Source organism: Bradyrhizobium sp. 604_D8_N2_3, assembly GCF_051810765.1.
In the GTDB taxonomy this organism is placed as follows: Bacteria; Pseudomonadota; Alphaproteobacteria; order Rhizobiales; family Xanthobacteraceae; genus Bradyrhizobium; species Bradyrhizobium barranii.
In genome coordinates this window covers 2,303,316-2,755,770 of sequence record NZ_JBPWPM010000001.1, presented here as the reverse complement: position 1 = coordinate 2,755,770, position 452,455 = coordinate 2,303,316, and the positions used below count along the sequence as shown (strand labels likewise).

Here is a 452,455-nt window from a genome sequence, read left to right as displayed (position 1 = left end):
ATCTACACGGCTTCGGGAATGGGGGCGATTGCTTCGCTACTCCTCGCACTCTCCAAGTCGATGAAAGGTGGCGAGGTCGTTGCGCTGCCAGGCTCTTACGGGGAAACATTAGAACTGATCGACGGCTATGCGCAGCAACTGCACCTGGTAATCGGGTCGATCCAGAGTTTCTCGACGGACAGTACCTCTCGCAGAGTCCTGTTGCTGGATTCATGCATCGCGTCTCGCGATTTCGGCGACGTCGTCAATTGCGGAAAGCTGCATTTCGACCTCATCATCTTCGACACAACATGTTTCACCGGAAGTTCGGGACGTATTGAGCAGGTAATCAGGTGGTCGAGGCGCCGGGGCGTTCCGCTGATCCTGGTCCGGAGTCACAATAAGTTGGATTCGTTGGGTGCGGAGTACGGGCGGCTAGGTTCCATTACGTTGATCCGCAGCGATTTCGCGACACAGCGGATTCCTTCCTCATGCCTCGAAGAGCTTATGGCGGAAACGCGCAACGCCATAAGGCTCCTAGGCAACGCAGCCTTACCCGCGCACTTTCCGCCATTCGTAGGCACATCCGCTTACCGTCGCCTGACGAGGAGGCGTATGGCCTCGATCCTTCGTAACGGTCGTTTCTCCTCCCGGCATTTCGCCTTGAGGCTGCGAGGCGTGCCGTCGCAGTTGCAGCCCGTTCACGGACTATACGTCACGTTGGGATCTCGCGAACCTCTCGACGAAGCGGCAGCCCGGCAGGCGGCCGCAGCCATGAGCGAGGAGCTAAGCGAAGTCGGCTTTCCAATCCGTCACGCTGGGAGTTTCGGCTTTGATTTTGCCGCGACCGAATGGTTTCACGACCTGACGACCGACCGTTACGGCGTCCGCATCGCCGTGCCTGATCTCCCCTCGAGCCTCTGGATCGATCTGACGCGAGCGATCGGCGACTGGTGGCTTGCTTCAGTTTCCCGATCCTGAGCGTCAGAGCTCAGTCAAGGTCAGGCTCGTTATACTGGCCTTTCAATCCTGGAATCGCCTCCACGGGAAGGCCACGGGGACATAATACAGCATGACCTTGAATGCCCATCACGACCCATGACTGACGAACAGCGCGGCGAGATCACGAAGCTCTGCCGTGAGGCCGATATCCTGGACAAGTCGGGCGAGCTTCTCACACGTCAGGGCGCACATGATCGCATCGACGATTTGCGTGAGAAGGCGCGCAACCTCAAGAATTCGTCGTCCGCCTGATCCTAGTTCTCTCCGAATTGCCCCGCCGTTTGCCGAGCATGGGCGAGAGGTGTGTAGCGCCTTCGACAACCGGCTCCGAATTGTCTTCGGCATCTTCTCGTCACATACCGGGGGGCCGCCAGCTTGACAGCATCTTTCACGTCCATCAATGCCAAGTCCCTCTTTCTGCCGTTACCGAAGCTGCAGAGACCCGCGAGACGCAGCTTTCCGAGCGAACTGCAGCCTTTCATCCAGTACTCCGCGTCAATGAATTCAACATCGGCGTCGTCATCGCGTGATCGCAGTGATACGGCCAGGTGGTGCAACGCGGCTTTCGGGAAAAGCCTTTGACATCGCTGGTCTCTTCCGGCGCAAGTGGCCAGAATTTTGAACCCAATGGTATCGTTGGCTTTTCATTCTTGCGACGTAGAGCGGCTCGCTGCAGCCAGACTCGGCCGGGCTGCTTTTGGCTAGGAACAATCGCCTCAACCTCATGTTGCCGTGCATCAATCCTTTTACTTATGGAGCGTTCCGATGGCCGACAAAGATCTAAATGCGCTTTTCCTCGATACCCTCAAGGATATCTACTACGCCGAAAAACAGATCTATAAGGCTTTGGCGAAGATGGCGAAGGCCGCCAATTCCGATCAACTTCGGGCGGCATTTGAAAAACATCACGATGAGACCGAAGGTCAAATCGGTCGCCTCGAACAGATCTTCGAGCTTCTCGAAAAGCCGGCGCGCGGAAAGAAGTGTGACGCGATCGAAGGCATTCTCGATGAGGGCACCGAGATCATGGACGAGTACAAGGGTGAGCCGGCACTTGATGCCGGGCTCTTGGCTGCCGCTCAGGCGGTCGAGCACTATGAGATATCCAGGTACGGGACGCTTAAGAGCTGGGCCACGAAGCTTGGTATGAAGGATGCGGTCAAGTTGTTGGATCAGACGTTGGCCGAAGAGAAGAAGACCGACGATGCGCTGACAAAGCTTGCTGAGACGGCAGTCAACGCGGAAGCAGCCTGAACCACCCTGTAAGGATCGGGAAGCGCCGCCCTCCGGACGGCCCTTCCCGGCTCTCAATGCAGCGTTGCGTTTCGATTTAGAAAGACAATCACATGAGTGAAAAGGTCAATCCGGCGCCGACTGACAAACACGCCGCCGATCCCAAGCAGGAAATGCGCAGTGATAAGAAGCAAGACGATGAACTTGAGAGAGGCTTGAAAGACAGCTTTCCGGCTTCTGACCCGGTGAGTAGCACGCAGCCTACAAAGGCCGCGCCTAACGCCGAGTTGGTCTAGTTGGCCGTATGAGGCGTGGCCACGCGGGTCCACGGAGGATCTCTCGCTCTTCATGCTCTGGGCGCTGACCCTCGGTCTCGGGTTTTGGATCGTCTACGGTGTTATTCGATTGGATGATCGTCGGCGCGAACGTGATTAGCGCCACGCTCGCGGCCATCGTTTTCTGCTGCAAGATACGGGATCTCAGGTCGCGAGGCCGCTGTAGAATCCATGGGCCTGACAAACGGAGGCCGAGATGACGGCGATACGAATCCGCCATACGACCACCTATCGTTTTAGAGAGGCAGTACATCTCTCTCCACACCGCCTAATGCTACGCCCTCGCGAAAGCCGCGAATTGCGGCTGATGTCACACATCTTGACGATCACGCCGGACGCTGTGACCAAGTGGGCCCAGGATGTGTTTGGCAACACTGTCGCCCTGATCAACTTTGCAGACACAGCCCCGACGCTCGTTATTGGCAGCGAAGCCGATATTCTTCTCGATGCAGTCGATTGGCCGGTATTCGATATCGCTGCCTCGGCCATTTCATACCCGTTCCGCTACTCCGACGAAGAATGGACCGACCTCGGCGCATTAACTATTGCCCAATACCCTGATCCGGGCGGGCAACTACAAAACTGGGCGAGAGGGTTTATACGTAGCAACCCAACCGATACGCTTTCACTGCTCAAAGACCTGAACGCCGGAGTCGCCCAGCACGTTCGGTACCAAAGCCGTGAAATCGAGGGCACGCAATCTCCCCAGGAGTCACTCGACCGCGGGTGGGGATCGTGCCGCGACTTTGCAGTCTTGTTCGCCGAATCCGCGCGAAAGCTCGGCTTCGGCGCGCGGCTCGTCTCCGGCTACCTCCACGACCCGAGCCATCAGCTCCTCGGTTCGGGCGATGCTGGCTCGACCCATGCTTGGGCCGAGGTGTTCCTACCAGGCGCGGGCTGGGTCACCTTCGACCCGACGAATCGCAGCGTCGGTGGTCGAAATCTGATCCCCGTCGCAGTTGCCCGCGATATCAGCCAGTGCATGCCCGTATCAGGAAGCTTCTTTGGCCCAAGCGATGGCTTCTTGAGCATGGGCGTGACTGTCTCGGTCACCGCGGAAGGCGGGAGCGCTAATGGCGTTCTCATCACCGATAAGAGCCAGGACAAGGCGAGATCGCCCTGATGAACTGCGCCAAGGGGAGGACCGCCGTAGTGCTCGCAATCCAAACATGTCCGGCGACAACGTCAACAAGCCGGATCGCGGGCTGCTCGCGAGCGCATTATGCCAACGATAGCGCCCGCTCATTCCGGAGTAACGGTGCGCAACCTCTTTACCGAGACAAACGTCCACCAATCCCGAGCCTTGATAGGAGGGTGCGATCGGCTCTTTGCCTAACCTGTTCGAACGTGCATTGAGAAGGCTTTTTGTCCGGTCGCCACCTGATGATCGAAGTCCCGTGACGAAAGCGACCGCCGGTGAAATGATCGTAGGACACTTCGACCACATATTTCGGCTTGACCGGCTGCCATTCTGGCGATCGCTTCGTCGACCAGCGACTGGGACCGCCAGGGGCATTTCCTGTAAAGCTCTGAGCTTGCTTGACGGCTTCGAGCTTGTCGGTCAAAGCCGGCCTGTCCTTTGCTTTGATCCCCGACGAGAATCCAACGTGGTGCAGCAACCCGTCATCATCGTAGAGCCCGAGAAGAATCGACCCGACGACCTGCCGGCCCGCTAGACGGTTTTCGCCGTAGCGAAAGCCGCCGATGACACAGTCCGCACTACGATAACGCTTGATCTTTTGCATACCCTCTCGATTGCCGGCCTGGTATGGAAGGTCGAGGCGCTTCGCGATGACGCCATCGCTTCCACCGCCCGCCGACGCGAGCCAACGTTGGGCATCCCTCAGCTTCGAGCTGGCCGGCGAAAGGCGAAACAGGTTTGTCTTCGAGAAGAAACGAGCGGCGAAATTCTCCAGAAGTGGCCGCCGCTTGGCGAGAGGCTCACCCGCCAGATCGCTTCCGCCTTTCAACAAGAGGTCGAACGCGAGGAACAAGGCCGGGCTCTCTGCCGCCAGTTTCTTCACGCGGCTTGCAGCAGGGTGAATGCGCTGCAACAAATCATCGAATGAGAGTTGACCGCCGGTCGGAACGACGATCTCGCCATCGAGGACAAAGCTTTTTTCGCGGACCGCAAGCGCGCCGGCCATGACTTCGGGAAAGTACCGGTTGAGGTTCTGCCCGGACTTCGAATGGAGGTCGACTTGCTCGCCCTCCCGCACCAGAAGGCAACGGAAGCCATCCCACTTCGGTTCGTACAGCCATAGCTCGCCGATCGGAATGGCGTCGACCGAACGGGCCTCCATGGCCTTGATTGCGATGCGGCGCTTTTTCACGCCGCTCAGTCTTCCACACGAGCAAGAGGCCCGATGGCAGGAGCGTTGATTGGCTGTCCGTCGACATCGAACATCGATCCATGACAGGGGCAGTCCCAACACGTCTCAAAGCTGTTCCAATGCAGGTGACAACCCACATGCGTGCAACTCGCCGACCTCAGGTGCAGCGCACCTGCCTCGTCTTTAAAGGCTGCAAGTTTTTTCAGTCCACGCCGCACGACCGCGCCTTTGCCAAGCTTGAGATCGTCCAGTGAGTTAATCTCGCCAGGCGCCGCATACTCAGCAAAGCTTTTAAGTGCGGTAATGTTCTCAGTCACAAAGTTCTTCGCGGCCTTAAGAGGAACCCGGCCCGGCTCGTAGATGTCTTTCCAGGGGTGATCCTCACCAAAAACGAGGCTCGTATTCAGCATCGCGCCGGCGACACCGTGCGTCAGGCCTTGCCCGGAATCGCCCATCGCGACGTAGATATTCTTGCCGCCGGAATCCCGTCCGATGAAGCCGGCATAATCGATTGTATCGAGCACCTGCCCGGACCAGCGATGCGTCTCTTTGCCGAGGCCGGAAACCAGGCTGCGGGCCCAGGCTTCCAGTCTGTCAAAACGCTCATCAGCGTCGTCTGCCTCTCCGCTTTTGTGATCTTCGCCTCCCACCAGCACATAGTCGGTATTGGCGGGACCGGGCTGCAGGCGGACATAATGGTAAGGATCTTCAGTGTCCCAGTAGAGCGCGTCAGGTATCGCACCGCGATTGATCTCGAAGGTGATAACATAGGTCCGATAGGGAGCCGTCTTCGTGTGGATGGCAAAGCGGTCGGAGATCGAAGAGTTGGTTGCGACAACGGCATGTTTGGCGCGAATGGCGCCGCGCGCGGCTTTAACCGTCACGACACCATTGTCTTCAGTCACTTCGTCGACCGGACTGTCTCGGAAAAAGGTCACGCCATTCTTACTGCAGGCCTTTGCCACCCCGGCCAGGTATTTGAGGGGATGAAAAGTCGCTTGCCGGGGATAGCGCAGAACGTGGCGGCCCTCGCACCCTTTGAGGGATACGCCCATCAGCCGGTGGACGGGAGCTCCGACCTCGCGGACCGCATCCATTTCCTGGTCGATGATATCGGACGGCATGTCCCGCCCCTGAATGAGATAGCCGTCAAGCCTGCGAAAGTCGCAGTCGATCTTCTCTATCTTCTGGATTTCCTCGATGCGGTCGATGGCAGCCGCCTGGCTGTCGCAAAAGAGCTTTGTCGCCTCGTGCCCCCTGATCTTCGTCATTTCGCTGACGAGATCATCGCACAAAGGAGCAAGGTGAGCCGACGTCCTCGACGTCATGCCACCGCAAATTCGGCCGCGGTCGATGACAATGACGGACTTACCGCGCTGGCAAAGCTCATACGCCGTTGATATCCCGGCGATCCCGGAGCCAATCACGGCGACGTCGCACTCCTGCGCGCCATCGAGCACGCGCGCATCAGGTGCGACGTCAATATCCATCCAGAGCGATTTGCTGGTCATGATGTTCTCCAAACACGTGAGAACGTTCCCATGTCAGGCAGAGTTCCAATTCTACGTCTCAGACCTTGAGTACAACGGCCAGCATGCGCCTGAAGGTCGTCGCGTTCTTGGGAGCGTGCGCGTCGTTGTCATTGTTGAAATAGACCCAGGCCCGCTTCGCACCGCTCGCCTTGATCCTTTTGGCCCAGATCTCCAGCTCGCTCTTGGAATAATCGTGACGATACCATCGCTTTGGGCCGTGCAGGCGGATGTAGAGTTCATCGCTCGTCCGAACGAGTTCGTCCGGCAAGCGTGGCGCGCTGCAGGAGCAGAAGATAATCCCCGCGATACGAAAAGCCTCATAGACCTCTTCATTCCACCAACTCGCGTGCCGAAACTCCACGACGTTGCGACGCTCGGGATCCAGCTGGCAGACTATGTCATTAAGACAGGTCTTGGTGTAACGATAGCTCGGCGGCATTTGAAACAGAAAGCAGCCCATCCGGTCACCCAGAATGTCGGCGATCATTCCAAAATCCCGGATGAGCGTCTTTGTCGCTTTGAATCGTTTCACGTGGGTGATGAGTTCGGAGACTTTGACGGTGTAGATGAACTTCTTCCTCCCGGGCTGCCGCCGCCAGGATTGGACACCGGCGACTGTCGGCCACGAGTAAAAGGATGCATTGATTTCGACAGTGTCGAAACGCGTTAAGTAATGATTAAACCACTCGGTTTGCGGCACGTCTGCATAGAATGAGTCCCGCCATTTCCAATAACGCCAGCCGGAGCATCCGACGTGGACAAACTGTCTGTGTCGCGGCGGATCCTTTGGACGGTCAGTTTTTGTCTTGAGGCGAGCAGCATGCATCTTTGCGGCACGCTTGATATTGTCCTCGCGCTGCTTTTCGCGTCGCAGACGTCTGCGTTCTCGGAGCTCCTCGGGGGTCAATTCGATCCGCGTCGGTGGTGCCATCTGCGAACGACCCTCGATTGCCTACCGCTACAGCCTCGCGAGCCCTGCTGGCGCCGTTACAATGCAAGTCCGCGGCGACATCTGGGCTCCCGCTCCCGCGTGCGGAATCTTTACCGTCGTTTAAAAAGGGTCGTGAATTCGTAGAGAAGAACGACTGCACCGAGAGAGCGCCGCCAAGGATTGACGCCACGGACGATTTCATCCACCGTCCAGAGAACGAGGCCACCGTTGGCCGCGATCGTCAGGGCCAAGTTTGCTTTGCGTGCTGATGGCCATACCCAGAGCAAAAGGCCGGCCACGATCACAATCCACAGAATGAGATTGGGTGACTGTACAATCGTGATAGCGCCGGTCTTGCGGTTGCGGAAAAATCATCGAAAGAGCTGGCCCCACTAGGGTTTCGCCCCGGTTGAATCTTCAGTCAGAGTCCAACCTCACCTTCTTCGCGACCTTTCCAATAGGTCGCGCGGTTGGCTTTGACCTTGATCAGGACAATGCCTGGAGTATCCACGCCATTTTCGAACCATTTGTCGAGCTCACTTGTCCAGTGCTGATGAAAGACGGCCTTGTCGCGGATCAGTTCGGCAGTCCCTTCGACGGCCACTTAGATCCGTTCGGCGAATAGACCGGTCTCGGATGAGAATCCGAGCGCGACATTAGGATTCCGTTGGATGTCAGAAACTGTCCGCGTCTTTTCGTAAGTGAAGTAATAAGACGTGCCGTCGTAAGCCACGTCGCCGTTGTTACTCATGGGTCGATCGGCGATCTCACCGTTTTCTGTGTGGGTCGAAAGAATGGCGATGTCGATGCCGGCCATTTCCTTCGCGATTTCAGCGAGCGATTTCTTGGACATCTTTCCTTCTCCATTGGCCGGGGAGCAACTGCGGGGTTCAACCCATGTTCCCTTGAGGTCCGCAACTGGTTAGCCGTGGGAGCGACGACAAGCGATTACGCCGCTCATTGCTCGCGGACGGTCAACGTTACGATCCGAAACAAGGATGGGGCGAACAAACCCTTGCCCACTCTGCAGCATCACCTTGGCATGGCGCAGGAACTCGACAGAAACCGAATGTAAAAAGTAAATCGGCTTACCTAGATGCCGGCATACGGGGCAGCCCACGTAGGCAGCCCCGCCTTGTTAAGGCGCGCCCGCCTGTTGCGTGAACAATGGTCTTTTACTGCCGTAAGAGCGATCAGAGGCCCCGTACATTGGATGGAACCTTGATCAAGCCTCGGATGTTTTCTGACGAGCGGTGCCTACTTCACGGCAAGATTAGCGACCCCGGTAGGATCGACGAGCGCCGGACCGCCAAGCGAGGTAGCAAGTGGGTCGCCCGAACACGGTTAGCAAACGGATAGCAAAGCCCGGCACATCGAAAGCTTCGGATCGCGACGCATCTCGCAACCCGGTGCAGCAAAAGCCGCTCCCACTTGGTTCGGGCGCGCGCATGAACGCCCGGGTGGTCTTTGCCGTAGCGGTGGTAGCGCTCTCCCTGTGGACAGCGGGGGGATTCCTGCCACCTTTGATCTGGGCGACCATTCTCGCCGTCACCTTGTGGCCTCTCTACATCAAGTTCGCTGCACGGCTCACCTCGGGCCCAACAAGGCTGGCAGCCGTCGCCTTTACAGCGATCGCCGCGCTCATCTTGTTTACGCCCATGGCGCTTGCCATCTACCAGGTGGCCGAGCAAAGCGGTGACATCGCGAACTGGCTGAAGAAGGCCAGGGAGAGCGGAATCGAAGTGCCCGACTGGATCGCTCGCCTGCCGGTCGTAGCAGAAATCGTGCAGCAATGGTGGCGCGATAATCTGTCGGATCCGAAAGCCGCGACTGCTTGGCTCAAGACCATCAATGCGGATGATGCGTCTGGTCTATTCAACACTTTCGGCGGTCAGCTGATGCGTCGCCTGTTCATGCTCTTCTTCTCTCTGTTTGCCTTGTTCGTGCTGCTCAGCAACGGCCGCTCGGTCGCTAACCGTACCATCGAGACGTGCGATCGCATCCTGGGGCACCCCGGCGAGGGCGTGGTGCAGAAGATCGTGGATTCGATCCGAGGGACGGTGAACGGTACCGTGATCGTCGCTATCGGCGAAGGCTTGTTGATCGGTGTCGGATACCTTGCTGCAGGCGTACCAAATGCCGTGATGTTTACCATCATAACCACAGCTTTTGCGATGCTCCCATTCGGTGCTTGGGCAGTGTTCACGGCCGCCGCCGCGACGCTTTTGTCCGGCGGTGGCAGCGGGATCGCGGCCGCAGGCGTCTTTTTCTGGGGCGCGACCGTCATGCTTGCAGGGGATCACTTTGTGTGGCCAACTCTGGTCGGGGGCGCGGCTCGGCTCCCTTTCCTCTTTGCGTTCGTCGGAATTTTCGGGGGGCTGGCTGCGTTCGGCCTACTCGGTTTGTTTTTAGGACCAGTCATCATGGCCGTACTATTGACGGTTTGGCGAGAGTGGATTTTTCGTCCTGAAGAGCGAAGCAGGTCTGACTGACTGCGCTGACGTGCGGGCCCCGAAGTGCTTTCGCTTAAGGCTTACAGCGAGCGCTATTTCCGGCGATATCTCTAATACGTCGCAGACTACCGCCTCCGCCTTAGCGCTTCGCACCGATTCCTATTTCTGAGTTTCCCGTTCAAGACGTCCCGCTCTCCAAAGTCTTTCCAGCGCGCTGTCTCGTGAGCTTCACCGCCGCAGACACGCTGAATCCGTCCGGCCGTCTGCCAAGCGGATCCGACGATCATCGCCAATTTGTCGTCGAGCGAGCGCCTCATTAAGTGATATCCTACGAGGCGTTCGCGCGAGCACGCTGCCGCGCCTCTCGGCGTGGTCCCAGGCGTTGACGTCGGCGCAAGGCCCTCTCGGCGAGCTGCGGCATAGGCTGCACCGGGGCGGGAGCGCCGTCGCGGATGCCACGGCTAGAACGAGGGGTCTTTGCACCAAGCTCGTACTTGGATTTTTACGGGTGCTACTGGCCGCAGCCTAGTGATGTCAGCCCAGTTCTTAGCTGCTCGTTAAGCAAACACGAGCAGTCTCGGTTTCGGGATGGCCGTTGGGACATACGCGGCCTTGTGCTTGGGGTTGAAGGCCCGCCTGCTCAGCCAGCCCCAGGCGGGCCTTCCCTCGTTCGAGGTTAAGCAAGCAGCCCATTTGTGAAATAGATCATATTGCAGGCTGAAAACGCTTCAGTAAGATCATCTCACCCGGGGCTGGGTCCATACTTCGCTTAGATCTTTTTAACCGGCATTTTGTGACACGGCGCGGGCCGCAGCGAGAAAAACGCTGCGGCCTTCGTTATTCTAGCGCCTTAAACGTCGACGATGCGTCATCTGCCGCCGCCGATCGCGCGCGCCTCCTGCCCAATCGGGCCCGGCGGTTCAATTGCCCCTTTCCGTTGCTGGCGAACCGCTAGCGTGACTGGTGGTCGCAATGCGTACTGCAGAACAATTGGTAAAACCAAAACGTGTATTCCGCCCTGGTACACGTGATCGAACCCGACGCGACCTAAGAAGCCGCTTATTTGTGCGCGCTGCTTAACAAATCTGCTAGCTACGAGGCGCCGAGCGGCGTTGACTTTCAGCGGGTCCTTGGCGTGACACCTAGACGCCCCGGCGCTAGCCTCAGGCCATCCATCCGCGGCAGCCCCTGTCGTAAACCGGCAGGGGTTGCTTATTGGTGGTAGGCCCGCCAGTGAACCAGCGGGCCTTTGCCCGGCGGAGTATTTACAGCTCCCACTAGAGTGAAGCACTGATGTCTGACGACGACCCACTCAGGCAGGAAACGCACGCCCTTCAGCAGATGATGGAAGATGAGCGTAAACTTTTGGTCGGCCTCGAAGAGTTCATCAAGGGCAAGGTCGCGCTAGGCGTCCCCAGAGAGCGCGCCTACGCATAGTTGCGGAGATAGTCCCGTACGTTCGAGAAGTCAGAGCACGCGAGTTACGCCGCACGTTTAGCCCGGGAGCGGTTAGGCCCGGCGACGTGCACCAGGGGGCCTGAAACCTTCCCAAGTTTCATGCGTAGGACCTGTATCCGAGGTTTTGTTAGTTCCCATCTCGGGGCTGGAAATGAATACCGCCGCCGGGACATGTATTTGAGCCCGGTGGCGTATCTTTAACTTTTCCTTCGCTTCCCGGCATGTGCCAGTCGCTCCCTGTCACGCTACGCCCTACTCTGCTCGATCAGATCCTGGATGCGGGCGCTAGTGAAGATGGCGAAAGTGTCGCGCAACCAGGCGCGGACGTAGCGGATCAATATCCGCGACTCCGCCGTCTCGATGAAGCTGCCGAACGCCAAGCCCTGCCGCTGCACCTCGGTGCAGGCGCGCGCTCGCCGGCACCGACGTCCAGTTTAGCGAGAGTCTTAAGATCGACGGGGGCGCGATGTTTGCCCATGTTTGCAAGGTCGGGCTCGAAGGCGTCGTCTCCAAAGAGCGTGACAGCGTGTACCAGGTCGGCCGCAGCAATAAATTGGGTCAAGAAAACCTGCGCCCAGCGCGAGACCCTCACCATCGCCGGCTTCGCCCTCGATGAGGGCAAAAACCATGAATCGAGGAGGTGAGAATGGTCCTGATAGGATTTGGCGCCCTGCTTGTTCTCGGCGGAATTTTGTACATGGCACGCGCTACAATTTGGCGGGGATCGCTTAGTCGGCCCGCCGGCGATACACTGGAGCCGACGCGGCGCGGCGTGGGATTCCTGGGGGTCAGAGCGAACTGGCCGGGTATTCTCCTTGCGGCAATCGGTGCCGTTTTGTTGGTGTTGGGTGCCAGTCTCTAGCTTCAGCCACCCGCCGAGCTGCCGCCCTGGTTGACAAGTTGGTATCGACGCTTCAGCCGATGGCTCGTGGTTGTAGCGGCGTTTTGGAGGCGATCGAGGTCCGCACCGTCTTTAGCAATCACGAGCAGTCGCCAATTCAGGCCATCGGGTTCCGCGTCGCCGTGTTCAATCTCGACGGAGATAACGAGCTCCCCGCCGGGAACGTGCCGGATCTCCTGAAGAGCGATCAGTTCGAGATCGGACTTGGACACCAACGTTCTTGGCACCGGTCTCCTCCCGGCCGGTCTAACGCAGCCTCAATCGCTCCGCGACTGCTTCATGAAAGCGGCCCGCTCGATCATGTCAGCGGGCCATTTCTTTTCGCTTCTATTTCCCTTTCATCTTCGGGTCATTCATAGTCACCCCGGGGTTAGCCGAACCCGGGCTGCTCGATGCCCCTTGACCGCTGGTCGCGGCTGGAGGATTGCCGCCGCCTCCAGATCCCGCACCCGCGCCTCCGGCGCCCCCTGATCCCGCACCTGCGCCGCCGGCTCCGCCCGAGCCAGCGCCCGCGCCGGCCCCTGCTCCGCCAGCACCACCGGCCCCGCCACCAGCGCCACCCTGCGCGGAGGCGGCAGCGATCGATCCGAACAAAAGTGCAGCTGCGAGCGCCATCTTGCCGATCTTCATGGTCATTTTCTCCTATAAGTTTGCTTGCAACCGACCGCTGTAACCTTCGTTCCTAAGCTGAAGCAGCACCAAACGCGTCGAGGTGCCTACCTCACTTACAGCAGACGACTTCCCCGTGGAGGTCGCAACTGCCGAGACAGAGGAGCTCGCCGACAACTCGCAGACTCAACGAGCATGCGCACCAAGAAGAGCACCATCGCTGGCCTTAGCGGACCTTCGAGGCGATCCCCACTCGCGTTGCCCCCTTGAGCGCTCTGTGCCGGCCCAGACAACACTGGCCAACTATTCTTGGGGAAGCATTTCGCGAACAATCGACATTTGAACACGGCTCTCCGGCGAAAGGCCCAGTCTCCATCGCGACCTTCCGGCGAGGACGTCGTTCCTTGAACTCGAAATCAAGTCCAGCGCCCGCGCCGCTCGCGGTACAGGGAATATGCCCGGTAACAACCACAAGGCCCCTGGCTATTGTTCGAACGCATTCCGCAAGCCGCGGCAGAATGTCTCGATTTGAGCAACCATAGCCAACGAGGCAGGCAGTGACGCGGATCGTATCGGATCGCTTGTGCCGCCCGCGCAAGCGCGAGTCCTGCGAAGATCCTATCGACGCGACATTCTCCGAGCTCTCCTTCTCGGCACACCACCGCTGCTCGAGGCTGTTTTCTTCACGTACCAAAGTCTTGCGCCCAGCGGGGAGTTTGGCCGGTGGCACGTCATCCTCGTTCAGCTAGGAACGATTCAACAAAGCGTGTGTTCGTCCTTAGATACAAGAAATAAAGCAAGAGGGTGAGAAGCGATGGCGCGATCAGTGGAGGAGTTGAGGCGTCAGTCTGAGCGCAACCGCGCAGAGCTGGCGGCTACCGTAGGGCGATTAAGGGAGCAGATATCGGACACCGCCGAGGACATCCGCCACAAGGTCTCGCCGCAGCACATTAAATCCGAAGTCTCCGAATACGTCAGCCACAAGACCCAGAGCTGGATTGAAGGGCTCAAACAGCAGATCATGGACAATCCCATGCGCGCAGTGGCCGCGGGCGCTGCAGTAGGAATTCCGCTGCTGCGATTGGCGCGAGGTGTCCCGTTGCCACTTCTGATGATCGGCGCCGGACTTGCCCTGACCTCGAAGACAGTACGTGATCGCGCTGCGGACGCGTCCGGTCCGGTAATGGATAGAGCGGGGGAAATGCTCGAGGAGTTGGCGGAGGGTGCCCGTGCCATGCAGGGCGACGCGACGGAAAAGCTATCCTCTGCTCGAAGCCGAGCCGCTGGCATGGCTGGAGACGCACAAGATCGGGCCGCCAGCCTTGCGGATGACCTGCGAACAGGCGCAACACAGGCTGCCAGTTTTGCAGGTGAAAAGCTCAAGAGTGGCATCGACGCAGCCAAGGATGCGGCGACGAACGCGCCTGACCAGGCCCGTCAGACCATCGGCGACAATGCTGCTCTGATCGGAGGCCTGGGCATCGCGATCGGTGCCATCATCGCTGCGGCTCTTCCCGAGACCAAGGTTGAAGGCAACGTGATGGGTCGGGCCAGCGATGGCGTGAAGCAGGCTGCGGCCGCTGCGGCCCAATCCGGATTTGAGGCAGCGAAAGAGACGACCACGTCGGCAGCCGACGCGGCGGCGCAGAAGGTCGCCGAGGCCGATCTCGGCACCCACGCTAGTCGTATGACGCAGGATGTGGCGGGCATTCTGAAAGAGGCTGCGGACGACGTCGTCAAAGCCGCCTTTAGCCCCTCCCAAAACACCAACACCTGAAGGAAACCATCATGAACGATGTGGACCCGAACAATATTACGCAGTTCGCGCCGAACCGAGACAAGGGACCCTCGAAGGATCTGAAGGAACAGATCGGTGAAGCCGGCGCAGAGATGAAGCAGCGCGCTGGCGATGCCTTTCAGGCAACGGCCGATCTCGCGCGGGACAAGTTCAGTGAAGCGGCGGATGCGGCCAAAGGGGTGACGGAAGGGACTGTGGACCAAATCCAGAGCCAGGCCCGCGAGCAGCAGCGGTCGGGCGCGGATTTCGTTGAGCGCCTCGCAGGCAACATGCGTGAAGCCAGCCGAGCATTCGAGAGCGACGTACCGTTCGCTGCACGCGGCATCGGTTCTGCTGCGGACTATGTCGAAGAAGCCGCCCAGAAGATCCGCGATGGCAGCTTCCGGGATCTCGTAGAAGGCGCAACTGATTTCGCCAAGCGTCAGCCCGCGGCCTTTCTCGGAATATCAGTGCTGGCAGGCTTCGCAGCGGTCCGCTTCCTAAAAGCATCCGGCGAGCAATCGTCATCATCAAAGCGGAGTGGCACAATGAACAAATCGTCGTCGGAAGACGCTCATAAGTCCCGTGACGCCCCGTTCTCGGCGAGAGACGAAACTTGGCCTCAAGGTTCCGCGCGGCCCGGTTCGAGTTCGCAACAGACGTCATCCTCACAGGGCAACACCGTACCATGAGCATCGAGCACGATATCAAAACCAGCCAGGGCGAGTTTCGGGCCATCTCGACGCTGCTGGGCGATACCATGTCGCAGTTTGCCAAGCTCATCCAGAACGAAATGGACCTGGCCAAGGCCGAAGTTGGCGACAAGCTTCAGAAACTTGGTGGCGCGCTAGGTTTGATTGCAGGTGGTGCCGTTCTGGTGATTCCGGCGATCGTCATGGCACTGTTTGCCCTATCCGCGGCGTTGATCTCGGCAGGATGGTCGCAACCGGTGTCGTATCTAACATCGGCGTTCATAGCGGCGGTAATTGCGGCCTTGCTCTTTGCAGTCGGCATCAACCGGCTTGATGTGCGCAATCTGGCACCTCGAGAAACGATCGGGCAGCTTGAAAAGGATAAGGACACCATGAAAGGAATGGTGCGATGAGCAACACGAAGAGCAGTTTTATTGACAATTTGGTGACGGCGGCCCGGGAAAACCCTCTTGCCGCTGCGCTAATCGGAGGTGGAGCGCTTTGGCTATTGGCTGGCGACCAGAAGCTGAAGACCGCGACCCGCTCTGTTGTGGATGCAGTTTCGCCCGTGGCCGATGCTGGGACGAGTCCTCTCAGGTCGGCAGCGTCGGCTGTTAAGCAGACTACGGCGCCACCCACGGCACCTGAGATGGGCGACGAGGGATCGCTGGGCATCGGTGAAACTTTGCGAGGCGCCACCGCTGCCCCTTCCGATGCAGTCTCAGAAGCTGTCGACAACGTTCAGGATCGGTTCGACGAGGGAGTCACCTTCTTCCAAGACAAACTTGGCACTGCGCTTCCAGGTAAAGAAGCGCTCACCAGTACGCAATCGTCACTAACTGAGTTGCTTGAAAGACGACCCTTGGTGCTTGGGATTGTGGGCTTGGCGATCGGTGCAGCAGTCGCAGGCACGTTTCGCGCTTCCGAAATCGAGAACGAATATATCGGCAAAGTTGCCGACGATGTGAAGGCCGACGTTAATCGTCGCGCCGGCGCGGTATCGCAGGCCTGGCGCGAAGCCTCAGATACAGTGATCGCAGAAGTCGGCGACAAAGGTGCCGAAGCCCTGGATAAGGTGAGGCAGGCCGGCATTGATGCCGCCGAGGCAGCCACCGCCAAAGTGAGGTCTCCCCAATCGGGCTAATGGAGCAGTCGGCGCGGACCACGTGGTCCCCCGGGGATGAAGCCAATAACGATGCTCCAAAGAGCTCATCCTCCATCCCTTTCAAGAGCGACCGGGGGCAGTTGAAACTATAGGCCGGGCAAGCGTCCCTCCGGCGTATACTTGTCGACTGCTGAGGGGAGCTCCCGGGATAGCCTTGCGAGAATCTCCTCTCGAGAAAGCCCGGTCTCCAGTTCGAGCTTTTCCAACACGTCTGGGCCGATTGCTTCGTTCAGTTGCGGAGGCGAAATGTCCTTATTGGGCCCTGTGCCGATCCAGGACTGAGCTACATCACCGCGACCATTTTGATTGAATTTCTCCAGCAGCTCGCTGATCCCTCCTTGAAGCAATCCGCCGACGCCGGCCCCGCTGAGCATGCCCGTAAGATTGCTGAGCAGCCCGCCAAGCGGCTGTTGAGAACTAGGGGGTTCTAGCGACCCCGCTCCCGGGCCCTTTAGCAACTCCGCCAGCTTGTCTCTATTCTGATATCCGGCAATGGCGAGCAGTCCCAAAAGCGCAGTCATAGACGGCATTCCGCGGGTCATCTTGCAGCTCCATGATAAGGATTCAACAGTCGAACTCTGACGCATCGGTTCTGTTCCTAGGCACGCGTACGCAGCCCGCCGCGCCGGATCTTGAAGTCACACCGGGCGTTGCCCGGCCGAATTCACTTTTGCTCCGCCAGCGTCCTCCGCGAAAGCGGCCGGGAAAAAGAATGGCCAGAGCAAGAGCACGAAAGATACTCATCGCGCGATTCCCAACGACCGCAGCCTCTGATTAATACGTTCCCTATCCCACGCTCCAAGAGGAGGTAGGATTTCGAGAGGAAGGCTTGCCGTGCAGAACTCTGGGAACCTCCGCTCCGGGCTTGGCTCTTGAGACAAACAGCGAGAGCGAAAATGGGAAACAGTGGCGTCGGAATGCTACTCGGCGATACCTCGGTGACGGCTCTCTGGATGATGTTTATCGGCGCCTTCATCCTGGGTGGCACATTTCTCTATGACGTCATGAAGGCCGGAAGGTTGCGCCGCAGCGAGCGTGTGCAGCTCGACCGAAGCACAGAGACGGCGCAGCGTCGGGACGCCCCGGAGAAAAGAGCTGTTCGTTAGCAATCGGCGCTTCGGCAAATCGGCAAGGACGGCGTCTCGCATTTCGAGTTGCTACAGAACGCGCTGCGTGACGGGGCCACGCTCCTTTACTGCGCGTTCGACCTGATGTTCGCGGACGCCGAGGACGACGGAAGCTGCCGCTACTTGAACGCAAGAAGCGGCTCAAGGCCGTCCTTTCGCGTTACAAGTTGATCGTATTCAGCAAGCATCGCAAAGGCAGCGGAAAGAAATTCTTCGCCGAGGCGGAGCGCACGGGCCTCGAAGGCATTATGGCCAAGCGCGCCGACGAACGGCGCGAGCTTGAAACCTTCGTTCTCGGCTTTCGCGATTAGGTCCTTGAGCCATGACGCCCCTCAAAAACGCAACCGCAGCGCCGTCAACACCGGTTGCGGTGAGCAGTTCCTAGCTCGGCTTGACCGGGTGTAGCGTGCGCGGATGGCGGTCGTGCAGGAGACGGGCAAGCTCTTTGTGGTCGTCCTCCCGGCCCTTCAACGCCGTCTCGAACAGTGCTTCCTGGATGTCGCGCGGTATGTCGCCCCACACGTCCAGGGCCGCCCGCCCGAGCAGCGCGGCGAAGGTCTCGGACTAATCGCTCATCGGTTTTCTCCCATGTTCACAAAGGAACCGCCAAGGACCGAGGAGCGTTGCATTGCCATCATTGCGAGAGGAGAGATCGAATTATGGGTATCTTCACCAAGGACATCAAAACCATGGTAGACCTGCTGATTCACGGTCTGCAGGACATCTACTACGCCGAGCAGCAGATCCTTAAAGCGCTGCCGAAAATGATCGACAAGGCCACCAATCGCGATCTCGTCACCGGCCTGAAGAACCATCTGGAAGAGACCAACAAGCAGGTCGAGCGGCTCGAGAAGGCGTTCGCGAAGCTCAGCAAAGAGCCGAGCGGAACCAAGTGCCCCGCCATCGACGGCATCATCAAGGAGGCCGACGAGACCGCCGGCGAGATCGAGGACAAGGCCGTGCTCGACGCCGCTATCGTTGCGAACGCGCAGGCCGTCGAGCACTACGAAATTTGCCGCTACGGGACGCTGATCGCCTGGGCCGAGGAGCTTGGCCACGATGATATCGTGCGCTTCCTCACTACCAATCTGAACGAAGAGAAGGCGGCCAATACCAAGCTCAACACGGTGGCGCTGCGCAAGGGCGTCAACGCCAAGGCTTCGAGCGCGGCCTAATCGAGTTTCAAGGCGGTTTCAGCGGCCCCGCGACATCGCGGGGCCGCTGTCTCGTTGAGCCAATCGGGTAAGGCGGACCTGCCGGCGCACGAACCAGGCGGCGACAGCCACAGTCAGCCAAGCCAGCGAAGCGCCGATGAACGCGCCTGCAACGCTCCGCTCGACGAGGAGCCAGAACACAGCGGCGAAGGCGAGCATACCGAGAGCGCCCAGCGCGGCACCGGCGGCATCGAGCGCGGCAGCCTCCCGCCCTCGCCGCCTCCCCTCGAGACCAGCCTTCCGTTTGCGACGGAGTTCGTGCTTCTCTATCAAGGTCGCGCTGGCGCAGAAGATAGCCGGGAGCGCGAGAAAGAGACCTCCGATCGAGGCTCCGTAGCGACTACTGATCAATCCCGTGAACACGGTGGCGGCGCCGCCCAGGCCGAAACGCACCAAGTATTCGTACCACCGCCCTTCCTGCAGCGACGAGAGCGAGACCTTGATCGGGAGCCTCACGCTTGCCCTCCCGCGATCGCCCATAGGCCGAAGGCTGCGCCCAACCAGACGACGATCGAGACGATCGTAGCCGGCAACGCCCGCATCCCGGCGCGCATGAGGAGCTGGCAGACCAGGATGCTGTAGACGACCAGCGCGTTCGCGCTGACCATCATGGAAAGGCTTTGGGCCCCGGCGTAGACGGCGCCGTGTTGATGGATCGCGATGCCCAGCGTCGCGAGCGCGACCGAAGGCGCCGCCCCGAAGAGGCCGGCGAAGCTCTTCGGCTTCAGCACGTCGCCCAGCATCGAGAACGCCGACACGACGGCACCGCCGACCAGGAAACGGATGACGTACTCGCTCATTTCGGCTTCTTCCAAAGCCTCTTGAGCGGCCCTGCGGCGCCGTAGGCTGGAGCCTTGCGCGGGAGCGGTACCTTCGGAATGGTCTTCAGCGCGCGAGGACGGTCCTCGACGGTCGTGCACTCGTCGTAGGTGCCTGTCGAGGATAGGCGCCGACGACCAGGAAGTCCTTGTCCGCCCATAGGCATTGATGGCCGGTCCCGGCGGGCAGGACGAGGATGTCACTGGCCTTTAACGTGAAGATCCGTCCCTTGTTGCCGCCGAAGCGGACGCGCCCCTTGCCGCGCGCGATCCCGAGGACCTCGTGGATCCTCGAATGGTAGTGAACATAGTCGTAGATGCCGTCGCGCCAGCTATCCCCCCTTCCGTTGGCTTCGAACAGATCTTCGACCACCGCCGCAGGATCGTGCTGCTCGTCGAGGCTGACGGCGCTTCGGTAGAGCATCAGGGGCCAGCGCGGGTGGTTGGGCACAAGGCCGTCATCCCTAAAGCGGACCACCTGTGGCTTCCGCGGACGAGGCAGTTCTGAAGCCCAACGCTTACCCGGACGACGAAGACCGGTGGCGCGTTCGGCGTATTCCTTCAAGTGCTCAAGTAGCGGCATCATCTGTCTCCTCGATGGGATAGCCGGTCCAGAGGCGAAGCATTCGTTCGAGCGCCGCACCAAGGGCGAAGCCGGCGACGACGTCGCTCGCCCAGTGCGCCAACACGACGATGCGCGTCAGACAAAGGCCCACCGCCAGCGCGCGTATCGCCCAGCGGGGCCCCGCCGGCAGCGGCCCCGCGGCCGATGCCAGCGCTCCCATGTGCAGGGCGTGTCCCGACGGAAAGGCGTCTTCGCGCTTGCCGGAGAAGGAGATCCCGTGAACATGCCCCAACACCGTCTTCCGGTCCGGACGCGTCTGGTCGAAGACCGTCTTCAACAAGTGCGGAAACATGGAGGCCGTGGCGGCCACAAGCAGGGCATGATTGCCGGCGCGGCGCAGCGGCTCTCCTTGCGTTCGGGACAGGGCCCAACCCGCTGCCGCCAAGGCCATAAGGATTTTCTCGTCGGCGCCCCAGGTCAACCCGCGGGCGACCGTTTCCGCACGACGGTTAGTCTTGCGCGCCACCGTCCGCGCGATCCTCTCGTCGAACTTGGTCGGTTTCACGGTGAGAAGGGACATCGATCCTCTGATGTTCAATAGGGAATCCTATAACGCGCGGCAGTTCTCCAGGTGCCAAGCGTTCGCGCCGAGGAACGGCCGCTACTCGCCCCTCGTTGACGGACCATGTCCGGATCTCTCTCCACCTACGTCGGCAGCATTGCCGCTTTCCTTGCCTCGCTCTCCTACATTCCGCAGGTCCGGAAAGCCTGGCCGCGCAATTCCACGGACGATCTTTCGCTCGGCATGCTGAGGGCGCTGACGCTCGGGCTCGGCCTCTGGACCGTATACGGCCTGATCCGGGAAGATTGGGTCATCGTGCTGGCCAACGTTGGGCCGCAAGATACGGGATCTGTGCGCTTAAGGCCGACGTCGCAACACGTGCACGTTCGAGCCGTCCCTGTCCGCATCATTCAGGGTCGCGGAGATCACCTGAAGCAGTTCGTGCAGCGTGAACGGCTTCTGCAGTTCCGGCAATTTCAGGTCCGAGGAACTCAGGTCCCCGTAGGCCGAGGCGATCAGGATCGGGCTGGTCCGGCCGCTGCGCGCACTCTCTCCGCAAACTGCAGGCCGTTCATGCCGGGCATGAGGTAGTCGGTAACCACGATGTCCACCGCGGGCCTGGCCTCGAGCATATCGAGCGCGGCCTGGCCTGACGAAGATTCGATCCGGTTCGCGACCAGCGTCTTCCAAAGCCACCGTCGTTTATGCAGAACCAGCGGGTCGTCATCTACGACACGCACGATCAACGCTTTCGCCGTCGGGCTGACCTCGGCTTGCCGATCCATTCCCCCGTGAGGTCGCGATACCTGTCCACTGGTGTCGCGAGGTAACCAGATTTCGGCGGTCGTACCCTTGCCCTTGACGCTCTTCAAGGTAAGGCGGCCGCCGGACTGCGCCGCGACGCTATGCACCATCGGCAGTCCAGGCCCGTTCCGCGTCCGCCCCCCTTGGTGGTGTAGAACGGCTCGACGGCCCGGGCGAGGGTCTTGCTGTCCATGCCACTACTGGTGTCCGTCACGAAAATCCGGACATAGTCGCCGGCCGACAAGTCTTGCGTATTCGGATCCGCGAGGGCCCCGACGCGCAGCGCCTGCTGGCCTTCGCCCGCAAGCAGGATCTCGAGATCGTAGCGGTCGATGTCGTCGAGACGGTGCGCGGAATGGCAAGCCTCCTGCATCGGCGTCGTATACCGGGTCGATCACGACGTGGGCCCAGAACGACGACCCGTCCTTGCGCCGGCGCGGCCCCTCGCGCTCGAATTTGCCTTCGCGCAACGCGGTGGCGAGCGCCTCCATGGGCGCACCTGCGGCGGCGTCCTCTTGCGCGTAGAAACGGGAGAAATGCTGACCGACAATCTCGTGAGCCTGATACCCCTTGATGCGCTCCGCGCCGGCGTTCCAACTGACGATGTTGCCTTGGGTATCCAGCAGATAGATCGCGTAGTCGGTGACGCCCTGGACAAGGAGCCGGAACAGCTTCTGAGTATGCCACAGTTTCTCCTCGGCCTCTTTACGCTCCGACAGGTCGCGGGTGATCTTGCCGAAACCGATCAACTTGCCGGTCGGATCCCGAATCGGGTCGACCACGACGTGCGCCCAGAACTGGCTGCCGTCCTTGCGGACTCGCCAGCCCTCGCTTTTGAACCAACCTTCTCGTTCCGCGGTTGCAAGGACTTTGGATGGCAGATCGGCTTGGCGGTCCTCCGGGGTGTAGAACCGGCTGAAGTGCTGACCAAGAACTTCCTCGGCGGCATAGCCTTTGAAGCGCTGCGCACGGGCGCTTGTTCAGCTCGAGATATGGCCCTTGGGATCGAGCATGTAGATCGCCTCATCGGCGATACCCTCGACGAGCAGGCGGAAGCGCTCCTCGCTCTCGGCCAAGGTTTCGGCGGAGCGCCGACGCTCGTTGAGGTCGCGGGTGATCTTCGCGTAACCGGGTGCCTTGAGCCACGAAGGGGGCAGCGTGACCGTCACCTGGGCGGCGGAAGCGGACCGGGTCCTGATCGAGTGGACCGAGAGCGGCGCTTGCGGGGTCGATGCTCCCGAGACCACGGGTTTCGGCACGAAGCTGGTCGAAATCACGATCGAGCGGATCGGCGGGGAGATCGAGCGCGACTGGCGACCCGAAGGTCTCAGCGTCCGGATTTCGCTGCCGCTGAAATCGCTGCGAAGCTGACGAGCCTTGCGAGCAGGAACTCAACCTCCGCGGTGAGATTGAAGTCGCGGAGGATGTGATGGCGGAACCCGCAAAGATTGTATCCCGACGCCCGGATGGCACCGGATGGAGCCTGGCGGCAGCCCTAGGTCTTATGGCGATAGCCTTTCTGTGGGATCGCATCGCACCGCCCGACCGGGTTGCCAAGCCGGAAAAGGGCGAAGCATTTCCCGAAACCGCGGAAGCCGACAGACACGCCTCGCCCGCCGAAATTGCGACCGAAGACGGAAACCGGGGACGCCAAGCGAGTTCGCCCGCAGAGATCCCGGCCCGAGGATGGAAGGATATCCTCTGGCGGGTCTATGGCAATATCGGCGATCACCGCGTCCTCGCGCTCGCCGCCGGCATGACCTACTACAGCCTTCTCGCTATTTTTCCTGCCATCGCGGCGCTCGTCGCCATCTACGGTCTGTTCTCCGATCCTGGCAGCATCGCCAAGCACCTCGACGACGTTTCGGGCTTTATTCCGGGGGGCGCCGTCGAAGTGGCGCGAGAGCAATTGACGCGTGTCGCAACGAAGGGCGACCGAACCCTGGGCTTCACTTTCGCGATCGGGCTTGCGATCTCGCTCTGGAGCGCGAACGCCGCCATGAAGTCGTTGTTCGATACGCTGAACATCGTCTACGGCGAGCAAGAGAAACGCGGTTTCTTCACGCTGAATGCGATGTCGCTGGGATTCACCATCGGCGCAATCGCCTTCGTCGTGGCGGCGCTTGGCGCCGTCGTCGTCATCCCCGTGGTCCTGCAGTACGTCGGAATGTCAAACGCGACGGACCTGCTTGTCCGGATGGGGCGCTGGCCTGCACTCTTCGTCGGTCTGGCCTTTGCCCTGGCTTGCATTTACCGGTTCGGCCCCAGCCGCCAGGCGCCGCGGTGGACATGGATCACCTGGGGCAGTGCGGTTGCGGCCCTGCTTTGGGTTGCGGCATCCGGCCTGTTTTCTTTCTACGCCGCGAACTTCGGCACCTTTAATGCCACCTATGGGTCCTTGGGCGCGGTCATCGGCTTCATGACGTGGCTCTGGATCTCGGCGATCGTGATCCTACTCGGAGCCGAGCTCAACGCGGAGATGGAGCACCAGACGGCGCGCGACACCACGACGGGACATCCTAAGCCGCTCGGCACCAGAGGCGCCAAGATGGCGGACACGGTGGGGGCCCCCCGATCGTGAGGGACACCATCGAGGGCGCGGTCGTGGCAGTGGCTGCCGACAGCGAACACCGCTTCAGCAAGCCGGTGCAGGACGGCATTACGCTGGTGAAAGGGCACGGCGTCGACGGCGACGCCCACGCCGGCGAATATGTGCGGCACAGGTACGCTGCTCGGCGACACCCTCGTCTGCCCAACCTACGTCAAGTCCACCTCATTCCAAGCGAGCTCTTCGCGACTGTCCGTGAGGCGGGCTACGACGTAGGGCCCGGACAACTCGGCGAGAACATCACCACGGCCGGCCTGGACCTTGAAAAGATGCCGCTCGGCACGCGCATCGAACTCGGGCCTACGGCGGTCGTCGAGCAGACCGGCCTGCGGACGCCCTGCGTGCTCATCGACCGCTTCAGGACCGGCCTAAAAAGGCAGGTCGTGTCGTCGGCAAAAACGGACCCTGCATTAAGATGCGGCGTCTTGGGCGTGGTGCGAGCTGGCGGACAGGTGGCAGCCGGCGATCTTGCGCGCGCCATCCTGCCCGACGGATGTCAGAAGCGTCTTCCTTCGCTGTAGCCCGTTGGCAGGCCCGGAGGAACCAAAGCCTCTACACCTCCGTTGGAGCTGACTTTTGAGGAAAGGGCCATGACGAAAGGTACGACCTCCGCTACGGCGCTCCCCGGAATGCGGTTCATCTTTGCGTCGACATGCAGCGGATGTTCGCGGGAGGCACGGATTGGACGATGCCGTGGTTGCCGCTCGTCCTGCCGAACGTCGTCGCAATCACCTCCGGCCATCCCGAGCGGACAATCTTCACGCGGTTCATTCCGGCGCAAAGCCCAGGCCAGGGCGCCGGCATGTGGCGGCGCTACTACGAACGCTGGAGTTCGATGACCATCGATAAGCTCGGGCCAGAAATGGTGGACCTGGTACCGGAACTCGCCCGCTTCGTGCCGCCCGCGCGCACCTTCGACAAGCACGTCTATTCGCCTTGGACCGGGAGCGCGCTTCACGCGCAGCTTCGCGAAGCCGACGTCGAAACGGTCGTCATCACAGGCGGCGAAACCGACGTCTGCGTGCTCGCGAAGGTATTGGGCGCGGTCGACTGGGGCTTCCGCGTGATCCTCATCGCCGATGCGCTCTGCAGCTCGGCAGACGAAACGCATGATTCCATGATGAACATCTACATGAACCGGTTCGGCCAGCAGGTGGAATGCGTCACGACCGAAACGCTTCCAGCCAGTTGGCCGGCCAACGGCCGGGCCAGGCGCCTCTTATGAATCATTCCTAAGTCATGCAGATCCTCGTTCCGACGCAGACCGGCAAGGGCGAGCCGGTTTCCACGGGCTGGTTCGACAACTTCCTGCAGGAGCTCACCGACAGGTTCGGCGGGGCGACGAGTTTCGTCCGCGCACCTGGACAAGGCCTGTGGCGAAGCGACGGTACGACCGAGCGGGACACGATCGCGGTTCTAGAAGTGATGGCCGCGAAGCTCGCCCCCAGAACCCGCCGCCACCACCGGCTGCGACGACCGGCGCACCGTCCAAGTCCTGAGCAAGACGTCTTGCCATTAGAAGCGAGGACGGTGTCGGTTAATATGGTTACGGTTGGCGCATCTCGACCAACAGGCAGCCGCCCCATCGGATTGGGGCGGCAAGGGCCGAGCTATGCAAGCTATCAAACCCGATCCGGCCGCGAAACCGAGATCGTCGCTAACAGCCCTATTGAGGCGAACTTCAAGGGTTGTCGGCAGCGAGCCCGTAGTCGTGCTGAGAGCCACCAATTGCGATAGCATCGAGAAGATCTGCTTCATCGTTTCGCCTGCATTCGACGGGACACAGAAAAAGTCAGCATTTAAGTACGTGCTGGCAAACAGCCAACTCCAGGTCCCCGCGAGATAGCCAAAATCTGAAGATTCCACGGCTCATTCGAATTCAAACCTCGATCCGGCCAGCAGAGCCGCGTCGGGGTTGCAGGATACGAGCGAAGCATGTGACCAAAGTAAGAGAACGCAGAGAACGTCGACCTAAGCTTCAGAGTGAACGTCAGCTCCGGCCGGTCGACGCCGGCGGCCTGGCTTTCGTAGACGAGTTTCGCGTTCTCAGCACCACGAAGCTTTCTGCACTCGCTCATCAGATCGTCACAGAGCGGCGCCAAGTGCGCCGAAGTCCGCGCTGTCATGCCGCTGACGATGCCCTTGCGATCAATGACGATGATCGACTGATCGCGCTTGCAAAGCTGGTAGGCGGTCGAGATTCCTGCGATCCCGGAGCCGACAACGGCCACATCGCAATGCACACCGCCTTTCAGCGCGCCCGCCGCCGGCAGTATCTCGGTCGCCATCCATAGCGAAGTGCTCACCATACTGAAGCAAAACACCCGCTCGGTGCCGCAGTTCCTCCTGCGGCTGGAAGCCGCCTCCGCGCCCTTCGCAGACGGACGGTCAGTGCGGCGCCCCACCCCATGCGGCCGGCTGCCGCAAAGTGCGAGGAACAAAGCCCAATGCGCGCCGTTCCATCGCTTTGAGATCAAGGAGTGACGTCATGGGACTATTCACAAAAGACATCAAGACGATGGATGATCTGCTGCTGCACGGCTTGCAGGACATCTATTATGCCGAGCAGCAGATCCTCAAGGCGTTGCCGAAAATGATCGACAAGGCCACCAACCGGGATCTGATCACGGGCTTCAAGGGCCATCTCGAAGAGACGAACAAGCAGGTCGAGCGTCTCGAGAAGGCCTTTGAGAAACTGGGCAAGTCGCCGAGCGGCACGCAATGTCCCGCCATTGACGGCCTCATCAAGGAAGCGGATGAGACGGCCGGCGAGATCGAAGACAAGGGGGGACTCGATGCGGCGATCGTCGCTAACGCGCAGGCGGTCGAACATTACGAGATATGCCGCTACGGCACGCTGATCGCGTGGGCGGAAGAGCTCGGCCATGACGATATCGTGCGCTTCCTGACCACGAACCTGAACGAGGAGAAGGCGGCCAACACCAAGCTCAACACAGTCGCGCTGCGCAAGGGCGTTAACAAGAAGGCCTCAACCGCCGCTTGATCGCCGCCCCCGGGTCTGGCGCCTGATTTCAACAGGGCCGTACCCATTTGTCGATGCCGAGATCGACTGTCGCCATGACCAATCTGACAAAACTGCCGAGCTGGGTCGACGACGACAACATCTTCGCCGTCGTCGAGACGCCGCGCGGAAGCTCGTGCAAGCTCGATTTCGATCCCAAGCACGGTGTTTTTACCCTGGCAAAGCCGCTGATGGCGGGTCTGACCTATCCTTACGATTGGGGCTTCATTCCCTCGACCAAGGCCGAGGACGGCGATCCGCTGGATGTGCTAATCCTGCATGACGCGCAGACCTATCCGGGCGTCGTGCTGCGCTGTCGTCCGGTCGGCATTCTCGAAGTCGAACAAAGGAGCAAGGGCAAGAAGGAACGAAACGACCGGGTTTTTGCGGTACCAGACCGGTCACCGCTCGAAACGGATCTCAAGGATATCCGTAATCTCCCCTCCCATGCGCGCGACGACCTTGAGCAGTTCTTTCGGGCGACGAATGCGCTGGAAAACAAGGAACTGAAATTTCTCGGGTGGCACGGTCCGAACCGTGCGGCGAAGACCATCAAGCGTCTGGCCCGCTAGTCGGCCCGGTCTTACTGCACACGGCATCCCTTCCAAGGCGAGAGAACGCTAGGGGAAGTCCTCGATCCCTGTTCGATCAAAACGCTGGAAACTACGCAGGAAAGCGAATTGACAGGCCGTTAATCGTCGATGCTGCAGCTCGCAAGGGTGCTGGCAACTGGCGCCACCGCGCGGCGAAGCGGCGCTAGCGATCAAGGCCGCGACTTCCTCGCGACGCCGCATTTCACTACGACACGATAAAAGAAAGAACCCCCGTAACAGAGCGGGGGGCCGAGTGGATAGGTCATAGGTATGATGCCAACCACTCTATTTGAGCTTGTTCCTACCGCACCTCGCGAAGCTGCCGATCGTGATCGGAGGGATCGACCTTGGCAACTCGCTGGCTCCAAACCGAGCAACGTATTTGCTGCACAAGCGTTCTTCGCTGGCACCAAGACTTTGAATTCTCTCGACAATGATGGCTCGCAGAAATGGCACGCATCCTGATCGGTACTTCAGGCTGGCATTACGACTCCTGGCGCGGTCCTTTCTTCCCGGAGGGATTGCCGTTGAAAGAGCAACTTCGCTACTATGCCAGCCAATTCGAGACGACGGAGCTCAACGGCGTCTTCTACCGAACGCCGACACCGCAAGCCGTGAATGCCTGGCGGGAGCAGACCGGCGAAAACTTCGTCTTCACCTGGAAAGCGTCCAAATTTATCACGCATTGGAAGCGCCTGTCTTACACCAGCGAAAACAGCCTCGAGCTGCTGGAAGATCGCATGTCCTTTTTACGCGGCAAGGCGGGGCCGATCCTGTTTCAGCTGCCACCGCAATTCGAGATGAATGCCGACAGGCTCGCATCTTTCTTCAAACTGCTGTCGAAGAAGCGGCGCTATAGCTTCGAATTTCGCCACCCGAGCTGGTATCAACCCCGCATCCTGCGAATGCTGGCTGACCAAAACATCTCGCTCTGCCTCTCGGATCATCACGACGCGCCCGCGCCGTGGAAGCGCACAGCGGATTTTGTGTATGTACGCGGCCACGGTCCAAGCGGTCGCTACTACGGCCACTATGGAAGGCCGACGCTGACGCAATGGACGCGGCGCATCGAATCCTGGAAACGACAAGGATGCGATGTCTATGTCTATTTCGACAACGACCAGAAGAGCGCGGCGCCTGCCGGCGCGCTGAAACTGAAGGCGATGCTCTTAGGCTAAGGCCCGCCAGCAACCGAGCCGGCGATCACCATGACAAGATCGGCAAGATCGATCTTTCCATTGAGGATGAGTTCTTCCGAGGAAACCTCGACCTTCAGGGATTGCGGCCGGTTGGCCGCCTGACGCTTGAGCTCGTCAACGATGGCTTCCTTGAGTTTCTCTTCCAGCATGGGCTTTTCCTTCAGGCAGCCATGGCGCGGCAGGTTTCGGCGCACGACCGGCAGATGGGAGACCAAACAGTAAAAGCCAAACTTCACCGCCGATATGAGCAAGCAATGATCAGGAAAAACCAGCGCATCGAGACCCTGCGCGACTCCTTCGCCAAGGCGGCGACGGCGAACGACCCCGAAGCTATGCAGCTCGTCGGCCGCGAGCTGCTCGACGAGTACGACCAGCAGCCGAAGCTGAGCAAGCTCCACCAAGACCATCGCACCATCGTCGCGGGCATGCTGATCACGCTGATGGCGATGGAGAAGCTGAAACAGGATGGCAGCTACGACCGGATGTCGCCGGAGGAGCGGCGAGCGGCTGCCGCTCGACCTGGGCCTCGTGGCCATTGATATGTTGCTGAAGAAAAAGCAGCACTGATGATCACCGAAGTCCTCACCCGCTGGTCGAGGGAGCGGCTGCGGAAGGGTGCAAGCAAGCGCAACCGATGTACGGGGTAGCGCAACCGGCTCCCATCCTGCTTTGCCATGACCGACCTGACCCGGCGCCGAAGCGAAAACGATCAACACGAAACCTGGCACATCTATTCCGCCGACGTCCGCATAGGGACGATCGGCATCCGCGCTGGCGTGCCGATAAGCGCTGATCAATGAGGCTGGAGTCTTGGGTTTTATCCAGGCATGGAGCCCAGCACGCAGCGCTCGGGCTCGGCTACAACATTCGACCAAGCCCGCGCCGCATTCGAGCGGGCATGGCAGCAGGTGGAGCCGACGCTTCGCGAGGACGATTTTGAAGTTTGGCGACGCGACCGCGATTTCCACGCATGGAAGCGCCGCATGCAAGCTGAGGGGTGCCAGATGCCGACGCAAAACTCCAACGGCTGTTCGAGGTGCTTCTGCGGCGAGCCGATCCCGATTGCGTACGAGGTGCACATCTACACCGTTCACCGGTCGGCGCATGAACAAACACGTCGAGAAACGCCCCTTCGCCGAGCCCGAAGCCGCCGCGCGCAAACTTAGTTCCGTCAGCTCAAGTAGAGCATCACAAGACTCTGGGAAAACTCGGCAGTCGGCTGAGAAAAATCCGGGCAGCAGGACCAGAGGCATTGCCAAGCCTCCGGGAAAACTAGGAACCCGGCCCGGCAGTGCAAGTTGGTGCGGCATGCCAGGGTTTTACTTCGACTACCGCAGTCCGGCCGTCGTTATTGATCATGAGGGTATCGATCTTGCGGACCTTAAGGCCGTCGAACGGTTAGCGCGCGAATTATTAGGAGAAACCATCATTTGTGGTGCCGGCACAGGACCTATCGAAGTCGAGGCAAGAGACGAGTTTGGTCCAATACTGCGCATGACCGCTACGATAGAGGTCAAAAGGCGCACCGAACACGGCGGCCGAACGTGATCGCGCGTCGGAAGCGACCATTCTTTTTCCTGACAGGTGCGGGAACATAGCGTAGGCGCCGCAGTGCGCAGGTTCGATTGATCTACATCAACCTCCTGCGCGGAGAGAGCCGCAATCTCGCGAGCGGGGCTTAAGGACTTCATAGAAGGGTTTCTGTCATGCTCCGCTATATTCTCGCTCCTCTTGCCGCTTTCGTTTTGCTCATCGCCTGCTTGATCCCCGATGATGCCGAGGCTCGGCGCGGGGGAGGTGCCTATCGGGGTGGCGGCGGTTACCGCGGCGGTGCGGTCGCAGTTCGAGGACCGCGGGGCGGCGGCGCTGTTGCAGTGCGCGGCACAGGCTACCGGGGCTACGGCTATCGGGGCGGCTATCGCGGCTACGGCTATCGGGGCTACGGTGTCGGAGCGGCAGCGGTAGGCGCGGCTGCCGTTGGCGCTGCTGCGTACCGCCGCAGTTGCTACGATGCGTACGGAAACTATATTTGCGCCTATTAATACGCGACGCGCTAGCGCGGCCCCAGAGCGAGCCCACGGCGCGTATCGGCGTCGGGTCGGCCTTGAGGTCGGGGGCGTCGGCCATCAGGCTGCCGAGCCGCAGGTAGATTGCTTCTGCCGTCAATGGGTCTGTCATATCCGTTCCGCGCTGAAATCAGCGGGAGTGTATTTATATGCCGATCGGTAGACAAAGGGCCGCATGAGCGCCATGGCGGTCAGCCCGCCTCACTCCGGCAAATCCTTGCAGAGCTTGATCACGATCATGACTGTCGAGCCGACTGCAATTATCACCGCGCAGACAAACGGCAACTCCTGGAGCATGCCGACAAGGGCCGCTCGAACACGGAACGATCTTTTCAATTGCGCGAAGCGCAAGCCTGCCACACCCATCGGACATCTCCGTTTGGCCCCCAGCAGCAGCGATCTGATACTCAGCGCGCGAAATGAGGCCCGGCTATTGCCGCTTTGGCTGTTCCCTACATCAAGGTGAACAAACCTTTGCGAAGCCGTGGGTCGGTTCACTTTTGAACTTAGGTGATGCACACCTCGCGGCATTTCGCGCATGCGACCCGAACGGTGTCGAACAGACAGATGCTATACGGTGACGGCAGCAATCTCTCTTTCGTCACGGATATTCCAAAGCAGCGCGGAGCGCACCGACGTGAGTGGGCAAAGTACAGTGCGCCTGCTGACGTCGAGCGAAGAGCGGCTCGCCGGACATAGGAACGACGGATGACACGGAGCGTTTGCGTCGGCTGGCCATTGCACGGGCCAGTAAAGGGCGCCCCGACCCACATTTCCCCCAGCCCTTGTGGGCGGGGCCGTTCCAATCCGTCGCGCATAACGCCCATCACCGCAGCCGATCTTACGCCCTTGCCGCGCCCCTGTTGGATTGATGCTCCAGCTCGGTGGAGTGGTGTTATGCGTTCTTCCCCGTCAATTGTTCCTGGCTTCGACCGGGACATCTATCTTGTGCTCAATGATTTCGGCGGCATCTGGGCCGGTCCTGGAGCGAGACGGACGAGGAGCACACCGACCGCGAGACGCTCCTGCGCCACCTGATGGAGGGGCAATAACCCCGCCCCATTGTGAGCTTCAACACTGGTGAGGGCTGGTCGCGGGATGCCTCCGAGGACATTGCCGAGGCGCTGCAACAGCGGTGCTCCGTGCGCGGCGAGGTTCCGCCATCACTTGAGGCGTTCCTCGAAACCCACGGGCGCGGGGCCACCGTCCAACTATCCCTGCTCTGAGCAGCCATGACCCCTTTCGGCCTGGTCATCGTCGCGGTCATCGTCACGCTGTTTGTCGTCGCGTTGGCGACGCCCGCCGGACGGGTCGCCTTAATCGGTCGCGCCCGCGGGATGGTCCTCATGCTGGTCCGGCTCGCACTGCTCGCGCTGCTCGGTACCATGTGGGCGCGGCTCGGCTGGTAATTGGCCTACTTCCTATTCCGGTGGCCTTGCGCACCCGTCTGATGGCCCGCACCGTAACTGGAACGACGAGACGGCGCGTGCATTGGCGTCCATGGATGATAGTAAGTGGATCGCCATCATGGTCTCGTCGATGCTGCTCCTGGTGGGCGCGGCCGCAGTGCTGGTGTCACGGCCCGAGCTGCTCGGCGCGGTGAGGTGAAGAGCCGGTTCGCGCGCGGCATGGTCGTCATGCTGGGCTGGCTCGCCCTGCTCGTGCTGCTTGGTGCCCTGTGGGCGCGGCTCGGCTGGTAATTGGCCTACTTCCTATTTGCTAGCTGGTCTGGCTCGCCGCCCGCAAGAACGCCATACCGTTCCGAAAGAGAAACAAGTTCCGCCACATCTTCGCTTTAGGGGGCGGTGCGTTTGTTCCAATGCTCGGCCGCCTACTTAACGGTGGCGCATTGGGGCCGAAAGCCGAACATTTCTTACATACTACGAATTTTGGATCGATGTTGCTGTTGACCTCCGAACCGCCGCAGAAAGGGCAGGGCCGCAGCGGTTGTACAGAAACAGGGAATCCGCGCAGTGGATCGATAGCTGCGCTGTCGCTTGGCTTCCTAGGCATCTTAACGCGAGCGTTTAGACAGACAGTATTTCTGAGCCGATGTCGACGACCTCGACGAAAAGATGACCGACGTCGCTATTGAAGCCGATGAAGTCCCACTTGGCGCCGTCGCCTTGGCAGGTAGCGCCGGCGAAGCGTGCCGCCTGCCACTCGGGATGTTTCGTGCTTGAGCGCACAAGGACCCAATAGAAGCGACCTGGAATCAACTGTGTGACGTCAGTCATGGAATCACTTGCAGACCCCTCGCTCACGCCGCCGCGCGACGCTCGGCCCAGCGCAGACGCATGGGCTTGCCGCCCGGCGGGTTGCGCGGACCGTTCCCGTCTAGCCCGCGTAGCGCTTCCAGAATTTCGTCGATATGAACAGGCGCCTTTAGTCCGTCCGGCGAGCGTAACGCTGGACAGGACGCGATCGCCGAGGCGTCAGAAGCCCATGACGCGAGGATGGCCCGCTTCTCGGCCAGACTCAAATTCGGGTCAGCGACGACCTCGCGCGAATGCGAGAACACCGTGCCGGGGTGAAGAAGAGCATTTAAATCGAAGACGTTATCGTGTGTGGGCGTCGTCCGCATGGCTAAAGCTCCTACCCATCATAAGACGCATTAGGGTGGCCGCGCGGGAGCACCCGCGCGGCGGCGATCGGAACCAGGCCGCGGGTTGGTCAGGCGGCCTTGCCTTCGATCTGCTTGACCTGCCCGGTGCTTGCGCCCGCGATGGCGATGCGCCGCGGCTTCATGGCCTCGGGAATCTCGCGTTGAAGCTCGATGACCAACAGACTATTCTCGAAGTGCGCGCCCTTGACCTCAACGTGGTCAGCCAGGGTGAACTGGCGCTTGAACGACCGTGTCGACATTCCGCGATGCAGGAAGCTCTTCTCGTCCTTCTCGGCCTTATGGCCTTCCAACGTCAGGACATTCTGCTCCACCGTAAGGCCCACCTCGTCCGGTGTGAATCCGGCGAGCGCCACCGAGATTTGGAAGCGGTTCTCGTCGAGCCGCTCGATGTTATAGGGGGGATAGGTCTCTTCAGCGGTCCGCTGGACCTCGTCGAGAACGTCAAACAGGTGGTCGAACCCAATGGTCGACCTCCACAGGGGAGTCCAATCATACCTCATAGCCAAATCCTCCAAAGAGCAAGCTGGGTACGAGCTGGCACCGGACACCGTCCGGCGCCCGCCTTGATTGCGGGGCCCCGAAGGCGCCCCGGCCGCCACGTCTGCGGCGTCCAAAAAATCTGTCACGAGCAAAAACGTTTCAAGAGGATGACGAAAAACATTTAGCGCTCTAAACGGGCGGTCTTGTCTAGCGTTGTTGTCGTGAAGGTTACATCCGCTTCTCTGCGGTCGATTGCCGCCTGGGTTCGAAATCAGCGGTGGACGCCAAGTTGGATCGGTGTCCGGTCTGCCTGACAGCCGACATGACACGCGCTCAATCGACCTGCGGCTAAGGGCCACAACCCGACTACCCACCTCGGCGACGATATGGGGCTTTGCTTGGTCCGCAGGTGTACCATCGGCCGACCCGGCCCGCGATAGCTGAGGCGCAGCCTATCCCGTGCCTGCTCAGCAGGTCCCACTTTACATTATCAAAGGGAATGTAAGCGTTGTTGTTGTACCCGCGTCGCTGCTGGTCTGGTTGACGGTACCGCCAATTTGTCTCGCCAGAGAGGTAATCAGCTTAAGGCCCGACCCGTTTTTGTTCGGATGTTGAATGCCGCGACCGTTGTCGGTCACTGTCAATCGGGCCTCGCCGTAGCCGACGCCTCCCACCAAACTTACGCTGATCCTGCCTCCCTCTGCACCGAACGCATGCTTGATGCTGTTCATCGCAGTCTCATTCAAAATGAGGCCAACCGGGAGGGCCCGGTCGATCGCCAATTCGAGCTCGTCGCATTCGACGTCGACTTCAACCTCATCCACCTGATTGCGGATCGCGCTGCAAAGAGCCCGGATGTAATGGGAAAGTCTAACGATCTGCCCCTCTTGGCGAGGGGCAAGCTGATCATGTGCGAGCGAGATGGCGTTGATGCGGCTGGCCACGTGGTCCAGAGCGCGGTGTGATTCTGGATCAAGATAGCGGCGCTTCTGGATGGAAATCGAGGACAGGACGAGTTGAAAATTGTTCTTGACCCGATGTTGCATCTCTCGAAGCAAGATCTGCCCCTTTTTAGCTTCCGCGACCGCAGCCATAAGGCTTGCATGTTCGTCCGGTTGCGCACCGCGACGCAGCACAGCACCTATCAGCGCGGCGGCGGCGGTCAGAAACTCGGTCGTATCCTGGGAGAAGTCTCTCGGCTTTGTACTGTCCACCTCCAGCACGCCCCATGCGGCGCCGCCGATGAGGATCGGGACGTTGCTGACAGCCACAATGCTGTGCTCCGCCAAGAACTCGGAACAAACAAATTCGTTCTGCTCGGCGAAATCTCTGATGCTGACAGGCTCGGCCGTTTGGAAAGCGCGGCCAGGCGGCGAGCGGAGGTCGGCCGACAGCGTGGCGGTGCGGACGGCACCATCCTTCCAGCCGACTCCCGCAATCAACAGAAGATCGGACGTGTCTGGACGATATTGAAGCACCTTAACATGGTCGATTTCCACGGCTCGGGCAATTTGCAGCACCGCTTGGTCCAAGAAGCGTTCTGTTCCGGCCTCTTCAACCGAAAGACGACCGATATCGACCAAAATGCGGATATGGCGCCGGAGTTTGTCCAGCACATCGCCCTCAGTTTGTTCGGCCGGGTGGTCCTCCATTCGTTTCTAACATCGGGCCTCATGAATTGTGCCTAAGCGCGAGACCGTACAATAGGAACGAAACAGGGAACCTCCGCTCCAATGCGGGTTTGGTTCTCCAGACAAAACAGCGAGAGCGAAAATGGGAAACAGTGGCGTCGGAATGCTACTCGGCGATACCTCGGTGACGGCGCTCTGGATGATGTTTATCGGCGCCTTCATCTTGGGTGGCACAATTCTCTATGGCGTCATAAAGACGGGAAGGATGCGCCGCAGCGAGCGTGCGCAGCTCGATCGAAACACAGAGATGGCGCAGCGCCGGGACGACCCGGAGAAAAGAGCCGCTCGTTAAGCGATCGGCGCGTCGACCGGTCAAATGTAAGATTTAGGAACTTAGGCCGGAATGGCGCTGGGGCGTCTACACATAATTCCGCGATGTCCGCTTATTCCCTAACAGCCGCACGGAAGAGGACAATGCGCGAGGTCCGAAGTACAGGCTTAAAAGATTGTTCTCCAAAACGCTCGAACGCTAACGCCCGCAATGGGTCACAACCGACCGTCGAAGCGAGCGCGGGTCCACGTCTGCTCTACCACGATAGACGTATGACAACAGGATCAGCGGGGTTCGGTTCAGGGCCACTTCCGGACACGGCGCGACTGGTTGGCCTCGATGAGCCGGTCACCCTTTCCATGCAGGATCCTAACGCACGCAAGGCGCGGCGGCATCGCCCCTTTCGAAATCCGCGTTTGCGTCCATCCTTTTCCGCAGCGGGTACGGCTTCAGTTATCGTCCCGGCAGAGCCGTGAGCTCTCGGGGGCGCTTGATGCGCCAGAACGGATATGCCGCCAATTCTTTCGAATGCTGCCCGAACATATCGACCCGTCTGCTTGTAAACTCCGTAATGACGCCGAAAAATTCAGTTGGTGACCTGATCGTCGCAAGTCTCAGGCCGAATTCAAAAGCAAATTGCGCGTTGGCCTCGGCTATCTCAAGAAGCTTCCCTTGATACGCCTGCATGTTTGCCGTCGCTAAAGCAAAGCCTTTCGTTGGATCGCTATCCGTCATTCTCTGACTGAGGTCATTTGGTAAGGCATCCACCCGAGTCTCAATGATAGGAACCTCGTGTTTAGGATCATGAAGCTCAGGAGGCGGTTCAATCGAGACTGCCGCAACAGAGCGAAGTAAATTCTCTTTCGGGCTTCTAACAATGCTCTGCTTGTGCCGTTGGGCCCGCGCGGTCATTTTCGGATTCCGGGCGCGCTTCGGCGCCGTCGCCGGTTTGCGTTTGCTCATCTGACGCTCCAAGAAAATGGGGGGTGCGACCACAACGGTCATTTCTGAAAGGACAACAGGCTTTGTGACGTGGCGTTCCAAACCCGTGCATTGTTGAAGTTCCGCATGAACTGAGATCAATCGCAAGTTCTGCGCTGTCGACGATGATTTTAGGTAGCAACTCCAACCAACAAACGTCTAACTGGCGATCTTCCTGACCACTGCTCAACGGCGTCAGTCTGAGAACGATCAGCCCTCCGCTCGTTGTGCTCTCTGCGGCGACTACACAGGCGTTCATGCCTTGATTTTCGCGAGACTTTCTTGAAGCGAACCTTCGGCCATTGATAAGCCGTATCGCTGGAGCAAGTTGAATGCTCTAGCACTAACAGTATTACTAGCAGTTCGTGGTGGACGCTTTGCGAGAGGAAGAGTACGAGGTCATCCATGTGGCTGACGGCGAAGAGGCATTGGCGTGGCACGGGCGGCGAATCACCGACGTTCTCATCACGGACGTCAAGCTGCCCGGAGGCATCGACGGATGGCAGATCGCCGAACATTGCCGGGCGACGCTTTCCGACAGCGCGATGAACTTAGCCAAATTATACGGCCGACCGCCTCGACCGCGATATCTATCTGGTGCTTGAAGACTTCGGCGCGCGTGCCGGTTGCGCCTGGCGCGAGACCGACGAGACTGACACCGACCTCGAGATCATCCTGCAAAATCTCCTGTCCGGCCAGTACGCTTATCCGGTTCGAATCGTATCCTTCAATCCCGTCGAGGGGTGGCCGCGGGATGTGACTTCCGACGTCGCCGACGCACTGGCCCGGCGCACAGCCAACACCGACGCCGAGCTCTCGTCTGCTCTGCAAGACTTCATCGCCGCTAACGCCACAAAGCCCTTCGACATGCAGCTCGCGCTGCCCTTGCGCGGGGTCGCCTGATGTCCAGCGAAGATTAGCCGGCGGTGGCCGGTGCCACGATCACGATGTGCGCCAACTGTGACGATCTCGGCTGGGTTTGCGAGAACCACCCGGACCGTTCCTGGGACGGCCCACGCGCCTGCAGCTGTGGCCGCGCTGGCGCCCCTCTGCCAGGCCTGCAACGTTCCTGGCGAAGATGAAGTGCCGCACATGTCGGAAGGCTTCAGGTGGAGGCCGACAAGGACGGCTGGCGACATTGAATGAACGTCTGCACTTGAGCCCGATCTACATCTGCCAGACGGTCGCTTCCTCGTGAGTCCACGCTGCATAGAGTGCGCGGATCTCCTTCAGGCGGTCGTGGTAGCCGGGCGGTTGACCAGCCTTGACGTATCGGGCCTGAACGCGGAGAGACCAGCGGGCCATGGAGGCGCCGAGCCGCTGCGCCACCACCCACGCAACCCCGGCCACGACAGCAATGACGATGCCGTAGGCAATTATCTCGGGCAACATTCCAAGCCTTTCAATCAAAAGGCTGCAACTAATGAGAGTAGTGTACCGCTGTCTATCGGTATTTGTACGGACCGCTGATCGGCGCCGATAGACTTTGGACGGGGCTGCCCACAAAAGCTCCGAGGGCTTCACACTCTACGGCCTATGCGTCCCGCGTTCGAATTCTGCCTGCCGACCGCCGCCAAGGTGGTGCCGGCCGGACCCGACTGGATCCACGAAATCACGTATGACGGCTATCGCCTGCGCGTCGAGCGCCAGGGCAAGACCGTGCTCTTCATCCGCAACGGCCACGACTGGACTAAGAGATATCCCTGGATCGTCGATGCCGCGCTGAAGAACCGCGAGCAGCAGTTCGTCATCGACGGCGAGGCCGTGGTGCTCGGTGTCGACGGCGCATCGGATTCAACGCCCTGCACCCGCGCAAGCACGATCACGAGGTGCAGCTCTATGCGTTCGACATCCTCGCGCTTGGCCAGGACCTGCGCCAGCTGCCAATGACCATGCGCAATACCAATCTGGCGCGGCTGCTGCGCGACCGTCCGGACGGCATATTCGTTGCGCCGTTCGAGGCCCGCGAGATTGGCCTACTCCTCCTCGTACACACTCAGCAACGGCTTGAGCGGCTCGACAACGACAAATGAACACACCGCCCAAGGCAAAGTGAGCAAAGGCATGATTCGGCGCAAGGCACAGCACCCTTCCCAGCGCGGCCTCGGCCATGACAAGATGCTCGTTTCGTTGATCGGTAAAGAAGCTAGTGCCGACTACGAGATCGAAACCGCCATGCCGACCTTCGCCTCGATATTTCCAGGATCCAGGGACAGCGGTTGTTCAAAGAAAGCGCGCGCTAGTGCCATATGTTCGGGCGTCCACCCCTTATTGCACGAAGCCTTACCCTGGAAGCACAAGTCCATTTAACAGCGATCCGGAGATCGTTCTGAGCGCTTTGCCTCGACCTCTGTCAGCTGAGCATTTAGCGCATTTGCGAGATGCGATACGATTTCGTCCTGCATATCGAAAAGATCGGCAATCGGCTTGTCAAAACGATCGGCCCAAAGATGCGCCCCGGTTTCTGTGTCCATGAGATGCACGTTCACACGAAGCCGACCAAGGGCCGGTCATAGCTCGTGAGGTGCTCCCGTCTGCTTCCACCGGACAGGCCCTTCAGAAGGGAATCGAACCCTCGTATTCAGCTTAGAAGGATGTTCTCGCCGAATCCGGGGGCAGTGCCTCGACGCGGACAGGGCTATCGCCCCGATATTGACAGCCTGACCTTCCTCAGCCGCTGATGGTGTCGGCCAACCGGTTTATCGGCGTTCCCTAGGGTTTGGGGGCATAATTCCCCTTGTGCAGATATCGTCCATTCCGCTCGAGGACCAAACCCGAACAAGGACGCTGTGGCAGCGCTCGATCAGGCTGAGGCAAATTGCCTGCGGTGCGCGCGACAAATCTCATGCTCGCAGGCAGCCAGCGCAGTTGGAAACTTTCGCACCATTTGCTGACGGTTTCGCAGTAATTGCTAGACTGTCCACTATAAGTTTGCCCTTGACAGGGGAAGCCCGCCGCGAATGTAATAGGATATAACTTAAAGCGGCGACAAATGCCGCCGATAAAATTGACATGAGGAACGCGCGGCCTTCGTCCCGCGCACACGACCGAGGAAGCCGCCATGACAGAGCGACTGAGGGTTCACGTCGATCCCGATAAATGCCAGGGCCACGCGCGCTGCAAGGCGCTCGCGCCGGAGCTGTTCGAGCTCGACGAATACGGCAACGCCCATGAGGCCGGGGACGGCACCGTGCCGCCCGGCCTCGAAGACAAGGCTTGGCTTGCCAAATCCAATTGCCCGGAAATCGCAATCGATGTGATCGAGGAGTAGCGCGGCCCCTGCCCGCTTGCGTGCTTTTAGCGAACACGAGCCCTGAGGGATTTCCTGCCATGTCCGACGTCAGCCAGCCTGTCGCCCACCCGCCCGTCACCGACTGGGTCAACGATTTCGACCACACCGATCCGCAATGGACGGAGGATCCGTTCTCGATCTGGGAGGAGCTTCGCTCCGCGAGCCCGGTGGTGCATACAAAGCGCTTCCTCGGCTGCTACATGCCGACGACTTATGAGGCGGTGCGCGAGATCGCCAACGACACCGAGCATTTCTCCTCGCGCCGCATCATCGTCCGTGACGTTCGGCCCGAAGTCGCCAGGAACGCCGCTCCGCCGATCACCTCCGACCCGCCCGTGCACAAGCCAGCCAAGCAATTGCTGTTGCCGCCTTTCACGCCGGACGCGATGAAGAAGCTGGAACCGCGGATGCGCGCGATCTGCAACGAGCTGATCGACGGGTTCATCGCCGATGGCAAGGTCGATGCCGCAGCGCGCTACAGCAAATATATCCCGGTTCAGGCCATCGCCCATATGCTCGGCATTCCCGAGAGCGACAGCGATCTGTTCATCGACTGGATCCACATGATCCTCGAGCTCGGCATCAAGGACGAGAACAAGCTGCTCCAGGCCGTGCAGGAGATGAGCGCCTATTTCAGGACGCATATCGAGGAGCGCAGATCGAAGCCGACCGACGACCTGATTTCCTATTTGATGAACGCCAAGGACAAGGAAGGCCAGCCGCTGGAAGAGTCCCATGTGCTGGGTTCGCTGCGGCTGCTCCTGATCGCCGGCATCGACACCACCTGGAGTGCGATCGGCTCCTCGCTCTGGCATCTCGCCCGGACGCCGGCCGACCGCGAACGGCTGATCGCCGAGCCCGGGCTGATCCCGATCGCCGTGGAGGAGCTGCTGCGGGCCTATTCGCCGGTGACCATGGCCCGCGAGGTGGTCAAGGAGACCACGATCTCGGGCTGCCCGGTCAAGGCGGGCAACATGGTGCTGCTGTCGTTCCCGGCCGCCAACCGCGACCCCAAGATGTTTCCGGACGCTGACAAAGTCGTGATCGACCGCCGGGAGAATCGCCATGCCGCCTTCGGCCTCGGCATCCACCGCTGCGTCGGTTCCAACCTTGCACGCATGGAGATGCAGGTTGCGCTGGAGGAATGGCTGAAGCGGATCCCGGACTCCTCCCTCGATCCGGCAGGCACGGTGACCTGGTCACAGGGCACGGTGAGAGGCCCCCGCCAGTTGCCATTTCTGTTCGGAAAGGCGATGTAGGCCTTTCCAAGACCAACGGAGAGAGGCCGGACGTGACAGAGCAAGCAACCCTACCGGCCTCTGATCACATCGATATCGACATCGACATCGCCGACGCCAAACGGCGGATCAAGGCGATCTTCATCGGCTCGATCGGCAATCTCGTCGAGTGGTACGATTTTTACGCCTATACGGCGTTCGCGCTCTATTTCGCTCCGGCCTTCTTCCCCGGCAACGACCCCGTCGTCCAGCAATTGAACGTCGCCGTGGTGTTCGCGGCGACCTTCCTGATGCGCCCCTTGGGCGGCTGGCTGTTCGGCTACATCGCGGATCATTTCGGCCGGCGTATCTCGCTGACGTTATCCGTCGTCTTCATGTGCTTCGGCTCGCTGATCATCGCGCTGACGCCGACCTATGCGACCATCGGTTTCGCCGCGCCGGTGATCCTGGCGCTCGCCCGCGTCATCGAAGGCCTGAGCCTCGGCGGCGAATATGGTGCCAGCGCAACCTATCTCAGCGAGGTTGCCGATCCCAAGCATCGCGGCTTCTATTCGAGCTTTCAATACGTCACGTTGATCGGCGGCCAGCTCACCGCGATCATCGTGCTGCTGCTCCTGCAAAAGGTCTTCCTCACGCCGGAGGAGCTGAGGGCCTGGGGCTGGCGCATCCCGTTTGCGATCGGCGCGGCGCTGGCGATCTTTGCCGCGGTGATGCGGCGCAATCTGCACGAGACTGAGGCCTTCGAGGAAGCCAAGAAGGTGGTGAAGCCGACCGGCTCGCTGGCCAATCTGCTACGCTACCCGCGCGAGTTGCTGCTGGTAGTGGGCCTCACGGCCGGCGGCACCGCGGCGTTCTACACCTTCACCACCTACATGCAGACGTTCGTCAAGCTCTCGGTCGGCCTGACCGAGGACCAGACCACTTTCGTGATTTTCGGCACGCTGATCTTCGCGACGATCCTGCAGCCGATCTACGGCGCGATCTCCGACAAGATCGGGCGCAAGCCATTGCTGATCTTCTTCGGCGTCGCGGGTACGCTCGCGACCGTGCCGCTGCTGATGACGCTGAAGGAGACCAAGTCGCCTTTCATGGCCTTCATCCTGATCTGCTGCGCCTGGTTGTTCGTCGCCGGTTACACCTCGATCAACGCCGTGGTGAAGGCCGAGCTGTTCCCGACCAATGTCCGCGCCCTCGGTGTCGGCCTGCCCTACGCCATCACGGTCTCGATCTTCGGCGGTACGGCGCCGGCGATCGCGCTCTATTTCAAGAGCATCGGGCATGAGGAGTGGTTCTACTACTATCTCGCCGGCGTCATCTGTTTGTCGCTGATCATCTATTCCACCATGCGTGACACCAAGCACGCCTCCGCGATGCACCGCCACGAGTAGCTCATGGCCGACGACAACGAGCCGCCCGACAGCAAGCTGACGCGCACCAAGGAGAAATGGGCGCGCGAAGGCCGCTTCCTCACCGGCCGCGTTACGCGACCGGAGGATCAGCGGCTGCCGCCGGGCCAGCATCTCACCAAGGACTGGCCGGTGCTCGATCTCGGAGTCGTGCCGCCGGTTTCGCGCGAGCGCTGGCGGCTCGACGTCTACGGTGCGATCGAGACCCCCGTATTCTGGACGTTTGCCGAATTCGCAGCGCAGAAGCAGGCGCAGTTCACCTCCGACATTCACTGCGTGACGACCTGGTCGCGCTACGACAATCAATGGGAAGGGCTCGCCACGCGCGAACTGCTGGCAGCCTGCCGGCCGCGCGAGGACGCGCGCTTCGTTGTCTTGCATTCCCATGACGGCTACACCACCAACCTGACGCTGGAAGACTTTGCCGCCGAAGACGCGCTGCTCGCCCACAGCTGGTCGGGTCAGCCGCTGACCGAAGAGCACGGCGGCCCGGTACGGCTCGTCGTGCCGCATCTGTATTTCTGGAAGAGCGCCAAATGGCTCCAGGCCATCGAGTTCCTGACCGAGGACGCGCCGGGCTTCTGGGAAGTCCGCGGCTATCATAACCGCGGCGATCCCTGGGCCGAGCAGCGTTATTCAAGCGATTAAGTTCAAGCAAGGACGGGGGAAACCCATGCCGACCGAACGCTTTCAATTCACCGGCGAAGGTGGCCATCAACTAGCCGCCGCGCTGGAACTGCCCGATGGCGAGCCCGCGGCCTACGCGCTGTTCGCGCACTGCTTCACCTGCGGCAAGGACACGCTGGCAGCAAAACGCATCTCGGTCGCGCTCGCCGCCACGGGCATTGCGGTGCTGCGCTTCGACTTCACCGGGCTCGGCTCCAGCGAAGGCGATTTTGCCAATTCGACGTTCACCTCCAACGTCGCCGACCTCGTGCGCGCCGCCGATCATCTGCGCCAGCTCCGCACGGCGCCATCGATCCTGATCGGCCACAGCCTCGGCGGTGCCGCGATCCTCGCCGCGGCCGGAAGGATTCCGGAAGCCAAGGCTGTCGTGACCATCGCGGCGCCGTCCGATCCCGCTCACGTCACCGGTCTGTTCAGCGAGCATCTCGACAGCATCCGCGCGCAGGGCGAAGTCGAGGTCTCGCTCGCGGGGCGCCCGTTCCGGATCAAGCGCGAATTCCTCGACGACATCGCCGAGCAAGAACTGATGAAGGACATCACCGGCCTGCACAAGGCGCTGCTGGTGATGCAGTCACCTGTCGACGACACCGTCGGCATCGACAATGCGACCAAGATTTTCGTTGCGGCAAGACACCCCAAGAGCTTCGTCTCGCTCGACCACGCCGATCATCTCCTGACCAAGCCGGCCGACGCCCTCTACGCGGCCGACGTGATCGCGGCCTGGGCCAGCCGCTACATCGACACCGCGAAGCCCGCGAAGGCGATGGATCTCGCGGAAGAGCCGCGCAAAGTGGTGGTGCAGGAAACCCGCAAGAGCAAGTTCAACCAGGCCATCACCGTCGGCCCGCATCACCTGGTGGCTGACGAGCCGGTCGCGGCCGGCGGCGAGGATGCCGGCCCCGGCCCTTACGACTTCCTGCTCGCCGGGCTGGGTGCCTGCACCTCCATGACCATGCGCCTCTATGCCGATCGCAAATCGCTGCCGCTCGATCGCGTCACGGTCACGCTGAAGCATTCGAAAATCTACGCCAAGGACTGCGCGGAGTGCGAGACGCGCGATGGCATGCTCGACCAGATCGAGCGCGACATCGCGATCGACGGCGCGCTCGACGCGGAGCAGCGCAAGAAGTTGATGGAGATCGCCGACAAATGTCCGGTGCACCGGACGCTGACCTCGGAGATCCGCATCGTGACGAAGGCCGTGGACTAGCGCGTTATTGTTTAAGCATGATCTTTTCAGAAAACCGCTTCACACTTTTCCGGATCATGCTCTAGAAGCACGACGCCATCGTCCGCACCGCCGCGCTGATCTCATTCTCGCGCCAGGCCGCGAAGCCGAGCAGCAGGCCATGGTCGCGTGGACGGCCGAGCGCCAGGCTGGACAGGGCCCGCGTTTCGACGCCTGCCTCGACCAGCCGTTGTACCGCCGCCTGATCGGCGCGACCGCGCTTGAGGCGGGCGACCAGCTGGATGCCGCCCGACGGCACTTCGGCGGACAGAACTTCGCCCAGATGGCACTCCAGTCCCTCGACGAGGTGATCGCGGCGCGCGTGATAGAGCCGCCGCATCCGGCGCAGATGCGCGAGAAAATGCCCGTCGGCGATGAACTCCGCCAGCGCTTCCTGGATGTGGCTGGAGGCGATCAGCCCGATGTGCCGCTGTGCGATCTCGAGGGTGCCGACCAGCCCTGGTGGCGCGACGACATAGCCGAGCCGGATATCCGACGTCATCGCCTTCGAAAACGTTCCGACATAGAACACGCGGCCATGGGCGTCTAACCCCTGCAAGGCCGGCACCGGCCGGCTGTCATAGTGGAATTCGCCGTCGTAATCGTCTTCGACGATCCAGGTCTCGCCTGGCCTGCTCATGCCCAGGAATTCGGTGCGGCGCGCGAGCGACATCAGCCGCCCGGTCGGATGCTGATGCGAGGGCGTCATGAAGATGAGCTTTGGCGCGGTCATGCCCGGCATCCGCTGCATGCCCTGCTCATCCAGCTTCATCCCCATCACGCGCGCGCCGGAGGCGCGGAAGGCCGCCGCAGCGCCGGGATAGCCGGGGTCCTCGACCCAGACATCGTCGCCGGGCGTGATGAGCGCAGCCGCAATCAGGGTCAGCGCGGCCTGCGCGCTCGGCAGGATCAGGATCTGGTCCGCGGCGGCGCGGACGCCCCTGCTGGCGGCCAGATAATGCGCCAGCGCCCGGCGCAGGCGCGTCCGGTTGACCGGTCCAAGCTCACGCTTGGCTGCGCGCACCGCGCTGCGGCGCAGGCAGCGGGCCCACACTTCGTGTGGAAACTCCCGCGCATCTCCATGCCCCGGACGCAGGGGTTTTAGCGGCGCCTGATAGGACATCGGCCAGTCGGTCTGCTTGAGCTTCGACGCCCAGGGCGAGAGCCGCGGCTTGCCCGAGCGGACGCTCGGTGCGACCGCGCCCGTCCCTTCGTTACGGCCGCCGTCGACCGTGACCATGGGACGACGACCGTGCGACGCCTCGAGATATCCCTCGGCGGCGAGCTGCTCGAAGGCATAAGTAACGGTGTTGCGCGAGACGCCGAGGTCGCTCGCGAGCCGGCGGCTCGACGGCAGCGCGCGGCCTTTGCCGAGCCGACCGGTCGCGATCAGGTTTCGCAGCTGGCTCGTCAGCTGCGCCGTCAGCCCCTCGTCGTCGGTCCGCTTCAGCTCGATCAGGGCGGAGATCACACCTTCCGAAACTGGCACCTTATTCCTTTCCGATCTGGCACTTTTTCAGGTGCCACTCCGGATGCTATCCGCCGGACTGGACTGCTTCAAGGATTTTGCGATGAACTCCCTCTCCTCCCGCGCGGCCGTCGGCCTGTTCCTGATCGTCGTGCTGGCCTGGGGCGTGAACTGGTCGGTGACGAAGCAACTCGTCCAGTTCCTTCCGCCACTATGGACTTCGGCGATCCGGAGCTGGATCGCGCTGGCCGGATTGTTCGTGATCCTCGGGCTGAGCAACAATCTGATGATCCCGGAGCGGCGCGACATTCCGGTGATCCTCAGCGTCGCGCTGCTGCACATGACGGTGTTCTCGGTTCTGGTTGCGGCCGGTGTGCGCTTCCTGCCCGCAAGCAAGGCGATCGTGCTCGGCTACACCACGCCGCTCTGGGTCGCGATCGCCGCGCCCTTGCTGGGGAAGGATACGCTGACGGCGCCCAAGCTCGCCGGCGCCTTGCTCGGGCTGATCGGCCTTGCCGTGATCCTGAACCCCACGTCGATCGATTGGACCAATACCAACGTCCTGCTCGGGGCCGGCATGGTCGTCCTGGCCGCGATGTCCTGGGCCGCGAACATCATCTATATGAGCGCGCATCGCTGGATTGCATCGCCGCTCCAGCTCCTGCTCTGGCAGGTGCTCGTGGCGACGATCGTACTGACGGGATCGGCTGTTATCATGGAGGGCCCGCCGCACGCGGAATGGTCGTGGAAGCTCGTGCTGCTTTTCCTGTATTCCGGCCTGATCGGAACGGCGCTGGCCTATTGGGCGATGTCGATGGTCAACAAGAGCATCTCGGCCCTGACGACGTCGCTCGGCACCACCGGGACGCCGCTCGTTGGCATCGCCAGCGCGGCGATCCTGCTGGGCGAGCCGATCGACATGAGCCTTGCCGTCGCGGCCGGACTGATCGTCACCGGCATCGGTCTTGCGACGCTGGGCGACCGGCTGCTGCGCGGTCAGGCCACCGCGAGCGGCTGAACCCGCAGTGCGCCGCGCAGGCCGGCCGTCGTGCCGAGCAGGATGCCGGCGACCGCGACGAACGAGCCCAGAGCGAGCGTCGATACGCCGGTGAGCCCCTGCCCGATCGAGCAGCCGAACGCCATCACGCCGCCGATCCCCATCAGCGCGGCGCCGCCGGCAGACCGCAGCATGTGGCGCGGCGAGGAATAACCTTCGAGGTGGAAACGGCCTGTGGCGAGCGCGGTGACAAGGCTGCCGGCGAGAACGCCGGCCACGGTAGCAATGCCGAAGTTGAGCGTCAGACCGGTCGAGAGCATGGCGTATTGCAGGCTATCGGCAATCGGCGCGACGAAGGTGAGCGAGGTCACCGGGACCGGATTGAAATCGTCGGCGCCGAGATAGCCGGTGACGAACCAGCCGCTGGCGACCAGGAGGCCAACGACGACACCGGCTGCAATCTGGCCGGGCGAACGCCGGAACGCCGGGTGCGCGAACGCAAACAGGATCAGCGCAACGACGATTACGGCAGCGCCCAGCGCGCGCGATGCCGCTTCGCCGGGGCCGAATGTCGCCAACAGTGACGGCAGCGAATTGGCGTTGACGGTCGTTTGCGAGGCCTGAAGCAGCGCGATGCGCGCCGGCGCGATCAGGCCCTTGAGCGTCATCTGCGCGGCGATGGCGAGCACGATCACGACGACGAAAGAGCGGAGATTGCCGCGGCCGAGCAGCACCAGCGCCCGCGAGCCGCAGCCGTTCGACAACACCATGCCGTAGCCGAACAACAGGCCGCCGAGGAACAGCACCGGCACTGAAAAGGATTGTTGCAGATAGATCGACTTGCCGAGATCGACCATGCCGCTACCGGCAAGGAATTGGCTCGCAGCAACCGCAACAGCAATCGCCATCGCAAAGGTTCGCACCAGCCGCCCGTCTCCTTCGACCAGCCAGCCGCGCATGCTGCTCATCAGGCAGAAGCCGCTGAGCAGGCCCACGGCGCCATAGATGAGCCCGATGACGAGGCCGGCAAGGATGACGAGTTGGATGGACGAGTCCATGATCAAGGCTTCAGGATCACGCGATCCCGCGACGAACCGGCGACCGCGACATAGGCCTCCTTGGCGCGCTCCAGCGGATAGACGGCATTCGCCTTGATCGGAAACGGTTTCAGGTGCCCGCTCGCAAAGCCGGGGCCGAGGTCGCGCAGCACCGCGCCGGTCGCGGCCGAGGACAGCCCGAGCGTGTCGATGCCGACATAGGTGTGTTGCCCGCGGTAGAATTCGAGGATGTTGAACTGCACGATGCGGTCGATCGCGGCGATCAGGATCTGGCGGCCGCGCAATCCGAGCGATTTGTGCGCGGCCTGGAAATAGGGATCGCCGACCGTGTTGAAGACGATGTCGGCCCCCTTGCCGCCGGTCAGTTCGCGCACGCGCGTGGCGGCATCGGTCGCCGAGGCGTCAATCACCTCGATGGCTGCGTTGGCATGGCCCTCATAGGCTTCCGCCTTGCGCACCACGCCGATGACGCGCGCGCCCTGCCACGTCGCGATCTGGACCGCGGCCTGACCGACCTTGCCGTTGACGCCGAACACCAGCACGGTTTCGCCGGGCTTTGGAACGCCGGCGCGGCGAAAGCCTTCCATCGCGGTGACGAAGGGCACGCCGACGCCGGCGGCCTCCTCCCAGGACACCGTCTTCGGCTTCTCCACCACGGCGTCGGCTTCGACGACGAGATGGCTGGCATGGGTGCCGTCGCGGCGGATGCCGAGATCGCCGGAGGAGCCGAACACCTCGCGGCCGATCGTATCGGCCGGCCCGTCAATCACCACGCCGGCATAATCGCGGCCGGGCGTGCGGGGGAAGACCGCATAGGGCATCAGCCCGGTCGCGGCCTTCACATCGGAGGGGTTGACGGCGGCGGCCTTGATCTCGATCAGGAGGTCCTTCGGACCGCGCGTGAGCATATGACGCTCGATCAGCGGCGCGATCGCCGCAGCATTATCGGCCTTGGCATCGAGGCGGACGCAGTGCGCTTCGACGGTTTTGCGATCGGCTGATGACATCGAAAGACCCACGATTTCTCGCGGGCCTTGTCGCCTTTGGGACCGGTCAAGTCAACCGCCTCCCCTCATCCTGAGGAGCCGCGCGAGCGGCGTCTCGAAGGATGTGGGCCCGCGCTGCAGCATCCAGGCCTTCATGGTTCGAGGCGCGCCTTTGGCGCTCCTCACCATGAGGAGCGACGGCTAATCCTTCGGCCGCTTGTCGTAGAGGCGTTTGGCTTTGCCGAGCGAGCGCTCCAACGTGGCCGGCGCGACCACCCGCACGTTGGAGCTGACCCCGATCGTGTTCTTGATGTGGGTCGAAATGCGATCGGCATGATCGACCAACCCCCGGCCGTCCCAGCTTTCCGGCCGCGCCTCGGCAATGATGGTCAGCTCGTCCATGCGGCCTTCGCGGGTGAGTTCAAGAATGAAATGCCCGCCGCACCAGTCGGTCGCAAGCAACACCTCCTCGATCTGGGTCGGGAACAGATTGACGCCGCGCAGGATGATCATGTCGTCGGAGCGGCCCGTCACCTTCTCCATCCGCCGCATGCCCGGCCGCGCCGTGCCCGGCAGCAGCCGCGTCAGGTCACGGGTGCGATAGCGGATCACCGGGAAGGCTTCCTTGGTCAGCGAGGTGAAGACCAGCTCACCCTTCTCGCCGTCCGGCAGCACTGCGCCAGTCTCCGGGTCGATCACCTCGGGATAAAAATGGTCCTCCCAGATGTGCAGGCCGTCCTTGGTCTCGATGCATTCCTGCGCAACGCCTGGACCGATCACCTCCGAGAGGCCATAGATGTCGGTCGCGTCCATGTCGAAGGCGTCCTCGATCTCGCCGCGCATCGCGTTGGTCCAGGGCTCGGCGCCGAAGATTCCGACCTTGAGCGAGCACTGGCGCGGGTCGAGCTTCTGGCGCTTGAACTCGTCGAGGATCGCCAGCATGTAGCTCGGCGTCACCGTGATGATGTCGGGTCGGAAGTCGTTGATGAGCTGCACCTGCCGCTCGGTCATGCCGCCGGAGATCGGCACCACGGTGCAACCAAGTTTTTCGGCGCCGTAGTGCACGCCCAATCCGCCGGTAAACAGGCCATAACCATAGGCGTTGTGGATGATCATGCCCGTGCGGCCGCCGGCGGCGCGAATCGAGCGTGCCATCACCTCCGACCAGGTGTCGATGTCGCGTTGCGTATAGCCCACCACGATCGGCTTGCCCGTGGTGCCGGACGACGCATGCACGCGCACCAGCTTTTCGCGCGGCACGGCGAACATGTTGAAGGGATAATTGTCGCGCAGATCCGTCTTCACGGTGAACGGGAATTTCGCGAGATCGGAGAGTTCGCGAAAGTCGGACGGATGCACGCCGGCCTTGTCGAAGGCCTGGCGGTAATGCGCGACGTTGTCGTAGGCGTGCTTCAGCGACCAGGCCAGCCGCTGCTTTTGCAGCACCATGATCTCGTCACGTGAGGCGCGCTCATGCGCGTCCATCTCGGCACGATAGGCGTTGCCACCTTCCTTGAGCCTCGTCAGAGCCATCCTCGTTTCCCCACATTGGTTGGTTCTTTTTATTGGTTGGTTCTTTTTATTGATCTTGCGTCGGCAGCCACGTGCCGGGAATGACACGCGAATGCCCCCGGAATTCCGCGATGACGGTGTCGCCGGCTGTCACGCGCACGTCGTAGATGCCTGAGCGTCCGCCACGGCTGACCTCGCGCGCCCTTGCAACGAGGCGGTCACCAAGCTTGCCCGGCTTGATGAAGGTGATCTGGCCCTGTGCCGCCACGACACGTTCATTGTGCGAATTGCAGGCAAACGCGAAGGCGGAATCGGCGAGCGTGAAGATGAAGCCGCCATGGGCGATGCGCTGGCCGTTGACCATCTCCGGCCGCACATTCATCGCCAGCGTCGCAAAGCCCGGACCAATCTCGACGATCTCCATGCCGAGACCCTTGGAGGCATCATCCTCGGCCCACATCGCGTCGGCGCAGGCGCGGGCAATATCCTCGGGCGACAGGTTGGCTTTGACGTTCACGCGCTTCTCCCGGCCAAATGTTTGGCCACAATGCTCTGCTGCCCGGCCATAACTGTCAAACGTGATCGTAATCGACCACGACCCGCTCCGACGACGGCTTGGCCTGGCAGGTCAGGACGAAGCCGGCCTTCAATTCCCAGGGCTCCAGTGAATAGTTGATGTCCATCGGCGCCTCGCCCTCGACCAGCTTGGCGCGGCAGGTCGAGCACATGCCACCCTTGCAGGCGAAGGGCAGATCGACGCCGGCGCGCAGCGCGGCATCGAGGATCGCCTCGTCCTCGGCAACCGGCACGTCGCGGCGCTTGCCGTCGATGATCAGCGAGGCGATCGCCTTCGGCGGCGCGTCGGGTGCAACGATCTTCTTCGGTCGCGGTTTGCCGCCGAATTCGGAGACGAAGCGCTCGACGTGGATGCGCTCTTCCGCGATGCCGAGATCCCTGCAAGTCACCTCGATCTCCTCGCTCATGCCAAGGGGACCACAGATGAAGACATGATCGACACTCGCGGCCGGCACCAGGGAACGCAGCAGCACTCTCACCTTATTGCCGTCCAGCCGGCCATGCAGGATCGGGATGTCCTGCTCCTCGCCGGAGATGACGTGGAAGATCGAGAGGCGATCGATGAAGCGGTCCTTCAGCTCCTCGAGTGCCTCCAGGAACATGATGTTGTCGGTGGCGCGGTTGCCGTAGAACAGGAAGAAGCGGCTGTGCGGCTCGCGCGCAAGCACGCCCTTGACGATCGACAGGATCGGTGTGATGCCGGAGCCCGCGGCAAAGCCGACATGGATGCGTCCGCTATCTGCCGGCGGGATCACGCCGAAGCGCCCGGTCGGCGTCATGACGTCGAGCTCGTCGCCGCATTTGAGTTCATCCGCCGCCCAGTTCGAAAATGCTCCGCCGTCAATCTTCTTCACGGCAATGCGGATCTCGCCATCGTCAGGACCCGAGCAGATCGAATAGGAGCGCCGGACTTCCTCGCCATCGAGCATGGTGCGGAGCGTGAGGTACTGGCCGGGCGCGAAAGCGTAGTCGCCCGCGAGTTCGCCGGGGACCGCAAAGGTCATCGATACGGCATCGGCCGCCTCGCGGCGGAGGTCGTTGACGGTCAGGCGATGAAAGCGCGGTGCGGCTGCGGACATGATCAATGACACTTGAAATAATCGAAGGGTTCGCGGCAGGCCTTGCAGCGCCACAGCGCCTTGCAGGAGGTCGAGCCGAATTCGGACAGCAGCTCGGTCTTGTCAGAGCCGCATTTCGGGCACGCGATGGCCTGCTCGCCGAACAGCGCGCGGCGGGAGCTTGACGCCTGCGGTGGCGCGATGCCGTAGGCGTGCAGCTTGCGGCGGCCCTCCTCGCTCATCCAGTCGGTGGTCCAGGCCGGCGACAGCACGGTGCGGACTTTTGGCTGGCGAAAACCGGCGCGCTCCAACGCAAGCTCGATTTCGAACGCAATCATGTTCATGGCCGGGCAGCCCGAATAGGTCGGGGTGATCGCGACCTCGACATGATCGCCGTCGAGCACGACATCGCGCAGCACGCCGAGATCGGCGATGGTCAGCACCGGGATTTCGGGGTCAACGACGCCCGCCGCGGCGTCCCAGGCGCGCCGGCGCAGCTCACTGTCGCGGTCCAGCACTGTCACCATGTCAGCCCCGGAAAAGTACGCTGCATCGACTGAAGCTCGGACAGGAGATGACCGAGATGCTCGCTGTGGCGGCCCACGCGGCCGCCCTGCTGCATCCAGTCATTCTGCGGCAGTGTGAGTGTTGCTTCGCTGACGACATCGGAGAGCGTCTTCAGCCAGCGACCGCGCAAGGTCCCGGGATCAATCGCGATACCGGCATGGATCAGGGCGCGCTCTCCGTCATCGACGGCGAACATCTCACCGGTGAAGGCCCAGAGGTGATCGATCGCGGCCTGCGCCCTGGCGTGACTCTCACCGGTGCCATCGCCGAGCCGAATGATCCATTCGGAGGCGTGGCGCAGATGATAAGCGGTCTCCTTCTCGGACTTGGCGGCAATGGCCGCGAGCGTCGTATCGCGCGAATTCATCATCGCGCGCCAATAGAGGTCGGCGAAGGCAGAATAGAAGAACTGCCGCACCAGGGTCTGGGCAAAGTCGCCATTCGGCTGTTCGACCAGCAGCAGGTTGCGGTACTGCCTGACGTCGCGCAAATAGGCGAGCTTGTCCTCGTTGTTGTCCTTGCCTTCGGTTTTGGCTGCGTAGGTGTAGAGTTCACGCGCCTGGCCGATGAGATCGAGCGCGATGTTGGAGAGCGCCATGTCCTCTTCCAGCATCGGCGCATGTCCGCACCATTCCGACAACCGATGACCGATAATCAGCGCATCGTCGGCGCGGCGCAGCGCGTAGAGCACCAGCGGTGTTTCCGCGACCTGGATGTTGGCCACAAGCATCACATGTGCCCCACTTCTTCCGGCACCTCGTAGAACGTCGGATGCCGGTAGATCTTCGATTCCGCCGGCTCGAACATCATGCCCTTCTCGGCCGGATCGCTCGCGGTGATCGCGGTCGACGGCACGACCCAGATCGACAGCCCCTCGCCGCGCCGGGTGTAAATGTCGCGCGCGGCCTGCAGGGCCATGGTGGCATCGTTCGCATGCAGCGAGCCGACATGCTTGTGCGCGAGCCCGTTGCGGCTGCGAATGAAGACTTCCCACAGCGGCGTGTTTGGCGTGGCCATCGTGATCTCCTTATTCCGCGGCTTGTGCGGTCTGACGCCGCGCCCGCTTTGCGGCATAGCTAGCTGCCGCCTCACGCACCCAGGCGCCCTCATCGTGCGCCTTGCGACGCGCGGCGAGCCGATCGCGGTTGCAGGGGCCGTTACCGGCCAGCACCTGCTTGAATTCGGTCCAGTCGATCTCGCTGTAGCGCCAGTGGCCTTCGGCGTCCTGCGTCATGCCGGGATCGGGAATGGTGAGGCCGAGATATTGCGCCTGCGGCACGGTGGCATCGACGAACTTCTGGCGCAGCTCGTCATTGGAGAAGCGCTTGATCTTCCACTTCGTCGATGTGTCGCTGTGCTGGCTCGTCGCATCGGGCGGACCGAACATCATCAGCACCGGCCACCACCAGCGGTTCAGCGCATCCTGCGCCATCGCCTTCTGCTCATCCGAGCCGCGGCACAGCGTCAGCATGATCTCGTAGCCCTGGCGCTGGTGGAACGATTCCTCCTTGCAGACGCGGATCATCGCGCGTGCGTACGGGCCGTAGGAGCAACGACACAGCGGGATCTGGTTCATGATCGCGGCGCCGTCGACCAGCCAGCCGATGGTGCCGATATCGGCCCAGGTCAGCGTCGGATAGTTGAAGATCGAGGAATATTTGGCCTTGCCGGCAAGCATGGCGTCGACCAGCTCTTCGCGCGAGGTGCCGAGCGTTTCGGCGGCGGCGTAGAGATAGAGTCCGTGGCCGCACTCGTCCTGCACCTTGGCCAGCAGCGCCGCCTTGCGGCGCAAGGTCGGCGCGCGCGTGATCCAGTTGCCCTCAGGCAGCATGCCAACGATTTCGGAATGGGCGTGCTGGCAGATCTGGCGGGTGAGCGTCTTGCGATAGGCCGCCGGCATCCAGTCGTTCGGCTCGATGCGCTCCTCGGCATCGATGCGGGCCTGGAACTGCGCAGCCTTCGCCGCATCCTCGAGACCGCGGTCGTCGGTCTCGGCCGTATTCAGCGCCTGGGTATACATGCGCATCCTCCCGTTTATTGGGAGGCAATATATAACAAAAATTACTTCATGCAATATATTTCTGTAACATATAAATCAGACCTCGAACCTCCGCTCCAGGAGCTTTCGAGCCGGCGGCAGTGGCCCCTTCTCATTGGTTCCATGGCTATCAAGCCATTGTTCCGACGGCGCAAGCAGCGCGCGATAGACCTCGCGGCAGACTTCACGTGCTGCCCTGCCAGGCCAGTCGCCGGGCAGCAGGCTCTCGGGCAGCAGCGGATCGCGCAACACGACGCGGCGGTAGTAGTGGATCAGCAGGATCCGCGCGGTGAAGGCGTCGGCCTCGGACAGATCCGCACCGCGCGCGATAGCGGCACGGAGCGGCTCGAACGTCTTCATGAACTTCAGATAGGCGTCGGCGGTGCGGTCCAGCGGCCAGCTCGCGCTGAGCAGACGGCGCCCGCTGTCATCTTCAGCCGAGACTTCGAGACGGATCGCCCCGGCAGCCTCGTCCGGCACCGGCACGCCTGATGGCGCGACCCACACGCCGGGCAGCGGACTGCCGAAGCCGGCGTTGCGCAGCGCTTCGCGCGAGACGTCGCGATCCTCGCCGTTGCCGATCAGGAGCAGCTCGAAGCGCCCGGTCCAGTCCGACGATGGCGGATCGTAGATGTGGCGCGTGGCGGCCTCGAAGGTCTGACTTCCCTTGTCGGCCAGGCGATAAAAACTGTTACGGCCAACCTTTTCGCGCATCAGCCAGCCATCGGCAGCAAGGCGCGACATCGCGGTGCGCACCACGCCGGCATCGATGTCCAGACTCTCGAAGAACTCCAACAGCGTGCCGAGCCACACCGAGCCGCCGCGCGGCACGATGGCGTCGCCAAACACGGTGATGACGATGGAGCCCGTGCGTGACGGCTCACGCTTGAGCTGGTCGATGATGCGGGACAATGGATGCGCCATGCGCGAGGCATAGCGCGTTTGGTGCGGGCGCGACAATGGACGGGGGCGACAATCAAAGCGAGAGCCGGGCTCGATCCTTCGAGACGGCGCTTCGCGCCTCCTCAGGATGAGGTCTGATCGCTTTCGCGCGGCGTCACTAGCTCTCAGTCCTCATGGTGAGGAGCGCGGCAAAGCCGCGCGTCTCGAACCATGCAGGCCGCGCTTACCGATGCGGATCGGGATAGATCATGCTGCGCCAGCCGCTGCGGTCGAACGGCCGCCACTGGCCTTCCTTCTGCGCGAGGCGGTCGGCGACCGCATAGACGGCTGCGGGATGATGGCCCATGCCGCAATGGCTGCTCTCGACCTCGATGCTCTCGGTCTGCGCGCCCGTCTTCTCCATACAGCCCTGCCAGGCGCAGACGCCGTCGGTGCGGCTGAAGACGGCGGTGGTCGGCACCGGCGGCGGGACGGCGAGCTCGCCGCCGAACTGCGGATCGACCTCGTCGGACTTCCGGCCGCTCGCCCATTCATAGACGCGCCAGGCATTGGTCGAACGGGGATCGCCCGCGAAGGGGCTGCCGAGCGTGATCACCTGGCGCACGCGCGCCGGCATCATCTTGGCGAGCTGGCGCGCATAGAGGCCGCCGAGGCTCCAGCCGACCAGACTGATCTTGCGGCCATGCTTGTCGCTGAGCTCCTGCACGAGATCGACCATCGCATGCTGCACGCCCTCGCGCAGGCCGTAGTTGCGGCCCTGGCGCCAGCCGCTTGCCGCGTAGCCCTTGCTGGTCAGAAACGAGCGCAGCGCGCGCGTCGACGCGTCGGAGGCCACGAGGCCCGGGAACACCAGCACCGGATGCCCATCGCCGCGGGGCGCAAGGCTCAGCAGCGGCAGTGCGCCGAGGAATGCGCCGAACTCGTGGATCGCGCGCCCTTCCAGGAACATCAAGGTGCGGGACGGCGGACGCAGCGTCTGGGCAGTAGCAGTCATCAATGGTCCCCTGGGCAGAATTGCTGAAAAGGCTACCGGTTGCGATGCCGGCAAATGGGTATGAATTCCAACACTCCGGCTTCTCGAACGTTCCGCAACGCAGCATGAATCAGCTAGGCGGCCGATGCCCGACATTCAAGCGGGTGAAACCCAAGGCGACAATAGGCCCGCGCGTGAATGCCAGCGTCCGTGACGCAAAAGTCACAACCACCGAAGCAGGAATTCTACGGAGTAGAGAGCAAGACCTGCGAGCCCGCCGATCAGCGAGCCATTGAAGCGGATGTATTGCAGGTCGCGGCCGATGTTGATTTCAATCAGCGAAATCAGCTGCGCCATATCCCACGCCTTGACCTGGTCGGAAATGAAGGTCGAGACGCCGCTCTTCTGATCCGCAACGAAGCTGCGCAGCACCGCCACCAGACCCTTGTTGATCTCGCCGCGGAGCTCGGCATCGCCGGCGAGCGCCTCGCCCGCGGCGACGAACATCCCGGCGAGATGATGCTGCAGCACCTGCGTCTCGCCGCTCGCGCTGCGCTCGATGAAGGAGCGCGTGTTGGCCCAGACGGTGCGGGCGAGATCGGCAAGCTCGGGCCGGGCGAGCAGATCGCGCTTCAATCCGTCGATGCGGTCGATATAGGCCTGATCGGTGCCGAGCCGGTCGACGAAGCCCAGCACCATGCGATCGAATTCGCCGCGAAACGGATGTTTGGGATCGCTGCGCACCTCGTTGAAAAAAGCCGTGGCGGACGCCACGATCTTGTTCACCAGAAACTTGTCGGCGCGATAGAGCCTGAGCAGGGTCGGCAACTCCGCGCGCACCTTCTCGCGGATCATCGCCATCGTCTCGGTCTGATTCAGCGTCTCGTGCATCACGCGCAGGAGATCATCGAACAGGATCTGATGCCGCCCTTCCGCGACGAAGCCGCGCAGCGTGCCGGCCGCGAGCGGCGCAAGGTCGATCGCCTGGAGCTGCGAGGACATGCGGCGAATGATGAAGGTCATCAGACCCGAGCTTTCCGTCGCGGAGACGGCCTCCGGCAGCAGGCGCAGCGCGAAACGCGCGAGATCATCGCTGCGCTTGCGGTCGCGCAGCCAGTCGGCGACGAAGGAGCCGAAATCGATCTCCCTCAGCTTGGCCTCGACGGGGCGGGCCTCGAGGAAATGCACCTGGATGAACTCGCCGAGCTTGTCGGCGATGCGGGCCTGATTGCTCTGGATGATCGCGGTGTGCGGGATCGGCAGGCCGAGCGGCCGCTTGAACAGCGCGACCACCGCGTACCAGTCGGCGAGCCCGCCGATGGTCGCAGCTTCTGCGAAGGCCGCGATGAAGCCGAACACGGGATGCACTGGCAGAAGCCATTTCGCAACGACGAACAGGGCAAGCGTCGAGGCCAGCACCAGCGTCGCCAGTGCTTTGACGCGGCGAAGCTCCGCCGCGCGTTCGGCGTCACCGGGGGTGTCGAAGGAGAAGGTAGCGGGCGGGGTCATCACTGCATCACCCTACTCGTCATTGCGAGCGAAGCGAAGCAATCCAGAGTCTTTCCACGGAGACGGACTGGATTGCTTCGCTTCGCTCGCAATGACGGCAGCGCAAAAAACAAAGGCCCGCCGAAGCGGGCCTCAAATTTCAGTTTGTACTCAGGGTGCCGTATCAAGCGGTCTTGGTGTAGACCTTGGCAAAGTTGTCCTGAGCGGACTTCGCACCGTTGGCAGCGAGCTTGCCGACATAGTCGGCGGTCGCCTTGGCGCGCGAGACGAAGACTTCGCCGCGGGCGCGGAGCAGGCTCGACTGGATCTCGACGGCTTCGCTGACCGACTTGGCGGACGCGAGCTTGTCGATGCCCGAGAAGAACGCCTCGGCGTCTTCATAGATCGCCTGCTGGATGTTGCGGCTGATCTTGCCGGCCTCGGTGACGGACTCGGTCACCGCGTTCTCGACGGCGGCGGTCACGCGCTCGGAGCCAGCGAACACCTCGGCAGCACGGTCCTTGGCGGTGTTGGCGGACTTCTTGACGAAATCGCGAGCGGCCTCGGGAACTTCCAGGTTCTGGATGTTCTTGAAAGCGTCCTTGAAGCCCTCGAAGGCAGTGTTGGTTTCGGTGGTCATGGGGTTCTCTCCATCCTCATTGGGTTGAGCTATGGGCTCACCCCGTCCTCATTGGCCCGGGGCACGGCTTGTATGACATAATTAATGGTGCGATGCAATATTCGTATTGCACTGCGATATCACGAAATCGTGAAAAGCCTTAATGGAAGGCAATTTGCCGCCTCCCTGGCCAGACGGGTTCCGGATAACGAGCCGGCCGCCCCTAATGCTGGACGGCACCCGGCAGCCCATAGGCCTCCATTTGGGCCTGCACCTGCGCAATATTGTGCCCGAGCACGACAATGTCGTGGGTCTTGCCGTCGACGTCCCGGACATGGTCCCGCAGCAGCGCCTCGGCCTTGAAGCCGAGGCTCTCGAACAAGGCGATCGCCGCCTGCTGGTCGACCGTCATCTGGACCGAAAGCTTTTCCAGGCCGGCGCCGAGCGCGAGCGCAAAGGTCTCCTGCGAGAGCGCCCGCCCGACCCCCTTCCCGCGCACGTCGAGGGAAACAACCATCCGGATCTCGCCGACATGGGGCGACCAGGAATGCGGATCGCGCACCAGCGTGCCGCAGCCGACGACCTTGGCGTCCCTGACCGCGAGCAGGCTGGTAATCGCGCCGCGCTCGATCTCCTTGACCCAGGCCGAGAGCACCTTCGGCTCGCTGATGTTGCGCGGCAGGAACAACAGATCATGGGTCGGCAGGCCCTTGCCGAAGGCCAGCATCGCGGCCTCGTCCGCAGGCGACATCAGGCGGATCTCGATATCGCCAGCGTCGGTCTTGACCTGACGCGGATAGGAACGCTGCTCACTCATGTCGATCTCTTCCCCAGCCAGGAATCCAGTTTCGGCCACAGCCGTTTCACAGCGTTGGCGCCGGCGACAAGCGAGACGTGACCGCCCTTCAGCATCACCTCTTCCTTGTCATCGGATCCGATCTTCGCGATCAGGTGTTTTGCGGCGTCATACGGCACGATGTGATCGTGCTCGGCGACCGCATGCAGGAACGGCACCTTGATGTCTTCGAGCTTCGCCGCGCGGCCGCCGACCGACATAGTGTCGTTGAACAGTTTGTTGTCCCACATCAGATCCTTGGTGATCGTGCGGAAATACTCGCCCGCAAGCGGCAGCGTGTCGGTCGCCCAGCGGTCGAACATGCGATACGATTTCACGAACTCATCGTTCCAGATGTTTTCCCAAAGCTGGATCTGGCTCGCCGTGCGCGAGGCCGGGCGCAGCATCTCGAACGAGGACAGGATCATCTCCGGCGGCACGTTGCCGACGCTGTCGACGAGGCGGTCGACGTCGAAATAGCGGCGGTCGGAGAAATTGGAGAACAGCTTCATCTCGCGAAAGTCGATCGGGGTGGTGAAGCAGATCAAATTCTTCATCGGCCCGTCCTTGTGGATCGAGCCGTAGAGCAGCGACAGCACGCCGCCGAAGCAATAGCCGATCACCGAGACGTCCTGCTCGCCGGAATCCGCCTGCACGCGGCGGACACAATCCGGGATGAAGTCGAGGACGTAGTCCTCCATGCGCAGGCTCTTCTCCTCCGGCCGCGGCGCGCTCCAGTCCAGCATGTAGACGTCGTAGCCGCGCTTGAGCAGGAACTCGATGAAGCTCTGACCAGGCACGAGATCGAGGATGTAGCCACGATTGGTGGTCGCCATCACGATCAAGACCGGTACGCGGTAGATCTCGTCGGACATCGGCCTGTAGTGATAGAGGCTCATGGTGCCGCGCGAATGCAGCACGTCCTTCGGCGTCGAGCCGAGCGAAGGGCCCGAAGTCGAGAAATATTCGACGCCCTTGATGCTGCGCTGGATGGCGCGCTGCACCTCGGACTGGATGCGATCCGGGATCGATGCGAGATCTAGTCCGGTGGCTGCATTCATGTCTGCTCTCCGCCCTCGGACGGCGGGCGCCTGGTGCGCGGCGGTCGCAATGCCGTATCGGAGCCCTGAGATACGCCGGAACGTGCCGCCATCTGGCTCAGCATCCACTTGATCTCACCGATCTGGCCTTCGATGGCTTGCAACCTTTCGGCAAGGCCAGTGACCTGATCGCGGCTGGGCAGGTTCATGGAGACCAGATATTTTTCCATGAGCTCGCCGAGTTGCTTCTGAGCACCTGCAGCAACCCCTCCCGCGCGGTTCATCGCCTGTGAAAACTCGGGCGACGACATGGCCTGGTTGGCGAAGGAGTTGAACCCCTTCTCCATCTCACCAACCATCTTCTGCCACATGGCGACGGGGTCATTGGTCTTGTCGGTCATCGGCGTCCTCCTGATATCGAGAGCTGCGATGCCCTTCTTTTTTCGCCATACCACACCGTTGCGAGGGAGCGGTCAACCGGCAGGTCGCGCGGTGCGGCGCACACGGCTTCTTTGCGGCGGCAAACCGTGCGATACAGCATCGATCAGCAGGAGGGAACGCGCCCGTGACCACCCATCAGCCGCCCCAGAGCATCCGCGCCAACGGCATCGACATCTGCTACGAGATCTTCGGCAACGACAATGCCGAGCCGCTACTGCTGATCATGGGGCTCGGGGCGCAGATGATCCACTGGGACGATGCGTTCTGCGAGCAGCTCGCCGTGCATGGCTTTCGCGTGATCCGCTTCGACAATCGCGACATCGGCAAGTCGAGCCATCTGACGGGCGGCAAACGCCTGACGCCGCTCGAGCTGCTGAAGCTGCGCTTTCTCAAGATTCCCGTCGCCGCGACCTACAAGCTGATCGACATGGCGAAGGACACGGTCGGCCTGATGGATGCGCTCGGCATCAAGTCGGCGCATCTGGTTGGCGCCTCGATGGGTGGCATGATCGCGCAGGAGGTGACGCTGTCGTTTCCAGAGCGCGTGCGCTCGCTCACCTCGATCATGTCGACGACAGGCAATCCGCGCGTGCCACCGCCGACACGCGAGGCCTCCGCGATGCTGATGGCTCCGCCGCCGCAAAGCAAGGAGGAGTTCATCGTCCGCTTCGGCGAGACCTGGAAGGTGCTGCGCGCCGGGTCCTTTCCGGAAGAGGAAGCGCTCGACCCCGATCGTGCCGAGCGCGTGTTCGCACGCGGCCTCAATCCGGCCGGCGTCGGCCGGCAGCTCCGCGCCGTACTCGCCTCCGGCAGCCGCAAGGAGCGGCTGCATGGCGTGAAAACACCGACGCTGGTCATTCACGGCACCGTCGATCCGCTGGTGCGGCCCGAAGGCGGCAAGGACACCGCAGAGTCGATTCCCGGCGCAAAGCTGTTGATGATCGACGGCATGGGCCATGCGCTGCCGATGCGCTTCTGGCCCGACATCATCCGCGCCATCGACAAGCACGCTCATGGGGCGGCGGCGCAGGCGGCGTAAACGCGACCGGTCTCCTCGCGGTGACCATGTGAGCTTCCGGTTACTCTCTTAACGTGAGCCGGCGCGAAAGCTATACAGGCCTCCCTCAATCGCAAGACAGAGGCTGCGGCCTCTCGGAGTTCACATGCATCTCATCGTCCGGCCCGTCGCAATGATTGCGGCTTCCATTCTCATGCTGTCCCTCAGCAACGGCGCTGCGCTGGCCGCCAGCGCGCAGGAAGAAGCCAACCGCGCCGCCGTGCTGGCCTTCTACGAGAAGGGCCTTAACCAAAAGGACGCCGACGCCGCCCTCGCCTATGTCGGCAACCGTTATGTCCAGCACAATCCGAACGCGCCCGATGGTCCGGACGGTTTTCGCAAGTTCATCGGCTTCCTGCGCGAAAAGTTCCCGAGCTCGCACAGCGAGATCAAGCGCTCATTCGTCGACGGCGACTTCGTCATCCTGCATGTCCACTCCGTTCGCGAGCCCGGCAGCAGGGGCCGCGCGATCGTGGATATCTTCAAGCTGGAAAACGGCAAGATCGTCGAACACTGGGACGTTGTTCAGGACATCCCGGAAAATCCGGCGAACAACAATACGATGTTCTAGAGCCGTAGCCCGGATGAAGCGCAGCGTAATCCGGGACCACTCTTTGCGGATCGACCGCCCCGGATTTCGCTTCGCTCCATCCGGGCTACAAATCGCCGCCTAGCTCTTCCGCGCAATCCAGATTACATGGCGCGCGCCGCCGCCTCGTCCGGTGGCCCGGACATTGACTTCGTTCACATCGAAGCCGGCGCTGCCGAGGCGCTTGGTGAAGGCCGGGTTGGGTCCCGACGACCAGACGGCGAGCACGCCGCCCGGCCGCAGCGCCACCTTCGCCGCTTTCAACCCGCTCGCATTGTAGAGTGCGTTATTGCCCTTCCGGGTCAGCCCCTCCGGCCCGTTGTCGACGTCGAGCAGAATGGCGTCGAAGGCCGACCGCTGCGCGCGGATGATCTCGCCGACATCGGTTTCCCGGATCTTCACCCTGACATCATCGAGACTGTCGCCAAAGACCTCGGCCATCGGGCCGCGCGCCCAGGCGACCACCGCCGGCACGAGCTCGGAGACCACGATCTTCGCCTTGCTCCCGAGCACAGTCAGCGCCGCGCGCAGCGTAAAGCCCATCCCGAGGCCTCCGATGAGGACAACGGGCTTTGCGACCTTCTCGATCTGCTTCGCCGCCAGTGTCGCGAGCGCCGCCTCAGAGCCCGACAGGCGGTTGTTCATCAGCTCGTTGGTGCCGAGCTTGATGGAGAACTCCTTGCCGCGCCGCATCAGGCGGAGCTCCTCGTCGGAGCCGGGGATTTTTGCGGTGTCGATCTTTTCCCAGGGAATCATGGGAAAGCTTTAGCACGATCGGACGAACAATCACCCTCCCGCCCAGACGTCCAGCACATAGCGGTTCTTCGCGCCCATCTCCTCGATCCAGCGCACAGCTGTGGCGGCATCGCTGCCGCTCTTCTCGCGATGGATCGCAACGAGCGCGGCCTTCACGTCGGGCTCCATCTTGCCGCCATCGCCGCAGACATAAATGATCGCGCCCTGCTCGATCAGCGGCCAGACCCTGTCCTTCTGCGCGGCAAGCATGTGCTGCACATAGGTCTTCGGTCCATCTGCACGCGAGAATGCCGTGAAGAGCTCGGTGATGCCGCTTGCCGCCAGCCCCTTCAGCTCCTCCGCGTAGAGAAAATCCTGGTCGGGATGGCGGCAGCCGAAGAACAGCATGGCCGGACCGAGGGCGGCGCCTTTCGCCTTGCGCGCAGCGCGCTCCTGGAGGAAGCCGCGGAACGGCGCAAGCCCGGTGCCCGGGCCGATCATGATGATCGGCACCGATGACTCATCCGGGAGCCGGAAGCCGGCCTTGGTCTCGCGCACGGTGGCATAGATCGCATCGCCCGCACGCCGGTTGGAGAGATAATTCGAGCAGATGCCTTTGTAGACACCGCGCCCGGAGGCGGCCGGCCCTTCGACCACGCCGACCGTGACGCTGCATCGCGCCGGGTCGACCGACGGCGACGACGAGATCGAATAGTAGCGCGGCGCCAGCAGCGAGAGCATTTCCAGGTAAACGTGGAACGGCAACTCGCAGGCCGGATATTCGAGCAGCATGTCGAACACCGATTTGCGCCCGGCCAGAATCTCGGTGCGATAGCGCTCGAGCGGCTCGGCCTCCTCGCCAACGAAGGCCAGCAGCTTAGGCTTGGTGACCGGGCAGCGGGTGTGCTCTGCCATGATCTGGATCTGCTTCCGTGTCGCCACCTGCTGCAGCTCGACGAACTCGCTGAGCAGGCGTCCGACCGAGACGGCATTGCCGACCGGCAGCTGCGCGCGGCGGCCTTCGGCGACCTGAAGCCTGATCTGGTCCGCCGGCAGGAAGCCGAAGCGACGGGCAACCGAATCCACCAGCGTCGGATCATTGCGCGGGACCACACTCAGATGATCGCCGACGCGGTAGGTGATGTTGGACGGCAGCTGCACCTCGATATGGCGCGTCGAACGCTCGGACGGATTGGCGCTGGACTTGTTCTGAAGCTCGTCATTGACCAGCACCTTCATCGCGACAGCACCGCCCTGCGCGACGATGGTGTTGACGGCGGTTACTGCGACAGGCTCGATCGCATAGAGCGGATCGTCCTCCGCGGTGCGGGTGAAATTCCAGTCGATGCCGAATTCCTTGGTGGCGACCTGCGCGGCCGCAGGGAACCATTTCTGGAACTGGCCGTCGAGATCGCTGCGCGCATCGCCTTCGCCGCGCGGATAGACCGCGCGCGCACCATGCTTCGACAATTGCTCGTCGATGAAGCGCGGCACCGATTGATAGGTCGCCGCCCAATCGCTGTTGCCGCAGCCGAACACAGCGTAGCGCACATTGGCAAAGGCATCCTTCGGCAGATCGTCGCCGAGCCATTTGACGAATTGCGTCGCATTGTCAGGGGGCGCGCCGTTATAGGAGGCGCAGATGATCAGCACGCCACCCTCCTGCGGCAGCTTGCCGACGTAATCGTCGAGCGGCCCGAGATGCACGGCAAAGCCGTTGATCTCGGCAAGGTCGGCCATGCGCGTCGCGAGCTCCTCGGCCGTGCCGAGATTGGAGCCGTACAGCACCAGCATCGGCGTATTGTGGCCGGGCCGCGTCGTCGGCTGACGAGGCGCCCGCGGCCCCGAGGACGCAGCTGCGACAGGACCGCCATAGGCGCCGCGCTCGCGATCGGCGCGCGGACGTACCTTGATCTTGAAGCCTTCCGGCTTCATCGTCAGCGTTTCCTTCAGATGCATCTGATAGCGCTGATGGTCGATCAGCTTGAAGCGCTGGAGGATCATGCCGAGCGCGAGTGCCGCCTCGTGCATCGCAAAACCGCGGCCGATGCAGGCGCGCTGGCCATTGCCGAACGGCTTCCAGGCGTTGATCGGCCGCTTGGCCTCCGCCTCGCGGCTGAAATTCTCGGGATCGAAGGCGTCCGGATTCGGACCCCAGACCGAGGGATCGCGATGCAGCGCCGTCACCAGGATGGTGATGAAGGTGCCCTTCCTAAGCCTGTACTGGCCGCCGCCGATAGTCTCGTCGTTCAGCGGCGAGATGCCATAGGCCGGCGCCGGCGGCCACAGCCGCAGAGCTTCCTTGAGGATCTGCGTGATGTAGGTGAGCTGCGTCACCTGCTGGTAGGTCGGCTTCGCGTTGACGTCGGGGCCGAAGACGCGGTCGACCTCGTCATAGGCCTTCTTGAGAATGTCCGGGTGCTTGAGCAGAGCGTAGAGCGTGTAGGACAGCAGGCCACTGGTGGTCTCGTGCCCCGCGATCAGGAACGTGTTGATCTGGTAGCGGATGTTGATGTCGTCAAGCTGCTCGCCGGTCGAACGGTCGACGCCGGTCATCATCGCGGCGAGCATGTCCTTCTTGTCGTCGATCCCTTCGGCGCTCTTGCGGCGCTCGGCGATGATCTCGTCGACCATCTTGTTCATGAAGGCGACGTCTTCGGCGAGCGTCTTCCGGCGCTTCTGCATCCAGAGCTGCTCGAACGGCAGGCCGCGCGTCATCATGATGGTTTCGAGCGAGCGCACCAGCGACTCGACGAAGGGATGGTAGTCGCGTCGATAGAAGGAATTGAAGCGGTACTCGAAGCCGCACAGGCCGATTGTGTCCAGCGTCAGCGCGGTCATGTCATGGACGACGTCGATCTCGTCGTCGGCGTTGAGCCGTTCCCATTTGTTGACGAGCTGCTCGGCGATATCGACCATGCTCGGGTGATAGGACTGCATGGCGCGGTTGCCGAACGGCTGAAGCAGGATGTTGTGCGCCTTGCTCCAGTTCGGCTCCCTGGTGTCGGCCGTGAAAAGGCCGTCGCCGCCGACCGCGCGCACGCGGCGCAGCGCACCGCGCACCGTCTTGTCGAAGCGCTTCTCGTCGGACAGCTCGTCGACGAGATCATGGCCGGAGACGACGACGATCGGCGAACCCATCATGTCGAGCCAGAAGATCGGCCCGAGCTCCTTGGCAAGCCGGGTCAGGTGCTGCACCGGCGCGGCCGAATCCAGCGACAGCATGTTGCCGACCACCGGCTTGGTCGGCGGCTGCGGAATCGGGTCCAGACGGTTCTTGGATGACATCGAAATGTAGTCCCCCTGCCTCAATGTCGTCATTGCGAGCGAAGCGAAGCAATCCAGAATATATCCGCGGAGGCAGTCTGGATTGCTTCGTCGCTTCGCTCCTCGCAATGACGCGTTCGCAACGACGAGCGCTAACCAAACCGCCTTCTACGCCATTCGATCAGCTTGGCGCTGACCTCTTCCGGCTTCTCCTGCTGCGTCCAATGGCCGCTGTCGCGGACCAGGTATTTTTCGAGATCGGGAATCAGCTTGTCCATGCCATCGGCGGAAGACGGCGGCAACACCGCGTCGTTCTCGGCCATGATCATCAGCGACGGCACCCGCACCGTATGATCGAGCCCTTCGGCGCGCGTCCAGTTGCGCGACATGTTGCGGTACCAGTTGATGCCGCCGGTGAAGCCCGTTCTGGTGAAATTGTCGACGAACACCTTTTTCTCTTCCGGCGACAGGATCGGCGTGCGCGGATCGTGCTTCGCGTCGTAAGCCGCAATCATCTGCGGAAACGCCAGATTGACCCGCGGCGAAGCGCCCACGCCGGCAATCACTTCCTCAGCCGGCGCATCGGGCGGGCGCGGCGCCGGCTTGCGCATGAACGCATCGAATGTCTGCTCGACGCGACTGCCGAAGATCCTGTCGGGTTCACGCGCCGGATCCTGAAACTGCACGATGTACATCTTGTCGCCGAAGCGAGCGCGCAGCAGCTCGATCGGATCGGCCCAGGCACGGTTGGTGTGAGGCGTGTTGATGCCGACCACCCCCGCAACCCGGTCGATGTGCCGCAGCGGCATCTGCCAGACGATGAAGCCGCCCCAGTCGTGACCGACGAAGATGGCCTTGTCGATCTGGAGATGATCGAGGAGCCCAACGAGGTCGCCGGTCAGATGTTCGATGTCGTAGGCCTCGACCGGCTCGGGCCGGTCGGTCGCGCCATAGCCGCGCTGGTCCGGCGCGATCACCCGGATGCCGGCCTCGCTTAGCGCCTTGATCTGGTGACGCCAGGAGAAGGCGAGTTCCGGCCAACCGTGGCACAGCACCATCGGCGGCTTGTCGCTGACCGGGCCCGCCTCGTAGTAGCCCATGCGGATTCCGTTCGTCTGCACGAACTTGAGCGGTGGCATCTCAATCATCGCAATATTCCTACTCTGCGGCGCCCTTGACGTCGGCCGCCGGCGGCGCGTAGGCCGCCTCCAGCGCGGCGAACTCCTCCGGCAGCATGTCGCACATCACCTGCACGTGCGGAATGATGTTGGCGCCGACGATGAAGCCGAAGTCGAGCTGGTCGCGATAGCTCTGCACGGTGATGTTGAGCGCCTGTCCATGCGTCGAGATCGACACCGGGAAGATGTGCAACAGCTCCGCGCCGGCGGCATAGAGCGTCTGCCGCGGCCCCGGCACGTTGGACACCGTGATGTTGGCCGCCGGCGGCAGCACATCCGACAGGTTCGAGCGGCTGTAGAGCAGCGCCAGAACCTGCACCATCATCGGCGCACCCAGCATCGAGATGTTGGAAATCTGCGGCATCAGGGCCCGCAACGGATGCGACATCTCCTTGGACTTGGTCGACTGCGCGATGATCGCCTCCAGCCGCGCCTTGGGATCGTCGATATTGGTCGCGATCGAGCAGATCATGCCGAACACCTGGTTGTTGGCCTCGGTGTTGCCTTCCTCGCGCAGCGAGATCGGCACGGCGGCGGTCAGCGATTTCGCCGGCAGCGTGCCATATTGCTGGAGGTAGCGCCGGACCACGCCGGAGGCGAGCGCCAGCACCACGTCGTTGAGCTTGCCGCCGGCCTGCTTGGCGAGCGCCTTTGAACGCGACAGCGAGATCGAGACGCCGGCAAAGCTGCGTTCCGAGGAAATCGTCTTGTTCAGCATGGTCGGCGGCGACACCATGCTGGCGAGGCTTTCCCGGGATTTCGGATCGGAGATTTTGCCGAGCACGTCGGAGACGCTCTTGACCATGGTCGGGATGTTGCCGGCGAAGCGCACCGCGCTCTCGATCTGATACATCGCATTGTCGAACAGGATCGAGCCGATGTCGCTCTTGCCCGTGCGCGGCAATTGCAGGTTCTTCGCGGCGGCCGAGGCATCGAGCGGCTGGGTGAAGAGCTGCTGATAGGAATCGAGCAGGTTGGCGGCGATGTCGCGCGGCTCCTGTCCGGGCTTGCTGCCCGCCGTCGGCGGATCGACCTTCCGGGGGGTGGGCGAGATATCGTAGATCATGTTGGTCAGCGCCGCCCCGGCGCCGCCGTCGATGGCGGCATGGTGCATCTTGGAATAGAGCCCGACCTCGTTGTCCTTCATGCCCTCGAACACGTAGAACTCCCAGAGCGGCCGGGCGCGGTTCAAGAGCTTGGCGTGCATCCAGCCGACGATGCGTTCGAGCGTGGCGCGGTCGCGCGGCTGCGGCAGGCTGGCGCGGAAGATGTGGCGGTCGATGTCGAACTGGTCGTCCTCGACCCAGGAGGGATGATCGATATCGAGCGGCGCCTTCTCCAGCCGTGCCTTCAGGATCGGTGCGATGTGCAGGCGCGAGACGATCATCGCCTTGAAGTCTTCGAAGAAGTCGCCCTTGTAGTCGTCAGGCAGGCGAAAGATCGCCATGCTGCCGACATGCATCGGCATCTCCGGCGTTTCCAGATAGAGAAATGATGCGTCCAGCGACGACAGCTTCTTACCGTCAGCCATAGTTCCCTCCGCTCGTTTCGACGGGCGCCTTTGCCGGCGCTTCTCGTCAGGCCGATACTGCCCGTTCCGGCGGGGCATATGCAATGGCAAACGGCCCTGCCCGGTCGAACGGCCAGAATTCCCCCTCCGGTTGCGCCAGGCGGTCCGCCACGGCCCACAGCGCCGCGGGGTTCACGCCGAGCCCGATATGGCTCGCCAGGTGCACCTCGATGTTCTCGGCGCGGTCGGAGGGACGCAACAAACAGGTTCGCCAGTTCACGACACCGTCGGCGCGCGAATAGATCGACGTCGCCGGCACCGGCAGATCGCCGGCGATCGCCTCGCGCAGTTCGGCGAAATCCTCGACACGCTCGCCGGTCAGCGCTTCGTACAGCCGCGTGGCGTTGGTCGCCCGCACGTCGTTGGCAAACGGGCTGCCGAGCGTGACGACGTAACGGACCATCTCGGGCGCCTGGAGCGCGAGATCGCGGGCATAGACGCCGCCGAGACTCCAACCGACCAGGCTGACCTTGCGTCCGCTCGTGGCGTGGATTTCGGCAAGGCGCTTGCGCAGGGCTTCCCTCATCCGTTCCAGCCCACCGAGATTGCGCCCCATCCGCCAGGCATGCGCCTCATAGCCGAGCTCGCTGAGATAGCGCCGCATCGGCGCCATCGAAAGATCGCTGGCAAGAAAGCCCGGCAGCGCCAGCACCGGATGGCCGTCGCCCCTGGGCGCGCGCATCAGGAGCGGCGACAGCATTACGCTGGCGTTGAATTCGAAAAGTCCACGGGCTTCGGCCAGCAGCAGGCCGAGGCTCGGCGGATGAAGCCGGCCCGACCCCTGCGGCTCGTCCGGCCCGGGCGACATTTATTTCTTCTTGTCGCCGCTGCGCGGGCTGCCGAGACCGGCCATGGTGACGAACATGTCCTGAAACCGCTCGGCGATCTTGGGATCGAAGGTGAACCAGCTCTGGATCAGCGATTCCGGCGAGACCTTGTCGATATTGGACATCATCTGCTGTTGCAACTTGTCCATCACGGCGGTCTGCATCGGCATCACGTCGGGTAGTCCGAAGAACTGGCGGGCTTCAAGGGGGGTGCAGTCAATTTCGATGTTAACTTTCATGTCCCCTCCAGATGAGATTCGAGCGGCCTGTCGCAGTATCGCCGCGAGACGGTGTGCAACGCAAGCGACCTGAGGCTGGCGGCCGGCCTTGCTTCCGCGATCGGCGGATATGGTCAATGAAATCGCGCCCGCCATGAGCCCGCTTCCTCGGCGCCCGGCGGGGCACGAGGGCCCCGCGGCCGGGGACTTCACCGATCGAAAGTCGAATATCGCCCGCGAACCCCTCGCCGCCAGATTGTCGGCCAGCATTGCTGCACAGCGGCGCAACTTGGCGCGTTCCTTGCTGGAATGGCGCTTGCACGGGTCGTGGACTCTGGGCAACATGGATTGGGACGCCCGCCGAACAATCAAAAATCACGGCGCGGCAGAGTGGAGAGGGTCAAGAATGTCAGTCGGTCGAACTCTGTTTGCGGCGACGCTCGCCGGTACGTTTGCGTTGACGGTCTCGTCGGCGTCGAGCCAGACGCTACGTTATGCCAACCAGGGTGACCTGAAGTCGCTAGATCCCTATACCCTCAACGAGAGCACCACTCACGCCCATCTCGGTCACGTCTATCAAGGCCTCACCGCGCGCGACAAGGACCTCAAGATCATTCCGGCGCTGGCGGAAAGCTGGGAAACCCCGGAGCCGACCCGCTGGCGCTTCCATTTGCGCAAAGGCGTGAAATTCCACAACGGCGATCCCTTCACCGCCGACGACGTGCTGTTCTCGGCCGATCGCGTCCGCAAGAAGGGGTCCAACATGCAGACCCGCCTTGCTCCGGACGTCAAGGTGATCAAGGTCGACGACTACACCGTCGATTTCGTCCTGCCCTCGCCCAATCCCATCCTGCATAACGCGTGGGATGTCTGGTACATCATGGACAAGAAATGGGCCGAGGAGAACAACGTCGTCGACCCGACGCCGGTGGCGGCGACCACGCCGAGCTACGCCTCGCTCCACGAAAACGGCACCGGTCCCTTCATCATCGAGAGCCACCAGCCCGGCGTGAAGACGGTGTTCAAGGCCAATCCCAATTACTGGGGCAAGGTCGAAGGTAACCTGAAGGAGATCATCTTCACCCCGATCGCCTCCGACGCCACCCGCGTCGCCGCGCTGCTGTCGGGCGAAGTCGACGTCATCGAGCCGGTGCCGATCCAGGACATCTCCCGCGTCGATTCGAGCCCGAACGCCCAGGTGCTGAAGGGGGCGGAGCTGCGCACCATCTTCATCGGCTTCGATCAAGTCCGCGACGAGTTGCTCTACTCCAGCATCAAGGGCAAGAACCCATTCAAGGACATCCGCGTCCGCGAGGCCTTCTACAAGGCGATCGACATCGAGCTGATCAAGACGCGCGTGATGCGCGGGCTGTCGACGCCGTCGGCGTTGATGATCGCTCCGGAATTGTTCCTGCTGTCCAAGGAGTTCACCCGGCCGAAATTCGACCCTGAAGGCGCCAAGAAGCTCCTGACCGAGGCCGGCTACCCCGACGGCTTCGAGGTCACCATGGATTGCCCGAACGATCGCTACGTCAACGACGCCGCGATCTGCCAGGCCGTCGTCGGCATGCTCGCCCGCATCGGCGTCAAGATCAATCTGCTGGCGCAGCCCAAGGCGCAATACTTCGCCAAGGTGTTGAAGCAAGGCGGCTACCAGACCTCGTTCTACATGCTGGGCTGGACGCCGAGCACGATGGATTCCCACAACGTGCTCTTTGACATCATGGGCTGCCGCGACGATGCCAAATCCTCGCGCGGCGAAGCCAATCTCGGCGGTTACTGCAACAAGGAGTTCGACGCCATCACCGACAAGGTGCTGGTCGAAACCGACACCGCCAAGCGCAACCAGCTGATCAAGCAGGCCTACGAAATCGGCAACAAGGACTGGTCCTACATCCCGCTGCACCAGCAGGCGCTGGCCTGGGGCGTATCAAAGAAGGTCAACCTGCCGCAGCGCGCCGACAATCTGGTCATGTTCCACTGGGCGACCAAGAAGGAATAGCGACAGTTGAACACGAGGTCCCGGCAGCGTCAGGCTTCCGGGACCTTTCCTTTTCCGGCTGACAAAGACGTCAGCCAAACGCACACCCAAGGATAGTGGAAGGCATGCTCGCTTTCACTCTTCGCCGCGCCCTTCAGGCCATCGGCGTCATGTTCGCCGTCGGCATCATCGCGTTCTCGATGTTCCGCTTCGCCGGCGACCCGGTCAACCAGATCGTCTCGATCGATACGTCGGCGGCCGAACGCGAAGCCGTGCGCAAATCGCTCGGCCTCGATGATCCCGTGCCGGTGCAGTTCGTCCGCTATTTCGGCAACGCCGCGCAGTTCAAATTCGGCGTCTCCTATCAGTTCCGTCAGCCGGTCTCTACGCTGTTGATGGAGCGCATGCCCGCGACGCTGGAACTGGCGATCTGCGCGACCGTATTCGCAATGGTGTTCGGCATCCTGATGGGCGTCTATTCGGCGCTCAAACGCGACACCGTGCTCGCCAAATTATTCCAGGCGGTTTCGCTGATCGGCATCTCGTTGCCGACTTTCCTGATCGGCATTCTCCTGATCTATCTGTTCGCGGTGACATTGGGCTGGTTGCCCTCGTTCGGTCGCGGCGAGGTGGTCAAGCTCGGCTGGTGGACGACGGGGCTGCTCACGCTGTCGGGCCTGAAGGCGCTGATCATGCCCTCGATCACGCTCGGCCTGTTCCAGATGACCCTGATCATGCGGCTGGTGCGCGCGGAAATGCTGGAAGTGCTTCGGACCGACTATATTCGCTTCGCTCGGGCCCGCGGGCTGACCACCCGTGCCATCCATTTCGGCCACGCACTGAAGAACACGCTCATTCCCGTCATCACGGTGGCCGGACTACAGTTTGGCTCGGTTATTGCATTTTCGATCATCACCGAAACCGTATTCCAATGGCCCGGCATGGGACTTCTGTTCGTGCAGGCCGTGCAAAACGTCGATATCCCGATTATGGCCGCCTACCTGCTGATGGTCTCTCTGATTTTCGTCACCATCAATCTGGTGGTCGACATCCTCTACACCGTGGTCGATCCGCGCCTGCGCTCGACCATCGGCCGCGCCGCATGAGGCAGCCTCCATGTCCGACGTAGTCGCCTCAAATTCCGACAAGCAGAGCACGCTGCCGACGCATGCCGCCCGCAGCTGGCTCAGCCGCGCGCTCGACAGCGACATTTTCTATTCGTTCCGCCGCTCCAAGCTGACCATGGTGGCGGCGGCCATTACCGTGCTGTTCTTCCTGCTCGCGATCTTTGCATCGGCACTCGCGGTGCAGAACCCGTTCGATCCGGCGCAGCTGCAATTGATGAACTCGCGGATCTCACCGCTCTGGACCGCCGACGGCCAGAGCCCGTTCCTGCTCGGCACCGACGAGCAGGGCCGCGACGTGTTCTCCGCCATCCTCTATGGCTTGCGCATCTCGCTCGCCGTCGGCGTCGCCGGCGTGGTCTTCGCCGGCGCGCTCGGAATCGCACTCGGCCTGACCGCCGGCTATTTCGGGGGCGCGGTCGACGGCGTGATCATGCGGATCGCCGACGTGCAGCTGACCTTCCCCGCCATTCTGATCGCGCTGCTGATCAACGGCATCGCGAAATCGATCCTCGGCAACCGGCTGGATGCCAACAGCATGCTGGTGGTGCTGGTGATCTCGATCGGGCTTAGTTTCTGGGTCGGATATGCCCGGACGGTGCGCGGTTCCGTGATGGTCGAGAAGAACAAGGATTACGTGGCCGCAGCGCAGCTGATCGGCCTGCCCGCGCCAAAGATCATGCTGCGACACGTACTGCCCAACACGATGGGACCGATCCTGGTCATCGCCACCATCAACCTCGCGCTTGCCATCATCACCGAGGCGACCCTGTCCTTCCTCGGTGTCGGCCTGCCCGACACCATGCCGTCGCTCGGGACGCTGATCCGCATCGGCAACAACTATCTGTTCGCGGGCGAATGGTGGATCGTCGCCTTCCCCGGGCTTGCGCTCGCCGCGCTGATCCTGTCGATCAACCTGCTCGGCGACTGGCTGCGCGACGCGCTCAACCCGAAACTTCGATGAGCAAAGCTTCGATGAAAACGCCTCGCCCATGACCGAACCCGTTCTCTCCGTGCGCAATCTTCAGGTCGAGTTCGCCTCTCGCCGCGGCACGCTGCGCGCGATCGACGGCGTCTCGTTCGACATCGCCAAGGGCGAGGTGCTCGGCGTGGTCGGCGAATCCGGCGCCGGCAAGTCCGTCACCGGCCTGGCGGTGATCGGCCTGATCGATCCGCCCGGTCGCATCGCCGGCGGCGAGATTCGTCTCGCCGGCCAGCGCATCGACAATTTGCCCGCCGAGCAGATACGCCGCATCCGGGGAAAACGGATCGGCATGATCTTCCAGGATCCCCTCACCTCGCTCAATCCGCTGTACCGCGTCGGCGACCAGATCATCGAGACGATCAAAACCCACCTGAACCTGTCCGAGACGGCCGCCCGCCGCCGCGCCATCGACCTGCTCGCCGAGGTCGGTATTCCCGCGCCGGAAAAGCGCATCGACGGCTATCCCCACGAATTCTCCGGCGGCATGCGCCAGCGCGTTGTGATTGCGCTGGCGATCTGCGCCGAGCCCGAGTTGATCATCGCGGACGAGCCAACCACCGCGCTCGACGTCTCCGTGCAGGCGCAGATCATCTCGCTGATCAAGCGGCTCGGCCGCGACCACGGCACCGCCGTGATGCTGGTGACGCACGACATGGGCGTGATCGCGGAGACCTCCGACCGCGTCGCGGTGATGTATGCCGGCCGCGTCGCCGAGATCGGCCCGGTACAGGACGTCGTCAGGAATCCGCTGCACCCTTACGCCAAGGGCCTGATGGGCGCGATCCCGACGCTTGCCGGGGACGACAAGCGCCTGGTGCAGATCCCCGGCTCCATGCCGCGCCTGTCGGCGATCCCGCGCGGCTGCTCGTTCAATCCGCGCTGCGCCTTCGCCTTCGATCGTTGCCGGGTTGAACGGCCGGAGCCACTATCGCGCGGCACACAGTCCGTTGCCTGCCATCTCTACGACACCGTGCCTGCGGAGAGCGCGGCATGAGCACGCCCTTCGTCCAGGCCACAAATCTGCGCCGCGTCTTCGACGTCTCAAAACCCTGGCTCAACCGCGTGCTCGAAGGCGGGCATCTCGAATATCTCAAGGCTGTCGATCACGTTAGCTTCGACATCAGGAAGGGCGAGACCTTTGCTCTGGTCGGCGAGTCCGGCTCGGGCAAGACCACGGTGGCGCGGATGGTCGTCGGCCTGTTGCCGCCGAGTTCCGGCAACGTGCTGATCGACGGCATCTCGATGACCGATCCACGGCAGGCGCAGGCGCGGCGAAAACTGCGCCGCCGCATCCAGATGATCTTTCAAGACCCCTATGCGAGCCTGAACCCGCGCTTCCGGGTCGATGCCATCATCTCCGAGCCGATCCGCGCCTTCGACCTGATCCAGGGCGAGCGCGACATCCAGGCGCGCGTCGGCGAACTGCTCAGCCTTGTCGGGCTGCATCCCGACGACCGGTTGAAATTTCCACACGAATTCTCCGGCGGCCAGCGCCAGCGCATCGCGATCGCGCGAGCGCTCGCCTCCGATGCGGAGTTCATCGTTTGCGACGAGCCGACCTCGGCGCTCGACGTCTCCGTGCAGGCGCAGATCCTGAACCTGATGCGCGACCTCCAGGACAAGTTCGGCCTGACCTACATGTTCATCAGCCACAACCTCGCCGTGGTCCGCCACATGGCGAGCCGCGTCGGCGTGATGTATCTCGGCCGCATCGTCGAGATCGCGGAGGGACGCGAGCTGTTCGCCCGACCGCGCATGCCCTACACCAAGATGCTGCTGGGCGCCGTGCCCGATCTCGCAATGTCGGGCCGCCAGCGTATTCCAGTGAAGGGCGAGATCCCGAATCCGATCAATCCGCCGCCCGGCTGCGCCTTCAATCCGCGCTGCCCGCTGGCGTTCGATCTCTGCCGCAAGGAAGCCCCGGAACTGATCGCCGGCGTCGCCTGCCATGCGGTGAACACCGCGCCGGTCCCGGCGTGACGCGCGCGTGCCATGCGGCCTGCGCATTGGCGGCACGGCATTGCCTGTGATCAATTGCGCGCGCGACAAATAAGGTAGCGAAATCCCATGGCCAGCAACGTCAATCCCGATCCCTTCACGACGCGCCCCGAGATCGAGGGCACATTCGGGGTCGTCGCCACCACACACTGGATCGCGACCGCGGTCGGCATGGCCATCCTGGAAAAGGGCGGCAATGCCTTCGACGCCGGCGTCGCCACAGCGTTCACGCTCCAGATCGTCGAACCGCATTTGAACGGCCCCGGCGGAGACGTGCCCATCATCGTGCATGACGTCAAACGCGCACGCACCGAGGTGATCTGCGGCCAGGGCCCGGCGCCGGCGCGCGCCACCATCGCGCATTACAAGAGCGAAGGCCTCGACATGGTGCCGGGCACCGGCCTGCTCGCGGCCTGCGTCCCCGGCACGTTCGAATCCTGGATGATGCTGCTGCGCGACTACGGCACGATGCGCGTGCGCGACGTGCTGGAGCCGGCCATCTCCTACGCGCGCGACGGCTATCCGCTGGTCGAGCGCGCCTGCGCCACGATCCAGACCGTCGAGCAACTGTTCCGCAAGCATTGGCCGACCTCGGCGGCGGTCTATCTGCCCAATGGCGAAGTGCCGAGGCCCGGCACGCTCTTCACCAACAAGACGCTGGCTGCGACCTACGCCCGCATTCTCAGCGAAGCCGAGAGCGGCGGCGGTGACCGCGACGCCGAGATCGAGCGCGCGCGAAAGGCCTGGTCGCAAGGTTTCGTTGCGGAAGCCATCGACAAGTTCTGCCGCACCCAGGAAGTGATGGATGTCAGCGGCTCGCCGCATCGCGGCGTGCTCTCGGCCGACGACATGGCGCGCTGGCAGCCGACGATCGAGGCACCGCTGACCTACGACTATGGCCGCTACACCGTCTGCAAGGCAGGCGTCTGGAGCCAGGGTCCGGTGACGCTCCAGCAGCTCGCGCTGCTCAAGGGCTTTGCGCTCGACGGGCTAGATCCGACCGGGCCGGAATTCATCCACCTCCAGATCGAATGCGCCAAGCTCGCGTTTGCCGACCGCGAAAAATTCTACGGCGATCCCAAATTCAGCGAGATCCCGATCGCGACGCTGCTGTCGGATGCCTATAACGACGAACGTCGCAAACTGATCTCAGAGAAGGCATCGCTCGACTTCCTCCCCGGTTCGGTCGAAGGTTTTGGCGGCGTGGTCAAGCTGCGCCGCGCCGAGGGGCAGCGTGAGGCGGTCGGCGCGCTTGGCGCGGGCGAGCCGACAGTCGGGCGCTTCGGCGAGGTGCGCGGCGACACCGTGCATTTCGACATCATCGACAAGGCCGGCAACATGGTGTCCTCGACGCCATCGGGCGGCTGGCTGCAATCCTCGCCGATCATTCCGGAGCTCGGCTTCTGCCTCGGCAGCCGCGCGCAGATGTTCTGGCTGGAGGAAGACCATCCCGCCGCGCTTGCGCCGGGCAAGCGGCCGCGCACGACGCTGTCGCCGACCATGGCGCTACGCGACGGCGAGCCGTATCTGGCCTGGGGCTCGCCCGGCGGCGACCAGCAGGATCAGTGGATCACGCAGTTTTTCCTGCGGCACGTCCATTGCAACCTCAATCTGCAGGAAGCGATCGACGCGCCGGCCTGGCACTCCGAGCACTTCCCGATCTCGTTCTGGCCGCGCACCGCGCGCCCCGGCGTGCTCGTGGTCGAGAACCGCGTGCCGAAGGCGACGATCGAGAACCTTCGCGAGCGCGGACACATTGTCGAGGTCGGCCCCGACTGGTCGGAAGGTCGCCTCACCGCGGCCTCGCGCGTCGGGGTGCGCCGCCGCGCCGCCGCCAACCCGCGTGGCATGCAGGGCTACGCCGCAGGGCGCTGAAGGCAGCACATGACCTGGTCGATCATCGCGCGAGACCCTGCCACCGGCCAGTTCGGCATCGCTGTAGCTACCCGCTTCTTCGCCGTCGGAGCGCGCGTGCCCTACATCGCGGCCGGTCTCGGCGCCATCGCGACCCAGGCCTTCGTCAATCCCTATTACGGCATCGACGGCGTCAAGCTGCTGCGCGAGGGCCTGAATGCGCATAACGTTCTCGCCACCCAGCTCGCGACCGACGACGGCCGCGAGAGCCGCCAGATCCACATCATGGACGCCAGCGGCGCGATCGCCGCGCATACCGGGCGCGACTGCGTCGACTGGTGCGGGCACATCGCCGGCAGCGGCTTCTCGATCGCCGGCAACATGCTTGCCGGCGCCGACGTGCTCGACGAGACCGCGAAGACCTATATCGCCAATGACAGCCTGCCCTTCCCGCGCCGCCTGCTCGCCGCCATGCGCGCGGGCGAGGCCGCCGGCGGCGACAAGCGCGGCAAGCAATCCGCTGCGCTCCTGATCCACGGCGAGGAGGAATGGCCGGCGCTGGACATTCGCGCCGACGATCATCTCGATCCGCTGGGCGAACTCGAACGGCTGGAGCGCGTCAGTCAGGAACTCTGGGTGCATTTCCGCTCTTCCATGCCGACGCGGCAGAACCCGGCAGGCAACACCGATCGCAGCGTCATCGACGCCAGCATTGCTGCGAGCCGAGCAAGGCAATCATGAGCGCAAGTCCTCTCATCGAGATCAAGGATCTGCGCATCCGCTTCCACGGCGACGACGGCCGCGTGACCCACGCCGTCGACAGCGTCGATCTCAGCGTCGCCAATGGCGCGACGCTCGGCCTCGTCGGCGAATCCGGTTGCGGCAAGAGCGTGACGTCGCTGGCGATCATGGGGCTTTTGCCGAAGCAAAGCGCGGAGATCTCCGGCGTAATCCGCTTCGACGGCTTCGACCTGCTGAAGACTCCTGACCAGACGCTGCGCGACCTCCGCGGCAACCGGCTGGCGATGATTTTTCAGGAGCCGATGACGTCGCTCAACCCGAGCTTCACCATCGGCGACCAGATCATCGAGACCATTCTGCGCCATCGCGGCGGCTCCCGGCGCAGCGCGCGCGAGCGGGCCATCGAGCTGCTGCGGCGCGTTCACATCCCCTCGCCCGAGCGGCGGATCGACGAATATCCGCACAAGCTCTCCGGCGGCATGCGCCAGCGCGTGATGATCGCGATGGCGCTGGCCTGCGACCCGCGGCTGCTGATCGCAGACGAGCCGACCACCGCGCTCGACGTCACCCTGCAGGCGCAGATTTTGGAGCTGATGCGCGAACTGAAGGCGGCGAGCGGCGCCGCTATCATCCTGATCACCCACGATCTCGGTGTCGTCGCCGAAGTCTGCGACGAGGTCGCGGTGATGTATGCCGGCGAGATCGTCGAGCGCGCGCCGGTCGACGAGCTGTTCGCCATGCCGCAGCATCCCTACACCGTCGGCCTGCTGGGCTCGATCCCGCGGCTCGATCATCGCGCCGAGCAACTGGCCACGATCGAGGGCATGGTGCCGAACATGGCGCAGCCACCCGCTGGCTGCCGTTTCGCCGCGCGCTGCCCCTTCGTGCTGGACGCCTGCACCAAGGCGCCGCCACCGCTGGTCGAAGTCAGCCCCGGCCACCTCTCGCGCTGCATCCGCGCGCCGCTCGAACTTCTGGTGTCGTGATGGCGCTTCTCGAGGTCGAAGGCCTGGTCAAGCATTTTGTCGCCGGGCGCTCGCTGTTCGGCCGGGCACTGGGGCATGTCAAAGCGGTCGATGGCGTCAGCTTCTCTCTCGACGCCGGCAAGACGCTGGCCCTGGTCGGCGAATCCGGTTGCGGCAAATCCACCGTCAGTCGCCTGGTGCTGCGGCTGATCGAGCCGGATGCAGGCACGGTGCGTTTCGCCGGCCGTGACCTGCTCTCGCTGGACGCCGGGGCGCTCCGCGCCTTCCGCCGCGAAGCACAGATCATCTTCCAGGACCCCTACGCCTCGCTCAATCCGCGCATGACGGTCGGCCAGATTCTCGCCGAGCCGCTGGCGCTGCACGATCTGGTACCGCCGGCGCAACGGCGCGAGCGCGTCGCGGAAATCCTGCGACTGGTCGGCCTCGAGCCGCGGCTCGAGCGGCGTTATCCGCACGAATTCTCCGGCGGCCAGCGCCAGCGCATCGCCATCGCCCGCGCGCTCGCGGTCGAACCAAAACTGATCATCTGCGATGAGCCGGTCTCGGCGCTGGACGTCTCGATCCGCTCGCAGATCCTCAACCTCCTGCGCGAGCTGCAGGACCGGCTTGGGCTGGCCTACATCTTCGTCTCGCACGATCTGGCTGTGGTCAAGCACATCGCCGACCATGTCGCCGTGATGAATCTCGGCCAGATCGTCGAGACTGCCGAGGCGGACGCCCTGTTCGCGGCACCCCGCCATCCCTACAGCCGTGCGCTGCTGTCCGCGATCCCCATGCCTAAACCGCGGGCAAAGCGCAGCCGGATTGTGCTGCAGGGAGAGATCCCGAGCGCGCTCAACCCGCCGCCGGGATGCCGCTTCCACACCCGCTGCCCCTACGTCGTCGACCGCTGCCGCAGTGAAATGCCGCAGCTGGTGCCGGATGGCATCGGACATGCAACGGCCTGTCACCGAACGTCGGAACTGCCGTCCTCCGCGGCGATCGTCCCGTCCGACGGCGGCTTTTCGCCGGTCCTTGAAAAATTGGTCGCCGCCTTCAGCGGCGGCCCGGAAGCAGTCCGCGGCAGCGGGGTTAGTTCATTGGGAACGGACCCGGCATAGCCGCAAAACAGAGGTTGAGAGCGATGAGTTTCATGCGTTTGACAATCCTGGCGTCGGCTGTGCTGACGTCGCTCGCGGGCGCAGCCCAGGCTCAGACCACGCTTCGCATCGGCATCGCCGAAGACCCCGACATCCTCGATCCCAGCATCGGCCGCACCTATGTCGGCCGCATCGTCTTCTCCGCCTTCTGCGACAAGCTGTTCGACATCGACGAGAAGCTCAACATCGTGCCGCAGCTCGCGCTGTCCTACGAGACCTCGGCCGACGGCAAGGAGATGACGATCAAGCTCCGGCCCAACGTCAAATTCCACGACGGCGAGCCGCTGGACGCCGAAGCCGCAAAATTCTCGATCGAGCGTCACATGACGCTGCCGACCTCGTTCCGGAAGTCCGAGCTTGCCAGCGTCGACCATGTCGAGGTGGTCGATCCGCTGACCATCAAGCTGGTGCTGAAGACGCCCTACTCGCCGCTGATCGCCCAGCTCACCGACCGCTCCGGCATGATGGTCTCGCCGAAGGCGGCGAAGGAAGCCGGCGACAAGTTCGGCCTGCATCCGGTCTGCGCCGGTCCCTACAAATTCGTCGAGCGCGTCCAGCAGGACCGCATGGTGTTCGAGAAGTTTGCCGACTACTGGAACAAGGACAACATCCATATCGACCGCGTCGTGTTCCTGCCGATTGTCGACGCGACGGTGCGCCTTGCCAACCTCAAGTCCGGCGGGCTCGATCTGATCGAGCGCGTGCTCGCCACCGACATCAAGGACGTGCGCGCCGATTCCCGCCTCGTGCTGTCGACCGCGCCGGAGCTCGGCTATCTCGGCCTGACCGTCAATATCGGAAACGACAAAACCAAGGGGCCGCTGAGCCAGTCGGCGAAGGTCCGCCAGGCACTCGATCTCTCGATCGACCGCGAAGCGCTCAACCAGGTCGTCTTCAACGGCGAGTTCACGCCTGGAAATCAGTGGGTCAGCCCGAAGCATCCCTATTACCAGAAAGCGTTCCCGGTTCGCGGTCGCGACATCGCGAAGGCCAAGGCGCTGCTGAAGGAAGCCGGCGTCACCACGCCGGTGACGGTGGATTACATGATCCCCAAGGGCGCGGAGAACGAAGCCGTCGCCCAGGTCGTCCAGTCCATGGCCGCGGAAGCGGGTTTTGACATCAAGATCCGCGCGGTCGAATTCGCGACGACCTTCAAGCAGGCTCAAGCCGGCGAGTTCCAGATCTTCCAGATCAACTGGAGCGGCCGCATCGATCCCGACGGCAATTCCTACATCTTCATGCGCAGCAAGGCGCCGCAAAACGACGGCGTGTATTCGAACCCCGAGGCCGACAAGCTGATGGAAGATGGACGCATGACGTCCGACGTCGAGGAGCGCAAGGCGATCTACGAAAAGCTGACCAAGATCCTGCTTGACGATTTTCCGATCATCTACATCTACCACCGCACACTGCTGATCGCGCACACGAAGAAGCTCGACGGCTACAGGCAGATGCCCGATGGGCTGGTGCGTGTGGTCGGATTGAAGTTCAAGTGATCACGGCAGCGGTTGGGACGCGCGTGGAGCCATGCTGAACTTCCTCGCCCACCGAATCGCGCAGATCGTGCCGACACTGTTCTTCGTGTCGGTGCTGATCTTCTCGCTCCAGCAATTGCTGCCGGGCGATCCCGCGCTGGTGATGGCCGGCGAGGAGCGCGATCCCGCCGTGATCGAACAGATCCGCCAGCAGTACAAGCTGGATCAGCCGATCCCCGTGCAGTACGTCTATTGGCTCAAGGGCGTTCTCTCAGGCAATTTCGGCGAGTCGTTGCGCAACAAGATGCCGGTGCGCGAGCTGATCGCACAGAAGCTGCCGGTGACGCTCCAGCTCGGCTCGATGGCGATCCTGATCGCGTTCCTCATCGGCATTCCCGCCGGCATCATCTCCGCGGTGAAGAAGGGCACGGTTTGGGACTATGGTGCCAACCTGTTCGCGCTGTGGGGTATCTCGACGCCGAATTTCTGGCTCGGAATCCTCATGATCTTCCTGTTCTCGATTCACCTGGGCTGGCTGCCGGCCTCAGGCTACGTGCCGCTGACCGAGGACTGGCGCGCGAGCCTGGCAGCCACCATCATGCCGGCCTTCGTGCTCGGCAACGCAATTTCGGCGGTCCTGATGCGGCACACGCGCAGCGCCATGCTCCAGGTTCTGGAGAGCGACTATGTCCGCACCGCGCGCGCGAAAGGTCTCTCCGAGCGCTCGGTGATCCTCAAGCATGCGATGCGCAACGCGCTCACGCCGATCATCACCCTCGGTGCGCTCGAGCTCGGCACGCTGTTGTCGGGCGCGGTGCTGACCGAGCAGATCTTCTCCATTCCCGGCTTCGGCAAGCTGATCGTGGATGCCGTCTTCAACCGTGACTATGCGGTGGTGCAGGGCGTGGTGCTGGTGACGGCCACAGTCTACATCACACTGAATCTCGTTGCCGACGTCGCCTATGTCCTCGTCAATCCGCGGCTGCGAGGTTAGACGATGACCGACGCCGCACTGCCAGCCAGTCCCGCCTCCCAGGCCTACGAGCTGGACAGCCCGGCGCGCCGTGCGCGGCGGCGCCTGTTCAAGCGCAAGGCTGCGGTCTTCGGGCTTGTCGTGATCACGGCCTTCATCCTGCTTGCGGCCCTTGCGCCGCTGGTCGTGCCCTATGATCCCATTGCGACGAGCTGGAGCCTGGTGCGCAAGCCGCCCACCGCCGCTCACTGGTTCGGCACCGACGATCTCGGCCGCGACATCCTGAGCCGCGTCATCTACGGCGCGCGGGCCTCGCTGATGGCGGGTCTGATCTCGGTCGCGATCGCGCTCGGGATCGGTGTCCCTCTTGGCCTCCTCGCCGGCTATCGCGGCGGATTTGTTGACGCGCTGATCAGCCGGATCACCGATGCAATGTTGGCCTGCCCGTTCCTGATCCTGGCGATTGCGCTGGCCGCCTTCCTCGGTCCCAGCCTCGGCAATGCCATGATCGCAATCGGCATCTCGGCCACGCCGATCTTCATCCGTCTGACGCGCGGGCAGGTCTTGAGCGTCAAGGCCGAAGACTATGTCGAGGCGGCGCGCGCGCTCGGCAATCCGCCGTGGCGCATTGCCTTCTCGCACATCCTGCCGAACATCCTTCCCGCGCTATTGGTGCAGGCGACGCTGTCGATCGCCGCCGCCATCATCGCCGAAGCCGCGCTGTCGTTCCTCGGCCTCGGCCAGCAGCCGCCCGCACCGTCCTGGGGCAGCATGCTCAACGCGGCGCAGCGCTTCCTGACCCAGGCGCCGTGGATGGCGATCTGGCCGGGCCTTGCGATCTTCCTCGTGGTGCTGTCGCTGAACCTGCTCGGCGACGGCCTGCGCGACGCGCTCGACCCGCGTCAGCGCTAGATCACGGTCTCGCGCATCACGCGGCGACAATCCATCTCGTATTCGAGATCGACCACTGGCGGACGGGCAAAATGCCAGGTCAGGCCGGAGCGCAACGCGCCGCGGCGGACCAGTTCGTCGACCAGCGCGTGGTGGAAATCGTGCACGGAATAGGCCTGCACGCCGGTGGTGTCCTTCCAGCCGAAGCCGAAGGCCGTCATCCGGTTTTCCATCTGCGACGTGGTGGTGAAGCGCACCTTTTCGCGCAGCCCCTCCGGACTGAGGTCGCGGTAGCGCACGGTGCGCTCGACATAGGTCCCGCCGCCCTCGCGCGTCTCGGCGCCACCGGCGATCACGAAACTTGGCGCCTTCGATGTCGTCGGACGCGTGAAGGAGAAGGCATAGAACGACGGCTCGGACGGCGGATCGATCTCCGGACAGACATTGCTGCGCGCCACCGGATTGGTGGTGCCGTCGAAGATGCCCCATTCGGACAGCGTCTTCACATAGTGCAGGTTGAATGCGCGAAAGCCGTCCTCGCTGAAGGCCGCCGGTGAGCGCAACTCGCAGGCACAGAACGCCGTCAGCGGCCGGCCTGCTTCCTGGATATACTTCGCCGCGAGCGCAAATCCCTCGGCCAGCGGCACCAGGCGGTCGAACCGAACCCGCTCGATCTCGTAGCCGTCGTCAGCGGCGGCACCCGCCGAATACTGGAACACGGACGGAATGAAACGATAGTTGCCGGCGGAGAAATCACCAATCATGTCGAACTCCTATTCCAGTTTCATGCGGACACCCTTGGCGCCGTTGAGCAGGCGCTTCAGGTGAAAGCCGGCCAGGGAATCGTCGGCGTGGATCCCGACCAGCGCGGCAAAGGCCGGCATCGCCGCGACGTCGCCGGCTTCCATCTTGGCAAAAGCCTCGGAATATTGCGCCGTCCTTGGCGCTTCGAATTTTTCCTGCAGCAACGGTTCGAACGCGCGCAGCGGTTCGCTGCGTCCGCGCAGCATCAGATCACCCACGGGACGGCCTTGAAAATGCTCGGCCGCCTTGGCGACGCTGGCACTGGCGCAGATGCGTGTTCCCAGATGCTTGTTGGCGGCCTCCAGTCGCGCCGCGATGTTGATGGTGTCTCCATACGCGGTGTAGTCGAAGAAGCGGTTGCCTCCGAAATTGCCGACCAGAGCCGGCCCGGCGTGAATGCCGATGCGGGTGGTGCCGAAGTTCACGCCCACGGCCCTCTGGCGCGCGCAGAAATCCTGCGCCCAGGCATCGAGGTCATGGGCGCAGGCGACCGCACGCGTCGCATAGTCCGGCTGATCGCCGGGCGCATTGAAGAGCACCTGGATCGCATCGCCGATGATTTTTGCGACCGTCCCCTCATGCGCGAAGATGGTTTCGGTCATCCCGCCAACATATTCGTTGAGGAGCGCGCCCAGCGTCTCGGGCGGCGCGCTCTCGACCAGGGAGGTGAACCCGGTGATATCGGTGAAGATGGTGGCGACATCGCGCCACTGCACCTCGATCCCCTCACCCTCGCCGCCAGCCACCAGACGCTTGGCGAGCTCGGGCGAGAAATGGCGCGATAGCGCGGCATGGGCCCGCTCCGCCTCCATCTGACGGCGCCGTACCTCGCGCAGCATCTCGATATGGCGAATGGTCTTCTCGATCGTGGCTTCCAGGTCGGCGAAGTCGATCGGTTTGGTGAGGAAGTCGAACGCGCCGCGGTTCATGGCGGTGCGGATGTTGCTCATGTCGCCATAGGCCGAGACGATGATGGTCGACTTCTTGTCCTCGGCCTCCTGGAGCTTCGCCAGCAGCGACAGCCCATCCATCCGCGGCATGTTGATGTCGGAGACCACCATGTCGACATGCGGGTTCTGCTCGAGGGATTCCAGCGCCTCGACGCCGTCGCGTGCAAACATGATGTCGACGAGCCCGTCGCGGATCTGCCTGCGAAACTTTTGCAGGATCAGCGCCTCGAGGTCTGGCTCGTCATCGACGAAGAGGATGGTCGAAGTCATGCGGCTTGCTCGAGCCTCGTGTCGATCTCCTGCCGCAGCAGCGCAAAATCGATCGGCTTGGTGAGGAGCCCGATGGCGCCACGCTCGATCGCCTTCCGGCGCGTCTCGGCGTCACCATAGGCCGTGATCATGATGACGGGAACGTCCGGATGCTCGGCGCGCACCTTGGGCAGCATGTCGAGCCCGCTCATGCCGGGCATGTTGATGTCGGACAGGATCAGGATCAACGAGGGGTCGCGCACCTCGGAGGCGAGCCTGAGCGCATCGGACGCGGACGGCGCGAATTCCATCTGGAAGCGTCCGGCGCGCAGGTCACGCCGGAACTGCTGCCGGAACAGCGCCTCGACGTCGGGCTCGTCATCGACGACCAGGATGTAAACGTTCAATTCTTGCCTCCGGGAGTATCGTCCGCCGCCATCTGGCGCGGCAACGTGATGATGAATTCGGTGAATACACCGGGTGTGGTGTTCACGTCGATCGTGCCGCCGTGCTGTTTCACGACGATGTCATGACTCATGGACAGGCCAAGCCCGGTGCCCTCGCCGGCCGGCTTGGTGGTGAAGAACGGATTGAACAGTTTCGCCTTCACCTCGGGCGGAATCCCTGTGCCGTTGTCGCGGATCCGGATCTCGACCTTGTCGCCGAGGTTTTTGGTGGCCGCGTTCAAGGTGGGCTCGAAGCCGTCCGTCGCGCTCTCCTTGCGCTTGGCCGCAGCATAGAAGCCGTTCGAGATCAAATTGAGCAAGACGCGCGCGATCTCCTGCGGATAGACATCGACCATCCCGGCCCCGGGATCGAACTCGCGCTCGAGCGTGACGTTGAAGGCGGGCCGTTCCGCGCGCGCGCCGTGATAGGCGAGATTGAGGCTTTCCTCGACGATGGCATTGATATCGCTGGGACGATGCTCGCCGGAACCCGCGCGCGAATGCAGCAGCATGTTCCTGACGATGGAATCGGCGCGCTTGCCGTGCTGCACCACCTTCTCGAGATTGCTCTTGAGCATGCCGGTCAGCTCGTCGACCTCCTCCTTCGTCTTGCCGTCGAGCGAAGCCGATTGCAGGGCCTGGTTGAGTTCATCGATCAGCTCGGTCGAGACCGAGGAGAAATTGTTGACGAAATTGAGCGGGTTCTTGATCTCGTGGGCGATCCCCGCCGTGAGCTGGCCGAGGGAGGCGAGCTTCTCGGTCTGGATCAGGCGATCCTGCGCGGTACGCAGATTGTCGAGCGACTGCGACAGCTCCGTGGTACGCTCACGAAGCTGCTTGAGCAGTCGAGCGTTCTCGATCGCAATCACAGCCTGTTTGGTGAAATTCTCAACCAGTGCGATCTGCTTGTCGGCGAACGGACGGACCTCCTTGCGATAGACCGCGATCGTGCCAATCAGCTCGTTCTCCTTCAGCATCGGCACGATGACGATCGTACGGGCGCCGGCGACGTCTGAGATCGCGCGAACGGCAGGCCCACCAGCAAGATAGGCAGGTGTGTTTCGCACATCGTGAACGTGGACGACCTCACGTGTCCTGACGACCTCGGCGAGCGCGCTGTTCGGACGAGGTCGGATTTCCACATCTTTTCGCGAAGCAGCGAACGCAGCCGGCACATTGTAATCCGCCGCAATCGTGAAGCTTTCACCGTCCCAGAGATTCATGACGCCGAAACTTGCGCCACAGACCCGCGTCGCATTTTCGAGCATTTTGTAGAACACGGGAGCGAGTTCGCCCGGAGAGGAACTGATGACCTCCAGCACCTCAGAAGTCGCCGTCTGTTGCTCGAGCGTTTCGGACAATTCAGCCGTCCGCCGCTCGACCTTGTTTTCCAAATCCGCATAGGATTCCTGCAATCGCGCGCCCATGTCGTTGAACTGGTCGGCGAGTCCTTCGAGCTCGTCGCCGGTCTTGATCGAGATGCGCTGCGAGAAATCGCCGCCGCCGATCCGCTCGGCGCCGCTGCGCAGGGCCTGGATCGGTCCGACCATGCGGCGTGCGAGAAAAATCCCGGCGAGCACCGCGAAGATCGACGCTGCGAGCAACACGATCGCCAGCCGCTGCAGCGAAGCATAGAGCGCCGCATAGGCCTCCTCGACCGGCAGCTCGACGAGCATGGTCCAATGCAGCGGCTCGATCGGGGCCGATGTGGTCAGCACCTTCTGCCCCTGGATATTGCGCGCTTCGGGGAGCGCGTCGGACAGGGTGCCGCCTCCAGCCTGCGCGGCGCGCACCTGCGCGAGGCCCGACATGTCGGTGTTGCGCAGCACCAGGCTGATGTCGGGATGCGCGATCAGGCGTCCCTCCGGGCCGACCACATAGGCGTGCCCGTGTTCGCCGACCTTGATCTGGGACACGACGTCCCAGATCAGCTTGAGATTGACCTCCGCGATGCTGACGCCGGCATCCTTGCGCGCGCCGGCCAGCGCGAGCGTCATGTAGGGCTCGGACTCCCTGCGGAAATAGACCGGGCCGTAATAGACCTTGTGCGCGACCGCCTCGGTGAACTTCGGGTCGGCCGACAGGTCGATCCCGCTGTCGATCGCGTCCATGGCCAGCCGCGAGACCCGCAAGCGCTCCTTGCCGGTCGCATCCACCTGGGCGAGCTCTGTGACCGCGGGCACCTGGCGCAGCAGCCGTTGTGCGTCGAACCGGCGCTGCTCGATCGAGCCCGCCGACCAGGGCAGCTGCGTGGTCCAGCCTAGCTGGCTCTCGATCTCCTTGACGAACTGGCCGATCTTGGCCGCCGCCGCCTCCGCCTGCTCATGCTGGACCCGGATCAGCGCGGCCTTGTGCTCGCGATAATAGAAGAAGACCTCGAACAGCCCGTTGGCCAGCAGCGCAATGGCGACGACGGCCACGAAGAGCGCGACATATTTGGTGAAAAGCCGGGTCCTGATCCCGCGCCCCGCCGCCTCGCCGGGCACGACGCCAGCCGCGGCCGCGCTCGGCGCCGTCCTGGCTTGCGGGGTGTCGGGGTGGAGGGAGATGCTCATCCCGGCGAATCTAGCAAGAAGGCCGGAACTTGTCTCTCGCCAACGCGGAAAGGGCTCCCCCTAAGCCTGACGGCGTCCGCAGGCTGCGGGGCAAATGAAAAGGGCGGCAACGGATGCCGCTGCCGCCCTCTGGTTCGCTGACCTGCGGCTCAGGTCGGTCGCAGCGCCTTGGAATTGAGGTCGAGATCGTTGACCTCCTTGTTCCGCTCGGAATCGGCCGCCGCGCGGTGGTCGGTTGCCAGCATGACGTAGACTGCGGGCAGCACGAACAGCGTGAACAGCGTACCGATCGACATGCCGGCGACCACCACGAGGCCGATCGAGAAGCGGCTGGCCGCGCCCGCGCCGGACGCAGTCAGGAGCGGGATCAGGCCGGTCACCATCGCGGCCGTGGTCATCAGGATCGGCCGCAGACGAATGCGGGCCGACATCTCGATGGCCGAGCGGCGGTCGAGCCGCTCGTTGACCTGGAGCTCGTTGGCGAACTCCACCATCAGGATGCCGTGCTTGGTGATCAGGCCGACCAGGGTCAGCAGACCGACCTGGGTGTAGATGTTCATGGTCGCCATGCCAAAGAACAGCGGGATCAGCGCACCCACGATCGCCATCGGCACCGAGATCATGATCACGAACGGGTCACGCAGGCTCTCGAACTGCGCCGCCAGCACCAGGAAGATGATGATCAGCGCAAAACCGAAGGTGATCGCAAGCTGGTTGCCCTCCTGCACGTATTGCCTGGAGTCCGCGAGATAATCGTGGCTGAAGCCGGCCGGCAGCTTCTTGGCCTCGCCTTCGAGGAAGTCGACCGCCGATCCGACCGTCACGCCGGGCATCGGCACAGCCGAGAACGTCGCCGAATTGAGCTGATTGTAATGCGTCAGCGAATTCGGATCAGTCTTGGTCCTGACCGAGACCACGGTCGACAGCGGGAGCTGCTGGCCCGTGTTGGTCGTCACATAATAGCCGCCGAGCGATTCCGGCGAGAGCCGGCTGCTGCGCGGCACCTGTGGGATCACCTGGTAGGACCGGCCCTCCAGATTGAAGCGGTTGATGTAGTTGCCACCGAGCAGCACCGCGAGCGTAGAGCCGAGGTTCTGCATGTTAACGCCGAGATCCTGCGCCTTGGTGCGGTCGATCGTGACCTCCACGTTCGGCTGGTTGTAGGCGAGGTCGCTGTCGGAGACGATGAACATGCCGCTCTTGCGCGCGGCGTCCTTCAGCTTCTCCATCTGCTCATAGACCGTCTGGAAGCCCGCGGTGGAATTGATCACCATCTGAACCGGCAGACCGCCGGGGCCACCCGGCAACGGCGGCAGGTTGAACGCGAAAGCCTGCACGCCCTCGATCTTGGAAAGCTCGGCCTGCACCAGCGGCTTCAACTGGATCGACGAGCGCTTGCGCTCGTCCCACGACTTCAGCAGCATGCCGGCGATGCCGCCCTGCGGGCCGTTGATGCCGTTCAGCACGAAGCGCAGATCGGTTTCGGGGAACTTCTGGAATTTCTCGTCGAGCTTCTCGCCGTAGAAATCGACATAGTCGATGTTGGCGTATTTCGGCGCCTTGGTCACCGCGAACACGATGCCCTGGTCCTCCTCAGGCGCCAGCTCTTTCGAGGTGTGCATGTAGAGGAAGCCGACCAGCCCGAGGATCGTCACCGCGAACAGACCGGTGATCGCCTTGTAATCGAGCGAGCGGTCGAGCCTGCGCCCATACCAGCGCGTCAAAGCGCCGAACACCTTGTTGACCAGCTTGGCGAAGCGGCCCTCTTCGGTATTCTTGAGCAGAATAGAGCACATCATCGGCGACAGCGTCAGCGCGATCACACCTGACACGATCACCGAGCCCGCGAGCGTAAAGGCGAATTCGCGGAACAGCGAACCGGTCAGGCCGCCGAGGAAGCCGATCGGCGCGTACACCGCCGCGAGCGTGATGGTCATGGAGATGACCGGCCCAACGATTTCGCGCGCGCCTTCCAGCGCCGACTGAACCGGCGTCTTCCCCTCCTCCAGATGGCGATGGATGTTCTCCACCACGACAATGGCGTCGTCGACCACGAGGCCGATCGCGAGCACCATCGCGAGCAGGGTCAGAAGGTTGAAGCTGAAACCCAACGCCAGCATCAAGGTGCAGACGCCGATCATCGACAGCGGAATGGTGACGACGGGAATGATGACCGAACGGAGCGAGGCCAGGAACAGGAAGATGACCACGATCACGATGATCACGGCTTCACCCAGCGTCTTCTCCACCTCGTCGATCGAAGACTGGATGAACTTGGTCGAGTCGTAGGCGACCTTCATCTTCATCGACGGCGGAAGATTGCGCTCGAGTTCGGGGAACAGTGCGCGCACGCCCTTGACCAGCGTCAGCGGGTTGCCCTGCGGCGTCGCGTTCACGCCAATGAAGATCGCATGCTCGCCATTGAAGGCGACGCTGGCATCCGTGCTTTGGGCGGCGAGTTCGACTGTGGCGATGTCCTCCATCCGCACAAAGCCGCCGTCCTTGGCCTTGACGATCATCTTCCTGAACTGGTTGACGTCAGTCAGGCTGGTGTTCGTCGAGATGTTGGAAACGATCAGATAGCCCTTGGTCTGCCCCGCTGCGGACTGGAAGTTGTTGGCGGCGATCGCGGCGGCGACATCGGCCGGCGACACGTTGCGGCCGGCCATCTTCATGGGATCGAGCCACAGCCGCATCGCAAAGGTCTGGCCGCCCAGAATGTCGGCCGAGGCCACGCCGTCGACCGTCGACAGCACCGGCTGCACCACACGCGTCAGATAGTCTGATATCGCCGAGCCCGACAGCTCTTCGGAGGAGAAGCCGAGATACATCACGGCCGTGGTCTGGCCGGTGGTCTTGGTGACGATCGGGTCGTTGGATTCCTTTGGAATCAGGTACTTGACCGAGTTGGTCTTGGCGAGCACCTCGGTGAGCGCCTGGTTCGGATCGAAGTTCAGCTTGATGTAGACCTGGATCGTCGAGGTGCCGAGCACCGAGGACGAGGTCATGTAGTCGACGCCTTCGGCCGAGGCGACCGCCTGCTCGATCGGCGTCGTGATGAAGCCCTGGATCAGGTCTGCGGACGCGCCGGGATAGACGGTCGTGATGTTGATGACCGTGTTCGACAGCTTCGGATATTGCCGGATCGGCAGCACCATCGCCGCGCGCAGGCCGATCAGCAGGATCAGCAGACTGACGACGACCGACAGGACCGGTCGCTTGATGAAAATATCGGTAAAGCGCATCGCGGCGATCTCGATTTCTTTGTCTCAAGAAAAGTGACCCGGCGAGGCCGGATCACCTGGATGTATTGGATCAGTAGCGCGGCGGCTGCGCCGGGATCTGCGGCGCCGGATCGGTCGAGATCGCAACTGGGGCGCCCGATTGCAGCTTGAGCTGGCCGACAGCGACGACCTTGTCGCCCACCTTCACGCCCTTGATGATTTCGACGCGACCGTCGACCCGGCTGCCGGTCTGCACGAACGTGCGCACTGCGGAGAGGCTGGTCTTGCCGTCCTCTTCCTTCTTCTCGGTGATCACGAACACGGAGTCGCCGTACAGCGTGTAATCGACCGCCGTTTCCGGCACGGTGATCACGGCCGGCTTCGCCGGCAGCACCACCGTCGTGGTCACGAACATGCCCGGCTTCAGGATCTTCTCCGGATTGGCGACCGTCGCCTGCACGCGGATGTTGCGGGTGTCGGCCGCGACCTGCGGCTCGATCGTGGTGATCTTGGCATCGAAGGTGCGGCCGGGGTAGGCGTCGACCTTGAGCCGGACCGGCTGGCCGACCTTGAGGTTGCCCGAGTCCTTTTCGGTCACCGTGAAGTTGGCCCACAGCTCCGACAGATCGGTCAGCGAGACGATCGCCGTGCCGGCCGTCAGGTACTGGCCGACTTCGACCTTGCGGACGCCGAGATCGCCGGAGAACGGCGCACGCACCAGCTTCTGCGAGATCACCGCCTCGGTCTTGGCGATGCCGGCCAGCGCCTGATCGTAGGCGGCCTGCGCGTTATCGACGGTCGCCTGCGGGCCGAACTGGCGCGATGCCAGCTGCTTGGCGCGGTCGAGCGAGAGCTGTGCGACGGTTGCCTGCGCCTTGTAGTTGGCGAGGTCGCCCTGCTCCGGCATGTCGAAGAACTGCACCAGTGGCGTGCCGGAATCGACATGCGTACCCGGCTCGAACTTGATCTCGGTGACGCGGCCGTTGACGTCGGCGCTGACGTCGACCTGGTGCACGGCGGCAAGGCCACCGACTGCGGTGAGCAGGTTCGGCACCACCTCGGACTTCGCCTCGGCCGCGCTGACCGCGGTCGGCGGCGGCTTGTTGTTGGCGAAGAACTGCTTGATCATCTGGCCGCGGAAGTAATTGAACCAGACGAGGCCGCCAACGAGCACGCCCAGGAGCGTGCCGACGATGATGAACCACAGCACCGGCCTGACCGGACGCTTGGGAGCCTTGGTGTCGATCGGTTCGCCCGAAATCTTGTGTTCGGTTACGATGTTCATGTCATGCGCTTTCTGCAATCGCCGTCTTGCCCGCATCCGCGGCCTGATCGCGGCCCAAATGCGAAGCAATTGCGGCGTCGTTAAGTCCGATACCCCTCAGGAGAAACTCACAGAGCTGCCGCTCCAGATCGTTCGCCTTGCCGTAGACGAGGCAGGGCGTGGCCGGCAGCCTGGTCAGCGCAGCCATCATCACCGAATGATGCGCGAACCAGAACAGGTTGAGCGGATCGCCGCTGAACGGCCGCGCGTCACCGCTGGCAACCGCGCGCTCGAGCGAGGCGAGGAAGACCGCCCCGATCAGCTTCTCGATCTTGGCATATAGCAGACGGGCGAATTCGCCGTCATCCAGATGGCTGGTGGCCATCAGTCGCAGGCGCTGCGCCTCCTCCTGATCGGGCCCGTCGGCGATGTGGAGGAAATGCTGGACCATGCCGCGGATCAACTCGACCAGCGTGGCCGTCGAGGGCTCCCGCTCGAGCAGGTCCGTCAGTGCCGGATCGGCTTCGCACTCGTCGCTGAGGATCTCGGCGTAGAGCGCCGCCTTGGACGGAAAATGCTTGAACAGCAGCGCCTCGGAAATGGCAGCGGCGGCCGCCACGCTCTTGGTCGTGGTGCCGGTATAGCCGTGTCGGGCAAAGCAGCGTTTTGCGGCACCGAGGATCAATTGACGCCTCAGGTCGCTCGTCATTCGCAGTGAGCTCATGTTAGTGAGTAAGCACTCACCCACGCAAAAGTCAAGCAGAATGCTGCGACGCAACCTACGTGGGTGCAAACTTGTTGGAAAATGGTCACACTTCCCCGCCCGGAGGGCCCGGAACGTTGCTCAGGACGGAGCCAAGCAGGGCTAGATCGGCTGGAAGCCGAGATCGCCACGGATCCGGTTGACGATGTAAGTCCCGTCCCGGACTGGGAGAATCCGGTCCAGGCTGGCGCTATCGATCTTCACATTGGCAAATCGCGGCCCCGCCGAGACGTTGTGGACGGCTTTGGCGAAGGCCTCGACCTCGGCCATGGTCGAGATCGCGCGGGCGTCCCCGATGCCGCAGGCCCTGGCGACGCCGACGAGGTCGGCAGCTGCGGAGGTGTGGCTGGTCTGGCCACCGGTCTCGCCATAGGCCTCGTTGTCGAGCACCACGATCGAGAGGTTGGACGGCTTCTGCAGGCCGATGGTGGCAAGGCTCCCCATCCCCATCAGCATCTCGCCGTCGCCGGTGATGACCAGCACCGGCAGTTTTGGTTGCGCCAGCGCCAGACCAAGCCCGATCATCGCCGCGCCGCCCATGCCGCCCCAGAGGTAGAAGTTGCGCGCGTGGTCGCCAGCGGCACACATGTCGTTGGTGGAGGCCCCGAGGCCGCCGATTGCGACGACGTTCTTGCGGTTCGCAAGCAGGGTAGACACCACCTGGCGGCGGTCGAGGAGATTGGCCTTGCTCATTTGGTGAAAACCTTGGCGCCGATCAGGCGCTGCGACAGCAGGACGGCGGTGGGCGTGAGCGCGTTGTAGGCCTGCGCTGCGGCCGCCTCCAGCACGGCCGGCACCTCGGCCGCATTGGACGCGCGCAGCACCTGGACGCCAGAGAGCTCGAACACGCAATGCGTGGTCGATCCCATCGGCACCTGCCATGGATTGAACTCGCCCCACTCGCCGCGCATGGTCACGAGCGTCAGGAACGGAAAGCGCAGGATCGGGATCAGCGACAGCATGTTGATGCAATTGCCGACCCCGCTCGACTGCATCAGAAGCACGCCGCGCTGTCCGCCGGTCCAGGCCCCGGCCAGGAGCGCGACGCCCTCCTCCTCCGTCGTCAGCGGAATGCCGCGCATCGTGGTTGAGGCCAGCACGCGCTGAATCAACTTCGAATGGCCGGCGTCGGGCACGTAAGGCGCCTGCCGGACGTCGAAGCGTTGCAATGTCGCGAAAATATCGTCGGGCCAATTCGGGGCCGTGTCGGCAGCGTCAGCGCGGGCGTGCATTTTCCTGTCCGGTCGGCTTGCAAATCACGACACGACTGTAGACGGTGAGCCGAGCCGCTCGAAAGAGCGAAAACAGCATATCGGTCTCAACCGGCGAGTATGGCGGCGATGAACGCAAGTGCGAAAGAACTGGCGGCCAATTTCGATCTGGAGAAGCTGACACCCGAATTCTACGACGATCCCTACCCGACTTATCGTGCACTGCGGGAAAACGAGCCGGTCAAGCGCCTCCCCAACGGCACTGTGTTCCTGACCCGCTATGACGATCTCGTCACCACCTACAAGAACACAAAGTCGTTCAGTTCGGACAAGAAGCGCGAGTTCGCGCCGAAATACGGCGACACCCCGCTTTACGAGCACCACACCACGAGCCTCGTCTTCAACGACCCGCCCGCCCACACCCGCGTGCGCCGCCTGATCATGGGCGCGCTGTCGCCGCGCGCGATCGCGGGGATGGAGCCCGATATCGTCAAGCTGGTCGACGGCCTGCTCGATGCCATCGCCGCCAAGGGGGCTTGCGAGCTGATCGACGACTTCGCCGCGTCGATCCCCATCGAAGTGATCGGCAATCTGCTCGACGTTCCCCACGACGAACGCGAGCCGCTGCGCGACTGGTCGCTGGCGATCCTCGGTGCACTCGAGCCGGTGGTGTCGCCCGAAGTGGCTGCGCGCGGCAACAAGGCGGTAAAGGACTTCCTCGCCTATCTCGAAACCCTGGTCGCGCGCAGGCGCCAAAAGCCCGGCAATCCCGAGCGTGACGTGCTGACGCGCCTGATCCAGGGAGAAGGCAACGGCGAGGAAAACGGCGAGCGGCTGACGGAGAAGGAGCTGCTGCACAACTGCATCTTCCTGCTCAACGCCGGGCACGAGACCACCACCAATCTGATCGGCAACGGCCTCGTCGCGCTGCACCGGAATCCGGACCAGAAGCAGCGGCTGATCGAAAACTCCGACATGATCAAGACTGCCGTCGAGGAGATGCTGCGCTACGAGAGCTCGAACCAGCTCGGCAACCGCATGACGACAGAGAAGATCGAGCTCGGCGGCGTCATGCTCGACGCCGGCACGTCGGTGACGCTGTGCATCGGGGCGGCCAACCGCGATCCCGCCCAGTTTCCGGAGCCCGAACGCTTTGACATCGCGCGCACGCCGAACCGGCATCTCGCCTTCGCCACCGGCGCGCATCAATGCGCCGGCATGGCGCTGGCGCGACTCGAAGGCGCGATTGCGATCTCGCGCTTCCTGGCGCGCTTCCCGAACTATGCCGTGAGCGGCCATCCGGTGCGGGGCGGACGGGTGCGGTTCCGCGGCTTCCTGAGCGTGCCCTGCTCTATAGGTTGAGGCCCGCGGGCATCGTTTCGAACGAGCGACGCATTATCTGTTAGAATGCGTAAGACACGTGAGCTGGAGTGACGAATGAGTAGTCCGCCAGTCGCTGATTTCATCTCGAGGGAGGCGCGCTTCGGCGCCCGCAATTACGAGCCGCTTGGCGTTGTCCTGTCGCGCGGCGAAGGCGTTTTCGTTTGGGACACCCAGGGCAACCGATATCTGGATTGCCTCTCCGCCTATTCGGCGGTCAACCAGGGCCATTGCCACCCGAAAATCCTGGCCGCCATGGTCGAGCAGGCCGGCCGATTGACCCTGACCTCGCGTGCATTCCACAACGACCAGCTCGCTCCCTTCTACGAGGAGATCGCGGAACTCACCGGCTCTCACAAGGTGCTGCCGATGAACAGCGGAGCCGAAGCCGTTGAGAGCGCGATCAAGTCCGTGCGCAAATGGGGCTATGAGGTGAAGGGGGTGCCCGACGGGCAAGCCGAGATCATCGTCTGCGCCAACAATTTCCATGGACGCACCCTCGGCATCGTCGGCTTCTCGACCGACGCGGCCACGCGCGAACATTTCGGCCCCTTTGCGCCGGGCTTCAAAATCATTCCCTTCGGCGATCTCGCCGCGCTGGAAGACGCAATCACGCCGAACACCGTCGCCTTCCTGGTCGAACCCATCCAGGGCGAAGCCGGAGTCATCATTCCACCGGCAGGCTATTTCACGGGGGTGCGCGAGCTCTGCACGGCGCACGACGTGATGCTGATCCTCGACGAGATCCAGACTGGACTCGGCCGCACCGGCAAGCTGCTTGCGGAACAGCACGAGGGCATCGAGGCGGATGTGACGCTGCTCGGCAAAGCTTTGTCCGGCGGTTTCTATCCCGTCTCGGCCGTGCTTTCCAACAACGAGGTCCTCGGCACGCTGAAACCAGGTCAGCATGGCTCAACATTCGGTGGCAATCCGCTCGCCTGCGCGGTGGCGCGGGCGGCGCTCCGCGTTCTCGTCGAGGAAGGGATGATCGAGAACGCTGCGGTGCAAGGTGAGCGCTTCCTGAAAGGCCTCAGAAGCATCCGCGCCAACACGGTGCGCGACGTGCGCGGACGCGGGCTGATGCTGGCGGTCGAGCTCAACCCTGAAGCCGGCCGTGCGCGCCGCTACTGTGAGGCTCTGCAGACCGAAGGCATCCTCGCCAAGGATACCCACGAGCACACGATCCGCTTCGCCCCGCCGCTGGTGATTACCAGTGACCAGGTTGATTGGGCCTTGGAGAGAATCGCTGCCACCCTGACGCAGGATTTCGCCTGAGCTCTGCCTGCGTCGGAAGACCGCAAGGCCGCGGGCAGTCAACAACGAACGATTTCGCCACCTGCGCGTTGAACGGTTCCGGGCGACTGGGACGAGCGTGGAGTTGCGATCATGCTTCCGCGTGCCGTGTGCCTTTCGGCGTTTTTGGTCGGTGTGTCGATGCTCACGGCGAGCGTCGGTGCGTCCGCCCAGGACCATCATGGTCGGGGTGGGCCGCCGGGAGCGGCTGCCCGACCGGCAGCGCCGCCTGCGATGGCCCGACCGGCGGCGCCACCTGCGATGGCGCGTCCCGCTGCGCCGGCATTTCATCCTCCGGCCATGCCGCAGCGACCGGCCATGGCGCCGAGTCCGGCGCCTCGCATGGCCTCACCGCCACCGCGCCCGGCCCCGCACTTCGCGGCACCACCGCAGCGAGCTGCCCCGCACGTGGCGGCACCGCGACCTGAATTCCATCGCGCGCCGGCAGCTCCGCAACGTCCGGCGATGGCACCGCCGCCGACGCCGCATATTGCCGCCCCCTCACACCCCAGCGCGCCGCCGGCCGTGAGCGAGCGGCCGGAACGGCCGCGCGAGACGCTGTCGCGCCAAGCCTCGGAACGCCAGGGCCGCATCGACCGCTTGCAACAGCGTGTGCAGACATTGCAGTCGCAAAAGCCGGAAGGCGCGGGAGCGCAACGCGAGCAGCAGCGATTGCTGCAGTCGCAGAATAGGCTGCTGGAGCGCGAGCAGCGCGTACAACAGCGTGAGCAGCACGTCGAGCAGGGACAGCGCGAGATGCTGTCGCGCCAGACCGCGGAGCGCCAGACCCGCATCGATCGCCTCCAGCAGCGTGTGCAGACGTTGCAGTCGCAAAAGCCGGACGGCGCACGCGCGCAACGCGCACAAGAACGCGCGCTGCAGGCGCAGAACCGTCTGCTGCAGCACGAGCAACGGGCGCAGCAAATCGATCTGGCGCGCCAGCAGAGGCTGGGGCTGCAGGCCCCCGCTGCATCAGTTGCAGCGGCGGCCGCCGCGCGCGGGCGGTTTGCCGCGCACTTCCGCGAGCGGGCGGCCGGACAAACCCAGGCGGCCCTCGTCGCCCGCCACAGCGGCTGGGCTCCCCGGCAGGCCTGGCGACACCGCCATCCCGCGGTGTTCGTGGCATGGCTTGGGCCCGTGTTCTGGCCTTACGCCTATTCCGACATTTTTGACTACACGTTCTGGTCCTATGCCTACGAGCCCGGCTATTGGGCGTACGCGTATGACGACTTCGTCGACACCATGTTCTGGGGCGATGACAGCCCCTATTCCGCCTATGCCAGCACCAACCCGAATGACTATCCGCAAGCCGGCGGCGGCACCCGCGCGCGCCAGCGCGCCAGCGTGAGCCCGCAAACGCTGCAGCAATTGTGCGGCACACCGGACAAGGGCGTCACCGCTTGGCCGCTTGACGATATCACGCGGGCAGTGCGGCCGACGGCGGAGCAACGCGCGCTGCTCGACGCGTTGAAGACCGCGGCGGCCAACGCCGCCGGTGTTTTCAAGGACTCCTGCGCAGAGACATATGCACTGACGCCGCCTGGCCGCTTGCGGGCGATGATGAACCGCGTCAGCGCGACACTGGATGCTGTCAAGATCGTGCGACCGGCACTGGAGACTTTTTACAACTCGCTCAGTGACGAGCAGCAGGCCCGCTTCAACGCGCTCGGCCCCAAAATCGGCGACCGCTCGCCTCGGCAGCAGGAAGCCAATGCCCAGGAAGCCAGTGCCGAAGGCTGCGGCGATCCGAAGTCCGGCCTGACCCAGTTGCCGATCCAGAGGATCGAGGCTGTCCTCCACCCCGCGGGCAAGCAGAAGGAAGCGCTCGACCGCCTCGGCGAGGCGACGGCGAAGGGCGTTGAGGGCCTACAGGCGGCCTGTCCGAACGATGTACCGCTGACGCCGGTCGGACGACTAGAGGCGATGCAGCACCGGCTCGAGGCCATGCTTCAGGCCGCCAAGCTGGTCGAGCCCGCCCTGGACGAGTTCTATGCCACGCTGAGCAGCGAGCAGAAGGCGCGCTTCAACACGCTGCAACAGCTCGCAGGCCCGTGACGGCAGCAGCGTCGCATTCCCTCGTTGCAATGTGCGCAGCGGCCGAGCGACGCGGGGTGCCATCATCGCCCTGCTCCACAGTTCGGCCAGAACATACGTGTCCGGGCCGCTTCTCTCTGTGAGAAATGCGGTGGCACGGAATGCAAACAACCGCCTCGCCTTGACCTCACGCGACGGAAATCGTCTTCGGTCCAGCGTCAGTCGCGGTTGGGATCGCTTGAGGCCGCTCTTTCTCATCCGAGCTGATGGCGCTGCATTGCTGGGAGTGAGCAGACAACTCAAGATCGGCCAGGTGGTCCCAGTATTCTGCTTCTGCGAGCAGCTTCCATTTGTTCATGCTGTTGTACGCGGCCTGTTGGCGGCACAGCGAACTCATCGCACGCAAGCGCTGCACTCTCTCCACTGCCTCCACTGCGAACCTCCCTTCGCGCCAGCTTGTTTACAAGCGCACTTATGTTGTCACAATTTCGCAGATTGAATTGACGAGTGATAGTCCGGTGTTTGACGGTCAATCGATGATAGCGCAATCGTCTGACTTTTCACCGACGTGAGCAGCTCCAGCCTGAGAGCTAGTCGAAGTTCTCAGCGCCGTAGCCCCTTCGGCCAGCGCTGTACGCAGGCACGCAACAAGACTCGCGTCGGACGACGGGTTCCCAAGTCGCTGGTGCATTCCATTTCAGGACTGAAATCTTAATTGTCAGCGGCCTTCCCGGGATAGTGGTTAGCTGGCGATTAGACCGGGCCGGACAAGGTTTGATCCCGAAACTATTTTGGCCCGGCACATTGGACTGCAAGACCGCCTTCGGGCGGTCTTTCCTTATTGCCGCAATAGAACGGGCCTGGGGCTGGAACACGCCGGGGCTTCCGGCAAAAGTCGCTAGCCTTGCCCCGCCGATCACAACAATGGCCCCGACGATTGCGCGCCGGGGCCATTCAAGATCATCAGGCGTGGGTACATCCGCCGTGCCTGCCGATCGTTGATGCCACTGATTACCGCATCCGATCTGGCGCAGACCGTGGCGAGGCTGCGGCATCGGGATGATATCATTCTGCCTGAAAGCTGACGGCTGTCCACCTCTCGTTGGTGGTACTCCAACCGGCTCGCTGAGCGAGCCCGCCGCTTCGGTGCCGTGAAGGGGAAGGCGCGCTTCAACACGCGGCAACAAGTCGCAAGCCCGTGAGGACAGCGCGCGTGGGAGCTAGACCACCGTCCTGTGCCGCGTAATGCACGTGCGCAGCACCTCGTCCATCGGCTTGCTCCACCAGTCGTTGGAGAAGATCTCGATCTCCGAATAACCGGCATAGCCTTGCGCTTCGACAGCGGCGCGCGCCGATTTGATGTCGATCACGCCGTCGCCCATCATGCCGCGGTCGTTGAGGATGTCCCTGGTCGGCACCAGCCAGTCGCAGACATGGAAGGCCAGCAGGCGATCCTTGCCGGCACGCGCGATCTGGGCCATCAGCTCCGGATCCCACCAGATGTGATAGACGTCGAGCGCGACGCCAAGCATGCCGCTGCGGCCCGGGTCGAGCCGATCGCAGATGTCGAGCGCCTGTTTCGTCGTGTTCACGCAGGCGCGGTCGGCAGCGTAGGCCGGATGCAAGGGCTCGATCGCCAGCGGCAGCTTTGCCTGTCTGGCATAGTCGAGCATCTCGGCGAGAGCCTCCTCGACCTGACCGCGCGCTGCGACGATGTCCTTGGACGCCTCGCTGCCCGGCCGCGAATATTGCGGCAGACCGCCGACGACGAGAACGATGCAGGGCGCGCCCAGCGCCTTGGCTTCGTCGACGCAGCGGCGGTTGTCGTCGCGCACTTCGCCGCGACGCGATGCGTCCGAGGTGAACATGCCGCCGCGGCAATAGCCCGACAGCTCGAGGCCGGCGTCGCGCACCGCGCGTGCGGCGCGGTCGAGACCGACGGCAGCGACCTGATCGCGCCAGGGGTCGATGGCGCGGATGCCATGCTTCGCACAGGCGTCGATGATCTCGACGAGGTCACCCTGCTTGCGGACCGTCGCCGTGTTGAGCGACAGCCAGCGATGGTCGGACGAAAAATCGCGCATCAGGAGTCCAGCCCGTGAGAGGCCAGCACTGTTTTCATGCGACGGGTCGCCAGTTCGGGGTTGGCCAGCAGCCCGGCCTGATCGGCGAGGCGGAACAGCTCGGCCAGATGCAGCATCGAGCGCGCGCTCTCCTGTCCCCCGACCATGGTGAAATGATCCTGGTGGCCGTTGAGATAGGCCATGAACACCACGCCGGTCTTGTAGAAGCGCGTCGGCGCCTTGAAGATATGACGCGACAGCGGCACGGTCGGCCCCAGCACGTCGTGGAAGCCGGCCTCGTCGCCTGCCGCGAGGCGTGACAACGCATAAGAGGCAGCCGGCGCGATGGCATCGAAGATGCCGAGCAGTGCGTGCGAAAAGCCCTGGTCGTCGCCGGCGATTAGCTCCGCGTAGTTGAAATCGTCGCCGGTGTACATCTTGATGCGCTTGTCCAGGCGCCTGCGCATGTCGATCTCGCGCTGCTTGTCGAGTAGCGAAACCTTGACGCCGTCAACCTTGGCCGCGTTGTTGTTGATGATGGCCACCGCAACGTCCATCGCCTTGTCCAGGTCCTTGGTGCCCCAATATCCGGTCAGAGCGGGATCGAACATATCGCCGAGCCAGTGGATGATCACGGGCTCGCGGACCTGCGACAGCACGCGGTTGTAGACCTTGGCGTAATCGTCGGCGCTGCGGCCGAGTTTTGCGAGAGCACGCGACGCCATCAGGATGATGCGGCCGCCGACCTTCTCGACGGCCGAGAGCTGCTCCTCATAGGCGCGAATGACGTCGTCGAGGCTCTTGGCATCCTCGACCGCAAGATGATCCGTACCTGCGCCGGAGAACACCAGCGCATTGCGCCGCTTGGCGGCACCGACCGAACGTGTGATCAGCTCCAGCGAGGTCGGCCAGTCCAGCCCCATCCCACGCTGCGCGGTGTCCATGGCTTCGGCGACGCCGAGGCCGAGGTCCCAGACATGCTCGCGGAAGGCGATGGTCTTGTCCCAGTCGATGGCAGCCGAGAGCCAGGGATCGTTGTCCGCAAAGGGATCGACAACCGTGTGCACGGCCGAGAACGCGATGCGGTTCAAAGGTCCTTCGAGCTTCGCGGGGAACGTTCGCGACGCCGCGAGCCGGTAGGTCTCGATCGAACGATCCGCTTTCGGGAGCTTGAGCGACAATGACGACATTGGTTGGACGGGTTTGTTCATGATTTCAGACCTCTCCCCGTCATTGCGAGGAGCGAAGCGACGAAGCAATCCAGACCGTCGCCGCGGAGGGACTCTGGATTGCTTCGCTTCGCTCGCAATGACGGCTTGGTAAACATCGCGGCTTATCCAACTGACCTCAGGCCTCGATCGGGGCGACGTCGATCCAGCGCCGCTCCTTCCAGCTCTTCAGCGCGCATTCGGCGAGTTGCACGCCCTTGACGCCTTCGAGCAGCGTGAACTTGTAGGGCGCGTCCTCGTAGACGTGGCGGATGAACATCTCCCACTGCTCCTTGAAGCCGTTGTCGTAGGTGACGTTGTCAGGCAGCTTCTGCCAGTCGCCGTAGAAGTCGTGCAGCCGCTTCTCGTCGGGATTCCACACCGGCCGGGGCGTTGCCTGCCGCGCCTGGATCATGCAATCCGACAGGCCCGCGACCGCCGAGCCGTGTGTGCCGTCGACCTGGAAGGTGACGAGGTCGTCGCGATAGACGCGCGTCACCCAGGACATGTTGATGTGCGCGATGACGCCGCCCTCGAGCTGGAAGGTCGCGTAGGCGGAATCATCCGCGGTCGCCTTGTACTTCTTGCCCTGCTCGTCAAAACGCTCGGGGATGTCGGTGTTGCCGATGCAGACCACGCTCTGGACGTTGCCGAACAGGTTGTCGAGCACGTAGCGCCAGTGGCAGACCATGTCGAGGATGATGCCGCCGCCGTCCTCGTCGCGGTAGTTCCAGGACGGCCGCTGCGCCTCCTGCCAGCCGCCTTCGAACACCCAATAGCCGAATTCGCCGCGCACCGAGAGGATGCGGCCGAAGAAGCCGGAGTCGCGCAGGAAGGCGATCTTCTTCAGGCCCGGCAGGAACAGCTTGTCCTGCACCGTGCCATGCTTGACGCCCTTTGCGTTGGCGAGCTTGACGACCTCGAGCGCCTCCTCGAAATTCGTCGCGATCGGCTTCTCGCAATAGACGTGCTTGCCGGCGTTGATGGCCTGGGTCAGCAGACCGGGCCGCGCCTGCGTGGTCGCGGCGTCGAAGAACATGGTGTCGTTCTTGTCCGCGAGCGCAGCATCGAGATCGGTGGTCCAGCGCGTGATGTTGTAGCGCTTGGCGAGGGCTTCGACCTTGTCGGCGCTGCGGCCGACCAGGATCGGATCGGGCATCACGCGGTCGCCGTTCTTCAGCCGGACGCCGCCCTGCTCGCGAATCGCGACGATCGAGCGGATCAGATGCTGGTTGAGACCCATGCGGCCGGTAACGCCGTTCATGATGAGGCCGAGGCGTTGGGTGGTCATGCCAATTACTCCCAAGGTGATTTTGGCTGTTCGAGCGGGCGGAGCGCCGACCAGTCCGGATGGACCGACGTCGCAAAGCCCGTTGCATGGAGCGATCCCGTCAGGAGATCGCCGTTTTGAATGGAGAGGCGGATGCCCTGCCCGGCATCGGCGTAGAGATCGGGATGCGCGAGCGCGAAAGCCTGCGCTTCAGCGGTCGGCGTCTCGCCAAATCCGTCGACATAGTGATGGCCGTTGCGCTCCGCATGGGTGACGCCGATGAAGGCGCCGAGCGCGAGATCCTGCTGCACGGCAAGGCCGGCCTGGCAGGTCAGGTCCTCGCCCGTCACGAAGAACCGCGCGCCGCCCGCGCTCCATTTCGACGCGCGCGTCGCGTTGACGATGGATTTGTAGAGGCCCTTGCAGGACTTCGAGGAAATGCCGCAATAGCCGCGCGCACGCGCCGCCGGGAAGGCATCGTAGGAATCGTCGGCCTCGTCGATGATGAAGCCGTGCGCGGCGAGCGAGCCGAGCGGGCATTGCCGGGTGATGTCTCGCGGCATCGGCTGTTCGACATAGAGCAAGCGCGAGGCGATCGGGCGCAGCGCGGAATCACGATCAAGCCGATCCATCAGTGCCTGTAGTGCGGCAAGATCGGCGTACTGCTCGTTCGCGTCGAGCGTCACCTTGTAGTCGCGCCCGAGCGTGTCGAGTTCCTTGCCGATCCGCGCCAGCCGTCCTGCATCGGCAGCGGGATCGCCCGACAGTTTCAGCTTGAAGTAATACGCACCGGCGTTCTCGCGTGCATCGGCAACACCGCCCTCACCTTCGACGGTATCGTCGAGGCCCACGGTGTGCCTGATGGCAACGCGCGGCAGCGGCTTCCGGCCGGCGAGAAACGCCGTGAGGTCCGCTTCCTTGAGGTCCGGCGAAAGCCGTGCATCGATGCCGGCAATGTTGCCGGCCATCCCGTCGAAAAAGTTGGTCTCGCCTGCGCGGAGCAGTGCGTCGAGGATCGCCTTGTCGATCTCCGCCGGGCCATAAGCCGCCGCAAGCGCTGGAATATTCTTCTTTGCACAAGTCGCGACCTGGGCACCGATGCACGAGGCATGCAGATCGAACGCCGTCAAGAATCCAGTCCGCGCAAGATAAAGGCCCCGCGCAATTTCCAGCGAACGCCGCAGGCCGTCGACCGTCTGCGCCGGCGACAGCTCCGGCCGCTTGTCGAACCATTTTGGCACCAGCAGCTCGGCACTGGCGCCGACCGCATTCCCGCTGCCCTCGACCTCGATCTCGACCCGCACGAACAGCTGCGGCGTTGCATTGATGGTGATCGCGCCAAAGCGGAACGGCCGCGCAAAATGCACGGGACGTTCAAAGAACGCGATGTCTCGCAGCTTCAGGCGCGGCGCCATGACTTTAATCCAGCGAACCTTGCGAGAAAAAATGCCTGCGGATGCGTTGCACGAGCTCGGTGAAGACAGGATCGGCCATTACATCGAGCGAGCGCGGGCGCGGCAGCGGCACGTCGTAGATCGCCGCGATCGCGCCGGGCCGCTCGGTCATGACCAGCACGCGGTCGGCGAGGAACACGGCCTCGGGAATCGAATGCGTGATCAGGAGCACCGTCTTCCTAGTCTCGCGCTGGATCCGCATCAGCTCGACATTCATGCGCTCGCGCGTCAACGCGTCGAGTGCGCCGAACGGCTCGTCCATCAGCATGATCTTGGGATCGTGCACCAACGCGCGACAGATCGAGGCGCGCTGCTGCATGCCGCCCGAGAGCTGCCAGGGCAGCTTCTTCTCGAAACCTTCGAGGCCGACCAGCTTCAACAGCGCCTTGGCGCGATCGAGATAGTGTTGTCGCGGCAGCCGCTTCATGTCGATCGGCAGCATCACGTTCGCGAGGATGTTGCGCCAGGGCAGCAGCAGCGCGTTCTGGAAGACGATGCCGACATTGCCGTGCGGCTTCGTCACCTTCTCACCCTCGACCAGGACCTCGCCTGATGTCGGCGGCAGCAACCCCGAGATCAGCTTGAGTAGCGTGGACTTGCCGCAGCCGCTTGGGCCGACCACGACGAAGAACTCGCCGTCATTGATGTGGAAGTCGAGCGGACGCAGCGACGGCACGTCGCCGTCGCGCGTCCGGTAGGTTTTCGACACGCCGGACAGTTTGATGCCCGACGCATCGCCGGCAGCCCGGTCGCTCACCAGTCTCAGATGCGCGGCGTGCTGCACGATTTCGCTCACGACTGCGGCTTGCTTCACGATCCGCTCTTCGGCAGATAATCGTTGGTGTAGAAGGCCTTCGGGTTCTCCTTGGCCTTGGCATCCAGTCCGCCATATTCGACCATCAGATTGACGGAGTCCGTCATGTTCTGGTCGGTGACCTGGAACGGCCGCTTGCTCTTGGTCTCCGCGGTCCGGTAGAGCGGAATGGTCAGCTCAAAGCCCTGCGTCAGGGTGTCGATCTTGCCGCCCTTGGGGTTGGCATCGAGGATCGATTGCGCAGCCGCTTTCGGCTCCTTCTCGGCGGCTTCGACCGCCTTGGTCGTCGCCGACATGAAACGGCGGACGAGATCGGCATTGGCCTTCACATAGTCGGCGTTGGCGATGATGCCCGAGGAGACCATGTTGATGCCGTAGTCAGCGAACTTGATCGGATAGACGTCCTTGCCGGTGGCGTCCTTGATCTTCATCGACTGGTCCATGACGTAGCCGAGCAACAGATCGGCCTGGCCGTTGATGACGGCGTTGAGCTTGGTCTGGCCGTCGCCGGCAACGGTCTGGAAGTCGCTTTCCTTCAGGCCGGTCTTCTTCAGGAACAGCGGCCAGATCTGGGTCATGGAATCGGCCGGCGTGATCGCCACCGTCTTGCCCTTGATGTCCTCCGGCTTCTTGATGTTCTTGTCGGCAAAGCCCATGGCGGACATCGGGCTGGTCTGGAGCAGCACGCCGGTCGCGACGACAGGTGCGCCCTTGATCGCGGCGCGCATCATGGTGGGGACGTCGACATAGCCGAAATCGGCGGTCTTGGCGGCCACGGCCTGCGTGGTCGCAGCCGAGCCGCGGCCTTCCTGGATTTCGAGGTCGATGCCTTCGGCCGCGTAAATGCCCTTGGCTTTGCCGTAATAGAACGGCGCGTGCTCGCCATAGACGTACCAGTTCAGCATCAGCACGACCTTGTCGGCGGCCTGCGCGGGCATCGCCGCAAACACCATCAGCGCAGCCGAGACAGCTCCTATCCACCGCTTCATCGTTTCTCTCCCTTGCCCTTGTTGCGTCGGCCGTTGATGGCCGTTCGTTGCCTTAGTTTTTGTTACGAGGCGAAAATCACGTCTTCACGCTGGCTGACATGCCAGGGAATGACCAGCTTCTCGATCCGGTCCACGATCCAGAACAGGATCACGCCGAGCAGCGCCAGGATCACCAGCGCCGCGAACATCGTCGGCAGATCGAACGTGCCGATCGAGCGCTGCATCACGTAGCCGATGCCGGAATTGGAGCCGACGAACTCGCCGACGACGGCGCCGACCACGGCAAGCGTCACCGACACTTTGAGGCCTGAGAAGATCGCCGGCAGCGCATGCGGCAGGTTCACCGCGAGGAAAACCCGGAACCGGCTGCCCTGCATGGCGCGGGCGAGATCGACCATATCAGGATCGACCGATTTGAAGCCCTGCACGGCGGAGACCACCACCGGGAAGAAACCGAGCAGGAAGGCTGAAATCACTTTGGGAATGATGCCGAAGCCAAACCAGACCACGAACAGCGGCGCGATCGCGATCTTCGGCACGGATTGCGAGAACACCAGCAGCGGATAGACATAGCTCTCCACCGTCTTCGAGCCCGCGATCAGCATCGCGACGGGAATGCCGAACAGCGCCGACAGCAGGAAGCCGCAGACGGTGGCATAGGTGGTCGGCCAGGACTGGCGCAGCAGTTCCGGCCATTCGGTGCGCAGCACCGCGACGACGTCGGCCGGCGCCGGGATCTGATAGGCGGGAATTTTGAACAGCCGGATTGCGAGGTCCCAGGCGACGACGATGAAAACCAGGAACAAAAACGGCCGGACCCAGGCCGCATTCAGCATCTTGGATACCGCACCTTGCGGCTTCAACTCAGCCACGTCTCACTCCCGGCATTCTTCTTCGTTCGGGGGAGAAATTAACTCGTTGGATAAATACTGTCCAGAGCTTTCCCTGTGACGTTTTGTGCCGGTTCCTGGCCTCCTCTCGTGTCCCGGACGTGCTGCTGCGCTACGTCCGGGGCACGAGACCGCCTCACCCTCGGTGTCATTCCCCGCGAAGGCGGGGAATCCAGTACGCCGCGGCTTCTCGGTTCAATCTCAACCGTCTCTGGAATACTGGATTGCCCGCCTTCGCGGGCAATGACGGCGGAGATTGAGGAAACGACGGACGATTGGTCCGCCAACGCGCGGACTAGGCCGCTAAACCGTCTGCGCGACCGCGCTGCGCGACTTCGGCGCCTTGGCGATCTCGAACAGCGCGGTCGATCGGCCCGTCAGCGCGGCCAGCACGAGGCCGACCATGTGCGAAAGCCGTTCGTCCTTGGCTTTCTTGTCCAGCAGGTCGCGGCCGAAGATCACGCTCAACGTGGCCGAATTGGAGAGATAGAAGAAGCAGAGCCCCGCGATCGAGATGTAGAGCTGCACCGGATCGACCGCGACCTGGAAGTCGCCGCTGTCGACGCCGCGCAGCACCACGGTGCGGATCATCTCGACGAAGGGCGAGTGCATCGACTTGACCTTGGTCGAGCGCTTGAGGTGCTTTGCGCGCGCGAGGTTCTCGGTCTGGAGCAGCGACAGGAATTCCGGGTTGCGCAGGAAGTAGTTCCAGGTGAACTCGATCAGGCGCCGGATCGCTTCGGGCGGATCGAGATGCTCGAGATCCAGCCCCCGCTCCTCGCTGCGGATCTTGTCATAGGCGCCTTCGAGCACCGCGAGATAGAGCTCGTCCTTGTTGCCGACGTGATAGTAGAGCATGCGCTTGTTGGCGCCGGCCTTCGCCGCGATGCGGTCGACACGCGCGCCCGCGAGCCCGTGGGTGGAGAATTCCTGCTTGGCAGCCTCGAGAATGCGCAGCCGCATCCCCTCGGGGTCGCGCTGCCATTTCAGAGTTCGCTTTGCCGTTGCTTTCGCCAAACCGGGTGCCCGCTGGGTGATCGTCCAGATCGCATTTATCATGCGCGAGGCCCGCCGCATAGTTTCGTCATTGCGAGCGCAGCGAAGCAATCCAGACTGCCACCGCGAAGACAGCCTGGATTGCTTCGTCGCAAGAGCTCCTCGCAATGACGAACGGGAGGCCGCCCCCTCAATCCGCCGGCTTCGGCGAGCGCTCCAGCAGCACCGTCTGGATCCCGCAGGTCCCATTCCGCACCGTCATGATCCGCGTGCCCGGCTTGCGGCCGTTGCGCACCTCGGTGACGTCGAGGCCGGCGGCGAGCAGGCGGGCGCGCGTGGCGTCGATGTCGGCGACCCGCCAGCTCAGGCCCCAGAGACGGTCATGCACGGAATCCCCGCCCGCCACGGGGCGGCGCACCACTTCGACGATGAGGTCGCCGCAGCGGAAGAACATCAGCTGGCCCCAATCCTGGTGCGAGCGGTCCAGTGCGAGATCAAGGCCGAGCCGCGCGCCATAGAGCGCAGCGGCGCGGTCGGAATCCTCGGTGGTGACCACGACGTGGTCGAGCCCATCGATCGGCGCGATGTCGGTCGCAGTCGACAGCGGCCGCTCCTCGGCGAGCTCGAGGAAGAACATGCGCACGCCGCGCGTCAATTCGGTCGCGGCACGCGTGCGTTTCCAGTGCAGGACTGCGCCGCTCGCGACGTCGCTGCTTTCGACCTCGGCGACCGGATCAGGCCTCAAGGCCACCCGCTCCAGCCGCCGGTGCATCTTGCCCATGTCTGCGACACGAAAGCACAGGCTGGCGAGCACGCCCTCGCGGTCGTCGAGCAGCGCGCGGATCCGGTCCGCCGCAACGTTAAAGCCGCTCGGCGCCATCAGCTCGATCGTCACGTTCGCAAGCGTGAACAGCACGCGATCGGCGCCCTCGCCGGAATTCTGCCAGGCCGGCGCGCGCCCGAGCAGCGTCTGATACGCCGCCTTGGCCGCACCGATATCGCTCACCAGGGCAACGATGTGATCGAGGCCGGTGATCATCATTCCCCCCTTTGATCGACCTGGAACCATATTCCGAAGGACGGCGTTTGTCCGGGCTTGGCATGGACCGGTGATGGTCGTATTCCGGCCCCATGCCGACCTCAAGCGCTCGGGCGGCAGATTTGCGAATAATTTCAGCGTCCCCAGAGCGGAACCGGTGTTAGAGTAAGCCCGCCGGCCGGGACCACCCAGCGCATCACGGACAACCAATGCAGGCTCTCTTTATCGGTCAGACCTATATCGACGTCGTCTTCATCACCGACCACATGCCGACCGGCGACGAAAAGCACGTGGCAACCGACTACGCGGTCTCCTTCGGCGGCAACGCGGTCACGGCGGCGTTCTGCTGCGCCAAGCTCGGCATCGTGCCCGATCTCATCGCCACGGCGGCCAATGACTGGCTGGGGCGGATGTTCCAGGACATGTGCGCGAAATACGCGATCTCGCTGCACGGGCGGAAGGTGAACCAGTCCTCGCTGTCCTTCATCATGCCCAAGGACGGCAAGCGCGCCATCGTCCGCTGCCGCGACGACGAGCACATCCATCCGTTCCCCATGCTCAATCTCGGCGGCTGCCGCGCCCTGCACATCGACGGCCATCAGCCCGATGCCGCGATCCACTATGCAAAAGTCTGCCGCGAGGCCGGCATCCTGACCTCGCTCGACGGCGGCGGCCTGCGCACCAACACGCATGAGCTGCTCGCATTCATCGACGTCGCCATCGTCGCCGAACGCCTATGCGAGCAGATGGACCTGACGCCCGAGAAGATGCTCGACTACCTCAAGAGCCGCGGCTGCAAGATCGGCGGCGTCACCATGGGTGAGAAGGGTCTGCTCTGGTACAATGAAACGGGTGCGGTCGAGGTCATGCCGGCGATGCCGATCCCGCGCGAGCGCGTGATCGACACCAACGGCGCCGGCGACGTCTTCCACGGCGCCTATGTCTATTCCTACCTCGCCCATCCCGGCAAAAGCTGGCGCGAGCATTTTGATTTTGCCCGCGCCGCCTCGACCTTCAAGATCCAGCGCCTCGGCAACGAGGCCGGGCTGCCGACCCTTGTGGACATCGCCAAAGTCAGGCACGAGTTCGAAGTCAGGGTCTAGGGTTTTGTAAGGGCATATCATGGGGCGCGTCTTTATCGCCGGCAGCATCAACATGGATGTGGTGGCGACCGCCGATCGCCACCCCAAAGTCGGCGAGACCGTCGCCGGCCGGCAGGTGCTGTATTTTCCTGGCGGCAAAGGTGCAAACCAGGCCGTCGCGGCGTCGCGACTCGGCGTGAAGACCACGCTGATCGGCCGGCTTGGCAAGGATTCATTTGGCGCTGAGTTGCGGATGTTCCTCGGTGCGCAGGGCATCGAGCTCGGCTCTGTTCGGGACGCCGACACGCATAGCGGCACCGCGATCATCACGGTGGCGGCCTCCGACAACACCATCGTCGTCATCCCCGGCAGTAATGCGCTGGTCAGCGCCGACGATGTCGCGAACGTTCCGCTGGCGAAGGGCGATGTGGCCGTCAGCCAGTTCGAGATTCCGCTGCCGACGATTGCCGCCTTCTTCCAGCGCGCCCGTAGCGCCGGCGCCACGACGCTGCTCAACCCGGCACCGGCGCAAAAGATGTCCGCCGAGCTGCTGGCGCTCGTCGACATCCTCGTGCTGAACGAGACCGAGCTCGGCTTCCTCGCAGGCGTGGAGCTCTCCGACGGCGACGAGGCCGCAACAATCATCGACGTCGCGCGACAACTTCAGGCACGCGAGGACCAGATCATCTGCGTGACGCTCGGCAAGCGGGGCGTGCTCGCGCTCGCCGGCCGCGAGGAATTCGCGGTGCCCGGCCGCGTGGTGAAAGCGGTCGACACCACCGGCGCCGGCGATTGCTTCGTCGGCGCGCTCGCGGCGCAGCTGGCGAAGGGCGTGTCCTTGCGTGCCGCGCTCGCCTTCGCCAACGCGGCCGCCTCGATCAGCGTGCAGCGGATGGGCGCCGGGCCGTCGATGCCGACGGCCGCGGAAGTCGCCGCGGTCGTCAAGGCCAGCTGATCAGGCCAGCGCGCTCTTCAGGTCGAAGCCTTCGTCCGCGGCCTGCTCCGGCGTGATCGAGCGCTCCAGTCCGAACAGGCGTCGGCCGAACATGTGGTCGCCGGCACGGTTGACCGACTCGATGCCGAGCAGTCTGTCGCCCTTGTAGCAGAACGCCGAGAACGCTTTCTTCTCGGGATCGCCACGCAGCACGACGCGGTCGTAGCCGGTGGTCAGCCCCGCCATCTGGAGCTTGTCGTCGCCCTGGTCGCTCCAGAACCAGGGATGACTGTCGTAGGCCTTGCGGTCGCCGGTCAGCCGCGCCGCGAGGCAGCGGGCGTGATCGGTGGCGTTCTGCACCGATTCCAGCCGCTGCGATCCGCCGAAGCGCGGACTGGCGAACAGCGCGCAGTCGCCGATCGCGGAGATGCCAGGATCGGACGTCGAGAGATATTCGTCGACGATGATGCCGGCGGCGACGGCAAGCCCCGCCTCCGCCGCAAGCTCGATGTTCGGCAGCACGCCGACACCGACCACGACGAGGTCGGCCGGCAGATGCCTTCCATCGCTCAAGGAAACGCCGGTGACCTTGCCGCCCTCAGCCTCGATCGAGGTTGCCTGCACACCGAGGTGAATGCGGATGCCGGCCTCGCGATGCCGCGCCTGAAAATACTCCGAGACCTCCGCCGTCACCGCGCGCGCCATCACGCGCGGGGCGAGTTCGAGCACGTCGACCTCGAGCCCCTTGATCCGCGCGGTGGCCGCGAATTCCAGGCCGATGAAGCCGGCGCCGATGATCACCGCGCGCTTCTTCGACGGCATGATCTTCCGCAGCGCCTCGCTGTCGTCGAGGATGCGTAAGTATTTCACGTCGGGCAAATTCGCATTCGGCAAATCAAGCAGCCGGTTGCGCGCGCCCGTGGCCAGCACGAGGTGGCCGTAAGGCAGCGTCTCGCCGGATGCGAGATGCACCTTGTGGCCGGCGCGATCGATCGACACTGCGCGGCCTGCGATCAGCTCGATCTTCTGATCCTGGTAGAATTTCTCCGGCCGGAACATCAGGCTCTCCGGCCCGGCCGAGCCCTTGATATAGGCCTTGGACAGCGGCGGCCGCTGATAGGGCAGATGCGCCTCGTCGTTGATCAGGCAGACGCGGTCGGAAAAGCCCGCCTGGCGCAGGGATGCCGCGACCTGGTAGCCGCCATGGCCGGCTCCGACAATGATCACCGGACCACCCGTCATTGGAACAGCCCATTTCCGGAGACACGAGCGTCACCCATGTCGTCTCCTCTCTCGCTGATATTGGCTTGGCTTGCCCAGGAGGAGCCGGCGCTCGTGTCCGTTCCTAAACGAAGGCGGCCCATTTGAGCCCATCATTCCGTCCTGCGCAAGAGCGGCATGCGGGGATTGTCACCCCCGACCTTCTGCGATTTAGTTGCAGCAACGACCTCATGCCGGGGATATTCCAGATGCCAGCTCCCGTCTCCAAACCCGACGATCCCGCCCTGCTGCGGATCGACGGCCCGATCGCAACCATCACGCTCAACCGCCCCGCCGCGTTCAACTCGGTCAACCTTGCAATCGCGCAGAAGCTCGAACAGCTCGCGGCCTATCTCGAAGGCGCCGACGACATCAGGGTCGTCGTGCTCGAAGGAGAAGGCCGCGCCTTCTCGGCCGGCGGCGATCTGCAGACGATCGGCGCTGCGGCCGAAACCGGCACGGTCACGCCGGTCGTTGGCGAGCTGCTGAAGCATTATCACGCCTTCATCGAGATCATCCGGCGCATGCCAAAGATCTCGCTGTCCAGCGTGCACGGCTCGGCGGCCGGCGCCGGCATGGGCCTCGCCTTCGTCACCGATCTCTGCATCGCCGCGGAGGATGCCAAGTTCACGCCGGCCTATGCCAAGATCGGGGTATCGCCGGACGGCGGCTCGACGGTCGGGATCGTCGGTACGGTCGGATCGAGACGTGCGCTCCAGATCTTCCTGTCGGAGGACAATTTTACCGCGCAGCAGGCCTATGAATGGGGCCTGGTTGCGAAGGTCGTCCCCGCCGCGGAGTTGAAGGCGGCCACGCGAAAACTCGCCGAGCGCCTGGCGCAGAATCCGCCGGCGGCGATCGCCGGCACCAAGTCGCTGGTCTACCAGGCCGCGACCACGCCGGTGAAGCAGCAGCTCGATGCCGAGGAGCACAAGATCATCATGGCGATGAATACGGAGGATTTCCGCGCCGCCGTGAAGAAATTCACGAGCAAGGGCAAGTGAGCGTGCCGGCACCGGCGCGCTCGTTCTGCGGCCTGCGCCACGGCGCGACCGACTGGAATAGGCAGGGGCTGTTTCAGGGACGAACCGACAACCCGCTGAACGCGGACGGCCTTGCGCAGGCGCACGAGGCCGCGGACATGTTGCGCGGGATCGGCATCAGCCGAATCGTCGCGAGCCCGCTGGTGCGCGCGGCACGAACGGCCGAGATCATCGCAGACGCCATCTCGGTGCCGCTCTCGATCGATGACGGCATCATCGAGTTCGATTTCGGAAGCTTTGAGGGCCTCCCCGTCCGCGACCTCATGATCAAGCACGGCGTCAACTCGGCGACGGGCCTCGTCTCGATCCTCCCCGCCGACGGCGAAAACTGGGACGCCATGACGGAACGGTCGCTGGCTTGCGTCTCCGCATGGCTCGACCGTCATCCTGACGACGATTTCCTGTTCGTCTGCCACGACGCGGTGATGCAGGGAATTGCGAAGTCACTGTGCGGCAGCTATTTCAAGAACAGCCACGGCACGCCGTTTCGCTACCTCCGTGAAGGCGGGCAATGGCGCGTCGAGTAGCTCGTCACTTAGGACAGATGTAGCCTGTCCCCGCCAGCGACTTGAAGCAGCCGACCGATTCCGGCAGCACTTTCTGCGGCAGCCACAGCACCACGCTCGGGAAATAGATCGCGAACGCGATCGTGGCCAGGAACACCACATAGATCGGCAAGGCGGCGCGTAAGGCCTTGGCAAAACTGATGCCGACGAATTTCGAGGCCATCAGCAGCACCAGGCCGTATGGCGGCGTGATCAGGCCAAAGGCGAGCGTGGCGATCAGCACCACGCCCATGTGCACGGCGTTGATGTCGCCGGCCTCGGTCAGCGCGTTGACCAGCGGCATGAAGATGATGATGGTCGGCACCGGCTCGATGAAGTCACCGACCACAGTGAAGAGCAGCACCATCAGCAGCATGATCAGATGCGGATCGTTGCCGGCAATCGAGGTGATCATGTCGGCGATGTAACTCGCACCGCGTAAGTAAGCGAGCATCCAGCCGAAGGCATTGGCAGCGCCGATCGTGATCAGCGGCAGCGAGAAGATCAAGCCTGCAAGGCAGAAATCATATGGGATCTTTTTGATATGCCCGCGGTTCAGCGCGGGGATCACGACGACGACAATCCAGACCACCGCAACGACGCCGGCTTCCGTCGGCGTGAACCAGCCGGTGAGGATGCCGCCGAGCAAAATGACAGGGATCATCAGCGGCAGGGCGGCGTCACCCGCGGCGAACACCACCTGCCGCAGCGGCGCGCGCGGCTTGCGCAGGCCGGAAGGGCCGAAGAAGTAGCAATAGATCATCAACCCGAAGCCGATCATCAGCCCGGGCACCACCCCCGCCATGAACAGGCCGGCGATCGAGACGTTGCCGACCGCGCCATAGACCACCGCCGTAATGCTCGGCGGCACCAGTGCAGCGATGGTCGAAGCGGACGCGATGATCGCCGCAATGAAGGCGGGCTCGTAGCCCTCGCGTTTCATCGGGCCGCCCAGCGCACGGCTCATCACGGCGACGTCGGCAGTGGTCGAGCCCGACATTTCCGAGAAGAACATGCTGAAGACAACGACGACCTGCGACAGCCCGCCCCTGATGTGTCCGACCAGCGATACTGACAGGTTGGCTATTCGTACCACCACGTTGGCCGAGCTCATGAGCTCGCCGACCAGCAGGAAGAACGGGATTGCCAGCAACGCCTCGGAGTCCACGCCGTCAAATATCTTCTGGATGATCGCGGCCAGCGAGACATCGGAGAGGAGCGCACCAATGAACACGCCGGCCATCAGCGAGAACGGCACGGGCACGCCGAGATAGCCGAACGACAGGAAGCAGATCGACATCAACGCCAGGACAACGGGTGCGCTCACGGCTGCGCCCTCATCTGCACGTCCGTGATGACGGGCGCTCCGTCCTCTTCGGGCGGCTCGTGATGGTCAAAGCCGTTGCGCAAGCCGTTGACGAGCTGCTCGATGGTGAACAGGCCGATCAGCACGCCGGACAGCGGGATGATCGCATAGAGCGAGGCGATCGGAGTGCCCGACGGCAAGCGAAAGCTGCCGAAGCCGCGAAGATAGTTCTGATAGCCGTACCAGATCAGGCAGAAGGCGACGCCGAGCACGACGAGACGAATGATCACTTCGACGATCAGCCGCGCCGTGCCGTGCATCGCTTCGGAGATCGCGGTGAGATAGAGGTGATCGTTGCGCCGGGTCGCGACCGCGGTCCCGACGAAGATCGCATAGATGAACAGCGTCGAGGTGACTTCCTGGAGCCACAGCCAGGGGTGGCCGATGGTGCGTGTGACGATGTCGGCGGTGACCGACAGCGAGAAGCCGAAGCAGAGCACGCCGCAGAGGACCATCAGCGCAAGCTCGAGCCAGTCGAGCCAGCGCCATTTCAGGTGGCGTTGCCGTTGCACCAGCAGTTTGTCGGCGATGGACATTGTTGCTCCCGGCTGCAGCTTTCCGTCATGGCCGGGCTTGTCCCGGTCATCCACGCACTTGGTGCGGGCTCGAAGGAAGAACGTGGATGCCCGGGACATTTGGCGCGAAGGCGCGCTTCGCGCTTCTGCCCGGGCATGACGACTTTGCTGTAACTAGTTCACCGACCGGATCAAATTCTTGATCTTCTCGGCATGCGGGCCGAGCTCCTTGGCGAGCTTGTCGAGATAGGGGTCGGCGATCACCGTGAAGCTCTTCTTGTCGACGTTGTCGACGATCTTCACGCCCATCTTCTTCAGCTTGTCGGCCGCGGTGCGCTCGAGGTCGAACGCCTTCTGCGGCTCTTTCGTGCTGACCTCGTTGGCCGCCGCCTGCACCCACCCCTTCTGCTCCGCCGATAGGCTCTGCCAGAGCTTGTCGGAGACGAACACCAGCGCGTTGTTGGCCTCGTGCTCGGTGATGTTGAGGACCGGGGCGACCTCGTAGTGCTTGTTGACGAGGTAGACATTGATGCTGTTCTCGGCGACGTCGACGACGCCGGTTTGCAAGCTGGTGTAGACGCTGCCGAACGGCATGTGCACGGTCTGGGCGCCGTAGGCCGGGAACATCATGTCCTCGGTCGCGGTCGCCTGGACGCGGATCTTCAGCCCCTTGATGTCGCCGACATTGTGGATCTCCTTCTTGGAGTACATGTGGCGCACACCTTGCGAACCGGTCGCAATCACGTGCAGGCCCTGCGTGGTCTCGTCGATCATGGTCTTGAGCGCTTCGAACACGCGGGGATCGGCCAGCCCCTTGACCACGTGGTTCTCGTCGCGGAACAGGAAGTGCAGCGACATCACGCCGGCCTGCGGCGAAATCGTCGCGGTGTTGGCCGAGGAGATGATGGCGAATTCGATGTCGCCGGCCTTCACGAGCTGGAGCACCTGCGGCTCCTGCCCGAGCTGCGCGCCCGGATACTGGTCGATGATCATGGTGCCCTTGCTCAATTCCTTGAGCTTGTCGGCAAAGAGGTCGCCCGCGATGGAATAGCCGGTGTTGCGCGGCTGATCGTAGGCAAAGCGATAATGCTTCACCTCCTGTGCCCCGGCCCCGGTGACGAAAAGTACGGCGGCCATGGCCACCAACCCACGCATGGATCGTGCAATCATCGTTTCCCCCTGTTTTATCGCCCGCCGCTTGTGCGGTCTGAGCGCTCGTTCGGGTGGTTCGTCACCCCTTCTCAGTCTGCTTCCCAGTCCTCTGCATGAAATCGAAGTCGCAGCCCTCGTCGGCCTGCATGATGGTCTCGTTGAACAGCCAGGCGTAGCCGCGCCGCGCCTCATCGGGTGCTGCCGCCGGCTTCAATGCGGTGCGCCGACGCTCCAGCTCGGCGGCATCGACCAGCAGCTCGATGCTGCGCTTGGCAACATCCAGCCGGATCATGTCGCCGTTCTTCACCAGCGCGAGCGGTCCGCCGACGGCGGATTCCGGCGTGATGTGAAGCACGATGGTGCCGAACGCGGTGCCGCTCATGCGCGCATCCGAAATGCGCACCATATCCTTGGTGCCGCCGCGCGCGAGCTTCTTCGGGATCGGCAGATAACCCGCCTCCGGCATGCCCGGCGCGCCCTTGGGGCCGGCATTGCGCAGCACCAGCACGTCGTCGGAGTTCACGTCGAGATCGGGATGGTCGACCCGCAAGGTCATGTCCTCGACGGATTCGAACACCACCGCGCGCCCGGTGTGCTGCAACAGCTTGGGGCTCGCGGCCGACTGCTTGATGACGGCACCGCGCGGGGCGAGATTGCCGTGCAGGACGGCAAGGCCCCCTTCCTTCTTGATTGGATTGTCGCGCGGACGGATCGCATCCTGGCCAGGCACGTCCTCCGCATTCGCGACGACATCGCGCAGCGTCTGGCCGCTGATGGTCTTCGCGTCGAGATCGACGAGATCGCCGAGCTGCGCCAGCAATTTCGGCACGCCACCGGCGTGGTGGAAATGCTCCATGTAGTGTTCGCCCGACGGCTTGAGGTCGACCAGCACCGGCACTTCGCGGCCAATCCGGTCGAACACCTCGAGATCGAGGCGGTGGGGCGAGCGGTGCGCCATCGCCGTCAAATGGATCAGGCCGTTGGTCGAGCCGCCGATCGCCTGGAGCACGACCTGCGCATTCTTGAAAGACGCCGGCGTCAGCAATTCGCTCGGCTTCGGCCCCTTGGTCTTGGCCATCTCGGCGGCAACCCTGCCGCTCGCTTCGGCAAGGCGAAAGCGTTCGGCATGCGGCGCGGGAATCGTCGCGCTCATCGGCAGCGACAGACCCATGGCTTCGATCATGCAGGCCATGGTCGAGGCCGTGCCCATCACCATGCAGGTGCCGACCGACGGCGCGAGGCGGCCATTGACCTCCTCGATCTCGGCATCATCCATTTCGCCGGCGCGATACTTGCCCCAGAGACGGCGGCAATCGGTGCAGGCACCGAGCACCTCGCCCTTGTGATGGCCGACCACCATGGGACCGACGGGAATGACGACGGTCGGCAAATCAGCACTGATCGCGGCCATAACCTGCGCAGGAAGGGTCTTGTCGCAGCCGCCGATCACGATCACCGAATCCATCGGCTGGGCCCGGATCATCTCCTCGGTGTCCATCGCCATCAGATTGCGCAGATACATCGAGGTCGGATGCGCAAAGCTCTCGGCGATCGAAATGGTCGGAAACACGAACGGCATCGCGCCCGACAGCATCACGCCGCGCTTGGCGGCCTCGATGATCTGGGGGACGTTGCCGTGGCAGGGATTGTAGTCGCTATAGGTGTTGGTGATGCCGACGATCGGGCGCTCCAGCGCGTCGTCGGAATAGCCCATGGCCTTGATGAACGCCTTGCGCAGGAACAGCGAGAAGCCGGCATCGCCATAGCTCGTCAGACCCTTGCGCAAACCACTCGTCATCATACCGCTCCTTCTCGCTTGCCATTGTGCTACAGCCTGCCCCCTGATTGTCAATAAGATTGGGCCAGATCGTCGCGCTTTCTGCCCCAGACACCGCCTTCCGACACAAATTATTGACAATCCGGGTTCTCCCTGCTCCACAAGGCGGACCGGCATGAGCCGGAGGCTGAGGGCATGTCCGACATCCGCACCGCAGACGCCATGCCGGTCCGGCGCGACGATCCGGACGATGTCGTCGCGCGGCTGGAAGAGGACATCATCTTCGGCCGCCTGCCGCCGGGCGCGCGCCTCACCGAAGACGCGCTGATGTCGCGCTACGGCACCTCCCGGCACTTCGTGCGGCAGGCCTTGGTCGATGCCGAGCGCCGCGGCATCGTCCGCCGCGAGAAGAACGTCGGCGCCACCGTGCGGTTCTACTCGGCCGAGGAAGTCCGGCAGATCTACGAGGTCCGCGAGATGCTGACCCGGCAGGCCGCGCTGATGATCCCCCTGCCCGCACCGCAAGGCCTGATCGACGAGCTGACCGCACTGCAACGGCAATATTGCGCGAAGGCCGATGTGCAGGATCTGCGCGGCATCCACGAGGCCAACGACGCCTTTCACCTCGCGCTGTTCTCGGCCTGCGGCAATCCCTATCTGGTGCGGTCGCTCCAGGACTACATGAGCCTGACGCTGCCGATGCGCGCCAAGAACCTCGCCGACCGCGAGGGACTTGCGCAATCGCGGCGCCAACACGAGCTGATGATCGAGCTGTTGAAGGGCCGCGACAGCTGGGCGTTGGCGCAGCTGTGTGTGGATCACATGCAGTTCAGCAAGTCGGATTATCTGGCGAGGATTGCGGGTGAGGAGAGCTGACGCTAGACCAAGGCAACGCTACAGGTCTTACAATGCCGCATGATGTGAGCACGCCACCCCTGCTTGTTGACGTCGCCATCGAAGCGAAGTCCAGGGCCGATCATGAGAAGCTCGTTGCTGCGCTCTTGAAGCTCACCGCCAAGGACGGAGCGCTCGCCGTGTCGGTCGATCAAGACTCTGCTCAGATCATCCTGAAGGGAACGAGCGAAACCCGCATCGAGAGCGCGATCGACGCCCTCAACCGGACCTCTGGAATAGCCGTCAATATTGGTGCCCTGCAGGTGGCATTTCTCGAGCATCCGACCAAACGTGCGGAGGCGGAATACACTCACAAAAAGATCTACGGGCCCAAGGGGGAGTTTGCCGCCGTCAAGCTTGCCATCGAGCCGAATGAGCCTGGCACGGGATACCAGCTTGAACGCAAGACTGGTGTGGATGCGCTACCGAACAAATATATGCCCGGGATCGAGAAAGGGCTCGAAAGCGTACTGGCCTGCGGCGTGATTGCGGGCTTTCCGGTGGTGAACGTCAGGGTCCAGCTGATCGACGGCAAGTATCACGACGTCGATTCTTCACCGCTCGCCTTCGAGATCGCGGCTAATGCCGCGTTCCGCAGGGCGCTGCAAACGGCAGAATCGGTCTTGCTTGAGCCGATCATGAAGGTCGAAGTGGTGACACCGACGCCGTTCGCACAATCGATCGTTGACGACCTGACATCACGGCGTGGGACCGCCCACTCCAGGGTCGTCGACGATGACACGGTCGCGATCGATGCGACGGTACCGCTCATAGCGATGTTCGGCTATGCGAACAGCCTGCGCGTGTTGAGCCAGGGGCTCGCCAGCCACACAATGCGCTTCGACCGCTATGCCGCCGCACCGCAGCCCTGGGACGGCCCGCCATTTCGTCCGGCGATCGGGATGCGTGCCTGACACTCATCGCGATAGAAGAGGCCGCCAACGCAGGCGGCCTCCCAAAATTCTGAACTGACCCGCGCTCTTATTTGAGGTCGAGAGCCCGGCAGTAGTAGCCGCTCTCAACGCCCGTCCAGCCTCGCTCCATGCGGTTACTGCGGCACTCGTAGTAGGACTTGAAGTTGAGGACGTTCTTGCAATTCGCAACCGCGCCGCCGGAGAGCGAGCATCCCGGACCTTGGTTTGGGTTCAGGTGAGCCGCGGGACCGATCGGTGCGGCGCTCACCGGCGCGATCGACAAGGTAGCAAGGATCAACGCTGACATCGCTAACGTCTTCATAGCCATCCTCCCTGTTCTTGTTGCCTGGGACGGCAATGCACGTCCCGGAACAGACGATAGCATGACGCGAGTGACAGGTCCTTCTCAATCAGAGCTTGTTCGCGTTCAGTACCGCCTCAGCAAACCGCGGTCCACGCTGGCATCGCCGTAGTCAGCGCAGCCCCTTGTCGGGTTCTTGATCAAGTCCGTCCGGACGCGCCTGAACGTTTTGCCGGCCGCCTCACGCACCTCGGGGCGGAATTTACCGGGATCGTAGGTCTCGCCGTCGCGGGCCTTGATGGCTGCAGCATAGGCGTCGATCATGGCCATCGCCGCCTCAGGGCTGCCGAGAAGCCGGGCGCCGAGTTGAACGCCGCCGGCGCCGTCGACCTCGTAACCGTCGCATCGCTGCTCCAGCACCACCGATGCGGTGACGAGCTGGTCAAGGAACGTCGCCTCGGCATCGCTGAGGGCTGCGGCTCGCGCCGATCCTGACATGACTCCCGGTACGATCGTCGCGAGCATCGCGACGACTGACAATTTGATTTTCATGCGCAGCAAGATCATTCGGGTCGATCAGGCGCGGCCCTGACGACCCATAACAAGCCCGTACAGGAAGAGGAGAATGATGGCGCCGACCACGCTGCCGATGAAGCCGGCGCCCTCCCCGAACTTATACCATCCCACGGCCTGACCGAGCCACGTCGCGACGAACGCACCGACGATCCCCAAAACCGTCGTCAGGATGAACCCCGTGGGCTCGGATTTGTCGCCGGGCATGATGAATTTCGCGACCACGCCGACGATAAATCCAATGATGATCGTCCAAAGGATACCCATGTCCATCGCTCCATTCGGTCGGTTTGCACATCAACGTCTGAAGGAATGCGTGATCGCTTGATGGGCCAGACGATCCCGGGAACGACGTTGATCTAGATCAATGGGCAGCAGCGGCCGAGCCGAAAGCTGGTCCCTGCTCTTTCTTGTGCGGAAGGTGCTCAACGAGCCCCGCAATGCGAAGCGGATCGATGCATGGCGATCATAGGCGAGATCACGCACACCACGACCTACCGCTATGCAAAGCCGGTGAGGTTCGGCACGCACCGGGCGATGTTCCTGCCGCGGCGCGGCGCCTCGACCCGGCTGCTTCGCTGGTCCGCTGCTACCAGCCTGCCATCAAAGGTGCATTGGGTAACCGACTCCCGCTCCAATGCCGTCACGGTGATGGACTTCAGCGAACCCGGCAGCGAGCTGACATTCACGTTCAGGGTTCGTGGCGTCTATTTTGGCATCAAGGGTCTGGAGACATTTCCGCTGGACCTCCGGGCCGAGGAGGTCCCCGTGCAGTACACCCCGGACGAATGGACCGACCTTGCCGGTTACCTGCGCCCGCATGCCGACGATGCAGACGGCAGCCATGCGGCGTGGACCAAGAGCTTCGTTGCCGGCGATCAGGATCGGACCGCCGACGTGCTGCGCCGAATGCTCGGCAAGTTTCGCAGCGACTTCAGCTATTGCGGCAGAGATGCCGAAGGCACACAGTCACCCGGCGAAACGCTGCGCACGAAATCGGGCACCTGCCGGGACTTCGCCTGGCTGATGATCGAGACGTTGCGCCGGCTCGGCTTTGCCGCGCGCTTCGTCAGCGGTTATCTCTATGATGCGGCGCTCGATGGCGGCGCCGTGGGCATGACCGGCTCCGGCGCGACCCACGCATGGGTGCAGGTATTCCTGCCCGGCGCCGGCTGGCTGGATTACGATCCAACCAACAGTTTGAGCGCTGGCTTCGACCTCATTCCGGTGGCCATTGCGCGGCATCCGGGCCAGGCCGTGCCGCTGACTGGCTCGTGGTTCGGCGAACCCGGCGATTACCTGGGCATGTCGATCAATGTCGCCGTCAACAAGATCGGCGAAATGCTCGATCCTTCGGAAGCATAGGCTACCGAGATGCGCGGCGGTCGCTGACCATGGCATTTTATCGCAACAGTACGAAGGGACATGGGCCGCTCGACGCCGTCGCCGTCCCATTCGAGGCCCTGAAGGGCAGGATCCGGCAACTTTACGAAGGCGACACGTTCGGCTGCATAAAATTCCGATACGCCCTGCTCGCGCTGGACATCGTCACGGTTCTGTTCATCATCGCGACCTCGTTCCTGCCTCGCAACAGGGCCATCGAGTCGCTCGATGTCGTGTTCGGCGTGCTGATCCTTGCGGATTTCGCCGCACGGATGATCATCAGCCGTCAACCGCTGCATGACCTGGCGCGACTTTCGACCTGGACTGACATCGTCGTCATCATCTCGTTCCTTGCGCCGCTCGCCGGAGAGGCCGGCGGCTTCCTGCGCGCATTTCGAACATTGCGGCTGCTGCGCGACTACCAGATGGTGGCGCGGCTCCGGGTCGACAGCCCCTTCTTCCGGCGAAACGAGGAAGTCGTCTTTGCCGTCGTGAACCTCGGCGTGTTCATTTTCGTGATGACCGGGATCGTCTACGAGACGCAGAAGTCTCACAATCATCAGATCGCCAACTATGCCGACGCGCTCTACTTCACGGTCACCGCACTGACCACGACCGGCTTCGGCGACATCACCTTGCCAGGGACCGTCGGCCGCCTGATCACCGTCGTCATCATGATCTTTGGCGTGACCCTTTTCCTGAATCTCGCCAAGGCACTGCTCGCGCCCTCCAAGGTACGCTTCCCCTGTCCGGTTTGCGCCCTGCAGCGCCACGATGTCGACGCGGTGCATTGCAAAGCGTGTGGCACCGTCTTGAACATTCCCGATGAAGGCATGGACTAGGCTGCATGCCGGCACGAGTGCCGCGGAGAGGCCCCCTCACCTCATAACTGTGGAGAGGGGGTATGGCATTTCAGCGCTTATTCCAATCAATGATCCGGCTCGTGTCGCCGTCGAACTCGTTGCTGCAGAACGCGCCGCCCTGGTAGTGGTCGCCGACCGGATCCGGCTTCAGCTTGGTCTGCTCGGCCATCGCGTGCTCGCGGAAATCCTCGGCGCGCCCCGTCGGGCGATAGCCGAATTCGTAGGCGCGGTGGTTGTCCCACCAGGCGCGCTCGTTGAGGGAGGCGCCGTAGAAGACCTCGAAATGGATGTCGGGATGTTCGAGCCCGATGCGGCAGAGCTGCACGAGGTCGTCGGGTTTCAGCCAGATCGAGAGCCGGCGCTGGTCGAGCGGCATGTCGCCGAAATTGCCGATGCGCAGGCAGGTCACCTTCAGGCCGTGCTTGTCGGCGTAGAGCGCACCGACGGCCTCGCCGAACACCTTGCTGACGCCATAACGCCCGTCGGGGCGCGGGGTGACGTCGGTCCCGATCTTGTGATGGCGGGGGTAGAAGCCGACCGCGTGGTTGGACGAGGCGAACACCACGCGCTTGACGCCCTTGCGGTACGCGGCCTCGAACAAATTGTAGCCGCCGATGATGTTGGCCTGGAGGATTTGGTCCCAGGTGCCTTCGACCGAATAGCCGCCGAAATGGATGATGCCGTCGACGCCATCGCAGATCGCCTCGCACTGCGCGAGATCGGCGAGATCCGCCGCTTTGAATTGTTCGTTCGCGCCGAGATCGGCGGGCGGCTTGATGTCGGAGAGCAGGAGATCCGGATAGATCGGCGGCAGCAGCTTTCGCAGGCTCGTGCCGATTCCGCCCGAAGCTCCCGTCATCAAAATACGCGGCATGTCTTCCCTCGCCTGTGGTGACCGATTTGCGGCCGTAGATAACTGATGCTAGCAGACTTGGACAGAGGGAACGCAACAAAGAGACCTGCACATGAACGATGCATCGCCCCACACTCAAGGCTGGCGGCCGGCGACCTATTACCCCGATCCGGCGATAAAAGCACTGGACCCCCGCTTCGAAAAATACTGGCTAAAGCTGTCGGCAGTGGAGCGGCTGGCGACCGGCCTGCGCTGGGCCGAGGGTCCGGTGTGGTTCGGCGACGGACGCTATCTCCTGTGCAGCGACATCCCGAACCAGCGCATCATCAAATGGGAGGAGGAGACCGGAACCGTTTCGGTCTTCCGAAAGCCCTCGAATTTCGCCAACGGCAACACCAGGGATCGTCAGGGCCGGCTCGTCACCTGCGAGCATGGCGGCCGCCGCGTGGTGCGCACCGAATATGACGGCAGCATCACCGTGCTGATGGATTCGTTCGGCGGCAAGCGGCTGAACTCGCCGAACGACGTGGTGGTGAAGTCCGACGGCTCGATCTGGTTCACCGATCCGACCTTCGGCCTGCTTGGCAATTACGAGGGCTACAAGGCGGAGCCCGAGATCGAGCCGAACGTCTATCGGCTCGATCCTGCAACGGGCAAGGCGACCATCGTCGCCGAAGGCGTGCTCGGTCCGAACGGGCTGTGCTTCTCGCCCGACGAGAAGATTCTGTATGTCGTGGAATCGCGCGGCGTGCCGAACCGAAAAATCCTCGCCTATGACGTCTCGCCCGACGGCACCACGATCTCCAACAAGCGCGTCCACATCGATGCCGGCCCGGGCACGCCCGACGGCATGCGCTGCGACATCGACGGCAATCTCTGGTGCGGCTGGGGTATGGGCGATCCCGAGCTCGACGGCGTCGTCGTATTCGCGCCCGACGGCGTCATGATCGGCCGCATCGCGCTGCCCGAGCGCTGCGCCAATCTCTGCTTCGGCGGCGTCAAGCGCAACCGCCTGTTCATGGCGGCAAGCCAGTCGATCTACGCGCTGTATGTGAACACGCAAGGCGCGGTCGGGGGATAGGCGTTCCGCAGAGACGGTCTCGTAGGGTGGGCAAAGCGAAAGCGTGCCCACCGCTTCTTGTTCGTCGCGGAATGGTGGGCACGTCGCTACGCTCCTTTGCCCACCCAACGAGGTCCCTCCTCCGTCATTGCGAGCGAAGCGAAGCAATCCAGACTGTTTTCGCGGAGACAGCCTGGATTGCTTCGTCGCTGCGCTCCTCGCAATGACGACGGAGCAAAACGAAAAACGCCGGAGCGGTTTCCCGCTCCGGCGTCATGCTTGTTCAGGCGAAAAAACTTACGCCGCGTTGAAGCCCGCAACGGCCTTCACTTCGAGGAAGTCCTCGAGGCCGTACTTGCCCCACTCGCGGCCGTTGCCCGACTGCTTGTAGCCGCCGAACGGCGCGGTGCGGTCGTTGGGCACGCCCTGGAGATTGACGTTGCCGGCGCGGATCTGGCGACCCACGCGCTTGGCGTCCTCAACCGAAGCGCCCGAGACGTAACCCGCGAGACCATAGGGCGTGTCGTTGGCGATGTGCACGGCCTCGGCTTCGTCCTTGGCGCCGATGATGGTGAGCACCGGTCCGAAGATCTCTTCACGGGCGATCGTCATGTCGGGGGTGACGTCGGCGAAGATGGTTGGACGGACGTAGAAGCCCTTGTTGACGCCTTCGGGCAGGCCCGGGCCGCCGGCAACGAGCGTTGCGCCCTCGTCGATGCCCTTCTTGATCAGGCCCTGGATCTTGTCCCACTGGCCGCGGTTGACGACCGGACCAATGGTAGTGCCTTCAGCGCGGGGATCACCGGCCTTGGTCTTATCGGCGACAGCCTTCGCGATCGCGGCGACTTCCTTCATCTTCGACAGCGGCACGATCATGCGCGAGGGTGCGTTGCAGGACTGGCCGGAGTTGTTGAACATGTGCATCACGCCGCCGGTCACCGCCTTGGTCAGGTCGGCGCCTTCGAGGATGACGTTCGGCGACTTGCCGCCGAGCTCCTGGCTGACGCGCTTCACGGTCGGCGCGGCGCGCTTGGCCACATCGATGCCGGCGCGGGTCGAGCCGGTGAACGAGATCATGTCGATGTCAGGATGCTCGCTCATAGCGGCGCCGACCTCGGGGCCGAGGCCGTTGACGAGGTTGAACACGCCCTTCGGCACGCCGGCTTCATGGAGGATTTCCGCGAAGATCAACGCCGAGGTTGGGGTGAACTCCGACGGCTTCAGGATCATAGTGCAGCCGGCGGCGAGCGCAGGCGCAACCTTGCAGGCGATCTGGTTCAGCGGCCAGTTCCAGGGCGTGATCATGCCGACCACGCCGACCGGCTCGCGCAGCACCATGGCGGTGCCGACCGGTTCCTCGAAATGATAGTTCTTGAGCACGTCGAGCGTGGTCATGAGGTGGCCGAGGCCGGCGCCGGCCTGGAGCTTCTCCGCCATCGGCAGCGGCGCGCCCATCTCGTCGGAGACGGCGGCGCCGATCTCCTTGAGGCGGCCCTTGTAGATCTCGATGACTTTCGTGAGCAGCGCGACGCGCTCCTCGCGGCTGGTCTGGGAGAAGGTTGCAAAGGCGCGCTTGGCAGCAGTGACGGCCTTGTCGACGTCAGCCTTGGAGCCCAGCGCAACCTCGTACATCGCCTCTTCCGTCGCGGGATTGACCACGGCGGTGGACTTCTTGACGGCGGGATCGACCCAGGCGCCGTCGATGTAGAATTGCATGCGATTGACCATCGTTAACCTCTTCTTGGGGGCTTGGAGGGGGCGTTTCGGCAGGCATCCTTGCACGAAAGCGCCGGCAATTGAACCCGCCATATGCGGGGCCAGCGTTGCTGCGGACGGAGGATATATGAGCCGATGGCGGGAACGAGGCAAGGCTCCCTCAGGTGTCATTCCGGGACGCGCTACTTGGCGCGGGCCCGGAATCCATAACCACGATCGGGAGTATGGATTCCGGGCTCGACGCTACGCGTCGCCCCGGAATGACAGGGCAGTTACCTCAACTACACCGCCATCTTCCGGTGCAGCACCGGTGCGCCGGTGGTGAGGCTTTCGGCCGCATCGATGATGGCGTTCGCATCGATGCCGTAATGGCGGTAGAGGTCCGCGATGGTGCCGGTCTGGCCGAACTGCTCGACGCCGAGTGCCTCGACGCGATGACCGCGGACGCTGCCGAGCCAGCCGAGCGCGGAGGGATGGCCGTCGATCACGGTCACGATGCCGCAGTCGCGCGGCAGCGGCGCGAGCAGCTTTTCGATGTGGCTGAGATGCTGCACACCCCGCCGATCGCGCCGCAATTTCCGCGCAGCGGTCCAACCCGCATGCAGGCGATCCGCCGAGGTGATCGCGAGCAGACCGATGTCACGGCGGCTCTCGCCGATGAAGCCGGTCGCCTCGATCGCTTCGGGCGCGACCGCGCCGGTATAGGCGATCACGAGTTCGGCATTGGGCCCCGGCTTGCGCAGCCAATAGGCGCCGTCGGTGATGCCCTGCGCAAGCTCCGGCGTCATGATCCGCTGCGCCTGCTCGATGCTGCGCGTCGAGAGCCGCAAATAGACCGAGCCGCCCTCGCCCGGATCGCGCTGCATGTGATTGAAGCCCCACGCCATGATCACGGCGAGCTCGTCGACGAAAGCCGGCTCGAACGAGGCGAGCCCGTCCTGCGCCATGCCGATCAACGGCGTCGCGATCGACTGGTGCGCACCGCCTTCAGGCGCCAGCGTGATGCCCGAGGGCGTCGCGGCCACCATGAAGCGCGCATCCTGGTAGCAGGCGTAGTTCAATGCATCGAGGCCGCGCTCGATGAAGGGATCGTAGAGCGTGCCGACCGGCAAAAGCCGCTCGCCGTTGATCTGGTGCGACAGACCGAGCGCCGAGAGCATGATGAACAGGTTCATCTCGGCGATGCCGAGCTCGAGATGCTGCCCCTTGGGCGAGAAGTCCCAATTGAACGTGGAGGGAATTTTCTCGCTGCGGAATAAATCCGCCTTCTCGCCGCGCGCGAACAGGCCGCGCCGGTTCACCCACGGACCGAGATTGGTCGAGACCGTGACGTCGGGCGAGGTCGTGACGATGCGCCTCGCCAGCTCGCTGTCGTCGCGCGCGATCTCGTTCAGCACGAGGCCAAAGCCCTGCTGGGTCGACATCTGCGGCGACGGCTTGAACGCGAGTTGCTGGGGCACCCCGACCACGGGCGCGGTCAGCCGGCGGCCGTCCTGGTTGAACGGCACGCGCGCGAGGAAGGCGTCGAGCTCGGCGGCGTCCTGCGCGAGGCCCTCGTACTTGTCCCATTCATGGCCCGCACGAATGTTCTGGCTCTCGCGATATTTCTCCATCTGCGTGACCGTCATCAGGCCGGCGTGGTTGTCCTTGTGGCCCTGGAACGGCAGGCCGACGCCCTTGATGGTGTAGGCGATGAAGCAGACCGGGCGATCGTGATCGATCGACTCGAACGCCTCCAGCATGCTCGCCATGTCGTGGCCGCCGAGGTTCGACATCAGCGCCAGCAGCTCCTCGTCGCTGCGCCTGTCGATCAGCTTGGTGATCGGGCCCTGGTCGCCGATCTCGTCGTGCAGATGCTTGCGGAAGGCGGCGCCGCCCTGGAAGCACAGAGCCGCGTAGAGCGCGTTCGGGCAATTGTCGATCCAAGCTTTAAGCGCCTCGCCGCCGGGCTCGGCGAAGGCCTCGCGCATCAGGCGGCCATATTTCACGATCACCACGTCCCAGCCGAAATTGCGGAACATGGTCTCAAACTTTTCCCAGAGCCCCTCGCGCACAACGGCGTCGAGCGACTGCCTGTTATAGTCGACCACCCACCAGGTGTTGCGCAGGCCGTGCTTCCAGCCTTCGGCGAGCGCTTCGAAAATGTTGCCCTCGTCCATCTCGGCATCGCCGACGAGGGCAATCATCCGCCCTTCGCGGCGATCCTTCATCCAGCCATGCGCCTTGACGTAGTCCTGCACCAGCGATGCGAACAGCGTCTGCGCGACGCCGAGGCCGACCGACCCAGTCGAGAAATCGACGTCGTCGACATCCTTGGTGCGCGAGGGATAGGACTGCGCGCCCTTGAAGCCGCGAAAGTTCTCCAGCTTCTCGCGAGTCTGCCGGCCGAACAGATACTGGATGGCGTGGAACACCGGGCTCGCATGCGGCTTCACCGCAACGCGATCCTCAGGGCGCAACACGCTGAAATACAGCGCCGACATGATGGTCGCGAGCGAGGCAGACGAGGCTTGGTGTCCCCCGACCTTGAGCCCGTCCGCGTTGGCGCGGATGTGGTTGGCGTGATGGATGGTCCATGACGACAGCCACAGCGCCTTGCGGGCCAGCGCGGTCAATGTGTCCAGACGGGCGGTATCAACGGGCATCGCAATGGCTCCCGGAAACAGGTTGGACGATGATACGCCCGCGGGCGGCGCCAAACTTCTCAATTTTTCGCGCCATACCTCCAAATATTGGGATACTTTACCAATGGATCAGCACTTCAGACAGGTTTCATCCCAATGCCAGACCTCGACGCCATCGACCGGAAAATCCTCGCTTTGCTCCAGAACGACAGCCGGCTGACAATGCAGGAACTCGCCGACAAGGTCGGGCTCTCGGTGTCGCCCTGCCATCGCCGGGTCAAGCTGCTGGAGGAGCGCGGCGTCATCAGCCGCTACATCGCGACCGTCGACCAGAAGGCGCTGGGGCTGCATGTCAGCGTCTTCATCTCGATCAAGTTGGCGCGGCAGAAGGAGGAGGATCTGAATCGTTTCGCCCGCGCGATCTCGAAATGGGACGAGGTGCTGGAGTGCTATCTGATGACCGGCAACCGCGACTATCTCCTGCGCGTGGTGGCGGCCGACCTCGCCTCCTACGAGACCTTCCTGAAGACCAAGCTGACCCGGCTGGACGGCATTGCCTCGATCGAGTCGAGCTTCGCGCTCAGCCAGGTCAAATATTCGATCGCCCTGCCGGTCTGACGGCCCCGCCGGGCTATTTCGGAACCGGTGTCACATGGGCGCAATAAACCCCGCCGATGGTCACGGGCGACAGGCACCCTGCCGAAAGAAGGACCCATGACCGCATCCGACCGCACCCCTGAAATGGCCAAACGCGAGCGCATCATCCGGGAAATGACCGACGATCTCGACGAAGAGCTGGAGATGGAGCTCGATGACAGCAGGCTCGACGAGCTGCTGGACGAGACCGACGCGCTCCGCCCGACGGTTGATCGCAGGCTCTATTTCCGGGAACTGCTGCGGCTCCAGGGCGAGCTGGTCAAGCTCCAGGACTGGGTGCAGAGCGAGAAGAAGAAGGTCGTGGTGCTGTTCGAGGGCCGCGACTCCGCCGGCAAGGGCGGCGTCATCAAGCGCATCACCCAGCGGCTCAATCCCCGCATCTGCCGTGTCGCGGCGCTTCCGGCACCAAGCGAGCGCGAACGCACGCAATGGTACTTCCAGCGCTACGTGTCGCATTTGCCGGCCGGCGGCGAGATCGTGCTGTTCGACCGCAGCTGGTACAACCGCGCCGGCGTCGAGCGCGTGATGGGCTTCTGCACCGAGGAGCAATACCAGGAGTTCTTCAAGACGGTGCCGGAGTTCGAGCGGATGCTGATCCGCTCCGGTATCACTCTCGTCAAATACTGGTTCTCGATCACCGACGACGAGCAGCAGTTCCGCTTCAGCATGCGCATCAGGGATCCGCTGAAGCAATGGAAGCTGAGCCCGATGGACGTCGAGGCGCGCAGCCGCTGGGAGGCGTACACCAAGGCCAAGGAGACGATGCTGGAGCACACGCATCTGCCGGATTCGCCGTGGTGGATCGTCGACGCCGTCGACAAGAAGCGCGCCCGCCTCAACTGCATCGCGCATCTGCTCAGCCAGATGCCGTACCAGGAGGTCGCCCGCGTGCCCGTGGTGCTGCCGCCGCGCGTCCGTAATCCCGACTATCACCGCGGCCCGATTCCGCCGGAGATGTACGTGCCTTCGAAATACTGACGGCACCCGCCGCGCCTGCCGTCGGGCGAGCTTGCCGATGAGGAAAGCGAGATGCCCGTGCCGAGCGATCTGAGCGTGAGGAGAGACGCGTCGTCTCGCCGCCGGAATCGCTTTGGCCCGTGGCTCGCGCTCGAAAGCGTGCTCTCGGTGCTCACCGTCGTTCTTGCCCTCGCCTATTGGCTCTGGCAGCCGGCGACGCTACGCATCGCGGTCGGGCCGGCCGGCAGTGACGACCAGGCGCTGATTGCGGCGGTGGCGAAGGCGTTCGACGCCAGGGGTGGCGCGGTGCGGCTCGTGCCGATCGAGACCGACGGCACACTGCAAAGCCTCAATCTGCTCGGCGCCGGCAAGGCCGACCTCGCGGTGGCTCGCGGCGACTTCGCCATGCCGGCCGACACCAATTCGGTGGCGATCCTGCGGCGGAATTTCGTGGTGTTGTGGGCGCCAGCGGCGCGCAAGGGCGCCGCCAGGCCGAAGATCATGGAGATCGCCCCCCTCACGGGGCGCCGCATCGGTGTCGTCGGCCTTGGCGATGCCAATCTCAATCTGCTTCGTGTCATCCTCGCCGAGTCAGGCGTCAACCCGCAGAAGGTCACGATCGCACAGTTCAGTATCGACCGCATCTCCGAGATGGCCCAGGACTCAACGCTCGACGCCTTCATGATGGTGGGCGCACTCGGCGACAAGGCGATCGCAAGCACGATCGCCACCACCGCACGCCTGCGCGGCGAGCCCAAGTTCCTGTCCGTCGACGTCTCCGACGCCATCGCCGAGCGGCACCCGCTCTACGAATCCGAGGAAATTCCCGCGAGCGCATTTTCCACGACGCCGCAGCGGCCGGACGACAAGATCGACACCATCGCCGTCAATCATCTGATCGTCGCGCCCGCTTCACTGTCCGAGGACACGGTCGCTGCCTTCACCCGCGAGCTGTTTACGGTCCGTCAGTCGCTCGTGAAGGACTTACCCGGCGCCAGTCACATCCAGAAGCCTGACACCGACAAGGACGCCGCGCTGCCGGCCCATCCAGGAGCTGCCGCCTTTATCGACGGCAACGAGCGCAGCTTCATGGACAAGTACAGCGACTACATCTGGGGCGCAGTGCTGCTGCTCTCGGGCTTCGGCTCGGTGGCCGCGTGGCTGCGGCACTATCTACGGCGCGAGGAGCGCAGCGAGAACGCGCTGCATCGCGACAGGTTGCTGACGGCGATCTCCAGCGTGCGGGAGGCGACGTCGCTCGACGATCTCGCCGCCATGCAGAGCGCAGCCGACGACATACTGCGCGAGACGCTGGCCTGTCACGAGGACGGCGCCATCGAAGACGGCGACCTCACCGCCTTCGGTCTCGTGCTGGCGCAATTCCATCAGGCGATCGTCGACCGCCGGGCCGTGATCGCCCAGATGAGCGATGCCGACGTCGCCGCGAAACCCGATGGCGGCGTGCTTCAGCCGTTCCCTATTTCCACGGCTGCACGATGATCTTGGTGTGCGCCTCAGGATTGGCGAGATCAGCGAACGCCTTTGCGACGCCGTCGAGGCCGACCTCGGCGGTGACCATCGCGGCCGCATCCACCTGCCCTTCTGCGATCAGGCGCAGTGACGCTGCGAACTCATCCGGCGTGTAGCCGAGCACATATTGGACATTGAGCTCCTTCATGATGCCGAGCATGGGTTCGCTCCTGTCGGTCTCCATGCAGACGCCGACCACCACGATGCGCGCATCACGCGGGGCGCCCTCGAACACCTGTTGCAACAGGCCGGGCACGCCGACACATTCGAAGATGATTGCGGGCTTCAGTGCCGGCAGCATGGCCTGCAACGGCGGGCGCGCCGCCTTCTCGGCCTCCGACATCTGCGCGTGCTCGGCCCAGGTCGCGTAGGGCTGCGTCACCCTGGGATCGACGACGATATCGGCCCCCAGCTTTGCGGCCAGTGCACGCCGCGCCGGCGAATAGTCGGCGGCGACGATCGGATGCAGGCCCTTGATCCTCAGCGCTGCGATCACCGCGAGCCCGACCGGGCCGCAGCCGATCACGAGCGGTACCTCGCCGCCCCGGATGTTGGCTTTCGCCACGGCGTGGACACCGACGGCGAGCGGCTCGGTCAGCGCCGCATGTTCGGACGCGAGACCGTTGGGCACCTCAAGCAGCAGGGGCTCGCTGAGCAGCATCGCCTCGGCATAGCCGCCGATATTGTCGTTGGAATAGCCGATGCCCTCGATGCCTTGCGGCGTCACGAGCGCTGGGAGCGAACAGACGCGGGTGCCGGGCTTGAGCTTGCGCGCGGTTCCGGGACCGTAATCGACGATCTCACAGCAGAACTCATGGCCGAACACGACGTCGCGGGCGAGGTCCATCGGCTTGCGGCCGGTCTTCTTCGCCATCTCCACCATGCGGGGGGCATGCTGGCGGGCATGAAGGTCGGAGCCGCAGATGCCGCAGGCAAGCGTCCTGACCAGCACCTGACCGTTACCTGGCTTTGGCTCGGCCATCCGGTCGACGACAATCTCACCGTTCCTGAAAATCGCAGCGCGCATCCGGCTCCTCCCGTGTTGTTGGAGCCGTTGATAGCACGAAGCGGGACGCGCGAACTTGCGTCAGGGGTTCGGGGAACGCTCTTCCAGCACCAGCAGCTGGGCGCGGCGGATGCGCTCGCGATGGGCGATGTAGAGACCGCTGGCGACGATGAAGGCAGCACCAGTGACGGTCCAGACGTCAGGCACTTCGCCGAACAGGAAGAAGCCCAGAATGCTGACCCACAGCAACTGCGTGTACGAGAACGGCGCCAGCACCGAGGCATCGCCGTAGCGATAGGCCAGCACGATGATCCACTGGCCCACGGTGGACGCGACGCCGATCACGATGCCGAGCCCGATCGCGGTCCAGCTCGGCGTCACCCAGACGAACGGCACCATCAGGCTGAGGATCGCAACGCCCGTGAGCGCCGAATAGGCCATGGTGGTGAGGACGGCTTCGCGCCCGCTCATCATACGCGTCAGGATCAGCGCAGCAGCCCAGCAGAATGCCGAGATGATCGGGAAGAACGCGGCGGCGTGGAACGCATTGGAGCCCGGACGCAGGATGATCATCACGCCGATGAGACCGATCGCGGTCGCGATCCAGCGGCGCATGCCGACCGTCTCGCTCAGGAAGATGATCGACAGCGCGGTGACGAACAGCGGCGAGACGAAGCCGGTGGCCGAGGCTTCCGCGATGGGGAGGAAACGGAGACCGGTGATGAAGAACAGCGAGGAGCCGAGCAGCGCGACGCCGCGCATCAATTGCAGGCCGAGGCGATCGGTGCGCATCGCATGCAGCGGCGAGCCCGGCAGCATCACCGGCGTGAACATCAGCGCGAATGTGACGAAACGGATCCAGGTGATCTCGATCGACGGCAGGCTCGTCGACAGATACTTTGCGGTGACGTCGGAACAACCGAGGAATACCGTCGACAACAGCACCAGCGCGATGCCCTTGAAGGGATGATCGACGCGCGCAGGCGCGCGGCGAACCTCCTGCTTCTTCTCCGGCACGGGCATGGGAATACTGTCGAGCCTTGCGGCTACGGCGGGCGGCGGTGTCACGGCTGGAACCTGGGAAAACGACGATTCGGGAACGATCGTAAAAAACGACAAATGCGCCGCTTTCACAACTTCCGAAAACAGGATGCCGATATGCGCTGACGACCCCGCGCGTCAATACTCCATTAATAATAGGCGTTTGTGCACTACAACATGGGTAGGCTGCGCGGCTTCGGACCGCGCGGAAACGCCGCATCGAGCGCCGAAATCTCCTCTTTCGTCAGCACGAGATCGCCGGCCGCCGCATTCTCGCCGGCATGTTCCGCGGACGAGGCCTTCGGGATCGCGAACACCGTAGTCGCACGGGTAAGGAAGCTCAGCGCGACCTGCCGCGGTGTCATACGACGCGCCTCCGCGATACGTGCCAGCACCGCGCCTCCCTTGCTGTTGCTTGCGGGAAAATCGTCGTGGCCGAACGGAGAGTATGCGACGACAGCGACGCCACGCTTCTCGCACCACGGGATCACCGCATGCTCGATCGCGCGCTCCTTGAGATGATAGAGCACTTGATTGCACGCGATGCGGCCTTCGCCGGAGACGTCGAGAATTTCGTCGAGATCGTCGGCGTCGAAATTGGAGACGCCCCAGGATTTGATCTTGCCGGCCTTCACCAACTCTTCGAACGCGGCAACCGTGTCTTCGAGCGGATAGGAACCGCGCCAGTGCAGCAGATAGCAGTCGAGACGATCGGTCTTCAGCCGCTTCAGCGAGCGTTCGCACGCCGTGATGGTGCCGCCGCGCGAGGCGTTGCTCGGCAGCACCTTTGAAACCAGGAACACTTCATCGCGGCGGCCTGCGATCGCATCGGCGATGACGAGCTCGGCATCGCCGTACATCTCGGCGGTGTCGATGTGGGTCATGCCGAGATCGAGCCCGCGCTGAAGCGCCGCGATCGCGCGCTTGCGGTCGCCATGGTCGAGATACCAGGTGCCCTGCCCGATGACGGAGACGTTCGCGCCGGTCTTGCCGAAGGGTTTTGTGTTCATGTCAAAGCTCACAGTCCGCTGATATCCGCAACCAGCACGCTGCCGGTCCCTGACTCCGTGATATAGAGCCGATCTTTCTTGGCGCCACCGATGGCGACATTGGTGCAGCTCGGACCCGCGCACGACTTGATCCGCGCGATCAGCTCTCCGTTCGGCGCGAACACGAAGACGTGGCCGAGCGAAGCGTGGCCGACGAACAGGCGACCGGCCGCGTCCATGGTCATGCCATCAGGACCGCTGGTGCCGAACAGCGAGCAGAAGCGGCCGACCTTCGACACGCTGCCGTCCTTCATGAACGGCAACCGCCACACCGCATTGTCGCGGGTCATGGCGACGAACAGCACCGTTTCGCTGGGGTCGAGCACCAGGCCGTTCGGGCTGATGCCGGTGTCGAGCAGGCAATCGAGCCGGCCGCTCGGCGTCAGGCGATAGACACGGCCGCTTGCGTCGTGCAGGCCGGTCTGGCCCTGATCGGTGAACAAGATGTCGCCGTTGGAGGCGAGATGCAGATCGTTGCAGCCACGGAACAATTCCGAATTGCGCGCGGTCAGGATGGGCCTGATGCGCCCTGCCCCGGCGTCGAGTTCCATGATGCCGTGCATGTAGTCGGCCACGAGGATGCGGCCGTCGGCCGCGATCTTCAATCCGTTCGGCCAGCCCTCATATTCGATCACGAGCGACCACGCGCCATCAGGCGCGATGCGGAAGATGCGGCCGAAGGGAATGTCGACGATATGGAGGTTGCCGTCTTTGTCGAACGACGGCCCTTCGATGAAACTATCGGTCGGCACACCCGGCCGGTTGGCATCGGCCCAATCGGTCCGCACGCCCTTGCGGCGGAAATGGTCGGGCATGGCGGAGAAGATCTTGGTTTCGATCAGGCGCGGCGGCGTTTCCAGGTACATCATTGTTGTTTTTGTGCATGTGGAGGGGGATCGCGGCAACATAGGGCACAATCGTTGGCGCGTCGATTGGGCGAAGGACATGGCTGCGTCCACGTCACTCTCGTGTCCCGGACGCGCTGCAGCGTGAAACGCTGCTGCGCAGAGCCGGGACCCAGAAAGGCCAAACACTCTGCTGTGAGATGGGCCCCGGCTCTGCAGCGCATCACTTCGTGCTGCGCAGCGTCCGGGGCACGAGACAGTCTCCCAGTCTGGAGAGATCCCCTACCCCGCAGCCGCCGCGACCTTCGCCTGCTTCGCCGGCGCCACTTCCGTCGTCGCGATCAACTGCTTCAGCTCGGGGATACATGACCCGCAATTGGTGCCGGCCTTGAGCTTGGCGCCGATCTCGGCCGCCGTGCGCGCGCCGCTCGCGATGGTGTCGCAGATGGTGCCGCGGCCGACGCCGAAGCAGGCGCAGACGATGGGGCCGGTCGAGGCCGCGCCCTCCGTCGATTTGCCTGACAGCAGCATGCGGCGCTGCTCGTCGGTGACGTGATCGGCCACGAACAGGCTCTTCACCACCTCCCAGTCGCCGGCATCATGCGCGGGGCCGACGAATAGGCAGGTCTCGATGCGGTCGCCCGCGAACGAGGCCGCGCGATAAACGCCGCCGCCGAAGTCGCGATAGTCGGCGACATCCTCGCCGGCGACACCGTCGAGCCAGGCCGGCCAGCGCGACAGATCCGCATTGTCGGCGAAGAGATAGCCGAAGCCGCCCGAAACCGTGACACGGGTCCACATCAGGTTCGGCGGCAGATCGAGCTGCTTGCGCGACAGCGCAAAGCCGCGGAAGACGTATTCATAAGGCGAGATCGCCGCCGGCGTGGCTTTCGACTCCGGCTGGCCCGAGAACGGATCGGTGAAGGACTGCACGAGCGCCCCGACGCGGCCGTGCGAGGCGCTCATCGCACTCCAGTGGATCGGCGCGAACAGCGTGCCGCGCTGCTGACGGTCGCTGACGACGACCTTCAGGATGCACTGGCCGTAATCGGTGGTGATGCGGGCGTAGCCGTCATGCGCGATGCCGTGTTTGCTGGCATCATCCGGGTGGATCTCGACGAACGGCTCCGGCAGATGCGCGCCGAGACGCTGGCTGAGCCCCGTGCGCGTCATGGTGTGCCACTGGTCGCGGATACGTCCGGTGTTGAGCCGCAGCGGGCGCGACGGGCCGGTTTCGCCGCGCAGCGACGGCACCTCCGGCGCGACGAAGCGGCCTTTGCCGTCATTGGTGAAGAAGCCGCCGTTCGCGAAGAAGCGCTCGCCGGCCGCCTCGCCTTCGCGCGCCGGCCATTGCACCGGCTTCAAGGCGTCGAAGGCCTCGTCCGAGAGCGCGGTCAGCGCGCCGATGTCGAAATCGCGGCTGCCATCGTTCTCGAACGCCGAAAGCGCCGCGTGCTCGCGGAAAATATCAGCGGCGGATTTGTAGTTGAAGCTGTCGCCGAAGCCGAGCCGCTTTGCGGTCTCGCTCAGAATCCACCAGTCCGGCCGCGCCTCGCCCGGCGCCGGCAGGAACGAGCGCTGGCGCGAGATGCGGCGTTCGGAGTTGGTCACCGTGCCCGACTTCTCGCCCCAGGCCAGCGCCGGCAGCAGCACATGCGGGCCGGCCTCGACGGTGTCGTTGGAGAGCACGTTCTCGGACACCACGAACAGCTCGAGCTTCTTCAGCGCTTCACGTACGACGTCCGCGTCCGGCAATGACACCGCCGGGTTGGTGCCCATCACCCAGAGCGCCTTGACCTCGCCGCGGTTGATCGCCTCGAACAGCTGCACCGCCTTCAACCCTTCATGGGTGGCGATGCGCGGCGCCTTCCAGAACCGCCTGACACGGTCGATGTCGGGCGGCGTGAAGTTCATATGCGCGGCGAGCTGGTTGGCAAGGCCGCCGACCTCGCGGCCGCCCATCGCGTTGGGCTGGCCGGTGAGCGAGAACGGCGAGGCGCCCGGCTTGCCGATGCGTCCCGTGGCAAGATGGCAGTTCAGGATCGCGTTGACCTTGTCGGTGCCCTGCGCCGACTGGTTGACGCCCTGCGAATAGAGCGTGACGACTCGCTCGGTGTCGCGGAACATCTTGAAGAAGGTGGCGACGTCCTGTTCGGACAGACCCGTCGCCAGTGCGGTCGCGGAGACACTGCCGGCGATGTTGCGCGCGCGCGTCAGCGCGTCATCGAAGCCCGACGTGTTCTGCGCGATGTAATCCTGGTCCAGCGCGCCATTGTCGGCGAGATGGACGAACAGGCCGGAGAACAGCGCGGTGTCGGTGCCGGGCTTGAGGCCGAGGAACAGGTCGACGTCGCTGGCCGTGTCGGTCCGGCGCGGATCGATCACGATCATGCGCGCGCTGCGTTCCTGCCGGTTCTTCAGCATGCGCTGGAACAGCACGGGATGGCACCAGGCCGCGTTCGAGCCGACGAACACGAGCAAGTCAGCCTGGTCGAGATCCTCGTAGCAGCCGGGCACGGTGTCCGCACCGAAGGCGCGGCGATGGCCGGCGACCGAGGACGACATGCAGAGCCGCGAATTGGTGTCGACATTGGCCGTGCCGACAAAGCCCTTCATCAGCTTGTTGGCGACGTAATAGTCCTCGGTCAGGAGCTGGCCCGAGAGATAGAACGCGACCGCATCGGCGCCGTCGCGCGCCACGATGTGCTGCATGCGATGGGCGACGTGATCGAGCGCGTCGCTCCAGGCGACACGCTCCAGCACGCCCTTGCAGCGGATCATCGGATAGAGCAGCCGGCTCTCCAGCCCGACGGTCTCGCCGAGCGCGGAGCCCTTCGAGCACAGCCGGCCGAAATTGGCGGGATGATCCGGGTCGCCCGCGATCGCCGCGCCACCGTTGCCGTCGGGCGTCGCCAGCACGCCGCAGCCGACGCCGCAATAGGGACAGGTCGTCTTGGTGGCGCGGAGCGTGGGATCGATCGCCGTCATATCGAGCTGCCTTATCAAGCCGCCTTGGAAGGACGCGCCAGCGCGCGGCCGAACATCATGTCGGTGCGGATCGCCGTCACCTTGTCGCGATTGCGGATCAGCTCGAGATACCAGAGCGCATCGACGGTATCGCCGATCAGCACCGCGCCGGTGAGCCGGCCGTCGGCGATGACGAGCTTCTTGTAGGTGCCGCGCCTGCGGTCTGACAGCACCAGGCTCTCGCTGCCGTCCCCACCCATGAAGTCGCCGGCGGAGAAGACGCTGACGCCGGAGACCTTCAGATTGGTCGAGACCACGCTGCCCTGATAGGCGGCGGGACGGCCGGCGAGATGCCGCGCCAGCACGCGCGCCTGCTCGTAAGCGGGCTCGACCAGGCCGTAGCAGGTGCCGCGATGCTCGGCACATTCGCCGAGCGCGTAGATGTCGGGCGAGGCCGTCTGCATCTCGTCGTTGACGACGATGCCACGGTTGACCGCGATGCCCGCCTCTTTGGCAAGCGCCACATTCGGCCTGATGCCGGCGGCGAAGATCACGGCATCCGCCTCGATGCGCGTGCCGTCGGCGAGCTCGACGGCTTCGACATGGCCCTCGCCGTGAATGCGGGCGGTGGAGGCGTTAAGCAGGATGCGGATGCCCTTGCGCTCGACCAGCGTCTTCAGCAGGTCGGCCGCCGGCAGATCGAGCTGGCGCTCCATCAGCCGGTCCATCAGGTGCAGCAGCGTCACCGGCGCGCCGGCTTTCGCAAGGCCATAGGCCGCTTCGAGTCCGAGCAGGCCACCGCCGACCACGACGACACGCTTCTTCGCCGCAGCGAGCGTCAGCAGCAGATCGACGTCGCGCGTATCGCGAAAGGTGTGCACCCCGGTGAGATCGGCGCCCGGCACGTTGAGCCGCAGCGGCGTCGAGCCGGTGGCGAGCACGAGCTTGGAATATTCGACGCTCTCTTCACCTTCGATCTTGAGCTCACGGCGGCCGGTGTCGATCTCGGTGACGCGATAGCCGTAGCGCACGGTGACGCCGCGATGGCGCCACCAGTCCGCCGGCCTCAGCTCGATCTCGTGCGAGCCGGTCTCGCCGGCCAGCACGGAGGAGAGCAGCACGCGATTGTAAGCGAGCCGCGGCTCTTCGCCGATCACCGCGACCGCGTAGCGGCCGAGCGAGGTCTTGGCGAGCTCGTCGACCAGACGCGCGGCCGCCATACCGTTACCGACGATGACCAGCGGTTCACTCACAAGGCATCTCCTATTCGGCGGCCTGCGCCTGTGCGCCATAGGCCTCGGAAATCATGTAGCCGGACAGGACGCCGTAAGCGTCGGTCCAGGCCGTGGCGAGTTCGGGCGTCCAGGCCTCGCCGAGGCCCTTCTCGAGGGTCCAGAGCAAGGTCGCGCCGACCACCGGATAGTGCTCGGCCTTGGCGCCATAGGCGACGTGACGCTTGGCGAGCGCCGAGGCCGCGGGAAGAATCGTCTCGAGCTTCGACAGGCCGCCGACGACGGCCGCGAGCATGCCCATCAGCTTCTTGCGCTGCTCGGTCATGTCCTCGGGAAACATCGCGCGCACGGACGGCGCCACCTCGAACAGGCGATCGTAGAACAGCACCGCGGCCGCCTCTGAAATCGGCGCGACCTTGGAAAAGCTCTGCTGGACGAGGGCAATCTGTTCTGAAGTCATGATGTTCTCCTGTCTGTTTCGGTCTGCCTTTGTCCGCGCCGTTGCGAACAAGGTTCATGGGTCAAACGTCATCAGAGAGTCTTCTCCCCGCGTACGGGGAGAAGCGACATTCGTGCCAAACTCAGACTCGCGCTTCCGCGAGGCTTGACGCGCCCTCACCCTGCGGGCTGCGACGCAGGTAGAACCACCAGGTCAGTCCGAGGCAGGAGGCGTAGAAAGCGAGGTAGATCGCGAGCGCGAGCGAGGGACCACCGGTCATGGCGATCGACTTGCCGAAACCGGTCGGGATCAGATAGCCGCCGACCGCGCCGATCGCGCCGATGAAGCCGACCGCCGCACCGCTCTCGATGCTCGCGGTCTTCAACGCCGCCGCGCGCGCCGCATCGCCCTTGCCACGCACCCTGAACAGGTTCTGCTCGCGGAAGATCGAGGGGATCATGCGGTAGGTCGAGCCGTTGCCGATGCCCGTCGTCACGAACAGGATCAGGAACATCGCAAGGAAGCCGGTGAAGTCCTTGTGCCCGACGAAGTAGAGCACGCCGACGGTGGCGCCCGCCATCGCGATGAAATTCCAGAAGGTGAGGATGGAGCCGCCGATCTTGTCGGCGAGCAAGCCGCCGAGCGGTCGCGACAGCGAACCGACCAGCGGCCCGAGGAACGCGATCGAGATCGAGATCGCCGGAAACTGCGTCTTGATCAGCAGCGGGAACGCCGCCGAGTAGCCGATGAAGGATCCGAATGTTCCGATATAGAGATACGCCATGATCCAGGTGTGCTTGCGCTTGACCACCGCAAGCTGGTTCTTGATCGACGACTTGGCCGTGGTCAGGTTGTTCATGAAGAACACCGCGCCGAACACCGCGATCGCGATCGGCAGCACCCACATCAGGCCGGCGTTCTGGAGGAAGATGCCGTCGACGGGGGACGCCTGGAACAGGTTGATGACCGCGAGCGTCATCAGGATCGGGGTCAAGAGCTGCACGCTGGAGACGCCGATATTGCCGCCGGCCGCGTTCAGCCCCAGCGCCCATCCCTTCATCCGGTCAGGGAAGAAGAAGGAGATGTTGGTCATGCTGGAGGCGAAATTGCCGCCACCGAGACCCGCGGTCGATGCGATCAGCAGCATCAGCCAGAACGGGGTGTCGGGCTGGCCGACGAAATAGGCGAGCGACAGCGTCGGGATGAACAGGACAGCCGCGCTGAAAATGGTCCAGTTGCGGCCGCCGAAGGTCGTGACCGCGAACGTATAGGGGAAGCGCATCAATGCGCCGATCAGCCCGGGCACCGCGACGAGCTGGAACAGCTGGTCGGTGGTGTAGTGGAAGCCCGCCTGCGGCAGCTTGGTGGTGACGATGCTCCAGATCAGCCACACCGAGAAGCCGATATGCTCGGCCACGATCGACCAGATCAGGTTACGCCGGGCGATCACTTTGCCGCCCGCATTCCAGAACGCCTCGTCTTCGGGGCGCCAATCAGAAATCCACGTCGGATTTCGAGTCGGATTCGTCGTCATTGATAATCCCTTCTAGGCTCACCGCTGCGTCGTTGCAGGCTCAGCCTCCACGCGGAGGCGCGCGCCGAGGCCATGCCCCGGTGGCGAGTTCACGATGCTGATTGATGATGTTGAGGGACGTCGTCGTTGGCGTCGGAAAAGGTATTTCAATTTCCGTGCCAATTGCGCGCGTTCGGGAAATACAGGGAATTCAGGGGCTTGTTCGCATTGCCCGAAATTCTTCCAGGTGTATTTCGCTCGCAAATTTTGCGATTCGCTCAATCCTTGTGCGGCGCACAAGGATTGAGCGAGGTGTCGATTATTTAGGCGCGTTTATCATCCACGTTAAACCTTGGTTTACGCGGCCTCGACGAATCGATGACGCTCGTAGAGGAACTCGAGCACGCGGTGGCGGCACTTCAAATAGGTGGAGTTGGTCGCAAGATCGAGCCGCTTGCGGGGACGTGCGAGCGGCACCTCCAGCACCTCGCCGATGCGCGCGCTCGGCCCGTTCGTCATCATGACGATGCGATCGGATAGCAGCACCGCCTCGTCGACGTCGTGGGTGATCATCAGGATGGTGTTGCCGAGCTTCTGATGCAGCGCCATCACCGAGTCCTGCAGATGCGCGCGGGTCAGCGCGTCGAGCGCGCCGAACGGCTCGTCGAGCAGCAGCACCTTCGGTTCCATCGCCAGCGCACGGGCGATGCCCACGCGCTGCTTCATGCCGCCGGAGACTTCCGAAGGACGCTTGTCCCTGGCGTGGGCCATCTGCACCAGGTTGAGATTATGCATGACCCAGGCGTCGCGTTCGGCGCGGGACTTGGTCCTGGCAAAGACCTTGTCGACGCCGAGCTTGACGTTCTCGTAGACGGTCAGCCACGGCAGCAGGCTGTGGTTCTGGAACACCACCGCGCGATCGGGCCCCGGCGAGTTGACCTCGCGGTTCTCGAGCAGCACGCCGCCGGTGGTGGCGCCGGTCAGGCCTGCGATGATGTTGAGCAGGGTCGACTTGCCGCAGCCGGAATGGCCGATGATCGAGACGTATTCGCCCTTCTCGATCGTGAGATTGATGTCCTTCAGCACCTCCGTGCTGGCGGCACCGCGGGTAAAGACCTTGTCGATATGGTCGAGCTTCAGATAGGCGGTCATGTGCCCTTCTCCCTCAGTTCTGCGCCGTGCCGCGGGTGACGATCTTGCCGAGACCCGCGATCAGGCGATCGAGCACGAAGCCGACGATGCCGACATAGAACAGCGCAAGGATGATCTCGCTGATATGCGAGGAATTCCAGGCGTCCCAGATGAAGAAACCGATGCCGACGCCGCCGATCAGCATTTCGGCTGCGATGATGGCGAGCCAGGACAGGCCGATGCCGATGCGAAGGCCCGTGAAAATGTAGGGCGCCGCCGCCGGGATCATGATCTTGCCGAAGAACTCGAGCGGATTGAGCTGTACCACCGCGGCGACGTTGCGGTAGTCCTGCGGGATGTTGCGGATACCGACCGCGGTGTTGATGATGATCGGCCAGATCGAGGTGATGAAGATGACGAAGATCGCCGATGGCTGGCCGTCGCGGAACGCAGCGAGCGACAGCGGCAGCCAGGCCAGCGGCGGGATGGTGCGCAGCACCTGGAACAGCGGATCGAGCCCGCGCATCGCCCAGACCGACTGCCCGACCAGCACGCCGAGCGCGATGCCGGCGATCGCCGACAACGAATAGCCGAGCGCGACGCGCTGAAGGCTTGCAGAGAGATGCCAGAACAGGCCCTTGTCGATGCCACCATGATCGAAGAACGGATCGAAGATCAGTTCCTTGGTGTCCTTGAACACCTTTGACGGCGGCGGCAGCGCCGAGCCGGCGCGGCGGCACACCAGCTCCCACACCAGCGTCAGCAGCGCGATCACGACCAGCGGCGGAATCACGCGCACGGCGGTCTCCCTCGCCATACGCGCGTAGGCCTCTCTGCGCGGCGGACGCTTGAGCGTCATCGCGACGACCGGCGCGGAAGCACCCGCAGGCGTCGCAGTCTCAACCTCAATCTTCGTGGCAGGCATGTTCATTGAAAATCCCTCTCCGGCTTCAAAGGACGACGCGGCCGCCTGACGGCGGCCGCGGGTTCCATCAGACTTCGACGCGCTTGATCGCGAGCGATTTCAGATAGGCAGCCGGATTTTCGGGATCGAACACCTTGCCGTCGAAGAAGGTCTCCTTGCCGCGCGAGGTGGAGGCTGGAATCTCCGAGGCTGCGACACCGAGGGTCTTGGCCGCATCGCGCCACATGTCTTCGCGGTTGACCTTGCCGATCAGGGCCTTGCTGTCGAAGGAAGCTTCATATTTGCCCCACCGGATGTCCTCGGTCATGAACCAGAGATCATGGCTCTGGAACGGATAGGAGGCGAAGTCGCGCCAGTACTTCATGATATGCGGTGAGTTCTCGACCACCTTGCCGGCATTGCCGTAGTCGAACTTGCCCTTGGCGCGATCGGCGATGTCCTCGACCGGGCAGTTGATCCACTGCCGTTTCGCCATGATGGTCGCGAGCTCTTCCTTGTTCTCCATCTTGTCGGCCCATTGCTGCGCCTCCATCACGGCCATCAGGATTGCCTTGGCAGCCTTCGGGTTCTTGTCGACCCAGGCCGCGCGCATGCCGAGCGACTTTTCGGGATGCTTGCTCCAGATCTCGCCGGTGTTGACGGCGGTGTAGCCGATGCCCTGATGCACGAGCTGCCCGGGCCAGGGCTCGCCGACGCAGAACGCGTCCATGGTGCCGACCTTCATGTTCGCCACCATCTGCGGCGGCGGCACGGTGATGGTCTCGACGTCCTTGTCGGGATCGATGCCGCCGGCGGCGAGCCAATAGCGGACCCAGAGGTCATGCGTGCCGCCCGGGAAGGTCATCGCGACCTTGGCCGACTTGCCATCGGCCTTCTTCTTCTCGAACGCCGCCTTCAGCACCGACGCGTCGGCACCGACCTTGAGGTCGGCATATTCCTTGGCGACCGAGATGCACTGCGCATCGAGATTGAGCCGCGCCAGGATGTACATCGGGGTCGGCTGGTTGTTCTGCGTCACCTTGCCGGCGGAAATCAGATACGGCATCGGGGTCAGGATGTGCGCGCCGTCGATGCCGTTCCCCTCCGAGCCGAGCACGAGATTGTCGCGCGTGGTGCCCCATGAGGCCTGCTTCTGCACGTCGGTGTCGGGCACGCCGAATTTGGCGAACAGGCCCTTGTCCTTGGCGACGAAGAGCGGACCGGCATCGCTCAACGCGATGAAGCCGAGCTTGGCGCCCTTGACCTCGGGGCCTGCGTCCTGCGCGAAGGCGCCGGCGGGGAAATTCAGCTTGGCGGCGGCGAGAAGAGCGGCGGTGCTGCCGGCGGCCTTCAACAATTGACGGCGGCTCAGGCCCGAGGGCTGGCGGGTGCGCTTGGTCATAGGCAGTGTCGTCCTTTGCATCGTTGCAGAATTGATGGCGTCAGTGCGCGCGAGTGGCCCGTCCGTCCGTGACGCCAGAAACAGGCGCATGCGAACGCATGGCGGGGGAGACCCCCGTCTGGTGGCGTCGGCAAATCGGATGAGAAGTCTCGCGGGACGGCTTCAATGGCGTCGGCTTGAATGATTCAAGCTTCATGCCAAGCCCGCCACTCCGAAAAATGTCGAAAAATGAATGGGTTATTGACGCCGCGCCAGACTGTCGCAGGCCTGCTGCGCACGCGGATTTTGCGGATTGCTCATTCCTTGTGCGCCGCACAAATCTTATGCAGCCGCCCAAGCAAAAGGCCGCGCGTCCGCAAAAGTCAGCTGAACGCGTGCGGCATCTGATTGATATCGCTAGCCTTTTCCAACACACCCACACGGCACGCAACTTGCTTCTTCACCGACGTCAACGAAGACTGCGGCTTGCCGCATTGTTGCAGCCTCTGGCGGCTGCATCCCGGAAGCTCAACTGCTTCGCGGCCCTCCCGGCTCAGTCCTCGTGACGCGATTCCCAAGGCTTCCAGACCTTCCATAGCCCTCGTGCGCGGCAGAGCTGTCCGCACGGCCAATGATGTTCAGCTGCGCTCTCTCGGGCGTGTCGATCTCACTTACGAAGCAAAAGGAACCATTGATGTCGTATCTCGCGCCTTCGGAATTCGTCACCAAGATGGTGGATGCGGGCGAGTCCAAGATCTTCATGTCCACCCGGGATACTGCCATCCGCGCCTTCATGGCCGGCGCCATCCTCGCACTCGGCGCATGGTTCGCCATCACCATCAACGTGAACACCGGCCAGCCGCTGATCGGCGCGATACTGTTTCCCGTCGGCTTCATCATGCTGTACCTGCTCGGCTTCGATCTGCTCACCGGCGTGTTCGTGCTCTCGCCGCTCGCCCTGATCGACAAGCGTCCCGGCGTCACGCTTGGCGGCGTGCTGCGCAACTGGGGCCTCGTCTTCGTCGGCAACTTCGCCGGCGCCTTCACCGTCGCCTTCATGATGGCCTTCGTGACGACGTTCGGCTTCACGCAAGACCCCGACAAGGTCGGAGCGGCGATTGGAAACATCGGCGAAGGCCGAACGCTCGGCTATGCCGCGCACGGCGCGGCCGGCATGGCGACGCTGTTCATGCGCGGCATGCTGTGCAACTGGATGGTCTCGACCGGCGTCGTCGGCGCCATGATCTCGACCTCGGTCCCCGGCAAGGTCATCGCGATGTGGATGCCCATCATGCTGTTCTTCTACATGGTGTTCGAACATTCCGTCGTGAACATGTTCCTGTTCCCGTCGGGCCTGATGCTCCATGCCAAATTCTCGATCATGGATTATCTGATCTGGAACGAGATCCCGACCGTGCTCGGCAACCTCGTCGGCGGCCTCGCCTTCACCGGCATGACCCTCTATGCCACCCACGTCATGACCAAGCCGAAGCGCCAGGCCGGCAAGGCTGCGCCGACCCGCGTTGCGGCCTGATACGTCTCGACAGAGGAGCCTCGCCCGACCAGGGTGAGGCTCCCTTCGCCTGGTGATGACGATGACCCGCGGACTCCTGATCTCTGTCGGCCAGCACTCCGACAAGGGGCGCAAGCCCGTCAATCAGGATTTTCACGGCGTCCTGATTCCGGAAGAGCCTCTGCTCAGCCTGAAGGGCATCGCGGCCGTTCTCGCCGACGGCATCTCGAGCAGCACGGTGAGCCAGATCGCCAGCGAGTCGGCGGTCAAGAGCTTCCTGATGGACTATTACTGCACGTCGGAATCCTGGACGGTGAAGACCTCCGCCCGCCGCGTGCTGGACGCGACCAATTCCTGGCTGCACGCGCAGACGCGCAAGAGCCAATATGCCTATGACCGCGACAAGGGCTATGTCTGCACCCTGACCGCCATGGTCATCAAGGCGACCACGGCGCACATCTTCCACGTCGGCGACTGTCGCGTCTACCGCGTCGCCGGCAAGGCGCTCGAGCAGCTGACCGACGATCACCGTATCATCGTGTCGTCGGAGCAGACCTATCTCGGCCGCGCGCTCGGCATCAATCCGCAGATCGAGATCGACTACCAGGCTTTCGAGATCGAGGCCGGCGATACCTTTATCCTGGCGACCGACGGTGCCTATGAATTCGTCGACCAGCGCTTCATCACCAGCGCACTCGGCGAGCACGCAGCCGAGCTCGACGGGGCGGCAAAGGCGATCGTCGAGGAAGCCTACCGGCGCGGCAGCGACGACAACATCACCGTCCAGATCCTGCGCATCGACGCGGTGCCGCAGCGCGAGCCGGCCGGCATCTTCAATCAGACGTCACAGTTGCCGCTTCCGCCGCTGCCGGAGCCGCGCGCGATCTTCGACGGCTACAGGATCATCCGGGAAATCCACGGCAGCAGCCGCAGTCATATCTATCTCGCCGTCGATGTGGAGACCGAGGCGCCGGTCGCGCTCAAGCTGCCGTCGATTGATCTGCGCGACAACGCCGCCTATCTCAAGCGCTTCCTGATGGAGGAGTGGATCGCGCGCCGGATCGACAGCCCGCACGTGCTGAAGCCGCTGTCACAGTCGAGACGGCGCAGTTATCTCTACGTCGCGACCGAATTCGTCGAAGGGCAGACGCTGAAGCAGTGGATGACCGACAATCCGCGCCCCGATCTCGAAACCGTCCGTGGGCTGGTCGAGCAGATCGCCGCGGGGCTGCGCGCCTTCCACCGCATGGAAATGCTGCATCAGGACCTCAGGCCCGATAACATCCTGATCGACAAGACGGGCACCGCGAAGATCATCGACTTCGGGTCGGTCAGGGTCGCGGGCGTCGCGGAAGCCGCGCCGCGAGACGAGGCCGACGACATCCTGGGAACGGTCCAGTACACGGCGCCGGAGTACTTTCTGGGGCAAGGCGGCTCGCCGCGCTCCGACATGTTTTCGCTGGCCGTGATCTGCTACCAGATGCTGACGGGAACGCTTCCCTATGGCACCCAGATCGCCAGGATCCGGCGCAAGGCAGACGTGCGGAGACTTCAATATCGCCCGGCCGGCGACGATCGCAACGTGCCGGCCTGGGTCGACGGCGCGCTCAGGCGCGCGCTCCATCCGGATCCCTACAAGCGGCACGAGGATCTGTCCGAATTCGTCTTCGAGCTTCGCACGCCCAATCCGGCCTATCTCGACACACGGATCACGCCGCTCTTGGAGCGCAGCCCGCTGATGTTCTGGAAGCTGACCACGGCAGCGCTTGCTTGCGCAGTCGTCGTGCTGCTGGCGCTGCTGCACGGGCGATAGGGCGCAGACGTCCACTTCTAGCGGCCAAGTGGAACCATTATCGTTCGCCAGAGCATTGCCGCTGGTGACCCATATGCGACATCGGCCAAATAGCCCAAACATCGCGCGATTAGCCGGGTTTAAAGGTTGATTGCGGCTAGACGTTTTTGCGCTCGACTATGCCGTCGTGACGGCGTTGAATCCGCTACGCGGGCTCTTTTGTTTCAAGGAGGGAGGACCGAAAAGTGAAGACAACGATCATCGCACTTTGTGCCGCCGCTCTCATCGCCGCCGCACCAGCCGCGCTTGCGCAGGGTGTACCAGGCAAAGCACTTGGTCTGCAGCATAAGATCTCTAAGAGACATCACCCGGGCGTCCCCGGCTACGCTCCGCTGCATGAGCTACAAACAATGGGATCGAAGAAGGGCTATCCGGGAGCTTTCGGTTACGCGCCTAATGAACCCAGTCGTTTAGACAGAAATCTCGAAGCGTCCAGACAAGCTGGTGGTGGCGGCGGCGGTGGCGGAGGGAGTGGCATGTGAACCCACGCGCTGCACGAACAGGCGGTATCCGTCCTGCTTGATCGGGACGCTCCGGGGGCGTTAAGGCCGGCTCGCCTCGCGTCTTCTTTATGTTCGCAGTATGTTTGTTGTTGGCCCAACTCGGACATCCAGTGAGGTCCGCTGTTGCGCAGCTACCAGAAGCACAGCGGACGTCGCACGCGCCCTGACTACCGAGCGGTCTAGAAGCGCGCTCTAGCGAGAATTCCTCACGCCGGCTCCGCAGCCTTCACCCCCAGCGGCTTCGGCGCCATGCCGCCGCCGGGCTTGAGGTGGAATTCGTAGGTCATCAGGTGCCACTGCCCGTTTGCCTTGGCGCCGTCGGGCATCTCAGGGTCGTTGCGCGGCTCGACCTTGGCGACGAGGTCGTCCTTGACGCCGAACACCACGTCGGAATCGAGATATTTGTCGCCGTCCATGAAGACGTGGGTGATCAGCGGCTCATAGCCTTTCGCATTGACGAGGAAGTGCACATGAGCGGGGCGCATCGGATGGCGCTTGGTCTGCGTGATCATCTCGCCGACAGGGCCATCGGTCGGGATCGGATAGCTGCACGGCAAAATGGTGCGGAAGAAGAAGCGGCCGTCGGCGTCGGTGATGAAGCGCGCCCGCGCCGAGGCACCGACCTCGTCGTAGTTCGGTTTTTGTGAATCGTAGAAGCCGTCATCGTCGGCATGCCAGACGTCGACGGGAACGCCCGCAAGCGGCTTGCCCTTGAGGTCGGTGACGCGGCTCTGCACGAACATCCGTTCGCCGGTCTGATTGTTCGGCGAGATGTCGGTGCCGTGCGCGGTGACCTTGTGCTCGCCGACATAGAACGGGCCGAGCACCGTGGTCTGGGTGGCGCCCTCGCGATCCCTGTGGTTGACGGCGTCGACCAGCATGGAGACCCCGAGCACGTCGGAGAGCAGGATGAATTCCTGCCTTGTGTCGGTGCATTTGTGGCCGGTGCGGGTCAGGAAATCGATGGCGTATTCCCATTCCTCGAAGGTGAGACCGGTCTTGCTCACGTAATCGTGCAGCGACTTCACCAATTCCTGGAGCAGGAATTTTGCCCGCGCATCAGGCGTATTGTCGAAGCTCTTGACGACGGCTTCGGTGAGTTCGGTCTCGTTGAACTGGGTCATGGTGCGTTTGCCCTGAATTTTCTCGTTGGCCCGGATGGGCTCCTTGGAGGCGTTCCACAGTGCAGCCTACACCAGCAGGCCCGGCCGCGTTAAGCGCAACCGGCTTGGAATGGGGCCGGCATTTCGCTATCAACTTTCCGACAAAACGCCCCGGAGGAACTGATGCTCGCCCCTACCCCCGCCTCGCCCGAATCCGTGGGCATGTCCAAGGCCGCGCTCGACCGCGTCGATGCGCATCTGAAGAGCCGCTACATCGATGCCGGCCGCTTCCCGGGCACGCACCTGCTGGTCTATCGCCGCGGCAAGGTCGCCCACAGCTCGGTGCAGGGCTTTGCCGACGTCGAGCGCAAGGCGCCGGTCAAGGACGACACCATTTACCGCATCTATTCCATGACCAAGCCGCTCACCAGCGTCGCCTTCATGATGCTGGTCGAGCAAGGCCTCGTGGCGATCGACGAGCCCGTCGCCAAATACATTCCGGAATGGAAGGATCTCGGCGTGTTCGTCGCCGGCACCGCGCCGGCCTTCCTGACCCGGCCGCCGTCCCGGCCGATGCTGATCGTCGACCTGCTGCGGCACACCGCCGGTCTCACCTACGGCTTCCAGCAGCGTTCCAACGTCGATGCCGCCTATCGCACCGAAAAGATCGGCGAGGTCGAGAAGTCAGGCACGCTGCAGAGCATGATCGAGGCGCTGGCAAAAATTCCGCTGGAGTTCTCGCCGGGCGAATCCTGGAACTACTCGGTGGCGACCGACGTGCTCGGCTATCTCGTCGGAAAAATCTCCGGGATTCCCTTCGAGCAGTTCCTTAAAACGCGCATCCTCGATCCGCTCGGCATGACCGACACTGATTTTCACGTGCCGGCCGCCAAGGCGCATCGCTTCGCCGCCTGCTACTCCGCCGACCCGGGTGGCGGCATGACCTTCCATGCCGGCCAGCGCCGCGAGGGCCTGACGCTCCAGGACGACCCGACCAAGAGCTCGTTCCTGTCGCCGCCCTCGTTCATCTCGGGCGGCGGCGGACTATGCTCGACGGTCGCCGACTATCTCACCTTCTGCCGCGCGCTGCTCAATGGCGGCGAGCTGGGCGGCGTCCGCCTGCTCGGGCCGAAGACGCTGGCGCTGATGACGAGCAACCACATTCCAGGCGGCCGCGCGCTGCCGGAGGTGTCGCGCTCGCTGTTTTCGGAAGCCACCTATAACGGCATCGGCTTCGGCCTCGGCTTCGCCGTGACCATGCGGCCGGCGGAGACGCTGATCGCCGGCAGCCCGGGCGAATATAATTGGGGCGGTGCGGCCACGACCTCGTTCTGGATCGACCCGGCCGAAGAGCTGATCACCATCTTCATGACGCAGGTGCTGCCGTCGAGCGCCTATCCCCTCCGGCGCGAACTGCGCAGCATGGTCTATGCGGCGATCACCGAGAGCAATCTCTGAGCTGCGTCTCAACAAGAACGGGCCCTCGCGATCGATCGCGAGGGCCCGTCGTTGTAGTGCATATGGCCGACCAGATAAATTCCGCCGCCGAGCACCAGAACGGCGGGCACGGCCCACAAAATCAGAACTGCGTCATCCTCCTCAGTTGGACGTGCAGACCTGACGGTCTTCATGCCGCTTTCAGCCTCGGTGCGCGACTTGACGCCCGCGACCGCGCTGCAAAATCTCTCCCTGACGTGCTCGCCGGACGCGAAAATCGTGGCGCGGTGGAAGTCTCACCCGTATGGTCTCCCCAAAATCATAATCCGGCGCCGCTGCGCTGGAACCGGGACGCCCGCGTTTGTCAAAGCTCACTCTGCCGGTCCGGCTCGCTCTTCTGGTCACGGGAACGATGTTGCCGCTGATCGTCTTTGCGGTCGGTATTGCCTATTCCAACTATCGCCAGGACCGCAGCGACGCGACACGACGCGTGCTGGAGACGGTGCGAAGCATGCGCCTCGTGCTCGATTCCGAAGTGCAGCGGATGACCGGCGGCTTGCAGGTGCTGGCGCTCAGCAACGCCCTGCAAAGCGGCGACTTCGACGACTTCCGCCGGCTGGCAACCGGGTTCATCAGCCAATATGGCGAGGACAGCGTCCTGCTGGTGGCGGACGGGAGCGGGCACCAGCTGTTCTCGACCGTCACGAGTGAAACGACAAACCTGCCACCCCGCAACAATCGCGAGATCGTCGAGCGGGTATTTGCGAGCAAGTCACCGCAATATTCCGACCTGTTCACCGGCTCGACCAAGAACCGGCCGATCGTGACCGTCGAGGTTCCCGTGCTGCGCAACGATGAGGTCGTCTACGCGCTCTCCTTCAGCCCGCCGATCGCGACATTCCAGAAACTGGTCGAGCAGCAGCGGCCGAACGATCAGTGGACGGTGTCGCTGCTGGACACCAAGGGTCGCGTGTTCGCGCGCGCGCCCAATCCGGCCGAGACGTTCGGCAAGCAGGCCTCCGGCGCACTGAACGATGCGATGGCCCGGACGCCGGAGGCGACCCTCTCCACCGTTTCGCTCGACGGCGTCGCGCTGTCCTCCGCCTATACGAGATCGCGGCTGACCGGCTGGACGGTCGTGGCCGGTGTCGCCGAGAGATCGCTGATCGCCCCGCTCTGGCGCGACATCGCGATCACCAGCCTGATCGGCGGCATCCTGCTGCTGACCGGCCTGACCTTCGCGGTGCGGATGGCGACCACGATCGCGCGCGGCGAGATGCTGCACAATCTGCTGATCGAGGAGCTCAACCATCGCGTCAAGAACACGCTGGCCTTGATGCAGGCGATCGCAGTGCAGACCTTCCGAAGTTCAAGCCGGGACGAGCGGACCAAGTTCGAGGGACGGCTCGGTGCGCTCGCCGAGGCGCATAATCTCCTGAGCCAGGAGAAATGGGCGGGCTCGGAGCTGAGGGACGTGATCGCGCGCGTGCTCCAGCCGTTCCTGCTGAGCAATCCCGATCGCATCCGCATGGCCGGCCCCACCGTGCCGCTGTCGCCGCGGCTCGCCGTGGTGCTGTCGATGATCGTGCACGAGATCGCCACCAACGCCGCGAAATACGGCGCGCTGTCGAACGAGACCGGCCGGGTCACGCTGGAATGGGAGGTCATCGCCGACACGCCGAAGCCCCGGCTGCGGCTGATCTGGAGCGAGATCGGCGGACCGCCGGTGACGGAGCCGGTGCAGCGCGGTTTCGGATCGCGCCTGATCGAGCGCAGCGCGCGCGACCAGCTCGGCGGCGAGGCGACCGTCGACTTCCTGCCGCGCGGCGTCGTCTGCACGGTGACGTGCGTGCTGGACGAGGCGCGGTGAACGGATTGAAGGAACATCGGCGATGAAGATCACCAAGGTGCGCACGCACATCCTCGAAGCAAAGCTCTCGCAGCCCTTCGCCTATTCGCGCGCCTGGTACGACACGCGCACCGCGATGCTGGTCGAGATCGAGACGGATGACGGCCTGACCGGCTGGGGCGAATGCTACGGGCCGGCGCGGATGACGGCGGCGGTGGTGCAGAGCATCGCGCCCTTGCTGATCGGCGAGGATCCGCTGCGCACCGACGTGCTGTGGCAGATGGTCTACGCACGCTTGCGCGATCACGGCCAGAAGGGCGTCGTGATCCAGGGCCTGAGCGGCATCGATATCGCGTTGTGGGACATCAAGGGCAAGCATTTCGGCGTGCCAGCGCATCAGCTTCTCGGCGGCGCCGCGCGCAAGGAGATAGCGGCCTATGCGACCGGGCTCTACCGGCGCAAATCAGGCGATCCGCTCAAATACCTGCCGGAGGAAGCGGCCGGCTACGCCGCGGAGGGTTTCCGCGCCGTGAAGCTGAAGGTCGGCTTCGGCATCGCCGAGGACGCCGCGGTCACCCGCGCGGTGCGCGAGGCGATCGGCCTGGATGTCGCGCTGATGGTCGATGCGAACCACGCCTATGACGCAGTGGCGGCGATCCGGCTCGGCCGCATGATTGAGCGCTACGACATCGGCTGGTTCGAGGAGCCGGTGCCGCCGGAGGATGTCGCGGGATATCGCGCGGTACGATCCGCGCTGACGATTCCCATCGCCGGCGGCGAATGCGAATTCACCCGTTTCGGTTTTCGCGACCTGTTCGCATCGCATGCGCTGGACATCGCCCAGCCCGACACCTGCGCCGCGGGTGGCCTCTCCGAATGCAAGAAGATCGCCGACATGAGCGAGGCGTTCGGCATCCGCTACAATCCGCATGTCTGGGGCACCGGGATCGCGATCGCGGCCTCGCTCCAGCTCCTCGCCGTGCTGCCGTCACACACGCCGACCTCGCTTGCGCCGATCGAACCGATGCTCGAGTTCGACCGCACCGAGCATCCGATCCGGCAGGCGATTTTGAAGGAGCCGATCGAGCACGAGAAGGGTTTCGTGCGGGTGCCTGACAGACCGGGGCTAGGTATCGATATCGACCGCGAGGCGCTCGCGCGCTTCGCGGTTCAATAGAAAAAGCGGTCGACGCCGTTAATTCGGCGGCACGTCGATCGGAACGAGAAACGCGAAGCCATATTTGGCGTCCTCGCCGCGCGCCTCATCGAGGCCGCGTCCGAGTTCCACCGCGGCAATCTCCGCCGGAAGCGCGAGCCTGACGTGTCGGACATGATCCGGGCACAGGAGAGGACGCCCACCTGAACACATGCTCTCCAATTCCTCGACGAACCAGGCTTCCTGCACGCGCGCCCGGGCGGATCGCAGTGAGCTGGCCGAGAACGCCAGAACCGGTCTCTGGTTGATCTCCAGCACGAAGCAGCGCTGTCGCGCCGCCTGTGCGGCGCGATTGCTCTTGCGTGCCGTCGATCTGCCTTCAGCCCGGCCACTCGCGCGTGTCATCTCAACACCATCAGAAGTTCGCCGTGGCTGACAATCTGAACACACGTGGAGACCCCGGCGTGATGTTGTTATTCCCGTCCGCGGTCGAATAGTACTTCCGGTCGAGGAGATTTTCGATGTTGAGCTGGGCGCGCCAGGTCTCGTTGAGCCTGAAGAACACGGCGGCGTCCACCCGCGTGAACTCCGGAATCAGCACGGTGTCGTCGGACGATGCGAAGAAGTTCGAGTAGTGGATCACACCGAGGCCCGCGGCCCACTGCTCCGTGAACTGATACCTGTTCCAGAGGGAAAAGGTATTGTACGGCACAAGTCCCACGCGGTTGCCGGCGACAATGGTCGCGGAGTTGTTGCTGGTGATCCGCGCATCCGTGTAAGCGTAGCCGCCCGTGATCTGCCAGGCGTCCGTCACGTAGCCTGTCAGAGACGCTTCGAGGCCGCGGGTCTTGGTGGCTCCGCTCAGGATGAAGAATCCCGCATTGTTGGGATCGGCAAAGCGCTGATTGGTCCGGTCCAGTTCGTAGATCGCCGTAGCGAACTGCAGGCTCGGGAAGATGTCGTATTTGAGCCCGACTTCCTTGTTCACGAACTTCTCGGGCGCTGCGATGGCCAGGCCCGGTGTCAGAGCGCTGAACTGGTCGCCGGCGCTCGGCAGATACGAGATGCTGTAGCTGCCGTAGATCGACAGGTTTTCGAGCGGCTTGAACAGGACACCGACGCGTGGCGACACCAGATCATCGACCCGGTTGAGCTCGACGAATGTGCGGCGGTCTCGCGACGTCAGGTCGAAGTGATCGAACCGCAGGCCGCCGATCAGCTCCAGATAGCGCGTGATCTCGACCTGGTCCTGGACGTAGACGGCGCCGAGATTGAGCTTGTAGGTGTTGTTGGCATCGGTCCCCCCGTTATTGGCGAAAGTGACCGGAACGTACGACGTCGGATTCCTCGGATCGATCGTGATGGTCGACGATACGCCATTGAAGAGCCCGCTCTGCCGGTAGTTCAGGCCGTTCTGACGGCCCAACTCGGCGCCGAAGACGACGGTGTGACGAATTGGGCCCGTCCCGAATTTGTAGGTGAGATCGGTCTGGTTGAAGTAATTCGTCCGGTCGGTCTCGTTGTTGTATGCTTGCAGATTGCTCGAGGTTCCGGCGGCATTGACGGCACCGGAATTGGCTCCTCCGCCCGGATAGATGTTCTGGTAGAACTTGTCGTAGTTGGCGATCTGCGACGAATTCTTGATCGTCCACCCGTTCTCGAAATCGTGCTCGACGACAGCGGTTCCGATATCCACATCGGCGAGCGCATAGTTGAGGTTGGGGTTGCCGAAGAACGCAGACGGCGACGTATCGTAGGGATAGCGCGGGAAGGCGTTTCCGGGGCGGATCTGCGAAGGGATGCCGCGATCGACGGTACGCCGGTCGTGCAGATGCTCGTAGCTCAGCTTGACCGTCGTGGTGTCGTTCGGCGCAAAGGTCGCGGTAGGATTGATCGCCCAGCGTTCGAGGTTGACGAAATCGCGATAGCTCTGCGTGTTTTCGTACATCGCGTTGAGGCGGAAGGCCCAGTTCTCGTTGATCGCCTGGCCGACGTCGGTGGTCACGCGGGCGCCGGGATAGGAATTGCCGCCGACCGTCACCTCGCGAATGGTCGTACCGTCGGCCTCCTTGAGTACGCGGTTGACGACGCCACCGCCGCCGCCGCGGCCGAAGATCATCGCGTTCGGCCCCTTCAGGACCTCGAGCCGCTGAATGTTGTAGAAGTCGCGAAAATACTGGACGTCGTCGCGGATGCCGTTGGTGTAGAAGTCGGCGTTGCTGCGCTGGCCGCGGATGACGAGGTCGTCGCGATGCGATTCGCCCTGGTGATAGATCACGCCGGGCACATAACGGGTCGCCTCGCCGATCGAGGTGAAGGCCTGGTCCCTGATGAAATCCTTCGTCAGCACCGTCACCGACTGCGGCACGTTGAGGAGAGCCGTATTGGTCTTCGTCGCGCTGGTCACGCTCCGCGTGATATAGCCCTTCTGGCCGGTACGCGCGTCCTGATTGTTGACGCTCGGCGGCTTCTTCTCGACCGGTGCGACGGTGGCCGTCCGACGATTCGATCGCGCTGCGCGCGAGGTGGTCGCGGTCTGCGCCCGGCGGGCGCGCTGCTGCGGGGCTGAAACGACGACTGACGGCAAGGCTCCCGCCGCCTGCCCCTGCTGCGCAGAGGCCGGGCCGGCCTGCATCGTCAGCCCACCACTGAATGACAGCGCTGCCGTCGTCGACAGCAGAAAACCACGCAACGCCTTGCGGCCAGCCCAACAACCCAATTCCATCTGCAACGCCCCAAAAATTTCGCGTGCCGCTCTGAAAGACGGCTTCGCGGTCCCGAACCGGGGCGCATCTGCAATGCGAAGAATTAGATGAGGATTAGATCGGATTTAGAATAGGTCGAGCCTCTCTCCGCTCACGCCCAAATTTGTAAGAGTTCTAAATTGAGGCGCAGGCGGTTGACCATTTGGCCGCGGTGTCGAATGTGGCGCTTGGTGCTGCGACGCGCCACCACTCCAACACAGCGATTTTCCCTGAATCAATGCGCCTCCTGCTGATCGAAGACGATCTGATGTTCGGCAAGGCGCTCGTCCGCGGATTGAAGCGAAACGGAATGACCGTGGACTGGACCCGCGACGGACAGGACGGCTACGCCGCGCTACAACGCGCCGAGCACGCGATCACGCTGCTCGATATCGGACTGCCCGGCATGACTGGCTTCGAGATTCTCAAGGCTGCGCGCAGCAGGAAGGCTTCGCCCATCCTGGTGATCACGGCCCGCGACCGGGTCGAGGACATGGTCGCGGGACTCGATCTCGGCGCCGACGACTTCATCGTCAAGCCGTTCGAGTTGCGCGCCCTGCTCGCGCGCATCCGCGCGGTCATGCGCAGGGTCAACGACCGCTCCAATTCGCTGATGAGCAGCAAGGAGATCACGCTCGATCCATCGACCCATGTGGCGACCTTCCGCGGCATCCAATCGACGCTTTCCGCGCGGGAGTTCTCGGTGATGTACGCCCTGATGGAGCGTCCCGGAACCATTCTGTCGCGAGGCCAGATCGAGAGCCGGATCTACGGCTGGGGCGACGAGGTGCAGAGCAACGCCGTTGACGTCGTCATCCACGGCTTGCGCAAGCGGTATGGCAAGGACGTCATCCGGAACATCCGCGGTGCCGGGTGGATGGTCACGAAGTCCGGATCATGAGCTCTCTTCGCAAGACGATCATCACGCGTGCGACGCTGTTGCTGGCCGCCATCGGCCTCCTGGCAACGGCAACATCGTTCGGCCTTGTCGCCTATGAGATGAACAAGTTCCTCGACGCGCAGTTGCAGGAGATCGCCGTCAATGTCGGTCCAGGCGACCGCAACGGTGCGGGTCCGCTGCTCGAAAGCGAAGACGAGGATCAGTTGGTCGTCCGCATCTGGGATCGCTCCGGCGCGCTGGTGCATCGGGCGGGTCCTCCGATCGATATTCCCTGGCAATCAGTGCCGGGATTGTCCGACGTGACCGCCGACGGGCAGGATTGGCGCGTCTATCGCTGGAGCCACGCGCAGCACGATATCCAGATCGCGCAAGCGTGGAGCGCCAGGCACGAGATCGCGCTGCACGCGGCGACAGGCGCCGCGCTTCCGCTGCTGCTCGCCATCCCGCTGGTCTGGGCCGTTCTGGGTTGGTCGATCAGCCGCACGATGAGCGGTCTGCAACGGCTGTCGGCCGAAATCGGCCAGCGCAGCGTCGATGCGCAGGAGCCCCTGCGTCCGGTGGGCGTACCGGCGGAAGTGGCTCCGCTGATCGTTGCCATCGACAAGCTCGTCGATCGTCACCGGTCGGCACTCGACGCGCAGCGCCGCTTCGTGGCGGACGCGGCGCACGAACTGAGGACACCTCTGGCCGCGCTCCAGATTCAGGCGGAAAACCTGATCGCCGCAGAACTGTCCGGACAGACTCGCGAGCTTGCCGACGAACTTCGGGACGGCGTGCGGCGCGCATCGCATCTGGCGAGCCAGTTGCTCGAAATGGCCAGAACGGAAGGCGCCTCGATCCGGAAGCGCGACGACGTCGATCTTGCCGCGCTCGCGACATCGTTGCTGGCCGACTTCTATCCGCTGGCTGAGGCGCGCAACGTCCAGCTCGCGATGACGGCGGAGACACCGTGCAGGTTCCTCGGCGATCGCAACGCGATCGCCAAGCTCATCGCCATCCTGCTGGACAACGCCATTCGCTATTCAGGTTCAGGCGGCTCCGTGGAACTCAGGGTCGTCAATGACGGCAAGATTTGCGCGCTGGAGATCGTCGATGACGGCCCAGGCATTCCCGAGGATGCAATGCCGTTCATCTACGACCGCTTCTTCAGGGCTGCGCCCCAGGGCGTCGAGGGGACCGGGCTTGGTCTTGCGATCGCCAAATCCACCGCCGACCGGCACGGCTTCAGGCTGATGCATCAGAACCGGAGTGGCGCGACCGGCATCGTCGCGCATGTCCGGTTTGACCTGACTGCCGTGCCGACAGCGTGAGCTAACCGATCGTCTGCAGCGCCGGAAACGTCTCGAGCAGCCAGATGCTGACATTCGAGACCGTGCCGGTGAGGAAGCCGATGCCAGTGATCACCATCAGGACGCCCATGGCGCGCTCGACATTGACGAGCTGGCCCTTCATGCGCGCGAACAGCTTCGAGAACTGCTCGATCATCAGGGCGGCGATCAGGAAGGGAATGCCGAGGCCGGCCGAATAGACTGCGAGCAGGCCCGCCCCCTTCGTCACCGTCGCCTCCGCCGCGGCGATCGAGAGGATCGCGGCGAGGATCGGGCCGATGCAGGGCGTCCAGCCGAAGGCGAAGGCGAGGCCCATCACATAGGCGCCCCACAGGCCGACAGGCTTGGGCGCGGTCAGGCGCCCCTCGCGCATCAAAAGGCCGATCCGCGTCAGTCCCAGGAAGTGCAGGCCCATGATGATGATGACGATGCCGGCGAGGATCGACAGCTCGGCCGACCAGGCACGAATCAGCCCGCCGATCAGCGAAGCGCTGGCGCCGAGCGCCACGAACACCGTGGAGAAGCCGAGCACGAACAGGAGCGCCGACATCATGATGGCGCGCTTGGACGCCGAGGCCGGCTCCTTGTTCTCGACATGCTCGATCGTGGCGCCCGTGAGATAGATCAGATAGGGCGGAACCAGGGGCAGAACGCAGGGAGAGAGGAAGCTGACGAGGCCGGCAATCAGGGCCGCCGGGATCGAGACATTTTGCATGATGCAGTCGGAGCCATCTCAGGCTCTTTGGCCGCGCACCGGGAATGCGCGCGGGCGGGAGCCGAACCGGCTCTGGTGTAGCCGATGCCGGGGAATGCGCACAACAGAGGCGCACGAAACCAGGCTCCTCCCGATGCCGTCTGCGATCACAGATGCGGCATCGGGACGCGCACAAACCTCGCCAAAAAGCGAGACTCGGCGGCGCGGCTACTTCACCACGCGGAGCAGCGGACGCCGGGGCTGGTCCTGCGTCTGCTTGGAGGGGGGCTGCGGTTCGCTTCCAGCGCTCCGCAACATTTCGTCGCACAGCGCCTTGAGATCGGCACTGTCAATTCCTTTGAGCTTCATCCGCACGTCGAGGATGACGATGGACAGCAGCTCGGCCGACTCGCGGTTATTGCTCTCGTTGAGAACCTTGCGGCACTCCTCAAGCGTTTCCAGCACCGACTGCAACTGTTCGTCTGAATGCGACACCGGCGTTCTTTCCGTTAGTTCGGCCTGCGAGACGTGTTTGTGGAAATCCCCTCGGCCCCCATGGGATACCGAGAATAACACGAGGCGCCGACGCCTCCGAACATGATTTCAGTATGATTTTGCCGGGAAACCGTGGCTCCCGCGAACATCGACCCGCTGCGCGGGACGCCATTATCGTCGTGGCCGGGAGTCGAACGCGCGGCACTGGATGATCGACCCATTCCGCGCGGCGACAGCTCGCGCGCAAGGACTTCCGTGACGGAAAACGCCGACAATCCTGCAGCCATTTCAGGGCTCGCAACGGAACTCACGCCACACCCCTCATTCCAACGTTGGTCGGCCGATTCGATTCTCAGCCTTGGTAACACTCGGATACCGCCCACGAGGCAGTAACGATGGCGTTCAAAAGTCGCCGTTCCCCAACCCGCAGTGGTTGTGGTTTGCGCCCAATTCTGCCAGTTTAGCAACCCGAAGGGACTTGTATGCACTCCTTGGCGGAAAGGGGCGTTCCACAGGAGGAACGCCCAAAGATCAACATCAGCGGCCTCTCCGATTGGGATGCGGCCCGCATATTCCTGGAAGTCGTTCGATGCGGCAGTTTTCGCTCGGCGTCTGAACGCCTGTCGCTGTCGATCAACGCCGTCCGCCGCCGGATTGATGATTTCGAGCGCCAGACCGGCACCACCCTGTTCACCCGCGACGTCCACGGCACGCATCTGACCGATGAAGGTGCACTGGTGGTCTCCGCAGTCGAGCGCATGGAGGCGGCCGCCTTCGACGTGCTGCGCACCAGCGATTCGACGGCCAACGCCCTGTCCGGCGAAGTTCGCGTGGCCGTCACCGAGGGTCTCGGGACGTTCTGGCTCGCCCCGCGGCTGGTCGAATTCCAGCAGGCCTATCCGAAGATCCTGGTCGACCTGCATTGCGCGATGCGCTCGGCCGATGTCTCTCGTCACGAGGCCGACGTCGCCATCCATCTGTCGCGTCCCTCCGCGCTCGACGTCAAGCTGGTGCGGCTCGGCCGCATGCACCTGATGTTCTGGGCTTCGGAAAAATACCTTGAAAAACACGGCACGCCGCGCTCGGCGCTCGAATTGATCAAGCACCGCCTGGTGCTGCAATTCGCCGACCAGCTTGCCGCCAAGGAAACCTTCGAGAGCTTCTTCCCAGGCGTTCCGGAACGTGACCTGCTGGTCATGAAGACCAACGTCTCAAGCGCCAATTATTGGGCGGTCGCGAATGGCGCCGGCATCGGCGTATTCCCGAGCTACGCCATTGCGCTTGGCGGGAAGTTGATTCCACTGGAGGTCGAGCTGAACAGGCCGCTGGATATCTGGTTGTCCTACCACCCTGGTAGCGGCCGGATTCCACGTGTTCGGCACATGATTGACTGGCTGATCGAGGCTTTCAATCCGGCGCGATTCCCGTGGTTTAAGGAAGAGTTCGTGCATCCGCATGAATTCAAGGACGAGTATATGGGCGAACCCCTGACCCAGCTCTTCGGGGGATTTTCAACCGAAGAACAAAGGTGAGAGTATGAAAGCAGCGGCGAAAAGAATGAAGCAGCGCAGCGCCGGCAAGCCGGACATTGAGCTTGGCAAGCGGATCCGTCTGCGGCGCGTCGAGATGAAGATCTCGCAGGCCGAGCTCGGCGAGAAGCTCGGCGTGAGCTTCCAGCAGGTCCAGAAATACGAGAAGGGCGTCAATCGCGTCGGCGCGGCTCGGCTTCAGCAGATCGCCACCGCCCTCGATGTGCCCGTGACCTTCTTCTATGACGGCGACAACAAGGCGCGCGAAGTCGAGAGCCTGCTGTTCCTCGATTCCGCCTTCAGCCTCCGCCTGCTGCGCGCCTACAGCAAGATCAAGGACCAGACGGTGCAGCGTCAGCTCGTCTCGCTGATGGAATCGATCGCAGCGAACGAGGCCTGAGCCGATCGGGCTCCGACCTTTACGGCCGATGTTCAATCCGCCGCGTCACGGGGGCGCGGCCGGATTGAACGAGACCCAGTCCGCGCGCTTGCGCGCGGCTCTCCTTTCGGGGCGGCCAAGCCGCCCTTTTTTCTTGCGGATTTCTTGCTGCGGGTTTCCCGGCAATTTTGCCCGCCATCGCCGCGGATTTCGCGAACCCATCCCGCCCCTGCTGCGACCCAATCGAGACGCCCCGCCGCGAACGCGCGGGCTTTCGACTGCCGTGCTTAATGGGACCTCAACTCCGGGGCTCTAGCTTCCCGCCGATTTTTGCGAATCGGCGCACGCAGCGCGGCGAGCGGGAATTGCCAATGCGAGCGCCCGTCCGGGCCTCGTCCTCGTGGGGAAAATGGGACACATGTCGAAACGCCATGCGATGATCGTTGCCGTCGGCGTGCTCGCGAGCGCTTCCGCGCTGGCGCAAACCGAAACCACGGGACAGGCAAACCCGAGGCCGGCAACGGCGGCCGGTACGGTGCCCGCAGCGGCGAACCCGGCCCATGCTGCCGCGCCGAAGGCTGCCGCACCCGCTTCGACGGCGGAGAGCCGCTCCGCCGCGGCGCTCGCGCTGACGCACGAGCCAACCTATGACGAGGGCTCGGCCCAGCGCATCAAGGATGCCGCGCTCAGCTACTCCGATCTTGCCGTACGCGGCGGCTGGCCAGCCATCCCTGCCGATGCGAAGTTCGCCCTCGGCGTCCAGGGCGCCAGCGACGAGCTGCTGCGCAAGCGTCTGATCGTCTCCGGCGATCTCGCCGCCGACAAGGCCAGTGGCGCTTTCGATCAGGATCTCGCCGACGCCGTGAAGCGCTTCCAGGCCCGCCATGGCCTGGCGCCGACCGGCACGGTGACGCCGCGCACGGTCGCGGCGATGAACGTCTCCGTGCAGAAGCGCATCCGGCAGCTGGAGGCTTCGCTCCAGCGGCTCGAGAACATGAATTTCGGCTTCGGCCAGCGCTATGTCGTGGTCAACATCCCCGCCGCGTTTGCCGAAGCGGTCGAGAACGATGTGGTGGTACGGCGCTATCGCGTGATCGTCGGCAAGACCGAAAAGCCCTCGCCGACCCTGACGGCCCAGATCACCAGCGTCGTGCTCAATCCGACCTGGACGGTGCCGTCCTCGATCGCCAAGACCGAGATCTCGGCGCATATGCGCAAGGATCCGACCTATTTGTCGCGCATGCACATGGAGGTGCTCGACGCCCACGACAATCCGATCGACCCGCATTCGGTCGACTGGTCGGGCACGCACACGCCGAACTTCACCGTGCGCCAGCACAACGGCACCTTCAACGCGCTCGGCGCGGTGAAGATCGACATGCCGAATTCCTATTCGGTCTATATGCACGACACCAACCAGCGCAATCTGTTCAGCGACGACTACCGCTTCGATTCCCATGGCTGCTCGCGCGTCGACAATGTGCGCGATCTCGCCGCCTGGCTGCTGAAGGACCAGCCGAAATGGAGCCGCGCCGCGATCGATACGGAGATTGCGAGCGGCCAGCACCTCGAGGTCGCCATGGCGAAGAAGGTGCCGGTGGCCTGGATCTACCTCACCGCATGGATGACCAAGGACCAGACCGTCCAGTTCCGCAACGACGTCTATGATCAGGACGAGCAGTTGCTGGAGGCCACCGCCGAAGAGGCGGCGTTCTTCAGCAATGCAGGCAGCCATCCCCTGACCGCGCACATGCACGCAACGCAGTAGAGCATGATCCGGAAAAGTGTGCAGCGGTTTTCCGAAAAGATCATGCTCAAGGTATAACCGCTTCTCGCGCCATGCAATCGCGGCACAGGCGGATGCAAAGCCGCGTCCCTCGTCGCGGTTGACCCGGGCCGCGCCCCGGCCGCACATTGCGCCCGGCCTACGACAGCGAGCGCGCAATGCCTGACATTTCCAGCACGACCGAAACACCCCATGCCGACGGCAAGATCCTCAAGCAGGTCATCGACGGCGTCGGCGTGATCACCTTCAACAATCCCGACAAGCGCAACGCAATGTCGCTGGAGATGTGGGAGGGATTTGGCGAGGCGCTGACGAGCCTGCGCGATGACGAGACGGTGCGCGTCGTGATCCTGCGCGGCGCCGGCGGCAAGGCATTCGTCTCCGGGGCCGACATCAGCCAGTTCGAGAAGACCCGCCACAACGCGGCGGCGTCCGAGGAATATGCCAGGCGCAGCGCCGCACAGCGCGCGCTGCTCGCCGACTATCCCAAGCCGACCATCGCCTGCATCGAGGGCTTTTGCCTCGGCGGCGGCATGCAGGTCGCGATGCTCGCCGACATCCGCCTCGCCGCGCATGGCAGTCAGTTCGGCATTCCCGCGGCAAAACTCGGCATCGCCTACGGCTATGACGGCTTGAAGCATCTGGTGTCGCTGGTCGGTCCGTCCTGGGCACGGCTTCTGATGTACACGGGCATGCGGATCGATTCCGCCGAGGCGCTGCGCATTGGCCTCGTCGAGCGCTTGTTCCCGATCGACGAGTTGTGGGGTGAGACGATGACGATCGCGCAGACCATCTCCGAGAACGCCCCACTCGCGATCAAGGCCGCCAAGATCACCATCGCGCAGGTGTTGAAGGACGAGAGCCAGCGCGACCTGGAGGCAATCAGGGCGATCGGTCACGCCTGCATGGACAGCGCGGATTTTCGCGAGGGCCGGCAGGCCTTCATGGAAAAGCGCAAGCCGCAGTTTACGGGCAAGTAGCCTCGGCGTCCGGGCTCAGCAAGGCGCGGGCGTCAGCTTCTGATCACCAAACACCTCGATCAGGCGAAAGCGCTCGCACATCAGCATCATGTCCTCGCTGAATCGCCCGAGCCGGCCGAAATAGGTCCGATGGGCGCTGCGCCAATAGGCGAGGCTTCGATCGCCTTCGCCCTCATCGTGCGCAAACGCGGCATCGACGTCATTGAAGCGCCGATAGGTGATCTCGACGGATTCGATGACGCAGCGCGGTTCTCCCCGTCCGTCAAGCACGACCCAGAGTTCACCGGGCGTGGACGTGTTCGGTTCGTCCTCCGTGCTGCAAGTCGCGGTCTTGACGCCCTTGACGACGAGTTCGACCAATTCATCCGCGAGCGCAGGATTGTCGCCGAAGGCGAAGGTCCTGAGGTGCCGATAGTGCTCGGGAACCGGATTGCTCATTGACTTCCGGCTCCTCCGATATCGACCGCCTGCGGTAACTACAGCGCAGCGAGCACCGCTTTCGTAATGTCAGCCGTGCCATTGCTGCCGCCGAACTCCATCGGCTTGATGCCGCCGGCGTAGATCTGATCCACTGCACGCTCGATCTGCTCGCCGGCTTCCGCCGCGCTCTCGACGCCGTGCTTGTCGGCGAGCCAGTCCAGCATCATCGCCGCCGACAGGATCATGCCGGTCGGATTGGCCTTGCCCTGCCCCATGATGTCTGGTGCGGTGCCGTGGCAGGGCTGGAACACGGCATATTTGTCGCCGATATCGGCGGACGGCGCCATGCCGAGGCCGCCGATCAGGCTCGCGGTGATGTCGGAGACGATGTCGCCGAACATGTTCTCCATCACCATCACATCGAAATCCCAGGGACGCTTCACCAGCATCGCCGAGCAGGCATCGACATAGAGCCGGTCGGTCTTCACGTTCGGATGCTTCTTCTCGATCTCGTCGAAGATGCCGCGGAAGAATGCAAAGGCCTTGAACACGTTCGCCTTGTCGACGCAGGTCAGCATCCCCGGCTTGCCGCGCGCCTTGCGCCGCTCGGCGAGCCGAAACGAGAACTCGAACAGGCGCTCGGAGGTCTTGCGCGTGATCACCATGGTCTCGCGCGCGTCCTCATGGGTGACGATGCCCTTGCCCATCGAGGCGAACAGGCCTTCGGTGGATTCGCGGATCACGACGAGATCGATGCCGCGCTGGTCGGCGCCGACGATCGGGCTCGGCACGCCCGGAATGAGCCGCGCCGGGCGCACGCCGGCATAGAGATCGAAGATGAACCGCAGCTCGATCTGTGGCGCGATCTCGGTATTATCGGGGTAGCGGACCGACGGCAGGCCGCAAGCGCCGAGCAGGATCGCGTCGGCCTCCTCGCAGAGCTTGATAGTGGAATCCGGCATCGACTTGCCGGTCGCGAGATAATTGTTGGCGCCGGCGGGCGCCTCGGTGAAGCGGAAGTTCAGGCCGGACTTCGCCTCGATCTTGCGCAGGACTTCGATGGCCGGTGCCATGACTTCGGGACCGATGCCGTCACCGGCGAGCACGGCAATGTGGAAGGCGTTGTTTGCGGACATTTGAGAGACCTTAGGAAGGACGAGCCAAGGACGTCATTGCGAGGAGCGAAGCGACGAAGCAATCCAGACTGTGTCCGCCGAGGGATTTCTGGATTGCTTCGCTTCGCTCGCAATGACGGAGGAGAGAGCGTTTATTACGGCGTCAGCACCGTGCGACCGACCACCGCGCCCTGCTGCAATTGCACCAGCGCGTCGTTGGCCTTGTTGAGCGGCTGGCGCGTCACCGGGATCGGCGGCACGTTCTTCGCGCGCACGAGGTCGAGCAACTCCTGGGTCTCGCGCAAATTGCCGACATAGCTGCCCTGGATCGTCACCGCCTTGATCGGGATCAGCGGCAGCGCCCAGGTCGCGCCGCCGCCGAACAGGCCGACGATGACGAGCTTGCCGCCCTTGGTCAGGCAATCGAAGCCGAGTTGCGTGGTCGCGGCGTTGCCGACGAGATCAATCACGGCGCGGATCGGCCCGCCCGCCTTTTTGGCAAGCTGCTCCAGCGCGTCCGGCGCCTTGGGATCGACGGTCGCGAGCGCACCGGCCTTTTCCGCGGCCTCGCGCTTCCTGGCGTCGATGTCGACCATGATCGCGCCTCTTCCGCCCATTGCCTTCAGCAGCGACAGCGCCATCAGGCCAAGGCCGCCGGCGCCGAACATCACGATCGGCGTGTCAAAATGCTGCTCGACCTTCTTCAGCGCGCTGTAGGTGGTGACGCCAGAGCAGGCGTAGGGCGCCGCCGAGGCGGGATCGAGCCCCTTCAGGTTGAGCAGATAGCGCGGATGCGGCACCAGCATGTGGTCGGAATAGCCGCCGTCGCAATAGACGCCGAGCGAGCGCGGCGTCAGGCACATGTTCTCGTCACCGGCCAGGCACGTGGCGCACTTGCCGCAGCCGATCCAGGGATAGACGAGGCCGACATCGCCGAGCCTGAGATCGCCCTGGTCGGTCGGCTTCACGTCGGGGCCGAAGGCTGCGATTTCGCCGACCGTCTCATGGCCCATGGTCAGCGGCAGATTGATGCCGCGGTCCTTCAGCGACAGCGGCTTGCGGCCGTGGCCGAGATCGTAGCCACCTTCCCAGATGTGGAGGTCGCTGTGGCAGACGCCGGCGGCCTTCACCTTGATCAGCACCTGCGTGCCCGACGGCTGCGGCGTGGCCTCGTCGAACTCCTGCAGCGGCGCCTTGAAATCGGCGACCTTGAAACTCTTCATCGGCGTCCTCCCGGCATACTTCTTGTCGTCGCCACCATGCCATGACCGGCGGGGCGAAACAAATCCGGGAGCCGTCTTACAGCGTTTTCGAGCGAAGTGGATACCGGTTCGCGTAAAGAAAACGCGTCAAAACGAGAATCTAGAGCCCCGTTCCGATCACATCGGAACGGGGCTCTAGTTTAGGCCAGCGGATGGTGGCAAGCCGCGAACTGGCCGGGTGCGACCTCGCGCAACTCCGGTATCTCCGCGCTGCACCGCTGGTCGGCCCGCGGGCAGCGGGTGCGGAAGCGGCAGCCGGACGGCGGCGCAATCGGCGATGGTGGCTCGCCGGTCGCCACACTCTCGACGGGACGCACGTCCGGATCGGGCACCGGGATCGCCTGCAACAACAGGTCCGTGTAGGGATGCGCGGGCCTTGCGAACAATTGCTCCGACGGCCCGACCTCGCAGAGGCGGCCGAGATACATCACCGCGACGCGGTCGCTGACCGCTTTCACCACCGCGAGATCATGCGCGATGAACAGCAGCGTCAGGCCGAAGCGCGCTTTCATCTCCTCGAGCAGATTGAGGATCTGCGCGCGGATGGAGACGTCGAGCGCCGAGACCGGCTCGTCGCAGACGATGAATTCGGGGTTGAGCACCAGCGATCGTGCGATGCAGATGCGCTGGCACTGGCCGCCGGAGAATTCGTGCGGCAGGCGGCCCGCCACGATGTCAGGATCGAGCCCGACCGCGGACAACACCTCGTGAACGCGCCGCTTGCGTTCGGCGGCATCCTTGACGCCGGCGATGATGAGCGGCTCGGCGACGATATCGCCGATGCGCCGGCGCGGATTGAGCGAGGCGATCGGGTCCTGGAAGATCAATTGCACGCGGCGGCGCATCTTGCGCAGCGCCTCGCCTTCCATCGCGGTGAGGTCCTCGCCGTCGAACAGCACGCGGCCGGATTTGGCGCGGCGCAATTGCAGCACCGCGCGCCCCAGCGTCGACTTGCCGCAGCCGGATTCGCCGACCAGGCCCAGCGTCTCGCCGCGCGCGACCTGGAGGCTGACGCCGGAGACCGCGTGCACCGTCTTGTTGCCGAGACCATATTCGACGACGAGATTGTCGACGTTCAGGAGCGGCTCGGCGGGCATGGCAAACTGCATCATGCGTCAATCCCCTCCGTCATCTGGATGGGGTTGAAGCAGGCATAGAGATGCCCCGGCATCTCCGCGCCCTTCAATTCGGGCTTGGCCTCGTGACAGCGCCCTGCGGCATAGCGGCAGCGTGGCGCAAACGAGCAGCCTTTAAGTGGCCGGGTCGGATCGGGCGGACGGCCGGAGATGGCGGGCAGCGGCGTATGCGGCGCGGTCTCCAGCTTCGGGATCGCCGCCAGCAGCGCCTCGGTATAGGGCATGTGCATGCGCTTGAACAACGCCTGCGTCGGCGCGCGCTCGACCACCCTGCCCGCATACATCACCGCGACCTCGTCGGCGCGGCCGGCGACGACGCCGAGATCGTGGGTGATGATGATCATCGCCATGTGGCGGCGGCGCTGCTCGCGCGCCAGCAGATCGAGGATCTGCGCCTGGATCGTGACGTCGAGCGCCGTGGTCGGCTCGTCCGCGATCAACAGTTTCGGCTCGCAGGACAGCGCGATCGCAATCGCGATGCGCTGGCGCATGCCGCCGGAACATTGATGCGGATATTGCGCGAGCCGCTGCTCCGGCGCCGGAATGCCGACGGCGGCGAGCAGCTCGATGCTGCGCTTCCGCGCCGCCGGCGCATCCAGTTCGAGATGCTCCTGGATCGTCTCCATCAGCTGGGTGCCGATGGTCAGCACCGGGTTGAGCGAGGTCATGGGGTCCTGGAACACGACCGCGAGGTCGCGCCCGCGCAGGCGCCGCAGGCTTTCGGCATCGAGCCGCACCAGGTCCTGGCCGTCGAACATCACGCGCCCGGTCAGCTTCGCCTTCTTCGGCAAGAGCTGAAGCACCGCGCGCGACAGCATGGTCTTGCCGCAGCCGGATTCGCCGACGATGCCGAGCGTGCGGCCCGCCTCCAGCGACAGATCGACATGATCCACAGCGCGCAAATTGCCGCGGGGGGTCGGCAGTTCGACCGCCACGTCCTCGATGGTCAGAAGCGGCGCGCTCACAGCGCCCCCTGACGCGGGTCGGTCAGCGCCCGCAAGGTGTCGCCGACCAGGTTGAAGGCCAGCACGGTCAAGAACAGCGCCGTTGCCGGCAGGAAGGCCAGCCGCGGCGCGACGTCGAGGCTGTCGCGCCCCTCGCCGATCATGCTGCCCCAGCTCGCCATCGGCGGTGGCACGCCGAGCCCGAGGAAGGACAGCGCGCCCTCGACCACAATAGTGACGGCGACGCCGAGCAGGAAGAAGGCCAGCAGCGGCAGGATCACGTTCGGCAGCAGCTCGCGCAGCAGGATGCGCGCATGGCTGGCGCCGAGCGCCTCGGCAGCGATCACGAACTCGCGCCGCGCGAGCGTCAGCGTGGCCGCGCGCGCTACCCGCATGAAGGCGGGAATGCCGAGCACACCGAGGATCAGGGTGAGATTGGGAATCGACTGGCCGAGATAGGCGGTCACCGCGAGCGCGAAGATCAGCGGTGGAAACGCCAGCAGCACGTCCATGCTGCCGACCACCAGCGTCTCGAACCGGCCGCGGAAATAGCCGGCGAGGAGACCAAGCGCGCCGCCGAGCGCAAGGCCGATCATCGGCGCGATCAGCCCCACCGTCAGCGACACCCGCGCGCCAAAGATCAGGCGGGCGAATTCGTCGCGGCCGAGCCCGTCGGTGCCGAGCCAGTGTTCCCCGGAGAACGCCGCACGGCGCTCCAGCATGTCCATGTCTACAGGATTCTGCAGCGGCAGCACCGGCGCGAGAATCGCGAGCGTCAGGACAATCGCGAGCCAGGCACTTGCCGACCAGAACAGAATGCCGAGCTTGCGCCGGCGCCGAACCGGCTCGGAGACCGCCTCGTCCTGCATCGACAGCTCAAGCGTGGCCATGGCGGATCCTGGGATCGAGCACGGCGTAGAGCATGTCGACGATGAAATTGACGAGGACGAAGCCGCAGGCGACCAGCAGCACCACGCCCTGGAGGATGACGAGATCGCGGGTGTAGATCGCGCCAACCAGCAAGCGGCCGATGCCCGGCAGCGCGAAGATCGATTCCACGATCAGCGTGCCGCCCAGCAGGCGACCGATGTTGATGCCCGTCACCGTCACCAGGGTCAGCGACGATGGCTTGAGCGCATGCACAAACAGGATGCGCGCGGGCTTGAGGCCTTTCGCCTTGGCGAGCGCGATATAGTCCTCCTGCAAGGTCGCGATCATGTCGGAGCGCAGCACCCGCATGATTCCAGGCCATTCCGCCAGCGCCAGCGTCAGCGCCGGCAGCACGAAGAAGCGCAGGTTCGACAGCGGCTCCTCGGTGAACGGCACATAGCCGGTCGCCGGCAGCCAGCGCAACTCGACCGCGAACAGATAGATCAACAAAATTGCCATCAGGAAGGACGGCATCGACAGCATGGCGAAGGCGCTGCCGGTCATGAAGCGGTCGAAGGCGCCACCGGCGCGCGCAGCGCAGGCGATCGCGAGCGGAACGCCGATCAGGAGCCCGATGAATTCGGCCATCAGCATCAGCTCGAGCGAGACCGGAATGCGCTCGGCCACCGCCTGCAACACCGTCTGCCCGGTGCGGAAGGAGCGGCCGAGATCGCCCTGAAGGACATGGCCGAGCCAGCTCAGGTAACGCCACCACAGCGGCTGGTCGAGCCCCATGTCACGGCGCAGCGCCGCGACATTCTCCGGCGTCGCCTGATCGCCGAGGATGACATAGGCAAGGTCGCCCGGCAGCAACGCGGCGATCAGGAAGGTGAGCAGCGAGACGGCGAGCAGCACCGGCAGGATGGCAAGGAGCCGCCGCACGACGAAGTTCAGCATCGCGCGGTCATTCCAGCCAGGTGGTCGAGACGTCGATCACGCCGTTGTAGATTTTCGGAAAGCCCTTCAGCTTGGCGCTCGACAGCGCGTAATAGGTGTTCTGGAAGGTCCAGAACCAGATTGCCTCCTTGTTGATCAGGCGGCTGATCGCGCAATAGTCCTCGATACGCGCGGCGGGATCGGCGGTGACGCGGGAGTGGTCGAGCAGCCGATCGAGCTCCGGATCGGCGAAGTTGGCCAGCGCCAGCGGGCTGCCGCTGCGGAAGTTCGCATACATCTGCGGATCGGGATCGGCGAGGTCGACGATGCGCCAGGGTATGAGCTGGAACTGACGCATGAAGGCGCGCGGCGGGATGGTGGCCTGGTCGACCTGCTCGATCTCCATGTTGGCGCCGGCGCGCTTCCAGAATTGCTGGAGCACCTGGCCGATCATGCGGCCGCGGGGCGTCGCAGTCACCATCGTCTTGAATTCGACCGGCTTGCCATACTCCTTGATCAGCGCCTTGGCCTTCTCGACGTCGAACGGCAGCGCGCCGTCGTCCTTGCACTTGACCCAGGAGCCGTCGCCGTAGGGATTGGTCGCGGGCCGGCTCAGGCCGTTGCTGATCGCCTGCGACATCTTCGGGCGGTCGATCGCCATCACCAGCGCCTGCCGCACGCGGACGTCGTCGAACGGCGCCACCTTGGTGTTGAAGGCATAGACCTGCGCGCCCGAGCCTTTATAGGTGTGCACGGTGAGCTTGGAGTCCTTCTGCGCCTTCATGATGTTGTCAGCGTCGTTCTCGTCGTCCCAGATGATGTCGGCCTCGCCCGATTGCAGCGAGGCGAAACGCGACTGGGCGTCGGGCAGCGGCTTCAGGATGATGCGGTCGAGATAGGGACGGCCCTTGTCCCAGTAGCCCGGGTTCTTCTCCAGAACCATGCGATCGCCGGCCGTCCATGATTTCAGGATGTAGGGACCGGTGCCGACGGGATTGCGATTGTAGTCGTCGCCCTTGGTCTTCCACGCCGTCGGCGAATGCACGACGTTGTTCTGGCTCTGGATGGTGTTCGTCGCCGGCAAATTCACGGAAGGATCGGTGAGATTGTAGACGACAGTATATTCGTCGGGCGCCTGCACCTCCCTAACGTTGGTGATGTAGAAGGCGCAGCGGCACTTGTTGGCGGGGTCCTTCTGCCGATCGAAGTTCTCCTTGAAGGCTTGCGCATTGAACGGCGTGCCGTCGTGGAATTTCACGCCCTGGCGCAGCTTGAAGGTCCAGGTCTTGTAATCGTCGGAATGGGTCCAGGACACTGCCAGCTTGGGCGCGGCCTCGCCCTTGTCGTCGAGCGTGGTGAGCGTATCGAAGATCGCGGCCGCAGCGGTGAAGGTCGAGGTGTCGTAGACCCCGACCTTGAGCGGATCGAAGCCCGTAATCTCCAGCTCCTGACCGACGGTGATGCTGCCGCCCGCCTTCTGCGCCTGTGCCGGCTCAGCCGGCGGAAGGAGAGCAAATGCCGCAACAAGGAAAATCGGCGCGTGCTTGCGCGCCGCGGCAGCAAGGTTCGTCATGGTTCCTCCCGGGATCCCTCGTCCGATGTTTCGGATCGTTGAATGACTCGGGCGAGATTGGCGATAAATGTTCGCCACGGCAAGAGGAACACGCGAGTGATCAAACGCTGTAGTGGTGCTGCGATGCGCTCAGTTTGTCGCAGCCGTTTTGCCTGACGGAATTGGCGCATCGCCGGCGAGGCCGATCTCCTCGCACAATTCGTCCGTGTGCTCGCCGAGCACGGCCATCGTCTTGGCGGGCGTGGTGTCGGCGCCCGACATCCGGAACGGCAGATTGAGCACCTGGAACGAGCCACCCTCGTCCTCGACGGACGAGAGCGCCTGCCGGTGCGCGAGTTGCGGATCGGCCAGCGCCTCGGACGCGGTGCGATAGGCCGAGGCCGGCACACCAGCCGCGCCAAGCGCGACAAGACACGCGTCGGTCGTGAGCGGCCGCGACCAGGCCTCGACGCCGTCCATCATGTCGGCCCAGTTCTCGCGGCGCGCGGCGTAGGTGGAGAAGCGCGGATCGGAAATCCATTCGGGACGGCCGATCACACCCATCAGGCACTGAAACGTCTTCTCGCTCGCGACCGTGATCATGACATAGCCATTGGCCGTCTCGGTCGGCCCGAACATCGGGCGCGGCGGTGGCTTCACCGCGAATTGCGAGCTCTGCAGCTCGACCACCGTCAAGGTCAGCATCGATTCCAGCATCGAGACGTCGATGTGCTGGCCCTGCCCGGTCACCGTGCGCTGATAGAGCGCCGACGCAATCGCGCCGAAACCGTAAGTGCCGGTGACGACGTCGGCATGGTAGATGCCGCAATAATCCGGCCGGCTGCGGCCGGGCTGATAGGCGAGATGCGCCATGTCGTAGCCGGAGGCCGCATGGATTACCGGCGCGTAGGCCGGCAGCTCGGCCGAGGGACCGGTCTGGCCGTAGCCCGAGATCGAGCAATAGATCAGCTTGGGATTGACCGGGCGCAGGCGGTCATAGTCCAGCCGCAGCCGGTGCATCACGCCGGGGCGAAAGTTCTCGACCAGGATATCGGCGGTCGCGGCGAGCCGGCGCACCGCCTCCTTGCCCTCCTCGGACTTGAGATCGAGCACGACGCTTTTCTTGCCGACGTTGAGCTGGCCGAATACGGTGCTGCACCCCTTGCGCAGCGGCGGCCGGGTGCGCATCGTCTCGCCGCCGTCGGTCTCGATCTTGATGACCTCGGCGCCCATGTCGGCAAGCATCCGCGCACAGTGGGGGCCGGCGATGGTGGTCGAAAAATCCAGGACCCTGAGGCCCGCGAAGGCCTTTGTCGTCGTCCCCTCATGCTTATCTGCTAACGGCATGCCTGCTGCGCCCCTCGGCCTCTTAGGAACTATCGAAGTTCTCTCTTGTTGATGCGCCGACCCTAGAGGGCGGCGGGTGCGTAGGAAAGTCTTTACCGAACGGACGCGTCTCACGGGCGGGCTTGGGAATTCCAGGACAACTGGACCCGTTCTTGCATAGCAACAGACGGGATCGGAAGAGGGCAGCTGTTCTTGAGGGTCTTGTTCGTCACAACCGAGATGGACGATTTCGTCCGCGTTGGCGGACTCGGCGCCGTTTCCGCTGCACTTCCCAGGGCGCTTCGCCCTCTCGCCGATATCCGGGTCATGTTGCCCGGCTACCGCGACATCATCGAACAACTCACGCATATTCAGATCGTTGGCCGCTGCCCGGCGTTTGCGGAGATGCCGGCCTGCTCGCTCGGGCGGGCTGCGACCAAGGACGGGCTGCCGGTCTATGTGCTGTTGTGCTCACAACTCTACGACCGGCCCGGCAATCCCTATGGCGACGAGTCCGGACGCGACTGGCCGGACAACGACATCCGCTTCGCGCGCTTTGCCTCGGCTGCCGCTGAGCTGGCCATGGGCAAGCTGGACAAGAATTGGGCAGCAGACCTGGTCCATGCCAATGACTGGCAGGCCTCGCTCGTGCCGGCCTACCTCGCGTGGCGCGGGGCCAGGCTGCCGTCGATCCTGACCATCCACAACCTCGCCTACCAGGGACTCTTCCCGAAGGACTCGCTGCGGCGGATCGGCGTCCCCGAGAGTTCCTTCCATATCGACGGCGTCGAATTCTACGACCAGCTCTCCTTCCTCAAGGCCGGGCTGGTCTATGCCTCGCACCTCACTACCGTGAGCGGCACCTATGCACGCGAGATCACGACGGAGGAATTCGGCTGCGGCCTCGAAGGCCTGCTTCGTGTCCGCTCCGACGCGGCCGAGCTCACCGGCATCCTCAACGGCATCGACGAGAGCTGGGACCCGCGCTCCTGCTCCCAGCTGGCCCAGCAGTTCGGCGCCGGCGACTGGGTCGGCAAGAAGGCCAATGCGGATTATATCCGCAAGCAGTTTGGCCTGGCGGTCTCGCGCGGGCCGATGTTCGCGATCGTCGCACGCCTCGTGCACCAGAAGGGCATCGACCTCGTGCTGTCGGCCGCCGACGAGATCATCGATGCCGGCGGGCAGATCGTGGTCACCGGCTCCGGCGAGCCGGCGCTCGAGCAGGCGCTGATCGACGCGCATCGCCGCCGCCCCGACGCGATCGGGGTCACGATCGGCTTCAACGACGCCCAGGCGCGGCGCATCTTCGCGGGCAGCGATTTCACATTGATGCCGTCGCGCTTCGAACCGTGCGGGCTCAGCCAGATGTACGCCCAGCGCTTCGGCTCACTCCCGATCGGTCACCAGACCGGCGGCTTGGCCGAAACCATCACCGACGGCGAGACCGGCTTTCTGTTCTCGCAGCCCTCGCGCGCGTCCTTCCTCGGCGGCGTCCGCCGCGCCTTCTCAGCTTTCGTGGCGCATGACCAGCTCGACTCCATGCGTCGCAGCGCGATGGGACGTTCGTTCTCCTGGAGCATCTCGGCCGGCAGTTATAGCGCGCTGTATAGGAGGCTGGCGTCGGTGTGAGGCGACCTCCCCGTCATTGCGAGGAGCGAAGCGACGAAGCAATCCAGACTGTCTCCGCGGCGACAGTCTGGATTGCTTCGCTGCGCTCGCAATGACGATGTGGAGAGAGGCGCGCCACTCTATCGCCCGTCACTCCAAGAGCTGAGAACCTCACCCCTTCCCGCGCACATCCATTTGCGGCCGCCCGATCCAGGCGCGATTGAGACACCGGGTCATCCAGTCGGGCTGCGGCTCGCCCCGCAGCCGCGCCTGCGCTTCCTGGTAGGGACCGACATAGCGCAGCCGGTCTGGCAGTTTGGGATAGACGCGCCTGATCCATCTCAGCGCATTGTCGGCTGCCCGCTTGTCGCGCTCGTCGAATTCAAACCCGAAGCCCGCTCGCAGGCGCTCCGGCAACAAGCTCGCCGTGAGCGCGCGATACCATCGCGGTGGTCGCAACCACGGACGGGCGCCGCCAAGGATCTGCGCGGCGATCTCGCGCGCCGCCGGGCTGACGGTCAGCGTATCCGACTGCGCCATCGCCGCGGTGTAGGCCGCAAAGCCGGACCAGTCCGCGGGCAAATCGTCGGCCGTCAATCCGAACAAGGCGCCGAACATCCGGCTCTCGCTCCAGTAGCGCTCGCGCTCCTCCGCCGAGAGCGGCGGAAGGACCAGGTCATGTGCCATCACCGCGGTCTCGACCAGCGTCGCATGAACCCAGCGCAGCGACGGAATGTCATTGGCGCAGTAGCGCGAGCCTGCCGCGAACGGACCGACGGCCTCGGGCATCGCGCCGACGATCATGCTGTGGCGCCGATGCAATTGCCGGGACGACAACTGCGCCCGGTCGAGCGAGCCGAACACCATCGCAAAGACAATGTCGAAGGTACGATGGAAGCGACCGATCGGATCGGCAAGGGTCCGCGAATGCTCCGCGATGGCGGCAGCGACCCAGGGATGCGCCAGCTGCAACAACAGCGCACGGCCGGCGCCAAGAAAGATGACGGCCTCCCGGTCGATCTGCCAGGTCACCGTGTCAGGGCCGAACACGCCCGCAACCGGTCCCGCCGCGTCAGCGCGGACCTGATCGAGGGCCAATTCCAGATCGTTCCCGGATACCAACTGCAAGGCCTCTCAAAAGCGGACGACGACCGACAATCCGCAGGGCCTGTGGCAATTCGATGAAAGCGGACGCGGCCCTACTCCGCCGCCATCGGCATCTCGTCCATATGCTCGTGCAGCACCACGCCGGCGAGCGGATCGAATTCGCCGATCCACGGCTTTCGCGCGAGCACTGATTTCGTGTGAACATAGCCAGCATGCCAGCGCCGCGTAATGCCTGACGGACTGAAGTCGATATCCTTGGTATGGGTTTCGCGATCGAGCTGGGGCGCCAGCAGTCGCACCACATGCATGCGGGTCGGACAGCCGTAGCTCACCAACTCCCTCACCGCGGGATCGTTGCGCTCGGTCTCGGGCAACCGCGCGGCAAGCTGGTTGATGACATGGCGCAGGCGATGGGCCTGCTGCTGCCGCACGATCTGGCTCGCGATGCGGCTGGAGTACTGCACGTCCTTGTGGCGGTTCAAGACCTCCGCCATCGTGATCGGCTCGGCGCCGACGGGATTCCATAGATGCACGGAGAAGATCAGCGAATCCCTGCGTGGGTTGTCGTCGAATACGGCCTCCGTCGGCGTGTTCGACAGGATGCCGCCGTCCCAATACAGCTCGCCATCGATCCGCACCGCCGGGAACGCGGGCGGCAGCGCGCCCGAAGCCATGACATGCTTCACCGTCAGCTCGCCGTCGCGGCTGTCGAAATAGCGCATTTCGCTGGTGCCGACATGAGCCGCACCGACCGTCAGTCGCGGCGCGCAGCGATTGGCCAGATCGAAATCGACCAGCTCGCTCAGCGTCTTCTCCAGCGGTGCAGTCGAATAGAAGCCGGCATGATCGGCGCCGAGCGGAAAGGAATCTCCCGCATGCGCCAGCGGGGTGGGCCGGAAGAAGCCGGGAATGCCGTTGGTGACAGTCGACAAATAGGCGAGCTTCTCGCTGAAGTCGGGAAAGGCGCCGCCCAGAGCCCAGACCGGATTCTGCTCCATCCGCTTCCAGAACTCCTTCAGGCGCGCGAGCCTGTTTTCCGGCGCATTACCGGCGATCAGGCTCCCGTTGATGGCGCCGATCGAGGTGCCGATGACCCAGTCCGGCTCGATCCCGGCCTCGTGCAGGGCCTGATAGACGCCCGCCTGATAGGAGCCGAGCGCACCGCCGCCTTGCAGCACCAGCACGACCTGTCCCGGCAGATCGTTAGGCCCGCACACTCCGACATTTTTCTGCATGCTCGTCACGCTCCTGCTCCGGAGAGCCTGCCCCGTCGCTTCTACGCAAAATCTTCCGGCATTGTTACGCCCGGCGACCGCCGGCCGTCCAGCGACCATGTCCGAAAAGGGCAGCGCGGAACCAACGGAGCGTTAACGCTTGACCGGGGCGTCCTGCGGCGGCTCGTCGTCGGCGATAGCCCGCCACGCCGCGCCGTCGAGATCGTCATATTGGCCGCTCCGCAGCGACCAGAGGAAGGCGACGAGACCCGCACCGCCGAGCATCAGCGCCAGCGGCACCAGGATGACCAGGATTTCCATCACACGATCTCCCGCGCAGCTCCGCGCGCGCGCAACGAATTCAGCATCACCAGGATCGAGGATCCGCTCATGGCCGCCGCCGCGATCAGGGGCGTCACCACGCCGCTGATCGCGACCGGAACTGCGAGAACGTTATAGCCGATCGCCAGCCAGAGGTTCTGCCGCATCAGATGCAGCGCCTTGCGCGCGGAGTCGATCGCGGCGACGACAGGCGCCAGCGGCCGGCCGAGGAAGACGAGATCGGCGGTCGCCTGGCTGAGATGCGCGGCCGAGATCGGCGACATCGAGACATGGGCCGCCGCCAGCGACGGCGCGTCGTTCATGCCGTCGCCGACCATCAGCACTTTTGCGCCGCGCCGCTTCAGTTCCTCGATCCGTGCGATCTTGTCGGCCGGCGTGACACCGGCGCGCCATTCGGCGATGCCCAGCGCATGGGCCGCCGCGATCACCGCGGGCTCGCGGTCGCCGGAGAGAATCTCGATGCCGATATTGCGCGCCTTCAGCGCCGCGATCACGGCCTGCGCGTCCGGCCGCAGGCCCTGGCGCACCGAGAGGATGAACTTTTCAGTCCCTTTGCTGAAAGCCACGATAGAGGCCTCGGGATCGAGCGTGGCGCTGCCGACCAGCGCTTCGGCGCCGCAGAATAACGGACGGCCAAGGCGAAGCTCGACACCGTCCACCACAGCGCGCACGCCCTGCCCGGCCTCCTCGACCGCGCCAACGATCGGCGACCTTGCACCGGCGGCCTGCGCGACGGCGGCGGCAACGGGATGGTGGCTCGACAGCGCGAGCCGCCCGGCAAGTGCAAAAATGTCGGCGGGAATATCGGCCGCGTTCATCACTTCGAGATCGGGCAGCGTCAGCGTGCCGGTCTTGTCGAAGATGACGTGGTCGGCCTCGGCGAGCCGCTCGATGGCGTCGCCGGAATTGAGCAGCACGCCAGCTTTGAACATCGCGCCCGAGGCCACCGTCTGCACGGTCGGGATCGCGAGCCCGAGCGCGCAGGGACAGGTGATGATCAGCACGGCCACGCCGGTCACGATCGCATCGTGCCAGCCGGCGCCCGCGATGACCCAGCCCAAAATGGTGATCAGCGCGGTCGCATGCACGACTGGCGCGTAGAGCCGCGAGGCGCGATCTGCGAGCCGCATGTAGCGCGAGCGTGCCTGCAGCGCGTTGTCGAGCAGCCGCGTGATCTCGGCGAGCAGCGTCGCCTCCGACGCAGCCGAGACCCGCACCCGCAGCGTGCCGGAGATGTTCATGGAGCCCGCATAGACCGCCGTGCCCTGCTCCGCCGTGACATACAGCGTCTCGCCGGTGATCAGGCTCTGGTCGATCTCGGAACGCCCCTCGATCACGGTGCCGTCGACGGCGCAACGCTCGCCGGGCCGGAGCAGCACGATGTCGCCGGGATGGATCGCCGCGACCGGCACCTGCGAAATCTCGTCGGGCCCGACGAACTTGGCCGCGGTCTCCGCCTTCAGCGCGGCGAGATTGCCGGCGACCGCGCGGGTCCGCCGCCGCATGTTCTGGTCGAGGACGCGGCCGACCAAAAGAAACGTGAGCAGCATGATCGCCGCGTCGAAATAGGCGTGCTCGGCGTGATGGATGGTCTCGACCACGGACATGCCGAGCGCAAGGCACACCCCGATCGAGATCGGCACGTCCATGTTGGTGGTCTTGGCCGACAGCGCGCGCCAGGCCGAGCGGAAGAACGGCTGGCCGGCATAGGCTGCCGCCGGCAGCGCGATCAGCGCCGACAGCCAGTGGAAGAAATCGCGCTGCTCCGGCAGCATGTCGGAGACGTTGCCGGACCAGACCGGGATCGACAGCATCATCACGTTCATGGTGGCGAACGCGGCGACGCCGAGGCAGCGCAGCAGGAAGCGGGATTCCGCCACTTCCGTCGCTTCCGCGCTCTCGGTCTCGTAAGGATAGGCCTTGTAGCCGAGCTCTTCCAGCCGATCGATGAAGCGGGCCGGGTCGAGCGTGCCCTGCTTCCATTCCAGCGCGACGCGGCGGTCGGTGAGGTTCACGCGCGCCAGCGTGACGTCGGGGATGGCCGACAGTCCGCGCTCGATCTTGGCCATGCAGCCGGCGCAGTGAACGCCCTCGACCGCGAGATCGATGTGCTTGATACCCTCGCCCGCGGCCCGGACGTAATGCGAAAAATCCCGCGTGACCTGCATGACGAATTCCCTCAGTTCAGGATCACGCGGTTGCGCGACATGAACACGCGTGTTCCCCGCGCCGCGCCTTCGATCACGAGATCCCACTGGCCCGGCGCAACCGACGCGGCATTGCCGCGATAGATGCCGATGCCGGCTTCCGACAGCTCGACTGCGAGATCGGCGCGCTTGTCGGTCGGCCGCTCCAGGCGTCCGCCGAATTTCAACCCGCTCATCGGCTGGCCGCTCGCATCGCGCGCCTCGACCTGAAGCGAGGCAGCGCCATCGGCGCGGCGCTCGATATGGGCGTTGACCTTCCAGTTGCGCGCGGCCTGGTCCTGTGCTGCCGAGATCTCGCGGTCATAGGTGAGGCCCGCGGCATAGGGGCTGTCGACGTCGGTGCCGGGCAGCGTCGCGATCGCGAGCTTCATCATGGTCACGTTCACGCCGATCACGAGCCCGAAGAAGGCGACCAGCATCAGGAACACTTTTGTTCCGGTCAGCGGCTTGGTGGCCATGGCAGTCTCCTGATCCTAGGGCGAGACGAAGTTGTCGGTGGCGGTGGCGACCTCACCGAGCCCGATGTCGGTGACGTGGAAGCGAACGGGAACCGACTTTTCCGGATTGCTCTCCGCCGGCGCAGTGACCAGCAGGCGCAGCTCGCTGGTGGAGTCGCGCGGGATCACGATCATCGGCCTATCCGGCGTCACGGAATCAATGCCGACGACGTGCGTGGTCAGGTTGGCCGGACCGTTCGCGTCGATCGCGATGACGCGGTCATAGCCGCTCTTGTTCAAGAGCCGCACCGTATAGGCATTGCGGATCGAGCCATCGCTGAGCCTGACCGCGACCGGGTTGCGGTCGTGCAGCACGTTGACGTCGAGCAGGCTGCGGGTCGCGAGCGTGTAGATCATGATGCCGCCAACCGCCGCGATGATCGCGCTGTAGGCGACGGTGCGGGCCCGGACGATGCGGTAGAGCGGCGCCTTGCCTTCCTGGCGGCGCTGGATGTTGATGTCGTTGTCGTAGCCGATCAGCCGCTTCGGCCGGCCGATCTTGGTCATCACGTTGTCGCAGGCGTCGATGCAGAGCCCGCACTGGATGCATTCGAGCTGCGGCCCGTTGCGGATGTCGATGCCGGTCGGGCAGACCGCGACGCATTGATAGCAGTCGACGCAGTCGCCGACGTGTTCGCCGAGCGCGCGCAGCTCGATCGCCTTCTTCACCGAAGTGCGCTTCTCGCCGCGGTCGTAGCGATAGGTGACGTTGAGCGCCCATTCGTCGGTGAGCGCGGCCTGGATGCGCGGCCACGGGCACATATAGGTGCAGACCTGCTCGCGCATGAAGCCGGCCAGGACGTAGGTCGTCGCGGTCAGGATGCCGATCCAGATATAGGCGATCATCGGCGCCTGGAACGTGACGAGCTCCTTCACCAGCGTCGGCGCGTCGTTGAAATAGAGCACCCAGGCGCCGCCGGTCCACCAGGCGATCAGGAGCCAGATCGAATGCTTGAGCACGATCTCGGAGATGCGCTCCAGCTTCATCGGATCGGACGACTTGTCCTTCTTCATCCGCTCGCGCCGGTCGCCCTCGACCAGCCGCTCGACCGCGTAGAACAGATCGGTCCACACCGTCTGCGGACAGAGATAGCCGCACCAGATGCGGCCACCGACCGAGTTCATCAGGAACAGCGCCACCGCGGCGACGATCAGCAGGCCGGTGAAGTAGTAGATCTCCTGCGGCCACAGCTCGATGAAGAAGAAGTAGAAGCGGCTGTTGGGAAGATCGATCAGCACCGCCTGGCTGGGAGCACCGATGCCGCGATTCCAGCGCACGAACGGGAGGAAGTAGTAGACGCCGAGGCAGAACGCCATCAGGCCCCATTTGATCCGGCGGAACGTACCGGAGACGCTCTGGGGATACACCTTCTTCTGGGCTACGTAGAGCGGCCCGTTGTCATCGTTCGATGTGAGGTCGTTCGGGTTCACGGTCTTGTTCATCGCCAAGAAGCTTCTCGAAAAGGTGCGATTAAACCTAGACCCGACGCGAGCGCGTCAGTTGATCCAGCTCAAGCGGGGGCACTTTATGTTCGCCCCCGCATGTCGCGAGCAGGCTATTTTCCACCGCCCAGCGAGTGGACGTAGACCGCCATCGCCTTGATGGTGGCGGGATCGAGCCGCCCTTCCCAGGCCGGCATCACACCGGCGCGGCCCAGGCTGATGGTCTCGACCAGGCTCGCTTCGTCCGAGCCGTAGAGCCAGATCTTGTCGGTCAGGTTCGGGGCGCCCATCTCCGGGTTGCCCTTGCCGCCGTCACCGTGGCAGGCGACGCAATTCTCCGCAAAGATCTTCTCGCCCTTGGCAGCATCAAAGCCCTTGCGGGTCGAGAGGCCCGACAGCGACCGCACGTAATTGGCGACCGTGACGATCTCGTCGCCCTTCAGCACGCCGTCCTTGCCGAAGGCGAGCATCTGGCCCTCATGCGCCTTGGCATGGCCGGAACGCGCGCCGAACTGGATGGTCTGCATGATCTGGTCGAGCGTGCCGCCCCACAGCCAGTCGTCGTCGTTGAGATTCGGAAAGCCCTTTGCGCCGGCGCCGCCGGAGCCGTGGCATGGCGCGCAATTGTCGCCGAACACGGTCTTGCCCTTGGCCCGCGCAAGCGCCAGCAAGGCCGGGTCCTTCTCGATGTCGGCGAGCGAAGCGGCGCCCAGCGCCGCCATCTTGTCACCCCGGACCTTCTCGAGGTTGGCGAGCTCGACCGCGACGTCGGCACGCGAGGAATAGCCGAACAGGCCCGTGGTATTGCTGGAGATCAGCGGCCAGGCCGGATAGACGATCCAGTAGCCGATCGCCCAGACGATGGTGAGGTAGAATGAGATCACCCACCAGCGCGGCAGCGGCGTGTTGAGCTCCTTGATGCCGTCCCACTCATGTCCGGTCGTGGACTTGCCGGTGACGGAATCGATGTCGCTATGATGGTCGGTCATGATCTCTTACTCCTCCCGCAACGGCAGGCGCGCCGCTTCGTCGAAAGCGGCCTTGTTGCGGGGCCATAATGCGTAGGCGATGATCGCGAGAAAGATCGCGACGAACACCGGCGTCCAGATCGTGGTCACCAGACCAGACGCGAGATTGTCGAGTGTCAGGATGGCTTTCATCGGTGATGCCTTCTCAGCGAAGATTGGCTTTCTCGTTGTAGAGCTTGAAGTCGACCAGCGTGCCGAGCATCTGCAGGTACGCGATCAGCGCGTCCATCTCGGTCGGCGTGCCGGCCTTGCCGTCGAAATTGCGCACGACGGCCTTGGCGTAGCGCTTGCCGAAGGCGTCGGAGCCGGCATTGTCGGGATCGGCCTGGGCCTTCAGATCGGCGCCTGCGTTCGCGATCTGGTCGTCGGTGTAGGGCGTGCCGATGGCCTTGAGCGTCTTCATGTGGTCGGCGATCGTATCGGGATCGACCTCGGTCTGGCTCAGGAACGGATAGCCCGGCATCACCGACTGCGGCACGATCGCGCGCGGGTTGGTCAGATGGGTGACGTGCCAGTCGTCGGAATATTTGGCGCCGACGCGGGCGAGGTCCGGACCGGTACGCTTCGAGCCCCACTGGAACGGGTGGTCGTACATGCTCTCGGCGGCGAGCGAGAAGTGGCCGTAGCGCTCGACCTCGTCGCGCAGCGGGCGGATCATCTGCGAATGGCAGAGATAGCAGCCTTCGCGGACATAGACGTTGCGGCCCGCAAGCTCCAGCGGCGTGTAGGGCCTGACGCCGTCGACCGCCTCGATCGTGCTCTTGAGGTAGAACAGCGGAGTGATCTCGACGAGACCGCCGATCGCGATCACCAGCAAGATGCCGACGATCAGGACGATCGAGTTCTTTTCGAAGATTTGATGGCGTGTCCAGAACGACATGGAAGGCTCCTCATTCCGCCGGCTGAAGCGCGACGGGCATCTGGACTTCCACTTCGCCGACGCGAACGGTCATCCAGAGATTGTAGGCCATGATCAGCGCCCCGATCAGGAACAGGCCGCCGCCGGCGGCGCGGATGATGTAGAAGGGATGCATCGCCTCGACGCTCTCGATGAAGGAATATTCGAGGAAGCCGAGCGAGGTGTAGGCGCGCCACATCAGGCCCTGCAGGATGCCGGACACCCACATCGCCGAGATGTAGAGGACGATGCCGAGGGTGGCGATCCAGAAGTGCCAGTTGACGAGCTTCAGACTGTAGAGGCCCTTGCGATTCCACACCCACGGCACCAGGCAGTACAGCGCACCGAACGAGACGAAGCCGACCCAGCCGAGCGCGCCGGAATGCACGTGGCCGATGGTCCAGTCGGTGTAGTGGCTGAGCGAGTTGACCACCTTGATCGACATCATCGGGCCTTCGAAGGTCGACATGCCGTAGAAGGCGACGGAGACGACGAGCATGCGCAGCACGGGATCGGTGCGCAGCTTGTCCCAGGCGCCCGACAGCGTCATCAGGCCGTTGATCATGCCGCCCCAGGAGGGCATCCACAGCATGATCGAGAAGGTCATGCCGAGCGTCTGCGTCCAGTCAGGCAGCGCCGTGTAGTGCAAATGGTGCGGGCCGGCCCAGATGTAGAGGAAGATCAGCGCCCAGAAGTGGATGATCGACAGCCGGTAGGAATAGATCGGCCGCTCCGCGCGCTTCGGGATGAAGTAGTACATGATGGCGAGGAAGCCGGCGGTCAGGAAGAAGCCGACTGCGTTGTGGCCGTACCACCACTGGAACATGGCGTCCTGGATGCCGCCCCAGGCGACATAGGATTTCGAGCCGAACACCGAGACGGGGAGCGCGGGATTGTTGCCGAGATGCAGGACCGCGATCGTCACGATGAAGGCGAGATAGAACCAGTTCGCGACGAAGATGTGCGGCTCCTTGCGCTTGATGATCGTGGCAAGGAAGACCAGCAGATAGGCGACCCAGACGATGGTGAGCCAGAGGTCGGCATACCATTCCGGCTCGGCATATTCCTTCGACTGGGTGACACCGAGCAGATAACCGGTGCCGGCGATCAGGATGAAGAAATTGTAGCCGATCACGACGAACCATGGCGCGAGGTCGCCCGCAAGGCGCACCCGGCAGGACTTCTGCACGACATAGAGCGACGTGCCGATCAGCACGTTGCCGCCGAAGGCGAAGATCACCGCGGAGGTGTGCAGCGGACGAAGCCGGCCGAAGCTGGTCCAGGGCAGATCGAAGTTCAGTGCGGGCCACGCCAGCTGCGAGGCGATGATGAGGCCGACGAGGAAGCCGGCAATGCCCCAGAACATCGCCATGACGGCGGTGAACTTGATCGGACCCATATTGTAGTTGGGGCGGCCGTTGATCTCCGTCGGCGGCAGCGCCGCCGGACGATCGAAGTAGCGGTTGATGATGCCAAAGACCACAGCCAAGCTCGCCGCTGCGCTGAGCGCGGCATGGAAGGCAAAGGCCGAATCGAGCGCCTTGGCTGAGGCGATCACGCAAAGGAAGGCGGTGACTGCGAACACGATAGCCAGGCCGCTTTCACCGATGGTCATGGATTTGGAGATGGAGGGCTGGCTCATGCGGATTCTCTCTGAAAGAACACGCCGCCAGAAACCACATTCGACCTCGCGGCGAATTGATTGAAATCAAGACAGGTGGATTTCTATTCGGGTGAGTGACGCGGCGCCCGTCAGTTGAAGTGCCCTCTCCCCTTGTGGGAGAGGGCAGCGAGGACGGTGCCGCGCACTCACTTGGGTGAGGGGTTGGCTCCGCACGGAGAGTCTTTCGGTGGAGAGAACCCCTCATCCGGCGCTTCGCGCCACCTTCTCCCACATCCGCCTTCGCCAAGGCTTCGGCGGACATGAGGGGAGAAGGAAGAAGTCACTCCTGCGCCGTCGCCTTGAGCGCCTTGATGACGTCCTCGCGGGCGATGATTCCGACCAGCTTCTCGGCGCCGTCGAGCACGATGATGCTCCTGATGCGGTGCTCGACCATGATCTGGAGCACGCGCGTCAGCCGCGTGTCGGGGCTGACATAGATGAACTCGGGCGTCATGACGTCGCCGATCCTGCGGCTCATCAGGTCGCGATAGTGCGGCAGCATCTGGCTCGGCGAGAACGCGAAACACTTCAGGATGTCGAACTTGGTAACGATGCCGACCACCTGCCCGTCGTCCTCGACCGGATAGGAATTGAAATCATCACGCTCGAACATCTCGCTGAGCGCGAGCAGGTCGTGGTCGCGCCGCACCGTCGTGACGTTGCGCGTCATGTAGCTGTCGACGGTCTCTTCAAGAAATTTGTACACGGCGCGTCCTCCTCGATTAGCTTTTGGGCCGGGCGGCCGTCAGTGCGACAGCAGCACGCTGCGGGCGGATTGGGTGACCAGATATTCGGTGACGCCGCCGAGGATCAGCTCGCGAAAGCGCGAATGACCATAAGCGCCCGCCACGATCAGGCCGGCCCCAAGGTCGCCGGCGACCTGCTCCAACTGCGCGGCAGCGGTTGCGTTCCGCACGGCCTCCGAGACGCGTGCGCTCGCGGTAACGCCGTGACGGGCGAGCCAGGCGGCAACGTCGGTGACGCCGGCCATCACCGCCGAACGGTCGTCATCGCGCTCCGGGATTTCGACGATGGTGACGTCCCTCGCCTTGCGCAGCATCGGCAGCGCATCCGCCACCGCGCGCCGCGCCTCCGGCGTGTCCTTCCACGCCACCAGCACGCTGCGCAGGTCGAGCCAGTTGACCTTATCGGGAACGACGAGAAGCGGGCGGCCGGCCTGCATCACCAGGTCCTTGGGGCTCGCGAGCGCGAACGCGTCGGAGAAGGCCGGGCTGTGGCCGCCGCTGACGATGATGTCGGCACATCGTGCCTGCGCCAGCACGAATCGCGCCGGAAAATCCATCGCGCCGCGCCACTCCACGCGGCCGCCGCGCGCCTTGGTGGCGGCGCGGAATTGCGCCTCCAGATCGGCAAGGCGCTTCCTGATCGAGGCTTCCTCCTGATCGATCAGGCTCTGGGCTTCAGCGCCGTCGGTGAAATAGAGCGGCGGCGCGAACTGCCCTGCGGCAACCCCGATAATGGCCGCCTCGAATCGCTCGGCGAGCTCGCCCGCGACCTGAAGGCGCGCCTCGTTGGACTGATCGAGCGCCAGGCTGACCATCACGGTCGCGTAAGTCATTGGGATTCTCCGCACAGCTATGAACTGGCGCGAAATCTAGCGTCGCCGTGACGGGGCAGGATGAGGTAGATCAAATCGCCGGGCGCGACCTTGCGGGAAATCCGCCAATGGAATCAGACATCCGAACTTGCCTCGGGCCGGTCCATGGGCGAAATTGCGGTCATGTTCGCGGCACCACGCCCGCCGCGCGAAGATGGGAGTCATCGATTGTCGCCGACCCGCGTAACGCATCCGCCAGACGACAGTCGCGGCGAGCATTTCCGGGTCCGGATCGAGGGATTCGGCGTCGGCACCTGGGATCTCGACCTCACGACGCGCGAGCTGGAGTGGTCGGAAACCGCGAGGACGCTGCTCGGTATCGAGCGGGGCCAGCCGGCAAGCTACGACCTCTTCCTGTCGCGCCTCGAGCCCGGTGACCGCGCGCGCATCGAGAACGCGATCAAGCAGGTCTCCGAGCATGGCGGCGGTTTCGACGTCTCCTTCAGGATTTCCGCCAATTCCGGCCGCGGCAAATGGATCAGGGCCCGCGCCGGCTTGATCCGAGACGAATCCGGCGTCGCTCGCCATCTCAGCGGCATCTTCCTCGATATCGACGAGGAGAAGCAGGTCGAGGAAGCCCTGCGCACGCGTGAGACCCACCTCCGCTCGATCCTTCACACCATTCCCGACGCCATGATCGTCATCGACGGTCGCGGCATCATGCAACTGTTCAGCACCGCCGCCGAGCGCCTGTTCGGCTGGTCCGAGCAGGAGGCGATCGGCCAGAACGTCAGCATCCTGATGCCGGAGCCCGACCGCACCCGCCACGACAGCTACATCGCGCGCTATCGCAGCACGAACGATCCGCACATCATCGGCATCGGCCGCATCGTGACCGGCAAGCGCCGCGACGGCACGACCTTTCCGATGCACCTGTCGATCGGCGAGATGCAGTCCGGCGGCGAGCCCTATTTCACCGGCTTCGTCCGCGACCTCACCGAGCACCAGCAGACCCAGGCGCGGCTCCAGGAATTGCAGTCCGAGCTCGTCCACGTCTCGCGGCTGACCGCGATGGGCGAGATGGCCTCGGCGCTGGCCCACGAGATCAACCAGCCGCTGGCGGCGATCAGCAATTACATGAAGGGATCGCGGCGGCTGCTGGCCGGCAGCACCGACCCCAACACGCCGAAGATCGAAAGTGCGATGGATCGCGCCGCGGAGCAGGCCTTGCGCGCCGGCCAGATCATCCGCCGCCTGCGCGACTTCGTCTCCCGCGGCGAGTCCGAGAAGCGGGTCGAGAGCCTGTCCAAGCTGATCGAGGAGGCCGGCGCGCTCGGGCTTGCCGGCGCGCGCGAGCAGAACGTGCAGCTCCGCTTCAGCCTCGATCCCGACGCCGATCTCGTGCTCGCCGACCGCGTGCAGATCCAGCAGGTGCTGGTCAATCTGTTCCGCAACGCGCTGGAAGCGATGGCGCAGTCGCCGCAGCGCGAGCTCGTCGTCGCCAACACCCGCGTCGATGACGACATGATCGAGGTCGAAGTGTCCGACACCGGCTCCGGATTTCAGGGCGACGTCATTCCCAACCTGTTCCAGACCTTCTTTACCACCAAGGAAACCGGCATGGGCGTGGGACTGTCCATCAGCCGCTCGATCATCGAGGCTCACGGCGGACGCATGTGGGCCGAGAGCAACCCATCGGGCGGCGCGACATTCCGCTTCACTCTCCCGGCAGCCGATGAGAATTGATCCATGACGACCAAGGGACATGTCTACGTCATCGATGACGACGAGGCGATGCGGGACTCGCTGAACTTCCTGCTGGATTCCTCCGGCTTCGGCGTCACCCTGTTTGACGATGCGCAAGCCTTCCTCGATGTCCTGCCCGGCCTTGCCTTCGGCTGCGTCGTCTCGGACGTGCGCATGCCTGGTATCGACGGGATCGAGCTGTTGAAGCGGATGAAGGCGCAGCAAAGCCCGTTCCCGATCCTGATCATGACCGGCCATGGCGACGTGCCGCTCGCGGTCGAGGCGATGAAGTTGGGGGCGGTCGACTTTCTCGAGAAGCCGTTCGAGGACGACCGCCTCACCACCATGATCGAGACGGCGATCCGCCAGGCCGAGCCGGCGGCGAAGAACGAGGCGATCTCGCAGGACATCGCCGCCCGCGTCGCCTCCCTCAGCCCGCGCGAGCGCCAGGTCATGGAAGGGCTGATCGCGGGCCTCTCCAACAAGCTGATCGCCCGTGAATACGACATCAGCCCCCGCACCATCGAGGTCTACCGGGCCAACGTCATGACCAAGATGCAGGCCAATAGCCTCTCGGAGCTGGTCCGGCTAGCGATGCGCGCCGGGATGTTGAAGGATTGAGGCAAATCGGATTGAGGCAAGTCAAAATCATTCTCCCGGGCCGTGCTAGCCAGATGGGATGATCGAGATCGGCTCGCACCATCAGCGGCTTCCAGTGACGTCATCCGCAAAGCCCACCGTCTACGTGGTCGACGATGATGCCGCCGTGCTGGGATCCCTGCAATTCCTGCTGGAAACCGACGGCTTTGCCGTGCGGACCTTCAGGAATGCCACGGCCCTGCTGAATGCCAGCGGCGCGCCCGGCGCGGACTGTTACGTGATCGACTACAAGATGCCCGACATCAACGGCATCGAGCTGGCCGGCCGGTTGCGCCAGTCCGACGAGGGCACGCCCGTGATCCTGATCACCGGCTATCCCGATGGGAATATCTCGGCCCGGGCGGCAGCCGCAGGCGTCAAGGACGTGATTTTGAAGCCGCTTCTCGACGAAACCCTGGTCAAGTCCATCCGCCACGCCATCCAGGGCGGCCGCGGCAACTGACCTACGGGGTTCTACGTAGGTAACCTCCCTTAAGATATCTCGCGAAATTTTCGAAGCGCCCGAACCCGCGTACCAAAGCGTCATCACAACGGAGATGGCGCAGATGCTGACCGAGACACTCAACACCCAGGCGATCAACACCCAAGTTCGTGCCAAGATTGCCCCTGCCCATCCCGTCTCCGACCAGTTCGGCGCGATCGCCGGCCTCGTCGCCACGGAGTTCTCCTACCGCAAGGACGAGGAGATCTACGGCGAGGACGAGCCGGCCGAATATGTCTACCAGGTCATCACCGGCGCGGTGCGCAGCTACAAGCTGCTCTCCGACGGCCGCCGCCAGATCGGCTCCTTCCATCTTCCCGGTGACGTGTTCGGCCTCGAATCCGGTCCCAGCCACCGCCTCGCCGCTGAAGCCATCATCGACACGACCGTGCGCCTGGTGAAGCGCGCGAGCCTGGAGAAGGCCGCCGGCACCGATGTGCAGGTCGCGCGCAAGCTCTGGGCCATGACCGCCGGCGAACTACGTCACGCCGAGGACCACATGCTGCTGCTCGGACGCAAGACCGCGATGGAGCGCGTTGCAACCTTCCTGCTCGAGATGGACCGCCGCCTTGCGGTAGCCGGCATGATGGCACTGCCGATGTGCCGCCGCGACATCGGCGACTATCTCGGCCTCACGCTGGAGACCGTGTCGCGCGCGCTGTCGCAGCTTCACGCCCAGGGCATTTTGGGATTTTCCGGCGCCCGCCAGATCGTGCTGCGCAACCGCCAGCGCCTGCACAATCTCGACGCCTGATTTCTGTCTTCCCCACCCAATTTGGCCGGCTGAATTCGTTCAGCCGGCCATTCTTTTCGGCGCGATCATGCCGGTGCGCCGGGTTTCCGGCATCACAAAGAGGATCAGCAAAAGCCCGGTCGCGGCGACGCCGGACAGCCCGATGAAGGCGGTGGCATTGCCGAACTTGTCGCTGACATAGCCGCCAAGCGCCGTGCTCAAGGACGCCCCGATGCCGGTCGCCGTCCCGACAATGCCTTGCGCCAGATTGAAATGGCCGCTGCCGAAGGCGACGTCGGCCACGATCAGCGGGATCATCACCGCGAACACCGCCGCCGTGATGCCGTCGAACACCTGCACCGCGACCAGCAGATAGGGATCGCGCACGGTCGCAAACAGAAGGCCCCGGATCGTCAGCGCAGCGAATCCGATCAGCAGCAGCGGGCGCCGGCCCCAGAGCTGGGCCTTGCGCCCGACCGTCGGCGACAGCAGCGCCACAATCGCCTGCGGCACGACGATGCAGAAGGCGACGAGCACGGTTGCCCACTGGCTCGACCGCGCCGTCACCGCGCTCGCCATCAGCGGCATCATCGCGGCGTTCGCCAATTGCAGCAGCAGCACGCTCAGCGCGAAGACGATGAGCGGGCGTTGCCGGATCAGGTGCCAGAGATTGGTGTCGCCTGGAACCGGCGCCTCGCGCGGCATCTCGCCGTGACAGCGCGCGATGTCGACTTCCTCCTCGCGGATGCGCGACAGCGCGATCAGGGTCGGAATCGCGAGCAGGAAGGTGACGAGGAACACCGAGCGGCTCGACAGGAGATAGCCGGCCGTGCCCATCACGGCGGCGGCGACGCCGTTGCCGAGGGACGCAAAGCGCGCATTGCGGCCGAGCCGTTCGCCGATCGCAAGCGGACCGACCAGGCCGAGGCTGATCGCCGCGATCGCCGGCCCCAGCACGCAGCTCGCCGCCGCATGCAGCGTGGCCGCAGCAACCACCACGGGGAAGATCGGCATCGCCGCATAGGCGAGCGCGCAGAAGCCGATGGTCGCTATCGCAAGCGCTGCGACCAGCCGCTCGGACTTCGCGGCATCGATGATCGCGCCACCGGGCATCTGTCCGATCAGCGCGACGATGCCACCGATCGACAGCACGAGGCCGATCTCGACCTGAGTCCATTTCTGCGTCGTGAGGTAGACCGCGATGAAGGGACCGAACCCGGTCTGAACGTCGGCGAGGAAGAAGATGAACCAGTCGAGGCCGCGCAGGCTCTGGCGCGACGGCGCCGGAAGGCCCGCAGGCGGCGGCGCGGCAACCTTGTACCGTTCAACGCGGCTATCGCGATCTGCGTGGTTCCGCTTCCTCGACAACAGCACCGGCGGCCATCCCTCCCCGCGCCTCACTGAATCGCTTGCAGCGGCTGCAGGCTGCCGGACGCGCCGAGCACCACCATCGGCGTGTCTTCCTTGTATTCCGGCGCGGCTGCGACCTGCGCCTTGGTCAATTCCAGCGTGATGCTGTCCTTCTTGTTGGCAATCTTGCCGAACCGCATCGCGTTCCAGTCCACCACGATCTTGCGGCTGCCGACGCCGAGGAAACCGCCGAAATCAATCACGGCGGCGCGCACACGGCCGGCGCGGTCGACGATGATGTCGACAATGCGGCCCATATCCTCGTCGGCGGCGCTGCGCACGTCACGGCCGAGCACGCCATGGGCGTCGCTCGCACCGATGATGGTCACGGACGGCGGCGGAGCGGCGTCCTTCGGCGTGACCGGCACGGTTGAAGCCGGCGGCTGCACCGTGGCCGGCGCGTTCGCTTCGCTGGGGGGCGTCGTTGGGCCCGCGGGCGGCTCCTCCGCGGCACGCGATGCGGCGACCGTCAATCCCGCGACGATCGCCGCGCTCAGAACCAACCATCCGGCGGTACGCATGAACCCTCCTCCCGGCGCGCCGCTAGCGCGCCAGCACGATCGAGACCTGGATCTGGCCGCGCGTGCGCAAGACCTCCAGCGCGACGTCGTCGCCGTGACGGCTGACGCGCAGATCCACGCTGGAACTGCCCAGGCGCAGATCGCGCAGGATCACCTCGTTCAGGAACGCCGGCAGATGCGGATTGCGCAGGCGAATCTCGCCGCGCGCGACGTCGAACTCGATGCCGAGCGCGGCCTCCAGCAGCGTGAATGGCGTCGCGCTGGCCCAGGCCTGCGGCGCGCAGGCGACCGGATAGAGCGTCGGGCCGCGCCGCTTCTCGCGCCGGAAGCCGCAGAACAATTCGGGCAGCCGCCGCAGGTCCATGTAGGTCGCCGCGTCGAACAAACCCTTGAAGAGATGTGCCACCGAATGCTTGAGCCCGTAGCGCGCGAGCCCGAGCGCGATCAGCGCATTGTCGTGCGGCCAGATCGAGCCGTCATGATAGGACATCGGATTGTAGCGCACCTCGCCTTGCGCGACCGTGCGGATGCCCCAGCCCGAGAAGAAGTGCGGCGCCATCAGATCGGCGGCGACGAGACGTGCGCGGTCCTCGCGGATCATGCCGCTGAACAGCACCTGCCCGGCATTGGACGTCCGCACCTTGCAGGGCCGCTTCCCGCCGTCGAGCGCGAGCGCATAGGTACCGAGCTCCTCGCACCAGAATGCCTTCTCGAACCGCTCGGCCAGCGCCTTGGCCTCGGTCTCGAGCTTTCTGGCGAGGTCCGGCTTGCCGAGCCGCAGCGCACAACGTGCGGCGAGCTGCTTGGCAGCAAAGACGTAGCCCTGCACCTCGGCAAGGGCGAGATTGCCTTCCGCAAGCTGGCCATCGGCATGGAAGATCGCGTCATAAGAGTCTTTCCAGCCCTGGTTGGCGAGGCCCTTTTCGGTGGCGCGCTGGTATTCGACGAAGCCGTCCCTGTCGGGGTCGCCCGGGCCGTCGATCCAGGCCAGCCCCGCCTCGATCGCCGGCCACAGCTCGGTCAGGGTCTTTTCGTCGCCGGTGCGCTCGAAATAGCTTCCGGCGAGCAGCACGAACAAGGCGGTCGAATCCACGCTGCCGTAATATTGCGCGAACGGCACCTCGCGGAGCGCAGCCATCTCGCCGCCACGCATCTCGTGCAGGATTTTTCCGGGCGCCGCATCGTTCAGCGGATCGACCGTCTCTGCCTGAAAATGCGCGAGCCGCCGCAGCACGCCCTTCGCGACCCGCGGATCGATCCACAGCATCTGGAGCGCGGTGATCAGGCCGTCGCGGCCGAACGTCGTCGAGTACCAGGGAATGCCGGCATAGGGATAACGCCCCTGCGGCGTCTCCGTCATCAGCATGTTGAGGTCGGCCATGGCCTGGCACAGCACCTGGTTGAAGATGTTGTTCGACGTCTCGATGTTGGCCATGCCCATCGTCGACCGGCGCATCTCGCGGCGATGGGCGAGCAGGCCCCTGAAAAAGCGCGCGGGCTTCTCCGCGATCGGCCGGTTGCAGGACACCGCCACGAACAGGGATTTCGACTGGTGCGGGTCCAGATCGAGCTGCCAGGTCGCGGCATTCACCGACAGCCGCGTCGGACGCGGGTCGAAATGCAGGCCGGTGGTACGCACGGCATCGTCAAGGCCGCGATAGTGGAACAGCACGTCGGTCGGCCCGAGCAACTTGCTGGTGCCGGTCCCGCGGTGCGGGCGCCGCTCGCCGCGCACCTCGAACAGATCGGCAAAATCGCAGTCGAACAGCAGCGTCAGCTCCAGGCTGGCGCGACGGTCGCCATGGTTCTGCACGCCGATGCGCTGATAGGCCGTGCCGCGCCACAGGAAGATCGTGCGCACGATGTGCAGCAGGTCCTTCTGGAGCACGATGCGGCCCTGCCGATAGATATCGGGATTGGTGAGATCGACGGTCAGGGCCGAATTGTCGTCGCGCAGATTCGAGCCGAGCAGCAGCGGCTGGAGGTCGTCCAGCACGAGCTCCAGCCGCGCCAGATAGCGCGTGTCGTGGTTGAACAGGCCGTCCGGCCCGCCCGCGGAGGCGCCGATATCGCCATGGCTGTCCAGCACGATGAAGGTGTCGTCGTGCTTGAGCGACCGACGGGGCCGCGCGGCGGGCCCCGTCATCGGAATGTAGAACGCCTGCTCCGCGACGGCCTCCTCCGTCTGCGCTACCGAGATGATCTGGGTTACGGCTTCGGCTGCCATGAGCTGCTCCCCTGCGGCCTATTTTTCGAACGCGACCAACGCAAACGCAACTGTTGGACTTACGCGGCGAACTTCGCCAGCCGGCTCATCTCCTGCGTCACCAGCTCACGGTAGGGACCGTGGCCCTGCATCAGGCGGTCGGGCGCGCCGTCCTCGATGATCTTGCCATTCTTCAGCACCAGGACGCGATCGAAATTGCGCAGCGTCGCCAGCCGGTGCGCGATCGCGATCACGGTGCGGCCGCGCATCAGGCGCAACAGCGCCTCGCGGATCGCCTCCTCGGATTCGCTGTCGAGCGCGGCGGTGGCCTCATCGAGCAGCAGGATCGGCGCGTCCTTCAGGAAGGCCCGCGCGATCGCGATGCGCTGGCGCTGGCCGCCGGACATTTTCACGCCGCGGTCGCCGACCATGGTGTCGAGGCCCTCCGGCAGGCTATCGATGAAATCGCAGCGCGCCGCGATCGCCGCGCGCAGCACCTCGTCGTCGGTCGCGTTCGGACGGCCGTAGCGGATGTTCTCGCGGATCGAGCGATGGAACAACGATATATCCTGCGGCACGACCGAGATGGCTTCACGCAGGCTTAGCTGGGTCACCTTGGAAATATCCTGGCCGTCGATGGTCACGCTGCCTTCATCGACATCGTAGAACCGCTGCAGCAACGTGAACAGGGTCGATTTCCCTCCGCCCGACTGGCCGACCAGGCCGACGCGCTGGCCGGGCTGAAGCCGCAGGCTGAACCGTTCAAAAATCTTCTCGCCACCGGGATAGCCGAAGGTGACGTTGTTGTATGCGATCGCGGCGCCGCTCTTCATCAGCGGCTCGGCCTCGGGATGATCGCGCAATTCATGCGGCATGAGCAGGGTCGCGATCGCCTCGGTCAGGCGCGCGACGTGCTGGGTGACATCGACCAGCGCCACCGCGAGGTCGCGCGTCGCGTTGAGAATGGAGAGGCCGAGCGTACAGACCAGCACGACATCGCCGGTGGTCGCCTCGCCCTGCTGCCAGAGCGTGATTGCCCAGGCCATCAGCGCCACCGTCAGGACGACCGTTATGCCGGCATGCGTGAGCCGCAGCTTTTCCAGATAACGCAGGCTACGGCCGCGCGCGGTCAGTTCCCGGTTCACCGTCGCGTCGAACCGCTCGTGCTCATGGCTGATGCCGCAGAAGGCGCGGACCAGCGGCATGTTGCTGATGACATCGATCATCTCGCCGTCGACGACGGCGGCCTTGTCGGCAAAGTCGTCATGCAGCGGCTTGCCGGCCGCGGCCAGATGGAACATCGCTATCACCATACCGCCCGCGACCACGATCAGGCCGAGTGCCATATAGGGACTGACGGTTCCAATCAGCCCGATGGCCGCAATTGTGGCGATGCACGGCGGCAACACATTCCAGACGAACATGTTCTCGACCGTGAACACCGCGTTTGAGGTCGCGGTGATACGGCTCGTCAGCATGCCCGGCATGCGATCCGAGAAATAGCTCGGCGCGTGTCCGGTCAGATGACGAAATATGTCACGGCGTAAATCACCCGTGACACGAACGAAGGTGAAGCTCGCGGTCCAGCTCGCGATCCGCCACAGGAAATTGTCCGCCGCGATCAGCGACATGAGTAAAATGAATGCCAGCCATACGCTGCCACCGTGCGAAGTTCCAGCGGACAGGCTGTCGACCAGGGATTTGACGCCGTACTGCGTGCCCACGGAACAGGCAACGGCTGCAACGACAGCGGTCAGGATCACGAGATGCGATGCCGGCCGTCGTCGCAGATAGCGCAAGACAAAGGCAAATGGCCTGCGCGCGTAACCAGAAAGATGATCCATGTGACTGCGACCCCGTCGTATTGATTTCGATTTTTCTATTAGCCGATTGAACATCGACCGCTTCGCCTCGGTTCCCGGGCCGGGCCATCACGACATGCGGATGCGGACGATGTGAGAAGAGGAGATGGCAGCATCGCGGCCGACTGAAGTGTGTCGAAGAAGTAACGTTCGTTGAAGGAACTTCGCAATTGCGAGAACGTTCCCTCGTCTGGCATGCCGGTGCCGAGACACGGCGGGGGTTTAACTTCTATGATCACAGAGGAGATGGCGAGATGCGCATCGCGCAGGTAGCTCCGTTGACTGAGGCTGTTCCACCCAAGCTGTATGGCGGCACCGAGCGGGTGGTGCACTGGTTGACGGAGGAGTTGGTTGCCCTTGGACACGATGTAACCCTGTTCGCCAGCGGCGACTCGCAGACGTCGGCGAAGCTCGACGCACTTTGGCCGCGGGCGCTTCGTCTCGACGGTTCCGTGCGCGATCCCAACGCGCTGCATATGGTGCTCCTGGAGCGCGTGCGGCAGAAATGTGACGACGAGGAGTTCGACTTCCTCCACTTCCATCTCGATTACTATCCGTGGTCCCTGTTCCACCGGCAGCCGACCCCGTTCGTGACCACGCTGCACGGCCGGCTCGACCTGCCGGAGCATCAGCCCGTGTTCAACACCTTCTCGAAAATGCCTGTCATCTCGATCTCGAACGCGCAGCGCAGGCCGGTGCCGCAGGCGAACTGGGTGACGACGATCCACCACGGCCTGCCGGAGAACTTGCTGACGCCGAAGCCGGCGAAGCAGGAATATCTCGCCGTGCTCGGCCGCATCGCGCCCGAGAAGGGCGTCGACCGCGCCATCAAGATCGCGATGCATTGCGGCATCCCGCTGAAGATCGCGGCCAAGGTCGATCGCGCCGACCAGGACTATTACGACGAGCTGATCAAGCCGATGATCCAGAACAATCCGCTGGTCGACTTCATCGGCGAGATCGGTGACCACGAGAAATCCGACTTCCTGAGCGGCGCGCTCGGCCTCCTGCTGCCGATCGACTGGCCGGAGCCGTTTGGCCTCGTGATGATCGAAGCCATGGCCTGCGGCACACCGGTCGTCGCTTTCAACCGCGGCTCGGTGCCCGAGATCATCGATGAGGGCCTCACCGGCTTCGTGGTCGAGGACATCATCAGCGCTGCCGGCGTCGTCAAGCGCCTGCCGCAACTCGATCGCGCGGCCATCCGCAAGCAGTTCGAGAAGCGCTTCACGGCGCGGCGGATGGCGCTGGATTATCTCGCGGCCTATCGCAGCCTGACGGAAGCGCAGGCGCCGCGGATCAAGCTGGTGAGCAGCGCGGAGTAAGGGCCGCTTTCACCTCACGACACACTGTCATGCCCCGGCTTGACCGGGGCATCCAGTACTCCGCGACTTCTCGGCTCAAGCACTGCGGTCTCAGGAATACTGTCATCGCCCGGTCAAGCCGGGCGATGACAGCGAGCGTGCGGAGGGCGATGCCAGCAAGAACGTGGCGGCGGCGGCGCCCTAACTCACCACCGCCCGCTTCGGCTCGACGATCTCGAACATGCGCGGGAATTCGTCCATCAGGCCCATCAGCTCGGCAAGCCGCATCGGGTTGCCCGCGAGCTTGATCTTGCCGGCGGCGACCGCTTCCGGAAAGCTCGTCAGTTTCGCGATGACCTCATCGAGCGTTGCGCGCGCGAGCGTGAAACTGGCGTCCGCGCCTTCCGCCTGCACGCCCTCCGTATAAGTCAGCGCGCAATTCTCCAGGTTGAGCACGAAGATCTCGCCGGTATCGGAAAAGCTCCAATTCAGCACGATGTGCTTGCCCTCGGCCTTGGGGCCGTTGAGCCGAATGCCGAGCACGTCCCAGAGCTGCTCGGTGCGTAGCGCGGCCAGCGTCTCGCGCGGCATTGGCGGACGCGGCGGGGTCTTGGGCATGCCCTGACGCAGCTCCTGCGCGCCGAACAGATAGGCGTTGCGCCAGGTCGAGCTCTCGGCGGCATAACCGAGCTGCTCGAGCGTATCCGCGAGCAACAGACGCGCCGCTTCATTCTCCGGCTCCGCGAAGACGAGATGGCCGAGCGCCTGCGCGACAAAGCGGAACTCGCCTTTGTCGAAGTCCTTGCGTGCGCGCGCGAGGATGGCCTCGGCGCCGCCCATGTACTCGACATACTTCTTGCCGGATTCCACCGGCGGCAGCGGATCGAGATTGACCGGGTTGGCATCGTACCAGCCGAGATATTTCTGGTAGATCGCCTTCACGTTGTGCCGGATGTGGCCGTAATAGCCGCGGCCGTGCCAGGCGCCCTCCAGGCTCTTCGGCAACTGGATCGTCTCGGCGATCTCGGCGGCGGTGAGGCCGTGGTTCATCAGGCGGATGGTCTGGTCATGCGCGAACTTGTAGAGATCGCGCTGCTGGCGGATCATCGTGCCGATCCGCTCGCGCCCCCACACCGGCCAGTGATGCTGGCCGCACATCGCCTCGGCCTTGCCGTCCCAGAGCCGCAAGGCCTCGTTGAGGTACTTCGACCACGCCAGCGCATCGCGCACGTCGGCGCCGCGGAACGGCAGCAGATTGTGGAAATTGTGCGTACAGTTCTCGGCGAGGTTCAACAGTCTGTAGCGCGGGATGAAGAAGTGCATCTCCGCCGGCGCTTCGCTGTTCGGCGCCATCTGGAATTCGAATTCGACGCCGTCGATCACGCGCCTGTCGCCGGTCGCCATGATCAGGTCGGTCGGACGCAGCAGTGCCACGGCGCCCGCCGCCATCGACTTGCCGAGCCCGTTGTCGACCTGCCCCCGCACGCCTTTGGCGAGGAACGGCCCGAACTGGTATTGTGCCCGCCGCAGCATCGCCGGCCCCGCGATGATGTTCTCGGAGACGGCATGCTCCATGAACAGGTTCGGCGCGATGATCGGCACGGCGCCGGTTGCCAGCGCGTCCTCCTCCAGCACGCCGCGCGCGCCACCCCAATGGTCGGTATGGGTGTGGGTGAAAATGACGGCGGCCACCGGCTTCTGGCCACGATGCCTGTAATAGAGATCGAGCGCGGCACGTGCGCCCTCGATCGACGTCAGCGTGTCCACGACGATGACGCCGCTGTCGCCCTCGATCAGCGTCATGTTGGCGATGTCGAGCCCGCGCACCTGGTAGACGCCGGGCACCACCTCGAACAGGCCGTGATGCATGTTGAGCCGCGCCTGTCGCCACAAGCTCGGATTGACGGTCGGCGGCGCCGTCTCGCTGGAGAGGAAGCCATAGGGCTTCAGGCTCCACACCGTCCGCCCCTGCGGGTTGGCGATCTCCGCATTCTCGATCGTACCAAGGAAGCCACGTGCGGCATCGTCGAAATCCCGCGTGTCGGAAAACGGCAGCGCATTCAGCATCGCATCATGCTGCGCGGTGACGGAGGGTGTTGCGTCCTTCGGCTCGTTGCTGGTCATTCTTGTTTCCTCCCGGCCTGTGCGAACATCTAACCGCATCTCGCGGGTGATTGCTATCGGAGGAGACTGCCGAAATCGAGCGAGATGCCTCTTCCCTTCTCCCCTTGTGGGAGAGGTGGCGCGAAGCGCCGGATGAGGGGTATATCTCCGCCCGCAAGACTGTTTGTGCGGAGAGAAACCCCTCACCCGCCTCGCCGCTGCGCGGCGAGCCACCCTCTCCCACAAGGGGAGAGGGTGCACCGTCCGCGTGGCTTACGCAGCGAGCTCTTCCGCCAAGGTCTGGCCCGATGCGGTCGCATCCGCCATCCGCAAATCCCGCGCCAGCACATAGCCGCCGCGTTCCTGCTTGGCCCGATATAGCGCCTTGTCGGAGCGCGACAACAGCGCCTCGGCAGTGCGCCCGTCGTCCGGCGCGACGGCGACGCCGACGCTGACGCCGAGCTCGATCATTTGTCCGTCGATATCATAGGGCGCGCTGATCGACTGCACGATGCGCTGCGCCATCGCTTCCGCATCAGCCGCCGCACGCTGCACCAGGACGAACTCGTCGCCGCCCATCCGGACCACGAGGTCATCCTGCGCGGCGAGCGCCTTGAGCCGCCCGGCGACCTGCTTCAGCAGTGCGTCACCGACGGGATGGCCGAACCGGTCGTTCGCCTCCTTGAAGCGGTCGAGGTCGAGCGTATGGACGGCAATCATCCCGGCCGCCAGCATCTGCGGCAGGTCCGTGGCCAGCACCGAACGATTGGACGCGCCGGTCATCGGGTCCAGGCGCGAGAGCTGCTCGAACTGCCGCTTGAGCGTGATCTGGTTGATCGAGGCATTGAAGCTCAGCCGCACCATCTCGAAGCTCGCGGCCACATACATCAGGATGAGGAGCCCGAGCCCGACATGGCGCAGATCGGGTTGCATGAAGGTCACGATCGCAGCAGGCGCTGCGATTGCGACGAGATCGAGCAGCGCCGCGACGGGACGCAGCGCCAGCCGCGCCACCACGCCGGCGCCAAAGCCGAAGCCGATGCCAATCGCCATCACGGAACAGAGTGCATCACCCAGCACGATGCTGCGCGCGGCAAACACGCCGAGCACGGATGCCGTTGCAACGGTGCCGGCAACATAGCGCCGCTCCCAGCGCGCGGCCTCGGCCCGACCGAGCTGCGGCGGACATGAGAGGCGGCGACGGAAAGCGAATATCTCGAACAGGCGGACAATGGCCACCACCACACCGGCAACCGTCAGGCCGGCCGTCACGATGTCGCCGGTCTCATAGGTCGTGATCGCACCGACCATCGCCTGGCAGGCGGCCGCAAGAATGGTGGGCATCGTCGTGCCGTGAAGGCCCGTGATGACTTCCATATAGACGGCGTCCGAAATCGACGCCCGTCCGGATTCCATTCTGTTGAAGAACATGCCAGCCCCATCCGCTGGCATGCTTCTACCGCAGACCCGTAAAATGGGTTCCCAGCACAGCGATGGCATTTGAGTGTGCGGGTTTACCGCGCGTTAGCCATGTCCCGGTCGTGCATAGGCTAATGCATCCCCAGCACCCGCGGCAGCCACAGCGTCAGATCGGGCCAGTAGGTCACGATGACGAGGAAGCCGAGCATGGTGATGAGCCACGGCAACACGGCGACCGCGAGCTCGGTTATTCGCATGCGCGCTATCATCGAGGCGACGTAGAGATTTAACCCGACAGGCGGATGGCAGAGGCCGACCTCCATGTTGACGTCCATCACGATGCCGAAATGCACGAGGTCGATGCCGAGCTTCTTGGCCGCCGGCGCCAGGATCGGCGCCATGATCAGGATGATCGAGTTCGGCTCCATGAAGTTGCCGGCGAGCAGTAAGAGGATGTTGACGACCAAGAGGAAGCCGACCCAGCCGAGGTTCTGCGCCGCGATCCAGTCGGCCAAGGTCGCCGGCAGGTTCTCGTTGGAGAGCACGAAGGAGAACAGCACCGCGTTGGTGACGATGTAGAGCAGCATCGCGCTGGTGTTGGCGGCGCGCAGCAGCACCCGCGGCACGTCCACGATCTTGATCGCCTTGTAGACAAACACCGCGATGACAAAGGAGTAGACCGCAGCCATCGCGGCCGCCTCGGTGGCGGTGAACAGGCCGCTGTAGATGCCGCCGATGATGATGACGACCAGCATCAATCCCCAGATGCTCTCGCGGAAGGTGCGGACGGTCTCGCCCCAGCTCGCCTTCGGCAGGCGTGGATAGTCGCGCTTGCGTGCGAGCCACCAGGTGACGATGCAGAGCATCGTCGTCAGCATGATGCCCGGCAGCAGGCCCGCGACGAACAGCGCGCCGATCGAGGTATTGGTGGAGACCGCATAGACGATCTTCGGTATCGACGGCAGCATCAGGATGCCGAGCGAGCCGGCAACGGTGATGATGCCGGCGCCGAAATGCATGGGATAGCCGTGGCGGACCATCTCCGGCAGCACGATCGCGCCGATCGCGGCAACGGTCGCGACGCTCGAGCCGCAGACCAGCGCGAACATCGCGCAGGCGACGATGCCGGCAAGGCCGAGACCGCCGTGCCAGTGGCCGATCAGCGAGGTCGCGAAATTGATCATGCGGCGCGCGACGCCGCCATGGGTGAGGAAATTGCCGGCGAGGATGAAGAACGGGATCGCCATGATCTCGAACCCCTCGATGCCCGTGAAGAGCTTCATCGAGACGGCTTCGATCGGCACTGTGGTCAGCGTGAACAGGAACGTCATCACGGTGAGGCCGAGCGCGATCGAGACCGGGATGCCGGTCAGCATCAGCGCGATCAGCAGCGCGAACACGGTCGCGGCACGCATCCAGTGCGGCAGCACCACAACGCCGAACTTCTCGGCGAGACACATCGCGAAGATCAGGATCGGCGCCATGATCAGGATGACGCCGAGCGGCGACACTTTTCGCGCGGCCGCCCTGGTCGCCGCGCCGGCGGGCTGCGGATGCAGCGCGGGCGAGACGTCGGCCTCCACGCCCTCGACATGACTCTCGTCATGATGCGGCAGATGGCCGGTCCAGTAGTAGGACCACGAGACCTGGAGGAAGCGGAAGCACATCAGGCCCGAGCCGAGCGGGATCGCCAGATAGACGAACCACATCGGCGCTTCCAAATCATTGGACTGCTGGCCGGTCTTGAACATCTCGGCGACGAAGGAGGCGCCGAAGGCCGCGATCATGCCCGTGAACAGCGCGCCGCACAGCAGCGAGAACAGGATCACGTGCTTGCGCGAATGTTCGGGCAGGCGGTTGACGAGCAGGTCGACGCCGACATGGATGCCGGTGCGCACGCCATAGGCTGCGCCGAACTTCGCCATCCAGATGAACATGTAGATGCAGAGTTCCTGCGCCCAGGACAGGTCGAGCTCGGACAGGAAGGTGAACACCGCCATCGACAGCGTCGCGAGCCAGTTCATCCCGTGCGCAGCCGCCCATCTGGAGAGGACGATCGATTCGCCTGCGCCGTAACGGTGCACCACGGCGATGAAGATCAACCCGGTTGCAGCCGCGATGAGCGTCGCGATCAGCCATTCTTCGAGATGGTTGAGCGCCTGATTGAGCACGCGAAGCAAATCAAAGTCCCCCTATCGATGCGAAACGGCCGGAAGTGCGCACACTCCCGACCGTTCGTATTGTCCTTGCGGAAAACGCGTCAGTTCATCTTGACGTCGAGTTCCTTGGCGACGAGATCGAGCACCTCCTGCCCGACCCGACCCTTTGCCCATGTATAAGTCGGCCGCATCGATTCCTGCCACGCCTTGCGGTCGGCGTCAGTCAGATAATGCAGCTTGGTCTTGCCCGCCTTCTTGATCTCGGCCAGCGCGTCCTCGTTCTCCTGGTGCGCGATCTGGTTGGTGTACTCGGTTGCATCCACCATCGCCTTCTCGAGCTGGGTGCGGATGTCGGGCGGCAGGCCGGACCAGAATTTCGAGTTGACGATGACCGCATATTGCAGATGCGCGTGATAGGACACTGTGATGTCCTTCTGCACCTCGTAGAACTTCTGGGTCAGGTAGTTCGACGCGGTGTTTTCGCAGCCGTCGACCACGCCGGTCTGGAGCGCCTGGTAGACTTCGGAGAACGCCATGATCTGCGGGATCGAGCCCATCAGGCGGAAATACTGGTCGGCGATCTTCGATCCGGAGATGCGGAATTTCAGGCCCTTGAAATCCTCAGGCTTCATCAACGCGCGGTTCGACGACACCATGTGGAAGCCGTTGTCCCAATAGGCGAGCCCCGTGATGCCCTTGGCCTCGAGCTTCTGGAACAGCCATTTGCCGATCGTGCCCTTCATCGCGCTGGAATAGGTCTCGTCGTCCTTGAACAGCCAGGGCAGATCGAGCGCCTCGAACTCCTTGATGCCGAGCGGCGCGAATTTCGCAGTCGAGGGCGCCAGCATCTGCACCGAACCGAGCTGAAGCGCCTCGATCTCCTCCTTGTCCTTGTAGAGCGAGGAGTTCGGATAGACTTCGATCTTGACCTTGCCGTCGGTGTACTTCTCGGCGAGTTCCTTGAACTTCAGCGCGCCCTTGCCCTTCGGGGTGTCGTTGGCGACGACGTGGCTGAACTTGATGACGATCGGGCTCTGGGCCTGTGCCACCGCTGGGGTCACAAGAATAGCTGCGGCGGCGACCGCAAGAAGCAGCTTGCGCATGAAGTAACCTCCCAACAACCTCTAAAACCGGGTTCTTTTTGTTTTGCAGCCCGGTTTGCAGCCCAGTAGTGGCAGCAATCCACCACCCGAACAACTAGACCTAAGCCCAATTTGCCGCAGGCAAGCTAGCTTGATGGCTGTTGTCCGCGCAACCCGGGACCCGCTTCCAGTCCCGGGTTGCGAACGGTTTATGTCGCATTGCGGCAGTGCGATCAGCCCTTGCGCTGGGCGACCATGAACAGACGCCGGAACGGAAACAGCGTCTGCCCCGCCGCATTCTTCGGATAGGCCTTCGCCACCCGCTCGCCATAGGCGGCCTCGAACGCGGCCTTCTCGTCGCCCTGCAGGATGTCGAGATAGCGCGTCAGCCAGGTCCCCTTGGTCCATTCCTTCACGGGATTGTCGCCTTCGAGCACCTGCAGATATTCGGTCTCCCAGATGTCAACGTTCTGGGAAAGCGGCGCGAGCAAATCATGATAGAAGGCCGGCCCTTCGACCGGCGGCGGGGTAACGAGATGCTCTACCTTTGACCGCCACGGACCGTTCAGCGCCGTCTCGCCGATCAGCACATGCGATGGCGCGAGGAAGTTGCGCGGCATCTGCACCGCAAGCATGCCGCCGGGCGTCACCTTCTCCATGACCGACGGAAACAGCGCCGCATGATTGGGCAGCCAGTGCAGTGCGGCATTGGAATAGATCAAATCGTATTGCCTGGCGGGGCGCCAATGGCCGAGATCCTCGTGCGACCATTCCACATCCGGCGCCGCCTTGCGGCCGGCGGCCACCATCTCGGCCGAGCCCTCGACACCGGTCACGGTCGCGTCCGGCCAGCGCTCCTTGATCAGTTTTGTCACGTTGCCGGCCCCTGCCCCGAGATCGGCGATCGCGCGCGGGGCGAAATCCGGAATCCGCATCAAGAGGTCGACGGCGGGCCGAAGCCGATGGCCGGAGAATTTCAGGTATTGCTGCGGATCCCAGACCATTGCTCAACGCCTTTTCTTTTTCGTGTTTCCTTCGTCGAGGCTCTTGGTTACCACTGCTCGTCCCGCTCAGGCAATTCGCGAAGCCGGCGGGACGGGCAGGAAACGAACGACAAGAAGCAAAAAGCAAACAAGAGAGCGTGTGACCATGGACCTCGGGCTCAAATCGAAAACCGCAGTCGTGACAGGAGCGAGCATCGGCATCGGCCGCGCCATCGCCAAGGGCCTGGCTGCCGAAGGCGTCCGCGTCGTCGGCGTGGCGCGGCGCACTGATCTCCTTGCCGAGCTGGTGAAGGAAGTCGGCTCCGGCCTGATCACGTCGTTCGAGCAGGACGTGATGGCGAAGGACGCCGCGGAGAACATCGCGGCCTTTGCGCAAAAGGAGCTCGGCCATGTCGACATCCTCATCAACAATGCCGGCGGCAGCCGCCCCCTTCCCGTCGATGCGCCCGACAGCAAATGGGACGAGGCGATCGCGCTGAACTTCACCAGCTACCGCCGCATCGCGCATGCGCTGCTGCCGCAGATGATCGAACGCAAATGGGGCCGCATCGTCAACATCACCGGCAAGTCCGAGCCGGAGGGACTCAACGCCGCCTTCGCCGCCAAGGCCGCCGTGCACGCCTGGGCCAAGGGCCTGTCGCGCGAGATCGGCGAGCACGGCATCACCATCAACTGCATCCCGCCCGGCCGCATCATGAGCGAACAGATCCGCCGCAACTATCCGCCGGGTTATCGCGAGCGCTTTGCCGAAGAAGAAATCCCGGTCGGCTATTGGGGCGAGCCGGAGGATCTGGCAGCGCTCGCGGTGTTTTTGGCGTCGCCGGTGGCGCGGTACATCACGGGGACGGTGATCCCGGTGGATGGGGGGCTGCGGCGGTATCAGTTCTGAGGGCTTGCCCTGGCTTCGCATACATTGCGCCCCGCCGCTCCGCTCCTGCGGGAATAGCGCGCGACGAACCCCATCGACAGCAACCAGAGAGGTCTCGATGATTGAGAGATACTCAGACCACGCGGCAAACGAGCGGACTTTTCTCGCCTGGGTCAGGACGGGCATCGCAATCATCGCGTTTGGCTTTGTCGTCGAGAAATTCAACCTCTTCGTCCGAACTATCGCTGAAGCCAACAGGACGGAGATCGGGTCCCGACTGCAATTCGATCGCTTCACGGGAGCGTTCAGTCACTATGACGGCCTCGCGCTGATCGCGATCGGGATCGCAATCATCGTGATTTCGCTCTTTCGCTTCATCAGGACTGGCCGAATGATTGACGACGCACAATCTCATTCCGCCGGCGGCATCAAGACAGAACTGGTGCTCGCCGTTGTGCTGGGCCTGATCGTTACAGCGATGACCGTCTATTTTGCGCTCTGACTTTGGACCTAGCGGTGGCGCCGGCTTCCATCGACAACGTCTGGAGATCGCTTTGCATCACCATACGGGTCTGGGCATCGAGAGCGCCGAACGGCTCGTCCATCAGGATCACATCGGGGCCGACCTCGGTGTTGACTGACGTGATGTTGCGGCCGCGATGATGGACCGCATGTCTATACATATTCCAAGCCGCCGAAATGAGCAAGCCGAGGCCAATGGTGAGAATTTGGGCTTCGCGGGTTGAATGAAAGGCAGGGCCGGCTGCGGCATCGCCGCGGCGGCGCGTTGGGGTTGCGGCGTTCGCCGCACACTCGTCCAAATCTACTGGCGTCGCCGCCGTCAATGACGCAGAGGCGGTCCCTTTAAGAAACACGCTCGGAAGGTCGGCGGCCGGGCTCTCTGGTCATGCATCAGTCGACGTGACTGCATTTCCTGCCGTCGACAACGCGCGTGGATGAGAGGCAAGCCGGATGATGTGCGGCGAGGCTGCTCCGCTATAGAGACTGTCGAGAATGGCGGAACGGTTCTTCAGGACCCCGCGCTGATTGATGTAGCCCTTGTCCGTTGTCTCGCCTGCCGCGAGCGACAGCGGCTGGATCTGGATGGCAACGGCCGATATCCGCGCGTTGGTCGCTGCCGCTAGGTTATGCTCGGTCAAGACCCGATGGACGTATGCGCGAACGCCGGAATCCAATGAAAGGGTGTCACCGGAATCCGCGCCTGCTGCGCCGTTAGCATGTCGCCTTGCACGGTCCGGATTGAGCCATACCAGCGCGACGAGAGAATCGCGGCCCTCGCCTCCGATGACCAGATCCTGCAGCACGCCGCCCATCCGGTCCAGGATGGCGGCACGCAGCTCGCCGACGAGCACCCACGTGCCTGTCATCATTTTGAAATTCTCCGAGAGACGCCCGGAAAACCTCAGGCCGCGGCAGAGATCGGCGGGATCGATGAACGAGACCGCGTCGCCTACCCGATAGAAGCCCTCTTCGTCGAATGCCGCCGCAGACAATTCGGGTAATCCGAGATAACCGGGCATGACGTTCGGGCCACGGACCCGCGCCTCGTAACCGTCCATCGCCGGAACCAGCTTGAGTTCGATGCCGGGTGCCGGCAAGCCGATCTCTCCCGGCGCTTCGCACGGTCGATAAGACACGCAGATGGTCGGCCCGGCTTCCGTGGCGCCGTATCCGGCCAAAATCGGAACTCGCTCGCCGCGGACTTCGATTGCATATTCCTGAAGCGTTGCCATTACGGCCGCCGGGATCGCCGCGCCCCCGAAAATCATTCTGTCGATGCGATGGAAGAACTTCCGCCTCAGGTCTGGATCCTCGCCGAGCGCGGCGCATAACAACGCGTAACCGGTTGGGACATTGAATGAGGCCGTCGGAGAGACGTCGTGCAGATTGGCGATTGTTCGATGAAACGCTTCGGGCGTCGGTCGGCCATCGTCGATATAGAGAGAGCCGCCGTTCTTCAGAATCCCATTCAGTATGACGTTGCAGCCCATGGTATGATGCCAGGGCAGCCATTCGATCTGAACCAGGGGCTGCGAGACCGGCGTGACCTGAGCGGCCATCTGCAGCACGCTCGACATCATGCGATGGGTATTGATCACTCCCTTGGGAGAGCCGGTCGATCCCGACGTGAACAGGATTTTGCCGACGGTCTCCGGTCCGAGTGCTGCGAACGCCGCCTCAAACGCGTGACCCGGTGTCGCGGCGGATAGCTCCGACAGCGGCGTGGTATCCGCCGCCTCTTCCGCCGTTATCCATTCGGCCTGCGCAAAGCCGGGGATGGCACGGGCTTGCACGAAGGGATCCGCCTTCTGGGCAAACACAAACTTCGGCGTGAGGACCTTCGCGATGTCTTCGATGCGGCTGAGGCCACCTGGCAGAAGACTGTAGCTTGGCGAGATCGGCGCAACCTGCAGACCGATCGACATCGCGGCGAACTGGATCACCGCATTCTCGATCGAATTGCCGGACAGGATGGCCAGCGTATCGCCCGCTGCGCCACCCCGATCAATCAGCGCCTGCCCGACCGAGCGCACTCGAGACCAGAATTCGCCATAGCTGATCGACTGCCATGCATTGTCGCGGGTTCGTTGCGCGAGAAAGACGCGGTCCGGCGTTTCCTGAGCCCAGTGGGGAAGGTATGCGCAAATCGTCCCGCTCACTCCAGCGAGCATAATCCGCGATCGCAATATCAGGGTGCCGTCATCCCTTCTCGTGACCTCGATGTCGGTCGGTGGTGAAGGCATAGAACAATATGGCGTGGAAGCAGGATGGTCGAGAGCAGGCTGCACAGGCGTTCTCCTTTCGATATCCGCGAAGGCCCGGCTGAGGCGGCGGCGATCGATGCAAACGATCTGTAGTCCTCACGCGCAATGAGGCTCCTGCAGAACGTCGGGAGGGCAATATCTCGATGCTACGTTGCGTGAGAATTTCATCTTCGCGAGGATCGCGTTGCATTTGCAATGTCGCTGATCCGGCGTCACGGACACCAGTGAGGGTTCCAATGGGGGATTCACGGGTGCCGAGAGTTCGCGCAAGACGTCCGCCCGTGAGTTCACGCGCGATGCCCGGAAGCAGCCCCGCTGCTAAACGCGCTCGTCTGCTATGGACCAGTTGCCAGAGGCTGCGACCTATTCATGCAGCAGCGATTGCCAGTCCGGAGGCACCGCGCCGTCCGGCCCGGGCACCGGCTGGTCCAACGGATGCGCGTGCGGGCCTTGCAGCTTCGGGCCCGCGAAGGGCTGTCCCGTGCGATAGTCGTAAAACCACCGTTCGCCCGGCTCGAAGCTCGTGATGATCGGGTGACCCGTCGCCGCGTTATGCTTCGTTGCATGCTGATTGGGTGACGTATCACAGCAGCCGATGTGACCGCATTCGACACATCTGCGAAGATGAAACCACCATCCGCCAGCAGCCGAGCATTCCGCGCAACCCGTTCCGCTTGGCTTGGCCGCGAGGTTGATGCCATCCCTGTCAGACTTCATCGATCCACTCACTGAAAGTGATTGCGGTCATCGCAAATCTTCGCCGCCATCGCATTTTGCCAGTGTTTCGCCCGACGGGTCAACCTCGCGACATCAGGGAGCATCTCGCGGGAGAATTGGAGAGGCGTTCACACAAAGTTGCGGCGGCGATGCACAGGCGTGACGCGAGGCATCGTTCGGCGACGAAAAATCGGCGTATTCCAATCCCCAACAATCATTGCCCCGCTGCGGCCGCACCACAGACAGCGGAGGGACGAAACGTTCTGCCGATAGAAGCACCACAGGCCTTGGCTTTGCCAGTTCGTCACGGGAGACGTGCAACATGAACAAATGGGATCAAAAATCTCGAGGGCATCACGCCTGCCCCACCTGCTACGGCCCGCCCTCGTCGCGCCGCGGCTTCCTCGCGGGCGTTGGTGCACTTGGCCTGGCCGCGGCCGTCCCCGCCGTTGCGGTGCACGGACAGACCAAGCCGGCGCTGATCGATACTCACCTTCATTTCTATCCGCCTGAGTATCAAAAGCTCTGGCTTGGCTACGAAGACGCACGCAAGCAGCCGCACTTTCCCGGCCAGGTGGCCTGGACCCGCGAGAAGCTCGTCGAGGACATGGACCGCAATGGCATACGCACAGGCATCCTGTCGGTCGCCTCCACGCCAGGCGTGTGGTTCGACCTCGGGCCGGCGGAAGCCGGCCGGCTCGCGCGCGCCTGCAACGAGTACGCGGCGGACATGATGCGCGACCATCCGGGCCATTTCGGCCTGTTCGCGACCTTGTCGATGCAGGACGTCGATGCCACGCTCAGGGAGATCGAATATGCGTTCGACACGCTGAAGGCGGACGGGATCGGGCTGCAAAGCAGCTACGGCGACAAATGGCTCGGCAATGCCGCTTACAGGCCGGTGTTCGAGGAGCTGAACCGTCGCAAGGCGGTCGTTTATGTGCATCCGCTGGTCGCGAGTTGCTGTAGCGCGCTCAGTGTCGGCACGTTCCCGGCGGTGATCGAAGTCCCGCACGACACCACACGGACCGTGACGAGCCTTCTGCTCAGCGGCGCATTCGCCCGCCACCGCGACATCAAATGGCTATTCTCGCACGCCGGCGGCACGATACCGATGATGGCCGGGCGCATCAATTCATTCTATGGGGCGCGGCCCGACCTGAAGGAGTTTGCGCCGGACGGAATCGAAGGCGAACTACGCCGGCTTCACTACGACACCGCGAATGCGACTTTCGCGCCGTCCATGGCCGCGCTGCTCAAGCTCGTGCCCGCCTCGCAGATCACCTATGGCAGCGACTATCCGTACTTCAGCCTTGGCCAGTTCGCGCAGTTGCAGAAGCTTGGCCTCTCGACAGACGATCTCGATGCGATCGGCCATCGGAACGCGACACGTCTCGTTCCCCGGCTGCAGGGTTAGAGGATCATCCCGAAAAGCGTGGAGCGGGCTTCGGAGCCCGATCGGCCTGCGAAATCATGCTTCATTGCGCGATCGTTTTTGCCGGATCGGCCCATGACTGCGGCGCCGGAGGCATGGTGCCATAGACGCTGATACGGCCTGCTTCGCAGTGAAGGAATGTTGTGGCGACCGCGTCGGAATACAATCGCGCCGAGGTCGGGCTCAGCCGATCAGCCGACAACAGCGCACCCGTCGCGACCAAAGCGGACGACAATGCGTTGAACAGCCCCTGAGAGGCAATCGGATCGAACGCCATCGCCGCATCGCCCACTGCAATCCAACCTTCGCCCGCGGCCTCCGAGAGGAGGCAAGCCGACGCGTCCACGCTGAGCAGCGCATCTCCAGCCGGTGTGCCGGATCTGCGAATGCGCCAAGTCTGCACACGCCCTCGCGGCCCACTGATGCGGTAAGACCAGGTCGGTCCATCGCTGCTGTATTCGAGCCACGATGCGGAACCGGCCGTCGCGCCGTCAGCCGCATCCTCGACCAGTTCGGCGACCATGCGATCCCGGGCGGCCACGCGCGCGCCCCGGCGCCGCGCAATCGCGGCGGCGCGCCCCGTTGCATCGACAACGATCTCCGCAAGGACGAGCTTCGTCCGAGCGCTATCGCTCGCACGACAGATAACGCCGCGGTCCGGCGTGACGCCGATTGCGCGCAGCCCGTAAAATGTAACCCCGACGGCGACAGCCTCGTCGCGAAGGCGCTGGTCGAAACGGCCGCGATCGACCACATACCCGACGCGGCAGGGATGACGCAGAAAGTCCTCGTAGTCCGACGCGCCCGAACGGTGTGTTCGTCGAATCCCGAGACAGGCTCGGGCGATCGCCGGATCGTCGAGCAGATGTTCAAGTCCCACCGCCGCGACAGTGACGAGCGAGGCCGGAGCAAGCAGCTCAAGCCGCGTCGTCGGCGTGACGCCGGAATCTGCGACAATGACCGTGCGGCCCCTAAGGGCCAGCAGGCGTGCGGCGGTCAAGCCGGCAGGCCCCGCGCCGACCACGAGACAGTCGGTGCGCAGCACGTCCAAGGTCAGATCTCGCCCGGGCGATAGGTCCGCTTCGGCGGGGGAGCCGTCTTGCGTGCACCGCGCCGCTGCGCCAGGCCTGCCGTCGTCTGCGGCAAGAAAAGGCTCTCCATGTCTTCGACCGCGTGGTACTTCGGATCGGCCGTGACATCGATCGGCCCGCTGCTGTCGCGGCGTCCCTGCTCGACCCGCAGATCCTGCACCGGCAGAGATGCAGGCGCGTTCTTCACCGGCAACACCATGCCGAGCTCGGACCATTCCGCAATCATGTTCGACAGGCGGTCATAGTAATCGTTGCCGCGGATGTCGCGCAACCAGTCGACCCGGTTCATCAGGTGCTTGAAGGTCTGCTGTTGCGTCGCCTGGCCGAGAGGCGCGATGGCGGCCGCACGCAGATAGTTTCCGTCTGCCAGAACCTGATCCGGGGCACGCGGTCCCCAGAACGTCGGCATCGACAGGAACGTCGACGGGAAGTAGTCGGCCGCCGAATTGCACGAGGTATGATCAGTCTGCCACGGCACGCCAAGGAAGCGGGTGAGGCAGCCGGCTGCGACACCATCGTGCGGACCATTCGCGCCGGTGCAGACCGCCGGAGTGAGAGTACCCCCGAAGTCCTGCCGCGCTGGTTGCTCACCGGCCAGGACCTTCAGCCGATACGCCGATGCCCACATCAGCGGAATCCGCATCACCCATGTCATCTCCATCGCGGGATGGAATGGGCCGCCGAGACAATCGTGCAAGGATGCGCGCTCGAGATGCTTGACCTGGACCTCGGGAGGCAGGGCATCGAAGTCCTGCGCCTGCGGCGGCTGGTGCGACGGCCCGTCGGCGTCGAATGTTCCAGCAGCCCAGCGCTTGAGGTGCGCGTACTGGGTCTTCGTCACGGCAAGCAGCGAATTCGAAGGCTTCGGCGGACCTTCGAAGAATTGGTCGACCGCATCGCCGAACACCTGCGCTATCTGATCTTCGATCAGTGCGCCGCTCGCGCCTGGATCGCGAAACAACGCCAGCACGGCCGCGCGCCACGCCGCATTCGCAGCAGACGCGTCGTTGAGCTTGGCGAGGACTTGCGCATTCTGCGCGTCGAGCGGCGAGCCAAAACCATGAACGACGAAGAGCCCGTGGTTGACCCATTGCAGTCCGGTCAGGCGCTGAAAGATTGGTTGCACGTCGTTGACGAACGAGGTCTTGACCGGTCGTGGAATCCAGCCCTTGTCGTAGAACACTTCCCGCACCACGTCGTCCATCGTGACGAGACCGAACAGCCCCGGCGCGTAATTCGGCGGCGTAACGCAGACATAGCCGGGCTCCGCATCGATCGGTGCATGCCCCGCAAATGTCACTTGCGCCCGCACCGGCCCGTCGCTGACGTCATCGTGCCAACCTGGATTGTTGGCGAAAGTCAGGGGCCGGGTCCCTTTGCGGAAAGGCCGCGAAACTCCATTGCCGCCGAGGAAGATCAGCCGCCCCTCCTCATCGGTACGAAGCTCGCCGAGATAGACCGGCGAAGCCCAGAACGCGCCATCGTCCAGCCTGATCGGGCCAGCCCCCTGCCCCGCGATGCTTCGCGGGGTTGGCGTGATGTCGAGCTTCCACCTGGCGTCCGGCAAAACCAGCTCGCGATTTCGCTGCAACGCGTTCTGGCTCAGCGGGCCGAGGTCCATTGCCTGGTTGAACTCGTACCAGCCGGCCTTGAGGTTTGCGATGCAGACGCGCCACTCGATCTTCGCGGATGCAGCGGTCACCTCCTGCACGCTGCCGTCCTTCATGTGGGCGTAGATGCGGAAGCGCGCGGCTTGCCGCTTGATCTCTCCGTTCGCGGTGCGAAAGTCCTCGACAAAGCGAGCCGGCTGTTCCGGCGTCGTGCCGGGCAAGGTCGACGCACCGCCGATCATCTCGGGGCCGATGACGTAGTCGCCGGCGCCTTGCGCGTTGCCAACGCGGGCGACGCCGATGGGCGGATAGACTTTCAACGCTGCAATTGCGTTTGGATCGATCATCGTCTGACCTCGATATCAAAAGGGATTGTCCAAAAACGGAGGCGTCGCACGAGACTTGCCGCGAGGCCATCAGCGCGGATGGTCCGGCTCGTCGATCGGCTGTCCGTTCAGGCTGCGCCTCAGGGCGGCGGGCTTCTCGCCGGCCTCGATCCGCCGCCTCTGGAATTTGTCGATGAACGAGGCGCGGATGTCCTCGATCGGCTCGAACTCCGAACGTGGCGGCGCGGTGCTCTGCGGAGCAGCTGCCGCGCCGAGCCCACGCGACTGAAAGCGATGCAGCATCGAACGTCCTCCGCGCAAATAATTCGCCGCAGAACTTGCTGTGCGGGGGCCTTTCGCAACCGGCTCCGACAACAGGCTATGTCAACCGCGCTGCGTCCAAATGACCGATCCGCAGGGTTGGCTTTGTTCAATTATAGCGAGTAGTATAGTATCAATGTAGACCTAAAGTCCACGCGACAAAGCGAAGCTCGCGTTACGGGTCATCAAAGCCGGAACAACACCATGTGCATGATGTGCGTGCATCGCGGCTCGGGCGTTCCCAGACTCAAACCTCGCAAGCGCCGCCCGCTCGGCCTCGCTCAGCCGCAGACCGGCGTGCAGGTGCGCGGCGTCGAGATCGTCCAGTGCGTTCAGGACGTGACGAATTCGGTGCCGCTGGTCGCCGATAAGGCGACGCTCGTTCGCCTCTATCTTGAGCCGACTTCGGTGTCGCAGCCCGGTCAGATCACCGCGGAAATTGCGTGGAGCCGGAGCGGCGGAGGCGACACGTTCCTCCCGGCCCTCAACTCGCTTCGGGTAGACCCGGGCTCGCCCTTCAGTCTCCGCGAACAGCGGGAAGACATCGACAAGAGCCTGAACTTCCGCCTGCCGGCCGCGGCCATCGGCGCGGGCACACTCAACTTGCGCATCAGCCGCATCTTTCAGCCCGGAGGCGGCGACCTTCCGGCGGCGGCGTTCAACATCGCGCCCGTCACATTCGCGGCGGCGCCGCCGCTGCGCATCCGGGTGATCGGCCTTCGATACAAAGCGGGCACGACGACCGTCACACCCGCTGCGGTCCACTTTTCGTATCTCAGGTCGTTTCTCAATCGCGCCTATCCTGTCGCCGCGCTCGAATGGTCCCACATGGTGGTGGACGCGGATTTTGCCGCACCGTTCGACGACTCGACGGTCGATCTCGCCAATGCCCAGATCGCCGCGCTGCGAAGCCGCGAGGTGAGCAGCGGCGTCGACCCGCGCACGCACTATTACGGTCTCGTCGACGATAACGCGTCCAACAACTTCATGCGAGGAAAGGCGTTCGCGATTCCGGGCACGCCCCAGCCGGACACCGTCGCTTCCGGACCCGCGGGCGTGCCGAACGGATTTGCCGGCGATCGCGACGCGTCGTACGCCGACTGGTACGGTGCTCACGAACTCGGACATACGTTCGGCCGGTTTCATCCGGGATTTCCCCCCGCCGCGCAGGACGCGAGCGATCCGACATTCCCTTATGAGAACGGCTGTATCAGCAAGCCGGACAACAAATATGTCGGTGTCGACACCGGGGATCACGAACTCGGCCTGCCGGCCGCTGCGTTGCCGGGGCTCACATATCACGACGTGATGACCTATGCAGACAACCAGTGGCTATCGGCGTACACTTACCAGGCGATAATGACCCGGCTTTTGGAAGAGGACGCCCTCGGTCCGCCGGTCGCCTAGGAGGATCCGATGAAGACCGAAATCAAGACCGGATCATTCGTTCACGTCGTCGCCACCATCAACAAGACCGCTGGTGACGGCAAGATCATGTATGTGAACCCGTCGGTCTCCACCATCGCGTCGGACGCCGCCACCGACAAGGACGTGGAACTCGTAGCCTACGACGGCACCGGCAAGGAAGTCTACCGTGAGCCAGTCGTGATCCGCCGGTCATCTGCTGAACCCGACCGGCCGAACGAAGTCGGTCTGATTCAGGCGGACCTTCCGCGGGTGAGCGGCATGAAGTCGGTAAGCCTCCAGCTCAAGGGGAAGGAGATCAGCCGGTACGAGGCCGGGGCGGCACCCTCCGGGCCGACCGCAGGCGCCACCTTCGGACTTGAGCTTGCCGGGGCTGCAGCAGCCAGCCGGCGGCCATTGAGGATCGACCAACTCGGCGGTTTGCAGCCCGTCGCCGGCGTAACCTACTCGGTCCAGGTCAAGCCGGACAACAAGTCGACGTGGGACACGATCGCAGTGAGTCGTCCCACCCCGGAGGTGGACGTCGATCGCAATCAGTTCGCCGGCGCCAAACGTGCCGCGGTACGCGTGTTGCGGACGACCGGATTCGACGAAGAAATCATCGCGGAAGATACGGTCGACTTGAAGTAGTCGCCCGCCACGAGCCTGCGCGTGCTTACCGACGGCATCGCACATTGATCCCGTCGAGGTCCAGGCCGGATACGCCGTCGACGCTTGATCTGGATCAAACCCGCCGCGGCATTGCCATCCCGGAATGGGTACGGCCGCGCAGAAAGCGCCGCCCGTAAGCCAAGGAGATGATCGATCATGACATCCTCGAATTCCCTGCGTACCTTCGTTCTCGCCGGAGCCGGCGCCCTGCTATCAGGCACAATCGCTCAGGCCGGGCCGATCCCGACGCATCTTTCGACGATGAAATCGATGGTCGATCAGACCACCACCGAAGTGCGCTGGGTCGGCGGCTGGCGCGGCGGCGGCTACGGCTATCGCGGCGTCGGCTGGGGCTACCGCGGCGGCTGGGGTTATCGCGGCTACGGCTATCGCGGCCTCGGTTACGGTGTGGTCGCCGGCGCGGTCGTCGGCGGCGCAATCGCGCGGAGCGCCTATTACGGCGGCTATGGCGGGTACTACGGTGGCTACTCTGGCGGTTATCCCGCCTATGGCTATGGCTACCCGGCCGCATCGTATTACGGTTATGGCGGCGGCAACTACGGCTATGGCTACGGCGGCGACAATTGCCCGCCCACCGGCAGCTACTGGGCCTACTAGCGGGAAACGTATTCGCCGCTTCGGAGGATGGCTCGCCACGGGCCGCCATTCTCCGATGAGCCAATTCACCCCTGTGCCCGCGGGCGAGTGCACCTCATCCCTCGCCCGCCGGCGGGACGACATACAGCGTCAGCGCAAACACCGCATAAATGAAGATCATCAGGGCGCCGACGAACCATGCCGAGCGTCCACTGGTGGTGATGAAGGTCGCCGTGACTGTTGCGATCATCACCATGGTGACGGCGCCAGGCCAGAACTGAAGGTTCATTGGCGTCGGTCCCACGACATAGCTGAGCAGCACGAGCGCGGGTGCAACGAACAGCGCGATCTGGGAGGCGCTGCCGAGCGCAATGCTGACGACCATGTCGAGGCGGTCCTTGCGCGCAGCGGCAAGGGCAACTGCAAATTCGGCAGCGGCGCCAACCAGCGAAACGATGATGAACCCGACGAAAGCCGGACTCATGCCGAAGGTCTCCGCCGCCTTCTGCACCGATTCCACGAAGATCTCGCTCACCAGCGCCACCAGCACGGTGACGGCCAGCAGCGTCCCAACGGCTAGCCCGATCGGCCAGTGCGCTTCCTCCTGCTCGCCGTGATCGGCGCTTGCGAACAATTCCTTGTGCGTCCCGAGCGAGAACCACAGGCCAAGCGCGTAAGCCGCGATCAGCAGGACTGAAATGCCGACGCTAAGCTTGTGAATGACGCCTCCGTCCTGCGGCAAATGCTCGAGGTCGGCGACTGCCGAGGGGGCCAGCAGGGCGACTGTCGCCATCAGCAACAGGCCGGACGACAGGCGCGCGCCGGCACGGTTGTACTCCTGCACGTGGTAGCGCAGGCCGCCGAGCAGCAGGCAGGCGCCGAGCATGAATGTCGCGTTGGTGACGATGGCGCCGGCAATCGAGGCCTTCACCAGCATGTACTCGCCTGCCCGCAGCGCCGTGATGGCGATGATCAGCTCCGTCAGATTGCCGAGCGTTGCGTTGAGCAGTCCACCCACGGCATCGCCGGTTCTGGCGGCGACCGCTTCGGTGGCGTGGCTGAGCAGCGCCGCCAGCGGCACGATCGCAAGCACGGCGAGCACGAACAGCAGCGTGTGGGAATGCGGGGCGACCGCGTCCGCCACCAGCACGATGGGCACGAAGACCAGCATCCAGAGCAGAGGTGTATCCCGGATTTCCCTGAGCAGGGTTGTCATATGGGCCGCCCTTTCCATGGATGCGTTGATGGAAAGGTCCGGCGGCGCCGCGGGGTGAGTCTTGATCTGGCTCAAGCGGGCCAGAGGAGACGGGCCACTGGACGTCAGGAAACGGACGTCGCGCATGATGAGAATGCGCCCTTGTCCCCGACCGCTGGCACGATAGCATCATGCCAGTGTTTTGCCCGACGGGTCAACGTGATCACTGTCACGAAGGTCGTCGCGACGCGCTCCGAAAATCCCTTATCGATCAAGGAGCCTGCTACTGTGCATGGGGTTGTTTTTCGAGTTTTTGTGTTGGCCCCCAAAAAAATCGCAGGCATCCGCGACGATGGCTCACTCCGCCTGCAAGATCTCCGCGATCGCAGCACCTGCCGCGATGGTGCCGAGCTTGCCGCCGACGTCGCGCGTCGCTCTGCCCTCGCCGATCGCTTTCGCCACCGCGGCTTCGATCGCACGCGCCGCTTCCTCGTAGCGGACGGCGCCGCTCTTCTCGCCGTGCCAGGCCAGCAGCAACGCGGTCGACAGGATCAGCGAGACCGGATTGGCAACGTCCTGCCCCGCGATGTCAGGCGCCGAGCCGTGCGCGGCCTGCGCCATGGCGAAGCGATCACCGACATTCAGCGAGCCGCCGAGGCCGAGGCTGCCGGAGAGCTCGGCCGTGAGATCGGACAGGATGTCGCCGAACATGTTGGTGGCGACGATGACGTCGAAGCGATCGGGGTTGCGCACGACATGCGCCATCATGGCGTCGACCAGGATGTCGTCGACTTCGAGGCCGGGATAGCCCTTCGCCGCCGTGCGGCAGATGTCGAGGAACATGCCGTCGCCGAGTTTCAGCACATTGGCCTTGTGCACGATGGTCAGATGCTTCCGCCGCTTCATCGCCAGACGACAGGCGGCGTGCGCGATACGCTCGCAGCAGAGGCGCGTGATCCGGCGCAGCGAGATCACGACGTCAGGCGTGACCAGCATCTCGCCATTGCCCTGCTCCATGTTGCGGTCGGCGTAAAACCCTTCGGTGTTCTCGCGCACGACGACGAGGTCGAACTCGCCGAGCCGGCCGGGCCGCCCCGCATAGGTGCGCGCGGGCCGGACATTGGCGTAGAGGTCGAGACTCTTGCGAAAGTGCCTGGACGGGTTGATCTCGCCATGCGCCTCGTCCTTGAAGTCAAAGGTCGCGGTTGGCCCCAGGATCAGGCCGTCGGCGGCGCGGACGATGTCGAGCAGCTCGGGGCGTACCGTCGTGCCTGATAGCTTCAGGCTCGCATGCCCGACCGCGTGCTCCTCGAGCCGCAGATTGAGCTGGAAGCGCTCGGAGGCCGCACGCAGCACGCCCGATGTCGCGGCCGTGATCTCCGGTCCGATGCCGTCACCGGGCAGAACGACGATTTGCATGGTGATCCCCCAAGATTGCAGCAGCTGGCGCAATCATACGCCAGCCGCCGGCCGCATCGCCTCACCTTCGCGCATACACAGCATGCAAGCATATGCCTGTGGAAGCGGCCTTCGGCGTAGTACATGCCGAAAGTCCCCTTTCACCACGCCGCCGGAGCAACGCGCCAGGCAATGACAATCACGTTACCTGCCGCCGCGCGCGAGCCCGATCATCCCATTGCCGACGGCCTTCCGGCCACGCAGCGGCGCTGGGCGATCGCCGCCATCTTCACCGCGCTGGCGATGGCCTCCCTCGACACCGCGATCGCGAATATCGCGCTGCCAGCCATTGCCGCCGATTTGCACGTCACGCCGGAGCAATCGGTCTGGGTGGTCAATGTCTACCAGATCGCGCTGGTGGCCACTTTGCTGCCGCTCGGTGCGCTCGGCGAGATCGTCGGGCACCAGCGGATCTATCTCGGCGGCCTGATCCTGTTCACCATCGCCTCGCTGTTCTGCGCGGTGGCGTGGTCGCTGGACAGCCTGCTGGTCGCGCGCACGCTGCAGGGCCTGGGGGCCAGCGGCATCATGAGCGTCAATACGGCGCTGGTGCGCTTCGTCTATCCCGGCCGGATGCTCGGCCGCGGTTTTGGCCACAACGCGCTCGTGGTCGCGACCGCCTTCACCATCGGTCCATCGATCGCCTCCGCCATTCTCGCAGTCGGCCCATGGCCCTGGCTGTTCGCCGTCAACATTCCTTTCGGCCTCGTCGCGATCGGGATCGGCTTTGCAATGCTGCCGAAGACGCCGCGCGCCGATCATGGCTTCGACTTCCTCGGCGCAGTCCTTGCGTCCGCCTGCCTCGGCCTGTTCATCACGGGAATCGGCAGCGCCGCGCACAATCTGTCGCCTGTTGTCGTGGGCATCGAGCTGATCACGGCCCTCGCACTCGGCTTCATCCTGACGCGCCGGCATGCCGACCATCCCGCGCCGATGCTGCCGATCGACCTGTTCAGCCGGCCGATGTTCGCGCTGTCGGCAGCGACCGCGGTGTGCTCGTTCGCCGTGCAGGGCCTCGCCTTCGTCTCGCTGCCGTTCTATTTCGAGGACGTGCTCGGGCGTTCGCAGGTCGAGACCGGCTTCTTCATGACACCCTGGCCGCTGGTGGTCGGCATCATGGCGCCGATCGCAGGGCGCCTCTCCGACCGGCACGCGGTCGGCCTGCTCGGCGGCATCGGGCTCGTGCTGCTCGGCCTCGGCATGGCATTGCTCGCGATGCTCCCGTCCAATCCTGCCATTCCCGACATCATCTGGCGGATGGTGATCTGCGGCATGGGGTTCGGCTTTTTCCAGGCACCGAACATGAAGGCGGTGATGTCGAGCGCGCCGCCGCACCGCAGCGGCAGCGCCTCCGGCATCGTCGCGACCGCACGCCTGACGGGCCAGACCACGGGCGCGGCGCTAGCCGCCCTCTGCTTTGCGCTTGCCGGCCACGACGGCGCAACCGTCGCGCTGGCCCTCGGCGCCGGCTTTGCCGCGCTCGGCAGCGTGATGAGCTTCCTGCGGCTGGCGGTGAAGTAAGCCTTCAGGCCAGGTGCCGGGCTGCGGTGGTGTCGAGCGTCGCAGCGGTCGGGATGACCGTCTCGTCATCGAGCGCAGCGAGGCGCCCGTCGATGGCTTCGATGACCTTGCGCGAGAACGGCCCGAGATGCGCATAGGCGGCAATCATCTGCACCGCGATCCGTGCCGATGACGTGTCGCGCTTGGCGCAGTTCATGAAGGTCTGCCACAGCGGCCCGCGCGCTTCGGGAAGGGCGGTGACAACGCGGTGCACCGTCTCCATCGCCCCGACCCGCGAGCGGATGTCGCCCTCGGCGAGCTCGGGGCGCTGCCTGGATCGGTCGAGCAGCGTCATCAGGCGGTCGACGCGTCCTGCGTAGGCGGCGGGGCTGTAGATGTGCTCCAGCACCCGCTTGTAGTCCGTCAGGATGTCGCGCAACGGGCGGACCGGATCGAAGTTGATGCCGTCCGTGCACTGATCGGCGCCGATGGTCGGCGCCAGATCGTGGCCCGGATGCAGCCGGCCTTCACGCTCGAGTCGGCGCGTGAGCTGCGTGTTCGGCAACGCATAGAGCAGGCCGACCATGGCGACGGGAATCGCGGCCTCCTCGATGAAATCGATCATCGCTTCCGCCATCGAGACCTTCTCGGTGTCGAAGCCGACGATGAAACCCGCGGTGACGAGCATGCCGGCGGCATAGATCTTGTGGATGCTCTCGGCGATGTTGCGCCGCGTGTTCTGCTTCTTCCGCATCGCGACCAGCGTTGCAGGGTCCGGACTTTCGATGCCAACGAAGATGCCGAAGAAATTGGCCGCGCCCATCAGCTCCAATAGCTCGGGATCGTCGGCCAGGTTGACCGAGGCCTCGGTGGACAATTCGAAGGGATAGCCGTGCGCGCGCTGCCATTCGGCGAGCTGGGGCAGGAACTGCCGCAGCGACTTCTTGTTGCCGATGAAATTGTCGTCGACGAAGTCGAGATGGCCGCGGTAGCCCATCCGGTAGAGCGTCTCGAGCTCGACAAACATCTGCTCGACCGTCTTGGTGCGCGGCACACGGCCGTAGAGTTCGATGATGTCGCAGAACTCGCAGGTGAACGGACAGCCACGCGAATATTGCACACCGAGGTAGAGATAGTCCTCGAACTTCAGGAGATCGAAGCGTGGCACCGGCGTCTTTGTTACGTCGGCCTGGAATTTCGGCGCAGTGAAGACGCCGGCGCGGGCCCCGCTTTCCCAGGCCGCGATGAACTCGTCGATGACGCTTTCGGCCTCGCCGAGCACCCGGAAGTCGGCCCGTTCGTAGACATGGGGGCTCGACGTCGGATCGGGTCCGCCGACGACCACCGGCTTGCCGGCGGCGCGGCAGAGTTCGATCAGGCGCAGCGTATCGGCCTGCTGCGGCAGCATGCCGCCGGTGAACACGACATCGGCCCAGGCGAGATCCTCGTCACCAAGGGGCTGGGTGTTGCAGTCGATCAGCCGGACCGTCCAGTCCTTCGGCAGCATCGCGGCCACCGTGATCAGGCCGAGGGGGGCCGCGGGTCGCTTCACACCCATCAGCTCGCAGGATTCGCCAAAGCTCCAGAACGACTCCGCCAAGAACAGCGGATAGAGCATCAATACGTTGCAACGCTGCGGTACGTTCATGGAATCCCTTTTTGCTTCGTCCCAGTGTACCAGAGCGCGTTCGTCTTGCACCCCGGTAAAAAGGACAAACTGTCGCCGCAATGCAGCGCCGACGGGGCCTGGAACCGGCAATCACAGCCGAAAGTCGTCTCAAACCGCGTATCTGGCGTTTAGGGCTGGAACCCGGTCCTGGGCAGAGCGGGCAATCAGCCGCGCTCGCTGGCAAGCATCTTCCGGCTGCTCGCCAGGACGTCGCTGCACCAGGCGAAGAACGCGCCGAGAAACGCCCGGCCGGCCGCATCGGTGCGGGCGTGCTGCCGCAGCGTCTCGAACCCCTGCTCCATCCGCGACGCATTGCGCGCGAGCAGCGCGCGGATGTCGCTGCGAACCTGCGGGTCGTCTTCCTGCTCCAGCATGTGCACGTCGAGCTGGGTGACGTGGATGAACGAATATTGTGCGTGCAGCACTGCGGTCATTGGACGCGGCCGGTCGACCACGATCGGGCTGGGATAGAGCTCGTCCTGCGGATTGCTGATGATCCGGATCGCATTCTCGTTGGCGACGCCGAATGCCCTCAGCTTGTGATGGGCCATTTCATGGACGATCGCCTGCGCGGTCGCGAGCGGGCAATTGACCGTGAGGCCGATGACGCCGAACCGCGCGTCGACCGAGTGGCTGGCCGAGCCGAGCCGACCGGGCCCCTCGGTCGGCTGCTCGGTGTCGTGATAGCACTGGATGGTGTGCACGATATCAGGCCATTGTTTCGCAGCGAGCGGCCAGCGGCGGACGTAGTGCAGCGCCTGCTCCAGCGCCCGGATGGCTTGCGCGTCGGGGACAAACCGCGGCGCCGGCAGCAGCGGATCCTCCGTGCGCAGGGCAACCCTGCCATCCGCAATGGCCGGCGCACCGTTCACCGGGGGACGCTGCGGCGGCAGCGGCCGCCACGGCGTCGGCTCGGTGTCGATCAGGCCGAGGGCGACGGCGGTATCGTGGCCGTCGGCCTGCGGTCGTGCCGTGCGTTCCCAGTCAATCGACGTCGCGTCCATGGCGATCTCTCCTTCGAACCGGTCAGTGCGGACGACCACTCGTCGTCGAGAGGGCCGCGGAGACGCGCCCTGCGCGTCCAGGCAGCAAGGCAAATCCCATCGATGCCGCAAGGGTGTCCATATCCCCAAGCCGGTGCAGCGATCGGTCGGTGCCGATCACGATCACCGATTTCGCGATCGCGCGGACAGCGGCAAGCGGTTCGCGGCCGCCAAGCCGTTCCGCATCGACGAAAGCGAGGTCGACGCCATCAGGTGCAAGACGCGACAGCGCCGCAATCGCCGCGATGCTGGTCCCGCCGAGTACCGGCAATGACGCACCGAGGCGCCGGCGCGCGGCTTCAGCTAGCGCGGCATCTTCCTCGGCACCGTATAATCTCAGCTTTGGCCTCGTCTGCGCGATCAATTCCAGCAGCAATCCATCGCCGCATCCGACATGCACGGCCGATCCCGCGCGGCGCAGCGCAGCGGTCTGCTCCCAGACCACCGTGCTGAAGCGCGAGCGCATGGCGAAGGGGTTTTCGAAACCGGCCGCTTCAAATCCGCCGCCGAGTTCGGTGAGGATATCGGCGCTGTCCGCGGGCTCGACCGCTGCGGCCTTTCGCTTGTCCAGGTGCGTCGCCGCCGCGCGTTGACGAGGCCGCCGATGCGACGGTGTGCCCTCATCGGACAGCCATGTGCAGCGGAAGGTGGCCGTCGCAATCTCGGCAACGCCATTGACAAACGACGCACACACCGTCCAATCCGCCATCTCTTCGAGCCAACTCATTTCCGCGGCCAATCCCAGCTGGCGGCCGAGATCGATGAACTCACGCGAACGATCGCGCGTAGCGGAACAGTCCGCAGAACAAGGCCCGTGTCTCACCGGCCCCAGTCCCAGAACCGCGAGCGCGACATGGGCAGGCACGGCCGCTTTCTCCTCGCGCGCGAGGATGCCGGCCAACGGATCGCTTCCGCCACGCCGAAGATGGTCCGCCCAGGATCTTGCGCAGCATGCGGGATAGCCGAACCGTATCGCCGCCTGCTCCTGGCCGTCCGCCGCCGGCTCGGCGATCGATGTGTCGAGCGGCGCGGCGCCGATCAGGAACGCATAGTCGAGCAGCCGCTTCGGTTCGGCGATCGATGCCTCAAGCGGCCAGTCGACGGCATAGCCAAGCGACGCCTTGACCGGCTTGGCCTCCAGGCCAATCGCGCGCGCCCGCTCGGTCAGGGCGTCGATGCCATCATAGCCAGTCCACACCAGCGTGGCCGGGATGCGCTTCCGGCGCACCATCTCGAATTCGATCGCTAGCGCCGCATGCCTGAGGCGATCCAGACGCGGCTGCCAGAGCGCGCGCGCCTGCGGTCCGGTGAAGCTGATGCGCTGAGTCGCTGCCTTGGCGACGGCTGGCTCCCGCGGCGCGGCCGCGAGCGGAGGACGGGGCCAGGTCAGCCAGCAGGTCGGCCAGGCGGACGTCATGGTGCGTCCGCCTGCTGGAGCAACGAATGCAGGGTCGGATTGTCGCCGATCGACCAGGCGGCGATCATCTTCGCTTCGAGATCGGACCGGCGCTCCAACCGGCTGATCGCGACCTCATCGTTCGCCTGAAGCTCGGTCTCGATGTCCTCGAACAGGCCGAACCACACCGGGCAATCGATCGAGCGCATCCGCCAGTCGCCGTCGATCGCGGTGCCCGGACAATTGCCCTTGCACGCCAGGAAGAACCGGCACCCCTCGCATCCGCCATCGGCCTGCGGCGTCCGGTAAAGCGAGAGCTGGCGCTCGAAGGCCTCGCGGCCGGCACGCAGATGGGTCACGCCATCCTTGTTGGTGCGGCCGCAATTGCCGAGCCGGCCATCGCTCTCGACGCCCACCACGGCGCGCGTTGCATAGGGATCGCAGGCGTGGAAGACGCATGAGGTCTGCGCGTCATCGCCCCTAAGCATCGCGGCCATCTCGGCGAAGATGTCGAACTGGACTGACAGCAGCTCCTGTTCGAGCCGGCGCAGTCGCCTCAAGGCCGCAAGGTTCTCCTGCGCGGTGAGCGCGAGACCCTCGCCCCCTTCCGTTTCGTCCTGCTCCAGCAGGTGCAGGCGCAGCTTGCGCACGCCGAGGCTACCGAGAAACCCGATCCACTCGCACAGCACGCCGAGCCGAGCCGGCGCGGCATTCATCCGGTTGAGCGTCACGATCACGTTTGGCGGCATGCCCTCCCGGCACAGCGTCTCGATCGCCGCCTCGATGCGCGCCGTCGCACGCCGCGTCGCCGCCAGGCTGCCGGCCCAGCGAGCATCGTTGAGCGGTCCCGGCCCGTCGATCGAGATGCCGACGCGCACGTGGTATTTCCTGAAGAGCTCGATGTCGCGCTCCTCGATCAGCGTGCCGTTGGTCTGCATGCCGACGCCGCCATGGCGGTCGAAGCCCAGCTGCATCAGGCGGTCGAGATCGGGCCGGCGGGTCAGCATGATCTCGCCGCCGAACAGGCTGAAGGGTTCCGCCAATCTGTCCAGCGTCGCCATGATCGCGTCGAGATCGTAACGCGTCGGCACGTTGCCGGCGGTGCGGATGCCCTCCTGATAGCAGTAGCGGCACTTGATGTTGCACTTGTCGCCGAGGGGGCGGACTTCGACGGTCATGGCTGCACCCGTTCGAGGCCTGCCGGTTCATCGCTGGCGTTCATCAGGGCCACGTGCAACCCGTTTTCTTCCGGCGGGGCGATACGCTCGCGTGGCAAAACGAATCCAAGCGGAAATTCGGCACGGGCGTCGGCGTCAAAAATCTCGCGGCCGGCCTCGGTGACGAGCGACAACACTCTGCCGTCGATCTCGATCGCAAACCGTCGCGCCAGAATCGCATCCAGTGCGGCCTCGACTGATGCCGCATCCAAACGATCGGCAAGCTGTTCAATGACGCTCAGTCGCGTGCAGGGATTGCGCAGCAGATTGAGCACGGCGATCTCGGCCGGTGTCGGACAATAGAACGGCTGGAGCGCGCATGCCCGGGTGTCGCTGACGAGATGCGCCGTGCCGACCGCCGTCATCGTCAATTGCGGCGCAAAGGGCTGATCGAACCAGCGCGCACGCCAGGCCGCACTCGCGGCCTTGAGCGACACCAGATCCTGCTCGCGCGCGGCATCGGGTGCGTCGCCCTCGAAGAAATAAGCGAGATCGAAGAGATCCTCGTCAGGGACATCGTAGATCGCGCCATAGGCCGGCATCGGCGTGACGTTGCGGAATCCGATCTCGGCGGCGCGCTCGAAATTGGGGCTGAACCGGTCGAGCCGGATCCGGCCGCAGCCGACCGGCGGCTGAAGGTGTTCGAGCAGCGGGACCATCTTGGCGACGGCGTCGTAGGCGTCGCGTGGCTCGCCGGGAAATCCGTACAGGATCGACCAGACCAGCCCGACGCCGAGCTCGCGGCAATTGCGCAGCAGGCGCAGGTTGAGCAAGGCGCTCACACCCTTGCGCATGAGATGCAGCACCGGATCCGACAGGCTCTCGATGCCGGGCTGCAACCAGACCGTCCCGGCAAGCGCCAGCTTCTCGAGCTGCGCCTCGTCCATATTGGCCTTGATCTCGTAGAAGAAGCGAAAGCCGTGCGCCGGGCGTTCGGCGAGCCTGCCCAGCACGCCCTCGATATGGGACATGCCCAGGATGTTGTCGGTCGCGGCAAAGCGGCCGATGCCGAACTCCGCATGCAGGGTCTCGATCTCGCTGAGCACGCGCGGCGCCGACTTGGCCCGGAACGCCATGCCCTCGCCGTTGAGGCCGCAGAACGTGCAATGGTGCTTCTGCCCCCACCAGCAGCCGCGCGAGGACTCGAACGGAATCGAGGGACGCACGCGCGCAGCTTCAGACATCCAGGGCAGTTGCGCGAAATAGTCGGCGTAGTCGGGGATCGGCAGCGCATCCATCGCGGTCGGACCGGCTGCTGCGCCAGCAGCCGGCTGGTCGCGGGACAGGCATCCCGGTAGGCCGCGAGGCTCTTCGCCGCGCAGGATTGCCTCGACGGCCGGCCCGAACACGGTATCGGCCTCGCCGTTGAAGACATAGTCGATCTGCGCAAAGTTCTTCAGCAGCACCGCGCCCATCGGCCCATGGCAATTGGCGCCGCCGAAGCAGACGACGACGGACGGATCACGCGCCTTGACCGCGGCCGCGATCGCCAGCGAAGCGGCCGTCTGCTCGAACATCGAGGTGAAGCCGATGATCTTGGGGGTGCGTTCGAGCAGCCGGTCGGCCGCTTCCGCCACGAAGGACGGGATCAGGTTGCGGCGGATCTCGTAGAGCTGGTCCAGCCCCTTGCGCTCTATGGCGGCGCTGAGCTCGCTGAGGTGGCGCTGCGCCTGCGGCCGTCCGGGCCGCGTGCCCAGGCAATCGCCGAACAGCCAATCGCCGGCGAGGAGATGGCTCGGCAACTTCTCCGCAAGCTGCTCGTTCAGATCGAGCCCGATGCGGTCGGCGAAGAGCAGGTTCAGATAGAGCGTCTCGGCCCGAATGCCCTTCTGCCGCAGCAAGGCCTGCAACAGGCCGAGCGCCGCCGACGGCCGCACCACCGACATCACCGGCGCCGAGCAGAAGAGGACATCGACGCTCATTGTGCGGCCACGAGGTTGGCAGATGCGGCTTGTCCGTCCAGCAGGATCTCGCAGGTCTCGATCTGGCCGTGGCGCGCCTCGGCGGCTTCGCGCACGCGCGCCAGCAGCTCTGGCGAGCGGAAGATGCGGTCGCAGGCGGTGCAGATGCCGTCGAAATCCTCAACGCGCATCGGCACGGGATCGGCGGCCGTGACTGCGGCGAGGATGGCGACGGGTCCCTCCAGCCTGATCCATCTGTAGAGCGGATCGTCCGCGGCCGCCTGCATCGCGGCTTCGATCCCTTCCTTCGCGATGTGGCCCACCTTCAGCGAGTCGTAATGGGGAAGCACGCCGCAGCAGGGCCGGATGCCGCCCTCGTGATCGACCGTGACGGTGTGGAGAACGGACTCGCAGGGACCGCGATAGGCGGAGGCGTGGTGAACGCGGCCCGCCTGCGTGTCCTCGTCCGTGCCGTCGCCGCGACCGGTCGAGTTGGCGACGGTCTCATAGATGTTGATGCCGGGCTCGTCCTGAAGACCGAGATCGGCGCGCAGGCTGGCGGCGGTGATCTTCGAACCCGCCTCGACCACCACGGCGATCCGAAGCAGCAGGCCGCATTCGCGCGCAGCGGCGACCGCGTTGGCAATGAAATTCAGCGGCACGAACTCGGCGTGGGGATCGTCGTAAGACAACGTCATTTCGGTGAGCCCGGCCGCGCGCAATTGCCGAACAGCCGCCGTTGCGCGCGCGGGCGACTTGGCCCAGAACGCGCTCGTGGTGATGCCCGCGCGCAAGCCCAGCGACGCGGCCAGTGCCACGGCGTCGGCAACGATATCCGCATGCAGCATCGGATCACCCCCGACGAAATGGATGATCTCCATCGACGGGATCTGTGCGGCCTGCTGAATACAACGATGAACGTCCGCGGCGGACAGGTGCCCGCCGTGAAACATGTCAGATGAAAAGCAGCAATGCGAACATTTGAGCGGGCATTTCAGAGTGACGTTCAGAACGAGATTGGTAGGCGTCACCCTGGCCGCGCGGAAATCGGATAAAAATTGTGCGCCGAACGCCATGGCCGACGACCCCATATCCCGGCTGCCCGGCGAACCGGTCAGCCGGCCATCGTGATCTGCAGATGCGGGATCAGAGGATGTCGATATGGATCGTACCGGCCTGTACGCCGCCGCTACGCGTGGCCAGCTTGTTCCGCAGCATCGACGCCGTCTGGTCGTCGAGCTGTACGCCAACGCTGCTCAGATAGGAGACCGGGTCCTTGCTGACGTCGCTGGCGAGGCTGAGCAGATCGGCGTGGGTAGTGAGTCCGGACGGTGACTTGGCTTTGAGATCGTTACCTGACGCGAGAACTTTTTCGAGATCGATCGTGACGATGCGGCCCATGGCGATTCTCCCTTAGGATGGACTAATGATCCATCAAACCAAAGGTTGTACAATACCCTCAGATAGTCAAACGAATTCGATGCGACCAAAGGCTGCGGATTTGCACCGCCGTTCACAACGCAACACCGCGCTCCCGACATTCTTCCCCGCGCATGCCAGCCTCGCTGTTGGCCACCCCTCGGACTATTGATTTGAACAGTTCCAATTTGCCAGACACATTGCGCCCTGAGTCCGATCGGTGGATTGGGCCAATCAGGGGACTTGCGATGGCAAACCTAACAATCAACGGAAAAACCTTCACGCTCGACGTCGAGCCGGATACGCCGCTGCTCTGGGCGATCCGTGAGAATGCCGGCCTGACCGGCACCAAATATGGCTGCGGCATTGCGCAATGCGGCGCCTGCACCGTTCACATGGACGGCGTCGCCATCCGTTCCTGCGGGATTTCGGTCAGCGAGGCCGAAGGCAAGAAGATCACCACGATCGAGGGGCTCGCATCCGGCGACACGCTGCACAAGGTGCAGGCAGCCTGGATCGCCAAGGACGTTCCGCAATGTGGCTATTGCCAGAGCGGCATGATCATGGCGGTGGCCGCACTCCTCGCCGAAAAGCCGAAGCCGACCGACGCCGATATCGACGAAGCCATCACCAATATCTGCCGCTGCGGCACCTTCCAGCAGGTGCGCGAAGCGATCCACACGATCGCCAGCGCCTGAGGAGCCGCCCCATGAACAAGCATGTTTCTCCCAAGATGAACCGTCGCGCCTTCGTCATCGGCACCGCCGCTGTCGGCGCCGGCCTCGCCATCGGGCTCGATCTCCCCTTCGGTGGCCCCGCCGCGGTCCGCGCGGCCGACGGCTCGCCGGAAGTCAACGCCTGGGTCGTGGTCAGGCCCGACGACACCGTCGTGATCCGCATCGCCCGCTCCGAGATGGGCCAGGGCTCGCTCACCGGCCTCGCCCAGCTGGTCGCCGAGGAACTCGAATGCGACTGGTCGAAGGTCACGACCGAATACCCGACTCCCGGCCAGAGCGTCGCCCGCAAGCGCGTCTGGGGTGATTTCTCGACCGGCGGCAGCCGCGGCATCCGCAGCTCGCAAGACTATGTCCGCAAGGGCGGCGCCACCGCGCGCGTGATGCTGATCGAGGCCGCCGCGAATGAGTGGAAGGTGCCGGCCTCCGAATGCACCGTCGCCAAGGGGGTCATCACCCACAAGGCGTCGGGCAAGACGACAACTTACGGCAAGGTCGCCGAAGCCGCCGCCAAGCTGACGCCGCCGGCCGACGTGAAGCTCAAGGATCCCAAGGACTGGACCATCGCAGGCAAGGGCCTGTTGCGGCTCGATACCGCCGACAAGACCACCGGCACGATGATCTACGGCATCGACGTCAAGCTGCCGGGCATGCTGAACGCCGCGATCAAGGACTGCCCGGTGTTTGGCGGCAAGCTGAAGAGCTATGACGAAGCCAAGATCACCGGCATGAAAGGCGTCAAGAAGGTCGTCAAGGTCGGCGACACCGCGGTTGCGGTCGTTGCCGACACCTGGTGGCACGCCAAGACCGCGCTGGAAGCGCTGCCGATCGTCTGGGACGAGGGCGAGAATGCCAAGGTCTCGAGCGAGTCGATCGCGAAGTGGCTGGCCGAGGGCCTCGACGATTCGCAGCCGGCCTATGTCGGCAACAAGAACGGCGACGTCAAAGCCGCGATTGCCGGCGCAGCGAAGAAGGTCGAAGCGGTCTACAACTACCCTTACCAGAACCACGCCACGATGGAGCCGATGAACGCCACCGCGCTCTACACGGCCGACAAATGCGAGGTCTGGTGCGGCACGCAGAACGGCGAGGCCGTCTTCGCGGCGGTGCTGGAGGCCTCCGGCCTGCCGGCTGAGAAGTGCGACATGTACAAGGTGATGCCCGGCGGCGGCTTCGGCCGGCGCGGCCAGACCGACTACGTCCGCCAGGCGGTCATGATCGCCAAGCAGATGCCGGGCACGCCGATCAAGCTGTTGTGGTCGCGCGAAGAAGACATGGCGCACGGCAGGTATCACCCGATCACCCAGTGCAAGATGACCGGCGCGTTCGACGCCAACAACAATCTGGTCGCGCTGCACTACCGCCTGTCCGGGCAGTCAATCCTGTTCTCGCTGCGCCCCGAAGCGCTGCAGAACGGTATGGATCCGGCCGCATTCCAGGGCGTCGCCCAGTCCGGCGAAGCCGCGTTCGGCTATTCGGTGCCGAACCTCCTGATCGAGCATGCGATGCGCAACCCGCACGTTCCGCCCGGCTTCTGGCGCGGCGTGAACGTCAATCACAACGCGATCTACATGGAATGCTTCATGGACGAGCTGGCCCAGGCCGCAGGCCAGGACCCGCTCGAATTCCGCCGCAAGCTGATGGGCAATCATCCCAAGCATCTGGCGGTGCTCAATGCCGTGGCCGAGAAGATCGGCTGGGACAAGCCGGCACCGCAGGGCGTCTATCGCGGCATTGCGCAGGTCATGGGCTATGGCAGCTATGTCGCCGGCGCCGCCGAAATCTCGGTGACCGACGGCAACAAGATCAAGGTGCATCGCATCGTCGCCTCCACCGATCCCGGCTACGTCGTCAATCCGGCGCAGGTGGAGCGGCAGATCGCCGGCTCCTTCGTCTATGGCCTGTCCGCGTTGTTCTACGGCGGCTGCACCGTCAAGGACGGCAAGATCGAGCAAACCAACTTCGACACCTACAACTCGATGCGCATCAACGAGATGCCGAAGGTGGAATCGGTGATGGTGCCGAGCGGCGGGTTCTGGGGCGGCGTCGGCGAGCCAACCATCGGCGTCGCGGCGCCGGCGGTGCTCAACGCCTATTTCGCGGCGACGGGCAAGCGCATCCGCTCGGTGCCGCTGCGCGACCAGAACATCACCTTCGCCTGAGAAACGCCGCGGCGGCTGCAACGGCCGCCGCGGCATTTTTGCCTGGATGATCCTGATGACCACGCGCCCGGTGACACGGCGGAATGCCGTGCTCGGCATCACCGCGGCCGCCGCAACGCTGGCGCGGCCATCGGTCCTGCGTGCGCAATCGGCAGCACGTATCGTCGTGGTCGGCGGCGGCTTTGGCGGCGCGGCCTGCGCCCGCGCGCTGAAACGCGCGCAGGAAAACCTGCAAATCATCCTGATCGAACCGAACGCGGTCTTCACCTCCTGCCCCTTCAGCAACGAGGTGATTGCGGGCCTGCGTGAGATCGACGCGCAGCAATTCGACTATGACAAGCTCGCCGCCGAGGGCATCACCGTGATCGGCGAGGCCGTGACCACAATCGAGCCGCAGCGGCGCAGCGTCGTGACGACCGACGGCGTCGCGCTGCCCTATGACCGTCTCGTGCTCTCCCCTGGCATCGACTTCCATTTCGAGGCCCTGCCCGGCTATGACGAAGCGGCATCCGAAAAAATGCCGCACGCCTGGAAGGCCGGGGCGCAGACTCTGCTGCTGCGCAGGCAGCTGGAGGCAATGGCGGACGGCGGCACGGTCGCCATCGCGATCCCGGCCAATCCCTCGCGCTGCCCGCCGGCGCCCTACGAACGCGCCAGCCTGATCGCGCATTACCTGAAGACGAAGAAGCCGCGCTCGAAGGTGCTGGTCCTCGATGCCAAGGACAATTTTTCGCAGCAGCGGCTGTTCGAGAAGGCGTGGAAGGAGCTCTATGGCGACATGATCGAGCGCATCGCGCTGTCGCAGGGCGGTCGCGTCACCTCGGTCGATCCTTCGACAAGGACCATCATCACCGAGTTCGGCAACTACACGCCTGATGTCGCCAACGTCATCCCGCCGCAACGCGCCGGCCGCATCGCCGAGATCGCGGGCGCGGCGGATGCGACCGGCTGGTGCCCGATCGATCCCGTGACCTTCGAGTCGAAGCTCGTCCCGAACATCCACGTCATCGGCGATGCCTGCCTCGGCGGCGGCATTCCCAAATCGGCCTCGGCCGCGAGCGCACAGGGCAAGGCCTGCGCCGCCGCCATCGTCAACCTGTTCGTGGGCCGCGCGCCGGAGACGCCGCGGCTGACCGGCGTCTGCTATACAACCGCCGCGCCCGGCTACGGCTTCTCGCTCGCCGGCAACTACCAGCCCAGGGGTGACATCTTTGCCGAGGTCGAAGGCGGCGCGACCAGCCCGGTCGATGCACCACGCGAGCTCCGCGCCCGCGAGGCGGCTGAAGCCGAGCGCTGGTTTCAAACCATCACGGCAGACACCTTTGGCTAGAGCATTCCTTCATATCGCGGCGCTGATCGCCGCCGGCCTTGCCCTGGCTTGCGGCGCAAGAGCCGACGAGCTCGTGCGCTACAAAATCATCGGTGACACCATCCCCGAGCCGCTCACGGGCGCGCCGGCCGATCCCGCGCGCGGACGCGCGCTGGTGGTGGTGCGTTCCACGACCTGCATCCTCTGCCATTCCGGTCCGTTCCCGGAGGCGCGGTTCCAGGGTGACCTCGCACCCGATCTCACCGGCACCGGGAACTGGTGGTCGGCTGGCCAGTTGCGGCTGCGGCTGGTCGATGCATCGCGCTACAACCCGCAGACCATCATGCCGTCCTATTATCGCAACGACGGGCTGGTCCGGGTCGGGCGCAATTTTGCCGGCAAGCCGATATTATCCGCCGCGGAGATCGAAGACATCGTGGCCTTTCTTGTAACGCTTCGGAACTAGCTTCATGCCAACCACGCGACGACAATTCCTGAGTATTGCAGGCGGCGCGACGGTCGCCGGGACGATCCCGATCGTCACGTTGCGACCGCTGGAAGCGACGCCGGCGATGCTCAGCACCGCGATCCGCAACGTCGTCGGCGAAGCCCAGATTCACACCGGCAAAGTCAAGCTCGACATTCCGCCGCTGGTCGAGAACGGCAACACCGTGCCGGTGACGGTGAGCGTCGCAAGCCCGATGACGGCGACCGATTACGTCAAGAGCATCCACGTCTTCAACGAGAAGAACCCGCAGCCGAACATCGGTAATTTCTATCTCAACCCCTCCTCCGGCCGCGCCCAGGTCTCGACCCGCATGCGGCTGGCCGACACCCAGAAGGTGGTGGCAATCGCACGCATGTCCGATGACACGTTCTGGCAGGTCGCCGCCGACATCGTCGTGACGCTGGCCGCCTGTACCGAGGAGATGAACTGATGGCCGCGCTCATCAACGTTCCGGCAAAGGCCAAACGCGGCGATGTCATCGAGATCCGCACGCTGACCTCGCACATCATGGAGACCGGCTTCCGCCACACCGCGGACGGCGCGCTGGTGCCGCGCGACATCATCACGAGTTTTACGTGCCGCTACAATGGCACCGAAGTTTTCCGCGCCGACCTGTTTCCGGCGATCGCGGCCAACCCATACCTCTCCTTCTTCACGGTCGCGAAGGAGAGCGGCAAGTTCGAATTCGAATGGATCGGCGACAACGGCTATTCGTCGACCGCATCGGCCTCGATCACGGTCGAATGATCTTTTGGCGCGCGATAGCGGCGGCAACATTGTTGGCCGCGGCCCCTGCCCTGCTCGCCGGCGAAATTCCGCCGGACGCGCGCCGCTCCGGCTATTCGTTCATGGGGCCGGACACGCGCGCGATGCAGGATGACGACACGTCCAATCCGGGCATGCTTTTCGTGCTCGACGGCGAGGCGCTCTGGGCGAAGAAGGCCGGCAGCGCCGACAAGGCCTGTGCGGACTGCCATGGCGATGCAACGACCAGCATGAAGGGTATCGCGGCGCGCTATCCGGCCTTCGACAAGGCGCTGGCGCGCCCCGTCACCCTCGACCAGCGCATCAACCTCTGCCGTGCCAATCATCAGCAGGCGCCGGCGCTGCCCTACGAGAGCCGCGACCTCCTGGCGCTGTCCGCCTTCGTCGCACACCAGTCCCGTGGCGTCGCGATCACGGCTGGCGATGATCCGGAACTGAAGCCTTTCGTGGCGCAGGGCCGCGACCTCTTCATGCGGCGCGAGGGCCAGCTCAACCTCGCCTGCACCAATTGCCACGACGACAATTTCGACAAGCGTCTTGCGGGCGCGCCGATCACGCAAGGGCAGCCGACCGGCTATCCGCTCTACCGCCTGGAGTGGCAGACGCTGGGGTCGATCGAGCGAAGGTTGCGCAGTTGCATGACCGGCGTACGCGCCCAGGCCTATGATTACGGCGCGCCCGAGCTGGTCGCGCTTGAACTCTACCTGATGTCGCGGGCGCGCGGCCTGCCGATGGAGACGCCTGCCGTGCGTCCCTGAGTCCCCAGATTAGGACTAGGCAGGCGTGGCACGGCCGTTAGTATCCCTCCCAAAGAAAATGAATCAGAGGGAGGGATTTGACGTGGCCAACCATAACATCTCGCGCCGCACGCTGTTGACGGGGACCGCCGCGGCTGGCGCGCTCAGCCTGACCGGACTACCGGCACGCGCCGAGGTCAACTGGAAGAAATACGCCGGGACCAAGCTGGAGGTGATCCTCGCCAAGGGTCCGCGCGGCGACAACCTGCAAAAAAACATCAAGGAGTTCACCGAGCTCACCGGCATCCAGGTGGAATCCGAACAGATCCCGGAGCAGCAGCAGCGCCAGAAAGTGGTGATCGAGCTGACCTCGGGCCGGCCGAGCTTCGACGTCGTCCATCTCAGCTATCACGTCCAGAAGCGGCAGTTCGAAAAGGGGGGCTGGCTCGCCGACCTGACGCCCTTCATGAAGGATCCGACGCTGACGGCACCCGATCTCGTCGAGAGCGATTTCTCGGCCGCCGGCCTGCAATACGCCAAGAACGACAAGGGCCAGATGCTGTCGCTGCCCTGGTCGGTCGATTACTTCATCCTCTACTACAACAAGGAGCTGTTCCAGAAGAAGGGCGTCGCCGTCCCCAAGACCCTCGACGAGATGGTCGCGGCCGCCGAAAAACTGACCGACACCAAGGAAGGCACCTACGGTTTTGTCGGACGGGGCCTGCGCAACGCCAACATGACGTTGTGGACCAACTTCTTCCTCAACTATGGCGGCGAATTCCTCGACGCCAAGGGCAACATCCTGACCGACGGTCCAGAGGCTGTAGCCGCGACCAAGCTCTACCAGACGCTCCTCACGAAGGTCGCCCCGCCAGGCGTCGCCGGCTTCAACTGGATGGAGTCGATGGCCTCGTTCACGCAAGGACGTTCGGCGATGTGGATCGACGGCGTCGGCTGGGCGCCGCCACTGGAGGACCCCGCCGCCTCGCGCGTCGTCGGCAAGGTCGGCTACACCGTCGTGCCGGCCGGACCGAAGGGGCAATATTCGGCCACCTATGGCGACGGCATCGGCATTGCCGCGGCGAGCAAGAACAAGGAAGCCGCCTATCTGCTCTGCCAGTGGGCGGTCTCGAAGCAGCAGGGCGCGCGGCTGTTGCAGGCCGGCGGCGGCGTCCCGTTCCGCAACTCGATCCTCGGCGATCCCGAGGTCCAGAACGGCGTGAAGATGCCCAAGGAGTGGCTGCAGTCGGTGATCGATTCCGCCAAGATCAGCAAGCTCGGCCTTCCCGTCGTGATCCCGGTCGCCGAATTCCGCGATCTCGTCGGCGCGGCCCTCACCTCGACACTATCGGGCGCCGATCCCGCGACCGAGTTGAAGAAGGCTCACGATCAGTACCGGCCGATCCTGGAGCGCAGCGAAAAAGCGTGAGTGCGTTGACACAATCGACTCCGGCCGCGGCACGGTCCGATGCCGCGCCGGAGAAGGAATTGCGGCCGCCGTCCTACTGGCCGTTCGTGGTGCCGGCGCTGGTCGTCGTGCTCGCGATCATCATCTTCCCGTGGGTCTTCACGATCTGGATGAGCCTGAACGAGTGGAAGGTCGGCTCACCGACCACCTTCGTCGGGTTCTCCAACTATCTGCGGCTGACGAGCGATCCCCGCTTCATCGAGGCGGTGGGCCACACCATGGTCTACACTTTGCTGTCGGTGCTGCTGCCGCTGATCCTCGGCACGTTCGCGGCCGTCGTGTTTCACCAGAAATTCGCCGGCCGCGGCTTTCTGCGCGGTATCTTCATCATGCCGATGATGGCGACCCCCGTCGCGATCGCGCTGGTCTGGACCATGATGTTCCACCCGCAGCTCGGCGTGCTGAACTACCTCTTGTCGCTGGTCGGGATACCTGCGCAGCTCTGGGTCTTCCACCCCGCGACCGTCATTCCCTCGCTCGTGCTGGTCGAGACCTGGCAATGGACGCCGCTGGTCATGCTGATCGTGCTCGGCGGCCTCGCCGCCATCCCGACCGAGCCTTATGAAAGCGCGCAGATCGACGGCGCCAGCTTCTGGCAGGTGTTCCGCTTCATCACCCTGCCGTTGATCATGCCGTTCCTGTTCATCGCCGGCATGATCCGCATGATCGACGCCGTGAAGAGTTTCGACATCATCTTCGCGATCACGCAGGGAGGACCGGGCTCGGCGTCGGAGACGATCAACATCTATCTCTACAGCGTCGCCTTCACCTATTACGACCTCGGCTACGGCTCGGCGATCGCGGTGGTGTTCTTCCTCCTCATCGTCGCCCTCGCGGCCGTGATGCTCTATGCCCGCCAGCGCATGCTGTGGACCGAAATTGCGAGCGGCGCATGAGCCCAAGTCAAGTCAACCCAAGTCGAATCAACCTACGTCAGGTCATTGGCAGGATCGGTCTGTGGCTGTCGGTGTTCGTCATCGTGTCGCCGGCGATCCTGTTCTTCCTCTGGATGGCGTCGCTATCGCTCAAGTTCGAGGTCGACAATGCCGCCTACCCGCCGGTGTTCTTCCCCGATCGCATCGCCTGGAAGAACTATGCCGACGTGCTCGCTTCCAACCGCTTCCTGACCTATTTCGTCAACAGCCTGATCGTCACCGGCGGCGCGACCACGCTGGCCCTGCTCGTCGGCGTTCCCGCCGGCTACGGCATCGCGCGCATGGCCGCGCACAAATCCGCGATCGTGATCCTGATCGCGCGCATCACGCCCGGCCTGTCCTATTTGATCCCGCTGTTCCTGCTGTTCCAGTGGCTCGGATTGCTCGGCACGCTGGTGCCGCAGATCATCATCCATCTCGTCGTGACGGTGCCGATCGTGATCTGGATCATGATCGGCTATTTCGAGACCACGCCGCTGGAGCTGGAGGAAGCCGCGCTGATCGACGGCGCCACGCGGTGGCAGGTCTTTCGGCACGTCGCCCTGCCGATCGCCAAGCCCGGGATCGCGGTCGCCTTCATCCTCGCCGTGATCTTCTCCTGGAACAATTTTGTGTTCGGCATCGTGCTGGCCGGACGCGAGACGCGCACCCTGCCCGTCGCCGTCTACAACATGATCTCGTTCGACCAGTTGAGCTGGGGCCCGCTCGCCGCCGCCGCGCTGATCGTCACCCTCCCGGTGCTGCTGCTCACAGTGTTCGCCCAGCGGCAGATCGTGGCCGGGCTGACCGCGGGCGCGGTCAAGGGCGGGTAGCAAATGAAGCAGCCGGGCGACACGACATCGCCCGGCTGCGTTTCATGTTTTCCGATGCCTACTCCGCCGGCGCGGCGTGCATCTCCGGATGGGTGGCATAATGCTCGGTGGCGCCGAGCCTGCTGGCCGCGAACAGTCCCGCCGCCATCACCGCGTAGGCGAACGCCACCGCGGGCGTGACGCCGAAGCCGCCGCCGATACCGACGGCTTCGCCATGCATGAAGCCGAAGTAGGTGAGCACGGCACCGACCAGCGCGAAGGCCGAGGCCTTCTCGAAGTCGCGCTCGATGATGAAGACACCGATCGCACCGAGGATGAGGCCGCCGAGGATGGAACCGCCGCCCATCACCTCCAAGCCGTGATAGAACACGCCCTGCTGCGGCAGCGCGGCAATCGCCGCGGCCTTGACCGCGTCGGCCTTGTCGGCGGCGAGACCGCCGACAGAGGTCGCCGCCATCATGGTCGAGCCGAGCATCGTGTCGATCTGGAGCTTGGCCCAGGCGGCAAGATGCGGCGTCAGCGCCAGCACGATCGCGGGCGCGTGCTTGACCGGCGTGGTCTGGAACGCCTGCGCACCGATCAGCATGCCGATATAGAGCAGGATCGGCGAGATCGCGACGACGGGCACGAGTGCCAGCAGCACCGAGATGATGCCGAACCAGGCCAGCACCACCACCATGATGCCGGTCGCAGCCGAATAGCCGATGCGGCCGCCCATCGCCTTCCAGCCGGGATGACCGATATAGACGGCGTTGATGAAGGGGTTGCCCATCAGGCAGCCGATCAGGCTGACGACGCCGTCGGCGGTGAGCACCCGCGTGGTCGGATATTCGTCGCCCGCCGCTTCCGCGCTCTCGACATTGTCCATGGCCTCGACGAGGTCGTAGATGCCGAAGGGAATGGCGGTAACCAGGATGATGCCGAGGAATTCGAAGCCCGAGAAGACGTAGCCCACCGCCGGGATCGGCACCGAGAAGCCGAAGTTCGCGAAAGCGTCGCCGACTCCCTTGACGCTCAGCCCACCGAGACCGAGGCCGAACAGGTTTGAGCCCCAGGCGATGACCATGCCGACCGCGATCGCGACGAGGCCCGCGGGAATGCCGCGCCAGTATTTCACGCCGCCGAACCAGCTCACCAGGATGATGGCGAAGCAGACGAGACCAATCTGCGGCGTCATGTACATCTCTAACGCCGGACGCATCGAGATGAAGGTGACGGAGACGCCGGCGAGCGTGCCGAGCAACGCCGCGCGCGGCGTGATCTTGCGGATGAACGGCGCGATGAAGCCCCCGATCATCAGGATAAAGCTCTGGAAGAACACCCAGACGAGGCCAGCCGACCAGCCCTTGAGCGGATCACCGGTCTTGATCGTGATCGGCAGCATGATCACGAAGGTGACGATGAACATGTGCGGTACGCTGACGCCCGAGGGCAGTGCGCAGACATCGTTGCGGCCCGTCTTCTGCGCCAGCCGATAGGCGAGATACGCATAGTAGAAGGTGGAGAGGCACATCATCAGCCCGAGCGCGGGCAGGATGCGGCCGAACACGAGACTATCAGGCATCTTCAAAACGAAGCGCAGCAGGCCCGTGAGCACCAGCATGTTGACGAGGATGTTGGTGCCGAAGCCGAAGAACGCGTTCCAGTCGCCCGATGTCCATAGTGCCGGCTTGAACTCGGACTTGCTCAGATCAGATTTGCCGGCCGTCCCCGTCAATGTGCTCATGATGCTACCCCTGTGTGGTCGAAGTCTTCATTGCCTCCAAGACTGCGGCTGAGTCCGCGACCCAGCCGAAGATGCCGCCTTGGGCCTTGATCATCTTCAGGCCCATCTCGTGAAATTCGGGGAAGTAGGATGCGCAGCCGTCGGAGATGACGACGCAGCGATAGCCGCGGTCATTGGCCTCTCGCACGGTGGTGTTGACGCACACTTCCGTGGTGACGCCGCAGACGAGCAAGTTCTCAATGCCGTATTTCTCCAGCACGTCCGTGAGCTCGGTGGCGTAGAACGCACCCTTGCCGGGTTTGTCGATCACGACTTCGCTGTCGAGCGGATAAAGCTCGGGAATGATGTCGTGGCCGGCCTCGCCGCGAATGAGAATGCGCCCCATCGGGCCGGGATCGCCGATGCGCAAGGACGGGGCGCCGCGCTCGACTTTTGCGGGCGGCGCGTCGGACAGATCAGGCAGATGCCCCTCGCGCGTGTGGATCACCAGCATGCCGGTGTCACGTGCCGCCTTCAGCACCGCGCCGATCGGCTTTACCGCGCGCGCGAGCTGGCTGACATCGTTGCCCAACGTCTCGCCGAAGCCGCCCGGCTCCATGAAATCCCGCTGCATGTCGATGATGAGAAGCGCGGTGGCAGGCCAGTCGAGCCTGATCGGCTCGGGCTCGGCGCTGATGACGCCCAGTGTCGGCTTGGTCGAGCTCAACATGACTCAAGGCCCCCGCGAGAACTCTCTTTGCCAGGAGTTCTGCAAACGCCGTGCCATTGTGTACAATAGCGGTGGGGCACAGGCCGCGAGAGAATTTGCTGCGTACTCAGAAGGTTACGCCGGCGATCGGCGCCTGCTTATTCCCTGTGCGACGGCTTTGCGACGTGCAGTTGCTTAAAGGATGAGCGGGCGGCGACGGACTCGCTCGCCGTCATTCCGTGGCGACGCGACAGCGTCGAGCCCGGAATCCATCGGGCCGCAGTACGCGAGGAAAGTGGATTCCGGGTTCGCGCTGCGCGCGCCCCGGAATGACGGCGGAGGCCGTAGCGCTACCGCCCCGTGCCGTACAGCTGCCGATACTCCATCTCATACGGCGCATACGAATCCTTCAGCGTCGCCATGTTGAGCAGCATGGTGGCCACCACCGCGCCCGTCTTGCCGAACACGCGCGTTTTAATCCAGGCACTCTCGGTGCGGCGGCTGCCGGAGAGTGCGACAACCTCACGCTCGATTTCGTACTCTTCGTCGACGAAGAGCGGCCCCTTGATCAGCCTGATCTCCTGATCCGCGAACAGGCCGACCGCCGGCCCCTTGGCCGGCAGCGGGTCGTCCTTGGAGCGGTACTGGAACAACACGCTCAGCATCTCCATCGGGATGATCGCTCTGCCCCAAGGATTGTCGGCGCCGGAATAACACGGCGAGTTCTCGGTGATGACGGCGAGCTTTTGCCTGAGGGAGAACGGATAGAGGTCGCCCATGTTCTGGTCGAACGCCATCCGCACCGCCTGCCGTTTGCTCGTCTGCGCCACCTTCACATCGCGCAGGATCACGGGATCGGCGAGCGGCTTGAGCTCGGTGAGGCGCGCCTCGAGCGCGGTCGCCGCATGCGGTTCGCCGACCGAGGCCGTGCCCCGCAGCACCTCGGTGCCGTCGCGCTTGACCATCTGGATCTGGCACTGGCTCGTGCCGGGCAGCGGCTTCGATAGCATCGCCTGCACCTCCTCGCCTTCGAAGCAGGCGTTGCGGTAATGCGCGGACAGGCAACCGCTCTCGAACCAGGCCTGCCCCCACAGCCGCGCGCCGAGCGGGGCGAACTGGCTGAAATGCGTCGGGCCTTCGATGGTGCCGCCCTTGAAGCCGAGCTTCTGCGCGGTGGCATCGTCGTGGATCGAGGCGTGCGCGTCATAGACTTGCGCGTGCAGCATCTGGCGCGGCTGGCGCCACGGCCCGATCAGCGCCTCGGCCGTCTCTGTAATCTCGGTGTCGAATGCGTTTGCAGCCATGGTGTCCTCCACAGGCAGCCATGACTAGCAGGAGCGCCACGGATGCGGCTAGCCGTATTGACTTCGCCGGCCCATGCTCTTGACTGTCACAATTCGCGTCGCGCCGCCGCTATCCCTCCCGCAGCGCAAACCCCCACGCCGAACGAGAGACGAGGACTCCTGAAATGACGCTGATGCAGGTCGAGCTGGACGACAAATACCGGCTCGAATCGAAGCGGATCTTCCTGTCCGGCACGCAGGCACTGGTTCGGTTGCCCATGTTGCAGCGCGAACGCGACCGGCTCCAGGGGCTCAACACAGGCGGTTTCATCTCGGGCTATCGCGGTTCCCCGCTCGGCATGTACGACCACGCGCTGTGGCGCGCGAAGTCGCACCTCCAGCAGCACGACATCGCCTTCGTCCCCGGCCTGAACGAGGACCTGGCTGCGACCGCCGTCTGGGGCAGCCAGCAGGTCGGCCTGTTCCCCGGCGCCAAGGTCGATGGCGTGTTCGGCATCTGGTACGGCAAGGGCCCCGGCGTCGACCGCTCGGTCGACGCGCTCAAACATGCGAATGCGGCCGGCACCTCGCTCAATGGCGGCGTGCTCGCGCTTGCCGGCGACGACCATGGCTGCCAGTCCTCGACGCTGGCGCATCAGAGCGAGCAGGTGTTCGCGGCGGCGCTGATCCCCGTGATCAATCCGGCGACGCTCCAGGATTATCTCGACCTCGGCCTCTATGGTTTTGCGCTGTCGCGCTTCTCCGGCTGCTGGGTCGGCTTCAAGGCGATCAGCGAGACCGTCGAGAGTTCGGCCTCGATTGACAGCGATCCTGAGCGTATCAAGATCGTACTTCCAGACGATTTCGAGATGCCGCCTGGCGGCCTCAACATCCGCTGGCCCGATCCGCCGCTGGAGGCCGAGCGACGTCTGTTCGGCCCGAAGATGGCCGCCGTGCAAGCCTTTGCCCGCGCCAACCAGCTCGACCGCATCGTGCTCGATTCCAAGCCGGCACGGCTCGGCATTCTCGCGACCGGCAAGGCCTATCTCGATCTGCGCCAGGCGCTGGCCGATTTGGGCATCACCGACAAGGACGCGCAGGACCTCGGCCTGCGCATCTACAAGGTCGCACTGACCTGGCCGCTGGAGGAAAGCGGCGCCAGGCGCTTCGCCGAAGGTCTTCAGGACGTGCTCGTGGTCGAGGAGAAGCGCGGCTTCATCGAAGACCAGCTGATGCGCACCCTCTACAATATCGCTGCGTCCAGGCGCCCGACCGTCACCGGCAAGCGCGACGAGCGCGGAGCACCGCTGTTGCCGAGCGAGGGCGAGCTGACGCCGACCATTGTCGCAGGGGCGCTGGTGGCACGCTTGCGCAAGCTCGGGCATCACAGCCCGGTGCTGGAGCAACGCCTCGCCCGGCTCGAGGCCTTCGACAATCCCGTCACATCAAGCACGCAGATCAAGCTCGCGCGCACGCCGTTCTTCTGCTCGGGCTGCCCGCACAACTCCTCGACGCGCGTGCCCGAGGGCAGCCGTGCCATGGCCGGCATCGGCTGCCACGGCATGGCCCTGAGCATGCCGACCCGCCGCACCGATCTAATCTCGCATATGGGTGCCGAGGGCGTGAACTGGATCGGCCAGTCGCCCTTCACCACCGAGAAGCACATTTTTCAGAATCTCGGCGACGGCACCTACACCCATTCCGGACTTCTCGCCCTTCGCGCGGCATCGGCCGCGGGCATCAACATCACCTACAAGATCCTCTACAACGACGCCGTCGCGATGACCGGCGGCCAGCCGGCCGAAGGCGCCTTCAACGTCGCGCAGATTGCGCACCAGGTCTGGGCCGAGGGGGTCAAGCGACTCGCGATCGTATCGGACGATCCGACGAAGTATCCGGAAGGCAACTACTTCCCGCAGGGGGCGACCATCCATCACCGCCGCGAGCTCGACGCCGTGCAGCGCGAGCTGCGTGACATCAAGGGCCTCACGGTCGTGATCTACGACCAGACCTGCGCCGCCGAAAAGCGCCGCCGCCGCAAGCGCGGGCTCTATCCCGATCCCGCCAAGCGTGCCTTCATCAACGAGCTCGTCTGCGAAGGCTGCGGCGATTGCTCGCAGGCCTCCAACTGCGTCTCGGTGCAGCCGCTGGAGACCGAGTTCGGCCGCAAGCGACAGATCGACCAGTCGAACTGCAACAAGGACTTTTCCTGCGTCGAAGGTTTCTGCCCGAGCTTTGTCACCGTGCATGGCGGCAGCCTGAAGCGGTTGAAGACGTCGGCGGTCGATTCCGGACAGTTGTTCGCCGACCTGCCGCTGCCTCCTGCCCGCGAGCTCGAGGCGCCGTACAACATCCTCGTCACCGGCATCGGCGGCACCGGCGTCATCACCATCGGCGCGCTGCTCGGCATGGCCGCCCATGTCGACGGCCGCGGCTGCTCGGCGCTCGACTTCACCGGCCTGTCGCAGAAGAACGGCGCGGTGATGAGCCATGTCCGCATCGCGCGGAGGCCGGAGGATATCTCCGCGGTCCGCATCACCACCGGCGGCGCCGACGTCATCCTCGGCTGCGACATGATCGTCTCGGCAGGTCCCTCCGCGCTCAGCCGCGCCGAGCGCGGCGTGACCAAGGCCTACATCAACGCCGACCTGCAGCCGACTGCGAGCTTCGTGCAAAACCCCGATCTCGACTTCGAGATGGGCACGATGCAGACCGTGCTGCGTGACGCCGTCGGCGACACGAACCTCGACATCATCGACGCGACAGGCATTGCCTCAGCCCTGATGGGCGACTCGATCGCGACCAATCCCTTCATGCTCGGCTTCGCCTTCCAGAAGGGCGCGATCCCACTGTCGCTGGAGGCTCTCCTCCGCGCCATCGAGATCAACGGCGCGGCGATCGAGATGAACAAGCTCGCCTTCACATGGGGACGGCTGGCCGCCCACGACATGTCGCGCGTGCGCAGCGTACTGCAGTTCAAGAGCCGCGCTTCCGCGCCGACGAAGTCGCTCGACGACGTGATCGCGACCCGCGCGGAGTTTCTGACCGGCTATCAGGACACTGCCTACGCCGACCGTTACCTCGCGGCCGTCGCCAAGGTGCGCAAGGCGGAGAGCACAGTCTCGCCCGCCTCCACCGAGTTGACCGAGGCGGTCGCGAAAAACCTGTTCAAGCTGATGGCCTACAAGGACGAGTACGAGGTGGCGCGGCTCTACACCGACGGCAGCTTTGCCAAGAAGGTGTCGGAGAAGTTCGATGGCGACTTCACGCTGAAATACCACCTCGCCCCGCCGATCTTCGCGCAGCGCGACAAGACGACCGGGCACCTTCAGAAGAAGGAATTCGGCGGCTGGATGGTCCACGCCTTCCGCGTTCTCGCCAAGCTGAAGTTCCTGCGGGGCGGCGCGTTCGACCCGTTCGGCCGCACCGAGGAGCGCCGGACCGAACGTAAGCTGGTCGCGGATTATCTCGGCATGATCGACCAGCGGATGGCCGGGCTGAAGGCGGAGCAGATCCCGCTGCTGGCGCGGCTCGCCCGCGTGCCCGAGACGATCCGCGGCTTCGGCCACGTCAAGGAAGCCAACATCAAGCTCGCAGCGGCCGAGACAGCCCGGCTGGAAGCCGAGCTGGAGAACAGCCGCTTTGCGGCGGCGGCGGAGTAGCGGTTAGGACGCAAACTCTCTCCACGTCATTGCGAGGAGCGAAGCGACGAAGCAATCCAGAGTCCCTCCGCGGAGGCAGCCTGGATTGCTTCGCTGCGCTCGCAATGACGGAGATTGTGGGACGAGCTCGCCACACACTCAGCGTCATCGCCCGGCTTGACCGGGCGATCCAGTACTCCGAGGCGGCTGTGATTGAACGGATGGGCCGCGGCGTACTGGATTCCCCGCTTGCCGCCTACGCTAAAGCTTCGGCGCCCCTGGACCTCAACCCCGGCGAAGCCTTGGCGTAGCCGGGTCGCGGGGAATGACAGCGGTGGAGATGGCTAGACGGGAGTCCCTGCAACCGCAGACGTCGCCGTCACAACACTCCCCTCCGCCAGATGCCGCCCCGCGATATACCCGAACGTCAGCGCCGGCCCGAGCGTGATCCCCGGTCCCGGATAATTCCCATTCATGATCGACCCCATGTCGTTGCCGCAGGCGTACAGACCCGCAACCGGCGTGCCGTCCTCGCGCAGCACGCGCGCCTGGGCATCCACCTTCATGCCGATGGCCGTGCCGAGATCGGCCGGATAGATACGCATCGCGAAGAACGGCGCGCGGAGGATCGGTGCGACACAGGGATTGGGCTTGTGGGTGGCATCGCCGAGGTGGCGCTGATAGATGGTGCTGCCGCGACCGAATTCGGGATCGCGGCCCTGCTTCGCATCAACGTTGTAACCTGCGATCGTCGCCGTGAGCACGGACGGATTGACGCCGATCTTCGCCGCGAGCTGCGCGATGTCGGGAGCCTTGAGCAACTCGCCGCCCGCCACATAGCGCCGGAGGTTGAGCGTAAACGGCTTGATGTGACCGAGGCCGTAGCTCCACAGGAACTGACGGTCGCAGACGAGATAAAACGGCCGGTCCGGCTCGCCATTGCAGTCGCGCAACATCGCCAGCACGAACTCATGGTGGGACAGCGCCTCGTTGACGAAGCGACGGCCGGCCGCGTTGATGGCGATCACGCCGGGCTTGGCGCGGTCGGTCACCGTATGCGGAAAAACGCCTCGGCTGCCATCGTCGCGACGGAACAGCGAGGCCGGCACCCAATAGGCCGGACTCGTCGCCTCCGTGTTGAGCGCGGCACCGGCCGTGGCCGCAAGCCGGAGCCCGTCGCCAGTGCCAGCGGTGCTGGCCGCCGAGACGAAACCAGCCGCGGCCGGGAAGAAGCGTTTGCGCAACACAGCGTCGTGCGAAAAGCCGCCGGTCGCAACCACCACGCCGCGACGCGCGGCGATCAGGCGGTCACGGGAGCCGTGGCGGATGACAACGCCGCCGACGCGATCGCCCTGCATCGACAGGTCCTCGACATCGGCGCAGAAGAGAATCTCGACCTGCCGCGCCAGCAGCGAGGCATAGAGCCGCGCCGCGAGCGCGTTGCCGAGATGCAGCGTCGTGCCGCGCCGATTGCGCAGCCGCTGCAACGCGTATTCCGAAACGAGCCGCGCCGCGCGCAGGGTCGAACGCAACGATTTTCCGGCCCGCCGCAGATGCGGGACGTCGAGGCGGTTGACCATCATCCCGCCGAACAGCGTGAACTCCGGCAGCGGCGCGCGCAGCCGCGCGAAAGGCGCGCCGAGCCGGGTGCCGTCGAACGCGACCGGCTCCAGCACGCGCCCGCCTGATGTCGCGCCCAGTCGCTCCGGATAACAGTCCGGACAGGCTTTCACCGGCTGGAGGCGCACTTCCGTGTTGGCTTCGAGATAGGCGACCGCCTCCGGCCCGCGCGCGAGGAAGGCGGCGCGCAAGCCGGCATTGGCAGGCTCCGGCACCGTGCTCGACAGATACCGGACCGCGTCCGTGATGCTGTCGGACAGCCCTACATCCTTCATCTTGGGATTGGCGGGGATCCAAACCATGCCGTCGCACCAGGCGGTGGTGCCGCCGACGAACGCCGTCTTCTCGATCACCAGCACGCGCAAGCCTTCAGCGGCGGCCACCGCCGCGGCCGTCATGCCCCCGGCGCCGGCGCCGACGACAATGACATCGTAGATCTCATGCGCAGGCATCATGCGGCAAGGGTCCGGGAACGAGGCATGACACCGTCATACCTCGCCCGGAGGCACCAACGCTAGCGCGCCGGCTTGCGCTCGATCGGGTCGATATCGATCGCCCGCAAGCGGCCGAGCCGCAGCACGTCCATGGCGAGCCGCCGGCCGATCCGGTCGCGGTCGAGCACGCGGATCAGATCGTCGACGCCGTTGATATCGACACCATCGAGCTTGATGACGACGTCGCCGGGCAACAGGCCCGCCTTCGACGCCGGTCCGTCCGGCTCGATCTGCATCAAGAGCGCGCCCATCTTGTTGTCGACGCCGGCCAGTACCGCGTGCCGCCGCGGGACCGGTGCAGTCTGCCCGGCGACGCCGATAAAGGCGCGGCGGACATAGCCGTGGCGGATGATCTCCGACAACACGAACTGCGCGGTGTTGCTGGCGACCGCGAAACAGATGCCTTGCGCGCCGTTGATGATGGCCGTGTTGATGCCGATCACCTCGGCATTCGACGACACCAGCGGACCGCCGGAATTGCCGGGGTTGAGCGCAGCATCGGTCTGGATCACGTCCTCGATGGTGCGCCCGCTCACCGAGCGGATCGAGCGCCCCAGCGCCGAGACCACGCCGGCGGTCACGGTCGATTCGAAGCCGAGCGGATTGCCGATCGCGATCACGAGCTGGCCGCGGCGCAGGGTCTTGGAGTTGCCGAGCGCGGCATAGGGCAAGTCGCGCACGCCGTTGGCGCGGAGCAGCGCCAGATCGGTGTCGGGATCGACGCCGAGTACGCGGGCCTCACCGACGTTACCCTCGACGTCCCGCAGCCGGATCTCCCTGGAGGAACCGACCACGTGGCTGTTGGTGAGCACGAGCCCGTCCGGCGAGATCACGATGCCGGAGCCGAGCCCGCCGCGCTCGCGACCGTTCGGCACCTTTGGCCCGGTCTCGACGCGCACGACGGCGGGACCGACACGGTCGGTCACGTCGATCACGGCGTTGGAATAGGCGTCCAGCAGGGCTCGGTCATCGACCGGGGCAGACGCTGTCGCTCGCGATGACGCGGCGTCATCGACGATGTCTGAGGTAAAATCCAGCATGGCAAGAGTCCTTGAGGCTCACACAAATGGTGGCCTGTTCCTGCCAGCGCAAGGGACCCGCCTGGGGCGCAAGGCTGGGCTGTCAGGACTTGACCTACCAAGGTGGCTAGGGCGCGCGCCGCAGCGTGCCCGCCCTCGCCTTAACCGGGTCGAGCAGCGACCAGTCGCCGTCCGGGAGCACGTAACCCTTGGGGAACGGCGCGCGCAGCTCGATCCCGAGCGAGCGCAGCACCCGGTCGTCGCGGTAATAGCATTGCAGGACGACGCGGACGAGCGTTGCGGCGGCGCCGCCGCCGGAGCTGCGGAACTCCTGCGCCACCGCATCGCGCCTGGCGGCATCGAGCTCGGCGAACGGTTGCCCTGCGAGCCGGGCCAGATGGTCCAGCGCCGCCGCCACCAATTTGGTGTCGCGGCCCAGCGTCGTCAGAATATCGGCCTGGATCGCGGGGTCGTCGGCGCCGGGCACCTTGTACTCGTCGCTGGCGGGAACGATCATCGCAGCGATGGTACGGAGGTCATCGCGTTGGGCGCGGGTGAGTTGATTGTCTGCGGACATGGCGGCCTCAGTCGAACAAGTTTGCGAGGCGCTGCTTCATCTGGTCGGCGATGTAGAGCGCGAGGGCCTGGATGGTGGACGTCGGATTGACGCCGCCCGAGGTGACGAAGATGCTGCCGTCGACGATGAAGAGATTTTTCACGTCGTGCGTGCGGCCCCATTCGTTGACGACGGAGCGTTCGGGGTCGGTGCCCATCCGCACGGTGCCGAGCAGATGCCAGCCGCCCCACGGGATCGGCGAGTTGACGCAGATGTCGGTCGCCCCCGCCATTTCCAGAACCTCGCGGCCGCGCGCGAGCGCATGCTCCATCATCTTCCGGCTGTTCTCGCTGATGGTGTAGTCGATCCTCGGCGCGGGAATGCCGTGGCTGTCCTTCAGGACAGGATCGAGCGTGACGCGATTGTGCTCCTCCGGCAGGTCCTCGCAGATCGCGGAGAATCCCAGCCGATGGCCATTGAGCTTGCGGAAGACGCGGTGATGATCCGCGCCCCACGGTAAAATGCCCCTCTGCTCGCTCACGACAGCCTCGAACACGGGCCCTGCCCCGCGCACGAACTGGACGCCGTAGCCGCGTACGAAACCGCGCGACAGGTCGGTGTCATACCATTCCTTGCTCCACAGGCAGGTCGGCGGCGCGCGGTTGCTGTCGGTCGGCTCCTTCACATAGCCGTAGATCTGCGCATAGGGATGGAACATCAGGTTCTTGCCGACGAGGCCCGACGAATTGGCAAGACCGTGCGGGAAGCGGTTGGATGCCGAGTTGAGCAGCAGCCGGGGCGTGCCGACGCCGTTGCAGGCGATGATGACGACATGCGCCGGCTGGAACTGCTCGACGCCGTCCTTGTCATAATAGACCACGCCCGAGGCCATGCCGTTCTCGTCGGTGGTGATCTCGCGCACCCGGCAATGCGTGCGAAGCTCGACGCCGGCGCGGATCGCGTGCGGCCAATAGGTAATGTCGGTCGAGGATTTTGCACCTTGGGCGCAGGCCGGCGTGCAATGGCCGAGATTGATGCAGCGCGCGCGGCCCTCATAGTCTGTGGTCGCGACCGTCGTGTCCGACGGCCACCAGTGCCAGCCGAGCGTGTTCATGGCCTTGCCGATGATGGCGCCGGACAATCCCATCGGCTGCTGCGGCATCGGCGGATGCGTCAGCGGCGACAGCGGATCGCCCGACAAGCCTGACGTGCCCATGATGCGATCGTTCTCTTCGAAGAACGGCGTCAGCGCGTCGTAGTCGATCGGCCAGTCATCGGCGACGCCGTCGAGCGTCTTGACCTTGAAATCGGAGGGATGCAGCCGCGGCCAGTGCGCGGTGTACATCACCGTCGAGCCGCCGACCGCGTTGTAGTTGACGACCTTGATCGGCGAATTGTCGTCGTTGATCGGATAGTCCTCGGGCCGGCCGCGGACATTCGGGCTCGACGACCACTCCCCGTAGAACTTGGCCTCCCAGTCGCGGCCCGTGCTGGGATATTCCGCTGGGTTCATCCAGCCGCCCTGCTCCAGGCAGAGAATGTGCATCTTGGTCTCGGCCAGCGACCACGCGATCGCGGCGCCTGAAGCGCCGGCGCCGATGATCAGGACGTCCACGGGGTCTTTCATCGAACTTTCTTCCTCCCGCCCTCGCCGCTTCAAGGGCGATCCGGTCTACGCAGGTTTTTGATCGTGCCGAACGATAGGGGCAGACCGGCCGGTCAGTAAAGGCTGGCACGCGAATGTCGCACTTCGCAGGGCGCAGACCATTGGTATCGCGACTTCCGGATGCTAGGAACGAGGCGCCAGAGCAATCGATAGCGAGACGTTATGTCCTTTAGGAATTCATTTGCCGCCGCCCGCGCCTTCGCGCTTGTTTCGTGTCTCGCTCTGTCCGGGTTTCTGGCCTCGTCCGGGCCGGCCTCCGCGCTGACGGCGGCCGCGACCGTCCGGGACGCCAATTCGATCCAGCTCGGCGACGTCACCTACCGCCTCGACGGCGTCGACGCGCCCGAATTGGACCAGGTCTGCATCGACGATCACGCCGATCCCTGGACCTGCGGCATCGAGGCCCGCGACCAGCTGGCGAAGCTGATCAACAAACGCAGCGTGCGCTGTGACGATGTCGGGCCGGAAAAGAGCTTCGGCAAACGGCACCGGGCGATCTGCACCGCCGAGGGCGACAAGGTCTCGTTGAACGAGCAGCTGGTCAAGCTTGGCTATGCCATCGCCCGCGAGCCGATCAAGGCGAACGTCAAGGCTGCCGCGGCCGATGCCAAAACCGCGTCAGCCGGCATCTGGAAGGGCTGCTTTGTTGCACCGCAAGAATTCCGCATGGGCAAGAAGGACGGCGCGCTGCTCGGCGCCGCCTGCCGCGCCGACCGCGACAAGGAAATCCGCGCGGCGGTGTTTCCGGAGGAGCTGACCATGCCGCCGAGTTGCAGCATCAAGGGCAAGCTCGCCGTGCGCGCACGCGTCACCGGCAATATCGGCATCTATCACTTAAGGGGCTGCCCGAGCTATCCCGCGACCACCAAGCCGGACCGCTGGTTCTGCTCGGAGGACGACGCGCAGGCCGCCGGCTTCCGCAAGGCCTACAATTGCCGCCGACCGAAATGAGGAAGCCCGTCACGAGCATGTGAGCGGTAGCCGGAGACAGTATTGATCCGGAATTGAACTCTCTCGGTGGTTGCTACATCTAATATGTACGCAAGCGCTTTGCGCGAGCGTTCCTTGGCAGCAATCCGGCTTCGGTCCGATTGCTTTGCTCGGGCGTTTCCTCCCTAGACTTGGGCCGCTTGTCACAACAAGCGGCTCTTCTTTCTTGTGCGCCCTATTTCCGCATCGGCATGATCTGGTCCATCGGCGGCATGTTCGCATTGAGATGCCCCATGATCCAGACGGTGCCGCCGACGACCAGGAAGACGACCAGAAGGCCGAAGGCGAGCGCCAGCACGTTGTTGGTGTTGTCAGGCCCCGTCGTGATGTGCAGGAAGAACACGAGGTGCACGCCCATCTGCGCGATCGCCAGCACGATCAGAGCGACGGGGATGGATGGCTGCCAGACCAGGTCGGTTCCGGCGATGAAGAATGACGTTGCCGTGAGCAGCAGCGCGAGGCCGAGACCAACGACGTAGCCGAGCACCCGCTCGCCGACGCTGTGTTGCTCTTCCTCGCCCGGTGCGAGATCGTGTCCGGTCCGCACATGCGTCTGATCGCTCATACGGCACTCCCAAGCAGGTAGACGACGGAGAAGACCCCGACCCAGACGATGTCGAGCGCATGCCAGAACAGCGCAAAGCACATCATCCGGCGCAGGACGTCGGCGCGAAAGCCTTTTGCAAAGACCTGGGCCATCATGGTGAGCAGCCACAATATGCCGGCCGAGACGTGCAGGCCGTGGCAGCCCACCAGCGAGAAGAACGACGTCAGGAACGCACTGCGCGACGGGCCATAGCCGCGTGCAACGAGGTCGGCGAACTCGCGGAACTCGATGGTGAGAAAGATCAGTCCGAGCACGCAGGTCACGGTCATGCCGAGATAGAACCAGAACCGGTTGCGCACGTCGGCGGCAATGCTGGCCATGCCGCAGGTGAAGCTCGACAGCAGCAGGCAGACCGTCTCGATCGCGACGTTGCGCTGCTCGAAGATCTCCGAGCCGCTGGGGCCACCCGCGGTCTGGCCGGACAGCACCGCATAGGCCGCGAAGAAGCAGGAGAACATTACGATATCGGAGAGCAGGAAGACCCAGAAGCCGTAGGCGGTCACGATGCGCTTCGATGCCGGGCCTGGATGCTCGACGACGAGCCCGATGTGGTGGGGGTCGGCATGCGCGCGGCCGGCTGTCGCCGTCATCGACATCAGAGCGCTCCCGCCATGCTGACGAGGCTGCGCCGTTCCTCGAGATTGATACGATCGATCGCTGCGACCTCGTCGGCCGGAATGACGTATTCGTCATGATCGCGCCAGGCGAACACGACGAAGGTCGCGAATGCGCCGATGCCGCCCAGGATCACCATCCACCAGATGTGCCAGATCAGCGCGAAGCCCATGATGGTGGCGAAGAACGCGCAGATGAAACCGGTCGGTGAATTCCTGGGCATCTCGATATCCTGATACTCCGGCCGATCATGCTCGAGCTGCTGCTGCTTGGCATGGGCCTTCTGATCCCAATAAGCATCCTCGCCGCGCACATCCGGATAGAAGGCGAAGTTGAACACGGGCGGCGGCGACGAGGTCGCCCATTCCAGCGAGCGCCCGTCCCAGGGATCGCCGGTGCGGTCGCGCAGGGCCTCGCGGTTGCGGATGCTGACCACGAGCTGCACGATCTGGCAGATCACGCCGATCGTCAGCACCGCCATGCCGGCGGCCGCCACGAACATCCATGGCCGCCAGGCCGCGACGTCGTAGTGCTGCATGCGCCGGGTCATGCCGAGCATGCCGGCGATATAGAGCGGAATGAAGGTGACGTAGAAGCCGAGGAACGTGAACCAGAACGCGGCCTTGCCCCAGCGCTCGTCGAGACGAAAGCCGAACGCCTTCGGGAACCAGTATTCGAAGCCGGCGAAGGCGCCGAACAGCACGCCGCCGATGATGACGTTATGGAAGTGCGCCACCAGGAACATGCTGTTGTGGAGCATGAAGTCGGCCGGGGGCACCGCGACCAGCACGCCCGTCAATCCGCCGATGATGAAGGTGACCATGAAGCCGACCGCCCACAGCATCGGCGTCGCAAAGCGGATGCGGCCGCCATACATCGTGAAAAGCCAATTGTAGATCTTCACCCCCGTCGGTATCGCAATGATCATGCTGGCGATGCCGAAGATGGCGTTGACGTCGGGGCCAGCGCCCATCGTGAAGAAATGGTGCAGCCAGACCATGAAGGAGATGACGCAGATCGCCATGGTCGCGAGCACCATCGAGCGGTAGCCGAACAGCGCCTTGCCCGAGAAGGTCGACACCACCTCGGAGAAGATGCCGAAGGCCGGCAATACGAGGATATAGACCTCCGGGTGCCCCCAGGCCCAGATCAGGTTCATGAACATCATGACGTTGCCGCCGGCTTCATTGGTGAAGAAGTGGAAGCCGAGGTAACGGTCGAGCAGCAGCATCGCGAGCGTGGCGGTGAGGATCGGAAAGGCGGCGACGATGAGCAGGTTGGAGGCCAGCGTGGTCCAGCAGAACATCGGCATGCGCAGATAGTTCATTCCCTTGGTGCGCAGCTTCAGCACGGTGGTCACGAGATTGATGCCGGCGACCAGGGTGCCGACGCCGGAGATCTGGAGAGACCAGGCGTAGTAGTCGACGCCGACGCCCGGCGAATAGGACAGTTCCGACAGCGGCGGAAAAGCCAGCCAGCCGGTGCGCGCGAACTCGCCGACCACGAGCGAGATATTGACCAGCAGCGCGCCGGTCGCTGTCAGCCAGAAGCCGACCGAATTCAGCGTTGGGAAAGCAACGTCGCGCACACCGAGTTGAAGCGGCACGATCAGGTTCATCAGCCCGATCACGAACGGCATCGCCGTGAAGAAGATCATGATGGTGCCGTGCGCCGAGAAGATCTGGTTGTAGTGCTCCGGCGGGAGATAGCCTTGTGACTGGTAAGCGACCGCCTGCTGGAGCCGCATCATGATGGCGTCGCTGCCGCCGCGCAGCAGCATGACCGAGGCCAGCAGGATATACATGACGCCAATGCGCTTGTGGTCGACGCTGGTGATCCACTCGTGCCAGAGATACGGCAGATGTCCCTTAACGACGACCCAGATCAGCACGCCGAGGATCGCGACCAGCACCACGGCACCCGCAATGAGGGGTATCGGCTGGTCGAACGGGATCGCCGACCAATCGAGCTTACCGAGCATCGTGGCCTCCACTGTGCGGCCTGCCGGCATCGGAGAGCAGCTCCGGGCCGGGCCCTGGCGGAATGTGCTGGGTTGCGATCAGGTCGAACAGACGGGGATCCGCCAGGCGAAAGGTCAGCCTGTTCTTCTCGATGCCCTGCTGCATCAGCTTCTTGTAGCTGTCCTCGTTCAGCACGGCATCGGTCTTCGCCGTGGTCGCGACCCAGTCTGGGAAGGCGAGCGGCGAGATCACGTTGACGTCGAACATCATGTCGGGAAAGCCGTCGCCGGAGAAATGCGCCGACAGGCCCTGCAACTTGCCCTCATTGTCGGCGCGCAGGTTCAGCTTCGTCACCATGCCGTTCATGGTGTAGATCATGCTGCCGAGCTGCGGGATGAAGAACACGTTCATCACGCTCGACGACGTCAGCTGGAAATTCAGCTCGGCACCGGCCGGCACCGTCAGCGTGTTGACGGTGGCGATGCGCTGGTCCGGATAGATGAAGAGCCATTTCCAGTCGAGCGAGACCGCCTGGATGCGGACTGGACTGCCGGTGCCCGGCACGGGCGCGGCGGGATCGAGCTGGTGCGAGCCGATCCAGGCGACGCCGCCGAGCAGGATCACGGTGAGCGCGGGGATCGCCCACACCACCATCTCGACGCGGCCGGAATAGACGAAGTCAGGCTGGTAACGTGCTCTCGGATTGGACGCGCGAAACCAGAACGCAAAGGCCAAAATCGCGAAAATGGTCGGCACCACGATCACGAGCATGATGAAGACGGAATCGACCAGGATGGTGCTGTTGGCGACAGCCACCGGCCCTTGTGGATCGAGCAGATTCATCGGCAAGCCACTGACGATTGGGAAACCCCAGGCGAGAGCCTAGCGCGGAAAAGCCCCCGCAACAAACGCAAGCTCGGCAGAACGGTTCCGCGACATGCCCGCTTAATCGCGCGCCGTGCCGCCCGGCGGCATGCAATTCCATGCGATGTCAATGACATCTGCGCGGGACCATCGGCCTTCTCTCCTGTCAGGGCGATTGCTAATCTGCACGAAAATAATTGGGATGAAACGACATGCAGGGCCCCGAGGACGATGCCGGCCTCGCCGGCAAGGTGGCGCTGATCAGCGGCGGTGGCGCCGCTGGCGACGGCATCGGTAACGGCCGCGCTGCAGCAATTCTGTTGGCCCGCGCCGGAGCAAAAGTGCTGGTGGCCGATCGCGACCTCAAGCTCGCCGAGCGCACCGTGGAGATGATCCGGGACGAGGGTGGCACGGCAGCGGCGCATGGCGGCGACGTCACCAGCGAAGCCGATTGCAAGACACTGGTCGAAGCTACACTCGACCGCTGGGGCCGGCTAGATTTCCTCGACAACAATGTCGGCATCGGCAGCCGTGGCAGCGTGGTCGACGAGACACCCGAGCAGTATCGCCGTGTCATGCAGGTCAACGTCGAGACGATGTTCCTGCTCTCCAAGCACGCGATCCCCGCGATGATCAAGACCGCCAAGGGCGGCGCGATCGTCAATATCTCCTCGATCTCGGCGCTGCGGCCGCGCGGGCTCACGACCTACACGACATCGAAGGCCGCCATCATCGGTCTGACGCGCGCCATGGCTGTCGATCACGGCCGCGACAACATCCGCGTCAACTGCATCTGCCCCGGCCCGATGTACACGCCGATGGTCTATGCCCGCGGCATGAGCGAGCGGGCCCGCGCCAACCGCGCCAGGGCCTCGCTGCTGAAGACCGAAGGCACCGGCTGGGATGTCGGCCACGCCGTCAAATTCCTGCTCAGCAACTTTGCACGCTACATCACCGGCCAGGTGTTGGTGGTCGACGGCGGCGTGACGCTGCAAGCGCCGGAACGTGAATCACAGGAACACTGAAAGGAACACGGATGGCCCGCCTACCCTATCTCGAGGCCGACCAGGTCGCGCCCGAATATCGCGACATGCTCAAGCGCAACACGAACCTGCACAAGCTGCTGGTCAACTCGCCGGAGATGGCGCGCGCCTTCAACGGCATCGGCAGCTATATTCGCTTCAAGAGCAAGCTCGACCCGCGGCTGCGAGAGCTCGCGATCCTCCAGGTCGGCTGGATGGAGAAGTCGGAATACGAATTCACCCACCATGTGAAGATCGGCAAGGAGTTTGGCGTCACCGACGAGGACATCACAGGCCTGATGGCGGAGACCGAGGGCAAGCCGTCGAAGCTGGAGCCGCTCGCAAAAGCGATCCTGAAAGGCGCCCGCGAGATGGTGCGCCAGCTCGCGATGTCGGATGCCACCTTCGCCGAGATCAGGCAGCATCTCTCCGACGAGCACATGGTCGACCTCGTACTCACCATCGCCTTCTATTGTGGTGTGGTGCGGGCGCTCGCCACCATGAAGATCGACAACGAACCGTATTACAAAGAGGTACTCCAGCAGTACCCGATCCCGGGAGTGAAGTGACATGCGCTTGAAGGACAAGGTCGCGATCGTCGTCGGCGCCGGCCAGAGCCCCGGTGAAGGCATGGGCAACGGCCGCGCCACCGCGCTGACCTTCGCGCGCGAGGGTGCCAAAGTGCTGTGCGTCGACCACCACCTGGAATCGGCGCAGGAAACCGTCGATCTGATCGCAGCGGAGCAAGGCACCGCTGCGGCCTTCAAGGCCGACGTGACCAAATCCGCGGACATCAAGGCGATGGTCGTGGACGCGCAGGCGCGCTGGGGCCGCATCGACGTGCTGCACAACAATGTCGGCGTCAGCCTGTCCGGGGGCGATGCCGAGCTGCTTCAAATCACCGAGGAGGCGTTCGACCGTGTCGTCGCCATCAATCTGAAGAGCTGCATTCTCGCCGCGAAGGAAGTGATCCCGATCATGCGCGCGCAAGGAAGCGGCGCCATCATCAACATCTCCTCGATGGCCGCGATTACGACCTATCCTTACGTCGCCTACAAGGCGACGAAGTCGGCGATGATCGCCTTCACCGAGCAGCTCGCCTACCAGAACGCCGAATACGGCATCCGTGCCAACGTCATCCTGCCCGGCCTGATGAACACGCCGATGGCCGTCGACACCCGCGCCCGCGAGTGGCACAAGACCCGCGCCGAGGTCGAAGCCGAGCGCGACAGCAAGGTGCCGCTGCGCAAGAAGATGGGCACCGGCTGGGACGTCGCGAACGCCGCGCTGTTTTTGGCGTCGGACGAAGCGAATTTCATCACGGGCGTGACGCTGCCGGTGGACGGTGGCGCGAGTGTGAGACGGGGGTAATTCGAGCGCGCTGCTTACCCTCCCCTGGAGGGGGAGGGTAAGCAGCGTCACTGCGGTGCGCGCGTCGCCCGCCAGATGGTGCCATTGCCGTCCTCCGACACCAGCAGCGATCCATCCTTCGCCACGGCGACACCAACCGGCCTTCCCCAGACCTCCGTGTCACTCACGACAAACCCCGTGACGAAATCCTCGTACTCGCCGGTGGGCTTGCCGTCCTTCATCCTGATACGGATCACCTTGTAGCCGGTGCGCTTGGAGCGGTTCCAGGAGCCGTGCTCAGCGGCGAAGGCATCGCCTTGATAGTCGGACGGAAACTGCGTGCCCTGATAGAAAGTCATGCCGAGCGAAGCCGAGTGCGGCTGGATCAGCACGTCGGGCACCGTCACCTTGTCCTTGAGATCCGGCCGCGCGCCGGCGTGGCGCGGATCTTCGTTGCCGCCGATATAGAACCACGGCCAGCCGTAGAACGCGCCCTCCTTCACGCTGGTGACGTAATCGGGCACGAGATCGTCGCCGAGCCCGTCGCGCTCATTGGTCGAGCACCAGGGCAGCCCGCTCTGCGGCTCGATCGCAAGACCGACGCAATTGCGGATGCCGGTGGCATAAATCTTCCGGTCCTTGCCGTCAGGCGTGAATGCCATCACGGTGGCGCGCTCGAGCTCACTGGCCCAGGCCGCGCCGAGCGGCTGCGTCTTCGACCAGCCATCCAATCCGCCCGGCGGCGTCCCCATGCCCTCGGCGACGTTGCTGAGCGAGCCGACCGAGACCAGCATGCGCTTGTTGTCGGGCGTGAAGACGATGTCGCGGGTGGAATGGCTGCCGTCCTGCGGCAGGCTTGCCACGATCGTCTCCGCCCTGCCGCGCGCCTTGAGATCGCCGGCCTGATAGGGAAACCGGACGACGCTGTCGGTGTTGGCGATATAGACCCATTGCGGATTGTCGCCGTTCGGAAAGAAGGCGATGCCGAACGGCCGTCTCAATCCGCTGGCAAACACCTCGTTGGTCGCGGCCTTGCCGCCATCCCCGGCGCGCAGCACGCGGATGGCGTCGGCCCGCGTCTCCGCGACGAAGACATCGCCGTTCGGCGCGACCCTCACAATGCGCGGCGCGCGCAAGCCTTCGGCGAACAGCTCGATCTTGAAACCCGCCGGCACACGTGGCGTGGCCTCCGGCGGTCGCGACGCCACACGCGCGGTGCTCGCAACCGACCGTGTCGCGCCGGGCCTGACGAGGTCCTGCGGCCGGATCAACCTGACCGTGCCGGGCTTGTCGGCCTGCCAATCGCCATAGGCGTCCTTGCCTTGCAGAACCGGCTCGGCCTGCGCGCTGGCAGCAACCGCGACCAGCAATCCCGCAGCCGTTGCTGCGGACGAAATCCTGCTTTTCACGTCGTCTTCCTCCCAGCCTGCGCGTCCTGAACGTCGACGCTTATAGGTCCGCAAATGTTCTACGGCAGTTCAAACACCTGCCGAATCCCACGTCAGCTCATGCCCGCACGATGTGCATCGGCCACGGCCCATCGTACTGGAAAATGCGGCAGATCGGTGCGACACATTGTAAGGGCGCGACCGCCGGTTGCGGTCATCAAAGCTGCGGCATCCAGGTCGCAATTGATGGGGTGATCATGTGGGGATCCATCATATCGGAATGGGCGAGCCTGCTGCTGCGCTGGCTGCACGTGGTGGCGGCGATCGCCTGGATCGGCAGTTCCTTCTACTTCATCGCCCTCGATCTCAGCCTGAAGCCGAAGACTGACCTGCCGGACGGCGTGCAGGGCGAAGCCTGGCAGGTCCATGGCGGCGGCTTCTACCGGATCATGAAATATCTGGTGGCTCCGAGCCAGATGCCGGAGGAGCTGACCTGGTTCAAATGGGAGGCCTACACCACCTGGCTGTCCGGCTTCGCGCTGATGGTGGTGGTGTACTATCTCGATGCCGACCTGTTCCTGGTCGACAAGTCGATTCTCGACCTCACACCGATCCAGGCCGGGCTGTTCAGCTTCTGCAGCCTGGCGCTGGCATGGCTGCTCTATGAGGCGGCCTGCCGCACCGGGCTTGCGCAGCGCGAGCTGCCCTTTGCCATCGGCGGCTATCTGTTCCTGGTCGCGCTCACTTACGCCTTCACCCACGTCCTGAGCGGGCGCGGCGCCTTCAACCAGATTGGGGCGATCATCGGCACCATCATGGTCGCCAACGTGTTCGCATTGATCATCCCGAACCAGAAGAAGATCGTGGCCAGCCTGATCGCGGGACAGGCGCCCGATCCGAAGCTCGGCAAGGCCAGCAAGGAGCGCTCGGTTCACAACAACTACCTGACCTTGCCCGTCGTCGTGCTGATGATCAGCAATCACTATCCTCTGCTCTACGCGACGCGCTTCAACTGGATCATCGTCGCGATCATTCTGGCGCTCGGCCCCGTGATCCGCCACTTCTTCAACGAGCGGCACGCGGGGCACAAATCGCCGTGGTGGGTGTGGGGTGTCGCCGCATTGGGCGTGATTGCGATCCTCTTGCTCTCCGCCGCAGGCCCGCGCGAGGTCAAGACGGGCGCGCTGTCGGCACAGCCGACGCGCGCCAATGTCGAGGAGATCGTGATGTCCCGTTGCAGCATGTGCCACGCGGCAGAGCCGGTCTGGGCCGGCATCGTGACCGCGCCCAAAGGCATCTTGCTCGACGCGCCCGAGCACATCCATCGCAACATCCGCCTGATCGGCCGCGTGGCGGCGTGGTCCAATGCGATGCCGCCGGGCAACATCACCGACATGACCAGCGAGGAGCGCGCCATTCTCGCCGCCTATATCGAGCAGGCGCAGTGACGCCATCGCGCGTCGATACCGCATTTCGCGAAATGAAATTCCGCATCTAGCGCCGATTTGAAAATGACTTGATCGCCTATCCGGCGTAGACAGGGCCAGCGGCCGCTGGCGCGGTCCAGATCGAAATTTGCATTTGCTGCGGGGAAAGAACAGTGGCCCTCAAGAACATCATCGGTATCGACCACGCCGTGGTCATGGTTCGGGACCTCGACAAGGCCGCCGAAAACTACAGGCAGCTCGGTTTCACCCTGTCGCCGCGCGGCACCCACAGCGCGCATATGGGCACCGGCAACTACACCATCATGTTCGACCCCGACTATATGGAGCTGCTCGGCGTGCTGGTGGCGACTGAGCACAACGCACCGGCCCGCGCCTTCGTCGACAGGCACGGCGAGGGCATCGAGCGCATCGCCTTCACGGCGATCGACAGCGCAGCCGGCGCCGAGGAGATCCGTGCGCGCGGCCTGACGCCGATCGGCCCGACCGATTTCGAACGGCCGGTGACGCTGCCCGATGGCACGATCTCGGCTGCAAAATTCCGCACCTTCATGTGGCCGACCGCTGAGGCGCCCGGCGGCGTGCGCATCTTCGCCTGCCAGCACAAGACCCGCGAGACGGTGTGGATTCCTGAATTGATGAAGCACGCCAATGCGGCGAAGCGGATCAGGCAGACGCTGATCGCAACGCCCGAGCCCGCGCAGGATGCGGCGCATCTCGGCCGCCTAATCGACCGCGAACCGAAGGCGGAAGCCGACGGTGCAGTCGCCGTGCCGTCCGGCGGCGACCGCGCCGACTTCGTCTATCTGACGCTGGACCAGCTCGGCAGACGCTATCCCGGCGTGCCGCTCACCGGCCTTTCCGCGCGCGGTGGCGCCGCCCTGGTCCTCGTCAGCGGCGATCTCGCAGCCACCGAGAAGGCGTTGGGTCCGGCTGCGTTGCGCAGCGGGGCCGCGATCTGCGTGCCACCGGCCAAGGCCAACGGCACCCTGCTCGCCTTCGTTGCCGGCTGATTTGAACTAATTCTTTAACAAGCGTTTACCGGGCAAGCCTAGGCTTTTCGGGCTTTTCACGCCGCCCGAGGCCAAGCGCATGTTCAAAGAGGAATCGCCGATCGCCTATGACGCGCCGGCCGAACTGAAGAAGTGGCCGTCGCTGAAAGGCGAGAGACAGAAGGACCGGGGTCCGCCCTATCTCGTCTACAACGGCACGCTCGCCGACTGCGTTCGCGTGCTCATGGATAAGCCGATCAAGGGCATTTCGCTCTATGACATCATGACGAAGCCGCAGCCGGCTTTTGAGCAAACGGTGCTGTCGCCCGGCGACGCCGCCGAGATCGCGATGCGCAAGGATTTTCCCAAGGACTAGCTCGAAGCCCGCTTCGCGGCCGGTTTTCCCTGCTGCTTTAATGAGGATTCCGTCGGCGCATCGAGGAAGACGACCGGCGCGAAGGCCCGCGCCGTGCGCCTCGCATCGAGCGAGCCCTGATCCGCTACCGCAAGCAGATCCTCTCGCGTGACGCCCCCTACTCCGCCTTGATGTTCGCGGCCGCGACGACCTCGGCAAGATCCGTCGTCTCCTTGGCGATCTTCGCGGCGTAGTCGGCCGGGCTGAGCACGCTGACGACGCCTTGCGACTCCAGGCGCTCCTGCAACGCCGGATCCCTGGCGGCGGCGACGATCTCACGGTGCAGCGTCTCGCGGATCGGCGCGGGCACGGCCTTCGGCATGAAGAAGCCGACCCAGAACGAGATATCGAAGCCGGGATAGCCGGCCTCCGCGACGGTCGGCACGTCAGGCAGCGCCGGCAGCCGCTCGGCCGATGACACCGCAAGCGCGCGCAGCTTGCCGGCCTTCACCAGCGGGACGGCGGACAAGGGATCGAACACCGCCAGGACCTCCTGCGCGAGGATGCCGACCTCGGATGCCGCGCCGCCGCGATAGGGCACGTGAATCAGCTTGATGCCGGCCTTCTGGCTGAGCAGCTCCATGGCGAGATGGGCAAGGTTGCCGTTGCCGCCCGAGCCGTAGGCGAGCGCGCCGGGCGCGGCCTTCGCCGCCGCGACCAGATCGGCGACGGTGTTGATGTTGGCCGTTTTGGGATTCTCGGGATTGACCACCAGAACGAGCGGCGCCGAGATGACGGTGGTGAGCGGCGCAAAATCGCCTTGCGGATCGTAGCGGGCGTCCTTGAACAGCGTCTTGTTGAGCGTGATCGTGGACGAGTTACAGGCGAGGATGGTGTAGCCGTCCGCGTCCGCGCGCGCCACGCCCTCGGCTGCGATCATGCCGTTGGCGCCGGCGCGGTTCTCGACCACGAAGGGTTGGCCGAGCTTGTTGCTCAGCCGGTCGCCGACGATGCGCGCGACCACATCGACCGGGCCGCCCGCGCTGAAGCCGACCATGATCTTGACCGGACGCGTCGGATATTTCTGCGCGAGAGCCTCGGTCGTCACGCACAATCCGGCGACAATCGCCAGCAGGCGAAGCGTTCGTTGCATTCGTTCTCTCCCCGGACCCGCGCTGCCGCTTTTGCATGGTGCGGCGCCTCTGGAGATCATGATTAGCGGTCGCGCCGGATTTCGCAATCGCGTTTGCACGCCGGCATTCCGTCGTGCGGCACGCGAGAGCCGCATCCAAACAAAAAATGCGAAAACAACCCCATGCACAGTAGCCGGCCCCTGTCAGGACAAGGACTTGCGCAGGACAAGAACCTTCGGATACCACGAAATGCAGTTTGACACGTCGGGCAAAACACCGGCATGATGGCATCATCGCAACAATCGCCAGCGTCCAGGCCGCCCGCTCCTCGGGCGACTCGCCGCGATCGCGCGCAAGCCTCTCATCGACATCTCAAAATTCGTAGCCGCGCAGCACGCGAGCGGTCGTTCGCGCACCTGCGCCGGTAAAGGACACGACACATGACGACATCCCCCGATCGCCACACCACGCCGCCGGTTGCGGCAAACGATCGCAGCGACCCGGCTGCGAGCCCGCGCGTCAAACTCTACAGGCGGCGCATTGCCATCGATCATCCCGACCCGAGAACCGGCGAACGGCTGCTAGCCGACGCGCTCGGTGCCGTCGACCGTGACGCGTTGCAAGGCATCCTGAAGCAATTGGTGAAGGCCAGCGTGACTGCGCAGAAGCCGGACGAGGCCAATCTCGCCTTCATGATCTCGATGATGAAGAGCATCGCGCCGCGGGATTCCATCGAGGCCATGCTGGCGGCACAGATGGTCTCCATTCACGTCCTGGCGATGCGCTGCGCCCATCGCCTCGCCTTCGCTGACGACATCCCGCGGCAGGACAGCGCGTCACGCGCGCTCGCCAAGCTGGCGCGAATCTTTCCGGCCCAGGTCGAGGCGCTCAACCGGTACCGCAACAATGGCGAGCGGGCGATCACGGTGGAGAGTCTGACGGTGCAGGATGGCGCAGGAGCCATCGCGAGCCACCCCGTCCAGCACACGGGCATGATCGTAACGGAGCAAAGCGTCGCGGACACGCCGATGGGAGCAGGATCGGTCTCGCCTCGCGAAGCCGGCGAAGGCGAACATGAACTGGTCGATGCCGCACAAGGTGCCACCGCATGAGCGGCGATCACCCCCGCAACATGGCTGCGATGCTGGCGAGTCCGCGCTGCGGCGCCAGGACACGCAGCGGCAGCGCCTGCCTCGCGCCGGCGGTGCACGGCAAGACCCGCTGCCGCATGCATGGCAGCGCCGCGAGATCAGGCGCACCGAAGGGAAATCAAAATGCGCGGAAGCATGGGCTATTCACGCAGGACCGGATCGCAGAACGAAGGGCGATACGGGCGTTGCTGGGCGAGACGCGGAAGCTGCTGCAGGAGCTGGGCTAGGCCGTGTGCCCATAAACCCCGCGGCGTGATGCGAAGGCTACGTCTGCGTTGCCCCAATAGCGACCAGGTTCGTGCGGCAAGGCAAGAGGTCGCGATGGGCCAGAAGGCGACATTTATTCAGATCAACTCGGGGATGCACTTGCAAAACCAAGAATCGCAACCTTAGCGCCGTTTGCCACGAGCATGAGATCGATCAGCTCAACGGGATGCTCTAGATCGGCAGGCTCTCGCGGCCGAGCGCGAGCGGCTGATCAAGTCGGTTGAAATGATAGCGCGGAGATAGTGTGGTGGATTGTGCCTTCGGCCATCTACACGAAAAACGACTCATTCACCGAGGAGCTTGAAAAAGCCCTTCGAGAAGGAATGAAGCGGTTCGGAACGGCGTTCGAGTTTGGCGCGAAGAACCGCGCCCTCCCAACCGATCCAGAAGAACTCGGCAAGCCAGTCGCAATCTTGGTTGGAAGAGATTGCACCAGTAGCCTGGGCAGCTCTCAAGCACTTGGCAGTGCGCTGCTGCCAGTCGATGAACACATCGAACAGCTGCTGGCGAAATGATTGTGGAAGTACGCTCATCTCCTGCCCAAGATTGCCCACCAAACAGCCTCGCGCATAACGGAAGCGCTTCATGGCGGACGTAGCATCGTCGGTAAAACTTCTGAGCCTTTCGAGCGGGGAATGCTGCTCGTTCAGGAAGAAGCTGTCGAGCTTTCGCGAAAAGTAGCCAGCGTAGCTGTCGATCAGCTCCGCTCCAAATGCCTCTTTGCTCGGAAAGTAGTGGTAGAACGACCCCTTTGGCACGTCGACGCTCCGCAAGACTTCCTCGATCCCCGTCGCGGAATAGCCCTTCTCCGTCAGCATAACGACACCTGCACGGACAAGCGCGTCACGGGTCGCGCTGGTGCCGGCAAGTTCCTTAGGAGGTCGCCCGCGACGGCGGCGAGGCAGCGTCTTGCTCATGCAAATCGTAATAGACCGATCGTCTAGAAGAAGCAAACTGCCCGTGATGCGGCGTTCTGCAGGTGGCGGAAACCCTCTCACTCCATCCACCAGTTCGGTGGTAGGCCTAGGCTCCGGCTTGGCTCACTCAACGTGGCTCGGCATTCGTTGGTGCGGGCGCGAACAGGTTAGTCGACGCGGCTTCCTGAACGATCACTGCCGCGTCTTCCGGCAGCAGAAACCCACGCGCTAGCAGATCCTGGGCGGCGATCCGGATCCGGTTCACGTAATCGTCGCGGCCGTGATAGCGCTCTTCGATCGACGGGCGGGCGTCACCGGTACGCTCTCGTTCCGCTTTCGTCGCTGCGAATGGCGAGAAGGACCCGATCAGCATGCAGGTGAATGTCTGCGGCTGGTTCTGGGCGCCATTGGTGCCGGTCGGCACCGCGACATCCGGCAGCCGCACGCCGCCGAGCGCATTGCCGTCCTGATCGCGCTTTGGCACTTGTATCACTGCGGCGGAAAGCCGAGTCGGGGCGCGCAGCGCAGGTGGCTCGCCGCCCGCGGCTTCAAGCGACATCAGCTCGCTGGCGGGCGGCTTGGTGCCGCGGCTTACCCAGGCATCAAGGTGCAGCAGGAGGGCCCGCGACAGCGGCGACCAATCGAGGCGGCCTGGCGTCAGTGTGCAGGCCGGTGCCTTGGGGGCGGGTATATGCGGGCCTCCCGCGATATCGTACATCCGCACATTGGCGGGCAGTGGCTGATCCGCGGTTCCGGACGCGCCCGTGCGGCCAAGCGAAGCGCGCAGCGAATAGTAGTCCGTGGTGGAGCTCACGAGTATCGTCCTCGGAGGCACCTCGCCGCGCGCCTCGACCTTGGCCGTGATCTCCCCGATCGTGAGCGGTCCGTCATTCACGCCGGGAAAATCCGGGTTGTCGAATGTTGGAGCCCCCTCGGCGCTCGACATTGGTCCAAGGCCCGTCTGCAGGATCGGTAGAAGGCCAGCGGCCGAGACGAACACATGCATTCCGTCGAAGACGCGCCGGTTGCCCATCATGTTGAAGCCGTTCAGGAGAAAGGTCTTCAGGAATCGTCCATCCTGCGACCTGCCGCTCGCGAGCACGCGGTTGATCGCTCCCTTGAGCGGGTTGGGCGTTCCACCCTTGTCAGAAGCTGCATGCGCGAAGAAATCCGCGGCATCGCGGACGATCGCAAAGCCCACTCCCTCGACGAACCGTGTCTTGCCATCGGCGTCAGCGAACGAAGGCAGGTCCGCACTCTGTCCAAGCTCCCAAAATACCTCCGCAACCGCGAAACCATGGTCTTGAAGAAAGCCGGTGCCCTGCTCCAGCGTGCCCGGGAGAAACCGCACGTCGCGTGGCGAGTTGTAGATCGCCTCGGCCCAGACTTGCCCGCGGTTGGGTACGTCTACCAGCAACGCGCCGTTTTCCCCGCGCGGAGCCGCCGGCATCATGAGAATGACCTTCGCCGCGTAGTCGACGCGCCCGCGTTCATTGCGCGGCGCCTTGTTGATCCCAGGGATGGCTTCTTGCGGCGATAGGTCGCCGCGGATCTTGCCCTGCCAGATCACATAGTCGCCGGCGCGAAATGTGCCGTAAGGCTGCTTCGACGTGAACTCGATCCGGGTAACTTCTGCGCTCACTGGCCGCGCCGTAGAGATCAGGCTGAACAAGCAAAACAAGAACATCACAATTCGCCCGTTTCGACGGTGCGGCATGAGAATTCTCCATAGGGGATAGCGGCTGGTTTCGAGCATTTTTTGATCACGACACGCCGTATCAGAACGGACATGATGGACCGGCAACTTTTTCACCGGTCCATCGCCTATGGCGAAGGCCTTCTCACTCCATCCAATAGTCGATGTCCGTCTGATTTGCATTGGTGCCGGCCTTCGGCTCGGACGGGCCATGACTGCTGATGATGCCACGCATTCTGGCGAGGCTACCCGTGCCACCGGTAATGACGCCCGATGTCATGTTCGTAAGTTTCCCATCTCCACTGCTTTGAGCGACCAGAGATGTCCTGACAAAAAACTTCTCCCCGTTCTCCAGTATCCAAACGTTGTAGATGAGAGCCGGACCGTTGTTGTCGATGTAGTCCGACATGCCGCGTGTCCACTGCTCCTTCAACCTCGATCCGTTGATAAGGGGGGCATCGTCACCATAGGTCCGCCGAATTTCGAAGAGCCGAGCTTGATGTCCCGGAATGTCGCCAACGTCGATGACGTGTTGTTGGGTGTATACCGTCTGAGTTGCCGGCGTATCATAGCTGACGTGGTGCTTTTGCTGCGCAATGGCCACCGGCGCGGTTAGAGCCATTGCGAGAGTGATCATCATTCCAAGCGCGATACTGCGAAACATGCGTGACCTCTCATGCTGAAATCCACCCAACCATGAAGATATGGTCGGACGATGTTTGTTGAAGATTCCCTCATCAACCAGTCAGCGCTCGGTAGCGACCGAGCCCCAACCAAAGCTGATTTCACCGCGCTTTTCCGAGGTGCCATAAATTAGACCGATCGTCTAGTATTCGGCTTGGCTGCAAGCGATTTCGCCCATCAATCTTTTTTGACAGCGCTTTGTCGGACAAGGCCGGCGGAGCGCTCCATTCGCGCCGCGCAGAGGGCTGCGCGGGGTCAAATCGGTTCGCTGCGGGTGGGCTTTACCAACTCGGCACCATTTAATCCCGTTGTTACCTCGACAATCCGATCGTTTCGCCGAGCTTATCCCGATGTGGATCTGACGCTGGAGGAAGCAAGCACATCCCGCCTCCTTGCGGGCCTTCGGGAAGGAGAGCGGGACGCGGTGTTCCTGCGCCCCGATGAGGGCGAGGACGATCTACAGTTTCGGCGTCTCTCCAACGAGCCGATGCTCGTCGTATTGCCCGCAAGCCATCCGGTGGCGAAGTCGACTGAAATCGATCTTATCAGGCTGAAGGGGGATCCGCTCATTCTGACGCCGCGCGGATCGGCCTGGGTTGACACAGTCATCGCGGCCTGTCGGCGGGCGGGCTTCGAGCCGACCCTCGGGCAGTCCGCGCCGCAGATCAGCTCTGTCGTCAGCCTGGTGGCAGCTGAGCTTGGCTTTTCGCTCGTGCCGGCGTCAATGCGCCAGCTTCATGTAACCGGCGTCACCTATCGTGAGGTCAAAGGGATCGCTCCAATCGTGCGCTTGGCTCTGGCGTTCCGGCGTGGCGAGACCTCGAAGATCGTCCGCAACTTCATTGCCCAGGCGGTGGCGTGAAGCAGGGGGAGACTGTCAGACGGAAGCTGAAATGCTGATCGTCAAACGGTCCGACAATCACGAAAATCAGGTACAACCAGTCCGAATTTGCGCATGGTTAGCCGCCGCGCGTTGGCCATGCATACATGAGCCAGATCGCCGCGCTCGCCGTCGTCGGCGCGGATGTCAAACAGTCATTCTGCCGCAAAGACCCTTGATTTCTTCGGGTCCAGCTTTTCGACGACGTCCAGATCGCCGTCGTCGACAACGTCCTCTTCCTGAGGATCGCTTCCTGCGTGTGGTTTCGGACTGAACCATTGCGAGACACGGTCCAGATAAAGATAGACAACCGGCGTGGTGAAGAGCGTCAGGACCTGGCTGACCAAGAGACCGCCGACCATGGCGTAGCCGAGCGGTTGACGCAGCTCCGAGCCGGTGCCGTGGCCGAGCATCAGCGGCACGCCGCCGAGCACCGCCGCCATCGTGGTCATCAGAATCGGACGGAAGCGCAGAAGGCATGCCCTTCGAATGGCCTCAACCGGCGACAGGCCCTGATCCCGCTCCGCCGCGATCGCGAAGTCGACCAGCATGATGCCGTTCTTCTTGACGATGCCGATCAGCAGGACGAGGCCGATCAACCCGATCAAACTGAAGTCGAAATGGAAGATGAGGAGCGTCGCCAGAGCACCGACACCGGCCGACGGCAGGGTCGACAGAATCGTCAAGGGGTGAATGTAGCTCTCGTAGAGCACGCCGAGAATGAGATAGACCACGATCAGCGCCGCCACGATCAGCAAAGGCACAGAGGAGAGAGACTCCTGGAATGCCTTCGCCGTGCCTGCGAAAGTCGAGGTGATCGCGGCCGGCACGTTCATCTGCTGTTCCATCGCGTCGATCGCCTGCGTCGCCTGGCCGAGCGCGACGTTGGGCGCGAGATTGAAGGAGATCGTCACCGCAGGAAACTGGCCCTGGTGATTGATGGCCAACGGCCGCACTGGAGCCGTGGTCCACTTGGTGAACGCCGACAATGGCACCTCTCCCCCCGTCGTCGGTGAGCGGAGGTAGATCTGCTCCAGCGTGGACGGATTCTTCTGGAGCGAGGGCAGCACCTCGAGGACGACATAGTAGGTCGACAATTGGGTGAAATATGTCGCGATCTCCCGCTGCCCGAATGCGTCATACAGGGTCGCGTCGATCACGTCGGGCGTGATCCCGAAACGCGCGGCCTGATTGCGGTCGATCGACAGCGTCAGCGTGGTGCCTGACGTCTGCTGGTCGGACGCGACGTCGCGAAGCTCGGGCATCTCCTTCATCTTCGCGAGCAGCTTCGGGGCCCATGTGTTGAGCTGGTCCATGTCGGTCGACTGCAGCGTGAACTGAAATTGCGTCCGGGAGGCCCGGCCGCCGACACGAACGTCCTGCGCCGACTGGAGATAGAGCCGCGCGCCCTGGACCTTCGCCGTCTGGACCTGCAGACGACGGATGACCTGGTCGGCCGAGTCGGTGCGTTCATCCCGCGGCTTCAACGTAATGTACATCGTGCCGTCGTTGAGCGTATTGCCGCTTCCGCCCATCCGCATCGCCATGTGGTCGATCGCAGGGTCCTTCAGCACGATCGCGCCGATCTCCTGCATGTGCTTCGCCATATCGGCGATCGACACGTCCTGCGACGTTTCGACGACTCCGGTGATCAGCCCGGTATCCTGCTGCGGAAAGAACCCTTTGGGGATGATCACGAAGAGATAGACCGTCAGCGCGATCGTCGCGAAGAACACCATCAAGGTGATGAAGCGGAAACGCAGCACGAGGTCGAGGCCGCGCGCGTAGCCGTTCACGAGGGCCTGGAACATCCGCTCGCTGAGCATATAGAGCCTGCCGTGATGCTCCTCGTCGTGCGATTTGAGGAAGCGCGACGCCATCATCGGCGTCAACGTCAGCGATACCAGGGCCGACACGGCGATCGTCATCGCGAGCGTCACCGAAAATTCGCGGAACAGGCGGCCGATGATCCCGCTCATCAGCAATAGCGGAATCAAGACCGCGATCAGCGAAACGGAGATCGAGATGATCGTGAAGCCGATTTCGCTGGCGCCCTTGAGCGCGGCGGCCATCGGCGTCTCGCCCTCCTCGATGTAGCGGGTGATGTTCTCCAGCATCACGATGGCATCGTCGACCACGAAGCCGACCGCGATGGTGAGGGCCATCAGTGACAGATTATCGAGGCTGTAGCCGGCTATCCACATCAGCGCGCAGGCGCCCAGCAGCGCGAGCGGAACCGTGATCGACGGGATGATGGTGGCCCAGACGCTGCGCAGGAAGACGAAGATCACCATCACGACGAGGCCGATCGTCAGCAGCAGCGTGAACTGCACGTCCTTCACCGCCGCGCGGATCGTCTGCGTGCGGTCCGACAGCACCGAGACCTTGATGGCCGGCGAAATGCCGGCCTGCAGATGCGGCAGCTGCTTCATGACGCTGTCGACGGTGTCGATGACGTTGGCGCCGGGCTGCTTGAAGATGACCAGGAACACCCCGGGCTTGCCGTCGACCCAGCCGTACTGGGTATTGTCCAGCGGCGCACTGACGGCATGGCCGATGTCGCCGACACGGACGGGACTGCCGTTCCGATAGGCGATGACGATGTCGTTCCAGGCCTCGGCCTTGGTGAACTGATCGTTGGCATAGACGGTGTAGGTGCGCGTGTCGCCGTTGAGGGTTCCCTTGGGATTGTTGACGGTGATCACCGAGAGCGGGGTGCGCACATCCTCCAGCGACAGGCCCTTGGCGACCAGCTTGGCGGGATCGATCTGGACACGGATCGACGGCGCCTGCTGTCCACCGACACTGACCTGGCCGACGCCGCTGATATGGCTGATCGCCTGCGCGAGCTTGGTGTAGGTCTCGTCGGACACCTGCGTCATCGGCAGCGTCGTCGAGGTGGCACCGAGCGTGAGAATGGGCGAGTCGGCCGGATTGACCTTTCTGTAGGTCGGCGGGGTCGGCATGTTCTTGGGCAATTGCCCGCTCGCGGCATTGATGGCGGCGAGCACGTCGGAGCCGGCGCCATCGATGTTGCGCGAGAGATCGAACTGCAGAACGATCTGGGTCGAGCTGGTCTGGCTCTGCGACGTCATCTCCGAGACGCCGGGAATGAGCGCAAACTGCGATTCGAGCGGTTGCGCCACCGAAGAAGCCATCGTTTCCGGATCCGCGCCGGGAAGGTTGGCGGAGACCTGGATGGTGGGGAAGTCGACTTCCGGCAGCGGCGCCACCGGCAATTGCGGATAGGCGATGATCCCGACGAAGACGATGCCGACCATCAGCAGCGACGTCGCGATGGGGAGGCGAATGAAGGGAGCCGAGATACCGCCAGCCATGTCAGTCAGCCGATCCGGTGGTCTTGGTTCCGCTATTGGCCTGAGCAGTGCTGGCGCTCGCATCCGCCGTCGGCGCGGCCTGGGGCTTGTCGTCGACCAGTGCGCCATCGAACAGGCGTGACTGTCCGGCCACCACGATCCTGTCTCCGACGTTCAGGCCTTCGGAGACCACGGCATTTGCATCGCCGCTCTGGCTGACCTTGATCGGCCTCGCGCTGACCTTGCCATTGTCGCCTATCACATAGGCGAACAGACCCGACGGCCCGTGCTGCACGCCATCCTGCGGCACGACGATGACGTCCTTGCGCGTATCGATCAGCATCCGCGTGGTCACCGACAGGCCGGGCCACAGCGCATTGTCCTTGTTGTCGAAGCGCGCTTTCAGGCTGATGGTCCCGGTGGCCTGGTTCACCGAATTGTCCATGACCACGAGCCTGCCTTGCGACAGTGTCCTGGTTCCGTCCGAGGTCAGCGCCTCGACCGGCACCTCGCCGGTGTCAAAGGCCTTGTCGATGGCCTGCAATTGCTCTTCAGGCTCCGTGAACTGCACTGCGATCGGCTGCAGCTGGGCGATGGTGACGATCCCCGTCGTATCCGCGGCATGCACGATGTTGCCGGGGTCAACCAGCCGGAAACCCGTTCGTCCGCTGATCGGCGCCTTGATCGAGGTGTAACCGAGATTGGTCTGCGCATTGTCGATGGCGGCCTGGTCGCCCTTCACCTGCGCGATCATCTGATCGACCAGGGCCTGCTGGGTATCGAGATTTTGCTGGGTCTCGAATTGCTGCTTCGCGAGCTTCTGAAAGCGCTCCAGGTTCAAGCGGTCGTTCCTTAGATTGGCCTCGTCCTGGGCCTTCTTCGCCACCGCCTGCTCGAGAGCCGCGGTAAAGGGGCGTTGATCGATCTCCAGAAGTGGATCGCCCTCCTTCACCATCTGCCCCTGTTTGAAGAACACCTTGATGATCTGACCGTCGACGCGGCTCTTGACCGTCACCGTCTTGAACGGCGAGACGACTCCGAGACCGTAGGCGCGCACGGGAAAGTCGGCCTTCTTCACTACGAACGAGGTGACGGGAATCTTCGCCGCGGCCTGACTGGCAGCGCTTTGGGCGGCCGCTGCGGCTGGCTTGACGCCCCCGAGGAGCTCATACCACACGCCATAGGCCACCGCGGCTATTGCAAGGATTCCAAACAGCGCAACGCTGAGCTTCGGTCGCGTTGACAAATTGATGGCCCTCTAACTGTTTGTACCTGCCTACGGGTGACTCGACTGATTGCAGGTGAAACCGCCGCCTCTGATTGGAAGTATCGCGGACAAAATCCCAGCGTCAAAATGACGATCGCGTGCGAAAATCTGTACAAATTTTCATGTTCGCTCGTCGCAAAACGCAGTCGCTCGATCAAAGCCGTCCAACGAAGGACAGGCAGAAACAAACAGAAACGAAATGGAGAGACGTGAGAGGTCACCGCGGCATCACGCTGAATTGCGCCAACAATCGCGAATTTCAGGACCGCTCGCCTCAAGTCAGGCCCTATCATTGAAATTCAGCAAGCGCTGCTTGATGGGAACGAGGCGCGGGATGAAGGCTGATCAACCGAACCACCGGGGAAATGTCGTACCGTTTCGAACGCGATCGGGAGGCGGCCGAGATCCGGCTGATGATGCACGGCCCGACAACATCTTGCGCATGCTGGACCTCTCGAAGTTCGAACACCATCGCGCCACTGTCGAGAACCGCCCCAGCATGCGTTCCAACATCGCAGCAATGGTTCTGCTCGGACTTCTCGTATTCATTGCAACAGAGGACTTTTCCAGGCTCGAGCAATCGAACCTGTGCTTCGATAAATCGGAATGCAGGAATTGAACAGCGCCCGTCATCAACTGGCGACGTAACGACGAATCGCAATTTCAGCGGCATCGACGCGGGGCATGGCTCGATCAGCGGGGCTCCGGAAGACACAAAGCATCGCGCACCGGATCGGCCCTCCCCCATTGGCACCGTCCCGCCAATCGTGTAACCCGGCCGAAACCCTCGCCGGGACGGGACGCTGATGAGTGCGGTTGCTACTGATAACGCGGGAGATGGCACCCGCGCGCTGATCTTTGCGCTGCTTGCGCTCGCCTGCGGGCACATGCTCTCGACCTTGCTGCGCACGATTCCCGCCGTCAGCCTCGACCTGATGGCGGCGGATTTCCACATCGAGCCGCAGGCGCTGGCGAGCCTCACCTCGGTCTATCCCTTTGCCTTTGCCGCCGCGCAGATCCCGGTCGGTGCGGCGATGGATCGCTTTGGCGTGCGGCCGGTGTCGCTGAGCCTGCTTATGGGAACCGTGATCGGCGCCATCGCGTCGGGATTCGCGACGGGGCCGGAAAGCTTTGCGGTCGGGCAGGTGATGCTGGGCATCGCGACGTCGGGCATGCTGATGTGCCCGATGACGCTGGCGGCCAAGCAATTGTCGGCGGTGCGGTTCGGGCTATGGTCCGGCGCGATCCTCTCGATCGGCAATATCGGCATGCTGCTGTCGTCGAGCCCGCTCGCCTTCGTGGTCGATCATTACGGCTGGCGCGCCGGATTCTGGATCTCGGCGCTCGGCGGCGTCCTCGTCGCGCTCGCCGTGTTCTTGCTGGTGCCGAGGCAACCGGCCGAGCACAAGGACGAGTCCTCGCCGCTGTCGCAGATGATCGAGGTGCTGCGGCTCGGGCTCTCGCGCCCCCTGCGTGGCCTGATCGCGCTGGCGCTGGTGTCGCTTGCGACCTCGCTGGTGCTGCGCGGCCTGTGGGGCGGACCTTGGCTGATGGAGATCAAGGGACTGACGCGGGTCGAGGCCGGCAACCAGCTCGGCGCATTCACGCTGGCTATGATCGCAGGTCCCCTGTGCATCGGCATGATCGACCGCAGGCTCAGTCGCCGCCGCGAGCTGGTGGCGGGCACGCATATGGTCGGCGCGCTGCTGCTGGCGCTGATGGCGCTGGGGGCGCCGCATTATGCGGTCTCGATGCTGTTCGGCGTGCCCGTGATGCCGCAGCAATATGATCTCGTGCTGTTCGTGCTCATCGGCCTTGCGACCTCCGCCCAGCCGCTGCTGTTCGGCATGTCGCGGCAGCTGGTCGATGCGCAAACCGCGGGCAAGGCGCTCGCGGCGATCAACCTCGCCTTCTTCCTCGGCGCCGCCCTGATGCAGTCGATGACGGGCGCGGTGGCGGCGTTCGCGGGGCTGCCGGCGGTGCTGCTGTTCATGGCGGCGGCGCTTCTTCTGGGCGCGCTGATCTTCCTGGCCTATACGCGCACTGCGTGAAGCAGCCTCGTACAACAGCGTGGCGCAGGGGATGCTCCCGATTCGTCCTGTCGCGCCAGCCTCTGTGAAAAGTCGCAACCTGCAGTGGCCGTTATTTCCACTGTGACCCGGTGGTTACAGCCGCCGCATGACTCGCCGGATATTGTGACCGGATCGCGAAGTCGGACAACTCACCAGATGAAGTCGCTGGCCTGTGCGATGCCGACACGCACGATGCGCCTCAGGCGCCATTGCCGTTAGTTGAAGGAAGATCCTCGCATGACCACCAAAACCCTTTTCAGCGCCATTGCGCTGGCCGTTTCGACGTTGACCTCGGCCATGGCGGCGGACGTGTCGATGCCGTACAAGGCGGCGCCTGCGGCCCCGGCGTTCTCCTGGACCGGTTGCTATGTCGGCGGCAATGGCGGCGGTGGCCGCGGGGTCAACGAGCAGCAGCCCATCGTCGGGCAAACATTCAATGCCGATCACAACAGCGGCTGGCTCGCTGGCGTGCAAGGGGGCTGCGACTATCAGGTCGGCTCCCTGGTGGTCGGCCTCGAAGGCCAGTTCGATTGGGCCGACATGAAGGACACCAGCACGACACTGATTCCGGGCGGCGCCGCCGGCTTCCTGCTGACGACCCAGCTCGATCGCGTCGCCACCGCGACCGGCCGCATCGGCTACGCCTTCGATCGCGTGCTGTTTTACGCCAAGGGCGGCGCCGCCTTCGCTCACTTCAATTATCAGATGACGCAGACCGATTTCGCCGCCTTCTCGGTTGATTTCAAGGGGTCGCGCGATGTGACGGGATTCGTCGTCGGCGCCGGCCTCGAATATGCGCTGCTGCCAAACCTGTCGTTGAAGGCCGAATACAATTATTTCGACTTTGGAACGAACGGCTACACCCTGAACTGCACCAGCAGTCCCGGATGTGCTACTCCCTTCTTCCCGGCGAGCGTCCGGCAGAACATGCAAACCGTCATGCTCGGCGTGAATTGGCGATTCAATACGGCTGTCGCCCCGCTCGTCGCGCGATACTGATTTTTGTGCCGAAAGCGTCGGCGGCGCGTCGTGTTCGGCGCGCCGCCGCCAACAGCCGCCGTGGCTTTGATGCGGTCGTCCCTGCCCCGCCCTAAAACTCACCGGACTGTCCGAGAGGCCTTGCGAAACACGGCGCAGCGAAGGATGCTGACGCGTACCGTGCATCAAAGGACCATCTCATGCCTGTCGATACCAAAGCCGCCACCGATCGCCTCATGCGCTTCCTCTCCGTCGAGGGCGTCACCGGACAGGAGGCGGCGATCGGGCGTGAGCTCACCGCTGCGCTGAAGGAGAGCGGCGTGCCGTCCAAGGCGATCCGGCTCGACGACGCCAACACCCGCATTCCCGTGCCGACCGAGACCGGTAACCTCATCGTCGACCTGCCCGGCCGCGGCGCGCTGCACAACCAGCCGCGCATCATGTTCATGACCCACATGGACACCGTGCCGCTGTGTGCCGGCGCCAAGCCGAAGAAATCCGGCCGCAAGATCGTCAACGAGGCCAAGACCGCGCTCGGCGGCGACAACCGCTGCGGCTGCGGCGTGCTGGTGACGCTGGCCGCCGAGCTCGCCAAGCAGAAGCTCGATCATCCCCCGATCACGCTGCTGTTCTGCGTGCGCGAGGAGAGCGGGCTCTACGGCGCGCGCCACGTCAAGCTGGACGAGCTCGGCTCGCCGGCGATGGCCTTCAACTATGACGGCGGCTCGGCCTCCAACGTCATCATCGGCGCCGTCGGCGCGGACCGCTGGAATGTTGAGATCTTCGGCCGCGCCTCGCATGCCGGCGTTGCACCGGAGCGCGGCATCTCCTCGACCATGATCATGGCGCTCGCGCTTGCAGACGTGAAGTCCAGCGGCTGGTTCGGCAAGGTCGTGAAGGGCAAGAGCCAAGGCACCAGCAATGTCGGCCCCGTCACCGGCGGCGAGGGCCGCCCGGCGGGCGATGCCACCAACGTCGTCACCGACTACGTCCATGTGCGCGGCGAGAGCCGCAGCCACGACGGAAAGTTCTTCAAGGAGATCACCAAGGCCTACAAGGCCGCGTTCGAGAAGGCCGCCAAGAAGGTGACGAACGCGCAGGGCAAGTCCGGCAAGATCAAGTTCAAGGCCGAGACCGACTATTTTCCGTTCCGCATGAAGGACAATCTCCCCGTCGTCAAACGCGCGGTCGAGGCGGTGTCCGCGGTCGGCGGCACCCCGAACGTCCGCACCGCCAATGGCGGCCTCGATGCCAACTGGATGGTCCGCCACGGCGTTCCCACCGTGACCTTCGGTGCCGGCCAGAACGAGGCGCACACGATCGACGAGTGGATCAACCTCGACGAATACGACCGCGCCTGCGCGCTGGCCGTGCAGCTCGCGACGATGCGGTGAGGCGCGTCGCGCGTGAGCTCAGAGAGATCATTTGTCGCCAATGACGGCACCGTCATTGGATATCGGCAACTGGGCTCAGGCCCCGGACTGGTGCTGCTCCATGGCGCGCTGCAGAGCGCAGCGAGCTTTACTGACCTTGGCGCAGCGCTGGCCGACCGCTTCACCGTTCTCATCCCGGACCGGCGCGGTCGTGGTCTGAGCGGACCGTTCCGGCCCGACCACTGCATGGCGACCGAGATCGATGATCTCGGCCGGCTTCTCGCCGAGACGGGCGCACAAAATGTGTTTGCATTGAGCGCCGGGGCCTTGGTTGCCATGCACACCGCGCTCGCCAATCCGGCGATCGCGCGCCTCACGCTTTACGAGCCGCCGCTCGAATTCGGCGGGGTCCAGCCGCGCTACTGGGCCGCTGGCTATGAGGCGGCCCTGGCGAAGGGGGATCTGCCGGGCGCCCTTGTTGCCGTGCTCAAAGGCACCGGCGACAACGAGATCATGACAAGGCTCCCTGCGCCTGTCCTTAAATCGTTCTTCGCCATGATGATGCGGCTCCGTCCCAACGCGGCCGTTGGCAACGGGCCGCCTCTGGCCACGCTCATCCCCACGGTCCACTACGACATCGAGCTGATTGCGGAGAAAGCCGGCGACCTTGACCGCTTCAGGAGCTTGAGCACGGAAACGCTGCTGCTTGGCGGCGATCGGAGCCAGGGCTATCTCGCCACCGCTCTCGATGCTCTCGCCGCGATCCTGCCGAACGCGACGCGCGTTGAATTCAAGGGCGCCGGACACATCGCGGCAGACAACGAAGGCGACCCGATTCGCGTTGCGGCGGAGCTGCGTCGTTTCTTCGCATGAAGTCGTCCGCAGGATGGGGAGAGTGCAGCGAAACCCATCGCCGCGGTAACGAAGATGATGGGTTTCGCTTCGCTCTACCCATCCTACAGAACTGCCCTGCATCGCCCGCGGTTGCCCGCCGATGCCTGTCGGCCTAGCCTGCAAGGAAAAGCAGGAAGGAAACATGGCACGCATCTCGACAATCGAGACCGGGTTCTACCGGATCCCCCTCCCCGTCACGCTGTCGGACTCGACGCATGGCGAGATCGCGGCGTTCGAGCTGATCACCTGCCGCATCCGCGATGCCGACGGCGCCGAGGGCGTCGGCTACACCTACACGGTCGGGCGCAATGGCGGGGCGACTGCCGACATCCTCAAACGCGAGATCCCGCCACTCGTCGAAGGACGCGAGGCCGACGACACCGAGGCGATCTGGCATCACGTCTGGTGGGGCCTGCATTATGGCGGGCGCGGCGGACCGGCGGTGCTGGCACTGTCCGCGCTCGACATCGCGTTGTGGGACCTGAAGGCGCGGCGCGCGAAATTGCCTCTGTTCCGCCTGCTCGGCGGCTTCGATGCGCACGTGCCCTGCTATGCCGGCGGCATCGACCTCGATCTCTCCGTCGAGGCGCTGCTCGCGCAGACCGACGGCAATCTCGCCAAGGGCTTTCGCGCCATCAAGATGAAGGTCGGCCGGCCCGATCTCAAATCCGACGTCGCGCGCGTCGCGGCCATGCGCAAACATCTCGGCGACGGCTTTCCGCTGATGGCGGACGCCAACATGAAATGGACGGTCGAGGACGCGATTCGCGCCGCCCGCGCCTTCGTCCCCTACGACCTCACCTGGCTCGAGGAGCCTGTTATCCCCGACGACGTCGCGGGCCATGCCCGCATCATGCAGGCCGGCGGCGTGCCGATCGCGGCCGGCGAGAATCTGCGCTCGCTGTGGGAGTTCAAGAACTACATCGTCGCGGGCGCGGTATCCTATCCCGAGCCTGACGTCACCAATTGCGGCGGCGTGAGTGCGTTCATGAAGATCGCGCGGCTGGCGGAGGCGTTCAATCTCCCGGTCACCAGCCACGGCGCGCACGACATCACGGTGCATCTGCTCGCGGCCTGTCCGAACCGCTCGTATCTGGAAGCGCATGGATTCGGGCTGGACAAGTATATCGAGCACCCGCTGGTGCTCGCGGACGGCAAGGCCGTGGCGCCGGACCGGCCGGGCCATGGCATCAGCTTCGACTGGAAAGGACTGGCGAAGCTCTCGCCGTAGGGCAATCCGTCATGGCCGAAGCAAGACGTGGATGGCCGGGTCATAGGCGAGCGGAAGCGACGCCGTCCTTCGGACGGCTATGCCCGGCCATGACGATGTTGCTGCACGCGAGACACTCGCAGGCGCTTGACGGGTCGGCTCAATATTCGGCTATGCTGGCATTAGCCGGCCCTCCTTACGAAAGATCCCCGCCTTGCCCCCCGAGCTGCACCAGAAACTGACCCAGTGGCGCCGGCATCTGCATGCGCACCCGGAACTGGGCCTCCACGAGAAGGCCACCTCGGCCTTCGTGCAGGAGAAGCTCACCGAGCTCGGCATTCCCTTCGAAGCGGGCATCGGCGGCCACGGCGTCGTTGCGACGCTGACGCGAGGGGCGGCGCAGGGCCGCGTCGGCCTGCGCGCCGACATGGATGCGCTGCCGATCACCGAGGACACCGGCCTGCCCTACGCCTCGACGACATCAGGCGTGATGCATGCCTGCGGTCATGACGGGCACACCGCCTCGCTGCTCGGCGCGGCCGCGCTGCTGGTGGCCGACACCGGCTGGAGCGGCACCGTCGACTTCATCTTCCAGCCGGCCGAGGAAGGCCTTGGCGGCGCGCGCGCGATGGTCGGGGCGGGCCTGTTCGACCGCTTTCCGATGACGCGGGTGTTCGGCTTCCACAACTGGCCGGGGCTCGCAGCCGGCACCATCGCGGTCCACGACGGCGTCGTGATGGCTTCCGGCGGACGCGTCAGCATCACCATCGACGGCCATGCCGGACATGCCGGCATGCCGCATCTGACCCGCGATCCCGTCATGGCGGCGGGACACCTGATCGTGGCGCTGCAATCGGTCGTGTCGCGCAGCATCGATCCGCTCGACACCGCCGTGCTCTCGCTGTGTACGCTCGAAGGCGGCACGGCGCGCAACCAGATCGCGGGACGCGTCACCATCGGCGGCACGCTGCGGTATCATCGCGACGCGGTGAAGGACGTCATCCTGGCGCGGATCGGAGAGGTCTGCGCAGGCATTGCAACGACCTTCGGCGTCAAGGTCACGCCCGAAATCGTCATGGGCGTCGGCGTGGTGGTCAACACGCCTGCCGAGGCGGGCCTGGCGCGCCTTGCCGCGGAGAGGGTGCAGACCGAGGTGCGACGCGATCTCGCGCCGAGCATGGCCGGCGAGGATTTTGCCTTCTTCCTCAAGCAGTGCCCCGGCGCCTTCGCCTGGATCGGCAACGGTGAATTGCGCGACGGCGCCGAGCTGCACGGCCCGCGCTACGATTTCAACGACGCGATTTTGCCCGTCGCGTCCAGCTGGATGGCCGAGGTCGCCAAGGTGGCGCTGAAGTCGAACTGACCCCGGAACGGCAGGACCTCGGATTCCCTGCGCATGACGTCGGCCGTGCGCCGACCGTCCCGCCGCACTGTCCCACCGACACTTTTTTCTTTGGCCTGCAACCCTTTGAACATGCAGCGGCGATGACTGCCCGACCGGGCGCGTTGCAGCACCGCACCGCTGCGCGCGCTTGACGCGGGACGTGCGGGCAGGAATAATGAAATTAAAGAACAATTGTTCGCATTCCGAACAAACTGCAGCGGGACCAAGCGGGCTCACAACACCGCATCCGCGCCACCAGAGGAAACGTCATCGATGCAAGCCATCCTCAATGGCGACAGCACGCTCATCGTCGCAATGATCGTCGCCTACATCGCCTTCACGTCCTGGCTCACGTTCAAACTGCGCAGCAGGACCAGCGATCAGTTCATGACGGGCGCACGCGCGATGCCGGCGGTGGTCGTCGGCGTGCTGATGATGTCCGAATTCGTCGGCGCCAAATCGACCGTCGGCACGGCGCAGGAAGCGTTCCAGTCGGGCATCGCGGCGGGGTGGGCCGTGCTCGGCGCCTCGATCGGCTTCCTGCTGTTCGGGTTCCTGATGGTGAAGAAGCTCTACAGTTCCGGCGAATACACCATCTCGGCGGCGATCGCGCAGAAATACGGCAAGTCGACCATGCTCACGGTGTCGGTGATCATGATCTACGCGCTGCTGCTCGTGAACGTCGGCAACTATGTGAGCGGCGCAGCCGCGATCGCCACCGCACTGCATGTCAGCATGCCCGTTGCGATGTGCATCATCGCCGTGGTCAGCACCTTCTACTACGTGTTCGGCGGGCTGAAGGGCGTCGCCTGGGTGACGATCCTGCACAGCGCCATCAAGGTCGTCGGTATCGTCATCATATTCTCGGTTGCGATGTCGCTGACCGGCGGCATCGCGCCGATCCAGGCCAAGCTGCCCGCCTATTACTTCAGCTGGGACGGCAAGATCGGCTTTGCGACCATCTTCGCCTGGACCTTCGGCACCGTCGGCGCGATCTTCTCGACCCAGTTCATCGTGCAGGCGATCTCCTCGACGCCGAGCGCTGATGACGCGCGCAGGGCCACCTTCTATGCGGCGGCGTTCTGCCTGCCGCTCGGATTTCTGCTCGCCCTGATCGGCGTCGCGGCGAAATTCCTCTATCCCGACATGAACAGCCTCTACGCGCTGCCGGTGTTTTTGGAGAAGATGCCGCCGCTGGCCTCGGCTTTCGTGACCACCTCGCTCGTCGCCTCGATCTTCGTCAGCGTCTGCACGGTTGCGCTCGCGATCGCCTCGCTGGTGGTGCGCGACTTCTACGTCCCCTACTGGAAGCCGACGCCCGAGCGGGAGCTGAAGATGACCCGCCTGTTCTCGGTGGCGATCGGCATTGCACCGCTGGTCTTCGTCTTCTTCATCCCGGAAATCCTCAAGCTGTCGTTCTTCACGCGCGCGCTGCGCCTGTCGATCACCATCATCGCGATGATGGGATTCTATCTGCCGCTGTTTGCCAGCAACCGCGGCGCCACCGCGGGCCTGATCGGCGCCGCGATCTCGACGACGGCCTGGTACATGCTCGGAAACCCCTTCGGTATCGACAACATGTATGTCGCGGCCGCGACACCGCTGGTGGTGATGGCGGTCGAGCGCCTGGTGATGGGCCGCGCTCCGGCCGCCGCCGCGACGTCGCAGCCAAATGCATTGATGGAAAGGACTTCGACATGATCATCGATACCGAGATCGTGACCACCGACATCGGGACCGCCGCCGACGACGTCGTTCGCCCGGCCGCCGGCGATCCCGACCGGTCCGACGCTTTCATTCCCTCGCCTTGCGTGCAGAACCACGCCGCCAATCTGATGCCGCTCGCGAACGGCGATCTGGCCTGCGTCTGGTTCGGCGGCACGCAGGAGGGCATGTCGGACATCTCGGTCTATTTTTCGCGCCTGCCCCGCGGCGCGACGCAGTGGTCTCCGGCCGAAAAGCTGTCCGACGACAACGGACGTTCGGAGCAGAACCCGGTGCTGTTTCCCGCACCTGACGGCACGCTGTGGCTGATGTGGACGGCGCAGCTGGCGGGAAACCAGGACACCGCGCTGATCCGCCGCCGCCTCTCCCGCGACAACGGCAAGAACTGGGGCCCGATCGAGACGCTGTTTCCCGAGCAGCGCGGCCGCGGCACCTTCATCCGGCAGCCGATCGTCGTGCTCGACAATGGCGACTGGCTGCTGCCGGTGTTCTATTGCCACAGCACCCCGGGACGGAAATGGAACGGCGACGAGGACACCAGCGCGGTGAAGATCTCGTCCGATTCCGGCGCGACCTGGCGCGACGTCGACGTCCCCGGCAGCCGCGGCTGCGTGCATATGTGTATCGCGCGCCTCGACGACGGCTCGCTGATTGCCCTCTACCGCAGCCGCTGGGCGGACAACATCTATCAGAGCCGGTCCACCGATCACGGCCGCACCTGGTCGGCGCCGGTCCAGACCGTGCTGCCCAACAACAACTCCTCGATCCAGGTCACGCGACTTGGCAACGGTCATCTCGCGCTGGTCTTCAACGATTCCAGCGCCAGGGATGCGACCGGGCGCCGCCTCTCGCTCTATGACGAGATCGAGGACGATTTGCCGCCCGTGCTCGCCGGCGACGGCAAAAGAACGGATGAACGCACCGCGTTCTGGGGCGCGCCGCGGGCGCCGATGACGCTGGCCGTCTCCGCCGACGGCGGGCGGACGTGGAGCAAGCGCAATGTCGAGACCGGTGACGGCCTTTGCATGACCAACAATTCACGCGATCAGACCAATCGCGAACTGTCCTATCCTTCGGTCAAGGAGACCGCCGACGGGGCGATCCACATGGCCTTCACCTTCCATCGCCGCGCGATCAAATATGTGCGCGTGACCGAGCCATGGGTGAAGCGCGCCATCCGGGACTGAGAGCATGGACAAGAGGCCGCACGCGCTAGTGACGGGCGCAAGCTCGGGGATTGGTGCGGCGATCGTCGAGCAGCTGCTGCGCGACGGCTGGCGCGTCACCGGGATCAGCCGCCGCCTTGCGACGTTCGACCATCCGGCGTTCGATCATTTGTCGCTCGACCTCGATGATGTCGACAGCATTGCCGACGCCTTGGCAGGCTTCACGCCGACCGCGCTGGTTCATGCCGCGGGCCTGCTCAAGGTCGGTGCGCTCGGATCGCTCGACCATGACGACGGCGCGGCGATGTGGCGGCTGCATGTCGACGTCGCCGGGCGCCTCGCCAACGCGCTGGCGCCGCGCCTGCCGAACGGCGGACGCATCGTCTTCATAGGCAGCCGCACCGCATCGGGCGCCGCGGGCCGCGGGCAATATGCCGCGACCAAGGCGGCGCTGGTCGCGCTGGCGCGGTCCTGGGCGCTCGAGCTCGCACCTCGCGGCATCACCGTCAACGTCGTTGCCCCCGCCGCAACCGAGACGCCGATGCTGAAGGATCCCTCGCGCGCCAATGTCATGCCAAAGCTGCCGCCGATCGGCCGCTTCATCCGCCCGGAGGAAGTCGCAGCCGCCGTGGCCTTCCTGCTCTCGACGGAAGCGGCCGCCATCACTGGACAGCAACTCGTCATCTGCGGCGGCAGCTCGCTCTGAGTTCGACCCGTGGCTACTCCAAATCGGTTGTTGTACGATGGATCTCGTTCAAGCAAGCGAGATCCCAATGGACCGACGCGAATTTGTTTCGGGACTGACCCTTGCGACTGCCGCGGCAGGCCTGATGCCGACCGGCGCCGCGGCGGAAGGCAGGCGCGTCGCGCTGGTGATCGGCAACGGCGCCTACAGGAACGTGCCCATGCTGCTCAATCCGCCAAACGACGCCGGCGACATAGCTGCAGCGCTGAAGCGGCTCGGCTTCTCGGTCCGTCTGGTCACCAATGCCAGCTTCGACGAGATGCGTCGCGGCCTGATCGCATTGGGGCGCGACGCCGCCGGAGCCGATATGGCGACCGTGTATTTCGCGGGCCATGGCATGGAGATCAATGGCGAAAACTGGCTGATCCCGATCGACGCAGAACTGAAGCGGGACACGGACGCGGCAAACGAAGCCATCAGCCTGCAGAGCGTGATGTTGCAGGTTTCCAATACCACGAGCCTTGGCCTCGTCATCCTCGACGCCTGCCGCAATAATCCATTTGCCGCCAGGATGAACCGCACGCTCGCCACCCGGGGGACGCCGACCGGCGGGCTCGGTCGCATCGAGCCCGTCGGCAACGTTCTGGTCGCTTATGCCGCACGAGACGGCACCACGGCGCTTGACGGCGACACGCGTAACAGTCCGTTTGCAGCGGCGCTCCTTCGCAACATCGAGACACCGGGCGTCGAGGTCACGTTCATGTTCCGCAACGTCCGCGACGAAGTGATGGAAGCCACCCGAAACGAGCAGCAGCCGTTCGTCTAGGGCTCGCTGTCTCGCAAGGGATTTACCTGGCCGGGCAACCAAAGGGCGGCGCCGAGGGAGCGGAACCTGTCGCCCCGCTTCCGGCTGTCGCGTCCCCGGCACCGTCAGGCGCGTCGATGTCATCGACGATCGATCCTGCGTTGGTGGGCACCTGGGAGATCATGGTACCGGGCCGCCGCGGACAATCGCGTTGGATCTGGCAGATCATGAACGACGGCACTTACAAATTCCACGCCGTGCCGCAGCGCTCGGCCCATCCGCACGAAGGCACGATGATTGCTGCAAATGGCCACTGGACCCTACAAGCCCGAAGGGGCCTTTCGGGTTATAGCGATGGCGGCGCCTACGAGATCCGCGATACACTCGCGGTGATCACGGGCAAGCTGGGCACCGGCGCCTGGAAGCGCAGCGCGGAGTGAGGGCACGAGCCCAGTACGCATCCGATAGATGGTGCCGCTCTGCCGCAGTCACGCGACGATCGCCCCATATCATCGAGATTTGCGAGAGCCGCGATCAGCGCGTGGCCGCGATCCTTGCGCGGAAGCTCGCCTGCCCCTGCATGATCTTGTCGAGCAGTGCATCGAGCGCCCAGAAGCGCTCACGGATGTCGAAATCGATGGTCCGGCTGTGGGCGCAGGCGAACGTGCCGAGCCTCTGATGGTACAGCTTGGCCAGCTTGGGATATCCCATCGGCTCGGCCATCGCCGCGAGGGCGAGATAGACGGAGAGATCGTCCGCCAGCGCCGGATGCCGCGCGCTATCGGTCAACAGCCATTTGTAGAGATCGGGATGGAAGTTCGTGAACACGCCGGTGAAGCCGGCGGATCCGCTTCTGATGGCGTCGAAGGCGATCGCCGCATTGGCGTTGACGATGGCGAGCGAGGAGTTTTTCGTCAGCGCCACGCGACGCTTCACCGTCTCGAGGTCGCAGGACACGTCCTTGAGGATCGCGAAGCGCCCGCTCTCGGCGCAGAACGCCAGCTCGTCGTCGGACATGAGCCGCCGGAACGGCGCGGGACATTCGTAGAGGCCGAGCGGAAGATCGGCGGGCAGCGCATCGAGCAGATGGCGCAGATGATCCATGAAGACGGTGCCGCCCTGCCCCTTCGGATCGAACCGGTTCGTCACCAGCACCAGTCCGTCCACGCCGGTCGCGGCGATGGAGGTCAGCTCGGTCACTTGATCGTCGCGGGATTCACTGACGTGGCCTGACGCGATGACGGGCACCCGGCCCGCCGCCTGCCGCACGACGAAGCGCGCCAGCGCGACCCGCTCCTCGAGGCTCAAAAACTGCATCTCGCTCGACTGGGCCACGGCGAACAGCGCATCCGCGCCGTTGGCAATGTACCATTCGACGAGGTTTTCGAGGCCCGCATAGTCGATTGCGTCGGCTTCGGTGAACGGCGTCAGCATCAGCGGAATGATGCCCTTGATGGTTGCGGTCACAAATCGGCTCCCAGGCGTTGAAATTGTTGACAGGCAGGAGCCTGCCGCTCACGCGTCTTGCAACGCGTGAGCGTAGCTGTTCGGGCCGGCGATCAGTTGCCGGCCACTTCCTTGATGCGTGCGATCATGTCGTCGACGGCCTTGTCGACCGGCACCTTGTTGGTGACGATGGCGTTCACGGCCTTCATCCAGACGTTCTCGTTGTTGAGGGTGGTGAACTTGTAGTTCTTGCTCATCTCGTAGCCGCCGACGCCGGCGAAGAACTGGTCGCGCACGGCGCGGCGATGAACGTCGCCGTCCCAGAAGGCGGACTTCTGTGCGGCCGTCTTGACCGGGAACCAGCGGCCGAGCGCGCCTTCGACATAGGGCTGGAGGTTCTCGTCGCGCAGCAGGAACGAGACGAACTCCTTGGCGCGGTCCTTGTTCTTGGCCTGCTCGAAGATCAGGCCGACCACCACGGAGGCGCGGGTGTGGACCGGCGTACCATCCGGCTTGTTGGGCCAGACCATGGTGCGGATGCGGTCATTATAGTTCTTCTTGGCTTCGTCGCGCTGCTCGGCGGTGAGCGTCTCGTTGCCGGCGTCGTCGAGCCATTTGCCGGGGAGCGAAACCGTCGAATTGTGGGTCATGATCGTCGTCTTGTTGTGGAAGGCGACGTTGTTGTCGGGATCCTTCCAGCTCGTCGCCGATTGCGGCGTGCAGCCTTTCGCGGCGAACTCGACATAGTCCGTCATGGCGGCGACGAGGCCCGCCTTCACCTTGGGATCGTCGACCAGGAGCTTGCCGTTGTCGTCGACCAGCACGACGTTGTAGGCGTCCATGAACACCAGGAACGAGATGAAGCTGTCGGTGGCGTCGACGCCCATCGGATGGCCGACGCCGTAGATTCGCTTGCCGGACGCCTTGCGCACGGCCGGTTGCGCCTTGTCACACCAGAACGACCAATAGCCCTTCCAGTCCTTCGGGATGTCGGTCTCCTTGAGACCTCCCTCCTCCAGCATGTCCTTCCAATAATGCAGATGCAGCGTCGCCTGCTTCAGCGGGAAGGCGTAATAGGCCTTCGCCTTGGTCTTGTCGTTGTACAGCATGACCGTTTCGAGCGACTGCGGGGAGAACTCGCCCTTGATCGGTGCGAGCACGGAGCCGAGATCGACCAGCTTGCCCTCGGAGGCCCACTTGCCGGCGCCCTGGAAATGGTAGGTGTCCGCATAGGTCACGTCGGGCGGACTGCCGGCATCGAGCGCCGCCACCAGCTTCGGCATCATGTCCTGCGTCGCATATTGCGACAGCTCGACCTTGACCCCGGTCTTGGCCTCGAACTTCTTGATGACGGCGAGCAGCGCGTCTTCCTCGGCCTTGTAGTAGCCCTTGTTCCACCAAACGACGAGCTTCTCCTCGGCGGCCGCGGGGCTCGCCGTTCCCATCATCGGCAAGAGCAGCGAAACCGCCATCGAACAGTTTCTGGCCCACCGCAAAACGCTATTCCGCATTGTCGTTTCCTCTCCGTCTCATCCGGCGAGGGGCCCGCCGGTTGCGCTCATGGCGTTTAAAACGCGGCTATGTAAGCGCTTACATATGAGGAGTCAAGCGGCCCTTTTGCGCGGGAAGCCGCCCTCTTGGCGGGACCAGGCGCGCTATCGAAGAGACGACCGCTCTCTGCGGGATCAGGCGCCCCTCGCGTGACCTGCGCTGTCGCGGATTTTCAGAACAGGCACGACTTCGCGCGACTGCGCCTGCGCTTGCCGGCCCGCGATCACGGCGAGGAGCTCGTTGGCCGCCAGGACACCGATCTCCTGATTGTCGACCTTCATCGTCGTAAGCCCCGGAGAAAAGCGCGATGAAATCGCAAGATCATCGAAGCCGGTGATCGAAAAATCCCCGGGCGCGTCGAGGCCGCATTCCCGCGCGGCCATCAACGCACCGAGCGCCAGATTGTCGTTGCCGCAAACGATCGCGGTCGGCCGGATGTCGACGGCTTGCGTCATCAATCCGGCAAAGCTGGCCGCGCCGAACTCCAGCGTCGAGGGACCCATCATCAGATCCTGCGCCGCAATTTCCAAACCCGCGGCCGCGAGCGCTTCGCTGACGCCGCGAAGCCTTTCCTTGACGCGGTCGTTGTTGGTGTCCGGCTGGAAGATGGCGGCAAACCGGCGATGGCCGAGCGACAGCAGATGCTCCGTCATGCGGCTGAACGCGGCGCGATTGTCAAAGCCGATGCACGGATGCGGTGACAGCTTGTTGTATGAGTATGTCACGACATAGGGAATGCCGCGCGAGTTAAACGCGTCAAAGAGCTCGGGGGGATGATTTTCACCGACCACGGCAATTGCTTCCACGCCGCGCGCAAGCATCGCTTCGGCCTGCCGCAAGCCCTCGTCCGGATCGTAGTTCGAGCAGCCCAGGAACAGCGTGAAGCCGCGTTCGCTGAAGACGGTCTGCATGCCGCCGATCTGGTGGGCGAAGATTTCGTCGTCCAGGGTCGGGATGATGGCGCCGGCGATATGCGTCCGGCGCGAGGCCAGCGCCCGTCCCGCAGCATTGGGAATCCAGTTCAGCGCGCGTGCGGCGTCCTTGACCCGCTGCCTGACCTCTTCGGAGACCTTGTCGGGTTCGTTGAAGGCGCGCGAGACGGTCGCGGTCGAGACATTGGCCTTGCGGGCGACCTCCTCGAGCTTGACGCGGCCGCTGCCTCCACGCGCTCTCTTTGAACCTGCCACCATCCCCGCCACGTCGGTCGAACGCTTGATCGATCAATACCTTGCCATGGTATTGACGACCACCGGAGTCCTCAATGAAAATCTCCTAGCGTGAGGCGCGCGCGCTTCCTAGACGATCCCGCCCTGCCGAAGCGCCGCAATCGCAGCCACGTCGTAGCCAAGCTCCGTCAGGACGAGGTCGGTATGCTCGCCGAGCGTCGGCGGACGCGATGCGATCTCGCCGGGCGTTTCCGACAGCCGGACGGCAGCGCGGGCCACGGGTGCGCGTTTCGGCAGGCCGGGATACTCGACATCCTGCATGAAGCCGGCGGCGCGAATATGCGGATGGTCCAGCGCCTGTTGCGGGCTGAGGACGGGCCCGGTCGGAATCATGGCCTTGCCCAGCGTGTCGACAGCCTCCTGCGTGGTGCGCTCGGCGCACCAGCGCGCCATCCGCGCGCTGATGACGGGGCCGTTATTGCCGCGGCTGATGTCGTCGGCAAAGCGCGGATCGTTCAGCCACTGGTCCTCCTCACCCATCAGCTTCGCCCAGCGTTTGAACAGCGGATGCCCCGTGACCTGGCACAGCACCCAGCCGTCTTTGGTGCGGTAGATGTCGGCCGGTGCTGCAGTCTGGCCGAGATTGCCCGTCGGCACGCGATTGACATTGATGACGGCCTGCTCGATCAGCGTGGCATTGGTGAAGGACAGCGCGGTGGCGAGCAGCGCGCCCTCGACGATCTGCCCGCGTCCGGATTTGCCGCGCTCGATCAGGGCTGCAAGCGTCCCGAACGCGCAATGCAGCGCCGTGCCGAAATCGACCCAGTTCACCGCGGCCCGATATGGCGGGTCGCCAGCACCGGTCATGTACACCGAGCCCGACATGACCTGGCCGACGCCATCGAAGCCGACGCGGTCGGACCATGGCCCCGGCCCGCCGAACGCGGTGGCGGTCGTCAGGATGATGTCGGGCTTGATCGCCTTCAGCGAGTCGTAGTCGAGCTTCATCGCGCGCAGGGTCTGCGGCGGCAGATTGGCGACGACGACGTCCGCGGTCGCGATCAGGCGGCGCATCACCTCCTGCCCTTCCGGCTTCATCGGATCGAGCGTGATGCACTTCTTGTTGCGGTTGACCTGCAGGAACAGCGCGCCTTCGCCGCCCTCGCCGACCGGCGCCACGAAGCGATCCTCGCTGCCGTCGCGCTTTTCCACGCGGATGACCTCGGCGCCGAATTCGGCCAGCAAGGTCGCGCAATAGGGCCCTGCGATATAGCGCCCGAAATCGAGGACGCGCACGCCCTCCAAAACTCCTCCCATCGATCCCTTCCCATATTCATATGTTCTGGCCAGATTACAGGGACTGGCTGCCACGGCAAGGCGGCAACGGACATCATGCCCCTGCCCTCAAGATGTGATCGGCGAACAGTTTCGGCCGGCGGAAATTCTGCTCTAGTATCGATCTCTCAGTCCCCCCAGCCAGAGCACATCCATGCCGCAACAATTCGATCGATCCGCAGAAGATCTCGGCAACGCGATCCATTTCGAGCACGTCAACATCCAGGTCCCCGACCAGCGCCTCGCCACGCTGTTCTACGTGACCGGGCTTGGACTGACCCGCGATCCCTACCTGATGGTGTCCGACACCAACATGTGGATCAATGCCGGACGGAGCCAGTTTCACCTGCCGAGCGGCAGGCCGCAGGTGCTGCGCGGCCATGTCGGGCTGGTCATCGAGGGCCGCGAGGCGCTGCTGGCGCGGCTCGCGTCGGTCGCGAAGAAGCTCGAGGGCACGGCGTTCGCATTCGCCGAGCACAACGATCATGTCGAGGCGATCTGTCCGTGGGGCAACCGACTGCGCTGCTACGAGCCGGACGCCGCACGCTTCGGCCGCATCGCGCTCGGCATTCCCTATGTCGAGTTCGACGTGCCGGAAGGCACCACGAAGGCGATTTGCGCCTTCTACCCCGAGATCATGGGCATGCCCGCAAGCTTGCGAAACGGCGACGGCCAGGTCGCCGCCGTGAAGACCGGCCGCGACCAGCATCTGTTGTTCCGCGAGACCGATCGGCCCCAAGGCGACTACGACGGCCACCACGTGCAGATGTACATCACCGACTTCTCCGGCCCTTACCGCAAACTGCTGGCGCGCGACCTGATCTCGCGCGAGGACAATCAATACCAGTACCGCTTCTGCGACATCGTCGATCTCGACAGCGGCAGGCATCTCTTCACGGTCGAGCACGAGGTCCGCAGCGCGACCCATCCGATGTTCATGCGGCCGATGGTCAATCGCAATCCGGCGATCAACAACCGCAATTACGCATTCGGCCACGATCAGTCGCTCTGGGCGATGGGGCCGGATCAATACGAGGGATAGGAGATGGCGAACGCGCGCCTTACGGCGCGCGCCATCCGTGACCTCGGCCGGCCATCAGCAGCCACGGCAGATGATCAGCCGGCGGTCGATCTCCCTGTCGAGCCGCTGCAGCTCCGCGTCTTGGGGCGAGGCTTGCGTCGACCCGGGCACGTCGCTGCGTCGCGGCTGCCGGTGACCGATGGGAGCCTGCCGGGACAGGTCCGCGAACTTCATTGCGTCCACACTGCCAGGCGAGGACATGGTCACAGGCGCGCTTGCGCCTCCGGCAGCCCTGAGGCTGGAAACCGATCCGAACAGAAACGTAGCTGCGACGACGGTCACGCCAAGTCTGATTGACATCATCATTCTCCTATCGCGGTGACGTTGCGACGATGCGCATGCGATGGATAGGAGGTCCCGGCTACTCGACCATTTCGCCCGCGGCGACATCGCGTTACCATTGCAACCGCGATCGCCGATTGTCGTGCGCCAGCTCTGGATTCCTGTTTTGACGCGCTTTCTTCGCGCGCGCCGGTATCCGCTTCGCTCGAAAACGCTCTACCGCGCCGCGGCGGACCGCCTCACGCGTCGTCGTGCGGCCGACGAGGCGACGCTCCGCGCCAGGACGCCGGCGAGCTCCGCCGATATCAGCGGGTGATGAACGAGCTCGGTGATCCCTGACGTCTCCAGCGACGGCACCGCCAGCTCGCGCGTCGATGGGCTCGCCAGAATCATCGGCAAGGCCGGCGCTGCCGCGTGCAATGCCGCAGCCAGCTCGATCGAGGAGCCTCCGGGCATGTGACACACCAGCGCCGCATCGAAGCGCGTTTGCGCGGTGCGGCAGGCAGTGATCGCCTCCGCCAGCCTGGTGAACCCGACCGGCTCATAACCCAGCGCCGCGAGGATTTCCTCATGGCGCAACAGGCGACGGCGATCGGTGTCGAGCACCAGCACCGTCTCGCCCGCGCCACGGAACGCAAGATCGGGGCTGTGCTGAACCGGCACCGCCTCGTCGGGATCGCCGGATGGCAGCCAGACGTCGAAGCGCGTGCCCGCATCCGGCTCGCTCTGCACGGCGACGGCGCCGCCATATTGCTCCGCGATCTCGCGAACGGTTGCGAGCCCGATGCCGTTGCCGTCCGGACGCGTCGTGAAGAAGGGCTCGAATATCCGTTCCAGCGTCGCCTCGTCCATTCCCGGCCCCGGATCGGTGACCGAAATCACGGTGAAGCGGCCGGGGCCGACCTCACTGCGTCCGATCGACAATGGCTGTTGAAGATCGCGCACCTTGATGCCGAGTTCGATGCAACCCGGCTCCGTCATCGCCTGTGCCGCATTGTTGCAAAGATTCAGGATCACCTGCTGCAACTGGGCGGGCTCGCCCATCACGGTGGCCTCTTCGGCCGACTCATTCACCTCGAACTGGACGTGCGAAGGCAACGAAGCCGCCAGCAGCGATCTGGTTTCGTCGATCAGGGTCCTGACACAGACACGCTCCCGCCTGCCCTCGCCGCGGCGGCCGAAGCCGAGAATCTGTTCGACCAGTTCGCGCGCCCGCTCGCCGGCACGGCGAATCTCCGCAAGGCTGCCGGCCGGCCGGCCTCCCGACCGGATTCGCGCTTCGGCGATCTCGGCATAGCCGAGGATCGCGCCGACGATATTGTTGAAGTTATGGGCGATACCGCTGGCAAAGGTGCCGAGGGTTTCCATGCGGCGTGCCTGTTGCAGGCTCGCCTGCAAGCGCTCCTTCTCGCCTTCGAGCCGGACCCGGCGGATCGCGTTGCCGATGGCGTCGAACGCCATGCGAAACAACGAGACTTCGGACCAGTATGCGAGCGCCCCGGCCGGCACGGTATCGAAGCCGAGGATTTCATCGCGATGTCCCCTGACCGCCGTCACGCACAGCCAGCCGCCGACGCCAGCGTCCTCGAGCAGGTTCATCGTGTCGTCGGGATGGGCGGCCTTGACCTTGGGAATATAAACGATACCGCCTTCGCCACTGTCGAAGCGTGGCGCGAGGCTCAGCGCGCGATCCGGCCAACCCGGCTCGAATGCGATCCCGTCGCGGGACCACCGATAGGTGCTTGTCGTCGTCCCGGTCGCGCCGACGAAATAGGCGCGATCCGCACCGATGCATCCGGCGAGCTGTTGCAGCGCGGTCTCGACGTCAGCGGTGATCCTCTCGCGGCTCGAATCGATGAACCGCATCGAGATGCCGGCCATGACGTGCTCGAACGCCGCTCGGCGGCGCAGCGTGACCGCGCGCCGGTGCAATAGCAATCCGAAATAGACCACGCCGCAGAGCAGCAGCAGCGACGTCATGAACTGCAACAGGCGTACCCGGCGCGCCGACGCCCGCGAGGCGAGCTGACGCCTGGTGATCAATGCCAATACGGCATCCTGCTCGCGGTTGTTCGATTCGGCGACGAGCGTCTTCACGATCGTGTCGATGTCGGGCAGAAGGTCATGCAGCATCTCCCCGTGCATCAGCAACGCGCGGACCGAATCCATGTCCTGCGGCGGCGTTTGCACGAGCGCCAGCTCTTCCAATCGACCCTGGACCTGACGCGCCACGACGTCCGACGTATCGAGCGTCAGGCGCAGCATCGCCGCCGCCAATGCGGAGGCGGCGGTGACCAGCGCCCGCTGATCCGACTCGGCCAACTTGTCGCTGAACAGACCGAAATAGGCAAAGGAGTTCTGGAGCAGCGCGTTGCGGCTCTTGAACCGTTCGACCAGATCCTCCTGCCGGAGGGCGCGTGCCGACAGCACATCGATGGCCCTGGTCTCTTCGGCATTGAGACCCGGCGTTTCGCGCAGCCGCGTCAGGGCGTCGTCATAGGCATCGGTCATCTGCACCAGCTTGTCATAGTTGCGCGACAGGCCGACGCGCGCGGTCAGCACTTCCCTGGTCATCGCGCGTTCGAACCGGGTGAAGTCGCCAAGCGCCTGGAGCTGACGGTCGTAACGCACCGAATTGAAGTTCAGCCCGTTCAACAACAGCCAGGTCAGCAGGGCGAGCACGCAGGTTACGCCGATCACGGCGGGGGCAAATTTCATGGGGAGCCTCCGACAGTCGCGCCGCGATAGGTGCCGGTCAGACTGTTCAGAAAGGCGACGAGCGCCTTGACCTGCTTCTCCGTCAACGTGGCGTTCAATTGGGCAAAGGCCATCTTGCGAACCGCGTCATCGAGCGTCGGCGCGCTGCCGTCATGGAAATACGGCGGCGTGGTCGCGACGTTGCGCAGGCTCGGCACGCGCAGAATTTTCGGCTCGGGCGATGCGAGCGGGTGGAATATGCCGTGGCGCTGGAACAGATTGCCGCCGACATTGACGCCCTGATGGCAGGACGCGCAGCCCAGCGATTTGAACAATTGGTAGCCGCCCAGCTCGTCCTCCGACAGCGCCGCGGCGTCACCCGCCAGCCAGCGATCGAACTTGCCGCCCGGCGTGACCAGCGTGCGCTGGAAGTTCGCGAGCGCGTCGACGACATCGCCGCGCTCCGGGCGGTGGCCGTAAGCCGCGAAGAAGCTCTCGCGCATGTCGGGATCGGCATTGAGCTTCTCTGCGATCTCGACCGAGCTGCTCGCCATGGTGCGCGGGCTTTCCAGCGACGCCCTGGTATCGGCTTCGATGTTGCGTAATTTTCCTTCCCAGCCGAAGCGAAAGCTGAGCGCCGCATTGAAGACGGTGAGCGTGTTGAGCGCGATCGCCGCCCCGTCGGGGCCGACATCGTGCTGCCTCGGGCTCGCGCCGTTCGTCGCGATATCGTGACACGATGCGCAACTGCGTGAATTGTCGTGCGACAGCCTGCGATCGGAGAACAGTCGTTCGCCGAGCTTGACCTTCAGCGGATTGATTGCCGGCGGTGCCGGAATGGGCGTGATGGGCTCATCCTTGCGGACCGACACGAAGGCAGACGGCGACTGCGACGGTGCCGGAGAGACCTTCAGAGAGCACGGCACCAGTGCGCAAATCACGATCGCGCAACGTCGAAGGCCGGCACCTCGTCCGGCCCCGAGAAATCTGGCGAACTGCTGCACGCCCAGCAATGTGGGGGTGAAGCGAGAATTGTCGCGGCTGCTCAAGGAATTTTGATCGAAGCTGGATGATTTCGCGAAGGTGGCCGCCACATGCTCCGGGCGATGGTGTCAGCAATCACGGCAGTACCTCACCACCCGCTCGATGTCCGACCTGCCGGAAATCCCGAGGTCCCGCAAGGTCCGGTCATCGAACTCCATCAACGCAGCGACGGCCTTCCTGATCTCACGTTCCCGACGCCAGTGCGCAGGCAGGTCCATCAGAGTCCCGAGGGTCGCGCCGAGCGACCCCAGCCGATTCCAGCTCCGCTCCAGTCGCGCATCGCGTGGCTCGGCGCGATCGAGCCTGACGATATTCCCATTATTGTCATTCCCATTGTTGTCGGCTCCATCGTTGCCGCGCTTCTCCGCGGGCTCGCGACCCGCCGAGGGCGACCGGCAATCTCTCGTGGCCTCCAGCATCGCCTGAACCGGCGCGGCTGCTGTCGGATGCAAGGCCGCCCCGTAAAGGGCAAAGCCTTCCATCAAGGAGGCGAAGACCGCCCACCAGAATGTGGTGACGGGCTGATCCTGCCCGGCAGGCGGCACGTCCGGTGGCGAAGCGATGTCCGGCGCGCGATGCCTCGCGGCAATCGCACCGAGACGGACCATGCCACGACCGTCAGATCGTGCGACCCAGTTCGCCCTGTCGAGTTCCATGTGACCCGGCAAGGCAACGCGGCTCACACTGTGAGAATACTTCTCCATCGTAAATCTCCCACACGCTGTTGGTGGGAGGCAATCTGACGGCCCGCTGTTACGCCAAGGTCACCGCCATCGGCAAATTGGCTACAATTGCAATCCGCCAATTGCTTCTAGAACGGATCGACCGGCACCGCGAAGACATAGCCGACGCCGCGCTCGGTCTGAATGACGCGCGGCGCGCTCGGATCGGTCTCCAGCTTGCGCCGCAGCCGCAGCACCTGGACGTCGATGCTGCGATCGAAAATATCCTCATGGATGCGGGTCGCCTGCAGCAGATGCTCGCGGGTCAGGGCACGCTGCGGCGCCTCGAGAAAGGCCAGCAGCAGCGCATATTCTCCCTTGCTCAACGGCACCGGCGCTTCGTCGGGATCGGTCAGCTTTCGGCTGCGGCGTTCGAGCTTCCAGCCGCTGAAGCGATAGCCCCCGCGCTCGGGATCGCGGGCGCGCGCGGCCCGTCCCATCTCCTGCCGCCGCAACACCGCGCGGACGCGCGCCAGCAGCTCACGCAACGAGAACGGCTTGATGATGTAGTCGTCGGCGCCAAGCTCGAGCCCGACGATGCGATCGATCTCGTCGGGGCGATGGCCCGTCGTGATGATGACCGGCACGTCGGAATGCGACCGGATTTCCCTCAACAGGTCCAAACCGTCATCCTGACCAAGCCGAAGGTCGAGGATGATCAGGCTCGGCTGGCTGCCATCGAGATAGTGGTTCAATTCCGATCTGTTGGAGGCCGCCCTTGTCGGGATATTGTGCTCCTCGAGATATTTGATCACCATTTGCCTTAACGTCGGATCGTCATCGACGACGACGATGTGGCCAATATCTGCAAGCATTCCATACTCTCAAAATTCGCCGTCCGCCGAGTGAGCTGTACTTAAAAATTGCGAACGTCAACGTCCGGCTGTGGTGAAATGATATTGATGTCGTCCGAATTGGAATCGCTCAAAATAGAACGGGATATCCGCGGTCATCGGCACACACTGAACCTATCTATGATGCCGTGATGACGCCGCAACAGGGTAATTCTGCGGCTAATTCCACCGGATGTCGCATACGTGAATAATTGTGATCCCAACGCTTACTACTTTGGGGCGATAGGAAGCCTGCGGCCTGCGCTGTCGTTCAGCGACTGCGATGTGCTGCGCAGGCTGTTGCCCGGCCCCGCAGGGCGCGGGCGTTTGCGGGCTTCACGGACTCATCAGGAGCCCGGCAGAGCCAACAGGTACTGGTAGATCGCGGCGAGATCGTCGTCATCCATCCGCCCGATCGGCCGCCACGGCATCTGCTCGCCGAGCCGATGCCCGTTCGGATCAACGCCTGTGCGCATGGTGTCGACGAATTGCGCAAGGCTCCAGTTCTTGACGATACCGAGGTCCGGTCCGAGCGGCGGCAATTGTCCCGGCACGCCGCCGCCGAGATCCCTGCCGTGGCATTCGCGGCAATCCTGATAGGACAGCAGGTACTTGCCATAGAGCGCCGTCGGCGCCTTCGGCGGCGCGGTGATCACGCCGGTGAAGACGGGCTTCGCATCCGGCAACAGTCCGGCGCCCAGCATCACGATGCCCAGCAGGCTGAAGCGATCCGGCGGATCCGGGGTCTGCGCACCGCTCGCGGGCAGGCTGCGGATGTAGGCGATCACGGCCTTGGTGTCGTCGTCACTGAGCCGGCCGGCATTGGTGAAGGACATGATCGCCAGCCAGCGCCCCCTCGCGTCGATCCCGTTGCGAATGGCTCGAAAGATCTCGGCATCGGACCAATTCTTCAAGACGCCGGCGGGCGTGAGATTGGCCGGCACGAACGCGCCGATGGGAATCGGGAGATCCTTGGCCACATCGCCGCCGCCGGTCAGCGTCCCGGTCTGCGAGTGACATGCGGCACAAAAGCCGTCGGCCACGGCCATGCCTCGGGCAATCTGGTCCGGTGTCGCCTCGATCTTCACATCCGGGACCGGTGCAGAACGGGCGTGTTGCCGGACGATACCGACCGCGGTCAAAGCGGCGACGCCGAACACTGAGACGGCCAGCACGGCCGTCAGCACCATGCCGCTCCACTTCGCCAGAGCAGATTTCGTCCGGGCGGCGCGAACGCCCAGCCAGGCCAGAAACGCGATGAACGCAACCATCGCAATCAGGGCGACAATATTTTCCATGCCAGTCCTCAATGAATTGGGTGCGACCGATGCCGCGCGACATCCGGATCGTCAAAAATGAATTTCGGCCGACGCCAACGCGCCAATATCTGCGAAGGTGTGCCATGCGGAGGTCTGCCGGATTAACAGCGCGGTGTTTCCGTGCCGTTTCATCGCCCGCCGCTCGCGTTACAATTGTAATCCTGTGCCAGCATTATCGCTGCTGGCAGGATGTCACCGGTTTCGCACCGAACTTTTTTTGCCCGGCCTTGGCAGCGCCACGATGCGTTGCCGCCGTAACCATTTTCGCTGCCGCCGGAAGTCTTGGCGTAACGGCGATCGCTTCAATTGCCTCTTACTCGACCGGACGCTCTGGGGCGACCGTGCATCGATCATCAAGAGGTCAACTCACATGAAGATTCTTATCGCTTCGACACCTGCGACGGGTCATCTCAATCCGATGCTGGCGATCACGCAAATCCTGCGTGGAGATGGTCACGAGATCGCTTTCCTGACGGGCACCGCCTTTCGTGCCCGCGTCGAAGCCAGCGGCGTGAAGTTCTTTCCCCTTCCCGAGGACGCGGACTTCGATCCGAACGACGTCTTCTCGCGATTCCCCGAACTCAAGACCATTCCGCCGGGACTGGAGTGGTTCCGTGTTGCTTGCGAGCGCATCTTCGTCGACGCCATTCCGGCCCAGCACCAGGGGCTGCTGCAAATCCTGCGGCAATTCCCCGCCGACATCATTGTCGCCGACGACATGCTGTTCGGTGTGCTGCCGATGCTGCTCGGACCGCGCTCGCAGCGGCCTCCCATCGCGCTCTGCGGGACCTCGTTTCTGCATTGGGCGCGCGAGGACGGCGGGCCCAATTTCCTCGGTCTGCCGCCGGCAAAGACCGACGAGGAGCGCGATCGCTACGCGGCCATGGCGCGGGAATTTGATGCGGCAGTCGATCAGCCGGTGTCGATGCGCCTGAACCGGGCGTTGAAGTCTCTCGGGGTCGGGCCGATCGCGATGCCGATGTTCCATTCCGTGGTCGCTCTCGGGGATGCCTATCTGCAACTGTCGGTGCCAAGCTTCGAATTTCCTCGCGAGATTCCGCCCTCAGTGCATTTCGTCGGCACCCCGCCGATCATCGCCAACCAGGTTCCGCCGCCGTCCTGGGCCGAAGAGCTCGGCGGATCGCGCAAGATCGTTCTGGTGACGCAGGGAACGGTGGCCAATCACAATTTCAATCTGCTGGTTGCCCCGACGCTGGCGGCCCTCGCGGACGAGGAAGACATCCTGGTGATCGTGACGGCAGGCGGCCGCCCGATTGACGCCATCCCCGGCAAGATCCCGTCGAACGCGCGCATCGCCAGCTATCTGCCGTTCGAATGGCTGCTGCCGAACGTCGACGTGCTCGTCACCAACGGCGGCTATGGCAGCGTCAACCAGGCCATGAGCTTCGGCATCCCGCTGGTCACCGCGGGGCTGACCGAAGACAAGGCCGACGTCAACGCGCGGGTCGCATGGTCCGGGGTCGGCATCAACCTCGCGACCAACGAGCCAACACCGAAGGCATTGCGCGACGCGGTGCGGACGGTGCTCGATCAATCCCGCTTCCAGTCGCGTGCCTCGCAGATCGCCGACGAATTCGCCGGGATCGACACGCGGGCCGAAATCCTCCGGGTCATCGGCGAGCTCGTGGCCGACGAGAGCTCGCACACCGGCGCGATGGCGGCAAGCCGGGGGCGGCGCGCCGAACGGCGCGCGTAATCGCCGAACGCGACGATGGAGGGCGGGCGACCGCACCTCCATCACCTCATGCACATCGAACAAGCCGGAACCGGATAACCGTCCATGCAAATCGACCCCGCATCCTTCGCCTTCACGTTGCTGCTCGGTTTTCTGGCGGCCGTGCCCTATTCCGGCATCGACATCAATCTGCCGGCGCTGGCAGCGACCGGCGCGACGCTCGACGCGAGCGCGTCGGATGTCGGGCTGACCATGAGCGCCTTCATGCTCAGCCTCGCCACCGCGCCGCTGATCTACGGACCAATCTCCGACCGCCTGGGCCGCAAGCCGATTCTGGCATTCGGCCTCGTACTGTTCGTCGCCGCAAGCCTTGCCTGCGCGAAAGCGTCCTCGCTGCCGGTTCTATTGCTGGGCCGCTTCGTCCAGGGCATCGGCGCCGCCGCCACCGCAACGACCTTTGCCATCATTCGCGATCTCTTCGACGGCAACGCCGCGCGAGGCAAGATCGCCAACGTCATGGTCACGGTCAATGTCGCGACCGTGATCGCACCGACGGCCGGAGCCGCCCTGCTGGCGATCGCCGGCTGGCGATCAATCTATGCCGTCCAGGCGGGGATCGGTCTCATGCTGCTGGTCGTGGTGATGTTTCGCTTCGCGGAGACTGCGACGACCGACCGCGCCGGCCGCCTGGGGCTTTCGGCCGTCATCGACAGCTACCGCCAGGTGCTGACGCATCCGGTGTCGTTGCCTTTCATCCTGGTCGGCGCCGCGGGCGGCGCGACCGTGTTTGCCTACGTCACCGGCGCCTCGCTGTTCTTCGTCGGCGCCATCGGACTGCGCCCGGAGCAATATGGCCTGATCTTCAGCGCATGCTCGGGGGCCGTCATGGTCGGCGCCTTTCTCGACGGCCAGCTCGGCCGGCGCGGCGTAGAGTCCGCCCGCATGCTCGCAACCGGGCTGACGCTGTCGGCCGCCGCCAGCACCGCCCTGCTCGCGATGACGTTGGCCGGGTGGATGCCCACGTCACTCGTGGTTGCGCTGCTGATGGCGGTCGCACTCGGCTTCGGGTTCAGCGTGCCGAACGTGATGAGCGCGACGATGCAGCGTCTCCCGGAGATCGCGGGCGCCGTCAGCGCTGCCGCCGGAAGCATTCAGCTGACCGCCGGCGCAATATCGAGCGGATTGGTCGCACTTCGCTTCGACGGGCGGACCGCGTTGTCGATGACGGCGGTGATGGCGGCAACGTCGCTGCTCGCTCTGGTTCTCTATCTGCTGGTCGCGCGCCCCGCCGAACGCCGCCTACCGTCGCAGACGATCGATCCCGGCGTGGCGGTCCGCAGCCCCACGAAGTCCTGAGTTGGCCGAATCCAGCTGGCAGCCCGGCGCATCCGTCGGGTTGCCAGCTGACTAGGCCTGTGAGGGATCGAACCTCCGCATGGCGGAACCAAAACCTGTTTGATTATTCGACGATTTCAATCCGCATTTGGAACAAGCGGCGTGGGGCGCCCCGCCCTTATTCTCGCCGCCATCATCATTCAGGAACGCGCGCAGGGGGCGGGCTCCTCCAGGGGGCAGTTCCCAAAGGTTCTGCGTGATCATCCGACGTCTAGTGCAACACGAAGTGACTGCGTCCCGCCGTGCGCTCCTTGGCGGGCTTGCGTCCTCAGCCTGCGTCGTCGCGTTGGGCGGATGCGCCAGCCTGGGTGCTACCGGCGCACGGTACGACGCTTCGTCGCTCTCGGTCGACCCTACGTTGCTCGTCGTAACCACGCGCAAGCCAGTGAACGGCGGCCGGTCGAAGCCGTGGTTTGGGCCGGAGCGGGCTTCTACGATGACCGTCGCACGAGCGAAGCTTGTGGCGCCTGGTGACAGCCGTTTTTCTCTGGCTGCAGCCGGACTTGACGATTGGCGTCTTGATGGGATCGAGCCGGTATCGGGCGATGTCGGCAGTCTTGTCGCGCAGGCCGGCGGCGGACCAGACGTCCTGATCTACGTGCACGGCTTCAAGCAGACGTTCGAGACAGCGGCGCTCGATGCCGCGCATCTCTCCGATGGCATCAGGTTCCGCGGCCAGACGATGGTATTCTCCTGGCCCTCGAAGGCTGGACTGTTCGACTACGCCTATGACCGCGACAGCGCAATGTGGTCCCGCGATGGCTTCGAACGCGTGCTGCAATCCGTCGTGACGAGTTCAAGCGCCGGCCGCGTCCACATCGTCGCGCACAGCATGGGAACCATGCTGACGCTCGAAAGCCTGCGCCAGCTCTATGCGCGATCCGGTGACGCCGTTGCGGGCAGGATCGGGGCCGTGGTGTTCGCCGCGCCGGACATCGACATGGACGTGTTCTCGTCGTCGATCAACCGCATCGGTCCGCTTTCGCGCAAGATCACCGTCATCGCCGCAACGAACGACCGCGCGCTGGCGTTGTCGGGGCAACTCGCTGGTGGGATGACACGGGTCGGCGCTGCCGAGAAGACCGCCATCGAAGGGCTCGGGGTGCGCGTGGTCGATGCGTCCGAGGCAGGCTGGGGCGTTATCAACCACGACCTGTTCCTGTCGAATGCAGAGGTGCGCCAGGTGATACGCCGCTCGATTGATACCGTGGCCGCGTGAACCCGGCGTGGCGGAAACGATATCGCTGATAGAGAGGTATCTTAGGGCTAGCTCTGACATCCCGTTGACAGGTTCAATGCCTTGAACAGGCCATCGAAGACACCTGACCGGCAGGGCTTGACCTCCGCGACTGGCTTGGCGCGCTTGGCATTCGCAAATGCCTTGGACGTTTCCTGCACGGGCCGAGGTCTGGGCAGCATGACCGCGAATTTTCTCCCGCTTGCGGTGCGCTGGTGTGGCGCGATGATCTTCAAAGGCTCTGGCGCAACATTCGCCGTTTGATCCGGCGGAGGCATCGGTTCGCTCAAGGAGACCAGCTGCGGAGGCGCTTCAAATTGCATGTGCATGTGCGGGGTCCCGAGCCGGTCTGCCGTCGTCAGCGTATCGGCTGAGACGCGTAACCCGACGGTCGCCTGAACAGGCGGCGCGTTCACGGGCTTGGTCATGCGGGGCGCCGTCTCAAGCTCCATCACCGCGAGTGTACTGAAGCCAACGAGGATGAGAGCCGCCTTCATCTGATTTCACGCTTCCCGAACGAGACGCCTCGTTCAAAGCCGGAGACCAATTGCAGACATCCAATAAGGCGGCTTGGCGGCAGAACTAAACCAGCCGGCGCGGCGACCGGACAAGATCAGAGACAGGGTTAACGCGGGTCATGCGAACTGGTCCCTTATGCGGAGTGCTCGGTGTCGCCTAACGACCGGCACCTGAGGCCCCCCTCGAGCGCGCAATGTGCTAGTCTGAGCCGGCACTCAGCCCGGACGGTGCACCGTGACCGATGGTCGTCACCCGGCATGGACCGAGGAAAGCCGCTTTCGCGGTGCGCTCGACGATGTGATTATCATCCCACTTGTTGTTGTCGCGCTCGTCACGAACAAGATCCTGCGTTTCGTTCTTTCGATCTTGATGCGGATGCTCGACTACGCCTTCCCCTTTGCGATGCAGATTGTCTGGCTGCCGCTCTTCGCGGCCAGACTTGTCGGCGATGTCATCTTGACCGTCATCGATGGCGCGGTGCGCTTCCTTCCCCTGTCCGCCGCGAAGCGTCGACAGTGGGGTAGATCGATTCGGCGCAACTGGTTGTGGTTCCGGCGGAAGATCAGCTATCGGGCGTTCGAACACGCTGTGCATGATGCCTTTGAAGGCGGCATGGCATGGGTGTTCAGAACATGCCGGCATCTCACGCCGAACGCCGCATTGCTCGTGATCCTGTGCGCGGTCCTTTGGCTGCCGATCTCTTTCGGTGCGGCAACGGCGATGCACGCGGTATTGTTTGCCAAGGTCACATCCTGGCCAGCCTGGATGCAACTCCTGCATCCGCTCGCAACGGTCATCGCGAAGAGCAAGCTTCTGGTGCTACCGGTCTATCCGGCAGCCTGGCCGCAGGCCAGAAAGCATCCACTCGTTCAGCTCGTCTTCAAGGGCTACGACATCATCAAGCGCGTGCATGTGATCAGAAAATTCGGCCTTCGCTATCGGCAGGCAGAGATCGCCGGGACCGCGGCGGTTGAGAGGCTCGAGCGCATCGCCGGTCTCACATCGGCGGTGCGATGGTTGCGCGAGGCGCATGTCGCAGAGCATTTGGGCGTCGAGAAGCCCACTCAGGAATTGCGTTCGTTCTTCGCGCGATGGTCCATCAAGTTCTCGGCCGAATATTACGAAGCGAAGGAACGGCAAGCATCAGGCGGCCCATCATCAAACAGCAGCAAGCCGCGAACGCCGAGTTGATCATCAATCGCCAACGGCCCCACCGTGCCGCCGTCGCTGCCCGATCTCTCTTCAACGGGCAGCGGACTGCGCCATTTCCAAATGAAGCAAGGACAGCTTGTCTTACCATCCGGCAGCGAATCCCACTGGTCGATAGATCAGAAGCTTGGGTGCGAACCAGCGCCGGGACGCGATTACGGTGTTTCTGTCTGTCAGCATCATTGCCGCGCCTGAGGGATTGGTCGGACGCTGCCGGGCGCGTGCTCCTCGCCGCCAATTGCTGCCGACTCCATCGCTCGCAACTACGATGTCGTCGAAGATGGCAGTGAATTGTTTCTGACTACAATCCGCTACAGCGGCTCTTTTGCCGCGCGGCACGATTGGACGCACGGCAAAGCGATCCGTGCGCTCCTTTGGCAATCTTATTTATGCCGAGGGCTCGCTATTCATCGCTTCGATCCCCACATTCAAGTCCACCTTGGTCAACCGTCGAGATTGGCCGGAGTGCGCGGAGACTTCCAACGAAAGGGCTCTGCATATGTCCAAATCTCAGCAGCATCGCGCAAGAGCGACCGCGTCCGGCGAGCTCGTTAAGGATTCGGCCAGCGCTGAGGGAAGCTGTAAATTCAACACCTGGCGGGCCGGCTTCGTCTTTTTGACGGATCACAGGCGCAACAATGAAATCGGTCGCAACAAGCTGCCTTTGAAAAAGGACACGCCTGGCGATGCGAGATCGAGCGCAACCGCTCTGTCACGATGGGAGAACGAGGGAGGCTCGGTCCGCGACGAACTGCCGCCCTGATCCGCTATTCGAGTGGGCTAATGTCCCGCGTTTGGCCCGGCGCTCGGTTTGGCCGCGCGGCGGTCAGTTCTTCCGGTCTATCTCGGGTTTGTCGCGCAGAACCGCGTTCAGAAGCGAGCTATGGACCTCGATCTTTCCATTGTAGCTGATGAAGCCAAGCTTCCGGAACTTGTTCATGAAGAAGCTGACCCGTGACCGGGTCGTACCGATCATTTCGGCCAGCGTTTCCTGGCTGATATTGACGCCAATGGGCTGCGAGCTGGCTTCCTTGCCGAAGTTCGCCAGCAGAAGCAGCAGGCGCGCCAAGCGTTTCTCGCTCGAATTGAAGAGTTGGTCGATCAGGTCTTCTTCAATCCGGCTATTGCGCGCGAGCAAATACGCCATGAACAATTGAGAGAACTTCGGCTTGCCTTCGAGCGCCGTAGTCATCGCCGTCTTCGATATTCTCGTGATGATACAGGACTCCATTGCCGTAGTCGTGGCAAGACGCAATGGATGACCATTGAGGCAGCCCTCGCCAAAGAATTGTCCGGGCTCCAAAATCCCAACGACGGCTTCCTTGCCTTGGTCCGAAACGACCGTGAGCTTGATCTTTCCCTCTTGAATGTAGAATACCGCGTCCGCGGCATCTCCCTGCACGAACACGCTCCGACCTTTGCCAACTTTCGAGATCGATTTCCCGGCCCCGACCTTGGCAAGGAATGCTCTGGGATCAAAGTCCTTCGCCGCTTTCACCAAGGCAGGACTCTCGTTCGCTGGACCATTAACACGCAATCATACTACCACAATTGAAAGGATGTTCACCCGTTGGAAGGCCGCGTGGCGTGCGGCAAATCGGGAACTGAAATGACGAGGGGAAGCGCTCGGCTCGACCTGGGCTTCAGGGATTTCGTCCCATCGAGTTCTCCGTTCAAAGTAGATACGACGAATTTGATGCTTGACCATCTGGCGACGACTGCCTGGTCTGCTTTGCAGGAGCCCCCTTCCACTGCGCAAGATGCAGACGTGTCGAGGGGCCGGCGCGTCTATGCGCAGATTTCCGCCGCGCGACTTGCCTGACTATCCGCGCAGCTCCACAGCTTTCTTGCTACCAAGCGATTCGGCACAAGCTTTCGCAACGGCTGAATTTGGCTCAGTGCTTCCCGGCATCGTGGCCCAACCGCCTTTTTCGACGAACTTGCTCTGATCCCACGCATAGGTCGTCTTCTTCATTGCGACCAGGTTTTCCGAGGCATCAGCGGCTTGTTGAAACTTCTCAACGCAGATGGGTGTGAGAGCTGCGACGACAGCCGTCGCAGCACTATTCCTCGCGAGCGTCTCGGCGGCCCCACCCGTCACCCAGCCGCCCCAGCTGAAACCCACGATTGCCAGAGCAATTGCTCCGGCCGCGGCTCCCCACAGTGCCGGCCGCACGGCAGCTTTCGTCTCGCTGGAGATTTCCATGATTTTCGCCTTGATTTGGAGGTATGTTGAGCTTCACCGGTTAAGGAGGCTAGACACGTCGAGGGATCGGCGTCTGTACCAAATTGCTCACTACACTCGCGTAGGGATACCTTCGGGATGGCTTGATGCGCCGGCTCGCTGCAGTCTGATGCCAGCGCGCCACGGCGAGTATCTGCACCCTTGATGCTCCTGGAAATGCAGGGCCTTTGTGAGATTCTCCGCCTTTCGCAGTTGAGCGCGGGCGGTACCAATAATCGGTTCAGGTGTTCCTTTTCGAACAGACGGCGACGCCTCTCCCCGCTTTATTCCTGCATTGCCTGACTTGAATATATTACCGATCAGCCCGGCCCTCGCGGCCGGGCTTTTCGCTTGGGAAGGCCGTTCGCAGTCGAGGGCGATAGAACAGCAGTCTCACCTCGGCGTCTCGGCAAACGAGGAGAAGCTTCCCTGGAAGGGTTTGCCGGACTGCGGAGTGCGCATGCGGTTCTCAACTGACCCTTTCCTGTGAGCAGATCGTCGCTTCTGCCTCCTGGAAATCGGCCATCCCTTCCCTTGTCTGCCGTTCGGCCATGAGCGGTTTGACCTAGAAATCCATACCGCCCATGCCTCCCATGCCGCCGCCACCCGCAGGCGCGCCGCCGCCGGCGTTCCTCTTCGGCACCTCGGCCACCATGGCTTCGGTGGTGATCAGGAGAGCCGCAACCGAGGCCGCGTTCTGGATCGCCACGCGAACCACCTTGGTCGGGTCGATGATGCCCTTGGCGACCAAGTTGCCATACTCACCGGTCTGCGAGTCGAAGCCGTAGGCGTACTGTTCCTTTTCCAGGATCTTGCCGACGATCACCGAGCCGTCTTCACCGGCGTTGATCGCGATCTGGCGAGCCGGCGCGGACAGCGCCTTGCGCACGATCTCGACGCCGGTCTTCTGGTCGTCGTTCTTGGTGCGCAGCCCCTTGAGATGCTCGGAGGCACGGAGCAGGGCGACGCCGCCGCCCGGGACGATGCCTTCCTCGACCGCCGCGCGGGTCGCATGCATCGCGTCATCAACGCGATCCTTGCGCTCCTTCACCTCGACCTCGGTCGCGCCGCCGACGCGGATCACCGCGACGCCGCCTGCGAGCTTGGCGAGACGCTCCTGGAGTTTCTCACGGTCGTAGTCCGAGGTGGTCTCCTCGATCTGCGCCTTGATCTGGGCCACGCGCGCCTCGATGTCGGCCTTCTTGCCGGCGCCGTTGACGATCGTGGTGTTCTCCTTGTCGATCATCACCTTCTTGGCGCGACCGAGCATGTTGAGCGTGACGTTCTCGAGCTTGATGCCGAGATCTTCCGAGATCGCCTGGCCGCCGGCCAGGATCGCGATGTCCTGCAGCATGGCCTTGCGGCGATCGCCGAAGCCCGGAGCCTTGACGGCCGCGACCTTCAGGCCGCCGCGCAGACGGTTGACGACCAGGGTCGCAAGCGCCTCGCCTTCCACGTCTTCGGCGATGATAACGAGCGGCTTGCCGCTCTGCACGACTGCTTCCAGGAGCGGCAGCAGTTCGTTCAGGCTGGAGAGCTTTTTCTCGTAGATCAGGATATAGGCGTCGTCCATTTCAACGCGCATCTTGTCGGCGTTGGTGACGAAGTAGGGCGAGATGTAGCCGCGGTCGAACTGCATGCCTTCGACGACTTCGAGCTCGGTCTCGAGCGATTTGGCTTCTTCAACCGTAATGACGCCCTCGTTGCCGACCTTCTTCATGGCGTCGGAGAGGAACTTGCCAATCTCCGCATCGCCGTTGGCCGAGATGGTGCCGACCTGGGCGATCTCCTCGTTCGAGGTGACCTTCTTGGAGTTCTTGACGAGGTCGGCGACGACGGCGTCCACTGCCAAGTCGATGCCGCGCTTGAGGTCCATCGGGTTCATGCCGGCGGCAACCGCCTTGGCGCCTTCCTTCACGATCGCAGCCGCGAGCACGGTGGCGGTGGTGGTGCCATCGCCGGCCGCGTCAGCTGACTTGGAGGCGACTTCGCGCACCATCTGTGCGCCCATGTTCTCGAACTTCTCTTCGAGCTCGATCTCCTTGGCGACGGTGACGCCATCCTTGGTGATGCGGGGAGCGCCGAACGACTTGTCGAGCACGACGTTGCGGCCCTTCGGACCGAGCGTGACCTTCACCGCGTTATTGAGAATTTCGACGCCGCGCAACATGCGGTCGCGGGCATCGACGCCGAATTTGACTTCTTTGGCTGACATGGCGATCTCCGTTTTCAACTGGTCAGATCCCAAAGGCCGCGCAACTGGCGAGCTCTTGAGGGATGAGATTTGAATTGCGGGCCTCATCCTTCGAGAACCCGGCTACGCCGAATCCTCAGGGTAAGGAAAACCGGCTGGCGCTTACGCGGCCTTCTTCTTGGCGGCCGGCAGATCAGTGAGGACGCCCATGATGTCGCTTTCCTTCACGATCAGCAGGTCGACGCCGTCGATCTTGACTTCAGTGCCGGACCACTTGCCGAACAGCACGCGGTCGCCGACCTTCAGGTCGATCGGGATCAGCTTGCCGGCTTCGTCGCGGCCACCGGGGCCGACGGCGATGACTTCGCCCTGGGAGGGCTTCTCCTTGGCGGTGTCCGGAATGATGATGCCACCGGCTGTCTTGTCGTCGGCCTCTATGCGCTTGACCACGACGCGGTCATGGAGCGGACGGAATTTCATGCGATCCTCCCTGGCTTTTGTGATTATTCTGGATTGGCAGTCGTAATGAAGCACGTGCCGTAAACGAAGTCTTCCGCGTCCATCAAGACGTGAGGCTTCGTCTCAAAAATTGGCGGCGACCAGATCGTAAGAGCCCCTGCTGCCGCGGACGTACACCCTGGCAGCGGCGGCACATATCACATCACGATTGGAATCGAATGCGCTCAGGAAATCCGATTCATTGTTGGAGTGAGCGCCCGGTTCAAGTCGCCTCAGCGCGTCTTCCTCTATGAAGAACGATGCCTCTAACGCGCTATCGTATCCCCAAAAACGCACGGCGTGCCGCGTTCGGTCATATGAACGACTGAAATTCGGAAACTCGATCATGGTTGGGTCCGATCAAGTTTGCGCAACGGGAATAGGTTCTGAGAGCGATCCGGCTGCGCTAAACCATAAATGGCTACTCTGGAATCGGATTACAACTGCCCACGAAAATTAAGTGCGACCAGCCTCGTGATCTTCTTCGGGCTGTTGATCGTCGCTGCAATAAATTTTCAGTGGTAGTCCTCTCGGCTCACCCGCGCTATCGGCTCAAGCCAACAGCTAGTTGGCTCCGCTGAAATGACTCACGAGCTCAGCCCGGCGGCAGTTGATACGATCCTTTCACAAGGTACGACCGTCACTCGTACTGCGCTCAGTCCTACAGGTGGTCAGCTTATCTTCAGCGACCCGCGCGATCGTTGTGCGGAATTCGCGAACACCGTCCGGGTAACTGATCTCGAGTTTCTGGAAGATGTTCTGAGTGAATGGTGGCGAACAAAAACAGCAACGTCTCCAGCGGACAGCGCCATCCGCTCTCCAAATGGGGCAACGATGACGTCGATTTGGTAAGCAATATCAATTGGCTGGGGCGGGAGGGATCGAACCTCCGAATGGCGGAATCAAAATCCGCTGCCTTACCGCTTGGCTACGCCCCAACAGGCGACCAGGGAATGGGCGGAAGAACCGGCTACCGCAGATTCCCGCTGGTCGCAGCCGGTCTATAGGGAGCGGCGCGGCATTTCAACCGCCTGGAAGGGCAAAATACCTGAGGTCCAGGACCGGGGCCGGCGCTGGCCGTGCCACCCTTTATTATTAGCCCGGCGGCGGCGCCGTTCCGGGCCGGCGCAGTCCCGGCGTTCGGGCAGTTGAGACCTCCCCCGTTTCATGGGAATACGGCGCCAATACCTGTCCACGGGAGTGAGCCATGACCTACCGCGCGCCGATCTCAGACATGCTGCTGTCGCTCAACCATGGCGCCGGCCTCAAGGCTGCCGTGGAGGCCGGCCATTACGGCGATTTCGACGGCGACATCGTGAGCGCCGTGCTGGAGGAAGCCGGCAAGTTCGCAACCGACGTGCTGGCGCCGCTCAACCAGGTCGGCGACGAGCACGGCATCAAGCTCAGCGATGGCAAGGTCACGACTGCGCCGGGCTGGCCGGACGCCTACAAGCGCTGGACCGAGGGCGGCTGGAACGCGGTCTCCGGCCCCGAGGATTTCGGCGGCCAGGGCCTGCCGATCGCGATCAACGCCGCCTGTACCGAGATCTGGAGCGCCTCCAACGTCGCCTTCGGCCTCTGCCCGCTGCTCACGGCGTCAGCAATGGAGGCGCTGGATGCGCATGGCAGCGACGAGCTGAAAAAGATCTATCTGGAAAAGCTCGTCTCCGGCGAATGGACCGGCACGATGCAGCTGACCGAGTCGCAGGCCGGCTCCGACGTCGGCGCGCTGCGTACCCGCGCCGAGCGGCAGGCCGACGGCACCTATCGCATTAAGGGGACGAAGATATTCATCACCTATGGCGAGCACGACATGACCGACAATATCGTGCATTTCGTGCTGGCGCGCCTGCCCGATGCGCCCGCCGGCACCAAGGGGATCTCGCTGTTCCTTGTGCCGAAGTTCATGGTCAATGCCGACGGCTCGCTCGGCGCGCGCAATGACATCTATGCGTCGGGCGTCGAGCACAAGCTCGGCATGCATGCTTCCCCGACCTGTACCATGACCATGGGCGATCATGGCGGCGCGATCGGCTTCCTCGTCGGCGAAGAGAACCAGGGCATGCGCTGCATGTTCACGATGATGAACCAGGCCCGCCTCGGCGTCGGGCTGGAGGGCGTCGGCGTCGCCGATCGCGCCTACCAGCAGGCGCTGGCCTATGCGCAGGAGCGCAAGCAGGGCCGCGCCATCGGCAAGACGGGTGACGGTTCGGACGCGATCTTCGTGCATCCCGACGTCAAGCGCATGCTGATGCGGATGCGGGCGCAGACCGCGGCCGCACGCACCATCTGCTATGCGACCGCGGTCGCGATCGACGTCTCCACGCGCGCCAGGGATCCGAAGGTCCGCGCGGACGCCGCCGCACGCGCGGCGCTGCTGACGCCGATGGCCAAGGGCTATTCCACCGATATCGGCAACGAGGTCGCCTATCTCGGCGTGCAGGTGCACGGCGGCATGGGCTTCATTGAGGAGACCGGCGCCGCGCAGCACTACCGCGATGCGCGCATCACCGCGATCTACGAGGGCACCAACGGCATCCAGGCGATCGATCTCGTCACCCGCAAGCTCGCGGCCAATGGCGGCGCTGCGGTGTGGGCGCTGCTCGACGAGCTCTCGGCAACCGTGAAGCAGGTCGAAGCCTCCAACGATCCCGCTTTCGGCACCACAGGTATCAAGCTGCGCGAGGCGCTGGAGGCGCTGACGCGCACCAGCAAGTGGCTGCTGGAGCGCGTGACCTCCGCGCCGAACGAGGCGCTCGCCGGCGCGACGCCGTACCTCCAGCAGTTCGGCTCGACGCTCGGCGGTTGCATGCTGGCCTCCGAGGCGCTCGCCGCCAAGTCCGACGGCAACACCGACGCCGCGCGCTACGTCTCGCTCGCGCGCTTCTTCGCCGAGAACATCACGGTGCAGGCCGGCGCGCTGGAGCGCACGGTGACGGAGAGCGCGGAGTCGGTCGCGGCGGCGGATGCGGTGTTGTTGGGGTAAGGGTGGCTACGACGCCGCAAGCTTCGCGCGTCGGCCCGGCCGCCACAGCACGATTCCAGCCGCCACGAGATCGAGCATCACACAGATCGCAAACGCGCTCGTGTAGTTGCCGGTGAAACTCCGCACGAGGCCGATGATGCCGGGGCCGAAGGCGCTGACGACGCCGCTGATCGACGTGCCCAATCCCATTGCGGCGGCAAAGGCGGCAGCACCGATCTCGCGCTGGATGATCAAGGGTGGGAACGTGATCATGTTGCCGATCGAGAAGCCGTAGACGGCGCAGCAGACGAGCAGCACGGTCGGGTTCGTGCTTTGGAGAAGCACGAACAGCGCCACCGCCTGGCTCGTCATCGACGCCGCACAGGCGAGCCGCGGATCGAGCCGGTCGACGAACAGGCCGAGCGACAGGCGGCCGACCACCGCCATCGCCGCCATGATGGTGACCGCAAGGCCTGCGGCATAACGCCCGATCAGCGGCTCGAGGAACGTCACCTGGTGGATGATGAATCCCATCTGTGCCAGCAGCGCGATCGCGATCGGCAGCACCATGGTCCAGAACGCCGCGTTGGCGAGCAGCGTCTTGCGGGAATGGGCCGGCGCGGCCATGCCAGCGGACGAGCGGCCGCCCGATGCCGGCGATATCTGCGTCGGCCAGCCGATGAAGATGACGACCACCGGCAGCACCAGCACCACCATCGCCATCGTGGCGGCAAGCATGGCGGACTGGAAGCCGATGCTGCCGGTCAGCGACAACAACAGCGGAACGAGGACGATGCCGCCGCAGGTCGCGCCGTTGAAGGCGAGGCTGAGCGCGAGCCCGCGGCGCCGTTCGAACCAGGCGTTCAGCACGGTGGCGATCACCACGGTGCCCATGCCGGTCCAGCCGACCGACATCAGCGCATAGGCGAGATAAAGCTGCCAGGGCGTCTGCATCAGCGCCAGCAGCACGGTCGAAGCGCCGAGCGCCGACAGGCCGCTCAGGATCAGCGCGCGCAGCCCGATGCGGGCGAGCAGATCGTCGGTGAAGATGACGAGCACGGAGGTGAGGAGAAACGAGAAGGTGCTCGCCGCGGAGACCAGCGTGCCCGGCCAGCCATGGGCGCGCTGGAGCTCGGCGAGATAGACGCCCTGGCCATAGAGGCCGAAGCCGAACATGAAGAAGGCCATCAGGAAACAGGCCAGCACGACGCGCCAGCCGCGATAACGCAGCGAGGATTCGTCAACGCCCGTTGCGGCAATCATCAAACGAACAATCGGCCAAAGGAACCGGCATTGGGCAATCGTGCCCTACAACCCCCGGTTTTTCAAATGAAACATTGTAGCCATTTGTTGCAATGCGCAACTGCATGTGCGAAGCAATACAACCGGCATGATCCGGTGCGGTGCGGTTCCCGATCAGAAAAACGACAGCGCGCCATGCGGCGAACTCACGGGGACGTTCTCGAAAAGGTCGAGCGGGCGGATTGGCACGCCTGCAAGATGATGTAGGCTGAGGCTTGCGAGACTCGCCAAGGCAAGCGTCGCGGCGACCGCAGGGGGCTCTCATGCCGAATGGCAACATCGTCGTCACCGAAGAGCGCGGAACACGCGTCATCACCCTGCGCCGCCCGAGCAAGAAGAACGCGATCACGCAGGACATGTATCGCGAGATGAGCCGCGCGATCGACACCGCGCAGAACAATCCCGACATCCGCTGCATGATCATCACCGGCGGCTCCGGCGTATTCACCGCCGGCGACGACATCGACGACTTCATGCAGGCCGAACCGAATTCCGAGACGCTGTCGGACGGCGCAAAATTTCTCTATTCGCTCGCCCTCAACGTCAAGCCGATCATCGCGGCCGTCGATGGCGCCTCGATCGGCATGGGCACCGTGATGCTGTTTCATTGCGACTATGTGCTCGCCTCGAACGCCGCGACCTTCTCCGCGCCCTATATCCATCTCGGGCTCGTTCCGGTCGGCGCGGCCAGCCTCCTGATGCCGAACACGATGGGCTACCAGCGCGCCTTCGCGATGCTGGTGATGGGGCGGACTTTCACCGCCGCGGAGGCGCACGCGGCAGGCTTCGTCAACACCGTGGTCTCGCCGGGACATACCGAGGTCGAGGCGCGCAAGGTGGCGCGCGATATCTGCCGGCTGCCGGCCGAGGCGGTCGCGGCCTCGCGCAAGCTGCTGCGCGCCGCGCCCGAGGAGCTCACCCGCCGCATCGACCAGGAGGCCCATCTGTTCGGCGAGCGGTTGAAGTCGGACGAGGCGATTGCCGCGTTCAAGGCGTTTGCAAACCGGAAGAAGAGGTAGGGGGCGGCCGGCGCCCAGCCAATGGTCGTCATTCCGGGGCGCGACGAAGTCGCGAGCCCGGAATCCATCGTGCGGCAGAGTTGGTGGATGAATGGATTTCGGGCTCGCGCTACGCGCGCCCCGGAATGACAGCGAGAACGTTCGTGAAATCTTCGCGGGGAACGACTAAACTTGTTCCATGCGATACGCCTTCCTATTCCTCCTTGCCGCCCTCGCCATCGCCCTCCCCGCCTCGGCCCAAACCGCGGCGCCGGTCGAGCTGCGCATTCTCGCCATCAACGATTTCCACGGCAATCTGCGTCCGCCGCCGGGCGGCATCCGGATCAATGATCCCGAAGACAAAAGCAAGAAGGTCATGGTCGTGGCCGGCGGCGCGGAGTACATGGCGACGCTGGTCAAGCAGCTGCGCGAGGGGCATACAAACACGATCTTCGTTGCCGCCGGCGACCTGATCGGCGCGAGCCCGTTCCTGTCGGCAATGTTTCACGACGAGCCCTCGGTCGAGGCGCTCTCGATGATGGGGCTTGCGATCACCTCGGTCGGCAATCACGAGTTCGACGAGGGCAAGACCGAGCTCTTGCGGATGCAGAACGGCGGCTGTCATCCGGTCGACGGCTGCCAGGGGCCGCATCCCTTCACGGGCGCCAAGTTCCATTATCTCGCGGCTTCCACCATCGAGACCGCGACCGGCAAGAGCGTACTGCCGCCCTACGAGATCAGGGAGTTCGAGGGCATCCCCGTCGCCTTCATCGGACTGACCTTGAAGGAGACCGCGGGCATCGTCTCGCCCTCAGGCATTGCCGGGCTCGAATTCCGCGACGAGGCCGAGACGGTGAACGCGCTGGTGCCGCAGCTGAAGGCGCGCGGCGTCGAGGCAATCGTGGTGCTGATCCACCAGGGCGGTGAGCCCTCAGGCGACTACAATGAATGCCCCGCCATTACGGGGCCGATCGTCGACATCGTCAAGAAATTCGACCGCGCCGTCGACGTCGTCGTCAGCGGCCACACCCACCGCGCCTATGTCTGCGACATCGACGGGCGGCTCGTCACCAGCGGCGACAAATACGGCACGCTGGTCACCGCGATAGACCTCAAGCTCGATCCTGTAACCCGCGACATCGTCAGCGCCAAAGCCGAGAACGTCATCGTCGCCAATGCCTCGCTGGCGAAGGATCCCGAACAGACCGCGTTGATCGAAGCCTATGACAAGCTGTCGGCACCGATTGCGAATCGCCCGGCCGGATCGGTGACGCAGACGCTGTCGCGCGTGCCGAACGAGGCCGGCGAGAGCGCGCTCGGCGACGTCATCGCGGACGCGCAGCTCGCCGCGACGAAGGACGCCAAGGATGGCAGCGCTGTCATCGCGCTCACCAATCCCGGCGGCATCCGCACCGACATTGTTCCGAAGGAGAACGGCGCTGTGTCGTTCGGCGAACTGTTCGCGAGCCAGCCGTTCCGCAATCGCCTCGTTACGATGACGCTCACGGGCAGCCAGCTCAAGGACATGCTGGAGCAGCAATGGCTCGATCCGAAGCGCCCGCGGATTCTCCAGGTCTCGAACGGGTTCAGCTACACTTGGGATGCGACGAAACCGTTCGGCGAGCGAATCAGCCTTGAGAAGATGACGCTCAACGGCAAGCCGATCGAGCCTGGAAGCGGCTACCGCGTCACCGTCAACGATTACCTCGCCGTCGGCGGCGACGGTTTTACGGCCGCCAAACAAGGCACAGCACAGCAATATGGCGGCTACGACGCGGACGCGCTGTTCGCCTTCTTCAGGGCACACGGACCGATCGGTCCGCTGCCGCCCACCCGCATCCTGCGCGTGAATTGATCCGGATCAAACGGACTTGTCCGGAACCACCCTTTGCCATTCCCGCCCAAGCGCTTAGATTGCTTTTTGCATTTGCGTTTTGGCTCGGGATGCGCCAAGCGACGTCAAGAGCCCGTTCCCTGTGAGGCCGACCTGATGAGCACGCTTCTCCTCTCCCACAAGGCCTGCCTCGACCACGTCACGCCCCCGGGACATCCTGAAAGGCCCGACCGCCTGCGGGCGGTGGAGGAAGCGCTGTCGCAGGAGCGCTTCCAGTTCCTGGCGCGCGACCTGGCACCGGAAGGCGATCTCGATCTCGTGACGCTCTGCCACAACGAGCACTACGTCACCGAGCTGCGCCACATCGCGCCGACCAGCGGTCAGGTCTATATCGACGGCGACACCTCGATGTCACCAGGCACGTGGGAAGCGGTGATGCGCGGCGTCGGCGGCGCGGTGGCTGCGACCGAAGCGGTGATGAATGGCGAGCATCGCAACGCCTTCGTCGCGGTGCGCCCGCCCGGACATCACGCCGAGATCGGCAAGCCGATGGGCTTCTGCTTCTTCGACAATGCCGCGATCGCGGCGCGTCATGCGCAGCGCAAATACGGCATCCAGCGCGCCGCCATCGTCGATTTCGACGTGCATCACGGCAACGGCACGCAGGACATCTTCTGGTCCGATCAGACCGTGATGTACTGCTCGACGCATCAGATGCCGCTGTTTCCGGGTACCGGCGCGAAGGGCGAGCGCGGCGACCACGACACCATCGTCAATGCGCCGCTCGCTTCCGAAGACGGCGGACCAGAATTCCGCGCCGCGTTCGAGCAACTGATCCTGCCGCGCCTCGAAAAATTCAGCCCCGAGCTTCTCGTCATCTCCGCGGGCTTCGATGCGCATTACCGCGATCCGCTGGCCTCGCTGAATTTGCGCGCGGAGGACTACACGTGGGTCACGCGCAAGCTGATGGACCTTGCCGACAAGTCCGCAGGGGGCCGCATTGTTTCGGTGCTCGAGGGCGGCTATGACCTGCAAGGATTGAAAGAATCTGTTACGGCGCATGTCGGCGCCCTGATGGGCGCTTGACGCACCCGCCACATTACGCCCGCAAAACTGCGCTTTTTCTCACGTGAAGCGGGCAATCGGAAACGGATATGGCCGAAAATACCCAAGTCGACGTCTCCAGGCTCACCTTCGAACGCGCCATCGAGGAGCTCGAAACCATCGTGAAGCGGCTCGAGGACGGCAAGGTGCCGCTCGAGGAATCCGTGACGATCTACGAGCGCGGCGAGGCGCTGAAGCGCCGCTGCGAGGAATTGCTGCGCCAAGCCGAGGCACGCGTCGACAAGATCACCACCGATGCCAGCGGCCAGGCCACCGGCACCGCACCGCTCGACGTGCAGTAAGGTCCCCGTTTCAAGCCGCCCGCCTCAAGCATCGGCCATCTGCAGTTTTTCATGATCGCACGCCGCTGTTTGGGCTTACAGCCCTCGGCGGCCAGGCACTGACATCGAAGAGTTCCCCCGGCCAGGGCCTCTCGGGCTCGCGAATCTGGCCAAAACGGCCTTCCTCTCGCCCAAAATGCAGGCGAGGAACCGGGCAAGACTGGAACCCATCCGCCGGCGCCAAGATTAACCAAGCTGGCCCGCGGGTTGCAGGTGCATACCCCTAAACGACCCTGCGGGTTGGCTTTGGCCCAAGCTTTGGTGTAAAGCTGCGCGGAGTGTGGCTTTTTGCAAGCCTTGCGTGGGCACAAATTACCGACGACAAGCGCTTCAAACTGCTAATGAAATTGGCTGGGACGGACGAAGCCGATCTAAGTGACAGGGATCACAGGGACTGAACCGGAGCGCACCTAGGCTCACCTAAGCTTGAAGACGGGGCCCTGCCCCATGCAGGTGGCTCCGACGGTTTAAGGACTCGCGCTGCGCCGATATTGTGCAAACCCATCGCGCACCGGAACGATCTTCCGGCGCTGACAAATTGGAAATCGCCGTGAACGCATACAGTAAAACGCCGCTTCTCGACACCATCCATACGCCGGATGACCTGCGCAAGCTCAAGATCGAGCAGGTTCGCCAGGTCGCCGACGAGCTGCGGCAAGAGACCATCGATGCCGTCTCGGTGACCGGCGGTCACTTCGGCGCCGGCCTCGGCGTGGTCGAGCTCACCACCGCGATCCATTATGTCTTCGACACGCCGCGCGACCGGCTGATCTGGGACGTCGGCCATCAGGCCTATCCGCACAAGATCCTCACCGGCCGGCGCGACCGCATCCGCACGCTGCGCACCGGCGGCGGCCTGTCCGGCTTCACCAAGCGCAGCGAGAGCGATTACGATCCGTTCGGCGCGGCGCATTCCTCGACCTCGATTTCCGCCGGCCTCGGCATGGCGGTCGCGCGCGACCTTTCCGGCGGCAAGAACAACGTTATCGCCGTCATCGGTGACGGCGCGATGTCAGCCGGCATGGCCTATGAAGCCATGAACAACGCCGGCGCCATGAACTCGCGCCTGATCGTGATCCTCAACGACAACGACATGTCGATCGCGCCGCCGGTCGGCGCCATGAGCGCCTATCTGTCGCGCCTCTACTCCGGCAAGACCTATCGCACGCTGCGCGATGCGGCCAAGCAGATCAACAAGCGCCTGCCCAAGATCATCGCCAACCGCGCCAACCGCGTCGAGGAATATTCGCGCGGCTTCATGATGGACGGCGGCACGCTGTTCGAGGAGCTCGGCTTCTATTACGTCGGCCCGATCGACGGTCATAACCTCGACCATCTGCTGCCCGTGCTGAAGAACGTGCGCGACATGGAGACCGGCCCGATCTTGGTCCACGTCGTGACCCAGAAGGGCAAGGGCTACGGCCCGGCGGAAGCTTCCGCCGACAAGTATCACGCGGTCGTCAAGTTCGACGTCGCGACCGGCACCCAGGCCAAGGCCAAGCCGAATGCGCCGGCCTACCAGAACGTGTTCGGCCAGAGCCTCGTCAAGGAAGCGCAGAAGGACGACAAGATCGTCGCCATCACCGCGGCGATGCCGTCGGGCACCGGCGTCGACATCTTCAACAAGGCCTTCCCCGACCGCACCTTCGACGTCGGCATCGCCGAGCAGCACGCGGTGACGTTCGCCGCCGGTCTTGCGAGCGAGGGCTACAAGCCGTTCTGCGCGATCTACTCGACCTTCCTGCAGCGCGGCTACGACCAGATCGTGCATGACGTCGCGATCCAGAACCTGCCCGTCCGCTTCGCCATCGACCGCGCCGGCCTCGTCGGCGCCGACGGCGCGACGCATGCTGGCTCGTTCGACAACGCCTATCTCGGCTGCCTGCCGAACATGGTGATCATGGCCGCAGCCGACGAAGCCGAGCTCGTGCACATGGTGGCGACCCAGGTCGCGATCGACGACCGTCCGAGCTCGCTGCGCTATCCGCGCGGCGAAGGCCGCGGCATCGAGATGCCCGAAGTCGGCGTTCCGCTCGAGGTCGGCAAGGGCCGCATGATTCGCCAAGGCAGCAAGATCGCCTTGCTCTCCTTCGGTACGCGCCTCGCCGAATGCGAGAAGGCGGCCGACGAACTCGCCGCCCACGGCCTCTCCACCTCGATCGCCGATGCGCGCTTCATGAAGCCGCTCGACACCGAGCTGGTTCTCAAGCTCGCCCGCGACCACGAGATCCTGATCACGATCGAGGAAGGCTCGGTCGGCGGCTTCGGCTCGCATGTCGCGCAGTACCTGACCGATCAGGGCGCGCTCGACGGCGGCATGGTCAAGTTCCGCTCGATGGTGCTGCCCGACGTGTTCCAGGACCACGACACGCCGGCCGCGATGTACGGCCGTGCCGGTCTCGACGCCAAGGGCATCGTCGCCAAGGTGTTCGAGGCGCTGGGCAAGGACGTCAAGACCGAGACGGTCAAGCTCGCCTGACGGCGAGCTTCGACCTTCGCGAACCAGCGCGACCTTCATGAAAATCTATCTGGCAGGGCCCGACGTGTTCCTGCCGGATGCGGTTGAGATCGGCCGGCAAAAGGCTGCGATCTGCGCGGCGCACGGGCTCACCGGCCTCTATCCCCTCGACAACGCCATCGATCTCACCTCGCCCGACGCCTCGCGGCAGATCTTTTGCGGCAACGAGGCGATGATGGACGAAGCCGATGCCATCATCGCCAACCTCACCCCGTTCCGCGGTGCCGGCGCCGACCCCGGCACCGTCTATGAGCTCGGCTACATGGCCGGCCGCCGCAAGTTTTGCCTGGCCTATTCCAACGACGGCGCCGTCTATGCCGACCGCGTCGGCCGCTTCATGGACGTGACCTCCGAGGACGGACGGCTGGTCGATGCACAGGGGCTGACGGTCGAGGATTTTGGCCTCGTCGACAACCTCATGATGATCCATGCGCTGGAGCTGCACGGCTGCCCGCTGGTGACGCCGGCGCAGATGCCGATCGACGTCTGGCACGATCTGGCCGCGTTCGAGGCTTGCGTCCGGATGGCGGCCGCGCGATTGATCGCTACATAGACGCTTCGACGCTTCAGTCGCCTCCGGAGATCCGATGTCCCCTGCCCGCAAGCGTGCGGATGTTCTGCTGGTCGAGCGCGGCCTGTTCGAGAGCCGGGCGCGGGCGCGCGCGGCGATCGAGGCCGGGCTCGTCACCGCCGACGACAAGCAGGTCGCCAAACCCTCGGAGACGATCGCCGAGGACGCGGTGATCGTGGCCGAGCCTGCGCATCCTTATGTGTCGCGCGGCGGCGTCAAGCTGGCCGGCGCGCTGGAGCGCTACCCCATCGAGATCGAGGACCATGTCTGCCTCGATGTCGGCGCCTCCACCGGCGGTTTCACCGAGGTGCTGCTGGCGAACGGCGCCAGCCTGGTGTTCGCCATCGATGTCGGCACCAGCCAGCTGCATCCCTCGCTGCGCGACCATCCCAAAATCGTGTCGATGGAGGAGACCGACATCCGCAGCTATGACGGCAAACGGCTGCCGGCGCGGCCCGACGTCGTCGTCATCGACGTCAGCTTCATCTCGCTCAAGACGGTGCTGCCCGTGGCGCTGTCACTGGCAGCCGCGCCGATGAGCCTACTGGCACTGATCAAGCCGCAATTCGAGGCTGACAGGAAGCACAACAAGAAGGGCATCATCCGCGACGCCGCCGTGCATCAGGAGATCTGCGACGACATCGCGGTCTTTGCCGCTTCGCTCGGTTGCACCGACATCGAGGTGTTCCCCTCCCAGATCACCGGCGGTGACGGCAATATCGAATTCTTCCTGGGCGCGCGCCGTGGTTGAGCGCGTGAGGATCGATCACGTCGGCCATCGCGGCGACGGCGTCTCGCTCGCAGCGGGCGATGCCGTCTATGTGCCCTACACGCTTGGCGGCGAGACCGTCGAGGTCGACCACGTCGCCGGCAGCCATCCCGACCGCCGCAAGCTGCTCGCGGTCGATGTCGCCAGCCCCGATCGCATCGAGCCGTTCTGTCCGCATTTCGGCGTCTGCGGCGGCTGCGCCATCCAGCACTGGGCGGCTGAGCCCTATCACGCGTGGAAGCGCGGCATCGTGGTCGAGACGCTGGCGCAGGCCGGCATCGATTGCGAGGTGGCGCCGCTGGTCGATGCCCATGGCGCGGGGCGCCGGCGCGTCACGCTGCACGGCCGGTTCGGCACGCATGACGTCCTCAAGGTCGGCTTCTCGGCGGCGAGCTCGCACGACGTCATCCCGATCCATCGCTGCCCGATCCTCGGTCCCGGGCTCGAGGGTGCGCTCGATGCCGCCTGGGCGCTTGCCGAATCCCTGATGTCCAGAATGGCGGCGACGAAGCCGCTGGACATCCAGGTCACCGCGACCGCCAACGGCCTCGATGTCGACGTGCGCGGCTCCGGCCCGCTGCCGACGGCGCTGGTCACGGCGCTCTCGCGCGTTGCGGAGCTGCATCGGCTGGCGCGGCTGACGCGGCACGGCGAACTGGTGCTGCAACGCTTGCCGCCGACGGTACGGATGGGCCGCGCCGAGGTGACGCTGCCGCCGGGCTCGTTCCTGCAGGCAACGGTCGCGGGCGAGGAGACGCTGGCGTCGCTCGTCGCCGAGCGTGTCGGCAAGGCCAAGGAGGTTCTCGACCTCTTCTGCGGCGTCGGCCCGTTTGCCTTGAGGCTCGCCGAGAAGGCGCGCGTCACCGCCTATGACAACGACGCCGGCGCCGTCGCCGCGCTCGTGAAGGCTGCGCGCACACCAGGGCTGAAACCGATCAAGGCCGAACCGCGCGACCTGTTCCGCCGCCCGCTGGTGCCGCCGGAGCTGCGCGACTTCGACGCCGTGGTGTTCGACCCGCCGCGCCAGGGCGCGCAGGCGCAGGCGCTGAAACTCGCTGCGAGCAAGGTACCCGTCGTGATCGCGGTGTCGTGCAACGCCGCAACCTTCACTCGCGACGCCCGGCTCCTCATCGACGGCGGCTACAGGATCGAGACCGTTGTCCCGGTCGATCAGTTCCGCCACACGCCGCATGTGGAATTGGTGGCGCGGTTCACGCGCTGACGCGCTACCTGCCGCTCACCGTCCGAACCCTTCCAGACTGCTATGCCGACGGTTCGAATTGCGGCTGCCATCGCAGCAAGTAGGACTGCAGCGAGCGCACCGCGATCGCCAACAGGATTCCGACGAACATCATGACGAAGATGGCGACCATCATCTCGCTGGCATTGGCGCGCGCCTCGGCTTCGATGATGAGCTTGCCGAGCCCGCGCTCGGCGCCGATGAACTCACCAACGATGACGCCGATCAGCGCAAAAGACACCGCCGGCAACAGCGACGCGAACACCCAGGCCAGTGCGGAAGGGATCACGACCGTGCGCAGCACGATGAATTCGCTGGCGCCGAGCAGACGGGCAGCGGCGATCTGGTCGCGGTCGACCGCACGCGTTCCCTCGAAGGTGTTGAAGAACACCACGAAGAACACGACGAGCCAGGCAGTGGCGATCTTGGAGAGATCGCCGAGGCCGAAGATCAGGATGACGAGCGGTACCAGCGCGATGCGCGGTATCGAGTTGAGCGCCACGACATAGGGCCCGAACACGCGGGCCAGGAAGTCCGAACGGCCGAGGACCAGGCCGGCCGCGATTCCGCTCGCGGACCCGAAAAGAAAACCCCACCAGGTGTTCTTCAGCGTGACGAGCGTGGCGAGCCACAGATTGTTGTCGTTGCCGTTGATGCAGGCGGCGAAGCCGGCGGGATCGGCAAAGCAGCCGAGCCGCAGGAAGCTCTGCCAGATCAACGACGGCTTGGCGACGAAATACGGATCGAGGATTTTCGGCACATAGGCCTTCGGCAACAGCGCCTTGCTCCATTCGAAGCCCCACTGCCAGACGACGAGAACCACCACGAGAATGGCCACTTGCCAGAACAGGACGGCGCTACGGCTGTTGGACATGATCATTCGGCCCTGGTGCGGCGGAATTCTTCGCCGCGGGAATGCCAGATGTGAGAGTAGAGGCGGCCGAATTCGGCGGTCTCGCGGACGTCCACGGGATCGCGCGGCCGCGGGATCGCGACGTCGAAATCTTCCTTGAGCCTCCCGGGCCGCGCCGAGAGCAGGATGATGCGGCTCGCCAAGGTCAAGGCCTCGCCGAGATCGTGGGTCACGAACAGCACGGTCTGCCGCTCGCGTTCCCATATCTCCAGCAGCGTCTTGTGCATCTCGAGCTTGGTGTGGGTGTCGAGCGCGCCGAACGGCTCGTCCATCAGCAGGATCTCGGGCTCCATGATCAGCGTGCGCATCAAGGCGACGCGCTGGCGCATGCCGCCGGACAGCGTGCTGGGGAAGCTTTGTGCAAAGCTGGAGAGCCCGGCCTTCTCGACGGCCGAAGCGACGCGCCCGGCGCGCTCGGTCCTTCGCAGCCCCGCGATCTCCAGCCCATAGCCGATGTTCTGCTCCACGGTTCGCCAGGGAAACAGTGTGTCGCGCTGGAAGACATAGCCGACCCTGGGGTTGACCTTACCGGTCTCAACCATGTCCTCATCGATCAGGATGCGTCCGCCTGAGCGCGGCAATAGCCCCGCGACCATGTTGAGAATGGTGCTCTTGCCGCAGCCGGACGGACCGAGCAGCGCGACGAACTCGCCCTGCTTGACCTCGAAGGAAACGTCATCGACCGCCACGAACTCGCGGCCCGACGCGTTGAAGCGCTTGGCGAGACCTCGCACCGCGATGCGGGTTCGCGTCTCCGCTCTCTCAACCTCGTCTCGCGCGAGCGCGAATCCCGGGCTTGGCGCGGCGATCATTTGTATTTCGCTCTGGCCGCCTGGAGGAAGCTCATGTCGACGACATCCTCGTATTTCGTCTCGGGAATATCCGTTCCCTTGCGGTACCAGGGCTTGGCTCCGCGTTCGAACGAGGACTTGTCGATGACGCCGTCATAGGCCCAGGTCGATTTGTCGAAGCCGAGCTCGGCGCTGACCGCATCGGGGTCGATGCCCGAGAAATATTTCGGCGTGACCAGTGCCTGCACGTCCGCGAGCGGCGTCGCCTTCACGAAAGCCATCGCGCGGTGGATCGCATTCACATAGGCCTGCACCGTCGCCTTGTCCTGCTCGATCGTGTCCTGGAGCGTGTAGATCACCAGCACGGGCAGCGTTCCGCCGAAATCCTTCTCGAATACGCCGGGCTTGGAGGTGTCGTAGATCGTCCTGCCAAAGCCCTTCTTCTCGACCTCGACGATCCAGCTTGGCGGCGCCATGATTGCGTCGAACTGCTTGGTCTGCAGCGACGGAAACATCGTGTTGGGCCCGCCGCCGGCGACCCAGTTCACCCTGTCGCCGAGCCCGCGCGTTTCGAACACATAGGTGCCGAACACCCAGGTGCCCGACCCGATCGCGGTGGCCGCGACGATCGGCTTGGCGCCGTCAGGCCGTTTGTGCTCCGCGAGCTTCTCGACCGAATTGATACCGCCGTCGTAAAGGTCCTGCCGGACCACGATGTTGGCGTAGGAGCACACCATCTCCGTCGCGAGCAGGATCTTGCAGGGCTTGCCGCGCGCACTGAGCTGGAGCGGGTGGCTGGCATCGCCATGCGCGAACACGGCTTGTCCCGCCGCCAGCGTCTGACGGCCGAACGTGCCGGCGTTACCGGTGACGAGCTTGGAGTCGAGACCTTCGTCCCTGAAGTAACCCTTCAGCTCGGCAATCATGCCGATGGCGTAGACCGGCGACACCGGCCCGAAGGCGAGCGATACCTGCTTGGTCTCGGCGCGGAGCTGCCCGGGCAGCATCGACGCGCCGGCCAATGTGGAGCCCGCGATCAGCGCCTGGCGCCTGGTGATGTTCATGTGCTCCTCCGTTGATTCTTGTTTGATCGATCCGTTCGTCAGGACGGCCCAGGCGCGATCCGAATGGTTCCTGCCTTTCGCAGCGTTTCGATTTCGCTCGACGAAACGCCGATCTCACCCAGGATCTCGCGCGTCTGCTCGCCGATCTGCGGCGGATCGTAGCGGTTGGGCAGCCGGCGGCCGTCCATGGAGATCGGCAACAGCGGCGTTTTTGCCTCGCCGCCGTCAGGCAGGTGAATGTTGGTCAGCCCGCCCGACTGGTTCAGATGCGGGTCGTCGAAGAGATCGCCGGGCTTGTTCACCGGCGCGTAGGGCAGATCGAGCTGCTCGAGGCGCGCCGCGAGATCGGCCTTGTCCCATTGCTTGAAGATCTTCGCGATCTCCGGAATCAGCCAGCCGCGATGGTCGACGCGGTCGTTGCTCGTCGCAAAGCGCGGATCGGCAAGCCAGGATTCGCGATCGAAGGCGCGGCAGAACGCCTCCCACTGCTCTTCACCGACGATGGTGACGAACAGCTTCGAGCCGTCCCTGGTGTCGAAGAGATCGTAGACCGGCCAGGGGCTGTCCTTGATCGAATAGGGGATCGAGGGCTGGCCGCTGACCACCTCGCACATCATGGCCTGCGCCATCAGGAACACGTTGTTCTCGTAGAGCGCGCTCTGGATGTAGCGACCGCGGCCGGTGCGCTGCCGCTCGGCCAGCGCAGCCTGGATCGCGATCACGCCGAACATGCCACCCATGATGTCGTTGACCGAGGCGCCGGCGCGCATCGGCCGGTCCGGCAGGCCCGTCATGTAGGCAAGGCCGCCCATCATCTGCACGACCTCGTCGAGCGCGAGGCGATTCTCGTAGGGGCCGGGCAAATAGCCTTTGAGCGAGCAGTAGATCAGGCGTGGCGCAAAAGCGGCAACCGACTCGTAGTCGAGACCGATCCGCTTCAGCAGGCCGGGTCGGAAATTCTCGATCAGGACGTCGCTGCTCTCGATCAGCCGCCGCGCGATGGTCTGGCCTTCCGCGGTCGACGTATCCAGCGCGATGCTGCGCTTGTTGCGGCTGTAGGTGGCGAAGAAGCCGGCAGCCGGTCCCTTGAAGTAGCGGGTGCGGTCGCCCTTGGGCGGCTCGACCTTGATCACGTCGGCGCCGAGATCGGCGAGGATCAAGCCGCAGCTCGGCCCCATCACCATCTGGCTGAACTCGATGACCCGAAGGCCGGCGAGCGGACGGAGCTCCGTTGCCGCCTCGGGCGCCGCCGCCGTCATGCCGCCCTCCGCAGCACCTTGGGAATTCCGGCCTCGTGCAGGTGCCCGGTCAGATGTTTTGCCGGGATATGGCGGGCCAGAATCTCGCGCGTCTGCATCAGGCGATCGAGGTCGATGCCGGTCGAAAGTCCCATGCGTTCCAGCATGAACACGAGATCCTCGGTGACGATGTTGCCACGGGCACCAGGCGCGAACGGACAGCCGCCAAGTCCTGATACCGCGGCGTCGAAACGCCGGATCCCGGCGTCGAGGCCGGCGACGGCATTGGCGAGGCCAGCACCGAGCGTGTCGTGCAGATGCAGCCGCAGCGTCATCTGCAATCCGACTTCACGCCTGACGGCTTCGACGATCTGCCTGACCAGTTTCGGGGTGGCGTAGCCGACGGTGTCGGCGAGCCCGATCTCGTCGGCACCGGCCTCGGCAAAGGCGCGCGCGACCCGGCACACCGCCGCTTCGCTCACCTCGCCCTCCAGCGAGCAGCCGAAGGAGGTGGCGATCGCGCCCATCAGGTGCGGCCGCCGGCCCGCCGGAGAGGCGTCGATCGCGGCGCGGACCGCGCGAAACCCGTCGAGCTGCTCTTCGATCGAGCGGCGCACATTGGCGCGGTTGTGCGTCTCGCTGGCGGAGATGACGAAGTAGACGGCGTCGACACCGGCGGCGATGGCGCGCTCGGCGCCCTTCACGTTCGGCACAAGTGCACCGATGGTCGCGGTCCTGTGCGCGAGCGCGTGCGCCATCACCGCATCGACATCGGCGAATTGCGGCACGACCTTCGGCGGCACGAAGGATCCCGCGTCGATCTCGCGCATGCCGGCGGCGGCGATCGTATCAATCAGCGCGCATTTGGCTTCGGTGGGAACGAACACGTCCAGGTTTTGCAGTCCATCGCGGGGGCCGACCTCGCAAATCAGGACATCCGGCGCATGCGCCATCAGGCTCTCCCTGGTTCGATTGTATATTATTGCGTAAAAGAACAATCCGTGGGACAATCTGTCAAGCTCAAAATCCGCGTGCACTGCAATGACCGCCTCCGACAATTCCCGACCGCCCGCTTCAAGCAAAGGCGGTTCCGAGCGCGCTGAGCACCTCGCCGGGCTGATCATGGCGCTCGCCCGACGCGAAGGCATGAAGGCTGGCGATCGCTTGATCGAACAGCGGCTTGCCGATGCGCTCGATCTTTCACGCGCGCCGATCCGGCTCGGCCTCAAGGCTCTGGAAGCGGCAGGGCTCGCGCGCGGCGAGCCACATCGCGGGTTCGTGCTGGCCAAGCATCCGACCAGCGGCGCAGCCCAGCCAGCCCTCGCGGCGGTCAGGCGCAGCGAACAGGTTTATACGTCCATCGCAGGCGACGTGCTCGCAAGCCGACTGCCGGCTGACGTCACCGAGGCGGAGCTGATGCGCCGCTATGGCCTCAGCCGGGCCGAGTTGCAGCGGCTGCTTGACCGGATCGCTGCCGAGGGCTGGATTGCACGCCTGCCGGGCTATGGCTGGCGCTTCGCGGAGACGGTCTCGAACCCCGAAGCTCACGCCAAGGCCATGGCGTTTCGCGCGGTGATCGAACCTGCGGCAATCGCCCAGCCCGGCTTTGCGCTGCCGCAGGAGGTGATTGCACGCTTGCGCGAGCGCCAGCTGCGCGTGTTCGAAGGCGAGCTCGAGAAGATGACGATCGGCGAGGTCTTTCTTTCCGGTTGCGAATTCCATGAGGAGATCATTCGCGGCGCCGGCAATCCCTTCTTTCTTGAATCGCTCCGGCGCGTGAATTCAATCAGACGCCTGTTCGCCTATCGCAGCTTCGCCGACCGCGACGGTATGCGGCGGCACGTGCGCGAGCATTTGCGCCTGCTCGAGGTTCTGGAAACGCGGCGTTACGCCGAGGCGGCAGAGCTGATGGCGAAGCACCTGCAACGCCCGCTGGTGGCCGGCTTGTCGTAGGCCAACGCGGCCGCGGTCAAGCGGGCGGCGAAACGGACGTGTGAGCGCTCAACGCCGCAAGCCGCCCAACGCCGGTGACTCGCCGGGCAGCATTGACGAATTGATGTCGCTGTCCATGCGTCCCGATTGCTGCTGGGTGAAACCGGCGCCGAACGACAGGCTGAGGTTGGGGGTCGGCTTGAACTCGACACCCGCGAAAGCGCCGTAGCCGGGCGAGGCGCCGGAGGTGAGCGGGGCGAGCGAGCTGCCGATGCCGCCATTGTATTTCAGCGTGTCGAACCCGGCAAAGAACGTGACGGGCATGCCGCCCGCGGTCTTGTAGTTGTAACCGAACTGCGTGCCATCGTAGGAGAGCGCGCTGAAATTGCCGGCCGGCGCAGGCTGGCTGAGTCCGCCCAGGCCTAGGTTGCCGCGTTCGCTTCCGACGAAGAAACCGGGACGAAAATCATAGCCCGCGTTGGCATCGCCACCCTTGAAGCTCGGAAAATTGCCGTAGCCATCGGAGCTCTGGCCGGCGCTGCCGCCAAAGCCGAAAGGCCCGCCCGGGATCCAATATTGCAGCGGCGCGACTTGCGCATGAGCCGGCGCTCCGCCGAGGCAGAGCACCACGAAGAGAGTTGCGAGACCGCAGGAACGTGCAAGGCTGAACATTCAGGTGACCGTCAAAAAAGTGCGGAAATTATACGCCGGGGACCACGCGAATACCAGTGACGCGATGCCGGTGGTCGCGCCATCGAGTTCCAAAATTACGTTATCCCGACGTGTTGAACCTCCTGCGCGACGGATTGACCCACATAGAGGACGCGCGAACGCGAGCCGTCGCCTCGATCCTGATCGGCCGGGGCAGTCCGGCAAGACGCAATTGCGCAGACCTTTGAAAATGCCAGACACAACATGGAGGCTGTCATGGAGGTCGATTCCGACAGGTTGAATGCCTTTATGGGCAAGATGATCACCGAGGTCGGTGCGGCGATGAACGCATCGCTGGTCCTGCTGGGCGACAAGCTCGGCCTCTACCGCGCCCTCGCCGCCAAGGGACCCATGAACTCTGCCGAACTCGCAAGCGCCACCGGAACGAACGAACGCTACGTCCGCGAGTGGCTGGCGAGCCAGGCGGCTTCTGGTTACGTCGAATACGACTCCACTTCCGGCAAGTTCTCGATGCTGCCGGAGCAGGCGTTGGCGCTCGCCGATGAGGACAGCCCGGTCTTCCTCGGCGCGGTCGGCAATGTCATTGCCGCGGCGTTCCTCGACGAGCCGAAAATTACGGACGCATTCAAGTCCGGCAAGGGCGTCGGCTGGAATCGTCGCAGCGAGTGCCTGTTCTGCGGCACCGCCCGGTTCTTCCGCACCGGCTACATGCATCATCTGGTGCAGGAGTGGCTGCCCGCGCTCGAAGGCGTCGTAGACAAGCTGAAGCGCGGCGCCAAGGTCGCCGATGTCGGCTGCGGGCACGGCGTCTCGACCCGGCTGATGGCGGAGGCCTTCCCGAACTCCCGCTTCTACGGCTTCGACTATCACGAGGGCTCGATCGCGGCCGCACGAAAGGCGGCCACTGAGGCGAAGCTGGGCGATCGTGTCAGCTTCGCGGTTCACTCGGCGAAGACCTATCCGGCCGAGGGCTACGATCTCGTCTGCTTCTTCGATTGCCTGCACGACATGGGCGATCCCGTCGGCGCCATCAGCCACGTGCGCGAGACCATGGCCAAGGACGGCACCTGCATGCTGGTCGAGCCGTTCGCAGGCGACCGCCTCGAAGACAATCTCAATCCTGTCGGGCGGGTCTACTATGCGGCATCGACCATGATCTGCACGCCGGCCTCGCTCGATCAGGAGGTCGGCCTCGCGCTCGGCGCTCAAGCCGGCGAGGCAAGGCTGCGCAAGGTCGCCAGCGAAGGCGGCCTGTCGCGCTTCCGCCGCGCCGCCGAAACACCCTTCAACCTGATCCTGGAGGCCCGGATCTGATGCAACGGCGGACGCGCGCGGCCGGCGATGTCAGGCCGCGTCGTCCGTTCCCATACCGAACGTGAGCTGATTGCCGTCGGCGTCGACGACGTCGAAATCGCGCATACGATAGTCGCGGTCCTCCGGCCGGTTGAGCAGCCTGGCACCGCGTCCCGATAGTTCGGCATAGACCTGATCGACGTCCCTGACGAAGATGCAGATGCCGCCGTGCCCGGGCAACCGCTTCGTTACCCCCGCCGCAAGCAGATGCAGGCCGACCTCGTCGCGGCAGAGGCAGGCGTAGGACGGAGGCTGACCGTATTCGAAGGTGACCTCGAAGCCGAGCACATCGCGGTAATAGGCGAGGCTGGCTGTGATGTCGGACACGACGAAGACGGTGGCGGAGCCGGCCATCATCGGGTGTTCGTCGGTCATTGGTCCCTCCATCCGGCAAGCAATCTCATGCACGCAGTCTAACATGCGCGCTGGAGGTCTTGCACGGCCCAAGCCGCACCGTAAGCTGTCGCCGAACAAGGCGGAAGCGCCGAACGACAGCGTCCCGCCGCTGCCGCCGCTCGACGCGAAATAACCGCGCCACCACCGCGATCGATGCCGCACGTTTCCCGAAAGCATGGAGAACCCGGTGACATCTGACAATCCAGTCGCCTACGAACGCGCAGGCAACATCGCCCGCATCACGCTGCGCCGCCCGCCTGTCAATGCACTGAGCCTCGAAGTCATCCGTGCGGTGGTCGCGGCCCTGCGTCGCGCGGCGAACGATCCGGAAGCACGCGTTGTCGTGCTGGCGAGCGCGATCGCCAAGCGCTTTTCGGCCGGCCTCGACCTCGACATCCTGCTGGGGAAATCCGGCGCCGAGATCCGCGAATTCCTCCAGGCGCTCTATATCGACCTTTACGACGCCCAGTATGGGCTCGGAAAGCCATCGATCGCCGCGGTCGGAGGCGCGGCGCGCGGCGGCGGCATGACCATGGCGGTGTCCTGCGACGTGGTGCTGGCAACCGAGAGCGCGACGTTCGGCTATCCCGAGATCGACGTCGGCGTCATTCCCGCGATCCACTACGCGCATCTGCCGCGCATCGTCGGACGTCATCGCGCTTTCGAGCTGCTGTTCACCGGCCGCGTCTTCACCGCCGCGGAGGCGCGCGAGCTCGGCGTGGTGAACCGCGTCGTTGCCGATGCCGAGCTCGACGCCGAGGTGATCAAGCTCGCGGCGCAATTCGCCGGCAAGTCGGCCGCCGTGCTGCGGATGGGCCGCGCCGCCTTCATGCGCCAGATCGATCTCGACTACCGGCGCAGCATCGCAAGTGCAGTGGACGATTTCTGCAATGTCGCGACGTCGGACGAAGCGCAGGAGGGTTTGAGGGCGTTCGTGGAGAAGCGGGCGCCGAAATGGTGAGGGGGCCGCCGGCCGCCCAGGGAGGCTGACGTTCAGGCCGTCCTGTCCACCGAGGACGACGAATCCGCAGGCGGATATTTCGTCACCGGCACAGTGAAGGATTTGGAGCCGACCTGATAGATGATCTTGCCGTTTTGTCCGTTGTCGGTCGATATCTGCGACTGCCCGAACATGATGACGTTCCTGTAGACGTAGCCGGTGCCCTGGCGGGTGATACCGTCGGTGGTGACGCTGACCGTCGCCTCCTTGCCGTTGATGGCCAGCACGCGAAAGCTCGCGCTCTTGCCGATGTCGGCGGAATAGCCGCCCCAGCTTCCCATGAGGATGCTGTCGGAACCTGCCGGCGCCTGTTTCTGCAAAGTCGCGCTCTGCTTGCCAACGCCCGAGGAGAACAGGAGCACCAGGTTCTTGCCGTCCTTGGTGCCGACCGTGACGTTGCCGTAGCTTATCGTTGCACCATTGACCTCGCCGATACCGCGCTCGGTGTGCCCGTTATGGGTGTACTCGATCTGGGCCCTGGCCCCGCGGATGTTCACGACCTTGAAGCCGACGGCCTGGTTGTTGCCTGCCCAATTGCCCTTCCAGTCACCCACCAGACTGCTCTGGTGATACACCCGCTCGTTGGCGGGCGAAATCTGGCTGGTGCTCGATGTGACGATGGCCATTGGATTGCTCGGCGGATTTGTCTGACAGACCCGCTTCTGTTCGCGCGCCGGACGGCGAAGTCAGAACTTTATCCGGAAACAACCGGAAGCAGGCCGATTAGGGCCACGCAGCAGTTAACGCGTGGTTAAATTCGACCGCGGGCGGGACAGGGCAAAAGGTCTCATTCGGGGTGGTGCGGATCAGCGCCCCCAGCGGTCCGACCAGATCTTCTCGCCGATCAAGCAGCTGACCCGTGGCTCCTTGTCGGCAACGCGCCTCACGGGGCGCTCCGGCATGCGGCCCGCGACCTCCATCAGGAGCTTGGTGCGGATCGCTTCCTTGAACTTGTCGCGATCCTTGATCGTGATGACGAAGGAGCCGGGACCGCCGATGACGCAGTCCTCGTAATAGTAGTCGAGATTGTCGATATCCATGGTCGAATAGGACGGCTCCTTGACCATGATCGGCAGGCCGTTGATGACGATGCCCTTCTCGAGCGCGGCGTCGCGCGCCGCCGTGACCGGGCCGCCATTGTTGTTGGGGCCGTCACCGGAAATGTCGATCACGCGGCGCAAGCCGCGATAGGGATCCTCGTCGAACAACGGCATCGCGAACGTGATCGCCCCGGAGATCGAGGTGCGCGAGGCGCGCCGGATCGGCGTCTTCAAGATCTCGGCGGCGACCGCGTCCGCCGTCTCCGGTCCGTCGACCAGCCGCCACGGGATGATGATCTTCTGATCGCTGGAAGCGGCCCATTCGAAGTAAGTCACCGCGATCCGGCCATTCGGCCCGAGCTTCAGCGCCTGGAGGAATTCCTTCGACTGGATCGCCTGCGCATAGCCTTCGCGCTGGATCGCGAGTTCATCCATGTCCATGGAGTAGGAGACGTCGACCGCGAGGACCAGCTCGACATCGACCGTCTGCGCGTCCCGATCGGCCGCTAGCCGTTGTGGCGAACTCTTGCTCGGTTCAAATTTGGGCCCTGGTGCCGCGATGCCCGCGACATCCCCTCCGGCGAGTACGCCGGCCACCAGCACAGCCCCGATCGAGAACAGCATGCGCATCGCAGTCTCCCGTCGTATGACGCGATGGTGACATGCAATCGCCTTGCCGCAAAGTCCGAAGATCGCTTGCGCTTCACATTCCAGTTAGGAATTCGCGAGTTGGGAATGCGCACGTCACGCAAAGCTGCCGCCGTGTTGCCGCGCTTGCGCCACGGGGACATGCGCGATCGCTCACGCCATCATTCCGGAGCGTCCAGCAGCATCGAGCCGAAGACAGACGTTCCCCGCCCACTTGTCCGGTGCGATTTCCATGCTAGGTTGGATGTACAGATGGGGATGGAGTCCCCCGACAACCGCCCGTCGGCCTGTGACCGTAGTGGGCTGATGACTCCTGCTCGAGGAGGGGCAATCTCAAAAGCCTCGGCCTTTGGCGGGAGCATGGACAAACCCGCCGATGGCGGGTTTTTTGTTGCCTGAAGGCGAAGGTCAGGGCGTGACGACGACGACACCGAATGCTGCGCGTGCGGGGCTGCCCAGGGGGATCTGGGTGCTCGGCTTCGTCTCGATGCTGATGGACGTCTCCTCCGAGATGATCCACGCGCTGCTGCCGGTCTATCTCGTCACTGTGCTCGGGGCCTCCACGCTGACGGTCGGCTTCATCGAGGGCATTGCGGAGGCGACCGCCTCGATCACGAAGATCTTCTCCGGCGCATTGTCCGACTGGCTCGGCCGGCGCAAGCTCCTCGCGGCGCTCGGCTACGGCCTAGCCGCGCTGACAAAACCGCTGTTCCCGCTTGCCCCCAGCGTCGGTTGGCTGATTGCCGCGCGCTTCATCGACCGCGTCGGCAAGGGTATTCGCGGCGCACCGCGCGATGCGCTGATCGCCGATATCGCACCTGCGGGTCTGCGCGGCGCGAGCTTCGGCCTGCGGCAGTCGCTCGACACCATCGGCGCATTCGTCGGACCGCTCGTGGCGATCGGCCTGATGTGGTGGACGGCAGATAATTTTGCCCTTGTCTTCTGGGTGGCGGTGCTGCCGGCCTTCCTGTCTTTCGGCCTGATCGCATTCGCGGTGAGCGAGCCGGAGCCGGACCCAAGCCGGGAGACTACGAAGAATCCGCTGAACACCTCCGCCATGCGGCAGCTCGGATCCGTGTACTGGCGCGTCGTCTCGGTCGGCGTGGTGTTCACGCTCGCGCGTTTCAGCGAGGCCTTCTTGATCCTGCGCGCGCAGAACATCGGTCTCTCGGCGATGTGGGTGCCGGCGGTGCTGGTGCTGATGAACGTGGTCTATGCGCTGTCGGCCTATCCCGCCGGCGTGCTGTCGGACCGGATCAACCGGACCGGCCTGCTCGCGCTCGGCCTCGTCTTCCTCGCGGCCGCCGACCTCGCGCTCGCGCTGCTGCCTAGCCTCGCGGGCCTCGCGCTCGGCGTCGTGCTGTGGGGGCTGCACATGGGATTGACCCAAGGCCTGCTGTCGGCCCTCGTCGCCGACGCCGCGCCGCCGAGCCTGCGCGGCACCGCATTCGGCTATTTCAACCTGTTCACCGGACTGGCCTTGCTGGCAGCAAGCGTGATCGCCGGCGCGCTGTGGGATGCCTACGGTCCGGCAGGCACGTTTTTGGCCGGGCTCGGCTTCGCGCTGGTCGCGCTCGCAGGGCTGCTCGCCGTCGGCAATGGTCTGGCAGCGGAGGACAAATGATGATGGAGGGGCGTTCGTCGTGTTGAGCGGAGTGATCGCAATCGTGATCGGCAGCGTTCTCGGCGGCTGCGCGCGCTATTTCGTCTCGGGCGCGATCGCGCGGCGGCTGGGCGAGACCTTTCCCTGGGGCACCATGACCATCAACATCACCGGCGCCTTCCTGATCGGCATTTTCGGCGCGCTGGCAACCCATCCCGGCTCGATCTTCGCCTCCCCCAATCCCTGGCTGTTCGCGGTGACCGGGTTCCTCGGCTGCTACACCACGGTATCCTCGTTCAGCCTGCAAACGCTGACCTTGGCGCGCAACGGCGAGCCGATGCATGCGCTCGGCAATGTCGCGCTCTCGGTCGGGCTTTGCCTTGCCGCCGTCAGTTTCGGCTTTGTCCTCGCTGACGGTCTTGGAGGCTAGAGGCGGATGACCGTTCCCTCCTCCACCGACCGCTGGCGCAGCACGATGCTCTATGCCTGGGTTTCCTTCGGCAGCGTCCTTGGCGGCCTCGCGCGCTACTTCGTCTCCCTCGTGCTCGACACCGGCCCGGGCTTCCCCGTCGCGACGCTGTTCATCAATGCCACGGGATCGCTCATCATCGGCTTCTACGCAACGCTGACCGGCCCCGACGGCCGCATGCTGGCGCGGCCCGAGCACCGGCAATTCGTCATGACCGGGTTTTGCGGCGGCTACACCACCTTCTCGGCCTTCAGCCTGGAGACCTTCCGCCTGTTCCACGGCGGCATGAAATACACGGCACTCGCCTATATCGCGGCATCCGTCATCTGCTGGCTGGTCTCCGTGTGGCTCGGCCATATGATGGCAAGCCGCTACAACCGCTTGACGAGGAGCTGACCATGCAAATCCCCAATCAGGCTGTTTCGCTCCGGATCTTCATCGGCGAGAGCGACCATTTCGACGGCAAGCCGCTTTACGAAGCGATCGTGATGACGGCGCGCGAGCGGCATCTCGCGGGCGCCACCGTGCTGCGCGGCCCGATGGGGTTCGGCAAGTCGAGCCGGCTACACACCTCGAAGATCCTACGGCTGTCGGAAGACCTGCCGCTGCTGATCGAGATCGTCGACAGCGAGGACAGCATCAACGCATTCCTGCCCATCCTGGATGGCATGATGTCGAGCGGCCTGATCACCTTGGAGAAGGTGCAGGTCCTACAATATGGTGAGAGGACCGCACACTGAGCACCGCGGCTGAACCGAGCCCGCCGTTTCCGGGAGGCGGAATGAACGACACCGTTACCAAGCCTAAAACCAGGACGAAGACCAAGGTCGAGCGGCCCAAGCTGCACAAGGTCATCCTGATCAACGACGACTTCACGCCACGCGAATTCGTCACGATGATCCTCAAGGCCGAGTTCCGCATGACCGAGGATCAGGCCTACAAGGTCATGATCACCGCGCACAAGCTGGGCGCCTGCGTGGTCGCCGTGTTCACCAGGGACGTCGCCGAAACCAAGGCCACCCGCGCCACCGACGCCGGCCGCGCCAAGGGCTATCCGCTGCTGTTCACGACGGAGCCCGAGGAATAGGGCTTCGCTGCTCGCGAGCCACGCCTGAGGCTGCTGTGATGATCTGGTCGCAAGCTACTTCAACCTGGCAAAGACCTTGCTGAACTCCGGAAGCTGCAGCCTCCGCTTCTCCTCCAGGTATTCAGATTCAGTGAAGGGGCCGCTCACGAAAACCCGCACCGCAACGTCCCATTCGTTTGCTTTTCGCGAGATGTAGTAAAACTCCGTGACGGAGCGGTCCGGTCGCTTTCCCGATGTCCATGGATGGCGAGCGAACACGATGTACTGGGCGTTCGCGCCGGCCTGAAAGACCGTAGGCTCCGGGAGGCCGTCGCCAACGCAAGTTCCATCCGTGCCGACGGAGCGGCAAAGCGTCATGTCGTCATCCGTGTCGACGGCGACGAGACGATAGGGACCGTCAATCGCGTCGTCCTGAACGAACCCGCAGGCTGCCAGAAACAGGAAGAGTGCCAAGCATACCCATCGTCTCACATGCGGGATCATGCATCGACTTTCAGGCCATCACCACCGGCGTCTCTTCGGCAAGCCCATACACGCGCTGCGCCTTGGAAAATCCCGCGATCGGAAATTCGCCGAGCTCGCGCCAGTCATGGCGGCAGGCGTTCGCGAAGACTTCCGAGACCACGACGGTCCGCCCCAGCCGGCCCGTGATCTTCTCCAGCCTTGCCGCGAGATTGACGGCGGGGCCGATGCAGGTGAAGTCGAGCCGGTTGCCGCCGCCGATATTGCCGTAGAGGATGTTGCCGACGTGCAGCGCGACGCCGAAGCGGAAGCGCTCGACGATGTCGCCGACCGGGAAAGCGAGCGCCTCGACGCTGGCGCGGGATTCGCGCGCGGCCTCCAGCACGCGGGTGCAGACATGGGCGGCATCGCCGACATATTCGTCGATCGGGAACACCGCGAGCAGGCCGTCGCCCATGAATTTCAGCACCTCGCCGCCATGGCCCCGGATCGCGGTGACCTGGCAGTCGAAATACTGGTTGAGGATCTCGACCACGGTCTCGGCCGGCAGCCGGTCCGACAGCGCAGTGAACCCGCGCAGATCCGAGAGCCAGATCGCGGCCTGCATGGTGTCGTTGTGGCCGCGGCGGATCTGGCCGCCGAGGATGCGCGCGCCGGCACGGTTGCCGACATAGGTGTCGAGCAGCATCTCGGCGGTGCGGCGCAGGCTGATGATCTCGCTGACGCGCGCAAGCGGTGCCCCGAGGGTCCGGATCGCCGCGATGTCGTCGTCGCTGAAGCCGCCGGGCTGCCGCGTGACCCAGCTCGTCGCATGGATCGAGCCGTCGAGATAGTGCATCGGCATCGCGAGGTAGTCGGTCACGCCTTCGGCGCGCATGTCGTCGAGGAACGGAAACCGCTTGCTGTCCGGATCGTCCATCCGTCCCCGGACCTCCAGCCCCTCCTCGAACACGATCCGGAGCGGGCTCCGGGCGAACTCGGGCGTCTCCAGGATCTCGAAATCGACGGTGCCGATCTCGACCTTCTGGCCCTGCCGCCAGATGAAGTTGCGGCCGAAGATTTCCGGATGCAGCGTGCGAATGAAGATGCCGAACCGCGACAGCGGCAGGCCGGCCGCGACCAGATGCTCGCAGACCTCGGCGATCATCTCGGAAGGGGTCCCGGACGACCTCGCACCGTCGATCAGCCAGTTGGTGATGCGCTGGATCTCGGAGTTTTGCATGTCCGCATTTGCGGACGAAGTTGTGGGGACGTCAAGCTGCGCGGTGGGCTAGTACCGCGACACGAATGCCCTACCGGCCGACCTGCCCGCGATCCCGAATGAAATGATCGGCGAGCACGCAGGCCATCATCGCCTCGCCGACGGGCACGGCGCGGATGCCGACGCAGGGGTCGTGGCGGCCCTTGGTGAAGATCTCGGTGTCGGCGCCCTTGCGATCGACAGTGAGGCGCGGCTGGAGGATCGACGAGGTCGGCTTCACCGCGAAGCGCACCACCACCGGCTGTCCGGTGGAGATGCCGCCCAGAACGCCGCCGGCATGGTTGGAGAGGAAGCGCGTGCCATCATTGCCTGTGCGCATCTCGTCGGCGTTCTCTTCGCCGGTGAGCTCCGCCGCGCCAAAGCCGGCGCCGATCTCGACGCCCTTCACCGCGTTGATGGTCATCATCGCGCCCGCGAGATCAGAATCGAGTTTTGCGTAGATCGGGGCACCAAGGCCTGCCGGCACGCCTTCGGCGACGACCTCGATCACCGCGCCGATCGACGAGCCGCTCTTGCGGATGCCGTCGAGATAGGTCTCGAAGAACGCGGCCTTGTCCTTGTCCGGACAGAAGAACGGATTTTTCGCAATCTCGTCCCAGTCCCATTTGTCGCGGTCGATCTTGTGCGGGCCGATTTGCACCAGCGCGCCGCGGACCTTGACGTCGGGCAGCACCTTTCGCGCGATCGCACCCGCAGCGACGCGCATTGCCGTCTCGCGCGCCGAGGAGCGGCCGCCACCGCGATAGTCGCGCAGGCCGTATTTGGCCTCGTAGGTGAAGTCGGCGTGGCCGGGACGAAACTTGTCCTTGATCTCGGAATAGTCCTTCGAGCGCTGATCGGTGTTCTCGATCAGCAGGCCGATCGGGGTGCCCGTCGTCACCTGCACGCCGGTCTCCGGATGCGCCATCACGCCGGACAGGATTTTGACCTGGTCCGGCTCCTGGCGCTGGGTGGTGAAGCGCGATTGGCCGGGCCGGCGGCGGTCGAGATCCTGCTGGATATCGGACTCGGTGAGCGGGATCATGGGCGGACAGCCGTCGACCACGCAACCGATCGCTACCCCATGGCTCTCGCCGAAGGTGGTGACGCGGAACATGTGGCCGAAAGTGTTGAAGGACATCGCTGCTCGCTGGGTCGGGTCCGGCGTGTGGTAACGCGCGGGGGGCCGGGGGTCAAACCCATAGCCACCGTGGATGACGGCGAACCGGCCTAACTAAACTTCTCCAGCCGCCCGTCGCGGAAGACGTAGACGGCGCCCTGCTCGATATAGAGCTCGGCGGCGCTGGCCGGCGTCTCAAGGCCGAGCGAAACCATCAGGGCCCGGCAAGTCCCGCCATGGGCGACCGCAACGGTATCGGTCCGGAGCTCGTCGTACCAGGCCCGCACGCGGACCTGCACATCGGCGTAGGTCTCCCCGTCCGCGGGGCCGACCGTCCATTTGTCGGCGAGGCGCCGGGCGTAGACGTCCGGATCGGCCGCCTCGCTCTCGGCCAGCGTCAGCCCTTCCCAGCTGCCGTAGCCGATCTCGCGCAGGCGATCGTCGAGCGCGTAGTCGGCCTGCGGCAGTTCGAGCTTGCCGCGCGCGAGTTCCATGGTCTGGCGTGCACGCCCGAGCGGGCTCGACACATAGGGTAACGCCGCCTTGTCCTTGCCGTCGCGCTTGAAAAGATCCGCCAGCACGCCGCCGGCCTGCACGGCCTGACCGCGTCCACGCGCGTTCAGCGGAACGTCCTTGGTGCCCTGAAGCCTCCCGAGCGCGTTCCACTCGGTCTCACCGTGGCGAAGATAATAGATCGTGGGCACGGGCATTCCAGATTTATAAGCTAGTCCTTGCCGCCGAACGAGATGTCCGGCGCGTCCGGGCGCTTCATGCCGAGCACGTGATAGCCGGAATCGACGTGATGCACCTCGCCGGTGACGCCGCGCGCGAGATCGGAGAGGAAATACAGCGCGCTGCCGCCGACGTCTTCGATCGAGACGTTGCGCCGCATTGGCGCGTTGTTCTCGTTCCACTTCAGGATATAGCGGAAGTCGCCGATGCCGGATGCCGCGAGCGTCTTGATCGGGCCGGCCGAGATCGCGTTGACGCGGATGTTCTTCTCGCCGAGATCGGCCGCGAGATAGCGCACGCTGGCCTCCAGCGCAGCCTTCGCCACGCCCATCACGTTGTAGTGCGGCATCCACTTCTCGGCGCCGTAATAGCTGAGCGTGATGAGCGAGCCGCCATCGGTCATCAGCTTCTCGGCGCGCTGCGCCACGGCGGTGAACGAGTAGCAGGAGATCAGCATCGACTTGGAGAAATTCTCCGGCGTGGTGTCGACGTAGCGGCCATCAAGCTGCTCGCCATAGGCGATCGCGTGCACCAGGAAGTCGATCTTGCCCCACTTCTCCTTCAGCACTGCGAAGGCGGCGTCGATGGTGGCAGCATCGGTGACGTCGCAATGGCCGAGCACGAGACCGCCGATCTCGGCGGCGAGCGGCTCGACGCGCTTCTTGAGCGCATCGCCCTGATAGGTGAAGGCAAGCTCGGCGCCGGCTGCGTGGCATGCCTTGGCGATGCCCCAGGCGATCGAGCGGTTGTTGGCAAGGCCGAGGATCACCCCGCGCTTGCCTTGCATCAGTCCCTGTATCAGACCTGAATCCTGCGACATTTTTGAGCGTCCCGTCGAGCTCTCGTTGAGGTCTGGAGGTACACCAGCCCTCCTTCGCGGTACAGTCCTAATACGCGGCGTTAACGCTGTTTCAAGCGCCGGAATAGCCGTTCCGTTCGGGTGTTATGATGATTGAGGCGCTCGCGCCGGACACCAGGACGTCAAGACGGCATGAGTGCGTTTCGCCAGAGTGTGGAAGCCATGATCCCGGCGTTGCGCCGCTACGCCCGCGCGCTCACGCGCGATGCGGATGCGGCCGACGACCTGGTGCAGGATACGCTGGTGCGGGCGCTGCGTTCGGAGCGCCTGTTCCTCGGAGGCGATGTCAGGAGCTGGCTCTATACGATCCTGACCAACCTCAACAAGAACCGGCGGCGCTCGCTGGCAAGGCGCCCGCAATTCACGCAGCTGACGGAGAACAATCCGGATGCCAGCGGGACCGAGGCCGAAGGGCGCGACATCGAGAAGGCGCTGGCGACGCTGGTCGAGGAGCAGCGCTCGGTGCTTCTGCTGGTGATGCTGGAGGGCATGAGCTACCGCGAGGTCGCCGACATCCAGGGCGTGCCGATCGGCACCGTGATGTCGCGCCTGGCGCGGGCGAGAGCCCACGTTAAAGCATCGCTGGAAGGTGAGCGCCCGGCGCTCAAGCGGGTGAAGTGATGGCAGTGTTGATGCATCGCGCGGGTCGCTTCGCCTGCATGGAGCGGGAAGCAGCGCAGTTGAACCGCGAAAGACATTTTGGGCCGCAGAGCCAGAGACGATCGATATGAACGACCATAATATTCCCATTACCGAAGACGAGCTGCACGCCTATGTCGACGGCGAGCTGCCGGCCGAGCGCCGCGCCGACGTCGAGGCCTGGCTTGCCGCACACCCTGACGATGCCGGACGCGTGCAGTCCTGGCGCGCCATGGCCGAGATGCTGCACGCGCGTTACGACTCTGTCGTCCAGGAGCCGGTGCCGGCCCGGCTGGAGCTCGAGCGGCTGGAGCGCCGTCCCCGGCAATGGTTCTATGGCGCCGCGGCGGCTGTGCTGGTCGCCTTCGTGGCCGGCGGCACCGCCGGCTGGGTGGCGCACGGCGCCGCCAACGCCCCCTCGACCTTCCAGAGCTTTACAGCGGACGCGCTCGACGCCCACCGCCTCTATGTCGTCGAGGTTCGCCACCCGGTCGAGGTCGGCGGCAACGAGCGAGACCATCTCCAGGCCTGGCTGACCAGGCGCTGCGGCTGGACCGTGTTCGCGCCGAACCTGGAGGCGAGCGGGTTGAAGCTCGTCGGCGGCCGGCTCTTGCCGGGGCCGAACGGTCCGGCGTCGTTCCTGATGTATGAGGGCGCCTCGGGCGAGCGGTACACGATCTACACCGCCAAGACCGAGACCGGCGCGACTCAGATGCGCTACGCCAAAGCCGACAAGGACGGCGCACTGTTCTGGGCCGAGCGCGGCGTCGGCTACGTCGTCAGCGGCGGCAGCGATCGCGATCGCCTGACCAAGGTCGCGCAGGCGGTCTACGACCAAGCCGAGAAAAACGGTACCTGAGCAACCGCTTGAAGGCGGTGCCTCGATTCCGACATTGAAAATTTGGAATCAAGACATGGGTGCGTCTCATTATCGCACCGGATGCTCACGAGAAAATGAGTAGCGTTCGATCCGCCGATCGACGCGGGCGGCCTCGATTGGGGTTTTTGGTACCGCGCTGGTCCCCCTCTCGAGGCCGCACCTATTATCGACTGCCCCGCCGGACAGCCGACACGTCGAACCACATGGGCCGAGAGGCGCTCTCACGCCTCAGGCATATGACGAGCATCATCTGTCGAGAGATGCTCTGGACTTCTGGGAGAACCCCCTTCAGTTGCGACTTCGCCCTAAAGCGCGATGGCTCACGCTTCAGCAGTTTTCTCTGCGCATGATCTTTTCGGAAAGCCGCTGAACGCCAAATGAACGCCTCGCGCTCACGCGGCCCCCCGGGTCCGGATCATGCCTTAGCCAAGCCCGCTACGTGGATTGTAGGGGTGTTGGTCCCGCCACTTCTCCATCAATGCCTCAAGCTCGGCGTCGTTCCCGTCCGGTAGCATAATCCTGATGGTAACGAAGAGATCCCCGGTTCCGCCGGCTTTTGGCAATCCCTTGCCCTTGAGGCGGAAGGTCCGGCCGCTGGAGGTGTTTTTCGGGACCGACAGTTCCACGGCATTGCCGAGGGTCGGCACGCGGACCTTGCCGCCGAGCACCGCCTCGTAGAGCGTGACCGGCAGGTCGATCCTGAGGTCGGCGCCCTCGATCTTGAAGTACGGGTGCGGCGCGATGCTGATCGTGATCAGGAGATCGCCCGGCGGATGGCCCTGAGCGCTCTCGCCCTGCCCCCGCAACCGGATCTGCTGGCCCTCGGTGACGCCGGCCGGAATCTTGACGTTGAGCTCCTTGCCCGTCGGCAACCGGACGCGCTTCTCGCCACCCTTGACCGATTCTTCCAGCGAGACTGACATCGCGACATTGACGTCGAGATCGAGGCCGATCCCGCCGGTGTCGAATTCGAACTGCCCGGCGCCGCCGGCCCCGGGCCGCGCACCACGCGTCCCGCCGAACATGCTGTTGAGGATGTCCTCGAACGCGCCGCCGCCCTGGCCCGGGCCCGCGCCGCCACTGCGGAACGTATAGCTTTCGAACCCGCCGGGACCCGCACGGCCGCGCGGCCCGCCGCCGCCCGGAAAACCCTGGAAGCGCGGCTTGCCGTCGGCGTCGATCTCGCCGCGGTCGAACTGCTTGCGCTTGTCCTCGTCGCCGATGATCTCGTTCGCCGAATTGATCTCGGAGAAGCGCTCGGCGGCCTTGGGGTCATCCTTGTTGCTGTCGGGATGGTGCTTCTTGGCAAGCTTGCGATAGGCGCTCTTGATCGCGGCAGCGTTGGCGCTCCGCGGCACCCCCAAGACCTCATAGGGGTCGCGCATCCGTCACGTCTCCTTCAAGAGAAATCGAATTGTTCAAAGGGCTCCCCGCCCCATCTGCTGGTCATGTGGGAGGCGAGTGGCATTTTTGCAACTAGCCGCAGAGCCGATTCCTAGCTCCGCCACGGCTTTAGCGTATGAATCTCCCAACGGCCACGGCTGCTTTGGCAGCCGGCGCCCTGGAGCCAGCTTTCGGTGCTGCCATTGACGTAGCTCGCCAGGAAGTCCCGGCACTTGCGGCCGTCCTCGGCGGCGTAGGACTGCGCGATCGGCGTCACCGAGCCACGCGCTCCGGTTTCCGGATTCTCCCAGTGCTGGCTGGAATCCTTGTCGCCCTTGCTCAGGACGTCGGAGGCGGCGTTACGGGCGAAGGCAAGATCGGTGTCGGTCGGCGGGGCGTCCTTTGCCGGCCGCGCGATCGAGCCGGTCAGGTCGCTGTCGTCGGCCTTGGCGTAGGCACTGGTGTCGTTGCGGGAAAAGCTGCAGCCGCCGGAGCCGAGCCCGATCAGAATCATTGTCATGACAAAGCCGGACGGCCGGATCGCCGATAGGCCAACGCGTCCCCATGCCCTATATAGGGCGGTAGCGGACAACAACGCGTTTTGGGCCGCGGGACGCAATTCGGACTCCGGACATGACCGACACGACCTCGATGAAACACCAGACACCCTTAACATCCGGTGATTTCACCGCCGCCGACGAACCGTTTGCGCTGTTCGAGGCCTGGCTGAACGAGGCGATCAAGAGCGAGCCGAACGATCCGAACGCCATGGCGCTCGCAACCGTCGACCCCGACGGGCTGCCAGACGTGCGCATGGTGCTGATGAAGGGCTTCGATGCCGACGGTTTCGTCTTCTACAGCCACATCGCGAGCCAGAAGGGCCGCGAACTCGCCGCAAATCCTAAGGCGGCGTTACTTTTTCACTGGAAGTCGCTGCGCCGTCAGGTCCGCATCCGCGGCAACGTGACGCCAGTGACCGACGCCGAGGCAGACGCTTACTTCGCCACCCGTCCCAAGCAGGCGCAGATCGGCGCCTGGGCGAGCAAGCAGTCCGAGGCGCTGGAAAGCCGCTTCGCCTTCGAACAGGCCATCGCAAAGGTCGCGGCCAAGCACATCATCGGCGAGGTGCCGCGGCCGCCGGGCTGGAGCGGCTGGCGCATCACGCCCTCGCGTATCGAGTTCTGGCACGACCGCCCGTTCCGCCTGCACGACCGTATCGAATTTCGCCGTGACGCGGCCGGCCAGCCATGGTCCAAGACGCGGATGTATCCCTGAGCTTAGGCCGACCTGAAAGATGTCCATGCCGCATTCGTCCAATGCGCCGCGCCGCACGCTGCTCCTGACCGGAGCGAGCCGCGGCATCGGCCACGCCACCGTGATCCGGTTCTCGTCGGCGGGCTGGCGCGTCATCACCTGCTCGCGGCATCCCTTCCCCGAGGACTGTCCGTGGGACGCCGGCCCCGAGGACCACATCCAGGTCGACCTCGGCAACCCCCTGGACACCGCGCGCGCGATCACCGACATCCGCAACCGGCTCGAAGGCGGCATGCTGCATGCGCTCGTCAACAACGCCGCGATCTCGCCGAAGGGTCCGGGCGGCTCGCGGCTTGGCTCGGTCGACACCGACCTCGACACCTGGACGCACGTCTTCCACGTCAATTTCTTTGCGCCGATCATGATCGCGCGGGGATTGATCGAGGAGTTGAAGGCGGCCAGGGGCTCGGTCGTGAACGTCACCTCGATCGCGGGCTCGCGCGTGCACCCCTTTGCGGGCGCCGCCTATGCCACATCGAAAGCCGCGCTTGCATCCCTGACGCGCGAAATGGCCTCCGATTTCGGCCGCGTCGGCGTCCGCGTCAACGCTATCGCGCCGGGCGAGATCGACACCTCGATCCTGTCGCCGGGCACCGAGAAGATCGTCGACCAGCAGATCCCGATGCACCGGCTCGGCACGCCCGACGAGGTCGCCAAGATCATCTACGTGCTGTGCACGGACACCAGCTCTTACGTCAACGGCGCCGAGATCCACATCAACGGCGGCCAGCACGTGTAAGGCCAGGCAGGCGAAGCATGGGCCGGTTCGCGAGCACTGCGTCACTCTACGAGCATTTGCGGCCGCCCTACCCGAGCGAATTCTTTCGCAGCGTCGCGCATAAGCTTGGTCTTACCAAACAGAGCAGCCTGATAGACCTCGGCACCGGACCCGGACTCCTGGCGCTCGGCTTCGGCCCCTATGTCGGCCGCATCGTCGGCGTCGACCCTGAACCTGCCATGCTCGATGCGGCGCGACGCGCGGCTGCGAGCGCAGGCCACGCACTCACGCTGATCGAAGGCAAGGTCGAGACGCTTAGCCCCGACATCGGCGCATTCGACGTCGCGACCATCGGCCGCGCGCTGCATTGGATGGATCGTGAGCCGACGCTTGCGCGGCTCGATCGACTGGTCGCGCGCGATGGGGCAATTCTGATCTGCGCCTCGTTCTCGGCCACCGACGGCAGCAACCCGTGGCTCGATGGCTACAACGACGTCCGCCGCCGCTGGTCACCGGCCAAGCTCTGGGAGGAGGCAGGCATGGGCACGCGCACCCATCGCGACTTGCCGGCGTTCTTTCGCGGCAGCGCCTTTCAGCCCACCGAGCTCGTCACGGTTGAGACCAGCCACACAATCAGTGTGCAGGACCTGACACGCCGCACCCTCACCTACTCGTCGTCATCGCCGGAAGCGCTTGGCGAAAATGCCGACGCGATGCTGCGCGACGTCGGGCAGCATCTCGCTCCCTTCAGTCGCGACGGCGCCATCGCCGAGACCGTCGTCTCGACGGCCCAGATCGTGAAGCGCTAGATGATTTTCCCGCTCGAAGGGCGGGAAGCAAGGCGATCCAGACAACGCCGCCGCAGGACCTGGATCGCCTTTACCCTTCCGTTCCTCAATCGACTCGAATCCGACGCGACCGATCGCGCAGCCGCGGAGCGGCCGTGCTGAACGCAGTCGAGCAGTCGTCGTCGTTCTCACCGTCGAGCAGCGGAGCACCACAGTGCCGGCACATGCGCGCCGACATCGACAACGCCTTGCCGCTCGCCAGGACCTGACGATAATTCGCCAGATCGATGACGTTGCGGGGCGACGTTATGTGTTTTTCAACCATGGCTGTTCCTCGCGGCTAACATGCTGCTTATCGCAGACAAGTTTCGCGCAAACGTTCAGCCCACCGCTCAAATTTTACCGGAGGAATTGGGGCGGCGGGCACACATCACGGCGCGGCCTCAATCCCGCTCTATTCTGCGACACCAACCACCGTGTCTCGTTGAACGGCGTAAGGTCTCGGTAGGTATCAAAGCCACTTCTTCCACTTGAAGAGCCAGTACGGGACGATCGCGGCGGCGAGCATCATCACCAGCGCCATCGGATAGCCGTGGACCCATTCGAGTTCCGGCATCGCCTTGAAATTCATGCCGTAGATCGAGGCGATCAGCGTCGGCGGCATCAGGACAACGGCCATGACCGAAAACAGCTTGATGATGTTGTTCTGCTCGAGATTGACGACGCCGAGCATGGCGTCGAGCACGAAGGTGATCTTGCTGGAGAGATAGGAGGCGTGGTCGGTCAGCGAGGCGACGTCGCGCTGCATGGTCTTGAGCTGCTCGCGCATGTCCTTCGACCATTTCACGCCCTCCACCACCGCGGAGAGGAAGGTGACGACGCGGCCGATCGACACCAGGCTTTCGCGAACCTTCGAGGTCAGATCGCCCTTGCGGCCGATCGAGATCAGGATCTGGGAATATTGCTTGGCGTGGCCGTGGCGCTCGCTCTCCGGCTCGAAGATGTCGTGCGAGACCTGGTCGATCTCGGCGCCGCAGCGCTCCAGGATGTCGGCGCAGCGGTCGATCACGGCGTCCAGCAGTTCCATCAGCACCATCTCGCCGGTGATCGCGGGCGTGCAGGACCGGGCCAGCTTGGCCTCGACCAGCGCAAACGGCTTGGGCTGGTCGTAGCGCACCGTCACCAGGCGATGATCGCCGAGAATGAAAGTCACAGCCGTGGTCCGGGGCATGTCGGTGTCGGACTGGCACATCAGCGTCGCCGTCATGTAGCGCGCGCTGTTCTCGATATAGAGCCGGCTGGAGATCTCGATCTCCTGCATGTCCTCCCGGGTCGGGATCGCAATACCGGAGAGCCGCTCCACCGCCTTGTCCTCAGCCGCGGTCGGGTTGACCAGGTCGATCCACACCGCATGCTCCGGAACCGCCGCGAGGTCTTCGACAACCGCTTTCTTGAGGGAGGAGTCGGAGGGAACGAACACAGAAAACATGCACAACTCCAGCAGGGGCCTGCGACAGACTGACAGCCCTTAGCGCGATTCTGACAAGTTCATGATGACAAGCACATTAACGGAGCGTTTGCATTTGTGGCGGCGCCGTGGCCCAACCGTGGCACGGAATCGACAGTCGGGCGTGCTTTGCCTAAAAACCAGCACAGGAGCGCAAAACTTGCGGCAAAAAAGCCACAGCTCGGCTCTTGCAGCGCGGGAAAAGGTCCGAAACGCTGGAATTGTGGCAGATTTCAACGATAATAGGGCCCAACGGAGTCGTGGTTTGGGCGCGTCTCAAGCCCCGCGAAAGCTAGTTGTTGTCGATTGGAATCAAATCATGTCGTCGCTGAAAGTTATGCTGGGTATTTTGGCCGCTGGCCTGATGCTGTCGGGCTGCATGCAGGCCACACATTTTGAAGCGACCGACACCAAGGCCTTCAAGCCGAAGGACAAGGAACTCCTCGCCAAGGTCCGGTACGAGAACACCCCCGTCGCCGAGCCGTTCCGCCGCGCCATCGTCGATTACCACCGCAAGGAATCGCCGGGCTCGATCGTGGTCGATTCCGACAACCATTACCTCTACTGGGTCATGGATGGCGGCAAGGCGATCCGCTACGGCATCACCGTCGGCGAAGAAGCCATGGCCTGGTCGGGCATTGCCAAGGTTGGCAGCATGACCGAGTGGCCGGCCTGGCATCCGACCCCGGGCGAGATTTCGCGACTGGGCGTGCCGACCTACGTTGCACCGGGTCCGGACAATCCGATGGGCTCCCGCGCGATGTATCTCTACTCCGGCGGCAAGGACACGCTGTTCCGCATTCACGGCACCAACCAGCCGGAATATATCGGCGCCTCGATCTCGTCGGGCTGCATCCGCCTAACCAACGAAGACGCGATCGACCTCTATGGCCGCGTCAAGGTCGGCACCATCGTCGTGGTGCTCGAGCCGAAGCATGGCGACTCGCCCTACAATTCGCGCCTCGCGCTCGGCGGCAGCCAGACGGGCCAGGCGGGCAGCTACTGATCGCCTCCTGCTCTCGGACATTCAAAAGCGCCGGTTTTACCGGCGCTTTTTTGTTGCCGGCTTGTGCGGCTCGGCTTTGGTGCCATCGGCGGCCGACTTGTCCGCCGGCGCAGGGGATTTCTGCGCCGGCTCGTCATCAGCTCCGTCCTTGGCCCCATCCTTGGCCTCAGGCCTGGCCGCGACCTCGCGCGGCGGCGCCTCCTCGGGCCGTCCCGCCGGCAGCAACGGGGCGACCTGCGGCAGGGGATCCCAGACGTTCCACTGACAGATCCGGTAGTCGTTGCGCCGCTGCGCCAGGTCGAGATGGATGTGGTCCTCGTGATACCAGTCCGAGCCCGGACCGAGCACGGTGGAAAAGCGCGCGCAGACTGAATGCAGCACGCGCTCGCGCACATCGCGCGGCATGCCGCGGTCGGTCAGGCCGATCGACCGCCCGTTGGCGAGCTTGATGGCGCGGACGTCGAGCGCGTTGGCCTTGCCGTGCTCGGACAGCATCGCGCCGGCGATGCGGTTACGGCCTCGGCATTCGAAACTGTCGAAATTGTCGAGATCGCTGATGGTCGAGCCGAGGCTCGCCGCCAGCGGCACCATGTCCTTGCGCACCCAATCGGCGATCGCGGAGGCCATGGTGCAGCGGAGGATCGCCGCCGGCTTGACCGCCACCTTGCGCTTGTCCGGCAGCACGATCGCCTCCAGCCGCACCAGATCCTCGCCGCCGCAGGCGCCGGGGCCGCGAATATCGGGAATGGACGGCGCGACGGCGATCTCCTCGGTCAAGGCGAGCCGGCAGACCGAGAGCTGCTTCTCGGGCGGCGGCGCGGCCTCGACGGGCTTGGTCGCGCTCGGCTTGTCTGCGGAAGGCTTCCCCTCTGCCTCCGGCGCGGCCTCGTCCGTTGCTTGGGGGGCCTCCTCCGGGCGGGGCTTTGGTAGCGGTATCCTGGCGGAGTGCACCTTCGCGCGCGGCCGTGGTGTACCAAGACCGAAGATATCCAGCGGCGTAGCATATTTTCGCGCTTCTGCCCGCTCCGCCAGCACAAGCGACAGCCCGAGCGCAGCGGTAACCATTGCCGCGCCTGCGGACATATAGCCGCGACAAGACCATTTGCGGCGAAAGTCCGGCAGGCTAAAACTCATGACAATTCTTTGGCCCAGCGCTGAGAGCTATAAAAAGTCCAGCCCACCTCGGAGGAATGTCTGAATGCTTGGTTTGATGCAAGATTGGCCCCTGCTCTGCCACCGGATCATCGAACACGCCGCCAAGATTCATGGCAAGCAGGAGGTCGTTACGCGATCGGTCGAGGGACCGATCCATCGCACCACCTACGGCGAAATCCACAAGCGGGCGCTCAAGGTCTCGCAGGTGCTGGAGCGAGACGGCATCAAGCTCGGCGACCGTGTCGCAACGATCGCCTGGAACACCTGGCGCCATCTCGAGGTCTGGTACGGCATCATGGGGATCGGCGCCATCTGCCATACCGTCAATCCCCGCCTTTTCCCCGAGCAGATCGCCTGGATCATCAACCATGCGCAGGACCGCATCGTGATGACCGACCTCACCTTCGTTCCGGTCCTGGAGAAGATCGCCGACAAGCTGCCAAGCGTGGAACGCTACGTCGTGCTCACCGACAAGGCGCATCTGCCTGAGACCACGCTGAAGAACGTGGTCGCCTACGAGGACTGGATCGCGGAGGCCGACGGCAAGTTCGAATGGAAGGACTTTGACGAGAACACGGCCGCCGCGATGTGCTACACATCCGGCACCACGGGCGATCCGAAGGGTGTCCTGTATTCGCATCGCTCCAACGTGCTGCACGCGCTGATGGCGAACAATGTCGATGCGCTCGGCACCAGCGCGTCCGAGACAATGCTGCCGGTGGTGCCGCTGTTCCATGCCAATAGCTGGGGCATCGCCTTCTCGGCCCCCTCGCAAGGCACCAAGCTGGTCATGCCCGGCGCCAAGCTCGACGGCGCCTCCGTCTACGAGCTGCTCTCGACCGAGAAGGTGACGCACACGGCGGGCGTGCCCACGGTGTGGCTGATGCTGCTGCAGCACATGGCCGCCAACAATCTGAAGCTGCCGGCTTTGAAGATGGTGATCTGCGGCGGCTCGGCGATGCCGCGCTCGATGATCAAGGCCTTCCTCGACATGGGCTCGAACGTGCGCCACGCCTGGGGCATGACCGAGATGAGCCCGATCGGCAGCGTCGCGGCGCTGAAGCCGCCGTTCCAGAATGCGACCGGTGAGGCGCGGCTCGACGTGCTTCAGATGCAGGGCTATGCGCCCTTTGCGGTGGAGATGAAGATCACCGACGATGCCGGCAAGGAGCTGCCCTGGGACGGCAAGACCTTCGGCCGTCTCAAGGTCTCCGGCCCCGCCGTTGCCAAGGCCTATTACCGTGTCGACAGCAACATCCTCGACGAGGAAGGCTTCTTCGACACCGGTGACGTCGCGACCATCGACGAGGCCGGCTACATGCGGATCACCGACCGCTCCAAGGACGTGATCAAGTCCGGCGGCGAGTGGATCTCCTCGATCGACCTCGAAAACCTCGCGGTCGGCCATCCCGCCGTGGCGGAGGCCGCCGTCATCGGCATCTATCATCCCAAATGGGACGAGCGGCCGCTGCTGATCGTGCAGCTCAAGCAGGGCCAGCAGGCCAGCCGCGAGGACATCCTGAAGTTCATGGACGGCAAGATCGCCAAATGGTGGATGCCCGACGACGTCGCCTTCGTCGAAGGCATTCCGCACACCGCGACCGGCAAGATCCTGAAGACCGCACTACGCGACCAGTTCAAGGATTACCGTTTCCCGAACGCGGCGGCGTAACCCTCGGTACCGCCCTCCCCTGGAGGGCGTGAGCGCTCGACGCATTGAAGCCTCCATAACGACATGGCCGGGCCTGTCCCGGCCATCCACGCCTTGCCCCGCGGCACGGAGAACGTGGATGCCCGGGCATAGGCGAGTGGAAGCGACGCCGTCCTTCGGACGGCTATGCCCGGGCATGACGGTCTGGGCGCATGCGGAACCCTTGAATTTGCCCCCGGGCCGTGGTCTCAACGGCCCATCGTCGCGCCAAATCGGCCGACATCGCCCAAAACCCCGGCAGAGCTTCACCCGATGGCCCGCAGGTTTTCCGCTCCCTATCAGTCGGAGCCCGTGTCCAGCCTCGCGAGCTGGGCGCGTAATCTGGCCGTGTTCGCGGTGGTGGCGGTGGTGGTCTCGATCATCATCGTCCGCTTCGACTTCCTGGAGATGAAACCGGCGCTGATGACGTTCTTCGGCGGGCTCGCGATCGCCGGCCTCTCGATCCTGTTTGGGCTCGCGGGCTTTGCCGCGATCTGGCAGAACGGCTCGCGCGGCATGGGGCGCATCCTGCTCGCCTTCCTCATCAACGGCGCGATCCTCGCTTATCCCGCTTATCTCGCCCTGCAATACCGCAAGCTGCCGCCGATCTACGACATCACCACCAACCCGATCGACCCGCCGCGCTTCGACGCGCTCGCGCACCTGCGCACCGGCGATGGCACCAACACCGCGGTCTATGCCGGCCTCTATTCGGCCGAGCAGCAGCGCCAGTTCTACCCGGACATCGAGCCGATCGAGCTGGAGATCCCGGTCGATCGGGCCTATGCGATCGCGCGCCAGCTCGTCATCAAGCGCAAATGGCTCGTCATCGACGAGCGCGAGCCGCAGCCACCGCGCCGTATCGGCCGCATCGAGGCGGTGGCACGGACGCCGATCATGGGGTTCCGCGAGGACATCTCGATCCGGGTCGTGCCCGATGGTGACGATTCCCGCGTCGATATCCGCTCGGCGTCGCGCTATTTCGACAGTGATCTCGGCAGCAACGCCGCGCGCGTCAAAAAATTCATCGACGATCTCAACACCGCCGCCGACGCCGACGCGCTGAAACCGGTGAAGAAGACGCCGGTCGCGCCACCGAAGGCACCGGCGAAGACGGTGAAGAAGTAGCCCCGCTGTCATTCCAGGACGATGCGCAGCATCCAGCCCGGAATGACGAGAAGCTAGGCCCCCGCCATTCGATACGTACCGCCGATCACGGGATCGCCATCCGTCGCCACCACGCCGCGCGCGACCAGATCTTCCAGATGCGCCAGGACCGAATAGCCGGCGGCCGTCGTCAGCCTGGGATCGATGCCGATATAGATCGCGCGCACCATGGTCGGGATATCGGCCTCGCCCTTGGCCAGGCGGTGCAGGATCGAGGCTTCGCGCGCCTTGCGGTGGCGGATCAGGAAGCGCACGAAGCGCTGGCCGTCCGGGATCTCCGGGCCGTGGCCGGAGAAATACAGATCCTCCTCGCGCGCGGCGAGGCGGTCGAGCGACTCCATGTAGTCGATCATCGAGCCGTCGGGTGGCGCCACGATCGACGTCGACCAGCCCATCACGTGATCGCCGACGAAGTTGAATTTCCGTTCGGGCCAGGCGAAGGCGAGATGATTGGCGGTGTGGCCGGGCGTCGCCACGGCCTCCAGACGCCAGCCGGCACCCTCGACGACGTCGCCATGGGCGATCCTGATATCGGGCGCGAAATCGCGGTCGGCGCCGGACTCCGGATTGTGCTTCTCGCTCTCGAAGCGCGGGCGCGAGGCACGGTGCGGGCCCTCGGCATAGACGGGCGCGCCGGTCGCCTGCTTGATCCGCGCGGTGTTCGGCGAATGGTCGCGATGGGTGTGGGTGACGAAGATATGGCTCACCGTCTCGCCCCTGACGGCATCGAGCAGCGCCGCCGCGTGCGCCTCGTCGTTCGGACCGGGATCGATGATCGCGACGTTGCCTTGGCCTACGATGTAGCTGACCGTGCCGGTGAAGGTGAACGGGCTCGGATTGTTACAGAGCACGCGCCGCACGCCGGGACGGACTTCCTCGACGACACCGGCCCTGAGCGGAAAGTTGCGGTTGAACGGGATGTCGTCGTTGTCGGACATGGGACTTCCTGTGCACTGCAGCCCCAACCCTCGCCGTCATACCCCGCGAAAGCGGGGTATCCAGTACGCCGCGGCGCCTGAGGCGAAGGCGAGGTCTCTGGGATACTGGATCGCCCGCCTTCGCGGGCGATGACAGCGGAGCAAACTAGCCGCGGCCGAAGAACGCTGCGACTAGAAAAACGCCTGGATGCCCGTGATCGCACGTCCCAGGATCAGGGCGTGGACGTCGTGAGTCCCCTCGTAGGTGTTGACGGTCTCGAGGTTATGGACGTGGCGCATCACGTGGTACTCGGCCGAGATGCCGTTGCCACCGTGCATGTCTCGCGCGACGCGGGCGATATCGAGGGCCTTGCCGCAATTGTTGCGCTTCATGATCGAGATCATCTCGGGGGCAAACTTGCCCTCGTCCATCAGACGGCCGACGCGAAGCGAACCCTGGAGGCCCAGCGCGATCTCGGTTTCCATGTCCGCCAGCTTCTTCTGCACGAGCTGGGTCGCGGCGAGCGGCTTGCCGAACTGCTTGCGGTCGAGCGTGTACTGGCGGGCGCGGTGCATGCAGTCCTCGGCGGCGCCGAGCGCGCCCCAGGAGATGCCGTAGCGGGCGCGGTTGAGGCAGCCGAACGGGCCCTTGAGGCCGGACACGTTGGGCAGCAGCGCGTCCTCGGGAACCACGACGCCGTCCATCACGACCTCACCGGTGATCGAGGCGCGCAGGGACAGCTTGCCGCCGATCTTCGGCGCGGAGAGGCCCTTCATGCCCTTTTCCAGCACGAAGCCGCGGATCTGGTTGTCGTGCTCGGCCGACTTGGCCCAGACCACGAACACGTCGGCGATCGGCGCGTTCGAGATCCACATCTTGCTGCCGGTCAGGCGATAGCCATCCGAGACCTTCTCGGCGCGGGTCTTCATGCCGGCCGGATCGGAGCCGGCGTCGGGCTCGGTGAGACCGAAGCAGCCGACCCACTCGCCGCTGGCGAGCTTCGGCAGGTACTTCTTGCGCTGGTTCTCGTCGCCATAGGCGTAGATCGGGTACATCACCAGCGAGGACTGCACCGAGTTCATCGAACGATAGCCGGAATCGACCCGCTCGATCTCGCGCGCGACGAGGCCGTAGGCGACGTAGCTCGCATTGGCACAGCCATATTCCTCAGGCAGCGTAATGCCGATCAGGCCGAGCTCGCCCATCTCGTTGAAGATCTCGCGGTCGGTCTTCTCCTCGAGATACGCCTTGGTGACGCGCGGCAGCAGCTTGTCCTGAGCATAGGCGCGCGCGGTGTCGCGCACCATCCGCTCGTCTTCGGTGAGCTGCTCGTCGAGCAGGAACGGATCGTCCCATTGGAAAGAAGCCGCAGCCGGCTTGTCCTTGGTCTGAGGGCGCACGCTCATGAAACGTCCTTTCGTCTGGTTCCGTCAAAATTTGCCCGACAAAGTAAAGCGCCGCGGCAACAAGTGCAATTGCGTTGCAGATGGATGGCTCTGCGTGGACCCCGGGGATGCGCAGCGCGCGCCCCCGGAATGACAGCGCTAGCTTTCAAGCTGCTCGTTGGCAACGATCTCGATGCCGAAGCCTGACAGGCCCTTGTAGTCGTGCACCGACGAGGTGAGGTGGCGGATCGAGGTGACGCCGAGATCGCGCAGGATCTGCGCGCCGACACCGACCTCGCGCCACTGGCGGTTGCGGTCCGCCTCGCTCGCGCTCTCATCGGGTAGCGGGGCAACGGGGACACCGGCGGCTCCGTCACGCAGGTAAACCAAGACGCCACGGCCGGACTTCTTGAAGTGCTCGAGCACTGCCGCCATGCGCTTATGGCCGGTGAAGATGTCCTTGACGATGTTGGGCTTGTGGAAGCGCGTCAGCACGTTCTTGCCGTCGCCGACGCCGTTATAGACGAACGCGACGTGGGCGATGGAATCGAACGGCGAGCGGTAGGCATAGCCCTGAAGCGGCCCGATCGGGCTGTCGGTGACGAAGGTCGAGACCCGCTCGATCAGCTTCTCGCGCACCTGGCGGTAGGCGATCATGTCGGCGATGGTGACATGCTTGAGCTTGTGCTGGGCCGCAAAGCGGGCGACCTGCTCGCCCTTCATCACGCTGCCGTCGTCGTTCATGAGTTCGCTGATGACGCCGACCGGCGGCAGGCCGGAGAGCTTGCACAGGTCGACCGCGGCCTCGGTATGGCCGGAGCGCAAGAGCACGCCGCCGTCCTTGGCAATCAGCGGGAAGATGTGGCCCGGGCGGGCAAAATCGTTGGCGCCGACATTGGGATTGGACAGCGCGCGGCAGCACGAGGCGCGCTCTTCGGCCGAGATGCCGGTGCCGCCGTCGGGCTTGTAGTCGATCGAGACCGTGAATGCGGTGGTGTGCGCGGAATCGTTGTGGGCCACCATCGGATCGAGCCGGAGGCGGCGCGCGTCCTCGGTGGTCACCGGCGCGCAGACGATGCCGGAGGTATGGCGGATGATGAACGCCATCTTCTCGGCGGTACAGAGCGAGGCGGCGACGATCAGATCGCCCTCGCCCTCGCGGTCCTCGTCGTCGGTGACGACCACGAGCTCACCCCGGGCAAAGGCCTGCAAGACTTCCTGAACGTTATCGGGCATTTCCCAATCTCTATCGGTTATGGCCGGGAGGCTTCGCCGGACGCCTTAGCCGGACTTGGCCCCAAGCGCTAGTGTCCTGGACGCAACCGCATATGCCTGATGGCGGGCCGGCCCGCGGGTCTAAGGCTTGCACCGAAGATACCAGGGATATAGGCGCACACGGCCCGGACGGAAAGCGGCCGCGCCGCCTTCAGGGCAGCACTTCGCGCCGCTCGCCGAGCCGGACATCGAGCTCGGCCCGCTTGTCGGCCAGCAGGCCAGCCTGGGCCGCTTCGATCACGGTAAACAGCTCATGAGCGTCGCTGAGCCGGGTCACCGTGACGTAGCTGGCGCCGGCCGCGTAGAGCTCGCTCACATCCGACAAAAGATCGGCCGTGGCCACGATCATGGCGGTCGGGTTGAGGGTACGGACGTGGCGGACCAGCTTCTCGTTGCTGGCGCCCTTGAGAAGGGCGTCCGGCACGCTGAGGATGATCATCTCGGACTTGCCGACGCCGGCATGGAGCAGCGTGTCGGCGCTGCTGATGTCACCATAGATCACGTGCAGGCCGCGCGACAGCAGCGTCTTGTACACATTGGGATTGAAGTCGATCACGGTGATCTGCTCGAGCAGCACCGGCGCCTGCCGTTCGATCTCGGCCAGCAGCGCGCTCGCCGCACGGAAAAAGCCGAGGATGACGATGCGGCGGGCCTCGCCGTGGCCGCCCTCGTGCCCCTCCTCGGCGTGGCCGTTGCCATGGTCGAGGTCGCGCAGGCCGATCCGCTTCAGGGGGCCGATCGCCCAGCGGGTGATCTCGTCGCTGCGGGTCATCACGAAGGTCGAGAGCACCGCCAGCACCACGAAGGCAAAGGAGGCCGCATTCGCCGTTTCGGCCGCGATATGATGGTCGGCGACGCCGGTCTGGATCACCACCAGCGAGAACTCGGAGATCTGCGCGAGGTTAAGGGCCGGCAACAGGCTGGCGCGCAGGCCCTGCTTCATCAGGTAGAGCGGGGCGAAGGTGGTGACGAGGCGGCTCACCACCGTGAACGCCGCGATCATCAAGGCAAGCCCGATCACGGAGAGGCCCGGCACGGGAATGGTCATGCCGAGCGCGACAAAGAACAGCGTGATGAAGAAGTCGCGGAGCGTGGTGACCTTGGCGGTGACGTCGAGGGCGTAAGGGAAGGTCGACAGCGAGACGCCGGCGATCAGCGCACCCATCTCGCGCGACAGTGAGAGCCGCTCCGCGGTCTCGGCGACGAGGAAGCACCAGGCGAGCGCGCCAAGCAGGATCAACTCGGGGCGACGGGCAATCTGATGGAATAGGCGCGGCAGCACATAGCGGCTGACCAGCAGTGCGGCAGCGACCAGCACCGCGACACGGCCGATCGACAGCAGGATGACGCTGACCTCGAGATTGGCGAGGCTCGGCTGCACCGCCAGGAACAGGATGGCGAAGATGTCCTGGAGCACCAGCACACCGAGCGTGATGCGGCCGGGCAGCGTGTCGAGCTCGCGCTTCTCGTAGAGCACCTTGACGATGATCACGGTGCTCGACAGCGCGCAGGCGACGCAGAGATAGACCGCATCGAAATGCCCACCGCCGAGCGACAAGCCGATGCCGACGAAGAACAGCACCCCGAGCAGGCAGCCGCCGATGAGCTGGCCGCCCGCCGCGAACAGGATCACCTTTCCCGCCCGCACGATTTTCTTCAGGTCGATCTCGAGCCCGATCATGAACAGCATGAAGATCAGGCCGAGCTCGGAGATGACGCTGATCGATTCCTGCGATTTGACCCAGCCGGCACCGAATGGACCTATGCAGAAGCCGGCGATAAGGTAGGCCAGGATCAGCGGCTGCCGGGAGAAATGGGCGAGCAGGCCCAGCATCCAGGCAAACAGAATACAGAGAGTGATGTCGCGAATGAGTTCGTGCATACCAAATTGGTCCGTTTTGCCGCACCCTAGGGCCAGGTTGCGGCGCGGCAAGCGAGCAATTCGTCACATGCGAGCAGGGCTTTTCGCAGCAATGCTGCTATGTCCCCTCGCCTCTGCCGCGCCCGCAGCCGCGCAATCCAAGGTCAATATCGAACAAAACTTTGCCGATTCGCTCACCACACTGCCGAAGGAGGAACTCGCCGTCTCCGGCGGGTTCTATGTGCCCGCCTATTCCAGCGTTGCGATGAGCCAGGGCAAACTACGTGTCGACTTCTCGGTGACGCTGAGCGTTCACAACGCCTCCGAGACCCAGCCGCTGATCGTCAAACGCATCGCCTATTTCGACACCGCAGGCAAGCAGGTCGAGACCTACCTGAAGGGCCAGGTGGCGCTGAAGCCTCTGGCCACCGTCTCGATCTTCATTCCGACCGACGATGTGCGCGGGGGGACCGGGGCCAATTTCCTTGTCGACTGGGCCGCAACAGGCGAGATCGCCGAGCCCGTGGTCGAGGCCTTGATGGTTGGCGGCGTCGCCAATGCGCATTACGCTTTCATCAGCCAGGGCCGTCCGACCCGGACGGCCACAAAGAAGTAGAGGCCGTCCGACGAGGACGGCCGGCAAGAAGTAAGGCACGCCGGCGCAAGGCCGGTCGCTCAACAAGAACAAAACGAGGAACGCTCCCATGACGTCCAGCTTCGATTTCGCGCCCCTGTTTCCCGCAGGGCTGCCGGCCCCTTCCGCGCGCTGGACGGGCCTCGCCAAGTACAGTTTTGTCGGTGGCAACAACGACTCCGAGCAGTTGCCGCTCGACGGCCTGATCGAGGCGACCAATTCCGCCTTGCAAAAGGAAGGCCGCTCGCTCGCGACCTACGGCCTGGCGCACGGGCCGCAGGGCTATTTGCCCTTGCGCGAATTCCTGGTGACAAAACTGAAGCGCGACGCCGGCATCAACTGCACCGTCGACGACCTCCTGATCGTCTCCGGCTCGCTCCAGGCGCTCGACCTCGTCAACGCAACGCTGCTGACACGCGGCGATACCGTGATCTTCGAGCAGGACAGCTATCAGGGCTCGTTGATCCGCCTGGCGCGGCTCGGGGTCAACGTCGTCGGCATCCCCCTCGACAAGGACGGCATGCGTATGGATGTGCTGGCCTCGACGCTGGCCGATTTGAAGAGCCGCGGCATCCGGCCCAAGTACATTTACACCATCCCGACCGTGCAGAATCCCACCGGCAGCATCATGCCGGAGAGCCGCCGCGCTGAACTGGTACGGCTCGCGGCCGAATATGGCGTGCCCATCTTCGAGGACGATTGCTACGCCGATCTCGTCTGGTCGGGACAGCGACCGCCGGCGATCCACGCGATGAGCCCGAACGGCGGCGTGATCCATATCGGCTCGTTCTCGAAATCGATCGCACCGGCGCTGCGCGTCGGCTTCATCGTCGCGCCCTGGGATGTGATGTCGCGGATGCTGGCGCTGAAGACGGATGCAGGCTCAGGCGCGCTGGAGCAGATGGTGCTGGCCGCCTATTGCAAGCCGCACTTTTCGACCCACGTACCGGCACTGACGAAGGCGCTGCGCACCAAGCTCGATACGCTGATGGAGGCGCTGAACGAGCAGTTCGGGACGGCGGCCGAGTTCGAGGAGCCCAAGGGCGGCATCTTCCTGTGGGTCAAGCTGCCCGACCAGGTCGATACGCTGAAACTCTATCAGGCCGCGCTCGCCGCCGGAGTCTCGATCAATCCGGGGCCGGAATGGTCGACCAACAAGCCCCATTCCTCCTCGCGGCTCAGGCTGTGCTTTGCGAGCCCCTCGCATCAGCAGATCCGTGAGGGCGTCGCCGTGCTGGCCGAGGTCTGCCGCAAGGAGTTCGGCGTGCCGGCCCGCAGCGCCAACGTGGAGAAGCGCGCCTAAGGCTCGCTCTAGGCCACCTGAGGCTGGCTGCCGTGGATCGCGGAGGCCAGCCGCAGCAGCAGCACGATCGAGACGTTGCCCTTGCCGGCCTCGATCTGGGCGATGTAGCGCTCGGAAATCCCGGAGCGGCGGGCCAGCTCCCGGCGCGACATCTCGCACCGCGCGCGCGAGGACCTCAAGCGCTCGCCCAGCTCGGCCAGGAACGCGGTCTCGGAATAAGGCGGCACGGCACAGCTCCCCGGCAGTACCTCGCCCGCGAAATCCACGACTTGATTCAGCATCGGTCTCACCAACTTCGCCTTCGGGAGCGCCATCCTACCCTTGATACGACCGGCCTCATTGACGCGGATCAAATTCGCGCGCGATTGCCAGCTCGCGTGGACGATCGCGCGCGGGATGCTACACTTGGACTTGTTCGAGGCGGGGTTTTTCAGGACATGACGCGTTGTCTGGGCTGCTGGATCGCGGCGGCGATGCTGTGGATTGCGTTCACGCCAGCGGCCGGCGCCGAGACGCTTGCGGCGACGGTCGAGCAATGGGGCCTGCTGGGCTCGTGGGCAGTCGATTGCGCGGCCCGGCCGGACCGCGACAAGGGCTCGCTGTTGACTTACGAGATCAGGAAGGACGGCCGGGTGATGTACCGGCGCGATTTCGGCGAGGCCAGGGACGAGAACGAAGTGGTGTCCGCCACGGTCGAAGCCGAGGGCCTGCTCAATGTGATGGTTTACTTCCCCTCGCTGCACCAGGCGCGTGAATTCGGGCTGCTGCTGGCGAAGGATGGCAGCCTGCGCGCGATCTACAATCGCAGCGAGCGCGGTGTGTACACGATCAGGGACGGCAAATACGTCGCGACAGGCGCGCCGACACCTTCACAGCAACGCTGCGATTGAGCATCACGTTTGAGCATGATCGCTCGGAAAGCCGCTTCGCACTCCGAATCGTGCTCTGTCTGAACATCCATTCAGAATTCTCTTCCAGTTCCTCCGGAACGTTCGCACACATGCGCCGTTCTCATGTGCATTGCATTGGAGGAGGACATCTTGAAGAAGCTTGGTTATGTGGTTGCGGCTCTCGGCGCGCTCGCGATCGTTGCACCGACGATGGCGAATGCCGAAACGGTGGTGATCAAGAACGGCTACCATCATGGCTACGGCGCCCGCGCCGAAATGCGCGAGCATCGCGACCACGGCTGGCATCGCGGCTGGCACCATCACGACCGGGTCGTCGTGGTCAAGCGCGGTCACCGTCACCATTGGGATTGATGCGTAACACATCATGGAAATGGCCCCTCGCGGGGCCATTTCTTTGCGCTCTTTCTTCCTTCTCCCCTTGTGGGAGAAGGTGGCGCGAAGCGCCGGATGAGGGGTTGCTTCAGCGCATTCAATGAGAATTGGACTCGCGGATGGAGACCCCTCACCCGTCTCGCCGCTACGCGGCGAGCCACCCTCTCCCGCAAGGGGAGAGGGTAAGGGCGGTGCGTTCAGCGTCGAGTTTTAATCCCACACCGGCGCAAAGCCTGGATTGACGCAACGCCTGTCCTTGGGCAACGCCGCGATCTTCTTGCGGTCGGCATCGTCGAGCGTGATCTTCAGCGCATCGAGATTGGCCTGCTGGCTCTCGCGGCGCGAGGCCTTCGGGATCGCAGCGACACCGTTCTGGTCGAGCAGCCACTTCAGCGCGACCTGCGCGGCGGTCGCGTTGTGCCTGGCGCCGATCTCGGCCAACGCCGGATCTGACGCGATGCGTCCTTGCGCGAGCGGGCAATAGGCGACCAGCGGGATCGATTTGGCGTTGAGATAGGCCAGCACCTTCGATTGATCGAGCATGGCGTGATATTCGATCTGGTTGCAGGCGATCGGCGCCTTGATGTCCTCGACCGCGATCTTGAGCAGCGCCGTGGTGAAATTGGCAACGCCGATCGCCCGCGTACGCCCTTCCTCCTTCAGCTTCATCAGGGTCTCGAACACCGCGCCCCAGTTCGCGGATTTCGACGGCCAGTGCACGAGGTAGAGATCGACATGGTCGAGCCGGAGCTTGGTCAGGCTGGCGTCGAAGGCGCGGCGGATCGCATCGGGGCTGAGATTCTCGTGCCAGACCTTGGTCGTGACATGCAGCTCGCCGCGCGGCAGCCGGGCCGCGGCGAGCGCGGCACCGATCGGCTCTTCATTGGCGTACATCTCGGCGGTGTCGATGTGGCGATAGCCGATCGACAGCGCGCTCTCCACCGCCGCGCGGCAGGCATCGCCCTGCATGCGGAAAGTGCCGAGGCCGAGCTTGGGCATGCTGATGCCCTGTGTCTTCAGATGATCCATGAGCTAACTCCTGACGTATTTCAGCCGCCGAACACGCGGTGGGGCCGCAAGGGCAGACTCTTCGGTGATGGAAAAGAAGTGGCGGGAATGGAGACTATAGCGCAGGAGACGCGAGGCGGCCAATCAAGATCGGGTTAGTGCTGGGATGCGCGATCCGTCCCCACCGTCATGCCCGGGCATAGCCGTCCGAAGGACGGCGTCGCTTCCGCTCGCCTATGCCCGGGCATCGACGTTCTCAGGGCCGAGCAGCAGGGCGTGGATGGCCGGGTCAAGCCCGGCCATGACGACGGAGAGAGTTGCCCACTCACGAATGCTGCGCGACCACGGCCGGGCGCGCCTGCGGCTGCGGCACGATGTCGACCGACCAGAGGTCGCGGTTGTCGACGTCTTTCAAGGTCACGGTCATCACGCCGCTCGCACCGTCGATATCGACCCTGCCGAAGAACTGCAGGCCGAAGCACGGCGCGAGGTTCTCCCCCTGCGCCTCGCTGCAGCCGTTCTGGTACATCGCGACCGGGCCAAACGTATTGTCGAGCTCGCCCGGACCCCAGGTGCCGGCATGGAGCGGGCCGGAGACGAACTCCCAGAACGGCTCAAAATCCTGGAATTGCGCCTTGTTCGGATCGTAATAATGCGCGGCGGTGTAGTGCATGTCGGCGGTGAGCCAGACGATGTTGCGGATGCCGGCGCGCTTGATGGAGCTGAGGAGGTCGGCAATTTCATGCTCACGCCGATCGGGCGCTCCATTGCCGAGCGCGACGGCATCGAGACTGACGAGGCCGATCGGCAGGTCGGCCGCGATCACCTTCCAGGTCGCACGCGAAGCGGCAAGCTCCCGCTTCAGCCAGGCGAGCTGCTCGGCACCGAGAATCCAGCCGCGATGGTCCTCGCCCTTGTTCCAACTGTCGTCACGGTAGCTGCGCATGTCGATCATGAAGACGTCGAGCAGCGGACCGTAAGCGATCTTGCGATAGACGCGGCCCTGTCGCGCGCCGACGTCGCGGATCGGCATGAAATCGAAGAAGGCACGGCGGGCGCGCGCGACCAGGCGCGGCGTGCCGTCGTCCTCATAGCCGGCGTCGTCATAGCTGCCGGTCGGCGACCAGTCGTTGGTGACCTCGTGGTCGTCCCACTGTGCGAACATCGGCACCTCCGCATGGAACGCGCGAAAATGCTCGTCGAGATGGTTGTATTTGTAGTTGCCGCGGAATTGCGCCAGCGTGTGCGCGGCCTCGGCTTTTTCCTCGGTCACCAGATTGCGCCAGGTCTCGCCGTTCGGCAGCTTCTGCTCAGAGGGAATCGTGCAGTCGGCGTAGATGTGATCGCCGGAGTGGATGAAGAAGTCCGGGCGATTGTCGAGCATGGTGCGATAGCTGCGATAGCCGCCGCGCGAGATGTCGATGCCCCAGCCCTGCCCCGCGACGTCGCCTGACCACACGAACGAGATCGATTGCCCTGCGGCCGGCGCTGTGCGGAAATGGCCGACGCGGCTTTCGCCGGCAATGCCGGTGGCGATGTCGTCGAAGCGCACGCGATAGAAGATGTCCTGCCCGGACGGCAGATCGTTCAGCAGCAGTTTTGCGGTGAAGTCGGCATCGGGCAGCGCGTCGCGCGAAGCTGACGCCATGATCGTCTTGAAACTCTCGACGGTCGCGCATTCCACCTGCATCCGCGCGGGCCGGTCGGCGCGCGCCCAGATCACGGCGGAGCCATCCGAGACATCGCCGGACTGAATGCCACCCGCGATCTGCGGGCGATCGGCGGCGCGGCTGATGGATGGCTTTGCGAGTGTGCCGAGCGCGGCAACGGCGAGGCTTGAAGTCGAGCGGACCAGGAACTGCCGCCGGGTCCATGCGCGCGAGGCGCGGAGCGTTGCCATTCAGGAAACCTTCGTCGAATCACGACGGAAGGTGCCTGCGCTCCTTGACTCCTATCCTGACGGTTTCTTGACTCCGCGCCTACGGTTTTGCGACGCCCGGATGACGCGAGAGATCCGGCTAGTGCTTCCAGTTGCAGATGCCGCCGGTGCGGCACGGCCAGGTCTGGATGCGGGTGTCCATCGCCTGCGCGTCCAGCGGATTGCCGCGACGATGTGCAAGCTTGGTGCGCGCTGCGCCGCGCGGCAGGGCGCTCCTGGCATGAACAACCTTCGGCCCGGTCACGTGCACGCGCTCGGCGGCAACTTTCTTCGGCACGTCGATGGGTTCGCCGCGCGCCTGCGCCTCGTTGCCACCCTTCGCCTCCAACGCGACCGGGGCGAACTGCGTCTCGGGCCCAAGCCGCTTCGGCGACAGCACCGCCTTGGAGAGATCGAGACCGAGATATTCGTCGGGCTTGTAGTCGTCAGCGCGCGCAATGCCGCCCCATGCGAGCACGAGGGCAACGGCAACTGCAAAAGAAACGCTCTTCAGGACCACGGACGCCTCCTGAAATCACTTATTTCAAGGGGTAATTTACCTCTATTTAGGAGGCGTCACGCGCAATTCCAGCGGCCAAGTGCCGCCGTGGTTAAGAAGTTTGGCGGTGTCAGGCGACCTTTCGCGCCGCACCCGTCCCGTCCAGGAACCCCATCAGGCGGCTGCGGATGATCTCTTCCGCCTCATCCATGATGCGATCGACGAGCTCCTTGCAGGAGGGGATGTCGTGGATCAGCCCTGCGACCATGCCGCAGCTCCAGGCACCCGCGTCCATCTGGCCGTCCAGCATGATCTTCGGATAGACGCCCGCGACCTGGTCGTGGATGTCGTCGATGCTCAGCTTGGCGCCCTTCTCGCGCTCGATCTCGAGCAGACGATCGACGTTGGCGTTCTTGAGCACGCGCTCGGTGTTGCGCAGAGCGCGCATGATCAGGCGGGTGTCGAGCTCGGTTGCCGCAACAAGCGCGTTCTTCACGTTCTGATGCACCGGTGCTTCCCTGGTGGCGATGAAGCGCGTGCCCATGTTCATGCCGGCCGCACCCAGCGACAGCGCTGCGACGAGGCTGCGCCCGTCCGCCATCCCGCCGGAGGCGACGAACGGGATCTTCAATTCCTCCGCCGCGCGCGGCAGCAGGATCATGTTGGGAATGTCGTCCTCGCCGGGATGGCCGCCGCACTCAAAGCCGTCGACGCTGACGGCGTCGCAGCCGATGCGCTCGGCCTTCAGGGAGTGGCGCACGGACGTGCATTTGTGGATCACCTTGATGCCGGCGGCCTTCAGCGCAGGCATGTATTGTTCGGGGCTGCGCCCCGCCGTCTCCACCGCCTTGATGCCGCCTTCGACGATGGCCGCGATGTATTCCGGATAAGGCGGCGCCGCGAAGGTCGGCAGGAAGGTGAGGTTCACGCCGAACGGCTTGTCCGTCATGTCGCGGCAGCGCGCGATTTCCTTCGCGAGCAATTCCGGCGTCTTCTGCGTGAGACCCGTGATGATGCCGAGCCCTCCGGCATTGGAGACGGCAGCGGCGAGTTCGGCAAAGCCGACGAAATGCATGCCACCCTGAATGATCGGGTGCTCGATGCCGAACAGTTCGGTGATCGCGGTCTTCACGTAGGGGCCTCCCGGATTTCAGTTTGTATTGGGATCAGTCTAGCCGCAGTCTTGCTCCGCGGTCACCATTTCTCTCCGAAGGGACGGATCTCCATCTCGAAGGTCCAGGCGCTCTTCGGCTGCTGATAGAGCTGCCAATAGGCATCCGCGACAGATGACGGCGGCATCAGAAGATCGGGATTATCAATCGCATTCGCCCCGAGCGCTTCGAGCCGGCGCTGCCGCACCCACTCGGTGTCGACGCCGGAATCGATGATGAGATGGGCGACGTGGATGTTGTTCGGCCCGAGCTCGCGCGCCATCGCCTGCGCCACTGCGCGCAGTCCGAATTTTGCGCTGGCAAAGGCAGCAAAGCCGCTGCCGCCGCGCAAGCTCGCCGTCGCACCGGTGAAGAAGATGTTGCCGCCACCGCGCGGCAGCATCAGCCGCGCCGCTTCTCTGCCGGCCAGGAAGCCGGAATAGCAGGCCATCTCCCACACCTTCCGGAACACGCGCTCGGTGGTGTCGAGGATCGGGAAATTGACGTTGGCACCGACGTTGAAGATGCAGACTTCGAGCGGCGCATGCTGGTCGGCGTCATTGAGGAAGGAGATGACCTCCTCCTCTTTGCGTGCATCGAGCGAGCGCGCGTGAATCTCGCCGCCGGCGGCCTCGATGTCCTTCACCAGCGGCGCCAGCTTGTCGCCGTTGCGGCGCCCGGCAAAGACCGTGAAACCTTCCGCGGCAAATTTCTTGGCGATCTCGGAGCCGATGAAATCGCCGGCCCCGATCACGGCGGCTGTCGCGTTTCGCTTGGGCAAGGTCACCTCCTCCTGTGGGAACGGCATGTGATTGAGCCGGAGGCTATAGTTCTAAAATAGAACTGTCAAACTACAGGGGTGAATGGTAGCCTGCAGCGAGAATAGCGCTGATCATTCAAGTCAGTTCCTTTTTCTGACTTACTACCCTTTGCCGGAGATCGCTACATGAAGTGGGACACGCTGGATGAAGAGCCCTGCTCGCTCTCCCGCACCATCGCCGTGGTCGGCGACCGCTGGACGCTGCTGATCCTGCGCGAATGTTTTTTACGCGTGCGCCGGTTCGAGGGATTTCAGTCCTCGCTCCAGATCACGCGGCACCTGCTCTCGGAGCGTCTGAAGAAGCTGGTGCGGTTCGGCATCCTGCGCCGCGTCCCCTATTCCGAGGCGCCCAAGCGCTACGAATACATCCTGACGCAGAAGGGCCTCGACCTCTACCCGATCATCATGGCGATGGTGCATTGGGGCGACACCCACATGGGCGACGAGCGCGGCCGCCCGCTGCTGCACCAGCACAAGACTTGCGGCAAGGAGTTCGACCCCGTGATGGTCTGCTCGGAATGCGGTGAGCCACTGCATGCGAAACAGGTGCATGTGCATGCGGGGCCGGGGCGGAAGGAAGCGGTGGGGTAGAGTGGCGCCAAGCAAAAGGTGTCGTGCCCCGCCTCGACCGGGGCATCCAGTCGGTGGGCCGTTCCTTGCTCATCGGAGCTCGCTTTCCATGGGAGCTTACGCGAAGGGAACGCCGTAATACGAGTTGATGCCGCGGACTGCCGCGTCGTCACCCCAGTTCCAGTCGCTTCGTTCGTCGTATTTCGGCGCGCCTTCGAGCGTCTTGGCGGTAATCCCGGTGACATAGCCGCCGAGCTCCGTATCGTATTTCAGCGACTGCCAAGGCAGCGGATAGTGGTCGTTGCCGAGGCCCAAGAAACCGCCGAAGCCGAGCACGACGTAGGAGACCTTTCCGCTGACCTTGTCGATCATCACGCGTTCGATCGAACCGATCTTGTTGCGATCGGCGCCATAGACCGATGTTCCCTCGACCTTGTCGCTGCCGATCAACCTGCCCATCTCGCTGCGGTCCAACTCGTCTTGCATCAGCATCCCAATTCTCCACTCAGCCAACGTGTGAACCAACCGGGTCTGCGAGCGAACGTTCCGGCGCATGTTCTGGTGGTCGCATCAGACACGGAGCACGGTCGCCAGGGGCGATCAGCGAGCGGCCGCGGCCTCCGGTAGCATCAGGAAATCATGCATCGCGGCAGCAGTCTGAAGCTGATCGATGCGCGCCATAACAGAATCGCGCTGCTGTCCATCCGGCAAGCACGACAGTTCGTGCTCGAGCCGCAGCTGCTCTGCCTTGAGACGTTGTTCGAACGTGTGGGGCTCAGATCGTCTTCGCATCTTCCGTCCTCGGTGGTTGCAGCCCCGAGCTGTTGGCCCAGCGCTCGACTTGCTCGATGACCTTCTGATGGCTCGGACGCACCGGTTTGGGCGCCTCGGGCTCTTCGGAAAGCTTACGGGGTAACCTGACTTCCTCCGTCATGGCCTGTTCTCCCTCTCTTCCGAAAGAATGCGCCACCGCCAGAGTTGTTTCAATAATAACTTATTGATTTCACTGATTATTTTTACTAATCTGACGATTTTTCCGACTCTTGTGGAACTCGCGCCAAACTCGTTCGTTGAGCAAACTACTCAACTTACTCACTTTGCGTGATCGACCATGAATGACCTTCGCGCCGAGCGCCTCCAGGTTATGCTCTCGCCGGAAGAGCTGGCCGCCGTCGATGATTTCCGATTCAAGCACCGCATGCCGACGCGCGCTGCGGCGGTCCGAGAGCTTCTCAAGTTCGGGCTCGCAGCCGCGGGCATCGAGACGAGCATCGACCCGTCGGCAGGCATCAAATCAAGCGAGTTTGGTGTCTTTGGTCGCGGTCCCGAAGGACACGCGCCGGCGAAGCCCGAGGGCGACACCGAGGATTGAGTCTCTCCCAAGCAAAAACGACCCCGGCACAGTGGCGTGCCAGGGCCGTCCTTGGAGATTGCTTCCGGCGCACCGGGGGCATGACAGCCGGAAGCAATCCGTCGACTCGTCGCGAAGGGATTCGTTCCTCGCGAGAACTAGCCGGTCGGCGCGTCGCCGGAATCGTCCGGCATCACGCCGGAGCCCGGTGTCTTGGTGTTGTCGTTGAGCTTGGGATCGCGCGTTGCTTCGCGCGACGGCGAGCCCTTCGAATCCGTCTTGTGCACGGCTTGCGCGCGCTGCTTGTCGCGCGGTTGATCTTCCGCCCGCTTGTCCTTGACGATGCCGTGGTCGGAATGCGCCATGATGTCCTCTCGCCTCTCCAGATGTCCTGAAGCGCTTACGCGCCGGCACAACGAATGTTCCGGCGCGCGAGGCCCGCAGCGCTAACTATGCGTGGCGTGGATCGCCGCCGATGCATTCTCCAGATGCACCTGCCGCACCGTCGTCACTGTCGCGAACGCGACCGAGACGCCAAAGGCGAGAATGAGCGAGAGAAGAGCCAGACGTGGAGCCATCGCAAAACCTCCTTCTGGAATCGAAATCAACGCGATCGACCGTTCGTGGATGATCCTGGATTGGTTGCTTGCATTCCGTGAGCGGTCTCACACGCAGATTCACAGAGATGAGAGCGCTCACGCATCCTGCGTTCGGAGGACGCGGACCTTTACGGGCGGGATTTCACCGTCCAGCCAGTCCTGCTCGTTCGCCAATGCCGTCCAGGCAGCCGCCATGCGCAAATAGCGTTTGTGGGTGGGCTGCCCTTCCGCGCGCTCGGCGAGCTGAAGGCAGTTGTCGGCGTTATCCCTGAAGATGTCAGACTGTTTCATACAGAAGATGTGGGAACGGAACTCTCGCTCCGCAATCGCCCTTACCGGATCGTAACGCCGGGGGAACTTCGCACGCCATCGGTCATTGGAGATGCATGAGGATTCTCGTCGCGATCATCCTGGCTTTCATCAGCACCTCGGCGTTCGCCGACAATATGGGTGAGCGAACGGCCGGCGACCGCGTGCCGACCGCAACCGATGTCATCACCGGCCTCTATAGCTTCAGCCGTTTCCAGCAGGGCCTGCTGGAAAGCACCGACCTGAAAGGCAATGCGGAGGTGAAGAATCTTGCGGCCCTGCGCGCCGAGGAGGCGGGCAAGCGCGACAAAACCCTGAAGCAGATTCAGGACGCGATCGGTGCGGAGCCGCACGCCGGCAAGACGACGTCAGTGAGCGCAAGCCTCGTCGAGCCCGAAAATGCGGATGGACCGACTTACGTCAGAAGCTTCTATGCCGCGCAAATCCCCGAATATGACTCCGCCATCAACCTGCTCGAGCGCTATCTGAAAGCGCCCGACAATCCTGCGCTCGCCGCCTTCGCGCGCGAGCAATTGCCGATGCTGCGCACGCAGGTGAAAGATGCGGAGCGCACCATGGCGGATAAATAGCAGCCCTATTTGTCTTCCGGATGATGCTGCTGGCTCTCCGGCCGCTGGTCGCGGTCCCCGTGGTCAGCGAATCAGCGCGTGACGTGGCGGAGCTTGCGGCAGGGTCGCCAGTCACAGCCCCGCGCCCGCTGGGCGCGCCAGCCCCCTCTCCTAGGACGGCTCGGAGCTCTGGTGCAGCGGCCGGCCGGCTTTTTCCTGAACGGGATGGAACCATCGTCACTCCTCACCGTTATTTTGGCCGGGCTGAGCACGGCAGGTTCCAATTCCAAGCGCTGCAACGTTGGCGCTTGATTTCGAATTTGGCTGACGGTCTATTTTGACAACTGCGTCACGCCTTGGATTCGGCCGACGCCGCGGGGGAATCAGTATGAGCGACCTCGATCCCGGAACTGCATCACGCTCCGGTCGTCGCGTCCCAAAGCCAAAAACCAATGGTATGTCGGACCCGGATTCGCGGCCGGAATTGCTGCTCGCCTTGCAGGCGATGCGCAGCGGCGATTTTTCGGTGCGGATGAGCGGGGACTATCTCGGCATCGACGGCAAGATCGCCGACACTTTTAATGAAATCATCGCCGCCAACCAGCGCATGGCGCAGCAGCTCGAGCTGGTCGGTCAGGTCGTGGGGCGCGAGGGCAAGACCCGCCAGCGCGTGAAGTTCGGCCTCGCCAGCGGCTCCTGGGCCGACATGGAAGGCTCCGTCAACACGCTGATCGACGACCTCCTGTGGCCGACGCGCGAAGTGACGCGCGCGGTCGCTGCGGTGGCGCAAGGCGACCTGCTCCAGACTGTCAAGCTGGACGTCGACGGCCGCCCGCTGCGCGGTGAATTCCTGCAGTCGGCGACCATCGTCAACACCATGATCAAGCAGCTCGGCGTGTTCACCTCCGAGGTGACGCGCGTGGCGCGCGAGGTCGGCACCGAAGGCAAACTCGGCGGCCAGGCCCAGGTGCCGGAAGTGACCGGCGTCTGGAAGGATCTGACCGAGAGCGTCAACTCGATGGCGAACAACCTGACCAACCAGGTTCGTAACATCGCCGAGGTGACGATCGCGGTCGCCAACGGCGACTTGTCCAAGAAGATCACCGTCGACGTCCGCGGCGAGATCCTTCAGCTCAAGGAAGCCATCAACACGATGGTGGACCAGCTGCGCTCCTTCGCCTCCGAAGTGACGCGCGTGGCGCGCGAGGTCGGCACCGACGGCAAGCTCGGCGGACAGGCGATCGTGCCCGGCGTCGCCGGCACCTGGAAGGACCTGACCGACTCCGTGAACGCGATGTGCGGCAACCTCACCGCCCAGGTCCGCAACATCGCCAACGTGACGACCGCCGTGGCGCGCGGCGACCTGTCGCGCAAGATCACGGTGGACGTGCGCGGCGAGATCCTGGAGCTGAAGGACACCATCAACACGATGGTGGACCAGCTCAACTCTTTTGCCTCCGAAGTGACGCGCGTGGCGCGCGAGGTCGGCACCGAGGGCAAGCTCGGCGGCCAGGCCCAGGTGCCCGGTGTGGCCGGCACCTGGAAGGACCTCACCGACAACGTCAACTTCATGGCGTCGAACCTGACCGCGCAGGTCCGCAACATCGCCGACGTCGCGACCGCGATCGCCGGCGGCGACCTGTCGAAGAAGATCACGGTGAACGTCTCGGGCGAGATCCTTCAGTTGAAGGAAACGCTCAACACCTGCGTGGACCAGCTCAATGCCTTCGCCGGCGAAGTCACGCGCGTGGCGCGCGAAGTCGGCACCGAGGGACGGCTCGGCGGCCAGGCCAACGTGCTCGGCGTCGCCGGCACCTGGAAGGACCTGACGGAAAGCGTCAACTCGATGGCGTCGAACCTGACCGCGCAGGTCCGCAATATCGCCGAGGTGACCACGGCGGTCGCCGGCGGCGACTTGTCGAAGAAGATCACCGTGGACGTGCGCGGCGAAATTCTGGAGCTGAAGGACACCATCAACACCATGGTGGACCAGCTCAACGCCTTCGCCGGCGAAGTCACGCGCGTCGCGCGCGAGGTCGGCACCGAAGGCAAGCTCGGCGGTCAGGCCGTCGTGCGCGGCGTCGGCGGCACCTGGAAAGACCTGACCGATTCCGTCAACTCGATGGCCTCGAACCTCACCGGTCAGGTCCGCAACATCGCCGAAGTCGCGACCGCGGTCGCCAAGGGCGACCTGTCCAAGAAGATCACCGTGAATGTGTCGGGCGAAATCCTTCAGCTGAAGGAAACGCTCAACACCATGGTGGACCAGCTCAACGCCTTCGCCGGCGAAGTCACGCGCGTCGCGCGCGAGGTCGGCACCGACGGCAAGCTCGGCGGCCAGGCCGACGTGCCCGGCGTCGCCGGCACCTGGAAGGACTTGACCGACTCCGTGAACTCGATGGCGGGCAACCTCACCGCACAGGTTCGTAACATCGCCGAGGTCGCGACCGCCATCGCCGGCGGTGACCTGTCACGCAAGATCACGGTGGACGTCCGCGGCGAGATCCTTCAGCTCAAGGACACGCTGAACACGATGGTCGACCAGCTCAACCGCTTCGCGGGCGAGGTGACGCGCGTGGCGCGCGAGGTCGGCACCGAAGGCCGCCTCGGCGGCCAGGCCAACGTGCCCGGCGTCGCCGGCACCTGGAAGGATTTGACCGACAGCGTGAACTCGATGGCGGGCAACCTCACCGCCCAGGTCCGAAACATCGCCGAAGTGACCACCGCCGTGGCGCGCGGCGACTTGTCCCGCAAGATCACCGTGGACGTGAAGGGCGAAATCCTCGAGCTCAAGAACACCATCAACACCATGGTCGACCAGCTCAACGCCTTCGCCGGCGAGGTCACGCGTGTGGCGCGCGAGGTCGGCACCGAAGGCAAGCTCGGCGGTCAGGCCGAGGTGTCCGGCGTCGCCGGCACCTGGAAGGACCTCACCGACAACGTCAACTTCATGGCCTCGAACCTGACGGCCCAGGTCCGCAACATCGCCGAGGTCGCGACCGCGATCGCCGGCGGCGACCTGTCGAAGAAGATCACGGTGGACGTGCGCGGCGAGATCTTGCTGCTCAAGGACACCTTGAACACGATGGTGGAGCAGCTGCGCTCCTTCGCCGCCGAAGTGACGCGCGTCGCGCGCGAGGTCGGCACCGAGGGCCGGCTCGGCGGTCAAGCCGTCGTGCCCGGCGTCGGCGGCACCTGGAAGGATCTCACCGACAACGTCAACCTGCTGGCCGCGAACCTCACGACGCAGGTCCGCAACATCGCCGAGGTCACCACCGCCGTCGCGCGCGGCGACTTGTCCCGCAAGATCACCGTGGACGTGAAGGGCGAAATCCTCGAGCTGAAGAACACCATCAACACCATGGTGGACCAGCTCAACGCGTTTGCCGGCGAAGTCACCCGCGTCGCGCGTGAAGTCGGCACTGAAGGCGAACTCGGCGGCCAGGCCCAGGTGCCCGGTGTGGCCGGCACCTGGAAGGACCTCACCGACACCGTCAACTTCATGGCGGCGAACCTGACCGAGCAGGTCCGCGGCATCGTCAAGGTGGTGACCGCAGTTGCGAACGGTGATTTGAAGCAAAATCTCACTGTGAAATCCAAGGGCGAGGTCGCGGCGCTCGCCGACACCATCAACAACATGACCGAGACGCTCGCGACCTTCGCCGATCAGGTGACGTCGGTGGCGCGCGAGGTAGGCGTCGAGGGACGGCTCGGCGGCCAGGCCGACGTGCCGGGTGCAGCCGGCACCTGGAAGGACCTCACCGGCAACGTCAACCTGCTCGCAGCCAACCTCACCTCGCAGGTGCGCGCGATCGCGGAAGTCGCGACCGCCGTGACCAAGGGCGACCTGACGCGGTCGATCCAGGTCGACGCCCGCGGCGAAGTCGCCGAGCTGAAAGACAACATCAACACGATGATCACGAACCTCCGTCTCACGACGGACGTGAACACAGAGCAGGACTGGCTCAAGACCAACCTCGCCAAATTCACCAACATGCTCCAGGGTCAGCGCGATCTCACCACCGTCGGCCGGCTGCTGCTGACCGAATTGTCACCCCTGGTGAACGCCCATACCGGCGTGATCTACCAGGTCGAGAACGAGGATAGTCCGCGGCTCCTGTTGCTCGCCTCCTATGCCGGCGACGGCGTCTATCCCTATCAGCGCGTGCTCCCGCTCGGCGACGGCCTGATCGGCCAATGCGCCCTCGACAGACGGCCGCGCGTCATTGCCGACATTCCACCCGACGTGGTGCCGATCAACTCGGCGCTGTTCCGCGTCGCGCCAAAGAACCTCGTCGTGCTGCCGGTGCTGTTCGAAGGCCAGGTCAAGGCGGTGATCGAGCTCGCCTCGCTGACCTCGTTCACGACCTCGCAGATGACATTCCTCGAGCAGCTTACCGACTCCATCGGCATCGTGCTCAACTCGATCGAGGCGACGATGCAGACCGAAGGCCTGCTCAAGCAGTCGCAGCAGCTTGCCGGCGAGCTTCAGACCCAGCAGCGCGAATTGCAGCAGACCAACGACCAGCTCGAGCAGAAGGCGCAGCAGCTCGCCGAGCGCAACGTCGAGGTCGAGCGCAAGAACCAGGAAATCGAGCAGGCCCGCCGCGCACTGGAGGAAAAGGCGACCGAGCTCGCGCTGACCTCGAAGTACAAGTCCGAATTCCTCGCCAATATGAGCCACGAGCTGCGCACACCGCTGAACTCGATCCTGATCCTGGGACAGCAGCTCACCGACAATCCGGATGGCAACCTCTCGGCCAAGCAGGTCGAGTTCGCCCGCACCATCCATGGCGCCGGCACCGACCTGCTCAACCTCATCAGCGACATCCTGGATCTCTCCAAGATCGAATCCGGCACGGTGACGGTCGACGCCGAGGAGATTCTGACTGCAAACCTGCTCGAGACCGTCGGGCGGCCGTTCCGGCACGAGGCGGAAAACCGCAACCTGTCGTTCAAGATCGACGTCGACCCGAACCTGGCCCGCAGCATCGTCACCGACTCCAAGCGCCTGCAGCAGGTTCTCAAGAACCTGCTTTCCAACGCCTTCAAGTTCACCGCCGAAGGCGAGGTGCGCCTGAAGGTCGTCGCCGCGGTCGGCGGCTGGGGCACGGATCATCCGGTGCTGAACTCAGCGCCGGCGGTGATCGCGTTCGAAGTGACGGACACCGGCATCGGCATTCCCCTCGAGAAGCAGAAGCTGATCTTCGAGGCGTTCCAGCAGGCGGACGCCGGCACCAGCCGCAAATACGGCGGCACCGGTCTCGGACTTGCGATCAGCCGCGAGCTCGCGAGCCTGCTCGGCGGCGAGATCCATCTGCGCAGCGCGCCCGGCAAGGGCTCGTCCTTCACGCTCTATCTGCCGCTGAAATATTCCGGCCCGACGCTCGCGCCGCGTGCACCCGCGCCGCAGCAGTACAGTCAGCCACCGGCGTTGCAAGCGGCTGCGCCCGAACAGCAGCGCGTCATCGAGCAGATTGCCGACGACCGCCTCAACCTCGCGCCCGGCGATACCATCCTGCTCATCGTCGAGGACGATCCGCATTATGCCCGCGTGCTGGTCGATCTCGCCCGTGACAAGGGCTTCAAGGTTCTGGTCGCCGCGCGCGGCGCGGAGGCGCTGGAGCTCGCCAAGCAGTATCAGCCGCGGGCCGTTTCGCTCGACGTGTTCCTGCCTGATATGCTGGGCTGGACGGTGCTGAGCCAGCTCAAGCACAATCCGCTGACCCGCCACATCCCCGTGCAGATCATCACGCTCGACGAGGACCGCCAGCATGCGCTGGCCCGCGGTGCCTTCTCCTTCGTCAACAAGCCGACCACGACCGAGGGCGTCTCAGCCGCGCTGACGCAGATCAAGGAATATGCGCGGCCGCGGCGCAAGCGGCTCCTGATCGTCGAGGACAACGAGGCCGAGCAGCTCTCGATCCGCGAGTTGCTGCATCACGACGACATCGAGATCGTGACGACGGATACCGGCGCCGGCGCGCTCTCGACACTGCGCGAGGCACCCTGCGATTGCGTGGTGCTCGACCTGCGGCTGCCCGACATGAGCGGCTTCGAGGTGCTGGACCAGATCCGCAACGACGAGGCGCTGTCGAACGTTCCGGTGGTGGTCTTCACCGGCCGCGAGCTCTCGGCGGAGGAAGATGCGGAACTCCACACCATGGCGCGCAGCATCGTGGTCAAGGGCGTGGAATCGCCGGAGCGCCTGCTCGACGAGACCGCCTTGTTCCTGCATCGCGTCATCACGGAACTGCCGGTCGAGAAGCAGCGCATGCTGGAGAAGCTGAACAGTTCCGACGAAGACCTGATCGGCAAGACCGCCCTGCTCGTCGACGACGACGCCCGCAACATCTTCGCGCTGTCGAGCGTCTTGGAACGTCGGGGCATGAAGGTGCTGACGGCCACGACCGGCCGCGAGGCGGTAACGCTGGTCGAATCCAATCCGGAGATCGCCATCGTGCTGATGGACATCATGATGCCGCAGATGGATGGCTATCAGACCATCGGCGTCATTCGCGAAAATCCGGCCTTCGCCCGCCTTCCGATCATCGCGCTGACAGCCAAGGCGATGAAGGGCGACCGTGAGAAATGCCTGGAAGCCGGTGCGTCCGACTACCTCGCCAAACCCGTCAACACCGATCAATTGCTGCTTGCAATCCGCATGTGGCTGCACCGCTGAGTTTGGATCCGCGAATGGACCACGAAAAGGTCAACATCCTCCTCGTCGACGACCAGCCGGCCAAGCTGCTCGCCTACGAGGTGATCCTGAAGGAACTCGGCGAGAACCTCGTGATCGCATCATCGGGCCGCGAGGCGCTGGAGGTGCTGCTCAAGACCGAGATCGCGGTGATCCTGGTCGACGTCTGCATGCCCGAGCTCGACGGATTCGAGCTGGCCGCGATGATCCGCGAGCATCCGCGCTTCCAGAAGACCGCGATGATCTTCATCTCGGCCATTCAGGTCAGCGATATCGACCGCTTACGCGGCTACGAGATGGGTGCCGTCGACTACGTCCCGGTGCCGGTCGTGCCGGAGGTGCTGCGCGCCAAGATCAAGGTGTTCGCCGAACTCTACCGCAAGACACGCGAGCTCGAACGGCTGAACCAGGAGCTCGAAGACCGCGTTCGCGCACGCACGGCCGAGCTGGAGAATTCCACCGCAAAGCTGCGCGAGAGCGAAGAGCGGCGCAGCATGGCGATCGCCGCCGGCAAGATGGGATCGTGGGACTGGGACTGGGTCAACGGCGACTGGATGTGGGACGAAGGCCAGTACCGCATCTTCGGCGTGACGCCGGAGACCTTCAACGTCACCTCAGCCAACATCCAGGCGCTGCTGCACCCTGATGACGTCGACCAGTTCGGCCAGGCGATTGCCGCGTTCAACACCGGCGCGCACGCCTATGAAGGCGAGTTTCGCGTCAGCCGGCCCGATGGCGAGGTGCGCTGGTGCGTCGGCACGGCAGCCGCGACGGTGGACCAGGGCGGCCGCGTGGTGCGCGTGAGCGGCGTCACCGTGGACATCACCGAACGCAAACGCGCGGAAGAGAGACAAAACCTGCTGGCGCGCGAGGTGGATCATCGAGCCAAGAACGCGCTGGCGCTGGCGCAATCGATCGTGCGCCTCACCCGCGCCGACGAGGTCAAGGCTTACGTCAACGCCGTCGAGGGGCGCATCAACGCGCTGGCGCGCGTGCACACGATCCTGTCGCTGTCGAGCTGGCAGGGCGCCGAACTCTCAAGGCTGATCGACGAGGAGCTCGCGCCCTACTCGCTCGGCGGCCAGATCAAGCTGGCCGGTCCGGAAGTTCAGCTGGCGCCGGCGACAGCGCAGACGCTGGCGCTGGCGCTGCATGAGCTTTTCACCAACTCGGCGAAATATGGCGCGCTCTCGACGCGGTCTGGGCGGCTTGCGATCGGCTGGCAGGTCGAGGACGACCACCTCACACTGACCTGGGACGAAACCGGCGGTCCGCTGGTGAGGACGCCGAAATCCCGTGGCTTCGGCACGCGGAGCCTGCTTGCCAGTGTGGAATCGCAACTCGGCGGACAGGCGGAATTCAACTGGCGTGCCGAAGGCCTGTTGTGCCGCCTTGAGGTGCCGCTGACGCGGAAGACCGTAGCGCCGCCGGCCGCGAGCAAGTTCGACGTGGCTCCGTCCGAACCCCTTCAGCGGGCCTCAGGCTAGCGCGTTTGCGAGCGAAGTGGGCTCCGGTTCGCGCGTAAAGATAGGAATCTGGAGCTTCGGCCCTGATTCACTCAGAACCGATCATGATCTAGCGCGTCGCGGCGACCCTCATGCTCTGCATCGCCTGCGGTTCGTCAGCGACACGTCCTTCCAGCCAGGCTTCCGTTTGCGAAAGCTCGCGCAGCGCCCGCGCGTAACGGCGGGCTGCGCTCCGCTCGGCGCCGCGCGGCAGCCTGCGCGCCTTGCGCAGCATGTCCGCAGCCGCGTTGCGATAGGCCAGCGAGCGATAGAGAAAGACGACCTTACCCATATCGAATGTTCCCGTGTTGATGGCATTCATCCTCGCAAGACCGCCATGAACGTCGGATGAAGCGGGGAATGACAAAATCGTCATGACAATGGAACCCGCAATCGTCGCATGCGTTTTATGCCACACCGCGAGGCGGTTCCATGCGCGGGAAAAAGTCGCCGAGCCTCATCTCTCCGACCGGCGTCATCAAGCTGATGACGCATGCGATGATGGGCGCAGCCCTCGGCCTTGTCTTCTGTCTCGCCCTCGTCCTGTTCAATCCGGCCGTCGCAAATTTGTTGAACCACGGCGGACATTCGGCCGGCATGGTCTTCATCATCACACTGGTGACGACGTTCGCGATCGGCGCAACGCTCACGGGCCTCGTGTTCATCCTCGCCGAGGACAAGGAATTTTGAAGCGCGCGTGACGCGCACCGGGCGATTTCGTTCGGAACTCCTGCAGCAAATGGCGGTTGGCTGCCTGCGTCAATTCAACTCAGGGAGTTCCCGCGCATGAAAACCACCAAGCTCGCTCTTACCGTGATGTTGGCAACCGGCCTCGCCGCCGCTCCGTTCGCCGTGCAGGCCAAGTCGCATAAGGCCAAGCATGGATCCGCTATGTCCTCGTCGCAGACCACGGGTGCCAACACCAAGTCCTCCAAGGGCGCTGATCCCTCCGGTCAAGGTGGTTCTGGCCCCGGCTCCGACCAAGGCGGCACCATGACGAACAACAAGGGCGGCATGAGCAACACCAAGTGAGCTCCGGCCGACAATCAAAGGCCTCGCGGCGACGCGGGGCCTTTCGCTTTGGAGCTGGAGTTTGGAGCTAGATTGGGAATCCTTCCAGCGTCGCATCGCTAAAGCGGCCGTCCCGTGGCATTCGCCTTCACGAGATGCTCCAGCCGTGCACGTTTGCGTGCGATCAGGAGCTGCGCTGCGGCATCGTCGAGACCCTCGCGCTGCAATTGCCGGATGGCGGAGCCGAGTTCGAGAATTTCGGCGCGCAGTTTTAGAATCCGGTACGTGTCCGGGTCTTCTTCCACCGCACGCTCCCAAAATTCTCAGCGGCGCGCGATCACGCGCAGCGGACTACCGGATGTCGTTGCAGGACGAAGGCGGACCCGCTCGCGGACGTCAGGCAAGACATCGCCGCCACCGGCCGCCTTCCATTCGCCGATCAGCAGGTTGATTTTCCGGCGCAGATCCATCTGCGCCAGGGCCTTTTCTGTGCAGTCGCGGTCGCGATCGACGAGGTCGCGCACAGACACCTCGATGTCGGCCATCTCGAGCCTCAAGGCGCTGATTTTGCGTCGAATTTCATTAATTCTGTTGTCCATGGCTTGTTAGAACAAAATAAGAACATATAGTCAAGTGACGATTTGAGAACGGAGAGGCCAGATGCAGGTTCAGGGTAAATACGACGCCAGGGTTTTCCTCACGGAGCAGATGACGAGAGCGCAGGGGCTGAGGCTGAAGCGTCTGAGCGAGGAAGCCTATCAGCCCACTCAATACGATCGGGCTCTGTCCTCCACTGAGGCTGCGCGCCGCATTCGAGCGCTGGAAGACGAGATCGAGTTGGCGAACTCCTTCTGAGGAACGCGGCCAGCGCATTTGGAACGTAGGGTCAGTGATGCGGTTCTTTCCCGGGCCAAGGGAGAGAGTTGATGGCACGCAAGGCAAAGAAACGCCGCTACTCACGCAGCGCCAGCAGTGATGTCGAGCGCGAGATGCGCGGTTATAAGAAGGGCACCGCGAAAAGCGGCCCCGGCGGTCGTGGCGGACGCGTGAAGAGTCGCAAGCAGGCGATCGCAATCGGCCTGTCGGAAGCGCGCGCGAAGGGCAAGAAAGTCCCGAAGAAGGCGTCGAAGCGGAAAACGTCCAAGAAGAAGACAGCCAAGAAGACGGCCAGGAAGACGACCAAGACAACGAAGAAGACCTCGAAGCGCAAATCCAGCAAGCGGTAACGCCCACCCGCGTCAGATCATGCTGCCCGGCATGAAGCAGCGGATCGAAATCCCGAACGCAGTCTTCACCGGCCATACCATGGTGTGGCCAGCCCGGTTTGGCTCGGTGATGACGGCCTCATCAGGCACATCCACCCACTGCCCGTCGAGCCGCACGCGATAGTGCCCATCGTGCGATTCCCAATCGGGGTCGGATACAGCAAAGCCATCTGCATCCGAGCAGCAGGGCCCAAGATGGCTGCGCAAGCTGTCGAACCAGGGTTTCAGGGGCGAGTTGGCGTAGCGGCCATCGTCGCGCCCCAGGGCGCTTCCGGTCGTCAGGACAAGCGGCGCCACAAGCAGCGCACACCTCAGCGAGAGCTTCAATCGATCCATGTCGGCACCGATCAAATGCGAACCACCGGTTCCACAAGAAGGCCGGGCGTTCGAAGTTCCACTCCTGCAATTCGCCTGGGCGTCTTCATTGACGCCAAAGCCCAACACGTGATTCCGAACTGTGACGAGCGAACGCGGCTTTTTCGGACGAACCCGTCATCAACGCTGCCGTTAACGAGAATGTTATCGGCACCTGTGGGAATCTTCCAGACGCGCACGAAAAAGGCGGCCCGCAGGCCGCCTTTTGAGTTTGCCGCGGGAAGCGCGAGGCTTAGGCCAGCGGCACCGCGACGAACCGCGTCGCTTCCTGGCTCTTCACCTGCAACAGCACGCTGTTCTTGCCGGACGATTTGGCCTGCGCCAGCTCGGAGCGGACGTCACCGACATTGGCAACGGCCTTGCCACCGACATTGAGAATGACGTCGCCGGTCTGGATGCCGCGCTGCGCGGCGGGTCCCTGCGGATCGACCTCGGTCACGACCACGCCCTTTTGGCCCGCGCCCTGGACGTCGCCTGCCGGCGCCAGGCTGAGACCGAGGCGCGGCGTGCCGGTGTTCGGCTGCGCCTTGCCCTCGCCGGCCTTGGCCTGCCGCTCGTTCGGCAACTCGCCGAGGGCGAGTGTCACCGTCTTGCTCGCGCCTTTGTGGAAGACGTCGAGCTTCACGGACGTGCCCGGCGCCAGGGTGGCAATGGTGCGGGCGAGATCGCGGGAGTCCTTGATCGCGGTACCGTTGACGGCGGTGATGACGTCGCCCGCCTCGATGCCGGCCTTCGCCGCGGGGCTGCCGTCCTGCGGATTGTCCACGATCGCGCCGCGCGCCTCCTTGAGGCCGAGGCTGTCGGCGATCTCGGCGCTCACCGGTTGCACCTGCACACCGAGCCAGCCGCGGGTGACCGAGCCCTTGTCCTTCAGCTGCGCGACGACGAGCTTCGCGGTCGAAGCCGGAATGTCGAAGCCGATACCGACCGAACCGCCGGAGGGTGAGAAGATCGCGGTGTTCACGCCGATCACGTTGCCGTTCATGTCGAAGGCCGGACCGCCGGAATTACCCTTGTTGATCGGCGCGTCGATCTGGATGAAGTCGTCATAGGGACCGTTGCCGATGTCGCGACCATTGGCCGAGACGATGCCGGCGGTCACGGTGCCACCGAGGCCGAAGGGGTTGCCGACCGCGACCACCCAGTCGCCGATGCGCGGCTTCTGGTCGGAGAATTTGACGAACGGAAAGTCCCTCTTGCCATCGACCTTGATCAGCGCGAGATCGGTCTTCGGATCGGTGCCTACCACCTTCGCGGTGTAGCTCGTGCCGTCATCCATGGTCACCTGTACCGACTCGGCGTGATCGACGACGTGGTTGTTGGTCACGGCATAGCCGTCGGCGGAGATGAAGAAGCCGGAACCCTCGCCCGTGATCATCTGGTGGCGCTGGCGCGGCATGCCGTTCATGCCACCCGGGCCGCGGAAGCCGAACTGCCGCGAAAACTGGTCGAACGGCGAATCCTCGTCCGAATCCATCCGGTTCTGTTGCAGCATCGCGCTCTTGTCATTGTCCTGGTCGATCCTGACCCGCACCGAGATGACGGCGGGTTTGACCTTGCTGACGAGATCGCCGAAGCCCGGCGGCGTCGCGGCGGCTTCCGCCGACTGGGCCGGCCCGATGAAGGAATTCAGACCGAACTGCGAAGAGGCGGGAGAGGCAGCGAGCACGGCCACGCCAAGCGCGGCCACGGTGCCCAGCAGCGCAAGCCGGCGCGGCTTCAAGATCTTGCGGGACGTGGTGGTGTCGGAATTGACGTGATCGTTCATGTCGAAATGTCCATGTTGGGTAAGTCGCCTTGCAACCAACATGGACATCGTCACCTTACGGCGTCCCGTCCGTCCGATTAAATCTTGGCAAAGGTGCCGCGAAAATCAGGGCTGCACATTTGATGCGGCTCAACGCAGGCCCCGTGCGCCGTGATAGACTGCGGCCACTGGATGATGTCCACCGGAGGCGCGCCATGTACAAAGACATTCTCGTCCACATCCCGACCGAGCGCCCGATGAGCGCGGTGATCGACGGCTCGATCTCGCTCGCGGCGAGACTCAACGCACACGTCGACGCGGTCGCCGTCGGGTACGTCGCGAGCAGCACTGCCTATGTCCTGGATGGCGGTGCCGCCGTAGCGGCGGTGTTCGAGATGGAGCGCGAGCGCGCGGTGGAGCGTGCCGAGGCCGCGTTGGCGATATTTCGGAGCGAAGCCACGAACGCCGGCATCTCCTGCACCTGCCACCCGCTCGGCGCAATCCCCGCGGACGCAGCCGGCTCGCTCGGCGAGATGGCGCGGCTCCACGATCTCAGCATCGTGCTGCAGCCCGATCCGGCGCAAGGCTCATTCGACAATGATATGCCCGGCGAGATCCTGTTCCAGGCGGGCGGACCGGTGCTGTTCCTGCCCTACACCTTTCGTGGGTCATTCAGGGCGAACCGGATCGGCATCTGCTGGGATGGCAGCCGCCTCGCCGCTCGCGCGATGCGCGACGCCGCTCCCTTCCTGGCCCGCGCCGAGGAGATCGTGATCATCACGATCAACGAAGCCGACGCGGTTCCCGACGAGGTCTCAGCAAGCCATCTGGCAAGACACCTCGGCCGGCGCGGATTGTCGACCCGCACCGTCAGCCTGTCGGCGGCGCGCTCCGACATCCAGCCGACCATCCTGTCGCTGGCCGCCGACGAGAGCCTCGATCTCCTGGTCATGGGCGGCTACGGCCACTCGCGGTTGCAGGAACGCTTCCTCGGCGGCGTCACCCGCGCCATGCTGGAAGCCATGACGGTCCCGACGCTGATGTCGCATTGATCGAGAGATGATCCGCAACGGACCGACGCGCTCACGCCGCGGCGGGGGTCTCAAATGGCGCGGTGGCGATGGCGTCGTCCTCGGGTTGCGCATTGCACGCGTCGAAATGCGCCTTCAGCGCAATCTCGGCGAGGTATTCGAAATGTTCGGCTTGCCCAAGGAGTTGCCAGTTCTGGAGCGGCCGATAGGCCGCCTGCTGACGACAGAGAGACGCCAGCGCCCGGTAGCGACGTACGTTCTCCATGAGACCCTCCCTCGCATTCACTGAGCTTATTGCCCTGATTTACGTCAGGCCGATGGCGGTTATGCAAAACATTTACTGCGTGCGAGGCGCCCCGCGCAACCTGGGTTAACGTCTGGGAAACGCGCAGGCCTCCATTGGTTCCTATCGGAGAACCCCACGTGGAACTCATTGGCCAGGCGTAGCGCTGGCGCGCGACGGAGATGCCGATCAGATCAAGATACCGTTCGATCGATTCCGGCCACCCGATGAGATTGCCCTGCATTTCTGCGCAGAACTCTAGCGCGAGGAAGGCCCGCTGCGCCGTGCAGCGTGCCCTGTAGAACCTCGGACGGAATGGCACGCCATGGTACAACCAGTGCGACGCCGGCTCTGCCACGCCGGTATGCCGTATTCTACCGGGTGAGCGCGGTCTCGCCGGCCCGGATCGTCTGCGCCGAACCATGTTGCAGCTTCGGAACCCTGCCGGCCTCCGCAGCAGCGCGGATGGCGGCGATGTTGCCCGCATAATCGGCGCTGCTCTTGCCGCGGAACACGGCCGATCCTGCCACGAGGGTGTCGGCGCCCGCGGCAGCCACAGCGGCGGCATTGTCGCGCGTGATGCCGCCATCGACCTCGAGCCGGATCGGCCGGTCGCCGATCATGCTTCGAATGCGCCTGATCTTCTCGATCTGGGAGTCGAGGAAGGACTGGCCGCCGAAGCCGGGATTGACCGTCATCACCAGCACGAGGTCGAGACGATCAAGCACGTATTCGATCGCGGCTTCCGGTGTAGCCGGACACAGGCTGACGCCAGCCTTCTTGCCGAGCGCACGGATGGCCTGGAGCGAGCGGTCCAGATGCGGGCCGGCTTCGGCATGAACCGTGATGACGTCGGCGCCTGCCTTTGCGAACGCCTCCAGATAGGGATCAACAGGCGCGATCATCAGATGCACGTCAAAGATCTTCGCCGTCGCCGGCCGGATCGCCTTGATGACGTCGGCGCCATAGCTGATGTTCGGCACGAAATGTCCGTCCATGACGTCGCAGTGGATCCAGTCGGCGCCGGCAGCATCAATAGCCCTGATCTCCTCGCCGAGGCGCGCGAAATCGGCGGCCAGGATCGAAGGCGCGATGAGGATTTCTCCCGTCATGACTTCGCACTCCTCTGCGCGTCCGCACCACCGCTGAAAACGCGGCTCGCAAGGACATCCGTCGGATCGATCGTTTCGAGATCGGCGACATCGAGCATGCGGTCGAGATCGGAGACGAGGCGATCGGCCTGGCGGAGGCGGATACGATCGACCGCGTTGCGGATCGAGCGCGCGTTGGAGAAGAAGGGCTGGGTCCGGCGCAGTGCGATGTATTTTTCGAAGGCCCCGCGCGCCGCCGCCGAGAAGCGGTATCCACGCTCCTTCAGCATCAGCTCGGCGATGACGAGAAGCTCGGCTTCCGCATAGTCCGGGAAGTCGATGTGATGGGCGATGCGCGAACGGAAGCCCGGGTTGGAGGCGAAGAAGCTCGTCATCCGCTCGCCATAGCCGGCGAGGATCACGACGAGGTCCTCGCGCTGGTTCTCCATCACCTGGAGCAGGATCTCGATCGCCTCCTGGCCGTAATCGCGCTCGTTGTCAGGCCGGTGCAGATAATAGGCCTCGTCGATGAACAACACGCCGCCCATCGCCTTCTTCAATATCTCCTTCGTCTTCGGCGCGGTATGGCCGATATACTGGCCAACGAGATCGTCGCGCGTCACCGAGATCACCTGCCCGCGCCGCACGAAACCGAGGCCGTGCAGGATCTTTGCCATGCGCAGCGCCACCGTGGTCTTGCCCGTGCCCGGATTACCGGTGAACGACATGTGCAGTGTCGGGGGCGACGATGCCAGTCCCGCACGCTGGCGGATGCGCTCGATCAGCAGCAGTGACGCGATCTGACGCACGCGGTTCTTGACCGGCCGGAGGCCGATCAGCTCCTGCTCGAGCTGTTGCAGCGTGTCAGTGATTCCGGCCGCCTCGGCCTCCTTGCGGAGATCGAAGCTGGTCTCGCTGGTTTCAGCGGTCGTCGCATGAGGGACATCAAGCATCGGCACCTCGAAGAAAAGAGCTTCGCCGCGGGGGGAGCGGCGAAGCAGTGGTCCGCCAAGGAAACGGAGCAGGGAGTGCTCCGCGCGGAGAGGAATGACTAGGTCGACGCGTGCGCGGCCGGCCGGCGCACGGTGGTGTAGCGGATCGCACGTCCGCCGACCTCCTGCCGCACCAGGTCGAACTCGGCTTCCTGCGGCGGGCGGTTGACGAGGAACGAGATCCGCACCGATTCCCAGCCATGGCTGGAGTCGAATCCACTGATGCGGATGTAGCGGTCGCCGTAGACCCTGCGGCACTCGGCGAGCTCCATCATCACGCCGGCGGCGTCCTGGAGGTCGAACATCGGCAGGCCCCACATCTCCCAATAGGTGTTGCGGGGATGCGGATCGTCGGTGAACTCGATATTCACCGCCCAGCCATTGGCGAGGCAATATTGCAACTGCTTCGTGATCTGGTCGTCGGTCAGATCAGGCAGGAACGAGAAGCAGCCCTGGGTCAGTTTCATATCTCATCTCCTCAAACGGTTTCCAACGCGGTCGGCACGAAGTCCGGCGTGTCGGTGGATTGATAGTTGAAGCTGACGTCCTTCCAGACCTCGAGCGCAGCCTTCAGCGGCGTGCAGGTCTCTGCCGCCCTGGCCAGGATCTCTGGACCTTCATGGACGTAGTCGCGCCCCTCGTTGCGGGCGAGGATCATCGCTTCGAGCGCCACGCGGTTGGCGATCGCGCCAGCCGCAATGCCCATGGGATGGCCGATGGTGCCGCCGCCGAATTGCAGCACGACGTCCTCGCCAAGGAGATCGAGCAGCTGGTGCATCTGGCCGGCATGGATGCCGCCGGAGGCGACTGGCATCATCTTGTTCAGGCTCGCCCAGTGCTGGTCGAAGAACAGGCCGTGCTCGAGCTTGGTCGGGTTGAAGTCTTCGCGGCAGACGTCGTAATAGCCGCGCGTGGTATTGGGATCGCCCTCGAGCTTGCCGACCACCGTGCCGGCGTGGATGTGGTCGACGCCGGCGAGCCGCATCCACTTCGCGATGACGCGGAACGACACGCCGTGGCTCTTCTGCCGCGTATAGGTCGAGTGACCGGCGCGATGCAGATGCAGGATCATGTCGTTGCGCCGTGCCCATTTCGCCATGGACTGGATCGCGGTGTAGCCGATCACGAGATCGATCATGACGATGCACGACCCGAGCTCTTTCGCGAACTCTGCGCGCTCGTACATGTCCTCCATCGTCCCCGCGGTGATGTTTAGGTAGGTGCCCTTCACCTCGCCGGACGCCGCCTGCGCGCGATTCACGGCCTCCATGCAATAGAGGAAGCGGTCACGCCAATGCATGAAGGGCTGCGAGTTGATGTTCTCGTCGTCCTTGGTGAAGTCGAGCCCGCCCTTGAGCGCCTCGTAAACCACGCGGCCATAGTTGCGCCCGGACAAGCCGAGCTTCGGCTTCACCGTCGCGCCCAGCAACGGCCGGCCGAACTTGTCGAGCCGCTCACGCTCGACCACGATGCCGGTCGCCGGCCCCTGGAACGTCTTCACATAGGCGACCGGGAAGCGCATGTCCTCCAGACGCAGCGCCTTCAGCGGCTTGAAGCCGAACACGTTGCCGATGATCGAGGCCGACAGGTTGGCGATCGAGCCGGGCTCGAACAGGTCGAGGTCATAGGCGATGTAGGCGAAGTACGAGCCCGGCGTGCCGGGCACCGGATCGACACGGTAGCACTTGGCGCGATACTTCTCCGCAGCGGTCAGGCGATCGGTCCACACCACCGTCCAGGTCGCGGTCGAGGATTCGCCGGCAACCGCCGCTGACGCCTCGATGGGGTCCACGCCCTCCTGCGGCGTCACGCGGAACAGCGCGATGACATCGGTGTCCTTCGGCGTGTAGTCGGGCTCCCAATAGCCCATGCGCGCGTATTCCATCGTGCCCGATCGATAGCGCTCTTTGCCCCGGACGGTTCCTGCGTGTGCATTCATGGCTCTCTCCTGCTCTTCTCTCTCTGAATGATTAGGCGGCGACCGACTCGCGGGCGCCGATGCGCGGATCGAGCTCGCCGGCGCGATAGCGCCGCGCCATCTCGCTCAAGGGAATGACCTTGATCTTGCTGGCGTGGCCCGCGGTGCCGAACTGCTCGAAGCGATCGCGGCAGAGCTCGCGCATCGCATCCATCGCAGGCTTGAGGAATTTGCGCGGATCGAACTCGGAGCGCGTTTGCGCGGCGACCTTGCGGAACACCGCGGTCATCGCCAGGCGACAGTCGGTGTCGATGTTGACCTTTCGTACGCCGCTCTTGATGCCGCGGACGATCTCCTCGACCGGCACGCCCCAGGTCTGCGGCATCTCGCCGCCGAACTGGTTGAACATGTCCTGGAGCGGCTGCGGCACCGAAGAGGAGCCGTGCATCACGAGATGCGTGTTCGGCAGGCGGCGGTGAATCTCCTCGACAACCCGCATCGCCAGGATGTCGCCATCAGGCTTGCGGCTGAACTTGTAGGCGCCGTGAGACGTGCCCATCGCGATCGCGAGCGCATCGACCTTGGTGGCGCGGACGAAGTCGACGGCCTGGTCGGGATCGGTGAGGAGCTGGTCGTGGCTGACCTTGCCCTCGACGCCGTGGCCGTCCTCCTGCTCGCCGCCACCATGCTCGAGCGAGCCGAGCACGCCGAGCTCGCCTTCGACGGAGGCGCCCACCCAATGCGCGAGATCGACGACGCGGCGGGTGATGTCGACATTGTAGTCGTAATCGGCGGCGGTCTTGGCGTCGGCCTTGAGCGAGCCGTCCATCATGACCGAGGTGAAGCCGTGGGCGATGGCGGAGGCGCAGGTCGCCTCGTCATTGCCGTGGTCCTGGTGCATGCAGAGCGGAATGTCCGGATAGGTCCGCTCCAGCGCGTCGATCATGTGCGAGAGCATGAGATCGCCGGCATAGCTGCGCGCGCCGCGCGAGGCCTGGATGATCACGGGCGCATCGACCTCGGCCGCGGCCTGCATGATCGCAATACCCTGCTCCATGTTGTTGATGTTGAACGCCGGCACCGCGTAGCCGTGGTTGGCGGCGTGATCGAGCAGCTGACGAAGGGTGATACGGGCCACGAAGATTCCTCCTGTTATGGCTTGCCGGCGCGGGTGATCGCCCGCCGGGCGGCTTCGGCAATGCTTTGCGGCGTGATGCCGAATTCGCGGTAGAGCACGGGCGCCGGCGCAGAGGCGCCGAAGCCCCGCATGCCGACGAACTCGCCGTCAGTGCCGATCCAGCGATGCCAATCGCCGACTACGGCGGCCTCGATGCCGACGCGCGGGGCGGTGCCGAGCACACAGGCGCGGTAGTCCTCCGGCTGTTCCTCGAACAGCGCGAAGCAGGGCGCGGAGACCACGGCGGCGCGGATGTGTTCCGTCGCGAGCAGGCGAGCGGCTTCCAGCGCGATCGAGACTTCGGAGCCGGTCGCCATCAACGTGACGTCGCGACCGCCGTCCGGCGAGACGATGAGGTAGGCGCCGCGCGCGACACGGTTCCTGCCGCGCACGTCGCTGCGGAATGTCGGCAGCGCCTGACGCGACAGACACAGCACGGAGGGGCGATCTTCCGCCTCAAGCGCGCAGTCCCAGGCTTCGAGCGTCTCGACCGCGTCGGCGGGGCGGAACACCAGAAGATTCGGGATGACGCGCAGCGCCGCGAGATGCTCGACGGGCTGATGCGTGGGACCGTCCTCGCCAAGACCGATGGAGTCGTGGGTCATCACATGGATGACGCGCAGCCGCATCAACGCCGCAAGACGGATCGCCGGCCGGCTGTAGTCGGAGAAGGCGAGAAAGGTGCCGCCATAGGGGATGAATCCGCCATGCAACGCGAGGCCATTCATCGCGGCGGCCATGCCGTGCTCGCGAATTCCGTAGTGGATGTAGCCGCCGGCGAACGCACCACGCGCCACCGGAGTCTGCGCTTTGGCATGCGTGAGGTTCGAATGCGTCAGGTCCGCCGAGCCGCCGACCAGTCCGGGAATTGTCCCGGCAATGCCGTCGAGCACCTGTTGCGAGGCTTGCCGCGTCGCCAGCTTCGGACGCTCGCTGGCAAAGCGCTCGCGCAATTTCGCCGAGGCCTGGGCATAGGCCTCCGGCAGGGCAACGGCCTTGCCCTCGATGAACAGCTCACGCTGCGCGGCCGTCGCGCCTTCGTAGCGGTCGAGCCAGGCAAGACGCTCGACCTGCCCGCGCTGTCCGATCATCCGCCATGCCTTGAGGATCGGGATCGGTACCACGAAGGGCTGGTAGTCCCAGCCGAGCGTCCGGCGCGCCGCTGCCGTCTGCTCAGTGCCGAGCGGCGCGCCATGCGCCTTCTCGGTGCCCTGGCGGTCCGGCGCGCCATAACCGATGATGGTGCGGCAGGCGATCAGCGACGGTTTTGTGCTCTCACGCTCTTCGGCAATCGCTTGCGCAACCGCTTCGGAGTCGTGGCCGTCGACATGGCGGACCGACCAGCCGGACGCCGCAAAGCGCGCGAGCTGATCATCGGAAGTGGCCAGCGAGGTCGGCCCGTCGATGGAGATGCCGTTGTCGTCGAACAGCACGATCAACCGGCCGAGCTGGAGATGACCGGCGAGCGAGATCGCCTCCTGGCTGATGCCTTCCATCAGGCAGCCGTCGCCCGCGATCACATAGGTGAAGTGATCGACCAGGCCGTCGCCGTGCCGTGCATTGGCCATGCGCTCGGCGAGCGCCATGCCGACCGCGGTCGCGATCCCCTGCCCCAGCGGGCCGGTCGTGGTCTCGACACCCGGCGTGTGGCCGTATTCCGGATGGCCCGGCGTCTTCGAGCCCCACTGCCGGAACGCCTTGATGTCGTCCAGGCTGACGTCGCCGCCGGTGAGATGCAGCAGCGCATAGAGCAGCATTGAACCGTGCCCCGCCGACAGCACGAAGCGGTCGCGATCCGGCCAGTTGGGGTGCGCGGAGTCGAACTTGAGGAACCGCGAGAACAGCACGGTCGCGACATCGGCCATGCCCATGGGCAGACCGGGATGGCCGGACTGCGAGGTCTCGATCGCGTCGACCGCGAGGAAGCGGACGGCATTGGCGAGATCGTTGTGTGTGACTGCCGTGATGTCGGCTTCAGCGTGGACGGAGATGTTCATCGAATTCTCTCCCTGTTCACTTCAGATTTCGCTTGCGCTCGATCAACTGCATGATCAGCGGCGTCAGGATCAGCTGCATCGCCAGATCGAGCTTCGCGCCGGGACACACGATGGAGTTCGCGCGGGACATCCAGCTGTGGGGAAGCATCGACAGCAGATAGGGAAAGTCGATGCCGCGCGGATTCTTGAAGCGGATCACGACCATCGATTCGTCCGGCGTCGGGATCCAGCGCGCGATGAACGGATTGGAGGTGTCCACCGTCGGCACGCGCTGGAAGTTGATGTCGGTCTCGGTGAATTGCGGGCAGATGTAGTGGATGTAGTCGGGCATCCGCCGCAGGATGGTGTCGGTGACGGCCTCGGTCGAATAGCCGCGGGCGCTGCGGTCGCGGTGCAGCTTCTGGATCCATTCGAGATTGATGACCGGCACGACGCCGATCTTGAGATCGGCGTAGCGCGCGACATTGACCTTGTCGGTGACGACGGCGCCGTGCAGGCCCTCGTAGAACAACAGGTCCGAGTTTTCCGGCAGCCGCTCCCACTCGGTGAAGGTCCCGGGCGCCGTACCGTGCAGTGCGGACTCCTCGGCATCATGGACATAGTGCCGCGTCGTCGCGGTGCCGGTCTCGCCATAGTCGCGGAAGGCACGCTCCAGCTCCTCGAACAGGTTGGTCTCGGGGCTGAAATGGCTGAAATGCTTGTTGCCGCGTTCGGCCTCCTGCGCCATCTGCGTGCGCATCTCGGCACGATCATAGCGATGGAAGGCGTCGCCCTCGATGTAGACGGCGTTGACCTTCTCGCGGAAGAAGATCTGCTCGAACGTCTTCTTGACCGAGGTGGTGCCGGCGCCGGAGGAGCCGGTGATGGAGATGATCGGATGCTTCCTGGACATGGGTCGCCTCGCTCACAGCCGGAAGAAGCCGCGCCGCGCGAACAGCGGTGCGGAGATGCTGGCGACCAGCAGCGGATCGCAATGCAGTTCCTCGACGCGCTGCACCTCGTTGCTCGAGCCCATGATCAGCGGCACGCGCTGGTGCAGGCTCTGCGCCGATAGCTCGAGGATGCGCTCGCGCCCGGTCGTGGCGGAGCCGCCGGCCTGTTCGATGATCATGGCCATCGGGTGCGCCTCGTAGGTGAGGCGCAGGCGGCCGTCGCCATAGCCGGGGCGCGCGTCCGAGGGATAGAGGAACACGCCGCCGCGGGTGAGGATTCGGTAGGCCTCCGCAACCAGCGAACCGATCCAGCGCATGTTGAAATTGTGGTTGGCGGGCCCTTCGACGCCGGCAAGACATTCGTCGACGAAGGCGCGGACCGGCGTATCCCAGTGGCGGCGGTTCGACGCATTGATCGCGAATTCTTCGCACGTCTCGGAGATCTGCACGGCGTTGCGCGCGAGGCGGAAGCAGCCCGCCCTGCGGTCGAGCGTGAAGATGTCGACGCCGTCGCCGAGCGTGAGCACCAGTGAGGTCTGCGGCCCATAGGTGACGAACCCCGCAGCAAGCTGCGCCGAGCCGCGCTGATGGAAGGCGAGAGCCAGGTCATCCGGGGCAGGCAGGATCGAGAAGATCGTGCCGACGGTCATGTTGATGTCGATGTTGGAGGAGCCGTCGAGCGGATCGATCGCGACGCAGATTTTTGCCTCGCGGTCGCCGATTTGCGGCTCGCGCATCTCCTCCGACGCGAGCGCTGCGATCGGCAGTCTGCTGAGACAGCGGCGCAGGATCGCATCCGCCTGGACGTCGAGATCGCGCTGGAGATCGCCGTCGCTGTTGCGGCCCGTGGTCAGGCCCGATGCGTCCGCGAGATCGCCGGTGGCAATGAGGTCGGCGATCTCGATCGCCGCCGCTGCGATGGCGTCGACTGCGGCTGCCACTGCCAGCGCATGCGGCGCCGTCTCGGAATACCGTTGAAGGTGGTCGTCCAACCTGAGTTGCCCGGTCATCTGCGTCCATCCCCTTGCGGGCGCCGCATCCAGTTCCCTCCCCGCTGGAGGTCGGTGCGGTCGGTCCTAACGCGAGGAGATTGACAGGGGCGGCTTAATAAGGAAAATTTCTATTCATAATGAGCGCCAAAGAATTTTCTTATAATGGCCCCGGCCATGCGGCGGCCCAGCTCCGGCATCTGACGATCCGGCAGCTGCGCTCGCTTGCGGCGCTCTCGGCGAAGGGCAGCGTCACCGCGGCCTCGAGCCAGCTCGGCCTGACCCAGCCTGCCGTCACCCAGCAGCTCCGGCAGCTCCAGGACCTCGCCGGCCTGCCGCTGGTGCAGCGGACCGGCGACGGCATGCTGCTGACGGAGGCAGGCAAGGAGGTGCTGGCGCTCGCCGAACGCGTCGAGGCCGCGATCATGGACTGCCAGGGCGCGCTCGATCTGCTCGCTGGACGGACCGGCGGCGCGGTGCATCTCGGCGCGGTCTCGACCGCGAAATATTTCGTGCCGCATGCGATCGCGGCGTTCTCGAAGCGGCATCCGAAGATCGAGATCAAGCTCACGATCGGCAATCGCGAGGAGATCCGCGAGGCCATGCACGGCTACGATCTCGATTTCGCCGTGATGGGTCGGCCACCGGCCGACGTCAGCGTCGACGTGCGTCAGCTCGGGCGCAATCCGCACATCATCGTCGCGCGCAAGGGACACTGGCTGGGGAAGGATTCCGGCCTCAACCTGACCGACCTCGTGCACGAGACCTTCCTCACCCGCGAGCCGGGATCAGGGACGCGCACGCTGATGGAAGGCATGTTCCAGAGATCGGATCTCGAGCCGATCATCGGCATGGAGATGAGCAGCAACGAGACCATCAAGCAGGCCGTCATCGCCGGGCTCGGCATCGCCTTCATCTCGGCCCACACGGTGGCGCATGAGCTCGCCGAAGGTCGTCTCATCGTGCTCGATGTCGCGGGCCTTCCGATCGTCCGGCAATGGTACGTGATCCGCCGCAGCGACAAGGTGCTGCTGCCACCGGCGCAGGCGATGTTCGATTTCCTCGGCTCCGAGGGCTCGAACTATTTGCCCGACGTGCCCGAGTTCGGCGGACAATAGCCCGCCGATACTCACCCCATCAGCTTCATCGCGATCGTCGCGGCCAGAACGACGATGATCTGGAGCAGACGCTCCGTCGTGAAGATGCGGTTGAAGGTGGTCATCGCTTGGCCCGGCCGACGCAGGAGATCTCGATCGGCCTGTTGCTAGCACACGCGGGCGCCGAGATAACTCCGTAGTCGCCACGGATCCTGCCGGCGCGCCGAAACATGTGACCGCCTGGAACCCGACAAGTTTCGAACGATTCAAATCATCCTGCGCGGAATGGCCGCACGGTCACTTTGTTCATGCACACAGTGACTTCGCGTGCACGGATGCTCCTTGCCCCGCATCCGGCCGTGCAATGGGGAATCCGGGCGAGTTTTGAAAGAGTCAGGGAGGGCGCGATGAGCCACATCGCCGCCGCGGGAGAGCTTTTGTCTGCCGCAAGCTACATGTCCAAGCGCAATTTTTCGGGTATCGGAGGCGTGTTGACCGCGCTGATGACGTCAGCTGCGTTCTTCGCAAGTCCGCAGGCCTTTGCGCAATCCACGCCCGCACAAGGCGTGACGATTCCATCCGTCACCGTGACCGCGCCGGAAGCACAGCGCCGTACCAATCCCGCTTCGGCCGTACGCCGGTCGAGCGGCACGCGGAGCCGCCGGACGCAAACGGCACGGCGGCCGGGGACGACCGCCGCGCCACAGCCCTTCATGCCATCGCAGGACGCGCGCACCGGCACCGTCGGCTATTTCGCCAACAGCACCTCCGTCGCCACCAAGTCGAACACGCCGATCGTCAACATCCCGCAATCGCTTTCCGTCATCACCCAGCAGCAGATCCGCGACCAGAATTATCAGGGCTTGACCGATGTCACGCGCTACGTCCCGAGCGTCGCCGTCCACCAGGGCGAAGGCAATCGCGACGAGCTCGTCATCCGCGGCGTCGATTCCAGCGCCAACTTCTTCGTCAACGGCTTTCGTGACGACGTGCAATATTTCCGCGACCTGTACAACGCGCAAAGCATCGAGGTGCTGAAGGGCCCGAGCGCCCTGACCTTCGGCCGCGGCGCCGGCGGCGGCGTGCTCAACCGCACCCTCAAGGAGGCCGATGGCACCCGCATCTACCAGGCGACGGGGCAGACGGGCTCGTGGGGCGACCGGCGCGTCACGCTCGACGCGGGCCAAGCCGTCAACGACAACGTGGCAGCCCGGCTGAACGTGTTCTACGAGGGCAGCGATGCGTTCCGCGACTTCAACCATCTCGAACGCTACGGCATCAACCCGACCGTTACGCTGAAGCCCGACGACTTCACCAAGATCAAGCTGTCCTACGAATATTACCACGACGGCCGCACCGCCGATCGCGGCAATCCCTCGCAGGGCCTTCCCGGCGGCGTCACGCGCTTCAATCCGACGACGCCGTTCGCGCCGAACGGCAATCTCCAGACGTTCTTCGGCAGCCCCAGCCTCAATACCGCGCAAGCCACGGTGCAGACCGGCATGGCGATCATCGAGCACGACTTCCAGAACGGACTGTCGGTGCGCAACGGCACGATGGCGGCCGACTACCAGAAGTTCTACCAGAATGTCTATCCCACCGGCGGGCCGCTCGCCGGTGCCGTCAACGCAGCCGACACCGCGGTCAACCTTGGCGCCTATCAGCACACGACCAACCGCGACAATTTCTTCAACCAGACCGACTTCACCTACAAGGGCTGGACCGGGCCGATCGCGCACACCGTGGGCTTCGGCACCGAGTTCGGCCGCCAAACCGGTGTCGACATCCGCAACACCGGCGTCTTTCCGAACGGTACCAACACGATCGTGCAGAACCCGTTCGCTCCGACCTATTTCGGACCGGTCACCTTCGTCCACCACTTCACCGGCACCAACACCGATGGCGTCACGACACCGGATTCGAACAGTAAATATGCGCTGAACGTCGAGTCCGGCTACCTGCGCGACACCATCGAATTCTCACGCGCGCTCCAGCTCATCGTGGGCACGCGGTTCGACCGCTTCGAGATGTCGGCGCTGGACATGAACACCAACCTCAACCGCAACCGCACCGACAATCTGGTCTCGCCGCAAGCGGCCGTCCTCCTCAAGCCGATGGAGACGATGTCGGTCTACACCGCCTACAGCATCTCCTATTTGCCCGCCTCCGGCGACCAGTTCTCCTCGCTCAACGACGGCACGCTGATCCTGCAGCCGCAGAAGTTCGAGAACACCGAGGTCGGCATGAAGTGGAACATCAATCCGAGGCTGCTGTTCTCGACCGCGATCTACAACCTCAACCGCACCAACCAACCGATCGCGGATGGCAACAATCCCGGCTTCTTCCTGCCCTCCGGCAGCACGCTGACGCGCGGCTTCGAGGCGAGCCTCGTCGGCTACGTCACCGAGCAATGGCAGTCCACGCTCGGTTATGCCTATACCGATGCGAAGATCACCAGCGCGACGTCGGCGACCGTGGTGCCGGGCAATCGCGTGCAGCTCGTGCCGTACAATCAGTTCGCCTGGTGGAACAAGTACCAGTTCACGCCGATGTGGGCGGCCGCGCTCGGCATCATCTATTTCGGCGATTCCTTTGCATCGTCGGATGACACGGTGAGACTGCCGAGCTTCGTGCGCTTCGATGCCGGCGTCTACGCCACGATCGATGCCAACTGGCGGGCGCAGCTCACGGTCGAGAACATCTTCAACCGCGGCTATTGGGCGTCCGCCGACGGCAACAACAACATCTCGCCCGGCCAGGGCCGCACCGTGAGGGTTCAGGCGAGCTACCGGTTCTGACGGCTATGGCGCGAACGTCTGCGTCCCATCGCGTGTCGTTCGCGCCGTTCGTCATGGATACAAAAACCTGTGATGGTTAACGATCAGGCAGCGCGCTGGACGGCGGCGTAATCCGTGCGCGCGGCGAAATAGGCTTCCAGCTCCGACAGCGCCCGCGCTTCCCATTCGCTCGCCTGCTCCAGAAGCGACCAGCTCTGGCCCGGGCGGAATGCAGCGGTCTGGCGATAGAGCGATGCGATGCCGCGATAGCGGCGCACATTCTCAAAGATGGCGTGACCGTTCATGTTCAAAAACTCCCTCGTCATTCCCGGGGGAGAAATTGCGGCCAAATCTTTTTCGAAAAGTTAGCGGCGCGCGCCAAGCTCGCGGATGGTTGCCGGACTGTTGCGCCGGCGCAACGCGCCGCTTCCGCGCGAAGCGGATTTATTGCGAATTCGTTGCCGTGCTCTCGCCCGAGGGCTTCAGTCCACCGCGGCTGATCATTGCCATCGTCTCGCGGCAGAGATCGGCAAGGCCGATCAAGAGCACCGCGAGCAGGCAGAACAGGTTGATGGAATCCGCGCCCGCGCTGGAGAGCGGCATGAACTGGAAGAACGGCGGGATGAACGCCCACCACACCAGCGGAACGGTGAGCAGCGCGGCGAACGCCGCTGCCGGCGCGCCCGCGACGATTCCGAGCACGAACAGGCTGGGCAGGAACGCCGCGAAATAGAGCTTTGCGCCGAGTGCGACGCAGACGCCTTGAAGCGCGGCCGACACGGCGACGACGACAAATCCGAGCAGAAACGCCTGCCACGACCATGGCCGTACTCGCGGTACGCCAACCAGTCCCGCACGCCTCATCAGCCTCCCCCTGCCGCCCGTTAACCGGGCTCGCTTGCGACCAAAGTACTACAGCCGCAGGGAAACCGCGAGACGGAAATCGCACGGTGCTAGGCTACGTATCCAGGGCTTGGTAAACGGCCGCGGGCACGATCGTACCGCTACTCTGTCGCCGCATAGAGCAAGCCGGCGACGGGCAGAGCAAGGCCAATGGCCGACGCCAGCGTCCAGCCGCCTTGCGCGAAGGCCCAGGCGCCGACCGCAGAGCCGGCAGCGCCGGCGGCGAAGAACGTCGCCATATAGAGGCCGTTGAGGCGGCTGCGGTGCTCATGCCCGAGCGCGAAGATGGCGCGGAAGCCGAGCACGACGTTCCCCTGGACACCGATATCGATGGCGATCGCGGCCACGACCAGGCAGGCGAGATTCAGCATCGAGCCGGCCGCGCCGATATAAGTCACCAGGAAGCCGGCGGCCGCGAGCAGCATGGCGACCAGCGTCGCGATGCGGCTATGGCCGCGATCGGCGAGCCGTCCCGCGATCGGGGCGGCGAACACGCCGGCGACGCCGGCCAGCGCGAACAGCGCGATGCCGCGCTGGGAGAAGCCGAATTCGCTGGCGAGTTGGAGTGGCGCCACCGTCCAGAACAGGGTGAAGGCACCGAACAGGCTCGCCTGATAGAGCGCGCGGCGCCGGAGCAGCGGCGTGGTCCGGGCCAGATGCGGCATCGACAGCAGCAGCGTGCCGTAATGCATGCGCGCAACCGGCTTGCGCTTCGGCAGCGTCGTCCACAGCGCCGCCGCGAGCACGATCATCAGCGCGGCGGACATGAAGAACACCGCGTGCCATGACAGTGCTGCCGTGACGAAGCTCGACACCGGTCGCGCCAGCATGATGCCCAGCATCAATCCGGTCGAGACATTGCCGACGACGCGGCCGCGAATGGCTTCCGGCGCAAGGTGTGCCGCGTAGGGAATGATGATCTGCACGGCGACCGAGCCGAGGCCGATAAACAGCGCGGCGATCAGGAACGGCAGCGCGTGGGTGGCGAACGCGGCGGCCAGCAGCGCCGCGGCGCCGAGCGTGATGACGGAGCAGATCAGCGCGCGGTTCTCGACGAGGTCGCCGAGCGGCACGATGAAGAGAAGCCCCACGCCGTAGCCGATCTGCGTCATGGTGACGATCAGCCCGGCCGCCGCATGCGAGAGGCCGAGCGCGGCGCTGATCGGCGCGATCAGCGGCTGGGCGTAGTAGATGTTGGCGGCGACCATGCCACAGGCCGCGGCAAGCACGAAGGTCAGTCGTTGCGACACCGCATCCGGCCCGGGTGCGGTCTCGATCGTGGCATTCATCGTCATTCCAACAGACTCCAGATATCGGGAATGATCATTCCCTAATATGACACAAATTCAGGCGAGCAGTTTCATCGCGACGCCGACCAGGCGCTCGCCGTCGAGCGGCAGGCGCGCCTTGCCGACGACGCGCATTCCCTGCGTGATGCAGATCATCAGCCGCGCGGTGTCGTCGGTCGCGACATGGGCGGGAATCGAGCCATCGGCCTGGCCCTCGCGAATGAGGCCGGCGATGAAGGCCTCGTTGGTCTCGAGCTGGGCGTTGACGCGGGCGCGGACGTCCGGATCGAGCGCGGCGAGCTCGACCGCGCCGCCGACCACGATGCAGCCGCGACGGCCCTCGATCCCCTGGGAGTGCTCGACATAGGACAGCAACATATGGCGCAGTCGCTCGCGACCGTTGGCGCCGCGCGCGGCCGCGCTGCGGGTCTGCTCCCGGCGCACCACGGCATAGCGCTCGAAAGCGGCCAGGAACACGGCCTGCTTGTCGCGAAACGCCTTGTAGACGCTGCCGGTGGCAAGCCGCATGGCGGCGGTCAGGTCGCCGATCGAGGTGGCATGATAACCCCGCTCGCAAAATACGCGTACGGCGCGGTCGAGCGCAGTGTCCATGTCGAATTCCCGGGGACGGCCGGGTGGACGAGCAGCAGGCTGGGGACGGCGCGCGGCTTTTTGCATTGCGGGATAATAGGGAATGATTGTTCCCGAATCAAGGCACGTGGCTGTGAATGCGGGTGGATGGAGGGCACGCTCTCTCCCCATCGTCATTGCGAGCGTAGCGACTTGTCCGCCGAAGCTTCAGCGAAGGCGGAAGCAATCCAGAATCCCTCCGCGGAAAGGCTCTGGATTGCTTCGCTGCGCTCGCAATGACGGAGCAAGGGGCATCGGCGTCGTCCTCCAAATACCACTGTCATTCCCCGCGACCCGGCTACGCCAAGGCTTCGCCGGGGCTGAGGTCCAGGGCCGCCGAAGCTTTAGCGTAGGCGGCAAGCGGGGAATCCAGTACGCCGCGGCCTCTCGGCTCAATCACAGCCGTCTCTGGAATGCTGGATCGCCCGGTCAAGCCGGGCGACGACAGCGAGTGCTGCAGACGCACCATCGCCTTCTCGCGGCGCATCTCGCCCGAGCTTTGCTTCGTCGTTCCACCCTCGAAGCCAAGAGGGCGCAGGGAAGGCCGGGTGCTGACCTCGCACCCGCGGTCCGCTGCGCGAAAGGTAGCGCAAGGAAACCGCACAGCAGCATACAGGTGGTGCCGATCACTCGGCCTTCCCTGCGCGATGGTCGGACGGCTTATGCCGTGCTCTCCCGGGAGCCGAGTTCCTTCTGGCCTCCCTCACGCTTGCGAAAGTCACCGACACCGCGCCGGTTGACGCGACTGCCGCATTCGCAAAGCACTTGACCGTAGCAACGACGGCCAGGACCACACGTCTATATTTTGGTGTTCGGTGAAACACGCCGAAACTAAGAACACTCTTTAAAATAAGGGCTTTTCGACTACCCTGATGCGGGCTGTTTCAGCGGGCTTCACCAAAATAAGGGCCCGGCCCTAAGCCTTTCAGCGTCCGCACGACAAACTGAAAGCCCCAAAGCCGAGCCCTTTGGTCCCAAGCCTTAGGAGCCGAAACCACATGGATAGTAACATCACCCCCTCCCCCGCCGGCAAGCGGGGCCGCAATAGCAGCGCCATTCTGACCGACCGCATGTGCGAGAAACGCGTTGCCAAACGGACCAAGCTCTACGACCGTAAGTGCCCTGGTCTGTACGTCAGCATCACCACGGCAGGGGTGGCGACCTTCTCGTTCAAGTTCACCGACCGGGAGACCGGCAAGCAACGCACCGGCTGGCTTGGCGTCTACAATGCTGAGACCTTCACGGTCGAGGACGCCCGTAGCAAGGTCTACGGCCTCAAGTCCATGGGCGGCGAGGCGCTTGCCGAGACCTTCCGCGACCAGAAGACCGCGACGGCCAAGCGCGGCAAGACCGTCGCCGAGATCATCGACGAGCGAATCACCTGGATGAAGACGCCGGTCAAGAAGCCGGACGGCGAAATGCGGCCCCGGCTGGAGAGCTGGGAGAACACGGCAAGCCACCTCGATCGCCTCATCCGGCCCCGTCTCGGCAAGAAATTGGCCATGGAGGTCACCAAGCACGACATCGCCACACTCTCGAACGACATCGTCGCAGGCAAGTTCGGCAAGCCCTCGGTCAGCAACGCGCGCCATATGCGCAAGGCGGCCTCGGGCCTGTTCACCTGGGCGGCGGAGGCAGGCCGCGACTATGTGACCGCCAGCCCCTGCGTCAACCTGCCAAAACTCGATCCCGAACATCCCCGCACCCGGGTCCTCTCCGAAGACGAGATCAAGACGTTCTGGCACGGGCTGGACCGCAACGACCTTCCCTACGACCGCCGGACCCGGCTCGCACTCAAGTTCGAACTGGTCACTATGCTGCGCTCGCGCGAACTGCTCGGCGCGCATCGGGATGAGCTGTTTGACCTCGACGGCGAGCATCCGCGCTTCGACGTGCCGCTCAAGCGGGTCAAGAAGCGGCGGGTGATCCAGCAGCCGTTATCCGATCTGACGGTCGAGATCATCAAGGAGGCGCTCGCCTCGGATGGTCAGCAGTTTGTCTTCGAGAGTCCCATGTACAAGGGCCAGCCGATCCACCGGAAAGCGATGGCCGACGCCCTGCGCGGCACCAAGCACGAGACGAACAAGGACAAAACCAAAACCGCTGGCCTCTGCGAGCTGCTCGGTCTCAAGCCGTTCACGCCCCATGACCTGCGCCGGACGGCAGCGACCCTGGCCGGCGACCTCGGCTTCGACGACGCATGGATTGCGAAGTGCCTCGACCACGCCGCGAGCAAGAAGGCCGAGCAGATCGTGCCGACGGTCACCGGCAAAGTGTACAATCACTCCAAGCGGATGAAGGAAAAGCGCGCGGTGCTGGACGGCGTCGCGGCCGAGCTGCGGCGGATCGTCGGCGGGCGGACATCGAGAAAGGACGCCAATATCGGACTTCACGTTGCGGCCTGATCTATCGCCCCGCCTGAGCTTCGATCAGGCGGGCTTCAATCAGTAGTTCTGCGGGAGTGCGTTCAAGCAGCATTCATCACAGTCCATCTAAGTCCCGCGCCGGGAGCGGCGCGGCTGATGATGGAACCTCCATGCCTATTCCGAGGGATGACTTTGACCCTGTTGCCACAGTTGTAGACTGGCTCGACGCCTGCCGGCGTGGAGACGTCAACGCGCTGCTCGATCTGTATGATGAGCGAGCGGTGCTTGAATGCGCCTGCGAAGGCGTCAGCCTGACTGGGCGAGAAGCAATCGCTGCCTACTGGTCACCTAAGCTCGAAACGAAGCGAGTACTCTCATTTTCGCTGGACGACGTGAGCCTGACGGGCCACGGCGTTCAAATCGACTATCAAAATTACGAAGGCAAGCCGGTTCGCGTTTATTTTCGGTTCGGTGTCTCAAACAAGATCATCTACACAAGCTGCGCACCCATGGCTCGGGCGGCCGCCCGAAGCTCCGTCAACTGAGATAACGGTCCGCGCGGCCGCAGAGTTGCGGCCATTGTAGCTCTATCGAGCAGCCCAGCCGGCACGTCCCTAGCCGGCGGCACACATCAGCCCTTCGGCAGACACTCCGCTGCTTCACTTCACCTTCGCTGCTTCATCGAGACACTTGTAACCTGAGCCGCCGCGCGCCATGCACTGGTCGAAGTGTTTTGTCTGCCGCGCTGCCGTTGGTCCAGCAGGCTGCAGCTTTCCGTTCTTATCGACGCATTCGTACAGCAGGCCGGGTGTGCGCAGCGAGCAGGGCATGCACGACTGCTGGGCTTGCACCGCGCCCACTCCGACCAGCAGCAGCATCATCACAAAACAGCTTTGCTATCACATCAAAGGGGGCCGAATCGATTCGCACGGAGTCAAGACGCTGTGAATAGGTCGAATAACTGCGGGGTGTTTCCCCCGGACTCCGCGTGGCGCGCGAATCTCTGTAGGGTGAGTAGGTCAGGCGAACTTGATTCGTCTGATGTCCGAGGCAGCTGACGGCCGACCGGCGTGCGATGAAACGGTTCACGTCGTAGCCGCCCGGCTGACGATGCGGCCGGATGCTCTTCGTTTGGATCACGGTTGCCCCGCGTTGCCCTCTCCGAGCACACTGTCGAGCGATCGGCCGGCGCGTTCATAAACGGGCCTCGTTGAGGTCGGCTTCGCGGCCAGGCAGCAGGGTCGAGGGAGCGATCACAGCGATACCAAGCTCCGTCCATGCAGACCAAGCCGGTAGACCCAAAGCAGAACACGACTGGTACCCGATCGTCGCGGTGCGCCGACGAAGCAGTGACGATGTCCATCGTGCTCATGTCCGAGACGTCGACTGTCCCGAATCCTGCACGGCTCAAAAGGCGAAGGCGTGCCGTCGGCGAGGATTGATCTAGATCAAGCGTCGCCCGGTTTCACGATTCAGATTCGGCGCAAATGGCTGGAGGGCATGCGCCATGGATACCGTCAGGTGGATGATCTCCACCGCTCCGGAAATCTTCCTGCTGCTTTCCATCGCCATCGGCACGGTGCTGGGCCGAGTCAAGATTCGTGGTTTCTCAATCGGAACGACAGCCTGCATACTGGTGGTGGCCGTTCTTATCGGTCAGCTCGGAACCTTTACATTCCCGTCGCTGCTGCGCGTGCTTCTGTTCAGCCTGTTTGTGTTCACGATCGGCTACCGGTCCGGCCCCGAATTCTTCGCCTCCTTGAGCATCCGCACCATGGCGCAGGTCGCCATGGCGCTCGTGCTCGGCGGCACGGGTCTCATCCTCGTTTTGATATTTGCATTCGCGTTCAAGCTCGATCCGGGCACGGCCTCGGGACTTGCCGCCGGTGGGCTGACGCAATCTTCCATCATCGGCACGGCGTCCGGAGCGCTCGCGCAAGTCGGCTTGTCCAGTGATGCTTTGAAGCAGCAAGAAGCAAACATCGCAGCCGGATACGCCGTCACCTATGTCCTCGGCTATATTCTCACACTCCTGTACGTGCCGTTTGTCGCACCGAAACTGATGCGGATCGATTTGAAGGCGGAGGCGGCGAAGCTGGAGGCGGAGCTTGCCGGCGGCAACCCGCCACAGAGTGAAAATCTGCACTATCGCAAATTCCAGGCGCGCGCCTACCGAGTATCGGCCGCCGCGGGACGCACGGTCAAGGACGTCGAAGAGGAAATCGGCAGCCGCACTGTCGTCGAGCGAATCGTGCGGCAGGGAGCCGATATCGAGCCGCGCCTCGACAGCATCCTCGAACCCGGCGACGACATCGTCGTCGCCGGGCGAACCGCTGCCCTCGTCGCGGCAAAGCCGGTCATCGGCAAGGAAATCGATGCCGACGAAATCCTGAAGGCAATTCCGGGCAATGTGATCGACGTCCTCGTCGACAGCCGCCATCTCCATGGCCGATCGATCAAGGAGATCGCTGAACGCGTCGGCAACGACGCACGCGGCGTCTATCTCCGCACGCTGACCCGGATGGGCCGCGAGGTCCCGTTGGGCCCGGACACCCGCGTCTATGTCGGGGACGTCATGACGCTCGTCGGCAGCACTCGCAACATCGAGCGTGCCGCCACGAAGGTCGGGCAGATACTGCGCTCCGGCGACCGCGCCGACATCGCCTTTCTCGCAACCGGCATCGCCGCGGGCCTCCTCGCGGGTCTCGTCAGCCTCAGGGTCGGCGGCATCCCGCTGACCTTGGGCGGCGGCGGCGGCGCGCTGATCGCTGGCCTCGTCTGCGGCTGGATGCGGTCGCGCCGGCCGACCATCGGAGCGTTACCACGCGCGGCACAGCAGACACTGAGCGATCTCGGGCTCGGTGGCTTCATCGCAGCCATCGGGCTCGGCAACGGAGCCGCGGCCTGGGCTGCGATACAGGCGCACGGGGCGTTGCTGGTGGGCATGGGCCTGGTCGTCACGCTGGTGCCGCTGATCGTCGCGACACTGTTTGCGCGCTATGTGTTGCACATGAATCCGGTCATCACCTGCGGGGCGCTGGCCGGCGCCATGACCGTCGATGCTGCGGTGACCGGAGCCTGCGAAGTCGCCGAGAGTCAGACCCCAGTTCTCGGCGTCGCAGTGCCCTACGCCATCGGCAACGTCGTCCTGACTGTGCTCGGCCCGATCATCGTGGCACTCACTTATACCGGCTGACGGAGGCGACGATGCGTACGCAGTTGGCCGCAATCTTCCGACCGCTCTTGACGGCTTTGGTTCTCCTTGCCGCCTTCGGCTTGCCGGCCCTCGCCGAAGACAATGTCCGTCTCCAGCGATCATCACCTTTGCAGCAGGTCGCGGCGGTCGCGTCGACGGCAAGCCCAACAACAACTGCGCGCCGGACAGACTGGTCGAAGCGACCGCGGATTTGGGCCGTACCTCGCGGGTGCCATGCTGTGGTTCTATATCGAGAACGACACGTTCTTTGGCCCGGCGTTGTCGAAGCGCATGCATGAGGCTTTCACTGCGGCCGGCGGCAGGGCCGATATCATCTGATGCCGCCCTTCGGCAATGAGGGGCATTTCCTCGTCGGCTCGACCGACACAATTCCGATGTGGTCACCGCTCGTCGAAAAATCCCTCGACGCGCATAAATAGTTACAGAGGCTGGCGCCTGGAGACGCAACCATGATCAACGCCCCTTCAACGCCATGGCCCGGGCACGCTCGCACCTTCCTGTTGATTTTGTTCGCAGCGGCCATTGCCGGACCAGCTTCGGTCCAGAACGCCGCGGCGCAAAAGCAGGCCTCTGAGGCGAAGCCCGCCGAGATCGCCCCTCGCGGGCAGCGCGAAGCCAAAGACATCACCTTCGGAGACTGGCAGAAGCTCTATGTTGATCACTGTTGATCACGCTGATGACGGTGCCGAGGAACTGGACTGCCATCGCGTGCTCCCATGGCGGACTCGGCCATGCTCCTGGTTTCGTCGGTCAGCGATTGTTATCCGGCGAAGGGGATGATGAGACGCCTTGATGCAGATCAAGAGAGCGCGGCGGCCCATAGCCAACATCTCCCCGCTGCGGAGCGCGTTCGGTACGGATCCAGGCAACCGTCAGCTCCCAAGCCACCGACAGAATGATCGGTCCGATGAAGAGGCCGATGATGCCGTGGACGAGGGTTCCTCCGATCACCCCGATCAGGATGACGAGCGCGGGTGTGGTCAGGCCTCGCCCCATGACGAGCGGCTTTAGGATGTTGTCGAGCACCGATACGATCACGAGAAACACCGTCAGCAGAAGCGCGATCGGGAATTCCTTGTCAGTCCAGATCCAGATAATGACCGGCAGGATGACGATCGTTCCGCCGATCTGCACGATCGACAGCAATAGCACCACGAACGCCAGTAGTCCCGCGCTGGCGATACCGGCCAGCTTGAACCCAATGCCGGCGAGCAAGGATTGGACGATCGCGACGCCGATCACACCCTGCGCGACCGCACGGATGGTGGTACCCGCGAGGTCCAGAAAGTGCTCGCTCTGGTCGGGCACGATCCGTGACAGAAAGTCACGACCCGCGGCCACGAGTTGCGGGCCATATGGAAACAGGACGCCAGCCACGATCACGGACAGCAGGAACTTTACGGTCCCCACACCGGCATTGCCGGCAAATCCGAGCAAGGTCGTCGCGAAGGGCTTGAGATACGGCACCACTTCGCGCAGAAGCGAACGCAGATTGGTCGAGGCCTGATCCCAGAGATCGAAGAGCCGAGGCCCGACGAGTGGCCAATCCTTGATCGATTGAGGTGGCGACGGAACCAACACCTCGCCGGCGGTCATTTGGCCGGCAAGATCCCTGATCCCGTCGACTGCGCCCATGCCGAGCCACGTCGCGGGCCCAATGACAACGGCGAGACTGATAAGGGTTAGGATCGCTGCCGCAAGTTTCGGCCGGTCGCCGAGGATTTTGGCAAGGCGCTCAAACACCGGATTAAGCGCGACGGCGAGCACGACACTCCAGGCCAGGATTGGCACGAACGGACGGATCAGGAGCAGTGTCCAGACGATCAGGACCGCGAGCAACCCCAGCCGGATCACAAGCTGGATGACCTCGTCTCCGGAGATGATCTGGCGGAGTGTTCTCACGGACGCGCCTTCAGCCTTGGCCACGCATGTTGCGGGTGAGTGAGCTAGTTCCCCCTCTCGCGCGGAGGTCTTGATCCAGATCAAGCGACCACGACCGGCCGGGAGGCCCATGGGCGGGATCGGGCAAGTGCGTCGCCCGGCCTCTCGACACCGGAGTCCGCATGTCGGTCACCAGTGCACGAGAGCGCTTGCGCGACGGCAGTCCGGTCGAAGTTCGCGCGCTTCGGCCGGAGGACGAGGCCGACATGCTCCCCGCACTAGACCAAGCGAGCCCGCAGTCGTTGCAGCGCCGATTTTTTGCGATGAAGAGCCATTTCAAGGAGCGCGCCTTCTTCATGGACGTCGATTTTAAGAATCATATCGCCTTGGTTGCGCGCGCGGAGGAAGCAGGCCGGAAGGCTGTGGTTGGCGGCTGCCGATATATTGTCTCCGAGCCCGGCCGGGCCGAGATGGCTTTCATGGAGGTCAATGCATGGCAGGGGCGCGGCGTTGGCTCGATGCTAATGCGGCACCTCGTCGACATCGCGAGGGAAACGGGACTGAAGGAATTGACGGCGGAAGTCCTGCCCGAGAACACATCAATGTTGAAGGTCTTCGGCAGGTTCGGGTTTAGGTCGGCTGCGCGGCGAGATCCACAGACAGACCTGGTAGCATGCTTTCCATGGGATTTTGCCCTCCCCCGAGGCCGCACCAAGTTTCCGTTGCAGGGACGCGCGCGCAACCGATCACTCCGCAAGCGCGCGATAAACTGACGCGTGGCCTATCTTGAGGGCCTTTGCAATGGCAGACGGGCCAGCGCCGCTGGCCTTCATTTGCCACTGTGTTCGCCGTATTGGTTGGCGGCTGGATGTTCCGCTACGAGCCAATCGGGCAAGGCTTCGAACACAGAAACCGCTTCACGGGCGCGACCAGTAGAGTTTCCTTGGAATGCTGGACAGATAAAGATTAGGCCGCCACTTGGACATTGCTTCTCCGCGGCCGCCTCAGTTGGCGGCCTTTTCGGCTAGGCGAGACTGGCCGAGCAGTGCGGCCCCGTGTGTATGCCGCCATCGCGATACACGTTAACTCGCCGTCGCTCAACTTCTCTACGCGACGCGAATCGCTCATCCCGTCCGGCTCGTTGATACGCCATCACGCAAGCTCGGATGGCACCTCGACTTTGGCCCGCCATTTCCCGGGGTCTACCGGTTGGCAACCAGTTGCACCGTTGGACGTCCACCGTTTAGCGCTCTGAGTTGGGTTATGTATTCTTCAGGCTTCAACAAATGGAATGGAGCCTTCAAGCCCATAAAACTCGCTATGCGACCGATGAAATTGGTGCAGTTGGTTGTTCCCGCGTTCCACACCGGCGAGGTCGCCTGAAGACGCTTGATGTAAGCAAATACCTTTTTGGCGTCAGCCTCATTCAAGTAGACTCGATAACTGGCTGTCAAATATTGCTCATCGAGGTCACCATAGCTCGCGCCGGTTTCAGAAGGCACAAACATGAGATGTCCCAATACGTACGGCAGCGTGTCACCTGCTGGATGCAGGCCGGCAACTTCAACCGCCCTTTGGCTCGTCTTGCCGTACCAGACAAATGCGTGTCCGTAGGATGCAGCAGTGCGGGCGCGAAAATCGACGTAGTAGGGTCCTTTAACTGAAGATACCCGGGCCGGCTTTGCATCCGACGTGGCTGGCGAGCTGCTTGGCGCAGCTGCGGCCGGTTTCGTAGCGGAGTTGATTGAAGTCTTGGGGGCAGTGTCCGGTCGCTGCTGAAGATCAGCGCGCCCCGCGAGTTGCTGTGCACTAGCGCTTCCCACGGAAGCCGCAAAGATTGCGACCCCGACAATAAGTCGCAGATCGCGGTATTCCCAGATCACCCTTGCCACGTTCAACCCTTCTTGGACCCACCACAGCCCAAGCCAAAACATTATTGAAGGTGAACGCCTCCGGCCCCCGACGGGCCGAAGGCGCTTGAATCTGCGGGATTAGCCCTTGGTGACTAACGGAGCCGGCGCCGGAGCCTTGCCGATCGGGTATTTGCCGACTGGAGTTTTGCCGACGGGATATTTACCAACCGGCGCGGTCTGGACGACGGGCTGCGGACGAGGCAGATCCGCGGCAACTGCCGCTCCCACCAAAGCCAAAGACGCAGTACCCGCAATTACGAATTTCAGCATCAATCTCCCCTGAAGTTGCCCGCTACCCCTTACCGATTCTGAACCTAGCCGGACGCTCTACCCACACAACAAATAGATGCCCGTGCGGACAGTCGCGCGATCCCTTTTTTGGCGAATGTTGCAGAAGGGGCACGCTTTCTTTCAGCATATTGATGGGAAAATCCTACCGGTCCGCTCCGCGTAGACCCGGTAGCTGTCACCGAAAGTTTCCAACATCATTCGCTCTTCCTTGCCGACGCAACCAAAGAACAAGATCCCGAAGCCGGCCAGGCCCGCGAAACCGGCAATCCAAGCAATGCCTGGGCGATAGCCCACAGCCAAAATGCCGAATACATCGGTGTCGAACTTTCCGATAAATCCCTTCCGTCACGAGTTCATGATTCTCCCGCACGTCGAGACTTATCGACCAATTCCGGCCGAGTGCACGGTGGGTCAGGTGAAACACGCCCAGAGCTGCAATCGCAAAGAGAGACCCCAGCCAAGCCAGGGAGGATAGAAGCTGCGATCTGCAAAATGAGGTATTCCTGTCGCTACGTAGACGAGCGGAACAAGTCCAAGTCCCGAAAGAGATATGAGCAGGAGCGCAGTTTCCAGGGGCCGCGAGCGCTCCACACAACCCTCGCACGACGAGAACGCCGCGCGTACTTGTAGCGTACCCAGCCGATCACCAACGCGACGAGAATGACTTTTGAAATGGTGGGCGTCATTTGAATCAGGCTGCCGCGCCCGGACTTCCCAGCAGTTCGCTTGCTGACGGCGGCACGCTCGCAATAAGTCCTCCGTCGTCAGCGATCATCGACGCGGCGCCATCCGGGGCGAGCGTCTGGGATTTGGCTGAAATAGGTCCGCATGTGAGCATGAAGTAGTCATACGATGTTCGCCTATCATTTCCACTGACGAACTGCCGTGCATACGGGAGAAATTGAGAGGATGCGTCGATACATGTCGTCGTCAAGCATTCGGCTAAGTCTCACGACCCTGACGGCATGTCTCACACGGGCCAACTCAAGACCATACCGGCTTCGTCCTGCTTTCTCTCATCCGCGGAGTTGCGTGGCAAGAACACTCCAAGAAACCTACGGACCGACCGTTCACGACTAAGCCAGTGGCTGGAAAACTGGTGCGGCTTGCCGGTGTCCGGTAGCCCGGCGCTGGCGGCGCGCTGTAGGGCCTTCTAATGGCCTCACCCTTGACGCCGGTTCTGTGTCGTCGTGGCGACGGATGCCTAGCACAGCGAAATGACGCGACGTGCCAACTCTACGAACCCACAGACCAAGAAAAAGGACGTGGTGTGGCTCGCGCTCAACAGTCGCACGCCATCCGCTTCAACGAACACCTGACCGGCGGCGGACCCGACGATCTTCAAGCACGTCTGCCAGATGGGGCTGGAAGGGATCGTGTCGAAGCGGACGGCGGACTATCGAAGACGTGGCTCAAGTCGAAAGAACTCGGCGAGCGAGGCGGTGCGCCGGGAGCGCGTGGAGGATGGCGTTAGTCTCGGCGCACCCCGGCCTTCATAGTTCTGCCCAAATGGAAAACCCGACGAAGGCGAGTACAGCCACGCTGAGAACGATAATCGTAATCGCCCCCACTTCGATAATGGAAAGCCGTCTTGCCATGCGCCAATTTTTTCGGCAGTCGAGCGACAGCGTTGATCTGGATTATGTGCGGCGACCATCACGCCCAGCAGCCGCTCCATCAGCGGCTTCGGGCAACCTTGATCGCAGAATGCCGCTAGTGACAGTTTCGGGTCGTCTCAGCCTTCGTGGTTGCACCGCTTAAACCATCGGCGCGCTAGCAAGTCATTCCGGTCGCACATCTGCGGACGGCTCGACGGGTATGGCGGACGGTGGTTCTTGCGACGCACACACCGTTAACTCGTGTCCTACCCGCGCCGCAGGCAGCAGCGACTTCAGTGATCATGCCGTTGGGCGGAGGAGTAATCGGCGCAGGTGTCATGGCTTGCGCCGATACTGCGACCGATAAGGCGAAGCCGGCAATAGCAATCAACCTGATCATTCTGCACCTCCCTTAACCGTCCAAACATCCCGACCTCTCACGGCAGGGGATGGGACCGGCTCTCGTGTGAAAGCATGCGAGCTTCCGGCGCTGGCCGTTGGAAGGCTTGAGATAGATCAAGGTCTTTCTCCGTTTAAAATGGCGCATATTACCGCGGTGATAGGTAAACTCCGGGTAGGCGTATGGGGCGCTATATCGACGAAATCCTACAGCCTGGCGAAAGGGTGCTGTATTCGACCAACGAACACTGGGTGTACTTTCTGCCTGCAATCGGGGCGTGGATCGCGGCGGTCGCATTTCTGGTGCTGTGGCGCTTGGCCGCCGTCGACGCGCTGACGTTGGTTTACTTGGTATTGGCGGCGGTCGCTGGGCTTGCGGCCTCGTACTGGACGGCGACGGCTTGGTTCCACCGCTGGACCACCGAGACCGACGTTACCAACATGCGGGTCGTCCACAAGGCCGGTTTCATTAAGAGGCGGACCTTTGAGATGAGCCTCGACAAGGTTGAGAGCGTCGATGTCAATCAAAGCGTTCTTGGCCGCCTTTTGAACTATGGCGACCTCACCATTCAGGGCGTCGGCGAGGGTACGCAAACCATTTCCACCGTTAGTTCGCCTCTCGCGTTTCGCAGCGCCATCACGACAAGACCGGTTGGCACGTAAATCGCGGCATGGTTTGACAGCCGCCGCCCCAACAACGCCCCCGGAGCCCCCCGCGCTGGCGATTTTGCGGCGGCGCTCGCGGGGGACCCGGTGGCGCTGCGGCTCTGCCTTGACCGGATTATCCTGCCCCAAAGATCAACTCGTGGCGTTCGCGCTGCCGCCCATCAATCATCGTCAGCTTTCCGCGCGGAAACCCATCTTCGCCCCTCATTTGGCGAGCAAGCCCGAGGTGGCGCCCGTTGCAGCGTTGAGCCACCACAGCCGTAGCCCCAGCCACTCGCGCGAATGTGAATTGATCTGAAGCAATGGGCTTTGTCTGGCTTCGATACGCTGATGCGATGGAGTCGATCCGTAAGGAAATTCTGATGCGCATTCCAACTTTGGCGATTTGGGCAACGATCTCGGTTTTGGCGGCCGCGCCAACTCAGGCCCAAACATATGGCGGGAATGCTCCGATCTGCCTACAACGTTGGTACTGGGGCGGAGGCGAAACTTTCTACTGCGGCTATAGCTCGATGGCGCAGTGCCACGCCAATGCATCGGGCCTCTCCGCCATGTGCGTTACCAATCCATATTTTGCAAACGCACAAGTGCCACGGGAACCAGCCTATCGGCAGCCTCGTCGCGCCTACTAGATCGGACAGGGGCGCGACGACTCGGGTTGAGATGGCTGACGCCTCTGGAGAGCCCGCCCCTCGATCCGATCTCGCACGAGCCGCATACGCTGGCGCTGAAGCGAAAATCCGCTGATGGAGGCCTGCGGCGCTGTAGGTGCATCGATCTGCGACAACCAAACGACTGAACGGGTATGAAATCCGGACAATTCTTGATCTTCAGTGTGACCGCGGCCGTAAAGAGGCCAAACGGACCCAGCGTCCTTTGGCAGTCATCTCACTGTTGTCAGCGTCGGCTACACGACCGACATGAGCTACGATCCATCCACGATAGCCACATTGCGCCGCGCGTTGGACGAGGTGCTGCTTGACGCCCGTTTCCATCAGCGGAAGTCGGCTTCGGCGCTTGAAATTGCTGAACATCTTCTGGCGCGTGCGGCGGACGGAGAACGGGACCTAGAGCGCCTGAAATGCTCGGCTTTCAAGAAATTAATCGGCGATGCCGCGCGCTTGCCGAGCTGGACTGCGTAGCGATCTCAAGACTCTTGCGGGCAGCTCTTGGGGATCGGTAAGGTCGATCGACGGCGACTTTCACTTGACGGCCTTAGTTCTCCTTCGGCGCCACGCGCCACGATCCTCAGCGCGTCATCCGGCAGCGGACGTTGCTCGGAGAAGCTGTTAGCCAGGACAAGGCGGCGGTTCTCCGGCTTCAGGCAGCCTGGCCAGTGCGGTGACGGCATTGCGGATGTTGGTGACCGGTGGCCCGCCGAACTTTGGTGGCGGCGGCATGCCCCAGCGCATCATGGCCAGCTCGCGGCCGGTGTCAGTGTTGCCGGGTAACCCGGAAACACGACCGGCATCGGTGCGAGGTTGCCGGCATAGCGGTTGACGACGCGAAACAGCGCGATGATCGCGGCTTGGTTGGTTGTGATGCTGTAGAGGTTTCACGTGCGCTTTGCGGACTACCGCTTCTTAAAGTCCGTTAGCTTGCGCATGTAGTAACCCTGTCTCTGAACGGCGAGCTTAATGTCCTCGCTGACGCTCGCTACTTCTAGCGCAATGCCCACCCGGCGGTGAGGCAGAATTCTTTCAGCATGGGGCAAGCCAGTAATGGAGCAAGTTCATGAAAAAGATGCATCTAACAAAACTTGCAATTGCGGGCTCAACTGTCGCATGCGCGGCACTGTTCTCGTTTAGCTGGTCTGAACAACGCGGTGTCTCTATGTCAGTCGAGAGTGCCCAAGCACGGGTCGGTCGACCACTGACCCCAATGAGCGTTGCAGGTGTTGCTCGCCGGCAAGACCGACGGGCTGCGTACCGGTATGGAGCCGAGGTAGTCGGCGCTAGCGTCGCCGGCGCGGCCGCCGTCGGCGGCGGCTACATCTCCCAACTGGGGATGGGGAGGCGGCCCTTACTACACAGGCGGAGCTCGGGCAGCCAACGCCTACTATGCGGCGTCCACGGCCAGCTCCAGCAATGGCTGGTACATAACTCCTACCGGCATGGCCTGCACATCGGAGACTTTGGTCACAGGCACCAACGGTTTGCCGTTCCGCTGCCCGTAAAACACACGCGAAGGCCGGTGAAGCGGGCATCGACTTCGGCGCGTCAGCATACCAGCGACGTTATGGCACCCTGATCTGCTGCAGACTAGCGGAATTGATCGCACGCCCGGCACACCGAGTCAGCAAGGAAACGACTAGGAGGCGGTCCAAACGGCTGCCTCCTGATCAAGCTCTTTCTGATTCTGCACGCGGATTGATGTTTCCTTTCAAAGGGCACCAACGGAGGGTGACGGTGATCAGGTTATTGGCTGTCCATCGCGATATCGATGCAGGTGATGCCACGCGCGCCGATTCAACCAGACGGCTTCATCACGCGTTGGAAAATAGATGACAGCAATTTGGTGGCCTGCTCCTGAAGCCGAGAAGTCCCCTCGAAACGAAGACGCTCCATGGCCGAAAAGTTGTGTTGAATGCTACCGCGGGCCACGATGTTGGTTTATGCACCAAGGCTAGGGGCCCGCCGGCAAATCCTCTATCGACGCACTCCGACGCGATTAACGCCGCCATTGGCATTACCGCCGACGTTATGACGGACTGCAGCGCGCGCAACGGGCCGTGGCCGGAGGGCAACGCCAGCCCGGGCAACGCAACCCACCGGATAGTCGACGTACTGGCAATACACGATCGCGCGGGCCGGTGATGGAGCAAGCGTGGCCCCTGCAAGTCCCAGAAGTGCGCTGGCAGCGATTCCTGTAACCGTCACTGACTTTATCGAAAGTCGCATCTTAGCCTTCATGATGTCCTCCTAAGGGTAGCAGAAGCCGCATTCCTACGGCTTACGATAGCGTGTGCCCGGACACATGAGCGACATTGACGTACATCAAGGGTGAACTGGGCTGTGCGTTAACTCCGTCGAACATCCTCCGTGTTCCCTACCGCCCGTCGCCTGGTTTACTGACAGCACCAACCGCGATCTTGATTCAGATCAACCAGCTTCATGATACCCGCACCAAAACAAGAGACCGACTGGGCTAGGGCAATTAGTTGGTGCGTGCGATGACGCCGACTTGGTATGTCACCTTCGAGGTTCGTAAACGCGGCACGCTGCCGAAGCAGCGGAGCCCTCGGGAAACAAGGACCTTCGCTACGGAAGCAGAGGCCAAGGCATTCGTTCGTGCAAAGCTCGACGAAGGTCTCGTTGTATTTGCGGGCACGATCAATCCGCATGTCCCCAGGCAACTCATTCCGTCGCCCCGCATCCAAGCTTGGCTTGTCGATGAACAATGGAACGCTGAGCCAGATACAGGTCCCGACGCGGAATAAGCACGTTCCCATGCACATACACCGCTCTCAAGTGGTGCCATCTTGTTACGGGCTTAGGGTCTCATCGCTCTTAGACTTGTGGACGTTCGTAGCACTTCATAAGAGCTCGCGTTCTCTGAACGAGAGAAATCTGAGCGAGGGGATAGGGACGCTGAAAAGGCCTTCGATGGCTGCGCTCAGTCTCGCAGCGCTGAGCATGACGGCTCCTGCCATGGCCGCCGATATGGCCGTCAAGGCGGCGCCGCCGGCACCGGTGGTGGCGATCTACAACTGGAGCGGATTCTACATTGGCGCCAACGGAGGCTGGGGGCAGAGCCATGGTTGCGTGGATTCCCTGACGCCCGCCGGGACAGTCGCAGGTGGTTGCGCTGATCGTTCGGGCGGCCTTGTTGGCGGGCAGATCGGGTACCGCTGGCAAACGAACCAGTCTGTGCTCGGCTTGGAGGCGCAGGGCGACTGGGCCGAGATCAAGAACACACGCGTCAGCTTGATCGATCCATTGATCTCAACCACAGGCAAGATTGATGGCATTGGGCTGTTCACGGCTCAATTCGGATGGGCATGGAAAGCGTCGCTGTTCTATGTGAAGGGTGGCGCTGCGGTGACGCGCAATCGCTTTGATGTCTTCAACAACCTCACCGGAGTCGGCCTGACTCCGCAGGTCACACGCGCTGGGGCGGTGCCCTCGGTGTCGGCTGGGAATACGGTTTCTCGCCGAATTGGTCGTTCGGCATCGAATACGACCATCTCTGGATGGGGCGTGACAACACGTCCTTCGCGGGCGTGGTCACGCCAGGGGGCATCACCCTTCTCGGCAACGGGGTCAGTCAGGATGTGGACATGGTCACACTTCGGTTGAACTATCGTTTCGGCGGTTATTCGGCACCGGTCACCGCTCGCTATTGAACCGTACTTCCGCGCAGATTAGAGGTCCCGGCATGGCACCGGGGCCGCTCAATTAGGAACGGCAAAGGGTCTTCGCTTCGACCCGGCTGTCAATTCTGACGATCGAAGCCGGCGAGTTGCTGCCGGTCCAACAGTACGATCTGGCGGTGGGTGGCACCGATGAAGCCGAGGATGCCAAGCTTGCGCAGATGCGATAACGCCCGCGAAACGGTTTCCAGCTTGAGTCCAAGGTAGTCCGCGATATCACGCCGTGACATTGGCAGTGCCAAAATGCCGGCGTCGGTGAGCCGCTCGTCCATCTCAAGGATGAAGGCCGCGACGCGCTCGATCGAAGTTTTGCGTCCAAGGAGCAGCATATGGTCTTCCGCATGCTTCAGATTGCTGGTGGTCATGCGGAGCAGATGCTTGGCCAGCGCGCCATCACTGCCGGAAATTACATCGAGATTCTGTCGCCGAATGAGGCGAACCGTCGTGTCCACGACGGCTTCTGCCGTAGAACGGTGCAGGCTTCCATTCTCCAGTCCGAAGATATCGCCGGAAACGTAAAAGGCGCCGATTTGCCGGCGGCCATCACGAAGCAGCTTGTAGCTTCGTACCGCGCCTGACTTGACCTGATAGACATAATCGGCGGGTTCCTTTTCGCCGTAGATCTTGTTGCACTTCCGATAGGTAAGTTGGCTCAGGCTGACGATCGGATTGGTTTCGGTCGGTATCCCCAGTTCGCAAAGGGAGTGCGGATGAGGCACCGACACTGAGGTGATATGCATCAGCATTGGACCCATTCCTTAATCTTGTGATGATGGGCCTGGTAACCGTGCAATTCCGGTGCCGGGTTAGGGGCGTGCATGGTGACAAGATTTTCAGGGATAGTGCATTCTCGGTATTGTCCTAAAGTTCATTGCACCAAAGAACAACAATGCCCGAGTTTGGATCTGTTTGGTTGCGGCGCTGCGGCGCAGAAATCTGCCATCGGTCTGCAGCTTAAGACCGGCGCTACGGTGATTGTTGGTGGACGTGTTCAATTTGCTCCCCGACGCTTCCCCAATCCGAGAGCCTGAACACGCCGGTCGCGGCCGCCTGCGGAGTGGGCAGAACGCGGATCAACGGCGTCTGCGTTGCAAGGACGACGATCCGCCAAACCCGGCGTGCAGTGCGCAGGTGTCTCCGTTGGCAGGGAAATGTCTGTGCGATGTACGAATAGGAGCCGCGAGACTCGGCGTTTGGATCTTATCCGGACGCCGATCACCAGGTTCTGAAGCCGAACCAGCCGAACTGTCCTTGTCGTGCCGCCAGAAGCATCTGCGGCTGGACGTTTCGCCTCGGTCGAGCCGCAACATGCAACATCTTGCGTTGTCGCTTGCGATCGACGGTTTCAGGCGGGCGTGTATCCTGTTTCGGCAGCATCGCGAAAGAATTCGCCACCGCCGGGCTCAGTGGGACGGTAACGGGCGGTTCGGCCACATCCGATGAAGTTGCGACCTCGGTCGCCTCGGCCACGGGCGCAGCGGCGACGATCACCGGCGACTGGGTATCGAAGACAATACGCTCGGGCCATTTGCGATCTGAGTGGATAAGTATGGCCGGCCGGTCCGCAGCCGCCTGATCGACGGTCGGGGCCCTCGGCAGCCAATAATCTGCAACAAAGAGCAGTGCGAGCAACACTGCTCCGACCTTCCAGAAATATGCCGCCAGTGGCATGCCGGTCGCTCCGGTGCGCCCCGAAACATTGACCTGGGCTCTACGTCGTCTGTTACCTGCAGCAAGATGGCCACGAGCTGCTTGATATAGATCAAGCGCGTTCGATCGCTCGCGAACGCGCTCTAACTGCAGCCGGTAATGCGCGCAACTGCCTTCATGTACTTGAGATCAAGTGCGGCGTCACCTCCGTCTGACCGAGAGTTGCGAGCGGTCAGGCGATCCGAATTCAAGCAGGTCTCAAGATCGAACCTGATATGCGAGCACCATCCCAGGGCGCTCTTCTCTGCCTCTTCCTTGGAGGGGCCAAACCCCACAAAGGTCTGAACGTGCCCGGCCTCGCCGTCGGCCCTCGATACGAGATTGATTTCTGAGATGTAAAAGGACGAACACTGGGCGGCGCTGGTTCCCTGATTTAGATCAACGTAACCGCGCAGTGCGTCACCATTGTGGAGTGGGGCAACTCGCCTAGGAGATGGCCGATGTTGAAAATAGTAGTTGCCGGAACAACCGCACTCTTCCTTGCTGCATCCCCGATTGCCAACGCGCAAACCTCGCAAACCTCTTCTGCGACTCCGGAACGGTTAAATGCAGCCGACCGGAATACGCTGACGGACATGAGGATTGATCTGGTAAAGGCCGCGTTGCAGCTGACACCTGACCAGGAGAAATACTGGCCCGCTGTAGAGAGCGCCATTCGTGCCAGGGCGGAGGACCGGAAAGCCCGCCTTGCAAAAATCGGAGAAACAGTGGGTAGACGGGCCGACGAAAACCGTGTCGAAGCCCTGCGCAATCGTGACCCTATCACCTTCTTGCAGCGGCGCTCGGAAGCATTGGCTCAACGATCAGCCGATTTGGATAAACTCGCCGAGGCGTGGCAGCCACTCTACAAAACGCTTAATCCCGAACAGAGGCAGCGCATGGCGGCCATCGCGATTCTGGTACTCCACGATATGAGTGATGCCGTAGACCGGCGCCGTGCGCTGTCCGAGGACGAGGACTGAGCCAAAGCAGTTCAATTCGAACCTAATGCATAATGGTCGGAGCATACGCAGCTAACTGACTGTATGCCTAGACGATGTTTGCTAAGGGTCTTGGCTGTAGAAGCACACTTTTGTAGATGAGCCGATAGCAAGCCAAGACCGGCTCGGCCTCAGGCCGCGATCACATAGATCAGCGGCTTGATCCCGACGATGTTGATGACCCGTGTCAGGCCAGAACCGAGAGTGCCATCTCGGCGGCTACTTTTGGGAGCGTTCTAGTGAGGAAGTGGGTCCTTCCCATGCGTGCATTCATCGTGCCGAACGGATGCTCGACTGTCTCGCGACGTTGGCGCATAGCGAGCGGGTTCAGGCATTCAGGCAATAGTGTCCATTGCTCACGATCCGCCTGCTCAACGAAGCGCCTCTCTGCTTCCCCCGCAGAATCACGAGAGAATCATGGCAAAGCAGCAGCGTTTCCACACAGCCAGGGTCACGAGCCGCAATACTTGCGGTGAGCAAAATCAAGTCGGCTCTGCCGCCAACAGCAGACCTCAGCAAGACCTCCCACACTTGTCGCGATGACCCAGGAAAAGACCTCGCTCCGGCAAAGAAAACCGAATATCTCCAGCGCAAGCAACTCTTGGTCGAGCCGAGACTGCGTCATCGCCGTAATACAAATATCCCCCGCTGTTACCATTCTGTCACGGATTTCGACGCTGCTTGTGCCCTAGTATTGAATGCCGTCTAACTTGGGGCCCCGCGGTTCGCGGAGCGCTTTGCAGTAGCCGCCACTGGTTGCAAATGCCGCCCAGAGGTTTGCAATGAGATCAAACAAACCGGGAAGCCGCGTCATCAACTATGCGGCAGCGGTTGCTGCTCTCGTGCTTTGCGCTGATGTTTCGCATGCCGACCAGGGCGGTAGCTCGTTCTGGTTTCCGGGTCAGTTTGCGAGCCTCGTGGCCATGCAGCAGACACCGGGCTGGGCGCTCAGTGTCATCGATTACCATTCCTGCGTCGCCGCAACCGGGGGCGCTGCTGCGGCCAAAGAGATCCTGGCCGGCAAAATCCCCGCGAACGTCAACGTTAATCTAAATCTGAGTCTGAGCGGGCGGGCCGACCTGATCGCCCTTGCGCCATCGTATACTTTCACGACGGCGGTGCTTGGCGGGCAGTTGGTCGTAGGCATGTCCGGCCAGTACGGCAGAGCCGCCACCAGTATCGCCGGAACACTGACAGCGATAGCCGGACCGATTGTGATGACGCGCACCGGAATGCTCGAAGGCTCACTTACCTCCTACGGCGACCTCGCGCCATTCGCGCAACTGCTATGGAGCCATGGCGTCGACAATTACATGGCTTACGTCACGGGCAATATTCCCGTCGGCGACTATGATCCGACGCGGATTCCCAACATCGGGCTCGGGCACGGCGCGATCGACATTGGAGGCGCCTATACCTATTTCGACCCGGCGGCAGGAAACGAAATCTCGGGCGTCGCCGGCCTTACCTACAATTTCAGGAATCCTGATACCCTGTACCGGAGCGGCATCGATTTCCACTTCGACTGGGGCGCATCGCACTACCTCACCAAGCAGCTTTTCCTCGGCATTGTCGGATATGCCTACCAGCAAATCACCGACGATTCCGGCCAGAACCCGATCCTCGGTGGCTTCAGGTCACGCGTTTTCGGTGTCGGTCCGCAAATCGGGTACGGCTTCCCGGTCGCAGACATGCAGGGCTCCCTTAGCCTGAGGGGATACGGCGAATTCGGTGCAGCCAACCGTCCGTCAGGATGGAATACCTGGCTGACGTTCACCATTTCCCCGTCCGCGCCTGCCGCCATAGCGCGCACGAAGCATCTGGTTGTGAAATAAACCTCGTGCCAACCGGACGTCGGCTGCGATCGGCCGATGTCTCAAATGGGTCAAAATGCGAAGGACTCAACGTAAGCACGTCGGCCTCGTTGAACGGACCTCAATGAGGCGTGTCACCACTTCGCTGATGGGCCAGACCTGGACTCATCGCCGCAGCAAACGACATGCACGAACCGCAGTGATTTACTCAATCAATCGTCGGCGCGGGCGAGTGATCGAGCACTTTGATCACCGTCTCGTACCTTGTCGGCGCGCATCGCGCTCCGTTAGTAGACACCACGCCGCACGGCACGACGCGTATGGCGGTAATCGCGACGGTCGACACGACGCGCAGTCACGCGGGCGCGCCGATACGTGTAGGCCTGCGCTTGATCAACGCTTAACTCCACGACGCCACGCGATGTAACCTGCGGCGAGACTGGAATCGTCGCCAACACCACTGCCGCAAACAGCAGCCCGACAATTGAGTAAGCCCTCATTGCACCTACTCCTATTATCTACCATGGCCGTCAATGTCGGCCACTGTCACCAGATGTCAATGAATATGTGCAGCGCATCGAGCGACATAGTTTTCGCCAAAGCTTTGCACATGACTGCTCCGGATACTCAGGCCAGCAGGAAAAGGCGTCGAGGGGAATGGTGCACTGCGTTCATGCGCGCTGCACAAATCATGGAATGCTCATGTCTCAATTGGTCAAAAGCAGCGGTGGACGCCAAGTTGGATCGGCGTCCGGTTTGCCCCTGACAGCCGACATGACACGCGCTCAATCGACCTTCGGCTAAGGGGCCAACAAACCGCCGCTGCCGCAAATTCTAAGACGCAAATTCCTTCGTTGATTGGTCAATAGCGCTTACTCAACTGTCAATCGGCCTGTAAATTTGGCTCTGACTCACTTTTGATGCAGTTCGAGGGATGTCTGGCGCTTTGATTTGGGGGAGAATCAGCGCCATGCAGCAGGCACTCCAGCGCTCCAGTCTGGTGCCGAGTGGATTTGTTGTAGAGAGTGCGTACTACGAAGGTGATAAGGCTGTTATTGCGGTCCGGGCGTCGGGAAGCATTGGTCTGTGCCCATCTTGCGGAACGGTTTCCCGACGCGTCCATAGCCGATACCGGCGTCGTGTGACTGATCTTCCCCTTTCGGGGCGGATCGTACAGCTTCTGGTGATTGCTCGTCGCTTCCGTTGCGGCGCCGTCCTATGCGGGCGCCAAATCTTCACCGAGCGCTTCGCCGAAGGGGTGCTGGCACCGTCGGCGCGACGCACGGCAAGGCTGGACTCTATCGTCCATCACCTCGGTCTGGCACTTGGCGGTCGACCGGCAGCAGGCTTCGCAAAACGGCTAATGCTGCCGGTGAGCAAGGATACGCTCCTTCGCGTGGTCCGACGCCGTAGCCGTCCGCCAGCTGATCCGCTCAGGGTTATCGGCATTGATGATTGGGCCTGGCGGCGCAACCACAGATACGCCAGCATCATCTGCAACCTGGAGCGGCGCCGAGTAGTCACCCTGCTCCCGGATCGGGAGCCCGCAACTGCCCAAGCCTGGCTCGCTGCTCATCCCACGATCGCGATCGTTGCCCGTGACCGTGGTGGGGGATATGGCGAAGCGACAGCAAGAGCCTTACCGCATGCGGTACAGGTTGCAGATCGTTGGCATCTGATGGAGAACGCCAGTCGGGCCTTCCTCGATGCCGTTCGCAAATCGATGCGCCAGATACGCACAGTGATCGGCGCGACCACGATTGATCCCAAGCTGCTAACAGCCGCAGAGCGGATCCAGTATGAGGGTTATCTGCGCCGCGAGGAGACCAATGCGGCTATCCTGGCTCTGTCGAAGAATGGCATACCTATCAAGCAGATCGTGCGTCAGACTGGTCACAGCAGGCAGCTGGTACGGCAGGCGATTCGCGGCGAACGACACGATGTCTTCCGGACCCGGCAAAGTTCGTTGGACTTACACTTGCCGTGGCTCGACGATCAGTGGGCGTCCGGCTGCCGAAACGGGGCTGAACTTTGGCGTCGTTTAACGGCGCGTGGCTTCAGAGGCTCGCTCCGCGTCATCAGCGAGTGGGCGACCCGCAGACGAAGGGCTGAAAAGCCCGACGCACGAAACCTTCAGCGGATTCCATCGGCCAGAACGATCGCGCGCCTCATGACAATCGGCGGAGATCTGCTCACGAAAGCAGAGACCGTCACGGTCGCGGCAATCGAAGCTGGCGTACCATCCTTGGTCGAGGCTCGCGAGATCATCGCCGAATTCCACTTGATGATCCGGCGCAGAGCCGAAGCAGGGCTCACGCCGTGGATCGACCGCGCCCGCGCCAGTCTCGTGACTTCCTTCGCCAGCGGCGTCACGAAGGATGAAGCGGCGGTTCGGGCGGCAATCACTTCGCCCTGGTCCAACGGACAGACTGAAGGTCAGATCACCCGCCTCAAGCTCGTGAGAAGGCAGATGTACGGTCGCGGGAAAATCGATCTCCTTCAGGCCAGGCTAATCGGTGCAGAATAATCGGAGCTGCACCAAAATTGCGTCAGAGCCAATATTGCAGGCCGAATGACATTACAGTCAATTCCGTCCAATCGCTCGCGCCGGCCAGATCAGCCTCGGCGCCACGGCCTTTGTGCTGCGGCCGCCGATAGCCAAAGTCCCCCTCCAGCAGCGCGACAATATCCGTAACGAGCTGCTGGGCCTCACCACCGCTAATGTAGGGCAATTCCGCTAGTAAGACCTGGCCGGGCTCTCCGCCATGCCAGTGATAGCTCTGGCCGGTGTCCGGGTGAACGCCATTGACCACGAGTTGTTGCCCGTCGCACAGGAACTCAATCTTTTCACCTGCACCATTCGGTGCGGTGAGGTTCGCCGTGATCTTCTTGAAGACCTCCTCGGTTCGGAACAATATTGCGCGCTTTGGCGGCTTACCGATCCGGACTAGGACATGCCCGTAACGGTCCTTGATCAGGTCCTCGACCGCCTGGGCCGCGTCCGCGTTGAGGATGTCGATGTCCAGCGACGGCATTCGCCGCGTCAGGCAGCCGGTGTTGGTGGCGTAGGGGTAGAGCTTGCTCCAGATTTCAATATCCCCTGCCGACGTCTGGTCCCGCTTCTGCCAACCCTCGATTATTGGACGCTTGCCAACCAGCGGGAGCGGATCATAGCCGCCACGCAACAAGATCTGACGCACATCTGACGGCGTCATGCGCTGCCCTCTGAACCGTCGCCCTGAAATACGCGACACATGAAGTCTTGGAATGCCGCATCTGACCGCATCAACTCGATCCGCCGGTGCAGTCGCTTCCGCAGCTCGTCCAATGTTTCAGAGATGGCGGTCTGCGAGCGCGTTGCGTCCAATGACATTGAGAGAATGCCGGCAAGCGCGGTCGTTAGGGCCGACGCAGTCTCCGCGGTTCTGAAAACGACGACGCCGGAGCCGGCTACCCTTGAGGTCTCTATGACGGCCTTGGTGATGGCCGCCGACATCGCGCTCTCAAACGCCCCGTCGTAGCGCTCGAAGGCTCCCTCGTATTTGCGGTCACGAGGATTGGTCATGGCACGGACTCAACTTCTCTTACGTAGGCGCCGATGAACTCCAGGAATTGTTCCCTCTCTTTGGAGGATGCCCTCCGCCACGCGTCCGTCAATTCGCCGTAGACCGACGTGGTTTGGGTGACGACGGCCGCGTCACTCTGAGCCGCGGCGAGCTGCGGTGCCCATTTGATCTTGGCAGTGGATCCTCTTCGGTCCCGCCTCCGCCTCCCGTCCCTGCCGACCGTCTCCGTCAACTGGGGAATTTCCCCAGTTGATTGTCTCTTTGCGCGGACCGAGGCGACTGTCTTGTGATCGACCTTCACGGCCTCTGCAATCTGCCGGTTCGACTTGTCGGGCGCCAATATCAGGAGTTTGGCGATCAGCTCTTGTTTTTGCTCCGTGGAGAGATGTCGTCGCCGAACGTTCTTAGACATCACGAAGCTGACCGGGTCCCGGCCTCCGACGTTGCGGTACGGAATGTTCTCCCAATCAGGATTTCCATTGCCGGTGACCAGCGTTGCACCAACCATTTCCATCGCGTCGAGCCGATTGCGGCCATCCAGCAGCTGGCCTTCGAACAATGCGACGCCCTCATGCAAGCCGTTCTTTTGAATGTCGTCGCCGAGCTCTCGTAACTCCTGCTCGGACATGAGCGGCAGCAGCTCGGCAGCTGGATGGAGCGGCAGCGCGTCACGCCACGACAGTTTTCCTTTTGTCATACCGGTCCCCTCTCTTGCGCGAGAGATCCGACCGGCGTATTGGAAGGGCGCTGGAAACGCCGATCGTTCTCCGGTCGGAATTTAGAAGCGCCGCCCCATTCTCCGGGGCGGCGTCTTGCTTAGGCAGCCTCTTCGGCCTGCCTATCTCGTTTATTGGCAGCGATGCTCGCGGCTTTCTCTTCTCGCTCGGCAATCCACGCAGTCACAGCTTCGTCCGCGATGCGGATGCCCGTGCGACCGAGAACCATTTCGCGCGGCCCCCACCCCTCGCGCTTTGCTCGTTCGTACGTGGATCTCGAGATGCCGACCGAAGAGCAGAACTCATCAACGGTCCAGGATGCCCGCGGCACAGGATTGCGTCGGTTGTTCTCCTCGCGCGATCGACAAGCCATGATCATTACTCCTCGCATTGCCAGCGAATACCTTCACTAGCCTCGAGGCTGATCATGCGCGCGTCATTCTTCGGCGCAAGAAAAAATGCGCGACAAGAAATCGCTCACCAAAAGAAAGCACCCTCAAAAAACTTCTGTGCCACACGTGTTTATTCGAAGATCTAAGAGAGTGCTCACCTTTTCCTATTCGACTAATTTACGTTGCAAGTCGGCTTGCTGTAGCCGCTCTCTAGCGCATGATCTACTCCACGGCGTTTCAGCACATTCCACGATAAACAGACACCAACTAACGTAGGGTCAGCTCTCACGATGACGCTCGGTAGGCGCAACGAATCTCAGCAACAACAACCCGCCTTTGACGCACCGAGCCCTAGACGGATGCTCAATGAGGCGCGGGTGCTGGCGATCATCCCCATCAGCCGCACGACGCTCTATCGCATGGAGAAGGCAGGTCGGTTTCCGAAATCGACCTATATCAGCCCGAACCGCCGCGTCTGGTATGAGGATCAGATCGTGGCATGGCAGAACGCGGTGAATGAATTCGATCCGCGTCGGGGGCGCGGTCCGGGGCGTCGGCGACGGGGTGCCTAATTTTTGGTGCGGCGGGCATCGCCGAGAGCACCGTGACAGGACATCTCGGCCTCTATTCAGCCCACATGATAATCATCAACGCGGATCTTCATGTTTCGGCAGCAAACTGAACCCAATGCCGGTGACAAGATAAACAGCGTCGCTTTCATCCACGAGTACGTCGCCGATTGTCATGGTTGTATGTTGTAGTCCCTTGCTCTTAAGCAAGTCGGCAGCCTCACCATTCGGCGACCAGTTCTCCGCTCGCATGCGAGACAAAGCATCTTCCTGGCTATCAGCCTCAATATCCTTCAAGTGAATATGAGTGGCCGAGAGGTTATCGGGATCGGGCGAGCCTCCAACGACGCCGCGGAGAAACGATGGCTTCATATACCAGATTTGATATTTCATCGGGCTCACCTAGATATTTGGCCGAAGCATTTATCAAGTCTGCCTTTTCACGATCTCAAACCCCTTTGCCTCCAATTCCAGCAGAATGCCCTGCGCCAAGTGCGTGCACTCTTCGGGCTTGATCCAATGCGGACTTCGCCAATCCGGGTCATCTTCCCTTGGGTAACTGGTGAATGCAGAGCGAATGGCGGCTTCGATCACGTCCATGGGATTGTCTGACATCTGCATCCCTCACGCATTTGACGAAATAGATCAAAATCCCCGCAAAACGAGCCCAGCCGGGGCGTTCGCCCGCAAGCCTTATCCCTTCAGAAGAACCTCACCACCATCAATCGCTTGATCTAGGTCAACGTTTCTGCTCTCGGGCTCAGGCACGTCAACAGCTTTGTAGAAGAGAAGTTAGAGATGAACTGGCTCATCCCCTTGTTCGGCATTGCAATCGCATTGTCTGGTCAAAATGCATTCGCCAAAAACCGGTTGACCGATCCCGTTACGATTGCACGGGAATGCAAAAGCGATGTGGAGCGCTTGTGCAGAGGAATTCGGCCTGGTGGCCATCGCATCATTCGCTGCCTCAAGGCGCAGGTGGCAGAATTGTCGCCCACCTGCTCGGCCGCACTTAAATCAGCGGAATGACGAAGGCCAAGGCGATCTGCGTAAAACGCGCGAGCAAGGCCCCGTCACTGCTATGGCGTCATAAGTGGAGCATACCGATGTGGATACTGATGTACGTCTTCTCTTACTCAGTTAGCCCGGCAGCTACAAACAACAGGGCGGAATGGCGGCTGCTGCCGACCGTGGTGTTCCAAGAGTTCTCGAACGAAGAACGATGCAGGGCGGCTAAATCGGCGCTTGAAGGAAGTTTACGGGATGCCGGAGAGAAGCTTAGAAGTGGCATGGAAGACTTGAAGGCCATCGGCAAAGCTGACCCTGCACAGGTTATCATTGCCTATAATGTCGAATGCCTACCGAAGTAAAGTCGGCGACAACGACCGCGCTGCTGGGGATACACGCTCCAAGGACGGATCACAGGCGGTCATTGCTCGTCGAGCGGCGGCTCGCCAAGCTCTTGGCAGACATTGGCGGTCCCGCTGCTGCATGGTGAACGGTCGTTGTGAACCACGCGCACGATTTGCTGCCGCCCCCCCCCGGCGGGCGCACCTGCTGCACCCCTACGACCCAGCAACCTGCCGCCACTCCCACTACGCCGCGTTGACCGGCGCACAGACAACGAACTCTAGCGGCTGCAGAACATCTCCCGCAGAGCCTCCTGCGCTCTGCGGGCCGCGCCGGGCTGCACGAATTGATCGCTTACTCGGCGCGGCATGGAGCGCGAAGCGATGGAGTTCGCCTGCGAACTGATCCACCCCAGCAAGGCATTCCACAACATGGTCTGCACTCGGCTGGAGGTCATTTGCCATGAAGACCTCGACACCATTGCCGCGCCGCACGTCGTCCCCTTCGTCGCGACCGCGTTGGCGCAAGTCGAGGGTGCTACAGCAATTCGATCGGCGAAGCTCGGCTGATGGCGGGCGATCCGCATGATGGCGCGCGCGCCGAAGTCCCGCGCGGGCTGCCACTTCGCTGCCGCCATCGGGCTTCGATGCTTGCTTGACCGGGCCAACGATCAACACACACTCGCCGGGAGAACCTGGGCCGCGGTCTCGAACACTTCCGCAAGGAAGGCGCGAGGTTGATCCCGCCACCGACCGCGACGATCCTTACGAGGACGAAGCCTACCGGCTGTGGGCGATCGAGCAGCAGAGCAAGTGAGCTCTGCTGCCGAGAGGCCCGCGTCATTTTCGTCTGCGCCGTATCCGTTTGCTGCTGAGCCGTTTGGCGTTTGCCGCCACCTTTCTTCGATACTGCTCGACAATCTTGTTTCCAGATGCGCCAGCCATCAGGCTTGTACCAGCCTTCGCCGCCGCCAGGACCTTTTCACTCACCATGCGCTGGGCTTCTCGTTGAGCCGCCTTGCCGCCGCGCATCAGCTTCGCGATCCGAAGTCCGATCACGCGATTGCTTTCTAGCCCTAGCATCATCCAGTTCCACATGGTGCGATATTCCCAGTCGTTCGAACGGCGTACCATCAGGGATGCCATCAACGGCCACGTTGTGCGCGATGTTCAATCAAACCTGCGTGGCTGGTCAAGACGGGCGCAATCTGCTCGCTCATTCCCTCCTGAGCCCGCCTCGGCAACACACGTCACCAACGGACTAGCAAGAGTTCCTTCACCTTCATTCACGGATACATCCGAATGGGCGATAGCCGAAGATCACTTGATGCTGAAGAGTGAGACCGCTGCTGCTGGGGGCCAAACGGGGATGTCCGATGGGTGCGGCAGGCTCGCGCTTTGCGCACATGAAGAGAAGTCTCCGCGTTCGGGCGGTCGTTGTCGGCGTTCTGGAGGAGTTGCCGTTTATCTGCCCGGTGGCGGTCGCGATCGGCTCGCTGATCATGATCGGCATCACGCTCTATATGGATTGGTCTCAGTGAGCGGGAAGTGACGAGCGATCTTACCATGGCGGCTTCTGCAACTGACCGATCTCGAATCGCGTCGGTATTCAAATGCAGGTCAGCATTGGTGGCTTGAGCCTCAGTCCGGAAGCTGGGGATATGTCCTCTTGGGTTCTACAAGAACGAGCGAGTAGCTCATTCGAGAGACGACCAGAACACTCACGCCACGGCCATCCCGCCTTCGCTTTTGTGACGCTTTAGCCACGCTTACCGGTGAGGACCTTATCTTGAAACGTAGGAGAGTACGTCATGCCGCCGACCTATCAGTCGCGAAATCATGTTGGCGAACTGAACGAGAGAAAGAATTGCGAGGAATTCCAAAATCATTTCGAAAAGCCTCCGGGTTCGAAATTTCGCTGTTGTAAAACACGCCCCAGCCCGGAGACCGCAAATCTAGAACTGTTAGTTGCGGCGTAAACGCAAAATGGAACAGTTCAACGAAGAAACAATAAATCAGTTGCCTTTCGGCAACAGCATGAGGAGATTGCAGCGTTCTCGAAAACACGCTGTCATTGCCGCGACGTGCGCAGCATCGGCTTCACTGCGCGACGATTGCCGCCGCTCCCGCCGCAGGTATCGCAGGTAAGCCACGCGGCTCTGATCTAGCGGGAAGCCGTCACCTTGCCGCTGGATTACGCCTTCGGCCTCGAGCTTGCCGATGTAGGCCCGGCTGCAATCGAGGTGCAGCGTCATTGGCCCGACGCGCTGACGGTCGCAGCCCTTTGGCGATGAGGGCCATCAACGGTGACGTCTCGGACATCAGCGCCATTCCTGTTGCGTCGCGCCGCTTTTGAAGGATCGTCGATCTTAGCGTCGCCATCATTGTGCCGTCTATCGCTTGAGGAAATGACGGCGTCTCAAGACCAGAATTGGTCCTCCCGCTGCTCATCGCCTTGATACTCGCGGAAGTCGGTCGCCTTTCCGTTCTTCATCTGCCAGACGTGGATCTCCGGAAACGACGCGGACAGCCCGTTTCGTTCTGCGTTCACGGTAACCAAGGCGACAACGAGATCGTCTTCAGCCAGCACATTGTGCACATCCATGCTGAATGCACCTCCCGAAAGCTCCATCGTGCGTTGAAAGAAGCCTCCGACCTGATCGTGACCGGTATAGTCGCCTGATAGGGGACTATGACCGGGAACGTGCCATGTGATGCCGGCGTCGAAAACCGCGAAAACCGAGGGATGTTTCCTACCGCAAAATCTTCGTAGGCCTTGCGGATAATCACCGAATTCAAATCGCCCATTGTTGTCTCCCCTAAAAGGGTTAGCACTCCTACGGGACTAATCGTGGTCACGGTGACGTACAAAGCCCAAATATAGCAACCAATCGGTCGCCTCGAAATGTCTCCTCTTGGGCCCAGGTCATTTTCATACGGAGCGAAAGTTCGTCGCTGTCAGGCCAAGGCGGACGTTCGCCTTCGCCTGCAACTGCAACAACGGATTTTCTCGCAGCAAATATCCACCTCCCGGCGTCGCGCGGTCCCCGCGTTTTCTACACGCCTCACAGGACCCGGACGACCTCGCGCAGCTCCGTTCAATCCGAACGTGGCAGGCGCAATGAGCGGCGACGGCGGAGCTGCGATGAGGCACACAATGGGCTGTAAGCTTGGCGCGCGCGCCGAGATCTTCGCAAGGCGCTCGGGCGCGGCCTCGATCACTTCCGCAGCGAAAGGCGCGAAGCTGATCCCGCCGCCGACAGAGCGGGACGCCTACTAGGCCGAAGCCTATCGGCTGTGGGCGATCAAGCAGCAGGGCAAGTGACCGCGACCTAGTACAACGAGATGTCCGGTGTTGGATGGAAACCGGAAGTAGTCAGCGCAGGGTCAAAACGACGCGAATGACCCCAAGCGGACTTCTGTTGATTTAGATCAACATGAGCGGCGCGAGACTTCGTTTTCTTGCGTCCTTGTGGCGGCAGCCCTCTCCAGATCCCTGTAGATCAGCATCAAGGACAACCTCGATGAGATGTAGATTGATCAGTCTGACGTTTGCTGTCTCGATAATTCCAATCGTTGCGAATGCGCAGGTAACCATTGATATGGGCAAGATCATATGTAGCCAATATCTTGCTATGCCGCAGTCACAGTCAGATAAGTTTTCTGCCTGGATGAGCGGTTGGTTCAGTTATCAGAACAACAGGACCTTTGTGGACCTTGCTTTGCATCAACAAAATATCGCCAACGTAAAGGCATGGTGCCAATACCATCCGGCGGAAAGCGTTATGTATGGCTTGCAACAATCGGTAGGCAAAAATTGACGGCTCGGGACTTTGGAGGATCGCTATGAAATGCAGGGCTCTTGTCGTTTCTGTGATTTTGATAGGCGCGGCATCAGCGCCAGCCGCGGCTCAGATCAAGCTGGACATGAACAAGATCACTTGCGGAAATTGGCTAGGATACGGTTCAGCAGACCGAGATTTCGTAAGGTATTTCATGAGCGGCTACTATAACGCGGCTGCAAATAATAATGTTTTGGACTACGACCGCCTGCAAAAGAATTCCGAAAAAGTTGTCGCCTATTGCAAAAAGCACAAATCCGACACTCTGCCAACCGCCATTCAAAAAAGCGCCAGCTAGGTTGGGGGCCCCGACGGCGGCGTCGCGGCCGGAGCCTTGGCCGGCCACATTGCCACTCCTCGACCGAGAGTTGAACGGGCCACTGGAACTGCGCAACCGCCTCATTGTTGCGCGCATAACCGCGCGTCGCTTCAGTACGTCTCCTTTTGTTGGCTCTTTTCGGACCTGACAGACTTGGCTGATAACGTCCGCTCACGCGGCTGAAGCGGGCATCAAGCCTTCGCAGTTTGCGGTCTGCTTATGGCCAATCGGCGCACACGGAATTTGTGTACCAATTCGCATAAAATAAAGCCGGGAATGCGCGATTGCAAATACGCTTGCGCGGCACGGTCGCGCGGTACCCGCAGGAACTCGCGCCCTCCACAGGACCCTGACGACCGATTGGTCATGGCCCCGGTCCTCTTTGACTGAGCGGGCCCGGAACAGACTTGCTCGAAGAGTGTTGGTCCTGCATCACCGCCCTTTCATTGGCTCTTATCGGTGATGTGAACGCCGGTTGCGCTCCCGCCTTCCTCTTGAATGGAAAGGAGCGCGCCATGAAACGGCGTCGTTTCAAGCAACAATTGTCGCTGCAAGATCGTCTTGCGTCATTCGCCAAGACGGCGCGCGAACTTGCGGCGCTTCTTCCCCCCGGGGCAGAAAAAGACGAGCTGCTCCGCAAAGCGTCCGGGGCCGATACGGCGGACTGGCTGAACGAAAGCTTAGGGTCAGCCGCCCAGCGGCCGCTCAAAGCAACTAGATGAGGGATTATCAAGCGGCTCTTGAAAAGCTTCGGAAAGATGCCGCTGAGGCCGCGCTAATCCGCGATCTTGCCACTGTCCCGGCCAAGCGGGAAATGTTCGATAGGTTGGCCCTGCATCTGACCAGCCTTGCAGATCAGGTTGAGCTTGCGATGATCGAAGCTTCCAACAAGACGGCGAAGCGGGCGTAACGCCCTCAGTGCCTTGGTTCACACGGCAGCGGCTCGCACCGGCAGCGCCACCGTGTCACCATCGCCAGCCGCCGCGCAACGCAAGCGCAGTTCTGTTCTTGGGACAAAAGCGCAAAATCTGCAACTTGATCGAAGTCGCGCGCTCGACCGCGCCAGCATCACGGCGCGGACAGGCGACCGACAGCGGACGGCAACCAACGGAGCATGGATGATGATGGATAAAATCCAACGCGCCATTTTAGAAAATCAAGTCATCCTTGCCGAAGCCCTGTGGATGCTCCTGCATTCGCAAGGTATCAGTTCGGACGCAACGCTTCAGAACGTCTCCGCCCGCATCAAGGCTACCCGGAAGCTGCTCGAAGAACACAGCGAGGAGAACCCTTAGCGCGGCGTCGCCTCATCACCCGTCGAGCGCGGCAGCACGTCACCGCAACGGCGACAGGCGGCCTACGGCACCGCCAAGGCCCGGCAGAAGGCCGTACAGCGCGCCGCCAGCGCCGGGCCATAGGACGGACACCGGGAGGGGCAACAGCGCACAGACCCTCCGTTGATCTAGGTCAACGTCAGCGATCCTTTAGCGCTCATGCCATGTTCAGCCGCACCTGAGGCGGCTCCCGTCACCTTTCAGTGACGCAAGCGCGAAGAGGGAGGTCCAACATGCATCCGGAGAAGCGTCTTTCGATCAAGTCAGCGACTGTTGCCGGGATTGCTGCTAGCGCCCTGTTGGGGCTTGCAGGTGTCTCGCTCAATCCAGCGCCAGCCAAGGCGGTCGTGTACTGCCAGTACGTTGAATATCCAGTGGGTTGCGTTGCCCGGGCAGGCGTCGTGCTGAGGCCTCGTCCGGTGGCGCGCGCTGCGGTCCGTCATAACGCCGGTGGCAATGCAAATGGCGGCGTCAATCGCGTTGGGGCGGGGCGGTAAAGACTTGTTTCGCGGTCACGAGCGAGAAAGAAGCCGTCACCGCTTCGTCCCGGTGGCGGCTTTTTTATCGCCCCCGGCGCGGGCGCAGGCGACCGATAGCCGGCGGCGGCATCACGGCATGAAACACACTTGGTACGTCACTTTTGAAGTGCCGCCGGATGGCACGCTGTTAAGACGGCGACATCCGCGCTTAACCAAGACGTTTGAAACCGAAGCAGAAGCGAAGGATTTTGCGCGAACCAAATTCAACGAGGGATTGGTCGTCACCGCGGGGACCATGATCCCCCACCTGCCGAGAACGTCAATCCCGTCGCCGAAAATTCCAGCGTGGCTTGAAGCTGACCAAGTAAATGAGAGCAGCGGGCCGACCAAAAAGTAATCTTTGACGACGTTGGCACGCTGCCGGGTGCAACTGCGCCTATTTGATCTAGATCAAGCGCCGGCTCTCGACCTCAGGTGCGATGCTCTGGGGCAACAGCAACCGGGAGCCTGACGATGAGTGAACGTTCGGAGCCGAAACAGGTCTGTCGTCGCAACGCACTCACTTTCCTTGGACACGCGGCCGTGTTTGGGCTTATGGCCTCGCCCGCAATTTTGGCGGTGTCAGAGGCGGAAGCTCAGACCACCACGGCGCCCGCCACGCCCACGACGCCGCCCGCGGACGCGCCGATGTCTGGGACAGAGCGCCGTCAGGAGCGGCGAAGCGGGCGAACAGAAAGGCGCCAGGAACGCCGGACCGGACGCACAGAACGGCGTCAAGACCGGCGCACAGGACGCGACGAGCGACGGGACGCGCGCGACGGCACCCCGACCACCACAACCACCACCGAGCAGAAAAAGTAGTCCGTTCATTCGGGCCAACCACGGCAACCGGGCCGCCTCAGCGCAGGCCCGGGAAGGCCGTACAGCGCGCGCGGATCGCAGGGCCACCGCATGGGGCGCGCCGCGATCCTCAGGCCGTTCGAGCGGCTTAAGCTTCCCGAACTCCAACTCGCGCCCAACGGCAGGATGTGAAACTAGGGCCTAATAGGGCCCGGCAGGTTCGGGCGGGCCTTTCGTTAGTGCGACTAAAACCGAAATATGCCTTTAGTTTCAGGTACTTTCACCGCTTTCAACCGGCCGAAAACAGCGCTTGCGGAAAGGACCACACGGTTTTGCCGTACGCACGGCCCGCCATTTTGCCGCAGTTTTTCCAGCCCTGTCGACGGAGCCGGAAACTTACAGACGAGACGAACCTGACAGCGCCGCTCATCCGGCACGAAGCTTTGGGCTCACGGAGAGCAATCCGCCCTGCCCGCACTTTTCGCGCCCAACGCTGCCGCGTCCACCGCAACCCGGCTCGCGACAGTGACGACACAAGATCGCCCCTCTTGGTGAGCCGGGATGGGCAGCACATACGCCAATTCCGAATTTCGGTAAAGTGGAATATTCTTGCAAGCGCAGCTTGACACCGGCGCAGATCGGAATGACCCGGTGTTTTGCCCGACGGCCGGGGTCAGCGGGGCGTGACTGGCAGCACGCCTGTGCGAAGTGGCGGCGGCATGCCCCACCGCATCAACACCATCCTGCGTCTGTGTTGCGGACGACCGGCGCAGGATAGTCGGGAAACACGCCGGGCATCGGTGCGAGGTTGCCGACGTATCGGTTGGCGACGCGAAACAGTGCGGCGACGCAGCTTGGTTCGTCGCGATGCTGTAGAGGTTGCACATGCGGTTCGCGGGCTAACGCTTTTTAAAGTCCGTTAGCTTGCGCAGGTAGTAGCCTTGTCGCTGAACGGCGAGCTTAATGTTCTCACTGACGCTCGCTACTTTTTTCTTCTTATGCCATCTGCCTGACGCGTCGGGAAGCGGAATTGGCAAACCATTTCGCACAACCAACAGATCTCGCCTGGTGTTAAGATACACATCGAACATTCTAAGGCCCCCAGCCGATTGTCAGAGTATCGCGGGGAGCAGAAATAGCAAACAACTCCGCCCGGCCTACGATGGACAAGCACGCCGCTACAGATTGCGGTGGATGGCGTGCCGGCACGCCGGCACAACGGAGGCGACGTAGGACCTGTGTCGCGACTTGAGCGGCGGTCATCATGTGTCGTCATCCAGTGGCGGCTCACCTCACTTGTCGGCCATCTCCTGTTAGACCTTGGCAATCTCTGTGCGCACCTCGAACACACACGCTCGATGGCGCGCCGGGTCGCAAGATCGCTACGTCGCGCACCATGCAGGATAGATGCCATCAAAACGGTGCCAGCAATGCCGCTTTTGCCACACTTACCGGTGAGGACCTGATCTTGAAACGTAGGAGAGTACGTCATTCCGCTGACCGATCAGTCGCGAAATTATGTTGGCGAACTGAACGAGAGAAAAAATTGCGAGGAATTCCAAAATCATTTCGAAAAGCCTCCGGGTTCGAAAATTCGCTGTCGTAAAACACGCCCCAGCCCGGAGACCGCAAATCTAAAACTGTTTGTTGCGGCGTAAACGCAAAATGGAACAGTTCAACGAAGAAACAATAAATCAGTTGCCTTTCGGCAACAGCATGAGGAGATTGCAGCGTTCTCGAAAACACGCTGTCATTGCCGCGCCGTGCGCAGCATCGGCTTCACTGCGCGACGATTGCCGCCGCTCGCGCCGCAGGTATCGCAGATAAGCGACGCGGCTCTGATCGAGCGGGAAGCCGTCACCTTACCGCTGGATTACGCCTTCGGCTTCGAGCTTGCCGATGTAGGTCCGGCTGCAATCGAGGTGCTGCGCCAGCGCCGACGCGCTGACGGTCTCGGCGCTTCTGGATCGCGGTCGAGGAACAGGCTTGGCGACGGGCGCGACGGTTTCGGTCATCAGCGTCATTCCTGCTGCATCGCGGCGGGATAGCTCACTTTCGCTTCCGGCGGCAGAGCGGACCATATCCAGATTCGCTGCTGGTCGACCTTGGGCGCGATTGCGCCTAACCGGACCTTGCCATGCGGTCTTGAACTCATTCGTTGACGAGGGCGTGTATTGCCCCGTGACCCAAATCCCTTATGTTTATTCGTAGCAGTGATCGGAGCCGGCCCATGTTTCCGTTAATTGTTGCTGCAATCCTTTATCTCAGCCTCATCTCTGCGTGCGGGCACTATACTGCGAACTATGCCGAACAGAGGGGACGCTCTAGGGCCGCCTGGTTCATCTGGGGCGGATTGTTTTATCCACTCCCCTACATTGCGTTGGCACTCTTACCGCCAGTCCGCCGGGAGACGCCGGTCTAAGTCCGCCTCGCTTGGCGGCTTTTCTTGAGTGTCGCCTTTGGGCCCATCGCGTCATTTCGCTGCAAAGCGCTCGCTGCTCGCTATCGGCGCATAGCGAACGTTCCGGCGTCCCCTGCAACTGCAACCACGCATTTTCTCGCACCAGATATTCTCAATAGGTGCGGTGGCGCGGTCCCCGCGTTTCTTTTTGCCCTCTGAAGAACCCTGACGACCGATTGCGGAGGGACCGCCCATCCTTCGACGGTCGCCGCCAGCCATTGCGGACATCACGTCATCACCACGACACGGTGCGAGCCATCGACGATGCCGCGTTCGGGGCCGACATTCGCTGGCTTTCTGACCCAAAACAACCGTAGGCATGATTCCGAGAACCGTGTAACCTCCCCGCACCGTCACGCTCTTTGCTTGCCGGAAGCTGCTGCCCACAAAACGGAGAAACGCCGAACTCTCCGCTTCTCTTCAAATTGCAGCCTTGGTGCCATTGGCAGGCGCGATCTTCAGAACCAGCCATTCACAGATCACCAGCGTGCGCGTCGCATAGGCGCGCCCGACTGGCGGACACGATCAGATCAAAGAGGGCAAAGTCATGAGCAAAAGCTTATCGCTGCTGCTGGTGCTGTTGTTCGTCACTATCGGCCATGCGCGGGCGGACCCGCTCACTGAGGACATGACGAAACTCAATGCGCAATGGGATGCAGCGATCAACGATCCAAATTTCGATGCCTTGCTGCCAATGTATGCCACCGATGCCAGTCTAATCCCGCCCGGCGCACCGCCCGTTTCGGGTGCGACTGCGATACGCGACTTCTTTGCCAAAAGGGGAACGAGCGTCAGAAATCACAAGCTTGAACTTGTTGAGGTTTTGCCAATGGGGAACTACACATACGTGACCTCCCGCTTCAAAGCTTCCTTGGTCAAAGGCGAGGAAACGACCAAGCTGTCCGGAAGCACCGTTAAGCTTTACGAACACCAGTCCAACGGCGAATGGAAGGTTAAGTCCCACATTTTCGTTCGGGAATAGCCAGCCAAACATTACGAGCCGAATGAGCCGGGATGGGCTACACATACGCCATTTCCGAATTTCGGTAAAGTGGAATATTTGGCGCGATTGGGTTGACAGCAAAGCGAAACACCCGGGCATGCCACCGTCATTCCGGAGCGCGGCGAAGCGGCGAGCTATGATGCGCAATTGCGCATCTGAGATCCCATGTCGCCGCGCAACTGCGGCCCGATGGATTCCGGGCTCGATGCTGCGCATCGCCCCGGAATGACGAAGGGGAGAGTGTCACCCCTTCGGCCGCCCGGCAGGCCTTCGCCCTCAGCCGGCGCGCTGGCACTCTCCTTGCTGCTCGTCCGCCAATCCCTCAGACCCGCAGTGGGTCTGTTTCATAGTGAGGCGATCCTATGCAATCGACGTCCCGTTTCGAAGCGACCATCCCAACACAGCTCCACGTCCTGATCTCCGATCTGCGTTGGCGCACGCAGATGCTCGACGCCGACATTCTGGAGGAAGAGCGGAGGGCCGGGATCTCCGATCCAAACAATCTCGCCTACCCGATGCTCGCGCAGAACCTGAGAGCCCGGCGCGACAATCTCCAGGTGAGCATCGCGATCCTGGAAAGCCGCATTGAAAAGCGATCAACCGGGTGGCCGAGCGCCGCCTGACGCGGATCGTGCCGGGCCCGACTAGGCAACGCGACGGCATCTACAGAAGGGCGCGGGCGATGGGCGATAGCTCTGTCCGCGCCGGTCAACGCGCGGGAACCCGCGTTGCCCTTTTGCAACGGTTCCCCACCGTCTGAAGCCGGACAAAAGAAACTCCCATTCCAGCCACGAACCCCGCTCACAACGCCGTGAGACTAGCAGGGGAACTACGATGCGTGCACAGCGCGTTTGGAAAGTGAATGGGGCCGCCAGCATCGGGCAGCTCCAATCGAGACTGGATGACCTGAACAAACGTCTCGGTCAGCTCGAAAGCCAACATCCGGCGAGCTGGAGGCTCGAAGAACTGAGATCCAGCGCGCTCAGCCTGTCGCGCGAGATCGACGACATCCGCTGCGCCGAGGCGACGGCGGCCTTGAGCGAGCTCTTGCGGAAGTAGAGCGTCGGGCGATTCGAGCGACGCGCGAGGAACCAACCTTCCTCGCCGCTATTGCCATGCAGAGCATGGAGCAAGATCATGACCAGGCACCTGACGCGAGCCCATCTCGCGCGCGGGGTGGCCGGCGCGGTATCCACGCTGGTCCTGTGCGCGACGGCGGCATTCACCATCGCGCACCACTTCGCGCTGTGAGGGATTTTGCATGACATCCGATCCCGAGGAATCGGTGAGGCTGCAAGGTTTTGGTGAGATGACGTTGCGCACTGCTGTCGCGACGCTGATGGCGCTCGCGCCGCGCGAGCGATCCGACGCCGCCATCTTCCGCGTCCGCGACGGCGTGCGTTTGGCCTCGAGCGAGATCGCCGAACTTGCCTCGGACTGGGGCATGACACCGATGGCTGAAGTCAGGTCTCCAAGCCTCGTCCCGGACCAGCACTGGCCGGACATCGTCCGCGGCATGGTGCGCGAGGCGCCACTGCCGGCACTGATGGTGGCGTTCTTGGTGGGCGTGCTGGTGGCGCGGCGGTAGGCTACTGACCTACTGTCCAGCATTGGACCATCGGCCGGCGAATGTAGAGCCATGCCGCCGCGGCAGATGCCCCTGCCCGGCCAAATCGGCCGTGGACCCGCTCCGAAAATCGTTGCAAAAAGGCGCTCCCGAGGCGCTGGCGGCCGGTCCGCCAAGCCTCTGGAAAACGTCGACTTTTGGAAGAATGGTCGGAGTGGCAGGATTCGAACCTGCGACCCCTGCGTCCCGAACGCAGTGCTCTACCGGGCTGAGCCACACTCCGACAAGAAGGCGGCTTATAGCGTCGGGTTTGACGCACCGCAAGCGGCCGGCATGAGGAATTTTGTCCCTGTGAAAACGGGTCTTGAAACGCTGATTTTACCGGCCGGCGCGGCCGGCGCGGAAGCTGCCGCCCGGATTTTGGCCGCCGGCGGGCTGGTCGCGTTTCCGACCGAGACGGTCTACGGGCTCGGGGCGGACGCCGCCAATGCCACCGCGATCACCCATCTTTACGCCGCCAAGGGGCGGCCGGCCTTCAACCCGCTGATCGCCCATGTCGCCGATCTCGCCGCCGCGCGCCGGATCGGGCGTTTCGACGCGCGTGCGTTGAGGCTTGCGGAAGCGTTCTGGCCGGGGCCCCTGACGCTGGTGGTGCCGAAGACGGATGACTGTCCGGTGGCTGAGTTGGCCACCGCCGGGCTCGACACGGTCGCGATCCGCATTCCTGCCCATCCGGTGGCGGAGGCGATCCTGCGCGCCTTCGGCGGGGCCGTGGTGGCGCCGTCCGCCAACATCTCCGGCCATGTCTCGCCGACGCTGGCAGCCCATGTCGAAAGCGACCTTGCCGGGCGGATCGACCTGATCGTGGACGGCGGGCCTGTTACGGTCGGCGTCGAATCGACCATTGTCGGCTGTTTCGACGTCCCGATGCTGCTCCGCCCCGGCGGGCTGTCGCGCGAGCGGATCGAGGCCGTGCTCGGCGCGCCGCTGGCGCGGCCACCCGTAGAGGCCGAGAGCGACGACAGCCAGCCGCTGGCGCCGGGCATGCTGGCCTCGCATTACGCGCCGCGCGCCAGCGTGCGGCTCAATGCGCGCGATGTGGCAGCTGGCGAAGCGCTGCTGGCGTTCGGCCCCGATCGCCTGCCGGGCCTGGAGGCCGCCGCCGCCGTCATGAATTTGTCGCCCGCGGCTGATCTCGATGAAGCCGCCACCAATCTGTTCGGCTATCTTCGCGCCCTCGATGCGAAGAGCCCGCGAGCGATCGCGGTGATGGCGGTGCCGGAAGAAGGACTTGGCGAGGCCATCAACGACCGGCTGCGCCGGGCCGCGGTCGCCCGATAGCGCATGATCCGGAAAAGTATGCAGCGGTTTTCCGATAAGATCATGCGCAAGAGATAAGAGCGAACAAGAGACAAGAGCATGAACGTCAATAAATCTGCCACCCCGCCGCTTGCGCCAGAGCTGATCGAACAATTCCGCAAGATCGTCGGCGACCGACATGCCATCACCGACGCGGCCGACATCGAGGCCTACGTTACCGAGGAGCGCAACCTGTTTCACGGCCGCTCGCCGCTGGTCCTGCGCCCGGGCTCGACGGCGGAGGTCTCGGCGATCTGCAAGCTCGCCTCCGCGCACGGAATCGCGCTGGTGCCGCAGGGCGGCAACACTGGGCTCGTCGGCGGCCAGACGCCGCACAACGGCGAAGTGGTGGTGTCGCTGCGCCGGCTCGACAAGATCCGCGAGGTCGACACTGCCTCCAACACCATGACCTGCGAGGCCGGCGTCGTGCTCCAGGTCGCGCAGCAGAAGGCGGCCGACGTGGACCGGCTGTTTCCGCTCTCGCTCGGCGCCGAAGGAAGCTGCACCATCGGCGGCAATCTCTCGACCAATGCCGGCGGCACCGCCGCGCTCGCCTATGGTGTTGCGCGCGAGATGGCGCTGGGGCTCGAGGTGGTGCTCGCCGACGGTCGCGTGCTCAACGTGTTGTCGAAGCTGAAGAAGGACAACACCGGCTACAATCTGCACAACCTCTTCATCGGCGCGGAAGGCACGCTCGGCATCATCACCGCGACCACGCTCAAGCTGTTTCCGAAGCCGCGGGCGATCGAGACCGCCTTCGTCGGGTTGAAATCGCCGGCGGCGGCGCTGAAGCTGCTGACCATCGCGCAAGGCGAAGCCGCGAACGCGCTGACGAGCTTCGAGCTGCTGTCGGAGATGGCGGTCGACTTCTCGGTCCGCCACGGCATCGACGTGCGCGACCCGCTCGAAGCAAAACATCCCTGGTACGTGCTGATGGAATTGTCCTCGCCCGGCGACGATGCCCGCACGCCGCTGGAGACGATCCTGACCCGCGCCATGGAAGACGAGATCGTCGACGACGCCGTGATCGCGGCCAACCTCACCCAGCGCAACGGCTTCTGGAAGCTGCGCGAGGAGATGTCGTCGGCGCAGAAGCCGGAGGGCGGCTCGATCAAGCATGACATCTCCGTTCCGGTCGCCGCCGTGCCCGCCTTCATCGACGAAGCCAATGCCGCCGTCGTGAAACTGATCCCCGGCGCACGGCCGGTGCCGTTCGGCCATCTCGGCGACGGCAATCTGCACTACAATGTCAGCGAGCCCATCGGCGCCAACACCGCGGATTACCTGGCGCGCTGGCACGAGATGAACGCGGTCGTGTTCGAGATCGTGCTGCGCATGGGCGGCTCGATCTCGGCCGAGCACGGCATCGGCGTGCTCAAGCGCGACGAGTTGCCCGAGGTGAAGGACAAGACCGCGATCGAGCTGATGCGGTCGATCAAGGCGATGCTCGACCCGCTCGGCATCATGAATCCGGGGAAGGTGCTGTGAGCGTCTCACTTACGATCGATGCGATCACCGACGCCGATGTCGAGCCCCTCGTCGCGCTGTGGCAGCGCTGCGGCCTGACGCGCCCTTGGAACGATCCGCATGCCGACATCGCGCTGGCGCGGCGGCGCGACAATTCCACCGTGCTGATCGGCCGCGATGGCGGCGCGATCGTCGCCACCGCCATGGTCGGCCATGACGGCCATCGCGGCTGGGTCTATTACGTCGCGGTCGATCCCGATGGGCGCAAACGCGGTTATGGCCGCGTCATCATGGTCGCGGCCGAGGACTGGCTGCGGCAGGCCGGCATTTTGAAGCTGCAACTGCTGGTCCGCCGCGAGAACGCGCAAGCCAATGCGTTCTACCAGTCGCTGGGTTTCGAGGAATCGACCTCGGTGATGTTCCAGAAGTGGCT

General features: G+C 63.7%; 437 protein-coding genes, 2 tRNA genes, 12 pseudogenes and 1 riboswitch (2 of these 452 only partly in view). Of the genes and pseudogenes, 204 read left to right on the top strand and 247 right to left on the bottom strand.

Annotation, left to right across the window (positions count from 1 at the left end; genetic code table 11):
* On the top strand, positions 1-960 hold the 3' portion of the coding sequence (locus AB7245_RS12980) for a hypothetical protein (protein WP_439034297.1). Its footprint begins 312 nt before the window's first position; the window shows 960 of its 1,272 coding nt (coding positions 313-1,272); its start codon lies beyond the left edge, outside the window; it ends in the stop codon at positions 958-960.
* A 117-nt stretch (positions 961-1,077) separates the two neighbouring features.
* Positions 1,078-1,233 (top strand): hypothetical protein, encoded by a 156-nt coding sequence (locus AB7245_RS12975; RefSeq protein ID WP_439034296.1) that lies wholly within the window; start codon positions 1,078-1,080, stop codon positions 1,231-1,233.
* 2 nt (positions 1,234-1,235) lie between these two features.
* On the opposite strand, the gene AB7245_RS12970 is transcribed toward AB7245_RS12975, so the two are convergent.
* The gene (locus tag AB7245_RS12970) at positions 1,236-1,538 is read right to left on the bottom strand and encodes a DUF2252 family protein (protein ID WP_439034295.1); all 303 of its coding nucleotides are present in this window, start codon (positions 1,536-1,538) and stop codon (positions 1,236-1,238) included.
* 208 nt (positions 1,539-1,746) lie between these two features.
* On the opposite strand from AB7245_RS12970, the gene AB7245_RS12965 reads away from it, so the two are divergent.
* From AB7245_RS12965 to AB7245_RS12955, 3 genes are all read left to right on the top strand, one after another.
* Positions 1,747-2,235, top strand: a complete 489-nt coding sequence (locus AB7245_RS12965) for a YciE/YciF ferroxidase family protein (protein WP_439034294.1) — start codon at positions 1,747-1,749, stop codon at positions 2,233-2,235.
* 92 nt (positions 2,236-2,327) lie between these two features.
* The gene (locus AB7245_RS12960; protein ID WP_354134858.1) at positions 2,328-2,510 is read left to right on the top strand and encodes a hypothetical protein; all 183 of its coding nucleotides are present in this window, start codon (positions 2,328-2,330) and stop codon (positions 2,508-2,510) included.
* A gap of 235 nt (positions 2,511-2,745) precedes the next feature.
* The gene (locus tag AB7245_RS12955; RefSeq protein ID WP_354134859.1) at positions 2,746-3,672 is read left to right on the top strand and encodes a transglutaminase family protein; all 927 of its coding nucleotides are present in this window, start codon (positions 2,746-2,748) and stop codon (positions 3,670-3,672) included.
* 148 nt (positions 3,673-3,820) lie between these two features.
* Here the strand turns inward: AB7245_RS12955 and AB7245_RS12950 are convergent, their stop codons facing one another.
* From AB7245_RS12950 to AB7245_RS12935, 4 genes and pseudogenes are all read right to left on the bottom strand, one after another.
* The gene (locus AB7245_RS12950) at positions 3,821-4,852 is read right to left on the bottom strand and encodes an ATP-dependent DNA ligase (RefSeq protein WP_354134864.1); all 1,032 of its coding nucleotides are present in this window, start codon (positions 4,850-4,852) and stop codon (positions 3,821-3,823) included.
* A 35-nt stretch (positions 4,853-4,887) separates the two neighbouring features.
* Positions 4,888-6,393, bottom strand: coding sequence for an FAD-dependent oxidoreductase (locus AB7245_RS12945; RefSeq protein ID WP_354134860.1), 1,506 nt, complete (start codon positions 6,391-6,393; stop codon positions 4,888-4,890).
* Between the two features lie 58 nt (positions 6,394-6,451).
* Complete coding sequence (locus AB7245_RS12940; protein WP_439034293.1) at positions 6,452-7,345, bottom strand: DUF72 domain-containing protein; 894 nt, start codon at positions 7,343-7,345, stop codon at positions 6,452-6,454.
* 421 nt (positions 7,346-7,766) lie between these two features.
* Positions 7,767-8,198: pseudogene (locus AB7245_RS12935) on the bottom strand (pyridoxamine 5'-phosphate oxidase family protein).
* Between the two features lie 472 nt (positions 8,199-8,670).
* On the opposite strand from AB7245_RS12935, the gene AB7245_RS12930 reads away from it, so the two are divergent.
* From AB7245_RS12930 to AB7245_RS12920, 3 genes and pseudogenes are all read left to right on the top strand, one after another.
* A complete protein-coding gene (locus tag AB7245_RS12930; RefSeq protein ID WP_439034292.1) occupies positions 8,671-9,837 on the top strand; it encodes an AI-2E family transporter in 1,167 nt (388 codons plus the stop codon).
* Between the two features lie 1,254 nt (positions 9,838-11,091).
* Positions 11,092-11,235: a hypothetical protein gene (locus AB7245_RS12925; protein ID WP_439034291.1), complete on the top strand. Its 144-nt coding sequence runs from the start codon at positions 11,092-11,094 to the stop codon at positions 11,233-11,235.
* A gap of 433 nt (positions 11,236-11,668) precedes the next feature.
* A pseudogene (locus tag AB7245_RS12920) lies at positions 11,669-11,879 on the top strand (DNA ligase); the annotation flags it as partial.
* Between the two features lie 241 nt (positions 11,880-12,120).
* On the opposite strand, the gene AB7245_RS12915 reads toward AB7245_RS12920, so the two are convergent.
* Positions 12,121-12,369, bottom strand: a complete 249-nt coding sequence (locus AB7245_RS12915; protein WP_439034290.1) for a hypothetical protein — start codon at positions 12,367-12,369, stop codon at positions 12,121-12,123.
* 1,211 nt (positions 12,370-13,580) lie between these two features.
* Here AB7245_RS12915 and AB7245_RS12910 point away from each other — a divergent pair.
* Genes AB7245_RS12910 through AB7245_RS12895 form a run of 4 tightly spaced genes read left to right on the top strand, consistent with a single transcriptional unit; the run spans position 13,581 to position 16,379 of the window.
* A complete protein-coding gene (locus AB7245_RS12910; protein ID WP_439034289.1) occupies positions 13,581-14,543 on the top strand; it encodes a DUF3618 domain-containing protein in 963 nt (320 codons plus the stop codon).
* A gap of 11 nt (positions 14,544-14,554) precedes the next feature.
* A complete protein-coding gene (locus AB7245_RS12905) occupies positions 14,555-15,235 on the top strand; it encodes a hypothetical protein (protein ID WP_439034288.1) in 681 nt (226 codons plus the stop codon).
* On the top strand, positions 15,232-15,648 hold the full coding sequence (locus tag AB7245_RS12900; protein ID WP_439034287.1) for a phage holin family protein: 417 nt from the start codon (positions 15,232-15,234) through the stop codon (positions 15,646-15,648). Before AB7245_RS12905 ends, AB7245_RS12900 begins: the two co-directional genes overlap by 4 nt.
* Complete coding sequence (locus AB7245_RS12895) at positions 15,645-16,379, top strand: hypothetical protein (protein ID WP_439034286.1); 735 nt, start codon at positions 15,645-15,647, stop codon at positions 16,377-16,379. The genes AB7245_RS12900 and AB7245_RS12895 overlap by 4 nt, the downstream gene beginning before the upstream one ends.
* A 107-nt stretch (positions 16,380-16,486) precedes the next feature.
* On the opposite strand, the gene AB7245_RS12890 is transcribed toward AB7245_RS12895, so the two are convergent.
* The gene (locus AB7245_RS12890) at positions 16,487-16,942 is read right to left on the bottom strand and encodes a YidB family protein (RefSeq protein ID WP_439034285.1); all 456 of its coding nucleotides are present in this window, start codon (positions 16,940-16,942) and stop codon (positions 16,487-16,489) included.
* 354 nt (positions 16,943-17,296) lie between these two features.
* Here AB7245_RS12890 and AB7245_RS12885 point away from each other — a divergent pair, with 354 nt between their 5' ends.
* Positions 17,297-17,506, top strand: a complete 210-nt coding sequence (locus AB7245_RS12885; protein WP_439034284.1) for a hypothetical protein — start codon at positions 17,297-17,299, stop codon at positions 17,504-17,506.
* 18 nt (positions 17,507-17,524) lie between these two features.
* Positions 17,525-17,793: pseudogene (locus AB7245_RS12880) on the top strand (ATP-dependent DNA ligase); the annotation flags it as partial.
* Positions 17,794-17,908: 115 nt separating this feature from the next.
* Here the strand turns inward: AB7245_RS12880 and AB7245_RS12875 are convergent.
* Positions 17,909-18,049 carry a hypothetical protein gene (locus AB7245_RS12875; RefSeq protein WP_439034283.1) on the bottom strand — a complete coding sequence of 47 codons (141 nt, stop codon included), beginning with the start codon at positions 18,047-18,049 and terminating at the stop codon, positions 17,909-17,911.
* A 137-nt stretch (positions 18,050-18,186) separates the two neighbouring features.
* Here AB7245_RS12875 and AB7245_RS12870 point away from each other — a divergent pair, with 137 nt between their 5' ends.
* On the top strand, positions 18,187-18,702 hold the full coding sequence (locus tag AB7245_RS12870) for a YciE/YciF ferroxidase family protein (RefSeq protein WP_439034282.1): 516 nt from the start codon (positions 18,187-18,189) through the stop codon (positions 18,700-18,702).
* An 18-nt stretch (positions 18,703-18,720) separates the two neighbouring features.
* On the opposite strand, the gene AB7245_RS12865 is transcribed toward AB7245_RS12870, so the two are convergent.
* The 4 genes and pseudogenes from AB7245_RS12865 to AB7245_RS12850 all read right to left on the bottom strand — a co-directional run bounded on the left by AB7245_RS12865 (position 18,721) and on the right by AB7245_RS12850 (position 20,704).
* Positions 18,721-19,197 (bottom strand): DUF3147 family protein, encoded by a 477-nt coding sequence (locus AB7245_RS12865; protein ID WP_439034281.1) that lies wholly within the window; start codon positions 19,195-19,197, stop codon positions 18,721-18,723.
* Positions 19,194-19,541: a DUF3147 family protein gene (locus tag AB7245_RS12860; protein WP_439034280.1), complete on the bottom strand. Its 348-nt coding sequence runs from the start codon at positions 19,539-19,541 to the stop codon at positions 19,194-19,196. Before AB7245_RS12860 ends, AB7245_RS12865 begins: the two co-directional genes overlap by 4 nt.
* A pseudogene (locus tag AB7245_RS12855) lies at positions 19,538-20,142 on the bottom strand (cupin). Before AB7245_RS12855 ends, AB7245_RS12860 begins: the two are co-directional and overlap by 4 nt.
* On the bottom strand, positions 20,129-20,704 hold the full coding sequence (locus AB7245_RS12850; RefSeq protein WP_439034279.1) for a phosphatase PAP2 family protein: 576 nt from the start codon (positions 20,702-20,704) through the stop codon (positions 20,129-20,131). Before AB7245_RS12850 ends, AB7245_RS12855 begins: the two are co-directional and overlap by 14 nt.
* Before the next feature lie 105 nt (positions 20,705-20,809).
* Here AB7245_RS12850 and AB7245_RS12845 point away from each other — a divergent pair, with 105 nt between their 5' ends.
* On the top strand, positions 20,810-21,277 hold the full coding sequence (locus AB7245_RS12845; protein ID WP_439034278.1) for a SemiSWEET family sugar transporter: 468 nt from the start codon (positions 20,810-20,812) through the stop codon (positions 21,275-21,277).
* Here the strand turns inward: AB7245_RS12845 and AB7245_RS12840 are convergent.
* Together AB7245_RS12840 and AB7245_RS12835 are read right to left on the bottom strand one after the other, a co-directional pair.
* Positions 21,202-21,600 (bottom strand): response regulator, encoded by a 399-nt coding sequence (locus AB7245_RS12840; protein ID WP_439034277.1) that lies wholly within the window; start codon positions 21,598-21,600, stop codon positions 21,202-21,204. The genes AB7245_RS12845 and AB7245_RS12840 overlap by 76 nt on opposite strands.
* A gap of 297 nt (positions 21,601-21,897) precedes the next feature.
* Positions 21,898-22,608: pseudogene (locus AB7245_RS12835) on the bottom strand (PAS domain-containing protein); the annotation flags it as partial.
* Between the two features lie 40 nt (positions 22,609-22,648).
* Here AB7245_RS12835 and AB7245_RS12830 point away from each other — a divergent pair.
* From AB7245_RS12830 to AB7245_RS12810, 5 genes are all read left to right on the top strand, one after another.
* Positions 22,649-22,861, top strand: coding sequence for a hypothetical protein (locus AB7245_RS12830; protein WP_439034276.1), 213 nt, complete (start codon positions 22,649-22,651; stop codon positions 22,859-22,861).
* Between the two features lie 58 nt (positions 22,862-22,919).
* On the top strand, positions 22,920-24,071 hold the full coding sequence (locus AB7245_RS12825; RefSeq protein ID WP_439034275.1) for a YihY/virulence factor BrkB family protein: 1,152 nt from the start codon (positions 22,920-22,922) through the stop codon (positions 24,069-24,071).
* Positions 24,068-24,619 carry an MOSC domain-containing protein gene (locus AB7245_RS12820; protein WP_439034274.1) on the top strand — a complete coding sequence of 184 codons (552 nt, stop codon included), beginning with the start codon at positions 24,068-24,070 and terminating at the stop codon, positions 24,617-24,619. The genes AB7245_RS12825 and AB7245_RS12820 overlap by 4 nt, the downstream gene beginning before the upstream one ends.
* Positions 24,620-24,750: 131 nt before the next feature.
* The gene (locus AB7245_RS12815) at positions 24,751-25,323 is read left to right on the top strand and encodes a cysteine hydrolase family protein (RefSeq protein WP_439034273.1); all 573 of its coding nucleotides are present in this window, start codon (positions 24,751-24,753) and stop codon (positions 25,321-25,323) included.
* A gap of 14 nt (positions 25,324-25,337) precedes the next feature.
* Complete coding sequence (locus AB7245_RS12810) at positions 25,338-25,835, top strand: hypothetical protein (RefSeq protein WP_439034272.1); 498 nt, start codon at positions 25,338-25,340, stop codon at positions 25,833-25,835.
* A 62-nt stretch (positions 25,836-25,897) separates the two neighbouring features.
* On the opposite strand, the gene AB7245_RS12805 is transcribed toward AB7245_RS12810, so the two are convergent.
* Complete coding sequence (locus tag AB7245_RS12805) at positions 25,898-26,386, bottom strand: FAD-dependent oxidoreductase (protein WP_439034271.1); 489 nt, start codon at positions 26,384-26,386, stop codon at positions 25,898-25,900.
* Positions 26,387-26,586: 200 nt separating this feature from the next.
* On the opposite strand from AB7245_RS12805, the gene AB7245_RS12800 reads away from it, so the two are divergent.
* From AB7245_RS12800 to AB7245_RS12790, 3 genes are all read left to right on the top strand, one after another.
* Positions 26,587-27,102, top strand: a complete 516-nt coding sequence (locus tag AB7245_RS12800) for a YciE/YciF ferroxidase family protein (RefSeq protein ID WP_439034270.1) — start codon at positions 26,587-26,589, stop codon at positions 27,100-27,102.
* Between the two features lie 74 nt (positions 27,103-27,176).
* Positions 27,177-27,692, top strand: coding sequence for an inorganic diphosphatase (locus AB7245_RS12795; protein WP_439034269.1), 516 nt, complete (start codon positions 27,177-27,179; stop codon positions 27,690-27,692).
* 470 nt (positions 27,693-28,162) lie between these two features.
* Complete coding sequence (locus AB7245_RS12790) at positions 28,163-28,891, top strand: DUF72 domain-containing protein (protein ID WP_439034268.1); 729 nt, start codon at positions 28,163-28,165, stop codon at positions 28,889-28,891.
* On the opposite strand, the gene AB7245_RS12785 is transcribed toward AB7245_RS12790, so the two are convergent.
* Complete coding sequence (locus AB7245_RS12785; protein ID WP_439034267.1) at positions 28,888-29,163, bottom strand: BON domain-containing protein; 276 nt, start codon at positions 29,161-29,163, stop codon at positions 28,888-28,890. The two genes, AB7245_RS12790 and AB7245_RS12785, sit on opposite strands and share 4 nt — an antisense overlap.
* A 3-nt stretch (positions 29,164-29,166) precedes the next feature.
* On the opposite strand from AB7245_RS12785, the gene AB7245_RS12780 reads away from it, so the two are divergent.
* From AB7245_RS12780 to AB7245_RS12770, 3 genes are all read left to right on the top strand, one after another.
* Positions 29,167-29,451 carry a hypothetical protein gene (locus AB7245_RS12780; protein WP_439034266.1) on the top strand — a complete coding sequence of 95 codons (285 nt, stop codon included), beginning with the start codon at positions 29,167-29,169 and terminating at the stop codon, positions 29,449-29,451.
* Between the two features lie 565 nt (positions 29,452-30,016).
* Positions 30,017-30,460, top strand: a complete 444-nt coding sequence (locus AB7245_RS12775) for a DUF6894 family protein (protein ID WP_439034265.1) — start codon at positions 30,017-30,019, stop codon at positions 30,458-30,460.
* A gap of 1,750 nt (positions 30,461-32,210) precedes the next feature.
* Positions 32,211-32,387, top strand: a complete 177-nt coding sequence (locus AB7245_RS12770; protein WP_439034264.1) for a hypothetical protein — start codon at positions 32,211-32,213, stop codon at positions 32,385-32,387.
* A gap of 618 nt (positions 32,388-33,005) precedes the next feature.
* Here the strand turns inward: AB7245_RS12770 and AB7245_RS12765 are convergent.
* From AB7245_RS12765 to AB7245_RS12750, 4 genes are all read right to left on the bottom strand, one after another.
* Positions 33,006-33,215, bottom strand: coding sequence for a hypothetical protein (locus tag AB7245_RS12765; protein WP_439034263.1), 210 nt, complete (start codon positions 33,213-33,215; stop codon positions 33,006-33,008).
* A 23-nt stretch (positions 33,216-33,238) separates the two neighbouring features.
* Complete coding sequence (locus tag AB7245_RS12760) at positions 33,239-33,562, bottom strand: hypothetical protein (RefSeq protein WP_439034262.1); 324 nt, start codon at positions 33,560-33,562, stop codon at positions 33,239-33,241.
* 89 nt (positions 33,563-33,651) lie between these two features.
* Positions 33,652-34,104, bottom strand: coding sequence for an Hsp20 family protein (locus AB7245_RS12755; RefSeq protein ID WP_439034261.1), 453 nt, complete (start codon positions 34,102-34,104; stop codon positions 33,652-33,654).
* A gap of 462 nt (positions 34,105-34,566) precedes the next feature.
* The gene (locus AB7245_RS12750; RefSeq protein WP_439034260.1) at positions 34,567-35,736 is read right to left on the bottom strand and encodes a sensor histidine kinase; all 1,170 of its coding nucleotides are present in this window, start codon (positions 35,734-35,736) and stop codon (positions 34,567-34,569) included.
* Between the two features lie 121 nt (positions 35,737-35,857).
* On the opposite strand from AB7245_RS12750, the gene AB7245_RS12745 reads away from it, so the two are divergent.
* Entirely contained in the window at positions 35,858-36,067 is a 210-nt protein-coding gene (locus tag AB7245_RS12745) for a hypothetical protein (RefSeq protein WP_038960214.1), read from the top strand.
* A gap of 432 nt (positions 36,068-36,499) precedes the next feature.
* Here AB7245_RS12745 and AB7245_RS12740 read toward each other — a convergent pair whose 3' ends face one another.
* A complete protein-coding gene (locus tag AB7245_RS12740; protein WP_439034259.1) occupies positions 36,500-37,009 on the bottom strand; it encodes a phasin family protein in 510 nt (169 codons plus the stop codon).
* A 383-nt stretch (positions 37,010-37,392) separates the two neighbouring features.
* Between AB7245_RS12740 and AB7245_RS12735 the strand changes: the two genes are divergently transcribed.
* Positions 37,393-37,632, top strand: coding sequence for a response regulator (locus tag AB7245_RS12735; RefSeq protein WP_439034258.1), 240 nt, complete (start codon positions 37,393-37,395; stop codon positions 37,630-37,632).
* On the top strand, positions 37,625-37,930 hold the full coding sequence (locus tag AB7245_RS12730; RefSeq protein ID WP_439034257.1) for a hypothetical protein: 306 nt from the start codon (positions 37,625-37,627) through the stop codon (positions 37,928-37,930). The genes AB7245_RS12735 and AB7245_RS12730 overlap by 8 nt, the downstream gene beginning before the upstream one ends.
* Positions 37,931-38,194: 264 nt before the next feature.
* Here AB7245_RS12730 and AB7245_RS12725 read toward each other — a convergent pair whose 3' ends face one another.
* Positions 38,195-38,416: a hypothetical protein gene (locus AB7245_RS12725; RefSeq protein WP_439034256.1), complete on the bottom strand. Its 222-nt coding sequence runs from the start codon at positions 38,414-38,416 to the stop codon at positions 38,195-38,197.
* 147 nt (positions 38,417-38,563) lie between these two features.
* Here AB7245_RS12725 and AB7245_RS12720 point away from each other — a divergent pair, with 147 nt between their 5' ends.
* Both AB7245_RS12720 and AB7245_RS12715 read left to right on the top strand, forming a co-directional pair.
* Positions 38,564-38,917 (top strand): ATP-dependent DNA ligase, encoded by a 354-nt coding sequence (locus AB7245_RS12720; RefSeq protein ID WP_354133874.1) that lies wholly within the window; start codon positions 38,564-38,566, stop codon positions 38,915-38,917.
* The gene (locus AB7245_RS12715; RefSeq protein WP_354133875.1) at positions 38,914-39,060 is read left to right on the top strand and encodes a hypothetical protein; all 147 of its coding nucleotides are present in this window, start codon (positions 38,914-38,916) and stop codon (positions 39,058-39,060) included. Before AB7245_RS12720 ends, AB7245_RS12715 begins: the two co-directional genes overlap by 4 nt.
* Before the next feature lie 273 nt (positions 39,061-39,333).
* Here the strand turns inward: AB7245_RS12715 and AB7245_RS12710 are convergent, their stop codons facing one another.
* Positions 39,334-39,501 (bottom strand): hypothetical protein, encoded by a 168-nt coding sequence (locus tag AB7245_RS12710; RefSeq protein ID WP_354133876.1) that lies wholly within the window; start codon positions 39,499-39,501, stop codon positions 39,334-39,336.
* Positions 39,502-40,088: 587 nt separating this feature from the next.
* Here AB7245_RS12710 and AB7245_RS12705 point away from each other — a divergent pair.
* From AB7245_RS12705 to AB7245_RS12685, 5 genes are read left to right on the top strand one after another with little or no spacing between them, the layout of a single operon-like run.
* Positions 40,089-40,298 (top strand): ferredoxin, encoded by a 210-nt coding sequence (locus tag AB7245_RS12705; protein ID WP_007607931.1) that lies wholly within the window; start codon positions 40,089-40,091, stop codon positions 40,296-40,298.
* Positions 40,299-40,357: 59 nt separating this feature from the next.
* Positions 40,358-41,578: a cytochrome P450 gene (locus AB7245_RS12700; RefSeq protein WP_439034255.1), complete on the top strand. Its 1,221-nt coding sequence runs from the start codon at positions 40,358-40,360 to the stop codon at positions 41,576-41,578.
* Between the two features lie 32 nt (positions 41,579-41,610).
* On the top strand, positions 41,611-42,945 hold the full coding sequence (locus AB7245_RS12695; protein WP_085403954.1) for an MFS transporter: 1,335 nt from the start codon (positions 41,611-41,613) through the stop codon (positions 42,943-42,945).
* 3 nt (positions 42,946-42,948) lie between these two features.
* Positions 42,949-43,611 (top strand): sulfite oxidase-like oxidoreductase, encoded by a 663-nt coding sequence (locus AB7245_RS12690; protein ID WP_085403955.1) that lies wholly within the window; start codon positions 42,949-42,951, stop codon positions 43,609-43,611.
* Between the two features lie 25 nt (positions 43,612-43,636).
* Positions 43,637-44,860 carry a bifunctional alpha/beta hydrolase/OsmC family protein gene (locus tag AB7245_RS12685; RefSeq protein ID WP_085403956.1) on the top strand — a complete coding sequence of 408 codons (1,224 nt, stop codon included), beginning with the start codon at positions 43,637-43,639 and terminating at the stop codon, positions 44,858-44,860.
* Positions 44,861-44,921: 61 nt separating this feature from the next.
* Here the strand turns inward: AB7245_RS12685 and AB7245_RS12680 are convergent, their stop codons facing one another.
* Positions 44,922-46,367, bottom strand: a complete 1,446-nt coding sequence (locus AB7245_RS12680; RefSeq protein WP_085403957.1) for a PLP-dependent aminotransferase family protein — start codon at positions 46,365-46,367, stop codon at positions 44,922-44,924.
* Positions 46,368-46,449: 82 nt separating this feature from the next.
* Here AB7245_RS12680 and AB7245_RS12675 point away from each other — a divergent pair, with 82 nt between their 5' ends.
* Entirely contained in the window at positions 46,450-47,364 is a 915-nt protein-coding gene (locus tag AB7245_RS12675; protein WP_085403973.1) for a DMT family transporter, read from the top strand.
* Here the strand turns inward: AB7245_RS12675 and AB7245_RS12670 are convergent.
* The 16 genes from AB7245_RS12670 to AB7245_RS12595 all read right to left on the bottom strand — a co-directional run bounded on the left by AB7245_RS12670 (position 47,343) and on the right by AB7245_RS12595 (position 61,397).
* Complete coding sequence (locus AB7245_RS12670) at positions 47,343-48,401, bottom strand: YeeE/YedE family protein (RefSeq protein ID WP_085403958.1); 1,059 nt, start codon at positions 48,399-48,401, stop codon at positions 47,343-47,345. The genes AB7245_RS12675 and AB7245_RS12670 overlap by 22 nt on opposite strands.
* Positions 48,402-48,403: 2 nt before the next feature.
* Positions 48,404-49,408 (bottom strand): quinone oxidoreductase family protein, encoded by a 1,005-nt coding sequence (locus tag AB7245_RS12665; RefSeq protein ID WP_085403959.1) that lies wholly within the window; start codon positions 49,406-49,408, stop codon positions 48,404-48,406.
* 180 nt (positions 49,409-49,588) lie between these two features.
* Entirely contained in the window at positions 49,589-50,920 is a 1,332-nt protein-coding gene (gene paaK, locus AB7245_RS12660; protein ID WP_085403960.1) for a phenylacetate--CoA ligase PaaK, read from the bottom strand.
* 46 nt (positions 50,921-50,966) lie between these two features.
* Complete coding sequence (gene paaI, locus AB7245_RS12655; RefSeq protein WP_085403961.1) at positions 50,967-51,416, bottom strand: hydroxyphenylacetyl-CoA thioesterase PaaI; 450 nt, start codon at positions 51,414-51,416, stop codon at positions 50,967-50,969.
* A gap of 55 nt (positions 51,417-51,471) precedes the next feature.
* Positions 51,472-52,554 carry a 1,2-phenylacetyl-CoA epoxidase subunit PaaE gene (paaE, locus tag AB7245_RS12650; protein ID WP_085403962.1) on the bottom strand — a complete coding sequence of 361 codons (1,083 nt, stop codon included), beginning with the start codon at positions 52,552-52,554 and terminating at the stop codon, positions 51,472-51,474.
* A gap of 2 nt (positions 52,555-52,556) precedes the next feature.
* Positions 52,557-53,060, bottom strand: a complete 504-nt coding sequence (paaD, locus tag AB7245_RS12645; protein WP_085403963.1) for a 1,2-phenylacetyl-CoA epoxidase subunit PaaD — start codon at positions 53,058-53,060, stop codon at positions 52,557-52,559.
* Entirely contained in the window at positions 53,054-53,830 is a 777-nt protein-coding gene (gene paaC, locus AB7245_RS12640; protein WP_085403964.1) for a 1,2-phenylacetyl-CoA epoxidase subunit PaaC, read from the bottom strand. The genes paaD and paaC overlap by 7 nt, the downstream gene beginning before the upstream one ends.
* Complete coding sequence (gene paaB, locus AB7245_RS12635) at positions 53,830-54,117, bottom strand: 1,2-phenylacetyl-CoA epoxidase subunit PaaB (protein ID WP_014496929.1); 288 nt, start codon at positions 54,115-54,117, stop codon at positions 53,830-53,832. Before paaB ends, paaC begins: the two co-directional genes overlap by 1 nt.
* Positions 54,118-54,127: 10 nt before the next feature.
* Entirely contained in the window at positions 54,128-55,120 is a 993-nt protein-coding gene (paaA, locus tag AB7245_RS12630; protein WP_439034254.1) for a 1,2-phenylacetyl-CoA epoxidase subunit PaaA, read from the bottom strand.
* 75 nt (positions 55,121-55,195) lie between these two features.
* Positions 55,196-56,062, bottom strand: coding sequence for a phenylacetic acid degradation operon negative regulatory protein PaaX (paaX, locus tag AB7245_RS12625; RefSeq protein ID WP_085403975.1), 867 nt, complete (start codon positions 56,060-56,062; stop codon positions 55,196-55,198).
* Positions 56,063-56,264: 202 nt separating this feature from the next.
* Positions 56,265-57,035 carry an esterase/lipase family protein gene (locus AB7245_RS12620; RefSeq protein WP_085403965.1) on the bottom strand — a complete coding sequence of 257 codons (771 nt, stop codon included), beginning with the start codon at positions 57,033-57,035 and terminating at the stop codon, positions 56,265-56,267.
* A gap of 201 nt (positions 57,036-57,236) precedes the next feature.
* On the bottom strand, positions 57,237-58,523 hold the full coding sequence (locus AB7245_RS12615; RefSeq protein WP_085403966.1) for a DUF445 domain-containing protein: 1,287 nt from the start codon (positions 58,521-58,523) through the stop codon (positions 57,237-57,239).
* A gap of 163 nt (positions 58,524-58,686) precedes the next feature.
* Positions 58,687-59,142, bottom strand: coding sequence for a phasin (locus AB7245_RS12610; protein WP_085403967.1), 456 nt, complete (start codon positions 59,140-59,142; stop codon positions 58,687-58,689).
* 202 nt (positions 59,143-59,344) lie between these two features.
* A complete protein-coding gene (locus AB7245_RS12605) occupies positions 59,345-59,938 on the bottom strand; it encodes a GNAT family N-acetyltransferase (RefSeq protein ID WP_063984735.1) in 594 nt (197 codons plus the stop codon).
* The gene (locus AB7245_RS12600; protein WP_085404377.1) at positions 59,935-61,017 is read right to left on the bottom strand and encodes a PHA/PHB synthase family protein; all 1,083 of its coding nucleotides are present in this window, start codon (positions 61,015-61,017) and stop codon (positions 59,935-59,937) included. Before AB7245_RS12600 ends, AB7245_RS12605 begins: the two co-directional genes overlap by 4 nt.
* Positions 61,014-61,397 (bottom strand): hypothetical protein, encoded by a 384-nt coding sequence (locus AB7245_RS12595; protein ID WP_085404378.1) that lies wholly within the window; start codon positions 61,395-61,397, stop codon positions 61,014-61,016. Before AB7245_RS12595 ends, AB7245_RS12600 begins: the two co-directional genes overlap by 4 nt.
* Positions 61,398-61,561: 164 nt before the next feature.
* Here AB7245_RS12595 and AB7245_RS12590 point away from each other — a divergent pair, with 164 nt between their 5' ends.
* Positions 61,562-62,476: an alpha/beta fold hydrolase gene (locus tag AB7245_RS12590; RefSeq protein ID WP_085404379.1), complete on the top strand. Its 915-nt coding sequence runs from the start codon at positions 61,562-61,564 to the stop codon at positions 62,474-62,476.
* Between the two features lie 124 nt (positions 62,477-62,600).
* Positions 62,601-63,065 carry a nuclear transport factor 2 family protein gene (locus tag AB7245_RS12585; protein WP_085404380.1) on the top strand — a complete coding sequence of 155 codons (465 nt, stop codon included), beginning with the start codon at positions 62,601-62,603 and terminating at the stop codon, positions 63,063-63,065.
* A 99-nt stretch (positions 63,066-63,164) separates the two neighbouring features.
* Here the strand turns inward: AB7245_RS12585 and AB7245_RS12580 are convergent, their stop codons facing one another.
* The 6 genes from AB7245_RS12580 to AB7245_RS12555 form a co-directional block, all read right to left on the bottom strand.
* Positions 63,165-63,839 carry a spermidine synthase gene (locus AB7245_RS12580; protein ID WP_085404381.1) on the bottom strand — a complete coding sequence of 225 codons (675 nt, stop codon included), beginning with the start codon at positions 63,837-63,839 and terminating at the stop codon, positions 63,165-63,167.
* A gap of 30 nt (positions 63,840-63,869) precedes the next feature.
* Positions 63,870-67,106: a bifunctional cytochrome P450/NADPH--P450 reductase gene (locus AB7245_RS12575; protein ID WP_085404382.1), complete on the bottom strand. Its 3,237-nt coding sequence runs from the start codon at positions 67,104-67,106 to the stop codon at positions 63,870-63,872.
* Positions 67,107-67,237: 131 nt separating this feature from the next.
* Positions 67,238-68,233 carry an alpha/beta fold hydrolase gene (locus AB7245_RS12570; RefSeq protein ID WP_028146842.1) on the bottom strand — a complete coding sequence of 332 codons (996 nt, stop codon included), beginning with the start codon at positions 68,231-68,233 and terminating at the stop codon, positions 67,238-67,240.
* A 10-nt stretch (positions 68,234-68,243) separates the two neighbouring features.
* Positions 68,244-69,794: a WS/DGAT/MGAT family O-acyltransferase gene (locus AB7245_RS12565; RefSeq protein ID WP_028157105.1), complete on the bottom strand. Its 1,551-nt coding sequence runs from the start codon at positions 69,792-69,794 to the stop codon at positions 68,244-68,246.
* A gap of 46 nt (positions 69,795-69,840) precedes the next feature.
* A complete protein-coding gene (locus AB7245_RS12560) occupies positions 69,841-70,641 on the bottom strand; it encodes an esterase/lipase family protein (RefSeq protein ID WP_439034253.1) in 801 nt (266 codons plus the stop codon).
* Positions 70,642-70,899, bottom strand: a complete 258-nt coding sequence (locus tag AB7245_RS12555) for a DUF6489 family protein (protein WP_071915885.1) — start codon at positions 70,897-70,899, stop codon at positions 70,642-70,644.
* A gap of 385 nt (positions 70,900-71,284) precedes the next feature.
* On the opposite strand from AB7245_RS12555, the gene AB7245_RS12550 reads away from it, so the two are divergent.
* The 12 genes from AB7245_RS12550 to AB7245_RS12495 all read left to right on the top strand — a co-directional run bounded on the left by AB7245_RS12550 (position 71,285) and on the right by AB7245_RS12495 (position 85,046).
* Positions 71,285-72,880 carry an ABC transporter substrate-binding protein gene (locus tag AB7245_RS12550; RefSeq protein WP_085404385.1) on the top strand — a complete coding sequence of 532 codons (1,596 nt, stop codon included), beginning with the start codon at positions 71,285-71,287 and terminating at the stop codon, positions 72,878-72,880.
* Positions 72,881-72,984: 104 nt separating this feature from the next.
* The gene (locus AB7245_RS12545) at positions 72,985-73,965 is read left to right on the top strand and encodes an ABC transporter permease (protein WP_063984746.1); all 981 of its coding nucleotides are present in this window, start codon (positions 72,985-72,987) and stop codon (positions 73,963-73,965) included.
* A gap of 10 nt (positions 73,966-73,975) precedes the next feature.
* The gene (locus tag AB7245_RS12540; RefSeq protein WP_085404386.1) at positions 73,976-74,947 is read left to right on the top strand and encodes an ABC transporter permease; all 972 of its coding nucleotides are present in this window, start codon (positions 73,976-73,978) and stop codon (positions 74,945-74,947) included.
* Between the two features lie 28 nt (positions 74,948-74,975).
* Positions 74,976-75,962: an ABC transporter ATP-binding protein gene (locus AB7245_RS12535; RefSeq protein WP_085404387.1), complete on the top strand. Its 987-nt coding sequence runs from the start codon at positions 74,976-74,978 to the stop codon at positions 75,960-75,962.
* Positions 75,959-76,948, top strand: a complete 990-nt coding sequence (locus tag AB7245_RS12530; protein ID WP_085404388.1) for an ABC transporter ATP-binding protein — start codon at positions 75,959-75,961, stop codon at positions 76,946-76,948. Before AB7245_RS12535 ends, AB7245_RS12530 begins: the two co-directional genes overlap by 4 nt.
* An 87-nt stretch (positions 76,949-77,035) precedes the next feature.
* A complete protein-coding gene (locus AB7245_RS12525) occupies positions 77,036-78,841 on the top strand; it encodes a gamma-glutamyltransferase family protein (RefSeq protein WP_085404389.1) in 1,806 nt (601 codons plus the stop codon).
* 9 nt (positions 78,842-78,850) lie between these two features.
* Positions 78,851-79,561, top strand: coding sequence for a DUF1028 domain-containing protein (locus AB7245_RS12520; protein ID WP_085404390.1), 711 nt, complete (start codon positions 78,851-78,853; stop codon positions 79,559-79,561).
* Positions 79,558-80,547 (top strand): ABC transporter ATP-binding protein, encoded by a 990-nt coding sequence (locus AB7245_RS12515; RefSeq protein ID WP_135215964.1) that lies wholly within the window; start codon positions 79,558-79,560, stop codon positions 80,545-80,547. The genes AB7245_RS12520 and AB7245_RS12515 overlap by 4 nt, the downstream gene beginning before the upstream one ends.
* Positions 80,547-81,647, top strand: a complete 1,101-nt coding sequence (locus AB7245_RS12510) for an ABC transporter ATP-binding protein (RefSeq protein ID WP_085404392.1) — start codon at positions 80,547-80,549, stop codon at positions 81,645-81,647. Before AB7245_RS12515 ends, AB7245_RS12510 begins: the two co-directional genes overlap by 1 nt.
* Positions 81,648-81,670: 23 nt before the next feature.
* Complete coding sequence (locus AB7245_RS12505; protein WP_085404393.1) at positions 81,671-83,182, top strand: ABC transporter substrate-binding protein; 1,512 nt, start codon at positions 81,671-81,673, stop codon at positions 83,180-83,182.
* A gap of 31 nt (positions 83,183-83,213) precedes the next feature.
* Positions 83,214-84,155 (top strand): ABC transporter permease, encoded by a 942-nt coding sequence (locus AB7245_RS12500; RefSeq protein WP_071915894.1) that lies wholly within the window; start codon positions 83,214-83,216, stop codon positions 84,153-84,155.
* Between the two features lie 3 nt (positions 84,156-84,158).
* Positions 84,159-85,046 (top strand): ABC transporter permease, encoded by an 888-nt coding sequence (locus AB7245_RS12495; RefSeq protein WP_085404394.1) that lies wholly within the window; start codon positions 84,159-84,161, stop codon positions 85,044-85,046.
* Here AB7245_RS12495 and cnbZ read toward each other — a convergent pair.
* From cnbZ to AB7245_RS12450, 9 genes are all read right to left on the bottom strand, one after another.
* On the bottom strand, positions 85,043-85,789 hold the full coding sequence (gene cnbZ, locus AB7245_RS12490) for a 2-amino-5-chloromuconate deaminase CnbZ (protein WP_085404395.1): 747 nt from the start codon (positions 85,787-85,789) through the stop codon (positions 85,043-85,045). The two genes, AB7245_RS12495 and cnbZ, sit on opposite strands and share 4 nt — an antisense overlap.
* 9 nt (positions 85,790-85,798) lie before the next feature.
* Entirely contained in the window at positions 85,799-87,049 is a 1,251-nt protein-coding gene (locus tag AB7245_RS12485) for an adenylate/guanylate cyclase domain-containing protein (protein ID WP_085404396.1), read from the bottom strand.
* Positions 87,046-87,435, bottom strand: a complete 390-nt coding sequence (locus AB7245_RS12480; RefSeq protein WP_014496960.1) for a response regulator — start codon at positions 87,433-87,435, stop codon at positions 87,046-87,048. Before AB7245_RS12480 ends, AB7245_RS12485 begins: the two co-directional genes overlap by 4 nt.
* Positions 87,432-90,029 carry a sensor histidine kinase gene (locus AB7245_RS12475; protein ID WP_085404397.1) on the bottom strand — a complete coding sequence of 866 codons (2,598 nt, stop codon included), beginning with the start codon at positions 90,027-90,029 and terminating at the stop codon, positions 87,432-87,434. The genes AB7245_RS12480 and AB7245_RS12475 overlap by 4 nt, the downstream gene beginning before the upstream one ends.
* Before the next feature lie 149 nt (positions 90,030-90,178).
* Positions 90,179-93,274, bottom strand: a complete 3,096-nt coding sequence (locus AB7245_RS12470; RefSeq protein ID WP_439034252.1) for a MexW/MexI family multidrug efflux RND transporter permease subunit — start codon at positions 93,272-93,274, stop codon at positions 90,179-90,181.
* Between the two features lie 70 nt (positions 93,275-93,344).
* Positions 93,345-94,538 (bottom strand): efflux RND transporter periplasmic adaptor subunit, encoded by a 1,194-nt coding sequence (locus tag AB7245_RS12465; RefSeq protein ID WP_085404398.1) that lies wholly within the window; start codon positions 94,536-94,538, stop codon positions 93,345-93,347.
* 1 nt (position 94,539) lies between these two features.
* Positions 94,540-95,241, bottom strand: coding sequence for a TetR/AcrR family transcriptional regulator (locus AB7245_RS12460; protein WP_085404399.1), 702 nt, complete (start codon positions 95,239-95,241; stop codon positions 94,540-94,542).
* A gap of 141 nt (positions 95,242-95,382) precedes the next feature.
* Entirely contained in the window at positions 95,383-95,973 is a 591-nt protein-coding gene (locus AB7245_RS12455) for a thiamine pyrophosphate-dependent enzyme (protein WP_085404400.1), read from the bottom strand.
* Complete coding sequence (locus AB7245_RS12450) at positions 95,970-96,512, bottom strand: phosphonopyruvate decarboxylase (RefSeq protein ID WP_085404401.1); 543 nt, start codon at positions 96,510-96,512, stop codon at positions 95,970-95,972. The genes AB7245_RS12455 and AB7245_RS12450 overlap by 4 nt, the downstream gene beginning before the upstream one ends.
* A gap of 108 nt (positions 96,513-96,620) precedes the next feature.
* Here AB7245_RS12450 and AB7245_RS12445 point away from each other — a divergent pair, with 108 nt between their 5' ends.
* The 3 genes from AB7245_RS12445 (at position 96,621) to AB7245_RS12435 (ending at position 101,219) form a co-directional block, all read left to right on the top strand.
* The gene (locus tag AB7245_RS12445; RefSeq protein WP_014496967.1) at positions 96,621-97,853 is read left to right on the top strand and encodes a cytochrome P450; all 1,233 of its coding nucleotides are present in this window, start codon (positions 96,621-96,623) and stop codon (positions 97,851-97,853) included.
* A gap of 75 nt (positions 97,854-97,928) precedes the next feature.
* Complete coding sequence (gene rocD / locus AB7245_RS12440) at positions 97,929-99,146, top strand: ornithine--oxo-acid transaminase (RefSeq protein ID WP_085404402.1); 1,218 nt, start codon at positions 97,929-97,931, stop codon at positions 99,144-99,146.
* A 543-nt stretch (positions 99,147-99,689) separates the two neighbouring features.
* Complete coding sequence (locus AB7245_RS12435; RefSeq protein WP_244623357.1) at positions 99,690-101,219, top strand: Spy/CpxP family protein refolding chaperone; 1,530 nt, start codon at positions 99,690-99,692, stop codon at positions 101,217-101,219.
* A 166-nt stretch (positions 101,220-101,385) separates the two neighbouring features.
* Here AB7245_RS12435 and AB7245_RS12430 read toward each other — a convergent pair whose 3' ends face one another.
* The 10 genes from AB7245_RS12430 to AB7245_RS12385 form a co-directional block, all read right to left on the bottom strand.
* Positions 101,386-101,631: a hypothetical protein gene (locus AB7245_RS12430; protein WP_343287559.1), complete on the bottom strand. Its 246-nt coding sequence runs from the start codon at positions 101,629-101,631 to the stop codon at positions 101,386-101,388.
* Positions 101,632-102,418: 787 nt separating this feature from the next.
* Positions 102,419-103,282, bottom strand: coding sequence for a sugar phosphate isomerase/epimerase family protein (locus AB7245_RS12425; protein ID WP_085404403.1), 864 nt, complete (start codon positions 103,280-103,282; stop codon positions 102,419-102,421).
* The gene (locus AB7245_RS12420; protein ID WP_085404404.1) at positions 103,282-104,472 is read right to left on the bottom strand and encodes a dihydrodipicolinate synthase family protein; all 1,191 of its coding nucleotides are present in this window, start codon (positions 104,470-104,472) and stop codon (positions 103,282-103,284) included. Before AB7245_RS12420 ends, AB7245_RS12425 begins: the two co-directional genes overlap by 1 nt.
* A 136-nt stretch (positions 104,473-104,608) precedes the next feature.
* Positions 104,609-105,760 (bottom strand): Gfo/Idh/MocA family protein, encoded by a 1,152-nt coding sequence (locus AB7245_RS12415; protein ID WP_085404405.1) that lies wholly within the window; start codon positions 105,758-105,760, stop codon positions 104,609-104,611.
* Between the two features lie 5 nt (positions 105,761-105,765).
* A complete protein-coding gene (locus AB7245_RS12410) occupies positions 105,766-107,154 on the bottom strand; it encodes a hypothetical protein (RefSeq protein ID WP_085404406.1) in 1,389 nt (462 codons plus the stop codon).
* A 4-nt stretch (positions 107,155-107,158) separates the two neighbouring features.
* Complete coding sequence (locus tag AB7245_RS12405; protein ID WP_085404407.1) at positions 107,159-108,007, bottom strand: ABC transporter ATP-binding protein; 849 nt, start codon at positions 108,005-108,007, stop codon at positions 107,159-107,161.
* Positions 108,004-108,996, bottom strand: coding sequence for an ABC transporter substrate-binding protein (locus AB7245_RS12400; protein ID WP_085404408.1), 993 nt, complete (start codon positions 108,994-108,996; stop codon positions 108,004-108,006). The genes AB7245_RS12405 and AB7245_RS12400 overlap by 4 nt, the downstream gene beginning before the upstream one ends.
* Positions 108,997-109,058: 62 nt before the next feature.
* A complete protein-coding gene (locus AB7245_RS12395; protein ID WP_071915912.1) occupies positions 109,059-109,868 on the bottom strand; it encodes an ABC transporter permease in 810 nt (269 codons plus the stop codon).
* A 321-nt stretch (positions 109,869-110,189) separates the two neighbouring features.
* Entirely contained in the window at positions 110,190-110,945 is a 756-nt protein-coding gene (locus tag AB7245_RS12390; protein WP_193560924.1) for a TetR/AcrR family transcriptional regulator, read from the bottom strand.
* 127 nt (positions 110,946-111,072) lie between these two features.
* Positions 111,073-111,921 (bottom strand): VOC family protein, encoded by an 849-nt coding sequence (locus tag AB7245_RS12385; protein WP_135216305.1) that lies wholly within the window; start codon positions 111,919-111,921, stop codon positions 111,073-111,075.
* Between the two features lie 209 nt (positions 111,922-112,130).
* On the opposite strand from AB7245_RS12385, the gene AB7245_RS12380 reads away from it, so the two are divergent.
* Together AB7245_RS12380 and AB7245_RS12375 are read left to right on the top strand one after the other, a co-directional pair.
* Positions 112,131-113,024, top strand: a complete 894-nt coding sequence (locus AB7245_RS12380; protein ID WP_014496984.1) for a sugar kinase — start codon at positions 112,131-112,133, stop codon at positions 113,022-113,024.
* A 19-nt stretch (positions 113,025-113,043) separates the two neighbouring features.
* A complete protein-coding gene (locus tag AB7245_RS12375; protein WP_135216297.1) occupies positions 113,044-113,958 on the top strand; it encodes a ribokinase in 915 nt (304 codons plus the stop codon).
* Here the strand turns inward: AB7245_RS12375 and AB7245_RS12370 are convergent, their stop codons facing one another.
* Positions 113,959-115,179 (bottom strand): NAD(P)/FAD-dependent oxidoreductase, encoded by a 1,221-nt coding sequence (locus tag AB7245_RS12370; protein ID WP_085404410.1) that lies wholly within the window; start codon positions 115,177-115,179, stop codon positions 113,959-113,961.
* A gap of 227 nt (positions 115,180-115,406) precedes the next feature.
* Between AB7245_RS12370 and AB7245_RS12365 the strand changes: the two genes are divergently transcribed.
* Together AB7245_RS12365 and AB7245_RS12360 are read left to right on the top strand one after the other, a co-directional pair.
* Positions 115,407-116,201: an enoyl-CoA hydratase/isomerase family protein gene (locus tag AB7245_RS12365; protein ID WP_085404549.1), complete on the top strand. Its 795-nt coding sequence runs from the start codon at positions 115,407-115,409 to the stop codon at positions 116,199-116,201.
* On the top strand, positions 116,198-116,767 hold the full coding sequence (locus AB7245_RS12360; RefSeq protein WP_085404411.1) for a histidine phosphatase family protein: 570 nt from the start codon (positions 116,198-116,200) through the stop codon (positions 116,765-116,767). Before AB7245_RS12365 ends, AB7245_RS12360 begins: the two co-directional genes overlap by 4 nt.
* 4 nt (positions 116,768-116,771) lie before the next feature.
* On the opposite strand, the gene AB7245_RS12355 is transcribed toward AB7245_RS12360, so the two are convergent.
* From AB7245_RS12355 to AB7245_RS12340, 4 genes are all read right to left on the bottom strand, one after another.
* Positions 116,772-118,112: a TRAP transporter large permease gene (locus AB7245_RS12355; protein WP_085404412.1), complete on the bottom strand. Its 1,341-nt coding sequence runs from the start codon at positions 118,110-118,112 to the stop codon at positions 116,772-116,774.
* The gene (locus tag AB7245_RS12350) at positions 118,109-118,687 is read right to left on the bottom strand and encodes a TRAP transporter small permease (protein ID WP_085404413.1); all 579 of its coding nucleotides are present in this window, start codon (positions 118,685-118,687) and stop codon (positions 118,109-118,111) included. The genes AB7245_RS12355 and AB7245_RS12350 overlap by 4 nt, the downstream gene beginning before the upstream one ends.
* 153 nt (positions 118,688-118,840) lie before the next feature.
* A complete protein-coding gene (locus AB7245_RS12345; RefSeq protein ID WP_063984777.1) occupies positions 118,841-119,836 on the bottom strand; it encodes a TRAP transporter substrate-binding protein in 996 nt (331 codons plus the stop codon).
* Positions 119,837-119,897: 61 nt separating this feature from the next.
* On the bottom strand, positions 119,898-121,616 hold the full coding sequence (locus AB7245_RS12340) for an IlvD/Edd family dehydratase (RefSeq protein ID WP_085404550.1): 1,719 nt from the start codon (positions 121,614-121,616) through the stop codon (positions 119,898-119,900).
* 174 nt (positions 121,617-121,790) lie between these two features.
* Between AB7245_RS12340 and AB7245_RS12335 the strand changes: the two genes are divergently transcribed.
* Together AB7245_RS12335 and AB7245_RS12330 are read left to right on the top strand one after the other, a co-directional pair.
* On the top strand, positions 121,791-122,471 hold the full coding sequence (locus AB7245_RS12335) for a GntR family transcriptional regulator (protein ID WP_085404414.1): 681 nt from the start codon (positions 121,791-121,793) through the stop codon (positions 122,469-122,471).
* A 32-nt stretch (positions 122,472-122,503) separates the two neighbouring features.
* Entirely contained in the window at positions 122,504-123,403 is a 900-nt protein-coding gene (locus tag AB7245_RS12330) for a hypothetical protein (RefSeq protein ID WP_085404415.1), read from the top strand.
* Positions 123,404-123,470: 67 nt separating this feature from the next.
* On the opposite strand, the gene AB7245_RS12325 is transcribed toward AB7245_RS12330, so the two are convergent.
* The 3 genes from AB7245_RS12325 to AB7245_RS12315 all read right to left on the bottom strand — a co-directional run bounded on the left by AB7245_RS12325 (position 123,471) and on the right by AB7245_RS12315 (position 124,544).
* A complete protein-coding gene (locus tag AB7245_RS12325) occupies positions 123,471-123,725 on the bottom strand; it encodes a hypothetical protein (protein WP_135216299.1) in 255 nt (84 codons plus the stop codon).
* Between the two features lie 105 nt (positions 123,726-123,830).
* Positions 123,831-124,256, bottom strand: coding sequence for a hypothetical protein (locus AB7245_RS12320; RefSeq protein ID WP_085404551.1), 426 nt, complete (start codon positions 124,254-124,256; stop codon positions 123,831-123,833).
* 24 nt (positions 124,257-124,280) lie between these two features.
* Positions 124,281-124,544, bottom strand: coding sequence for a GlsB/YeaQ/YmgE family stress response membrane protein (locus tag AB7245_RS12315; protein WP_028146794.1), 264 nt, complete (start codon positions 124,542-124,544; stop codon positions 124,281-124,283).
* A gap of 192 nt (positions 124,545-124,736) precedes the next feature.
* On the opposite strand from AB7245_RS12315, the gene AB7245_RS12310 reads away from it, so the two are divergent.
* Complete coding sequence (locus AB7245_RS12310; protein ID WP_085404417.1) at positions 124,737-125,642, top strand: transglutaminase family protein; 906 nt, start codon at positions 124,737-124,739, stop codon at positions 125,640-125,642.
* A gap of 29 nt (positions 125,643-125,671) precedes the next feature.
* Positions 125,672-126,502, top strand: coding sequence for a potassium channel family protein (locus AB7245_RS12305; protein ID WP_193560925.1), 831 nt, complete (start codon positions 125,672-125,674; stop codon positions 126,500-126,502).
* Positions 126,503-126,572: 70 nt separating this feature from the next.
* Here AB7245_RS12305 and AB7245_RS12300 read toward each other — a convergent pair whose 3' ends face one another.
* Positions 126,573-127,397 carry an NAD-dependent epimerase/dehydratase family protein gene (locus AB7245_RS12300; RefSeq protein WP_085404418.1) on the bottom strand — a complete coding sequence of 275 codons (825 nt, stop codon included), beginning with the start codon at positions 127,395-127,397 and terminating at the stop codon, positions 126,573-126,575.
* A gap of 91 nt (positions 127,398-127,488) precedes the next feature.
* Between AB7245_RS12300 and AB7245_RS12295 the strand changes: the two genes are divergently transcribed.
* Entirely contained in the window at positions 127,489-128,457 is a 969-nt protein-coding gene (locus AB7245_RS12295) for an SMP-30/gluconolactonase/LRE family protein (protein ID WP_085404419.1), read from the top strand.
* A 276-nt stretch (positions 128,458-128,733) separates the two neighbouring features.
* On the opposite strand, the gene AB7245_RS12290 is transcribed toward AB7245_RS12295, so the two are convergent.
* Both AB7245_RS12290 and AB7245_RS12285 read right to left on the bottom strand, forming a co-directional pair.
* Positions 128,734-130,164: an aldehyde dehydrogenase family protein gene (locus AB7245_RS12290; RefSeq protein WP_085404420.1), complete on the bottom strand. Its 1,431-nt coding sequence runs from the start codon at positions 130,162-130,164 to the stop codon at positions 128,734-128,736.
* Between the two features lie 269 nt (positions 130,165-130,433).
* Complete coding sequence (locus tag AB7245_RS12285) at positions 130,434-132,797, bottom strand: transketolase (RefSeq protein ID WP_135216300.1); 2,364 nt, start codon at positions 132,795-132,797, stop codon at positions 130,434-130,436.
* Positions 132,798-132,932: 135 nt separating this feature from the next.
* Between AB7245_RS12285 and AB7245_RS12280 the strand changes: the two genes are divergently transcribed.
* The 3 genes from AB7245_RS12280 to AB7245_RS12270 all read left to right on the top strand — a co-directional run bounded on the left by AB7245_RS12280 (position 132,933) and on the right by AB7245_RS12270 (position 135,890).
* Positions 132,933-133,394 carry an Lrp/AsnC family transcriptional regulator gene (locus AB7245_RS12280; RefSeq protein WP_014497003.1) on the top strand — a complete coding sequence of 154 codons (462 nt, stop codon included), beginning with the start codon at positions 132,933-132,935 and terminating at the stop codon, positions 133,392-133,394.
* A 96-nt stretch (positions 133,395-133,490) separates the two neighbouring features.
* Complete coding sequence (gene ppk2 / locus AB7245_RS12275; protein WP_085404422.1) at positions 133,491-134,411, top strand: polyphosphate kinase 2; 921 nt, start codon at positions 133,491-133,493, stop codon at positions 134,409-134,411.
* A gap of 51 nt (positions 134,412-134,462) precedes the next feature.
* Positions 134,463-135,890, top strand: a complete 1,428-nt coding sequence (locus AB7245_RS12270; protein ID WP_085404423.1) for a TAXI family TRAP transporter solute-binding subunit — start codon at positions 134,463-134,465, stop codon at positions 135,888-135,890.
* On the opposite strand, the gene AB7245_RS12265 is transcribed toward AB7245_RS12270, so the two are convergent.
* The 11 genes from AB7245_RS12265 to AB7245_RS12215 form a co-directional block, all read right to left on the bottom strand.
* Positions 135,868-136,947 carry a zinc-binding dehydrogenase gene (locus AB7245_RS12265; protein WP_085404424.1) on the bottom strand — a complete coding sequence of 360 codons (1,080 nt, stop codon included), beginning with the start codon at positions 136,945-136,947 and terminating at the stop codon, positions 135,868-135,870. The genes AB7245_RS12270 and AB7245_RS12265 overlap by 23 nt on opposite strands.
* Positions 136,948-137,007: 60 nt before the next feature.
* Positions 137,008-137,949: a DMT family transporter gene (locus AB7245_RS12260; protein WP_085404425.1), complete on the bottom strand. Its 942-nt coding sequence runs from the start codon at positions 137,947-137,949 to the stop codon at positions 137,008-137,010.
* A gap of 188 nt (positions 137,950-138,137) precedes the next feature.
* Positions 138,138-138,977, bottom strand: coding sequence for an aldo/keto reductase (locus AB7245_RS12255; protein ID WP_085404426.1), 840 nt, complete (start codon positions 138,975-138,977; stop codon positions 138,138-138,140).
* Between the two features lie 8 nt (positions 138,978-138,985).
* Positions 138,986-139,882, bottom strand: coding sequence for an SMP-30/gluconolactonase/LRE family protein (locus AB7245_RS12250; RefSeq protein ID WP_439035725.1), 897 nt, complete (start codon positions 139,880-139,882; stop codon positions 138,986-138,988).
* Positions 139,883-140,143: 261 nt separating this feature from the next.
* The gene (locus AB7245_RS12245; protein WP_085404428.1) at positions 140,144-142,849 is read right to left on the bottom strand and encodes a nitrate reductase; all 2,706 of its coding nucleotides are present in this window, start codon (positions 142,847-142,849) and stop codon (positions 140,144-140,146) included.
* A gap of 14 nt (positions 142,850-142,863) precedes the next feature.
* Positions 142,864-144,081, bottom strand: a complete 1,218-nt coding sequence (locus tag AB7245_RS12240) for an NAD(P)/FAD-dependent oxidoreductase (protein ID WP_167768250.1) — start codon at positions 144,079-144,081, stop codon at positions 142,864-142,866.
* Between the two features lie 10 nt (positions 144,082-144,091).
* Positions 144,092-144,520, bottom strand: coding sequence for a globin family protein (locus AB7245_RS12235; protein ID WP_014497011.1), 429 nt, complete (start codon positions 144,518-144,520; stop codon positions 144,092-144,094).
* 121 nt (positions 144,521-144,641) lie between these two features.
* On the bottom strand, positions 144,642-146,033 hold the full coding sequence (locus AB7245_RS12230) for an MFS transporter (RefSeq protein WP_085404430.1): 1,392 nt from the start codon (positions 146,031-146,033) through the stop codon (positions 144,642-144,644).
* Positions 146,034-146,369: 336 nt separating this feature from the next.
* Positions 146,370-147,164: an ABC transporter ATP-binding protein gene (locus AB7245_RS12225; RefSeq protein WP_085404431.1), complete on the bottom strand. Its 795-nt coding sequence runs from the start codon at positions 147,162-147,164 to the stop codon at positions 146,370-146,372.
* A gap of 13 nt (positions 147,165-147,177) precedes the next feature.
* Positions 147,178-148,074, bottom strand: a complete 897-nt coding sequence (gene ntrB / locus AB7245_RS12220; RefSeq protein WP_085404432.1) for a nitrate ABC transporter permease — start codon at positions 148,072-148,074, stop codon at positions 147,178-147,180.
* 61 nt (positions 148,075-148,135) lie between these two features.
* Positions 148,136-149,449, bottom strand: a complete 1,314-nt coding sequence (locus tag AB7245_RS12215) for a CmpA/NrtA family ABC transporter substrate-binding protein (protein ID WP_085404433.1) — start codon at positions 149,447-149,449, stop codon at positions 148,136-148,138.
* A 673-nt stretch (positions 149,450-150,122) separates the two neighbouring features.
* On the opposite strand from AB7245_RS12215, the gene AB7245_RS12210 reads away from it, so the two are divergent.
* Together AB7245_RS12210 and AB7245_RS12205 are read left to right on the top strand one after the other, a co-directional pair.
* Positions 150,123-150,962, top strand: coding sequence for a formate/nitrite transporter family protein (locus AB7245_RS12210; RefSeq protein ID WP_028146778.1), 840 nt, complete (start codon positions 150,123-150,125; stop codon positions 150,960-150,962).
* Between the two features lie 55 nt (positions 150,963-151,017).
* On the top strand, positions 151,018-152,754 hold the full coding sequence (locus AB7245_RS12205; RefSeq protein ID WP_167768251.1) for a bifunctional protein-serine/threonine kinase/phosphatase: 1,737 nt from the start codon (positions 151,018-151,020) through the stop codon (positions 152,752-152,754).
* 748 nt (positions 152,755-153,502) lie between these two features.
* Here the strand turns inward: AB7245_RS12205 and AB7245_RS12200 are convergent.
* Positions 153,503-154,420, bottom strand: coding sequence for an intradiol ring-cleavage dioxygenase (locus tag AB7245_RS12200; protein ID WP_085404435.1), 918 nt, complete (start codon positions 154,418-154,420; stop codon positions 153,503-153,505).
* 162 nt (positions 154,421-154,582) lie between these two features.
* Here AB7245_RS12200 and AB7245_RS12195 point away from each other — a divergent pair, with 162 nt between their 5' ends.
* The 3 genes from AB7245_RS12195 (at position 154,583) to AB7245_RS12185 (ending at position 158,862) form a co-directional block, all read left to right on the top strand.
* On the top strand, positions 154,583-155,857 hold the full coding sequence (locus tag AB7245_RS12195; RefSeq protein WP_085404436.1) for a serine hydrolase domain-containing protein: 1,275 nt from the start codon (positions 154,583-154,585) through the stop codon (positions 155,855-155,857).
* Between the two features lie 391 nt (positions 155,858-156,248).
* The gene (locus AB7245_RS12190) at positions 156,249-157,706 is read left to right on the top strand and encodes a sensor histidine kinase (RefSeq protein WP_085404437.1); all 1,458 of its coding nucleotides are present in this window, start codon (positions 156,249-156,251) and stop codon (positions 157,704-157,706) included.
* 22 nt (positions 157,707-157,728) lie between these two features.
* On the top strand, positions 157,729-158,862 hold the full coding sequence (locus tag AB7245_RS12185) for a mandelate racemase/muconate lactonizing enzyme family protein (RefSeq protein WP_085404438.1): 1,134 nt from the start codon (positions 157,729-157,731) through the stop codon (positions 158,860-158,862).
* 18 nt (positions 158,863-158,880) lie between these two features.
* On the opposite strand, the gene AB7245_RS12180 is transcribed toward AB7245_RS12185, so the two are convergent.
* Positions 158,881-159,246: a hypothetical protein gene (locus tag AB7245_RS12180; protein ID WP_085404439.1), complete on the bottom strand. Its 366-nt coding sequence runs from the start codon at positions 159,244-159,246 to the stop codon at positions 158,881-158,883.
* A gap of 10 nt (positions 159,247-159,256) precedes the next feature.
* Entirely contained in the window at positions 159,257-161,566 is a 2,310-nt protein-coding gene (locus AB7245_RS12175; protein WP_094184428.1) for a TonB-dependent receptor, read from the bottom strand.
* Positions 161,567-161,823: 257 nt separating this feature from the next.
* Here AB7245_RS12175 and AB7245_RS12170 point away from each other — a divergent pair, with 257 nt between their 5' ends.
* Complete coding sequence (locus AB7245_RS12170; protein ID WP_085404440.1) at positions 161,824-162,486, top strand: response regulator transcription factor; 663 nt, start codon at positions 161,824-161,826, stop codon at positions 162,484-162,486.
* On the top strand, positions 162,483-163,796 hold the full coding sequence (locus AB7245_RS12165) for an ATP-binding protein (protein WP_085404441.1): 1,314 nt from the start codon (positions 162,483-162,485) through the stop codon (positions 163,794-163,796). The genes AB7245_RS12170 and AB7245_RS12165 overlap by 4 nt, the downstream gene beginning before the upstream one ends.
* A 1-nt stretch (position 163,797) precedes the next feature.
* Here AB7245_RS12165 and AB7245_RS12160 read toward each other — a convergent pair whose 3' ends face one another.
* Positions 163,798-164,529 (bottom strand): cytochrome c biogenesis CcdA family protein, encoded by a 732-nt coding sequence (locus AB7245_RS12160; RefSeq protein WP_085404442.1) that lies wholly within the window; start codon positions 164,527-164,529, stop codon positions 163,798-163,800.
* A gap of 207 nt (positions 164,530-164,736) precedes the next feature.
* Positions 164,737-165,003, bottom strand: coding sequence for a hypothetical protein (locus AB7245_RS12155; RefSeq protein ID WP_028152051.1), 267 nt, complete (start codon positions 165,001-165,003; stop codon positions 164,737-164,739).
* A 482-nt stretch (positions 165,004-165,485) separates the two neighbouring features.
* Here AB7245_RS12155 and AB7245_RS12150 point away from each other — a divergent pair, with 482 nt between their 5' ends.
* From AB7245_RS12150 to AB7245_RS12135, 4 genes are all read left to right on the top strand, one after another.
* A complete protein-coding gene (locus AB7245_RS12150; protein ID WP_038943246.1) occupies positions 165,486-166,535 on the top strand; it encodes a LysR family transcriptional regulator in 1,050 nt (349 codons plus the stop codon).
* Between the two features lie 25 nt (positions 166,536-166,560).
* Positions 166,561-166,932: a helix-turn-helix domain-containing protein gene (locus tag AB7245_RS12145; protein ID WP_014497036.1), complete on the top strand. Its 372-nt coding sequence runs from the start codon at positions 166,561-166,563 to the stop codon at positions 166,930-166,932.
* Positions 166,933-167,329: 397 nt separating this feature from the next.
* Positions 167,330-168,679 (top strand): L,D-transpeptidase family protein, encoded by a 1,350-nt coding sequence (locus AB7245_RS12140; RefSeq protein ID WP_135215077.1) that lies wholly within the window; start codon positions 167,330-167,332, stop codon positions 168,677-168,679.
* 176 nt (positions 168,680-168,855) lie between these two features.
* Positions 168,856-169,677 (top strand): enoyl-CoA hydratase, encoded by an 822-nt coding sequence (locus tag AB7245_RS12135; RefSeq protein ID WP_085404443.1) that lies wholly within the window; start codon positions 168,856-168,858, stop codon positions 169,675-169,677.
* 15 nt (positions 169,678-169,692) lie between these two features.
* Here AB7245_RS12135 and AB7245_RS12130 read toward each other — a convergent pair whose 3' ends face one another.
* From AB7245_RS12130 to AB7245_RS12090, 9 genes are all read right to left on the bottom strand, one after another.
* A complete protein-coding gene (locus AB7245_RS12130) occupies positions 169,693-170,115 on the bottom strand; it encodes an ASCH domain-containing protein (protein ID WP_085404444.1) in 423 nt (140 codons plus the stop codon).
* A 38-nt stretch (positions 170,116-170,153) separates the two neighbouring features.
* Complete coding sequence (locus AB7245_RS12125) at positions 170,154-171,233, bottom strand: isocitrate/isopropylmalate dehydrogenase family protein (protein WP_439034251.1); 1,080 nt, start codon at positions 171,231-171,233, stop codon at positions 170,154-170,156.
* 134 nt (positions 171,234-171,367) lie between these two features.
* A complete protein-coding gene (locus AB7245_RS12120; RefSeq protein WP_135215076.1) occupies positions 171,368-172,435 on the bottom strand; it encodes an alcohol dehydrogenase in 1,068 nt (355 codons plus the stop codon).
* A gap of 179 nt (positions 172,436-172,614) precedes the next feature.
* A complete protein-coding gene (locus AB7245_RS12115; RefSeq protein WP_085404447.1) occupies positions 172,615-173,586 on the bottom strand; it encodes an ABC transporter ATP-binding protein in 972 nt (323 codons plus the stop codon).
* On the bottom strand, positions 173,583-174,575 hold the full coding sequence (locus AB7245_RS12110; RefSeq protein WP_085404448.1) for an ABC transporter ATP-binding protein: 993 nt from the start codon (positions 174,573-174,575) through the stop codon (positions 173,583-173,585). Before AB7245_RS12110 ends, AB7245_RS12115 begins: the two co-directional genes overlap by 4 nt.
* Positions 174,572-175,444 carry an ABC transporter permease gene (locus AB7245_RS12105; protein WP_085404449.1) on the bottom strand — a complete coding sequence of 291 codons (873 nt, stop codon included), beginning with the start codon at positions 175,442-175,444 and terminating at the stop codon, positions 174,572-174,574. Before AB7245_RS12105 ends, AB7245_RS12110 begins: the two co-directional genes overlap by 4 nt.
* Positions 175,431-176,381: an ABC transporter permease gene (locus tag AB7245_RS12100; protein WP_071915956.1), complete on the bottom strand. Its 951-nt coding sequence runs from the start codon at positions 176,379-176,381 to the stop codon at positions 175,431-175,433. The genes AB7245_RS12105 and AB7245_RS12100 overlap by 14 nt, the downstream gene beginning before the upstream one ends.
* 7 nt (positions 176,382-176,388) lie before the next feature.
* Positions 176,389-177,933 carry an ABC transporter substrate-binding protein gene (locus tag AB7245_RS12095; RefSeq protein ID WP_085404450.1) on the bottom strand — a complete coding sequence of 515 codons (1,545 nt, stop codon included), beginning with the start codon at positions 177,931-177,933 and terminating at the stop codon, positions 176,389-176,391.
* A 129-nt stretch (positions 177,934-178,062) separates the two neighbouring features.
* Positions 178,063-179,259, bottom strand: coding sequence for a CaiB/BaiF CoA transferase family protein (locus AB7245_RS12090; protein WP_354114745.1), 1,197 nt, complete (start codon positions 179,257-179,259; stop codon positions 178,063-178,065).
* 192 nt (positions 179,260-179,451) lie between these two features.
* Between AB7245_RS12090 and glgA the strand changes: the two genes are divergently transcribed.
* Positions 179,452-180,867: a glycogen synthase GlgA gene (glgA, locus tag AB7245_RS12085; protein ID WP_085404452.1), complete on the top strand. Its 1,416-nt coding sequence runs from the start codon at positions 179,452-179,454 to the stop codon at positions 180,865-180,867.
* A gap of 150 nt (positions 180,868-181,017) precedes the next feature.
* On the opposite strand, the gene AB7245_RS12080 is transcribed toward glgA, so the two are convergent.
* The 12 genes from AB7245_RS12080 to AB7245_RS12025 form a co-directional block, all read right to left on the bottom strand.
* Positions 181,018-181,968, bottom strand: a complete 951-nt coding sequence (locus AB7245_RS12080) for an oxygenase MpaB family protein (protein ID WP_085404453.1) — start codon at positions 181,966-181,968, stop codon at positions 181,018-181,020.
* 77 nt (positions 181,969-182,045) lie between these two features.
* A complete protein-coding gene (locus AB7245_RS12075) occupies positions 182,046-183,188 on the bottom strand; it encodes a patatin-like phospholipase family protein (protein ID WP_085404454.1) in 1,143 nt (380 codons plus the stop codon).
* 132 nt (positions 183,189-183,320) lie between these two features.
* Positions 183,321-183,488 carry a cbb3-type cytochrome oxidase assembly protein CcoS gene (ccoS, locus tag AB7245_RS12070; RefSeq protein WP_014497059.1) on the bottom strand — a complete coding sequence of 56 codons (168 nt, stop codon included), beginning with the start codon at positions 183,486-183,488 and terminating at the stop codon, positions 183,321-183,323.
* Positions 183,488-185,677: a cation-translocating P-type ATPase gene (locus AB7245_RS12065; protein WP_085404455.1), complete on the bottom strand. Its 2,190-nt coding sequence runs from the start codon at positions 185,675-185,677 to the stop codon at positions 183,488-183,490. Before AB7245_RS12065 ends, ccoS begins: the two co-directional genes overlap by 1 nt.
* Before the next feature lie 11 nt (positions 185,678-185,688).
* Positions 185,689-186,174 carry a FixH family protein gene (locus AB7245_RS12060; protein WP_085404456.1) on the bottom strand — a complete coding sequence of 162 codons (486 nt, stop codon included), beginning with the start codon at positions 186,172-186,174 and terminating at the stop codon, positions 185,689-185,691.
* Between the two features lie 15 nt (positions 186,175-186,189).
* The gene (ccoG, locus tag AB7245_RS12055) at positions 186,190-187,656 is read right to left on the bottom strand and encodes a cytochrome c oxidase accessory protein CcoG (RefSeq protein WP_085404457.1); all 1,467 of its coding nucleotides are present in this window, start codon (positions 187,654-187,656) and stop codon (positions 186,190-186,192) included.
* 113 nt (positions 187,657-187,769) lie between these two features.
* Positions 187,770-188,645, bottom strand: a complete 876-nt coding sequence (gene ccoP / locus AB7245_RS12050; RefSeq protein ID WP_085404458.1) for a cytochrome-c oxidase, cbb3-type subunit III — start codon at positions 188,643-188,645, stop codon at positions 187,770-187,772.
* A gap of 6 nt (positions 188,646-188,651) precedes the next feature.
* Positions 188,652-188,816 carry a CcoQ/FixQ family Cbb3-type cytochrome c oxidase assembly chaperone gene (locus AB7245_RS12045; RefSeq protein ID WP_014497064.1) on the bottom strand — a complete coding sequence of 55 codons (165 nt, stop codon included), beginning with the start codon at positions 188,814-188,816 and terminating at the stop codon, positions 188,652-188,654.
* Between the two features lie 13 nt (positions 188,817-188,829).
* Positions 188,830-189,564: a cytochrome-c oxidase, cbb3-type subunit II gene (gene ccoO, locus AB7245_RS12040; RefSeq protein WP_014497065.1), complete on the bottom strand. Its 735-nt coding sequence runs from the start codon at positions 189,562-189,564 to the stop codon at positions 188,830-188,832.
* Positions 189,565-189,574: 10 nt separating this feature from the next.
* Complete coding sequence (gene ccoN / locus AB7245_RS12035; protein WP_085404460.1) at positions 189,575-191,224, bottom strand: cytochrome-c oxidase, cbb3-type subunit I; 1,650 nt, start codon at positions 191,222-191,224, stop codon at positions 189,575-189,577.
* A gap of 301 nt (positions 191,225-191,525) precedes the next feature.
* Positions 191,526-191,951: a CBS domain-containing protein gene (locus tag AB7245_RS12030; protein WP_085404461.1), complete on the bottom strand. Its 426-nt coding sequence runs from the start codon at positions 191,949-191,951 to the stop codon at positions 191,526-191,528.
* A 39-nt stretch (positions 191,952-191,990) separates the two neighbouring features.
* Positions 191,991-192,824 (bottom strand): universal stress protein, encoded by an 834-nt coding sequence (locus AB7245_RS12025; RefSeq protein ID WP_085404462.1) that lies wholly within the window; start codon positions 192,822-192,824, stop codon positions 191,991-191,993.
* Positions 192,825-193,031: 207 nt separating this feature from the next.
* Between AB7245_RS12025 and fixL the strand changes: the two genes are divergently transcribed.
* From fixL to AB7245_RS12005, 4 genes are all read left to right on the top strand, one after another.
* On the top strand, positions 193,032-194,549 hold the full coding sequence (gene fixL / locus AB7245_RS12020; protein ID WP_085404554.1) for a sensor protein FixL: 1,518 nt from the start codon (positions 193,032-193,034) through the stop codon (positions 194,547-194,549).
* Positions 194,550-194,552: 3 nt separating this feature from the next.
* Entirely contained in the window at positions 194,553-195,170 is a 618-nt protein-coding gene (gene fixJ, locus AB7245_RS12015) for a response regulator FixJ (RefSeq protein ID WP_028150099.1), read from the top strand.
* Positions 195,171-195,228: 58 nt separating this feature from the next.
* Positions 195,229-195,651: a response regulator gene (locus AB7245_RS12010; protein ID WP_135215071.1), complete on the top strand. Its 423-nt coding sequence runs from the start codon at positions 195,229-195,231 to the stop codon at positions 195,649-195,651.
* A gap of 103 nt (positions 195,652-195,754) precedes the next feature.
* A complete protein-coding gene (locus tag AB7245_RS12005) occupies positions 195,755-196,444 on the top strand; it encodes a helix-turn-helix domain-containing protein (RefSeq protein WP_085404555.1) in 690 nt (229 codons plus the stop codon).
* A 39-nt stretch (positions 196,445-196,483) separates the two neighbouring features.
* On the opposite strand, the gene AB7245_RS12000 is transcribed toward AB7245_RS12005, so the two are convergent.
* The 4 genes from AB7245_RS12000 to AB7245_RS11985 are packed head-to-tail and all read right to left on the bottom strand — an operon-like array spanning position 196,484 to position 202,404.
* Positions 196,484-197,797, bottom strand: a complete 1,314-nt coding sequence (locus tag AB7245_RS12000) for an MFS transporter (protein ID WP_085404464.1) — start codon at positions 197,795-197,797, stop codon at positions 196,484-196,486.
* Positions 197,798-197,820: 23 nt separating this feature from the next.
* Positions 197,821-198,354 (bottom strand): PRC-barrel domain-containing protein, encoded by a 534-nt coding sequence (locus AB7245_RS11995; protein ID WP_085404465.1) that lies wholly within the window; start codon positions 198,352-198,354, stop codon positions 197,821-197,823.
* A 22-nt stretch (positions 198,355-198,376) separates the two neighbouring features.
* Positions 198,377-200,581, bottom strand: coding sequence for an amylo-alpha-1,6-glucosidase (locus tag AB7245_RS11990; RefSeq protein WP_439034250.1), 2,205 nt, complete (start codon positions 200,579-200,581; stop codon positions 198,377-198,379).
* A gap of 59 nt (positions 200,582-200,640) precedes the next feature.
* Positions 200,641-202,404, bottom strand: coding sequence for an ABC transporter ATP-binding protein (locus tag AB7245_RS11985; RefSeq protein ID WP_085404467.1), 1,764 nt, complete (start codon positions 202,402-202,404; stop codon positions 200,641-200,643).
* A gap of 272 nt (positions 202,405-202,676) precedes the next feature.
* On the opposite strand from AB7245_RS11985, the gene AB7245_RS11980 reads away from it, so the two are divergent.
* Positions 202,677-203,747: a glycosyltransferase family 4 protein gene (locus AB7245_RS11980; protein ID WP_085404468.1), complete on the top strand. Its 1,071-nt coding sequence runs from the start codon at positions 202,677-202,679 to the stop codon at positions 203,745-203,747.
* 180 nt (positions 203,748-203,927) lie between these two features.
* On the opposite strand, the gene AB7245_RS11975 is transcribed toward AB7245_RS11980, so the two are convergent.
* The 6 genes and pseudogenes from AB7245_RS11975 to AB7245_RS11950 all read right to left on the bottom strand — a co-directional run bounded on the left by AB7245_RS11975 (position 203,928) and on the right by AB7245_RS11950 (position 211,493).
* Positions 203,928-205,850 (bottom strand): alkyl/aryl-sulfatase, encoded by a 1,923-nt coding sequence (locus AB7245_RS11975; protein WP_085404469.1) that lies wholly within the window; start codon positions 205,848-205,850, stop codon positions 203,928-203,930.
* Between the two features lie 252 nt (positions 205,851-206,102).
* Positions 206,103-207,260 (bottom strand): GGDEF domain-containing protein, encoded by a 1,158-nt coding sequence (locus AB7245_RS11970; RefSeq protein ID WP_085404470.1) that lies wholly within the window; start codon positions 207,258-207,260, stop codon positions 206,103-206,105.
* Between the two features lie 119 nt (positions 207,261-207,379).
* Positions 207,380-208,663 (bottom strand): TRAP transporter large permease, encoded by a 1,284-nt coding sequence (locus AB7245_RS11965; protein WP_321576422.1) that lies wholly within the window; start codon positions 208,661-208,663, stop codon positions 207,380-207,382.
* Positions 208,664-208,903: 240 nt separating this feature from the next.
* Positions 208,904-209,248: pseudogene (locus tag AB7245_RS11960) on the bottom strand (TRAP transporter small permease); the annotation flags it as partial.
* 260 nt (positions 209,249-209,508) lie between these two features.
* On the bottom strand, positions 209,509-210,510 hold the full coding sequence (locus AB7245_RS11955) for a DctP family TRAP transporter solute-binding subunit (protein WP_085404471.1): 1,002 nt from the start codon (positions 210,508-210,510) through the stop codon (positions 209,509-209,511).
* Positions 210,511-210,722: 212 nt separating this feature from the next.
* Positions 210,723-211,493, bottom strand: coding sequence for a methyltransferase domain-containing protein (locus AB7245_RS11950; protein WP_028150111.1), 771 nt, complete (start codon positions 211,491-211,493; stop codon positions 210,723-210,725).
* Positions 211,494-211,638: 145 nt separating this feature from the next.
* On the opposite strand from AB7245_RS11950, the gene AB7245_RS11945 reads away from it, so the two are divergent.
* Both AB7245_RS11945 and AB7245_RS11940 read left to right on the top strand, forming a co-directional pair.
* Complete coding sequence (locus AB7245_RS11945) at positions 211,639-212,382, top strand: SDR family NAD(P)-dependent oxidoreductase (RefSeq protein WP_085404556.1); 744 nt, start codon at positions 211,639-211,641, stop codon at positions 212,380-212,382.
* A gap of 97 nt (positions 212,383-212,479) precedes the next feature.
* Complete coding sequence (locus tag AB7245_RS11940) at positions 212,480-212,863, top strand: YidH family protein (RefSeq protein ID WP_028150113.1); 384 nt, start codon at positions 212,480-212,482, stop codon at positions 212,861-212,863.
* On the opposite strand, the gene AB7245_RS11935 is transcribed toward AB7245_RS11940, so the two are convergent.
* The 3 genes from AB7245_RS11935 to AB7245_RS11925 form a co-directional block, all read right to left on the bottom strand.
* On the bottom strand, positions 212,832-213,206 hold the full coding sequence (locus tag AB7245_RS11935; protein WP_135215070.1) for a hypothetical protein: 375 nt from the start codon (positions 213,204-213,206) through the stop codon (positions 212,832-212,834). The two genes, AB7245_RS11940 and AB7245_RS11935, sit on opposite strands and share 32 nt — an antisense overlap.
* 60 nt (positions 213,207-213,266) lie before the next feature.
* The gene (locus tag AB7245_RS11930) at positions 213,267-215,042 is read right to left on the bottom strand and encodes an AMP-binding protein (RefSeq protein WP_245344242.1); all 1,776 of its coding nucleotides are present in this window, start codon (positions 215,040-215,042) and stop codon (positions 213,267-213,269) included.
* A gap of 468 nt (positions 215,043-215,510) precedes the next feature.
* Positions 215,511-215,864, bottom strand: coding sequence for a UBP-type zinc finger domain-containing protein (locus tag AB7245_RS11925; protein ID WP_085404475.1), 354 nt, complete (start codon positions 215,862-215,864; stop codon positions 215,511-215,513).
* 322 nt (positions 215,865-216,186) lie between these two features.
* On the opposite strand from AB7245_RS11925, the gene AB7245_RS11920 reads away from it, so the two are divergent.
* Positions 216,187-217,281, top strand: a complete 1,095-nt coding sequence (locus AB7245_RS11920; RefSeq protein WP_085404476.1) for an amidohydrolase family protein — start codon at positions 216,187-216,189, stop codon at positions 217,279-217,281.
* Positions 217,282-217,342: 61 nt separating this feature from the next.
* Here AB7245_RS11920 and AB7245_RS11915 read toward each other — a convergent pair whose 3' ends face one another.
* The 3 genes from AB7245_RS11915 to AB7245_RS11905 all read right to left on the bottom strand — a co-directional run bounded on the left by AB7245_RS11915 (position 217,343) and on the right by AB7245_RS11905 (position 220,629).
* Positions 217,343-218,344, bottom strand: coding sequence for an NAD(P)/FAD-dependent oxidoreductase (locus AB7245_RS11915; RefSeq protein WP_354114756.1), 1,002 nt, complete (start codon positions 218,342-218,344; stop codon positions 217,343-217,345).
* A gap of 8 nt (positions 218,345-218,352) precedes the next feature.
* The gene (locus tag AB7245_RS11910; RefSeq protein WP_085404478.1) at positions 218,353-220,347 is read right to left on the bottom strand and encodes a LodA/GoxA family CTQ-dependent oxidase; all 1,995 of its coding nucleotides are present in this window, start codon (positions 220,345-220,347) and stop codon (positions 218,353-218,355) included.
* A gap of 69 nt (positions 220,348-220,416) precedes the next feature.
* A complete protein-coding gene (locus tag AB7245_RS11905; protein ID WP_085404479.1) occupies positions 220,417-220,629 on the bottom strand; it encodes a hypothetical protein in 213 nt (70 codons plus the stop codon).
* 222 nt (positions 220,630-220,851) lie between these two features.
* Between AB7245_RS11905 and AB7245_RS11900 the strand changes: the two genes are divergently transcribed.
* The 3 genes from AB7245_RS11900 to AB7245_RS11890 all read left to right on the top strand — a co-directional run bounded on the left by AB7245_RS11900 (position 220,852) and on the right by AB7245_RS11890 (position 223,341).
* A complete protein-coding gene (locus AB7245_RS11900; protein WP_205124604.1) occupies positions 220,852-222,054 on the top strand; it encodes a hypothetical protein in 1,203 nt (400 codons plus the stop codon).
* A 9-nt stretch (positions 222,055-222,063) separates the two neighbouring features.
* A complete protein-coding gene (locus AB7245_RS11895; RefSeq protein WP_085404480.1) occupies positions 222,064-222,702 on the top strand; it encodes a hypothetical protein in 639 nt (212 codons plus the stop codon).
* 177 nt (positions 222,703-222,879) lie between these two features.
* Complete coding sequence (locus tag AB7245_RS11890; protein ID WP_085404481.1) at positions 222,880-223,341, top strand: hypothetical protein; 462 nt, start codon at positions 222,880-222,882, stop codon at positions 223,339-223,341.
* A gap of 94 nt (positions 223,342-223,435) precedes the next feature.
* Here the strand turns inward: AB7245_RS11890 and cax are convergent, their stop codons facing one another.
* Both cax and AB7245_RS11880 read right to left on the bottom strand, forming a co-directional pair.
* A complete protein-coding gene (gene cax / locus AB7245_RS11885) occupies positions 223,436-224,536 on the bottom strand; it encodes a calcium/proton exchanger (protein ID WP_085404482.1) in 1,101 nt (366 codons plus the stop codon).
* A 336-nt stretch (positions 224,537-224,872) separates the two neighbouring features.
* Positions 224,873-225,934: an isocitrate/isopropylmalate dehydrogenase family protein gene (locus AB7245_RS11880; protein WP_085404483.1), complete on the bottom strand. Its 1,062-nt coding sequence runs from the start codon at positions 225,932-225,934 to the stop codon at positions 224,873-224,875.
* 171 nt (positions 225,935-226,105) lie between these two features.
* On the opposite strand from AB7245_RS11880, the gene AB7245_RS11875 reads away from it, so the two are divergent.
* Positions 226,106-227,494 (top strand): MFS transporter, encoded by a 1,389-nt coding sequence (locus AB7245_RS11875; RefSeq protein WP_085404484.1) that lies wholly within the window; start codon positions 226,106-226,108, stop codon positions 227,492-227,494.
* Positions 227,495-227,498: 4 nt separating this feature from the next.
* Here AB7245_RS11875 and AB7245_RS11870 read toward each other — a convergent pair whose 3' ends face one another.
* The 7 genes from AB7245_RS11870 to AB7245_RS11840 form a co-directional block, all read right to left on the bottom strand.
* Entirely contained in the window at positions 227,499-229,121 is a 1,623-nt protein-coding gene (locus AB7245_RS11870) for a B12-binding domain-containing radical SAM protein (protein ID WP_085404485.1), read from the bottom strand.
* Between the two features lie 185 nt (positions 229,122-229,306).
* Positions 229,307-230,146, bottom strand: coding sequence for an aKG-HExxH-type peptide beta-hydroxylase (locus AB7245_RS11865; protein ID WP_085404486.1), 840 nt, complete (start codon positions 230,144-230,146; stop codon positions 229,307-229,309).
* 22 nt (positions 230,147-230,168) lie between these two features.
* Positions 230,169-231,602 (bottom strand): hypothetical protein, encoded by a 1,434-nt coding sequence (locus AB7245_RS11860; RefSeq protein ID WP_085404487.1) that lies wholly within the window; start codon positions 231,600-231,602, stop codon positions 230,169-230,171.
* Positions 231,599-232,759, bottom strand: a complete 1,161-nt coding sequence (locus tag AB7245_RS11855) for a radical SAM protein (protein ID WP_439034249.1) — start codon at positions 232,757-232,759, stop codon at positions 231,599-231,601. The genes AB7245_RS11860 and AB7245_RS11855 overlap by 4 nt, the downstream gene beginning before the upstream one ends.
* Entirely contained in the window at positions 232,756-234,720 is a 1,965-nt protein-coding gene (locus tag AB7245_RS11850) for a RiPP maturation radical SAM C-methyltransferase (RefSeq protein WP_244623184.1), read from the bottom strand. The genes AB7245_RS11855 and AB7245_RS11850 overlap by 4 nt, the downstream gene beginning before the upstream one ends.
* Positions 234,717-235,775: a radical SAM/SPASM domain-containing protein gene (locus tag AB7245_RS11845; RefSeq protein WP_135215068.1), complete on the bottom strand. Its 1,059-nt coding sequence runs from the start codon at positions 235,773-235,775 to the stop codon at positions 234,717-234,719. The genes AB7245_RS11850 and AB7245_RS11845 overlap by 4 nt, the downstream gene beginning before the upstream one ends.
* Positions 235,776-235,845: 70 nt before the next feature.
* Entirely contained in the window at positions 235,846-236,100 is a 255-nt protein-coding gene (locus tag AB7245_RS11840) for a hypothetical protein (RefSeq protein WP_028150121.1), read from the bottom strand.
* Positions 236,101-236,366: 266 nt separating this feature from the next.
* Here AB7245_RS11840 and AB7245_RS11835 point away from each other — a divergent pair, with 266 nt between their 5' ends.
* Genes AB7245_RS11835 through AB7245_RS11790 form a run of 10 tightly spaced genes read left to right on the top strand, consistent with a single transcriptional unit; the run spans position 236,367 to position 245,548 of the window.
* Positions 236,367-236,816, top strand: a complete 450-nt coding sequence (locus tag AB7245_RS11835) for a (2Fe-2S)-binding protein (RefSeq protein ID WP_028156974.1) — start codon at positions 236,367-236,369, stop codon at positions 236,814-236,816.
* 11 nt (positions 236,817-236,827) lie between these two features.
* Entirely contained in the window at positions 236,828-239,014 is a 2,187-nt protein-coding gene (locus AB7245_RS11830) for a xanthine dehydrogenase family protein molybdopterin-binding subunit (RefSeq protein WP_085404491.1), read from the top strand.
* Positions 239,015-239,060: 46 nt separating this feature from the next.
* Positions 239,061-240,344, top strand: coding sequence for an NAD(P)/FAD-dependent oxidoreductase (locus AB7245_RS11825; protein WP_193560891.1), 1,284 nt, complete (start codon positions 239,061-239,063; stop codon positions 240,342-240,344).
* Positions 240,337-240,789: a sulfur oxidation c-type cytochrome SoxX gene (gene soxX, locus AB7245_RS11820; RefSeq protein WP_085404492.1), complete on the top strand. Its 453-nt coding sequence runs from the start codon at positions 240,337-240,339 to the stop codon at positions 240,787-240,789. Before AB7245_RS11825 ends, soxX begins: the two co-directional genes overlap by 8 nt.
* Positions 240,790-240,793: 4 nt before the next feature.
* The gene (locus AB7245_RS11815; protein ID WP_085404493.1) at positions 240,794-241,261 is read left to right on the top strand and encodes a SoxY-related AACIE arm protein; all 468 of its coding nucleotides are present in this window, start codon (positions 240,794-240,796) and stop codon (positions 241,259-241,261) included.
* Positions 241,261-241,578: a thiosulfate oxidation carrier complex protein SoxZ gene (gene soxZ / locus AB7245_RS11810; RefSeq protein WP_014497100.1), complete on the top strand. Its 318-nt coding sequence runs from the start codon at positions 241,261-241,263 to the stop codon at positions 241,576-241,578. The genes AB7245_RS11815 and soxZ overlap by 1 nt, the downstream gene beginning before the upstream one ends.
* Positions 241,575-242,354, top strand: a complete 780-nt coding sequence (soxA, locus tag AB7245_RS11805; RefSeq protein WP_085404494.1) for a sulfur oxidation c-type cytochrome SoxA — start codon at positions 241,575-241,577, stop codon at positions 242,352-242,354. Before soxZ ends, soxA begins: the two co-directional genes overlap by 4 nt.
* A 58-nt stretch (positions 242,355-242,412) precedes the next feature.
* Positions 242,413-243,762 (top strand): ABC transporter substrate-binding protein, encoded by a 1,350-nt coding sequence (locus tag AB7245_RS11800; RefSeq protein WP_071915996.1) that lies wholly within the window; start codon positions 242,413-242,415, stop codon positions 243,760-243,762.
* On the top strand, positions 243,759-244,697 hold the full coding sequence (locus AB7245_RS11795; RefSeq protein ID WP_085404495.1) for a carbohydrate ABC transporter permease: 939 nt from the start codon (positions 243,759-243,761) through the stop codon (positions 244,695-244,697). The genes AB7245_RS11800 and AB7245_RS11795 overlap by 4 nt, the downstream gene beginning before the upstream one ends.
* A complete protein-coding gene (locus tag AB7245_RS11790; protein ID WP_094184434.1) occupies positions 244,694-245,548 on the top strand; it encodes a carbohydrate ABC transporter permease in 855 nt (284 codons plus the stop codon). Before AB7245_RS11795 ends, AB7245_RS11790 begins: the two co-directional genes overlap by 4 nt.
* Positions 245,549-245,606: 58 nt before the next feature.
* Here the strand turns inward: AB7245_RS11790 and AB7245_RS11785 are convergent, their stop codons facing one another.
* The 3 genes from AB7245_RS11785 to AB7245_RS11775 all read right to left on the bottom strand — a co-directional run bounded on the left by AB7245_RS11785 (position 245,607) and on the right by AB7245_RS11775 (position 249,266).
* Positions 245,607-247,274, bottom strand: coding sequence for a regulator (locus AB7245_RS11785; RefSeq protein ID WP_085404496.1), 1,668 nt, complete (start codon positions 247,272-247,274; stop codon positions 245,607-245,609).
* A 4-nt stretch (positions 247,275-247,278) separates the two neighbouring features.
* Entirely contained in the window at positions 247,279-247,983 is a 705-nt protein-coding gene (locus AB7245_RS11780; RefSeq protein ID WP_085404497.1) for a cysteine hydrolase family protein, read from the bottom strand.
* A 329-nt stretch (positions 247,984-248,312) separates the two neighbouring features.
* The gene (locus tag AB7245_RS11775) at positions 248,313-249,266 is read right to left on the bottom strand and encodes a hypothetical protein (protein WP_085404560.1); all 954 of its coding nucleotides are present in this window, start codon (positions 249,264-249,266) and stop codon (positions 248,313-248,315) included.
* Between the two features lie 164 nt (positions 249,267-249,430).
* Between AB7245_RS11775 and AB7245_RS11770 the strand changes: the two genes are divergently transcribed.
* Positions 249,431-252,907: an indolepyruvate ferredoxin oxidoreductase family protein gene (locus AB7245_RS11770; protein WP_085404498.1), complete on the top strand. Its 3,477-nt coding sequence runs from the start codon at positions 249,431-249,433 to the stop codon at positions 252,905-252,907.
* 323 nt (positions 252,908-253,230) lie between these two features.
* Here the strand turns inward: AB7245_RS11770 and AB7245_RS11765 are convergent, their stop codons facing one another.
* From AB7245_RS11765 to AB7245_RS11750, 4 genes are all read right to left on the bottom strand, one after another.
* The gene (locus AB7245_RS11765) at positions 253,231-254,961 is read right to left on the bottom strand and encodes an FAD-dependent oxidoreductase (protein WP_085404500.1); all 1,731 of its coding nucleotides are present in this window, start codon (positions 254,959-254,961) and stop codon (positions 253,231-253,233) included.
* A 59-nt stretch (positions 254,962-255,020) separates the two neighbouring features.
* Positions 255,021-256,040 (bottom strand): S1C family serine protease, encoded by a 1,020-nt coding sequence (locus AB7245_RS11760; protein ID WP_439034248.1) that lies wholly within the window; start codon positions 256,038-256,040, stop codon positions 255,021-255,023.
* Between the two features lie 106 nt (positions 256,041-256,146).
* Entirely contained in the window at positions 256,147-256,596 is a 450-nt protein-coding gene (locus AB7245_RS11755) for a hypothetical protein (RefSeq protein WP_135215065.1), read from the bottom strand.
* 7 nt (positions 256,597-256,603) lie between these two features.
* Positions 256,604-258,202, bottom strand: coding sequence for a GMC family oxidoreductase (locus AB7245_RS11750; RefSeq protein WP_135215064.1), 1,599 nt, complete (start codon positions 258,200-258,202; stop codon positions 256,604-256,606).
* Positions 258,203-258,403: 201 nt separating this feature from the next.
* Here AB7245_RS11750 and AB7245_RS11745 point away from each other — a divergent pair, with 201 nt between their 5' ends.
* Positions 258,404-259,192, top strand: a complete 789-nt coding sequence (locus AB7245_RS11745; RefSeq protein WP_439034247.1) for a thermonuclease family protein — start codon at positions 258,404-258,406, stop codon at positions 259,190-259,192.
* Positions 259,193-259,406: 214 nt separating this feature from the next.
* On the opposite strand, the gene cyoD is transcribed toward AB7245_RS11745, so the two are convergent.
* Genes cyoD through AB7245_RS11725 form a run of 4 tightly spaced genes read right to left on the bottom strand, consistent with a single transcriptional unit; the run spans position 259,407 to position 263,257 of the window.
* Entirely contained in the window at positions 259,407-259,796 is a 390-nt protein-coding gene (cyoD, locus tag AB7245_RS11740) for a cytochrome o ubiquinol oxidase subunit IV (RefSeq protein ID WP_028150137.1), read from the bottom strand.
* Positions 259,793-260,434, bottom strand: coding sequence for a cytochrome (ubi)quinol oxidase subunit III (locus tag AB7245_RS11735; protein ID WP_028150138.1), 642 nt, complete (start codon positions 260,432-260,434; stop codon positions 259,793-259,795). The genes cyoD and AB7245_RS11735 overlap by 4 nt, the downstream gene beginning before the upstream one ends.
* A complete protein-coding gene (gene cyoB / locus AB7245_RS11730; protein ID WP_085404561.1) occupies positions 260,434-262,434 on the bottom strand; it encodes a cytochrome o ubiquinol oxidase subunit I in 2,001 nt (666 codons plus the stop codon). The genes AB7245_RS11735 and cyoB overlap by 1 nt, the downstream gene beginning before the upstream one ends.
* The gene (locus AB7245_RS11725) at positions 262,424-263,257 is read right to left on the bottom strand and encodes a cytochrome ubiquinol oxidase subunit II (RefSeq protein ID WP_085404504.1); all 834 of its coding nucleotides are present in this window, start codon (positions 263,255-263,257) and stop codon (positions 262,424-262,426) included. Before AB7245_RS11725 ends, cyoB begins: the two co-directional genes overlap by 11 nt.
* Before the next feature lie 233 nt (positions 263,258-263,490).
* On the opposite strand from AB7245_RS11725, the gene AB7245_RS11720 reads away from it, so the two are divergent.
* From AB7245_RS11720 to AB7245_RS11710, 3 genes are read left to right on the top strand one after another with little or no spacing between them, the layout of a single operon-like run.
* Positions 263,491-264,303: an SDR family NAD(P)-dependent oxidoreductase gene (locus tag AB7245_RS11720; RefSeq protein WP_085404505.1), complete on the top strand. Its 813-nt coding sequence runs from the start codon at positions 263,491-263,493 to the stop codon at positions 264,301-264,303.
* An 11-nt stretch (positions 264,304-264,314) separates the two neighbouring features.
* Positions 264,315-264,869, top strand: coding sequence for a carboxymuconolactone decarboxylase family protein (locus AB7245_RS11715; RefSeq protein WP_085404506.1), 555 nt, complete (start codon positions 264,315-264,317; stop codon positions 264,867-264,869).
* A 1-nt stretch (position 264,870) separates the two neighbouring features.
* Positions 264,871-265,671 carry an SDR family NAD(P)-dependent oxidoreductase gene (locus AB7245_RS11710; RefSeq protein ID WP_085404507.1) on the top strand — a complete coding sequence of 267 codons (801 nt, stop codon included), beginning with the start codon at positions 264,871-264,873 and terminating at the stop codon, positions 265,669-265,671.
* A gap of 47 nt (positions 265,672-265,718) precedes the next feature.
* On the opposite strand, the gene AB7245_RS11705 is transcribed toward AB7245_RS11710, so the two are convergent.
* The gene (locus tag AB7245_RS11705; RefSeq protein WP_063984870.1) at positions 265,719-267,059 is read right to left on the bottom strand and encodes a PQQ-dependent sugar dehydrogenase; all 1,341 of its coding nucleotides are present in this window, start codon (positions 267,057-267,059) and stop codon (positions 265,719-265,721) included.
* A 236-nt stretch (positions 267,060-267,295) separates the two neighbouring features.
* Between AB7245_RS11705 and AB7245_RS11700 the strand changes: the two genes are divergently transcribed.
* From AB7245_RS11700 to AB7245_RS11690, 3 genes are all read left to right on the top strand, one after another.
* Positions 267,296-268,486: a urate hydroxylase PuuD gene (locus AB7245_RS11700; RefSeq protein WP_085404562.1), complete on the top strand. Its 1,191-nt coding sequence runs from the start codon at positions 267,296-267,298 to the stop codon at positions 268,484-268,486.
* A gap of 152 nt (positions 268,487-268,638) precedes the next feature.
* Entirely contained in the window at positions 268,639-269,496 is an 858-nt protein-coding gene (locus AB7245_RS11695; RefSeq protein WP_085404508.1) for a VOC family protein, read from the top strand.
* Between the two features lie 79 nt (positions 269,497-269,575).
* The gene (locus AB7245_RS11690; protein ID WP_085404509.1) at positions 269,576-269,851 is read left to right on the top strand and encodes a hypothetical protein; all 276 of its coding nucleotides are present in this window, start codon (positions 269,576-269,578) and stop codon (positions 269,849-269,851) included.
* Positions 269,852-270,008: 157 nt separating this feature from the next.
* Here AB7245_RS11690 and AB7245_RS11685 read toward each other — a convergent pair whose 3' ends face one another.
* On the bottom strand, positions 270,009-270,983 hold the full coding sequence (locus tag AB7245_RS11685) for a Bug family tripartite tricarboxylate transporter substrate binding protein (protein ID WP_085404510.1): 975 nt from the start codon (positions 270,981-270,983) through the stop codon (positions 270,009-270,011).
* A gap of 420 nt (positions 270,984-271,403) precedes the next feature.
* On the opposite strand from AB7245_RS11685, the gene AB7245_RS11680 reads away from it, so the two are divergent.
* Both AB7245_RS11680 and AB7245_RS11675 read left to right on the top strand, forming a co-directional pair.
* Complete coding sequence (locus tag AB7245_RS11680; RefSeq protein ID WP_085404511.1) at positions 271,404-272,075, top strand: hypothetical protein; 672 nt, start codon at positions 271,404-271,406, stop codon at positions 272,073-272,075.
* Positions 272,072-272,341: an HGGxSTG domain-containing protein gene (locus tag AB7245_RS11675; protein ID WP_085404512.1), complete on the top strand. Its 270-nt coding sequence runs from the start codon at positions 272,072-272,074 to the stop codon at positions 272,339-272,341. Before AB7245_RS11680 ends, AB7245_RS11675 begins: the two co-directional genes overlap by 4 nt.
* Positions 272,342-272,665: 324 nt before the next feature.
* Here the strand turns inward: AB7245_RS11675 and acuR are convergent, their stop codons facing one another.
* From acuR to AB7245_RS11660, 3 genes are all read right to left on the bottom strand, one after another.
* Positions 272,666-273,298: an acrylate utilization transcriptional regulator AcuR gene (gene acuR, locus AB7245_RS11670; RefSeq protein ID WP_085404513.1), complete on the bottom strand. Its 633-nt coding sequence runs from the start codon at positions 273,296-273,298 to the stop codon at positions 272,666-272,668.
* 127 nt (positions 273,299-273,425) lie between these two features.
* Positions 273,426-275,054: an alpha/beta hydrolase domain-containing protein gene (locus AB7245_RS11665; protein ID WP_439034246.1), complete on the bottom strand. Its 1,629-nt coding sequence runs from the start codon at positions 275,052-275,054 to the stop codon at positions 273,426-273,428.
* 85 nt (positions 275,055-275,139) lie between these two features.
* Positions 275,140-275,658, bottom strand: a complete 519-nt coding sequence (locus AB7245_RS11660; protein ID WP_085404515.1) for a hypothetical protein — start codon at positions 275,656-275,658, stop codon at positions 275,140-275,142.
* A 174-nt stretch (positions 275,659-275,832) separates the two neighbouring features.
* Between AB7245_RS11660 and AB7245_RS11655 the strand changes: the two genes are divergently transcribed.
* On the top strand, positions 275,833-276,540 hold the full coding sequence (locus AB7245_RS11655; protein WP_085404516.1) for a LysR substrate-binding domain-containing protein: 708 nt from the start codon (positions 275,833-275,835) through the stop codon (positions 276,538-276,540).
* Positions 276,541-276,713: 173 nt separating this feature from the next.
* On the opposite strand, the gene AB7245_RS11650 is transcribed toward AB7245_RS11655, so the two are convergent.
* Complete coding sequence (locus tag AB7245_RS11650) at positions 276,714-279,896, bottom strand: efflux RND transporter permease subunit (protein WP_085404517.1); 3,183 nt, start codon at positions 279,894-279,896, stop codon at positions 276,714-276,716.
* 1 nt (position 279,897) lies between these two features.
* Positions 279,898-281,121 (bottom strand): efflux RND transporter periplasmic adaptor subunit, encoded by a 1,224-nt coding sequence (locus tag AB7245_RS11645; protein WP_085404518.1) that lies wholly within the window; start codon positions 281,119-281,121, stop codon positions 279,898-279,900.
* Between the two features lie 355 nt (positions 281,122-281,476).
* On the opposite strand from AB7245_RS11645, the gene AB7245_RS11640 reads away from it, so the two are divergent.
* The 12 genes from AB7245_RS11640 (at position 281,477) to AB7245_RS11585 (ending at position 293,874) form a co-directional block, all read left to right on the top strand.
* Entirely contained in the window at positions 281,477-281,761 is a 285-nt protein-coding gene (locus AB7245_RS11640) for a hypothetical protein (protein ID WP_135215062.1), read from the top strand.
* Positions 281,762-281,948: 187 nt separating this feature from the next.
* Positions 281,949-283,193: an MFS transporter gene (locus AB7245_RS11635; RefSeq protein WP_439034245.1), complete on the top strand. Its 1,245-nt coding sequence runs from the start codon at positions 281,949-281,951 to the stop codon at positions 283,191-283,193.
* 258 nt (positions 283,194-283,451) lie between these two features.
* Positions 283,452-284,213: an outer membrane protein gene (locus AB7245_RS11630; RefSeq protein WP_085404520.1), complete on the top strand. Its 762-nt coding sequence runs from the start codon at positions 283,452-283,454 to the stop codon at positions 284,211-284,213.
* 179 nt (positions 284,214-284,392) lie between these two features.
* Complete coding sequence (locus AB7245_RS11625; RefSeq protein WP_085404521.1) at positions 284,393-285,586, top strand: M20/M25/M40 family metallo-hydrolase; 1,194 nt, start codon at positions 284,393-284,395, stop codon at positions 285,584-285,586.
* 90 nt (positions 285,587-285,676) lie between these two features.
* Positions 285,677-286,438: an alpha/beta fold hydrolase gene (locus tag AB7245_RS11620; protein WP_201266257.1), complete on the top strand. Its 762-nt coding sequence runs from the start codon at positions 285,677-285,679 to the stop codon at positions 286,436-286,438.
* Between the two features lie 163 nt (positions 286,439-286,601).
* Positions 286,602-287,690, top strand: a complete 1,089-nt coding sequence (locus AB7245_RS11615) for a mandelate racemase/muconate lactonizing enzyme family protein (protein WP_085404563.1) — start codon at positions 286,602-286,604, stop codon at positions 287,688-287,690.
* 193 nt (positions 287,691-287,883) lie between these two features.
* The gene (locus AB7245_RS11610) at positions 287,884-289,032 is read left to right on the top strand and encodes an amidohydrolase (protein WP_085404523.1); all 1,149 of its coding nucleotides are present in this window, start codon (positions 287,884-287,886) and stop codon (positions 289,030-289,032) included.
* Between the two features lie 294 nt (positions 289,033-289,326).
* Entirely contained in the window at positions 289,327-290,754 is a 1,428-nt protein-coding gene (locus AB7245_RS11605) for a sodium:solute symporter family protein (protein ID WP_135215061.1), read from the top strand.
* Entirely contained in the window at positions 290,751-291,965 is a 1,215-nt protein-coding gene (locus AB7245_RS11600) for a sialidase family protein (RefSeq protein ID WP_439034244.1), read from the top strand. The genes AB7245_RS11605 and AB7245_RS11600 overlap by 4 nt, the downstream gene beginning before the upstream one ends.
* Positions 291,966-291,969: 4 nt before the next feature.
* Positions 291,970-292,650, top strand: a complete 681-nt coding sequence (locus AB7245_RS11595) for an SDR family NAD(P)-dependent oxidoreductase (protein ID WP_085404525.1) — start codon at positions 291,970-291,972, stop codon at positions 292,648-292,650.
* A gap of 67 nt (positions 292,651-292,717) precedes the next feature.
* Positions 292,718-293,455: a caspase family protein gene (locus AB7245_RS11590; protein WP_439034243.1), complete on the top strand. Its 738-nt coding sequence runs from the start codon at positions 292,718-292,720 to the stop codon at positions 293,453-293,455.
* A gap of 116 nt (positions 293,456-293,571) precedes the next feature.
* Entirely contained in the window at positions 293,572-293,874 is a 303-nt protein-coding gene (locus tag AB7245_RS11585; protein WP_085404527.1) for a hypothetical protein, read from the top strand.
* Positions 293,875-293,968: 94 nt separating this feature from the next.
* On the opposite strand, the gene AB7245_RS11580 is transcribed toward AB7245_RS11585, so the two are convergent.
* The 4 genes from AB7245_RS11580 to AB7245_RS11565 form a co-directional block, all read right to left on the bottom strand.
* Positions 293,969-294,901 carry a dihydrodipicolinate synthase family protein gene (locus AB7245_RS11580; RefSeq protein WP_439034242.1) on the bottom strand — a complete coding sequence of 311 codons (933 nt, stop codon included), beginning with the start codon at positions 294,899-294,901 and terminating at the stop codon, positions 293,969-293,971.
* A 92-nt stretch (positions 294,902-294,993) separates the two neighbouring features.
* Positions 294,994-296,352 (bottom strand): ABC transporter substrate-binding protein, encoded by a 1,359-nt coding sequence (locus tag AB7245_RS11575; protein ID WP_085404529.1) that lies wholly within the window; start codon positions 296,350-296,352, stop codon positions 294,994-294,996.
* 213 nt (positions 296,353-296,565) lie between these two features.
* Positions 296,566-297,621: a LacI family DNA-binding transcriptional regulator gene (locus AB7245_RS11570; protein ID WP_085404530.1), complete on the bottom strand. Its 1,056-nt coding sequence runs from the start codon at positions 297,619-297,621 to the stop codon at positions 296,566-296,568.
* Positions 297,622-297,726: 105 nt separating this feature from the next.
* Entirely contained in the window at positions 297,727-298,914 is a 1,188-nt protein-coding gene (locus AB7245_RS11565) for a CaiB/BaiF CoA transferase family protein (protein WP_085404531.1), read from the bottom strand.
* Positions 298,915-299,086: 172 nt separating this feature from the next.
* On the opposite strand from AB7245_RS11565, the gene AB7245_RS11560 reads away from it, so the two are divergent.
* Positions 299,087-299,974 (top strand): VOC family protein, encoded by an 888-nt coding sequence (locus tag AB7245_RS11560; RefSeq protein ID WP_085404532.1) that lies wholly within the window; start codon positions 299,087-299,089, stop codon positions 299,972-299,974.
* Between the two features lie 54 nt (positions 299,975-300,028).
* Here AB7245_RS11560 and AB7245_RS11555 read toward each other — a convergent pair whose 3' ends face one another.
* The 6 genes from AB7245_RS11555 to AB7245_RS11530 all read right to left on the bottom strand — a co-directional run bounded on the left by AB7245_RS11555 (position 300,029) and on the right by AB7245_RS11530 (position 306,889).
* Positions 300,029-300,313 (bottom strand): hypothetical protein, encoded by a 285-nt coding sequence (locus AB7245_RS11555; RefSeq protein WP_135215059.1) that lies wholly within the window; start codon positions 300,311-300,313, stop codon positions 300,029-300,031.
* 198 nt (positions 300,314-300,511) lie between these two features.
* Positions 300,512-303,013 (bottom strand): two-component system VirA-like sensor kinase, encoded by a 2,502-nt coding sequence (locus AB7245_RS11550; protein ID WP_085404533.1) that lies wholly within the window; start codon positions 303,011-303,013, stop codon positions 300,512-300,514.
* A complete protein-coding gene (locus AB7245_RS11545; RefSeq protein ID WP_234678505.1) occupies positions 303,010-303,918 on the bottom strand; it encodes a cytochrome-c peroxidase in 909 nt (302 codons plus the stop codon). Before AB7245_RS11545 ends, AB7245_RS11550 begins: the two co-directional genes overlap by 4 nt.
* Before the next feature lie 186 nt (positions 303,919-304,104).
* Positions 304,105-304,740: a DUF1127 domain-containing protein gene (locus AB7245_RS11540; RefSeq protein ID WP_085404534.1), complete on the bottom strand. Its 636-nt coding sequence runs from the start codon at positions 304,738-304,740 to the stop codon at positions 304,105-304,107.
* Positions 304,741-304,847: 107 nt separating this feature from the next.
* Complete coding sequence (locus tag AB7245_RS11535) at positions 304,848-305,573, bottom strand: response regulator (RefSeq protein WP_085404535.1); 726 nt, start codon at positions 305,571-305,573, stop codon at positions 304,848-304,850.
* A gap of 365 nt (positions 305,574-305,938) precedes the next feature.
* A complete protein-coding gene (locus AB7245_RS11530; protein WP_085404536.1) occupies positions 305,939-306,889 on the bottom strand; it encodes a c-type cytochrome in 951 nt (316 codons plus the stop codon).
* Positions 306,890-307,280: 391 nt separating this feature from the next.
* On the opposite strand from AB7245_RS11530, the gene AB7245_RS11525 reads away from it, so the two are divergent.
* From AB7245_RS11525 to AB7245_RS11515, 3 genes are all read left to right on the top strand, one after another.
* Positions 307,281-308,627: a glycosyltransferase gene (locus AB7245_RS11525; RefSeq protein ID WP_085404537.1), complete on the top strand. Its 1,347-nt coding sequence runs from the start codon at positions 307,281-307,283 to the stop codon at positions 308,625-308,627.
* A gap of 84 nt (positions 308,628-308,711) precedes the next feature.
* The gene (locus tag AB7245_RS11520; protein ID WP_085404538.1) at positions 308,712-309,962 is read left to right on the top strand and encodes a multidrug effflux MFS transporter; all 1,251 of its coding nucleotides are present in this window, start codon (positions 308,712-308,714) and stop codon (positions 309,960-309,962) included.
* 235 nt (positions 309,963-310,197) lie between these two features.
* Positions 310,198-311,220: an alpha/beta hydrolase gene (locus AB7245_RS11515; protein ID WP_085404539.1), complete on the top strand. Its 1,023-nt coding sequence runs from the start codon at positions 310,198-310,200 to the stop codon at positions 311,218-311,220.
* Positions 311,221-311,267: 47 nt separating this feature from the next.
* Here the strand turns inward: AB7245_RS11515 and AB7245_RS11510 are convergent, their stop codons facing one another.
* Entirely contained in the window at positions 311,268-311,735 is a 468-nt protein-coding gene (locus tag AB7245_RS11510) for a hypothetical protein (protein ID WP_085404540.1), read from the bottom strand.
* 256 nt (positions 311,736-311,991) lie between these two features.
* On the opposite strand from AB7245_RS11510, the gene AB7245_RS11505 reads away from it, so the two are divergent.
* Both AB7245_RS11505 and AB7245_RS11500 read left to right on the top strand, forming a co-directional pair.
* Complete coding sequence (locus tag AB7245_RS11505; protein WP_085404541.1) at positions 311,992-312,948, top strand: hypothetical protein; 957 nt, start codon at positions 311,992-311,994, stop codon at positions 312,946-312,948.
* A gap of 382 nt (positions 312,949-313,330) precedes the next feature.
* Positions 313,331-313,729 (top strand): hypothetical protein, encoded by a 399-nt coding sequence (locus AB7245_RS11500; protein WP_144030843.1) that lies wholly within the window; start codon positions 313,331-313,333, stop codon positions 313,727-313,729.
* A 63-nt stretch (positions 313,730-313,792) separates the two neighbouring features.
* Here the strand turns inward: AB7245_RS11500 and AB7245_RS11495 are convergent, their stop codons facing one another.
* From AB7245_RS11495 to AB7245_RS11470, 6 genes are all read right to left on the bottom strand, one after another.
* Entirely contained in the window at positions 313,793-314,467 is a 675-nt protein-coding gene (locus AB7245_RS11495) for a Crp/Fnr family transcriptional regulator (protein WP_439034241.1), read from the bottom strand.
* Between the two features lie 321 nt (positions 314,468-314,788).
* Positions 314,789-315,172: a hypothetical protein gene (locus tag AB7245_RS11490; RefSeq protein ID WP_135215055.1), complete on the bottom strand. Its 384-nt coding sequence runs from the start codon at positions 315,170-315,172 to the stop codon at positions 314,789-314,791.
* A 583-nt stretch (positions 315,173-315,755) separates the two neighbouring features.
* Positions 315,756-317,405: a chaperonin GroEL gene (gene groL / locus AB7245_RS11485; RefSeq protein ID WP_071917644.1), complete on the bottom strand. Its 1,650-nt coding sequence runs from the start codon at positions 317,403-317,405 to the stop codon at positions 315,756-315,758.
* 141 nt (positions 317,406-317,546) lie between these two features.
* The gene (locus AB7245_RS11480; RefSeq protein ID WP_063984905.1) at positions 317,547-317,864 is read right to left on the bottom strand and encodes a co-chaperone GroES; all 318 of its coding nucleotides are present in this window, start codon (positions 317,862-317,864) and stop codon (positions 317,547-317,549) included.
* A 102-nt stretch (positions 317,865-317,966) separates the two neighbouring features.
* Positions 317,967-318,230: a DUF1488 domain-containing protein gene (locus AB7245_RS11475; protein ID WP_063984906.1), complete on the bottom strand. Its 264-nt coding sequence runs from the start codon at positions 318,228-318,230 to the stop codon at positions 317,967-317,969.
* Positions 318,231-318,745: 515 nt separating this feature from the next.
* Positions 318,746-318,820: transfer RNA gene (locus tag AB7245_RS11470), tRNA-Gln, on the bottom strand.
* A 269-nt stretch (positions 318,821-319,089) separates the two neighbouring features.
* Between AB7245_RS11470 and AB7245_RS11465 the strand changes: the two genes are divergently transcribed.
* The gene (locus tag AB7245_RS11465) at positions 319,090-320,868 is read left to right on the top strand and encodes an acyl-CoA dehydrogenase (RefSeq protein WP_085401271.1); all 1,779 of its coding nucleotides are present in this window, start codon (positions 319,090-319,092) and stop codon (positions 320,866-320,868) included.
* Between the two features lie 6 nt (positions 320,869-320,874).
* Here AB7245_RS11465 and AB7245_RS11460 read toward each other — a convergent pair whose 3' ends face one another.
* A complete protein-coding gene (locus AB7245_RS11460) occupies positions 320,875-322,110 on the bottom strand; it encodes an MFS transporter (RefSeq protein WP_085401272.1) in 1,236 nt (411 codons plus the stop codon).
* A 302-nt stretch (positions 322,111-322,412) separates the two neighbouring features.
* On the opposite strand from AB7245_RS11460, the gene AB7245_RS11455 reads away from it, so the two are divergent.
* From AB7245_RS11455 to AB7245_RS11420, 8 genes are all read left to right on the top strand, one after another.
* The gene (locus AB7245_RS11455; RefSeq protein WP_028148179.1) at positions 322,413-323,168 is read left to right on the top strand and encodes an enoyl-CoA hydratase-related protein; all 756 of its coding nucleotides are present in this window, start codon (positions 322,413-322,415) and stop codon (positions 323,166-323,168) included.
* Positions 323,169-323,346: 178 nt separating this feature from the next.
* Complete coding sequence (locus AB7245_RS11450) at positions 323,347-325,002, top strand: bifunctional metallophosphatase/5'-nucleotidase (protein ID WP_085401273.1); 1,656 nt, start codon at positions 323,347-323,349, stop codon at positions 325,000-325,002.
* A 135-nt stretch (positions 325,003-325,137) separates the two neighbouring features.
* Positions 325,138-326,067, top strand: a complete 930-nt coding sequence (locus AB7245_RS11445) for a histone deacetylase family protein (RefSeq protein ID WP_085401274.1) — start codon at positions 325,138-325,140, stop codon at positions 326,065-326,067.
* Between the two features lie 68 nt (positions 326,068-326,135).
* On the top strand, positions 326,136-326,387 hold the full coding sequence (locus AB7245_RS11440) for an exodeoxyribonuclease VII small subunit (protein ID WP_008132970.1): 252 nt from the start codon (positions 326,136-326,138) through the stop codon (positions 326,385-326,387).
* A gap of 589 nt (positions 326,388-326,976) precedes the next feature.
* Positions 326,977-328,905: a 1-deoxy-D-xylulose-5-phosphate synthase gene (gene dxs / locus AB7245_RS11435; protein WP_028148183.1), complete on the top strand. Its 1,929-nt coding sequence runs from the start codon at positions 326,977-326,979 to the stop codon at positions 328,903-328,905.
* A 37-nt stretch (positions 328,906-328,942) separates the two neighbouring features.
* Positions 328,943-329,497, top strand: coding sequence for a nucleoside 2-deoxyribosyltransferase (locus AB7245_RS11430; RefSeq protein WP_085401275.1), 555 nt, complete (start codon positions 328,943-328,945; stop codon positions 329,495-329,497).
* Positions 329,498-329,531: 34 nt separating this feature from the next.
* Positions 329,532-330,266, top strand: coding sequence for a TlyA family RNA methyltransferase (locus AB7245_RS11425; RefSeq protein ID WP_085401276.1), 735 nt, complete (start codon positions 329,532-329,534; stop codon positions 330,264-330,266).
* Positions 330,259-331,506, top strand: coding sequence for a class I SAM-dependent RNA methyltransferase (locus AB7245_RS11420; protein ID WP_439034240.1), 1,248 nt, complete (start codon positions 330,259-330,261; stop codon positions 331,504-331,506). The genes AB7245_RS11425 and AB7245_RS11420 overlap by 8 nt, the downstream gene beginning before the upstream one ends.
* Positions 331,507-331,546: 40 nt before the next feature.
* On the opposite strand, the gene AB7245_RS11415 is transcribed toward AB7245_RS11420, so the two are convergent.
* The 5 genes from AB7245_RS11415 to AB7245_RS11395 are packed head-to-tail and all read right to left on the bottom strand — an operon-like array spanning position 331,547 to position 336,612.
* Positions 331,547-332,398, bottom strand: coding sequence for an ABC transporter permease (locus tag AB7245_RS11415; RefSeq protein WP_166353707.1), 852 nt, complete (start codon positions 332,396-332,398; stop codon positions 331,547-331,549).
* A 2-nt stretch (positions 332,399-332,400) separates the two neighbouring features.
* Complete coding sequence (locus AB7245_RS11410; protein ID WP_439034239.1) at positions 332,401-333,249, bottom strand: ABC transporter ATP-binding protein; 849 nt, start codon at positions 333,247-333,249, stop codon at positions 332,401-332,403.
* On the bottom strand, positions 333,246-334,292 hold the full coding sequence (locus AB7245_RS11405; RefSeq protein ID WP_085401280.1) for an ABC transporter substrate-binding protein: 1,047 nt from the start codon (positions 334,290-334,292) through the stop codon (positions 333,246-333,248). Before AB7245_RS11405 ends, AB7245_RS11410 begins: the two co-directional genes overlap by 4 nt.
* A gap of 38 nt (positions 334,293-334,330) precedes the next feature.
* Positions 334,331-335,551 (bottom strand): CaiB/BaiF CoA transferase family protein, encoded by a 1,221-nt coding sequence (locus AB7245_RS11400; RefSeq protein ID WP_085401281.1) that lies wholly within the window; start codon positions 335,549-335,551, stop codon positions 334,331-334,333.
* The gene (locus AB7245_RS11395) at positions 335,548-336,612 is read right to left on the bottom strand and encodes a hydroxymethylglutaryl-CoA lyase (RefSeq protein ID WP_135216535.1); all 1,065 of its coding nucleotides are present in this window, start codon (positions 336,610-336,612) and stop codon (positions 335,548-335,550) included. The genes AB7245_RS11400 and AB7245_RS11395 overlap by 4 nt, the downstream gene beginning before the upstream one ends.
* A 40-nt stretch (positions 336,613-336,652) precedes the next feature.
* Here AB7245_RS11395 and AB7245_RS11390 point away from each other — a divergent pair, with 40 nt between their 5' ends.
* Positions 336,653-337,483, top strand: coding sequence for a GntR family transcriptional regulator (locus AB7245_RS11390; protein ID WP_071917648.1), 831 nt, complete (start codon positions 336,653-336,655; stop codon positions 337,481-337,483).
* 48 nt (positions 337,484-337,531) lie between these two features.
* Here AB7245_RS11390 and AB7245_RS11385 read toward each other — a convergent pair whose 3' ends face one another.
* Entirely contained in the window at positions 337,532-338,134 is a 603-nt protein-coding gene (locus AB7245_RS11385) for a hypothetical protein (RefSeq protein ID WP_085401282.1), read from the bottom strand.
* Between the two features lie 255 nt (positions 338,135-338,389).
* Here AB7245_RS11385 and AB7245_RS11380 point away from each other — a divergent pair, with 255 nt between their 5' ends.
* Positions 338,390-339,448 carry a class I SAM-dependent methyltransferase gene (locus AB7245_RS11380; protein ID WP_085401328.1) on the top strand — a complete coding sequence of 353 codons (1,059 nt, stop codon included), beginning with the start codon at positions 338,390-338,392 and terminating at the stop codon, positions 339,446-339,448.
* Positions 339,449-339,478: 30 nt separating this feature from the next.
* Here AB7245_RS11380 and AB7245_RS11375 read toward each other — a convergent pair whose 3' ends face one another.
* Positions 339,479-339,862 carry a bleomycin resistance protein gene (locus AB7245_RS11375; RefSeq protein ID WP_085401283.1) on the bottom strand — a complete coding sequence of 128 codons (384 nt, stop codon included), beginning with the start codon at positions 339,860-339,862 and terminating at the stop codon, positions 339,479-339,481.
* Between the two features lie 208 nt (positions 339,863-340,070).
* Between AB7245_RS11375 and AB7245_RS11370 the strand changes: the two genes are divergently transcribed.
* Positions 340,071-340,844: an enoyl-CoA hydratase/isomerase family protein gene (locus tag AB7245_RS11370; protein WP_085401329.1), complete on the top strand. Its 774-nt coding sequence runs from the start codon at positions 340,071-340,073 to the stop codon at positions 340,842-340,844.
* A 32-nt stretch (positions 340,845-340,876) separates the two neighbouring features.
* Here AB7245_RS11370 and AB7245_RS11365 read toward each other — a convergent pair whose 3' ends face one another.
* A complete protein-coding gene (locus tag AB7245_RS11365; protein ID WP_071916058.1) occupies positions 340,877-341,509 on the bottom strand; it encodes a hypothetical protein in 633 nt (210 codons plus the stop codon).
* Between the two features lie 180 nt (positions 341,510-341,689).
* Positions 341,690-342,553: a DUF1194 domain-containing protein gene (locus tag AB7245_RS11360; RefSeq protein ID WP_063984919.1), complete on the bottom strand. Its 864-nt coding sequence runs from the start codon at positions 342,551-342,553 to the stop codon at positions 341,690-341,692.
* Between the two features lie 263 nt (positions 342,554-342,816).
* A riboswitch (Fluoride riboswitch) is annotated at positions 342,817-342,894 on the top strand.
* A gap of 53 nt (positions 342,895-342,947) precedes the next feature.
* On the opposite strand from AB7245_RS11360, the gene AB7245_RS11355 reads away from it, so the two are divergent.
* The 5 genes from AB7245_RS11355 to clpS are packed head-to-tail and all read left to right on the top strand — an operon-like array spanning position 342,948 to position 345,730.
* Complete coding sequence (locus AB7245_RS11355; protein ID WP_244623381.1) at positions 342,948-344,195, top strand: MFS transporter; 1,248 nt, start codon at positions 342,948-342,950, stop codon at positions 344,193-344,195.
* On the top strand, positions 344,170-344,604 hold the full coding sequence (gene crcB, locus AB7245_RS11350; RefSeq protein ID WP_085401285.1) for a fluoride efflux transporter CrcB: 435 nt from the start codon (positions 344,170-344,172) through the stop codon (positions 344,602-344,604). The genes AB7245_RS11355 and crcB (AB7245_RS11350) overlap by 26 nt, the downstream gene beginning before the upstream one ends.
* Positions 344,605-344,610: 6 nt before the next feature.
* Complete coding sequence (gene crcB / locus AB7245_RS11345) at positions 344,611-345,039, top strand: fluoride efflux transporter CrcB (protein ID WP_085401286.1); 429 nt, start codon at positions 344,611-344,613, stop codon at positions 345,037-345,039.
* A gap of 2 nt (positions 345,040-345,041) precedes the next feature.
* Positions 345,042-345,383: a DUF190 domain-containing protein gene (locus AB7245_RS11340; RefSeq protein WP_085401287.1), complete on the top strand. Its 342-nt coding sequence runs from the start codon at positions 345,042-345,044 to the stop codon at positions 345,381-345,383.
* Between the two features lie 41 nt (positions 345,384-345,424).
* The gene (clpS, locus tag AB7245_RS11335) at positions 345,425-345,730 is read left to right on the top strand and encodes an ATP-dependent Clp protease adapter ClpS (protein ID WP_014497217.1); all 306 of its coding nucleotides are present in this window, start codon (positions 345,425-345,427) and stop codon (positions 345,728-345,730) included.
* A 54-nt stretch (positions 345,731-345,784) separates the two neighbouring features.
* Here clpS and AB7245_RS11330 read toward each other — a convergent pair whose 3' ends face one another.
* The 5 genes from AB7245_RS11330 to fabI form a co-directional block, all read right to left on the bottom strand.
* Complete coding sequence (locus AB7245_RS11330) at positions 345,785-346,183, bottom strand: hypothetical protein (protein WP_085401288.1); 399 nt, start codon at positions 346,181-346,183, stop codon at positions 345,785-345,787.
* A gap of 40 nt (positions 346,184-346,223) precedes the next feature.
* Positions 346,224-347,414, bottom strand: a complete 1,191-nt coding sequence (locus AB7245_RS11325; protein ID WP_085401289.1) for an adenylate/guanylate cyclase domain-containing protein — start codon at positions 347,412-347,414, stop codon at positions 346,224-346,226.
* Between the two features lie 70 nt (positions 347,415-347,484).
* Positions 347,485-348,573: a chorismate synthase gene (aroC, locus tag AB7245_RS11320; protein WP_439034238.1), complete on the bottom strand. Its 1,089-nt coding sequence runs from the start codon at positions 348,571-348,573 to the stop codon at positions 347,485-347,487.
* An 89-nt stretch (positions 348,574-348,662) separates the two neighbouring features.
* Positions 348,663-349,262 carry a histidine phosphatase family protein gene (locus AB7245_RS11315; RefSeq protein ID WP_028148204.1) on the bottom strand — a complete coding sequence of 200 codons (600 nt, stop codon included), beginning with the start codon at positions 349,260-349,262 and terminating at the stop codon, positions 348,663-348,665.
* Positions 349,263-349,276: 14 nt separating this feature from the next.
* The gene (fabI, locus tag AB7245_RS11310; protein WP_085401290.1) at positions 349,277-350,104 is read right to left on the bottom strand and encodes an enoyl-ACP reductase FabI; all 828 of its coding nucleotides are present in this window, start codon (positions 350,102-350,104) and stop codon (positions 349,277-349,279) included.
* A 171-nt stretch (positions 350,105-350,275) separates the two neighbouring features.
* On the opposite strand from fabI, the gene AB7245_RS11305 reads away from it, so the two are divergent.
* Positions 350,276-350,764: a sigma-70 family RNA polymerase sigma factor gene (locus tag AB7245_RS11305; protein ID WP_014497222.1), complete on the top strand. Its 489-nt coding sequence runs from the start codon at positions 350,276-350,278 to the stop codon at positions 350,762-350,764.
* A gap of 106 nt (positions 350,765-350,870) precedes the next feature.
* Positions 350,871-351,641, top strand: coding sequence for an anti-sigma factor family protein (locus AB7245_RS11300; RefSeq protein WP_085401291.1), 771 nt, complete (start codon positions 350,871-350,873; stop codon positions 351,639-351,641).
* Positions 351,642-352,084: 443 nt separating this feature from the next.
* Here the strand turns inward: AB7245_RS11300 and AB7245_RS11295 are convergent, their stop codons facing one another.
* Both AB7245_RS11295 and AB7245_RS11290 read right to left on the bottom strand, forming a co-directional pair.
* Positions 352,085-353,047, bottom strand: a complete 963-nt coding sequence (locus tag AB7245_RS11295; RefSeq protein ID WP_085401292.1) for a DnaJ C-terminal domain-containing protein — start codon at positions 353,045-353,047, stop codon at positions 352,085-352,087.
* 110 nt (positions 353,048-353,157) lie between these two features.
* Complete coding sequence (locus AB7245_RS11290) at positions 353,158-353,565, bottom strand: RT0821/Lpp0805 family surface protein (protein WP_028158074.1); 408 nt, start codon at positions 353,563-353,565, stop codon at positions 353,158-353,160.
* 113 nt (positions 353,566-353,678) lie between these two features.
* On the opposite strand from AB7245_RS11290, the gene pdxH reads away from it, so the two are divergent.
* Genes pdxH through AB7245_RS11275 form a run of 3 tightly spaced genes read left to right on the top strand, consistent with a single transcriptional unit; the run spans position 353,679 to position 355,886 of the window.
* The gene (gene pdxH / locus AB7245_RS11285) at positions 353,679-354,320 is read left to right on the top strand and encodes a pyridoxamine 5'-phosphate oxidase (RefSeq protein ID WP_085401293.1); all 642 of its coding nucleotides are present in this window, start codon (positions 353,679-353,681) and stop codon (positions 354,318-354,320) included.
* 25 nt (positions 354,321-354,345) lie between these two features.
* Positions 354,346-355,098, top strand: a complete 753-nt coding sequence (locus AB7245_RS11280) for an SDR family NAD(P)-dependent oxidoreductase (RefSeq protein ID WP_063984930.1) — start codon at positions 354,346-354,348, stop codon at positions 355,096-355,098.
* Between the two features lie 17 nt (positions 355,099-355,115).
* Positions 355,116-355,886, top strand: a complete 771-nt coding sequence (locus tag AB7245_RS11275) for a class I SAM-dependent methyltransferase (protein ID WP_085401294.1) — start codon at positions 355,116-355,118, stop codon at positions 355,884-355,886.
* Positions 355,887-356,376: 490 nt separating this feature from the next.
* On the opposite strand, the gene AB7245_RS11270 is transcribed toward AB7245_RS11275, so the two are convergent.
* Complete coding sequence (locus tag AB7245_RS11270; RefSeq protein ID WP_085401296.1) at positions 356,377-357,354, bottom strand: magnesium transporter CorA family protein; 978 nt, start codon at positions 357,352-357,354, stop codon at positions 356,377-356,379.
* A 337-nt stretch (positions 357,355-357,691) separates the two neighbouring features.
* Here AB7245_RS11270 and AB7245_RS11265 point away from each other — a divergent pair, with 337 nt between their 5' ends.
* Positions 357,692-358,378: a L,D-transpeptidase gene (locus AB7245_RS11265; RefSeq protein WP_063984933.1), complete on the top strand. Its 687-nt coding sequence runs from the start codon at positions 357,692-357,694 to the stop codon at positions 358,376-358,378.
* 36 nt (positions 358,379-358,414) lie between these two features.
* Here AB7245_RS11265 and AB7245_RS11260 read toward each other — a convergent pair whose 3' ends face one another.
* Positions 358,415-359,512: an extensin family protein gene (locus AB7245_RS11260; RefSeq protein WP_085401297.1), complete on the bottom strand. Its 1,098-nt coding sequence runs from the start codon at positions 359,510-359,512 to the stop codon at positions 358,415-358,417.
* A 64-nt stretch (positions 359,513-359,576) separates the two neighbouring features.
* On the opposite strand from AB7245_RS11260, the gene AB7245_RS11255 reads away from it, so the two are divergent.
* The gene (locus AB7245_RS11255) at positions 359,577-361,205 is read left to right on the top strand and encodes a fatty-acid--CoA ligase (protein WP_063984935.1); all 1,629 of its coding nucleotides are present in this window, start codon (positions 359,577-359,579) and stop codon (positions 361,203-361,205) included.
* Positions 361,206-361,496: 291 nt separating this feature from the next.
* On the top strand, positions 361,497-362,351 hold the full coding sequence (locus tag AB7245_RS11250) for a DUF1499 domain-containing protein (RefSeq protein WP_028148216.1): 855 nt from the start codon (positions 361,497-361,499) through the stop codon (positions 362,349-362,351).
* 53 nt (positions 362,352-362,404) lie between these two features.
* Here AB7245_RS11250 and AB7245_RS11245 read toward each other — a convergent pair whose 3' ends face one another.
* The 4 genes from AB7245_RS11245 to AB7245_RS11230 all read right to left on the bottom strand — a co-directional run bounded on the left by AB7245_RS11245 (position 362,405) and on the right by AB7245_RS11230 (position 367,850).
* Positions 362,405-363,328 carry an MBL fold metallo-hydrolase gene (locus AB7245_RS11245; RefSeq protein WP_167768286.1) on the bottom strand — a complete coding sequence of 308 codons (924 nt, stop codon included), beginning with the start codon at positions 363,326-363,328 and terminating at the stop codon, positions 362,405-362,407.
* A gap of 171 nt (positions 363,329-363,499) precedes the next feature.
* The gene (locus AB7245_RS11240; RefSeq protein ID WP_028148218.1) at positions 363,500-364,714 is read right to left on the bottom strand and encodes an acyl-CoA dehydrogenase; all 1,215 of its coding nucleotides are present in this window, start codon (positions 364,712-364,714) and stop codon (positions 363,500-363,502) included.
* A gap of 138 nt (positions 364,715-364,852) precedes the next feature.
* The gene (gene ribB / locus AB7245_RS11235) at positions 364,853-365,929 is read right to left on the bottom strand and encodes a 3,4-dihydroxy-2-butanone-4-phosphate synthase (protein ID WP_028148219.1); all 1,077 of its coding nucleotides are present in this window, start codon (positions 365,927-365,929) and stop codon (positions 364,853-364,855) included.
* A gap of 190 nt (positions 365,930-366,119) precedes the next feature.
* Entirely contained in the window at positions 366,120-367,850 is a 1,731-nt protein-coding gene (locus AB7245_RS11230) for a cation:proton antiporter (protein WP_085401300.1), read from the bottom strand.
* Between the two features lie 67 nt (positions 367,851-367,917).
* On the opposite strand from AB7245_RS11230, the gene AB7245_RS11225 reads away from it, so the two are divergent.
* Complete coding sequence (locus tag AB7245_RS11225) at positions 367,918-368,445, top strand: DUF3124 domain-containing protein (protein ID WP_085401301.1); 528 nt, start codon at positions 367,918-367,920, stop codon at positions 368,443-368,445.
* 88 nt (positions 368,446-368,533) lie between these two features.
* Positions 368,534-369,766 (top strand): PLP-dependent aminotransferase family protein, encoded by a 1,233-nt coding sequence (locus tag AB7245_RS11220; protein WP_439034237.1) that lies wholly within the window; start codon positions 368,534-368,536, stop codon positions 369,764-369,766.
* 8 nt (positions 369,767-369,774) lie between these two features.
* Here AB7245_RS11220 and AB7245_RS11215 read toward each other — a convergent pair whose 3' ends face one another.
* Positions 369,775-370,047, bottom strand: a complete 273-nt coding sequence (locus AB7245_RS11215) for a helix-turn-helix domain-containing protein (protein ID WP_135216540.1) — start codon at positions 370,045-370,047, stop codon at positions 369,775-369,777.
* Positions 370,048-370,203: 156 nt separating this feature from the next.
* Here AB7245_RS11215 and AB7245_RS11210 point away from each other — a divergent pair, with 156 nt between their 5' ends.
* Positions 370,204-370,656: a hypothetical protein gene (locus AB7245_RS11210; RefSeq protein ID WP_085401302.1), complete on the top strand. Its 453-nt coding sequence runs from the start codon at positions 370,204-370,206 to the stop codon at positions 370,654-370,656.
* A gap of 150 nt (positions 370,657-370,806) precedes the next feature.
* Complete coding sequence (locus AB7245_RS11205) at positions 370,807-371,028, top strand: hypothetical protein (protein ID WP_071917652.1); 222 nt, start codon at positions 370,807-370,809, stop codon at positions 371,026-371,028.
* A 231-nt stretch (positions 371,029-371,259) separates the two neighbouring features.
* Here the strand turns inward: AB7245_RS11205 and AB7245_RS11200 are convergent, their stop codons facing one another.
* The 5 genes from AB7245_RS11200 to AB7245_RS11180 all read right to left on the bottom strand — a co-directional run bounded on the left by AB7245_RS11200 (position 371,260) and on the right by AB7245_RS11180 (position 376,406).
* Complete coding sequence (locus AB7245_RS11200; RefSeq protein ID WP_085401303.1) at positions 371,260-372,078, bottom strand: aldo/keto reductase; 819 nt, start codon at positions 372,076-372,078, stop codon at positions 371,260-371,262.
* Positions 372,079-372,382: 304 nt separating this feature from the next.
* Positions 372,383-373,957 carry an alkaline phosphatase D family protein gene (locus tag AB7245_RS11195; protein ID WP_085401304.1) on the bottom strand — a complete coding sequence of 525 codons (1,575 nt, stop codon included), beginning with the start codon at positions 373,955-373,957 and terminating at the stop codon, positions 372,383-372,385.
* Between the two features lie 118 nt (positions 373,958-374,075).
* Positions 374,076-374,495, bottom strand: a complete 420-nt coding sequence (locus tag AB7245_RS11190) for a hypothetical protein (protein WP_439034236.1) — start codon at positions 374,493-374,495, stop codon at positions 374,076-374,078.
* Positions 374,496-374,604: 109 nt separating this feature from the next.
* On the bottom strand, positions 374,605-375,606 hold the full coding sequence (locus AB7245_RS11185) for an NAD(P)H-dependent flavin oxidoreductase (RefSeq protein WP_085401306.1): 1,002 nt from the start codon (positions 375,604-375,606) through the stop codon (positions 374,605-374,607).
* Between the two features lie 62 nt (positions 375,607-375,668).
* Complete coding sequence (locus AB7245_RS11180; protein WP_085401331.1) at positions 375,669-376,406, bottom strand: SDR family oxidoreductase; 738 nt, start codon at positions 376,404-376,406, stop codon at positions 375,669-375,671.
* A 165-nt stretch (positions 376,407-376,571) separates the two neighbouring features.
* Between AB7245_RS11180 and AB7245_RS11175 the strand changes: the two genes are divergently transcribed.
* Positions 376,572-377,036, top strand: a complete 465-nt coding sequence (locus AB7245_RS11175) for a winged helix-turn-helix transcriptional regulator (protein WP_085401307.1) — start codon at positions 376,572-376,574, stop codon at positions 377,034-377,036.
* Between the two features lie 96 nt (positions 377,037-377,132).
* On the opposite strand, the gene AB7245_RS11170 is transcribed toward AB7245_RS11175, so the two are convergent.
* Positions 377,133-377,507, bottom strand: coding sequence for a PRC-barrel domain-containing protein (locus tag AB7245_RS11170; protein ID WP_085401308.1), 375 nt, complete (start codon positions 377,505-377,507; stop codon positions 377,133-377,135).
* A gap of 283 nt (positions 377,508-377,790) precedes the next feature.
* Positions 377,791-377,949: a hypothetical protein gene (locus AB7245_RS11165; protein WP_166350489.1), complete on the bottom strand. Its 159-nt coding sequence runs from the start codon at positions 377,947-377,949 to the stop codon at positions 377,791-377,793.
* A 177-nt stretch (positions 377,950-378,126) separates the two neighbouring features.
* Between AB7245_RS11165 and AB7245_RS11160 the strand changes: the two genes are divergently transcribed.
* Positions 378,127-378,387, top strand: a complete 261-nt coding sequence (locus AB7245_RS11160) for a hypothetical protein (RefSeq protein ID WP_028148230.1) — start codon at positions 378,127-378,129, stop codon at positions 378,385-378,387.
* Between the two features lie 137 nt (positions 378,388-378,524).
* Here AB7245_RS11160 and AB7245_RS11155 read toward each other — a convergent pair whose 3' ends face one another.
* From AB7245_RS11155 to AB7245_RS11145, 3 genes are all read right to left on the bottom strand, one after another.
* Positions 378,525-378,731: a hypothetical protein gene (locus tag AB7245_RS11155; RefSeq protein WP_028148231.1), complete on the bottom strand. Its 207-nt coding sequence runs from the start codon at positions 378,729-378,731 to the stop codon at positions 378,525-378,527.
* 81 nt (positions 378,732-378,812) lie between these two features.
* Positions 378,813-378,944, bottom strand: a complete 132-nt coding sequence (locus AB7245_RS11150) for a hypothetical protein (protein ID WP_256376429.1) — start codon at positions 378,942-378,944, stop codon at positions 378,813-378,815.
* 117 nt (positions 378,945-379,061) lie between these two features.
* On the bottom strand, positions 379,062-379,256 hold the full coding sequence (locus AB7245_RS11145; RefSeq protein WP_085401310.1) for a hypothetical protein: 195 nt from the start codon (positions 379,254-379,256) through the stop codon (positions 379,062-379,064).
* A gap of 95 nt (positions 379,257-379,351) precedes the next feature.
* Between AB7245_RS11145 and AB7245_RS11140 the strand changes: the two genes are divergently transcribed.
* The 3 genes from AB7245_RS11140 (at position 379,352) to AB7245_RS11130 (ending at position 388,030) form a co-directional block, all read left to right on the top strand.
* On the top strand, positions 379,352-379,864 hold the full coding sequence (locus AB7245_RS11140) for a DUF4142 domain-containing protein (RefSeq protein ID WP_085401311.1): 513 nt from the start codon (positions 379,352-379,354) through the stop codon (positions 379,862-379,864).
* Between the two features lie 367 nt (positions 379,865-380,231).
* Entirely contained in the window at positions 380,232-386,525 is a 6,294-nt protein-coding gene (locus tag AB7245_RS11135) for a HAMP domain-containing protein (protein WP_085401312.1), read from the top strand.
* 14 nt (positions 386,526-386,539) lie between these two features.
* Positions 386,540-388,030 (top strand): HWE histidine kinase domain-containing protein, encoded by a 1,491-nt coding sequence (locus AB7245_RS11130; protein ID WP_085401332.1) that lies wholly within the window; start codon positions 386,540-386,542, stop codon positions 388,028-388,030.
* Positions 388,031-388,118: 88 nt separating this feature from the next.
* Here the strand turns inward: AB7245_RS11130 and AB7245_RS11125 are convergent, their stop codons facing one another.
* Positions 388,119-388,340, bottom strand: coding sequence for a hypothetical protein (locus tag AB7245_RS11125; RefSeq protein WP_085401333.1), 222 nt, complete (start codon positions 388,338-388,340; stop codon positions 388,119-388,121).
* Positions 388,341-388,480: 140 nt separating this feature from the next.
* On the opposite strand from AB7245_RS11125, the gene AB7245_RS11120 reads away from it, so the two are divergent.
* Together AB7245_RS11120 and AB7245_RS11115 are read left to right on the top strand one after the other, a co-directional pair.
* On the top strand, positions 388,481-388,738 hold the full coding sequence (locus AB7245_RS11120; protein WP_439034235.1) for a hypothetical protein: 258 nt from the start codon (positions 388,481-388,483) through the stop codon (positions 388,736-388,738).
* Between the two features lie 96 nt (positions 388,739-388,834).
* Positions 388,835-389,080 (top strand): hypothetical protein, encoded by a 246-nt coding sequence (locus tag AB7245_RS11115; protein ID WP_063984953.1) that lies wholly within the window; start codon positions 388,835-388,837, stop codon positions 389,078-389,080.
* Between the two features lie 98 nt (positions 389,081-389,178).
* Here AB7245_RS11115 and AB7245_RS11110 read toward each other — a convergent pair whose 3' ends face one another.
* Together AB7245_RS11110 and AB7245_RS11105 are read right to left on the bottom strand one after the other, a co-directional pair.
* Positions 389,179-389,364, bottom strand: coding sequence for a hypothetical protein (locus AB7245_RS11110; RefSeq protein ID WP_085401314.1), 186 nt, complete (start codon positions 389,362-389,364; stop codon positions 389,179-389,181).
* 18 nt (positions 389,365-389,382) lie between these two features.
* Positions 389,383-389,604: a hypothetical protein gene (locus tag AB7245_RS11105; RefSeq protein WP_038958668.1), complete on the bottom strand. Its 222-nt coding sequence runs from the start codon at positions 389,602-389,604 to the stop codon at positions 389,383-389,385.
* A 115-nt stretch (positions 389,605-389,719) separates the two neighbouring features.
* Here AB7245_RS11105 and AB7245_RS11100 point away from each other — a divergent pair, with 115 nt between their 5' ends.
* On the top strand, positions 389,720-389,914 hold the full coding sequence (locus AB7245_RS11100) for a DUF3072 domain-containing protein (RefSeq protein ID WP_028148240.1): 195 nt from the start codon (positions 389,720-389,722) through the stop codon (positions 389,912-389,914).
* Between the two features lie 71 nt (positions 389,915-389,985).
* Positions 389,986-390,285 carry a DUF6496 domain-containing protein gene (locus tag AB7245_RS11095; RefSeq protein ID WP_085401315.1) on the top strand — a complete coding sequence of 100 codons (300 nt, stop codon included), beginning with the start codon at positions 389,986-389,988 and terminating at the stop codon, positions 390,283-390,285.
* Between the two features lie 12 nt (positions 390,286-390,297).
* Here AB7245_RS11095 and AB7245_RS11090 read toward each other — a convergent pair whose 3' ends face one another.
* Entirely contained in the window at positions 390,298-390,660 is a 363-nt protein-coding gene (locus AB7245_RS11090; RefSeq protein WP_028148242.1) for a hypothetical protein, read from the bottom strand.
* A gap of 271 nt (positions 390,661-390,931) precedes the next feature.
* Positions 390,932-392,467, bottom strand: a complete 1,536-nt coding sequence (locus AB7245_RS11085) for a Do family serine endopeptidase (RefSeq protein WP_439034234.1) — start codon at positions 392,465-392,467, stop codon at positions 390,932-390,934.
* A 194-nt stretch (positions 392,468-392,661) separates the two neighbouring features.
* On the opposite strand from AB7245_RS11085, the gene AB7245_RS11080 reads away from it, so the two are divergent.
* Positions 392,662-393,498 (top strand): universal stress protein, encoded by an 837-nt coding sequence (locus tag AB7245_RS11080; RefSeq protein WP_085401316.1) that lies wholly within the window; start codon positions 392,662-392,664, stop codon positions 393,496-393,498.
* A gap of 31 nt (positions 393,499-393,529) precedes the next feature.
* Here the strand turns inward: AB7245_RS11080 and AB7245_RS11075 are convergent, their stop codons facing one another.
* From AB7245_RS11075 to AB7245_RS11035, 9 genes are all read right to left on the bottom strand, one after another.
* The gene (locus tag AB7245_RS11075; protein WP_028148245.1) at positions 393,530-393,742 is read right to left on the bottom strand and encodes a hypothetical protein; all 213 of its coding nucleotides are present in this window, start codon (positions 393,740-393,742) and stop codon (positions 393,530-393,532) included.
* A 392-nt stretch (positions 393,743-394,134) separates the two neighbouring features.
* Positions 394,135-394,872 carry a ribulose-phosphate 3-epimerase gene (rpe, locus tag AB7245_RS11070; RefSeq protein ID WP_085401317.1) on the bottom strand — a complete coding sequence of 246 codons (738 nt, stop codon included), beginning with the start codon at positions 394,870-394,872 and terminating at the stop codon, positions 394,135-394,137.
* Complete coding sequence (gene cbbX / locus AB7245_RS11065) at positions 394,869-395,804, bottom strand: CbbX protein (protein WP_085401318.1); 936 nt, start codon at positions 395,802-395,804, stop codon at positions 394,869-394,871. The genes rpe and cbbX overlap by 4 nt, the downstream gene beginning before the upstream one ends.
* 98 nt (positions 395,805-395,902) lie before the next feature.
* Complete coding sequence (locus AB7245_RS11060) at positions 395,903-396,310, bottom strand: ribulose bisphosphate carboxylase small subunit (RefSeq protein WP_085401319.1); 408 nt, start codon at positions 396,308-396,310, stop codon at positions 395,903-395,905.
* An 11-nt stretch (positions 396,311-396,321) separates the two neighbouring features.
* Complete coding sequence (locus AB7245_RS11055; RefSeq protein ID WP_085401320.1) at positions 396,322-397,782, bottom strand: form I ribulose bisphosphate carboxylase large subunit; 1,461 nt, start codon at positions 397,780-397,782, stop codon at positions 396,322-396,324.
* Between the two features lie 31 nt (positions 397,783-397,813).
* Positions 397,814-398,899, bottom strand: coding sequence for a class II fructose-bisphosphate aldolase (gene fba / locus AB7245_RS11050; protein ID WP_063984963.1), 1,086 nt, complete (start codon positions 398,897-398,899; stop codon positions 397,814-397,816).
* 14 nt (positions 398,900-398,913) lie between these two features.
* Positions 398,914-400,935: a transketolase gene (gene tkt / locus AB7245_RS11045; protein ID WP_354113192.1), complete on the bottom strand. Its 2,022-nt coding sequence runs from the start codon at positions 400,933-400,935 to the stop codon at positions 398,914-398,916.
* Positions 400,936-400,951: 16 nt separating this feature from the next.
* Positions 400,952-401,827 (bottom strand): phosphoribulokinase, encoded by an 876-nt coding sequence (locus AB7245_RS11040; RefSeq protein ID WP_063984965.1) that lies wholly within the window; start codon positions 401,825-401,827, stop codon positions 400,952-400,954.
* A gap of 12 nt (positions 401,828-401,839) precedes the next feature.
* Positions 401,840-402,877: a class 1 fructose-bisphosphatase gene (locus tag AB7245_RS11035; protein WP_085401322.1), complete on the bottom strand. Its 1,038-nt coding sequence runs from the start codon at positions 402,875-402,877 to the stop codon at positions 401,840-401,842.
* 119 nt (positions 402,878-402,996) lie between these two features.
* On the opposite strand from AB7245_RS11035, the gene AB7245_RS11030 reads away from it, so the two are divergent.
* Positions 402,997-403,974, top strand: coding sequence for a LysR family transcriptional regulator (locus AB7245_RS11030; protein ID WP_439034233.1), 978 nt, complete (start codon positions 402,997-402,999; stop codon positions 403,972-403,974).
* Between the two features lie 386 nt (positions 403,975-404,360).
* On the top strand, positions 404,361-406,751 hold the full coding sequence (locus AB7245_RS11025) for a TonB-dependent receptor (RefSeq protein ID WP_085401323.1): 2,391 nt from the start codon (positions 404,361-404,363) through the stop codon (positions 406,749-406,751).
* 83 nt (positions 406,752-406,834) lie between these two features.
* Here the strand turns inward: AB7245_RS11025 and AB7245_RS11020 are convergent, their stop codons facing one another.
* The 4 genes from AB7245_RS11020 to AB7245_RS11005 all read right to left on the bottom strand — a co-directional run bounded on the left by AB7245_RS11020 (position 406,835) and on the right by AB7245_RS11005 (position 409,600).
* Positions 406,835-407,035 (bottom strand): hypothetical protein, encoded by a 201-nt coding sequence (locus AB7245_RS11020; RefSeq protein WP_244623442.1) that lies wholly within the window; start codon positions 407,033-407,035, stop codon positions 406,835-406,837.
* A 139-nt stretch (positions 407,036-407,174) separates the two neighbouring features.
* Positions 407,175-407,594, bottom strand: a complete 420-nt coding sequence (locus tag AB7245_RS11015; protein ID WP_085401324.1) for a DUF4118 domain-containing protein — start codon at positions 407,592-407,594, stop codon at positions 407,175-407,177.
* Positions 407,595-407,734: 140 nt separating this feature from the next.
* Positions 407,735-408,928 carry an MFS transporter gene (locus tag AB7245_RS11010; RefSeq protein ID WP_085401325.1) on the bottom strand — a complete coding sequence of 398 codons (1,194 nt, stop codon included), beginning with the start codon at positions 408,926-408,928 and terminating at the stop codon, positions 407,735-407,737.
* 51 nt (positions 408,929-408,979) lie between these two features.
* Positions 408,980-409,600, bottom strand: coding sequence for a TetR/AcrR family transcriptional regulator (locus AB7245_RS11005; RefSeq protein ID WP_085401326.1), 621 nt, complete (start codon positions 409,598-409,600; stop codon positions 408,980-408,982).
* A gap of 950 nt (positions 409,601-410,550) precedes the next feature.
* Between AB7245_RS11005 and AB7245_RS11000 the strand changes: the two genes are divergently transcribed.
* The gene (locus AB7245_RS11000; protein WP_085405591.1) at positions 410,551-411,957 is read left to right on the top strand and encodes a tyrosine-type recombinase/integrase; all 1,407 of its coding nucleotides are present in this window, start codon (positions 410,551-410,553) and stop codon (positions 411,955-411,957) included.
* A gap of 131 nt (positions 411,958-412,088) precedes the next feature.
* Positions 412,089-412,463: a YybH family protein gene (locus tag AB7245_RS10995; RefSeq protein ID WP_085405590.1), complete on the top strand. Its 375-nt coding sequence runs from the start codon at positions 412,089-412,091 to the stop codon at positions 412,461-412,463.
* A 114-nt stretch (positions 412,464-412,577) separates the two neighbouring features.
* Here the strand turns inward: AB7245_RS10995 and AB7245_RS10990 are convergent, their stop codons facing one another.
* Positions 412,578-412,799 carry a hypothetical protein gene (locus tag AB7245_RS10990; RefSeq protein WP_085405589.1) on the bottom strand — a complete coding sequence of 74 codons (222 nt, stop codon included), beginning with the start codon at positions 412,797-412,799 and terminating at the stop codon, positions 412,578-412,580.
* 626 nt (positions 412,800-413,425) lie between these two features.
* Here AB7245_RS10990 and AB7245_RS10985 point away from each other — a divergent pair.
* The 3 genes and pseudogenes from AB7245_RS10985 (at position 413,426) to AB7245_RS10975 (ending at position 415,803) form a co-directional block, all read left to right on the top strand.
* Positions 413,426-415,114: an aspartate:alanine exchanger family transporter gene (locus AB7245_RS10985; RefSeq protein ID WP_439034232.1), complete on the top strand. Its 1,689-nt coding sequence runs from the start codon at positions 413,426-413,428 to the stop codon at positions 415,112-415,114.
* 115 nt (positions 415,115-415,229) lie between these two features.
* Positions 415,230-415,554, top strand: a pseudogene (locus tag AB7245_RS10980) (dienelactone hydrolase); the annotation flags it as partial.
* Positions 415,555-415,584: 30 nt separating this feature from the next.
* Positions 415,585-415,803: a hypothetical protein gene (locus AB7245_RS10975; protein WP_193375960.1), complete on the top strand. Its 219-nt coding sequence runs from the start codon at positions 415,585-415,587 to the stop codon at positions 415,801-415,803.
* Positions 415,804-415,885: 82 nt separating this feature from the next.
* Here AB7245_RS10975 and AB7245_RS10970 read toward each other — a convergent pair whose 3' ends face one another.
* Positions 415,886-417,037, bottom strand: coding sequence for an AI-2E family transporter (locus AB7245_RS10970; RefSeq protein ID WP_245344286.1), 1,152 nt, complete (start codon positions 417,035-417,037; stop codon positions 415,886-415,888).
* A gap of 161 nt (positions 417,038-417,198) precedes the next feature.
* On the opposite strand from AB7245_RS10970, the gene AB7245_RS10965 reads away from it, so the two are divergent.
* Complete coding sequence (locus AB7245_RS10965) at positions 417,199-417,789, top strand: GNAT family N-acetyltransferase (RefSeq protein WP_085405586.1); 591 nt, start codon at positions 417,199-417,201, stop codon at positions 417,787-417,789.
* A 429-nt stretch (positions 417,790-418,218) separates the two neighbouring features.
* Here the strand turns inward: AB7245_RS10965 and AB7245_RS10960 are convergent, their stop codons facing one another.
* Together AB7245_RS10960 and AB7245_RS10955 are read right to left on the bottom strand one after the other, a co-directional pair.
* Positions 418,219-418,839: a hypothetical protein gene (locus AB7245_RS10960; RefSeq protein WP_434057417.1), complete on the bottom strand. Its 621-nt coding sequence runs from the start codon at positions 418,837-418,839 to the stop codon at positions 418,219-418,221.
* 168 nt (positions 418,840-419,007) lie between these two features.
* Positions 419,008-419,199 carry a hypothetical protein gene (locus AB7245_RS10955; protein ID WP_085405585.1) on the bottom strand — a complete coding sequence of 64 codons (192 nt, stop codon included), beginning with the start codon at positions 419,197-419,199 and terminating at the stop codon, positions 419,008-419,010.
* Positions 419,200-421,400: 2,201 nt separating this feature from the next.
* Here AB7245_RS10955 and AB7245_RS10950 point away from each other — a divergent pair.
* The 3 genes from AB7245_RS10950 (at position 421,401) to AB7245_RS10940 (ending at position 423,025) form a co-directional block, all read left to right on the top strand.
* Positions 421,401-421,880: a PH domain-containing protein gene (locus tag AB7245_RS10950; RefSeq protein ID WP_085405584.1), complete on the top strand. Its 480-nt coding sequence runs from the start codon at positions 421,401-421,403 to the stop codon at positions 421,878-421,880.
* Between the two features lie 305 nt (positions 421,881-422,185).
* The gene (locus tag AB7245_RS10945; protein ID WP_346283407.1) at positions 422,186-422,515 is read left to right on the top strand and encodes a DUF3551 domain-containing protein; all 330 of its coding nucleotides are present in this window, start codon (positions 422,186-422,188) and stop codon (positions 422,513-422,515) included.
* Positions 422,516-422,803: 288 nt separating this feature from the next.
* Positions 422,804-423,025 carry a hypothetical protein gene (locus AB7245_RS10940; protein WP_038946060.1) on the top strand — a complete coding sequence of 74 codons (222 nt, stop codon included), beginning with the start codon at positions 422,804-422,806 and terminating at the stop codon, positions 423,023-423,025.
* Positions 423,026-423,141: 116 nt separating this feature from the next.
* Here the strand turns inward: AB7245_RS10940 and AB7245_RS10935 are convergent.
* Positions 423,142-423,354, bottom strand: a pseudogene (locus tag AB7245_RS10935) (SOS response-associated peptidase); the annotation flags it as partial.
* A 1,177-nt stretch (positions 423,355-424,531) separates the two neighbouring features.
* A complete protein-coding gene (locus AB7245_RS10930) occupies positions 424,532-424,795 on the bottom strand; it encodes a hypothetical protein (RefSeq protein ID WP_085398219.1) in 264 nt (87 codons plus the stop codon).
* Positions 424,796-425,055: 260 nt separating this feature from the next.
* On the opposite strand from AB7245_RS10930, the gene AB7245_RS10925 reads away from it, so the two are divergent.
* A complete protein-coding gene (locus AB7245_RS10925; RefSeq protein ID WP_071913258.1) occupies positions 425,056-425,322 on the top strand; it encodes a hypothetical protein in 267 nt (88 codons plus the stop codon).
* Between the two features lie 166 nt (positions 425,323-425,488).
* Positions 425,489-426,228 (top strand): annotated as a pseudogene (locus AB7245_RS10920) (outer membrane protein).
* A gap of 89 nt (positions 426,229-426,317) precedes the next feature.
* Here the strand turns inward: AB7245_RS10920 and AB7245_RS10915 are convergent.
* Both AB7245_RS10915 and AB7245_RS10910 read right to left on the bottom strand, forming a co-directional pair.
* On the bottom strand, positions 426,318-427,001 hold the full coding sequence (locus AB7245_RS10915; RefSeq protein WP_038945731.1) for a helix-turn-helix domain-containing protein: 684 nt from the start codon (positions 426,999-427,001) through the stop codon (positions 426,318-426,320).
* A gap of 469 nt (positions 427,002-427,470) precedes the next feature.
* Positions 427,471-427,926 (bottom strand): hypothetical protein, encoded by a 456-nt coding sequence (locus AB7245_RS10910; protein WP_439034231.1) that lies wholly within the window; start codon positions 427,924-427,926, stop codon positions 427,471-427,473.
* Positions 427,927-428,405: 479 nt separating this feature from the next.
* Here AB7245_RS10910 and AB7245_RS10905 point away from each other — a divergent pair, with 479 nt between their 5' ends.
* Positions 428,406-428,927, top strand: coding sequence for a Spy/CpxP family protein refolding chaperone (locus AB7245_RS10905; protein ID WP_038945733.1), 522 nt, complete (start codon positions 428,406-428,408; stop codon positions 428,925-428,927).
* A gap of 149 nt (positions 428,928-429,076) precedes the next feature.
* On the opposite strand, the pseudogene AB7245_RS10900 reads toward AB7245_RS10905, so the two are convergent.
* Positions 429,077-429,270, bottom strand: a pseudogene (locus tag AB7245_RS10900) (IS5/IS1182 family transposase); the annotation flags it as partial.
* 457 nt (positions 429,271-429,727) lie between these two features.
* On the opposite strand from AB7245_RS10900, the gene AB7245_RS10895 reads away from it, so the two are divergent.
* On the top strand, positions 429,728-430,780 hold the full coding sequence (locus tag AB7245_RS10895; protein WP_439034230.1) for a SphA family protein: 1,053 nt from the start codon (positions 429,728-429,730) through the stop codon (positions 430,778-430,780).
* A gap of 949 nt (positions 430,781-431,729) precedes the next feature.
* On the top strand, positions 431,730-433,286 hold the full coding sequence (locus AB7245_RS10890) for an ISL3 family transposase (protein ID WP_135217323.1): 1,557 nt from the start codon (positions 431,730-431,732) through the stop codon (positions 433,284-433,286).
* Between the two features lie 22 nt (positions 433,287-433,308).
* Here AB7245_RS10890 and AB7245_RS10885 read toward each other — a convergent pair whose 3' ends face one another.
* From AB7245_RS10885 to AB7245_RS10870, 4 genes are all read right to left on the bottom strand, one after another.
* Positions 433,309-433,974 carry a bifunctional DNA primase/polymerase gene (locus AB7245_RS10885; RefSeq protein WP_439034229.1) on the bottom strand — a complete coding sequence of 222 codons (666 nt, stop codon included), beginning with the start codon at positions 433,972-433,974 and terminating at the stop codon, positions 433,309-433,311.
* Positions 433,971-434,324 carry a hypothetical protein gene (locus tag AB7245_RS10880; RefSeq protein ID WP_085402483.1) on the bottom strand — a complete coding sequence of 118 codons (354 nt, stop codon included), beginning with the start codon at positions 434,322-434,324 and terminating at the stop codon, positions 433,971-433,973. Before AB7245_RS10880 ends, AB7245_RS10885 begins: the two co-directional genes overlap by 4 nt.
* Entirely contained in the window at positions 434,321-435,022 is a 702-nt protein-coding gene (locus tag AB7245_RS10875; protein ID WP_085402482.1) for a hypothetical protein, read from the bottom strand. The genes AB7245_RS10880 and AB7245_RS10875 overlap by 4 nt, the downstream gene beginning before the upstream one ends.
* A gap of 119 nt (positions 435,023-435,141) precedes the next feature.
* Positions 435,142-435,414 (bottom strand): hypothetical protein, encoded by a 273-nt coding sequence (locus AB7245_RS10870; protein ID WP_144030799.1) that lies wholly within the window; start codon positions 435,412-435,414, stop codon positions 435,142-435,144.
* A 309-nt stretch (positions 435,415-435,723) separates the two neighbouring features.
* Here AB7245_RS10870 and AB7245_RS10865 point away from each other — a divergent pair, with 309 nt between their 5' ends.
* Entirely contained in the window at positions 435,724-436,005 is a 282-nt protein-coding gene (locus AB7245_RS10865) for a helix-turn-helix transcriptional regulator (protein WP_094184193.1), read from the top strand.
* 75 nt (positions 436,006-436,080) lie between these two features.
* On the opposite strand, the gene AB7245_RS10860 is transcribed toward AB7245_RS10865, so the two are convergent.
* Both AB7245_RS10860 and AB7245_RS10855 read right to left on the bottom strand, forming a co-directional pair.
* Entirely contained in the window at positions 436,081-436,395 is a 315-nt protein-coding gene (locus AB7245_RS10860; protein ID WP_439034228.1) for a hypothetical protein, read from the bottom strand.
* 33 nt (positions 436,396-436,428) lie between these two features.
* Positions 436,429-436,617, bottom strand: a complete 189-nt coding sequence (locus AB7245_RS10855) for a hypothetical protein (RefSeq protein ID WP_439034227.1) — start codon at positions 436,615-436,617, stop codon at positions 436,429-436,431.
* 183 nt (positions 436,618-436,800) lie between these two features.
* Between AB7245_RS10855 and AB7245_RS10850 the strand changes: the two genes are divergently transcribed.
* From AB7245_RS10850 to AB7245_RS10840, 3 genes are all read left to right on the top strand, one after another.
* On the top strand, positions 436,801-437,031 hold the full coding sequence (locus tag AB7245_RS10850) for a cysteine rich repeat-containing protein (RefSeq protein WP_144030798.1): 231 nt from the start codon (positions 436,801-436,803) through the stop codon (positions 437,029-437,031).
* Positions 437,032-437,108: 77 nt separating this feature from the next.
* Positions 437,109-437,372, top strand: coding sequence for a hypothetical protein (locus AB7245_RS10845; protein ID WP_085402492.1), 264 nt, complete (start codon positions 437,109-437,111; stop codon positions 437,370-437,372).
* Positions 437,373-437,735: 363 nt separating this feature from the next.
* Positions 437,736-437,921 (top strand): hypothetical protein, encoded by a 186-nt coding sequence (locus AB7245_RS10840; protein WP_210421620.1) that lies wholly within the window; start codon positions 437,736-437,738, stop codon positions 437,919-437,921.
* A gap of 270 nt (positions 437,922-438,191) precedes the next feature.
* On the opposite strand, the gene AB7245_RS10835 is transcribed toward AB7245_RS10840, so the two are convergent.
* Positions 438,192-438,449, bottom strand: coding sequence for a hypothetical protein (locus tag AB7245_RS10835; protein WP_028154361.1), 258 nt, complete (start codon positions 438,447-438,449; stop codon positions 438,192-438,194).
* A 278-nt stretch (positions 438,450-438,727) separates the two neighbouring features.
* On the opposite strand from AB7245_RS10835, the gene AB7245_RS10830 reads away from it, so the two are divergent.
* Positions 438,728-438,892 (top strand): hypothetical protein, encoded by a 165-nt coding sequence (locus tag AB7245_RS10830; RefSeq protein ID WP_196238392.1) that lies wholly within the window; start codon positions 438,728-438,730, stop codon positions 438,890-438,892.
* Positions 438,893-439,366: 474 nt separating this feature from the next.
* Here AB7245_RS10830 and AB7245_RS10825 read toward each other — a convergent pair whose 3' ends face one another.
* Positions 439,367-439,606 carry a hypothetical protein gene (locus AB7245_RS10825; RefSeq protein WP_085402476.1) on the bottom strand — a complete coding sequence of 80 codons (240 nt, stop codon included), beginning with the start codon at positions 439,604-439,606 and terminating at the stop codon, positions 439,367-439,369.
* Between the two features lie 164 nt (positions 439,607-439,770).
* Positions 439,771-440,076, bottom strand: a pseudogene (locus AB7245_RS10820) (nuclear transport factor 2 family protein); the annotation flags it as partial.
* Between the two features lie 432 nt (positions 440,077-440,508).
* Between AB7245_RS10820 and AB7245_RS10815 the strand changes: the two are divergent.
* The 8 genes from AB7245_RS10815 (at position 440,509) to AB7245_RS10780 (ending at position 443,722) form a co-directional block, all read left to right on the top strand.
* Complete coding sequence (locus AB7245_RS10815; protein ID WP_283808579.1) at positions 440,509-440,631, top strand: hypothetical protein; 123 nt, start codon at positions 440,509-440,511, stop codon at positions 440,629-440,631.
* A gap of 256 nt (positions 440,632-440,887) precedes the next feature.
* A complete protein-coding gene (locus AB7245_RS10810) occupies positions 440,888-441,172 on the top strand; it encodes an HdeA/HdeB family chaperone (protein WP_224580654.1) in 285 nt (94 codons plus the stop codon).
* Between the two features lie 25 nt (positions 441,173-441,197).
* The gene (locus AB7245_RS10805) at positions 441,198-441,491 is read left to right on the top strand and encodes an HdeA/HdeB family chaperone (protein WP_085402474.1); all 294 of its coding nucleotides are present in this window, start codon (positions 441,198-441,200) and stop codon (positions 441,489-441,491) included.
* Between the two features lie 536 nt (positions 441,492-442,027).
* Positions 442,028-442,234, top strand: coding sequence for a hypothetical protein (locus tag AB7245_RS10800; protein WP_085402491.1), 207 nt, complete (start codon positions 442,028-442,030; stop codon positions 442,232-442,234).
* Complete coding sequence (locus tag AB7245_RS10795) at positions 442,231-442,422, top strand: hypothetical protein (protein ID WP_085402473.1); 192 nt, start codon at positions 442,231-442,233, stop codon at positions 442,420-442,422. Before AB7245_RS10800 ends, AB7245_RS10795 begins: the two co-directional genes overlap by 4 nt.
* 52 nt (positions 442,423-442,474) lie before the next feature.
* Positions 442,475-442,807 (top strand): hypothetical protein, encoded by a 333-nt coding sequence (locus tag AB7245_RS10790; RefSeq protein WP_144030797.1) that lies wholly within the window; start codon positions 442,475-442,477, stop codon positions 442,805-442,807.
* Between the two features lie 272 nt (positions 442,808-443,079).
* Positions 443,080-443,343, top strand: coding sequence for a hypothetical protein (locus AB7245_RS10785; RefSeq protein ID WP_439034226.1), 264 nt, complete (start codon positions 443,080-443,082; stop codon positions 443,341-443,343).
* Positions 443,309-443,722, top strand: coding sequence for a hypothetical protein (locus AB7245_RS10780; protein WP_349642909.1), 414 nt, complete (start codon positions 443,309-443,311; stop codon positions 443,720-443,722). The genes AB7245_RS10785 and AB7245_RS10780 overlap by 35 nt, the downstream gene beginning before the upstream one ends.
* A 1,125-nt stretch (positions 443,723-444,847) precedes the next feature.
* On the opposite strand, the pseudogene AB7245_RS10775 reads toward AB7245_RS10780, so the two are convergent.
* Together AB7245_RS10775 and AB7245_RS10770 are read right to left on the bottom strand one after the other, a co-directional pair.
* Positions 444,848-445,052 (bottom strand): annotated as a pseudogene (locus AB7245_RS10775) (SOS response-associated peptidase); the annotation flags it as partial.
* A gap of 975 nt (positions 445,053-446,027) precedes the next feature.
* Complete coding sequence (locus tag AB7245_RS10770) at positions 446,028-446,189, bottom strand: hypothetical protein (RefSeq protein WP_161495712.1); 162 nt, start codon at positions 446,187-446,189, stop codon at positions 446,028-446,030.
* 984 nt (positions 446,190-447,173) lie between these two features.
* Between AB7245_RS10770 and AB7245_RS10765 the strand changes: the two genes are divergently transcribed.
* Together AB7245_RS10765 and AB7245_RS10760 are read left to right on the top strand one after the other, a co-directional pair.
* The gene (locus tag AB7245_RS10765; RefSeq protein WP_085398213.1) at positions 447,174-447,608 is read left to right on the top strand and encodes a YybH family protein; all 435 of its coding nucleotides are present in this window, start codon (positions 447,174-447,176) and stop codon (positions 447,606-447,608) included.
* A 464-nt stretch (positions 447,609-448,072) separates the two neighbouring features.
* Entirely contained in the window at positions 448,073-448,252 is a 180-nt protein-coding gene (locus AB7245_RS10760; protein ID WP_409363863.1) for a hypothetical protein, read from the top strand.
* A gap of 300 nt (positions 448,253-448,552) precedes the next feature.
* Here the strand turns inward: AB7245_RS10760 and AB7245_RS10755 are convergent, their stop codons facing one another.
* Positions 448,553-448,768 carry a hypothetical protein gene (locus AB7245_RS10755; protein WP_038945415.1) on the bottom strand — a complete coding sequence of 72 codons (216 nt, stop codon included), beginning with the start codon at positions 448,766-448,768 and terminating at the stop codon, positions 448,553-448,555.
* 122 nt (positions 448,769-448,890) lie between these two features.
* On the opposite strand from AB7245_RS10755, the gene AB7245_RS10750 reads away from it, so the two are divergent.
* Complete coding sequence (locus tag AB7245_RS10750) at positions 448,891-449,217, top strand: hypothetical protein (RefSeq protein ID WP_028154397.1); 327 nt, start codon at positions 448,891-448,893, stop codon at positions 449,215-449,217.
* Between the two features lie 185 nt (positions 449,218-449,402).
* Here AB7245_RS10750 and AB7245_RS10745 read toward each other — a convergent pair.
* A tRNA-Pro gene (locus AB7245_RS10745) sits at positions 449,403-449,479 on the bottom strand.
* A gap of 68 nt (positions 449,480-449,547) precedes the next feature.
* Between AB7245_RS10745 and AB7245_RS10740 the strand changes: the two genes are divergently transcribed.
* From AB7245_RS10740 to AB7245_RS10730, 3 genes are all read left to right on the top strand, one after another.
* Positions 449,548-450,537 carry an L-threonylcarbamoyladenylate synthase gene (locus AB7245_RS10740; RefSeq protein WP_161495726.1) on the top strand — a complete coding sequence of 330 codons (990 nt, stop codon included), beginning with the start codon at positions 449,548-449,550 and terminating at the stop codon, positions 450,535-450,537.
* Between the two features lie 78 nt (positions 450,538-450,615).
* Positions 450,616-452,043 carry an FAD-binding oxidoreductase gene (locus tag AB7245_RS10735; RefSeq protein WP_085398459.1) on the top strand — a complete coding sequence of 476 codons (1,428 nt, stop codon included), beginning with the start codon at positions 450,616-450,618 and terminating at the stop codon, positions 452,041-452,043.
* Positions 452,040-452,455, top strand: the 5' portion of a protein-coding gene (locus tag AB7245_RS10730) for a GNAT family acetyltransferase (RefSeq protein ID WP_085398460.1). 25 nt of this gene lie beyond the right edge of the window; 416 of the gene's 441 nt are visible here — the first part of the coding sequence; its start codon is at positions 452,040-452,042; its stop codon lies beyond the right edge, outside the window. Before AB7245_RS10735 ends, AB7245_RS10730 begins: the two co-directional genes overlap by 4 nt.

Excerpts from the sequence above, each read along its gene's own strand:
- AB7245_RS11375 (WP_085401283.1), bottom strand. The coding sequence starts at position 339,862 with ATGACCGACGAACACCCGATGATGGCCGGCTCCGCCACCGTCTTCGTC.
- AB7245_RS11590 (WP_439034243.1), top strand. The coding sequence starts at position 292,718 with ATGGACCGACGCGAATTTGTTTCGGGACTGACCCTTGCGACTGCCGCG.
- AB7245_RS11445 (WP_085401274.1), top strand. The coding sequence starts at position 325,138 with ATGAGCACGCTTCTCCTCTCCCACAAGGCCTGCCTCGACCACGTCACG.
- AB7245_RS11480 (WP_063984905.1), bottom strand. The coding sequence starts at position 317,864 with ATGAAATTCCGTCCGCTCCATGACCGCGTCGTGGTCAAGCGCATAGAG.
- fabI (WP_085401290.1), bottom strand. The coding sequence starts at position 350,104 with ATGTCGCAGGATTCAGGTCTGATACAGGGACTGATGCAAGGCAAGCGC.
- AB7245_RS12940 (WP_439034293.1), bottom strand. The coding sequence starts at position 7,345 with ATGGCACCACCGACGCGGATCGAATTGACCCCCGAGGAGCTCCGAGAA.
- ccoP (WP_085404458.1), bottom strand. The coding sequence starts at position 188,645 with ATGACCGACCATCATAGCGACATCGATTCCGTCACCGGCAAGTCCACG.
- ccoG (WP_085404457.1), bottom strand. The coding sequence starts at position 187,656 with ATGAACAAGACCGTGAACCCGAACGACCTCACATCGAACGATGACAAC.
- AB7245_RS12370 (WP_085404410.1), bottom strand. The coding sequence starts at position 115,179 with ATGACGGGTGGTCCGGTGATCATTGTCGGAGCCGGCCATGGCGGCTAC.
- cnbZ (WP_085404395.1), bottom strand. The coding sequence starts at position 85,789 with ATGATTGGTGATTTCTCCGCCGGCAACTATCGTTTCATTCCGTCCGTG.
- AB7245_RS12330 (WP_085404415.1), top strand. The coding sequence starts at position 122,504 with ATGCCGCATGATGTGAGCACGCCACCCCTGCTTGTTGACGTCGCCATC.
- AB7245_RS12150 (WP_038943246.1), top strand. The coding sequence starts at position 165,486 with ATGCACTCCTTGGCGGAAAGGGGCGTTCCACAGGAGGAACGCCCAAAG.
- AB7245_RS11475 (WP_063984906.1), bottom strand. The coding sequence starts at position 318,230 with ATGATCGAGTTTCCGAATTTCAGTCGTTCATATGACCGAACGCGGCAC.
- AB7245_RS12965 (WP_439034294.1), top strand. The coding sequence starts at position 1,747 with ATGGCCGACAAAGATCTAAATGCGCTTTTCCTCGATACCCTCAAGGAT.
- AB7245_RS11980 (WP_085404468.1), top strand. The coding sequence starts at position 202,677 with ATGCGCATCGCGCAGGTAGCTCCGTTGACTGAGGCTGTTCCACCCAAG.
- tkt (WP_354113192.1), bottom strand. The coding sequence starts at position 400,935 with ATGAACATCTCCGTCCACGCTGAAGCCGACATCACGGCAGTCACACAC.
- AB7245_RS11615 (WP_085404563.1), top strand. The coding sequence starts at position 286,602 with ATGGCACGCATCTCGACAATCGAGACCGGGTTCTACCGGATCCCCCTC.
- AB7245_RS12260 (WP_085404425.1), bottom strand. The coding sequence starts at position 137,949 with ATGCCCGTGCCGGAGAAGAAGCAGGAGGTTCGCCGCGCGCCTGCGCGC.
- AB7245_RS12710 (WP_354133876.1), bottom strand. The coding sequence starts at position 39,501 with ATGGACACAGAAACCGGGGCGCATCTTTGGGCCGATCGTTTTGACAAG.
- AB7245_RS10895 (WP_439034230.1), top strand. The coding sequence starts at position 429,728 with ATGAGATCAAACAAACCGGGAAGCCGCGTCATCAACTATGCGGCAGCG.
- AB7245_RS10795 (WP_085402473.1), top strand. The coding sequence starts at position 442,231 with ATGAGGGATTATCAAGCGGCTCTTGAAAAGCTTCGGAAAGATGCCGCT.
- AB7245_RS10800 (WP_085402491.1), top strand. The coding sequence starts at position 442,028 with ATGAAACGGCGTCGTTTCAAGCAACAATTGTCGCTGCAAGATCGTCTT.
- AB7245_RS12005 (WP_085404555.1), top strand. The coding sequence starts at position 195,755 with ATGCTGACCGAGACACTCAACACCCAGGCGATCAACACCCAAGTTCGT.
- paaA (WP_439034254.1), bottom strand. The coding sequence starts at position 55,120 with ATGTATACCCAGGCGCTGAATACGGCCGAGACCGACGACCGCGGTCTC.
- ccoO (WP_014497065.1), bottom strand. The coding sequence starts at position 189,564 with ATGTCGTTCTGGACACGCCATCAAATCTTCGAAAAGAACTCGATCGTC.
- AB7245_RS12280 (WP_014497003.1), top strand. The coding sequence starts at position 132,933 with ATGCCAGACCTCGACGCCATCGACCGGAAAATCCTCGCTTTGCTCCAG.
- AB7245_RS12145 (WP_014497036.1), top strand. The coding sequence starts at position 166,561 with ATGAAGCAGCGCAGCGCCGGCAAGCCGGACATTGAGCTTGGCAAGCGG.
- AB7245_RS11105 (WP_038958668.1), bottom strand. The coding sequence starts at position 389,604 with ATGGCCGACATCGAGGTGTCTGTGCGCGACCTCGTCGATCGCGACCGC.
- cax (WP_085404482.1), bottom strand. The coding sequence starts at position 224,536 with ATGACAACCCTGCTCAGGGAAATCCGGGATACACCTCTGCTCTGGATG.
- AB7245_RS11450 (WP_085401273.1), top strand. The coding sequence starts at position 323,347 with ATGCGATACGCCTTCCTATTCCTCCTTGCCGCCCTCGCCATCGCCCTC.
- AB7245_RS11150 (WP_256376429.1), bottom strand. The coding sequence starts at position 378,944 with ATGGCTCCACGTCTGGCTCTTCTCTCGCTCATTCTCGCCTTTGGCGTC.
- paaK (WP_085403960.1), bottom strand. The coding sequence starts at position 50,920 with ATGGCTCTGACGAGGCTCAAGGAAGGTGGCAACGCCTATCGTGCCGAG.
- AB7245_RS12400 (WP_085404408.1), bottom strand. The coding sequence starts at position 108,996 with ATGAAGCGGTGGATAGGAGCTGTCTCGGCTGCGCTGATGGTGTTTGCG.
- AB7245_RS12325 (WP_135216299.1), bottom strand. The coding sequence starts at position 123,725 with ATGAAGACGTTAGCGATGTCAGCGTTGATCCTTGCTACCTTGTCGATC.
- AB7245_RS11305 (WP_014497222.1), top strand. The coding sequence starts at position 350,276 with ATGAGTGCGTTTCGCCAGAGTGTGGAAGCCATGATCCCGGCGTTGCGC.
- AB7245_RS11585 (WP_085404527.1), top strand. The coding sequence starts at position 293,572 with ATGTCATCGACGATCGATCCTGCGTTGGTGGGCACCTGGGAGATCATG.
- AB7245_RS11570 (WP_085404530.1), bottom strand. The coding sequence starts at position 297,621 with ATGGTGGCAGGTTCAAAGAGAGCGCGTGGAGGCAGCGGCCGCGTCAAG.
- AB7245_RS12950 (WP_354134864.1), bottom strand. The coding sequence starts at position 4,852 with ATGGAGGCCCGTTCGGTCGACGCCATTCCGATCGGCGAGCTATGGCTG.
- AB7245_RS12890 (WP_439034285.1), bottom strand. The coding sequence starts at position 16,942 with ATGACCCGCGGAATGCCGTCTATGACTGCGCTTTTGGGACTGCTCGCC.
- AB7245_RS12180 (WP_085404439.1), bottom strand. The coding sequence starts at position 159,246 with ATGACACGCGCGAGTGGCCGGGCTGAAGGCAGATCGACGGCACGCAAG.
- AB7245_RS11245 (WP_167768286.1), bottom strand. The coding sequence starts at position 363,328 with ATGTCCGACAACGACGACATCCCGTTCAACCGCAACTTTCCGCTCAGG.
- AB7245_RS10805 (WP_085402474.1), top strand. The coding sequence starts at position 441,198 with ATGAAATGCAGGGCTCTTGTCGTTTCTGTGATTTTGATAGGCGCGGCA.
- AB7245_RS11775 (WP_085404560.1), bottom strand. The coding sequence starts at position 249,266 with ATGGCTGCAAACGCATTCGACACCGAGATTACAGAGACGGCCGAGGCG.
- AB7245_RS11525 (WP_085404537.1), top strand. The coding sequence starts at position 307,281 with ATGAAGATTCTTATCGCTTCGACACCTGCGACGGGTCATCTCAATCCG.
- AB7245_RS11955 (WP_085404471.1), bottom strand. The coding sequence starts at position 210,510 with ATGCGCAAGCTGCTTCTTGCGGTCGCCGCCGCAGCTATTCTTGTGACC.
- AB7245_RS12860 (WP_439034280.1), bottom strand. The coding sequence starts at position 19,541 with ATGAGCGAGTACGTCATCCGTTTCCTGGTCGGCGGTGCCGTCGTGTCG.
- AB7245_RS12805 (WP_439034271.1), bottom strand. The coding sequence starts at position 26,386 with ATGGCGACCGAGATACTGCCGGCGGCGGGCGCGCTGAAAGGCGGTGTG.
- AB7245_RS11240 (WP_028148218.1), bottom strand. The coding sequence starts at position 364,714 with ATGAGCGTGCGCCCTCAGACCAAGGACAAGCCGGCTGCGGCTTCTTTC.
- AB7245_RS12540 (WP_085404386.1), top strand. The coding sequence starts at position 73,976 with ATGTCCGACGTAGTCGCCTCAAATTCCGACAAGCAGAGCACGCTGCCG.
- AB7245_RS12340 (WP_085404550.1), bottom strand. The coding sequence starts at position 121,616 with ATGACGAGTGGTTTGCGCAAGGGTCTGACGAGCTATGGCGATGCCGGC.
- AB7245_RS11005 (WP_085401326.1), bottom strand. The coding sequence starts at position 409,600 with ATGCAAAAAGCCGCGCGCCGTCCCCAGCCTGCTGCTCGTCCACCCGGC.
- AB7245_RS11765 (WP_085404500.1), bottom strand. The coding sequence starts at position 254,961 with ATGATGCCTGCGCATGAGATCTACGATGTCATTGTCGTCGGCGCCGGC.
- AB7245_RS10925 (WP_071913258.1), top strand. The coding sequence starts at position 425,056 with ATGACGCCGACTTGGTATGTCACCTTCGAGGTTCGTAAACGCGGCACG.
- AB7245_RS11025 (WP_085401323.1), top strand. The coding sequence starts at position 404,361 with ATGAGCCACATCGCCGCCGCGGGAGAGCTTTTGTCTGCCGCAAGCTAC.
- AB7245_RS12075 (WP_085404454.1), bottom strand. The coding sequence starts at position 183,188 with ATGCAGAAAAATGTCGGAGTGTGCGGGCCTAACGATCTGCCGGGACAG.
- AB7245_RS11230 (WP_085401300.1), bottom strand. The coding sequence starts at position 367,850 with ATGCACGAACTCATTCGCGACATCACTCTCTGTATTCTGTTTGCCTGG.
- AB7245_RS12515 (WP_135215964.1), top strand. The coding sequence starts at position 79,558 with ATGAGCGCAAGTCCTCTCATCGAGATCAAGGATCTGCGCATCCGCTTC.
- AB7245_RS10750 (WP_028154397.1), top strand. The coding sequence starts at position 448,891 with ATGACATCCGATCCCGAGGAATCGGTGAGGCTGCAAGGTTTTGGTGAG.
- AB7245_RS12550 (WP_085404385.1), top strand. The coding sequence starts at position 71,285 with ATGTCAGTCGGTCGAACTCTGTTTGCGGCGACGCTCGCCGGTACGTTT.
- AB7245_RS12610 (WP_085403967.1), bottom strand. The coding sequence starts at position 59,142 with ATGACCACCGAAACCAACACTGCCTTCGAGGGCTTCAAGGACGCTTTC.
- AB7245_RS11780 (WP_085404497.1), bottom strand. The coding sequence starts at position 247,983 with ATGTTGAGCTCGACCAAGCCGACACTGGGCGTCATCAGCGCCGAGCCC.
- AB7245_RS11815 (WP_085404493.1), top strand. The coding sequence starts at position 240,794 with ATGCCAACCACGCGACGACAATTCCTGAGTATTGCAGGCGGCGCGACG.
- AB7245_RS11490 (WP_135215055.1), bottom strand. The coding sequence starts at position 315,172 with ATGGAAATCTCCAGCGAGACGAAAGCTGCCGTGCGGCCGGCACTGTGG.
- pdxH (WP_085401293.1), top strand. The coding sequence starts at position 353,679 with ATGACCGACACGACCTCGATGAAACACCAGACACCCTTAACATCCGGT.
- AB7245_RS11650 (WP_085404517.1), bottom strand. The coding sequence starts at position 279,896 with ATGGCTGGCGGTATCTCGGCTCCCTTCATTCGCCTCCCCATCGCGACG.
- AB7245_RS11010 (WP_085401325.1), bottom strand. The coding sequence starts at position 408,928 with ATGACGATGAATGCCACGATCGAGACCGCACCCGGGCCGGATGCGGTG.
- AB7245_RS12840 (WP_439034277.1), bottom strand. The coding sequence starts at position 21,600 with ATGGTGCATAGCGTCGCGGCGCAGTCCGGCGGCCGCCTTACCTTGAAG.
- AB7245_RS11425 (WP_085401276.1), top strand. The coding sequence starts at position 329,532 with ATGTCCCCTGCCCGCAAGCGTGCGGATGTTCTGCTGGTCGAGCGCGGC.
- AB7245_RS12190 (WP_085404437.1), top strand. The coding sequence starts at position 156,249 with ATGTTGCCGCTGATCGTCTTTGCGGTCGGTATTGCCTATTCCAACTAT.
- AB7245_RS11135 (WP_085401312.1), top strand. The coding sequence starts at position 380,232 with ATGAGCGACCTCGATCCCGGAACTGCATCACGCTCCGGTCGTCGCGTC.
- AB7245_RS12460 (WP_085404399.1), bottom strand. The coding sequence starts at position 95,241 with ATGAGCTCACTGCGAATGACGAGCGACCTGAGGCGTCAATTGATCCTC.
- AB7245_RS11035 (WP_085401322.1), bottom strand. The coding sequence starts at position 402,877 with ATGACCGGGCAACTCAGGTTGGACGACCACCTTCAACGGTATTCCGAG.
- AB7245_RS10770 (WP_161495712.1), bottom strand. The coding sequence starts at position 446,189 with ATGACGCTGATGACCGAAACCGTCGCGCCCGTCGCCAAGCCTGTTCCT.
- AB7245_RS12510 (WP_085404392.1), top strand. The coding sequence starts at position 80,547 with ATGGCGCTTCTCGAGGTCGAAGGCCTGGTCAAGCATTTTGTCGCCGGG.
- AB7245_RS10885 (WP_439034229.1), bottom strand. The coding sequence starts at position 433,974 with ATGACGCCGTCAGATGTGCGTCAGATCTTGTTGCGTGGCGGCTATGAT.
- AB7245_RS12605 (WP_063984735.1), bottom strand. The coding sequence starts at position 59,938 with ATGAGTGAGCAGCGTTCCTATCCGCGTCAGGTCAAGACCGACGCTGGC.
- AB7245_RS11975 (WP_085404469.1), bottom strand. The coding sequence starts at position 205,850 with ATGACCAGCAACGAGCCGAAGGACGCAACACCCTCCGTCACCGCGCAG.
- AB7245_RS11325 (WP_085401289.1), bottom strand. The coding sequence starts at position 347,414 with ATGCAAAACTCCGAGATCCAGCGCATCACCAACTGGCTGATCGACGGT.
- AB7245_RS10780 (WP_349642909.1), top strand. The coding sequence starts at position 443,309 with ATGGCGGCGTCAATCGCGTTGGGGCGGGGCGGTAAAGACTTGTTTCGC.
- crcB (WP_085401285.1), top strand. The coding sequence starts at position 344,170 with ATGGTCTGGCAGCGGAGGACAAATGATGATGGAGGGGCGTTCGTCGTG.
- AB7245_RS12445 (WP_014496967.1), top strand. The coding sequence starts at position 96,621 with ATGAACGCAAGTGCGAAAGAACTGGCGGCCAATTTCGATCTGGAGAAG.
- AB7245_RS12200 (WP_085404435.1), bottom strand. The coding sequence starts at position 154,420 with ATGACCCAGTTCAACGAGACCGAACTCACCGAAGCCGTCGTCAAGAGC.
- AB7245_RS12095 (WP_085404450.1), bottom strand. The coding sequence starts at position 177,933 with ATGACGAACCTTGCTGCCGCGGCGCGCAAGCACGCGCCGATTTTCCTT.
- AB7245_RS11925 (WP_085404475.1), bottom strand. The coding sequence starts at position 215,864 with ATGAAGTCTGACAGGGATGGCATCAACCTCGCGGCCAAGCCAAGCGGA.
- AB7245_RS10835 (WP_028154361.1), bottom strand. The coding sequence starts at position 438,449 with ATGTGGAACTGGATGATGCTAGGGCTAGAAAGCAATCGCGTGATCGGA.
- AB7245_RS11175 (WP_085401307.1), top strand. The coding sequence starts at position 376,572 with ATGAAGTGGGACACGCTGGATGAAGAGCCCTGCTCGCTCTCCCGCACC.
- AB7245_RS12885 (WP_439034284.1), top strand. The coding sequence starts at position 17,297 with ATGGGAAACAGTGGCGTCGGAATGCTACTCGGCGATACCTCGGTGACG.
- AB7245_RS11990 (WP_439034250.1), bottom strand. The coding sequence starts at position 200,581 with ATGGCAGCCGAAGCCGTAACCCAGATCATCTCGGTAGCGCAGACGGAG.
- AB7245_RS11250 (WP_028148216.1), top strand. The coding sequence starts at position 361,497 with ATGGCCCGCAGGTTTTCCGCTCCCTATCAGTCGGAGCCCGTGTCCAGC.
- AB7245_RS12350 (WP_085404413.1), bottom strand. The coding sequence starts at position 118,687 with ATGTCCATCGCCGACAAACTGCTGGTGCAACGGCAACGCCACCTGAAA.
- AB7245_RS12750 (WP_439034260.1), bottom strand. The coding sequence starts at position 35,736 with ATGGAGGACCACCCGGCCGAACAAACTGAGGGCGATGTGCTGGACAAA.
- AB7245_RS11125 (WP_085401333.1), bottom strand. The coding sequence starts at position 388,340 with ATGGGTAAGGTCGTCTTTCTCTATCGCTCGCTGGCCTATCGCAACGCG.
- AB7245_RS12230 (WP_085404430.1), bottom strand. The coding sequence starts at position 146,033 with ATGACGACGAATCCGACTCGAAATCCGACGTGGATTTCTGATTGGCGC.
- AB7245_RS12755 (WP_439034261.1), bottom strand. The coding sequence starts at position 34,104 with ATGAGGTATGATTGGACTCCCCTGTGGAGGTCGACCATTGGGTTCGAC.
- AB7245_RS12210 (WP_028146778.1), top strand. The coding sequence starts at position 150,123 with ATGTCGTATCTCGCGCCTTCGGAATTCGTCACCAAGATGGTGGATGCG.
- AB7245_RS12760 (WP_439034262.1), bottom strand. The coding sequence starts at position 33,562 with ATGCGGACGACGCCCACACACGATAACGTCTTCGATTTAAATGCTCTT.
- AB7245_RS11840 (WP_028150121.1), bottom strand. The coding sequence starts at position 236,100 with ATGGGCCGCATCGTCACGATCGATCTCGAAAAAGTTCTCGCGTCAGGT.
- AB7245_RS11845 (WP_135215068.1), bottom strand. The coding sequence starts at position 235,775 with ATGGCGTTCGGCGCACAATTTTTATCCGATTTCCGCGCGGCCAGGGTG.
- AB7245_RS12165 (WP_085404441.1), top strand. The coding sequence starts at position 162,483 with ATGAGCTCTCTTCGCAAGACGATCATCACGCGTGCGACGCTGTTGCTG.
- AB7245_RS12500 (WP_071915894.1), top strand. The coding sequence starts at position 83,214 with ATGCTGAACTTCCTCGCCCACCGAATCGCGCAGATCGTGCCGACACTG.
- AB7245_RS11625 (WP_085404521.1), top strand. The coding sequence starts at position 284,393 with ATGCCTGTCGATACCAAAGCCGCCACCGATCGCCTCATGCGCTTCCTC.
- AB7245_RS12620 (WP_085403965.1), bottom strand. The coding sequence starts at position 57,035 with ATGACTGCTACTGCCCAGACGCTGCGTCCGCCGTCCCGCACCTTGATG.
- AB7245_RS11195 (WP_085401304.1), bottom strand. The coding sequence starts at position 373,957 with ATGGCAACGCTCCGCGCCTCGCGCGCATGGACCCGGCGGCAGTTCCTG.
- AB7245_RS11400 (WP_085401281.1), bottom strand. The coding sequence starts at position 335,551 with ATGACGGCGGCGGCGCCCGAGGCGGCAACGGAGCTCCGTCCGCTCGCC.
- AB7245_RS12850 (WP_439034279.1), bottom strand. The coding sequence starts at position 20,704 with ATGTCCCTTCTCACCGTGAAACCGACCAAGTTCGACGAGAGGATCGCG.
- ppk2 (WP_085404422.1), top strand. The coding sequence starts at position 133,491 with ATGACCGCATCCGACCGCACCCCTGAAATGGCCAAACGCGAGCGCATC.
- AB7245_RS12615 (WP_085403966.1), bottom strand. The coding sequence starts at position 58,523 with ATGACCCCGCCCGCTACCTTCTCCTTCGACACCCCCGGTGACGCCGAA.
- AB7245_RS11905 (WP_085404479.1), bottom strand. The coding sequence starts at position 220,629 with ATGCTGCATCGCTTTCAGTCGCGTGGGCTCGGCGCGGCAGCTGCTCCG.
- AB7245_RS11710 (WP_085404507.1), top strand. The coding sequence starts at position 264,871 with ATGCGCTTGAAGGACAAGGTCGCGATCGTCGTCGGCGCCGGCCAGAGC.
- AB7245_RS12135 (WP_085404443.1), top strand. The coding sequence starts at position 168,856 with ATGCCTGACATTTCCAGCACGACCGAAACACCCCATGCCGACGGCAAG.
- AB7245_RS10910 (WP_439034231.1), bottom strand. The coding sequence starts at position 427,926 with ATGCCACTGGCGGCATATTTCTGGAAGGTCGGAGCAGTGTTGCTCGCA.
- AB7245_RS11860 (WP_085404487.1), bottom strand. The coding sequence starts at position 231,602 with ATGACGTCCGCCTGGCCGACCTGCTGGCTGACCTGGCCCCGTCCTCCG.
- AB7245_RS12905 (WP_439034288.1), top strand. The coding sequence starts at position 14,555 with ATGAACGATGTGGACCCGAACAATATTACGCAGTTCGCGCCGAACCGA.
- AB7245_RS10975 (WP_193375960.1), top strand. The coding sequence starts at position 415,585 with ATGATCAACGCCCCTTCAACGCCATGGCCCGGGCACGCTCGCACCTTC.
- ccoS (WP_014497059.1), bottom strand. The coding sequence starts at position 183,488 with ATGGAAATCCTGGTCATCCTGGTGCCGCTGGCGCTGATGCTCGGCGGT.
- AB7245_RS11510 (WP_085404540.1), bottom strand. The coding sequence starts at position 311,735 with ATGAAGGCGGCTCTCATCCTCGTTGGCTTCAGTACACTCGCGGTGATG.
- AB7245_RS11830 (WP_085404491.1), top strand. The coding sequence starts at position 236,828 with ATGAACAAGCATGTTTCTCCCAAGATGAACCGTCGCGCCTTCGTCATC.
- AB7245_RS11745 (WP_439034247.1), top strand. The coding sequence starts at position 258,404 with ATGTCCTTTAGGAATTCATTTGCCGCCGCCCGCGCCTTCGCGCTTGTT.
- AB7245_RS12505 (WP_085404393.1), top strand. The coding sequence starts at position 81,671 with ATGAGTTTCATGCGTTTGACAATCCTGGCGTCGGCTGTGCTGACGTCG.
- AB7245_RS11565 (WP_085404531.1), bottom strand. The coding sequence starts at position 298,914 with ATGGGAGGAGTTTTGGAGGGCGTGCGCGTCCTCGATTTCGGGCGCTAT.
- AB7245_RS11640 (WP_135215062.1), top strand. The coding sequence starts at position 281,477 with ATGAAGGCTGATCAACCGAACCACCGGGGAAATGTCGTACCGTTTCGA.
- AB7245_RS12675 (WP_085403973.1), top strand. The coding sequence starts at position 46,450 with ATGAACTCCCTCTCCTCCCGCGCGGCCGTCGGCCTGTTCCTGATCGTC.
- AB7245_RS11560 (WP_085404532.1), top strand. The coding sequence starts at position 299,087 with ATGCCGCAACAATTCGATCGATCCGCAGAAGATCTCGGCAACGCGATC.
- AB7245_RS11850 (WP_244623184.1), bottom strand. The coding sequence starts at position 234,720 with ATGAGCGTCGATGTCCTCTTCTGCTCGGCGCCGGTGATGTCGGTGGTG.
- AB7245_RS11690 (WP_085404509.1), top strand. The coding sequence starts at position 269,576 with ATGTTCAAAGAGGAATCGCCGATCGCCTATGACGCGCCGGCCGAACTG.
- AB7245_RS10915 (WP_038945731.1), bottom strand. The coding sequence starts at position 427,001 with ATGCTGATGCATATCACCTCAGTGTCGGTGCCTCATCCGCACTCCCTT.
- AB7245_RS12780 (WP_439034266.1), top strand. The coding sequence starts at position 29,167 with ATGATCAGGAAAAACCAGCGCATCGAGACCCTGCGCGACTCCTTCGCC.
- AB7245_RS11685 (WP_085404510.1), bottom strand. The coding sequence starts at position 270,983 with ATGCAACGAACGCTTCGCCTGCTGGCGATTGTCGCCGGATTGTGCGTG.
- AB7245_RS12295 (WP_085404419.1), top strand. The coding sequence starts at position 127,489 with ATGAACGATGCATCGCCCCACACTCAAGGCTGGCGGCCGGCGACCTAT.
- AB7245_RS12290 (WP_085404420.1), bottom strand. The coding sequence starts at position 130,164 with ATGGTCAATCGCATGCAATTCTACATCGACGGCGCCTGGGTCGATCCC.
- crcB (WP_085401286.1), top strand. The coding sequence starts at position 344,611 with ATGACCGTTCCCTCCTCCACCGACCGCTGGCGCAGCACGATGCTCTAT.
- AB7245_RS11890 (WP_085404481.1), top strand. The coding sequence starts at position 222,880 with ATGACATCCTCGAATTCCCTGCGTACCTTCGTTCTCGCCGGAGCCGGC.
- AB7245_RS12215 (WP_085404433.1), bottom strand. The coding sequence starts at position 149,449 with ATGACCAAGCGCACCCGCCAGCCCTCGGGCCTGAGCCGCCGTCAATTG.
- AB7245_RS12700 (WP_439034255.1), top strand. The coding sequence starts at position 40,358 with ATGTCCGACGTCAGCCAGCCTGTCGCCCACCCGCCCGTCACCGACTGG.
- AB7245_RS12815 (WP_439034273.1), top strand. The coding sequence starts at position 24,751 with ATGCAGCGGATGTTCGCGGGAGGCACGGATTGGACGATGCCGTGGTTG.
- AB7245_RS12665 (WP_085403959.1), bottom strand. The coding sequence starts at position 49,408 with ATGTCATCAGCCGATCGCAAAACCGTCGAAGCGCACTGCGTCCGCCTC.
- AB7245_RS12475 (WP_085404397.1), bottom strand. The coding sequence starts at position 90,029 with ATGAGCATCTCCCTCCACCCCGACACCCCGCAAGCCAGGACGGCGCCG.
- AB7245_RS11000 (WP_085405591.1), top strand. The coding sequence starts at position 410,551 with ATGGATAGTAACATCACCCCCTCCCCCGCCGGCAAGCGGGGCCGCAAT.
- rocD (WP_085404402.1), top strand. The coding sequence starts at position 97,929 with ATGAGTAGTCCGCCAGTCGCTGATTTCATCTCGAGGGAGGCGCGCTTC.
- AB7245_RS12465 (WP_085404398.1), bottom strand. The coding sequence starts at position 94,538 with ATGAACATCGTAACCGAACACAAGATTTCGGGCGAACCGATCGACACC.
- AB7245_RS12300 (WP_085404418.1), bottom strand. The coding sequence starts at position 127,397 with ATGCCGCGTATTTTGATGACGGGAGCTTCGGGCGGAATCGGCACGAGC.
- AB7245_RS10855 (WP_439034227.1), bottom strand. The coding sequence starts at position 436,617 with ATGTCAGACAATCCCATGGACGTGATCGAAGCCGCCATTCGCTCTGCA.
- AB7245_RS11340 (WP_085401287.1), top strand. The coding sequence starts at position 345,042 with ATGCAAATCCCCAATCAGGCTGTTTCGCTCCGGATCTTCATCGGCGAG.
- AB7245_RS12520 (WP_085404390.1), top strand. The coding sequence starts at position 78,851 with ATGACCTGGTCGATCATCGCGCGAGACCCTGCCACCGGCCAGTTCGGC.
- cyoD (WP_028150137.1), bottom strand. The coding sequence starts at position 259,796 with ATGAGCGATCAGACGCATGTGCGGACCGGACACGATCTCGCACCGGGC.
- AB7245_RS12255 (WP_085404426.1), bottom strand. The coding sequence starts at position 138,977 with ATGAACACAAAACCCTTCGGCAAGACCGGCGCGAACGTCTCCGTCATC.
- AB7245_RS12955 (WP_354134859.1), top strand. The coding sequence starts at position 2,746 with ATGACGGCGATACGAATCCGCCATACGACCACCTATCGTTTTAGAGAG.
- AB7245_RS12265 (WP_085404424.1), bottom strand. The coding sequence starts at position 136,947 with ATGCGCGCTGCGATTTTCAGGAACGGTGAGATTGTCGTCGACCGGATG.
- AB7245_RS12235 (WP_014497011.1), bottom strand. The coding sequence starts at position 144,520 with ATGACTTCAGAACAGATTGCCCTCGTCCAGCAGAGCTTTTCCAAGGTC.
- AB7245_RS11870 (WP_085404485.1), bottom strand. The coding sequence starts at position 229,121 with ATGAACGTACCGCAGCGTTGCAACGTATTGATGCTCTATCCGCTGTTC.
- clpS (WP_014497217.1), top strand. The coding sequence starts at position 345,425 with ATGAACGACACCGTTACCAAGCCTAAAACCAGGACGAAGACCAAGGTC.
- AB7245_RS11770 (WP_085404498.1), top strand. The coding sequence starts at position 249,431 with ATGACGCTGATGCAGGTCGAGCTGGACGACAAATACCGGCTCGAATCG.
- AB7245_RS12125 (WP_439034251.1), bottom strand. The coding sequence starts at position 171,233 with ATGTCCGCAAACAACGCCTTCCACATTGCCGTGCTCGCCGGTGACGGC.
- AB7245_RS11825 (WP_193560891.1), top strand. The coding sequence starts at position 239,061 with ATGATCCTGATGACCACGCGCCCGGTGACACGGCGGAATGCCGTGCTC.
- AB7245_RS10965 (WP_085405586.1), top strand. The coding sequence starts at position 417,199 with ATGTCGGTCACCAGTGCACGAGAGCGCTTGCGCGACGGCAGTCCGGTC.
- AB7245_RS10880 (WP_085402483.1), bottom strand. The coding sequence starts at position 434,324 with ATGACCAATCCTCGTGACCGCAAATACGAGGGAGCCTTCGAGCGCTAC.
- AB7245_RS12375 (WP_135216297.1), top strand. The coding sequence starts at position 113,044 with ATGGGGCGCGTCTTTATCGCCGGCAGCATCAACATGGATGTGGTGGCG.
- AB7245_RS12910 (WP_439034289.1), top strand. The coding sequence starts at position 13,581 with ATGGCGCGATCAGTGGAGGAGTTGAGGCGTCAGTCTGAGCGCAACCGC.
- paaD (WP_085403963.1), bottom strand. The coding sequence starts at position 53,060 with ATGGTGACAGTGCTGGACCGCGACAGTGAGCTGCGCCGGCGCGCCTGG.
- AB7245_RS11165 (WP_166350489.1), bottom strand. The coding sequence starts at position 377,949 with ATGACGGAGGAAGTCAGGTTACCCCGTAAGCTTTCCGAAGAGCCCGAG.
- AB7245_RS11415 (WP_166353707.1), bottom strand. The coding sequence starts at position 332,398 with ATGTCCAACAGCCGTAGCGCCGTCCTGTTCTGGCAAGTGGCCATTCTC.
- AB7245_RS12320 (WP_085404551.1), bottom strand. The coding sequence starts at position 124,256 with ATGAAAATCAAATTGTCAGTCGTCGCGATGCTCGCGACGATCGTACCG.
- AB7245_RS11790 (WP_094184434.1), top strand. The coding sequence starts at position 244,694 with ATGAGCCCAAGTCAAGTCAACCCAAGTCGAATCAACCTACGTCAGGTC.
- AB7245_RS10760 (WP_409363863.1), top strand. The coding sequence starts at position 448,073 with ATGCTCGACGCCGACATTCTGGAGGAAGAGCGGAGGGCCGGGATCTCC.
- soxZ (WP_014497100.1), top strand. The coding sequence starts at position 241,261 with ATGGCCGCGCTCATCAACGTTCCGGCAAAGGCCAAACGCGGCGATGTC.
- AB7245_RS12335 (WP_085404414.1), top strand. The coding sequence starts at position 121,791 with ATGTCCGACATCCGCACCGCAGACGCCATGCCGGTCCGGCGCGACGAT.
- AB7245_RS11295 (WP_085401292.1), bottom strand. The coding sequence starts at position 353,047 with ATGCGCGACCCCTATGAGGTCTTGGGGGTGCCGCGGAGCGCCAACGCT.
- AB7245_RS12580 (WP_085404381.1), bottom strand. The coding sequence starts at position 63,839 with ATGATTCCCTGGGAAAAGATCGACACCGCAAAAATCCCCGGCTCCGAC.
- AB7245_RS11465 (WP_085401271.1), top strand. The coding sequence starts at position 319,090 with ATGACCTACCGCGCGCCGATCTCAGACATGCTGCTGTCGCTCAACCAT.
- AB7245_RS11700 (WP_085404562.1), top strand. The coding sequence starts at position 267,296 with ATGTGGGGATCCATCATATCGGAATGGGCGAGCCTGCTGCTGCGCTGG.
- AB7245_RS12555 (WP_071915885.1), bottom strand. The coding sequence starts at position 70,899 with ATGAAAGTTAACATCGAAATTGACTGCACCCCCCTTGAAGCCCGCCAG.
- AB7245_RS11855 (WP_439034249.1), bottom strand. The coding sequence starts at position 232,759 with ATGACCGTCGAAGTCCGCCCCCTCGGCGACAAGTGCAACATCAAGTGC.
- AB7245_RS12960 (WP_354134858.1), top strand. The coding sequence starts at position 2,328 with ATGAGTGAAAAGGTCAATCCGGCGCCGACTGACAAACACGCCGCCGAT.
- AB7245_RS10735 (WP_085398459.1), top strand. The coding sequence starts at position 450,616 with ATGAACGTCAATAAATCTGCCACCCCGCCGCTTGCGCCAGAGCTGATC.
- AB7245_RS11265 (WP_063984933.1), top strand. The coding sequence starts at position 357,692 with ATGTCGTCGCTGAAAGTTATGCTGGGTATTTTGGCCGCTGGCCTGATG.
- AB7245_RS12345 (WP_063984777.1), bottom strand. The coding sequence starts at position 119,836 with ATGATTGCACGATCCATGCGTGGGTTGGTGGCCATGGCCGCCGTACTT.
- AB7245_RS11060 (WP_085401319.1), bottom strand. The coding sequence starts at position 396,310 with ATGAAACTGACCCAGGGCTGCTTCTCGTTCCTGCCTGATCTGACCGAC.
- AB7245_RS11800 (WP_071915996.1), top strand. The coding sequence starts at position 242,413 with ATGAATCAGAGGGAGGGATTTGACGTGGCCAACCATAACATCTCGCGC.
- AB7245_RS12195 (WP_085404436.1), top strand. The coding sequence starts at position 154,583 with ATGCTCGCCCCTACCCCCGCCTCGCCCGAATCCGTGGGCATGTCCAAG.
- AB7245_RS10815 (WP_283808579.1), top strand. The coding sequence starts at position 440,509 with ATGGGCTGTAAGCTTGGCGCGCGCGCCGAGATCTTCGCAAGGCGCTCG.
- AB7245_RS12600 (WP_085404377.1), bottom strand. The coding sequence starts at position 61,017 with ATGAATGCAGCCACCGGACTAGATCTCGCATCGATCCCGGATCGCATC.
- AB7245_RS12975 (WP_439034296.1), top strand. The coding sequence starts at position 1,078 with ATGACTGACGAACAGCGCGGCGAGATCACGAAGCTCTGCCGTGAGGCC.
- groL (WP_071917644.1), bottom strand. The coding sequence starts at position 317,405 with ATGTCAGCCAAAGAAGTCAAATTCGGCGTCGATGCCCGCGACCGCATG.
- AB7245_RS12045 (WP_014497064.1), bottom strand. The coding sequence starts at position 188,816 with ATGAAAGCCATCCTGACACTCGACAATCTCGCGTCTGGTCTGGTGACC.
- AB7245_RS12895 (WP_439034286.1), top strand. The coding sequence starts at position 15,645 with ATGAGCAACACGAAGAGCAGTTTTATTGACAATTTGGTGACGGCGGCC.
- paaE (WP_085403962.1), bottom strand. The coding sequence starts at position 52,554 with ATGTCCGCAGCCGCACCGCGCTTTCATCGCCTGACCGTCAACGACCTC.
- AB7245_RS11115 (WP_063984953.1), top strand. The coding sequence starts at position 388,835 with ATGAAAACCACCAAGCTCGCTCTTACCGTGATGTTGGCAACCGGCCTC.
- AB7245_RS12925 (WP_439034291.1), top strand. The coding sequence starts at position 11,092 with ATGTCTGACGACGACCCACTCAGGCAGGAAACGCACGCCCTTCAGCAG.
- AB7245_RS11605 (WP_135215061.1), top strand. The coding sequence starts at position 289,327 with ATGCAAGCCATCCTCAATGGCGACAGCACGCTCATCGTCGCAATGATC.
- AB7245_RS12690 (WP_085403955.1), top strand. The coding sequence starts at position 42,949 with ATGGCCGACGACAACGAGCCGCCCGACAGCAAGCTGACGCGCACCAAG.
- AB7245_RS11895 (WP_085404480.1), top strand. The coding sequence starts at position 222,064 with ATGAAGACCGAAATCAAGACCGGATCATTCGTTCACGTCGTCGCCACC.
- AB7245_RS12025 (WP_085404462.1), bottom strand. The coding sequence starts at position 192,824 with ATGACTTACGCGACCGTGATGGTCAGCCTGGCGCTCGATCAGTCCAAC.
- AB7245_RS10825 (WP_085402476.1), bottom strand. The coding sequence starts at position 439,606 with ATGACGCTGCACCTCGATTGCAGCCGGGCCTACATCGGCAAGCTCGAG.
- AB7245_RS12160 (WP_085404442.1), bottom strand. The coding sequence starts at position 164,529 with ATGCAAAATGTCTCGATCCCGGCGGCCCTGATTGCCGGCCTCGTCAGC.
- AB7245_RS12770 (WP_439034264.1), top strand. The coding sequence starts at position 32,211 with ATGACCCCTTTCGGCCTGGTCATCGTCGCGGTCATCGTCACGCTGTTT.
- AB7245_RS12420 (WP_085404404.1), bottom strand. The coding sequence starts at position 104,472 with ATGAACAAACCCGTCCAACCAATGTCGTCATTGTCGCTCAAGCTCCCG.
- AB7245_RS12715 (WP_354133875.1), top strand. The coding sequence starts at position 38,914 with ATGACCATGCGCAATACCAATCTGGCGCGGCTGCTGCGCGACCGTCCG.
- AB7245_RS10930 (WP_085398219.1), bottom strand. The coding sequence starts at position 424,795 with ATGAAGGCTAAGATGCGACTTTCGATAAAGTCAGTGACGGTTACAGGA.
- AB7245_RS12525 (WP_085404389.1), top strand. The coding sequence starts at position 77,036 with ATGGCCAGCAACGTCAATCCCGATCCCTTCACGACGCGCCCCGAGATC.
- AB7245_RS11835 (WP_028156974.1), top strand. The coding sequence starts at position 236,367 with ATGGCAAACCTAACAATCAACGGAAAAACCTTCACGCTCGACGTCGAG.
- AB7245_RS10865 (WP_094184193.1), top strand. The coding sequence starts at position 435,724 with ATGACGCTCGGTAGGCGCAACGAATCTCAGCAACAACAACCCGCCTTT.
- AB7245_RS12175 (WP_094184428.1), bottom strand. The coding sequence starts at position 161,566 with ATGGAATTGGGTTGTTGGGCTGGCCGCAAGGCGTTGCGTGGTTTTCTG.
- AB7245_RS12455 (WP_085404400.1), bottom strand. The coding sequence starts at position 95,973 with ATGAGCAAGGCCAATCTCCTCGACCGCCGCCAGGTGGTGTCTACCCTG.
- AB7245_RS11390 (WP_071917648.1), top strand. The coding sequence starts at position 336,653 with ATGGCGCTCGCCCGACGCGAAGGCATGAAGGCTGGCGATCGCTTGATC.
- AB7245_RS10850 (WP_144030798.1), top strand. The coding sequence starts at position 436,801 with ATGAACTGGCTCATCCCCTTGTTCGGCATTGCAATCGCATTGTCTGGT.
- AB7245_RS11540 (WP_085404534.1), bottom strand. The coding sequence starts at position 304,740 with ATGGAGAAGTATTCTCACAGTGTGAGCCGCGTTGCCTTGCCGGGTCAC.
- AB7245_RS11130 (WP_085401332.1), top strand. The coding sequence starts at position 386,540 with ATGGACCACGAAAAGGTCAACATCCTCCTCGTCGACGACCAGCCGGCC.
- AB7245_RS11680 (WP_085404511.1), top strand. The coding sequence starts at position 271,404 with ATGACGACATCCCCCGATCGCCACACCACGCCGCCGGTTGCGGCAAAC.
- AB7245_RS11910 (WP_085404478.1), bottom strand. The coding sequence starts at position 220,347 with ATGATCGATCCAAACGCAATTGCAGCGTTGAAAGTCTATCCGCCCATC.
- AB7245_RS11725 (WP_085404504.1), bottom strand. The coding sequence starts at position 263,257 with ATGAATCTGCTCGATCCACAAGGGCCGGTGGCTGTCGCCAACAGCACC.
- AB7245_RS11940 (WP_028150113.1), top strand. The coding sequence starts at position 212,480 with ATGATTGAGAGATACTCAGACCACGCGGCAAACGAGCGGACTTTTCTC.
- AB7245_RS10755 (WP_038945415.1), bottom strand. The coding sequence starts at position 448,768 with ATGATCTTGCTCCATGCTCTGCATGGCAATAGCGGCGAGGAAGGTTGG.
- AB7245_RS11220 (WP_439034237.1), top strand. The coding sequence starts at position 368,534 with ATGACGTCCAGCTTCGATTTCGCGCCCCTGTTTCCCGCAGGGCTGCCG.
- AB7245_RS12810 (WP_439034272.1), top strand. The coding sequence starts at position 25,338 with ATGCAGATCCTCGTTCCGACGCAGACCGGCAAGGGCGAGCCGGTTTCC.
- AB7245_RS11520 (WP_085404538.1), top strand. The coding sequence starts at position 308,712 with ATGCAAATCGACCCCGCATCCTTCGCCTTCACGTTGCTGCTCGGTTTT.
- cbbX (WP_085401318.1), bottom strand. The coding sequence starts at position 395,804 with ATGCTTGATGTCCCTCATGCGACGACCGCTGAAACCAGCGAGACCAGC.
- AB7245_RS11865 (WP_085404486.1), bottom strand. The coding sequence starts at position 230,146 with ATGGACGCGACGTCGATTGACTGGGAACGCACGGCACGACCGCAGGCC.
- AB7245_RS11155 (WP_028148231.1), bottom strand. The coding sequence starts at position 378,731 with ATGGCGCATTCCGACCACGGCATCGTCAAGGACAAGCGGGCGGAAGAT.
- AB7245_RS12560 (WP_439034253.1), bottom strand. The coding sequence starts at position 70,641 with ATGTCGCCCGGGCCGGACGAGCCGCAGGGGTCGGGCCGGCTTCATCCG.
- AB7245_RS11290 (WP_028158074.1), bottom strand. The coding sequence starts at position 353,565 with ATGACAATGATTCTGATCGGGCTCGGCTCCGGCGGCTGCAGCTTTTCC.
- AB7245_RS11720 (WP_085404505.1), top strand. The coding sequence starts at position 263,491 with ATGCAGGGCCCCGAGGACGATGCCGGCCTCGCCGGCAAGGTGGCGCTG.
- AB7245_RS11255 (WP_063984935.1), top strand. The coding sequence starts at position 359,577 with ATGCTTGGTTTGATGCAAGATTGGCCCCTGCTCTGCCACCGGATCATC.
- AB7245_RS11080 (WP_085401316.1), top strand. The coding sequence starts at position 392,662 with ATGTACAAAGACATTCTCGTCCACATCCCGACCGAGCGCCCGATGAGC.
- AB7245_RS12285 (WP_135216300.1), bottom strand. The coding sequence starts at position 132,797 with ATGCCCGTTGATACCGCCCGTCTGGACACATTGACCGCGCTGGCCCGC.
- AB7245_RS11600 (WP_439034244.1), top strand. The coding sequence starts at position 290,751 with ATGATCATCGATACCGAGATCGTGACCACCGACATCGGGACCGCCGCC.
- AB7245_RS11965 (WP_321576422.1), bottom strand. The coding sequence starts at position 208,663 with ATGCGTGCCGCGACCGTGTTCGCGCTGCTGATCGCGCTGATGCTGACC.
- AB7245_RS12945 (WP_354134860.1), bottom strand. The coding sequence starts at position 6,393 with ATGACCAGCAAATCGCTCTGGATGGATATTGACGTCGCACCTGATGCG.
- AB7245_RS12010 (WP_135215071.1), top strand. The coding sequence starts at position 195,229 with ATGATCGAGATCGGCTCGCACCATCAGCGGCTTCCAGTGACGTCATCC.
- AB7245_RS11750 (WP_135215064.1), bottom strand. The coding sequence starts at position 258,202 with ATGAAAGACCCCGTGGACGTCCTGATCATCGGCGCCGGCGCTTCAGGC.
- AB7245_RS10940 (WP_038946060.1), top strand. The coding sequence starts at position 422,804 with ATGAGCTACGATCCATCCACGATAGCCACATTGCGCCGCGCGTTGGAC.
- AB7245_RS11095 (WP_085401315.1), top strand. The coding sequence starts at position 389,986 with ATGGCACGCAAGGCAAAGAAACGCCGCTACTCACGCAGCGCCAGCAGT.
- AB7245_RS10945 (WP_346283407.1), top strand. The coding sequence starts at position 422,186 with ATGGGCTTTGTCTGGCTTCGATACGCTGATGCGATGGAGTCGATCCGT.
- AB7245_RS11055 (WP_085401320.1), bottom strand. The coding sequence starts at position 397,782 with ATGAATGCACACGCAGGAACCGTCCGGGGCAAAGAGCGCTATCGATCG.
- AB7245_RS12100 (WP_071915956.1), bottom strand. The coding sequence starts at position 176,381 with ATGCTGAACTTCGTCGTGCGGCGGCTCCTTGCCATCCTGCCGGTGCTG.
- AB7245_RS12685 (WP_085403956.1), top strand. The coding sequence starts at position 43,637 with ATGCCGACCGAACGCTTTCAATTCACCGGCGAAGGTGGCCATCAACTA.
- AB7245_RS12065 (WP_085404455.1), bottom strand. The coding sequence starts at position 185,677 with ATGCAGGTCACGCGGGATTTTTCGCATTACGTCCGGGCCGCGGGCGAG.
- AB7245_RS12530 (WP_085404388.1), top strand. The coding sequence starts at position 75,959 with ATGAGCACGCCCTTCGTCCAGGCCACAAATCTGCGCCGCGTCTTCGAC.
- AB7245_RS10830 (WP_196238392.1), top strand. The coding sequence starts at position 438,728 with ATGGGTGCGGCAGGCTCGCGCTTTGCGCACATGAAGAGAAGTCTCCGC.
- AB7245_RS12120 (WP_135215076.1), bottom strand. The coding sequence starts at position 172,435 with ATGAAGAGTTTCAAGGTCGCCGATTTCAAGGCGCCGCTGCAGGAGTTC.
- AB7245_RS11945 (WP_085404556.1), top strand. The coding sequence starts at position 211,639 with ATGGACCTCGGGCTCAAATCGAAAACCGCAGTCGTGACAGGAGCGAGC.
- AB7245_RS11145 (WP_085401310.1), bottom strand. The coding sequence starts at position 379,256 with ATGAAACAGTCTGACATCTTCAGGGATAACGCCGACAACTGCCTTCAG.
- AB7245_RS11550 (WP_085404533.1), bottom strand. The coding sequence starts at position 303,013 with ATGAAATTTGCCCCCGCCGTGATCGGCGTAACCTGCGTGCTCGCCCTG.
- AB7245_RS11015 (WP_085401324.1), bottom strand. The coding sequence starts at position 407,594 with ATGAGGCGTGCGGGACTGGTTGGCGTACCGCGAGTACGGCCATGGTCG.
- AB7245_RS11735 (WP_028150138.1), bottom strand. The coding sequence starts at position 260,434 with ATGTCGATGACGGCGACAGCCGGCCGCGCGCATGCCGACCCCCACCAC.
- AB7245_RS10890 (WP_135217323.1), top strand. The coding sequence starts at position 431,730 with ATGCAGCAGGCACTCCAGCGCTCCAGTCTGGTGCCGAGTGGATTTGTT.
- AB7245_RS11170 (WP_085401308.1), bottom strand. The coding sequence starts at position 377,507 with ATGCTGATGCAAGACGAGTTGGACCGCAGCGAGATGGGCAGGTTGATC.
- AB7245_RS11950 (WP_028150111.1), bottom strand. The coding sequence starts at position 211,493 with ATGGTCTGGGATCCGCAGCAATACCTGAAATTCTCCGGCCATCGGCTT.
- AB7245_RS11635 (WP_439034245.1), top strand. The coding sequence starts at position 281,949 with ATGAGTGCGGTTGCTACTGATAACGCGGGAGATGGCACCCGCGCGCTG.
- AB7245_RS11630 (WP_085404520.1), top strand. The coding sequence starts at position 283,452 with ATGACCACCAAAACCCTTTTCAGCGCCATTGCGCTGGCCGTTTCGACG.
- AB7245_RS12470 (WP_439034252.1), bottom strand. The coding sequence starts at position 93,274 with ATGCGCTTTACCGATATTTTCATCAAGCGACCGGTCCTGTCGGTCGTC.
- AB7245_RS12900 (WP_439034287.1), top strand. The coding sequence starts at position 15,232 with ATGAGCATCGAGCACGATATCAAAACCAGCCAGGGCGAGTTTCGGGCC.
- AB7245_RS12800 (WP_439034270.1), top strand. The coding sequence starts at position 26,587 with ATGGGACTATTCACAAAAGACATCAAGACGATGGATGATCTGCTGCTG.
- AB7245_RS11455 (WP_028148179.1), top strand. The coding sequence starts at position 322,413 with ATGCCGAATGGCAACATCGTCGTCACCGAAGAGCGCGGAACACGCGTC.
- AB7245_RS11380 (WP_085401328.1), top strand. The coding sequence starts at position 338,390 with ATGGAGGTCGATTCCGACAGGTTGAATGCCTTTATGGGCAAGATGATC.
- AB7245_RS10985 (WP_439034232.1), top strand. The coding sequence starts at position 413,426 with ATGGATACCGTCAGGTGGATGATCTCCACCGCTCCGGAAATCTTCCTG.
- AB7245_RS12270 (WP_085404423.1), top strand. The coding sequence starts at position 134,463 with ATGCCCGTGCCGAGCGATCTGAGCGTGAGGAGAGACGCGTCGTCTCGC.
- AB7245_RS11365 (WP_071916058.1), bottom strand. The coding sequence starts at position 341,509 with ATGGCCATCGTCACATCGAGCACCAGCCAGATTTCGCCCGCCAACGAG.
- AB7245_RS10840 (WP_210421620.1), top strand. The coding sequence starts at position 437,736 with ATGGAGTTCGCCTGCGAACTGATCCACCCCAGCAAGGCATTCCACAAC.
- AB7245_RS11785 (WP_085404496.1), bottom strand. The coding sequence starts at position 247,274 with ATGAGCACATTGACGGGGACGGCCGGCAAATCTGATCTGAGCAAGTCC.
- AB7245_RS12090 (WP_354114745.1), bottom strand. The coding sequence starts at position 179,259 with ATGCCGTTAGCAGATAAGCATGAGGGGACGACGACAAAGGCCTTCGCG.
- AB7245_RS12790 (WP_439034268.1), top strand. The coding sequence starts at position 28,163 with ATGGCACGCATCCTGATCGGTACTTCAGGCTGGCATTACGACTCCTGG.
- AB7245_RS12305 (WP_193560925.1), top strand. The coding sequence starts at position 125,672 with ATGGCATTTTATCGCAACAGTACGAAGGGACATGGGCCGCTCGACGCC.
- AB7245_RS11995 (WP_085404465.1), bottom strand. The coding sequence starts at position 198,354 with ATGCGTACCGCCGGATGGTTGGTTCTGAGCGCGGCGATCGTCGCGGGA.
- AB7245_RS11270 (WP_085401296.1), bottom strand. The coding sequence starts at position 357,354 with ATGTTTTCTGTGTTCGTTCCCTCCGACTCCTCCCTCAAGAAAGCGGTT.
- AB7245_RS11385 (WP_085401282.1), bottom strand. The coding sequence starts at position 338,134 with ATGTTCAGCCTTGCACGTTCCTGCGGTCTCGCAACTCTCTTCGTGGTG.
- AB7245_RS11100 (WP_028148240.1), top strand. The coding sequence starts at position 389,720 with ATGCAGGTTCAGGGTAAATACGACGCCAGGGTTTTCCTCACGGAGCAG.
- AB7245_RS10955 (WP_085405585.1), bottom strand. The coding sequence starts at position 419,199 with ATGCTGAAATTCGTAATTGCGGGTACTGCGTCTTTGGCTTTGGTGGGA.
- AB7245_RS11020 (WP_244623442.1), bottom strand. The coding sequence starts at position 407,035 with ATGAACGGTCACGCCATCTTTGAGAATGTGCGCCGCTATCGCGGCATC.
- AB7245_RS12565 (WP_028157105.1), bottom strand. The coding sequence starts at position 69,794 with ATGGCTGACGGTAAGAAGCTGTCGTCGCTGGACGCATCATTTCTCTAT.
- AB7245_RS11665 (WP_439034246.1), bottom strand. The coding sequence starts at position 275,054 with ATGCTCGAAACCAGCCGCTATCCCCTATGGAGAATTCTCATGCCGCAC.
- AB7245_RS11875 (WP_085404484.1), top strand. The coding sequence starts at position 226,106 with ATGACAATCACGTTACCTGCCGCCGCGCGCGAGCCCGATCATCCCATT.
- AB7245_RS12130 (WP_085404444.1), bottom strand. The coding sequence starts at position 170,115 with ATGAGCAATCCGGTTCCCGAGCACTATCGGCACCTCAGGACCTTCGCC.
- AB7245_RS12450 (WP_085404401.1), bottom strand. The coding sequence starts at position 96,512 with ATGCACGCCCGCGCTGACGCTGCCGACACGGCCCCGAATTGGCCCGAC.
- AB7245_RS10875 (WP_085402482.1), bottom strand. The coding sequence starts at position 435,022 with ATGACAAAAGGAAAACTGTCGTGGCGTGACGCGCTGCCGCTCCATCCA.
- AB7245_RS11555 (WP_135215059.1), bottom strand. The coding sequence starts at position 300,313 with ATGTCAATCAGACTTGGCGTGACCGTCGTCGCAGCTACGTTTCTGTTC.
- AB7245_RS11575 (WP_085404529.1), bottom strand. The coding sequence starts at position 296,352 with ATGGCGGTTTCGCTGCTCTTGCCGATGATGGGAACGGCGAGCCCCGCG.
- ribB (WP_028148219.1), bottom strand. The coding sequence starts at position 365,929 with ATGCCCGATAACGTTCAGGAAGTCTTGCAGGCCTTTGCCCGGGGTGAG.
- paaB (WP_014496929.1), bottom strand. The coding sequence starts at position 54,117 with ATGGCCACGCCAAACACGCCGCTGTGGGAAGTCTTCATTCGCAGCCGC.
- AB7245_RS12410 (WP_085404406.1), bottom strand. The coding sequence starts at position 107,154 with ATGGCGCCGCGCCTGAAGCTGCGAGACATCGCGTTCTTTGAACGTCCC.
- AB7245_RS11715 (WP_085404506.1), top strand. The coding sequence starts at position 264,315 with ATGGCCCGCCTACCCTATCTCGAGGCCGACCAGGTCGCGCCCGAATAT.
- AB7245_RS12115 (WP_085404447.1), bottom strand. The coding sequence starts at position 173,586 with ATGATGCAGTTTGCCATGCCCGCCGAGCCGCTCCTGAACGTCGACAAT.
- AB7245_RS10765 (WP_085398213.1), top strand. The coding sequence starts at position 447,174 with ATGAGCAAAAGCTTATCGCTGCTGCTGGTGCTGTTGTTCGTCACTATC.
- aroC (WP_439034238.1), bottom strand. The coding sequence starts at position 348,573 with ATGTCCTTCAACACTTTCGGCCACATGTTCCGCGTCACCACCTTCGGC.
- AB7245_RS11410 (WP_439034239.1), bottom strand. The coding sequence starts at position 333,249 with ATGATCGCCGCGCCAAGCCCGGGATTCGCGCTCGCGCGAGACGAGGTT.
- AB7245_RS11215 (WP_135216540.1), bottom strand. The coding sequence starts at position 370,047 with ATGCTGAATCAAGTCGTGGATTTCGCGGGCGAGGTACTGCCGGGGAGC.
- AB7245_RS12740 (WP_439034259.1), bottom strand. The coding sequence starts at position 37,009 with ATGAGCAAACGCAAACCGGCGACGGCGCCGAAGCGCGCCCGGAATCCG.
- AB7245_RS11920 (WP_085404476.1), top strand. The coding sequence starts at position 216,187 with ATGAACAAATGGGATCAAAAATCTCGAGGGCATCACGCCTGCCCCACC.
- AB7245_RS12775 (WP_439034265.1), top strand. The coding sequence starts at position 30,017 with ATGAACAAACACGTCGAGAAACGCCCCTTCGCCGAGCCCGAAGCCGCC.
- AB7245_RS11535 (WP_085404535.1), bottom strand. The coding sequence starts at position 305,573 with ATGCTTGCAGATATTGGCCACATCGTCGTCGTCGATGACGATCCGACG.
- AB7245_RS11405 (WP_085401280.1), bottom strand. The coding sequence starts at position 334,292 with ATGAACATCACCAGGCGCCAGGCGCTGATCGCGGGCTCCACATTGGCC.
- AB7245_RS11970 (WP_085404470.1), bottom strand. The coding sequence starts at position 207,260 with ATGTTCTTCAACAGAATGGAATCCGGACGGGCGTCGATTTCGGACGCC.
- soxA (WP_085404494.1), top strand. The coding sequence starts at position 241,575 with ATGATCTTTTGGCGCGCGATAGCGGCGGCAACATTGTTGGCCGCGGCC.
- AB7245_RS10870 (WP_144030799.1), bottom strand. The coding sequence starts at position 435,414 with ATGGCTTGTCGATCGCGCGAGGAGAACAACCGACGCAATCCTGTGCCG.
- AB7245_RS10845 (WP_085402492.1), top strand. The coding sequence starts at position 437,109 with ATGTGGATACTGATGTACGTCTTCTCTTACTCAGTTAGCCCGGCAGCT.
- AB7245_RS12185 (WP_085404438.1), top strand. The coding sequence starts at position 157,729 with ATGAAGATCACCAAGGTGCGCACGCACATCCTCGAAGCAAAGCTCTCG.
- AB7245_RS12870 (WP_439034282.1), top strand. The coding sequence starts at position 18,187 with ATGGGTATCTTCACCAAGGACATCAAAACCATGGTAGACCTGCTGATT.
- AB7245_RS12595 (WP_085404378.1), bottom strand. The coding sequence starts at position 61,397 with ATGACCGACAAGACCAATGACCCCGTCGCCATGTGGCAGAAGATGGTT.
- AB7245_RS12365 (WP_085404549.1), top strand. The coding sequence starts at position 115,407 with ATGCCAGCTCCCGTCTCCAAACCCGACGATCCCGCCCTGCTGCGGATC.
- AB7245_RS10860 (WP_439034228.1), bottom strand. The coding sequence starts at position 436,395 with ATGAAATATCAAATCTGGTATATGAAGCCATCGTTTCTCCGCGGCGTC.
- AB7245_RS11760 (WP_439034248.1), bottom strand. The coding sequence starts at position 256,040 with ATGCTGGATTTTACCTCAGACATCGTCGATGACGCCGCGTCATCGCGA.
- AB7245_RS11260 (WP_085401297.1), bottom strand. The coding sequence starts at position 359,512 with ATGAGTTTTAGCCTGCCGGACTTTCGCCGCAAATGGTCTTGTCGCGGC.
- AB7245_RS11440 (WP_008132970.1), top strand. The coding sequence starts at position 326,136 with ATGGCCGAAAATACCCAAGTCGACGTCTCCAGGCTCACCTTCGAACGC.
- AB7245_RS12585 (WP_085404380.1), top strand. The coding sequence starts at position 62,601 with ATGCATCTCATCGTCCGGCCCGTCGCAATGATTGCGGCTTCCATTCTC.
- AB7245_RS12545 (WP_063984746.1), top strand. The coding sequence starts at position 72,985 with ATGCTCGCTTTCACTCTTCGCCGCGCCCTTCAGGCCATCGGCGTCATG.
- AB7245_RS10905 (WP_038945733.1), top strand. The coding sequence starts at position 428,406 with ATGTTGAAAATAGTAGTTGCCGGAACAACCGCACTCTTCCTTGCTGCA.
- AB7245_RS11160 (WP_028148230.1), top strand. The coding sequence starts at position 378,127 with ATGAATGACCTTCGCGCCGAGCGCCTCCAGGTTATGCTCTCGCCGGAA.
- AB7245_RS11225 (WP_085401301.1), top strand. The coding sequence starts at position 367,918 with ATGCGAGCAGGGCTTTTCGCAGCAATGCTGCTATGTCCCCTCGCCTCT.
- AB7245_RS11090 (WP_028148242.1), bottom strand. The coding sequence starts at position 390,660 with ATGGATCGATTGAAGCTCTCGCTGAGGTGTGCGCTGCTTGTGGCGCCG.
- AB7245_RS12825 (WP_439034275.1), top strand. The coding sequence starts at position 22,920 with ATGGCGGAACCCGCAAAGATTGTATCCCGACGCCCGGATGGCACCGGA.
- AB7245_RS12795 (WP_439034269.1), top strand. The coding sequence starts at position 27,177 with ATGACCAATCTGACAAAACTGCCGAGCTGGGTCGACGACGACAACATC.
- AB7245_RS11985 (WP_085404467.1), bottom strand. The coding sequence starts at position 202,404 with ATGGATCATCTTTCTGGTTACGCGCGCAGGCCATTTGCCTTTGTCTTG.
- AB7245_RS12315 (WP_028146794.1), bottom strand. The coding sequence starts at position 124,544 with ATGGGTATCCTTTGGACGATCATCATTGGATTTATCGTCGGCGTGGTC.
- AB7245_RS12225 (WP_085404431.1), bottom strand. The coding sequence starts at position 147,164 with ATGACCGCCTATCTGAAGCTCGACCATATCGACAAGGTCTTTACCCGC.
- AB7245_RS12245 (WP_085404428.1), bottom strand. The coding sequence starts at position 142,849 with ATGACGGCGATCGATCCCACGCTCCGCGCCACCAAGACGACCTGTCCC.
- AB7245_RS11675 (WP_085404512.1), top strand. The coding sequence starts at position 272,072 with ATGAGCGGCGATCACCCCCGCAACATGGCTGCGATGCTGGCGAGTCCG.
- AB7245_RS11360 (WP_063984919.1), bottom strand. The coding sequence starts at position 342,553 with ATGCGCATGCTGTTCTCGATCGGGGCTGTGCTGGTGGCCGGCGTACTC.
- AB7245_RS11355 (WP_244623381.1), top strand. The coding sequence starts at position 342,948 with ATGGCGGGTTTTTTGTTGCCTGAAGGCGAAGGTCAGGGCGTGACGACG.
- acuR (WP_085404513.1), bottom strand. The coding sequence starts at position 273,298 with ATGAGCAAGACGCTGCCTCGCCGCCGTCGCGGGCGACCTCCTAAGGAA.
- AB7245_RS10990 (WP_085405589.1), bottom strand. The coding sequence starts at position 412,799 with ATGATGCTGCTGCTGGTCGGAGTGGGCGCGGTGCAAGCCCAGCAGTCG.
- AB7245_RS12845 (WP_439034278.1), top strand. The coding sequence starts at position 20,810 with ATGTCCGGATCTCTCTCCACCTACGTCGGCAGCATTGCCGCTTTCCTT.
- paaC (WP_085403964.1), bottom strand. The coding sequence starts at position 53,830 with ATGCTTGTGGCCAACATCCAGGTCGCGGAAACACCGCTGGTGCTCTAC.
- AB7245_RS10785 (WP_439034226.1), top strand. The coding sequence starts at position 443,080 with ATGCATCCGGAGAAGCGTCTTTCGATCAAGTCAGCGACTGTTGCCGGG.
- AB7245_RS12385 (WP_135216305.1), bottom strand. The coding sequence starts at position 111,921 with ATGATCACCGGCCTCGATCACATCGTTGCCCTGGTGAGCGATATCGGT.
- AB7245_RS11075 (WP_028148245.1), bottom strand. The coding sequence starts at position 393,742 with ATGGAGAACGTACGTCGCTACCGGGCGCTGGCGTCTCTCTGTCGTCAG.
- fixJ (WP_028150099.1), top strand. The coding sequence starts at position 194,553 with ATGACGACCAAGGGACATGTCTACGTCATCGATGACGACGAGGCGATG.
- AB7245_RS11430 (WP_085401275.1), top strand. The coding sequence starts at position 328,943 with ATGAAAATCTATCTGGCAGGGCCCGACGTGTTCCTGCCGGATGCGGTT.
- ntrB (WP_085404432.1), bottom strand. The coding sequence starts at position 148,074 with ATGAACATGCCTGCCACGAAGATTGAGGTTGAGACTGCGACGCCTGCG.
- AB7245_RS12745 (WP_038960214.1), top strand. The coding sequence starts at position 35,858 with ATGGGAAACAGTGGCGTCGGAATGCTACTCGGCGATACCTCGGTGACG.
- AB7245_RS12250 (WP_439035725.1), bottom strand. The coding sequence starts at position 139,882 with ATGTACCTGGAAACGCCGCCGCGCCTGATCGAAACCAAGATCTTCTCC.
- AB7245_RS12535 (WP_085404387.1), top strand. The coding sequence starts at position 74,976 with ATGACCGAACCCGTTCTCTCCGTGCGCAATCTTCAGGTCGAGTTCGCC.
- AB7245_RS11280 (WP_063984930.1), top strand. The coding sequence starts at position 354,346 with ATGCCGCATTCGTCCAATGCGCCGCGCCGCACGCTGCTCCTGACCGGA.
- AB7245_RS11530 (WP_085404536.1), bottom strand. The coding sequence starts at position 306,889 with ATGGAAAATATTGTCGCCCTGATTGCGATGGTTGCGTTCATCGCGTTT.
- AB7245_RS12670 (WP_085403958.1), bottom strand. The coding sequence starts at position 48,401 with ATGGACTCGTCCATCCAACTCGTCATCCTTGCCGGCCTCGTCATCGGG.
- AB7245_RS11300 (WP_085401291.1), top strand. The coding sequence starts at position 350,871 with ATGAACGACCATAATATTCCCATTACCGAAGACGAGCTGCACGCCTAT.
- AB7245_RS11085 (WP_439034234.1), bottom strand. The coding sequence starts at position 392,467 with ATGAACGATCACGTCAATTCCGACACCACCACGTCCCGCAAGATCTTG.
- AB7245_RS12485 (WP_085404396.1), bottom strand. The coding sequence starts at position 87,049 with ATGACTTCGACCATCCTCTTCGTCGATGACGAGCCAGACCTCGAGGCG.
- AB7245_RS12425 (WP_085404403.1), bottom strand. The coding sequence starts at position 103,282 with ATGCGCGATTTTTCGTCCGACCATCGCTGGCTGTCGCTCAACACGGCG.
- AB7245_RS12060 (WP_085404456.1), bottom strand. The coding sequence starts at position 186,174 with ATGGCCACCAAGCCGCTGACCGGAACAAAAGTGTTCCTGATGCTGGTC.
- AB7245_RS12705 (WP_007607931.1), top strand. The coding sequence starts at position 40,089 with ATGACAGAGCGACTGAGGGTTCACGTCGATCCCGATAAATGCCAGGGC.
- AB7245_RS11210 (WP_085401302.1), top strand. The coding sequence starts at position 370,204 with ATGACGCGTTGTCTGGGCTGCTGGATCGCGGCGGCGATGCTGTGGATT.
- AB7245_RS11900 (WP_205124604.1), top strand. The coding sequence starts at position 220,852 with ATGTGCATGATGTGCGTGCATCGCGGCTCGGGCGTTCCCAGACTCAAA.
- AB7245_RS11755 (WP_135215065.1), bottom strand. The coding sequence starts at position 256,596 with ATGTCCGCAGACAATCAACTCACCCGCGCCCAACGCGATGACCTCCGT.
- AB7245_RS12720 (WP_354133874.1), top strand. The coding sequence starts at position 38,564 with ATGCGTCCCGCGTTCGAATTCTGCCTGCCGACCGCCGCCAAGGTGGTG.
- ccoN (WP_085404460.1), bottom strand. The coding sequence starts at position 191,224 with ATGAGCCAGCCCTCCATCTCCAAATCCATGACCATCGGTGAAAGCGGC.
- AB7245_RS11140 (WP_085401311.1), top strand. The coding sequence starts at position 379,352 with ATGAGGATTCTCGTCGCGATCATCCTGGCTTTCATCAGCACCTCGGCG.
- AB7245_RS11660 (WP_085404515.1), bottom strand. The coding sequence starts at position 275,658 with ATGTTTCGCAGTATCGCGCTTGGAATGATGATCACTCTCGCAATGGCT.
- AB7245_RS10995 (WP_085405590.1), top strand. The coding sequence starts at position 412,089 with ATGCCTATTCCGAGGGATGACTTTGACCCTGTTGCCACAGTTGTAGAC.
- AB7245_RS10950 (WP_085405584.1), top strand. The coding sequence starts at position 421,401 with ATGGGGCGCTATATCGACGAAATCCTACAGCCTGGCGAAAGGGTGCTG.
- AB7245_RS12765 (WP_439034263.1), bottom strand. The coding sequence starts at position 33,215 with ATGACTGACGTCACACAGTTGATTCCAGGTCGCTTCTATTGGGTCCTT.
- paaX (WP_085403975.1), bottom strand. The coding sequence starts at position 56,062 with ATGGCGCATCCATTGTCCCGCATCATCGACCAGCTCAAGCGTGAGCCG.
- rpe (WP_085401317.1), bottom strand. The coding sequence starts at position 394,872 with ATGACGGGAGAAATCCTCATCGCGCCTTCGATCCTGGCCGCCGATTTC.
- AB7245_RS12575 (WP_085404382.1), bottom strand. The coding sequence starts at position 67,106 with ATGTCATCCAAGAACCGTCTGGACCCGATTCCGCAGCCGCCGACCAAG.
- AB7245_RS11595 (WP_085404525.1), top strand. The coding sequence starts at position 291,970 with ATGGACAAGAGGCCGCACGCGCTAGTGACGGGCGCAAGCTCGGGGATT.
- AB7245_RS11040 (WP_063984965.1), bottom strand. The coding sequence starts at position 401,827 with ATGTCCAGGAAGCATCCGATCATCTCCATCACCGGCTCCTCCGGCGCC.
- AB7245_RS11880 (WP_085404483.1), bottom strand. The coding sequence starts at position 225,934 with ATGCAAATCGTCGTTCTGCCCGGTGACGGCATCGGACCGGAGATCACG.
- AB7245_RS12390 (WP_193560924.1), bottom strand. The coding sequence starts at position 110,945 with ATGATAAATGCGATCTGGACGATCACCCAGCGGGCACCCGGTTTGGCG.
- AB7245_RS12495 (WP_085404394.1), top strand. The coding sequence starts at position 84,159 with ATGACCGACGCCGCACTGCCAGCCAGTCCCGCCTCCCAGGCCTACGAG.
- AB7245_RS11315 (WP_028148204.1), bottom strand. The coding sequence starts at position 349,262 with ATGCCCGTGCCCACGATCTATTATCTTCGCCACGGTGAGACCGAGTGG.
- AB7245_RS12570 (WP_028146842.1), bottom strand. The coding sequence starts at position 68,233 with ATGATTGAGATGCCACCGCTCAAGTTCGTGCAGACGAACGGAATCCGC.
- AB7245_RS12380 (WP_014496984.1), top strand. The coding sequence starts at position 112,131 with ATGCAGGCTCTCTTTATCGGTCAGACCTATATCGACGTCGTCTTCATC.
- AB7245_RS11460 (WP_085401272.1), bottom strand. The coding sequence starts at position 322,110 with ATGATTGCCGCAACGGGCGTTGACGAATCCTCGCTGCGTTATCGCGGC.
- AB7245_RS11030 (WP_439034233.1), top strand. The coding sequence starts at position 402,997 with ATGAGCGCCAAAGAATTTTCTTATAATGGCCCCGGCCATGCGGCGGCC.
- cyoB (WP_085404561.1), bottom strand. The coding sequence starts at position 262,434 with ATGCTCGGTAAGCTCGATTGGTCGGCGATCCCGTTCGACCAGCCGATA.
- AB7245_RS12205 (WP_167768251.1), top strand. The coding sequence starts at position 151,018 with ATGACGATGACCCGCGGACTCCTGATCTCTGTCGGCCAGCACTCCGAC.
- AB7245_RS12170 (WP_085404440.1), top strand. The coding sequence starts at position 161,824 with ATGCGCCTCCTGCTGATCGAAGACGATCTGATGTTCGGCAAGGCGCTC.
- AB7245_RS11120 (WP_439034235.1), top strand. The coding sequence starts at position 388,481 with ATGCGCGGGAAAAAGTCGCCGAGCCTCATCTCTCCGACCGGCGTCATC.
- AB7245_RS12140 (WP_135215077.1), top strand. The coding sequence starts at position 167,330 with ATGTCGAAACGCCATGCGATGATCGTTGCCGTCGGCGTGCTCGCGAGC.
- AB7245_RS12415 (WP_085404405.1), bottom strand. The coding sequence starts at position 105,760 with ATGACCACCCAACGCCTCGGCCTCATCATGAACGGCGTTACCGGCCGC.
- AB7245_RS11275 (WP_085401294.1), top strand. The coding sequence starts at position 355,116 with ATGGGCCGGTTCGCGAGCACTGCGTCACTCTACGAGCATTTGCGGCCG.
- AB7245_RS11200 (WP_085401303.1), bottom strand. The coding sequence starts at position 372,078 with ATGGATCATCTGAAGACACAGGGCATCAGCATGCCCAAGCTCGGCCTC.
- AB7245_RS12310 (WP_085404417.1), top strand. The coding sequence starts at position 124,737 with ATGGCGATCATAGGCGAGATCACGCACACCACGACCTACCGCTATGCA.
- AB7245_RS12105 (WP_085404449.1), bottom strand. The coding sequence starts at position 175,444 with ATGGCCACGCTTGAGCTGTCGATGCAGGACGAGGCGGTCTCCGAGCCG.